Here is a 451,267-nt window from a genome sequence, read left to right as displayed (position 1 = left end):
TCGACGTGAACCACCTGGGCGCCTTGCTGGTCGAGCATGAGTCCTTCTGTGCCGAGGAGCGGATCTCTGCCGGCGTTCGCTGGGGGCTGTGGTGGGTGGCGTTCACCGGAAACCGGCGGTTCTCGACCGTCGCACTCGAGCGTGAGCGCCTGCTGCAGGTCGACGAATTCGGCCGGCCTGGCTGGGGTCGGGCCGCATGGCCGCCGGAGACCATGAAAGGCAAGTCCGAGTTCTGGCTGCCGCTGCCGCCGGCCGTGCTGGCGGTCGCCAACGGATCGATCGCGGACTGGACGGAAGAGGTCCGGCGCAAACACGGCGAGATCGACAGCAAGTGGGTGTTCGCTTCGACCAGGCGGCACGGCCGGGATCCGGAGAACGACGACGTCGCTGTCTTCCCCAACAGCTTGAACGCGCACCTGCGCGCGATGCGGGGCGTCAAGAAGAGCGGCCGCAACAAGCAGAACCTCCTCGCGGACCTGCCGTGGTTCAGTCTGCACCTCGTGCGCAGCGTCGCCGGCAACTACCTCGACGCCGCGCCCGGCGTGCCGAAGAGCGGCATCAGCGCGATGCTGGCGCACGCCGACGAGGAGACTGACGACCGGCTGGCGCCGACGACGAAGGCGTTCTACGTCAGCAACCAGCGCATGCCGGAGAAAGCGATAGCGATGGGGGCGTGGAGCGACGCCCTGATCGAGGCGTACCTCAAAGCCGGCGGTACGATGCCGATGCCGAAAGAAAAAGCCCCGGCCGTGTGGGCCAGGGCTGCTGAGTGAAACCCGGGCGGACCCGGAATAAGTTGCCACAGGAGACCCTCTTGGGCTGCCGTCGGCCTACCCGCGCGAACGCGGCACGCTATTCCTTCTCTCCCGGCACCACGCGCTCGAACGTCATCGCCGTGCCGTCGTTGTAGCTGCGGCCGTCGAGTCCGAGCTCCGTCAGCGTGTCGCCCAGGAGGAGGGCGAGGCTGTCTTCGGCCGCATTGATGGCGGAGTCGCGCTGCTTCACCCAACCGCCGTCGATCTCGACCGTCTTGCGGGCGCCACCGTCGCGGTACCCGGAGCCGAGCGCCATGACCGTGAAGCTCCATTCGTCCGCGTCTGCGTCGTGGCCGACCAGGAGCTTGAACGCTCCGACCGTCCGCGAGATGTCGTGGCCTTCGGCCTTCCACTTCGTCATGTCGATATCGCTCATGCTCACTCCTCCAGTTCGGCGAGCATGCGGCCCGCTATGTGGTCGATCTTGTTGGCCGCAGCGCGCTGGCGGTCGGCCTCGAGCAGCAGCGCCTCCGCGATCTTGCGGTAGACGTCGTCCGTCACTTCGCGGTCGCCGGCGACGATGAACGACAGCAGCTGCTTCGAGATGCCGGCGTCCGCCGCCATCTTCGAAAGGCCGCGGGTGCCGTAGGCCACGTCGAGGGCCGCCTTGATGCGGGCGGCGCGGGATGCCTTCGCCATCATCCGACCTCCGATGAGGACCTGAGCTCGGCGATCTTCGCCCGGCACTTATCGTCCAGGTACATGCGCTTGTCCCCCTGCTTGACGAAGCTGGTTGCTTCATCGCCGGCATAGACCCGGCGCCAGTGACCGTCGCTGATCTGGAGCATCACACCCATGCCACGCCCCGGCCAGTTGGGGCGCTTCCGGCGGAATCCGACGATGCTGTTCGCGTCAAGGAATTCCATCAGATCACCGAGTAGCCGCGGCTGTCGAAGGTGGCGTCGCGCTCGACGATGCGCGCGGCGTGAGCCCAGGCAGCCAGTTTGGCGCGCTCGCCGGTGATCGCTACGAATTCCTTGCGGACCGGCGGCGATACGGAGAAACGGCGCTCGCGGCCGACGCGGGCGTGGACGTGGACGTGGACGTGGACGGGGTTCGGCTTGGTCGACATCAGTCCCTCCTCTCGATGCCGCGGATGCGGCGTCCCTACGCCCCCGAGCCCGGTAGCCGTTGCCGGCGCCGGGCGTGAGGTCGATGTTGCGTGGTCTAGGCGGCGCGGTCCGCAGCGCGGGTATCCTCGCGGAGGTGCAGCTTCGACAGCAGCGCCAGCGCCTTCGTGGTCATTCTGTTCTCCTGCTGGACGTCGCGACCATCGCGCCGTCTTGTATGTAGACAGAATGTCTACAATCTGAGGGAAACGCAAGCACAATCGATTCACGAGCGCGTGAGTCAACACGCGCTCTGACGAGTTAGCTGCCCTTAGGTGGTTAATTTGTCCGCTATACTGGACAGATCGGCGCGTTCAGTCGGAAATGCACGGTAAACTGGACAATCCGCATGGCCTCTCTCCTCAGAATCCACAGCCTGTGGAAAGCTAGTAAACCAGGCGATCACGCCGTGATCGGCGAAAACGCCTAGTATACTAGGCTTTCCTCACTTCACGCTGAAATTCCAGGTCCGCGTCGTGCGCGTCTGGCCGTCGACGATGCGCTCGGTTGTCGTCTGCTCGCAGCGCATCTGCTGCGCGTTGGGATCGATGCGGTTGGTCGTCATGGTGTCGATCGCGGGCCGGTTGGTGCCCCAGCGGCAGGGCTCGGCGGCGGCGGGCGGGGCGATGAGGATGGCGATGAGTGCTGCAATGGTCTTAATGGTGCCTCCGTTCCCCCGTCCGCAGTCACCCTCTCACAAAAGGATTCAGATCCCGTTACGACGATCGCAGGATCTGCGTTGCATCACGGCCGCAGAGCTTAATCGATCTTCCGGCGCTTTTTCGCGATTTTGGGTCTACGGCGCTCGTTGCCGGCATGGATGACCTCCGCGAGGTCGGCGCGCAACTTCACGATGGCATCGGACTGCTCATCGAGATCTCCTTCGTTCTCGAAGTAGTTCGTCGGCTTCATGCTGCTCCGGGAGACGTGCTGGGCACGGTCGCCGGCGTAGGTCGACATCCATCGCCCGTGCACGACGGCAACCCTCTTCTCATTGATCTTCAGCGCCTGTTTCAGAAGCTTCTCTAGGGCGGGATCTGGCTTGCCGTCCTCCTCGATCTCGGACACCGCGATCAGCGCGTTGCAGAGTCTGGCGAAGTCGAAGGCCGACATGATCGGCGTGTTGAAGTCGAACGGGACTTGAGCCTTGCGCCGGAGGTGGGTGCGCAGTTCGTCTTCGAGCCTTGAATACTCGAACACGAAGCGGCCGATCTCGCGGAACAGATCGCTCTTATCGCCTTCAAACGCGATGATGTCCGCGAGGGAGTTCTCCTTCATCCTCGCGCGGCGCTCCTTCACTTCTTCGCTTTCTTCTTCGCCTTGCGCGCCTTCGCCTCTGTCGGAGCGAACTTGCCGACGTCGAGCCAGTCGCGGCCGTCGGTGTCCATGTCGCAATGGAGCATCTGCAGGCGGCCGACGAGGGCGTTGCGGCTTCCGGGCGAGCCGTTGAAGTGGAGCATGTGGCGTCCGCCGATATCCGAGAAATCCTTCACTTCGCCGACCTGCACGAACACGGTTTTTTCCTGATGTCGTCCCATGGCAAGGCCGGCCTCGAAGATCACATTCGGCCTGGCCTGTCCGCGCTGTTTGCCTTCCTTGCTCTTCTCATGGCCTTCGACGAAGTGGTCCTTGAGCTGCACCAGATCGTCGGGCGAGAACAGGACCAGCACCGCCTGGGCCTGGTCCATGACACGATCGATGACGTCGCCGACGAAGGGGTTGGCTCCCCGGCGGGCGCGCCGGATCGCCTGGTCCCATTCGAGCGGCTGCAGGTCGAGGGCGCGCAGGAACGCGAACATGGATTGTCGAGGACCTCTTTGTATCTGTCCGGGTCGCGCTTCCTTGCGACGTCGAGACAGAGATACGCGAGCGACCGCCCGATGACGGGCAGCCAAGTCGCGTAGTCCGGGGCATCGTCGGCCATGGGCTTACCTGCGGTTGAACGAATCGCGGCTGCATGGTGACGATCGCGGTTCCCGGAAACAAGGCGTTCACGCCCCGTTCCCCACATTATCCCTCGAAAAGGATTCGAAATCAGTGGGTTGGCCGGGGCCGGATCGCCTTGATCCGCTTGGCGACGGCGCGCAGATCGTCGTCCTTGATCTGGCATTCCCAGACCTCGAACACCTTCCAGCCGAGTCTTTTGAGCTCGGCCTTCACGCGCTCGTCGCGCGCGCGGTTGCCCTCGAGCTTCGGCAGCCAGAAGTCGAGCCGCGACTTCGGCAGGCGCGCCAGCTTGCAGTCGGGATCCGGATGTCGGTGCCAGAAGCAGCCGTGCACAAAGACGACGGCGCGGCGGCTCGGGAAGATCAGGTCGGGCCGGCCAGGAAGACCCTTCGCATGCAGACGATACCGGAGGCCGGCGGCGTGCAGTGCGCGGCGGACGCGCATTTCCGGTTTGGTGTCGCGCCCGCGCACGCGTGCCATCTGCGCGCTGCGCTCCGGCGATGTCTCATTCGTCGTCTTCGCCACCGACCTCTTCCGGATCCGGTCCGCTCGCCTCTTCGCCAACCGGCGAGACCTCCGCGTCCTTCGGGGCGCCGTCCTGGCGGAAACCCGCCAGCATCTCCTCGAGCAGCGCTGCGTGGTCCTTTCGCGGCGGATAGTCCGTGAGCACCTTGTCGATGCGGGCGGCGATCTCCTGCGGCGACAACGAATCCTGGAGACGCGCGTCGAGCGCCCATGGGCGCCCGGGATGCACGACGTCCCAAGGCGATCTCTTGTTCTTTCTCGTGCCGGCGGAGTCGCCGTGTTTGCTCATCCCCCAGCACGCCTTCGTCTCGGAATTCCAGACAGGCCAGAACGTGCTGATCAAATGCTTCTCGGCGACCAGCTGCGCGTTGGTGGCGCAGACCAGGCGCCGGCAGGTGAAGTCGGCCAGGCCGATCGGGGCCAAGCCTTGCGGCAGCTGGTTCGAGTAACCCTCGGCGGTGGCGATGGTGCCGGCGTGCTCGATGAGGCGGTCCGTCAGCTTCGGGCCCTGCTCGCGCGCATCGCTGGCGTCGTCCTTCGCGGGGTCGGCCTTGCCGACATAGATCGGCGTCTCGGTCTTGGAGATCGCGGCGTAGAGCGGATGGTCGCCGCGGTAGTAGATCGCGTAGACGCCGGAGCCGTAGGCGCGCTTCACCTCGCGCAGCGACACCATCTCCTGGGCGAGGAGCGCGATCGACACCATACGGCCGATCGCCTTCGGGTCGGCGGGATCGAAGGTCGCCCGCGGCATGCCGATCGGGTCGGTCGCCGCCCGCATCTCTTCGAGCGCCGCGGCATGATCCGCCAAGCCCGCCCGCACTCGACGGATGATGGCCGGCGACGGATTGTGGCCGAGGGATTCCCGGATGGCAGCAAGCGCCTTCTGCAGATCGTCCATCGCGATGCGATCAGGCCCGCGCGCCATCCTCGACTCCCCCTTCCGAGGTCAAGGATTCGACCCGCGGCTGTTCGGAGGCGAACCTACGCCGAGGCGCGCGCCAATTCCAGCGGCACGGACCGTCCCGACGCCAGCTCAAGCAGCCACGATCCGGCCGCGAAGCCCAGCTGAGCCGGCACGGCGTTGCCGAGCTGGCGCATGCTCTCGCTCCAAGAGCGCGGGAACTCGTAGTCGTCCGGCAGCCCGACCAGGCGGGCCGCCTCGCGGGTCGTGAAGTATCGTACGGTGCCGTCGTCCTTGACCATCATGTTCTCGCCGCCGGGCACACCGTGGTCGCCGGCCTTGAGCGCCTTTGCCGGAAGGTCGAGGGGGCTGCCGGTGTGGCCGGGATAGACCCGGGCGCCGGGTTGGAAGACGTGGTTGCGCTTGCCGTTCGGTTCGCCGAGTCCCGCGAGCGCGTCACGCACGGTGACCCAGGCAAATCCTTCGGGCGCGTCGCCGCGCTTCAGCGCCGCGACCTTGGGGGCGTCCTGCTCGGACGGCTTGCGCTTCTTCAGGCCATGCCGCTTCCAGTATTCGCCGGTGACGTACTGATCCCACAGCAGCCGGTCGCGCGAATGAGTTCGGCTCATCGCGAAGGGGGCGTAGCCGACGTCGTTGCGGAGCCCGAAGATGAGTACGCGATGCCGGATCTGCGCCGCGCCGTAGTCGGCGGCGTTCACGACCTGCCAGCAGACGCGATATTCGGCCTTGCCTCGCGAGGACCGCAGACGCAAGGCGTGCTGCAGCGGCGTCTCGCCGGGCTTGCGCAGGTTCGACGGCCGTTCCAGGCAGGACACGATCCATTCCAGGTACGGCAGGAATCGCGGTCCGGCGATGTTGCGGACGTTCTCGAAGAGAAAGAGACGCGGCTTGGCCTCGCGGATGGCGCGGATCGCCTCGGGCCACATGTCGCGGTCATCCTTGTCGCCGCGCTTCTTCCCACCGATGCCGAAGGGCTGGCAGGGCGGGCCACCGGACAGCAGTTCGAGCTTCGTGTGCGCGCTCCAGTCGACGTCGCGCACATCCTGTCGCTCGATCGGCCAGTCGCGCACGTGCTCGACGCCGTTCGCCTTGTTGTGGAGAACGGTCGCGACCGCATCGTGGTCGAACTCGGCGAGGAACTGATGACGGAATCCTACCCGGGACATGCCCATTGCGAGGCCGCCGCAACCGGCGAACAGCTCAGCGCTTTGCATGGTCGTTCTCCTCGAACGGCAGTCTGGGCCCGCCGGATTCTTCTTCTAAAAATCTCTCAACCGCGTGACGAATCAGCCAGGACAGCGCGACGCCCCGCTTTTTCGCGATGGCGGTCAGCTGAGCGTATCTGTCCTTCCTGAGCGTCGTCGTGACGCGCTGCGCGTGCTTGCCGTCTTGCCCCACCACGGCCTCCGCTGCATTCCGCGGTAATCCGCGGCGCCTCCGGCACCTTGATTCAATTCGGCCCCACAGGCAACCGAAATGATAGCAAGAATTTGTGAACAAACATAGAACGTGAAGTTATGGTTGCCAAGGAAGGATTCGGAATCCCTGCCATGCACCACTATCTTCGGTGTGGATGGTCCAGCGTAGGCGTACCCCGGTTCGGTCCCTTGCAGACGTCGAAGGGGCGGTTCCCTCCGGCGTTATGCTCGGATTCCTGAGCCCGCAGCTGGCCACCCTGAAGACCAAGCCGCCGACCGGCGAGGCCTGGGTTCACGAGATCAAGTTCGACGGGTACCGCGCCCAGGTCCACCTGGCCGGCGGGCGGCCGCGCGTGTTCACCCGCAGCGGGCTGGACTGGACGAAGAAATTCTCTGAGATCGCCGGCGCGTTCGCGGCCTCGCCGATCAGCCAAGCCATCGTCGATGGCGAGATCGTGGTCGTCCACGACGGCCGTACCGACTTCGCCGAACTGCAGGCCGAGCTCGCGGCGGGCCGACAGGGTCGCCTGCTCTTTTACGCCTTCGACCTTCTCTACCGTGACGGTTACGACCTTCGTCGGGTGCCGCAGATCGAGCGGAAACGATTGCTAAAGGAGATGATGGACGAAGCCGGACTGGAAGCGCCGGTGCTCTACAGCGAGCACATGGCGACGAGCGGCGCCGAAATGTTCGCCGCGGCGGCGAAGCTCAACTGGGAAGGCATCGTGTCGAAGCGCGCCGATGCGCCTTACCGATCCGACCGCAACGAGGGCTGGCTGAAGATCAAGTGCTCGCAGCGCGGGCAGTTTCCCGTGGTCGGCTTCATCAAAGATCCGGGCGGCATCGCGGCGCTTTATCTGGGCAAGCGAGTCGGCAAGGAATTGCAGTACGTCGGCAAGGTCGGGACCGGCTTCACGCGCAAGATGTCGGCGGATCTGCGGCGCAAGCTCGACGCGCTGGCGTCCCCGAAGTCGAAACTGACGAAGCCCATCCGGAAGCCGAAGGCGACCTGGGTGGATCCCAAGCTCGTCGCGGACGTCGAGTACCGCGACATCACCTCAGAGGGATATCTGCGCCACAGTTCTTTCAAGGGGTTGGCGAAGGACTGAGTTACCTCGCCCGGGGCTTCAATCGCAGGTATAGTCCCCGGATTGAGACGGCGGGGCATTGCGATGGGCTTTTTTAGGGACTGGTTCGACCGCACCGTCAAGGGCGGCCCGACCGAGATGGAAGAATTGATGAACCCGGTGTTGGGCTGGCGGCTGCAGCATTTCGTCTGCATCCCCGAGGACCGGGAGCACTGGCTGCGGCACTACTTCATGTTCTTGGACAAGGAGAAGGCTCGCCGAGAGTTCATAGTCTTCTACGCGCAGACGGCGGTCGGTTGGAGCTATGAGAGGACCGCCTACCGGAAGCAGGGTGAGGACGGCTACTCGCTCCTGTCGGAGCGGGGCCCGTGGTCTATGACGATCTCGTCACTGCTCGAACTGGGACGGCAACTGCCGGCCAACACGCAGTCGCCGAATGGGCACCATGCCGCCGGCGTCAGCATCGAGCGTAGACCGGCGCCGCAGCCCGAGCCCCCGCCCCGGCCGGCACCGCAGCCCGAACCTCCGAAGGCCGCTCTGCCCGAACCCAAGCCGGCGCCGAAGTTCGCGGTCGGCGAGCACGTAGTCTATCCGCAGCATGGGGTCGGCAAGATCACGGCGATCAAGCCAGACATGATCGACGGCGAGATGTTCCGGGTGCTGGTCATCCATTTCAAGACCGCCAACATGACGCTGCACGTGCCGGTGGAGAACGCAGGCAAGGTAGGTCTGAGGAAGCTGGCGGACGAGCTCTAGGAGAGGTCGACCTCGATGCGGCATTTCGCATGCTACGGCGACGAACGGAACAAGGGCTCCTGCGTCCATTGCGGCGGTCCGGACGAGACCAAGGACCATCTCCCGTCGAAGGTCCTACTCGACGAACCGCTGCCGGCCAACGTGTTCGTCAGCCCGGCCTGCTTCTCCTGCAACAACGGCCTCGCGCCGGACGAGGAATACGTCGCCGCGCTGGTCGAGTGCGCGCTCGCCGGCGACGTCGACCCGGCTCGGATCGGGCGCCAGAAGATAGCGAAGACGATCGCCAGCAGCGTACGCCTTGCGGAGCGTCTCCGCCGTGCGCGACGCATCGAGAACGGCTCGCCGGTCTGGGACGTCGAGCAGGACCGCCTGCGCAACGTTGTCCTCAAGCTCGCGCGCGGTCACGCTGCATACGAACTCAACGATCCCAAGCTCGACGAACCGGAGGTCTTTTGGGTGCGGCCGCTCGGGACCATGACCGCGGAACAGATCGAAGAGTTCGAGGACAGACCGAAGCCAGACGTGGTGCAACTCGGCGTGTGGCCTGAAGTCGGAAGCCGCATGATGAGCCGGTTGCTGATCGTCGAGAACGAGGTGTTCGATGAAGGGTGGCTGACCGTCCAGGAAGGTCGTTACAGATACAAGATGAACTGGCACGCCGGTCTCGACGTGCGCATCGTCATACGCGAGTATCTCGCCTGCCAGATCGTCTGGGGGTGAGGCCCCTGGCGGGGGACTAGCCGCCCGGCGGCAGCGCCCCGGGCGCCATCATCATCGCCGCCACCAGCATCGCGATGAAGAGCGGCACCAGGAAATCCATGCAGCTCGCGACGAACGCGCGAGCGGCGCGTTGATCGAGAGCATTGCCGAAGCCCTTGAGCGCCGCAACGCGCGAGATCAGCGTTTCGCCGGCGGGGCCGTCCACAGCCACGTTGCCGGATACCCCATCAGCCAGGCCGCGAATTCCGGGTGGACGGCGCCGGACTTTCCCGCGGTCATCTGCGATCCATTCCAGACGGTGTTCATCACCTGGTTCTCCAGGCGCGACTTGTCCGGCACTCCCGACGTCGCCCGACCGCCGTTCGTCGACACGCGAGGTGTTCCCCATAGCGAAGCCTTCAACGCGCCAACGAGATTCGTCCCATGCCCTCTCAGGCGCACGGCCTTGCTGTTGTTGTTCGAGCCGCCGCGACTCGTCGTCGGCGTCGGCCACAAAGTAATATCGCGGCCTGCCGTGCTCCGCACCCGAGCATGAGGCCGTGAAAGGCATTGCCCCCACGGAGTACTCCACGGCTTCCAGATCACTTCGCACAAGTCCGAGCCACGCAGGATAGTCCGTAGACTGCTCTCCAAAGAGGACTGGAGGCCGGCACTCCGCGACGAGCGGCGCGAAGACGGGCCAGAGATGTCGCGGGTCGTCGAAGCCGCGCTTGAGGCCGGCGCGGGAGAATCCTTGGCAGGGCACGGATGCGGTCCAAACAGGTCGATCGTCTCGCCATCCGACGCTGCGCAGCGCGAGCGGCCAACCGCCGATGCCGGCGAAGAAATGGCACTGGACGTAGCCTTTGAGGTCGCTCGGAGGGACGTCGCGAACGTCGCGCCGATCGACGTCGCCGGCAGGCAAAGCTCCAGCTGCGATGAGCCGCGCAAGCCACGCCGCCGCGTCCGGATCATGCTCATTATAGTAAACCCCCTTCACCCACTCACTCCTCGCCGCGTCGCGGTCAGGTATTCACTCGCTCGCCCTCGTCGAGTCGTTGTCCACCGTTTCCACAGTCCTCGCGCTCTTGAACCTGCCGTCTTGCCCCTCATCGGCCCCGCCTTGGCCTTGTGCTTCGTGAGCATGCTCAGCGTGCCGGCGTCGATCGTCAGGCTCGGCTCGCGCAGCAGGACGGCCAGCGCGTCGGAGAGGTGGCGTTGGAGCTCGTCTTTCGGATCGTCGCTCGGAAGGTTGTCGAGCATGTGGGAGAACCCCGCTGCGATGGACGCGGAGACCTTTGAAACCGCCTCGCTAAGCACCCGCTCAGGCCCTGGCGCGACCGCACTCCCCACCGTCGGAAGCAGAGGGCGGGGCCGCAGCGCTCCGAAATCGATATAGCCATGGTCGTCGATCGGGGCGTTGAGGAAGTCCTCCTCCGACCGCTCGGAGCCAGTCAGGTCGACGACCGATCCAGGCCTCTGCGACCACTCAACCGTCGGCTGCTTAGGGATGATCGGCTCCCACTTCCACGGAACAGGCGGCCACTTCTTACCGTCGATCACATGCAGATTTGCGATGGCCTCATCCACCTTCAGCCATTCGGACTCCCGCATCTCACGCCGCCCCCGCGCGACCAGCCAGACGCCGAACACGAGCAGGATCGACGACCGGTAGAGGCCGACCGTGCCGACGTTCTCGTTCTGCGGGAACAGATGCCGGTTCGGCGCGACGTGGATCGCGCCGAACGCGGCGACGGCGACGAACACGAGGCCGGCGATGAGGAGCGCGAGGCGCTCGGGAACGGTGTAGGTGGCGGTCATCAGTCGTCCTTTCCCATGACGAACCGAGCGAGCTCGTTCGTCGCCTTCTCCGTGGATTCGACGTCGCCCGGCCGGTAGACGTGAGAGATCGTCCTGTTGCCGATAGTGATCGTTTCTCTGACGGTCACCTCACTGGCGTGGCCCAGGTGCTGCCACTTGTCCTCGCCGGCTGGCTTGAAGAACATCTCCCGCCGCATCTGCTTGAACTCACCCAATTCAGCCTCCTCTTACCAAACTTTGCGGATGCGCACGGTGAACGCCTTCCAGAACACGCCGCCGCACGCGACGACCTCGACATCCTTGCCGTTCGGCGCCTTGGCAGTGAACAGGTCGGACACGGTGTCGTCCTTCGCGCAGCCCCACCAGGCCCGGCCATGCTGCACCACCTCGGTGAAGCCGTTGGCCTCGACCGCAGCCTTCGCTTCGTCGCCCATCTGCTTCGAAACGGAGAAAGTGATTGCGCCGGCGCAGACCAGCACCAGAGCGTAGACCCAAAACAATCCCTTCAATTCAGCCTCCGTTTGCGCTGCGCCCGGCACCACGCGTCGAAATCGGCGGCGTCGTCCGGATGCAGGTAGATGTCGGAATGCACAGCGTCGTCCTCGTCCACGGTGATGAGATCGTCGAGCATGCCGTCGGCGACCACCATGCCGTCCTGGACGACGATAACGCGGCCGCGGGGCAGCTGCGGGGTGCTGAAGATCGAGATAGTGATGACGCCCCCTTCCAGCGCTTCGCGATGCGCAGGCACACTTTGCAGGTGACGGGGTAGACCTTCTTCCGGTCGGAATCGTCCACCCATTCCGGGCTGGCCTCGCACAGCAGATCGCCTGCCTTGCGCTTGACGCGTCCGATCGACAGATCCTCGCGCAGCAGGACATGATCAACCGCGTTGCTCCGCGCTCCGGAGCCATAGCCGCGGCCGCAGGCGTTCACCGACACCTTGAACGCCGGATCCCAGCGCGCCGGGATCTCCAGCGCGGCGTTGAAGTCCTTCGCGATCTGTACACGAACCGCTTCCTTGAGCACCTCTCGCTCGCGTTCCGCCGCGCGCGCCGCTTCCTGAGCGGCTCGCTCGCGGCGCTCGTTCTCTTCGAAGTCTTCGAGCGGGACCGCGCAGGCCGTCGAGTTGGCCTCACCCGGCGACTTGCGCCAGACCTTGACCATCTTGGTCCCGGGCGGCGGCACATTCTGCCCCGGCATGAAGTCGTTGTTGAGGAGGCGGCCTCGCGCGTCGATCTCAGGAACCCGGTCGCCGCCGAACCAGCTGGGGCTCAGCATGCGCTCATCAATGACGTAGTAGCGCATGCTCACGGCGTCACTCCATCGTTGGAATCCGGCTCCGGATCAGCGATCTCCCCGTCGACAGGAGCCGGCAGCATCGCGAGGCGCATGCGGATCTCGGCCAGTGTGACCGGCCTGAAATCCCAACAGTCGACTCCGACGTCGTGCGACAGTGAGTTTCCCGGCAGCCTGCCGTGCGAGTGGCCGTAGACGTGAAGCGCGCCGCGACGGGCGCCGGGCCATACGCGCAGACCGTAGTGACAGGCGACGACCCTGACGTCGTCGCGGACGTTCAGCAGGTGCTGCGGCGGAGCCGCCCAACCCAGTTCCAGAGTATCCTTACCGTCATGGTTGCCGATGACGAGGAATTTAGATCCGTTCAGGCGCGAAAAGATCGCGCGCAACCGCTTCGGATCGCAGCGATGCGCGAAGTCGCCGACGTGGATTACGCGGTCGCCGCGCGCGACCGTCGCGTTCCACATGTCGATCATGTGGGCGTCGTGCTTGTTGATGTCGCTGAAGCGCTCACCGGTCGACGGATCGATGCGGTTAGCGAGGTCAATGATCGAACGGTGCCCGAAATGAGAATCCCCAGTATAGAAAGTCCTCATCGCACGATCTCCAACCGCGACAGCTCAGCGAGCGCGCGGTGCTTGCGGGCTTCGAAATCGACGTCGACCGGCTCCGGGCGCCGCGGGCGCTGAACGAGACGCCAGATCGCTTCGTGGACCGTCGTCAGCGGACAGCGCAGCCGCTTGGCCGCCCACGCGGCGTGCCCGCTCCACTCGGCGAGCACCTGGTACACGCGCTCGTCCGACGGCGTTCTCATCAGCGGCGATACTCGGCGGCGGCGCGGTACTGCACCTCATCGCACATGTCGCGGGCGATCACGCCGGCGCTGTGCGCGGTGACGTTGCAGTAGGCTTCGCGCACCAGATCGATCGCGCGGTTGATGTACGACGTCTCGCCGTCGCTCAACTTCAACGCTTCCATCACCAACACGGTCGCTGCGATGCGCTCGCGAACCTGCTCGACGGTCATGATTGGCAATTCAGCCGGATCCGACGGCATGCCCTCGCAACCAACATTGGGGCTGTCGTAGCCACGCGGCCCGAACTCGGACGGCGGCAGCGCGGTCAGGTCGTCCGCCGGCGTCTTGAACTTCTCGTTCATCGGTAGCCTCTCCGAGAAAACGACGGTTCCTTCGAGTTCGAAGGATTCGATTAACGATGCATCTATACTCCGCATGCCATAAGTGTGTCAACAATACATGTACATCTCCTGTACAAGCAACAGAGGAGACCACGATGGCGACTGCTGGAGGCTCTCACACTAACTTCGACACCACCGCGTTCGGCGCCGGGGCGGTCGGCGGATCGCTGGCCCTCGGCGCCGCTCTGGTAGCCGGTCTCGCGAACTACCGCATGGCGCAGCAGGCGAACTACGATGCCTGGACCGAGCAGCAGCTGCGCGCCGCGCTGAAGCTCAGCGAACTCCTCCGCGCCCGCGATCAGATCACCATGGGTCGCGAGATCCAGGCGCTCGCTCTGGAGAACGAGCGCCTGAAGCGCGACGCCAAGATCGCGCTGGTCAGAGCGCTGCCGCGGTAGCAGCAAGACCGGGGACGGCGCTGCAGGGGTCCGACATGGGCTCCTGCTTCGCCCATTTCGCGGTCCTCAACGACTGCAGCGCGCGCACGCGCGGCATCGCGAAAAGACTCGAAATATGGCCGACAACCGCGCTTTCCGGTGCGTCGATGATCGCGAACGCCTCTTCGCGATCGAGGCCTTGCGCCCAGACCTGCACGCTGCGAGGCCAGGAGGTCGGCACGGGCTGCGGCTCGTCGGCGAGGATCGATTCCGCCGCCCAGCCCTGCAGCGCGATCGCGATCTTGCGGTACGTTTCGGTGTGATCCACCGGCGCCTCGGGCGTCGTCTCGACCGGCGGCGCGACCTCCGGAATCGGCTCGCGCGTTACGGGCCCGACGGCGCCGGACAGCATCCGGAACGGCGCGGAAACCAGCGCCAGACCGACGCGCGCGAGCGCCTTGAACGCCGACATGATGGTAGAAATTACTGAACGCATCGTCTTCCTCCGTTGATTGCGAGCCCGCAGACTGCGCGACCGATCAGCAAGGCGCAACCCGCCCTCTCAACGGCAAGGATTCGAGGTAGACAACAGTCACCACACTGTACATTATGTGTTCCATGCTTTCGTTAACGAAGGATGCGATTTTGCGTAAGACCGCGTTTCCCAAGGATCTCCCCGGCCGACTGGAACTCGTCGGCACGACGCTCTACGGCTCCCAGTGGCGGCGCCGCCTGGCCGCCGGCCTCCGCATCGGTCGCGCGACCCTGCACGGCTGGATGACCGGCGCGTGGGAGCCGGTCCGCGACGTCGACGGCGAATTGATCGCCCTGCTCGACAGCGAGCGCGACGCCGCCGCAGCCCGTGGCCTGCAGATCGCGAGCCTCCGCCGCATGATGATCGGAGCTCGCGCCAATGCTTGATACCGTCACCGCCGCCCCCACTAAGGAAGCAGCGCGCTGGACGCTCGACGAGGAGCGCCAGCTGATCGAGATGGCGATGGCGACGCCGCGCATGTCGGTCGAGGGGATCGCTATCGCGCTCGACCGCTCCGAGAGCGCCGTCGTCGCCCACATGAGCCGCTTGCGCATCAAGGCGTCGTCTTGGACGCAGCACGACGACGATGTCCTGACGTCGTTGCTCGAAGAGTACCCGGAACCGACCCACCAGCAGCTGCTCGTGATGGCCGGCGAGCTCGACCGCCACGTCAACGCCGTCCGTATGCGGGTCCGCGCGATCCAGTCGACGCCGAAGCGCGGTGCGAAGCTGCGCCAGTGCATCAACAAGTGGGACTGCGGCCGCATCTTCTTCTCGAGCGGTCCGGGCGAGCGCATCTGCCCGACCTGCAAGCGCAACCCCGACTACTACGTGTGCGCCTGATGACCGAACGCAGCAAAATCGTCCCCATCCGCCGCTGGCCGACGCCGGTCCCGACGCGCACGGGTTTGGTCGTCACGGAGCACGACATCGAGATCGGCGAGGAGCGCGACGTCTACACGATCCACCGCGCCGTAGCTCCCGAGACAGGCCGCGGCTTCATGACGATCAAGGATTCCGAAGGCGCGGTCCTGCTCGTCAGCCGCGACGTGCCGGACGAATACGTGCCGTCACTGATCATCGCCTATCGCGCGGGCGTCCGGAAGGGCATCGCTCGCGGCTTCTCCGCCCGCGCCGGCGGCGGCGAGGTCGTCCGATGAGCAACCGCCGCCCGCCCCCCGAGACGGTCCCCGGTATCCCCGAGGCCCAGTCGCTGCGGCTGCGGATGGTCGGCACCGCCGCCTTTGGCGAGCGCGGCTGGCGCGTGCCGCTCGCCAGCGGCATCGCAATGAGCCGCCGTCATCTGCACCGACTGATTGACGGCAAGCGCTCGGCGGACCCGTCGGTATCGACGTCCGCCTGCTGCATCTGATCGCGCACGAGCGCCTGCAGAGCGAACGCCGCGTGCGCGCGCTGCGCCGGTTGCAGAAGAGGCTGCTGGCTCACATCGAATACATCGAAGCGGCGAAGGTCGCGTACGGAAAGCAGGACTGAACATGACGCCGCACTGGCAGCTGATCGAGAAGACGTTCCGCGCCATCGCGCCCCGCAACTGGCGCCGCGCCGCCGCGAAGGCGCTTGGCGTCGACAAGCAGGATCTGCGCGACACGTATGACCGCGAGGATCTATCGAGCGATGAAATCAACGCGCTGCTGGTGGTCCTGGAGAACGCGACCACCGCCGCGCAGAAAGCGCTCGATGCGCGCGCCAAGCACATCTCCGCCGCTGGCACGGCCGTCAGCGTCGCGCAGAACGAGCGCTACATCGAACAGTGCCGCATCGAGCAAGAGTTCAGCGACGACGGCGAGCGCTACCGCGTCTACCACGCGAAACTCATCGCCGAACTGGAGGAGGCTGCCTGATGACGCCGTACACGAAGCCCGGTCGCTTCCCGCCTGCGCACACGCGCTACGGTGCCGCCAAGCCGGTCGAGGTCAAGTTCGTCGAGCCCGAGGCCGCCGGCCAGCACGACGAGGACGGCCGGCTGCTGATGACGGCCCCGCTCGCTGCGCCGCCCCGCGCGCCGACGACGTTCATGCCGCGACCGTCGGAGCGCGCCAAGGTCTTCATGCGGCCGGCTGGCGGCCCCCGCCCGCGCCCGACATTTATTCCGTCGCCGCCGTGCGATCGACACCCCAGCGGCAGCGGCTACCCGACGCCGACTCCGCCCCCGAGGCCGAAGTCGACCACCCCGTTGCCGCCGCCGTCCCGCGCTCCGGAGAGCCGCCTTGCCGGCCCGACGAAGACGCCGAACGCGCCGGCACTGCCGCCGCAGCCGCGTCCGCGCACGAACGTGGTGATCATGCCGGACGATATTCCCTACTGAGGGCCGATGAAGATGCAGATGACGATGTTCGATCCGCGCGAGTACCCGGTCGCAACGGCCGAGATACTGGCCGATAAGGACTTGCGTGGCGCCATCACGGCGATGCGTAATCGTTGCGGACTGAGCGACTCCAGCTGGCCGCCGTATATTGAGGCGGCCGGAGAGCTCGCGGCGGTGCGTGCGTGGGCCGTCGAGGACGGCGGCGTTCGCTACGTCGTCGGCCGCATCGTGTTCGATGCCGACGATCTCGAGATCCTCAACCGAACGATCCAGCAGGCGGCCCGTGACGTGTTCTCCCGCCTCGACGCGGGAGCCGCCCCATGAGCCGCAAGGACGACGGCCGCATCCTGGTCGCGCTGCGCGACGGACTGGCATTCCGATACCTATACGGTAACTCTGCAGGTTGGGGCAACTCGTTCGGGCACTGGTACATCGAGCATCCGGACGGCCGGCGCCGATACATGGATTGGCCGTGCACCCGCCGCCTGCGGGACGGCGGCATGATCGAGCACACCTCCGACGAGTTGAACTACCCGAGCGACTGCGAGACGCGCGGAATCCAGAACTGGACGCTGACGGAGGCCGGCCAGGCCGCCGCGGCGGCGCTCCCGGCGATCACGGTCGATGACATGTTCGCCAGGCCGAAGGTGACGCCGCCGGAAAAGCTCGAGGCCGCCCGCCACAAGCTGAAGGCGCGCAAGATCGCCGGGGTTCTGACGTTCAACAGCGCACGCATCCGCGATCGCCGCGTCATGTTCGAGGGCGGCGGCAAGACGCTGACGGGGGCCTTCGCGTCGACCTACAGCGGCGAGATCCCGGATCCCGTCATGGAGATGCTGGCGCCGCACCTCGAATCCTTCGTCGACGTCGACGGTAAGGAGTCGCTGCGCATCACCGAAGCCGGCATCGCGGCCACCGCGCGCAAGCGCCGGGCCTGATCGGAGGTTGCGCTACTCTTGGGGGTGGGTAACGGGGGGTGTCGAGGTTTTTGCCGTTCGCGTGACGGGCGTCACGACTAACGCTGGCGACATCACAGCGTCGCTGAGGTGTAAGATAGCGTGCGATAGTGGGAAGCTAAGGCCAGTTAGCTGCCCTCCCGACCCGTAATCGCAGCCGGGCAGATGTCGTCTAAATCCGACAATGGCGCGCTGGCGATCCGAATTGTCGTCTATATACGACATGCGACAACGACCCGCGCGCCCCTTCGGCGGCGGTCAGACCAGATCCAATGATGGCAATAATTACGGAGAGGGGTGGCGTCAGCGCTGGCGTCCGCTCCCGTTGCCAAGGCGCTCAATTTCCGAAGTCGACCGGCCAGTCGCTCGGCGGACCAAACCCCGGATAGCACGTATGAAGGCATCAGCAGTAAATAGCAGTGCCGGCGACCAGAAGTAGTTCAACGATCCTGTTATTTCAACAGCCTCCCATTCCCTTTTCCTTGCATTTTTCGCTCACATGTGAGTCTTATTTTGTGGAGGAGTGCACAATGGTCACTGAAAGCCACCCCTGCGACTGCCTTTTCAACGATGTGCTCCAGGCATTTGAGCGCGTCGCTCGCGGGGCATCTCCGAACTGTTCGAATGCAGTTGTGGATGTTCTTCTCACTTATGGTTTAATCAGGCGAACGGTTCGCGTAATAGGGCGCGACTCTCTCGGTCCTGTCATTCGACATGGATACTCCATCCCGCCGGAAGTTTTGAGCGCGTAGATCACCGAGGTCACCTTAGTGCCCGCGAAGGATGCGAGTGCGCTCTGCAGAGGAACGCGTTGTGGATGATCACGCGGCTTCGTGATCGGTGAATGTGCCTATCTCGCAACAAGGAGCATCAATTCACTTGGTCTACACTCCGGGGCTACACTGGCGAACCCGGGCGTGCAGAAAGGCGTTATTTTACGGGGCTTTCTCGAAGCCGTTTTATTATGGCGGAGAGGGAGGGATTCCCGACCGCCGACTGCGGAAGCTCCAAAAACACCGTAAAATAAGGCATTCCTTAAAAAGCCGGCGAAGGCTTGCGACACCTGCTGTGTACCACCTTTTCAGCCCGAAAAACCGCATTTTTCGGCCAATTTCGAGGTGACTGGAAACGGCCCGGTTCTGGCTCCGCGCGCACCGTCGAGGTGGCCGTCTCACTGACCGTTCGGAAGCTCGCCGTCCTTGTGTTTGCCCATCCAGACGTTCTGATCGTTCGACGGCTTCGCCAGTTTCTTCGCGGCGAAGGCTGCCTCGGGGATCAGGTGAAGCCCGCTCAGCACCGCCATCCGGTGAGTCCCGTCGATCGGGCTCAGGCCTTCCGGCCGAAGCATGACGACCGGCGAGACTGGGAACGAGCCGTCGTTGAGGATGTAGCGGAACAGGTTGTCCCAGCGTCGTTTCGTGGTCGGGCTTGGCTTGCCGCCCTCCATCTCCTTGCGGATATCCATGACGTCCGCCTTCGCCTTCGGCGTGAGGCCATCGAAGCCGCAGTCCGTCTTCTCCAGCGTCCACGTGACGTTCTTCCACCACGAGATGGGACGTTGTCCGAGCAGCCTTCCCCAACGGTGGTCGCCGTACGGCTCGGGCGGAGGCCACCCCATGTCCGGATCGTTGGCAAACTCGATCAACCAGGGTTCGATCACGCCGGCGGGCCAGTCCGGGAAGTCCTTCTGGATGTCTGCGACGGTGATCATCGAAATCTTCTCCGATCGTCCCATGTTCAAGGCGTCGCGCTGGGCGGCGTTCGACGGGCGAGAACCGCCTGCTCGATGCCTTGCACGAGATCCCTCATCGTGTCAGCCGTCCGCTGCACAAACGTCTTGGTGAAGACCTTCAGTTCCTGTCCGTCCTTGTCGGATCCGTTCCGATGGACGCAATCGTGCCGGAGGAGGACCGCGGCGAACAGCGAATCCTTGTCTGCCGCCAGATTCAGTATCCCGAATTCGAGCGCGATCCCGTAGAGGACGTCGACCTTCCGGAGATTGTGGTACATGATCCCCTGTAGGTGTTCGCGCACGATCCGCTCGATCAGCTGCGGGTCCGCCGCCATCTCCGCGAGCGTGAACTTTCGGCTCTTCAGGTCGGAATCCCGATCGATCAGCCGCTGCATCGCCTGCCGGTCGCGGAATACCTCGTTCTTGAGAGTGTCGCCCAGGTAGGCCTCCAGCGCCGTGACCTGGTGCGAGAACACCAGTCGGTTGACGAGATGGCCGCCGTCGTCGGAGCCGCTTTGCGCGAGAAGGTCGCTGCTGCCGTGATACGAATCCATGAAGACCATGAACGGATCGTCGGGCGGCGGGGGCTCGAACCAGTCGTCGCTGTCGTCGCGGGTATGAATGAGTCCGTAGTCGAGATCCTCGACGACTTCGTGGGGCCCCGCATCCGTCTTCCGATAGTTTTCGACGCCTACGGGGTATTCCCAAAGACCCCAAACGATCTTGCCCAACTCGGGGTGCTCGAAGACGGCCTCGTGGTGGAATTCCGGACCCATCTGTCGTTCGTCGCCGTCGACGATTTCCCAATCGAGCTCATCGCCCTCGATCTCGTAGATCCGGCCGGTCTCGTGATGTCTGATGCTGGCGACGCCGTCGCTGTAGGCTTCCATCGATGCTCCGGTTCGGCAGGCGAGCGCTTCCGATCTCACACGTAGAATTTATATCGCGGATCTGGCGTGATACCATCCGGAACGTATTTGAGGATGTCGCCGACCTGCCGCGCCGCCTTCAGGGTGATCCGCCGTCGAGCGACGTAGCGATCGGATCGCTCATCGATTGCCGCCGTCGACATCCAGCACGGTACCGATCGTAAAACCGCACCTCACTACCGGATTTCCGGCTGGGCGGCCGCGCCGCGGCAATGCCATTGGAGGTTGATTCTTCGGGCTTATCTGTTGCATCGTTCACCATTGGCATACGGATTCGATTGAAAGAAAAGGCATTTGGGGGAGATGGCTTGGAGTGACGAAGTCTTCAGGACGTTGAGTGCGGCCGGTCAGATCGGCGAGGGCATAGCGGGTACGCGAAATGCGTTGTACGGCGTGTGGCGCTTGATCGATGGCGCACCGTCGGCCGTACGCGACTTGTACAGGGCCTTCGAGGAAGACCGCCTGGAACGCGAAGCGGAGGCATTGCCGCCGGAAGACATTTTTACGCTGGCTCCGGTATCCGCGAAAACCCGCCGGGAAAAAGAGAACTTGCTCTTTTCCGTCGCCGTAAGGCTGCGGGCTCTTGAGAAGCAGTTGTTTCTGCTCTCGAGCGGGGCGCCGGCCCGTCGATCCGCCAGCGTTACTGCGGTATTCGAGAATGAGCAGGCTTACGTGCTCATGTGGGGCGGCATCCATCGGACCGCGAAGACCGGGGACTCGTTCCGGCGGCGTGGCCTTAGCAGGGCCCGCCTGATTCCTAAGACGATCAACGGGCTCGACGTGAAGCTGGAGATGCCCGACGATCCGCGGGGACGCGAACGCAAGGCCGGCGGCATCGGCCTTTCGATGGGCGCCGGCTTGTTCGAGGGCATGCGCTTCGACTTCAGGAAGGTGGACGGCGACGGCTTCATCGTCGTCGATGCGACCGCTACCGGGCAAGTCGAGACTATTTTTGCACAGATAAGCGACGCCTCGAGGCGCCACTGCGCGGCCATCGTATATCCCGAACTCACCATCAGCTCCGCCACGCTGCAGCGGATCGAGACCGGGCTTTCGGAAAGCTCTTCCGGCGACTGCACGCTCAGCATGATCGTCGCCGGCTCTCGTCATGCGGTCGAAGGAGACGGTCGCGTGTTCAATGTCTGCACGGTGCTGAACGGGTATGGCGGCGTCATCGCGGAGCACCGCAAACTGTTCAGCTTCAACGAGGGGACGTCCCGGGAGGCGATCGAACTGGGTAGCGAACTCCAGGTACTGGTGCTGGAGGAGGCGGTCTTCGCCTTCGGCATCTGCCTCGACTTCTGCAATCTGTGCGAGGACCCGCCATACCTGGACTTGGACACGGACTACGTCGTGGTGCCGTCCTGCGGGGAGGAGAGCACTATGCAAAGCCACATACAGCGCTCGACCGAGATACTAACCAAGCTGAAGTGCCGCTCGTTGGTCGTCCAGCAGCTTCATCGCGAAAAGCCGAGGGCCGATGATCCGCTAGGCTTCGTCCTCGCCCGTACGGACAAGGCAGTACCCGAACTCTCCGCCCTTGCGACAAAGGACCCTTGGAGGGTTTATGATATTTAACAATAGTTTACACTTGACATGTGCAACCTATTCCCGATGTAAATGGTTCTGAAACGTGGAGTAGCTATCCTGCGGCTCATATTTTCAGGAAATGGCTGTATTTTCAATGTCTAGCGATGTTTCACCCGCCTCTTGGGCCATGAAACTGGAGGCGGTTTCCACGGCCTCCGTACAGCCCAGCGAGGCATTTTCGTACCTCCGCCAGCTTCTCGCAGACAGCTACAGCGACGACACCGCGGAAGGCGCCTATGAGGCGCTCCGCGAAGTCGTCTGGAATTTTGTCGCCAGTCGCGAGAAGGGTATCCAGCTTGACCAGTGGAGCGACGTCATCCTCCGCGTACGGCAACTGCTGCGCATGAAGAAGTCGCCGATCTTCGAGCGCTTCACCGTGCTTGCAGACCTGCTCGAACAGTCGGGACGTTTTGCGGAACTGCACGCTCCGGGCGTCGTGAAGGCCCGCAAGCACGATGCCCAAATTCTGCAGATACTGGCGAGAAGCAATGTACCCGTGGAGCGTTCGCGGATACTTCGAGAGACCAAGCTCCGTGACGCGAACCTCTCACGGATACTGGCGAATCTGGCTGCCTCTGGACTAGTCAACAGGCAGACCGAAGGGCGGGAGGTCCTGGTCAGCATCACTGACGCGGGCAGGATGCAAGTCTCGCATCTGCCTGCCGCAGGCGGCGGGAGCATTCCGGCCGCTCCGTCTCCCACGCCCGTGTTCGACGACGACACATCTCTAGAGGTCGTCCGCCGTATCTGGCTCGATACGAACTGCGCGATTGCGATCAGCGACAACGATCGCGGGGTCGTGAGCTGCGATGCGAATTTCGCGAGTCTTTTCGGGTCCAATGTGGACCGTATGAAAGCGAAGCCTGTCGATTTTGTCAGGAAGACCTTGGCGGAGCGAATTTCGGGCCCCGACGAAATTGCACCTGACGAAGTGGACCTCAAAAACGGAAGGACCTTTCAGATCAAGGAGTATGAGAAGGACGGAAAGTCTCTCTGGCTCGGCTTCGAGGTCACGGTCTACAAGAAGCGCCTCGAGGACTACATGCGCCGCGAGCGCGTTCTTTTGGGCGAATTGAGCAGGCTCCAGAAGGCTCATGTCAGGAATACGTTGCCGGTTATCCCGCATCACGGTTCTGGTTCGGTTGAATACGGACTGGGCATTTTGTCGATGCTCCGCCAGGACGTCTTCACGCCGATAAATTCGATCATCAGCCTTGCGCAGAACCTCTTTCCAGTGGCGGCAATGTCAAAAGGGATGATCGCTTACGACAAGAGGCCTAACGAAGAATATCTTGCAGGAATAGTCGACCAAGCTGAGCGGCTCCGCGCCCTGATGAGGGATATAGTAAGTGTTCCAGACGTTCTGAATGTAGCGCCGATTCCGGCGATGGACGAGTTCGTGCCGGCGACCATCGTGGAAGATACACTCACCAATATGGCGTACTCCAACAGGCATTCCGGGCATTATTTCGAAATGGGCAATCTCGAGCGTCACCTGGTCAAGACTGACGAACGAGCGTTCAGGGCCGTTCTCATACGGACAGTTGCTGGCGTTCGCGAGATGACGTCCGCAGGAGGAAGCGTCACGGTGGATGCGACGGTCCAGGATGACGCGCTGAAGATAATGGTCTGTACGAATTCGGCCGACGATCATTTCAATGCGTATTCGATGGAGCCGCATGGATTCGCAATGTGTCATCACGCCGTCGAACAGCTAGGCGGAAAGTTTGGTTTCACGCACAGTGGACGCGGCGTGGAAGCTGAATATTTCTGGCCGATCAAGCGTACGCCGGCAAAAGGCCGCTTCATCAAGTAGGCAGGCTTCTCCCGCCGGGCGGGGATTCGCGTTCGCGTCAATAAATTTTGCCGAAGTCGTCAGATCGGCAGTCCAAGTTGCGGCTCTTCTTGTTTTTCGCCCTGCAGCGAAGAGAGCGGGACTCCCAGGAGCCGCACCGGTTTCGGAAAGGGCATCTCGTTCTGCAGCAGCGCGATCTGTGAAAAGGCCTTCAAGATCGCCCCTCCACCGCTTGGTAGGTCAATAGCTTAGCTCGCCGATCGGCGTCGGGACCCCGCGCCGATTGACGTGATGCGTATCGAGTCGCGACGGCAAGCTAAACCATCGTACTATAAACACACGGACACTATTGAATGGTCGATTCACCCATGGCAGGTTACAGGGAGGCTACAACTTGGGCTTGTGATGGCATCACCGAAGAATACCGGCAGTCCGAGCCGACCGCGTGCGCCTGTCGGCAAGAGGCAGGTGCTGGTCATCATGGACGAGGCCGTCGTCAAGTCCGTCAAGGTCGCTGCCGTGGAAGACGATATCAAGATATCGCATGCGGTGGAGGCCGCGGTACGGGACTGGCTGAAAAAGCGAGAGCGTGAAAGAGCGGCGAGACCTGCCGTTTAGCTGCATCGGAACGCTTGGAATCGGAATCCGGGCACTATGGGGGATCGGTCGGGGATGGACGCTTTGGGTGAGCACGGGCGGTTGACGGAGGTCTACGGACGCCTCCGGCTCAAACTGCTTGATCTCTCCAAGAAGAACCGGATGCTGAACTACAGCCTCAGCACCAGATCCAAGCGTCATCTGCAGATCGTCGACGAGGTGATCGACGAGATCTATAAGAAGCTGATCGTGGAGGAAGCAACGCTTCGGATAGAGCCTCTCGAAGAACCTGAAGACGTCCCCCCAGAGGAAAAAACGGAGGAGTTCGCGGCCGCGCTCGAGCACGCGAAAGTTTCACATCTCGAGTATCTGACGAAGCTTGAGGCCCTCGAAAGCGCGGGCCGGGACGACGAGTTCGAGCTTGCCAAGCTGGAGCGCGAATTGCGCGACCACGTCCGCGAAGAGTTCGGCCTGCCGCCGAGGCCCAAAAAGGCCGAACTGAATAGGGCGGAGCACGCGCGCAGGATCGGCATCGATCCGAATTTCGAGCTCGGACCGGCAAAAACCAAACCTTCGCACAGCGACACGGCGCTCCAGACTCTCAAGTTTCCGGACGAGCTTGAGCGGATCATGGGGAAGATCGTCGCCGATGCGAAGCTCTCGGAGCAGGAAATGGGTATCTCGACCCTGTTCCTGTCGTTCGGATTTCTGGAATGGTACGAGTCGGACGTGTCCGACAAGAAGGCTTTCGCACCGCTGTTGCTTCTTCCGGTCAAGGTCGAGATGAAGAAGCAGTACGGAAAAAATGTCTATTCTCTCTCGGCGAGCGAGGGCGCGGCAGAGACGAATCTGAGCCTACAGAAACTCCTCGAGACGAACGCTGCGTTTCATCGCAAACTTCCGTCTTTCGAAGCCGGCGAAGAGGAAAGTATTGCCTCCATCGAGGGATACTTCGAAGGGGTCAAGGAAGCGATCCAGGGACTCAACCGATGGCAAATTCACCGGTGGATGGTTCTCGGTCATTTCGCTTTCGGACGCTTCGCCGTCTACGCGGACCTCAACCCGGAGAACTGGGCGCAGGACCCGGTGAATCATTCGCTGGTCGGAGCGATTTTGAAAGGGACCGACCGGAGCGGCGACGGCGCTCTCGTTCTTGGCGATCCGGCCGACTATTCTATCGACGATCCGCAGTTCGAGACCATTGCGCCGTTCCTGATTCAGGATGCCGACGCCTCGCAGCACAGTGCGCTCATAGATGCGATGAAGGGCCAGAATCTGGTCATTCATGGCCCGCCTGGAACGGGAAAATCGCAGACGATCGCCAACATCATCGCCAACGCTTTGGCGGTGGGCAAAACGGTCCTCTTCGTTGCCGAAAAGCAGGCTGCCCTGGATGTCGTGAAACGTCGGCTTGAACGAGCAAATCTGGGCGAATTCTGTCTCGAGCTGCATTCGGAGAAGGCTTCTCCGAAGGCGGTGTTGGCAAGTCTGGACAAGCGTTTGAAGGTGGCTGCCGCCGGGCCCCCTCCGTCTCCCGGTCGTTCCCTTCACGAAAATCGAGCCGAGATAACCCGATATCTGGAAGCGCTGCACTCGGTCCAGCCGAGCGGACGGACGACATTCGACCTGATCTGGCGGGCCCTTCGCAGTTCGGCATCAATTTCGGAGGCTTCCAGCAGCCTCTCCGGCGTGCCCCTACCCGACGATCTACTCAATGACGCCGACCGTCTTTCCGACGCAAAGGAGCGGCTCGATCGCTTCGCCGAGACAAGCGATACCTTTCAACGATCGTTCGGGCACCCTGCGGATTCGCCATGGATGGGCGCGGGAGCCCAAAACGTCCCGACTGGGCGGATCGATGAATTGTTCGACTGCCTCCGTCAGGCGGAAGAGGCAGCCATATCTCTCGCTTCATGCATCCGGGAAAACTCCGATTTCGACGTGGACTCCCTGAGCGCATTGAGTGCCGCTGTTCATGCCGGCGAGGAACTCAAAACACCTCCTCCCGCGCGGGTCGGAGCCATCGCGAACCTTGATCAGGATCAGCTCAGCAAGGATTTGGATCGGCGGCGGCTCCTCAATCATGTGGAGACGTCGCTCAGGACATATCCATCGATTGGAACGCCCAAGATCGAGGCCCTCGAGACGGCGGTTGCCCTCGGCGAACTGCCGCTGCAGGAGGCGTTCCTGGAGAACACGCCCGCCGCCTTGACGGCGATCGCGACGGAAACTGCCAGCAATGATCGTCGGCTCAAAGCCGCCATCGACCAGTTTTGCCCCGTGCTGGAGATGTTCGGCCTCGATACAAAATGTTCGGTAGCGGCGCTCGGTTCGGTCGCGAAAGCCATCATCGCTTCGACCAAGATCGCCCAAGAGCATAGATCCGCGGTCTATCTGAACCAGAACATCGACGAGTCCGCGTTCAACGCACTATTCAAGCAGTGGAGCGATCTGCTCACGAACGAAACCGGATGGCGCCGCGACCTGGGCGCCTACGGTGGTGCCGCCTGGCCCACGTCAAGCGTGCTGCGCAGTGCATCGGAACTGCTCAGCAAAGGAAGTCTTGGCCGCGCGCTGGCGACCATCAGAGGCGCGGCGAAGCCGGCTCGCGATCTCGTCGCTCGTTTGGGCCTCGCGAATTCCGCGGACCCCGCCTCGCAGTTGCTCGCCTTGGCCCGTCATGTGGATGCGATCGAAAAGTTCGAGTCGGACGACGAGGCCGAGAGGCTGCTGGGCAAGAGTTGGCTCGGCCTGGACACCAAGTTTCGTCTCATCGATTACGGCATCAAAGTCCGGAAATACCTCGTCGATCAGGCGGGGCAGGATGCGGCCGTCCGTCTGTTTCACGTACCGGAAAAGGACACTTCGCGCCTTCACTCCTTCGCACCGGCGGCGACCACGTTACTGCAAGAAATCGCGGCACGACCGGGCAGCATAGCCGACCGAATAGTCGATCTCATGATTGCCACCCTGACCGATGAGATTGCAAAAATGGAGCGGGTCGCCTCTATCGACCCTCTAGGCTTACTGAAGGATTTCAAGGTTTCCGCGAAAGAATTGTCGGCCGCAGCTACGCTGGAGATCGAGCGAAGGAGGCTGGCCCAAGCCCTCGAGCAATCCTCTCTGGGGAACGAGGTTCATCGCATCTGCAGTTCCTCTAACGGCATCGAAGAGGCGTTCACCGCGCTCGAATGGCTGAAGGCGACGAGGCAAACCGCGCTTCCGCCTTCACTGGCCCGCCGGCTGACCTCTCCGGAAGCGGCGGTCGAATTCGTCCGGCTGACTTCCCTCGTCAAGAGCGCAGCGGGCCCGCTGCGGACGTACGGCAGCCGGCTGGAAGTCCTCCGCTCCGAGTTCGGCTTTGCCGATCTAGGTAGGTCGGAGCCAGATCTGGTCGCGGAAAAGGCGCGGACACTTCTCGATCGCAGAGAAGAGCTTCCCGAATTTCTCGGTCTGTGTCAGGAGCGGCGGGAGCTCACGTCGCTCGGGCTCGGCGAATTTCTCGCGTGCGCGGACAACGAACGCATCGCTCCTCTTCATCTGCCTCACCTGCTCGAAGCGGTCGTCTCCCGCCGTGGAGCCACGCTTGCGACGCGATCGGCCGAGGCGCTTCAAAAGAATACGGGCTCATCTCTCGAAACGCGCAGAAAGCAGTTCGCAGAAAAGGATCGCTCCAAGATCAGGGACGACCGATTGCGCATCAAGGCGAAACTTCTGACGAAGATGCCGCTTGCGGGATCGAATTTCGGGAGGCGAAAGTCTTGGACCGAAATGGCTCTGATCTCCAATGAAATCGGCAAACAGAAGGGGTTTGTTCCCGTACGGACCCTGCTGGCTCAGGCCGGAAACTCCATACAGGCCATCAAGCCGTGTTTCATGATGTCTCCGCTCTCGCTTGCAAAGTTCATGAAGGCGGACAAACTCGATTTCGACATCCTCGTCATCGACGAGGCATCGCAGATGCGCCCCGAGGACGCCCTTGGCGCGCTGCTGAGGTCGAAGCAGATCGTGGTGGTGGGCGACCAGAAGCAATTGCCGCCGACCGACTTCTTCTCGCGTTCAGGAGAGGGAGCCGATGACGACGAGGATATCGAGGACCTCGATGACGAATCCATCCTCGAGAGTTGTCAAAAGACGTTCGGTCAGCGGCGCGCGCTACGGTGGCACTACAGGAGCCGCTGCGAGAGCCTCATCAGATTCTCCAACGAGCAGTTTTACGGACGTGAGCTCATCACTTTCCCGGCCTCGAAGCCCGCATCGTTTTCGATCGATCTCGTCCGGATCCCCGGCACGTTTCAGGCCAGGTGCAATCCCGTGGAGGCGAGCCGCGTGGCGGAGGAGGCGATCACCTTCATGCGGCACCACGCCGCCCGCGACGAGGGCGAGATCCCGTCGCTAGGCATCGTGGCGCTGAATATTCAGCAGCGCGATCTGATCCAGGAGGAATTGAATCGGCTGGTCGCGGACGACGTGCTGGTCGAGCAGTACCGTGAGAAGGTGGCGAGCAAAGGCGAGGATCTGTTCGTCAAGAATCTGGAAAACGTACAGGGCGACGAACGCGACTTCATCTTCATATCCATGACCTACGGCCCCGAACCCGGGACGACCGCCCTCAAGCAGCGCTTCGGGCCGATCAACCGCAAGCAGGGACACCGGCGATTGAACGTCCTGTTCTCTCGCGCCCGCACGCGCATCGGACTGTTCTGTTCATTCGGATCACCCGATATCAAACCCAAGCCGGACAGCGCCGAAGGCGTCCACGTCCTCCAGAAATATCTGGAGTATGCTGAAACCAAAGGCAGGGTTGCCGCCAAGACGAGTGGCGACCCGGAGCCCGACAGCGACTTCGAGACCGAAGTCGCCGATCGGCTCCGCGCGCGCGGCTACGTCGTCGACTATCAGGTCGGCGTATCGGGTTACAAGATCGACCTCGGCATTCGCCATCCTGATTCGCCCGAGCGCTACCTGGCCGGAATCGAATGCGACGGTGCGGCGTATCACAGCAGCAAGAGCGCTCGCGACAGAGATCGCCTCAGAGAGGAGGTCCTGAACGACAAGGGTTGGGAAATCCTCCGGGTGTGGTCCACGGACTGGTTTGGAAATCCTGGGCTTCAGACCGATCGATTGATCGAAAAGCTGGAGGCGCTTCGCCGCAGGCCCGCGCCGGACGAGGCGGAATACACCATCTCAACGGAAGGGTCCGATCAACCCGCCGAAACGGCCGAACCGGAATTGCCGGTCACGGACACCGCGACCGAAGCAGAAGGGTCACATGAGGCACCGTTGGCGGTCGCGCCCGAAGATCGAGCATTCGAGCCAGACTGCCTGACTGAAGAACCGGAATGCATCGAGGCACTGCGCCGGCTTCGAGACCAGGTAATTGCGATCGAGATGGCCGATTGGGAGCCTCATCGATCCATTCTGCGCGAGGCGATGATAGAGACCTTCGTAAGACAGAGGTTCACGGATCCCAGCCAGTGGTTCGACAAGGTCCCAGGATATCTTCGACAAGGCACGAATCCTGCCGAGAAGGGTCGATACCTGGATCGTGTCTGCGACATCGTCGCCCAACTGAACGATGGAATCGCAAGCGAGGGACCCGGCGACATCGCAGCGCGCAAGCAGACGCAAGTGGTGCCTGATCCAGAACGAGATGCACAGCGCTCGGACCCGGACGATGTTGCCTCCGCCTCTCCCCGGCGGAACGGCAATCATTATGCGCCCACGAATTTTCCACTTCTCGGGATCCGCCCCGACCCGTCGCGGTTCTACGACCGCGAATACGAGCCCATTCTCAGGAGCATGGTGGAATCCGCTCTGAAACAGGAAGCTCCGATTTACGAGGACGTGCTGGTCGTTCGTATCGCGCGCGCGCATGGATTCCAGCGATCCGGCGATCGCATACAGAACGCCGTCTCGAAGGTTCTGGGTAAAAAGTACCGCAAGACCCACGAGGACGGTCGCGCCGTGATTTGGGCTGACAATTCGCCTGAGGGCCGTTTGGTCAGCTACCGGGAGAGCCAACCGGAAGTTCGGTCTCATGCGGACACACCCATCGCTGAGCTTGCGAGCCTGGCATTGCCGTTCATCCGCGTTCGTCTCTCAGACGAGGCCATCCTGTACAGGATGGCAAGCCACTTCCAACTAGGTCGTTTGAGAGAGCCAACTCGCGTCCGCTTCCAAGCTGCCGTGGATGTCGCGAGACAATCCTTATCGGACGGGCGAGCTATCTGACGGCATGTCCGATGCACGGCAGCGGCTCGGCCGAGCGCGGCGTCGTGCACTATGTCATCAGGTGACAATCGGCTGGCACCGAGGAATTGTAGATGAACGAAGTGGCGTGCTCTTGCTCGGACTCTTATATGCAACGCACCGCTACTCATCCAACTTTGCGGTCGAGCAGTGTTGTGCCGCAGGTGTGATTGTGCCGGGGCGCTCCGTCACCCTGATCTGATTCCAGCAGAACATTGCGGTTTTGGCTTGCGGATCGAACGACGTATAGCTGTCCCAAATGAAATTGCCGAAATAGCCATTGCTTTGGGGCGGGTCAGTCCTACCGGCCAGGAAAAACGAGCCAGTCGGATGAGCTTCCGGCGTCTTGACGCAGGGGTCCTGTGAATAAGCACCGGGGTGGGACCCGAGCTATGTGAGGGCCAACTTGCTGATCTAGTTCATGAACTGGGCAAACAGCGGGGGTCCCGATCGGCGCCGATCCGGACCCCACCCCGAATGAATTTCCTCAAGCTACATCAAAGCATTGCGGTCAGCTGAGTTGGGGTCCCACTTCGGTGCTTATTCACACCCGGCAAGCACGAGCGCGCGGCACGCGTGGCATCAATCGCCTGCGCGAACTCGCCTTCATCGAGCGCGACGGCGTGCTGCCGGGAGGGCAGCTGACGCGCTTCCACGACTTCGACTGGCGCATTAGCGACGCCGGCGCCGCCTGGCTGGCGGCGAACGCCTGAGCGGAGGTTGCGCGTTACACTTCGGGGTGTGTAACGGGGGGTGTCGAGGATTTTGGCGTTCGCGTGACGGCCGTCACGACTAACGCTTGGGACATCACAGCGTCGCTGAGGTGTAAGAGAGCGTGCGATAGTGGGAAGCTAAGGCGAGTTAGCTGCCCTCCCGACCCGATGATCGCAGCCGGGCAGATGTCTTCTAAATCCGACAATGGAGCGCTGGCGCTCCGAATTGTCGTCTAGATTCGACATGCGACACCGATCCGCGCCCCTCGGCGTCGGTCTGACCAGATCCAATGATGGCAATAATTACGGAGACGCCGGCGTCAGCGCTTTGCGCTGCGGCGGCCGCCGCCGTCGTCCGGCAGAGTCGTCACGACGCCCGGCTCAACGACGTACGTATCGCCGCCCTAGCGCCGCACGCGGCGGTCGGCGATCGCGAGGAACTCGGCACGGATGATGTGTCCAGGTCGAGTCCAGTATCGGGTCGGAGTCGCGGACCTCTGACACGATCAGGCCTCGAGCCACTGATCATCTTGCTGGCGTACACTCGGGTAAATAGCGGATCTTTGCCGGACGGCGCCTTCCACGGTGCCTATGCGGCCGACCGCGTGTGTCCTCAATGCTCGGATGAGGCACTTGCACGATTTTAGGCTTAGAAATGTTGTAAACGAGTAGAACCTGCGTCGGCACCTTGCACTGGAATGTTTAGTGGCGCGACCCAGCTTGCCGACCCTCGCACGTGTGTTCGCTAACATTTAGAAAACACTAACGCCAAAAGCCGCGGGCCATACGCTGGACTTCAGGCTCCGTTGTCGCACGTGCAATTCTTCGCGCAAGTATCGCCCGTGAAAAAAACCTTCGGCGGAAGGTTTGCAGCTCGGTTGCAACTGAATATCGCGTCCCGCGTAAACTCACCGTAGCGTCGTGGCGGAAGTGACGGTGCGAAGACGGACGCGCTTGTTCGCCACTATCACCGCCTCTCGAACCGATACCGTACCGAGCCGCTCCGCACCACCCGAAATCTATTCCTCGTATCGGCGCTGACCGGGTTACTCAGGGGCAGGACGCGCCAGCGCGAGGGGTCGAACACGAACGGCACATATAAGATCCTGAATCGCCGCTTGCCTTCAAGGCTGGCACTGCCTGCAATCTCGAGTTCCCGTGCGGTCAATTCGAATTCGCCACCTTCATCGAGCGCCGATTTCACCTCATAGAGATATTCGTGTCTGGCAGTTTCGATGCGGAAGTCATAGCCAAGGCTGTCGTCTCCCTCACTTCCGGTACAAAAGAATGCCCGGTTCGAGGATATCCAACAATCGTCGGCCATTTCCTTAGGGTGGCGCCGGCGGAGATATTCCCGGGCAAGCCATTCACTGGCGACCCCCATCGCCTGGCGAACGGAATCTGGAGGTTGGTTACGCCAAGCTTGGCCTTTCCCGCCGCCTGGACCCGGGCGCCGGCGCTCTCCAGCGGATTGCTCCTGGATAGCAAGACGCGGTGGTCGGCTTCGATCAAACCAATCGGAACCTTGAGCGAGCGCAGCTTCGGCGAGCTGCTCGAACAGCGCGACGAAGCCGTCTCCACCGGTATCAAGCGGCTGATCGCCAAACCTGACCGTGCGCTTCTCGGCGTCCGCCTTGCGGCGCGCCTCGTGTGTCTCGCGCTCTTCGTGCTGGAGGTCGGCCTCGGTCAGCTCGAGATCCTCGATCGCATCGGTTTGCGGCATGTCGAGTGGCCATGCCTCTATCCTTGCCAGCAAAGCTGGAAGAGATTCCCGTCTGGCCGCCTCGAAGTCGATAAGTCCCTTCTCATGGAGGGCGCGTACGACCGGCTGAGGGTCCGCCGTGTCCATCAGTTGGGGGCGGCCAACGCCCCTCTTTCGACACCAGGCGCGTATGAGGCTCGCGAGCCTCGCATGGTTCGACGCGATGAGCTTTCGATTAGCTGCGACGACGGCTTCGAAATCGGGTAACGTGAGCGATGGGTCGTCGGGACCGAGGTGGGCCTCAGCTGCGGTAGCGGCGATTCCAGCGACAAAATCGCGGTCAATCGCTTCGTGATCGATCGGCCATGCTGGGTCGAACGCGACAAACTCAAGCTTCCGAAGGGCAACATAATCCCCAAGGTCCAGACCCGCGCGCCAGTTTCCGGCAAACCGCCGGCGTACGCGATCAACCAGCGTGGGCGCAAGCTCGGCCATGAACACGCCGAACAGGCGGCGAAAGTCCACTTCGCTGTTGAGGGGTGGATAGCCTAACTCGGCAAGCGTCCGGCCGTAGGCTTGAAAGTCGAAACCCATTCGCCGGCGTATCAAGGCTTGGTCGTCTGTGGCGTCGACCGCTGCGAGGGCTTCGCCTGCCGTGTCCGCTCCCAGTTCGGTGACCAGCCAGTCGCCCAGCTTCAGCGCTGGGCCAAGCCTGTCGTGCCGCTGCATTAGGCTATCGGCCGCAATCCTCCCTCGAATGAAGCAGACGATCGGCAGTACTGCGCGCACCAGTCGCTCCACGCCACCGCGCGTTGCGGCGAAGTGGTCTCGGACAACACCGACGTCACGACGTATGGCGAGCGCGAGCATGTCCTCGCTCGGCGCCACGGAAGCATCCGAATAACCATCGCGCACCAAGCGTCCTAACATGGGCTCCAACGTGTTTCTGCGCAAGCCCACGAGCTTGGTGATCGCTGGTGCAGCCTCAAGTAAGAGATCGACGCTGATCGGCTCGTCGCCAGTAACCAGCAGCGTGGGGAACCGGACGTGCGGGACCGCCTGGACGCGCTCGTCGCCATGAGCCGTGATTTCCTGGTCGTCGATCAGAAGCGCGAAGCGGGCGCATCGCCTCAGCCGTATTTGTCGTAGGCGGTGGTCGAGCTCGTCAGTCGGCAAGGTGCGGAGCTCTAGCGCGTCGCCGAGATATTCGTGGGCAAGGATTGCAACATCGCTCAGCCACGCGAGGCTCCCAGCAGCGAAGTGGGGGTCGGTTGGGTTAGGTTGGAACGTCTGTCCGTCGACTTGCAGCTGGACGTCTCCCGAATCGGCGAGCCTTGGCGCAAAGCAGCCGGTGGCGACCAACAGGTCTCGGACGACCGCGCCATCTGTCTCGCCCACGTCGAGGACGGCCTCACCGCGGTCGGCAAGTGCGCGCGCTGCGAAGCCCTGCCGCTCAGTGGTCACGTGAACAACAGGCGGCGCTTCGGGATCGGGCGCAAGCAATTCGAGCCCACCTAGGCGCTCGACGACGAGCACCGGTAACGTTCCGAGCGTCAGACGCCGCTCAGCGACATCATTCCATGCGCGACGGAGTTGTTCGCGCAGCTCACGCCGCTCCGCTGCCGACAAATCGGAGAGTGCAGTCGCCAGAGACGCGAGGCGGCCAGGGGCGGACTCAGCCGCAGCCCAGTCGCGAAGCCCGATTCGCTCGTCGAAGAGGATTGAGGGAAGCGCGGCGCGGCTGCCAGGTTCCGCGGAAAATCGCGGGACGAACCGGGGCGGCAGCTGGCGGATGACCGTCGTCGACCAACTCTGACTAGCTGCCTCGAAGCTGGCCTCATCGCGCCGCAGGCTCGCCGGCCAGCGGCTCTCCCGAAGGAAAACCTGGAGCGGCGTTGGCAACTCGACGCTCTGAAATCCACGATAATGGCTGATTCTGAAAGTGAAATGCGCTTCGCCATTCTCGCGAAGATACGCGACGATTAAGTCCGAAAGCGCCTCCCGAGCGGCGAGGGACAGCGACGAATGCTCAAGCTCGCCAGGCAAGCGCCATACCTCACCCTGGAGCTGATATTCGGTGTACGGATAAGAGAAGCTCACTTTCCGCGCATGCGTGGTCCAATGCGTATCGAGGCCCAGCTTCGGCAGGCCCGAGAATAAGATGCCGTTCCAAAGGTTCGCGGGCGTTCCTGCTCGACGAATCGCGCCGGCGATCGGCTGCAACCCATCACGGACACCTAACACACCAAGGAAGCGCAACCAGTCCTCACGCCGGTCGTCGGATCCGGTGCGCGGCCAAGTGACAAAACTGATGACCAGCTTGGCCTTCTGGTCGTTGGCGTCCGCGGACTGCGGCGCCGCTTCGTGCAGATACAGCTCGAGCGTCCGGCCGAGCGTGCTCCAAGATGCCGATAGGGATGTGTCGGGCGCGGCGAACCAGCCCCCGAGACAAGGAACGAATAAGCCTGCTGTGCGGAGACCATCCTCGACCGCCTTCCCTCCCACATTTCGCCAGACCCGATACGCCCAAATCAACACCTCGCGCCGTTGGTTTTCTGTCGCCGAGCGACTAAGGATCCCCTCAAGACCCTTGAGTACTTCCAGCGGATCGTAACGCCTCAGCAGACCCGCCTTCTCAAAGGCGCGCAAACTAACCTCGGAAATCTCGATCGACTGCTTCAAGAAGCGAAATTTGCGGAAAAGTGAGGAAGGCGGGCTGGGCGGTCCCTCGCTGCGCCTCCCACGCTCTTTGCCAATGCGATGGAACACCGGTGGGACTCCATCGAGACCCCTGGCGGTGGCGCCGAGCAGCTTGTCGTTATTGTCCGGAAACAGCTTCTTGCCCTCAAGAGTCGAGAGCTGAACAGAGGTGGCCGCGTAGACCGCGACGACGTCATCATAAAAATCGCGCCATCTACGCGGGGATTGCCGAGCTTTTGCGGCGAGATGCGCGGCGATCGCTTCACTCCACTGCGAGAGTATGTCCTCATTCGGTGCAAGCGGCAGCGAGACGGCGGCAGCGAGAGCGCGGACGCGCGCGAGGCGCCCCTCGCCGATCGTGGGCGACAAAATCGTTGCATCGGCGACACTGGCAAGTTTGGCCGGCGTCAGCTGATGCGTGCGTATGTCGGGCCATGCGTACAGTACATTGAAGCTGACCCAGCGCGCTGAGCCACCCGGTACCACGGGCCAGATTTCGGCCTCTGCCAAGGGGCGCTCGAGAGCAGCAAAGGCCTCTATGACCTTCGACATATGGGGGGGTGACCACGTGGCAAGGTCGACTACGGCGTTCTGTGGCAATCTGAAGTCGCCATCGACGATCGATAGTGCAGCTTGCGCGGCCGTCCTCGCCGCCGCCTCCAACAGATAATTGTTGAGAGGTAGGTCCGCCTTAATCGAACGGCGGTCGATATCTGCGAAGAAGGGCGCATCGATATGCCCCGCCATCGGCGACACGGCGCGATCGTCCATTGGCAGGAAATTGAACAGCCGTGGCGCCGCGAGTATCGGGGCGCCGAGGGGGACCGCGACCGAAACCACGGCGTCCCCTTTCCAGGAAAGCCAACGCTTCAACGGGGGCGCACCAGGGATGCTGGCGCGAACCGCGTCAAGGACCGCCGGCTTCGGTAGAACTTGCCGGACGACGAGGAAAGAGTTCGTCCGGTCGAGTGTCACGCGCTCCATCTGGAAGCCTTGGGGAAGCTTGGCCTCGATTGGTGCGACCTTGCGCGTCATTTGTGTACGCCTGGGCGGCTGTCCGGGTTCTATGACGGCGGCTTCCAGCGACGACAACCGGTCGAGGAAAAGTAGGACGGGCGCCGGGGCGTCGAGGACCGCCGCCACCTGCTTGCGGGCCAGTTCGATCGCCTGGGCCGTGGCGAGAGGAAGGACAACCACCGTGGCATACCCCTCCTTAGCAAGCCGACGCACTTCGGTAGACTGCTCTCGAGCTGTAACGGGGACGAGATACCGCGACACATTTGACGCAACCTTAGCCGCTATTTCTGTGGATGCCCCAAGGTGAACCAGCCGGTCCTCTATTTCATTGGTAGTGGCAAAGCGAAAGCAGTAGCCGTCGAACTCGTGGGTAGTTGTGCGCCGACCGACCGAGAAAATATGGACATCATCTGTCAGCGCCTCAACGCTGCGGAAGCCTAGCCCCTTGTTGCCAATACCTTCGCCAATCTCTTTGTCGCTTGTTCCGATATTTCGAATCGCCTCCAGATTCGAAGCCGTGAATGGACGGCCCTTGTTCGCGACGAGAAGCTCGCCGCGATCGGGGCGATCGATGACAAGACTGATTGCAATCTCGCCCTCTTCGTCAGGGCGATGCGCGTCGTGTGCATTCTGTAGAAGCTCGAAGAGAACACGGTCACCGTACTGGGTGCCGATCACCTCGTTAAGGTTCTTCAAACTCTCGTATGTCTTAAGCTTGCGATGGTGCGCATCAAGCGCATGTTCTAATAGTGAGCGCGTCAAGACGTCTATCGTGTCGGCAGCGGTCGATGGCGCGGGAAAGACCATTAGCTGGCCCGCCAACTCTTCCGGTAATTCTTCCAAATCATCCATATCGTTACATCACGTCCAAACTCTCGAACCGTCGCTGATCGATGGCGTCCGCTTCCGGGCCATCAGTCGCCATATTCCTGCCAGATGCAGCTCGGCGCTGGATACTGTCAGTCGCACCAAGTGATCTTGCCTGATCGCACCCAAAAATGCGACTTACATCCATCGCGTAGCCAGACGGAGGGATGCAACGATACGTGGCCACGAGAATCGACGGAAATATCCCACCGCGGTTTCACCTCCCTCAGCAACATCATTTCCAAACGCTTGCCGCAGCCGCAGGGGCACCGCATGCCGACCGACCAATCGTCCCCGTCGTCGCGAGCCATGACAAGAGCCAAAAAAGGCAGCTTTTCCGGCAGCATGTCCCCATCAACGATCTTGAGCTTCCGGCGTGGCGTAAGGGCGGCGACGAGCCGACGCCACCAAAGCGGCTTCGTTGTCATGCGACCCTCCGCTGCACCGCCAGCGCTGGCAGTCCGAGGAGTGGCTCGGCCGCGCCTTCGGACACCGGGAAGCTGTGCCGATTTTGGAACTGACTTTCGGCAAAAATGTCCTCGTCGCCCTCGGCGAGCATGAAGATGGCACGAGCCCGCGTCTCATTCGCGAACTCGCGGAAGGGAAACAGCCGCGCGATGAACTCGATGACACAGGCCGACGCGGCACGCATATTCAATGTGATGACCCCGGGCGCTTCCTCCGCCATTCCCCGCAGATAGCCGTCCGCTATTTTCCGGGCGAGCGCATGAGGCGCGGCGCGCGCGAGGTATTCCGCTTCCAGAAGCGCCGCATCGTAGACGCCGCGATCCATCAGGCTTGAGCCGCCTGGATAGACGTAATCCACCCTCCCGTAGACTTCGGCGATGCGGCGTCCGCCGCCCGGCAGCGGCTCGGTCGGAATCGCAACGCCGACGTCGAAGAGAGGCATCGCGAAACAGGCGCTCAGCCGGTCGGCGATATGGCGGCCTTCCGCGGAGTCGACGCACGAGACGAGAATGTCGGCCTCGCACGCCGCCAGCACGGCATCGCGCGTTGCGACGGAATGCGACACGCTAATCACACCGCCGTCGCGGCGGTAGCGCCGGATGGCGTCGGCAAACATCTCGACCTTCAGCGCGCCGATGTCGGCGAGCGTCGCATTCAGGATGCGGTTGAGATTGCGCTCCTCGATCTTGTCAAAATCGATAAGAATGATCTCGCCGACGCCGAGGCGGGCGAGCTGCTCGGCGACAATCGATCCCGTGCCCGACACGCCGATTACGCAGACGCTGAGACGACTGAGCGACGCGCGCATATCGCCGGTGAACGCCATCGCCGGCTTCATCGGGCCTGAGCCGGTAGCCCCGTCGTCCCACCATGTTTCGATGTCCGCACCGGCTTTCAGCACGAGATCGATGGGCGTGGCGCGATCGCCTTCATAAACGCGCGCGCGCATCGCTCCACTCGGAATCATGATCGCCGAGCCCGGAGCGCGGTCGGTGCCGTGCCGGATAGCGCTCATCAAAACGCGGTCGCTTTCATCGTCGGCGTCCGAGAAGGCAAAGAGCCCACCCGGATGCGAGTGGACGGCGATCACAGCATCACCGCGCGCCGACGCGCGGTCGATGGCCGCCTCCACATAGTCGCCCGGCCAGGTGATGAAATCGGATTGGCGCGTACACTCTGCATGAGGAACGCGAACAACTTCGCGTCCCAGCCATTTCCGACGGCGCTGGCTCGTCACCGTGCAGAGCAACAGCGCGGCGGCTTCGAGTCCGTCACCCGGAAAGAGATGCGCCCGAAGTTCGTCCGCCAGCTTCGCCGGCAGCACCAAAGTATGACACCGCTTCATTGGCCGACCTCGCGGTGCAGCGACTCGTCCACGAGAGCGAGGTGCGTCACGAGCGTGTCGCGAGCCGGGTCCCACTGGCGGTGACGCGACCACCGTTGAAAGGGCAAGCCGATGACCGTCTCGATCTGCTGCGTCTGCGGGATCGCCGCGCCCGAGGGAAGCGCGAGCGGCGGATGGCAGTAGAACATGTCGAGCTGAGCGCCGGGGTAGCTGACCGGCACCTCGATGCCGATCAGCGCCGTCGCGATCCGATACCCTTGTGGCAGCGGATAGTTGCGGATGATCAGCCAGCGGCGGCCGGCATCAACCAGAGTCTCCCAGTCGAAGCCGAGGCGGTCCAGGAGCGCCTCATCCTGCGGCAGCATCGCGAACGCGGCACGGCGCTGCCCGAGCATCTCGCCATTGTTGATCTGCCGTGGCGTAAGCCGGAGTTTCTCGATGCCCTTGTGGCGAAGATCGATGACAAAGGAGAGATCGACCTCTCGCTTCGGTTCGCCCGCCACCTTGAGCACGATGATCCACGGCGTATCAGGATTGAAGCCGGCCTCCTTGATCGCCTGCCGCACGACAATTTCGGGCTTCCGCGACTCGATGATGACGCCCTGAACATTTAGCTCCCACACTTCATGGTGCGGATGGTGATGTTCGTGTTCGCCGTGATGATGGTGGCGGTGAGGGTCATCGCCGTGACCTCCCTCATGGTGGGGGTGACCCGGCTCTTCGCCTTCGCCGTGCGGGTGGGAATGGTTCTCGTGATTCATCTTATTCTCCGTATCTATCTGTTTTGACGTACATTTCTCGGTCCGTGACCGTCAGTCTTCACTATGCTACCTTGCTACGTCAGATTTGGACGTACACGCGATGCGCTATGATAAGACACGCAACATCCTGGAATTGGCGCGCGCTCTAGCGAGCAGCGCCGAGGGCCTTACGCTGGACGAGATGTGCCAGATGACGGGTTGCGAGCGCCGCACCGTCGAGCGCATGCGCGACACCATTCGTGCGGTGTTTCCGCAGATGGAAGAAATCGCCGATCCCCCGAAGAAGCGCTTCCATATTCCCAAAGGGCTCGACGGGTTTTTTCAGGACCCGACGACCGAGGAACTCAGCGATCTCGGCGTCGTCGTCGCCGATCTGGGCGAGTCAGGAGCAGCCGCGCGTGCGGAGTCGCTCGCCAGTCTCGACAAGAAAATCCGTGCCGCCATGCGGCATGGGCGCCGGAGGGCTACCGAGACTGACGTTGAGGCTTTGCTGCGCGCCGAGCGCATCGCGGTGCAGGCGGGACCGCGGCCGACGGAAGACCCAGCCGTCCTCATGCTGTTGCGCCGCGGACTCCTTGAGATGAAGCTCTTGCGTTTCATCTATCATGGCGGTTCAAAACCGGGAGCTTCGCGCGATGTTGTTCCTTTCGGTATCATCTTCGGCCGCATGAATTACCTGATCGGTGCGGATGCCGGCGCGACCAAGCCAAAGCACTGGCGACTCGACCGGATCGAACAGCTTGAATGCCTGGATCAGGCGGCGGCGCCTCCCGCGGACTTCGACCTCGCGGCCTTCGCCAACACGTCCTTCGCTTTTTTCGAGGGTGAGCAGGAAGACGTGGTTTTGCACGTGCTGCCAAGCGGCATGGAGGATTTCAAGAACCACCGCTTTCATTCAAGCCAGACGGTCGAGGATCATCCCGAAGGCGGCGTCATCGTGCGATTTCGCGCGAGCGGCATGCGGGAGCTGGCATGGCACCTTTTCACCTGGGGCAACAAGATCGAGATCGTCGAGCCGGTTTCATTGCGCCAGGAAATCACCACCGAATTGCGCGCTGCGCTGGCGCACCACGAAGAACCTTTGCGTTTCACTTACGTCCTTGACTCGAAGAAAGCATCCTAGCCCAAAGCCTACGTCCATTTTTGTCGCATCCCCTCTCTAATCTCCGGCATCATGCATCCGCTTTCCGCCTCACGCCTCAATGATTATCTCGGCTGCCCGCACCAGGCCACGCTGTGGCTTGCAGGCATCAAGCCGGCCGAAGAGGCGGATGCAACCCTGCAACTCATCCGCGACAAGGGCTTCGAACATGAGGCCGTGATCCTCGCGCGGCTCGAAGAGCGCTTCGGTCCCGCCGAGCGCATCCCTTCGGGCGGCAGTCTCGCTGATAAGACCCGGCTGACGCGGGAAGCCATCGCGCGCGGTGCGAAGCTCATCTATCAGGGCGCGCTGACGAAGGAGGCGTGGCTCGGCTATCCCGACTTTTTGGTGCAGAGCGGCAACCAGGGCGCGCCTACCTTCGAGCCCGAAGACGCGAAGCTTTCACGGTCGGCCAAAGGCGAATATGTGTTGCAACTCGGGATCTATGCCGAGTTACTGGACGATATGCTCGGGATTCCCGTGCGGGGCGGCGTCATTCACGTCGCGGCCGGCGAGCCAGTGCCCTTCGATCTGCGGCGCACGCGATTTATTCTCCGGCGTCTCATGCGCAGCTTCGAGCGCTTCGTCGCCGAAGAGACGCGCGTCACCAAGCCGCAACCCTGTGCCGCTTGCGCACAATGCGACTACAACGCGCGTTGTGAGTCCGAGTGGCGCGAGGCCGACAGCCCGTTCTTCGTGGCCGGTGTTAGCGGTGCGCAAGTCGCCAAGCTCGCGGCGTCCGGCGTCACCACGCTCGCACAGTTGGCGGCGCTGCCGGCGAGCACCAAGATCGATGGCATGCGCGCTGAGACGGTGACGAAACTGTCCGCGCAGGCGCGCCTTCAAGGGGCTGCCCGAGCGAGCGGCCAACATGGCTTCGAACTATTGCCCTACGCGCGCGGGCGCGGCTTCGCGATGCTTCCCGCACCCGACGACGGCGACCTCTATTTTGACATGGAAGGCGATCCTCTCGCCGGCGAAGGGCTCGAATATCTCTTCGGCGTATATGGCCATTTGAATGGCGGAAGCACCCCTGAGTTCCGCCCGATCTGGGCGCACGATCCCGCCGCGGAGAAGGTCGCATTCGAAACTCTGATGCGCCTCCTCATCGATCAGGTTCGGCGCCACCCCAACGCGCACATCTATCATTACGCCGCCTACGAGACGACCGCCCTCAAGCGCCTCGCCATGCGGTACGCGACGATGGAGGCGGAACTCGACCAGCTCCTGCGCGAGCGCCGCTTCGTCGATCTTTATCGGGTCGTGGTGCAGGCGCTCCGTGCCTCGACCGAGAGCTATTCGATCAAGGACCTTGAAGCCCTCTATTGGCGTGAGCGTAGCGGCGAGGTGACGACGGCATCCGACAGCATCGTCGAATACGAGCGCTGGTGCCTCACCAAGGACAACGCCATTCTCGACTCGATTGCTGCTTATAATAAAGATGACTGCGTTTCGACCGCGCACCTGCACGCGTGGCTTGAGAAGCTGCGCCCAGCCGGCGTCAATCTTGAGATTGTTGACGATACCGCCGCCGACAAGCGCGAGCAGTCGGCCGAGCGCGCCCAGCGCGAAGCCCGCAAGCAGAACCTTGCGGCGGCGGTGCGGGCTTCTCCGCACGGCGATGCGCGCGTGCGCGATCTTGTCGCCGAACTGTTGTGGTTTCATCAGCGGTCGCAGAAACCCGGATGGTGGGCGCTGTTCGAGCGGCAGGCGTGGTCCGAAGACGAACTGGTCGACGATGCCGAAAGCCTCGGCGGTCTTCAGCTTGACGCCTCCTCAGCGCCGGTGCCGGTAAAGCGCTCATTGGACACGACGTACGTTTTTCTGCCGCAGGACACCAAACTCAAGGTTGGAGACAGACCGAAGATCGCCGAAACGATTGGCAACGCTGGGACTATTGTTGAGATTTCTGCGGACGAAGGACGCGTCGTGCTTCGGCGAGGCGCAAAAGCTCCGGCCCTACCGGACCGCTTCAGCCTGGTTCCCGCGCCGATTGATTTGCAAAGCGTCCCGGATGCAGTGTTGGCGTTTGCCGATCGCTTCGCCCATGGTGTGATCCAGGACGATCAGGCGCTGCTCGATATTTTGATGCGCCGTCCGCCGCGCCTGAAAGGTCGCGCGGCCGGATCACCGATCCGCGCCGTGGACGAGCCTCTCACCGAGGCTGTGATCCGCGCCGTCACCGACCTCGACCATAGCTATCTCTTTATTCAAGGACCGCCCGGAACGGGCAAGACCTATACGGCAGCGCAAGCGATCGTGGCGCTGCTCCACGCCGGCAAGCGCATCGGCGTGTCGTCGAACTCGCACAAGGCGATCAACAAGCTCCTCGCCGAGGTGGACGAGCGCGCCGCCGAGACTGGATTCCGTTTCCGCGGCGCCAAGAAAGGCAACGACGACAAGCCCGAGACGGAACACACCAGCACCAACATCGTCACGGTCTTTAAATCAGAGGATGTCACGTCGCAGCACCGTCTCGTCGGCGGGACAGTGTTTCACTTCTGCCGCAACGATCAGCGTGGAACCTACGACTATTTGTTCATCGATGAGGCAGGACAGGTATCCCTCGGCAATCTCGCTGCCATGGGAGCCGCGGCCGCCAACATCGTGCTGGTCGGCGATCAGATGCAGCTTCCGCAGCCGGTTCAGGGCGTGCACCCCGGCGAGACCGGCCTCTCAAGCCTAGAGTACCTTCTGGAAGATCGGGCAACCGTAGCGGACGACCGCGGTATCCTTCTGAATGAGAGTCGCCGCCTACATCCAGCACTATGTGGGTTTATTTCCGACGCGATCTACGACGGACGGCTCGGGGCACACCCCTCGACCAAGAACCGCTATCTTCGGCTGCGGTCCGGTGCGCATGGCGCACTTCGAGCGGCGGGCCTCTCCTTCGTTCCCGTCGCGCATGACGGCTGCACGCAATCCAGCCGGCCCGAGGCGGAAGCGATCGGCGCGCTCGTTCGGGAATTGCAGACGAACGAAATCGTCCGGGACGGCAAGACATCACCCGTCACGCTTGCCGACATCCTGATCGTGGCACCCTATAACCTCCAAGTGAACCTTCTCAAGCAGCTTCTGCCGCCGGGTGCGCAGGTCGGCACCGTCGACAAGTTTCAAGGGCAGGAGGCCGCGGTCGTCATCGTCTCGATGACAACATCGAAAGGCGTCGAAGCGCCGCGTGGCACGGAATTTCTCTTCAACCAGAACCGCTTCAATGTGGCGGTTAGCCGCGCGCAATGTTTGGCGCTCGTCGTTCACGGCGCCGAGCTTCTCGAAGGCGCTTGGACAAAAATCGACGACCTTCACCGCCTGAATCTGTTTGCCCATGCCGAGTCCATCGCGCTGAATTCATCCATTGAGCAGTAAGCCATGTTGAAAGCACCTTTCGGTTCCGAATTCGATCCCTCCGAGGAAGCCGAAGGCAGTATTGATCCGCTTGGATTGCAGCCGGGCTATGAGCGACTGGCCGACCGGCTCTTGCCCGCCGTCACCGTGCGAATGGGTAACCCGCGCTTTGTGACCGCGATCGCGATCGGCGCGCGCGTTTGCGACGAATGGGACACCGACGCCGTTGCTGCCGACGGGATCACGCCTCCCTGGCTTGTCTGGGAATGGTTTGTTGTCGAAGCCTTTGTCCGGACCGGGAATTCGCCCTCCGAAACCTCCGGCGTGCCCGGCATTCAGAAAGTCCGGCGAGCCCTGCGGCATCAGCGACCCGTATGCGCCAGCGCCTATCTCAGGACGCCCTCCGCGTTCGGCTTCACCGGCGTGTTTCGGCGGCTCGCCCAAGGAATCGGCATCATCACCCACGATGGAACGCTCGATGACAACGGCTACGAATTGGTTTCCGCGTGGGCGAAGGATCAGGGACTCGATGGCTTCCTTGATGCGGCGGCCGGCGCTGGGCCTGCGTTTCGCGAGCGGCTCCGTCGCGCGGTCGCTCAAGGCATGGACAAAGGCCACACCACGTACCAGCCGGGAGATTTTTGGCGCGACCTCGCGACCCGACTCGACCCGCGAACGCCGGGTCGTCGCGAAAAGAAGGTCCTGATCGAACGCATTTTGTCCCGCGCCGGAGAAGTCGAGATGGTAGCTCAATTGAAAGATGCGCTGATCGGGCAAGGCGGCGTCAGCGAGCGCGACCAGGAGGCGCCCTTTCTTCGCAAGCTAAGCCGCAAGGCGCCCGCGGCGTTTGAACAATTGCTCACCGCGATTGATGCTTATGAAACGTTCGGACGAGCGATCACCGATGCGTTCGACGCTCTGCGCTATTGCGCGTCAAGCCAGGGCGGCGCGCCGGTGGACGCCCGGAGCTTCTCCGCGTCGAAGACCGTCGGCCCGTCGCTGGCGCTCCTCAAAACAAGCCTCGCCCGCGTCTGCGCGCATCCGACGCTCCTTGAATGGGAACGCGAAGAAAAGGGCATCGCACAAGCCGTCGACCGGTTCGAGGGCGTGCAAACAGCGAACGATCTCTTCGAGGCGCTTCTCCATCATCACGAGCAGGTACAGCGCGAGAAACTGCCGCACGGGAAGCGCACCTGGTTCGAACGCGGCCCGCGCGGCCGGATCGTCCTCCGCGCCGGTTACACACTACGCGAACCGCCCGCCGGCAAAGGCGGCTATGTGCATGAATATCGCGTTCCCACTTTCTCGCGATTCCTCGCCGATCTCGGTGCGCTGCGATGAACACGCGGCGTCTATCGGCTTCCGAGCAAACACGTGCACGCCTGCTCGATTGGTGGGCCGGCGAAGAGGCTTTCGGCCGTCCCATTGGCTGCGTGACAACCAGCTTTACGTTCGACGCCGAGCTCTTCGAGGAACAATGCCTCGCGCGCTTCCTGTCAATTCAAAGCAATCCGAACGAAACCGCGAAAGCTTACCTCATCGAGCGCGAGGAAAAGCTCGCGCAGTCTTTCGCCTGCGTGCTGGTCGATGGCGCACACGCTGCTCCCGACCGCAGCCTGCGCTGGCACATGTTGCCCGTCACCCTGCGGGGCGACGGTGTGTTGCATGCAAAGGTGACGTTACTGGTTTGGGAGCACTTCATCCGGATTTTGGTCGGCTCCGCCAACCTCACCGAGCCCGCCTACCGGCGCAATCAGGAGATCATGGCTCCCCTCGATTTCGGCCCCGAGGGCAATCCAGGACCGGAGCTGCTGACCGGATGCGTCGCGTTTCTCAATCGGGTGCGCAGCTTTGCTCCCGGCTTTGGCCGGTCCGACGTCGGCCCACAGGCCGCGTTGGCCGGATTTTTGACTGAGGTCGAACGACGCGCGCGTGCCCTTCCACCGGCCGATCGCGACGAAGCCGAATGCGCCCTCATTGGTCTCCTTCCGGGAGGCGATACGGTCGTTCAACAACTCGCCGCCCTTTGGGTTGGACCACGGCCAGATCGGGCGTGGGTCCTTAGTCCGTTCTTTGACGAGGACGCCCGCGCCGGATCGACAGCCGCGGAATTCGCGACGCTTCTCACGACGCGCGGCGAGCGCTGGCTGCATTTTGCCGCGCCGGGAAGAACTCTGCCGGACGGGACCGTGCAGATCGACGCCCCGGCCGCGCTGACGACGCCATCGCATTCATCGCTCAGCCATGCGTTCTCGTTTGTCGAGCAGCGCCCCAAGATCGATGGTAAAGAGCAAGATCGGCCGCTTCACGCGAAATCCGTCTGGCTAGAACGCGACGAGCGTGCGCTGTACATGCTCGGATCGAGCAACTTCACAGCGGCGGGGCTCGGGCTGCATCCGCGCCACAACATCGAACTGAACCTTACCTACATCATCCGTGATCGCGGATCGCGTTTCGGCAAGCTCTGCGCGCAGTCCTGGCCGGAAGAGAATGAACTCGACGACATCGACGACGTACAGTTTCTCGGCGGATTGCCCGACTCGGCGGACAGCTCGGACACGCCGCCGTTGCCGGCCGCGTTCGGTCTCGCCCTCTTTTGCCTCGACGAGCACGGCGGACGGCTCGAACTGGAGATTAGCGGCGATGCACCTCCGGTCTTCGAAGTCGAGTCCAAGGAGCAAGGGGCGCTTCTGGACAGCCAGGGCTGGACCCGTAGCGGAAGTCCGAACATGGTCGTTATCCCATGGGGCTCGAAACGGTTGCCCAGTTCGCTGGATGTCCGCTGGCAGGATGACGAAAAGCGCGAATACAGCGCGCCATGGGTCGTCAATGTTGCCGACATGTCGGCTTTGCCGCCCCCTGACGAGCTTGGCAGCCTCTCGCTCGCGGAGCTGATCGAGATCCTGACCTCCGCTCGACCGTTGCATGAAATCGTCGTTCGCCTTCTTCAACGTCGGGAGAGTCAGAAAGCGTCCGGAGCGACGATCGAAATCGATCCGCATAAGAAAGTCGATACGAGCCAATTTCTCCTACGCCGTATGCGGCGCGTTGCCCAGGCGCTTGAGGGTATGCGTGAACGCTTGCAGCAGTCGGTCAGTTCGCTGGAAGCGCTCCGCTGGCGATTGCGCGGACCGATTGGACCCATCGCCTTGGCGAAACGCCTCTCAGCCGAAGACCCCGAAGGTGCAGCATTCATGATCGCCGAAGTTGCCGCGACCTTGCGCAGCGTCGCGTGGCGGCCGCTGGGGACGCTACGGCCTGCCGCAATCCGCTCCGAGGTCGCTACGATCATGCAGTCGCTGCACGAACTCGCTTGCCAAGCGCCGGCAGCACCTGGGCTTCGGAACTACGTCACGTCCTCTTTTGAGGAACTCCTCTCGTGACCTGGCCCGTCGATACCGCCGATCTAGCAGAGCGCCTCGATCTTAGGAACGATCGCGTCAGCGATTCAGATGCGCTTCGCCAGCATCGAACCATCGCGGAGATACTGCGGCGGCTCGGTCATCAGCCGGGCATCGTGCTCGCCGACGAAGTGGGAATGGGTAAGACCTTCGTTGCGCTCGGCGTCGCCATGATTGCGGCTCTTGCCGACCGCGGGAAACGGCCCGTCGTCATCATGGTGCCGTCATCCCTTCATGAAAAGTGGCCGCGCGATTTTGCCGTGTTCAAGGAGCGCGTGATCAAGCGTCCCGGCGATATGTCGCTTCGCGCCGAACCTGTTGCGTCGGCCCTGGACTTTTTCCGGCTCATCGATAGTGAGGCGAAAAGCCGCCCTCACATCATCTTTCTCAAGCACGGGGCTTTCCATGTCCAGAACATCGATCAGTGGGTTCGCCTCGCACTGATCAAGCGCGCAATCAGCGGCATGCATCTCGGCGAAAAGCGCAACGCCTTGCCTCGATTTGCGGCGGGGTTGTTGCGGACCAAATCTTCCTACAATGACCCCGAACTCTTCGCCAAGCTCCTGCGCATACCGAACCGGGAATGGCGGAACGTCATCAATGACTACTATAGGGACCGCCAGCTCACCGAAGCTCCCATTCCCGAAGCTATTCAAAAAGTGCTCGATTCGAGCGACATCGACGTCGCCTGCTTGCGCGATTGCCTGCGAGATCTTCCGGCGCGGGAGTCAGTCTCCATCGACGAACGCCTCGAACGCGCGCGCCATGCGATCAACGATGCGCTCCGGACGATGTGGCCGTCGACGCTGGCGAAGGCGCGGTTTCGCTCGCCCCTCCTCATTCTCGATGAAGCCCATCATCTGAAAAATCCGGCGACCCGTCTGGCGTCCCTCTTCGTGACCGATGACGCGCGGGAGGACGCCGGCACCATCACAGGCGCTCTGGACGGTTCATTCGAGCGGATGATGTTCTTAACCGCCACGCCGTTTCAACTCGGGCATCATGAATTGTTGAACGTCATTGGCCGCTTTCGGGGCGTTGCATGGAAAACGCTGTCCCAGGGCACAAAGGAGGAGTTTGAAACGGAGCTGGCGTCGCTTGGCACAACCCTTGACCGGGCACAGCACCGCGCCGCCGAACTGGACAAGCGATGGTCCACGCTCCGTCCAGAGGATATCACCGATCCGAACGGCGGCGAGCCATCGGTCGAGGATTGGTGGCAGGACACGGCGTCCAATCCCGCGACGCGGCCAGAGCGCATTCAGATCGTCATGAGGGCCTTCCAGCAGGCGCAAAATGCCATGCAGGAGGCCGAGGCGCCCTTGCGCAAGTGGGTGATCAGGCATCTCCGCGACTCGGTGCTGCCAGGCACCAGCGTGCCACGACGTTCGCGGCATGTCGGCCGCGCGATCTCTCTGTCGGCCGATGGTTCCGGCGGATTGCCCGTCGGGGACGATGCGCTGCTCCCGTTCCTTCTCGCCGCGCGTGCACAGGCCGTCGTCGTTCGCGAAGGCATGCGTGCCGGGCGAGCCACATTCGCCGAAGGCCTCGCGTCAAGCTACGAAGCTTTCTTGGAGACGCGCCGCGGCGAACCGCTTGGCGAGGACGAGGCGGAGGCAGCAAAGGCTGCCGCTTCCGACAAGCTGGTGAACCGCTATGTCGAGAAGCTGGCCGCCGCGCTTCCCGATGAAGCGGCTTACGCGCAGCATCCGAAGATTGCTCCGCTGGTTGCGCGCGTTCTTGATCTCTGGCGGCACCGCGAGAAGGTCGTGGTCTTTTGCCATTACCGCGAGACCGGTCGCGCCATCGTCAGGCACCTCTCGGCTGCATTGGAAAAGCAGCTTTGGAACGACGCCGCGCAGAGGTTTGAGGTCGGGTATGCGGATGTTCGCAAGGCCGTCATCGATTTTGGCGCGCGCTTCGATACGGACGGCGGCATGCGCCAGCCTCTCGACGATGAATTAACCCGACGCCTTGCACCTTATTCTGAATTGAATGACGGCGAACGGGAACAGATTCACGATGTCGTGCGCCGCTTCGTTCGAACACCTTTGTTCGTCGCCCGCTACTTCGACATCAGCGCCCGCTCCGGCAAAGAAAACTTGCAGGCGGCGCTCGGCACCCGCGACCTGTCGGGCGTCGCGCTCGGCGAGAAGATCGACGGGTTTTTGAAATTTATTGCGCAGCGATGCTCGCCTCGGGAGCGGCATGACTACCTGGACGCCTTAACCCGAATGCAGCCGGGAATCCGCGGAGAGACCCAACGCGATACGGACGATGATTTGAGCCAAATGAAAGGCGTCAACGTGATGCCGAACATTCGGCTCGCTAACGGGCTTGTAAAGCAGGAAACGCGTCAACGGTTGATGCTTGCCTTTAATACCCCGTTCTTTCCGGAGGTCCTCGTCGCCTCAAGTGTTCTCGCCGAAGGCGTCGATCTTCATTTGAGCTGCCGCCACGTGATCCATCACGATCTGAGCTGGAACCCGAGCACTTTGGAGCAACGAACCGGGCGTGTGGATCGGATCGGTGCCATCGCCGAAACTGTTGGCAAGCCGATTGAGGTTTTTCTTCCTTACGTTGGCGGCACGCAGGACGAAAAGCAATTCCGCGTCGTCATGGACCGGGAGCGTTGGTTTCAGGTGTTGATGGGCGCCGACTATCGAACCGACGAGTCTTTTACGGAGAAGGCCGCGGAGCGAATACCTTTGCCCGCCGCTGCCGCGAAGGCCCTTGCGTTCGACCTATCCGTCAAATCCGCCTCCGACGTTCAAGAATAAGGCAGCCCTCGCAGCGCCCGGTCACGCCTTGGTCATAAGGGGGCGGAGCCGCCGTTGCGGCGTCTCCGCCCATGCGGGTACCCACAGACGATCTCGACACGGATAGACGCGTTCATGGCTGCTTGGATCGCCAGCCTTCCAATAGAAGAGCGGCGTGCTTTTGGCGATGTTCGAAACGTCAATGACGCAATTTGGGTACCCTCATAGCCTCATTCGCCGGACGGCTCTTCCTCCTCCATGGTCATTTCTAGGCTGAAGCCGGTCAGCCTCGTGCTGCGGCGATACAGTTGAGTGCCGCTCATGGCAAGAAACTTGAATCGGTCGCCGATCAGCATCGCGAGAATCGGAGTCAAGGCATCCATCGGGATCGGGATCAGTCCGACCATCTTGTTGTCGTAAAGCTCGAGGCTGCCGACGAAGACCGGCTCGTGGTTTCGACGGCACTCCGCGTCGAGATTTCGATCCGGCAGCAGCGTCACCTCAACTTGATCGGTTATCAACCCCGTCGGCTTCAATAGCCTCCCCTTGATCACCAGTTGCCGAAACTCATGATACGGCTCGCTCCGATGTCGCGAGGTGTCTAGGGAGAGCGAATAGCTCCAGTCCCATGTCTTGACGGCGATGACGTATTCCTGGAATTCAAGATGCAGCGCCCGTCGCCGGCGCTTAGCTTTCTTGAGGCGCGGTTTCGGGTTCTCGGCCATGGGGCGGAGGCTATCGCTGTGAGCAGGAAAGCCAACGGGGGTCGGCTTGACGGATGTCGGAATGCCTTCGTGTGAGTCGGCTCCGAAACTTAACTCCTCTGATAGGAAATAGGTCAGGATGTTACGGCGGAGATCGGCGTCTGGACACAACACCGATTGCCGGCAACGCCAATTAGCGGACTACTTCTTGCTCGAAGATAGCGAAAAGAACGGGTCGCCAAAACCGTCCTTGCCACCGTGGTGCGGGCATGAATTCCCTCGGAGCATATGTTCTGGCTGACGACTTGGTACGACCGTTTGCCTGCGACAAGCTGACCATCTGGACGTTGAACCAGATGATCGCCTGGGGCGTCGGCGAGGTCGCCAAGACCCTGAACATGCCTAAGGAGAACGTACGGCTGATCTCGCCGTTCGTCGGCGGGGGTTTTGGCGCCGGCACAGCCCTCCAGGACTTGTCCAACCGACGTTGCCATCGGAAGCATCATGATGAGTCCCGCGCGAGCAACGGTCAACGGCTCATTTGTTGACGGTGACCGCGCGTCAGAACGGGAGGCTCTCTTCCTCGCCCGGCAGACGGGGCGCGGGCCCGCAGGACTCGTTGGGCTCGCCCTCGCGGTCACCGGGATCGACGTATCGATTCCGCAGCCGGCGCAACGTATTCCGCGCCTCAGTGATCGAGAACCCGCGCGCCTGCAGGTCGAGCAGCGCCCTGCCGACGATATCCTCGTCGGTAAACGTCAATGCGCTCAGCCGGCTGGTGATCAAGCTGTACACGAGCGCCATGCCGATCTCCCGCGACGACGGCGCTGCGCGGCTGTCCATCCGGACACGCCATGCGGCCGACCGGAGGCGGGTTTGCGCGCGGACGATCTCCTTGGGCACGCGCCGGCCCGGCCTCGGCTTGAAGGTCCGCGCGTCCGGCCGGTCATCGTGATTCCGGAAATGCTCCGTCCGCCGGGTCTCGTCGATCGATGCAACGATTTTGTTGATTTCGTCGGACCTCATTCCAATCCATCCCTGCTGACACACCGTGTCGACACTGTCCCTTGTGGAATTACGGTGACCGGCTGAAAAGAGCAAATTGAGTGGTCCGGATGACCGGGCTCCGCAGGACGTGACCGGCGGCTGGGCGCTGGCGCCTGGGACGGCCTGAGCGCAGCGACCGGATGGCCGGGCTAGGCCGGCTCTGGCTCCGGCACGCGGGTGACCGCTTGTGGACGCACGTCGACCGGCAGCAGGGCGCAGGTCTGCCATGGCGGGGGGCCGGAGGCCGGGTTGGCAGGGGCAGGATCGAGGGGCTGGGCCGGGTTACCGGGTGAACGGGAGGGCGCCGGGGTCGAATCCGAGGTCGACGGGGCGTTCGGGCCGGGGACGGTGGCCTGCTTCCGGGCTTCATGGGACTGGCTTTTTATCTTAGGGGCACCGTCTGAGACAGAAGGGGAAACGGCGGTGGGCTTGCGGAAAACGCCCTCCTCGACCTCGACGAGACCGAGCATCGCCATGACCTTGTCGAAGCAGCGGTAGGCGGTCGGCCGGGTGACGGTGTCCAGGTTCTTGATGAAGGCGGCGCGGTGGATCTCGCCGGTGGCGGAGAGCGCCACGGCGGCCTCTTTGCCGAGCGCCCAGACGGACACAGCACGGCGGTGCTTGGCGGACTTCTTGCCCGCTTCGATGCGATGGTCGGTCGGGGTCGGGTTCGGGTTGTCCTTGAAGATGATGTCTCGATCGCGACCGCGGGAGCTCTTGCGCTTGCGGGGGGAGAGCTTGCCGAGGCACCAGCGGGCGTGGAACGTGCAGCGGCGCTCCATGATCCGGTCGAGACCCTCGCTAGGGCCGATCTCGGCCTCGACGGCGGGGCGGACCTTGGCGTCGAACCAGCGCGCCAAGGACTCGACACCGGCCTTGCCGGCCTCGATGAAATCCTGGTCGCGGGCCTTCAGCTGCAGGCGCGCCAGCGGCTCGATCTCGTTACCGACCAGGCGCCAGGCCAGATTGCTGCCGGAAGCGGTTGCGCCGGCGGCCTGGGCGCGCATCGTGGCGGCGGTCTCGGCCATGCCGGCCTCGTCGACGTTGCGCGGCCAGTTCGGGATCTGCTCGAAGTCATCGAGGGCGTGGAAACGGTCGTCGTTCGTGATGATCGTCGACCAGAATGCGCTCAGGGGGCACTTTGGCTTCCACATGTTCGTCATGGCCGGGTCGGCGCCGAGCGGCAGCAGCAGCTGCGTCAGGCAGCGCTGGACGACGTAGGCCTTCTTGATCGGCTTCATCCGGCAGCGCTTGTCGCCGATCGTGGTGACCTCGCCGGTGTTCGCGTCGGTGATCTCCCGCAGCGGGTCGTTCCAGATCGGCTTTTTCAAAATCCAGATCAGGTGCGGCCGGACCAGGAAGCCGGAGGACGAGATGCGGCCCACGATCAGATTCGGCATCCGCTGCGGCCCGAGGATCGCCAGCAGCGCCTCGCGGAATTCCTCGGGCCGCAGCACGCTGTCGAGCTCGACGACGATGCAGCCGATGATTTTTTTATTGAGTTCGACGTACGGAGCATCGAGGGCGAACAATTTGGTCGCGGACTCGAACAGCGCGCCCTTGTCGTAGCCGGCCCGGATCAGGCCTTTGCGAGGATAGAGCGCCACCATGCGCGCCACCGACGGGCTTCCGAGGCCACTACGCAGGTTCTTGCAGTCCTTGCCGAGGTACTCGTTGAACGCCGCGACGACCTCGCCGGCGACCTTGCAGGTCTTCGTGTAGAATCCGTATTCGTAGCGGTCGGCGATCTCTTGCTTGGCCTCGCGATGCATGTTCGCGTATTTCTCGGCCTGGGCAGCGGCCTTTTTGGCCTCCGACGGGTCGACCTGGACTAGATCGGTGGCGACCTTGAGGCCGGCGGCTTTGGCGCGGCGCGCGAGCTTGTCGGCCTGGGCCTTGCGCTTCTTCTTGTACTCGGCGTCGGCGCGTTCCTGGGCCTCGGTCTGGAAGCCGACGAGGGCCTGATGCTCGCCGCCCTCGACCGCGTCGAAGTGGCGGTAGGCCAGCCGGTTGATCACCTTGACGCGGCTAACCTCGCCGGTCGGCTCGTGCAGCTGCTCGGGCGTGTAGAGGTGATGGTCGTCCGGGTGGATGTCCGACCAGGCCGTGACCGGCCGGAAGGTCTGGATCGACTGCAAGGATCCGATATTGCGCTCGGGGAGGTCCGGGATGGCCTTCGTCGGGATGCCGGCCTTGCAGCGGCGCTCGTTCTCGCACGTGAGGGCCGTGCGGACGCCCTCGTGATCCTCGACCTGCCGGCGCCACGAGACGTTGATCGGACGCAACTTCGGCAGACGACGCACCTTGACGGCGGCCACCGCCGCGCAGGGCGCAGCGGCGACGTTCGGGGTGATGGCTGACGGGGGAGTGGGCATGCGGTCCGCGCGTTATGGACGCGACTCCTTGCGCGGGCGAAGGCCGAAGTCAAGCAAGGATTCGAAATACCAGAACTAGCTCAAGGACTTAGTGATGGCAACTTTTGACGGTGCTTGACGGTATAACGGTGCCGCACAGGATTGGGACCACACGTGGACGCATTCGAGATGACATTACGAGAGTCGAATTATCAAAAACTCGAATTGAGGGCAGACGTTGCCACCATTGGATTCGGGGAGCGCCTCTGCCGCAGGCATCGCCAGAATTTCGGCGTGCACGCGACGATTCGACTCTCGGAACGTCAGCCACAGTTTGGCCTCACCTATGGCCGTCGCGCCTCATTTGCGCGCGCGTCTCATCAACAAATTCCGGCGGCTCATCGAGCCCGCCGTCGGGTACCCGTATCCCCAAAAGATTTTCGTTGAGGGCGACCCATCGGCTCCAGGCGGCCCCGAAACGCACCGGGTCGCCGGCCTTGGAGATCGGCGGGCCGTCCGTCAGGATTCGACCATGGGGATCGAGCCGGGGATTCCGCGGGTCCGCCGACAGGTAGGCGACTAGCAGTCTCTCAATGTACCGCGAGCGGCTCTCGCCCCGCTCGCGAGCCCGGATGTCGACGAGGTCGAGCAAGGGCTGGTGCATCCGCGTGACCAGACGCCCCTCGCGCGCCGTGTCGTCGGCGCCGGACGGCTTGGAGGGCCGCGGCAGCTTCGAGCGCGTTTTCGAATCCTTCACCATGCCTCCGAGAAACCCTGGATGTGTTGCAACACTGTATGTACAGTGCGGCGTCACGTGGACCACGAACGCCGGAGCGATAGAACATGGATTCGAAGGATTCGTCTAGCGACGCCGACCGTGCCGAACTGCTCCGCCTGGTCGCCGAGGACCGCGCCGAGAGCGCGCCGCCGACCGCCGTACGGCAGGGAACCCCCCAGGGTGCGCTATCGCACGCTATCTTACACCTCGCAGCCACTTCGGAGCGCCGCCGATGAGGCCGCGCTACGACCATCCGGCCCTGCAGTTGCTGACGTTCTCACGGTGGGACAACGCGTTCGCTCATCTGCGGTCGATCTCGGAAGTGCTGCTGGGGCCGGAACGTTCGCTTGCGCTGCTTGACGCGTCCGACGACCGCAAGGCCGTGCGCAAGGAAATCCAAGCCGCAGTCGACGCGCTCTATGCGGACGGCACGCCCGCCGTGGGGGCGCTGGCACTGGCGTGGTCGATGCTGACGGTGAACCCGGGCCAGCCGGCCAGTTTCTGGACCGTGCTACCTCAATTGCAGTTCGCCCTCGATGCCGCCGACCTGCCAGAGGACGACGACGCCGAGGTGCGCGAGCGGCTGAGGGTCTGGTGGCGCGCCGGCGAAGGTGGGTGGCACGAAAGCAAGGTCTCGATTCTCCAGATCACGGATGTCGAGACGCAGAAACGCGACGACGATATAGAGCCTCTCGTCTTCCGGGCCGGCCCCATCTCGACCGCACAATCGCTGTTCGCAGATCCGCCGACCCTCGTTGTCATGCCGAAGGCCAAGGCCGCGAAGCTCAAGGCTGATCACTCCGCGTGGAAGGAAATCCTCGATGTTGCGCTACCGCTGGTGTGCGCGCGCGATCTCGCGGCCCTGCGCGCGACGCTGCACGCGGAGTATCCGCACGCCGTCACTGCGGTGGACCTGCTGCTGCGTGACCTGCGAGAGGGCGAGCCCGTCCGGATGAAAGCCGCGATCCTGGTCGGCTCACCGGGCTGCGGCAAGAGTCGGATGATCCGGCGGTTAGGCGACCTCCTGGGTATCGGCGTCTACCGCTTCGACGGCGGCAGCAGCTCGGACGGCGTCGGCTACGGCGGTACACCTCGCGGCTGGTCGGAGAGCACGCCCTGTGTCCCTGCGCGCGCCGTGCAGCAGTTCAAAATCGCCAACCCGATCGCGTTCGTAGACGAGCTCGACAAGGCCTGCGCCAACCCGCGGAACGGCGCCTTGTTTTCAGTTCTGCTCGGCCACTTAGATCGGGAGACATCCTCGCGAGTGCGCGACGGCGCATTGGACGCCGAGCTTGACCTCAGTTTTGTAGGTCACTGCGCGACCGCCAACAGCCTCGACCCGCTGCCGGCGCCACTGAAGGACCGGTACCGGATCATCCGCGTGCCAACGCCGACGCTGCAGCACCTGCCGGCGCTCGCAGCGAACGTGATGCGCGACCTGGCCGCCGAGGACGAGGCCCGCGCCGGTGACGCGCCGCTGGCGACGGACGAGCTCGCAGTCATCGGCAAGGCCTGGTCGGCGCAGAAGTGCAGCATGCGGGCGCTGCAGAAGATCGTCGCGGCCACCCTTGAGGCCCGCGACCAACACGCGATGAGGCACTGAGTGATGGACAAAGTTGAGACGGCCAGGCGCGAACTGCTGCGCGACATCGAGTCCTACAGCTGCGGCGAGCAGCCGTCGCCGATCGCGATGCTGCGCGCGCGGCGGCTGGAGGAGTGGGCGGTCGAGATCCGGCGCGTCGGCAAGGAGTTCAAGCTCGTCGTCAACGGCGCCTTGTACGGTCATCCAGATCACGAGGACGGCGGGCGGGTCACTACCAGCGCCGTCGTCTGGTTCGACCGCAAGATGCGGTGGGTCAGGACTCACAGCGTGCTCTACAGGCTCGGCCAGCCCGCCGGCGAACCGATTCCGCTCGAAGGGATCGAAGACGAATGAGGCCCGGAGGGCAGCTAAACCGCCTTCACTTCACAAGAGGTGAGTTACTCGAATTGCCATGGAGAGACGTTGCATTACGTCTTTGCCCCGAAGATACGTCTTTTACCCCAGACGCGGATTTCCCGCTCGGTAACTTTGCGCGCGTGAAGCGGCGATCGACGTCGAAAACTTCCCGCTCGGTAACTCCTGCGTGTTGCCGAGCGGCGACATTTCCGCTCGCAAAGGACGTCGAAGGACAAAAAGTCGCCGAGCGACGACATCGTAGAATTTTCGGAGTCGCTTTCAGCAATCGGGGGGAGGTTGCTTGCGGCTGCCGCGAAGCGTTTGGACCGCTATCTCGCCCGCCGGCATCGTGGGCGGTCCCGAACAGCTTCCGCCGACCAGCGTCGATCAGCGCGGGGGGCGACGACGAGGACGACGGCTCGATCGTCCGGAGCCAGCAGAGCATTCTCGACGAGTGCCTCGCCTCGAGCATACCAAGCATGCGTCTGTCGTGGCATTACCGGAGGCGCCATGAGCCTGATCGCATTCTCGAACGTCAAGTACTACCGGGGCGAACTGACGACCTTCCCCTCGCCCGTCACGCGCGATACCGCCGTCAGGTACGTTCACGTGAAAGGGGCGTCTACGAAAGAGGGCGCCAAGGCCAATCGGAAGGAGGCCGAGGCCGTCGTGACCGAGGTCGTCCGAAGGATGAAGACCTCGACGCATTGACGGAGACCTCAAAAACGGCGTCGCGTCGCATCAAGCCGGGCTCGGCCCGCCGCGACACGGCCCTCGCCTCACCGCCGGAGGCTTTGGATGAGGATTTTGCTGTTGAGCTGCTGCAACACCTGGTCGAGTTTGAATCTCGTTGCGATTCCGATGCGCGCTTCCACCCCGGCAGGTCGCCGCTCGACACGATCAGGCGTCACCTGAACTTCGACGAATTCCTTTATGTTCTTCGCTCGTGCCTCCTCCGCGGTGAATTTTCCAAACTCCGGGTTCGGACGCTTTTCCGTTTTGCCCTTGATGACCACGGTCGTGAAGCGCTTCCGGAAGTCGGCGGGGTCCATCTGCACCATGGCGATGTCCACGGAATTCGTCGACTTGGACTCCACACCGAACCCGACCTTGGTGTTCGTGGCATTCGTCAATACGAAATTCGGAGTTACGCCGGCATTGAGAGTGACCAAAAACTCCATCGTGTAGCCGATCGATTTTTCGCTGTTGAACCCGGATTGAAGAGTCGAGTTCTGATCGACGAGGTATTGAGCCTCGAAAACGCGCATGATCCAATCGCCAAGTCCAAGTTGACCTTCTAACAGGATGGCGCTTGGAGGCGGACATATGTGGGTGGCCGCTTCGACGAACGCTACATAGACGTTCAGGAGAGCCGTACGTTTGGCGTTGAGGGATGCGCCGAGACTCACGTCGAGCGGACTTACGCTTCCGAACGGTCCTGTCAGCGAGGTGGACGGCGTCACTCCACCCGTGGAATCCACCGCAAGCGTCAAAGTGAGACCGGCTGCCCATGTACTCAAGTCCGGAAACCGCTTGTCATCCTTCAGCCTTAGAAAGGCGGTGCCGATCTCGCACTTCACGCGTTCTTCGACTGCCGCTAGAGATACGTGATCGATTGCCTCCGTCGGCATGGTCGCGCAAGAAGACAACAAGGCGCATAACGGCGCCAGCAAAAATCGTTTGAACATCGAAATAGCCCCCAAAAGTCAGATAACGTGTCACAACCAATGCGGGATCACAAGGGGAGTGACACGTTGAATCTTTCGGCGATTACCAACGTGACGATATCGCGGCGCGGCAGGCACTACCGGTGCGAAATTTTGTGATACGACCTTGACGTGTCTCCTCACGCGATCTAGCCTAGGGTCTTAATCGCTAATTTTTGCACGCAACGATTTTTGAGCGGCTGAGAACATCGGCCGCAGAGGGTATTCTTATGCTCAAAATAATTGTCGGAATTCTCTCCGTTCTGTCGGCGCTTCTCGGTTGGTCGGCAGCTTTCGCCGATGTCGAGAGCTCTACGGAATTGGTCCGTCGTATCCTGCAGGAAGCTGTCGCCGAGCCGTCAAATCCGGCGAAAGTGGAAAGCCTTCTGAAGATCTTGATCGAATCGCCCGCGGGATCCGGACGCTACGTCGTCGAGGGGGATATTCCGATCGCGCGCGAAGAGATCGTTGATTATCTGAAGTCGCTTAAGAATCCAGATATCGCCAATTCGAGGTCCGACGAACTCATCGTCAATCTCGTCGGCGGCAAATTCGACTATTGGAAAAATCCGGAACAACGAAAGCTGACATACGGTTTCGATGATAAGTCGTTCCCCACCGCCGAGAACGTCCAGTTCACGCGGGCAAAGTTCCGGGCTGCGGCGGACGATTGGGTGGCTGCCTGCTCCGACTGCGGAATTACGTTCACCGAAGTCGCCGAAAACCCGTTCTTCAGGATCAAATACGAACCGACGTCGGACGGAACGATTGCGATGTCTTTCTTTCCGAGTTCGCCGCCAACCGACCGATTTCTATACGTCTACAAGCCCTTCCTCACGCCCGACTTGCAGTTCGATCACGTGGGGGTGCTGAGGCACGAAATCGGTCATATCCTGGGTTACAGGCACGAGCACATCGCCAATATTCCCGGGTGCGCCACCGAAGGAACGAATTGGAAGCCGATCACGCCTTACACCGCGAACTCGGTCATGCACTATTTCTGCGGCGGAAAAGGAAGTCTCGACCTCGCGCTGCGGGATGCGGATAAGCGCGGACACCGATGCCTTTATCTAACAGGCAAGGCCTGTCCGGTCAGCAATTAGCAGAAGCGGCAAGGGAGGGGCGGATGCGTGCTGCGATCGTACTGGCCCTGTTTGTCGCCGTGACTGTCAAACCCGCTGTTTGTCAGACGAACGGAGAGAAGACGTCAGGGGCTTCTGAAACGAGCGCGGAAAAAAGCGAGGGGGCATCGTTCCAAATCGAGTTTCTGGGCAAAGACCCTTCGGCCGACTGGGCCAAGACGGTCCTCACGCTGATGAAGACCGGCGAGGTTCCGACGAGTACGCTCACGCTCGAAAAGGGCCAAGATCCTTGCAATGCCGTGTTGCAACGGCTTCAGTTCGACAAATATCACCTTGGATGTTCGGACGGGATGAAGGAGGTCATCCGGCAACTCAATCCAACCCTCCCCTCACCCTCGCCGATCGGCCAGACGGTTCTCTATCCGGACCTCCCGATAACGAAGTCGGTACCGTGGCGTGCCGCGTTCGACAGTGCGATACCGGAAGATGCGGACCGGTTGGTTAAAGTCAGGGAGCTATGGAAGAACCGGAAGACCGGCGAGAAGGCTGCCGGGACTCAACGCACGCTCGGATTCGAAGGCGTCGCCGTCGAATTGAAAGTGCCTACAAGCCCCGAAAACTACAAATGGGTCGAAGGCGTCGAAAAATTTAACAAGGATATCGATCGGTTCGAGACGCGGGCGGTTGCGAAAGAAAGTAATCCGCCCGCCGGTCCGAAGTACAGCAACACGCCGATAGACTGGGCGGAAAGCTGCAATGCGCCGCCGATCCCAGCTACTGCGGCTCCTCCTTACATCTCTCTTCTCAACGCGACCGACAACCCGAGCTGCTCGGCTGCCTGCTCGAAACCGGGAACGTCGAACTGCCCCGAGATCGTCCTCGTGGATCAACCCGTCGATCTTCACCAAGATCTCATCGGCTCGTTGCGGAAACCGAACGCCGTACCCGCCGAAAAATGGTGTCCTTTCAAGAAATACGATGCGACGAAACATCATGGGACGCATCTCGCCGGGATCATGGTCAGCGCCGGGGTTGTAACGGGCTTCAAGGGCCTCGCCCCGAATGTATCGCTGGACAGCCAAGCGATAGCCGACCCTGCGATAAAGAAGCTGCTGGACGCGAAAGCGAACTTGTCGGGTTTGAAGATTTACGTATACGCGGGAAAATTCAAGAACGACTACTCGATCGCGACGACCGAAACCCGAAGACACAAGCCTCCACAAGTCGAAGACATCTTGTCGAGTCAGGGGGTGTGGGTAGTGGCGGCCGGCCAGCAGGACACGGTCGTCGACATCGGCCGAAAGACCACCGACTCCCCAATGAACCTGGGGGACCAGAAGAACGTAGTCGTCGTCACCTCGTGCGACGACTGTCACGGAACCGAGGCGTCGATATCCGACTGGGCGAATTACTCGACCGAGGGATTGGTGACCGTCGCGGCGCCCGGCGGCTCGGGCAAGCGTCAAATTCCGTCGACGATCGATGCGAGCAGGCTCGGTCTCGCGTACGGCACGTCTCAATCGACGGCTCTGGTCGCTGGCCTGCTCGCCGAGATGGCGAGCTGCTTTCCTCAACGCTACGTGAACGGCGCTCTTCTTAAGCAACGGCTCGAGGCTATAGCTAAGCCGGCACCCACCGAGGACATGTCCTCGAAGGTTTCCGCCGGCATCGTGGACGCGACGTTCGCTTTCCGCGATCCGGACGTGCAGATCGTGAAACTTGCGGGAGACTCCGTCAAGATCGCGAAAAATCTGTGGTTCTGCACGGAGAGTATCCGGTTGAAAAACGTCGTCGACGATGACGCCCTGGAAATTGGCCCTATTTCCGTGAAACGTGTCCGCGGCGTCTACAAACAAATTATCGAAGGACAGACCGGCTGGCGGGTCAGGTATCAATTGAAACAGGGCGAGCCGACTTTGACTTCACCGTTGGTCCGCCTCATCCCGGACGGCTCTTGGAGCCCCGAGAAACCGTTGTTTTACGTAGACGGCTCGAGTGATCTGCCTTCGCGGCCGATCCAGATCGACGAAGTCGAAACGCTGATCCCCGGCTTGGCCGGCGGCAGCGTCCCTCCTGCCTTTCAGGGCTGCCGATGAAGCTGTCTGGTCGCCTCAGCTTGATATTTGTTGCTGCGCTGGCCGCTATCCAACCCTCGCTTGCCGCATCACCTTGCGAGGAAGCGCCCGAGCTGGCGACGGAATTCGGCGCCAATACGATGTGGGGCAAGAACGTTCAGCCGTCTGGGGCCCCCACCGCCTTGACGCTCCCAAAGGACATTCGATGGATCCGTGTCGCGGTGAAACCGGAATATCCCGGCCCGGAATGGGTCTTGACGATCAGGGATGTCAAAGGTCGTCCGTTGCAAACCATCTCGTCTTCTGTCGTCGTTCAAGGTCACCCGTTCTGGACCGATCGCTTGCCGGTCAACGAGCTTTATTTCTTCCTCGAAAGCAGCGATCCGGCCGCCAAAGTCCGATTGACCGAATATGTCGCGATGTCAGCGACGGCAAAGCGTCCGTATTATTCGATACAAGGCCCCAAGGAAGCTTGGATCGACCTGTTCGAATCTCCGCTGGAAAACGTCGATAGCCTCCACCGAAGGAAAGGCGACGCGGTCGGAATGTTCGTAGCGCATTCCGGCTCGAATCTGAATGGTTTCAAGGTCTGGAGCTGTAGCGGCTTCTTAATCGCCGATGCGCCTAAAATGCTTTTCGTAACGAACGACCATTGCGGCGGGCCCTGGAGCGCGGAAGATCGCTGGTCCGGAGGGGTATGCGAGACGGCCATCATCGATTTTTCCTGGGACGGCGACCTGGTCAAACGGGAGTTCGGATGTCGGAGCGTAATGCGTGATCAGGCGAACGATCTCGCCGTCCTCGAGCTTTCCGGTCCCCAGACCGACGTCCCGCCGAAGGCACTCGTGCTCCGCAACAAGTCCCTGAACGATGAATCTGTATCGATCATTCACCACCCGGCCTCTCTCCCGAAGCAGATTTCGCAAAATTGCAAAGGTGTCACCGATGCCGCAGCCGGGATCGACACTGTCAACCTACAATCCGATTTCGCGCACCTGTGCGATACCGAGGGCGGCAGCTCCGGAGCGCCGGTGCTGGACGACGATGGGCTCGTCGTCGGTATCCATCACCTGGGCTTTCAGAGGGATACGCACGGCAAATGCGACATGTTCAACAAGGCCGTCGACGTCGCGAAGCTCGTCGCGTTTCTAGCGTCGAAGCCGGAATTGAAGGGATACCAGATAAAATAAGGCGGACCGATTTCAATATCCAAGCTTGAATAAAGGTGATCATTTCGGCCCTAGGGCACCACCAAGCAGCATTCTGTATTGACTGAACGTTCCAGTGCAGGTTTCGGCGAAGTTGTCACTATAGCATCTCAAAACTGCTGAAGACTTAGACCTCAAGCCTTCTTCCTTCCCGGAGGAATGTAATTCATGACGAACCGCTCGCTTGATCTGTTTCCGCGACTCGCTTCAATCGTCGTGTTTTGCGCAGTCGCTGGCCATTCGGCGCTCGCCGATTGCCCGGCAGATCCGAATTGGCTGCCGCAGACGCCGCAGCCGACTTTCGACAGGCCGCCGCCGCACCCGGAGCCCGATTGCGTCTTCTACAAGCCGGCGTGGCAAAACTTCCTGTTTGCCGCTCAGCCAAAAAACAGAATTCCCGCATTCTTGTCATATCCTACCATAAGCGATGTATTCGGCCCTGAGAGCGCGCCGAAGTTTGCCGCTAAGAAATTAAGTTTACTCGCGTTAGCGCCTCGATCGCTCAAGGGATCAAACAATTTCGATGCGGCTTCTGCGGCGAGATTTCCGGGACCGAACACCGCTGGGTCGATAAATGCGGGCGTCCGCCAGGCAGGATTTGCCGGCCTCCTTACGATCAGAGCGGTCAACCGGTCTTTTACGCCATCTCGCGACCAACAAGCTGACGACCAAGGCGGCGGTTGAGAATGCCGACCCCAATCTCGAGATGCCTAAGGGTGCCGTGGAGCTCAAATCAGCTTGGAAGGTCGTTCCGAAAAATAGCGTACCTTCGAACTAGATCACCGTCGCCGAAGCAAGCGTGCCGGCGCTGAAACGTGATGGATCGAAGTTGGTGATCGACGAGGCGGCTCCGCCGCGAACCGAAACCGTCGCGCTGCTCGCAATCCACGTCGTGTTTATACCGGAGGGACATCCAGAATTCGTCTGGGCTACGTTCGAGCACGTAGATGCAAACGGAATTCGCGATCTGGCTCCGGCCGCGGCGGCTCAGCCGTCCGTGGAAAACGGCCTCCCAGGCGGTGTCGACGGCGCGATCAGTTCACAGGATTTCGTGCTCTACAAAAGCGGAACTCTAGCCTACTGCGGACGTAGTGATGCCGGATCGATTGTTGGCCATCCCCGCGCAGCCAGATCATATTGGGGAAAACGACCTCCGTCTCCGCAGCGCAAGGCCGGATGTTCGGATGGCCGCGGAAGCCATACACCACCGCCCGCAGCCGTGTCGGCCAGGCAGGCGGCATGACATCATCGTCGTTCATTTGCATAGGCAATCGTTTGCAATGCTTTGTTCGCGTCGCTTCGCCCTTGATAGAGCCCCAGCAAGTCGCCTTCGTCCTCGATCGTTTCGATGCGAAAAAGCGTCCAGCGCTTATCCTTGCCCTGCACAATACGGAAAGTCCGACCATTGCGACGGCAATAAAGGGCGGCGGAGCCATCGATCGGGGTCCAACCACAATCGGCTCCAGAGAGGAAGCGCTGTTCGAGCTTTGCCCGCTCCTCTTCTTTCAGCTTGCGATATCGTTCCTCCTGCTCTCGCCGGAGCTTCTCGTCCTCGCGCTCCAGGTGCTCCTGAAGCATTCCGATGATTGCGCGCATCTCGGTACCTTGCGCCTTTACCGAGCGATACAACGCCAGGCAACCATTCTTAAGGTCTTCGTTGGGATAGCTCGTGTAGGGCTGCTCCCAGATCGCGCGCAGACGCTGTTCTACGTCTGTCCTGGTCAGCGGCGGGCCTGGCAGATTATTGAGGGAGGCGAGCAGGTCTTCCGTCGGAATCCAGCACGGAGCAGCAGCCTTTGCCACCTCCTCCCGTTCAGCTTCCCACTTGCTCCAGATCGAGCCCGCTCGATCGACCGCGTTCAGGATGTCCCGCGCAAGCTTGTGCACGCTGTGGGGATCGCGCAAATGCCGCAGCGATGGACTTTTCACGTAGTCGAAAAGCAGCAAGGCCACCGCGTGTCGGCGGTCGGCGCTCATGCGCGCACCTCCACTTCCTTGTCAAATCTGCGCTTCCCTAGGATGAAGTTCAAAAATATCCGAGCTGATCATCGGCAGATTACCCTTGGGTCGCGCTCCAAAACCAACATCTGACGCCACGCTATGCTTGCCGACTTGCGATGAGCTCGGCGACGACATCGCGCGCAGCAGCGCGGGCGGGACTCATTGGAACTTCTTGGATCCCCCACTGTTCGGCCAACAATGAAAGATGCCGCTTCTGCCGTTGTTCGTAGGCGTCCATGTCCCATCGAGACAAAACAATCAGTTCCTGCGCACTCGCGTAGGTGGCCCTTTTTTTCCCTGCCGCTGTACTTCCTTGACCAGAGTAGATCTTCTTCTTTTCGGCAAAGGGAGCGTTCGAGGCGCTGGAGTTCTTGCGGGAGGTCAAAAGAACGAGATTGCCGATCGTGTCCGTCACCGCGCTCCGGCTCGCCTGATCGAATTCGATCCATTCCTCCGGCTCCGGATTTTGAGGAAGAATGTGCTCGACTGTCTTTTGACCTTCCCAGACGACGGGCTGCTCCGCGAGGAGCCGGTCCAGCCGCTCGAGTATGGCGCGCACGACTCTGACGGGGAATCGGCTATAGATTGGACCGCTCAACGCGAGCCGCGCGTCCTCATTTTCCTCTGCGGTTGGCATCAGGCAGGCGTCCAAGGTCGCGTCCAGCCCGCGCAAAGCCCGAATTATCTCGGCATATCGGTTCAGCCGTTGTGTGTCGTATCGCCGAGCAAGCTGCATTATCCACGCGAGCCCCTCTAGCTTTTTCAAAATGAAGATCAGTCTTTCCGACGATCCAAATTTCGTCGCTGCTGCAAGCGCTACCGGCATCCAGTCCCTGTTGGGCAGAAGACGAAGTCCGGAGAGCGCTTCCATGCCGTCCCGCCTCAAATTTTCAGGGAAGTCCTCCCCCTCGCCATCCAGGATCTCGGCGATCCAACGCTTCGCCGGCGCGAGCTCCTCGTCCAAGAATTTTTTTACGTCCGAGGAAGATGCCCCTTTGAGCCGCTCTTCATACGCCTCGCTCAGGGAACGCCTGTTTTTGGTTTCCTCACGGATGAAACGGAGGTTCTCCAGAAGTCCCTCGAACTCCTCGCGTCCCAGATCGGCCTCGAACTCCCTCCACCGCGCGGCTTGATGCGCGATCTCCGCCGGCGCGAGCTTGGCGAGCAGGTCTGCCTTGATTACGTCGGCATTCGACAGATCCAGGCCGCGATCGTTCAACACTCTGAATATCCTCAGAGCAGCGGCCCGCGATTCCGTCGAAACGACAACAAGGACGCACCGTCTCAGCAGGAACTTGACGAGCGACTGACGATCGGCGTCGCTCAACGACAAGACGCTCGCACGCAACTTGACCGCGTTCTCCCACATCAAGCGCTGAGCCTCGTTCCTCGGCTTGTGAGGTGGCTCGGTCTTGGCTGCGGCGCCAGGGACTTGGATGGCTTCTCGAAAGAAGACTCGATCCTCCACATGTGCGATGACGCGTACAGCCTCGACCTGATCCATGAACGGATTCGGCTCGATGTAGACGGCGGCCCCGAGTGCGTCACGTTCCTGCTGTTCCGTGGCCGCGTCTCGGAGGACAGCGGCGAGAATCGTCAGCGTGGTGAGGCGCTGCTGGCCATCCACGACTTGGCCGATGACTTGACCAGGCGGCTTGATAAGGACGATGCTGCCCAGGAAGTACGGTTCGCCCTCACCCGACTGCATTGCCTCACGGAGGTCCTCGAACAGCTGCAAGGCATGCTCTGGAAGCCAGGCGTAGGGACGTTGGTAGGGTGGCACTTCGTGAACGAAGGTGTCGCCCAGGACCTCGGCCACGGCGTGTTGGTTGGCGGAAATCATCGATGCCCTCCCCATAACTCCTCCGATTTAGATACAACTTCAAGTTCGCTGTCCACCCTTCGAAATTCTTCCGTTGTGCTAATGGAAAGCGCGCGGGAATTGTCTATGCTGCGATAGTCGAATCCGGGAGGGGCACCGATGGACGCTGCATTGAAGGCGAAGATACGCGCCGAACTATTCCGTTGTGCGGTCGCCGGGGCCTTTCCGACCTATACGGACTTTTTCAATCGGATCCATCCCGGCAAACAGATGGGCAATTTTCCCTACCAGACCCATTTCAACGAGATCGCGAAAGACGAGCGCGACCTCGGATATCCGGACATTACTTTCCTCGTTAGAGGGGTAAATGGGTATCCGAACCAGATCGATTTTCGCGATGCTCGGAAAGGTCCGGACGACGATCAACTCTCTAGTCTGCGTGCCGGTACAAACCGACTTATCGAACTCTACTGCCCGCCAGATACTCCGAATCCATACTGACCTGCGGAAGATAATCTCTTTTGCGTTCGCACCTGTGCGCGCTTCATTCGCGAAATCGCCCCAACGGTTAATTGTTCGGCTTGGCTCGGATCGTCGCACTAGGTACAGCGACTTGCTAAAGCCGCCGCAACACCCGGTAGTCGGCCGAGCGGCTCAGGGCTTCCGCCATTGCGGCCAGGCTCATCGCATTACCTGCGGCGTGGTCGCTAGATATCGCCCTTTGGGTGCTATTCACCAGCATTCCGCGCTAGTAGCGGTCTCGACTGTACCGCGGGTCTCCCAGCACTCATTCGGGACCTCAAACACCCGTTCAAATGTGGCGCTTGGGCCAATGGTCCGCGAACGTGGCGTGCAAGCCTTCCAATTTTAACGGAAGGGCGGGACCTTCGGTGGTGAGGCCGAGGTAGTATGCGGCACGTGTGGCGCCGACGTAAAGATATTTGTCGAAGAGGTCGGGCGCACGCTCGGCGAGCCTGTCCAACCCGATAAAGAATACGCCTTCAAACTCAAGGCCCTTGATGTGTTGAACGTCAAAGACCCGTATGTCGTTCTCCTGTCCTACGGACTGACCGCGAACACAAGCCACGGCGTGGAGATTCTTGTCGGCAAGTGCCGCGTCGAGGGTTTGCGCAAGCAGTTCCACCTCAGCCTCTTCATTCACCAGCACCGCAATGGATGGCAGAGATCCCGTAAGGTTTTCGATTTCGCCGATACGATCGGCCAACCAGGCGCAAACGGCGTGACGATCGCGCAATCCGTTCGCGAGGACCGGGCGCACACCATCGTTGATTACATGTGCAGGGAGTTGAGTGTCGGGCGAAGTCCCCGAAAGCTGGGCGATACGATTTGCGAATTCGTTGAGTTCTTTGCTGTGACGGTAGCTGATATTGATGGTCCGGACGTCGATGTCCGCGAACACCCACTTCAGTTCGTCGACCGAACGACTGCCCCAGTTGGTGACACGTTGATTGAAGTCGCCGCACGCCAGAAACGATCGCGTCGCCGGATCGCACAGATTTGCCATGCAAGCCAACTGCAGCGGGGAGAAGTCCGTCGCCTCGTCGATCACGATCTGGTTGCGCAAGGCGTCTCGGAAGGATTGTAAGGTCGGATGCTGGCCTGCGGCGACCTCGGCGGCGATCGTTCTGTTCGCGAGAAGTCCATTGGCTGCGCGCAGGGTCGCAAGCAAAAGGACGTCGGCTTCCAAGGGAAACAGGTCGGTCGCAGCGATTGGCTCTGCGCGATACCATCGATTTTCAGCCTGCCTTTCGCGACGGAATCGACGGTAGCGTGCCGGAACGCCGGAGATCAGACGCCGCATGGGGTTCGCGAACCGGCGAGCCGACGACTGCACCTGGAGACTTGCGCCGATCGAGCGCAACTCCTCTGCGGAGGGTACCTTGCTACCGAGCCAGTCGATGATCTTCCTGTAGCGGCTCTGTGTTGGGAGCGACCGGCTCGCGGCAATGGCACGCGAGTGAGCTCGAATTGCCCGCATGTACGCCTCGAAAGCGGCATTGCGGGCATCGGCCGGCTGCGGGCCGTCTTCATCCTCGTCCACATCCGTATCGTCGGGCTCTTCCGTCGTCTCGGTCGTCATCGCGATGAACGCGATGAGCTGCGTGAGCAAGGTCTGATCGCGCCTCAATTCGGCGGAAAACGCGTTCCTGATTGTGAGGTCGGTCTCGGCCTTGATCTTGGCGATCAAGGCGCGGACGTCGTCCGCGGCTTCGCCGATCGCAATGAACTGTGCGGACGAGGTATCTCCCGTCCCGTCCAGTGTCCGCGTCAAGCGCTTCCCGACGCGCGATGTCTCAGGATCGCGGTTGTCCGCGAGGATCTTGGCGTGTTGAGTGAGCTCGGCCCAGAACGTCTGTACGTGCCAGTTCTCGAAATCCTCGAACCATGCGATTTGGCGCCCGATCGTCTCTGTCAGTAGAGGGTCGAAAGCGGATTTGAGAACGAAGGTGCCCGACCCGAGACCGGCGCGCAGAATGCCGAACCTGTTGCGGGCAAGTTCGCGCCGGTAATCGTCCCACGTCTGCAATCGCGCGTCGGGCGCCGCGATACCTTCTCGCGCAAATGCCTCCTTGAGATAGAGTTTCAGCAATTCCGTGGGAGTGAACATCAGCCAGCTTCCGGTATGACCGGCGGCTCCAGCGAACGAGCGCGCAATAAGCGCGTCTTCCTCCGCTTGCAGAAATTCGCGATCCAGCTTCAGTCCGAGCCTCTTGATCAGCGTGGTGGTCTTGCCGGTGCCGGGCGGCCCCAATATAACCAGCCGGCTGTCCAGCGGCAGGCGAAAGATCTCGTCCTGGTACTGATCCAGCAGGGGTTGATCCCGCAATCCCATCTTGAGGATGGCATTGCGGCGCAGGCCTTCCAGTACGTTGTCGGCTTCCCTGCCTTCGGCCAGAAGCGCGTCGAGGATGTCGGCGCTTTCCGCAGCGCCCGTGGACTTCAGAAGCTCGCGGAGAGAAGTGACCGTGACGGGACCGTAGTTGACCCCTTGAAATACTGTATCGCGTGAATCCCACTTCTTGTCTTTGATGTCCGGTTGCAAGACCGCGCGTTCGGCCACCTCGAAATTGCGCATGCCCTTCGATGTGCGCACATCTTGGTCGCCTCCGACCGGCAGCGACGCCATTCGTCCGATCGGTGAGCGATAGCTCGCCATGGTATGGCGGTCGTGGGGGAGCGTGCCTGCGCGCGCTATGAAGTAGACCTTCTCCTCCCCTTCGTCGTCGCGGAGGACGAGACGCGCGATCGCAGGCTCGCGCGCGAGGCCGACGAGCTGCTGCCGCTGTTCCGAAGTGATGTCGCTCATGTTTTGAACGGCATTGGCCCCGGTCAGCGTGTTGACGACGGCGAATGATTCGGCGCCGGAAGCGCGGACTTCGCCGAGCTTTGCGTTGGCGGCATCGGTGATGTCCGAAAAGAAGCCTAGCGTGTCGTCGGCGATGGTCGAGAGTTGCTCTTTTTGGCTAGTTTCCCCGGCCCCTGACCTCCCTGTCTTCGTTTTAACCGATGATCGCGCCATTCTCCCCCCCGATTGTCGACGAAGGGCCGGCTCCGCCGACCCGAGTTTATTGCCCGTCGAAGATATCGGCTTTCGGAGTGGAAACCGAACGAAAATTGCCTTCCCGGCCGTCTGCTCGCCTTGATTGTGGAAAGTCGCTTCGGAGCGGCCCACAGCCGCCTGCCAGGGTACAGGCTCAGATCGGCGGGCCTGGTTGCGGACCCTTCAGGGCATCGCCCTTGAGACGCACTTCGGGCGCTGCGCCGCGAGGATGGTAGTCATGCTACGTGCCTGGCCGAGCTCCTGCTGCAGAGCCTGGCAGTCGCCTCCAGAGGGCGCGGGAGACGCGCAGCAGATGCCTAGTAATCTGCCTTTAGCCCTAACCGGCGCGCTGAGACGCGAGAGCCATTCTGCCTGCTGTCGGCGCCGGCTTCGTCCAGTGCCAATATTCCATCGGTAGGCCGTCGTCCGGGGCCAGCGCACACGCTGCCGACGCGGCTTGTGTTCTCCATGCGCCGGGGGCGGCATGGCCAGCTCGTTTGCGGTCGACCATCCCCCAGGTAGAACGTTCAGGAACATGAGAGGCGAGCTCTCCCTCATTTTTAGATTTATCTTGCATCGAAGTTCTTCCTGTCCCAGTATTTGTAACAGAAACTCGGGGGCGCTCGCGAAATATGCGATCCAGTAAGAGCCGGAAGGGGATGGGCGGGCGCCCTCGGAAAGAGCCGACGACAGTTATTCGGCTTCCATTGCCCGTCGCTGAAATTGCTCGTCAGTTGGCGGATGGTTTGCTGCACACGGGCGGCGTGAAAAGGCTGTTTGAACAGCAGCATGGTAGGGAACAAATGGGATTCTACGCGCGACTCCGCGACAAAAGGAAGGACGACAGCGAACTGCAGGCTTGCATCGAGGATGTACTTAGTAGGCTCGAATCCGCAGCCGATCCCGACAAGCCAGGTATGCTGTTGGGAAAAATCCAGTCCGGAAAAACTAGAGCGTTTCTCGGCGTGATGGCCCGCGCTTTCGATTTCGACTACGAGATCGCGATTGTGCTGACAAAAGGCACCAAGACGCTTGCAACGCAAACCGTCAGGAGAATAGCGCGCGACTTTCGGGAGTTTATCGACAATGACGAGATCATTCTCTTCGACATTATGCAGACTCCGGAGTCTCTCACGAAAGCCGAGCTTCGTCGAAAGATTGTCATCGTTGCCAAGAAGCAGGTGAACAACCTGTCTCGGGTAAGAGCCTTATTCGACAATGAAAAATATGCCTCGCTGAGGACGCGCCGAATTCTTCTCATCGATGACGAAGCCGACATGGCGAGTATCCGCTTCACGAAGAAATCAAACGATCCTGACTTTGATCAAGGAACAATCGCGAACCAAATGGACGATCTGCGCCGATCGTTTCGGGTATCATTCCTTCAGGTCACGGCGACACCTTATGCCCTGTACCTGCAGCCCGGCGACTATGAGAACGCCACCAAAACCAAGGCCGTTTTTCACCCAAAGCGACCAGCGTTCACTGAGATACTCCCAATCCATAGCGCCTACGTCGGGGGAGACGACTATTTCGGCGGCCACGGCGCTGACGATCCTCGCTACTACCTGTACGTGGAAGTGGCTGATCGCGAACACGATGCGTTACGTGTAGAAGACAACCGAGTAATTCGGGATGACCGCCTCTGGACAAGCGATAGTATAAAGGCGCTACGCCGCGCAATTATCACGTTTCTCCTCGCTATCGTGGTTCGGCGCCTACAACAAAGGAAGCTGGATCAGCCGCCTCAAAAGTATGCGATGATCGTTCATAACGACACGCAGCGCGCAGCTCACGATTGGCAGTGGTCAACCGTCGGAAAGCTGGCGAAGCTGTTCGAAAAGGCCGCAGATGATAACGACACCAAACTGAAGTCAGCGTTTGACGAAGCCTACGCGGATCTTAAGAAATCCGTAGAGGCAGATTCAGGCTTCATGCCCACAGCGAAAGAGGCCTACATAGAGCTCAGGCATCTTCTTTCTGACGGCGAGCTGAACATTCAACGGGTGAATTCCGATGTTCAACTTGAGCCCCTCCTCGATGCTGAGACGGCCGAATTGCGGTTAAGAACAAAGGCCAACATTTTTATAGGGGGAAGCATTCTAGATCGAGGAATTACGGTCCCAAATCTTATTTCATTTTACTACGGTCGCAATCCAAAACGCATGCAAGCGGACACGGTTCTCCAACATTCTCGCATGTATGGCGCGCGCCCAAAAGCTGATCTTGCGGTCACGCGCTTCTACACGTCCCGAGGCGTGTACAATCGGCTTGTTCAAATTCATTCTTTGGAGACCGCCTTGCGACAAGCCTTCTTAAATGGCGCCCACGAAGACGGTGTTGTTTTCATTCAAAGCGATCCACGGAACGGTTTTGTACCATGCGCACCGAGTAAGATTTCGGTCAGTGACGTCATCGCGATCAAGCCGAGCGGGATTCTTCTTCCTACTAAATTCGACACAGTTGCTCAAACGCATCTCAACAAGGCGATGAAGAGCTTGGACAATCTGGTTCCGAGTCGCGCCATCGGATCCAAGGCATTCACTGAGATTACGCTCGAGAACGCCGTAGCGATTCTTGACGCAATAGAACCAACACTGGTGCTCGACGACGAGGGAAGCTTCGAATGGGAGGCGATGAAAGGATTGCTGCGGTATTACGCAAGCAACGCCAACGGAAAGGTTCAACTAATGGCAGAGTCGGGAAGGCGCCTCGATCGGCAGGCTTCGGGCGATAGATCTGGTTTGTCCATCTTAGGTACGGCCGAGCTGCGTAATCTTGTGTTGGCTCCCCGCGCAGCACCGGCATTAATCCTCTTGAAGCAAGACGGCGGCCCCACTCTCGGTTGGAAAGCCGGTCCTTTTTGGTGGCCGATGATCGCTAGTCCACCTGGTGCGAAACCATGTGTGTTCGCGACCAAAGTCGCTGCATAAAGATGCTGACCTAGCTGTGGAGCCTCAAGAGGATGTCCTTGGTCACGAAGCGCAAGGACTCGCCGGCTACCGCGGTCTCAGGCGCGGAGCCCATTCCGGGATCTCGACGACGAGATCCGGAATGAAACCGGCGGAGTTTTCGAACCCGTTGCCGCCACTGTACCCGCGAGGATTGCATACGATGCGCGTCGTCTCGCCAACGATGTAGTCGTGCGTGTCGTGCACGTGACCGTGGATCCACAGCGCCGGCTGACGCTCCTCGATCAGGGCGGAGAGGTCGCTGATGAACGAACTGTTGATCGCGCCGTCGTCGGCATAGCGCTCGTGCAGCGATCCGGGATGCGGCGCATGGTGGGTGACGACCACGGTCGGCCCATCATGCTCCTCGGCCAGGCGATCCGTCAGCCAGCGGCGCTCGGCGACGTGGCGACGGTAGGCCTCGGCCGGCGTGAACGACCGCGGGAATTCGGCGCCGTCCGACGTCCGGATGAGACGGTGGTCGTTCAACTGCATGCCGGCGTACAGTCCAGCTACCTGGTTTCGCGCCTCGAAGCGATAATCGGTCCACAGCGTGCAGCCGAGGAAGCGGACTCCATCGATGACCGGCACCGCGTCGGCGTCCAGGAACGTCACGTTGGTGCCGCGCGCCTTGTCGCGGATCCGGGCGGCGGCGTCCTCAAGGATGCTCCCATAGTACTCATGGTTGCCGGCGACGAAGAGCACCTCTTTGCCCCGCAGCGCGCGCTGGTTGGTCAGCGAGCTCACCGTCCGGTCGGCGTGGTGGATGTCGCCGGCGAACACCGCCACGTCGAAGTCCAGTCCCTCCGGAACGTCGTAGTCGTGCGGCCAGACCTCGCCGTGGAGATCGGATGCGATGAAGATTTTCATGGGCCGTACGATCGTGCAGCCGGCGGCAAGAGACAATGCCGGTGAGCGTATCCAAGGATTCGGGCGAAACGCTTGCTACGGATCTGCTACGGTGATTTTAGCGAGGAGCCCGCTGCCCATAAGTGGTTGAAGTAGCATAGTTTTTGGTAGCGGGAGAGGGACTCGAACCCCCGACCCCAGGATTATGATTCCCGTGCTCTAACCAGCTGAGCTACCCCGCCACAGGGTCGCGAACGGCGGAACAGCCGATTTCGCGAACGCGCGGCATATAAGGAAGGGGGCGGCGGGCTGTCAATCCGCGTTTGCCAAGGCATCAGCAAATATGTCGGCGGGTGAATTTGGCCTCTTTGGGCGCTGAATCCGTCATGGCCGAGCCTGTCCCGGCCATCCACGCCTTCATTCGCTGCCCCAGAGAACGTGGATGCCCGGGACAAGCCCGGGCATGATGAGATTGGGGATTTGGATCAAGCCTATTTCGGCCGGACGGTCGGGTCGCCGCCGGGGCTCCCGGGGGGCGGAATCACGGGGGTGTTGCCGCCGGTGTCGGGGGCCGGGGCATGCATGTCGGGGTCGACGCCGGAGGGCGGGCAGAGCACGCCGTCGGTCTTGGCAAGCTTGTCGCCGAGCGGTTCCCGGGACTGGCCGGTTGTGGTGGTGCCGTCGGGAGCGGTGGTCAGCCGATCAGAAGGCGCACAGCCGGGGCTGCGTTGCGGGGATGGCGGCGCGGTCGCTTGCGGCGGTGTTGCCGGGGCTGGCGGAGCCTGCGCGATCGCGGCGCCGGAGGCAGCGATCAGGAGGCTGGCCAGCATGATGTTCGATGTGGTGCGCATGGGAGGGAAACGCGCGGGGCGGGGGCGATGTTCCAGCCTGAAGCGCGATGTGATCGGAGGTCCCGCCACGAACTCGGTGCACCTCTCCGCAAGCGGGAGAGGGAGCGTACCACCGGGTGCCGCTCGCGCTTACGCCTTGTGGTAGCGGATCAGCGAGAAATGGCCCATCGGCGGCATGGGCCGGCGCTCGGTCAGCGTGACGCCGCCGTGCTTTGCGGCCCAGTTGACGAGGCGGTCCCAGGGGAATTCCGGGCGCCAGCCGAGGCGGCGGGCGATGGGGGCGAAGGCGAGTTCGAACAGCTTTCGGGGGCCGCTTTCGGCGCCGATGTGGTTGACGAGGATCAGCTCACCTCCGGGCTTGAGCACGCGCACGAACTCGTCGAGCGTCCCTTCGGGATCGGGCACGGCGGTGATGACGTATTGCGCGACCACCGCGTCGAAGAAGTTCTCAGGGAAGGCGAGGTTCTTGGCGTCCATCACCGAGAGCACTTCGACATTGCTGAGCCGCATCGCGCGCACGCGCGCCTGCGCCTTGCGCAGCATCGGCTCGGAGATGTCGACGCCGCAGATCTTCGTGGTGCGCGAATAGTCGGATAGCGAAAGCCCGGTGCCGACGCCGACGTCGAGGATGCGGCCGCCGATGCGGTCGGCCTCGGCGATGGTCGACTGCCTTCCGGCGTCGAACACCTTGCCGAACACGAGATCGTACACCGGCGCCCAGCGGCCATAGGCCTTCTCGACCCCGGCCCGCGAGATGTCTGCTGCCATGCCCCCTACCCTTACTTCACCGCTCCCGTAGGGAGAGGTCGGATCGCATCGAAAGATGCGATCCGGGTGAGGGGTTGCGGTCTCAACGATAGTTGCGGCCCCTCACCCGGATTGCTTCGCAATCCGACCTCTCCCCGCTGGGGAGAGGTAAACCCAGCCCAACCAGTTGCGCTAAATCTCATCATCCTCAGCCGCGCACGGCTTCTGCGAGCGGCCGCGCTGCGTTGCTCGCGATCTTCGCCGCCGCGCTCTGGATGAAGCCGCCGCCGAGCACGCGTGCCTGGCCCGAAGGCGCGTCGTAGAACACGCAGGCCTGGCCGGGCGAGACGCCCTCTTCGCCAGCGACGAGCTCGACCTCGTAATGACCGTTGCCGCCTCGCAACCACGCCGGCTGGGGCGCGCGGGTCGAGCGCACGCGCACGAACAGTTCGAGGCCGCCACCGATGGCGCGGTCGATGTCGCCGTCGCCGATCCAGTTGACGTCGCGCAAGCTGATGCGGTGCATCTTCAAGGCGTCGCGCGGGCCGACGACGACGCGGCGGTTGGCGGCATCGAGCCGGACCACGAACAGCGGCGCGTGGGCGGCGATGCCGAGGCCGCGGCGCTGGCCGATTGTGAAATTGGCAATGCCATTGTGCCGGCCGAGCACGCGGCCGTCGAGATCGACGATGTCGCCGGGGTCCATCGCGTTCGGACGCAGGCGGGTGATGATGTCGGTGTAGCGGCCCGTGGGCACGAAGCAGATGTCCTGGCTGTCGTGCTTGTCGGCGACGCTGAGCTCAAAGCGACGCGCGAGCTCGCGCGTCTCAGGCTTGGTCATGTCGCCGAGCGGGAAGCGCAGGAAATCGAGCTGTGACTGCGTGGTCGCGAACAGGAAATAGCTCTGGTCGCGGTCGCTATCTGCGGCGCAGACCAGCGCGCGCGAACCGTCGTCGCGGCGGCGCGAGGCGACGTAATGGCCGGTGGCGAGCGCCTGGGCGCCGAGCTCGCGCGCGGTCTTGAGGAGGTCGCGGAATTTGACGCTGCGGTTGCACTCGATGCACGGCACCGGCGTCTCGCCGAGCGCGTAGCTGTCGGCGAAATTGTCGATGACGGACTCGCGAAAGCGATCCTCGTAGTCGAGCACGTAATGGGGAATGCCGAGCTTGGCCGCGACGTCGCGGGCGTCGTGGATGTCCTGGCCGGCGCAGCAGGCGCCCTTGCGATGGGTCGCCGCGCCATGGTCGTAGAGCTGCAGCGTGATGCCCACGACGTCATAGCCTTGCGCCTTCAGCAACGCAGCCGTGGTCGAGGAATCGACGCCGCCCGACATGGCAACGACGACCCTGGTATCCTCAGGACGGCCTTCGAGATCCAGACTGTTGAGCATGGCTTTTAAGGTGTGACGGCGGCGTTCGGCGATCCGCGATGTGCTTCTGGCCCGGACATCGGCAATCCCAAGGGAACCCAAGTTCCCGAAAGGCACGGTCTGCCCGGTCGAAAGCGGCTGAGAGCGCCCCTTTAATATAGGCGGCCTTCCGGTGAAGCAATCACGCGTGCGGAAAGCTTAGGGCAATTCTTGCCGGGGGCGGCAGAAATGCCGGGTCCGGGAGGGTGTCGCGGCGGCGCGTTCGATTTATCAAGAGATTGATTTTACTTGATAAATTGCCTCATCGCGGGGCTGGCCCACTCCTTGCTAACTTGGGGACGAAGATGTTTTCAAGGGGTCGCCTGTGGTCGGTCGGACGTCAGATGTAGCTGCCAGCGTGCCAGTTCCCAGCGCGCAGCAAAAGACTGCCCGGTCGCAGAGCACGAAGGACACCAACGACTCCTTCGGCTCGCTGGTCGACAGCAACACCCAGGCGGTCAACACCAACGCGGCGACCGCGCAGGATACGTCGCCGCGCCGGACCGAGTCCTCGTCGTCCGCGTCCGACCGGAATTCGCGCGATACCTCCGCGAGCGACTCGTCCTCGCAGAGCAGAGCGAGCGACGCCAACGACAATTCGGCTCCCGCCAGGAATGACTCGGCGGCCGATCCAGCCAAGGATTCTGGCAAAGACACCAGCAAGGCCGCCAAGAAGGACAAGTCCGAGGCGTCCGACGCCAAATCGGCCGACAAGTCCGGCGACAGCAAGGGCGACAAGACCAGCGGCACCGACGGGCTGACCGCCGCGGCCGATGCCGCAGCCGCCGCGCAAGTGGACGCGACGCAGGCCGCCCTGCCCGATCCGAACGCAATTGTGGTGGCCGTGCCTGTGGTGCCGGTCGAGCCGAACGCGGCCGCGAGCCAGACCAGTGATGCCGCCGCCTCGCCGCTGACGATCGCGGCTGCCGGCATCGCCGCCAGCGCTTCCACCACGGCGCAGATCGCCGGCAAGACCGAGAACGCCACGCCCGGCGACAAGAGCGCCAAAACCGCCGGCGCCAAGGTCGATGCCAACACCACGGCGACGCTCGGGGATACCGCCACCGCCACCACCGACGGCATCGCGACCGATGCCAAGACCAATGGCGGCCTGATCGCCGCGGTCGACCAGGGCACGCCGAAGACCTCATTCAAGGCCGCCGCCATCGCGCAAGGACAGGCCGACGCTTCCAATATCGGCCAGGGCGCGGGTAACGCGAACGCTGCGCAGGCGCCGGCAAATGCGACGGCCGCCAACGCCGCTCATGCGCAAACCGCAAAACCGCAGGCCGAGGCCGGCGCGACCGACGCCAAGGCCGATGCGAAGGCCGGCACCACCGATGCGACCAGTGCGGCGAACGGCACGCATGCGCATGCGGCCGCGCAGGCCAATGTCGCCGCGACCGACACCAGCGCGCAGGCCGCCTCCGCCTTCCAGGCGCCTGTGACCAACACGACCTCGGCCGCGACCGCCTCGACCGCGACGCTGACCGCGACCGCGGCCAACGCGACGGCCGTGCCGATCAACGGCGTGCCGATCGAGATCGCGGCCGCCGCGCGCGCCGGCAAGACGCGCTTCGACATCAGCCTCGATCCGATCGACCTCGGCCGCATCGACGTGCGCATCAATGTCGACCGCAACGGCCAGGTCACCTCGCACCTCACCGTCGAGAAGCCGGAGACGCTGCAGATGCTGCGGCAGGATGCGCCGCAATTGCAGCGCGCGCTCGACGACGCCGGCTTCAAGACCGGCAGCAACGGGCTGTCCTTCAGCCTGCGCGACCAGAATTCGTCGGGCCAGAATTCCGGCCAGAACAACGACAATGGCGGCAATGCCCGCCGGCTGATCATCAGCGAGGACGACACCGTTGCAGCGGCGCCCGTCGGTCGCTCCTACGGCCGCATGCTCGGATCGAGCAGCGGCGTCGACATCAGAGTGTGAGGAGTATTCGCATATGACCACCACGAATGCCGCCACCGCCCCCACCGTCGTCTCCGGCACGACCGACGTCTCGAAAAATTCGTCGAACTCGAACTCGCTGAGCTCGAACACCGGCGCGACGCTCGCCGGCAATTTCCAGACCTTCCTGACGCTGCTGACGACGCAGTTGCAGAACCAGAACCCGCTCGATCCGCTCGACACCAACCAGTTCACCCAGCAGTTGGTGCAGTTCGCCGGGGTCGAGCAACAGCTGAAGACCAACGATGCGCTGTCCCAGCTCGTCACGCTGCAGCAGACCACGCAGGCGACACAGGCGCTGGGCTTCGTCGGCAAGACCGCCCTGGTCGACGGCACCACCGCGACCATGACGAAGTCGACGGCGACCTGGCATCTCAACGTTCCCACCGACTCGACGGTCGACATCACCGTCGCCAATGCCAGCGGCCAGACCGTGTTCACCGGCAAATACACCGCCGGTGCCGGCACCGACGTTCCCTTCACCTGGAACGGAATGGGCAATGACGGCACGCAATGGCCCGACGGCAAGTACACGATCTCGGCCACCGGCAAGGACGTCGCCAACAACAATGTCGGCATCGCAGCCCAAGTGCAGGGCGTGGTGTCGTCGGTCGACCTGACCCAGTCGCCGCCGCTGCTCAGCATCGACGGCCAGAGCTACATGCTGAGCCAGGTGAAGAGCATCATCGCCACCAGCAGCAACTAGCGGCTCGCGCTACCGCCGCATATCGCATATGAGGTGTCATCCCCCGCCGAGTGCGCAATTGCGCACGGGGGCGGGGATCCATAACCACCGCGAGACATTTGGCGAGGGCTCGTGGCCAGGACGTTACTCTTGGTACTGCTACCCGTGTCTGATCGACAGATCACGCGGTATGGATCCCGGGCTCGCGCTACGCGCGCCCCAGGACGACAGTTGAGGGCTCTGCAGCCTCGCGCTCAGCCCTCTGTTCGTTAGTAAAGCATTTAAGAAGCCCCCCCGACCGGCCTGGACACAACCGTTCCGCCGGCCGGGATGGCTGTGTTCCAGCCATTTTCAAGGAGAATTGTATTGATGCCTTAGGCTTAGCGGATTTTTAAGCCCGCACGCGTAGGGTTACGGCGTGAGTTCAGTGGTTGAGAGTTTGTGAGTACGCCATGACAGAACCCCATCGCCCGAGGGTAAAATACGTCATCGGGCCGGACGGCAGTCCGCTGACGATTGCAGACTTGCCCGCACCCGGCACCAAACGTTGGGTGATCCGCCGCAAGGCCGAAGTCGTCGCCGCTGTGCGTGGCGGGCTTCTCTCCCTCGAGGAGGCCTGCAGCCGTTATACCCTGACGGTCGACGAATTCCTTTCCTGGCAGTTTTCCATCGACCAGCACGGTCTGGCGGGTCTTCGCACCACCCGCATCCAGCAATATCGCCAGTAAGCGATCCGGAAATCTGCGGCTTTTGACGAAAATCGGCCTCGCCCCGCGAGGCCGATTTTTTTCATGTCTGCTTTTCGGGCGACTTTTGTCCGACCTCTTAACCTTCGTTAACCATATCGAAACCATCACCTAGGCAATAATTGCCCAGTCGGCCCCTTCCAGTGAAAGCGGCCGAATCTGTTGGGGCGGTTGCTTGCAAGGTCTTGCGGACTTTCTGAAGGGTATCGGCGCCGCCCGGTTCGGGGCGATGATCGCGGTCACCGCCGCGCTCATCGGCTTTTTCGCGTTCGTTATCATGCGGGTGACCACGCCGCAGATGACGACGCTGTTCACCGACCTCAGCGTCGAGGATTCCTCGGGTATCATCAAGGACCTGGAACGCCAGGGCATCCAGTTCGAGCTGCGCAATGAAGGCAGCATCATCATGGTGCCCAAGGACAAGGTCACGCGCCTGCGGATGAAGCTCGCCGAAGGCGGCCTGCCCAAGGGCGGCGGCGTCGGCTATGAAGTCTTCGACAAGTCGGACGCTCTCGGCACCACCTCTTTCGTCCAGAATATCAATCACTTGCGAGCGCTGGAAGGCGAGCTCGCCCGCACCATCCGCGCCATCGACCGGATCCAGGCCGCCCGCGTCCATCTGGTGCTGCCCGAGCGCCCGCTGTTCTCGCGCGAGGCGCCGGAGCCGTCGGCCTCGATCGTGGTCCGGGTCCGCGGCGCGCTGGAAGCCCAGCAGATCCGCGCCATCCGGCATCTGGTCGCCTCCGCCGTCAACGGGCTGAAGCCGCAGCGGGTCTCGATCGTCGACGAGGCCGGCCAGCTGCTCGCCGACGGCGCCCAGACCGATCCGGAGCAGGCGGTCGGCGAAGAGCGCCGCGTCGCCTTCGAGAAGCGGATCCGCAAGCAGGTCGAGGACATCGTCTCCTCCGTGGTCGGGACAGGCCGCGCCCGCGTGCAGCTCTCGGCCGATTTCGACTTCAACAAGGTCACCCAGACCTCGGACAAGTTCGACCCCGAGGGCCGCGTGCTGCGCTCGAGCCAGACGCGCGAAGAACAGAGCTCGACCGCCGACAACAACGGTCAGGTCACCGTCAACAACGAGCTGCCCGGCAACCAGCAGAACAGCGGTCCGACGGCGAAGGACCAGAGCAAGAAGACCGAAGAGACCAACAATTACGAGATCTCCCGCACCACCAAGACCGAGGTGACCGAGGCCGGCCGGGTCAACCGCATCTCGGTCGCGGTGCTGGTCGACGGCATCTATTCCAAGAACGACAAGGGCGAGCTGGCCTATCAGGACCGCACCAAGGAGCAGCTCGACCGCATCTCCGCTCTGGTGCGCTCGGCGATCGGCTTCGACCAGAAGCGCGGCGACCAGGTCGAGGTCGTGAACCTGCGCTTTGCCGACGCCCCCTCCACCGCCCCGATCAGCGAGCCCTCGGGTTTCCTCGGCATGCTGCAGTTCACCAAGGACGACGTCATGTACTTCGTCGAGCTCGGCGTGATGATGCTGCTCGGCCTGGTCGTGCTGTTCCTGGTGATCCGGCCACTGGTCAAGCGCATCCTGGCGTCCGACGAGGTTGCCGCCGCCATCTCCGGCGTTCTGACCGGCCCGTCCGCGAGCGACGAGGCCGCGCCGGCCGGCGGCGGCCAGCCGCTGCTGCCGAGCGGCGCAGCAACCGCGATCGACGTCGCCACCGTCCAGGGCCAGGTCCACGCCCAGTCCGTTCATCGCGTCGGCGAGCTCGCCGAGCGCAACCCCAACGAGACCGTCTCCATCATCCGCCAGTGGCTGGCCGAACCAGCCAAATGACCCGCCAAGCAATCTGCCAAGTAAATCAAGAAGTGATCTGACATGGCCGCCAACGCGCAAAACGCCAACTCCAACGACATCACCAGCGTGATCTCCACGCTGGGTCAGCGCGTCGGCGACCGCGCCAAGAACGGCAAGGGAGCCGAGCAATTGTCCGGACCGCGGCGCGCCGCGATCCTGATGCTGGCGCTGGGCGAGCAATATGGCGGCAAGATCTGGGGCCTGCTCGACGACGACGAGGTCCGCCAGCTCTCGCTGGAAATGTCGACGCTCGGCACCGTCGAGGTCGATACGGTCGAGGACATGCTGCTCGAATTCGTCTCGCGCATGTCGGCCTCGGGCGCGCTGATGGGCAATTTCGACGCCACCGAGCGGCTGCTGCAGCAGTACCTGCCGCCGGAGCGCGTCAACGGCATCATGGACGAGATCCGCGGTCCCGCAGGCCGCAACATGTGGGAGAAGCTCTCCAACGTGCAGGAAGAGGTTCTCGCCAACTATCTCAAGAACGAATACCCGCAGACCATCGCCGTGGTGCTGTCGAAGCTGAAGTCGGAGCACGCCGCCCGCGTGCTCGGCATCCTGCCCGAGGAACTCGCGCTCGACGTCATCAACCGCATGCTGAAGATGGAAGCGGTGCAGAAAGAGGTGATCGAAAGCGTGGAGAAGACGCTGCGCACCGAATTCATGTCCAATTTGTCGCAGACCCGCCGCCGCGACGCCCACGAGGTGATGGCGGAAATCTTCAACAATTTCGATCGCCAGACCGAAACCCGCTTCATCACCTCGCTGGAAGAGGACAATCGCGAATCGGCCGAGCGCATCAAGGCGCTTATGTTCACCTTCGACGATTTGGTGAAGCTCGACTCCGGCTCGGCGCAGACCCTGATGCGCAACGTCGACAAGGACAAGCTCGGCGTCGCGCTCAAGAGCGCCAACGAGGACGTCCGCAACTTCTTCTTCGGCAACATGTCCTCGCGCGCGGCCAAGATGCTGCAGGACGACATGGCGGCGCTGGGCCCTGTCCGCCTGCGCGACGTCGACGAAGCTCAGGCGCTGCTGGTCAACCTCGCCAAGGATCTCGCCGCCAAGGGCGAGATCATGCTGACCAAGAACCGCGCCGACGACGAACTGGTGTATTGATGGCCGCTCCGGCAAAATTCCTGTTCGACACCGACTTCGCGGCGCCCGAGCGCTCGCCGCGCGAGAAGGCGGCGACCGCGGCCGAGATCGCCCAGAAGGTCGCGGAAGCCGAGGCGCGCGCCTACCAGGACGGCTTTGCCGCCGGCCAGCGCGAGGCCAAGGCCGAGAGCGATCGCCGCGTTGCGCTCGCCATGGAAGAAATCAACATCGGCATCAGAGGCATCGCCTCGGGCATAGGCAACATCGAGTCCAAGATGGAGACCGAGGCGGTCGACGTCGCGGTCGCAGTGGCGCGCAAGTTGTGCGCCGATCTGGTCGCCGCCGAGCCGCTCGGCGAGGTCATGGCGCTGGTCAAGGACTGCTTCTCGCATCTGGTCGCGACGCCGCATCTGGTCGTCCGCATCAACGACGCGCTCTACGACAGCGCGCGCGAGAAGATCGAGCGGCTCGCCAAGCAGAGCGGCTTCGAGGGCCGGCTGGTGATCCTGGCAGAGCCTGAAATTGCCACCGGCGACTGCCGGATCGAATGGGCCGATGGCGGCGTCGTGCTGGAGCGCGGCGCCATCGCGGCCAAGATCGACGAAATGGTCGGACGCTATGTCGCGTCCCGCAGGGGGAATTAAGCCATGAGCGACACCGACGGACAGGTCCCGCTGCCCGATCTCAACGGCCCGCTGCCGCCCACCGGCACCGACGTCGGCTATAGCGAGGACGAATATGCGGCGCGCGCCGCCGCCGACCTCGAGGCCGTGTTCGACGTTCCCGTGCAGGTCTCGGCCGTGCTCGGCCGCTCCAAGATGGACGTCGGCGAGCTCCTGAAGCTCGGGCCCGGCACCGTGCTCGAGCTCGACCGGCGCGTCGGCGAGGCCATCGACATCTACGTCAACAACAAGCTGGTCGCCCGCGGCGAAGTCGTCCTGGTGGAAGACAAGCTCGGCGTGACCATGACCGAAATCATCAAGACCGAACGCAGCTAGCACTTGCGACTGCAAGGAATGACGCGCGGCAGCGCGACCAGACGGACAGGAGACTGACATGCGGCTTCTCATCGTTGGCACATTGAAGGGCCAGCTCACCACCGCCACCAAGATCGCGATGGAGAACGGCGCTACCGTGACCCACGCCGAGGATATCGACCAGGCGATGCGGGTGCTGCGTGGGGGCAAGGGCGCCGACCTGCTGCTGGTCGACGTTGCCCTCGACATCCGCGACCTCGTGATGCGGCTCGAGGCCGAGCACATCCACGCCCCGATCGTCGCCTGCGGCATCACCAACGACGCCCGCGCCGCGGTCGCCGCGATTCATGCCGGCGCCAAGGAATACATCCCGCTGCCGCCGGATCCCGAGCTAATCGCCGCGGTGCTGGCCGCCGTCGCCAACGATTCCCGCGAGCTTGTCTATCGCGACGAGGCGATGGCCAAGGTCATCAAGCTCGCCCAGCAGATCGCAGGCTCCGACGCCTCGGTGATGATCACCGGCGAGTCCGGCACCGGCAAGGAAGTGCTGGCCCGCTACGTCCACACCCGCTCGGCGCGCGCCAAGCGCCCGTTCATCTCGATCAACTGCGCCGCGATCCCCGAGCATCTGCTCGAATCCGAGCTGTTCGGCCACGAGAAGGGCGCCTTCACCGGCGCGATCGCCCGCCGCATCGGCAAGTTCGAGGAGGCGACCGGCGGCACGCTGCTGCTCGACGAAATCTCGGAGATGGACGTCCGCCTGCAATCAAAACTGCTACGCGCCATCCAGGAGCGCGTGATCGATCGCGTCGGTGGCACCAAGCCGGTCCCGGTCGACATCCGTATCATCGCGACCTCGAACCGCAATTTGGTGGACGCTGTGCGCGAAGGCACGTTCCGCGAGGACCTGCTGTTCCGCCTCAACGTCGTGAATCTGAAGATCCCGCCGCTGCGCGAGCGTCCCCTCGACATCCTCGAGCTCGCCCAGCACTTCGTGAAGAAATATGCCGAGGCCAACGGCGTGCCGGTGCGCCCGGTCTCGGCGGAAGCGCGCCGCGTGCTCTCCAGCAACCGCTGGCAGGGCAACGTCCGCGAGCTCGAAAACACCATGCACCGCGCGGTGCTGATGGCGCAGGGCGACGAGATCGGACCCGACGCCATCCTGACGCCGGACGGCGACCGCCTCGACCTCGCCAAGACCGTGCCGGCCGTGGCGCATGCCACGATGGCCGCCGAGCAGGTGACGCGGGCACTTGTGGGGCGCACCGTCGCCGACGTCGAACGCGACCTGATCCTGGAGACGCTGAAGCACTGCCTCGGCAACCGCACCCACGCCGCCAACATTCTGGGCATCTCGATCCGCACCCTGCGCAACAAGCTCAACGAATATTCCGACGGCGGCATCCCGATCACCCCTGCTGGAACGCCGGGTGAGTATCCGAGGATGCCGATGGTGGGGGCGTAGGCAGTATCAACAGACATCGAGAGCGCGAATGCCCGGGTTGAATCTCGGGCATTTTTTGCGGTGAGACAGCGTCTGGCGGCCTCGTAGCCCGCATGAGCGTAGCGACTTGCGGGATTGTCTCGGCGCGGCCGCTCCCGGATATCGCTTCGCTCATCCGGGCTTCTGTAACGGGCCCTGGTTAGTCAATCCCTTTTTGCGCGATCCTGTTGCCGGGCACTTGCTTCTGTACGGGATCGGCGCGAAGGCCGTCGCCTGATGGGGTGCATTTGAGGAGCCGGCCGGCCAATCTACGGAAGCGTGGTTATGACCCACTTCCCGGATGGCGGCCTGACCGGATCCATCGTCCCGGCTAGGGACCTCGCTCAGGGAGAGCCTGATGTCGTGACTCCCCCAGAACCGATTGATGCTTCCTTGTTTAAGTTGCGGCCATGGCGATGACCTTGGCCTTGTTTTTGACCTCGGGGTTGAAGGGTTTGGCATCGGCGAGCATGCGATGCAGGATGACGGCAAGCTTGCGTGCCAGGGCGACCTTGGCCTTGCGCATGCCGGCCCGATTGGCGATCCGCATGGCCCAGCTCTTGAGCGCCGAACAATTCTTCAGCGGCTTGGTCAGCATGACGTGAGCCGCCTGGTAGAGCGCCTCGCGTACGGAGGCGTCGCCGATCTTGCTGATGCGGCCGGTATAGTCGGTTTCTCCTGATTGGTATTTCCTTGGGGTCAGACCAAAGTGTGCGCCAGTGGCCTTCGAGGAACGGAAGCGCTTCGGATCGTCGATCGCCGCAGCATAGGTGAGCGCCACGATCGGACCGACGGAAGGCGTCGTCATCAGGAGCTTGGCGGAGGGCTGCGCTCTGGCGAGCTTCTGGGTGTGCCTGTCCAGGCTCTTGAACTCCTGGAGTAGCACGGCATGGGCCTGGAGGAGCGCCTTGGCGACCAGCTCAAGTCCGGGGTGACCGGCGACGAGTTCCCGGATACGTTCGGCGAAGGTGCGCTCGGTGGTCTTACCGACCTTCAGGCCGAAGCCCCGCAGCACGCCGCGCAGACTGTTCTCGACATCCTGCAGCTTCGACTGCAGCAGCTTGCGGGCCGTCAGAATGGCCCGCGTCTCCTGCGATGCAACGGATTTGCAGTGCACCGGCCGGAACCAGCCCAGCCGCATCAGCTGGGCGATCCCGCGCGCATCGTTGCGGTCTGACTTCACCGGCATTGCCTTGAAGGCATCGCGCACGTGCCGCGTCTCCAAGAGCTCGACCGCAAGTCCTGCATCCCGCATCGCCGCGTACAGCCATTGCGACAACGGACCTGCCTCCAGACCGATCCGCTCGCACGTCAGCCCCAGCGACCCGAACCACCCGATCAGAGCCTCCGGCTCGCTCAAAACCTTCGTCTCGCGCAAAATCTTGCCCGCTCCATCCACCAGGCAAACGCTCGAGCATTCCAAAGACACGTCAATTCCTGCATAGTGGTACACGGTCGTCCCTCATGATGCTTGGAGCGGGCTTGCCCGACTCCGTTAAACACCATCAATTTGAGGGACGACCGCCTTCCATCCAACAGGCCGCTCGCGAGCGCGCTTCCAAATCGCGCCGTAGCGAGCGGGCGGCCGGCCCGTTACCCCATCTACGGAGCCACGCGCAGAGCGGCACTGCTTTGTTCGACTAGGTCGCGACTGCCCGACGCCCTATAACCCCGCGTGAGAACCACGCGAGGATACACATGTCTCAAGCTCAAATCACGGACTGGCTGGCGTCGCAGAAGCAGGCGATGATCGACCTGCTGCGCGACGTCGTGAACATCGATTCCGGGTCGTATGACAAGGAAGGCGTCGATGCGGTCGGTGCGCGGTTCGAGCGGCATTTTGCCGAGCACGAGATTCCGTTCCGGCGCGAGAGCAATGCCACGTTCGGCGACGCGATCCATGCCGACGTTGCAAAGCCCGGCAGCAACGAGAAGCCGGTGCTGTTGATGGGGCATCGCGACACCGTGTTCGGCAAGGGCGAGGCCGGGCGGCGCCCGTTCACGATCAAAGACGGTCGCGCCTACGGACCTGGCGTTGCCGACATGAAGTCCGGCCTCGTCATGAACGTGTTCGTGGCGACGGCGTTTCACAAGTTCGGCGGAAGCCCGCATCCGATCAAGCTGCTGATCACCTCCGACGAGGAGATCGGCTCGCCCTCCTCCCGCCCGGTGATCGAGCGCGAAGGACGCGCCGCCCGTGCCGTGTTCAATTCCGAGCCGGGCCGCCCCACAGGCAACATCGTCACCGGCCGCAAGGGCGGCATCTTCATGCATTTTGCCATCACCGGCAAAGCCGCGCATTCCGGCGCCAATTTCGCCGCGGGCGTCAGCGCGATCGGCGAGCTCGCGCACAAGATCGTCCAGATCCACGCGCTGACCGATCTCGACAAGGGCATCACGCTCAATGTCGGCCTCGTCTCGGGCGGCCAGTCCGTCAACACGACGGCGCCTTATGCGGAAGGGCAGATCGACCTGCGCTATGTCGATCCGGCCGATCGCGCCCGGATCATGGCCGCGATCGAAAAGATCATCGCGACCTCTTACGTGCCGGGCACCAGCGCGACGCTGACGATCAAGGGCGAGTTCGTGCCGGTGGTGCAGAGCGCGGACTCCAAGGCGCTGTTCGAGAGCTATCAGGCCGCCGCCAGGCAGGTCGGCCTCACCACGCTGCAGGGCGAATTCTCCGGCGGCTGCGCCGATTCCGGCTTCACCGCGGCGGTGGGCACACCGACGATCTGCGGCCTCGGCCCGGTCGGCGGGCTCGCGCACACGCCGGAGGAATATCTGGAGATCGACAGCATCGTGCCGCGCGCCCAGGCGCTGGCGCTGGCGATTCTAAAAGGCTGATCTCGTAGGGTGGGCAAAGCGAAGCGTGCCCACCAGTTCTTCTGCGTCAATGGAAAGATGGTGGGCACGGCGCTAACGCGCCTTTGCCCACCCTACGAAACTAATCCACTTTACGAAATCTCACGAATAACTCGGCGCGTCGGGCTTGCGGAAGATGTGGATGGGATCGCCCGGGATGATCGGCTGGCCGCGGAACATCGCATAGGCGAAGAGCGCGAGATAGGCGATCGCCAGCGCGCCGACGGCGTAGAAGGCCCATGTCGCGACGCGCTTCATCGTTCCGCTCCGTTGCCGTCCCGGCGGGAAGGCTCAGGGGGCTTCTAGAGCGATGAGACCGAAAAGGCCAGCCTGCGCAGCGGCGATCAAACGCCGCGTCGAACGCTCGCGGGAACGCTGACGTCCGCAAGCCTGGCTGCGTCCTCGTCCTGGTCGATCGCCACATACCGACCGTGCCAATAGGCCAGCGCGGCGTTGCGGGTCGAATTCCTGACATCCCTGACGCGGCCGATGACGATGCCATGCGAATGACGCTCGACGATCTCCTCGACCTCGCAATCGACGGCGGACAATGCGCCGACCAGCAACGGAACGCCCGAGACCGATGTCACCCACTGGCTGCCTGCAAAGCGATCGGCGCCCTTCAGGCCGCCCTTGCCTGCGAAGCGTTCGGCGACGTCGAGCTGGTCGGCCGCGAGAATGTTGACACCGAAGGCGCCGTAACGCCGGATCAGCGGAAAGGACGAGGCATCGCGGTTGACGCTGACCAGCAGTGTCGGCGGATCGACCGCCAGCGAGGTCACCGAGGTCACCGTCATGCCGGTGATGTCCTTGCCCCGTCCCGCGGTGATGACGCTGACCCCGCCGGTGAGATGGCGCATGGCGCCCCGGAAATCGGCGGGCGAGACGGGAATTTCGGTCATGAGATCGCGAGGCACTACGTTCATGGCATGGTCCCCGAAACGGGGTTCCTTCTATTTAGGTACGATCGTCCGCCGACAAAAGGTGGCTCAGGATCGAGCCTTCGAGACCCGCGAGCTCGGCCGAGCCGCGCTCCCGCGGCCGGGCCAGATTAACCGTGACATCGTGGGCGATACGGCCCTCGTCGATCACCAGCACCCGATCCGCCAGCGCCACCGCCTCGGCGACGTCGTGGGTCACCAGGATCGCGGTAAAGCCCTGGTCGCGCCAGACCCGCTCCAGCAGCCGCTGCATCGAGATCCGGGTCAACGCATCCAGCGCGCCGAGCGGCTCGTCGAAGGCAAGCACGCGCGGACGGGACACCAGCGCGCGGGCGAGCGCGACGCGCTGCTTCTGGCCGCCTGACAGCACCGAGGGCCATTGGTCGCGCTTGTCGGTCAGCCCGACCTCGGCAAGCGCCTTTTCGGCGCGCGCGTGCGCATCGCTGGATGAGCGATCGCGGCCGAGACCGACCTCGACGTTGGAGAGCACCCGCGCCCAGGGCAGCAGCCGCGGCTCCTGGAACATCACTCTGACGTCCTCGGGCTGGACCTTCGCATCGCCGAAGCTGATGCTGCCGGCGTCGCGCTTTTCCAGGCCCGCGATCAGGCGGAGCAGCGTGCTCTTGCCGCAGCCGCTCTTGCCGACGATCGCGACGAACTGGCCGGCGGGAATGTGCAGGTCGATGCCGCGCAGCACCTCGTTGTCGCCGAAGGATTTTCGCAGGCCGCGGATGCTGAGCGGCAGGCCGCTGGTCTGCGCCGGACGCTCTTCCCGCACGACGCGGGCCTGAGGTGCGAAATTGGCGCGGCCGGCGAGCTCGGTTTCAGGGAGGGAGGTACGAAGAGCTGTCTGCATGTGATTCCCGGTATTTCTGCTCAGCGTTTCTGGAAGGCGGGGTGCCAGGAGAGCGTCGCCCGCTCCAGCACGCGGGAGGCGCTGTCGGCGAGCTTGCCGAGCAGGGCGTAGATCAGGATCGAGAGCACGACGACGTCGATCAGCATGAACTCGCGCGCCTGCATCGCCATGTAGCCGAGGCCCGACGACGCCGCGATGGTCTCGGCGACGATCAGGGTCAGCCACATGATGCCGAGCGCGAAGCGAATGCCGACGAAGATCGAGGGCAGCGCACCGGGGAAGATCACCCGGCGGAACAGCTCGCTGTCGGTCATGCCGTAGATGCGGCCCATCTCGATCAGCTGCGGGTCGACGGTGCGGATACCGTGCAGCGTGTTGAGGTAGATCGGGAAGAACACGCCGAGCGCCACCAGGAACAGCTTTGCGCTCTCGTCGATGCCGAACCAGAGGATGACGAGCGGGATCAACGCCAGATGCGGCACATTGCGCACCATCTGCAGCGTCGTGTCGGTGAGCTTTGCCGATAGCTGCGAGAGGCCATTCGCCAGACCGAAGGCGAAGCCGATGCCGCCGCCGATCAGAAAGCCGATCGAGGCGCGCCAGAACGACACCCAGATGTTGCGCACGAGCTCGCCGGAGAGCAGCAGCTTCCAGCCCGCGAGCACGACGTCGCTCGGCGCCGGCAGGACTCGAACCGGCACGAAACCGGTGACGCTCGCGACCTGCCAGATCGCGATGATGGCGAGCGGCACGATCCACTGGATCAGGCCGTCGACGCGCGGCAAACGGAAGCTGCGCGGAAGCGAGACGCTGTCGATCAGGCTCATGACTCGGACACCCTCTGCTGCGGACGGAAATCGCTGCCGACCGTTTCTCCAAAGGGACCGCCGTTGAAGTGAAGCTTGGTCACGTTGCTCGGCTGCTCCAGCGAGAGCAGCGGGAAGACCAGCTCGGCGAAGCGATAGGCTTCCTCCAGATGCGGGTAGCCCGACATGATGAAGGTATCGATGCCGAGATCCTGATACTCCTCGATGCGGGCCGCGACGGTCTCGGCGTCGCCGACCAGCGCCGTGCCGGCGCCGCCGCGCACAAGGCCGACACCGGCCCACAGGTTCGGAGCGATCTCGAGCTTGTCGCGCTTGCCGCCGTGCAGCTGCGCCATGCGCTGCTGGCCGACCGAGTCCATGCGGGCAAAGTTCTTCTGCGCCAGCGCGATGGTGTCGTCGCTGACATGCTTGATCAGCTCGTTCGCGGCACGCCAGGCCGCCTCATTGGTCTCGCGGACGATCACATGCAGCCGGATGCCGAAGGAAAGCTTGCGACCGCGCGCGCTGGCGACCGCCCTCACCTTGGCGATCTTCTCGGCCACCAAAGCCGGCGGCTCGCCCCAGGTGAGATATTTGTCGACGGTATCGACCGCGACGTCGATGCCGGCATCCGACGAGCCGCCGAAATAGAGCGGTGGACGCGGCGACTGCACCGGGGGAAACAGCAGCTTGCCGCCCTCGACGTGGATATGCTTGCCCTCGACATTGACGGCCTTGCCGGCGAGCAGGTCGCTATAGACGTTGAGGAACTCGCGGGTGACCTCGTAACGCTCGTCATGGCCGAGGAAGATGCCGTCGCCCTTGTTCTCGACCGGATCGCCGCCGGTGACCACGTTGACGAGCAGCCGGCCGTCCGTGATGCGATCGAGCGTCGCGGTCATGCGCGCCGCCACGCTCGGCGATTGCAGGCCGGGACGAACGGCGACGAGATAGCGCAGCCGTTCGGTGAACGGCGCGACCGAGGAGGCGACGATCCAGGAATCCTCGCACGACCGTCCGGTCGGCAGCAGCACGCCGAAATAGCCGAGCTGGTCGGCCGCCTGCGCGACCTGACGCAGGTAGTTGAAATTGACCTCGCGGCCGCCGATGCCGGTGCCGAGATAGCGGCCGTCGCCATGCGTCGGCAGGAACCAGAGGAAATTGCTCTTGCTCATGGATGTGCTCCGACTAGCCGTAGGTCGTGCCGACCGCGGCGGCGACGATGCCGATCGACAGCACGATGGCTGCGATCACGCGTTGAACGATGCGCTTCATGGTGAGGCCCTTGTGAATGGGAAGGCTGGTGGGCACGATCAGGCCGCCGGGTTGCGCCAGACGATGTCGCGAACGACGACCGGCTTGGGGATCAGGCCGAGCTTGTGGAAGCGGTCGGCGACGCCCTGCTGGGTCGTGACGATGTCGTCGGTAACAGGGCCTACGACGAAGTTGGCGCGGTCAGCCGCGACGGTCTGGATATCCAGCGGGACGCCGGTAATCGCGGCCAGTGACCTGGCGACCTCACCACGGTGCTGTTCGGCCCACTTGCCGGCCACGGCCGTCACGTCGACGATCTGCTGCAGGATCGCACCGTGGTTCTTCGCGAAATCGCGGTTGGCGATGTAGAAGGAATTGGTCTTGGTGACCTCGCGCGAATTGATCAGGATGCGCCCGCCCTGCTTGGTCTCTCCGATCGCGAAATATGGATCCCAGATCGCCCAGGCCTCGATGCTGCCATTGGCGAAGGCGGGACCCGCATCCGGCGGCGTCAGATAGACCGGGGTGATGTCGGCATAGGTGAGGCCCGCCTTCTCCAGCGTCTGCACCACGATGTTGTGGGCGCTGGACCCCTTGGTGAAACCGATTCGCTTGCCCTTCAAATCGGCGATCGCGCGGATCGGGGAATCCTTCGGCACCAGGATGCCCTGGCCGTTGGTGATGGGCTGGCCGGCGGCATAGACGATCGCGGCGCCCGCAGCCTGGGCGAACACCGGCGGGGAATCACCGACCGAACCGTAATCGACGCTGCCCACGTTCATCGCCTCCATCATCGGAGGCCCCGAGGAGAACTCGACCCATTTCACCTCGATGCCTAAGGGAGCGAAATGTTTTTCCAGGGACGCCTGCTGGCGCGCGATAACCAGCACGCCGGTCTTCTGGTATCCGATACGAATTTCCTTCACGCCCGCCTGCGCGGTCGCGCGCGAGGCGAATGCTGCCGCGATTGCGGATCCAGCGGACAATTTCAGAAAGTTCCGGCGCAGCATTTCAAACTCCAGGCCGCGTGCGGCCGTCATCATTCGTGTTCGGGAATGATGGTGCGGGCCGGCGGAGGTGTCGAGACGCGCGGAAAAATAGCGATGCGGGCACTGCGTCCATGGCGGAGCGCATGATTAATCTTTCAAGCCGCCGCGCGAATGAAGATGGAATTTTTCTGCACGCCGATGTGAAGGCCAGGTGGATTCGGCCGCGGACCCGGGACCGGACCCAAAAGCGCTAAAACAACCCCATGCACAGTAGCCGGAGCGTGCGAAACCAATGGCTTACGAATTATCCGAAATCTGGTTGACGCGTCGGGCAAAACAGGGGCAAGATGGCATCGTGGCTGCGTCCCGGAAGGGCGGGCGCCCAGCCCGACTAATGCAGCCACCTCACCGGCAAATTCTGCAGGCCGCGGAACGCCCAGCCGCCGATCCGCACCGGCTCGTCGTCAGCGAGCTCCAGCTTGTTGGCGCGGGCGAACAATGTCGGCAGCGCGACGTCGGCGATCATGGCGCGCGAGGCGAAGGCGCCGGCGCAGAAATGCGGCCCGGCGCCGAAGGCGACGCTCTTGGAGGTGTCCCGCCGCACATCAAATTCATCGGCGCGCTCGAAATGCTTCTCGTCGCGGTTGGCCGAGCCGAACATCAGGAACACGCGCTCGTCGGTTTCGAACGACACGTCGCGGATGGACCATGGCTTTGCGATCCGCCGCGGCGACATCCCGATCGGCGAAATCCAGCGGGCGTATTCCTCGAACGCCTGCAGCCAGGTGACCTCGCCGCTGCGGACAAGAGCGAGTTGGTCGGGATGGCTCAGCAGCGCCCACACCGTGCCGGCGATCGCCTTGCGCGGCTCGTTCTGGCCGCCGGAGATCGCAAGCTTGACGTTGGCGCGCACGCTTTCCATCGGCATGCCCGACGCGAGCAGAACGCCCAGGATGCTCTGGTCGGGATGCTTGCGCATCACCGGCAGGATGTCGTCGATCGCGGCGTCGATGCCCGATGTCGCGGCATGACAGCGCGCCTCGACCGCGGGATCGCCGGTATAGTTGGCGATGCCCTCGATCATGCCCTGCGACCACGCATCCATGTCCTGGTATCGGATGTTGGTGAGACCGGTGATCGACTTCAGGCACTCGCCCGAGAACGACAGCGCGAAGTCGCGCATGAAGTCGATCCGGCTGCCGGGCTCGATCGCGTCGATGATCCGGTCGGCATGGGCCTGGAACAGCGTGGTCCAGTGCGCCCTCACCGTCTTCGGCGACACCGTCGGGAACATCGCGCGGCGCTCGGCCTGATGCGCCTCGCCGTCCTTGCGCATCATGTTGTGGCCCATCAGCCGGTTCATCAGGCCCGCCGGCTGGTGCGAGGAGAACACGTCGATCTGCTTCTCGGAGATCGAGATGTCGTCGCGGCGCGTCAGCAACGTCGAACCAAGCTGCGGCACGAAGGCGATCGGCGCCTCCTTGCGCAGCTTCGCAAGCATCGGATAGGGATCGGCCCAAAATGTGGCCGGGTCGATGTCGATGCGCGGCGCCGTGCTCAAGGCGGCCTCCCCTGGATTCTTGTGTCCTTCAGGGCAGATTAGCGGAATCCGGTGGCGGCGTCTGTCCCTCGCGATTGGGACAGACGGGGTCAGGGCGCGCCTTAACAAGTCGGATGCTCGCCGCAAAGGAAAGGCTAACCACGTTGCAACGAGCGCGTGCGCGAGAGCATGGGAAGCGAAATCAACCAGTGATAGTATCCGCTTTGCTAGACTAACCGCCAAAGGGAATGACCGTGAATGGAAAGACCAAGCCTCGTTTTCGGCTTCTGCCTGTTGCCGTCTGGATCGCTCTCGTTGGTGCTCTCTTCGTTTGGTTTATGTTCATGAACGCACCAACCGGTAGTTCGCCGTCGTGGGTTTTTAGCTTGATTGTATCCTGGTTGCCGTTCGTGGCGCTGGTGGGCGTCTGGCTTTGGTACTCGCGTTCAAGTCGACGTTCATCGTCCGGGACGAGTTGGGTCGATCTCTACGAGCAGCAGGTCGCCGAAAGCAGGCGCACCAATGCATTGCTGGAGAGGATCGCAGCGGCGCTCGAAAAGCCGTCTCCGGGTTAGGTTTCACAGCGACTATCGCGGAGACAAGGGGTATGCGCTCAGGGATTTCCGCGCAGGTCTGGCTGGTGGCCGTGGCATTCGCAGCAACCGCTGCCGTCAGCGAGGCGGCGACCGTCGACGATCGACAGGCGTGCTTGAAAGGATCGAAGGAAGCCGCTGCCGCGACCATCGCCGCATGTACGCGCGCGATCGAAAGCGGGGACTACAGGGATCAAGACCTGTCCAGCTTGTATCATACGCGCGGCTATTCCTGGTCGCGGACAAGCGTCGCCGATCGCGTCGACCGAGGATTCAAAGACTACACCGAGGCGATCCGGATCGACCCGAAGGCTGTCAGCTCACTCCTCAACCGGGCGCACATCTACAACCAACGGCACGACTACGACCGGGCCATAGCCGACACCAACCAGGCATTCGAAGGCGGCCTCTCGGATTACGGCAAGCAGGTCGGATACGGCGAGCGCGGCTATGCATATCAAGCCAAGGGTGACAACGACCGCGCCATCACCGATTATACGAACAGTATCGAGCTCGATGCGAACAACATTGTCGCCCTCACCGCCCGAGGCAACGTCTACTTCGCCAAAGGCGATCCTGACCGCGCCATCGCCGACTACGATCAGGTGATCGCACTCGATCCGAAATATGCGGTCACCTATTACAACCGCGCCCTCGCCTACAAGGCAAAGGGGGATATCGATCGCCTCATCGCCGACTGCAGTCAGGCGATCGCGCTCTATCCGCAATACAGAGACGCCTACTTCAACCGCGGCTACGCCTATCAAGCCAAAGGTGACTTCGACCGCGCCATCGCCGACTACGATCGGATGATCGCACTCGATCCGAACGATGGGGACGCCTACAGCAATCGCGCCACTGCGTACTTGTCCAAGGGCGATTTCCGCCGCTACATCGCGGACTTCGGTCAGCGGCAGGCGTTATCTTGGCTCGCTGCCATTACCATTCTTGCGGCGGTGATCTGGTTCTGTTGCCGGACAGGCGCGCATGCGCGCGGGCGGTTGTCCGGGCGGAGAATGATTGAGATTTTCGAGCAAGAGCTGGTCGAAATACGGCACAGGAACGCCGCCTTGGAGCGGATCGCCGCGGCCGTAGAGAAACATCCGTCGGGTTAGCTTGGACTCGCGGACGTTTGGCCGCGCCGAACTGTACGAGCTACTGGAAGACCGCCAGAGCCACGATCATCGCACCAAAACACCGGTTATGCGTCGTGTGAACCGACGGATTCCGGCGCGAAGATCCCTCGCCCTGAACGCCAGAGCTATAGCCCATTCCGGCGTTCCCAGATGACGAAGTGCCTCCACACTGCCCTGATCCCTACTCTGCCGCATATTCTGGTCTGTATAGTTTGGGCTTCCGTCACGGCACCAATCAAGCCTCCAGGAGATCTCTTCTTTCAAGGCGTCAACGCCCGACAGACGCTGAGCAAAATCGAACTCTCTTCTAGCGCAGATCCGTTCGATCCGGGGGCGGACGGATTCATAATAGCGGATACCCCGGCTCTCAAGCCTTGCATGGGTCGCCTCGTGCACGATGGCGGATGCGATCCATTCGACCGTCGTGGTTTCAGAATCGACGACACGCACGTCCAGCAGGCAGGCGTTCAATGAATGCTCATAGCAACCTGCTCCGTGCGGAACCAACTGCACCCAGATTCGAGAAAGGCTGTTCTTGACACGCTGGTAGTGAATTGGAGCGAACCGTTCGATCAGCCGCAGCGCGGCTTCGACGCGTTCCAGTGCTCGCTCGGGATCATCCGATAGAAAACATCCGATCCAAAGGCCGTCGACGACGCGGCTTTTCGACAGCCATAGCTCAATTCTATCAATGAGCGGAGGTCTTCTCACTGAGGAGTCGCGAGACTTGGTGTCCGGCATCTCTTCCGACCAAGTTGGCATGTCTCCAAACGTATACGGGAACTCTACTTAGGCAGGTTTAAGTATTTAATTCGAACGTTATCGATCGTTTTGACATGTCCGCTTCGGATGGACTTAGTCCGACGTCCGTTTGGCTCCCCGCGTCGACCGAGGCTGCTATCGATTCAGGCAGCTCAGCGAGCCTCCGACGCCGGGGGGCATTCTTGATTGCTCGATGTCGTCAGCAAGTCCCTCGCCTTTCCGGGCGCTATACGCTCAGCCTCAATAGAAGGCCCAGCTCGCGGTCACATACGGGCCGTGGTTGGTGAAATTGCTCTGCAGGTGCTGCTGCGTCGCGAGGTAAATGCCGATGGGCGGAAGCGTCAGGCTGGTCGGGACCTGGGTCAGTCCATATGAATTGACCGCATCGAAATAGACCGCGGCCTTATAGCCGGCCTCGACCTTGAACAATCCGTAAGCTGTCGGTGCGAAGGTATAGGCGCTGGCCAATTTGCCGTCGATGCTGGGAACAACCCGCGTCGCATTGGGAGAGCTTATGGACTGGCTGGAAAGTCCGAACGCCGGAGACAGCGTGGTGAAATCCATCCCACTCTGCGCAGAGCCGATCAGGACAGCGCCGGCCATCTCGCCGATGAACTGGAAGTCGCCGATGCCGAACTGACCCTTGATACCGACACGGGGCCCGGCGCCGGTGAACAGGGAATTGACGGTGTAGCCCGAAGAGGCCGCGCCACCCGGGCTTGCGAACAGGCCCGACAGGTTCTGGCTGATCCGCGCGGCCGATACGCCGCCGAAGGCCCGCATCTGGAACGAGCACTCGGCGCAGAAGGTGTATCCGGCGTCCAGGTTGACGACGTCAAAGGCGGTTTTCACCGAGCCACTGCCATTCTTGTAGAGGGCCGATTCCGGCCCGATCAGATAGGGTGGTCCCACCATTTCCGTCGGCGAAGCAAAGAACGAATCCGTCGCGGTGTTGCGCAGGTGCGTCCAGTTCAGCTGGATATCTTTCGACTCGTCGCCGATGTAGCGGGCGCCAAAGCTGAATGATGGCGTGAAGTTCGGCTTGAGCGACTGATTTCGCCAGTGCGGTGTCACCACCGGCAGAGGATTGGTCAGCGTGCCATATTCGAGATTGCCGGCACCGGGCTGCAGGAACGAAGCCGTTCCGCTGACTTCGAAGCGGGGCGCACTCGCTCGTCGCGGGCCGACATAGCCGAGATCGGCGGCCATGCTGTCTTGGCCTGCCGATCGCGGCAGCGGGACGAGCGCGGTACCGGTGCGCGACTCCACCGGCCGAGGTTGAAGCCTTGCCGTCTTGGCCGTTTCGCCGAACGTTTCCTTGGACGTTTCCTTGGACGTTTCCTTGGACGTTTCCTTGGACGTTTCGAGGCGGTTGAGCCGCGCGCGCAAGGTGGCATTCTCCCTCTCCAACGCATCGAGACGTTCGGAGATCTTGTCGGCGAGCGCAGGACGCGGCACTGCCGCGACACTCAGTCCAACACACGCAAGCAACGCGAGCTTTGTGACACTCTTCATGGTCTGCGCTCCCCCGACAAAACATCGAGGCACGGACTCACAGCTCATCGTCGCGGCAGCCTCGCGCGGAGGCTCCGACAAAACGACCGAATCGGTGACGGTCCTGCCTGATGCGAATGCTAGTCGCATTCATCAAAACAAGGTGACCTATGTTGAACGTCTGCAGCGAATGTCGGGAGGTGTGCTTTTGCGGATGCGTCGCGGCTCGCGTGAGGCAAATTCATCAGGGCCAAGCCCGTCATTTTACGGGCATCTCAGTCGGCAGACGCTTCGACTCGAATTTGCGCCGGTTCTCATTCCTCCGCCCCGACGGCGCCGCGAGCGGATATCGCACTGCGGAGAAAAGGCCTGCCGGTGAGCGACGTCTGCAAATTCTAAAACGGCCGGCCTGTTTGCCTGCTGCTTCTGTCCGCTCTTCCGAGCGGGTAGCCTGCATTCGGTGCGGCACTGTAGCGATTGGGTGACAAGATTTGGAGCGGCGAAGCGTAAGCTGTTCGCGAAAATTGATTCTGTCGCAAGAACTCGACTCAGGGATTCATCATGAAGACATTGCTGCTCGGTACCGTCGGCGCGCTCGCAATGGTCACGTCGGCTTCTGCCGCAGACATGGCACCCCGTCCCTACACCAAGGCGCCCACGATCAGCACGATGTACGACTGGAGCGGCTTCTATATCGGCGCCAACGGCGGATGGGGATCGAGCCACAAGTGCTGGGATTTCAGCAATGCGGCCGGCGCCTTCAATGTTTCCGAGGGATGCCACGATGCAACCGGCGGCACGGCCGGCGGCCAGGTCGGGTATCGCTTTCAGAGCTCCAGCATCGTGTTCGGTCTCGAAGCCCAGGGCAACTGGGCCAACTTCCGCGGCAGCAACCAGAGCATTCCGTTCCCGGCCGTCGTCAACGCCACGCAAGTCGACGCGTTCGGAATGTTCACCGGTCAGATCGGCTATGCCTGGAACAACACGCTGCTCTATCTGAAGGGCGGCGCCGCTCTGACCTCCGATCGCTATCGCGGCTATCTGACTGCCAACGGCGCCCAGATCAGCGACACCGTCAACGACACCCGCTGGGGTGGCGTGATCGGACTCGGCCTCGAATACGGCTTCGCGCCGAACTGGTCCGCCGCGATCGAATACGATCACATGTTCATGCAGGACAGGTTCATCACCTTCACCAACAACGGCACGCTCGCACCGGCAGGGACAGCCTACGCCAGCGACCGCATTCATCAGGACGTCGACCTCGTCACCGTCCGGGTCAATTATCGCTGGGGCGGCGCGGTCGTCGCCAAGTATTGATAGGACGGCGCGGCGGTTGTTTCTGACCGAGGGGGACGCCGAACTCGCCTGCGAGTATGTCGTACGACAGGGTGGCAATGTCGTGCCTGGTGACTTGGCCTGGCAACTTCTTGGCGGGCCGATGCGTCTTGCGTTGGGCCAAAGTCGCCGTTGCAGACAAACGTCCATCCTTTCTTCACGAGGTGTTGAGTTGTTGTCGCTAAGTGTTTGGGACGGCGGCGGCTGCGGTGATCGACTGAACACTGCAAGTCCTGCGCTCCAACAGAGGTACAACATGTCAAATAAGACGGGACGGCGGCTCGCTGGTGTGACGTTGACGGCTTTGTCGACGCTGATGCTGATTTCGCTCGGGTCCGGCTCTGCCGAGGCCGCCGTTTACTGCACGACGGCGGGCGTGCCGGACGGTTGCGTGGCACGGCCGGCAGCAGCGGCAGGAGCACCGGGTCGCGTCGGCGTCGCCGGCGTTGGTGCAGGCGCACCAGGTGCCGGCGTCCGCGCAGGCACGCCCATGAACCGCGGTGGTCCGGTCAACCGTGCAGGCCGACACTAGCGCGGGATGTCGTTGACCTCTCCCGCTTGCGGGGGAGGTCGCGGTGCGCTCGAAGATCAAGAGGCAGTAGCCGGTCCAATAATTTCGCCCAAAGGTCCGGGTATCTTTGCGGCTGCTGGATCGATGCAGGCTCAAAGGGCGACGATCCCAGCGGGCGGCCGCGTGTCCGCTTTGCGCCCGGAAGCCGCGATCGCGGACCTGAGATTCCCCCTTAGTTCGGGCGGCCAGGCGTCGTGAGCAGGCCCAGCACGATCGAAAACAATTCATTCTGCGACGAGATGCAGAGCCGCTCATAGGCGCGCTTGCGGTAGGTGAGCGTCGAATGCAGGCTGATGCCGAGCGCCTGCGAGATCGCCTCGGAGCTGAGGCCGAGCAGGATGCGGCGGCAGACATCCTGCTCGCGCGGCGTCAGCGCGCAGAGTGGTGCGCGCGTCGCAAACAATGCCGCCAGAGACTGCTCAGGCGTCTCTGTCGCGCCTTGCTGAAAATGCCTCGCGACGCTGGCAGCGATCGCCGGTGCAATGGCCCGAAGCCGCGCACGCTGAGCGTCGCCAAAGCGGCCCTGGGCTGCGATGCGATAGAAGTTGACGTAGTAGCAGGTATCGTCAGCCCAGATCGCGGCCGCGCATTTGTCGACGATGCCGGAATCCTTGAAGAATATCTTTCGATAGCCTGCCCCGTACATGCGTGGCGCGAAGGCCGGCAGCATGATTGGCACGCTGGCATGCTCCTCAAACATCGCATCGCGATTGGGGTCGGCTTCGTGGAAATGGCCGGCATAGGCGGCGCCGAGATCCGCGCCGGTCGAGATGTTGCCGGCATCGAGCAGGCAATGCGCGGCGCCGGCACGGCTCAATGCGAACACCATGCAATGGCCAACCCCGGCCTGACGGCGCAGCGTGTCGATCAGCACTTTGGGAAAATCGGAGCGTCCGATAGCGAGCACCGCGGGCGTGACGTCGCCATCCGCCGGATTTGCGGGCACAGATCGAGACCGCATCGCTTTCTCCCTATCGCCTTTTGCTGAAAGTTATCAGCAATGGCGGCTGCGCGGAAGACGGAGGTCGTCAGCATGGCCAGCAACGCCGCATAGCGAGTGGAGTGGGCTTCGGCTCAAGAGTCGGCTTTTCGCAAAATCTTGTCCATTGCCTTTCCCTTGGCCAGCTCGTCGATCAGCTTGTCCAGGTAGCGGATCTCCCGCATCGTCGGTTCTTCGATATCCTCGACACGGACGCCGCAAACGACGCCTTTGATCAGGGTTCGCAAGGGATTGATACGCGGGGCCGTCGCAAAGAAGGTTTCGAAGTCCGTCTGCTTCTTCAGTTGAGCTTCCAGCTCCTTCTGACCATAGCCTGTCAGCCACGAGATGATCTGATCGACCTCTGCTTTCGTCCGCCCCTTCTTCTCCGCCTTCGCAATGTAAAGCGGGTACACGCTTGCGAAGCTCATCGTATAGATCCGGTGTTTTGCCATTGCCAACTCCAGGTGGCCGACAGAGACCTGCCATCGCTGCAATCTGCCTGCAGACGTTCGGAGTGGAAAGACCCGGTGGAAGGACTATGCGGCAGCAAATGCACGCCAAACGTCAATCACGGCGCCCGTGACGTACGTCACTGAAGATTCGAAGCAGTTGCCGCACTCTGCATCCATGGCAGCAACCCGCCGGCCAAAACAGGAACTCTTCACATGAAAACCGCTCGCTTTGCACTCTTCGCTGCCCTCGTTGGGCTTGGCTCCCTGCTCGGATCCGCGCACTATTCGCCCGCTGCAGCCGGCTTCGGCTCGCAATACGGGTGGATGGGAAACAGGCCGTACATGGACTGCCTGAAATACGTGGGGGCCTTCGGGGCCGACTACCCGAACCGCAACAAGAACATCGAGACTTGCAAGCGCAACTACCTTCCTGGCGGCCGCTGAGGTGAGTGTTTCACCGGTTTGTTGCCCGCGTCCACTGCTGGGTGCGTAAAACCGCACCCAGCACCCGCACTGGATTGAACTCGAGCGTCCTCGAAAACAAAGGAGCAGTTATGCTCAAGGCAGAGCCCACGCTTGAAACTCTGGCAACGCAGATCCAGCGGCAGGACCGATTGCTGAAGGCCACGAGATGGAGCGTTCTAGGGGCTACCATCATGGCGGCCACGGCGATCCTTGCATCACAATGGCACCCGACCGTTAATGCCAGCGTCCTCAAAGCCAAAACCCTGTCGGTGGAAACCATAGCCCTGCGCAACGACACCGGCAAAATTATCGCCCTGATCTCGTCCACGTCCGACGGAACGCCGCATATCTCGTTGTTCGACAGTCGCGAGAAGGTGCGTCTCAGTATCGGGCTTCGCCAGGATGGCGCACCTTCTATATCGCTGCTGGATACGGAGCAAGGCTCCCGCGCAGTGCTATCTCTGAACGATCATCAGGATGCGTCCTTGACGATGTTCAATGCTACAAAGCTTCCCCGTGCCACGCTCGCTGTCGACGCCGCCAGTTCAGGTCACATGGTTCTCTACGGGAGCGGTGGTGGTCTCAACCTTTCCGCTTTCGATGGGCGGGTGCAGTGGAATCCGGTGGGCGGAGCCGTTCAGAATGTCCAGACCACTAAGGAGGCCAATTAGTTCCAGCCATAGCTCGGCTCCGGGTCATTTCCCATCTTGCCGGAGGACGACTTGCTACCCCGCCGCCGCCCTCGCCGGCGCGACATTGATGGCGAGCTTGCCGTAGCGGTCCGAAAAAGCCTGCGTGTCGATCTCCTCCAACTTGATCTCGCCGCTCATCACGCCCTGCTTCCAGGCCGCCTGCGCCGGGTCGTTCTGGAATTCCGGCATCACCTCGCGGCCGAACAGCTCGAGCGATTCGCAGATGTGCTCATGGCTGTTCTTGCCCGCTTGATTCAGCAGGATGACCTGGTCGATGTGCGAAGACTGAAAGCGCTTGAGCTTCTTGCGGATCGTCTCGGGCGAGCCGATCAGGCCGCCGCGCAAGGCTGCCTCCTGCGCCTCGGGATTGTCGTGCTTCCACTTGTTGTACTCGTCCCACATGTTGACGGTGTAGGGCGCCGGACGCTGGCGGTTCTGCGAGGCGCCGTAGAAGCGCAGCGCGAACTGGAAGAAGGTGGCGCCGTCGGCGCGCGCGCGCGCCTCCTCGTCGGTCTTCGCGCACATGAAGAACGAGACCAGCGCCATGTTCGGGTTGATCTCGTAGTCGGCGAGCTTGGTGAGCCGCTTGGTCATGGCGTTGTAATAGGCGTGCACCCAGGCATGCGCGGCATCGGCGCTGACGAACTGGAAACCGAGTGCGCCAAACCCATGACGCCCTGCGCGTTCGATGGTCGGCAGTTGTGAGCACGCCATCCACAGCGGCGGATGCGGCTTCTGCACCGGCTTGGGCACCACATTACGCAGGGGGATGTCGAAATACTTGCCGTGATGCTCGCTTCCCGCGTCCTTGAACATTGGGAAGATCGCGGCGACGGCCTCCTCGAACACTTCCTTCTTGGTCTCCATGTCGCGGCCGAACGGCGTGAGCTCGGTGATGGACGCGCTCTCGCCCATGCCGAATTCGCAGCGGCCGTTGGAGAGCAGGTCGAGCACCGCGACGCGCTCGGCGACGCGCGCCGGATGGTTGGTGGTAAGCTGGAGGATGCCGTGGCCGAGCCTGATGTTCTTGGTGCGCTGGCTCGCGGCCGCCAGGAAGGATTCCGGCGATGGGGAGTGCGAATATTCCTCGAGGAAATGATGCTCGACGACCCAAGCGTGGTCGTAGCCAAGCTTGTCGGCGATTTCCATCTGCGAGAGGGCGTTCTGGTAGAGCGCGAGCTCGTCGCCGGCCACCCAGGGCCTTGGCAATTGCAGCTCGTAGAAGATGCCGAACTTCATGACGCTTCTCCCAGTTTTCTTGCCCGCTTATTGTTGTTAATCGCATCTTAATGCGTGAGGCGGTGCTGTCTACGAAATCACAATTCCGCCGCGCGGGAGATCGATTCCTCGCGCATACGTGGCAGTCCGGCACGGCCCGATAGCCGCGCTGCGACATTCCGGCGACCCGGCTTATTGATCCAAATCAACGCCTTGTTAGCTCGAACGAATCTAGAGTTCGGCAAGGCAACGGCCCGGATGCCGTCCCGATTCCCATACCATTCAAAGAGACCGAATATGTCGGCCCCTGACGACGCGTCTACGCGCGTGCGCCGTAAGCGCATGGAGATTTTCGCTTTTCTGTTCCTGACCGCGGTCGTGATGCCCGTCCTCGCGGTCGGAACGGTCGGCTCATACGGTCTCGGCGTCTGGATCTACCAGATGTTTGCCGGCCCTCCCGGCCCGCCGCCCTCCCCGCATTGATCATTCGAACAGCGAAAGACAGGCATCATGGCTCAAGCCAAACTCAACCGCCGCGCATTGATCACCGGCCGGGTGCTCAGCGCCGAGCGCGTCATCTCACCGCCCGGCTGCGAGATCGCGAGCATCATCGTGCAGGCCCGCCCCGAGCGCCTCGCCGAGCTGGAAGCCGCGATCACCGCGCTTGCCGGCTGCGAGATTCACGGCCGCGATCCGCGCGGAAAACTCATCGTCGTGACCGAGGCGCCTGATTCCGGCAGCCTCGGCACCCTGCTCAACACCATCCAGTCGCTGCCCGACGTCTATTCCGCGGCGCTGGTTTTCCACGCCATCGAAACCGCCTGAGCAAGGAAGAGCCATCATGACAACGCCAAAGCTCGACCGCCGCCAGATGCTGAAACTGGAGGCCGCCGCGATCGCGGCCGCCGCCGCGGGCATGCCGGTGCCGGCGCTCGCCGCCAACCTCGTCGCCGAGCGCGACGTCGCCGAACTGAAATGGGACAAGGCCGCCTGCCGCTTCTGCGGCACCGGCTGCTCGGTGATGGTCGCGACCAAGGACAATCGCGTTGTCGCCACCCACGGCGACACCAAGGCGGAGGTCAACCGCGGCCTCAACTGCGTCAAGGGCTACTTCCTCTCCAAGATCATGTACGGCCACGACCGCCTGACGCAGCCGATGCTGCGCAAGACGAACGGCAAGTACGACAAGAACGGCGAGTTCACGCCGATCAGCTGGACCGAAGCCTTCGACATCATGGAGGTGAAGTGGAAGGAGGCGATCAAGAAGCGCGGGCCGAACGGCGTCGCCATGTTCGGCTCCGGCCAGTGGACGGTCTGGGAAGGCTATGCCGCTTCGAAACTGTTCAAGGCCGGCTTCCGCACCAACAACATCGACCCCAATGCGCGCCACTGCATGGCCTCCGCCGTCGCCGGCATGATGCGCACCTTCGGCATCGACGAACCGCCCGGCTGCTATGACGACATCGAGGCGACCGACGCCTTCGTGCTGTGGGGCTCCAACATGGCGGAGATGCACCCCATTTTGTGGACGCGCGTCGCCGACCGCCGGCTGTCCGCTCCGCATGTCCGCGTCGCCGTGCTCTCGACCTTCGAGCACCGCTCGTTCGACCTCGCCGACATCGGCATGGTGTTCAAGCCGCAGACCGACCTCTATCTGCTCAACGCCATCGCCAACCACATCATCAAGACCGGCCGGGTCAACAAGGACTTCGTCGCCGCGCACACCATTTTCAGGCGCGGGCAAACCGATATCGGCTACGGCCTGCGGCCCGAGCATCCGCTGCAGAAGAAGGCGACGGGAGCGGCGAAGGCCAACGATTCCACCGACATGAGCTACGACGAGTACGTCAAGTTCGTGTCCGATTACACGCTTGAGAAGGCCGCCGAGATGTCCGGCGTGCCGCTGAACCGGCTGGAGGCACTCGCCGAGATCTACGCCGATCCCAAGACCAAGGTGGTCTCGTTCTGGACCATGGGCTTCAATCAGCATACCCGCGGCGTCTGGTGCAACAACCTCGTCTACAACATCCATCTTCTGACCGGAAAGATCTCCGAGCCTGGCAACAGCCCGTTCTCGCTGACCGGCCAGCCCTCGGCCTGCGGCACCGCGCGCGAGGTCGGCACCTTCTCGCACCGCCTGCCGGCGGACATGGTCGTGACCAACAAGGAGCACCGCACCAAGGCCGAGCACATCTGGCAGCTGCCCGAAGGCACCATTCCCGACAAGCCCGGCGCACACGCCGTGCTGCAAAGCCGGATGCTGAAGGACGGCCTGATCAACGCCTATTGGGTGCAGGTCAACAACAACCTCCAGGCTGGTCCCAATGCCAACGAGGAGACCTATCCGGGTTTCCGCAATCCCGACAATTTCATCGTGGTCTCCGACGCCTATCCCTCGGTGACGGCACTGGCCGCCGATCTGATCCTGCCGACCGCGATGTGGGTGGAGAAGGAAGGCGCCTATGGCAACGCCGAGCGGCGCACGCAGTTCTGGCATCAGCTGGTCGCGGCGCCCGGCGAGGCCAAGTCCGATCTCTGGCAGCTGATGGAATTCTCCAAGCGCTTCAAGATCGAGGAAGTCTGGACCGAGGAGCTGATCGCCAAGAAGCCGGAGGTTCGCGGCAAGACGCTGTTCGACGTGCTCTACAAGAACGGCCAGGTCGACAAGTTCCCCGTCTCCGACATCGAGCAGGGCTACCTCAACGACGAGTCCAAGGCGTTCGGCTTCTACGTCCACAAGGGCCTGTTCGAGGAATACGCCAGCTTCGGCCGCGGCCATGGCCACGACCTCGCGCCGTTCGACACCTATCACAAGGAGCGCGGCCTGCGCTGGCCCGTCGTCAACGGCCAGGAAACCAGATGGCGTTTCCGCGAAGGCAGCGATCCCTACGTCAAGCAGGGTGCGGGCGTGCAGTTCTACGGCTATCCGGACGGCAAGGCGCGCATCTTCGCGCTGCCCTACGAGCCGCCGGCGGAATCGCCCGACGGTGAATATCCGTTCTGGCTCTCGACCGGCCGCGTGCTGGAGCACTGGCATTCCGGCACCATGACGCGCCGCGTGCCCGAGCTCTACAAGGCGTTCCCGGAGGCCGTGGTCTTCATGCATCCGGACGACGCGCAGGAAGCCAAGATCCGGCGCGGCGACGAGGTGAAAGTGGTGTCCCGCCGCGGCTTCATTCGCGCCCGCGTCGAGACGCGCGGCCGCGACCGGCCGCCGCGTGGCCTCGTCTTCGTGCCGTGGTTCGACGAATCCAAGCTGATCAACAAGGTGACGCTGGACGCCACCGATCCGATCTCGCTGCAAACCGACTATAAGAAATGCGCCGTGCGCATTGAGCGGGTGAACCTGTCATGATGAAACGATTTGGAATCGCCCTGCTCGCGGTCGCGATCGCCGCGGGCGCGAGTTCGCTGACCGCGCAGACGGTGACGTCGGGCCTGCGCGGGCCGACCCCGCTCAATGACGAGGGTCCGGCGCCGCCGATGCTGCCGAACCGCAACACCTCCGAGCGGGAGGTGCGCAACTATCCGGAGCAGCCGCCGGTGATCCCGCACACGATCGACGGCTACCAGATCGACCTCAACGGCAACAAATGCCTGTCGTGCCATGCGCGCGCCCGCATCGCGGAATCGCGGGCGCCGATGGTGTCGATCACGCATTTCATGGACCGGGACGGCCAGTTCCTGGCCTCGATCTCGCCGCGCCGCTTCTTCTGCACGGAATGCCACGTGCCGCAGAACACCGCCAACCCGCCCATCAGCAACGACTTCACCGACATCGACACGCTGCTGTCGCGCACAAGTCCGGGTGGCCAGCGATGACGACGGCGGACGAACCCAACAGCAAACGCGGCTTCATCCGGCGCTGCTGGGATTTCGCGCTCGATCTCTGGCGGGTGCTGATCCGGCCGAGTTCGGTGTTCAGTCTCGGCGTGCTGGTGCTGGCGGGCTTTGCGGCCGGCGTGATCTTCTGGGGCGGCTTCAACACGGCGCTGGAACTGACCAACACCGAGAAGTTCTGCACCGGCTGCCACGAGATGAAGGACAACGTTTACGCCGAGCTGAAGTCGACCATCCACTTCACCAACCGCTCCGGCGTGCGCGCGACCTGCCCGGACTGCCACGTGCCGCACAACTGGACCGACAAGATCGCGCGCAAGATGCAGGCCTCCAAGGAGGTCTGGGGCAAGCTGTTCGGCACGATCGACACCCGCGAGAAATTCCAGGATCACCGGCTCGAGCTCGCCGCGCATGAATGGGCGCGCTTCAAGGCCAATGATTCGCTGGAGTGCCGCAACTGCCACAGCGCCGATTCCATGGACATCACCAAGCAGTCGCCGCGGGCCTCGGTGGCGCACCAGCGCTTCCTGTTCACCAAGGAAAAGACCTGTATCGACTGCCACAAGGGCATCGCCCACCACCTGCCCGACATGCGCGGCGTTCCCGGCTGGCAATAGGCGGGACCTGAGCAAACGCCTCGTCCTTCGAGACGGCTGCTTCGCAGCCTCCTCAGGATGAGGCTGAGGGGCGTCCCGGCCTGTTGAAACTGGCGCCACGCATTCCGTCCTCATCCTGAGGGCCCGCCAAAGGCGGGCGTCTCGAAGGATGGGCCGCGGAGAACAGTGGTCCCGCGCTTGAACCGGCGGGGCGAATGGTTAGTTTGAGGGGTGGCGAATCGCGTCGTTTCGCTCCCCCTCAAAGCAGACATGGCCACATTCACTCCGCATCAGGATGCCGCGCTCAAAGCCGTCGGCGACTGGCTCAAGGCAAAACCCGGCCGCAACGGCACGCCGCCGGTGTTCCGGCTGTTCGGCTTTGCCGGCACCGGCAAGACCACGCTGGCGCGGCACATCGCCGACGGCGTCGACGGCGAGGTGAAGTTTGCCGCTTTCACCGGCAAGGCGGCCCTGGTGATGCGCAACAAGGGCTGCGACGAGGCCTCCACCATCCACTCGCTGATCTACCGCGCCCGTGAATCCGGCGAGGAGCAGCCGAGCTTCGAACTGTGGGACGACGCGCCGGCCTCCAAGGCCAAGCTGATCGTGATCGACGAATGCTCGATGGTCGACGCGGAATTGGGCCGCGATCTGATGTCGTTCGACTGCCCGCTGCTGGTGCTCGGCGATCCCGCGCAGCTGCCGCCGATCCAGGGCGGCGGCTTCTTCACCAACACCGAGCCCGACGCGATGCTGACCGAGGTGCACCGCCAGGCGCAGGACGACCCCATCGTGCGGATGTCGATGGACGTCCGCGAAGGCCGCGAGCTCGACATCGGCCGTTACGGCGAGAGCGAGGTGGTGTCGCGCAAGGAGCTCGACCCTGATCGCGTCATGGGCGCCGACCAGGTGCTGGTCGGCCGCAACAACACGAGGCGCGCCTACAACATGCGGGTACGCCAGCGCCAGAACATCGAGGACGTTTTTCCGGTCGCCGGCGACAAGCTGGTGTGCCTGCGCAACAACCGCAAGAAGGGCCTGTTCAACGGCGGCCTGTGGCGCGTGAAATCGCGCAACACCTCGCGCTCGAAATCGCGCATTCTCAGCATGCGACTGTCGCCGGACGAGGATCTTGGGCACAAGGTGACGAAGGTCTCGGTGCGCGCCGATTGCTTCGAGGGCGGCGTCGAGCAGATCGCCTGGGAGCAGCGCAAGCCCTATGACGAGTTCGATTACGGCTACGTGCTGACCGTGCACAAGTCGCAAGGCTCGCAATGGGACGACGTCGTGCTGTTCGACGAGAGCTTTGCGTTCCAGGAGAGCCGGGCACGGTGGCTGTACACGGGCATCACGCGCGCGGCGAAGCGGTTGAGCATTGTCGTCTAAAACACCGCTGCCGTAGCGTGGGCAAAGGCGCGTAGCGCCGTGCCCACCATCTCTCCACACATTCAATAATGGTGGGCACGCTTCGCTTTGCCCACCCTACGGCATCGGGAATGAGGCGCGGACGTCGCGCCCCACACGCAAGCTTCACTTCCCCGCGACAAAATAAAAATCCTCCCGCCCCGGCGGCGAGCCGTACGTAAACGGCTGCTGCTCGTGCTTGGTGACGGACCAGACGTCGTCGCGGATGATGTCGAACAGTTTCCGGATCTCGACCTTCGGCACCCTGATCTCGCGGGCGAGCGCGGTGGAGAACGGGCTGTCGGCGCCGCCGTCGCCGTCCATCGCGGTCTCGCCGTGCTTGGCGGCATAGACCACCATGAAGCCGGCGCCGGGCTCGATGTTGGAAAAACCCTTGTCGACCAGCTTCAGCGACAGCGTGCGCTGCATGGTCGGCGCGAACGGGTTGTCGCGGCAGGCGTCCAGAATCACCAGACGCACCTTTCGCGCGGCACCTACCGCGGCGATGACCTGCTCCAGCGCCACCGCTTGAGTTTCGGCGTCCCTGTCGGCGGCAAGCTTGGCGTCGACAGGGACGAGGTAGTTGACCCCGCCGATCTCGAATCCGTGGCCGGCGTAATAGACCACGGCCCAGTCGGCCTTTTCCGCTTCGGCGGCGAACGCCTGCAGCGCCTCGAAGAACTTGTCGCGGGTCAGGTCGCTCGCCGATATCACCGTCTGGAAACCGACATCGCGCAGCGCCCCTGCGATCAATTTCGAATCGCGCGGCGGATTGGGCAAGGCGTGGACGTTCTTGTAGGCGCCGTTGCCGATCACCAGCGCGACGCGGCGCCCGGTGGGCGCGCCCCCCGGAGTTTGCGGCGTCAGCGCGGCGAGCCGCTCCTGCGCGATGGCGCGGGCGCGCGCGACGTCGGGCTCGTCGAATTTCGTCAGCGAATAGGCCGCCGCGCGATAGTCGGCGCGCGCCTGGGCGAGATCCTTCCTGCGCTCGTAGATCTGGCCGCGGGCGGAATGGGCCCGGATATTGTTCGGGTTGATCGCAAGCGCCGCGTTGTAGCCCTTCAGCGCGGCATCGAGGTCGCCCTTCATGACATAGACGTCGGCGCGATTGTTGATCGCGTAGACGTTCTTCGGCTGCTTCTCGATCAGGCCGTTGCAGTCGGCAAGAGCCTGATCGAACTTGCCCATCAGGCCATAGGTGATGCAGCGGTTGCCGGCGACCTGCGGCGCGGCCGGATCGAGCTTCTCAGCCTCCGCGAAATCGGCGAGCGCGCCATCATAATCCTTCATCAGCGTGCGCACGCGGGCACGGTTGGTCCAGCCGAGGATGAATTTGGGGGTGTATTTGATCGACAGGTTGAAATCGTCTAGCGCACTTTGCAGCGCCCCTCTGCGCAGCTGAATGACGCCGCGGTTGTTGTAGGGGACGCCGTATGTCGGCCGCTTCTGGAGCGCGAGATTGTAGTCGGCCATCGCGAGGTCGTCCTTGCCGGAGCGTTCATAGGCGAGGCCGCGCAGGTTGAGCGTCACGACATTGTCGGGATCGAGGTCGACGGCCATGGACAGGGTTTCGATCGCGTGGACGTAGTCGCGCTTGTTGATCAGCGTGTTGCCCCGTACGGAGAGCGCGATCCCCTTGTCCTTGCCGGTGACACGGTCGGCGTTGAGCAGGTTGTCGCAGGCCTGCGCGCGCGCCTGGAGCTCCGCCTGGCGGTCGCGGCAGGTGGCGAGATCGTCGCCGGGTTGCGGCCCGGCCGAGGCGATCGCGGCGACTGACATCAGGACGGCGAGGGTGAGGGGAATGACGCGCAGCATGTTGTCAGGTCAGCTCCAGCCACCACATCTCTCAGTTGATCGTCGATCGCACGGGTTCATCTAGCGTGGAGTTCCCGGCTTCGCCAAGCCGTGCCGCCTGAGACTTCTTTTTTCACGGGTTCGTGTCCGTCCCGCCGTAACAATCGCCGCCCGCACCCGTATCTCGGATGATGCGAAAACGCGGCCCGGCAGGCTGTTCGCCCGGCCCCGGCCGCCCTAGACTGTCAGCCATCGAACGAGGATCCGCCATGCGCCGACCTGCCCTTTTGTCCCTGCTCGCCGCCACCGCTGCCATGACACTGGCCTTCGCCATGCCGTCCCGGGCCGCGGAGGACGCGGTCGTGATCCCCGCGCCCGCCATGGACGCGGCGCCCGCGACCGGAATCCAGACCGCCGTGATCGCCGGCGGCTGCTTCTGGGGCGTGCAGGGCGTGTTCCAGCACACCGCCGGCGTCGTCAACGCCGTCTCCGGCTATGCCGGCGGCACCAAGGCGACCGCCGACTACCAAACCGTCTCGAGCGGCCGGACTGGCCATGCCGAGTCGGTCGAGATCAAGTACGACCCGAAGAAGATCTCCTACGGCAAGATCCTCCAGATCTACTTCTCGGTCGCGCACGACCCGACCCAGCTCAACCGCCAGGGCCCCGACAGCGGCACGCAATATCGCTCGGCGATCTTCACCACCTCCGACGAGCAGAAGAAGGTGGCCGAGGCCTATATCGCCCAGCTCAACGGCGCCAAGGTGTTCAGCAAGCCGATCGTGACCAAGGTCGGCGCGCTGGAGGCGTTCTACCCGGCCGAGACCTATCATCAGGACTATCTGACGCTGCACCCGAACCAGCCCTACATCGCCTATAACGACATCCCGAAGGTCGAGAACCTCAAAAAGCTGTTCGCGGATAACTACATCGAGAAGCCGACGCTGGTCAGTGCTAGCAAGGCCACCAACTGACATCACCAAACGAACGGGAGACCCATGCCCGACACCAAGACTGAGATCACCGAGGACAAGGTCATCAAGAGCGAAGAGCAGTGGCGGCGCGAATTGTCGCCGATGCAGTACGCGGTGCTGCGCGAGAAGGCGACCGAGCGTCCCTTCTCGGGCGAATACGAGCACGACCACCGCCCCGGCACCTATGTCTGCGCCGGCTGCGGCAACGTGCTGTTCGAGTCCGACGCCAAGTTCGATTCCGGCTGCGGCTGGCCGAGCTTCACCCAGCCCGCCGTCGAGAGCCATGTCGACGAGGAGCACGATGCGAGCCACGGCATGGTCCGCACCGAGGTGCTCTGCTCCAAGTGCAGCGGCCATCTCGGCCATGTCTTCCCCGACGGTCCGGGGCCGACCGGCCTGCGCTACTGCATCAACTCGGCGGCGCTGAAGCTCGAGCCGAAATAATATTGCGGGCCGCTGGGTTCCGGCATGGAACCCAGCGGCCCGATGTGCTTTTCTCTTCCAGCGGTGCGGCCGATGAGCGCAGTCCGGCGACCGTCAGGGAGGATGCCATGACGCTTGGGACCATCCTGATCATCCTGGTGATCATCTATCTCGTGGGCGGCATGTCCGGCCGGTTCGGCGGCTACGGCTACGGCATGGGCCATTCCGGCATGGGGATCGGCGGCGTCGTGCTGGTGGTGCTGGTCGTACTGCTGCTCCTCGGCAAGCTGTAAACCAACCAACCCATTGAATTAATTAGGTTTACAGCGCCTGCGGACCTGCCATGCGTGGATTCATCATCTCCCATCGCAGGGGTCGCATTTTTGTCAAAACGGCCTATATTAGAGGACGAAAATGACATGTGCGGCGAGCCCATCCTGCCGCCCCAAACCCCACGCGCTTAAAGCCCCAGAGAAGATCACGAGGTCTTTGACCATGCGTCCACTGCGTCCGTTCAACTTCAACACTTCCGCCGAACTCTTCCCCGCTGCGATCCGCAAGAAGAAGCGCGCAGGGTTCACCTATCGCCGCTTCGGCACTGCGGCCGAAGCCGTGCAGTTCGCGATGGAGCAGTTGCCGACGGATTCGCTGAACGGCGCCTATCTCCAGGTCGAGGAAGCGCGCTTCGACCAGAACGGCATCCGTTCGCTGTATGAGAGCGAAGCGTTCCCGCTGGAGCGTCACCGCAAGCCCGAGCCGGTGGCCGCGGAGACCGACGCCGACGCGGCGTAAGCTTTTTCGCAAACATTCGATGTGTGCTGAAAGCGCGATGGCCGAACGGCCGTCGCGCTTTTCGCGTTGTGAGGGGTCTTCTCCCTCGCCCCGCTCGCGGGGCCGCGACGAGCTTCGCTCGCGCTGAGAGGGGCGGGGTGAGGGGGAGTCTCCGCAGGGACGGTCGCAGTCGGATTCGCGGAGACCCCCCTCACCCGGAATCCGCGCTTTGCGCGAATTCCGGCCTCTCCCCGCAGGCGGGGAGAGGCGAAGGAAGAGGCCCCGGCTCCTACTGGCGCGGCTGCTTGTCGAGCCAGCGGCGCAGCAGGCGAACGTTGCGCATGTTGGCGCGGAACATGACGTCGAAGGCGTCGCCGGCGAACGGCACGATGCCGACCACGCCGTCGACCGCGACATTGCCAAGCATGCGCGCGGTGATGTACCAGGGCGCGCCCAGCGCGCGGGCCTCGCGCACCAGCCACAGCGAGATCGCGGTGGTGATGATGTCGCCGACCACGGGGATCAATCCGATCAGCCCGTCGATGCCGTAGCGGATGTTGGTGCCGGGCACGACGAAGGCGACGTCGAGCAGTTTTGCGATCGCCTCGATCCGCGCGATCCGCTGCTCCCGCGTCAGATTGCCGAACGGATTGCCTTGCCCGAACTCAAAGCGAAATTCCCGAAACCCCTGCTCCAGCGTTTCGGGGCGGATCGCTTCGGGACGAACTGCATGGCCGTCCTGGTCGATGATCGGCCCGCGCGCCCTGCCGCCTGAAAAGGTCGCGCCCGAACGCTCCCCGGAACGGGATTTGCGCGGAGCGAGGATGTCGTCGTCGGACATGGTCATGGTCTCCGGAGAACGCGCCAGCGCGGCGGAAGTTGCTGCCCGCGCCCGAACGTCGCGTGCTCAGGTCGGAGCCGCCGCGGTTTGCGGCTCCTCGACATATCTATGCACGAGCCAGGACGAAATCACCGACGGCACGAACCCGACCAGGCCGTACAGGATGAACTGAACCGCGCCGGAATCCGGCCCGCGCGAGCTGTAGGTCAGCGAGGCCAGCACGAAGGCGAACAGGCCGACCAGGAGCATCCGCAGCACCGGGCCGATCCGCCTGACGTGGATCAGGATGTCGTCCACCGCCCCAATCATCAGCGACGGCAGGAAGCCGAACAGATAGCTGTATTGCAGGGTCTTGAAGAACACCGCGAACAGCTTGCCGACCTCGCCGACACTGGTCTGGGCCCAATAGCCGGACTGGTAGGTCGTCGTCAGCAGCAGCAGGAACCCGCCCACGAACGGGCCGACCAGCGCAAACACCAGATAGCGTTTCATCAAGCACCCTCACACTTCGCGATATTTATAGCAGCGCGGCGGGAAGCTTGGATAGCGGGTTCCGTGGGGTCGCTGGGCCCTGCCGTTTCGGGAACGTCTGGCAAATCGACGCGTTCGTTACGGACTGCGAAATCTCACTTGTATCAGCACGATTGGACCCCATGATGCGTTGTACAGCCTTGCTTCTCGCGACGATCACTTTGACGGCCGCCACCGGCCTTTCGACCGTATCCACTTTCGCGCAAGGCCATATGGGTACAAAACAGGAGCAAACGGCCTGCTCGCGCGACGCGTCGCGGCTGTGCCGCAAGGACCTTGGCAATGACGGCGCCGTGCAGTCGTGCCTGATGGGAAACCGCGCCAAGCTGTCGAAGTCGTGCAGCAAGGTGTTCGCAAGCCATGGCATGTAAGTCAGTTTGGCATGTGAGCCGTCACGGCGTTGCGTGACGAACACGCAACAATTGCAAATTCCTTTGCGCCGCCCATTGCAGCTCTTTGACAATGACGCATACTTCGTCCGGGCGGCGCAGCACTTTTCGATTCGAACATCACGAGAGATCGAGCGACCACATGCGGGATCGGGTCCCGGCGTGAAGGCTGTGACATGCGGCAGATCAAGCCGCGTGCGGCGCCCCAAAACCAAGTGGTTCAATCCACGGAACTCCGGGGACGCATTTCTCATGACACGCTACCAGACCATCGCTTCGCTGTTCGCCCTCGCCACCACCGCGATCGTACTCCAGACATCGCCCAGCCTCGCCTTCTCGTCCGAAGCGCAGCAGATGTGCACGGGCGATGCGATGCGGCTGTGCGCGAGTGAAATTCCCGACATCCCGCGAATCAAGGCTTGCATGGTGCAGAAGAAGGCGGAGGTCAGCCCCGGCTGCCGCGCCGTAATGGATCGCGAGCACGCAGCCGCCACGGCATCGCGCAAGCGGGAAGCGGCGGCGCGGTAGGACGCATTTGCGACGTCAGAGAGCGCCTCAATCGCCCCACTGCGCGAAGGCGTCGTTGAAGGCGCGCTCGCCGGGGGCGCCTTTCTCGATGGCGATAATGGCGCGGCGCTGGTTGGCATAAACCAGCGGCACGTCGAACCAGGAGCGCTCCTTCAGGAGCTGCACGTTGCGGGTACGGTCGGCATCGACGTTGGAGAGGCCGACCAGGAAGAAGCCGTCGGTGACCTTGACCGCGAGGCCCGCGAGCGGCGTGCCGCGCGCCTGCTCGTTCGACTTCATCAGGATGCCCGGCACGTTGGAGACGCTGCCGCCCGGAAAATCCGGCGGCAGGATGAAGGTCAATTCCGCGGTATGGCTCGCCGGCAATGACGAGTCGGTATTGCGGCGGAACGACATCGTCATCTTGAACTTGCGGTCGGGGATCTCGATGTCGGCGCGCACGGCGACGTCGGCTTTCTGGTTGCCCGACGCCTTGATCGGCTCGAGCCGCCACACCACCGAGCCGACATATTGCTTGCCCTTGGGATCGGACGGATCCTCGTCATAGAGCACGACCTTCTGCGCCACCGGCGCGACCGGCTGGTCGCTGGCCGAAGGTTGGCCGACGCGATCGGGAATCTTGGGCTTGCTTTGCGGCTGGGCCGGATCCTTCGGCGCCTCCACCACCTGGGTGGGCGAGGACTTGAACAGGCCGCTCACGGTCTGCACCAGCGGCTTGCCCCAGAGAATGCCGACGCCGACGAGGATCAGCACGATGCCGACGGCGATCGCGCTCTTGAACGGGAAGACCGAGCCGGTGCGCGCGCGCTTCTTTTTGGTGTCGCGCTCGGGCGCGATGCGCGGACGCGGCGAGGGCTGCTGCGGCGCGTAACGCTCGGCCTCCTCGATCGACTCGTCGTAGGAATAGGGCGCGTCCTGCTCGCCCGCCCGGTTTTCCAAGCTCGGCTCCAGCCGGTCGAACTCCGGCGAGGGCGAGGGCACGTTAGCGTAGGTGCGGCGCGCGGCCCGGTTGGCCTGCGCGGCGGCGCCGCCGAGATCGTTGACGTCGGCGGTGATGTCACGGAAACCGCGCACGCCTGGGGCCGGTGGCAGCGATGGCGGTGCGCCGACGTCAGGCGGACGGCGGCCGCCTTGACGATCACCTTGGCGATCACGTCCGGACGGCGGCGCAGGTGGCGGCTCCGGCATCGGCGGAGCGGACGGGCCCGGCTGGCGCGGGGCGTCAAAACGGGGAGCCCGCGGCGAACGCGGGGCGTCGCCCTGGTCGTCGACGTTGAAGGACGGTCGGTCGGCACGGGGCGGCGGCGGCGCCGGACGCGCGCGCGGCGGAGCAGCCGGCTGGGATGCGGGCGGGCCGCCCTCGGTGGCGCGGGTGCTGGCGCGGCGGAAGGCATCGCCGCTGCCGCTGCCGCCGCTGCGGGGGGCGCCGGGGCGCGAAGCCTCGCGGGCGCGCTGGGCAGCCTCTGACTCGACCTTGCGGACAGCCTCTTCCAGCGACAGCCGTTCCCGGGTGATCTCGGATTCGGAAAGCGGTGGCTGAACGCCGCGGAGCTGCGCGATCAGGGCCGTGCGCGCCCGCTCATAGAGCGCGCGACGGCTTTCGCCGGGAGCATTGGGGTCCAGGGCGGCAATAGCGCGGGCGATCAGCGGATAGTAATCAGCCATTTCAACTCAACTATATCCGCGGCCTGGTAAGAGATCGTTAAGCCTCAAACGGATTTTGCACCAGGATAGTATCCTCGCGTTCGGGGCTGGTGGAAAGCAGGGCGACCGGGCACCCCACCAATTCCTCGATGCGGCGGACATATTTGATGGCCTGGGCGGGCAGGTCGGCCCAGGACCGCGCGCCGGCGGTCGGCTCCTTCCAGCCCTCGATGGTCTCCCAGATCGGCTCGACCCGGGCCTGCGCGCCCTCGCCGGCCGGGAAATAATCGATCTCCTTGCCGTCGAGCTTGTAGCCGACGCAGACCTCGATCGACTCGAAGCCGTCGAGAATGTCGAGCTTGGTCAGCGCCAGCCCGTTGATGCCGCAGGTCCGCACGGTCTGGCGGACCAGCACGGCATCAAACCAGCCGCAGCGGCGCTTGCGTCCGGTGTTGACCCCGAACTCGCGGCCGCGACGGCCGATCTCCTCGCCGATCTCGTTCAGCAGTTCGGTCGGGAACGGCCCCTGACCGACGCGGGTCGTATAGGCCTTGCAGATGCCGAGCACGTAACCGACCCCGCCCGGACCGATGCCCGTTCCGGTCGCGGCCTGCGCCGCCACCGTGTTGGACGAGGTGACGTAGGGATAGGTGCCGTGGTCGACGTCGAGCAGCGCGCCCTGCGCGCCTTCGAACAGTATCCGCTTGCCCGCGCGCCGCTCGCTGTCCAGCAGGCGCCACACCGTCTCGGCGTAAGGCAGCAGCTGCGGCGCGAACGCGGTCAGTTCGGCCAGGATCTCCTTGCCGTCGAACTCCGGCAGGTTCAGGCCGCGGCGCAGCGCATTGTGGTGCGCAAGAAGCCGGTCGATCTTGTGCGGAAGCGTGTCGAGGTCGGCGAGGTCCATCAGGCGGATCGCGCGGCGGCCCACCTTGTCCTCGTAAGCCGGCCCGATGCCGCGGCGGGTGGTGCCGATCGCAGTCGCGGAATTGGAGGACTCGCGCAAGGCGTCGAGTTCACGATGCAGCGGCAGGATCAGGGTGACGTTCTCCGCGACGCGCAGATTCTCCGGGCCGACCGCAACGCCCTGCCCGCGCAGCTTGGCCACCTCGTCGAGGAAGGCCTGCGGGTCGAACACCACGCCGTTGCCGATCACCGCCAGTTTCGACGGACGCAGCACGCCCGAGGGCAACAGCGCGAGCTTGTAGGTCTCGCCGTTGATGACCAGCGTGTGGCCGGCGTTATGGCCGCCCTGGAAGCGGGCGACGATGTCCGCCTGCTCCGACAACCAGTCGACGATCTTGCCCTTTCCTTCGTCGCCCCACTGGGCGCCGACGACGACAACATTGGCCATTCGCGGGTAATCCTTCGAAGAATTCTCTGTAAGTGGCATGATCCAAACGGAAAACCGGGACCCACTTTCCCGGGATCATACCTGTGCCCAGCCCAATTCCCGGCCAAAGGCCGTTCGCACGCGAGGCGGTCCCACCGGATAAAGGAAGCAGCCTCTCTAGGCAAGCAAGAACGGGGCTTTTTTCGGGCCCAAAGCGCGATCCAAGCCTTTGATATCCCCTAAAAATCTGCCCCGTGGGCCGGCTCCACGGCCTCAAGCCCGGATGCGGCCGTCGACCACCTCGATGATACGGTCGCAGCGCCGCGCGAGGTCCATGTTGTGGGTCACCAGCAGAAAGCTCGTGCCGCTGTCGCGGTTGACCTGCCGCATCAGCTCGAACACGGCGTCGGCCGACTTGGTGTCGAGATTGCCGGTCGGCTCGTCAGCCAGCACGAGATCGGGATTCATCGCCAGCGCGCGCGCCACTGCCACCCGCTGCTGCTGACCGCCCGACATGTTGTTGGCGAGGTTGCCGGCGAATTTCTCCAGCCCGACCTGCCCCAGCAGATGGTTCGCCCGCGCCTCGATCTCCGCACTGGGAAAGCCGCGATCAGCCAGCATCGGCATCATGACGTTCTCCCGCGCGGTGAAGGCGGAGATCAGGAGGTGATACTGGAAGACGAAGCCGATGGTATGGCCGCGCAGGCGGGTGATTTCGGCGTCGCCGAGCGCGGCCGTGTCCTGCCCCTTGATCAGGAGACGGCCGGAGGTCGGCCGGTCGAGCAGGCCGACGATGTTGAGCAGCGTGCTCTTGCCGGAGCCGGATGGTCCCATCAGCGCCAGAAACTCGCCGTGGTCGAGCTTGAGGTCGATGTCGTGCAGGACTTCGGTCTCGGTCGGCAGGCCGACATTGTAGGCTTTGCACACGTTCTCGAGTCGGAGAATTTCGCTAGCCACGGATTGCCACCACCGGGTCCAGTTTCGCGGCGCGGACCGCAGGCGCCATCGCGGCCAGGAGGCCGGTGACGGTGGCAAGCATGGCGGTGTAGACGAACAGGCTTCGCTCCAGGATCAACGGAAACAACTCGGTGCCGTCGGCCTGGCGTGCCAGCGAATGCCAATAGACCAGCGCGAAGGCGCCCATCCCCGCCCCGACCAGCGAGCCGACGAAGGCAAGCAGGCCGCCTTGCACCAGGAACACGCGCAGGATCTGGCCGCGCGAGGTGCCCATCGCGCGCAGGATGCCGATGTCCTTGGAGCGCTGGATCACCGAGACGACCAGAACGGCCGCTATTCCGAACGCGACGGACAGGCCGACGAACAGGCGGATCAGGGTGTTGGTGTTCTGCTGGGCCTGCACCGCGGAGAAGAACTGCGCATTGGTCTTGATCCAGCTGTCGGCCTCGACCACGTTGGCGGCCTGGATGCGCTGGGCGATCGCCTCGGCCGCGTAGATGTCAGTGACCGTCATATCGATGGTGGTGACACCGCCGATCATGCCGAGCAGCGATTGGGCCGTGCGCAGCGCGGCATAGCAAATGCGCTGGTTGACCCCCTTGTTGCCGAGGTCGACGAGGCCGGAGATGGTGAGAACGCGGGTTGCGCCGGAGGCAGCGCGGACGTTGAGCTTGTCGCCGACGGTGGCGCCGAGATCCTTGGCCAGCTCGATACCGATGATGATGTCCTCGCTGGTCAGGCGCGGCTCTCCGGCGACAATATAGTCCGGCACCTTGACGATCTTGAAATAGGAGTCCGGTTCGACGCCGGACAGCGTGACGGAACGGCTGGCGTCGCCGCGCACCACGAGCACCGAGCCGAGGATCGTCGGTGACACCGCGACCACCTCGGGCATCGCCTGCATCTGGGCCCTGATCTTCGGCCATTGATCAATCGAGATCACCCGCTGGCTCGGACGCTGCACCACCGCGTCCTCGATCTCGCCCGCGCCGTGGCGCAGCGGACGCGCGATCTGATCGGGCGCGAGCAACTGGATCTGCGGCTGCGAGGTCAGCACGCGCTTGATGAAGTTCGCCTGGAGCCCCGCGAGCATCGCCGACATGAAGACGATGACGGCGACACCGATCGAAATGCCGCCGATGATGAAGATGGTCTGCAGCCGGCCCTCGCGCAGGAAACGTACCGCCATGGTCCATTCGAACGGCAGCCAGCGGTTCATGGCAGCACGGGCCGCACACGCTGGCCGGTCAGAACGCCCGAACTCTGCGGGATCGCGACGTCGCCGGCGGCGAGGCCGTCGGTGATTTCGACATGGCTGTTGCCGCGCAGGCCGATCTTCACCGGTCGCTGGCTGGCGCGGCCATCCTTGATGCCGAGCACCCAGGGGGCGCCCGACAAGGCGTCGTGCACCGAGCGCAACGGCAGGACCAGCGCATCCTCCTTTGCGGCGACCTCGATATCGACCGACACGGTCATATCCTGGCGCAGATAGTCCGGGGGATCGGCGACCGTCAGCTTCACCTCGACCGAGGCGCGGGAGATGTCGACGCCCGGATTGATGTAGGTGATGGTGGCGGGAAAGCGCCGATCCGGATAGGCGTCCGCCGACGCGAGCGCCTTCTGCCCGAGCGCGATCTTGCCGAGATTGCGCTCGTCGATCTGCAGTACGAGTTGCGAGTCGCCGGCCGGCGCGAGCACCAGCAGCGCCTTGCCCGGCTGCACCACGGTGCCACGTTCGACGCTGCGTGTGATCAGGACGCCGTCGCGGGGCGCGGCGATCGTCGCGTAATTGAGGCGGGATTCGGCGGTGTCGAGATTGGCGCGGGCCTGGTTGAGCAGGGTCTGGGCCATAACATAGTCGCTGCCGCCCGGGCTTGCCGTGTAGACCTGAAACTGCGCCGAGCGCATCTGGGCACGGGCGACATCGAGCGTCTTCTGCGCATCGTCGAGCGCCGCGCGCGTCGCATAGCCATTGTGTTCGAGCTGCGCCGTGCGGTCGTAGGTCTGCTGGGCGTTGAGCAGCGTCGCCTTGGCCTGCGTCAACGCCTCGTCAGCCGAGGGCCGCGTCAATTCCTCGATCTGCCTGATGCGCGCTTCGGCCTGGGCCACCGCGCCTTGCGCCTGCACCACGCTCGCTTTCAGCTCGCGCGATTCCAGCGAGATCAGCGGTTGCCCCTTGGTGACCTTCTCGCCTTGCTGCACCAGCACCTCCTGAACCGTGCCGGTGAGCTGGCTGCCGATCTCCACCCGGAACGGCGTCTCGACATGGCCGCTCGCCACCACAGTCTCGATCAGGTGACCGCGCTTGACCTGATCGACCACGACGGCGGCCCCGAGGATCGTCCGCGCGCTTTGCCAGCCCCCGAGACCGAGCAAGACGACGACCGCGAGAACGAACCATTTGTGACTGAGAAATCCCGACCACAAAGCCGCCAGGGAAAACCGGCTCTTGTTCGGCAGGACCATTGCTTGCTCGATCATGACAACGCCCACGCGGATCGCGCCGCCGGCTTGCTGCGCTCACCAATTGTCGCGCCAGCGCCAGAAACCGTGGCCCTGACCTGGACCCTGGGTCGAATCCAGCTTGGTCTTCTGCTCATCGGTCAAGGTCGCGTAGAACGCCTCCAATGCGGGCCGCATGGTCTTGATCGCCTGCAGCATCGTGTCCATGCGCTTTTCCATCGCCTCGGCGCGCCCGACGATGGTCTTGGGCACGTCGGCCACGCAGGCGCTGCGCATGGTCTCGCTCGACTTCACGGCAGCCGCCTTGAACTCGTCGAACTTGGCGCGCTGCGCATCGGTCAGCTTGATCTTGTCCACCAGCCGGTCGGCGCGCCATTCGGCGAAACCCGCCATTCCGGGATTGCACATCGCGCCGAAGCCATGGCGGCCCATCATGCCTCCCATCATCCCGGAGCCCATCATGCCGGGTCCCATGAAGGCACCGCCGCCAGAGGGCTGCGCCGTCGCGGCGGTGAACTGCACTGTGGCGATCAATGCGATGGATGCGGCCAGCGCGACCCGGATGCTTGCAACCATGAGTCTGCTCCTTGTTTATGCAGGTCTGGACAGGCTAGCGCGCTGGCGGGTGGAGCGATTGATATGGCTCAATCCCCGATCGCCGAATTGATGGATTGAGAGAAGGCCATCACAGCGTTGACTGCCCGTCATATTCGATCGTCCCTCACCATGTCCCCTCGCATGACAATTTCAGGAGCAGGCTGTGGCCGATGATCCGACGCACGCCGCCCGAGACAACTTTTGGCGTCTTTCCCCCGCCGATCTCGGCACCCAGATCGGGTCCGGACTGCAAGGTCTGACCGCGAGCGAGGCCGCCGGGCGGCTCGATCGTTACGGGCCGAACAGCGATGCGGCGCCGCGCATCGAAGGTGCGATGCGCGCGATCCTGCGCCGGCTGCTGGAGCCGCTATCGCTGATCCTTCTCGTTGCCGGCATCGTCTCGATGCTCACCGGCGACGAGATCGGCGGACTCATCATCGTCCTGATCCTGACGCTCTCGATCGGGCTGGACACCATCCAGGAAGGCCACGCGATCCGCGCCGCGGAAGTCCTCCGCCGCTCGGTGGCGCTGAAGGCCGAGGTCAAGCGCGACGGCACTTTCCGCGAGATCGACGTCGATCACGTCGTGCCCGGCGATATTCTGCGCGTTCGCGCCGGCGACATCATTCCGGCGGATGCGCTGATCCTTCAGAGCACGGCATTCACCGCCGGCGAGGCGGCGCTGACCGGCGAGCCCTATCCGGTGCAAAAGCGCGCCGGCGCGGTCACCGACCCCGACGATAGATCGAATGCACTGTTCCGCGGCGCCGTGGCGCAGACCGGTGAGGCCATCGCGCTCGTGGTCAGGACCGGCCGCGACACAGTGTTCGGAACGGCCGCATCCGCGCTTGGCGAAGCGCAGGTGCCCTCGCCGTTCGAACGCGACCTGCGCGAATTCGGCCTCGTGATCGCGCGCGCCACGCTGGCGCTGGTGCTGGTCGTGCTCACCGTCCGCGTCGTGTTCGGCCGTCCGGTGATGGACTCGCTGCTGTTCTCGGTCGCGCTCGCGGTCGGGCTGACCCCGGAACTGCTGCCGATGATCACCACGGTGACGCTGTCGCGCGGCGCGCTGCGCATGGCCGGCCGCAAGGTGATCGTCAAGCGCCTCGCCGCGATCCACGACCTCGGCGCCATGACCGTCCTGTGCACGGACAAGACGGGCACGCTGACCTCGGCCGAGATCACGCTGGCAAAAAGCCTCGATGCCGATGGCAAGAACGATGCCCGCGCCGCGCGGCTCGGCGCCATCGCCGCAGAGCTCGGCGGCGACCGCGGCTCGCTCGATGCGGCGCTGGTTGCCGGCCAGTCCAATGCCGCGCAGGGCTGGACGCTGGCTGGCCGGCAGGCGTTCGACTTTTCGCGGCGACTGGGATCAGTGCTCGCGACCGGTCCCGAAGGCGCGCTGCTCATCGTCAAGGGCGCGCCGGAAGCCGTGCTCGCATTGTGCACAATGGACGAGAGCGCGCGCGCCGCCGCAATGACGCGCGTGCATCAGCTCGCGGCAGAGGGCCTGCGCTGCGTCGCCGTCGCTTCGCGCCTCTGGACTGGCGCAACGCGCGAGGTCGAAACCGAGGACGAGACCGATCTCGTCTTCGAGGGCCTTTGCGCCTTCGCCGACCCGCCGAAGCCGACGGCCGCGGCCGCCATCGCCCGGCTCGCGGCGAGCGGCGTCACGCTGAAGATCCTGTCGGGCGACGATCCCGTGGTGGTGAAGCGGCTCGCCGGCCTGGTCGGACTGAACGCCGACCGCGTGCTGTCGGGCGCCGACATCGCCGAACTCAGCGATGAAGCGCTGGCCGTACAGGTGCAATCGACCGACGCTTACGGCCGGCTGGCACCCGACCAGAAATCCCGCATCGTGAAGGCGCTGCAGGCAAGCGGCGCGGTGGTCGGCTTTCTCGGTGACGGCATCAACGACGCGCCGGCGCTGAAGGTCGCCGATATCGGCCTGTCGGTCGACGGCGCGACCGGCGTGGCGCAGGCCGCCGCTGACATCATCCTGCTCGCCTCCGACCTCGAAGTCGTCGCCGACGGCGTCGAAGAAGGCCGGCGCACCTTCGCGAACATCCTCAAATATGTCCGCATGGGCGCAAGCTCGAATTTCGGCAACATGCTGTCGATGGCGATCGCCTCCATCGCGCTGCCGTTCCTGCCGATGCTGCCGACGCAGATCCTGCTCAACAATCTGCTCTACGACCTTTCCGAGCTCGGCATTCCCTTCGACCAGGTCTCACCCGCCGCAACCGCGCAGCCGCAGGTGTGGAGCATGAGGCGGCTTGCGCGCTTCGCCGCGATCATGGGGCCGCTGTCGTCGGTGTTCGACTTCCTGACCTTTGGCGCGCTGCTCTATCTGTTCAAGGCCTCGCCGGAAGAATTCCGCACCGCCTGGTTCATCGAATCCATGGCGACCCAAATCCTGGTCATCTTCATCATCCGAACCAATGGGCGACCGTGGCGCAACTGGCCGGATCCGCTGCTGTCCGCCTCCTCGCTGGTCGCCCTGCTGGTCGCGATGGTGGTGCCGTTCACGCCGGTCGGTGCCTGGTTCGGCTTCGTCACGCCGCCTCCGCTCATGATGGCCGGCATCGCGCTTCTCGTCGTCGTCTATCTCGCCTGCGCAGAGCTGCTGAAGCCGTTTGCGATCCGCACCGGAGGAAAGGATTGAACCAGGTTCCGGCCGTATCACTGCGCATGGTCGCGATGCGCCTCGCACCATTGATATCGGGCGCATTTCCGTGTCTTTGGGCGGGCCGGGCTTTCAGCCGGCCCGGATTGCACCGGGCCGGGGTCTCGGCGCTATCGACGCGGGGCCATAACAATCAAAATGTCCGCCACCGGCCAGAGCACAAGCGCCGATTCATCCGGCCACCACTGGATCGCCAACCAGCCTTATCTGCTGCTCAGCATCACCGCGCTGTGCTGGGCCGGCAATGCCATTGTCGGGCGGCTCGCCGCCGGCCACATCCCGCCGGTGACGCTGTCGTTCCTGCGCTGGACCTTCGCCTTCCTGCTGGTGCTGCCGTTCGCCTGGAAGCACCTCGCCCGGGACTGGCCCGCGATCCGCAGCAGGCTCGGCCTGATGATCGTGCTGTCGATCACCGGTATCGGCGCCTTCAACACGCTGCAATACTGGGCGCTGGAGCATACGCAGGCGCTCAACACGCTGCTGCTGCAGTCGGCCGCGCCGCTGGTCGTGGCGCTGTGGTCGCTGGCCATCCTCGGCATCAGGCTCACCGCGGCGCAGGCCTTCGGCGTGGCGCTGTCGATGTGCGGCGTGCTGACCATCCTGCTGCACGGCGATTTCACCACGCTGTCGAACATCGCGTTCAACAAGGGCGACCTCATCTTCATCGTCGCGCTGATCATCTTCGCGCTGTATTCGGTGCTGACCCTGAAGCGGCCGCCGATGCACGGCCTGTCGTTCCTCGCCTTCACCTTCGGCGCCGGCGCCGCCTGCCTCATCCCGCTGGAGATCTGGGAATTGTCCGCGCGCCCGCTGATGAAGCTCGACGGGCCGAACCTGCTGACGCTGTTCTACGTCGCCGTCTTCCCCTCGACGCTCGCCTATCTCTGCTTCAACCGCGGCGTGCGCCTGATCGGCGCCAACCGCGCCGCGCCGTTCTTCCACGTCGTGCCGGTGTTCGGCTCGATCATGGCGATGGCGTTTCTGGGCGAACACCCGCAGGCGTTCCATTTGATCGGTTTCGCGCTGGTGCTGTCGGGCGTGTTCGTGGCGTCAAAGAAGCAGGCGAGCTAGGCACGCTTCGATCCAAGCACGCAGATGAGCGTTCACCCTCCCCCGGAGGGGAGGGTCGATCGCACGAAGTGCGAGCGGGGTGGGGTGACGGTCTCTCCTCGACGAACAGTGCCCGTGTGGAGAGATCACCCCACCCCGTCACGCACTCTCGCTTCGCTCGATCACGTGCCGACCCTCCCCCTCCAGGGTAGGGTAATCAAGTTCGCGCTACTTCGCCCTGAACTTGCTGTAAGCTTCGCTGGTCGCGATGATCACATGCTCGGCGCAGCCGTTGACGCGATGCGGGTCGGCCTCACGCTCGTAGGCCTCCGATGTCATCATGTCGAGAAAGGCCGCCAGCGACGGATAATGGACGAGTGCGACAAAGTCCCAGTCGTTGCCGTCGTGCGGGCCGAGCGCGATCGCTTTCGCCTCGCCGGTCCAGAGCAGCGTGCCGCCGCGTGCCTTGATCATGGGCACCGTGATCGCACTGTAACGAAGATATGCGTCCCAGCCCGAACCGTCGCCGTCGCGCGAGCGATCGTGGAAACGCATCAGGTTCAGCATCACCACCGGCGCATGCTGGTCGAGCCCTTCCAGGCCCGCTATGTTCAACATATTGACCGCCATTGGCGCCTCCCCGGGTCATACCTGCATTGTAGCATTGCGGCGGCGTGACTTGTGTCACGACCGGAATCCGGCGCAAGGTTGTACCCAACGCCAATGACGACCGCTTCGCCCGCGCCACCGGCCTCGAATCCCGCCAGCTGGCTCAACAATCAGCCATATTTGCTGCTCAGCCTGAGCTCGCTGTTCTGGGCCGGCAACATCGTGCTCGCGCGCCATGTCGGCGCGCATGTGCCGCCGCTGACGGTGACCACGATCCGCTGGTTTGGCGTGTTCCTGATCCTGCTGCCGTTCTCCTGGCCGCATCTGAAGCGTGACTGGCGCGCCTTGCGCAAGAGCCTGCCGCTGATGCTGTTCCTGTCGCTGGTGGGCTTTGCCTTCAACAATGCGATCTCGTACTGGGCGCTGCAATACACCGAGGCGCTGAACGCGCTGCTGATCCAGTCGGCCGGGCCGCTGTTCGTGGCGCTGTGGTCGCTGGTGCTGTTCGGCGTGCGGCTGACCGGCGCGCAGCTTGCCGGCATCGCGATCTCGCTTCTCGGCGTGCTCGTCATCATCCTGCACGGCGATTTCGCGGCGCTCGCGAGCATCAGCTTCAACCGGGGCGACATCATGTTCGCCTCCTCGCTGGTGGCGTTCGGGATCTACTCCGCCTTCATCCCGCGCCGGCCGAAGGTTCATCAGCTCTCCTTCCTGTCCTTCACCACCTGCTGTGGCGCAATGATGCTGCTGCCGACGGCGATCTGGGAAGCGTGGAGCGGCAGCGTCCTGCAGTTCGACACGGTGACGCTGGCGACGCTCGGCTACATCCTGATCTTCCCTTCGACACTCGCCTATCTCTTCTTCAACCGCGGCGTGGCGCTGATCGGCCCGAACCGGGCCGCGCCGTTTTTCCATCTAGTGCCGGTGTTCGGCTCGGCGATGGCGATCCTGCTGCTCGGCGAGAAGCTGCAGCCGTTCCACCTGATCGGCTACGCGCTGGTGCTCGCCGGCGTCGTGATCGCGTCACGACAGGGCTCCGCGGTGAAATAATTCCGCGACGCGGACGACAAACTCCCGTCTTCCGATTTCAGCGTGGAGAAGCTAGGTTCCCCGCCAACGAAAAAGAGGGAACGTCTGGACATGCTGTCATCACTCATCCGAACCCTGCGCGCCGCCGGCGCGGCCGCGCTGTGTCTTGCCGCCGCAACTAGTGCGCAGGCCGACAATTATCCCAGTAAGAATATTACGCTGGTGCTGCCGTTCGCGGCGGGCAGCGGCACCGACACCACCACGCGGCTGATCTCGCAACATCTGTCGCAGGCACTCGGGGTCGGCATCGTGATCGAGAACAAGGCGGGCGCCAACGGCATGATCGCCGCGACCTATGTCGCGCGCGCTGCGCCTGACGGCTACACGCTGCTGGTGACGACAAACACGACGCATTCGGCCAATCCTTATCTGCTCAAGAGCCTAACCTACGATCCGGTGAAGGATTTCACCCCGATCGCCCGCACCGGCGATCTGCCCTTCATGCTGGTCATCAACCCGGAAGTGCCGGCCAAGACCGTCGCAGAGTTGGTCGCCTACGGCAAAGCCAATCCGGGCAAGCTGAGCTACGCCTCGGGCTCGTCCTCGGCGATCGTGTCGGGTGCGACCTTTGCGCACAATGCCGGACTCGACCTGTTGCACGTGCCCTACAAGAGTTCGCCCCCGGCCCTCAACGACGTCATGGGCGGCCGCGTCTCGATGATGTTCGTGGACATCCTGACCGGGCTTCCCCACGTCAACGGCAACGCGCTTCGCGCGCTCGCGGTCACGACCAGGGATCGCTCGCCGCTGGTGCCGAACCTGCCCTCGATGCAGGAGGCCGGCGTGCCCGATTTCGACATCTCGTCCTGGCAGGGCTATTTCGGCCCGGCGGGCATGCCGAAGGAAATCGTGACGCGGCTCAACGCCGAGATCCGCAAGATCGTCGAGAAGCCGGAAATCAAGGCCAAGCTCGCCACACTCGGCATGGACGCGTTCTCCGGCACGCCGGAAGAGCTCGGCACCTTCGTGAACGATCAGCTGGTGCTGTGGGAGAAGCTGATCACCAACGCGAAGATCGAGAAGCAGTGAGATCTCGTAGGGTGGGCAAAGCGTAGCGTGCCCACCAACATCTCATCGAAAAAAGAGAAAAGGTGGGCACGACGCTTTCGCGTCTTTGCCCACCCTACGAATTCAACACAAGAATTTACGCCGCGCGCACCTTGGCGAGGAAGCCGTCCACCGCGCTGCGCAGCGCGCCGGACTGGCTGTCCAGCTCGCGCGCGTTGGTGAGCACGTCGGTTGCCGCCGTGCCGGTCGCTTCCGCGGCCGAGGTAACGCTGCCGATATTGGCGTTGATCTCGTTCGAACCGGCCGCAACCGACTGGATGTTGCGGGCGATCTCGCGGGTCGCCTCGCCCTGCTGCTCGATGGACGAGGAAATGCCGGCGGTGATCTCGCTCATCTCGGCGATGGTCTGGGTGATGCCGGCGATGGCCGCGACGGCGTCGCTCGTGGAGGTCTGCATCGCCGCGACCTGCGCGGAGATCTCCTCGGTCGCCTTCGCGGTCTGGTTCGCGAGCGCCTTGACCTCGGAGGCGACGACGGCGAAGCCCCGGCCGGATTCACCGGCACGCGCGGCCTCGATGGTGGCGTTGAGCGCGAGCAGATTGGTCTGCGCCGCGATCGAATGAATCAGCTTGACGACCTCGCCGATCTTCTCGGCACCGGTGGAGAGCTCCTGCACCGTGGCGTTGGTGCGCTCGGCGTCGTTGACGGCCCGGCTCGCCACTTCGGTCGAGCGCGTAACCTGGCGGGAGATTTCCGTCACCGAGCTCGACAGCTCCTCGGCGGCGGCGGCAACCGTGCCGACGTTGCCGGAGGCTTTTTGGGAGGCCGCGCCGACCGTGGCGGCGCGAGAGGACGCGTCGCTGGCGGTCGCGGTCATCGACTGCGCCGTGCTCTGCATGCCGGCGGCGGCCGAGGAGACCGAGCGAACGATGCCGTTGACGCTGCGTTCGAAGTCGTTGGCGATACCTTCCATCGCGCTGCGACGTTCGGCCGCGGCGCGGTCCTTGGCTGCCGCCTCGGTCTGTTCGAGGTCCCGGATGCGGACCGCGTTGTCCTTGAAGATCTGGACGGTCGAAGCCATCGCACCGACCTCGTCGCCGCGGCCGACACCGGGGATCTCGCCTTCGAGCTTGCCGTCGGCGAGCTCCTTCATGCGGGTACCGAGCATTGCCAGCGGACGGCTGATGCTGCGTCCGATCATCCAGGCGACGCCGCCGGCCGCGATGACGATAGCGAGCATGGCAAGGCCGAGCGACCAGAACACCGGACGCATCTTGGCGTCGATGTCGTCGAGATAGGCGCCGGTGCCGAGATACATGTCGAGGCCGGGCACTGCGACAGCGTAGCCGATCTTGCGGATCAGCCCCTCCTGGCCCGGCCTGGCATATTCATAATACAGCAGGATCGAGCCGTTGGCCTTGACGCCGTCCATCAGCTCGACGGACAGCTTGCGGCCGTTGGTCAGGACGTCCATGCGGTTGGCGCCGATCTGCTTCGGATCAGGCGCGAGCTGGGTGATGCCGTCATAAGACGTGCCGAACAGATAGCCCGAGCCGTTGTCATAGGTCATCGCATTGCCGTAGCGGCGAAGGTCGGCCAGCGCGGCGTCCTTCGTCATCTCGCCGGCATCGACTCGCTTCTTCAGCGCAAGGGCATAGTTGCGGCCCATATCGACGATCGACTTGGCCTGGTCGATGCGCGCATTCACCATTTCTCGCTTCATCAGATATCCGGCGAGAATCCCGGAGACGCACAGGCCGAACAAGGTGACACCGACGAGGATGCCAAGCTTGGGAGCGATCTTCATATTGCTCAATTTCACTGGTTGGGCTCCGGCGATAAAAGGGATACGGGCACGCGACTGAAGCGATCGAAATTAATTCAACTTTTAGTGTGTGACCCCTTATCAACCTGTTACGGACGGCTCCGTAGAAGCCCGGACAAAACGCCCGAACGGGTGAACAATTCGCCGCAGCGGCAACCGGCGATTGTACGCAACGGCTTCGATTTCGCGTAAAAGACGCAAAGGCCCGTTCGAGAAGGCCGGGTCACAACAAGAACCGACAAACCAAATCGGGAGCAGGACATGCCGAAATACAGGGTGGTGACGCCGAAGGGCGCGAGCTTCACAGTCGCGGGCAGCGACTATTCCTACGAGCGCGAGGCGCTCGATCCGATCGATGCCGAGATCATCGAGGCCCCCGCGAGCGAGGCCGAATTCATCGCCGCCGCAAAGACCGCCGACGCCATCTACGCCAAGGGCATCCCCATCACCAAGTCGATCATCGACGCGCTGGACAATTGCAAGGTCATCACGCTCGGCTCTGTCGGCGTCGACAGCGTCGACGTGAAGGCCGCGACCGCCCGCGGCATTCCCGTCACCAACATCCCCGACACCTTCATCGAGGAGGTCGCCGACCATGCCATGATGCTGCTGCTGGCCGGCTTCCGCCGCCTGGTCGAGCAGGACCGCATGGCGCGCGACGGGCGCTGGGCCGAGGGCCGGCCGGCGCTGCTGAAGATCCCGCGGCTGATGGGCCAGACGCTCGGCTTCATCTCGTTCGGCCGCGTGGCGCGTGCAGTTGCGAAGCGCGCCGCACCCTTCGGCCTGCGCATGATGGCCTACGATCCCTTCATCCAGGAAACGCTGATGTGGGACCACGGCGTGATCCCGGCGACGTTGAACGAGGTGCTGTCGCAATCGGACTTCGTCTCGATGCACGCCCCTGCCCGGCCCGAAGTGCATCACATGCTGACCGAGAAGCATTTTCGGCAGATGAAGAAGGGCTCGGTGTTCATCAACACCGGCCGCGGCGCTACCGTGGACGAGGAAAGCCTGGTCAAGGCGCTGCAGGAGGGCTGGATCGCGCACGCCGCCCTCGATGTGCTGGAGAAGGAGCCGCCTTCCCACAACAATCCCATCCTCGGCATGGAGAACGTGACCCTGACCGCCCATGTCGCCTCGGCCTCGGCACGGTTCGACGAGGCGCGCAAGCGCCGGGTGGGCTACGAATTGTCACTGGTGCTGCAGGGCATGTGGCCGGTAAGCTGCGTCAATCCGTCGGTGCTGCAGAGCACCGCGCTCCGCCGCTGGCAGCCCGTCAGCATGGACCGCGGGCCGAACAGCTGAGGCGGGCGGCGCACAACGCGCCGGCAACCGGCAAGAGACTGAAACGGCCCTTCACCGGCGACCAACGCCGGGAAGGGAGACATCATAGGGAGGAACTGATGAGGAACGACATCACACGTCGTGATGCCTTGGCGCTGGGCCTGTCCGCTGCCGCGATCGCGGCAACCGGTGCTCCGGCCAACGCCCAATCCGCGATCAAGGCGGCGGACGTCCCCGCCCCCAAACTGCCGATCGAGAAGGGCGCAACCCTGCGCATGCTTCGGCCGGTCCGCTTCGTCCAGGCCGACGAAGACGTGTTCCGCGCCAATGCGGCCAAATTCACCAAGGAGACCGGGGTCGAGGTCAAGGTCGATTTCGTCGGCTGGGAGGACATCAACCAGCAGACCGCGGTGACCGCCAATTCCGGCGCCGGCCCCGACATCATCATCGGCTTCTCCGATGCGCCGCACATCTACATCGACAAGCTGATCGAGCTGACCGACGTCGCCGACTATGTCGGCAAGCGCTACGGCGGCTGGCTGCCGCTGGCGCAGCGCTACGGCAAGAAGAACAAGAGCGACGCCTGGATCGGACTGCCGTTCGGCGCCACCGCGGGTCCCCTGATCTACCGCAAGTCGATCCTGAAATCGGTCGGCTTCGACAAGGTGCCGGAAGACCATGCCGGCATCCTCGACCTGTGCCAGAAGCTCCAGAAGGCCGGCAAGCCGGCCGGCTTCGCGCTCGGCAACGCCAAGGGCGACGGCAACGGCTTCGCGAGCTGGGCGCTGTGGTCGCACAATGGGTCCTTGCTCAACGAAGAGGGCGACGTCGTCATCAACAGCAAGGAGACGATCGCGGCGCTGAACTGGGTCAAGCAGCTCTACCCGACCTTCATCGCCGGCACGACGTCCTGGAACGACGTCAGCAACAATCGCGCCTATGCGGCGCAGGAGATCGCGCTGACCGCCAACGGCGTCTCGCTGTACTTCTCGCTGAAGAACGATCCCGCGACCAAGGCGATCGCCGAGGACAGCGAACATCAGCTGCTGCCGAAGGGCGTAGCGAAGGTCTCGCCGATGGCGGGCCTGACGCTGAACGCCATGGTGTTCAAGCACAGCCAGTACCCCAACGCCGCCAAGGCCTTCCTGCAATACATGCTGGAGAAGGACCAGTACGAGCCGTGGCTCAACGCCAACTCCGGCTACTGGGCCCAGCCGCTGGCCGCCTATGCCGAGGCCGCCGTGTGGTCGCAGGATCCCAAGGTGGCGCTGTTCAAGGACACGATGAAGAGCACCTATTATGACGGCTATGCAGGTCCGATCTCGACGGCGACCGGCGCCGTCAGCGCCGACTACGTGCTGATTCAGATGTTCGCGTCCGTCGCGACCGGCGCCGCCACGCCGGAAGCCGCAGCCGCGGAAGCCGAGCAGCGCTGCAAGCGGTACTTCCGCAGGCAGAGGTAACGGCGAACGAAAAGCGACCGTCATTGCGAGCGAAGCGAAGCAATCCAGTCCGTCCCCGCGGCTACAGCCTGGATTGCCTCGTCGCCAGCGCAAAATTGCTACGCAATTTTGTCGCGGGCTCTTTCGCAGTGACGGCTTGTTGACCTTCAACGACAGGACAACGATCCGATGTCCGTAACCACGCTTCCCCCTCTCGCACTGGCTCACCGGCAGCCGTCCTGGCTGGTCCGCCTGTTCGACTACAAGCCGTTCCTGATCGTGATGTGCCTCGCACCCGCGATCGGGCTGCTTGCCGTATTCCTGACCTATCCGCTCGGTCTCGGCATCTGGCTCGCCTTCACCGACACCACGATCGGCAGAAAGGGCGTGTTCGTCGGCTTCGAGAACTTCCAGTACCTGCTGACCGATTCCCTGTGGTGGAATGCGGTGTTCTACAGCGTGCTCTATACGGGGATTGCGACCTTCGGGAAGTTCGCGCTCGGCTTCTGGCTGGCGCTGCTGCTCAACAACCATTTCCCGTTCAAGAGCCTGCTGCGGGCGATCATCCTGCTACCCTGGATCGTCCCGACGGTGCTGTCGGCGTTGGCATTCTGGTGGATCTACGATCCGCAATTCTCGATCATCTCCTATCTGCTGGTCGACGTGCTGCACTGGCGGACCACCAATGTCGACTTCCTCGGCTCGCCCTGGCCGGCGCGTTTCTCGCTGATCGCCGCCAATATCTGGCGCGGCATTCCCTTCGTCGCGATCTCGCTGCTGGCGGGCCTGCAGACCATCTCGCCCTCGCTCTACGAGGCAGCGATGCTCGACGGCGCCAGCGCCTGGCAGCGCTTCCGCTACATCACCTTCCCGATGATGATGCCGATCCTCGCCATCGTCATGACCTTCTCGATCATCTTCACCTTCACCGACTTCCAGCTGGTCTACGCCATCACCCGCGGCGGCCCCGGCAACTCGACCCATTTGCTGGCGACGCTGGCGTTCCAGCGCGGCATTGCCGGCGGCGAGCTCGGCGAAGGCGCCGCGATCGCGGTGTCGATGATCCCGTTCCTGGTGTTCGCGACGCTGTTTTCCTACTTCGGCCTGGCGCGCCGCAAATGGCAGCAGGGAGAAAGCAATGACTGATACCGTCGCGCAACCATCCGTCGCCGACACCAAGGCCGCCCCCGACACCATGGCCTGGGATTCCGGGCTGCGGCGGCTGATGATGATCTACCTGCCGCTCGGCTGCTTCGTGCTGATCCTGCTGTTTCCGTTCTACTGGATGGCGATCACCTCGTTCAAGCCGAACGCCGAGCTGATGAACTACAAGGAGCACAATCCGTTCTGGATCACCTCGCCGACGCTGGCGCACATCAAGCACCTGTTGTTCAACACCGCCTATCCGCGCTGGCTGTGGACGACCATGCTGGTCGCGATCGGCTCGACTACGCTGTCGCTGATCGCGAGCACGCTTGCGGCCTATGCGATCGAACGCCTGCGCTTCCGCGGCAGTCCCTATGTCGGCCTCGGCATCTATCTCGCCTATCTGGTGCCGCCGTCGATCCTGTTCATTCCGCTCGCCACCGTCGTGGTGCAGTTCGGCCTGTTCGACTCGCCGATGGCGCTGATCCTGGTCTATCCGACCTTCCTGGTGCCGTTCTGCACCTGGCTGCTGATCGGCTATTTCAAGTCGATCCCCTACGAGCTCGAGGAATGCGCGCTGGTGGACGGGGCGACTCGGCTGCAGATCCTGCGGCGGATCACGCTGCCGCTCGCGGTGCCCGGGCTGATCTCGGCCGGCATCTTCTCCTTCACGCTGTCCTGGAACGAGTTCATCTACGCGCTCGCCTTCATCCAGAGCGGCGCCAACAAGACCGTGCCGGTCGCGATCCTGACCGAGCTCGTCACCGGCGACGTCTATCAGTGGGGCGCGCTGATGGCCGGTTCGCTGCTCGGCTCGCTGCCGGTCGCGGTGTTCTACTCGCTGTTCGTGGACTACTACGTGTCTTCGCTGACCGGTGCGGTGAAGGAGTAACCGGCGGCTGCGTGCAAGCGCAGTCGATCGTGCAATCGTGATAGACCTCATGCTGCATTGGCCCCACGCTGGATCCTGACAGCGGGGTCAATCATTGGCGCCGTCGATTGTCGCTCGAGAAAGCGAAAATTGCATGCGTTCGCCAAAGCTCCCCTCGTTATCCCGACGCGGTTTCTGCCTGTGTTGCGTCGGCGCAGCGGCGTCAGCCGCCACTTCGGGATGGCTTACCCCAAGGCAAGCCTATGCCGAAGCGCGAGGCATCGTCAGCCTGATCAAGGACAGTGCGGCGACGTCGCCCATCACGACCTACAAGCTGCGCGGCAATATCAGCGTGCTCGAAGGCTCCGGAGGCAATATCGCCGTTCTCACCGGACCCGACGGCAAGGTGCTGATCGATGCGGGCATCGGTGTCTCGCGTCCCCAGCTCACCAAGGCGCTGGCCGATCTGGGCGCCGATCCCGTCACGCACCTCGTCAACACCCACTGGCACTTCGACCACGCCGACGGCAACGAATGGCTGCATTCAGCCGGCGCCAGGATCATTGCACACGAAAACACCCGAAAGCATCTCCTCCACGTCGAGCGCGTCGAGGACTGGGACTACAATTTCCTTCCGCTCGGCGCGGGCGGAATCCCGAGTGAAGTCTTTGCCGGCAGCCACACGCTCAAGCTCAACGGAACCTCGATCGGCCTGAAATACTACGGGCCCGCGCACACCGACAGCGACATCTCCGTCACCTTCGCAGACGCCAACATCGTTCACGTCGCCGATATGTTCTGGAACGGTATCTATCCGTTCATCGACTATTCGACCGGCGGCAGCATCGACGGGATGATCGCTGCATGCGACGCCAATCTCGCGGCGATGGACAAGGACACGATCGTCATCGCCGGGCACGGCAAGCCGGTCGGCAACAAAGCGGAATTCCAGGCCTTTCGCGACATGCTCGTCGGAATTCGCGACAACGTCGCCCGGCTCAAGAAGCAGGGACGAACGCGGGACGAAACCGTTGCGGCGAAACCGACCGCAGCCTTCGACGCGATATGGGGGCAGTTCGTGATCGATCCCGGCTTCTTCACCCGGCTGGTCTACCAGGGCGTTTGAACAAGCGCTCGCTGCCGCCGGCGAACTGATCGTTTTGAAAGGACATTGACATGAAAACCGCAGAGACCACACGCGAGCCAGCGCTGCTCGATCGACGCCGTCTCGTTATGGGGCTGTCTGGCGCAGCGGTCGCAGTTGCTTCGACGGCAGCATCCGCGAAGCCGGAGCGTGACGAGCACGCCGCCGCCAGCGCCTATCCGGTCACCTACCATCGAACCGCGACCGTCGATGGCATCAAGATATTCTACCGCGAAGCCGGGCCGAAGGATGCGCCGGTGCTGCTGCTGCTGCACGGCTTCCCGACCTCCTCGCACATGTTCCGCAACCTGATCCCGGCACTGGCCGACAAGTACCACGTGATCGCTCCCGACTATCCCGGCTACGGCCAGAGCGAGATGCCGTCGCGCGCGACCTTCAAATACACGTTCGACCGCTTCGGTGAACTGGTCGGCGGCCTGATCGACCAGCTCGGCGTCAAGCGCTATGCGATGTACGTAATGGATTACGGCGCGCCCGTCGGCTGGCGCCTGGCGCTCAAGAATCCCGAGCGCATCACCGGGCTGATCGTGCAGAACGGCAACGCCTATGACGAGGGGCTGAAGGAGTTCTGGGATCCGATCAAGCGATACTGGGCCGACGGCTCCGATGCCAGCCGGCAGGCGTTGATGAAGCTGGTCACGCTGGAGACGACCAAATTCCAGTACACCGACGGCATGTCCGAAGTGAGCCGCATCTCGCCCGACAACTGGGTGCAGGATCAGGCGCTGCTCGACCGTCCGGGCAACAGTGAGATCCAGATGGACATGTTCTACGATTACCGGACCAATCTGCCGCTGTATCCCGCGGTGCAGGCCTATTTCCGCAAACACCAGCCGCCGACGCTGATCGTCTGGGGCAAGAACGATTTCATCTTCCCTGCCGACGGTGCCCATCCCTACAAGCGCGATCTGCCGCAGGTGGAGTTTCACCTGGTCAACTCAGGCCATTTCCTGCTCGAGGACAGGTTCGACGAGGTCACTCCCCTGATCCGCGACTTCCTCGCCCGCAAGATTGCCTGATGGCTCCGAGAGAGCGATCATGAGTGTCGCCCTCGGCGTCATGGCCGTTGCGACGGCCTCCACACTGTTTGCATCGGCGGCGATCGCCCAGAGCGCCCGCGACGTGCGCGGGCCCTCTGCGCTGGTTGCGATTGAAAATCAGGCGCCAGCCCGCCTGATCGTGGATCCGCCGCTGGCCGAACAACTCGCGCACGGACTCGTCTTCATCCAGTACGCCACGGAGAATCTCCGCGTCGTGCCGGTGTTCGGCAAGGGGGCGCTCGACGTGTCGCCGCGTATCGGCCATCTCCATATCACGGTCGACGATGCGCCCTGGCATTTTGTCGATGCCAGTGGCGAGACCGTGATCGTGGTCGGACTGCCCCCGGGCCCGCACAAGGTCCTGCTGGAGTTGGCCGATCCGACGCACCGCGTGATCGACAGCAAGACCGTCAGCTTCGAGATTCCGGTGCCTTCGCCGACTCCGCCGAGAAAGTAGCCGGCGACTGCGGCGTTTGGCCCGGTTTCACAAAACTGCAACATGCAATCCGCATAAGACGTCCTCCGCTCACAGGAGACGCATATGCGCGCGACCTTTCTTGCCTCCGTTGCAACAATCATTCTCACCGCGAGCACGGCGCTTGCGCAGACCGAGGGCGAATTCCCGGCCAAGCTGGCTGGCCACGTGGTGATGCCGGCCGCGACCTTCATCGACGCACCGGCCGACGCCCCCGCCGATCTCAAGACCTCCGGCAAATACACCACCGGCAAGCGCGTCGACGCGCCCGGCACCGTGATGGGCAAGTCGTATGAGCGCCCGACCGGCGTGTCGCTGCCGTTCAAGGGACAGCCGCTGCAGGGCCATTCCGGCATCAAGCACATGCCCGACGGCAGCTACTGGGTGATCACCGACAACGGCATGGGCGCGCGCGCCAACTCGCCGGATTCGATGCTGTATCTGAACCGCTACAAGATGGATTGGGCCAACGGCAAGATCGAGCGCCAGGAGACCATTTTCCTGCACGATCCCGACAAGAAGGTGCCGTTCCGCATCGTCCACGAGGACACCCCGAAGCGCTACCTCACCGGCTCCGACTTCGACACCGAAGGTTTCCAGATCATCGGCGACGTCTTCTGGATCGGCGACGAGTTCGGCCCCTATATCCTGAAGGCCGACAAGACCGGCAAGATCCTCGGCGTGTTCGAGACGGTCGCGGACGGCAAGCCGGTGCGCTCGCCCGATCATTGGGCGGTCGGGACCCCGGGCGCACCTGGCGCGACCTACACCAACGTAAACCTCCGCCGCTCCAAGGGCTATGAGGGCTTCGCGTCGTCGAAGGACGGCAAGTTCCTCTACGGCCTGCTCGAGGGCCCGCTGTGGGACGCCGACAAGAAGGATTGGGAGAAGGTCGACGGCAAGGAAGCCTCCCGCATCCTCGAATTCGACGTCGCCGCCGAGAAGTTCACCGGCCGCTACTGGCAGTATGTGTTCGAGCAGAACGGCAACGCCATCGGCGACTTCAACATGATCGGCCCGACGAGCGGCCTGATCATCGAGCGCGACAACGGCGAAGGCACCGCCGACAAGGCCTGCCCGCAGGGCCAGCGCGGCGAGAACTGCTTCCCTGATCTTGCCAAGTTCAAGCGCGTCTACAAGATCGAGCTCACCGACGCCAATGTCGGCAAGCCCGTGCGCAAGATCGGCTATATCGACCTGATGAAGATCAAGGATCCCGACAAGAAGGCGCGTAAGCCCCTCAATGACGGCGTCTACACCTTCCCATTCTTCACCATCGAGAACGTCGACCGCGTCGACGAGACCCACATCATCGTCGGCAACGACAACAACCTGCCGTTCTCGTCCAGCCGCGACCCCAACAAGGCCGACGACGACGAGTTCATGCTGCTGGAGGTCGCGGACTTCCTGAAGGCGAAGTAGGGCCGGCTCTCTCCTCTCCCTCTCTCCGCTTGCGGGAAGAGGGTTGGGGTGAGGGGGAGTCTCCGCAGGGACGGTGACAGACGGACTCGCGGAGAGTCCCCCTCACCCGAATTGCATCTTCGATGCAATCCGACCTCTCCCCGCAAGCGGGGCGAGGTGAAGAAAGACCTACCGCACCGTAAACTCAACCGGGATCGAAAAGCTCATCGCGCCGTTCTTGATCTCTTCCGGGATCGGCGGAAACGGCGATGCCTGGCGGATCATCGACATGGCTTGCGCGTCGAAGGCAGCAACGCCGGAGGGGCCACTGATGCGGCTGGATGTGACCTGACCGCTGCGGCCGAGAGTGAAGCTCAGCCTCGCAACGCCGCGCGCGCCGCCGCCACCGGACGGGTACTGGTGAAAACGCATCAGATGGGCGCGGACGCGTTGATTGTAGGACGCGATCACGGACGCCACCGCGCCGGCGCTCATGGCCGACGCCATCGGCGCCTCGCGCTCGGCGCGCGGCGGCGCGCTGGTGCGCGGCGCGGGCGTCGCCTCCGACGGTCTTTTGACCTCGCGGCGAACCACCTTCGGCTTGACCGGTGTCGGCTTTTCGACCGGCGCGATCTTCGCGGGCTCAGGCCTGGAAGGTGTCGGCTCGAGCTTCTGCTCCGGCGGCGCCACCACGTCCGGCTTCTCCTGCGGCGGCGTCGGCGCGATGGTTTCCTCGACGGCCTGCTGCTGCACAGGCTCCGGCGGCGAGGCGTCGGCCTCCTGCATCACCGGTCCCGGTGCGACGTCGTCCAGCGTAGACTGCGGCGCCGAGGTCACCGGCGACATGTCGACCATGATCGCCGGGAGGCTGACGCCCTGCTCGGGCTGCGACCTGAGCCAGTTCATCGCCAGCAGCGCGGCGGCAATGTGCAGCGCCACGATCACTACGGTCGAAGCGCCCCAACGTGCTCCCTCACGCTCGCCGAGTGGTTCGTGCAGGGCAAAGGCGTTCGCGGCCATCAGCTGCGTCCGTCGAGACCGACCAGCGCGACCTTGAGGTAGCCGGCATTGCGCAAGGTGTTCATGACCTCCATCAGGTCGCCGTAGCTCACGGCCTTGTCGGCGCGCAGATAGATGCGTTCGTCCTTGCGGCCCCTGGTGGCGGCGTTGAGTGAGGTGCCGAGCGCGTCGCGGCCAACGACGTCCTCGCCGACAGCGACCGAAAGATCCGGTTTCACGGTGACGAAGACCGGCTTGTCCGGCCGCGGCGCCTGCTCGGCCGCGGTCGCGGGCAGCTCGACGCCGATGTCGACGGTGGCGAGCGGGGCGGCCACCATGAAGATGATCAGCAGCACCAGCATCACGTCGATGAACGGCGTGACATTGATCTCATGGGTGACGTCGAGATCATCAGGGTCGCCGCGCTTGAGCGGCGATCCCGAACGTGCGCCGAGCTTTGCGGCCATGGCCTACTCCGCCGCCCGCGCCAGGCGGAACTCTCTGTGGTCACGCTGGCGGCTGACCAGCAGCATGAGCTGCGCCGAGGCATCGCCGAGCAGTGCACGGTAATTGGCGATGCCGCGGACCAGATGATTGTAGATCACCACCGCCGGAATCGCGGCAACGAGTCCGAGCGCGGTGGCGAGCAGCGCTTCGGCGATGCCGGGCGCGACCACGGCGAGGCTCGTGGTGTGGCTCTCGGAGATGCCGATGAAGGCGTTCATGATGCCCCAGACCGTTCCGAACAGGCCAACGAACGGGGCGGTGGCACCGATGGTCGCGAGCACGCCGGTGCCGCGCGCGATCTGCCGCGACATTGCCGCCTCGACCCGCTCCAGCCGGAGCGCAACCCGCTCCTGGAGACCGTCATCGATGACACCGCCGGACAGCCCGGCCTCCTTTGCGCAGGACTGAATCAGCTGAGCGACCGCGTCGTGTGCGTCGCCGACCCGCCCGGCCGCCTCCGTCAGCCTGATCTTGCCTTCGAGCGCGCGCGTCCGCTGCAGGGCACGCGCGCCCTTGCGGCGCAACTCGATGGTCTTGGCAAGCCACACGGTCCACGTCGCCAGCGAGGCGCAAGCCAATCCGATCATCACCGCCTTCACGACGATATCGGCGCCCATGAACATGCCCCACGGCGACAGATTGCGCGGCAACAGCGCTTCGTCGATCGCGAAGGCCGGCGCCGGCGCGAAGGCCAGCGCGATTGTCACGATCATTTGCCGAAGCCCGAAATTGCTTTGCATCCTGATCTCCCGACAGACAGAAAGACGCTACGCCGCGATCCGGTCCGCAAGCTGCCGGAACCGCGCGAGCTGGTCACCACGCAGCGCCCGGGTCTCGTCGCGGCCGACAAAGACCTTGAACATGATGCCGCCGTCGGCATTGACGAACGCGACAAAGGCCGAACTCTTGCCCATGAACGGGCGCTCGACGAAGGCGACGCCTGCACAGCGCTCGTGGCGGAGATGGCCGTGCAGGCCCTTCGGTTGCATCAGGTTGAAATAGCCGCGGCCGATCTCGCCCGCCGGAATCGAGCCGGTGAACTCGAAGATCGCGTCGTCCGTGTGGACGATCAGGGTGACTTCGCCCCATTCCGCGACGTCCTGCATGGCGGCGGCGAAATGCTCGCCGCTGCCGATGCGCATCATCGACGGCGGCAGCGCCTCGATCACGACGCGCGGGGTGACCTTGCGCTCGCGCGCAACGTCCTCGATTACCGCGCCGGGATTGTCGGTCATGTACGCCTTGAGGTCGGCGAGATCGGTGCTCAGCATGTCGGGCTCCCTGTCTTTGCTCAGGCAGCCGCGGCCTTGCGCTCGCTCTGGATCACCTCGAAGCCTTCGAATTTGGGGTGACCGAGATAAAGGCTCTCGCCGGTCTGATTGTCGGCGCGGGCATGGGCTCGGCGAAACTGGTCCGAGCGCGTCCAGGCCTCAAACGCCGCCTTGTCGGCCCAACTGGTGTGCGAAGAATAGAGCGTGTGGTCCTCCGCCTCCGGGCCCTTCAACAGATGAAACTCGACGAAGCCCGGCATGCTGCCGAGATAGGATTCGCGGGTGGCCCAGACGGTTTCGAACGCGATCTCCGCCCCCTTCTTCACCTGGAAGCGGTTCATGGCGATAAACATAGTAGTCTCTCCTTCTGATCAAGTCGAAAACGCGCCGAAACCGCGCTGGAGCATCAGCGCGGTCCGGCGGAGATTGCTGGCGTTGCGATGCCTCTCGGCTCACGCACCTCCAAAATGAATCTTCATGCCGGCCTTGTAGACCCTTCCTGGTCCCGGGCTCGACCACAGCACGTCGTTCTGCGTGGTGCCGTCGGTCGAAGCACCGGGAATGGCGTAGGGCCGGTAGTACTGGTTCAGGAGGTTGTCGATCGAGGCCGAGAACACGATGTCCCTGGTCGCGTTGTAGGTCAGGTACAGATTGACCAGCTCGTACCCGGTAGCAGGCAGATAGCCGGCCGGCACATCGTTGTTGGCACCGAACGAAGCCCATTGCGCCGTCAGGATCAGCGTGCGGTCGAGCAGGCGGACACCACCGGTGGTGACGACCTTACGGGGCGTGATGGTCGCGAGCCCGATGTTGGTCGCGGCGTTCTTGCCCTGGATGTAGTGGCCGGCGACACCGATGAACCAGTTGCCGGCATCGTACATCGTCTCCGCCTCGAAGCCCTGAATGCGCGCCTGGGCGATGTTCTGGTACTGGTAGTACTGGCTGAAGGAGCCGAACCCGGTCGGAACCGGCGTCGAGGCGACGAGGTCGATGTAGTCGGAGACGTCGTTTCGGAACAGATTGATCTTGCCGCGGAAGGAGTCGTTGGCGCTGAAGATGTTGTCGTACTTCAGGTTGAGGCCGACTTCCTTGTTCTTGCCGACTTCGGGACGAAGGTTCGGGTTGGGCAGGAAACAGAACAGACCGACAGTTCCGTCGGGACACGGGAAGAAGGCCGGTCCGCCGCCGGTTGCGTGCGCGCCGGAGATCACGGTCTCGGTGATCGACGGAGCGCGATAGCCTTCGGCGTAGCTGACATAGGGCTGGAAGCCCGCAACCGGCGTTACGCCGAGGGTGATCTTCGGCGAGAAGCGGTCGCCGCTGCCGTTGGTCTTGCCCGATTCCAGATCGTAGCGGTCGTAGCGGATCGCGCTCACCGCCTCGAACCAGGTGCTGTAGTTCTGTTTCAACTGCAGGAAGCCACCCGACACGGTTCGGATGCCGCTCGGCGTGGTAATGTTCGAGTTGCCGCGGCTGTCGGTCGTGATCACGTCGTCCTGGAACGCGTCGAAGCCCACGGTCAATGCATTGCGCCAATCACCGACGTTGAACCGCGTGGTGTTGTTGGCGTCGATCCCGTAGGTATTGAGGACATAGCCGCGCTTGTCGCCGACGCAGCCCGAGATGTTGTTGCCGAAATTGCCGGTACCGCACAAAGCCGCGCCCGACGTCGAATAATGATAGGTCTTGGTCTGGTCGTTGTCGACGCGATTGCCGTAGACCGACATGTGCCAGTCGAACAAATTGTCGCTGGGCAGCGAATAATTCCAGGTGATCGTGCCGGTATAGTTCTTGGCGTCGGACGCATAGACCGACGAGCCCTGATAGAGCGCGCGCTGGGCTGCTGTCGCGACCGGCCCTCTGTTGAACTGGCCGATATCGTATTGATAGTCCTGGAAGATGGCGCCGAACTTGACCTCGTGACCGAGCGCGGGACGCACCGTGAGCTTCATCAGGCCGCTCTCGACCTGGTTGCCGGTGTTGCCGATCTCGGTGCCGTTGCCGTCCTTGTAGTTTCCCTGCGTGCGGTAGACCGCGCCGCCGAAGAGATCGACGTCGGGCGTGGCGCGCACGCCTGCGAATACCGAGCCGAGTCCGCGGTTGTTGTTGGAGCCGTAGGAGCCGGAGAGATCGACGCCCCAGCGCTCGCCGGGCCGCAGCACGTCTTCGATGTCCTTGGTCCGGAACGAGACGAGACCGCCGATCGCACCGGAGCCGTAGATATTGGCGGTCGGGCCGCGCACGACATCCACACCGCCGACCAGTTCGGGGTCGAGGAAGAAGGAGCCGCTCGCATTGTGGCCGGTGCGCTGATAGTTCTGACGCGCACCATCGACCACCACCGCAACGCGCCCGAATTCCTGCAAGCCGCGGATGTTGATGACGGTCGCGGGATCGTCGCCGCGCTCCTGGAACGACACGCCGGGAATGGCGTAGAAAATGTCCGACAGCCGGTTCGGCTGGAGCCCCTGGATCTGGTCGAGCGTCACGGCGCTGACGGGCGCGAGCGCGTCGATTGCACGTTCCTTGGTCTTGGTTGCTGCGACCGTGATAGTGTCGAGCGTTTGCACGGGTGCAGTGGCGCTGGCCTGGGCACGGGCATTCAAGACGCCGGGCGTCGCCTGCTGCGCGACCTCCGGCTTGGCCGGCTTGCGCCTGGCCTGCTTCGGCCGTTCCGACGACACATTTTCCGTCTGCGGCGACGCGGTCTGCGCGAGACCGCTCTCCGCCGCCATTGCCGCGATTGAAACCACCGACGCGCCCAAAATCAGCGCGCGCGAATACCTAGCCCCGTCAGCCATATCAGCCCCAGCCTGCACTTCACTCTAGTTTTTGGAGTCTGTTGGCTGGCGTGCGTTCGCAAGGCGAACGACTGGCTGGCTGATTTTCTCGACACGCGGACAAGCCGTCCACGGCCATAATTGGTTACGTGGCAACACTCAGGCGGTCAATGTCGCGAGGTTGCAGTTTATATCGATTGTAAATCGTCGCCGTTGGAATGCGCCTGCCGCCGCTTATACAAACAAGCAGCATCTGAAATTTCGAAAGCGCATCGCACCCATCATGTCAGCAACATCAGGAGACAGCAGCGACGATGCAGCAGGGCCGACACAAAGCCCTTCTGCAACAACGCGAACTCTCACCATGCAGGGCAGCCGGATCGACAGCCGCGAGCTGTTTGCGGCGGAGCGCGAGATCATCATCGCGCATGGCGAAGACAATTATCGCCTTCGCCTGACCTCGCAGAACAAGCTGATCCTGACGAAGTAACCTGCAATGACATTTTGTCGCACCCTCGCAAACCTTCTGTTATCGGGCACGGTCGCGCTCGCCTCCACCGCGCACGCTGCCGGCATCACCGTGCATGACGCGCGCAATCGCGATGTCACTGTTGCCGACGCCGCGCGGACGGTCTCGATCGGCGGCGCCATCACCGAGATCCTTTATGCGCTCGGGCTCGAAAGCAGGCTGGTCGGCGTCGACACCACCAGCCTCTATCCGGCGGCGGCGCTGCACGACAAGCCCAATGTCGGCTACATGCGCCAGATCTCGGCCGAGGGCGTGCTCGGCCTCAACCCGACGCTGATCCTGGCGATCCAGGGAGCGGGCCCGCGCGAGACCATGGACATTCTGGAGACGGCGAAGGTGCCGCTGGTGCTGGTGCCGGAGACCTTCTCCGAGCAAGGCCTGATCGAAAAGATCAAGCTGGTCGGCCACGCCATGGGCGTCGATGCCCGTGCCGAGTGCCTTGCGACCGCGGTCGACGCCGATCTGGCGCAGCTCCGCGCGCTGCGCGCCAAGGTCACGAAACCAGCTCGGGTGATGTTCGTGATGTCGCTTCTGAACGGGCGGGCGATGGTCGCCGGTCACCGGACTGCGGCCGACGAAATCATCCAGCTCGCCGGCGCCATCAACGCGGTCGACGATTACGACGGCTACAAGAATATCGGAGACGAGGCGATCGTGACGGCCAGGCCCGATGTCGTGCTGTCGATCGAACGCGGCAAGGACTCGCTGCAGGCCGATGCGGTCTACACCCATCCCGGCTTTGCACTGACACCGGTCGCCGCCAGCAAGAGTTTCATCACGATGGACGGACTCTATCTGCTCGGCTTCGGGCCGCGGACGGCCGCGGCGGCACGCGACCTCTCCGTCAAGCTCTATCCGGCATTGGCCGGTCAGGGCGGCACGTTCGCGTCGGCCCTGTCGGCGGCGAATTGCCGGCAATGAGCGGAGCAGAACGACGGTCCGCGGCGATCGCAATTCCGGTGCTGCTTGCGGCGCTCGCAGCCACAGGGATCGTTGCCCTGACCGTCGGCGCCGCCGGCATTCCCCTCTCCCGATTGCCCGCCGCGCTGGACCTCGTCCCGGACGGCGCCGCGAATGCCATGACGGCCCGCGACCAGCTCGTGCTGTGGTCGATCCGCATTCCCCGGATCGCGGCGACCGCAATGGTCGGCGGCCTGCTCGCCGCGGCCGGTGCGATCATGCAGGGACTGTTCCGCAATCCGCTCGCCGACCCCGCCCTGGTCGGCGTCTCCAGCGGTGGCGCGCTTGCGGCTGCAAGCGCCATCGTCTTTACGGATTCGCGCTTCGGCGAGGCCTTCCGCTTTCTCCAGACCGAGCTGTTACCGCTGGCGGCCTTCGCGGGATCATTGGTCACCACCGCGATCCTGTACGGCATATCGAGCCGCGCGGGACGAACCTCGATCGCGATCTTCCTGCTGGCCGGCGTCGCCATCACCGCCATCGCCAATGCCGGCATCGGTTTGCTGGTGTTCATCGCCGACGACCGCCAGCTTCGCGACATCACGTTCTGGATGCTGGGCTCGATGAGCGGTGCGACATGGACCAAGGCGGCCGTGCTTGCACCGGTTCTCGTCATCGGGCTTGGCGCCTGCGCGTACATTGCGCGAGGCCTTGACTTGCTGGTGCTCGGCGAAGCCGACGCCTTTCACGGCGGCGTCGACGTCGAACGTCTCAAGCGCATCTCGATCGTCATGGTCTCCGCCATGACCGGCGTCGCGGTGTCGATCAGCGGCGTGATCGGCTTCGTCGGCATCGTCGTGCCGCATCTGTTGCGCCTCGTCATCGGCCCCACCCATCGGCTGCTGCTGCCGGCCTCGGTGCTATCAGGCGCCACCCTCATGGTCGGCGCCGACACGCTGGCGCGCACCATCGTCGCGCCGGCCGAGATCCCGATCGGCATCTTGACCGCCGCGGTCGGCGCCCCGGTCTTCCTCGGCATCCTGCTGCGGCAGCGCGGGCTCGCCTCGCTATGAGCGCTGTGATCGAGGCACGAAACTTGAGCAAGCGCGCCGGACGCGCGACGCTGCTCGACGGCGTCGGCCTGAATGTGGGGGTCGGCGAGATGGTCGCCATCATCGGCCCGAACGGCGCCGGCAAGTCGACGCTGCTGCGGCTGCTCTCCGGCGATCTCCGCCCGAACGCGGGCGAGGTACGGCTGAAGCAACGCGATATCGGCAGCTTCAAGCCGCGCGAGCTCGCGGCGCGTCGCGCGATGCTGTCCCAGCACATCAATATCAGCTTCCCGTTCACCGTCGAGGAGATCGTGCTGATGGGCGCGGGCGATCGCAGCCTGCGTGAGGCGGGCGGGCTCGTTGACGCCGCGCTGCATGAGGTGGGCCTGGAGCATTTTCGCGAACGGCAATTGCCGACGCTGTCCGGCGGCGAGCAGCAGCGCACTCATTTCGCCCGCGTGCTGGTGCAGCTCGCCTGCGGCGAGGCCGAGCACGGGCCGGGACTGCTGCTGCTGGACGAGCCGACCTCGAGCCTCGATCTGCGCCACCAGATCGACCTCGTCGAGGCCGCTCGCCGCCGCGCGGCCGGCGGCACCGCCGTGATCGCGATCCTGCACGACCTCAATCTCGCGATTCGCTTCGCCGGCCGGCTTGTCGTGCTGAACGGAGGCAGGCTCGCCGCCGACGGTCCGCGTGCGGACGTCGTCACCAGCAAGACCATCCGTGACATTTTCGAGATCGACGCCGTCGTCCATCAGGCCGACGACGGCGTGCCGTATGTACTGCCGCAGTCGATGCGGGCGGCACCGCCTACGGCGAGGACTTAACTCGCATCTGAGGTCTCATTGCTTCCGCAGAGAAGCTGCACTCCCTCCCCGCTTGCGGGGGAGGGAGTGTACCTGCGTTCGTGGCTGGCAATCCTAGCCCGCCGGCACGATCACCATGCTCTTGTCCTTCGGCCAGCGGATGCGCCAGGCGAAGTTGATGTCCCTGATCTCGCCGGGCTTGGCGTCGAACGACCATTCCAGTACGCCGCGCTTGTCGCGGATGTTGCTTGCGGTGGGCGTCGTGGTCGCGGGCAGCATCTCGACGACGATGTCCTCGTTCTCGCTGACTGGTAGCTGATCCTCGATCGCGACCTTGATCGCGAAGTCGTGACCGTTGCGGATTGTGGTCTTGAACGAGCGCTCGTCGGTCTTCGACGTCGTGACGAGAAGGCCGGCCGAGCCTTCGTTGCGCTTGAGCACGGCGCGTTCGATCTTGATCTTGTCGTCGGCGCCGAAGCCGAGGCGGACGATGTCGTCCTTGGCCGAGCCCGAGAGTTTGCCGCGGCCGACGAAGACGCCGTCGCGGTAGATCGCGACCTTGCCCGGCAGCAGCGCGGCCTCATCCGTCTGCTTGAAGCTGGCTTCGAGGAAGGCGGTGGGGTCCATCACCGGCGCGGCGCGCACCGCAAGATCGGCGGGCACGTTCATCGAATTGATACGCAGGCTCTTGGCGCCGTCGGCGGCGCCAAGGCTGACACGACCGGGGATTTTATAGGTGGCCTGGAAGTCGCCGATCTCCGCAACTGCCTGCTGCTCGTCGACGCGCTCGAGCGCGTCCGCGACTTTGGCCATCGCAGGCGATTGTGCCTGACGCGTCCTCGGCGCAGGCTGCGCCAACTCCGAAGCCGCACCGAGCGCCATTGGCCTTGGCGGTTGTGGATATTGCGCCACCAGCGAGTTCAGCTCCGGCGCGCTGCCGCCGCGACGAATACGGACGGTGGAGACGCCGAGTGCGACGTTCGACCAGTCCTCCCCGGTCGACTGCGTGACCTCAGCGCGGCGGATGAGCTCGAGCTGCGGCTTGCGGTCCTTGGCGCCAGTGTCGAGCCGGGCGTCATAGAGCGGCAGCCAGCGGGCGTTGCGCACCGCATAGGTCACCCGCAGGGTCGCCTTCGTGGCAGCCGCCGCCGCGACGTCGATCCGCACCTCGAGCTTGCCCGACGGCTTGGCCGAGCGCTCGGCTTCAAGCTGCGCGAGCTGCCGATCGATCTCTCGCTGCTTTCGCGCGGCGTCGCGGATCGCGGTGTCGGCGGTCGCGATTTCCTCGGCCACCGCGGCAAAGGCCGCGCGCCATTCGGTGATCGGTCGCGCCTCGCCCTTGTCGCCGAGACCGGCGGGGGAGGCTTCGGCAAAGTGCTGGGCGAATTTGCGCCGCGCATTGGCCGAGTCGATCGTGCCTTGCAGGTCGGCGCGCTGGTCTCTCAGCGCTTCGATGCGCTTGTCGAGTTCGGGCAGGTTGACGGGCGGCGCCGCGCGCGGCGGCCGCGCGTCGATCGTGCCGATGGTGAGCCTGGCGCCCGCCTCGCCCTCGACCCGGAGGGAGGACGGATCGAGCGACAACGGAAAATCCCTGGCGACCAGCGTATTGTCGCCGGAGGCGAGGTCCAGCGCGATGACGCGGGTGACGGTGGCGCCATCCGGATAGACCGTGACGGCGTCGATGGCCGAACTAGTGTCCACGTCGGCGGCCCATGAGGGCGACCCCGTCGCCATGCTCACCAGAACCAGGCTCGTCGTCGCAAGACATCTTGCGGTGATGCGCATAAAATTCCTCCTGCAGGTCATCCCGCGCCGTCAGCCGGACGCGCGCGATCAAATGCCTCGCCAACATGGTTGGACGCGGCAAGGAAGGAACTGGTTCGAATAGGGTTTCCGTGGGGCGCCGCCGCGGCGACAGCAAGGCCGCGGAACGTGTTATCGTCCCGCGGCGGAATTCTTAAGCCTGGGTGGGCGCGCCTTGGCCGAAGATACGGCGGAGCAGATCTGTCACATTCCTGGCGCCGGCCTTCTTCAGGATGCTGGCGCGGTAACCTTCGACCGTCCGTGCGCTCAGATGCATGCGCCGGGCAATCTCCTTGTTGGTGAGGCCTGCGGCGAGGTGCTCGAGCACACCGCCTTCGCGCGCGGTCAGCGGCTCGCAACCGGGCAACCAGCGCTGCCGGCTGGAGCCGGGCTGCGCGGATTCGTCGATTGCGGCATCGATCCGATCCACGACGTCGTGGGTGCGGAACGGCTTCTCGATGAAGTCTGCGGCGCCGCTCTTGATCGCGTCGACGGCCATGGCGATGCTGCCATTCGCCGAGGTCACCAGCACCGGCGCCATGCAGTTTTCTTCACGCAGCCGCTTGAGCACGTCGAGCGCGGAGCGATCGGGCGGCATTTCCAGCAGCACGCACGCCGGCATCCGTGTCCTGGCTTCCGACAACAGCGAAGCACCGTCGGCGAAGCAGATCACGTCATAGGCGCCCTGCTGGAGCGCCGTGGACAGTTGTTCGCGGGAGGCGGCGTCGGTGTCGATGACGAATACCTCGCCCTTGGAAAGCATGTTCCCCGGCATAATCCCGATCCAATAATGTCTTGGTCAAATGGTAAGAGACGACCGCGGGGCCCACCGCCCTGCTGCGCCGTCATGGAGCACGGCATTCGCGCCAAGTGCTTCGCTTTCTCTTATGTATGTTTTGTCCTGTTCCGGGATTTGACGGATCGGGACAGAAACTTTACATTTCGGGACATCTGCGGAAACGGCTGGCAGGAACGGGTCGCATGACCGACCTCATTCGCAGCGCAGGCTTGAGCTACTACCCGGATGTCGCCCGGTCGGTCGGGCTCGACCCCAAACAGATGATGCGCAAGGTCAGGTTGCCGCTGGCCTGTCTCGACAAGCCTGATACGCCCATTGCCGTGACTAGCCTGCGTCGCCTGCTGGAGCTGTCGGCAGAGGCGTCCGGTGCCGAAGATTTCGGCTTGCGGCTCGCCGAGCGCGGCGGGTTGACCAATTTCGGCGCGGTCGGACTGATCGTGCGCGAGCAGGCCACGGTTGGCGAAGCGATCGAGGCGTTCTCGCGCTTCATCCATGTCCATCACGACGGCATGAAGCTCGACATCACCCGCAACAAGCAGACCGTGACCGTCACGCTGCATCTGCGCGGCCGGCAGCCGAGCGCGCCGCGCCAGTCGATCGACATGGCGCTGGGCAGCATCCACCGCATCATCCAGTCGCTGTTCGGCAGCGATTGGCGGCCGCTGGAGGTCCATCTGCATTATCCGCCGCCACACGACCGCAAACGCTACCGCGACTTTTTCGGCTGCCACGTCGCCTTCAATGCCGATGACGATGCGATCCTGCTGTCGGCGCATGACATGGAGCGCCGGATTCCGAGCGCGCATCCGCTGATCGCGAGCTATCTGCGCAAGCGCATCGAGGCGATCGAGAACCGGCCCGCAAGCTGGGAAGAGAAGGTCGACGAGGTCGTGCGCCGACTGCTCGCAAGCGGCGACTGCACGGTCGAGCGCGTCGCCGAGCACCTGGCCTGCACCCGCCGCACCATCCACCGTCATCTCGCCGAAGCCGGCACCAGCTTCTCGGACATCCTCGACGCGCAGCGCGCCGACCTCGTGGTCGAGTTGATCGACGATCCCGGCCGGCCGCTGGCTGACATTGCCGTGCAGCTCGGCTTCTCCGCGCAGAGCGCGATGGCCCGCTGGTTCCGCAGCCGGTTCGGCTGCACCATCACCGCATGGCGCAAGGGCGTGCGACCGCTGGCAAAGCCGGCCGGCATCCCCTCCGCGACCGCGGCTTAACCTCAGCGCGCCGGGGCGGGCACGCCCATGATGGCAAGTGCGCGCCGGCGGCTGCCGGCGAGGAGCGGGCCGAATGCGATCGCAAAGCCGAGGAACGCGACGACCCAGCCGCAGGCGGCGACGTGCAGCAGCACATCGCTGTGCGCCGGCAACACCACGGCAGCGACCCGCGCCAGCGCCGCGATGATGATCGCGGCGTAGATTCCTTGCGTCGCGGGCGAGGCCGTCAAGGCCTGTCCGGTGTGGCCGAGGCTCGCGCGCGTCATCACCGCGAGCGTCATGGTTCCGGCCGCGCCCGCCATCCAGGCATGGATGCCGGCACTCGGCGGCAGCACACCGAAGGCAGCCAGGGCATGCAGGATGAAACCGAGCGGCATGAAGACATAGCCGACATGCAGGATCAGCAGCAGGCGTTCCCGCGTGGTGCGATCACCGGCCCAGCGCGCGAGCCGCACCAGATGCAGCACCCCGACCAGGGCCATCACCACGCCGGTGACCACATTCAATGGCGCCACGATCCACGCAACGAGCGCGAGCGCGCTGCATCCAATCACCACACCGTCGAAACGCCCGAACGGCACCGGCAGGCGGCCGGGATTGAACTTGACCAGCCAGTTGCGGGTGAAGCTCGGGATGATGCGGCCGCCGATCAGCGAGATCATCAGCACCACCACGCCGATGCCGACACGGATGCTGACATCGGCCGCGCCTTCGAAATGCGCCTCGAGATGAAAGGCAACATTGCCGGCGAGCAGCAGCAGCACGAGCACCACCACGGGCAAATTGCGCCAATTGCCGCCCGCGATGATCTCGCGCGCGGCGGCGGCGACGACCAGCGCCAGGAACGCGGCGTCGACGGCAAGCGCGAACGCCCAGCCAATATCCGCGGACAACGTCACCGCGAGGCGACCGGCGAGCCACACCATCAGCAACGCACCCAGCGACGTCCCCTGGATCGGCAACCGTCCGGTCCAGTTCGGGATCGCCGTGAACAGGAATCCCGTGATCACCGCCGGCAGGAAGCCAAAGAGCATTTCGTGGACGTGCCAGTCGCGCGGCGCGAAAGCGGATGCCACCGACAATTCACCATAGAACATTGGCAACCAGGCCAGGATGGACAGCCCTGCCTGGATCGCTGCGAGCAGGAAAAAGGGCCTAAAGCTGTTCGCAAACAGCGGCCAGCCCTCAAATTTGCGGGGTCGAGCGCCAGCCATAGAAGCAACTCCTGTGAATTCAGACCGTTAACTGGAAAAATACTGCCTCCCCGCCGTTCCGTTTTGCGCTATCGCAAATACCGGGACGATTGCAGGTGTCATCACACTCCCGAGCGCCAAGGAGGCAGAATGGCCAAGGTCGACACATCGCTGGTTGCGCATTTGCCGCTGTTTGGAGGCGTCAAACCGGACGATCTCGACGAGATCCTGCGCGAGGCCCGCTCGGCGCGCTACCCCAAGAACACCGCCATTTTCGAACAGGGCGCGGACGCGCAATCCTTCTTCCTGCTGCTGCACGGCCATGTCCGCGCGGCCAAGACCACGCCGACCGGCGAGCAGATCGTGGTGCGCTATGTCGCGCCCGGCGAGACGTTCGGACTGGCGATGGCGATCGGCGCCGCACACTACCCGGCGACGGCGATGGCGGTGGACGACAGCGTGGTGCTGGTCTGGCCGACCTCGGCGTGGCCACGACTGATCGAGCGATTTCCGGCGCTTGCCGCCAACACACTCCAGACCGTCGGCACACGGCTGCAGGAGAGCCACACCCGCATCCTGGAAATGTCGACCCAGCAGGTCGAGCAGCGCGTCGCGCATGCGCTGCTGCGCCTCGCCAAGCAGTCCGGCAAGAAGCTCGACCACGGCATCGAAATCGACTTCCCGATCAGCCGCCAGGACATCGCGCAGATGACCGGCACCACGCTGCACACCGTCAGCCGCATCCTGAGCGGCTGGGAACAGCAGGGTCTCGTCGAGAGCGGCCGCCAGCGCATCATCCTGCGCGATCCGCACAAGATCGTCGTGCTGGCCGAACGCAACCAGGACAGCGGCGCAGCCTGAAGATAGGGGTGAGGGAGCTTCCGCTTACGGCGAAAGCTCGCCCTCACCCGGGAATCCGCGCGCGTCCCGTGCGAACTCCAGCCTGCCTCACGCCGGCACGCATTCGCACAGCGCGGCGAGAAATTTTTCGCGATCGATGCCATGTTCGCGGCAGGCGTCTTCCACGGTGTGGAAGGTCGCGATGGGACAACCGACACAGGCCATCCTGAAGGCGAGAAACACGCGGATCGTGTGCGGCGCCGTACGCATGATGTCATCGACCAGATCGTCGGATCCGAAGGACATGGGCAACTCCGTTCCGATCTGACGATAGCGAAGCGGGCGGCCATTTCTTTGTTGGAGCGCAAGCTACATCGTCATTCCGGGGCGCCCACCCGCACTCGGGTTTACCCGAGTTCGGAAACTTCAAGATCCAAATCGGCAATAGCCGACTTGGAGGGCGCGAGCCCGGAATGACGGAGAGAGCAAGTTCAAACCGCTCTGCTGTGCAACTGCTTGCCCGGATCGAGATGCGCATCGAACGCGGCGGCGACGCTGCGGACCAAGAAGCGCGAGTCGCTCGCGACCGCGAGCCGGTCGCCGTCGAGCCTGACGACGCCGTCCGAGATCAGCGGCTTCAGGCGCGAGGCCGATCGCAGCATCGCCCCGGCCTCCGCGCCATGACGCGCGCAGATGTCGCCGAGATCGGCGCTGAACTCGCACATGATGCGCTCGATGATGTCGGCGCGCAGACGGTCGTCGTCGGTGAGCCCATAGCCTTTCGCGGTGGCCAGATGGCCATTGGCGATGCTTTGCGCATAGGCGCCGATCTGCACCTGGTTCTGGACATAGCCCTGCGGCAGATGCCCGATCGCGCTGGCGCCGAAGCCGAGCAGGACCTCGCCCTGATCCGTGGTGTAACCTTGGAAATTGCGCCGCAGCGTGCCCTCCTTGAACGCCACGGCCATGGCGTCGTGGGGACGGGCGAAATGGTCGAGTCCGATCTGCACGTAACCGGCCTCCTTCAGCGCGTTGGCGATCGCGCAAGCCTGATCGTGCCGCGCCAGACCGTCAGGCAGAAAATTGTCATTGATCATGCGTTGGTGCTTCTTGAAATCAGGAACATGCGCATAGCCGAACACCGAGAAGCGGTCGGGCGCGAGTTCGAGCGAACGCCGCACGGTATCCAGGCACGAAGCGACGGTCTGGTGCGGCAGCCCGTAGATCAGGTCGAAGTTGATCCCGTTGATGCCGGCGCATCGGAGCATGTCGACGACGGAAGCGGTCTGCTCGAAACTCTGCACGCGGTTGATCGCGCGCTGCACGACGGGATCGAAACTCTGCACCCCGAGGCTCGCGCGGTTGACGCCGGAGAACCGCATGGCCTCGACCATCTCGGCGGTCAGGGTGCGCGGATCGATCTCGACCGCGATCTCGGCGGACGGCAGCACGAAGAACGCGTGGCGCATCGCCGCCATCAATTCGGCAAACGCGTCCGGCGCCATGATCGTCGGCGTACCGCCGCCGAAATGAATGTGCTCGACCTTGATGCGGCGGCCGATGGCTTCCGCGACCTGCGCGATCTCGCTGCGAAGCGTCCGCTGATAGGCGGCGATGAGCTCGTCGCGCCGAACGATCTGGGTGTGGCAGCCGCAGTACCAGCACATCTCGCGGCAGAACGGCACATGCAGATAGAGCGAGGCGCTGGCGCCCGAGGGAAGCTCGGACAGCCACCCGGCGTAGGCGTCGGCGCCAATCGCCGGTGAAAAGTGCGGCGCGGTCGGATAGCTCGTGTAGCGCGGCAATCTCTCTTCACCGTAGCTCGCTGCGAGATCAGTCCTCATGTCTTACCCATTCGTAAATGAACGTCGCGCAATAACGCGGCAGGTCCCGGATGACACTAAATTACCCATTCCCGGACGGACGACCTTGCGCTTGCTCAAAGTCTGAGCGCCGGATTGGAGCCATAGTGGCGTTTAATCAGTGCTCCTCTGGAGATAGGCCATGGCGTCGCTTGCGCTCGATCTCGTTCTCTGGCTCACCGGCGTGCGCGGCCATATCCCCCGCTTCGACGAATTTCGTCCCGTCCCCGCCGCGCCCGCGATCGGCGTCAGCTCCATCGTCCGCGTTCTGGCGATCACGGCTGCCGTCTTTGCCGCACTGTCACTCGCGGTCTGGGGGATGGTCTGGATTGCAATCCAGCTGCTCTAATCGACGCATCCATCCACTTCCAACTGAACTTGCGAACGATTTGCCGATGGCGTGGGCGACGTCGCGCGATGGGGCCGTCGTGTATTCGCATCGTCGATGCGACCTTCGGCAAACGTCTTAAGTATCTTACCGGAAGCGAATCCGGCAAAAGCTTGTCGCAGCGCAAACACTCCTGCCGGGATCGGCGCACACTGCATCTGTGATCAAAACCCTTTCAGATGAAGGACGCTTCCGATGTTCACCCGCAGAGCCGCATTAATCAGCGCCGCCGCGACCGCCCTGATGCTGGCGACACCCGCTTTCGCCGCCGACGATCTCAAGCTGCCGCGTCAGAAGGTCGAACTGGTCGCTCCGCCGTTCGTGCATGCGCACGAGCAGGCGACCAAGCAGGGCCCCAAGATCATGGAGTTCAAGCTCACGATCGAGGAGAAAAAGGTCGTCATCGACGAGAAGGGCACCACCTTCCAGGCCATGACCTTCAACGGCTCGATGCCGGGCCCGCTGATGGTCGTGCATGAGGGCGACTACGTCGAAACGACGCTGGTCAATCCCGCGACCAACACCATGCCGCACAACATCGACTTCCACGCCGCGACCGGCGCGCTTGGCGGCGGTGCGCTCACCCTGATCAATCCCGGCGAGCAGGTCGTACTGCGCTGGAAGGCAACGCGGACCGGTGTGTTCGTCTATCACTGTGCGCCGGGCGGCCCGATGATCCCCTGGCACGTCGTCTCCGGCATGAACGGCGCCGTGATGGTGCTGCCGCGCGACGGACTCAACGACGGCAAGGGCCACGCGCTGAAATACGACAAGGTCTACTATATCGGCGAGCAGGACATGTACGTGCCGCGCGACGAGAAGGGTAATTTCAAGTCCTACGACTCGCCGGGCGAGGCCTTCACCGAGACCGAAGAGGTGATGAAGAAGCTGATCCCCTCCCACGTCGTGTTCAACGGCAAGGTCGGCGCGCTCACCGGCAAGAACGCACTGACCGCCAATGTCGGCGAGAACGTGCTGATCGTGCACTCGCAGGCCAATCGCGACAGCCGTCCGCATCTGATCGGCGGCCATGGCGACTATGTCTGGGAGACCGGAAAATTCTCCAACGCGCCTGAGACCGGGCTCGAGACCTGGTTCATCCGCGGCGGCTCGGCCGGAGCTGCGCTGTACAAGTTCCTGCAGCCGGGCATCTACGCCTATGTCACGCACAACCTGATCGAGGCTGCCGACCTCGGCGCCACCGCGCACTTCAAGGTCGAAGGCAAGTGGAACGACGATCTGATGATGCAAGTGAAGGCGCCTGCGGAGATACCGGCCTCGACCAACTAGACTCGACAAGGGGCCGGTCATCTCGCCGGCCCCTTCTTTCTTCGGGGGACGATCATGCTGATCGCATTCAAGCTGAAACTGGCGTTGGCTTGCGCCGCCGGACTCGCGGGGCCGATCGCCGTCGCACCGCTGGTCACGGACATCGCCGTGCACGGCACGGCGACCGAGCCTGCCATCGTCAGAGTGGCGCCGGGCAACCTGTCCTATCGCGAGGCCGGCGATTTCACGCGCGCCGGGCAGCAGGCGGAAGTGCCGCTGCGCGCGATGCGGTTCACGAAACCCCTTCACATCATGCGCGAGCAAGTCTCCTCCGCCGATTACCAGCTTTGTGTGCAGGACGGCGCCTGCCGCGCGCTCGATCGCGGCGTCGCGATCGCGCTCGATCGGCCCGTTGTGCAGGTCAGCTGGCACGATGCCGAAGCCTATGCGGGCTGGCTGTCGCGCAAGACCGGCCATCACTACCGCCTGCCCAGCGACGCGGAATGGGCCTTTGCTGCGGGCTCGAGGTTCAAGGACGACGGCGCGCCGGTGGACGCGGACGATCCCTCGAAGCGTTGGCTCAGCCGCTATGAGCGTGAATCCGAGCTCGACCTCTCCGACACCACGGCCTATCCGTTCGGCAAGTTCGGCCCCAACGAGCACGGCATCGAAGATCTCGCCGGCAATGTCTGGGAATGGACCTCGACCTGCTTCGTGCGCTCGCGGATCGACGAAGCCGGCAATGCCGGCCGCCCGACCGTGAATTGCGGCGTGCGTGTCGCCGAGGGCGCACACCGCGCTTATGTCACCGACTTCATCCGCGACGCCCGCGCCGGCGGCTGCGCGCAGGGCGTACCGCCCGCCAATCTCGGCTTCCGCCTGGTGCGGGAAGAACCATCATGGGTCGCGAGCGTATCGGCGCGGTTGAGCAAGGTGTGGGCGGCGAGGTCGTGACGAGGTTCAGTCGGCTGACGGCGGTCCGTTCCGCTTCGCATCGAGCATGGCTTCCAGCAGAGCCACGGCCCTGACCCGGCGACTCCCGGCAAGACGTTCCTCGCCGACCTTGCGTTCGTGCTCCCCGGCGATGAAGGCGTGGATGTCCGCTGTCCGGCGAATGCCGTCCCGGCTCCCCCATGTGCCGTCTTCGACCTCGGTTGGAAACACCCAGACGCGCGGCGCCACTTCGTCGAAGCTGCCGCCTTCCGCACGAACAACGGCGTCTGTGACATCTTTCACCAGCGCCTTGCGCGACGCATCTGTGTACTGGCCTTCGGGAACAGAGGGCACGATCCGGTAGCGCGGCTTCCACGACCGCGCGCCCGCCACAAAGACGGCCGCGGGCCGGTGCAAGAAAACCACCGTGACGCCTTGCGCCACTTGGCTCGCCGGATCGAACCCCTCGTGTCCGATCAGGATGTCGCCGAGTTCCTTCACCAGCCGGGCTTCCGCCTCGGGCTTCAAGGCCCCTTCGGGAATGGTCAGATCGATCATGGGCATGGTTGAGCCTCCTTCCGTTCGCCGCGCGACATCCATGAGCGGCGACGCGCATGAACGGTTCTAGATCTCGATGCCCAACGGGCGGCAGTGGCAGTTTCGCCATTTTCAAGGGCATTTCGGACACCGTTCAGGCTGCGATGGCCCTACGTTGCCGATGGTGGCGTGAAAACCGGCGCTGGTACTCACGCGGCGATAGACCGGTTTCGCGCTTGAACAGGCGGCGGAACGTCGAAAGATCGCCGTAGCCGACGCGCCGGCTGACGGCGTCCATCGTCAGATCTTTCGTTTCCAGAAGCCGCTTGGCAACATCGATCCGCAGGCTCTGCAGATAGTGCAGCGGCGCCTTGCCCGTGGTCTGTTTGAAACGCCGGTTGAGCGTGCGCTCGCTGACGGCCAACTGGCGCGCGAGTTCGCCAAGATTGAAGCCGCGCTGGAGCGACTTTTCCATCCAGCGCTGGGCGCGCAAGACCAGCGGATCGGAGTGCGGCTCGTTTTGAATGCTCGCATAGGAGGATTGCGCCACCCGGTTGCCGTCGATCAGCATCAGCTTGCCGGTTTCCGCGGCGACCTCCGCGCCAACGAGCTTCTGGACGATCCGCAGAGCCAGATTGAGGGCGCTCGTCACAGCGCCGCTACAGATGATGTTCTCCTGCTCGGTGATGATGTCGTTGATCCGGAGGTCGACACCGGGATAGCGCCGCTCGAACGTCTTGCCTCTCGCCCAATGCGTCGTGGCCACGGAGCCGTCGAGCAGACCCGCCTCGGCCAGCAGGAAACTTCCGGTGCAATACGACGCTAGCAGCACGCCGCGCTGATGCTGCCGACGCAAGGCGGCAATCAGCGGCGTCACCAGGTCCTTTCGTTCCAGGAAGCGCTCGACGTCGGGGACAAACGGGCCCGGCACGATGACGGCATCGGACGACGCACGCGCGCTGATCGGCCCATCCACATTGATGAGCTGGCCGGAGGCCGTATGAATGCCCCCGCCGTCGAGCGATTCAATGCGCCATTGCAACGGCGGCGACTTTCGCGGCTTCTGTCGGCCGGCGGCGATCCAGTTTGCCGCCGTGAAGACGTCGGCCATGCCGGCGACGCTGGAGGCGAGAATCCCATCATAGACCCAGATTCTGATCAGCGGCATGGCGATGTCCGATTTTGCGCTCGACGAGGCAATACTGCCACCGGGGTCCTTGCGTCGGCAAGCCGCCTGCGCCCCGCCGCCCGGGCGCGACACGTCGCGCGAATGCGAAGGCGCGTCCGATCGGACTAAATCGGCCGCGCGAACATGCGAAAGCCGGGCGCGCCAATGATCGTCTCGAAGGCGGGATCGCGCTTCTCTTCCGCAGAGACAAAACCGGCCTTGGCATAGGCGCGCTCGGCGGGCCCGTTGCCGATCAGGAACGATATCGTCGCCCGCTTGAATCCGGCCGCCCGCCCCTGATCAAGCGCGTGCGCGAGCAGTGCCTGCACGAGAGGCGGGATCGGTCGCGACATGCTCGATCGTCCAGTCGCCCTCGCCGCCCTGAGCCCAGCAGGCGCGCGTGTAGGTGCCGCGTCGGCGGATGGCGTCGAGCTCCGGCGCAGCGAGTCCGATCGCGGCTGCGACCTCCTCGATTGCGCACCAGGCCGCGGGACCGGTGCCGGCCGCAGGCACGGCGCAGAGCGCCGCGCCTGACTCACCTTCGATCTCTGCGATCCAGAACTGCGAGACGTGCCACATCGACACCGCGCGTGCGACAGCGATGCGCGCAATGAAATCGAGGCATTCCGCTTCAGGCCAGCCGAGCGGGACGTCGAACCAGCCGCGCGGCCCGTAACCGCGCATCGATCGCAGTATGGTTTTGGCAATGAAACCGGCGTCTTCGGGACGCGCAGACCGTATCGTCATGCGCGCCCCCGTTGCGAAGACCTTACGTGTTCTTCAGCGCGACGCGGAATTCGGCTTCGGTCTTGGCCTTGACCTCGTCGAGCGAGACGCCGTCGGCGAGTTCGATCAGAGCCATGCCGCCGTCGCCGTGCTTGTCGATGGTGAAGACGGCGAGATCCGTGACGACCATGTCGACCACCCGCTCGCCGGTCAGCGGCAGGTTGCACTGCTTGAGCAGCTTGGAGCCGTCCTTGGCCGAATGCTCCATCACCACGACGACGCGCTTGACGCCGGCGACGAGGTCCATCGCGCCGCCCATGCCCTTGACCATCTTGCCGGGGATCATCCAGTTGGCGAGATCGCCGTTCTGGGCGACCTGCATGGCGCCGAGGATCGACAGGTCCATGTGACCGCCGCGGATCATGCCGAAGGAATCCGCGCTCGAGAAATACGAGGTCGAGGGCAGCTCGCTCACGGTCTGCTTGCCGGCATTGATGAGGTCGGCGTCTTCTTCCCCTTCATAGGGGAACGGGCCCATGCCGAGCATGCCGTTCTCGCTCTGCAGGCTGACATCCACCCCGTCGGGGATGTAGTTCGAGACCAGCGTCGGGATGCCGATGCCGAGATTGACGTAGTAGCCGTCACGCAGTTCCTTCGCGGCGCGCGCAGCCATCTGTTCACGGGTCCAGGCCATCAGATTTCAACTCCTGTTCCGGCTGCGGGCGCGCGATCCTGACGCGGGCGGGTGTTGCGGAATTCGATGCGCTTCTTGGCCGTACCGACCTCGATGATGCGCTTCACGAAGATGCCGGGCGTGTGGATGTGGTCGGGATTGAGTTCACCGGCCGGAACCAGATGCTCGACCTCGGCCACCGTGACCTTGGCGGCGGTCGCCATCATCGGGTTAAAGTTGCGCGCGGTCTTGCGGTAGATGAGGTTGCCGGCGGTGTCGCCCTTCCAGGCGTGTACGATGGCGAGGTCGGCGAACAGGCCGCGCTCCATCAGATATTTCTCGCCGTCGAACTCTTTCACTTCCTTACCTTCGGCGATCAGCGTGCCGACGCCGGTCTTGGTGTAGAAGGCGGGAATGCCGGCGCCGCCGGCGCGGATGCGCTCGGCCAGCGTGCCCTGCGGATTGAATTCGAGCTCCAGCTCGCCGGCGAGGAATTGCTGCGCGAACAGCTTGTTCTCGCCGACATAGGACGAGATCATCTTCTTGATCTGGCGGGTTTCCAGCAGGCGGCTGAGCCCGATGCCGTCGACACCGGCATTGTTGGAGACCACGGTCAGCCCCTTGACGCCCGACTCGCGGATCGCGTCCGACAGTTCCTCGGCGATGCCGCAGAGGCCGAAGCCTCCCGACATGATCATCATGTTGTCCTTGAGAACGCCCTCAAGAGCCGACTTGGCGTCGGGATAGACCTTGTTCATGCAAAAAACCTCGACTGAACCTTCGGGCGTCGCGCCTTATTGGCGGCGATTATTAGGCGAAATCCTCCAAAGCCGTCAATGATACGGGTTCTCCGGTCCGCGAGCCGGTGCTAGAAGCTGCCCATGCCGTGGGCAGAACCGTCCGTGGCCTTGAAAGCGACAAGAAAACCCATCAAGTTGCGGGGGTTGGGCGTGGGCACACAGTTTTCCCGGCCCGCCCTTCTGGCTCCAACAACCAACCCGATCAGGACATGCCATTGACCATGGCCCAAGGAATGAAGCGCCTCGGGACGCCGATCGCGGCGCTGCTCGGCGTCGCGCTGATCGCCCTGATCGCGACCTCCTGGCTCATCAACCGCGACGCATTGCGCAAGGCGGTGGAAGCACAGATCCGCGAGGTCACCGGGCTCGAGCTCAATGTTGCCGGCGCGATCGACATCTCGGTGCTGCCGGCGAGCTACATTTCTTTTCATGACGTCGGCCTGAAAGGCGGCGGCACCGGCGACCCCGCGCTCCATGTCGACGTGCTCACCGCAAACCTGCGGCTGCTGCCGCTGCTGCTGCAACGGTTCGAGATCGCCGACCTCACGCTGCTGCGGCCGCGCATCCATGTCAGCCTGAAGCCGGACGGCGAGAGCAACTGGACGCCGTTCATCCAGACCATCGCGCGCACCATGAAGCCCGGCGCCGACAACCAGGTGTCGTTCTCCGAGATCAGGATCCAGGACGGCGTGCTCAACTACGAGGACGCCGCCACCCACGCCACCGAGAAGTTCGATGACATCGACCTGTCGCTGGCCTGGCCCTCGATCTCGCGCTCCTTCGCCGCGACCGGACAGTTCGACTGGCGCGGCGAGCGCGTCGACGGCTCGATCAGCTTCTCCGATTTCGTCGCCGCCCTCTCCGGCGACCGCTCCGGCCTGAAGGCGCGGATCGCCAGCGCCCCGCTCAAGCTCGCCTTCGACGGCAGCGTCGCCAACCGCACCAGCCCGATGATGGAAGGCACGGTCACGATCGACAGCCCGTCCTTGCGCAACGCGCTGCGCTGGACCGGCCAGCCGCAGCCCGGCAGCGGCGGCTTCGGCCGCTTCGCGCTGAAGGCACGCGCCAATGTCGTAGGCCCCTCGATCGCGCTCACCAACGTCAATGTCGAGCTCGACGGCAACACGGCAGAAGGCGTGATGACCTACGCCAATAATGGCCGGCAGACGCTGCAGGCGACGCTTGCCGCCGACGCGCTCGATTTCACGCCCTACATCTCCACCTTCCGCCTGCTCGCCAGCGGCGCGCGAGACTGGAACAGGCAGCTGTTCGATCTCAACGGATTGTCGACCACCGACCTCGACATGCGCCTGTCGGCAGCCAAGCTGACGGTCGGGCCCACGAAACTCGGCCGCACCGCGATCGGCGCCAATTTGCGCAACGGCACGCTGGCGCTCTCGGTCGGCGAAGCCCAGGTCTATGGCGGCATCGCCAAGGGCTCGTTCGGCATCGCGCGCTCCGACACCGTCGCCGACGTCAAGGCGCAATTCCAGTTCATCGACGTCGATCTGCAGGCCTGCGCTTCCGAACTGTTCGGCCTCAGCAAGCTGTCCGGTCGCGGCAACATCAACGTCTCGCTTCTCGCCTCCGGCTCGAGCCCGTTCGGCCTCGTGCAGTCGCTCGATGGCACCGCCACCGTGACCGGACATGACGGCGCGATATCGGGCTTCAATGCCGAGCAACTCCTGAAGCGGCTGGAGCGGCGGCCGCTGTCGGGCGGCGGCAACTTCCGCAACGGCTCCACCCCTTACGACAGCCTCACCATCGCGGTGAAATTCTCCGACGGGGTCGCGACCGCCGAGGACATCCGCATCGAAGGGCCGGCTGCGAAGATCACGCTGACCGGCACCGCCTCCGTGCCGACGCGCGAATACGACATGAAGGGCGTGGCAAGCCTCAATACCACATCCGGCTTCCAATTGCCCTTCATGGTGCAGGGTCCTTGGGACGATCCCCTGATCTTCCCCGACCCCGAAGCCCTGATCCGCCAGTCGCCCGCGGCCACGCCCTTCCTCGACCTTCTGAAGCAGCGCATCACCGGCGGCGGAAAGCGCCCCGCGCAGGATGGATCGCCGACGGCGGACAACGCCAAAGAGAACGCGAAGTCCAACTGAGGACGGCGATCGTCCGGCGCTGCCCGATCAGCTGCGAATTGATTCGGGCGAATTGATGCGGCGATTGGATCGATGCGCACATTAAGCATCTCCCGGGACCCGGCACCCCACGACCCAGGTCCGACAAGATGCGTTGATTGCGCTACCATCCTGCGCTAGTGTTTTTCCCGACCGGTCAAAACACCGGCGGCTTGAGGGAGAAAATCGTGAAATCCAAGGTTATTGGCGCAGTATCACTGGCGGTCGCTGCGGCCGGGCTGTTCGCAGCCGCTGCACCCGCATTTGCGCAGCAGAAGACGATTACGGTCTGGTGGGGCAAGGGCTTCTACCGCTCCGAAGACGACGCACTGCTCGAGACGATCAAGAAGTTCGAAGCCAAGACCGGCATCAAGGTCGAATTGTCGCAGTACGCGATCCAGGACATGATTCCGAAGACGGTCGCCGCGCTCGATGCCGGCACCGTGCCCGATGTGGCCTATTCCGATTCCTATGACGTGCAGGCGCAGGGCAAGTGGGCCTATGAGGGCAAGCTTGAGGACCTCTCGGATGTCATGGAGCCGATCAAGGGCCGGTTCGTGCAGAACACGCTCGACGCCTCGATCCTCTATAATGACGTCACAAAGAAGAAGGCCTATTACGGCTTCCCGCTGAAGCAGCAGAGCATGCACGTCCAGATCTGGAACGACATGCTGGAGAAGGCCGGCTTCAAGCTCGCCGACATCCCAACCGACTGGGCGGGCTACTGGACGTTCTGGTGCGACAAGGTCCAGCCGGGGATCCGTAAGGCCACCGGCCAGCGCATCTATGCTGTCGGGCAGCCGATGGGCGTGGAATCCACCGACGCGTTCCAGTCGTTCTATACCTTCATGGACGCCTACCACGTCAAGCTCGTCGACGACGACGGCAAGCTGCTGGTCGACGATCCCAAGGTGCGCGACGGCCTGATTCACGCGCTGAAGGATTACACCGACACCTACATCAAGGGCTGCACGCCGCCCTCCTCCACGACCTGGAAGGATCCGGACAACAACGTCGCCTTCCACAACAAGACGATCGTGATGACCCACAACTTCACGATCTCGATCGCGGCGAAGTGGTACGAGGACTCGCAGAACCAGGCACTCACGCCCGAGCAGCGCGAGGCCGGCAAGAAGGCCTATGAGCAGGACATCGTCACGGCGTCCTTCCCGAAGGCGCCGGATGGCTCGACCATCCGTTATCGCTCCGACGTCAAGACCGGGCTGGTCTTCACCGCGGCCAAGAACAAGGCCGAGGCCAAGCAGTTCATCAGCTTCCTGCTTCAGGAAGAAAACGTTCGTCCCTACATCGAGGGCGCGCTCGGCCGCTGGTTCCCGGTGACGAAGGAAAGCCAGGCCAGCCCGTTCTGGCAGGCCGACAAGCACCGCAAGGCGGTCTACGCCCAGTTCACCGGCGGCACCGCGGCGTTCGACTTCACCAAGAACTGGAAGTTCACGATCCTCAACAACGAGAACGTCTGGGCCAAGGCGATGAACCGGGTCGTCAGCGAGAAGGTCCCGGTCGACAAGGCCGTCGACGAGCTGATCGCCCGCATCAAGCAGGTTGCAGGTTAAGTTCTGTCTCTCCCTCTCCTCGCTAGCGCGAGGAGAGGCGAAACGCTAACACCGGCCGCCTCGTGCGGCCGGCAATTCTTTCAAAGAGTCCTGAAGAATGGCGATCACACTCTCTGGCGATCAGGCAATTCCCGCTCCGCCCCTGGCGCCGCGGCTGACCCCGACGCAGGTCTGGGGCATTATTCTGCTCGCGCCCTATCTGCTCGTCTTCCTCGCCTTCGTGGTCTATCCCGTCTGCTACGGGCTGTGGTTGGCGCGGGCTCCGTCGAACTATGTCGCGCTGTATCACGACCCGATCTTCGCGCGCGCCGCGGTCAACACGCTGATCTTCCTGGTCATCGGCATCAATATCAAGATGCTGATCGCGCTGTTCCTGTCCGGCTTCTTCGCGCAGCAGCGTCCCTGGATCAAATGGCTTTCGGTGATCTTCATCCTGCCCTGGGCCGTGCCGTCGATCCCGACCATCCTGTCGGTGCGCTTCATGTTCAATCCCGAATGGGGCGTGGTGAACCACCTCATCTTCAACTTGACCGGTGAAGATGGCCCGAACTGGCTCAACGACCCGACCGTGGCACTCACCATGGCGATCGGCGTGCACATCTGGAAGTCGCTGCCGTTCTGGACGCTGATCCTGATGACCGGCCGGCTTGCGATTGCGCAAGATCTATTCGAGGCGGCCGAGGTCGATGGCGCGAGCTGGTGGCAGAAATTCCGCTTCATTACCTGGCCGTCGATGCAGACGCTTTACATTACTTGCACGCTGCTCTCGATGATCTGGACGCTCGGCGATTTCAACAGCGTCTATCTGCTCACCGGCGGCGGACCGGCCGATCTGACGCATGTGCTGTCGACGCTCGGCATCCGCTATCTCCGGCTCGACCAGCTCTCGCTTGCGATGGCCTCCATCGTCTGCGCGATACCGTTCGTCCTGCCGCTGATGTACTTCATGATGAAACGGTTGTCGCGATGAAGCTTCCCTCTCTCCGTGACGTCGCGACCGAAGCGCGGCTGCTCCTGATCGGCATTCCCGTCTTCCTTTGGACGATGATACCGATCTATCACATGTTCCTGTTCGCGATCTCGCCGAAGGAAGACGCGTTCTCGGGCAAGCTGTGGCCGGATCATCCGACGCTGCACAACTTCGAGATCGTGTTCAAGCAGCAGCATTACTTCCTGCGCGACTTCTATGCGCAGTTCTGGAATTCGCTGGTGATCGCCGTGGCCGTCGGCGTGCTGACATTGGTCATCGCCACGGCCGCGGCATTCTCGATCTCGCGGCTGAAGGTGCCGGGCGGACGCGTGGTGATGAACCTTGCGCTCTTCACCTATTTCATTCCCGCGGCGTTCCTCGCCGTGCCGATGTACCGCACCATGGGCAATTACGGCCTGCTCAACAATCACTGGTCGCTGATCCTGGCCATGGTGACGATCGCCAGCCCCTACGCGATCTGGGTGCTCAAGCAGGCCTCCGACAAACTGCCGGTCGAGCTGGACGAAGCCGCGGTGATGGACGGCGCCACGACGTTGCAGATCTTCCGCCTGGTCTATCTGCCGCTGATGATGCCCTCGCTGGTCGCGATCGGCACCTATGCGGTGCTGCTGGCCTGGAACGAATATCTCTACGCGTTCCTGCTGCTGTCGAACGACCGCGAGATTACCCTCCCCGTCGCGCTCGGCAACTTCCTCGCCGCCGACGATTCGCCGTGGGAGCTGTTGATGACCACCGGCTTCATCTACGCGCTACCGCCGGCCGCGATCTACTACGCCTTCCGCCGCTACATGGTGGGCGGGCTCACGGCGGGTGCGGTGAAGTCGTAATCTCGATCTCTCGCGTTCCGCCCGATTCATCGCTACTCTCCGAGGCTACAGCGGCGCCGCGCTCTCGCCCTGCTCGCTCGACAGTTTCGAAGCGAGCGAGGCGATGACGATCACCACCGCGATCAGGGCAATCACCAGCGTGCAGATCGCGTTGATCTCGGGCTTCACGCCCAGCCGCACCTCCGAATAGATCCGGATCGGCAGCGTCGCCGAGCCGGGGCCAGTAGTGAAGCTCGCGATCACGAGATCGTCCAGCGACAGCGTGAAGGCCAGCATCCAGCCGGCGACGATGCTAGGTGCGATCAGTGGCAGCGTCACCGACACGAACGCGCGGACCGGATTGCAGCCGAGGTCCATCGCGGCTTCTTCCAGCGAACGGTCGAGCGAGCCGAGGCGCGACTGCACGACCACGGCGACGAAGCACATCGTCAGCGTGGTGTGGGCGATCGTCACCGTCCAGAAGCCGCGCTCGGCGTTGAGCGCCACGAACAGCAGCAGCAGCGACAGACCGGTAATCACCTCCGGCATCACCAGCGGCGCGTAGAGCATGCCGGAGAACAGCGTGCGGCCGCGAAACCGCTCGCCGCGCGACAGCGCCACTGCGGCGAGCGTGCCGAGCAGCGTAGCGATGGTCGCGGAGGACGTCGCGACCTTCAGGCTCATCCAGGCCGCCTCGATCATGGCGCGATCGTTGAAGAATTCGTGATACCAGCGCAACGACCAGCCGCCCCACACCGTCACCAGCCGCGAGGCGTTGAACGAATAGATGACGAGGATCAGGATCGGCAGATAGAGGAATGCCAGCCCGAGCGTGAGCGAGGCGATGTTGAAGCGGGACAGGCGAGAGGACTTTCGCATCGGGCTCACCGTCCCTGTTCCAGTTGCCGCTTCTGCAGCCGCTCGTACAGCAGCAGCGGCACCAGCAGCACCGCCAGCAGCACGATCGCCGCGGCGGAGGCGACCGGCCAGTCCTTGTTGGTGAAGAATTCGAGCCACAGGGTCTGGCCGATCATCAACGAATTGGAGCCGGCCAGGAGATCCGGGATCACGAACTCGCCGACGATGGGTATGAAGCACAGCAGCACGCCGGCACCGACGCCGGGCAGCGACAGCGGAAAGATAACGAGCCAGAACACCTGCCAGGGCGGCGCACCGAGATCGCTCGCCGCCTCCTCCAGCGCCGGCTCCATCTTCGCGAGCGTGGCGTAGAGCGGCAGGATCATGAAAGGCAGATAGGAATAGACGATGCCGATATACATCGCGCTGTCGGTGGAGAGCCACACCACCGGCTGGCTGACCAGATGCAGAGCCAGAAGGATCTGGTTGAGCAGGCCGTCATGCTGGAGGATGTTGATCCATGCGTAGATGCGGATCAGGAACGAGGTCCAGAACGGCACGATCACCAGCACCATCGCCACCGCCTGCCAGCGCGTCGGCAGCCGCGCCATGCCGTAGGCGATGGGATAGCCGATCAGCAGCAGCAGCGCGGTCGCCGTGACGGCGACGGTGAGGCTGCGCACATAGGCGAACACGTAGATGTCGTCGGAGGCGAGCAGCCTGAAATTGTCGAGCGACAGCGCGGAAAACGCCGCGCTCAGCGCTGCCCATCCCGCCGTCAGGTCGAACACAGGCTCGTAAGGCGGCTGCGCGATCGCCGTCTGCGACAGGCTGATCTTCAGCACGAAGCCGAACGGCACCAGGAAGAACAGCACCATCCAGACATAGGGCGCGATCGCGGCAAAGCGCGCCGGCCGCGCGAAGATGCGGCGGGAGCTCATGACGTCAGCACCATGCAGTCGTCGGGCGCGAACCAGGCGACCACATGCTGGTTCAGGCTGTAGGCATCGACATCGAGGCGCGCGCTGTTGGCGACGGACGCCTGCACCATCCCGCCGGTATCGAGTTTCACCTTGTAGGTGGTGGTGCCGCCGAGATAGCAGATGTCGGCGATCACGCCGTCGAGCCGGTTGATCGCCGTCTCGTGACCGGCCTCGCTCACCGGGCCCCGGCGGGACAGCTTGACCTTTTCGGGGCGGATCGCGACCGACAATTTCCCACTGCCGACCGGTTCGCGCGGCTCGGCCACCACCAGCGAACCCGCATCACGCGTGCCGATAACCAGACGATGGCCGTCGCGCAATTTGGATTCGCCGTCGAACAGATTGATGTCGCCGACGAACTCCGCGATCCAGCGCGAGCGCGGCGCTTCGTAGAGCTCGCGGGGGCTGGCGACCTGGGCCAGCTTGCCTGATTTCATCACGCCGATCCGGCTCGCCATCGTCATGGCCTCCTCCTGGTCGTGGGTGACGATGATGAAGGTCATGCCGAGCCGGCGCTGCAGCTCCATCAGCTCGCCTTGCGTGCTCTCGCGCAGCTTCTTGTCGAGCGCGGCGAGCGGCTCGTCGAGCAACAGCAGTTGCGGCCGGCGTGCCAGTGCCCGCGCCAGCGCCACGCGCTGACGCTGGCCGCCGGAAAGCTGGTCGGGCTTGCGCTTCTCCAATCCCTCGAGCTTCACCAGCGTGACCATCTCGGCCACGCGCGTGGCGATGTCGGCACGCGCCATGCCGGCGCGTTTCAGGCCGAAGGCGATGTTGTCGCGCACCGACAGATGTGGGAACAGCGCATAGTTCTGGAACATCATGTTGATCGGGCGCTCGTGCGGCAGCGCCTGCGCGATGTCCTTGCCACCGAGCAGAATGCGCCCTTGGTCCGGCGCCTCGAAGCCGGCGAGCATGCGCAGCAGCGTGGTCTTGCCGCAGCCGCTGGGCCCGAGCAGCGCAAAGAACTCGCCGGCCTTGACGTCGAGCGAGACGCCGTCCACTGCGCGGAAGGTGCCAAAGGTCTTGGCGACGCCCTCGATGCGCAGCAGCGGCTGGCCGGCAGCCGGATGCGCGTCTCTGCCGGCTGCACCAACCGCGCTGCCTGTTGTGAGCAACTCTTCAGCCATATTCCTGCCAACCCCGATTCCGCCGCACGCTAGCGGCCGATCGACCTTTGCTCAACCGGTTCAGGACTTTTCGTTTCACATCACACTCGCCATGAACGCCGCCAGCGCATCCCGGTCCGCCGCGGCATGGTCAGGCCGAGCTTGGAGCGGCGCCACAGGATGTCCTCGGGGAAGCGCGCCCATTCGCACGCCATCAGATAGCGCACTTCGGCGCCGGTCAGCTCGGGCCCGAAGGCGGGGCCCAGCTCTTCGCGCGTCTTCGCCTCGCCGAGCACCGCCGATAGCCGCGAGCCGTAGGCCGCGACCAGACGTCCGGCCTGCGTCTCCTCAAGAAAGCGCCAGCGGTCGCAGGCGAGGTCGACTTCAGGGTCGAAACGGTCCCAGGCGAAATCGCCGCCGGGCAGCGCGGCACCGGCGGTCCAGCGCGGCGACATCGGATAGAACGGAGTCAGCCGCGTCACTGCCCGTTCCGCGCGCAGGCGCGACGTCGCGACGTCGCCGCCGAACATCGTGATTAGCGGCGCCTTGCGCCGGCGCGCGTGGAACAGCGTGGTGCCGTCGCGCCGCCGTGCGGACGCCAGCGTCAGATTGACGCCGGAGACCGCGCGGATCACGTCGGTCGGCGCGACACGCTCGCGGAAATAGCAGCTGGCGGGGTCGCAGAGATAACTGACATCGGTCCCCGGCATCGCCACCATCGCGGGATCGCCGGTGAGGTCCGCCACCGATGATCGCGAGGTCGTAATCCGCCATGAAGCCGTCGAATGGGAGCGAAGCGCTCCATCATTAGCCGGTCTTGAGCGCAAGCTCCATCGTCTCGGCGCGACCGACGAGGCCGGCATATTTCCCGATCGGCAGCGGCTTGCCGAGCAGATAGCCCTGCACGCCGTCGCAGCCCTCCCGGGCGAGGAAGGCAAGCTGGTCGACCGTCTCGACACCCTCCGCGACGATCGACATGTCGAGGCCGTGGCCGAGATCGATCACGGCGCGCACGATCGCGGCCGATTGCGGGTTGCGGCCGAGATTGATGATGAAGGCGCGGTCGATCTTGATCTTGTCGAACGGGAACGCCTGGAGGTAGCTCAGCGAGGAATAGCCGCTGCCGAAATCGTCCATGGAGATACGCACGCCGAGCGCCTTCAGCCGGCGCAGCAGTGCGAGGCCCCGATCGAAATCCTCGATCAGCACGCCCTCGGTGATCTCGAGCTCGAGCCGGCCGGGCGAAAGCTCGGTCTCGAGCAGGATCGAATGCACCAGCCCGACCACGTCTCCGTGCATGAACTGAGCCGGCGACAGATTGACCGCGACCTGAAGCGGCTTCGGCCAGGACGCCGCCTCGCGGCAGGCTTGGCGCAGGATCCACTCGCCCATCTCGACGATCAGGCCGCTCTCCTCGGCGATCGGGATGAAGTCGGCCGGTGAGACCTGGCCACGCACCGGATGCTGCCAGCGCGCCAGCGCCTCGAAGCCGATGATGTCGCTCTCGGCGACACTGTGGCGCGCGATGCCCTGCGGCTGGAAGGCCAGCGAGAGCTCGCCGTTCTTGATCGCGTTCGACAGGTCCTGATGCAGCACGCGGCGGTCGCGGATCTGCTGGTCCATCTCCGGCTGGTAGAGGCTGATCGTGCCGCGCGACTTCTGCTTGGCGCGGAACAGTGCCGCACCGGCATTGGCGAGCAGCGAGGCGCCGTCGGCGCCATTGTGCGGGAAGATCGACATGCCGGTGGTAACGCCGGCGCGAACCGCCCGGCCGTCGATCTGGAATTCCTGGGTGACGGCCTCGCCGACATGCCGCGCCAGCGCGAGGCCCGCTTCGGGCTGCTTGCCGTCGATGATGAGCCCGAACTCGTCGCCGGACAGGCGCGCCACCAGGCCGCCGCGCGCGACGTCCTGGAGACGCTGGGCGACCTCGATCAGCAGCTTGTCGCCGAGCGCATGGCCGAACACGTCGTTGACCTCCTTGAGGCCGTCGAGGTCGATCGAGAGGACCGCGAATTCCTCGCCGGTGCCCTCGCAAGCCTCGATCATCTGGTTCAACGCCTGCAGGAAGGCCGCGCGGTTCGGCAGGTCGGTGAGGCCGTCGTGATAGGCCATGTGCGCCATGCGCGACTCGGTCTGCCGGCGGTCGGTGACGTCCTCATGGGTCTTGATCAGATATTGCGGCTCGCCGGCATCGTCGAGCACGGTGGCGCGGCGAGTGAGGAACAGGCGCAGCCCGGCCTTGGTCGAGATCGGGTGCTCCTCGGAGATCATCCCGCGCTTCTTGATCGCGGCTTCGTCGCGCGCGATGATCAGCTTGGCTTCCTTGGCATTGAAGATATCGGAGGCGGTCAGGCCGGTCGCCTCCTCGCGCCTGCGGTTGAGGATCGTCTCCGCGCTGCGGTTGGCGAGCAGATAGCGGCCGTCCTTGACCTGCTCCACGATCAGCGCCACCGGGATGTTGTCGACCACGAGTTCCAGGAACTTCTTCGTGCTCTCCAGCTCCTGCGACAGCGAGCGGCGGTCGGTGATGTCCTCGAACACCAGCAGCAGGAATTCGGGCTTGTTGCTCTCGTTACGGACCACGATCCGGATCGAGGCCACCATACGCCGGGTCGCGCCGCGCTCCACCTCGAATTCGTTGCGATATTGCCCGTCGGACGCCAGGAGCGCGGCCTGGTCGGTCGCCTCGATGCTCGCCGCCGATTTGGGCCCGAACAGCTCGCGCGCGTTCTTGCCGACGACCTGGTCTCGCGAAAAGCCCCAGAACCGCTCGTAGGCGCTGTTGGCGAAGATGTAACGGCCGTCCTCGATGCTCTTGGCGGCCACGCAGGCCGGCACGTTGTCGAGCACCGTTTCCAGGAACTGCTTGGTGGAGGCGAGCTGCCGCGACAGAATGCGCTGCTCGCTGACGTCAAGATGCGTGGCCACCGAGCCGCCGTTCGGCAGCACGAAATATTTCACCAGGATGGACCGCCCGTCCGGCAGTTCGGTGATCAGGCCGTTGGGACTCGCCGCCTTCTCGTAGAAATCGTCATTGGAGACGCCGAGAACGCCGCGCTTGCGCCGCAACTCGAGGATGTCGTAGCCGTTCATGCCGGTCCAGAGGTCCGAGCGCGACAGGCCGTAGATCTCGAGATAACGGTCGTTGCAGAAGATGATGCGCCGCTGCGCATCCGTCATCACCACGCCCTGGTTGAGACTGTTCATGGCCGAGGAGATGAACGCGTTGCGGCGCAGTTGCGACCGCTTGGTCCGGCGCAGCGAGGAATGGATCCACAGCGCGATTGCAACGAGGAACGCGCAGACGACGATGCCGCCGATCAGGGCTTCCCAGATCACGTTCGGATCGAGCTTGTCGAAATAGCTGGGCGCGGCCAAACTGTCCGACAGCGCAAAGGCACGCGCAGGCGCGACCGCGCCGACCAGGCACACGACGGCCTGCACAGCAATCAGTAGCGTGCCGCCCACGTGCCAGTTCTTCTCAGCCATCAGCCACCCGCGATTTCAACGTCGGATTGTCTGGCCTCGCCGGTTTGGATCGGGTAAACGCCTGTACGTGCAACAGAAAAATGTGACGCGAAATACGGCAATTGCCCTGACATGATAAATGCTTCCTTAATGGAAAATGGCCGCGCGGCCCGTTTGCCCGGCACCCAGATACGACCGGCCCCTCCAGCGAGCCTTCTGCACAACCATGGATAGGGTCGACTGCGTCGTCATCGGAGCCGGCGTGGTCGGGCTCGCGGTGGCTCGAAAGCTCGCCCAGGCCGGGCGCGAGGTGATCGTGCTCGAGCAAGCCGAGGCCATCGGCACCATCACCTCCTCGCGCAACAGCGAGGTGATTCATGCCGGCATCTACTACCGCGCCGGAAGCTGGATGGCGCGCATGTGCGTCAACGGCAAGCACGCGCTGTACCGCTACTGCGGCGAGCGCGGCATCCCGCACAGGAATTGCGGCAAGCTGATCGTCGCGACCAACCCGAGAGAGACCGAGAAGCTGCAATCGATCAAGGCGCATGCCGAGGCCAATGGGGTGCTCGACATGCAACTGCTCGCGGGCGAAGCTGCACGCGCGCTGGAGCCGGCACTCGCCTGCGACGCAGCGCTGCTCTCGCCGTCGACCGGCATCATCGACAGCCATGCCTACATGCTCTCGCTGCGCGGCGAAGCCGAGGCCGCCGGCGCCGCCTTCGCGTTTCACACCCCGCTGATCCGCGCCAAAGCGGCTGGCGGCGTCATCGAGGTCGAGGCGGGCGGCGAAGCACCGATGACGCTGCAATGCGACCTGCTCGTCAATGCCGCCGGGCTCTCGGCAACGAACGTGGCGCGCCACATCGATGGCATGCCGATCGACCGGATTCCGCCGGCCTATCTCGCCAAGGGAAACTACTTCAGCTGCAACGCCAAGGCGCCGTTCTCGCGCCTGATCTATCCGGTGCCCGAGCCCGGCGGACTCGGCGTGCATCTGACGCTGGACATGGCGGGACAGGCGCGTTTCGGCCCCGACGTCGAGTGGATCGAGACGATTGATTACGAGGTCGATCCATCACGCGCCGAGCGGTTCTATCCGGCGATCCGAAAATACTGGCCAACGCTGCCCGATGGCGCACTGATGCCGAGCTATTCAGGCATTCGCCCGAAGATCGTGCCGCCGGCGGTGGCCACGCAGGATTTCCTGATGCAGGGCCCGCGCGATCATGGCGTCGAAGGCCTGGTCAACCTGTTCGGAATCGAATCGCCGGGACTGACGTCGTCGCTCGCGATCGCGGATCACGTCGCCGAGCTCGCGCAAATCTAGGCGCCGCGCAAACATCGTCGCGGTCGCGCCGCATACGCGCCCTGCAGCAGGGATGAGCGCAATGGCTCTCACCCCTGCCTGAAAGGGCACGATCAAACTCTACGCTGTTACGGGGGGGTCACTAGTGGAGCGTGTCGCCGGTGTGCCTCAGACGCTCGATCTGGTCCTTGACCATCAACTTCCGGCGCTTCAACTCAACAATTTGCAGGTCGTCTGTTGAAAGGTGCACGAGAGCTTCGTGCAATTCGTGTTCGAGAGTTTTGTGCTTCCGTTCCAATTCAACCAGATGTGCCTGAATTGTCATTCGAAACCTCCTCGGTAGGGGTGAACCTTGGATTCGATCCGGACGAGGAAGTGTACATCACCGATTCGTTCTGTCGATGGGTATCCGTCGTCGCAGTGTCATTTTTGAAAATTCATATGTAACGAAGCGTGAGTAAGGAACCGTGCAGGAAAAATTCATGATATCAATGTGCTTGCGTAGCGCCGCAGCGAATCGTTGAACTATCTTGCGAGAGATCGGTGAGCGACGGCCCGAGATCGCTTGCGATCACGGCGCGCAAGGACGATAATTTTCACAGGGCATCCACAGCCTTAATCTCACGCCATCGGGTTTTCGGCCACCGCAGACATGACCAATGAAGACGAGCGTGAGCTCGAAGCCGAGCTCACCCGGTTGCAGCAGGAACACCGAGATCTCGATGCGGCGATCGATGCACTGCATCAATCGCCTGCCCCCGACCTATTGCGGTTACAGCGGTTGAAGAAGCGCAAGCTGTTGTTGCGCGACCGTATCCAGTTCATCGAAGACCAGATCACGCCGGACATCATCGCCTGATCCACAGGCGATTTGCGCGGCAGCTCGCCGCACCCGGAATCCGCTTGACTCCAAAAGAACAAAATAGGAACATTTAGACAGATCAGCGCCCCAGGAAGCGTCCGAGGAAAACTCGCGAGGACAACGCAGATGCCGGCCACCGCCCTTCTCGACAACAGCCATTATGAACAGGCCTGCGATCAGGCGATCGCGATGTGCGACGGCAATCTGCGCAGCACCATCAAGGCGCTGATCATGGCCAACGAATATCTGGAAGCCGAGCTTGAGGAATTGCGGGCGGCGATTTCAGCCGGCTGCATTCCGGAGACCTCGCGCAGCAAGATGCGGAGCAGCGCCGCCTAGCTTTGATGCCCGGAGCAACGCCATGTCAGATGTGACCTACTACGTTGCATTGCCTTTCCTGATCGATGCCGACGGATCGCCTGTTGCGGGCGCAGCCGAGGAATGCCAGAGCTCGACGGCCGCGTTGCGGCGCGCCGAGATTTTGTCGCGCGGTGCGGGCCATATCGGCGCGGTCGCTTTCTGCCGCAGCGGCGATCCCATGACCGGCGAATTCGGCGACGCCACGCTGCTGCGCAAATTCGGCAACGTGCCGGAAGACCTCGCGACACTGTAAAGTCAGCTACTGACCAGCCTGATCCGCGGCTCGTGCCGCCGGTGCGCCTTGCGCACATACATGGCGGCATCCGCCTCCTCCAGAGCGCGGCCCGCATCGGAGTGCGCGCCCAGCAGCGCAACACCGGCGGACGCGCCCGCGGTTACGTGCTGGCCGCGAAAGGTGAACGACAAATCGTCGATCGCCTGTTCGAAGATCGCGGCCTTCGCCTTGGCATCGGTCTCGCTGAGATTCCACAGCAGCAGCGCGAACTCGTCGCCGCCAAGCCGGCCGACCACATCCGAGGCCCTGACCTGCTGCGTCAGCGTCGCCGCGATCGCCTTGAGCACCTCGTCGCCGGCGGCATGACCGAAGGAATCGTTGATCGGCTTCAGCCGATCGACATCGAGCACGATCAGAGCGCCGCTGGCGCGATAGCGCTTCATGTAGGCGATGGCGCGCCTCAGCTCGCGCTCGAAACCGCGCCGGTTCGGAATCTCCAGCAGGAAATCGGTGTCGGCCGCGGCTTCCAGTTCCGTGACCCGCCGCTGCGCCTCCTTGAGTTTGCTCCGCAGGCCGCGGATGGTCGCCTTGGTGTCGGCGGCCGCCGACGCACCGCGCCGGGCCTGCTTGGCCGGACGCTTCGCCGGAGGTTTGGCCAACCGCCCGGGAACGGCTTTGGATCGGCTGGCGCGGGTCTTCCGGCCCTTTTTGGCCTTCGCAGCGCTCGCCCTTGTGGGTTTCTTCATGGGCATCCTGCTCAATGAAGGCTTGCGGGGATTCACCAAGACAGGATAGTGCATTCCCTTCTCCTTGCCACCGCCTTGCGAGCCACCGGCCGGAACCTTTAATCTGGCCTATCTTTCTGTTTTCCGGGCACAATTGACGTCATGACCGCGCCGATCGCCATCATTATGGGAAGCCAGTCGGACTGGGAGACGATGCGGCACGCCGCCGACACGCTTGCAGCACTGGGCATTGCCGCCGAGACCCGCATCGTTTCGGCACACCGCACCCCCGACCGGCTGTTCGCCTTCGCCAAGGGCGCCAAGGCGGCAGGTTTCAAGGTCATCATCGCCGGCGCCGGCGGCGCTGCCCATTTGCCCGGCATGGCGGCGGCACTGACGGAACTGCCGGTGCTTGGCGTGCCCGTCGAATCCAGGACGCTCAAGGGCATCGATTCGCTCTATTCGATCGTGCAGATGCCCGCGGGCATCCCGGTCGGCACCCTCGCCATCGGCAAGGCCGGCGCGATCAACGCGGCGCTGCTTGCCGCGGCCGTGCTGGCGCTGTGCGACCCGGCCCTGTCCGACCGTCTTGCCGCCTGGCGAAAGGCGCAGACCGAGGCGGTTGCCGAGCGCCCGGAGGACAAGGCGTGACGGACAGCAAGCAGGTGAAGCTGAAGCCCGGCGACACCATCGGAATCCTCGGCGGCGGACAATTGGGGCGGATGCTGGCGATGGCCGCGGCGCGGCTCGGCCTGCGCTGCCAGGTGTTCTCGCCCGATCCGGACTCCCCTGCCTTCGACGTCGTCCTGAACGCGACCTGCGCCGAATATGCCGACGTCGAGGCACTGGAATTGTTCGCCAACGACGTCGACGTCATCACCTACGAATTCGAGAACGTGCCGTCCGCCGCCGCGATGGTGCTGGATGCGCGCCGCCCGGTGCTGCCCAACCGCAAGATCCTCGAGACCACCCAGGACCGGCTCGCCGAAAAGGATTTCGTGACGCGGCTCGGCATCGGCACCGCCGCCTATGCCGACGTCACGTCGGTCTCCTCGTTGCGCGAGGCGATCGTCAAGATTGGCCTCCCGGCCGTGCTGAAAACCCGCCGCTTCGGCTATGACGGCAAAGGTCAGGCCATCATCCGCGAGGGCGACGACATCGCCAAGGTCTGGACCAGCCTCGCCACCAAATCGGCAATCCTCGAAGCCTTCGTCCCGTACGAGCGCGAGATCTCGGTGATCGCCGCACGCTCGGCCTCGGGCCAGGTCGAGTGTTTCGACGTCACCGAGAACGAGCACCGCGACCACATTCTGAAAATCTCGCGCGCGCCCGCGCAGATTCCGGCCCCCCTCGCAGACGAAGCGCGCAGCATCGCCGGCAAGATCGCGAACGCGCTCGACTATGTCGGCGTGCTCGCCGTCGAGATGTTCGTGCTGGCGAATGGCACCGGACCGAAGGTCCTGGTCAACGAGATCGCTCCGCGCGTGCACAATTCCGGACACTGGACGCTCGACGGCGCCTCGGTCTCGCAATTCGAGCAGCATATCCGCGCCATCGCCGGCTGGCCGCTCGGCAAGGCGGTGCGTCACGGCGACATCGTCACCATGACCAACCTGATCGGCGACGAGATCAACGATTACGAGAAGTGGCTGACGGTCCCGGGCGCGACCGTGCACATCTACGGCAAGGGCGCTCCGCGCCCCGGTCGCAAGATGGGCCACGTCACCGAAGTCAGGCCGACGAAGGGCAAGTAGCGGAGCCGCGGCGCATGCCGCGACTCCGCCTGCGACTAAGCCGTCTTCGCGCCTGCGACGACGCCCGCGGGCTCTTCGCTGAGCCACCGATAGATCACCCCGCCCAGCGCCCCGCCGATCAGCGGTGCGACCCAGAACAGCCAGAGCTGCGATAGCGCCCAGCCGCCGACGAACAGAGCGGGACCCGTGCTCCGCGCCGGGTTCACCGACGTGTTGGTGACGGGAATGCTGACGAGATGGATCATCACCAGCGCGAGCCCGATCGCCAATGGGGCAAAGCCCACGGGCGCGCGGCCGTGGGTGGAGCCCATGATGATGAACAGGAACATCATGGTCATCACCACCTCGGTGACGAAGCAGGCGACCATGCTGTACTGGCCGGGCGAATGCATGTCGTAGCCGTTCGACGCAAAACCCTTGGTGACGTCGAAACCGGGCGCTCCGCTTGCGATCACATAGAGCAGCTCGGCGGCGACGATGGCGCCACAGACCTGCGCGATGACGTAAGGCAGGATCTGCCCTGGCGGGAAGCGGCCGCCGGCCGCGAGCCCGACGGTGACAGCCGGATTGAGATGGCAACCCGAGATATGGCCGATCGCATAGGCCATGGTGACGACGCTCAAGCCGAACGCCAGGGACACGCCGACCAAGCCGATCCCGACCTGCGGAAAGCCGGCCGCGATCACCGCGCTGCCGCAGCCTGCGAATGTGAGCCAGAATGTCCCGATGGCCTCGGCAGCATATTTCTTCATATCCATGTGGCGTCTCCCCTGATTTTCCGACTTCCGGCGCACGGCGTCCGGCAACAGCCCGTTCTCGGCGCCAAACCACCCAAATCGGCGCTGCACAGGCGTACTTTCACCTCATTTAGTGGCTGAACTTGGCCCGAAATCTCGCCGGGCAGGTGGACATCGGGGGTTTTGTCTGATACATCCGCGCCCTCAAGGTTAAGGGCTTGCGCTTTTTGCCATCCCCTTTGTCTTACCAGAATTCAAATCCTATCCACTGAAGAGGATGCCGCGTGCAGGTTCTCGTTCGCGATAACAATGTCGACCAAGCCCTCAAGGCGCTGAAGAAGAAGATGCAGCGCGAGGGTATTTTCCGCGAGATGAAGCTCCGCGGTCACTACGAGAAGCCGTCCGAGAAGAAGGCCCGCGAAAAGGCCGAAGCCGTGCGCCGCGCGCGCAAGCTGGCCCGCAAGAAGCTGCAGCGTGAAGGCCTGCTGCCGATGAAGCCGAAGCCGGTGTTCGGCGCCGGCCCCGGCGGTGATCGTGGCGGTCGCGGTGGCCTCGGTGCAGGTGCAAGCGCTGGTCCGCGCGGACCACGCTGATCCCGCCGGAATTGCAAGGCTGAGTTTTCCAGGATTTTAGTTTCCAATGACGCGGGCCCCGGGCCCGCGTTATTATTTTGTAGCGGTGCCTTTCTGGGACGGGGCACTACAGATGCGGCACCAACGCGCGAGCGAACCGTAGATGGTCTCCCCTTTCCCCAAGCGCGGCCTGGCGCGGCTACGCCGGATCTGGCGCCAACCGCTCACGCTGACCCTGATGGGGATCGCGCTGTGCGGCTGCTCCTTCGACCTGGGATCACTGATGCCGGAGAAGGAAAAGCCGCAGGAAGCGCCCAAGGCTGCCGCCGCCCCGGAGAGTGCCGTCAGTGCCGGCAATGTCACCGAGGCCCAGGCTCACACCGCAAAAGGCCAGACCCTGGCGAAGGCGGGGGAGACGGCCGGCGCGCTGGACGAGTTCAACCGTGCCGTCGCGCTCGATCCCTATAGCGCACAGGCGCTCTATGGCCGCGCCCTGATCCATCAGGGCAACAACGAGCACAACTTCGCCATCGCCGATTTCAGCGCCGCAAACGGCCTCAATCCGCAGAAGGTCGAGCCGCTGCTCGGCCGCGCCACCAGCTATCTCGCGATCGGCAAGGTCAAGGAAGCGGCGGCCGATCTCGATGAGGCCTCCGAGGCCGATCCGCACAATGCCCAGGTCTGGACCACACGGGGACAGGCCTATGAGCGGCTGGGCGACAAGGCCAAGGCGTCGGCGTCCTACAACAAGGCGGTCGCTCTGCGCCCGCGTGACGATGCCGCCCGCAGCGGCCTCGCCCGCGTCGGCGGCTGACAGCGCGACAGGTAGCGCCTTTAATCGGGGGTGGAACTCTTCGGCAGCACCGAGTGGAACATCGACTTCATGCCCGACAGCATCTCGTCCGCGACATTGGTCTTCTTCGGCCGCGGCATGGTGGCGCCGGCATCGGCACGCAGATCGAGCGGCGGCGCGATCACCGGGACCGGGATATCGGCCGGCGGCGTCATCCGGTTCGGATCGTCGTTGCCGACCGAGGCGGTGTAGGACGGACCACCATTGCCATAGGCCTCAGACGAGGGCGTCGACACCGTGATCGGCGGCGGCAGGGGGCGCACCGCGAACGGCTCCACCGTGACGACCCTCGGGGCCTCGGGCGTGCGCGCGGCTTCCCGCACGGCAGGCTCCTGGGTCCTCTCGGCCGGCTTGGTCTCGAAAGACTTGTTCTCGAAAGACTTGTTCTCGAAAGACTTGGTCTCGGTGGATTTGGCCTCAGCGGCCTTGGCGTCTGCGGCCTTGGCTTCAGGCGATTTGCGCAGCCGCTCGATGGCGGCGCGGGCGAGATCGTTGGCGTCGGGGGTCGCAGCCGGGGATGCGGCGGCCGGCGCCGAATTGGCTTCGACCACCGGAGCGGTTGCCGGGGTCGATTTGGCGGCCGCCTTCTCACGCGCCGCCGGGCGGCCGTGCGGGGCGTTTTCGGGGGGAGCAACGTCCGCAGCCTTGGTGTCCGCAGGCTTCTCGGCCGCAGCCTTGTCCGTCACGCTCTTCTCGGAAACGCCCTTGGCCTTGACGCCGTGCGCGGGAAGGTTGGCGGTGTCCGTGGGCTTGCCGTCGGTACCGCTCTGGGCAGGGGCCACCACGGCCGCAGGGGCATCCGCCGCCGGCTTGGCGTTGATGTAGTGATTGACGATGTACGCCCCGATGATCGTTGCGAGCACCGAGGGTAAAATATCCATCGAGATTTTAGCGAGGTATTTCAGCATTTCTCGGCCACTCCCCGCGCGATCAGATGCGGGAACTTTGGGGCATTGTAAGGGATCAACTGCGACGGATCGATGGCAAAGGTAACGCTTGCCCTACGGCTTAAGCTCGATCTCAAGGAACACGATCTCGGTTGAGGTTTCGTTAAGTACGTCGTGTTGGACGCCTGCCTTGCGGAAATAGGATTTTCCGGCCGAAAGCTGCGCCTTGGACCGCTCGCCCCCCGGCGCCACGATGGTCATTTCACCGGCGACGACGGGTACGATCACATAGTCCATCCCGTGGGTGTGATGCCCGGTCGCGCTGCCCGGGGCGAGCCGCCATTCGGTCACCCGGACCTCTTCGTTATCGACCTGGACCTCGGACTTGGCAGCTAACATCGAACCCTCTCCTACGGCACGAAAACCATGAACACGTAGACGGCAAATACCACCATATGGACCAGTCCGAACAGGACATTGGTCCTGCCTGTGCCGAATGTCATCATGCTCAGCAAGAAGGTCAGGAGCAAAAGGATGCTGCTTTGGGGGCTGAGACCGAGTTTGAGCTCCTTGTCGAGCACCCAGGTCGCGACGCCGACGGCGGGGATGGTCAGGCCAATGGTCGCCAGCGAGGAACCAAGGGCGAGATTGATACTCTTCTGGAGATTGTTCTTGCGGGCCGCGGAAATCGCCGCGACGCCTTCCGGCAGCAGGATCAGGAGTGCGACCAACAGGCCGGCAAAGGCGGGCGGCGCGCCGATCTTGGCGCCGACCGCGTCGACCACCAGCGAGAATTTCTTGGCCAGAAGCACCACCGCCAGAAGCGACACCAGCAACAGCACGATGCTGAGCGTTAGCATCCTGCCCGAAAGATAGGCCTCCGCATCCTCGCCCTCCCCTCGCTCATGGACGAAGTAGTCCTTGTGCGCAACCGTCTGGGTATAGAGGAACACCCCGTAGAGCGCGAGCGTGACGACATCGACGAAGCCGAGCTGCATTGCAGAATACACCGGGCCCGGCGTCGTAGTCGTGTAATTCGGCATGATCAGGGCAATCGTCGCCAGCGCGAAGAGAACGCTGAGATAGACGTTGGCGCCGGAGACCTGAAAGCCCTGCTCCCCGTAGCGCAGGCCGCCGATGAAGATGCAGAGCCCGACCAGCCCGTTGCAGACGATCATGATGACGGCAAACACCGTATCGCGTGCCAGTTCCGGCGCCGGCTTTTCGCCCAGCATGATCGTGGTGATCAGGGCCACCTCGATGATGGTCACCGCCAGCGTCAGCACCAATGTGCCATAGGGCTCGCCGATGCGCTCCGCGATCACCTCGGAATGGTGAACGGCCGCGAACACGGTCCCGAACAGGATGACCAGCAGGACGATCGCAAACAGGGCTCCGCCGGCTGTCAGGGTAAAGCCATAGCCGGTCGCGGTCACGACCAGGAACAGCAGCACCGCCAAAGCGGGGAAGATCCAGGACGACCGCGGCATCGGTCCGTGTGCGCTCATGCGGGCGATTCCTTCAAATGGGGGATCGAGTATGCGCGAGAAGATCGCGCCCGTCAGCCCTCAGGACCCGTTGATGAAGTTTCTCGCGAGGTCGGCGACGCCAAAATTGCCGAGATCGTCATGCCCACCGCCGAGAATGCGAACGAACTGCTTCGGCTCATGGGCCAGCTCAAACAGCTTCTCGCCGAATGCGATGGGGATGGTCTGGTCCTGCGCACCATGGACGATCAGAAGCGGCGCCGTGACACGTCCGATGCGCTCGTCCGAGTGAAACGGGTCGCGTATCAGAAGGCGCACCGGGACAAGACGGAAATGCGAGGCGGCGACGTCGGCGATCGACGTATAGGGCGCCTCGAGAATCAGCCTTCCGACCGGATGCCCGGATGCGATCGCGATCGCAACGCCGGTCCCGAGCGAGAAACCCCAGGCGACGATGCGCGGGGCATCGTAGCGTGCCGTCGCGAATGAATAGGCGGCCTCGCCATCGCGCAACAGGCCGTCTTCGCTCGGCGCGCCGCTGGACCCCGCATAGCCGCGATAGGACAGCGCGACGAGACCTGTGCCGTCAGCCGTGATCGCCTTGAAGCGGCCGGCAAGGCCCGCGAGAAAATCACCATTGCCATGGAAGAACAGCACCACGGGACGGCCGGGCCTTGGCGGCACGTGCCAGACGATGACCTTCTCGCCGTCCGACGTGGTCAGGACGTGCTCCTCGGCCTGCGGAAATCCCGCGGCGGAAGGCGCGGTGCGCTCGGCGGTCGGGATCGGAAACAGCATGGCGCGCTGCTTCACGAACAGCAGGACGAGACCGGCGAGATAACCAGCGGCAACGACGATGGCGGTCCATTTCAGGAATGTCATCGTTGCGCCGGCTCTCCGGCGTTACATCGCCTTGACGATATTCTCGGTGACCTTCTTGGCGTCGCCGAGCAGCATCATGGTGTTGTCGCGGTAGAACAGCGGATTGTCGATGCCGGCATAGCCGGAAGCCAGCGAACGCTTGATGAACATCACCGTGCCGGCCTTCCAGACCTGAAGCACCGGCATGCCGTAGATCGGTGAGGTCTTGTCCTCTTCGGCCGCCGGATTGGTGACGTCGTTGGCGCCGATCACGAAGGCGATGTCGGCCTGCGCGAACTCCGAGTTGATGTCCTCGAGCTCGAACACCTCGTCGTAGGGCACGTTGGCTTCGGCGAGCAGCACGTTCATGTGGCCGGGCATGCGGCCCGCAACCGGGTGAATGGCGTACTTCACCTCGACGCCTTCCTTCTTCAGGATGTCGCCCATTTCGCGCAGCGCGTGCTGGGCCTGCGCCACTGCCATGCCGTAGCCGGGCACGATGATGACCTTCTGCGCGTTCTTCATGATGAAGGCGGCGTCGTCGGCCGAGCCGAGCTTGGCCGGCTTCTGCTCACCGCCGCCACCGCCGGCCGCGGCGGTCTCGCCGCCGAAGCCGCCGAGGATGACCGAGATGAAGGACCGGTTCATCGCGTGGCACATGATGTAGGACAGGATCGCGCCCGACGAGCCCACCAGCGCGCCGGTGATGATCAGCGCGGAGTTGCCGAGCGTGAAGCCGATGCCGGCCGCGGCCCAGCCGGAGTAGGAGTTCAGCATCGAGATCACGACCGGCATGTCGGCGCCGCCGATCGGGATGATCATGAGCACGCCGAGCGCCAGTGCGATGATGACGATCAGCCAGAAGTCGAGCGCGCTGCCCGACATCACCAGCCCGACGATGAAGACGACGAGCAGAACGGCGAGCACGATATTGATGATGTGGCGGAACGGCAGGATGATCGGCGAGCCGCTCATGCGCGCGGACAATTTCAGGAACGCGATCACCGAGCCGGTGAAGGTCAGCGCGCCGATGGCGACGCCGAGCGACATCTCGACCAGGCTCTGCGGGTGGATGTTGCCGGGGGTGCCGATGTCGAAGGCTTCGGGCGCGTAGAACGCGCCGGCGGCGACCAGCACCGCGGCCATGCCGACCAGCGAGTGGAAGGCGGCGACCAGTTCGGGCATCGAGGTCATCGGCACGCGGCGGGCGATCACCGCGCCGACGCCGCCACCGATGGCGATACCAAGGATGACGAGAATCCAGGCCAGGCCGTCCGCCGGCGGATGGCTGGCGAGCGTGGTGGCGACCGCGATCCCCATGCCGACCATGCCGAACAAATTGCCCTGGCGTGACGACGCCGGGCTCGACAGCCCGCGCAGCGACAGGATGAACAGCACCCCCGCCACGAGATACAAGAATGCAGAGAGATTGGCGTTCATCTCAGGTCCCCATTGATCCCTTCAGCCCGAGGTGGCCGCTCACTTCGACTTCTTCCTGTACATCGCCAGCATGCGCTGGGTGACAAGGAAGCCGCCGAAGATGTTCACGCAGGCGAAGATGAGCGCGATGAAGCCGAAGCCGCGTGCCCAGCCCGAGCCGCTCGAAACCATGCCGACGCCGACCGCGAGCAGCGCACCGACCACGATCACCGAGGAGATCGCATTGGTCACGCTCATCAGCGGCGTATGCAGCGCAGGGGTCACCGACCACACCACGAAATAGCCGACGAAGACGGCGAGGACGAAGATCGACAGCCTGAAAACGAAGGGGTCGACGAGCTGTGCAGCATGCTCCATGGCGGCTCTCCTTAAACCCGATTAAGTTGATTTGGGCTGGAAGTTCGGGTGGATGACGGCGCCGTCCCTGGTCAGCGCAGTCGCCTTCACGAGTTCGTCGTCCCAGTTCACGGCGAGAGCCTTGCTGCCCTTGTCGACCATGGTCTCGATGAAATTGAACAGGTTGCGTGCGTAGAGGCTGGATGCGGAGGCCGCCACTCGGCCGGCGACGTTGGTGTAGCCGACGATCTTGATCCCATCGATCTCGGCGACCTCGCCCGGCCTTGCACCCTCGACATTGCCGCCGCGCTCGACGGCGAGATCGACCAGCACCGACCCCGGCTTCATCGACTTGACCATCTCGGCCGAGACGAGCCTCGGCGCCGGCCGGCCAGGAATGAGCGCAGTGGTGATGACGATGTCCTGCTTCTTGATGTGCTCGGCGGTGAGCGCGGCCTGCTTGGCCTGGTATTCCTTGGACATTTCCTTGGCGTAACCGCCGGCGGTCTGCGCGTTCTTGAATTCCTCGTCCTCGACGGCGAGGAACTTTGCACCGAGCGATTCCACCTGCTCCTTGGTCGCGGGCCGGACGTCGGTCGCGGTGACGACGGCGCCGAGACGGCGCGCGGTCGCGATCGCCTGGAGGCCGGCGACGCCGACGCCCATCACGAATACCTTGGCGGCGGGCACGGTGCCTGCCGCCGTCATCATCATCGGGAAGGCGCGGCCGAAGGCCTCGGCGCCCTCGATCACGGCGCGGTAGCCGGCAAGGTTCGCCTGCGAGGACAACACGTCCATCACCTGCGCACGCGTGATGCGCGGCATCAATTCCATCGCGAAGGCGGAGACGCCGGCATCGGCGATCGTCTTCAGCGCGGCTTCGTTGCCGTAAGGATCCATGATGGCGATGACGAGCGCGCCGCGCTTGTACTGCGCGAGCTCGGAGGCCTCGGGGCGCTTCACCTTGATGACGATGTCGGCGTCCTTCAACGCATTGGCGCTGACGGTGGCTCCCGCTGCGGTGAATTCGGAATCCGGCAGGCCCGATTTGAGACCGGCACCCGGCTCGACGGCGATTTCGGCGCCCAGCGCCTTGAATTTCTTCACCGTATCAGGCGAAGCGGCGACGCGCGGCTCCGACGGATCGATTTCCTTGGCAACGGCGATCTTCATAGGCCCTCCGGCGACGCGGGCAAAAACGCGCACGCGAACTTAGCGTTACTCCCGCAACGTTGGATACCGGTTTTGGAACCGGCTTGTATGCAAATTTTATGAGCACCGACGACACTGGCGGTGCAGCAGGCGATGGATCAGGTCAGGAAGATCGCCATCAGGATCACGATGAGCGCGACCGAGGCGGTGCCGTACTTCACCAGCTTGATGAAGCCCTCGTAGGTCTGCTCGTGGGCAACGTAGTCGTTGCCGTCGGCGGTGGTGTAAGCCACTTCGCTATGGTCAGCCATGGAATGTCCCCAGTAGAAAGTCGAATTCTCCGGCTGGGATACCTTAAACCTTCGGGCAGGGCAACGGCAGGCAGACGCGGTTTTCCCGCAAATCGGCTCATTCGGAATCCAGATTGTCGCGGGTCCAGCGCGTGAGGGTCTGCTCGCCGACTTCGCCGGCGGGGCCCCCTAAGGCCGTTCAACAAATGTTTTACGGCCGCCCTACCCCAGATCCAGCGCGGCGATCGTGCCCACCATGACTGCAGGCCGCTCGACGACCGGCCATCCCAGCGAGCGGCGGACCTCGTCGATCACGGTTTCGCCCGGCTCGGTAAACCGGGCCGTCCGCGGACTGACGCCGCGCCCGACCACCACCGGAGTCTCCCCGGACAGGAAACCGTGCGCCATGTGGAAGCCCAGCGCACGGTAGACCTCGAACTGCTCTTCGGAAAAGAACTGGTCACCCGTGGTCTCGTGCGGGAAGCGGTCGTTTCGCCGTGCATAGTCCCGGATGTAGTCGTTCTCGTCGCCGTTGAGCGACGATTTGACGTAGACGAGATAGCCTTGGTCATCCCCGCCATAGTCGATGGTGCCGATGGCGACGTGAACGCGATCTTGGGCGGCCCCGTCATGCTCATCGGCCGCGCCGGGATCACCCGCCTTGTCGGCATTGCGCGCCATCAGCGCGCGCGTGCACTCGCGAATCGGCGTCCATGGCAAGTCGATCCGGACGCCGAGATCGATGCGCGCGTATCGCTGCAGCCTCATCAGGGAGCCGAAGTTCATCGGCGCATCGGCTTCCGCATCGACCGCGATGATCACCTTGCAGCGGCGGCGGAGCAGCTCGTAGACGCCGAGATTTTCGATATGACCGCCATCCGTCAGGTAGACGCTGTCGCTATTCTCATACAGGCGCCCCGAGATCTCGGACCAGAAGTAAAGCGGCGTGGAGCGGCGCGGCGGCCGCACGCGATCATCGACGTAACGTGGGTTCTTCAGCCAATAGCCGAGCCGCACGTTGAGGAGCGCAAGCGTCGGCGTCAGCGCCTTGATCGAGTTCGAGCCCATGTTCGCAGAGGCCGCGGCTCCCGAAATCGCCATTGCGGTCGCAAGGTCGAGGCTTTGCTCATCGTCCTGCACCAATCCGGTGGGCGCATAGCCCGTCGCCTCGCTGCCGACATTCAGGGCGGAAAACACGAAGAAATCCGCGTTGCGGCCGCGCCGGTTGGCAAAGTCCGAGCCTTGAATATTGAGCGCCGTATTGATGAGTTGATAGGGCGCGTGCAGCCTGGGCGCAATTGATTGCCCCGGAATGCGGTCCGCCTCGACCGGAGCCGGGTAGAGATCGGTCAGCTTCATGCGATCGAGCGTTCTGAAATCACGCCCTTGATCGAGGCTGGCTTCGGCGCGCGCAATACCGCCGTCCGCCGAACGCGTCGGATCGAACAGGAAAGCCTTGCTCAGCCGATCGCGATAGAGCCGATGCAAGGAGTTCGCGTTTGGCGTCAGGCAAAACGAGACGGCGAACAGAACGACCCCGGCAAACGTGTACAGGATCACCATCGGAAGACTGAACGAATAGGAGAGTTCTGAAGCTGTCCCCCGGAACAGGCCGGGAAGCTGCACCTGAACCACATGCCCTGCTTTCTGCGCGAGGAACAGGAGCCAGGCGGGAGCATGCCATGTGGGCGTCAACCGCTCGCTATCCGCCACGACCGGCGGCACAGCCTTCGGCGTGATCTCGGCCGACAAGATACCCTTGCTGGCATCGAACTGGATCTTGCCTGCGAGGCTGCCGGACGGGGCGTTCGATTTGGCGTTGGCCAGGCACTCCCTTTGGGAGGCGGCCCCCAGGGCCGACGGGCACCGCTCGAACAGGTCGTTGGAGATGCCCCAATACGACAGGTAGAGGTATGCGACCCAGATGATCAGTGGAAGCGCGAGCCCCGCGATCCACAGGGCGACCCTGGCGACGACCGCAAGCAGCAGGGAACCCCATTGCGAGGATGCGCTGTTGCCCTTCAACAATTCCACAAATTGCTGCCTGAATGCGGTGACCAAGACACCGATCGGCGCGGCCACCGCCGCGAGCGACTTGATCCAGGTGATCGCGACTGCGGCGGCCGGTCCGCCGACCGCGCTGCTCTCGGCGACGTCGAACATTTGCCCCAGCATGAAGGGCTGAAACTCGAAGAAGGCAATGACGGCCAGCAGCACGAGGAAGGTCGCGCCCATGCTCGGCCAGTGCGAACGGAACTCCTGTCGCTTGCCGGGACTTGCGAACGACTGCTTGAGAGCCCATCCGAAAAACAGGACGACACCGATGATTGCGATCGAAAGAGTCAGCGCGAAATGCTGAACCTTGAGAAAGCGCGCGAAGTCACACGCAACGCCCAGCAACAGTGTGATCCCGGCAATGTAGGCGAAGACGACGCTGGGGCCGTTGCCGCGAATGGAGCGCGAGGTGAAATAGGCGAGCCCGCCGCAAAGCAGCATCACCAAGGCGATCGCCAGGCCGAATGTGCTGAAACCATAACGGTCGATGACGCTGAAATCATGCAGCTCGCATAATTTGTGATTGTCGAGGCTGACACCGAAGATGTTCGCAACCGTCAGGCAACTCCGCAGCGGCGTGGACCAGATCGTGACGGCGGCAAGCAGCAGCACGATGGGCAACGTCAGTCCGATATTGGCGACCAGTCCGCGCACGACGATCGCAACTCCGGTCAGGAGATCGCGGGCGCCGGCCGGAATCAGATAGTTGGAATAGTTGCGGAGATGTCCGACCGAAGGCGTGTCGCTGATCTCGGCGGCCGTGACGGTCCCGCCGACCGGCCTTTCACCGAATACGAATCGCTGCGCCTTTGTCATGGTGGCGCAGAGAGAGGTGCCGATATAGCCGCCGCCCGACACCGTGGAGAGATAATCGATCCGCCCGATCAGATTGTGATGGTTCAACGCCTGCAGCACGCCCAGGCAAACGGCCGACGAGCGAATGCCGCCCCCGGACAATGCAAGCCCGGTGACGTCGAGCAACTGGCAGGCTTCGAGGCTGTCGGCATCGATGCGTCGGTCCGGCTCCCGCCGCGTGTTGATCGCCGCGATTTCATCGCGAACGATCTGATGATGCTTTTCGCACCAGGGCGTTTCCTCGTCGACCGCGGCAGCGTTCTTTGACGCCGGAACCGGCGCTGCGGATCCCTGATCGAGCATGGGGGCCTCCCAGGCGGAAATCGATCAATCGACAATCAAAAGTTGAAAATTAATTTCTCAATATCTCTTGGGTTAGTCTTGGGCGCGGCGCGAACGTTCAATGCAAAATCTCGGGCCACTCACCGAGGATACCTCGGCGCGCGCGGATGGAACTCGCATCGGCACCGCAAAAACCTTACGGCTTGCCGGCTCGCGAAACCGAATCGCAACTGTGGCCGGAAGGAACTCGCGCCCGGCTCAGCCCATCGCTTCCAGCTCGTCGATCATCCCGGCGATGACGCTCAGGCCGCCGTCCCAGAATTTGGGATCCTTGGCATCGAGGCCGAACGGCCGCAGCAGTTCGGAATAGTGCTTGGTGCCGCCGGCCGCGAGCATGTCGAGATAGCGCTCGGCAAAGCCTTCCGCCGCGTTCTCGTAGACGGCGTAGAGCGAGTTCACGAGACAATCGCCGAAGGCATAGGCGTAGACGTAGAACGGCGAATGGATGAAGTGCGGGATGTACATCCAGTAGTTCTCGTAGCCCGCCTTGATCTCGATCGCCGGCCCGAGGCTCTCGCCCTGCACCGAGAGCCAGATCTCGCCGAGCCGCGTCGCGGTCAGTTCGCCGTTCTTGCGCTCGGTGTGGACCGCGCGCTCGAAGGAATAGAACGCGATCTGCCGCACCACGGTGTTGATCATGTCCTCGACCTTGCCGGCGAGCAGCGCCTGGCGCTGTCTGGCACTCTTGGTCTGCGCCAGCAGCCGCCTGAAGGTCAGCATCTCGCCGAACACGCTCGCGGTCTCGGCCAGCGTCAGCGGCGTCGGTGCCATCAGCGCGCCGTTCTTCGCCGCCAGCACCTGGTGCACGCCGTGACCGAGTTCGTGCGCGAGCGTCATCACGTCGCGCGGCTTGCCCTGGTAGTTCATCAGCACATAGGGGTGCGCCGACGGCGTGGTCGGGTGCGAGAACGCGCCCGGCGCCTTGCCCGGGCGCACCGGCGCATCGATCCAGCGGTCGGTGAAGAAGCGCTCGGCGATGTCGGCCATTTCTGGCGAGAAGCCGCGATAGGCAGTCAGCACCATGTTCCGCGCGTCAGGCCAGCCGATGGTGTCGGTCGCCGCAAAGGGCAGCGGCGCGTTGCGGTCCCAATAGGCCAGCCGCTTCTTGCCGAACCACTTCGCCTTCAGCGCGTAATAGCGGTGCGACAGCTTCGGATAGGCCGCGCGTACGGAGGCGACCAGCGCATCCACCACCTCGCGCTCGACGCGGTTGTTCAGATGACGGGAATCCGCGACGTCCTTGAAGCCGCGCCAGCGATCGGAGATGTCCTTGTCCTTGGCCAGCGTATTGGTGATCAGCGCGAAGGTGCGCTCGTTGGCCTTGAAGGTCTTTGCCAGCGCCTCGGCCGCAGCCTTGCGCTTGGCGCCGTCACGGTCCGCCAGGAAATTCAGCGTCGGCTCGATCGCCAGTTCCTTGGACCCGACCTTGAAGCGCAGGCCGGAGATGGTCTGGTCGAACAGCCGGTTGAAGGCGGAATAGCCGGTTTGCGACTTCTCGAGGAAGAGTTGCTCGAGCTTGTCGTCGAGCTGGTAAGGCTTCTCCTTGCGCAGATCCTCGATCCACGGACGGTAATGCGCCAGCTCGGCGGCTTGCATCGCGCGGTTCAAGATATCGTCATCGACGCGATTGAGCTCGAGCGCGAAGAACAGAAGATGGGTCGACGCCGCCGTCAGCCGCTCCGACACATCGCCGTAAAACTTTGAAATCGCAGGGTCCACGCTGTCGCCGGCATGAACGAGGCCGGCATAGGAACCGAGACGGCCGGCGAGATCGTCGATCGCCTCATAGCGCCGCACGGCTCCCGCGAGCCATTTTCCGCCATCTTCGTTTGCTGTCCCTGTCGCGAGCTTGCCCTTGTAGTCGGTCTCGAAGGCGACGCAATCGGCATCCATCTTTTCGAGATCGCGCACCACTTCCGGCGCGTCGATCCCGGAATAGAGATCGGCGAGATTCCACTCCGGAAGCTTGCCGGTCTTGCTCACAGGCTTTGCGGACTTGGAGGACTTTGCCTTGGCGGCAGATTTCTTGACGGCAGACGTCTTGGCGGCTGGCTTGCGGAGAGCGGGCTTTTTGAGAGCGGGCTTCTTAAGGGCAGACTTGTTAAGGGCAGACTTGGAGCGCGAATTCATTGTGTGGGAAACCTGTGTTCAACAATCGCGACGGCGGGCGGGGGCATCAAGGTTTAAGAGTGCGTTAATCGGCTTCGGCCAGAGTGCCCCGATTCGAGACAGATAGTAGTAGCGTGCGGGGAACACCATGGCTGCCAGTATTTTGATCGCCGACGACGACGCTGTGGCCCGCCGGCTGGTCGAGAACATGGTGCAGAAATGCGGCTATGAGACGATCGTCGTGGACTCCGGCGACGCCGCGATCGCCGCCCTCACCGCCCCCGATGCACCGGCCATCGACGGCGTCATCCTCGATCTCGTGATGCCCGGCCTCGACGGCATGGGCGTGCTGGCGAAAATCCGCGAAGCCGGCCTCAGCGTCCCCGTCATCGTGCAGACCGCCCATGGCGGCATCGACAATGTAATCTCCGCCATGCGCGCGGGCGCGGCCGATTTCGTCGTCAAGCCGGTCGGCATGGAGCGGCTCCAGGTCTCTCTTCGCAACGCCCTCAACGCCTCCGCGCTCAAGGGCGAATTGCAGCGCATCCGTCACAGCCGCGAGGGCCGGCTGACCTTCTCCGACATCATCACCCGCGCCGAAGCGATGGCACCGGTGATGCGCACCGCGCAGAAGGCGGCGGGCTCCTCGATCCCCGTGCTGATCGAGGGCGACTCCGGCGTCGGCAAGGAAATGTTCGCGCGTGCCATCCACGGCAGCGGCGAGCGCAAGGCAAAGCCCTTCGTTGCGGTCAATTGCGGCGCGATCCCCGACAACCTCGTGGAGTCCATCCTGTTCGGCCACGAGAAGGGCGCCTTCACCGGCGCCACCGAACGCCACACCGGCAAGTTCGTCGAGGCCCATGGCGGCACGCTGTTCCTGGACGAGGTCAGCGAGTTGCCGCTGACCGCGCAGGTCAAGCTGCTCCGCGCGCTCCAGGAGGGCGCGGTCGAAGCGGTCGGCGGACGCAAGCCGGTCAAGGTCGACGTTCGCATCATCTCGGCAACCAACCGCAGGCTGCTGGAGCGGGTGAAGCAGGGACACTTCCGCGAAGATCTGTTCTATCGCCTCCACGTGCTGCCGCTGACGATCCCATCGCTGCGCGCCCGTCGCGAGGACATCCCGCATCTGCTGCGGCATTTCCTGGCGCGCTTTGCGGCCGAGGAGAACCGTCCCATCGCCGGCATCAGCGGCGAGGCGGTCGCGCACCTCGCCCAGCTCGACTGGCCCGGCAACATCCGTCAGCTCGAAAACGCGGTCTACCGCGCGGTGGTCATGAGCGACGGCGACCAGCTTGGCCTCGGCGACTTCCCCCTGCTCTCCTCGCAGCCGCATCCCGAAACGGACATTCCGACCGCACCGCTGATGCTGGAGCCGATCGCGTCGCCCTCAATGGTATCGGGTAGCGAAATACCGATTGCTCCGTTGCCCCAGACAGGATCGCTTTCTATGCTGACCCCGACCGGCGACATCCGCCCGCTGGAGGACATGGAGAACGAGATCATCCGCTTTGCGATTTCGCACTATCGCGGGCAGATGTCCGAGGTCGCCCGCCGCCTCAAAATCGGCCGGTCCACCCTCTATCGCAAACTCGACGAAGCCGGGGTTCCCGGCCATGGCGGGAAAAGCGGCGAGGAGACGCACTGAACCTCATGCGAACGGAGGTTCGCGGAACGCCGCGACGAGGCCGCAAGCCCTTCGTACGACGAGAAAATTTGGCCGCCACGTGAACCGTGACCGGGAAGTGACAGACATAGGAAAAGCGCGCCGCAACGGCGCACAATCCGTTGCAAACGCGCTTCCTTGAAGTCAGTTTGTCGTGAGTTGTCCCGGGTAGCGCTGGCTGCATAAACGGGGCCTGTATATCGTCTGCGTAGGAATCGTTGCGTGCAGGCGTGCAACTTTCAAGAGGCCGGCGCGGTTTAGCCGAAGCTCAATAGGCGATAACGAAGCTGTTCCACGAGGGACAGTTCACCCGAGGGGTGCGACACAATGCGTGACTGTTTGAACCACCGTGCAGGCTTTGACCGCGTCTTGATGGCGGTCGCAGCGACCTTCTTCACGGTATCGGCCGGCTCGGCGCTGGCGCAGGATCAGCGCAGCAGCGCTGCAGAGCTCGCGATCGAAGCCGCGATCCCGCGCCCCGAGCCCGCAAACGTTCCGCCCCCGACCGCAGCCGACATCAAGCTCGACACCACTGCAACGGTTCAGGACTCCGCGAAGGAACCGGTGAAGGAGCCCGTGAAGGCCGAAGCGGCACCGGCTCCCGACAAGGTCGAGACCAAGCCCGCCGACGTTGCCACCACGCCGGCCGCCGAGGCGCCGAAAAGCGAGACGGCCAAGGCTGAGCCTGTAAAGACTGAGCCCGCAAAGGCCGACACTGCGACAGCAACGCCGGCCGCACCTGCTGCGGCTCCGGCCGCCGAGCCGGTCAAGGCCGCGAGCAATGTGCCCGCCGCCGACCAGCCGGTCGCCGACAAGCTCAAGGACATCATCGGCGCCAAGACCTCGCGCCATTTCGACCGCAAGAACGAGCGCGCGGCGATCGAGAAATTTTACGGCGCGCGTGACTTCGCACCGGTCTGGACGCAAGCCGGCAGCCTGACCGCTGCGGCCAAGGGTGTGATTGCGCGGCTGAAGGATGCCGCGTCCGACGGCCTCAATCCGGCCGACTATCCGGTGCCGGATTTCGCCGCCGCCACCAACCCCGATGCGCTCGCCGATGCCGAGTTGAAGCTCACCGCCAGCATGTTCGACTATGCGCGCCAGGCCCAGAGCGGCCGCATGCACTGGTCCCAGGTCAGCGGCGACATCCTCTATCCCGAGCATCCGGTCGATCCGGGCGAGGTGCTCGCCAAGATCACGACCGCGACCGACGCCTCCGCCGCGCTCGACAGCTACAACCCGCCGCAGAAGCTCTACAAGGAGCTGAAGGCCAAGCTCGCGGAGCTCCGCGGCCAGGGCAACGGCCCGGTGATCGAGATCGCCGACGGTCCGGCGCTGAAATACACCCCGGCCGGCAAGAAGCAGGCGGAAATCGTCGTCGAAGATCCGCGCGTGCCGCAGCTCCGCGCCAAGCTCGGCCTCGTCGAGAACGCCAGCGACACCCGCTATGACGCGGCGGTTGCCGAAGCTGTGCGCAAATTCCAGAACAGCGCCGAGTTGAAGGCGACCGGCATCCTCGACGACAAGACCGTCAAGGCGATCAACACCCCGAAGCGCGACAAGCAGATCGACGTGGTGCTGGTGAACATGGAGCGCTGGCGCTGGCTGCCGCGCGACCTCGGCGCCCCCTCGCTGGGCGATGCCTATGTCATCCTCAACATTCCCGACTACACGCTGAAGGTGATGCAGCGCGGCCAGCAGGTCTGGACCACCCGCGTCGTCACCGGCAAGCCGGGTACGCATGCGACCCCGCTGCTCACCGAGACGATGAAGTACATCACGGTCAACCCGACCTGGAACGTGCCGCCGTCGATCGTCTACAACGAATATCTGCCGGCGCTTCAGCAGGACCCGACCGTGCTCCAGCGCATGGGCCTCAAGCTCGAACAGAACCGCGACGGCTCGGTGCACATCTCCCAGCCGCCCGGTGAAGCCAACGCGCTCGGCCGCATCCGCTTCAACTTCCCGAACAAGTTCCTGGTCTATCAGCACGACACGCCGGACAAGAACCTGTTCGCCCGAGAAGATCGCGCCTTCAGCCATGGCTGCATGCGGGTGCAGAACCCGGATCAGTACGCGTCCGTTCTGCTCAACATCGCCTTGCCGAACGAGAAGTACACGCCCGAGCGCGTGCGCAGCATGTACGGCAAGAGCGAGATCGACCTGAAATTCCCGACCCCGATCCCGGTCAACATCACCTATCAGACCGCGTTCGTGGATGATGGCGGCAAGCTGCAATTCCGCAAGGACGTCTACGGCCGCGACGCGACCATGATCAACATCCTGAAGAACAGCCGCGGCAAGGACCTCGAGAACATCGTGGCTCACTCGCAGCCGAGCTATTCGCGCCCGGCGACGACGCTGCCGAACGGCGTGGCGGTGGCCAACAATGGTGGCTCGTCCGGCCTGAACTTCTTCGAGCGGCTGTTCGGGGCCCCGACCCCGCCGCCGGCTCCGGTCGGCCGCCGTCCGCAGCAACAGCGGGTATTCACCCGCTGAGCCCGGCTCGGACCAGGCGCCTCATTTCCTGAAGTTCTGCAATAAAATCAGCGACCCCGTCCCTTGGATGGGGTCGCTTAACGTTAACCATTCTCCACCTGACCTCAGGTGGCGGGCGTTTTTTTGCCACACTCAACCGGTTAGGTTCATATTCTGACTTGGTTTGGGGGCGGGAAGGCAACCTCAAATTAACCTTCTCGCTTTAAGAAAGCGTTCACCCTCTTTCGCGCGCTAACGAGGTTGGCGGGAGAGTCCATTTTGAACGCTCGGTCGACTGGGTGGGCTCTAACGTGCTGACTGGTCTCGCACGCCAATTCGCTGTGCTGTCGTTGTCCCATGCGGGAGTGAGGGCCGGATCCCGGATCGGCCTCGCTTCCGTATTGCTGCTTGCTGCCGCAGGCTCGGTTCACAACGCCGCTGCGCTGAACGAGACCAAGACGCTCTCCTTCCACCACACCCATTCCGGCGAAGACCTCACCGTCACCTTCAAGCGCGATGGCCGCTACGACGAAGCGGCGCTGAAGCAGCTCAATCATTTCCTGCGTGACTGGCGTACCCAGGACGAGACGGTCATGGACCGTCACCTGTTCGACATCCTCTGGGAAGTGTACCGCGACGTCGACGGCAAGCAGCCGATCCAGATCATCTCCTCCTATCGCTCCCCCGCCACCAACGCCATGCTTCGCCGCCGCTCCTCGGGCGTGGCGCGCTTCAGCCAGCACATGCTGGGGCATGCGATGGACTTCCACATTCCGGGCGTACCGCTGGAGCAGATCCGCTTCGCCGGCCTGCGCCTGCAGCGCGGCGGCGTCGGCTTCTACCCAACCTCCGGCTCGCCCTTCGTGCATCTGGACACTGGCAGCATCCGGCACTGGCCACGCATGACGCATGACCAGCTCGCCCGCGTCTTCCCGGACGGCCGCACGGTCCACGTCCCGACCGACGGCACGCCGCTGAAGGGCTATGAGCTCGCCAAGGCCGACATCGAGCGGCGCGGCAACGGCGACGATGCCGGCAGCGGCAAGTCGAACTTCTTCGCCGCCTTGTTCAAGGGCAAGCCGGCTCCGGCCTCCAGCAGCAGCGACGAGGATGACGAGGGCGCGCCCGCGCCGGCCGCCAAGCCCGCTGCGCCGACCGTGGTCGCCGCCGCAGCCAAACCTGCTGAAGCAAAGCCGGCCGAACCGGTGCCGACGCCGCGCGCCAAGCCGTCAATTGCCGCGACGATCCAGCTTGCTTCGGCCGATGCGCAGATCGTTGTGCCGCCCAAGCCGAAGCCCGCGCCCGTGGCTGACAAGTCCCCCGCCGGCAAGCCCGAGACTCCCGCCGATATCATCAATGCGCGCGGCTTCTGGGATACCCCGGCCACGCCACAGCAGGCGACGCCCGCCCAAGTGGCTGCGCTCAGGGCGCGCCAGGCCCTTGCTCAGGCCACTGATCCACAGCAGACCGCCAGCGTCTCCAGCGCGGCCTATCAGGCATTGGCCTATGCGCCGGCCTCCGCCTCTCCGGTCGACCGCGCCAACGTCGTCGCCGCCTCCGCGCCGATCCCGCGCGCAGCCCGTCCCGCCGCGACGCGCAGCCTCGCGCCCGCAACCGAGATCAACACCGTTGTCGGCAAGAGTGTCGATGGCGCAGTCGCGACCGCAACCCGCCTCTCGGCGGCCAAGGGCGAGAGCATCTGGCTCAAGATCTTGATGCTGTCGCCGAGCGCCAGCCGCGCGATGTCGGTGACGCTGATGGGCGAGCTCGATACCGCCGCGTTGCGCAGCTATTTCGTCAAGCCGCAGGCCGTGGTCGCGATGGGCTTTGCCGACGATCCGATGCAAGGCCTGTCCTGCGACAGCTTCACGGGCACCGCCACCGCGAAGCTCCAGACGACGTCGTTCGTCGTACGGACGGCGGCGCTGCGCTGAGGTCTTCGAGCGCGTTAGCACTTGCTCCGCCGATCCAGATGATATGTCAGCGCCAGCGACAGGCAGACCGTAAGTTCCTGTTTCGGCAGCGCGCCTGACACCGGCAACAGCAACGCCCTCGTCTGTCGGTACTCGAATTGATCGGGAAAGCGCTCGCGAAAGGTGTCGACCAGCGTCGTCCTGCAGTTGAACAGGATGGCAGCGTGGTCTGAGCCCTTCAGGCGGCCAAGCCGGATTGTAGAGCCGCTGCCAGTCTCATCGGTCAGATAAGCCGGCTCGCCCCATTTCAGGGTTTCGGTGAGACGGCCGACATCGTCGTGCGCGGCGGCTGTCGCAAAGATCAGCGTGCGCACCTGCAGCAGCCGCTTGCCGATCGGCGCCCGAAGAACATCGAAAGCGCGGCCTACCTCGCGCGGCAGTGGCAGCGCGGTCACGGCGTCTCTCCTGACTCAAAACTCTGGCTCGTCCTGGGTTTCGCCAGGACGAGAGTCATGGCCTCAGAGCATCCCCAGCGCTTGCATGTAGGTCTCGAGGATCGTCTCGGCCTCGGCGCGCTCGTTGGGGTCCTGCTTGCGCATCCGCACGATGGTGCGCAGCGCCTTGACGTCGTAGCCGTTGCCCTTGCTCTCGGCATAGACGTCGCGAATGTCGTCGGAGATCGCCTTCTTCTCTTCCTCCAGCCGCTCGATGCGCTCGATGATGGATTTGAGCTGGTCCTTGGCAAATTTCGTCGCGGGCTCGTCGTCGCGGACGGCGGCGGAGGTGGCCATCTTGGTACTCCCAATGAAACTGGCAAAACGAGGTGACGCCGGCATCCTCACCGCGCGTGCTGGATAGACCCTTAGGGTTGGCGCTCCCCGCGTTCAAGCAAGCATCGCGCTCGTCCACAGCGCGCCCACACCTTCCTGCGGCGAGACAAAGAAAGCTGTTGTGTGGTGCGACTCAGGGCACGCGTCCGACGAAGCCGGTTCAGTGCCCGTGGGGATGGACTTTCTTCATCGCCTCGATCTGCTCGGGCGTGGCCGCGCCCTGGTATTTCGACTTCCAGGTCTCGTAGGGCATGCCGTAGACGGCCTCGCGGCTCTCGTCCTTGCTCAAGGCGACGCCTTGAGCGTCAGCGGCGTCCTTGAGCCAGTTGGACAGGCAGTTGCGGCAGAAGCCCGCCAGATTCATCAGATCGATGTTCTGGACGTCCGTGCGCGTCTTCAAATGATCGACCAGACGCCGGAAGGCGGCCGCCTCGAGCTCTGTTCTGGTTTTGTCGTCGATTGCCATAACTGAATCCCCTGGCTGTGGCTTGGCTCAGACCCTGATGGCAGTCACCCTTACGAGATGAGGTGGGGTCCTGTCACAGATTTTGCCATATCCCGGCGCAAACGGGCGCAAAGCCGCCCGGGCGGCAGTTCCTCGCCCCTACGCCAAATCGTCAATGATCTGATATAGCTTTCGCGACAATGATCGCCGAATCTCCCCGCTCCCCCCTTTGCCTGCTCGCCCGGTTGGTCCCGGTGCTGGTGGTTGGCCTGCTGTGCCTCTGGGCCAGCCCGGCCTCCGCCGATTTCCGGCTCTGCAACAACACCTCGAGCCGGGTCGGCATCGCGCTGGGTTACAAGGACGCCGAGGGCTGGACCACCGAGGGCTGGTGGAACATCTCATCCCGCTCCTGCGAGACCCTGCTGCGGGGAACGCTGGTCGCCCGCTACTATTACATCTACGCGATCGACTATGACCGCGGCGGCGAATGGTCGGGCCAGGCCTTCATGTGCTCGCGCGACAAGGAATTCACCATCCGCGGCACCGAAGATTGCCTCGCGCGCGGATACGACCGGACCGGCTATTTCGAGGTCGACACCGGCGAGCAGCGGGCCTGGACGGTGCAGCTCACCGACGCCAACGAGCAGCCATCACGGCAGCAGCGCGTGCCCGGCTTGCCCGGCCCGGTGGGCCCGGGTGGCGGCGTTCCGGGTTTGCCCAACGGCCCGCCCGGTGCTACGCCCCCGGGCTCGCCCGGCCTGCCACCCCCGCCTGGAAATAAGCCATGAGGCGTCTTCGCCGTATCAAGATTCTCGCGACGCTCGGACCTGCCTCTTCGGACCTTGCGATGATCCGCCGCCTGTTCGAGGCCGGCGCCGACCTGTTCCGCATCAACATGAGCCACACGCCGCACGACAAGATGCGGGAGCTGGTGGCGACGATCCGCAATGTCGAGAGCAGCTATGGCCGGCCGATCGGCATCCTGGTCGACCTGCAGGGCCCCAAGCTGAGGCTCGGCGCCTTCGCCGAGGGCGCGGTGCAGCTCCAGAACGGACAGACCTTTACCCTCGATTCCGACAAGACGCCGGGCGATGCCACGCGCGTCAATCTCCCGCATCCGGAGATCCTGGCCGCGCTGCGGCCGGGCCATTCGCTGCTGCTCGACGACGGCAAGGTGCGCCTGATCGCGGAGGAGACCTCGAAGGAGCATGCCTTGACGCGCGTCGTGGTCGGCGGCCGGATGTCCGACCGCAAGGGCGTCAGCCTGCCCGACACCGACCTGCCGGTCTCGGCGATGACGCCGAAGGACCGCGCCGACCTCGAGGCGGCGCTGGTCACCGGCGTCGACTGGATCGCGCTGTCCTTCGTGCAGCGCGCCGACGACGTGCTCGAGGCCAAGAAGATGATCCGCGGCCGCGCCGCCGTCATGGCCAAGATCGAGAAGCCGCAGGCGATCGACCGTCTCGCCGACATCCTTGAGGCCTCCGACGCGCTGATGGTGGCGCGCGGCGACCTCGGCGTCGAACTTCCGCTCGAGCGTGTGCCGAGCCTGCAGAAGCAGATGACGCGCATGGCGCGCCGCGCCGGCAAGCCGGTGGTGATCGCAACCCAGATGCTGGAATCGATGATCCAGTCGCCAGTGCCGACCCGGGCCGAAGTCTCCGACGTCGCCACCGCCGTCTATGAAGGCGCCGACGCCATCATGCTGTCGGCGGAATCGGCGGCCGGCAAATTCCCGGTCGAGGCGGTCTCGACCATGAATCGCATCGGCGAGGAGGTCGAGCGCGACCCGATTTATCGCTCTGTGCTCACCGCCCAGCGCCCTCCGCCGGAAACGACCGCCGGCGATGCCATCGCCGACGCCGCGCGGCAGATCGCCGAGACGCTCGACCTGCCCGCGCTGATCTGCTGGACCAGCTCGGGCTCGACCGCGGTGCGCGTCGCTCGCGAGCGGCCGAAGCCGCCGATCGTGGCGATCACGCCCAACATCAGCGCCGGCCGCCGGCTCGCCGTCGTCTGGGGCGTGCATTGCGTGGTGGCAGACGATGCGCGCGACCAGGACGACATGGTGAGCCGCGCCGGCCAGATCGCGTTCCGGGACGGCTTCGTCCGCGCCGGCCAGCGCGTGATCATCGTCGCCGGCGTGCCGCTCGGCATCCCCGGCACCACCAATATGGTGCGCATCGCGTCGGTCGGGCCCGAGGGCGACGCGAATATCTAGGGCCGCCGGTGCGGCCCAAACAAAAACCTCGAAAACAACCCCATGCACAGTAGCCGGCGCGTCCGGCTGGTTTGCTTAGGTCTTGCGAAAAGGCGTGCTCAGGCAATGACCTGAGCACGATCAGGTCTCAGCCCCGCTTCCCGTCCAGCTTTCAAGCCCCGACCAGCGCTTTGGCGGTTGGCAGCAGCGTCTGCTGGACCACCAGGCCACGGGCCCGGGCGTCCATGACGCCGACGGCGCGCAGTGCCAGCAGCGTCACGGTCTGCACGGCGTCGCGCATCCTGGCGGGATCTTCGAGATTGTCGGGCGCAAGCGGCCCGACCAGCGCCTCATGCAGCGCGCCGAGCAGCGCGGTCGCGGCAAGCGCGGTGTCCTGCGCCGGCAAATGACCGGCACGCACGGCGGCGTCGATCCGCCCTGCGATCTCGCCCGCGATCTCGCGGCGGCTGGCAAGGCGAGAGGCGCTGACGTCGACATCGACGGGTTCGGCGAGGATGCCCCAGGCCAGCCGGCGCTGCGACAGGGTATGGACCGCCACCGTGGTCACGGCGGCCGCCAGTGCCGAGGACGGTCCGGGCGCGGCTTCAGCCGCCCGGCGAATTGCCGCGAGTTCGTCGCGCGAGACTTCGGCAATCAGTTCGGAAATCAGCTCGGCCTTGGAGGGGAAGTAGCGGTAAACGGTGCCGGCCGCGACATTGGCCCGGACCGCGACCGGCGCGATCTGCACCGCCGCCATCCCGCCTTCCGACGCAGCCTCGCGCGCCGCCGCCAATATCGCACTGCGCCGCGCCGCAAGGCGCTTCACCACTTGATGCGTTCGCCGATAAACCATGGCGCGCTTCCTGTCCCACACGCCTGCCGCACGCCCGCGGCCGAACGCTTCGTCACTGCAAAAGATGCAAATCGCCCCGCAAGGACTGAACAACTATTCAGAGTGGATGACAAGATGCAAATGCGTGGAGCGTCACGGCGAACGGACGGGAGCGCCATGCCTGACGGTGCCGTGATGAAATTCGCGTCGCGGCTTGCCACACGAGAGGTGCGCTCCCTCTCCCGCTTGCGGGGGAGGGCCGGGGGGAGTGTCTCCACAACGGGACAATCCCCAGAGGAGAGAACCCCACCCGGCGCTTCGCGTCGACCTCCCCCGCAAGCGGGAGCGGTTGCACCGAGTTTGTGGCAGCTGCACCGGTTTAATCGAGAAACTTGTCGCGTTAGCAGCGGAGCTATCCGCACCTTAGGTACATTCGTGCATCGCCCAAAAGAAAAGAGCCCCGTCCAGGACGGGGCTCTCGAAACTCTCAGGTCGACCAGACTTACTTGAGGCTGGACGAGATCGAGCCGAACTTGGTGTTCAGCGAGGTGCCGAGGCTGTTGACGACGGTGATGATGGCCAGCGCGATGCCGGCGGCGATCAGGCCGTATTCGATGGCGGTGGCGCCGGATTCGTCCTTCACGAAACGCGAAACGAGGTTCTTCATAACTCAAAGAGTACACGAGGCTACAACTGGTCTGGTCTTTCCGGCTTCCCAGCGCCGCCCGACCATGGAACCGAACGTAGAGGCAAAGAATTGCGCCGCAGTTAATTCGACTGCGGAAACACGAAGCGCATTGCAGGTATTCGACGATGGTAAACCGGAATTGAAAACAATCCGTTAAATCGTAGCTATCCGCAACAATGCTGCGGAGCGCGATTTACCCGAAATTATGACCGCGCGTGGTCCAATGCCGCCCGCTCGGCCTGAAGTGCGATGAGAGCAAATCGTTCATCGCGCCTCAGATTGTTGTTCGAGCATGATCTGCCCGGAAAGCCGCGACACACTTTTCCGGACCATGCTCGGGTCGACGAAAACAAGCAGGACAACGAGGCGGCATGTCCCTTTCCTTTGCCAACAGCATCGCGGTGCAGAGCCGCGCGCGCGCCCTGGTGCCGCTGTGTGTCGGTGCCTGCACCTATCTGTTCTTCTTCTTTACCGGCGACACGCTGCTTCAGGACTCCGACTCGTTCTGGCAGATCAAGATCGGACAGTGGATTCTCGATCACGGCGCCATGCCGTATACGGACTTCTATTCCTTCACACGGCAGGGCGAAGCCTGGATCTCGACGTCGTGGCTGTCGCAGGTGCTGTTCGCCTTCTCCTATGCGCAATGGGGCTGGGCAGGTCCCGTGATCATCACCGCGATCGGGGTCGCGCTCACCGCCGCAATCCTGGTCCATCTGCTCGAAACGCAGATCGAGGCCCCGCGCGCGGTGCTGTTTGCGATGCTGGCGCTGGTGCTGTCGTTGCATCACGTGCTGGCGCGCCCGCATATTCTCGCATTGCCCGTGATGGTCGCGTGGGTCGGCCTGCTGATGGCGGCCGCCGACCGCAGAAGCGCGCCGTCCTGGACCTGGCTGCCGCTGATGGCGCTGTGGGCGAATTTGCATGGCGGCTTCGTGCTCGGCCTCGCGCTGATCGGTCCGATCTCGCTCGAGGCGGTCGAGCATGCGGAGAAAGGACAACGGCTTCGGCTGTTCATGCGCTGGGTGCTGTTCGGCGTCGGTGCGCTGATCGCGAGTTGCTGCACGCCTTACGGCTGGCGAACGCTGATGGGGGCGACCAACATCCTCAGCCTCGGCGAGCTACTGTCGCTGATCTTCGAGTGGATGCCGGCGAACTTCGCCACCTTCACCTCGTTCGAAGGCGCGCTGCTCGGCCTGATCGCGCTCGGCTATTATCGCGGCCTCGTGCTCTCGGCGCCCCGGATCTTCCTGATCCTGTTCCTGACCTGGAGCGCGCTGACCCATGTCAGGAGCATCGACGCCTTTGCCTTCCTGGTGCCGCTGGTGCTGGCAAAGCCGCTCGGCGAGATGCTCCCGCGCTCACTGGCTGAAGCTGCCGGCGCCGACCGCTGGCCGGCGCGCACCGTCACCGCATGCGGCGCGCTGATGATCGTGGCCGCAGGTTGGACCTCGACCGCGCTCTTCATGGCGCACCACCCCTTCACCTTCACGATGACGCAGACGCCGGTCGCGGCGGTCGACCTGCTCGAACAGCGCAAGGTGCAGCGCATCTTCAACGCCTACCAGTTCGGCGGCTATCTGATCTCACGCGACATCCCCGTCTACGTCGATGGCCGCGCCGAGCTCTACGGCGAGAAATTCGTCATGGACTTCTTCAAGGCAACCGAAGGCAAGAAGCCCGAGCTGCTGCCGCGCCTGCTCGACGATTACAAGATCGACGCGACGCTCTTGGTCGCCGACGCACCGGGCCCGCAAATCCTCGATCAGCTCAAGGGCTGGAAGCGGATCTACGCGGACGACATCGCCGTGATCCATGTGCGGGATGGCGCGTCCGCCGCGGCCGCGCCGGCCAAACCGTGACGATCGCGGCCAGTCTTCCAATCGCGCATCGCCAGCGAAACCTGGCGCCGCTGTGCGCTGCGGCCGCGACCTATCTGCTGCTGCTGGTGAGCGGCGACGGCCTGCTGCACGACCCGGACACGCTCTGGCAGATCAAGGTCGGCCAATGGATTCTGGATCATCGGGCCGTGCCCTGGACCGACGTCTATTCCCTGACGCGCCAGGGCGACGTCTGGCTCTCGACATCCTGGTTGTCCCAGGTGCTGTTCGCGGCGACCTATTCTCACTGGGGTTGGGCCGGGCCCGTCATCCTCGCCGCCACGGCGATCGCGGCGGCGATGGGCCTGTTGCTGGCCCTGCTGCAGCGGCATCTCACCCTGCCCTATGCGCTGGTCTTCTGCCTGCTGGCGATGACGCTGGCGACGCCACATCTGCTGGCGCGTCCCCATGTGCTCGCGCTGCCCGTCATGGTCGGCTGGGCCGGTGCATTGATGGCCGCGGCCGACCGCGGCCGCGCGCCCTCCTTCCTGCTGCTACCGCTGATGGTGCTGTGGGCCAACCTTCACGGCGGCTTCGTGCTCGGACTCGCCCTGATCGGGGCGATCGGCCTTGAATCGCTCTGGCGCGCGGCGCCGGCACGGCGGCTGGCGCTTACATTGCAGTGGGTCGCATTCGGGCTCGCCGCGCTGGTGGCGAGCTGCTGTACACCCTACGGCCTCGACACCTTGCTGGGCGCTCTGCGCATCCTCAGTCTCGGCACGTCCTTCGCGGTCATCGCCGAATGGCGCCCGGCCGATTTCAGTTCGTTCAGTCCGTTCGCGGGCGCACTCCTCGCTCTCCTCGGTCTCGCGCTCTCGCGCGGCCTCTCGCTGTCGCCGCCGCGCGTGCTGCTGATCCTGATCGCGACCTGGATGGCGCTGGCACATATCCGCAGCATCGAGACCTTCGGCGTGCTCGTCCCACTGGTGCTGGCGCAGCCGCTGGGCACGGGGATCAGGCCCACTGCGTCAGACGCGCCACGTGCCCTGTGGATCGTCCCGACCGCGCCGGCGGCGCTGGTGATCGTCATGGCTGTCGCGAGCGCGACCGCAGCCTTTGTTGCACATCACGCCTTCGCATTCTCAGCGACGCAGACGCCCGTTGCAGCGATCGACGTTCTCACCGAACGCAGGGTCGCGCGCATCTTCAATTCCTATGGCTTTGGCGGCTACCTCATCGTTCGCGACATCAAGCCTTTCGTCGACGGAAGGTCGGAGCTCTACGGCGAAAAATTCCTGATGGGCTATTTCGCCGCCGAGGACGGGCGCGACGTGGCCGGCCTGCTGCGCATGCTCGACGACAACAGGATCGACACAACGCTGCTCACTGCCGATTCTCCCGCCGCCCAGATCCTGGACCACATCGGGGGCTGGAAGCGGCTCTACGCCGACACCATCGCCGTGATCCATGTCCGCGACGACCAGCAGGCCGCGACGCCACCGAAGTGAGCGCGTGGCGCGCTCTCAATTCCCGGACTGCAACCAACTCTTGCGATCGGGAGGAGCTCGATGGCTCAACCGGCAGATCGCTCCGCCGCCGGCGATACGTCCTTCCGGGCCGCAGGCGCGTCCGCGCCGGTCGAGAACACGCAGAGCCGCTTCGTTCGATGGATCTCGCCGTTGCCCCCGTCCGGGCTCTGACAGACATCGATGACATATCCGATGCCGTTGCGTGAGGCATAGGCCATTCGCTCCGCAAGCGAGTTCAGGCCCTCGACATCCGTCAACCGGCTTCGCCAAATTGGATAATAGGACGGCGTCAAGACCGATGATCCGCCGCGCTTGAAATCGACCCAGACTCGGCGATGCGAGACGAATTCAAACACGCTGCCGCGATCGAGCGCCATGTCGGCGATACTCACCTCGGCCCGACCGTCAAGCTCCGGCCGTCTCGGCGTCAGGAACATTGCAGTCACAGGCGTGTTGCCGCGCGCCCACTTGCCGACGTCGGTCCACTCCGAGACCGCCTCGTTGCAGATCCGGCTGAAGCTGATGCCGGACCAGATCGCAAGCGGATATGCGACGAGAACAGTCGTGGCAAGCACCAGATAGCCCATGGTGCGTTGATAGGACTGAGCCGGCCCCGGCACGCTTGTTCGAAGCGCAAAGATCAAGATGGCTGCTACGAGAGCCAGGCCGGCCCAGCCATCAAAGGTCACGAACAGCACGATGAGGCAAGCGGGAAGGAAAGCCGCCTCCCCGTCACGCCGCAGCCAGTTCGTCGCCAATGCCGCGATCGCCAGGGCGGCCAGCAGATGAATGACCGTGCTCGATCGCAGCAGATGCAGGTTGAGAATGATCGGTGATCCCGTAACGAACGGAAGGGCGATTCCGATCAGGTAGACCAGAATGATGCCGAGATAGGCTGCCCGCAATTCGGGCGCGGCCTGCCGCGACCAGAACAGCGCAAGCGCTCCGATCAGGGTGACACCCAAGAGCCCAACAATGTCGCCCAGCGATGTCGTGTCGAACAGCACGTGTCCGGGAAAATACTGGCGAAGGAAATTCGCGAGGTCGAACGGATGCCCGAACTCCGGATTCGAGAGGAACCCGCGGAGCACGACATACGCAAGCGGCAGGCACAGGATGCAGCCGATCAGCACGCGCGACGAGATTTCGCCGATCGTGGCTTTCCGCTGCGACAAGTGCCAGATCCCGATCAGCGCCAGCGGCGGCACGAGCCAGGCCGCAAAGAAGGCGTTGATGAAGGACGTGATGCCGACGGCAACGATCGCTGCCGTGTAGAGGCCTCGCGCTGCAAAGTAGATCGCCAGAAGAGCCACGCCATTCGCCATCTCCGAATGGGTGAAGTAGTTGATGAACAGGCCGCCGGAGCCGGCGTAGCTGTAGCCGTCGAGAAACGCGACGAAGCAGAGGATCAGGCTGAAGACGATCTTGTCGCGCCGTTCCGTCACCCCGAGCAGGGAGGCGCAGCAGAGAAACCCGACGAAGCTGACCAGCCGGGAGAGGAAGAACAGAACGAAGAACAACAACGGAACGTTGTCGAAATACTTCTCGACGCCACTCAACGTCAGCCAGACGCCGGACGCAAAGTAGCGCAGCGACTGGATATACCCGTCGTCATGATATTGCGGCTCGTCGTAGAGAGCGGCAACGATTGGTAGATGATAGAGATTGCTGGTCAGCCCGAAGACGAAACCCGTCCGCAGCACGGACAACGCCGATGCGAACAATGCGATCAGAAATGTCTCGGCCCAGGCGTTTGGAATGCTGGCCGCGCGACCGCGACCGACCATGTCAGAGGTGACGTTGACGTCCACCATCGGGGTGCCGGAGCAAGTGACGGCTGCGGATCAGCCTCGGTTAAGCGCCGTGTCTACCGCCCGCTTTCAAGCGTCTGGCTGGCCCTGGCCCGCGGAGCGATGGAGACGCACGTCAGCAGACCTAACCCGCAAACGCTAATGGCGGATTAATCCGCGCCCGGGAATTGGACGCGCCGGCACCCACGAACCACCGGCCAACAAAAAACGCGGCGTTTCCGCCGCGTTTTTCAATTCGATTGGCCGCTTCTCGTTACGCCTGCGGCTGCGGCTCCAGGCCGGGATCCGGATCTGGCCGCGGACGCGACTTGCCGGCCGGCGGCACGGCGGAGGCGCGCGGCGTGGTCGGCTCGAGCACGGACTCGCGGTTCGGCTTCTTGCCCTTGAGCAGATCGATGATCTCGTCGCCGGACAGCGTCTCGAACTCGAGCAGGCCCTTGGCAAGCGCTTCCAGATCGGCGCGCTTCTCCGTGAGAATGCGCGTCGCTTCGTTGTAGCCTTCTTCGACGAAACGCCGGATCTCGGTGTCGATCTTCTGGACCGTCGCTTCCGATGCGTTCTGGGTGCGCGACACCGACATGCCCAGGAAAACCTCGTCCTGGTTTTCGCCGTAGGACACGGTGCCGAGCGCCTCGGACAGGCCCCAGCGCGTCACCATCATCCGGGCGAGGCGCGTGGCCTGCTCGATGTCGGAGGACGCACCCGAGGTCACCTTCTCGCGGCCGAAGATCAGTTCTTCGGCGACGCGGCCGCCCATCATGATGGCGAGGCGCGAGGTCATCTGCTCCAGCGACATCGACAGCTTGTCGCGCTCGGGCAGCTGCATGACCATGCCGAGCGCACGGCCGCGCGGAATGATGGTCGCCTTGTGGATCGGATCGGTCGCGACGACGTTGAGGCCGACGATGGCATGACCGCCCTCGTGATAGGCCGTCAGCAGCTTCTCTTCCTCGGTCATGACAAGCGACTTGCGCTCGGCGCCCATCATCACCTTGTCCTTGGCCTCTTCGAACTCTGCCTGCGTCACCATCCGCTTGTTGCGGCGGGCGGCGGTCAGGGCGGCTTCGTTGACGAGGTTCATCAGGTCGGCGCCGGAGAAGCCCGGGGTGCCGCGCGCGATGGTCTTGAGGTTGATATCCGGCGCCAGCGGCACCTTGCGGACGTGAACCTTGAGGATCTGCTCGCGGCCGACAACGTCGGGATTGGGCACCACGACCTGACGGTCGAAGCGGCCGGGACGCAGCAGCGCGGGATCGAGCACGTCCGGACGGTTGGTCGCAGCGATCAGGATCACGCCCTCGTTGGCCTCGAAGCCATCCATCTCGACCAGCAACTGGTTCAGCGTCTGCTCGCGCTCGTCATTGCCGCCGCCGAGACCGGCGCCACGGTGACGACCGACCGCGTCGATTTCGTCGATGAAGATGATGCAGGGCGCGTTCTTCTTGGCCTGCTCGAACATGTCGCGGACGCGGGACGCGCCGACGCCGACGAACATCTCGACGAAGTCGGAACCCGAAATGGTGAAGAACGGCACGTTGGCTTCGCCCGCGACCGCACGCGCGATCAGGGTCTTGCCGGTGCCGGGAGGGCCGACCAGCAGCACGCCGCGCGGAATGCGGCCGCCGAGGCGCTGGAATTTGCCGGGGTCGCGCAGGAATTCGACGATCTCCTGCAGGTCCTGCTTGGCTTCGTCCACGCCGGCGACGTCCTCGAAGGTGACTCGGCCATGCGCTTCCGTCAGCATCTTCGCGCGCGACTTGCCGAAGCCCATCGCCTTGCCGGCGCCGCCCTGCATCTGCCGCGACAGGAAGATCCAGACGCCGATCAGCGCGATGAAGGGCAGCCAGGAGACCAGCAGCGAGACGAACCACGGCACGTTGTCGCCGGGCGGCTTCGCGCTGATCTGCACCTTGCTGTCATAGAGGCGCTTCACCAGCGTCGGGTCGTTCGGCGCATAGGTCTGGAAGCTCGAGCCGTTGGTGAAGGTGCCGTGGATGTCCGGCCCCTGGATCACGACGTCGCGCACATTGCCGCGGTCAACTTCGCTGAGGAGCTGGGAGAAGGCGATGTCCTGCGAGGAGGCGCGCTGACCCGGATTCTGGAAGAGCGTGAACAACGCCAACAGCAGCAGGACAATGATGACCCAGAGGGCGAAATTGCGCAGATTGGCGTTCATCGATCTTCCTTCGTGGTCGCGCGGATCGCGGCCCTGATCCTTCGTCGTTTACTTGGTCAGCTACTTGGGCAGCGCGAGGAAATCCCAAAGGAATCTTCTCGGTTGGACGCATACAATCTAGGTGCCGCCCCGGTCGCTGCCAAGGGAACGAGATGGGACTATTTAGCCCATCTTAGAGCGATTCCCGCTGAAATAATGGCGATTAATCCGGGGTTTTTCCCGCCTGGTTAAGGTGTCCTGACGGCGCCTGGCGGAAACGGCCGGTGTCATGGTCCGCCCTCATCCGCCATTCAGGTCCCCTTGGACCGTCGGGCCGGCGCCGGCGTGATGTGGATACGCCCCCCGGTAAGGCTGATCAAGGCTCCCGCAAGGGTCTGCTTCAGGATCGCACGGCCAGTTGCGACCGCAGGCGGCCTTGCGGCCACCTCGTGATCGAGCATGGCCTGATCAAGCGCGGCCATGAGGGTTTCGACCTTGCCGAGTTCCGCCGGCCCCTCATGGCCGAGGGCATTGACGGCCCGCAGCAGAAGCCGGAGCCGAACCTCCTCCGGCAGGGCGGCAAACGCGGATGCTTCATAGCTCCGACTGCCCGCCTGCGGCGCATCGCCGCGCGCCCGGAGCTGAAGGAAGCGCTCGGCGCCATCGACCAGCACCTCGACCGCAGCATTGGCTCGCGACAGCCGCACCGCGAGCCGCGCCAGCGTGCGGGCATCGCCGCCCTCCATTGCGAGCCGCGGCAGCAGCGCGCGCAGCCGCGGCCGGGTGAAGGCGGTGTCGCGATTGGTGGGATCGTCGGCAAAGCCGATCTTCGCGCGCTTCAGGGTCGCGACGAGCTGCGACTTCGGCACATCGAGCAGCGGGCGCGCCAGGACGATGCCGTCGCGCTCCGTGCGGCGCGCCATCGCCGACAGCCCGGCAAGCCCGCTGCCGCGAACGAGGCGCATCAACAGGGTCTCGGCCTGGTCGTCGCGGGTGTGGGCGGTCAGCACATGGCTCGCGCCGGCCTTGCGCGCGGCCTGCGCGAGCAGGCGGTAGCGCGCCTCGCGCGCGGCCGCCGGCAGTCCCCTCTTCGGCTTCGCACCACGCCAGCGCAGGGTCCGGTGGGTCAGGCCGAGCTCTGTTGCCAGCTGCTTGACCTCGCGCGCCTCGCGGGCCGCTTCCGGTCGCAGGCCGTGATCGACGGTGACGACGGTGAGTTGCGGGCCGCGCGAAAGGCTGCGCCGCCAGCGCGCGGCGAGCCACATCAGCGCGACCGAGTCCGGCCCGCCGGAGACCGCGAGCACCAGTGCCGGTGAGCTCTTGAGCTCGGCGAAGAGTTGCTTCGCCGCGCGCGCCGAGATCGGCGAATTGTCGTCGACTGACATGACGCTGCAATCGTCCGCGGATGGACCGACTGTTTAGCGCAAACTGATCCGCCTTGTCAGCGGATCAGCACTTCACGCGCTTCTGCTCGCGATCGACCGCGGCCTTGACGCCGGCGGAGGCGCGCGGAAATTTGCGGCCGACCTCGCCGAAGGCGGCGCAGGCGGCCTCCTTCTCCTTCAGCGCGGCCAGCGACTGGCCGAGCCGCAGCAGGGCATCCGGCGCCTTGGCCGATTTGTCGTATTTGGTGGTGACGGCGAGGAAGGCTTCCGCGGAGTCGCGATATTGCTGGCGCTGGAAGTAGCTCTCGCCGAGCCAGTATTGCGCGTCCCCGAGCAGCGGGTCGCCAGGATATTTCTGCGCAAAATTCTTCATGGTCTGCTCGGCGAGCGCATAGTCCTTGCGCTGCATGTAGCCGATGCCGAGGTCGAACTCGTCGCGCGGCGTTGCCGAGGGCGGCAGCGTGGTCAGGCCAGGGCCAGCGCCTCCGGCCGGCGCGGGATAGCCTGGCTGGGCCGGCGGATAGACCGGCTGGGCGGGCGCTGCGGCCTGCGGATAGCGACCGCCGGTGCTGCCAAGATCGAGCGGCTCGCCGGCGTTGCGTCCGCCGGGCGCGCCGACCTGGGGACCTGCCGGCATCGGCTGCTGTCCGCCGCCGAGCGCACGCGGCGCGCCCGGTGCGCTCGGATTCTGGCCCGGGTCAAAGGCATCGCCGCGGCGACGGCTGCCGGGGGCGCCCGGCGCCGGCTGCTCCTGAACGATCGGCGCGGGAGCCGCGATCTGGGGCTGCTCGTAGTTCGGCTGGGCGGGCTGCTGCTGCTGACGATAGGCCGGCGCGACCTGAGCAGGCGGCATCGCGGCGACGTTGGGCTGCGCCGGCGCCTGTCCGGGCGTCGCGCCTTGCGCGCCGCCCTCGACCGCCCGCAGCCGCTCTTCGAGCTGACGGTTGCGATATTGCAGCTCTTCGTTCTGGCCGGTGAGCTGGCGCAGCTGGTTCTCCAGCCGCTCGATCCGGATCTCGGGGTCATCGTCCGACTGTGCGAAGGAGGGCGAGCCCAACGAGAGCAGCGCGGCGATCGCCACGGTGCCGGAAAAGATCTTGGATCTGGATGACATCTTGCCCTGACGACCAAAACGAAATGATCTGCGACGGAACATGCGACGCGCCACACATTGAAAGGCACTACGCCAAAAATGTGACTGGCACCACGGGGTTTCGGTCACAGATCGCTGAAACGAAACCGGCGCCCGAGAGGGCGCCGGCATGATCGGATTCTGAAGATGAACGGTGCCTGACTTGAAGCGTCAGGAGCTCGCGTTCAACACGGTCACGGCACGACGGTTCTGCGACCAGCAGGAGATGTCGTTACAGACGGCGACCGGCCGTTCCTTGCCGTAGGAGATCGTGCGCATGCGGTTGGCGTCGATGCCGCGCGAGGCGAGGAACGAACGCACGGACTGGGCACGGCGGGCGCCGAGCGCGATGTTGTATTCGCGGGTGCCTCGCTCGTCGGCATGACCTTCGATGGTGAAGGAGTAGCGCGGGTAGCTCTGCAGCCACTGCGCCTGCTTCTCCAGGGTCACGATCGCCTGCGGGGTCAGATCGGTTTGGTCGCTCTCGAAGAACACACGGTCGCCGACGTTGACGACGAAGTCCTGCTGGCTACCCGGCGTCGCCGCGTTGGCCATCGCATCCGTCGCAGCATTCTTGTTGGCGCAGGCGCCCATCGACAGCGCGATTGCGACCACCGCAGCCAGCTTCAATCCCTGGAGGATGCGCATAGGGTATTTCATTCCGGAGCCTCCACGCTCACGTTCGTCCACTGCCATCGGGTCTACAGGGGGTTGGTTAAGCGAACGTTCCGTCAACCTTGACGGAACCTTGCTCAAGCCGGTCAAATGCCCCCAACCAGCGAAAAGCACCCGCTATGGTTAATGGGTTGTAAATGTGGCGCGAGGGTGAAGGCAAGCCGCGTTCGCCGGCAACCATGCCGGTTTTGCCGGAATTTTAGCCCAAGGTGTGATGCGCGGAGACGTGAGCTGCGACCGAGAGGCATCGGGCGCGGCCCGTGACCACGCCGGCGCGGACTTTAGACGTGAGCGGCGTCCGCCACGAGCACAGGCCGCTGCGGGACCTGGCGCTGACCACCCCGCCCGAACAGCATCCGCCGCTCGAAGGCAGTGGATCGCATGATCGGATAGCGCTCGAACACCTTCTTGCGGAAGGTCGGGAAGTCCGCCGCCATCAAGCCAAACGACTTGGTGAGCCCCGGAACGAGCCGGGGCTCGGCAATGGTCTCATGCAGGAACACCCGGCGGTAAAACGCCTGGTGCTCGGAACGTACGATGGCAAGGCCGAGATCGGCATTGAAATGCTCGCACGCCATGTAGGCGAGCCGGGTGGTCAGATAGGGCAATTCCGGAACCCGCTTCACCTGGTCCGGATCGGCAACGAACCGTGTCGGATCGATCATGACCTCGCCGCGATCCAGCCGCGGCATCAGGATCTCCGGGAAGACATCGGCCGAAGTGGATTCGCGCCACTCCGAGGTCAGCACGCTGATACGCACCGAGCTGCAGAGCTGGCCACGGAGGTAGACGCCGAAGGTCCAGGCGTTCGGCAGTTCGTCGTAGCGGTCGGTGACCCGGGCTTCCGGGGATTCCTTGACGGCGCCCTCACGCAGATAGGCGCGGTAGCGGAGGTTGTAGATCTCTTCCTTCTCCGCGGCCGTTTCCGCGAGATGGTAATCGACGTCGGTCAGGAGCTCCGCTCCACGTCCAACAGCCGAAATGACAGATCTGGCTGAGGACTGCATTCCAACTCCTTACCCATCACTCACGACGCGCCGATCTCAAGCCAATTCGCACAAGACAACTTGCGCGGGCGTGATCATTTATTAACACCTTCTTAACAAATATGCAAAGCAATCGAACGGTTAGGGTTAACCTCCGTAGCACTACGTAGCGCCAGCAACAGTCTGAGATGACGGGAATTTTTCGGATGTCGCGTCAGGCGAAGGAGCGCGAGACGACGACCTGGAGCAGGCCGTCCCCGCGCCGTCCATGCGAGGCGTTGAGGAGCTGGCGCATCCGCACCGCGGGCACCGGACGGCTGAACAAATAGCCCTGCGCCTCCGAGACGGTGCCGTCGGCGCTGATCAGCTCGAGCTGCTCGTTGGTCTCGATGCCCTCGACCACGACGGACATGCCGAGGTCGGCGGACAGGCGCGCGACGCCGCGCAGCAGCGTCAGTGGCCGGTCGGTGTCGATGCCCTCGAGGAAAGAGCGGTCGATCTTGACCTTCTGCATCGGGAAATTATGGAGATAGCTGAGGCTCGAATAGCCGGTGCCGAAATCGTCCAGCGAGATACGCACGCCCAACGCATGCAGTTGCGACAGGATGTCATGGGTGAGCTGGGTGTTGCGCAGCAGCGAGGATTCGGTGATCTCGATCTCGAGGCGATGGGCCGGAAGGCCGGAGACCTCGAGGGCGTAGCGGATTTCGCTGAGCACGTCGCGCTGGTGGAATTGCTGCGGTGAGAAGTTGACGGCGACGCTGACGCCGTCCGGCCAGTTCATGCATTCCATGCAGGCGCGGCGCAGGATCCAGCGGCCGAGATCGACGATCAGGCCCATGTCCTCGGCGACCGGAATGATGTCGACCGGCGAGACCGTGCCGCGCACCGGATGATTCCAGCGCAGCAGTGCCTCGCAGGTGGTGATCTTGCCGGTCTTGAGGTTGACGAGCGGCTGGTAGAACAGCTCGAACTCCTCGTTGGCGAGCGCCTTGCGCAGGTCGAGCTCGAGGATGCGGCGGGCCTCGACGGTCGCCGCCATCTCGTCCCGGAAGAAGCAGAAGGTGCCACGGCCGTCGGCCTTGGCGCGGTAGAGCGCCATATCGGCGTTCTTGAGCAGGGTGTCGGCGCTGACGGCGCCGTCCGGCGAGGTCAGCGCGATGCCGACGCTGGCGCCGATCTCGACCAGATGATTGTCTATGCGGTAGCGCTCGCTGAGCCGTTCGACGATGCGGCGGGCGAGGCTCGCGGCGTCCTCGGCCGCGCTGATGTTCTGCTGGAACACGACGAACTCGTCGCCACCGAAGCGGGCGACGAAATCCTCGGGCCGCAGCATCTCGCGCAGGCGGTTGGCGACCGCACACAGAAGCTGGTCGCCGCAGGGATGACCGAGCGTGTCGTTGACCTGCTTGAACTGGTCGAGGTCGACGAACAGCAGTGCGGAAAGGCGCTCGGCATGGTGTGCGTTCGCCAGCAGCCGCCCGATCTCGTCGCGGAAGGAGACGCGGTTGGGCAGCGCGGTCAACTCGTCATAGCGGGCGAGATGGCTGATCCGGGCTTCGGCGTTGGTACGTTCGGTGATGTCTTCCAGCAGCAGCACGGTGCCGCCACGGGCCATCGGCTGGAACGTCCAGGCCAGCGTGCGGCCGCGAGAGGAATCCGGATCGGCGGTGACGATCTCGCGGATCCGCCCGTGCTCGATCTCGGCCATGATCTGTTTTCCGCTGTCCGCCGAGATGGAGCCCGCGGCGACGCAGGCCGACACGATATCGGCGGCGGTGGCACCTCGCTTGACGAGGTCCTCCGGCAAAGCCATCAACTCGCCGAAGCGGTGGTTCATCACCGCAAGGCGTCCGTCGGCGCGAAACATGCACAGGCCGTGCGGCATGTTGTTCAGCGCGGTATCGAACTGGCTCGCCAGCGCGGATTCCCGGAAGCTCGACGTCAGTGCCTTGACGAAGATCGCATGCAGGCTGAGGTTGATGTTCTTCATGCCGATGAAGAAGAACATGAGCAGGACGGCAAGGCCGACGTGATAGAATCCGCCATGCAGCAGCAGGGCGAGCGACATCGGCCCGCAGGCGAGCGCAACGTGCCACTGGATCAGCCGCGGCCGGCCGTAATTGCGGGCGGCGCCGCCGGCGGTGTAACCGATGCCGATCGCGACACAGAGCATGTCGGCAACCGCATCCTCGTTGAGATAGATGACGACAAAGGCCCACAGGCCGAGCACGGCGGCGTAGATCAGTGCGCCGATCCAGTAGCGCGGCTCCAGGTGCCTCGCCTCTTCGAACGACAACCCATGCGCGCGGTTCTCATAGCGCCGCATCTGGAACGCGCGTCCGGTGCCGACGGCGATGAGTGCGAACGCAATCGGCCACAGCCGGACGTCGCCGGTCTTCAACGCAGTCATGACCGCGGCCACGGCCGCTGAGGCCGAGCCCAGGAAGATCGCCCAGAAATTCTGCACCATAGAGTTGACGAGAGCGGCGTAGAGTATCGGCTCCAGCTCGTCTCGATCGCTCTGCTTCTGGTCGGCCAGTTGCATTGGCTTGTTACGCGTCCTGTTTGCCGCGTACTTTTACCCAGACCAGATGAAGCCTTTCTGAGGGAACATCGTTAAAGTCGAGTTGTTTTTCGGCAATAGCGAACCTGTTTCTGCTGAAATATCAAGCAACTAGGCAAGCGTTGCCGGGCACAAGGTGAAGGAAAGCTTGCCTCCCGCACCAAACCCGAAAAATTCTGCATGTTTTTCGAAAACATCGCGCGTCCAAGCGCGCGACGTTTCAGCCGGATGTCTCTATCCCGGCGTGGAGGACAACAGCGGCGACCAGGCCGGGTCGGAGGCGAAGCCCGGCGTCGGTACCTTGAGCTCGTTACGACCGGAGATGTCGACGGAGAACAGCGACGGACCGCCGGCACCGCCGGGATCGCGGAAGAACATCAGCACGCGGCCGTTCGGCGAGAAGGTCGGGCCTTCATTGTGATAGCCGGAGGTGAGAAGCCGCTCGCCGCTGCCGTCCGGCTTCATGACCCCGATCGAGAACTGCCCGCCCCCCTGCCTGGTGAAGGCGATGTAATCGCCACGCGGCGACCACACCGGCGTCGAATAGGTGGCGTTGGTGTCGTCCTTGGAGAATGAGATGCGCTGCGCAGCCCCTCCTCCTGCCGACATCACGTAGATCTGCGACCTGCCGCCGCGGTCGGATTCGAAGCAGATCCGGGTGCCGTCCGGCGAGTAGGACGGAGAGGTGTCGATCGCCGGCGTGTCGGTGAGGCGCGTGGTCGATCGCGAGCGCAGATCCATCACGAACAGGTTGGAATTGCCGCCCTGCTGCAGGCTCATGATGACGCGCTGGCCGTCGGGCGAGAAGCGCGGCGCGAAGGTCATGCCGGGGAAGTTGCCGACGATCTCGCGCTGGCCGGTCTCGATGTTGAAGAGATAGACCTTCGGATCGCCCTGCCCGAACTCCATGTAGGTGATCTCTTGCGAGTTCGGGGAGAAGCGCGGCGTCAGCACGAGGTCCGAGCCGCGGGTCAGGTAACGCACATTGGCGCCGTCCTGGTCCATCATCGCGAGCCGCTTGACGCGGCGCTCCTTCGGCCCGGTCTCGTCGACGAACACGACGCGGCTGTCGAAATAGCCCTTCTCGCCGGTCATCTGCTCATAGATCTGGTCGGAGATGATGTGGGCGATGCGGCGCCAATATTCCGGCGAGGTGAAGTATTGCTGTCCGGTGAGCTGCTGGCCGGTGATGACGTCCCAGAGGCGAAATTCGGCCTTGAGCCGGCCGTCCTGCTGCCGCGTCATGCGGCCGGTGACCAGCGCCTGGGCGTTGAGAGTCTTCCAGTTCTGGAATTGCGGCGCGACGTCGATGTTGCTGATGCGCTCGATGAAGGCGGCCTGGTCGATCGGCGCGAACAGGCCCGACCGCTTCAGATTGTTGGTGATGACCTGGGTGACGCCGTTGCTGACGTCGCCGTCGGCGGGCGAACCCGGCACGAAGTTGGAGATCGCGATCGGGATCGGCCGAAACTCCGTGGGATCGATGCGGATGCGCTGGGCGAAGGCAGGTCCGCCCCCGAGCATTGCAAGCGTCGAACCCGTCAGGGTCATGAAGCGGCGGCGGTTCATCGATCGGGCGTCATTCATCGCAAAATTCTTTTGTCCGGATGTCACAACATGTCTTTCAGGCCGAAGGTCATTTCAATCTTCTTCCAGCCTTCGTATTGCTGCCTGGGCATGAACGAATAGACCTGACATTGCACGATGGCGCGCTTGGCGCTCTCGGCCACGGCTTGGGCAATCGACCGGGACGGGCCTCGCACCGCGACGATGATCGGCTCGGATGCAAGCGAGCCATCGATCTGCATCGGAATGTCGATGTCAGCCTCGTACTGATCGGCATCCTGCCCGTTGTAAGTGGGCGTGAAACAGCGCCGGACCGCACTCGTGAACGCGCCCCGCCACGTCGCGACGTTATTGGCGGCCGTCCCGGACGTTGTTCCCAGCGCAGCCGACGCATTCAACGCCGAGCCGGATAGCTCGTGCCGGGTCGCAGCGCGCTTGTCGAGGTCGCGCTGGATCTGCGCGGGATCGAAGCTGCGCTCCTTGGGCTTGGGCTGCTGCTGCGGCTGCACCGCCGCGACCTTCTGCTCCACGGGCTTGGGCGGCGGCTTCTTGGTGTCGAGCTTCTTCTGCAACTCGGCGATCGGATCTTCCTTGGCCGGATCAGGTTTCTTTTCCGGCGGCTTCGGCTCTTCCTTTGCCTTCGCTTCCGCAACGGGCTTCGGCGGCTCGGGCTTCTTCTCGACCGGCTTCTCGACGGGTTTCGGCGGCGGCTCGGGCGTCGAGTTGGTCTTGATCAGCTCTTTCTTCTCGGTGACCTTGCCGACCGCGTCCTCTTCGGGCTTGGCCTCGGCGATCTTCTCGACCTTGGGCTTCGGCTCTTCCTTCTTGCCGGTCTTCTGCCCCGACATCATCTTGGCGAGTTGATCGGTGGAGATGATGTCGACAGGGAGCGACTCTTCCGCCGGCACGTAGGCCTTGCTGCTAAAGGTGATGAGGCCCCATCCAAGCACGAGGACGTGGAGGGCAATCGACGCAACGAGTGTCTTGTCGACGTTCACCTTCACCGGCTTACCCCTGATCCGCCTCGGTGACGAGCGCCAGCTTCTTGAAGCCCGCGCCGGACAACAGGCCCATGACCTTGGCGACCGTTCCGTAATCCGCCTTCTTGTCGGCGCGCAGATAGATTCGTTCCTCGAGCCCGCCGCGCGCATCCGTGATCGCCTTGAGCTTGGGGATCAATTCGTTGATCGCGATCTCGGTGTCGTTGATGAACACCTTGCCCTTGATGTCGACGGACATCTGGATCGGCTTCTGGTCGTTGTTCTCCAGGCTCTTGGCCTGGGTCTGCGGCAGGTCGAGCGGCACACCGACCGTCAACATAGGCGCCGACACCATGAAGATGATGAGCAGCACCAGCATCACGTCGACCATCGGCGTGACGTTGATCTCGGCCACGACGGGCTTGCGCCGGCCACGGCGCCCACCGCCTCCGGACGAACTCGCAACGTTCATCGCCATGATCGCGTGCCCAAATTGCCCTTCACACTATACATGCCGTCCGTCAGCCCCGCTCGTCGATCTGACGCGACAGGATGGCTGAAAATTCGTCGGCGAACCCTTCGAGCCGCTGGGCCTGCCGGTTCACCTCGGATGTGAACTTATTGTAGAAGATAGTGGCAGGAATGGCGGCGATAAGGCCGACAGCGGTCGCAAACAGCGCCTCCGCGATGCCGGGAGCCACCACCGCCAAAGAGGTATTTTTCGACGCCGCGATCGACTGGAAGCTCGACATGATGCCCCAGACCGTGCCGAACAGGCCGACGAAGGGGCCGGCGGAGCCGACGGTTGCCAGCACCAGCAGGCGGCGTTCCAGCCGCTCCACTTCACGGGCGATCGAGACGTTCATCACCTTGTCGATGCGCATCTGAAGGCCGGCGACCGAGCGCGCCTGGTTCTCGAACGAGCGCTTCCACTCGCGCATCGCCGCGACGAAGCAGGCCGCCATCGAATGCGTCGGCTTGGCCGAGAGGGTGCGATAGAGCTCCTCGATCGACTCGCCGGACCAGAAGGCCTGCTCGAAACGGTCCATCGAGCGGCGGGTGCGGGCAAACAGGAAGATCTTGTCGATGGCGATTGCCCAGACCCAGACCGAGCAGCCGAGAAGGCCCAGCATGACCCCTTTCACGATCCAGTGAGCCTGCCAGAACAGCGCGATCAGCGACACGTCCGCGGAGGCGGCAACCGGAAGGGCGGACTGAGCCATTTCGGCCGGGTTCATAAGCAGTATCCTCTCAAGGCGATCGTTACCGATGTTCCGTAGCAGCGAAGGGCCGCCGGTTCCCCAACAGCCGCGCTAGTACCGGCGTGGCCGGAAAGCCCGCTCAAAGCCTTGTTTTTCTGGAGTGCAGGGGCTCGTCCAAAGCCGGCCGTCTGCATTCCCTGCCAAGATGTCAAAACTATGGGCCTTGACCGCAGCTTTGGGCGCGATTGTCCGCAATTACCAGAGCCCGGCGATGGTTAATGCGGGGTTACCGCGGGCGAATTTGGCTGCGGGAAAGGTAGGCAGCGCAGGCGGTTGGGGTCAGGCCGCCGGAACGGGCTCCGGGCAATTGGTCAACCGCGCGGGATTGCCGACCGCCGTGCAGCCGGCCGGCACGTCTGAGGTCACAACAGTGCCGGCACCGACCTTGGCGAAATCGCCGATGCTGATATCGCCGAGAACGGTCGCGCCGGCGCCGATATAGACACTGCTGCCGATGCGGGGCGAGCGCGCCGGCAGTTCGCTGTTGCGACCGATGCTGACATTCTGGAGGATGGTGGTCCCATCGCCGATGACCACATTCGCGCCGATCACGATACCCGTGGCGTGGTCGAGATAGACCGACGAGCCGATGGCGGCGGCTGGATGGATGCTGACCTGCAGCAGGTTGGACGACTCGTTCTGAAACAACAGCGCGGCATCGACATGGCCGCGATGCCAGAGCCAGTTCGAGACGCGCCAGGCTTGCAACGCGACATACCCCTTGAAATGCAGCAGCGGCGGCAACAGCTCGGCGATGGCGGGATCGTGGATCGCGATTGCCTGCAAGTCGCGGCCGGCTGTCTCGATCACGTCCGGTGAGTCGCGAAAGGCGTCGCGGGCAAACGCCGTAAAGCGCGCTCGCTCCGCCGCTGAACCGCCAAGTCTGCGCCCGATCAGATCGGCCAGGACGGCAGCAAAATCGTCATGGACGAGGACTGCATCGGCAAGGGATTTGCCAAAGACAGGGTCGGCGTCCATCGCACGTTGCGCCTCATCGCGGATCTGCTGCCAGAGACTATCGTTCGCCGAGGTCGCAGCCGCCATCATCGCCGCCTCTTTCTTCTCGCGTCTCGAATATAGGCGGCGTGCCGCCCTTGCGCCACGCCGCGCCGGCGGCGCGCGTGGGTCCCCCCGAGCAACTTGCCGCAGCTCCCCGTGAGGCTACGAGCTTGCATGCCAGGCTTCCGCAACCATATAATCCGATGAAGTTCAGGCCGACTCTGCCTCGACCGGGGATGTTCAGGCAAGCATCCCGTTCGAGCCCCCGCGGTGGTCCGCCATCCGCGGGTTTTTCGTACCCGGCGGCCTTCGGCGCTGCTGCGACGAATCCCGGATCCCCCTCACCCAAGGTCACGCCAAGACATGTCGCCCAACGCGCCCGCCGACAACCAGCACGACGACGTCATGTACCCCTCCGCAATACCGTTCGTGCTGGTCCATCTCGGCTGCTTTGCAGCGATCTGGTCAGGCGTCACCTGGCAGGCCCTCGCGATCTGCGGTTCGCTGTATGTCGTGCGCATGTTCGCAATCGGAGCAGGTTACCACCGCTATTTCTCGCACAAGGCTTTTGCGACCGGACGGGTATTTCAGTTCATCCTGGCCTGCCTCGCGCAGAGCACCGCGCAGAAGAGCGTGTTGTGGTGGGCGGCCAAGCATCGGCACCATCATCTGCATTCCGATACCGAATTGGACGTGCATTCGCCGCGTCAGCGCGGCTTCTTGTACAGCCATCTCGGCTGGATTTTTTACCGGGAGCACGACGCGACCGACCTCGTGAAAGTCGGCGATCTCGCTGTCTATCCGGAGCTGATGTGGCTGCATCGGCTGGAGCTGCTGCCCGCCTTTGTACTTGCGGCGCTCTGCTTCCTGGTCGCGGGGTGGTCGGGCCTGGTCGTCGGCTTCCTGTGGAGCACGGTGCTGGTCTATCACGCGACCTTCTGCATCAACTCGCTCGCCCATGTGCACGGACGCAAGCGTTACGTAACGGGCGACGATTCCCGCAACAACTGGCTGCTGGCGTTGTTCACCATGGGTGAGGGCTGGCACAACAATCACCACGCCTACCAGAGCAGCGTACGGCAAGGCTTCCGCTGGTGGGAAATCGACGTGACCTATTACATCCTGAAGGTCCTGTCCTGGTTCGGCATCGTCTGGAACATGAAGGCGCCGCCCGAACAGGTGCTGCGCAACGAGCAGCCGCTCGGCGCGCGGGTTATCAATCGGGCGGCGCGTGATCTTGCCGCACGGTTCGATGCTCAGACGCTCGCGCACGCGATTTCGTCGGCGCGGCGCCGGGCCGACCTCGCCCAGATGCAGTTGCCGACGCTGCAGGACATCCTCAACCGGGCCCATGAAGGCGTCGATGCGCTGACACATCTGCATCTTCCGAAGATCCCGACCCGCGAGGAGTTTCTCGCCGAGGCCAGGGCGATGTTCGCGCGGACGCGGTCACTCAACGAGATCGTGGACCACGCCTACGAATACTTCCTGGCATCGGTTCGCGCGCAGCTCGCCACGGCGAGCTGACCCGGACGACCTTGGCCAAGACGAACTGACGAAGACGAACTGACGAAGACGAACTGCCCGGGGCGATCTGAACGTCGCGACGTGCAGGACGCGTAGGTCCAAAAACCAAACCGCCCGCCTGCGGGTTGCGCAGGCGGGCGGCTCGGGGCCATCAGGACTTTGGGGGCATGCGCCTGAAGGCTTTGAGAGACGTCGGCGTCCGGATCTAGCCGTTCCAGATCAACCCTGCGGCTGGTCGGTCGGCGGCGGGGTCGGACGCGTCTTGTGCTGGGCCATGAACTGGTCGAACTCTTCCTTGTCCTTGGCGTGACGCAGACGGTCGAGGAAGTTCTTGAACTCGACCTGCTCCTCCTCGAGCCGCTGCAGCGTTTCAGTGCGGTATTCGTCGAAGGCGCGGTTGCCGCTCGAGGGCGGCCCGAAGCCGAAACCGAAACCACGGCGCTCCATGCTTCCGCGCATGCGGTCCATCTTGTACTGCATCCGCTCCATCTTGTTCTGCCAGCGGTCCTGATTGCTCCAGCACGACATTCTTCTGCTCCCGAGTGTGAAAAAGAGAAGGGCAAGTCCGATCGGCCACCACAAGATGAAGCCGAGGATGGTCACGGCGATCCAGCCGGGATGCCAGGGCGTCTCGAGCATGCGGGGACGCTCGTAGTGTTGTTCCGAAGGACCGCGCCATCGATTGACATCAGCGGTGTAGGCCATCTCCATCTCCATCACGGCACCAGCGCCGTTGTGAATGTAAATAACATTTACATAGCTAGACCATCCCGTCATTTTGTCAAGCTGGCCGCCTGACAGTGCGGCCGAATTATTTTCGCAATTTTATTTCGGCTTGCCCCAGGGGCCGCCGGGCGGCACGCCAGAACCGGAGGATGCCTCCGGTGGCACCGGCGGCGGCTCGGCGCTCTTCGGCGTCGGCGGTGGGCGGCGGTCGGTCGGGAAGCCGAGGCCGCGCAGATAGATCAGCACCTCGGCCTCGAGCAGTTCGTCCGGCGACATCGGCAGTTTTCGCCGCGCGGCGTCGCCGCGCGAGAACAGCGAGGCCACGCCATGCGCCATCGACCAGATGTGCAGCGCCATCATCATGGCCGGCGGCCGCGGCATGCCGGGCGGCGCCAGCGCCGCGAGGCGCTCGGCGGCGGCGCGTATGATGTTGAAAGCGCGCTCGCTGGCGGCCTGAAGCGCCGGATTGGCGTCGACCGGCAGGCCCGACTCGAACATCGCATTGTAGAAGGCCGGCTCCTCGCGGGCGAAGGCGAGATAGGCCCGGCCGACGCGCTCGAACGCGGTGACCGTGTCGGGCCGGCCGTCGTCCCAGGCCGCGGTCAACCGCGCCTCGAACTGCTCGAAACCGCGCTGCGCGATCGAGGACAGCAACTCCTCACGGTCGCGGAAATGCCGGTAGGGCGCCGCCGCGCTGACGCCAGCCATGCGCGCGGCATCGGCGAACGTGAAGCCGGCCGCGCCCTTCTCGGCGATCAGCCCGAGGGCGGCCTGCAACAGGGCTTCCTTCAGATTGCCGTGGTGATAGCCGCGCTCGGCGCGGCCCTGCTCCTTGCGCCAGCTCATGTGAACGACCTTTACATGAGCCGGGGGTGAAGGTCACTAGCCCTCACTCGTCATTCCGGGGCGACGCGCAGCGTCGAACCCGGAATATCGAGATTCCGGGATCGGTCGTGCGGACCGCCCCGGAATGACCGTAGAAGCCTACCGACCCGGGATCGGCAGGACCGGCATGACTTCAACGGACTCGCCCGGGAAGATCGCAAAGTGCGGATGGTTCTTGAACAGCTCCGCCGCGGCTTCCTGCGAGGCTGCGCGCACCACCGTAAACCCGGTCAGCGCATTGCTGATTTCGGTCACGCCGCCGGCGTCGATTTTCCGGGTCTTGCCGAGCGGGCCGCCCAGCTCGACGATGGCGGCCTTGTGCTTTTCGACCCAGCCGTGCCAGGCGGCCAGGCCCTCCTGCTCCTTCGCCTTGCGTTCGGCCTCGGGGAGCGCCTGCCAGGCGGCCATTTTCGGGCCGGTCATGCTGCCGAGATAAACGGCGAGGAATTTGTGTTCGGTGCTCATCGGTTTTCTCCTTTGATTGATGATTGACGACAGCCGCGCATGTCTATCGCGGCCGCTTTGGCTAGTTCTTCAGGTCGGCGAAACCGGCAGCGGCGGCCTGCACCTCCGGCGAAAAGTCGGCCATCTCCTGCACCTGCCGGATCTCGATCAGCTCGTTGGCAGAGGCCGGGCATTGCCTGGCCCAGGCGATCGCCTCCGCGCGCGAGGTCACCTCGATCATCCAATAGCCGCCCAGGACTTCCTTGGCCTCGGTGAAGGGGCCATCGGTCACAACCGGCCCGCCGGTCGCAAACGAGACGCGCGCGCCCATCGAGGGCGGATGCAGGCCGTCGAGTGTGATCAGGACGCCGGCGTCCTTCAGCGCTTCATTGTAGCGCATCATCGCGGCGAAGCGGTCGGGATCGAGCTGGACGTCCGGCGGCGCGGTCTCGTAGCCGAGCGGGATCATCAGCATCATGAAACGCATGGAAAGTTCCTCTTGCTTCGTCATTCCGGGGAGCGAGGCGGAGGACCGGAATGGCAACGGTGCCGCTGTAAGACGAGCGACCCGTTTCGGAACCGACATTGGCGCGAAAGTTATTTTTGAGGCCGTTGCACGCGACCATCCGACGAACCGGCCGCCTTGTGTTGTGCCGCCAATCGACGCCGCGACATCGCCCAATGAACGCGGAAATATTTCTTAGATTGCGCCCGTAAAATTACGGCCGCGCCGCCGCCGTTATATGAATTCCGCCGTGCATATGAATCGAGAATGCTTGCAACCTGAAAGAGATGTATGCCGCGGGGGACGCCGCGGAATCCGCGCAGGTTTTTGCAAGGGTTTACAGTTGCTCAACGAGCCTATGCAACTTTTTCGCTAGGCGAGACGGTACGTTCGAACCGTCTTCGAATCTCACGGAGCATCACGTGTTCAATTTCCAGAACAAGAAAGTCAGGCACGCGGTCGCAGAGGTCGAGGCGCTCGATCGGTCCCAAGCCGTCATCGAATTCGATCTCGACGGCACCATCCTCGACGCCAACGAAAACCTTCTCAAGATGAGCGGCTATTCGCTCGCCGAGATCAAGGGCAAGCATCACAGCATCTTCGTCAGCCCGGCCGAGCGCGAGAGCGCCCGCTATCGCGACTTCTGGGCCAGCCTGAACCGCGGCGAGTTCCAGACCACGCAATACCGCCGCTTCGGCAAGAACGGCAAGGAGGTCTGGGTCCACGCCTCCTACGCGCCGCTGCTCGACGAGACCGGGAAGGTGGTCAGCTTCATCAAGTTCGCCACCGACATCACGGCCTACAAGATGCGGACCCTGGAAGACGCGGGCAAGATCGCCGCGATCAGTCGCGCCCAGGCCGTGATCGAGTTCAACATGGACGGCACCATCGTCACCGCCAACGAGAACTTCCTCAATGCGATGGGCTACGCGCTGGACGAGATCCAGGGCAAGCATCACAGCATGTTCGTGACGCCGGAGGATCGTGCCAGCGCAGCCTATGCCGATTTCTGGGCGCGGCTGAACCGTGGCCGGTTCGAGGCCGCCGAATACAAGCGGATCGGCAAGGGCGGCAAGGAGATCTGGATTCTCGCAACCTACAACCCGATCCTCGACGAGATGGGCAGGCCCTTCAAGGTAGTGAAGTTCGCAACCGACGTCACCGCGCGGAAGATGAAGGCGGCCGACAATGACGGCCAGCTTGCCGCGATCCAGAAGTCGCAGGCCGTGATCGAGTTCAACATGGACGGCACGATCCGCACCGCCAACCAGAACTTCCTGAACGCGATGGGCTATTCGCTGGCCGAGATCAAGGGCCAGCACCACAGCATGTTCGTCGAGCCGAACGAGAAGAACTCTGCGGCCTACCGCCAGTTCTGGGAGACGCTCAATCGCGGCGAATACCAGGCCGCCGAATACAAGCGGATCGCCAGGGGCGGCCGCGAGATCTGGATCCAGGCGTCCTACAACCCGATCCTCGACCTCAACGGCAAGCCCTACAAGGTGGTGAAATACGCCACCGACATCACCGCGCAGGCGATCGGCCGCAAGAAGGCCGACAATGCCCGCGGACTGATCGAGGCGGTCGCAGCCGGCAGCGAAGAGATGAGCGCTTCGATCCGCGAAATCTCCGAGACCATGGCGAAGTCGCGCGAGAACTCCAAAGTCGCGACCAGCCGGGTGGACGCCGCCGACGGCCAGGCGCAGAAGCTGAACGCGGCCGCGCAGGCCATGAGCGGCATCGTCGAGATGATCTCCGGCATCACCAGCCAGATCAACCTGCTCGCGCTCAACGCCACCATCGAATCGGCGCGCGCCGGCGAAGCCGGCCGCGGCTTTGCGGTGGTCGCCTCCGAGGTGAAGAACCTCGCGAGCCAGGCCAAGCAGGCGACCGACACGATCACGTTCGAAATCGACGCGCTGAACACCATCTCCGGCGACGTCGCCAGCTCGCTGACCGCGATCAAGGTCGCGATCGCGGGCGTCAACGAGTTCATCGCCACCACCGCCGCGGCAGTCGAGGAGCAGAGCGCGGTGACGGCCGATATGTCGGCCAACATGCAGCGCGCATCGGCGGAGCTGTCCTAGGCAAACCACCTTTATCCATCTCCGTCCTTCTTGCCGGAACGAAAGCGCAGTAAAAGGCGCTGGCCGCCCGTGCGGCTTCCGCTTCCGACAGAAGGACAGATCAGCCCATGCCCGCCTCTCCGCAAAAAATCGCTCTCGTCACCGGAGCCGCGCGCGGCATCGGACTTTCGACGGCGAAGAAATTTCTCGCCGAAGGCTGGCGCGTGGCGCTGCTCGACATCGAGGGCGAGTTGCTCGGCCGTGCCGTCGCCGAAATCGGCCAAAGCGAGGCGACGCTGGCGCTGACCTGCGACGTCTCGGACGCGGCCGCCGTCGATGCAGCGATGACGACGGTCGAGCAGAAATTCGGCCGGTTGGATGCGCTCGTCAACAACGCCGGCATTGCCGTGTTCGCGCCGCTGATGGAGACATCGGAGGCCGACTGGCGCCGCGTGCTCGAGGTCAACCTCACCGGCCCCTTCCTCTGCACCAAGGCGGCGGTGCCGCTGATGCGGGATGGCCACGGCGGCGCCATTGTCAACATCACCTCGATCTCGGCGGTACGGGCTTCGACGCTGCGCTCGGCCTACGGCACCAGCAAGGCAGGCCTTGCGCACCTGACGAAACAGCTCGCGGTCGAACTCGCTTCCCTCAACATCCGCGTCAACGCGGTGGCGCCGGGGCCGGTCGACACCGCGATGGCAAAGCAGGTGCACACCAGGGAGATCCGCGCCGACTATCACGACGCCATTCCGCTCAACCGCTACGGCCTGGAGGAGGAACTCGCGGAAGCGATCTATTTCCTGTGCTCGGGAAGCGCGAGCTACATCACCGGCCAAATTTTGGCCGTCGATGGCGGCTTCGATGCGGCCGGCATTGGCCTGCCGACGCTGCGCGGCCAACGGCGGAACGGGTGAATCTCGGTAGCAAAGCGCTCTTGCGCCGTGCCCACCACCTTCTCCGGATTTGGGGTGCCAATGGTGGGCACGCTACGCTTTGCCTACCCTTGTATCGAATGTTCGGAGAGTGCCATGCGACGCGTCACCTTCCTCAAACCCCTGATGCTCGCAACCGCCCTCCTCGCCTCCGCACCGGTTTCCGCCGAGATCCGCATCATCCAGTCGCCGGGCGGCCAGGTCGGGCCGTTCCTCGATCTGTTCGAGAAAGTGCGCGAGAGCGGCGAGCGCGTGGTGATCGACGGCCCCTGCCTGTCTGCCTGCACGCTGGTGCTGAGCGTCGTGCCGGGTGAGCGCATCTGTGTGACGAAACGCGCCGTGCTCGGCTTTCATGCGGCGCGTTCGGTCGACCGGCGCGGCCGCTTCTATGCCGAACCGGAAGCATCCGACGCGGTGCTTCAAGCCTATCCGGGCCCGGTACGCGACTGGATCAGCCGCCGCGGCGGACTCTCGTCGCGGTTGCTTCTGTTGAAGGGACGTGACCTCACCGCGATCTACTCACGGTGCCGGTGAGGATCAGCCGGCCCGCCCGGGACGTGATCGGCTTGCATCCGCTACTATCCGACGAATAGACCAGCGGGTCGGAGATCCGCCGCGACGACGGAGGCCGCAGACAGCGCGGCCGCGCAACTACATTATTTCAGTGATTGTGCTCGCGAGCGTCAGCTTCACGCTCATCGCATTGCTCATGAGCTAACAGGTCATCCGAGCCAGCAGGCCAGGCGCGTCGGCGAGATTTCCGCCGGTCACTCGCTCGTCGGGCCTAATAGAGCCTCTGGATCATCTGTGCCAATTCCATGCTCGCGCAGATGAGCATACCCCACAGTGCAAAATTGATCTGCAGCGCCGCCACCATCGGTCGCTCCCCTTCCAAATCACGCCCGCCCCAGTTTGTAGAATTTATGAAGGAATGATTAGCGATTCTGACACGGAGTTCACAGCCTAATATTGCGCCAGTTGTTGTGCGATGCGGTCCGTATCATTTCACGAAGCGGCCTCACTGCGCTCGCAAAGTGATGTGAAAGCAGCACTTCATATTCGGCCATGCCGGACACGCCGTTTCCCTTAAGTTCCATTTAACCGGCGCGATGCAAACCTTCCCACGCGGAGTTTGCGAGTCGCGTACCGCACCAAGGGTTCGGCATGATGCGACGCGGCTTCGTCTTGCTCACTTTTTGCGCAGCGCTCATGGGATGCGCGGAGGCTCCGGCGCAGGAGCATCGTCCGATCGCATGGGACGGCCTCGGCCAGAACCCGAACCAGGCCCCGAACCGCACCGCCGTCACAAAGCGGCGCGCAGCGAACCCCGCGCCTCCGCAGGGAGATCCCAATCAGGAGCGCCAGAGAGTGCTCGGCACCTTACGCCCGTACTCCGAAGCATGGTGGGCGGTCCATGACGAGATCGAAGCGGAGAACGACAGGCAGCTCGGCACCAAGCTGGTGATCTGCCCGCGCTGCGTGCAGTCGCCGCCGTCCGGCGAGGACGTGACCGGATCGATCCGCTGAAAGGCACATGACCGGCTGCCCATGAGGTGACGGCGCAGGCCGGCGCGCCTGTCACATTCCCTCGGCCGGGCAGTTCACCATCCAGGGAATGCCGAACTTGTCGACGCACATGCCAAAGCCCTTGGACCAGAACGTCTTGCTGAAGGGCATGGTGAGAGTACCACCATCGGCGAGCGCGTTGAACTTGCGTTCGGCTTCCGAGACGTCGGCGACCGTCAGCGAGATCGAAAAGCCCTGCACCTTCTCGACGTGCTCGGGCGGTGCGTCTGACGCCATCAGCACGCTGCCGCCAGGCAGCGACATCCGCGCATGCATGATCGTGTTCTCACGGCCGGGAGTTGCCGGCACGTCCTGCGGCGCGTCCGAGGCACGCAGCAGCATCTCGATCTTGCCGCCGAGAACCTTGGCGTAATAGTTGAATGCCGCCTCGCAGGTGTCTTGATAAAACAGATAGGGATTGAGCACGTCTCTCTCCTTCTTGTTGCCTTGGACAGGGGGCGTTACTTCTCGGTGAGCTTCTTCAGGCTGGCGAGGCCGGCCTCGAAGTCCTTGCCGATCATGTTGTCCATGTTGATGAACACCTGCATCACCTTGGACATGAACGGGGCCGGACCGTCCATCGCCCATGTGACCTGTGTGGCATCGCCCTGCGGCACAAAGGTGAACTCGGCGGTGTTGTGGCCCTCGAACGGACGCTCGAAATCGAGCTTGATGCGCAGCCTCGACGGCGTGCTCGCCTCCAGAATCTCCATATGGCCGGCGCCGACATTGTTGTTGCCGTCCCAGGCGTAGGTCGCTCCCTTTCCTGCCGCGGCTCCACCGTAAATGCGCTTCATGCCGGGATCGCGGTTCTCATAGGGCGACCAGCCCGTCCAGCGATGGAAATCGGCGACCTGCGGATAGATGGCATCGGCCGGTGCCTTCACTTTGAGGCTTCGTTCGACACGGAAGGTGTCGGGCTTGGTGAAGGCAAAGGCGAGGACGGTCGCGATCCCGACCGCGAGCACAAGGGCGATGATGGCAATGGCTTTCAGCATGAAGGACTCCCTGGATACGGGCTAAGGACGAAGGGGAGAGGGCGGGGCCGACAATTAGGAACGGGATTTTTCGGCGTACTTCACCGCATGACGATGTGGACACAGCCTGCCCTATTTCGCCTTCGCCCCCTGCTTTGCGTTCCCGTTGGCCCCCTCGGGCTGATTGTCCCGGATCAGCCGGTCAATATGCATGCGAATGTGGGCGGCCTCCGCCGAGGTGTTGGCGAGCGCTATGGCACGGTCGAAGGCGATGCGGGCTTCGTCGTTGCGGCCGAGCTGCATCAGGAAGGCGCCACGCACGCCGTAGAAATGGAAGTAGTTGGCCAGCTTCGGCGCCAGCGGCTCGATCAGGTCGAGGGCTGCTTGCGGCCCGCGCACCTTGGAGACCGCGACCGCGCGGTTGAGCGTCACCACCGGCGAAGGCTGCACCACTTCGAGCGCGCCATAAAGCAGGTCGATCTGCGCCCAGTCGGTTTCCTCCGGCGTCGACGCACGCGCATGCAGGGCGGCGATCGCGGCCTGGATCTGATAGGGTCCGCTGCGGCGATGTCGCATCGCCTTGTCGATCAGCGCCAGCCCTTCCGCGATCATGGTGCCGTTCCACAGCGAACGGTTCTGGTCCTCCAGCAGGATCAGCGAGCCGTCCGCGGCGAAGCGCGCGGCGCTGCGCGCATGCTGCAACAGGATCAGCGCCGTGAGCCCCATGATCTCCGGCTCGCTCTGGAACAGCCGCAACAGCAGCCGCGCCAGCCGGATCGCCTCCTCGCATAATGGCTTCCTGATCTCGGCGGTGTCGCCGCTCGCCGAATAGCCTTCGTTGAAGATCAGGTAGATCATCGCGGCGACGCCGGCGAGCCGCTCGGAGCGCTCGACCGCGCCCGGCGTCTCGAACGGCGTCCCGGCCTCCGCGACTTTCGCCTTGGCGCGGGTGATGCGCTGCTCCATCGCGGCGTCCGAGACCAGGAAGGCGCGCGCGATCTGCTTGACCGTCAGGCCCGAGACGATGCGCAGCGCCAGCGCGATCTGCTGCGTCGCCGGCAGCTGCGGATGGCAGCAGATGAACATCAACCGCAGAATGTCGTCGCGGTAGTGCGAGCCGTCGAGCCGCTCGGCGAGGGCGCCCTCGGCATCGTCGAGATCGGAGATCGCCTGGTCGTCCTCCGGCAGCGGTGCCTGCTTGCGGGCGCGGCGCACCTCGTCGATCGCGACGTTGCGGCCGACCATGATCAGCCACGCGGCGGGATCGCGCGGCGGGCCGTTCTGTGGCCAGGTCTTGAGCGCGCGCAGGCAGGCGTTCTGGAAGGCTTCTTCGGCGGTATCGAGATCGCGGAAATAGCGGAGCAGCGCGCCCACCGCCTGGGGTCGCGCCGAAGTCAGCGCGGTCTCGATCCAGGCGGTATCGGTCTCGCTCACGCCGAAATCCCTCCGGGCCGGAACACGCCGACCGGACGCACCTCGTAGGCCCCGCCGGGATTGGCCGCACCGAGGTCGCGCGCAACGTCGAGGGCGTCGTCGAGGTTCTTGCAATCGACGATGTAGAAGCCGAGCAACTGCTCCTTGGTTTCAGCATACGGGCCGTCGAGCACCAGCGGCGGATCTTCCTTGCGCAGCGTCGCTGCCGCCGTGGTCGGCAGCAGCCGCGCCACCGGCCCGAGCCGGCCTTGGCTCGTGAGCTTCTCCTGCACCATTGCGAGCTTCTTCATCACGGCCTCGTCCTGGTCCTTGCTCCAGGAGCCGACGAAGTCCTCGTCATGATAGCAAAGGATCGCATAAAGCATGGGCAGCACCTTCCCTGAACGCTTGTTTTGAAGACGATCCAATATGCCCCGGCCCTACAAGGCTGCGGAAAAAATTTGCGAGAAAAATCCGTCAGATCGTGCCAAGGAGAGCCACCGAAAGCGGAACCTTATGAGGCACTTCGAATGACCGTGGGCACACTGGCCGTCCTGATCAACAGCACGCAGCAGAACTGGCTGCCGGAGCGCTGGAAGGCCCGGTTCGACGCGGTCTGCGGCGGCCGCCGCGTGGTGCTGCTGCCGGATGCCGGGCTCGATCCGGCAGAGGTGCACTATGCCGCGGTGTGGAAGCCGGTGCCGGGCGACCTCGGCGCCTTCCCCAATCTGCGGGCGATCTTCAACCTCGGCGCGGGCGTCGACGCGCTGATGGCGGACAAGAGCCTGCCCGATGTGCCACTGGTGCGCGTCGCGGTGCCTGACCTGACCAACCGCATGACCGAATATGTCGTGCTGCATGTGCTGATGCACCATCGCCAGGAGCTCTATTTGCGCGACTCGCAGCGCGCCAGGCGCTGGGCGCCACAATATCAATGGCCGGCCAGCGCCATCACGGTCGGCGTCATGGGGCTCGGCACGCTCGGTGCCGACGCGGCCGACGTGCTGCGCCGGCTCGGCTTCCGTGTCACCGGCTGGAGCCGCAGCCCGCGCACCATCGAGGGCGTCGAATGCTTCCATGGCACGGCCGGAATGGATGCGTTCCTGCGCAAGACTGACATCCTGGTCTCGCTGCTGCCGCTGACGCCTGACACGCACGGCATCCTCAACCGCGACGTCTTCGCAAAACTCAATCGCAACAGCCCGCTCGGCGCGCCCGTGCTGATCAATGCCGGCCGCGGCGGCCTGCAGAACGAAGCAGATATCCTGGCCTGCCTCGACGACGGCACGCTGGGCGCGGTCTCGCTCGACGTATTCGTGCAGGAGCCGCAGCCGGCCGACAGCCGGTTCTGGACCCATCCGAAGGTGGTGCTGACGCCGCACAACGCCGCCGACACCGACGCGGATGCGATCTCGGCCTATGTAGCCGCGCAGATCGCAAGGTTCGAGGCAGGCGGTGCGCTGGAGAACGTCGTGGATCGCGCGCGGGGGTATTGAGGCCGCACGCGGTCATCATATCCTCGGTGTCGTCCTGGCAAAGGTTAGGCCGTAGCTCCCACCATCACATCGATCGCGCCCTTCACGATCGCCTCGAGATCCTTGCGCGAGACGCGGGCGCGTGAGCGAATGGCGATCGAGTGCACTGTTGCAGACGCGACCTGCGCCAGCACGGCGGGATCGGCGCTCGCGGGCAACTCGCCTTTTTCCCTGGCGCGGCGGAAGCAGTTCGTGAAGGCCTTGTCGAGCTCCGAGAGGCCGTCGAGCACCATCGCGCGGATTTCGGGATCACTCACCGCTTCGGACGCCGCCGTCACCACCGTGAAGCAGCCGCGCGGGCCGGCTTCGCCGGAGAGATAGATGTTCAGCGCGGAGGCGAAGATGCGCTCCAGCCGCTGGCGCACCGGCATCTCCTGGCGAAAGATCTCCACCATCGCTGCGCGCGCTTCCTCGCGGTAGCGCTGATAGCTCTTGATGTAGAGCTCGCGCTTGTCGCCAAAGGCACCATAGAGGCTCGGCCGGTTCATGCCGGTGGCTTCGCTCAGATCGTCGAGCGAGGTCGCGGCAAAACCCTGCGTGCGGAAGAGGTCGAGCGCCTTGCCGAGTGCGACCTCGGGCTCATAGGCCCGCGGACGGCCGCGGCGCTTCGGCGGATTGGCAGCAGCTGGCGGTTTCGATTTTTGTACCATTTCGCAGTTAATCCTTGACCGTCACCATATTATGCAAGATGGTACAAAAATCAATCTGGCCAGGTTGAGCGACACTCCAAAAGTCACACCGAGAAATTGCCCAAGGAGGCCCAAGATGGATCTTTATTTCTCGCCGCTCGCCTGTTCGATGGCGACCCGCGTCGCGCTGTATGAAGCCGGCGCCGAAGCGAATTATATCGAAGTCGATCCGCCGACAAAGAAAGTGCTGAACGACGGCTCCGACTTCCGAGCCGTGAACCCGATCGGCCTCGTGCCGACACTGCGCACCGACGAAGGTGTGGTGCTGACCGAGAACGCGGCGATCCTGCAATATGTCGCGGATCGTTTTCCGCAATCCGGCCTTGGCGCCCCGGCGGGCATCGATCGTACACGGCTGCATCAATGGCTCTGCTTCATCGGCACCGAGCTGCACAAGGGCCTGTTCGTCCCTGTGCTTGACCGCAAGGCGCCGCAGGAGGTGAAGGCCTACGTGCTGGAGAAGAACCTGTCGCGGCTCGATTATCTCGACAACTATTTGAAAGGCCGCGACTTCCTGCTCGACCATTTCAGCGTTGCCGACGCCTATCTCGTCACGGTCATCAACTGGACCATGGCGACGCCGCCGATCGAGCTCGCGAAATGGCCGAACGTGAAGGCCTATTACGAACGCCTGCGCCAGCGGCCCTCGGTGGCGAAGGCCATCGCAGAGGAGTTCGAGCTGTACAAGGCCGAGCAGGCCCGGAAGAAGGCGGCGGCGTAGGCCTGAAAGATCGCAACGCCGTCCTGGCCTACGCCGGGGCGGCGCCCTACCCGTACAGCACCCGCGGCAGGATCGTGACGATGCCGGGCCACAGCGTCAGCAGCAGCACGAAGCCGACCATGATGATCAGATAGGGCATCGTGACGCGGGCGATGTAGCCGAGGCCGTCGTCGGTCAGGCCCTGGATCACGAACAGGTTGAAGCCGACCGGCGGAGTGATCTGCGCCATCTCGACCGCAAGCACGAGGAAGATGCCGAACCAGATCTCGTCGAAGCCCGCGCCCTTCACGATCGGCAGCACGATCGGCAACGTCATCACGATCATCGAGAAGCCGTCGAGGAAGCAGCCGAGGATCAGGTAGAAGACGATCAGCACGACGATCAGCATGAAGGGCGACAGGCCGAGGCCCTTGACGAAGGCGGCCACCGCCTGCGGGATGCCGAGGAACGCTGCGGCATTGCCGAGGATCGAGGCGCCGAGCACGATCAGCGCGATCATCGAGCAGGTCACGACCGAGCCGATCAGTACGTCGCGCATGACCTGCTGCGACATCGAGCCTTGCGCCCAGGCCACCAGCGCCGCGCCGAGCACGCCGACGGCCGCAGCTTCCGACGGCGTGGCGAGCCCGCCATACATCGAGCCGAGCACGCAGGCGATCAGGAACAGCGCCGGCGCGAGGTCCTTCAACGCGGCAAAGCGTTCGCCCCACGGCACCTGCGACAGCTTCGCCTCCGACTCCGGCACCAGGGACGGCTTGAGCGTCGTGTGCAGCATCACCCAGCCCATGAAGGTGCCGGCCAGCAGCAGGCCCGGCAGGACGCCAGCCGTGAACAGCTTCAGGATCGAAACGTCGCCGAGCACGCCGTAGATGATCATGATATTGGACGGCGGGATCAGGAATCCGAGGGTGCCGGCACCCGCGAGCGAGCCGATCGCGATATCGCGGGAATAGCCGCGGCGCGTGAGCTCGTTGAGCGACATGCGCCCGATGACCTGAGTGGTCGCGGCCGACGAGCCGGAGATTGCCGCGAAGATGGTGCAGCCGATCACGTTCACATGGAGCAGGCGGCCGGGCAGCAGGCCCGCCCAGGGCGCGAGTCCCTGGAACAGCGAACGCGACAGCTTGGTGCGAAACAGCAGCTCGCCCATCAGGATGAACAGCGGCAGCGCCAGCAGCTCCTGCGTGGTCAAAATGTTCCAGGCATATTGCGGCAGCAGCTTGTCGAGCGGGATCGAGCGGAACATCGCGAGCAGCAGCGTCGCGGTAAGCGCAAGAGTGAGGCCGATCCATACGCCGCAAGCCAGCAGCGCAAACAGGATCGCGAACAAGGCGACAACTTCGATGGTCATGCGATCTTGAATCCGGGAGCGAGCAAGGCGGTCATTCGACGGGCGAGGCCTTCATGCGGTGATCCTCCAGCGGCAGGCCGAGCACGGCCTGGATCGCACGCGCCAGGAACTGGAGCGTGAGAAGGAGCATGCCGAAGGTCACCACCGCCTGCGGAAACCACAGCGGCGTATCGCTGGAGGTCGAGACCTGGCCGCGCACGAAGGCGCTCCAGGCGAACTTCGCCATCGACGAGGTCAGGAAGGCCATGAAGGCGAAGCCGGCGGTGGCCGAGAGGATCTCAATTGCGCGCTGAAACGGCGGGGGAACGTTCTTCAGGAGCAGGACAACGCGGATGTGACCGCCGACGCGCAGCGTCATGGCGGCGCCAAAAGTGAAGGATGCCGCCATCAGATAGGAGGAATACTCCCAGGCGATCGAGATCGTTGGCGGGAAGAATGGCAGGAAGTTCGAGAGGAAGCGGGTTGCGACCTCGCACAGCATCAGGAGCGTCAGCGTCAAGAGGCAGCCGCCGCCGATCCAGCCGTCGAGCCGACCGAGACGGTCGATGCCGTCGAGCAGGATGCGCAGCGGCGCTGGCGCCGCTGCGTTGAGACTTTGCGGAGCCGCGGGCGATACGCTGACCATGATTGATCTCAGCGCTTCATTTCGGCGAGATAGGCCCGCACCGGCTTGTCGGCCGCAGGCACCCGCTTGAGGAAGGCTTCGAGCTGCGGCGCGGTCTTGGCCCGGATGTCCGTGATCATCGCCTGCGAGACCGGCACCACCTCCATGCCGCCCTCCTTCAGGCGGTTGAGGCTGTCGACGTCGGCCTTGAGCGAGTTCGCCCAGAAAGCCGGCTCCATCTTCGCCGCCGTATCTGCGACGAGCTTCTGCTGGTCGGCGCTCAGCGCCTTCCAGGAGTCGAGATTGACGGTGAGCATCTGCGACGACCAGACGTGGTTGGTCGGGTAGACGTATTTCAGGAATTCCCAGAACTTGCCGTCGACGCCCGACACCGCGGAGGTCGAGACGCCGGAGACCGCGCCGGACGCCAAGGCCGGAATCGTCTCGCCCCAGGGAATCATCACCGGCGCCATGCCAATGGCGGACAGCATGTCCACGGCGCCCTTGTCAGGCACGCGGATCTTGATGTTCTTCAAGCCGTCGACATCGGCGGTCTTGAGCTTGAGGTGCAGATACTGCGTCGGCCACGGCACGATGTAGAGGATTTTCTGGTTGTTGCGCGCGGCAACCTTCTCGTATTCGGGCCGCACATATTTGTGCAGCACCTTGAGTTCGTCCATCGAGCCGCACAGGAAGGGAATGCTCTCGACGCCCATGAAGGGCTCGTCGCCAACCTGCTGGATGTTGAGGACGTCGGCGAGCGGCACCAGGCCGTCGCGCACGGCGCGCAGATGCTCGGGGCCCTTGAAGCCGAGCTGACCGCCGGCCTTCACGGTGATGGCAACCGAGCCGCCGCTCTGCTTCTTCACCTCTTCGGCGAAAGCCATCGCGTTCTGGGTGTGGAAATTGCCGTCAGGCCAGACCGTGGACATGTCCCAGCTCACCGTCGCGGCCCGCGCGCGGGTCGAGATGTGGCCGGCGGCAAGCAGCGTCGCTGCGCCCGCAGTGAAGTTACGTCGTGTGATCATAGAGCCCCTCCATTTACCAAACGCACCGACGCGTCAGCGCGTGTACCCATAGACTGCAACTGCGTTGTCCGCAGACACAAAGCCGCTTTCGATGTCGTCATTGACCGCCGCGCGATCGCGCTCGGCGGGCGCGCCGATGCCGGCGCCGCCGGGCGTCAGCACGACGAGACGATCATCCGGCGGCACTTGCTGAAAGCCCTTGCCGCGCAGCTTCTTTCCCGACTTCAGGCCGACATAGCCGGCCTCGCCGTTCTTGCCGCCGTCGCGGCCGCGCGGTGGATGATCGATGCGATCGAACGCCGCCAGAATATCGAACGGCGCATCGACGCCGCTGCCGACCTCGATGATTTGGCCAAGACCGCCGCGGGTGCGCCCTGCCCCGCCGGAATCCGGACGCAGCTCCTTGCGCCAGAAGATCAGCGGCGTCTGCGTCTCGGCGATCTCGACCGGCGTGCCGCGGACGCCGCTCGGATAGGCCGTCGCCGACAGTCCGTCCTTCGCAAAGCGCGCGCCGGTGCCGCCGTTGGACGTCACCGCCATCGAGAATCCGTAATTGCCGCCGGCACCGGAGCGCGTCTGGCCGCGCACATTGAGATTCCACAGGCACGAGGTGCCTTCGGCCGGCACGCGCTCGGGAATGATCTGGCGCAGGCAGCCGAACACGACGTCGGGCAGCATCTGGCCGATGATGTGACGCGAGGCAACCGGCGCCGGCTTCGGCGCGTTGAGGATCGCACCCGGGGGAGCCGACACCGTCAGTGGCGAGAGCGAGCCGGCATTGTTCGGGATCTGCGATGCGACGACGCAGCCGAGGCCGAACACGGTGTAGGCCGTGGTGTAGGACAGCGGCACGTTGATGCCGAACTTCGAGGCGGCGGAGGTGCCGTCGAAATCGACGTGAATGCCGGTGTCCGAAATCGTCAGCGTCGCCGCCAGCGTCACCGGCGAATCGTAGCCGTCGACGACCATGCTGTTGCGCCAGGTCCCCTTCGGCAGCTTGGCGATCTCGGCCAGCACCGCTTCGCGCGAGCGGTCGCAGATGTAGTCGCCGAGTTCGTCGAGCGTGTCGATCTCGAACTCGGTCATCATCTCGACCAGGCGCTCGCAGCCGACGTCGTTGCAGCCGGCGAGCGAATAGGTGTCGCCCTCGGTGTCGATCGGCAGCCGCGTGTTGGTGCGGATCATCGCCATCAGTGTCTCGTTGACGACGCCCTGGTCGATCAGCTTCAGCATGGGGATGTAGAGCCCCTCCATGAACACGTCGGTGGCATCAGGACCGAAGCCGATGCCGCCGATATCCATGAGATGGCTGGTGCAGGAGAACAGCGCGACCGGCTTGCCGTCCTTGAAGCAGGGCGTGGTGACGACGAAGTCGTTGAGATGGCCGGTGCCCATCCAGGGATCGTTGGTGATGTAGGCATCGCCCTCCTTCATCGTCTCGATCGGGAATTGAGCGATGAAGTGCTTGACCGATTCCGCCATCGAGTTGACGTGCCCGGGCGTGCCCGTCACTGCTTGTGCCAGCATCCGTCCCTCGAGGTCGAACACCCCGGCGGAGAGGTCACCGCATTCGCGCACGATCGGGCTGAAGGCGGTGCGGAGCAGTACCTGCGCCTGCTCCTCGACCACGGCGATCAGCCGGTGCCACATGATCTGGAGATCGATCAGGCTCGCGCCATTTGCCTTGCTCATGATCAGGCTGCCTTCCGTTCCATGACGATGCTGCCGGCGCCGTCGATATGGGCGTCGAAACTGTTGGAGACGAACGTGGAGGTTTCGTCCTCGGCGATCACGGCGGGGCCCGCAATCGTGGCGCCCGGCGCCATGTCCTCGCGGCGATAGAGCGGAATCTCGATCACCTCTCCCGCGCGGCCGTCGAAGAATTTGCGGCTGCCGGAGGCCTTGCCCGCGGGCGTGCGCGCGACGGAAGCAACCACGGCGGGATTGCGCGCATCAGTCGTCGCGAGCACCGACCAGCTCAAGACCTCGATCGCGGCGCCCGGAATCGACCGCTCGAACATCGCCGAGTAGTCCGCCTCGAACTTCTGGCGCAGGCCGGCAAGATCAGCCGAATTCAGCGGGCGGTTCGGCAGCTCGATCGTGATCTCGTGGCCCTGGCCGACATAGCGCATGAAGGCGGCGCGCCGCTCGCGCACGGGCGCACCGGCCGCACCGGGCTCGACCAGCGCGCGGGCTTCGGTCACCATCTCCTGAAGCAGGTCCGACACCGCCTTGGTGTCGAAATCGTCGAGACGGACGTGGCGGCTGCGCACCAGCTCATAGGCGATCGGAGCGGCCAGGAATCCAACGGCCGAACCGACGCCGGCATTCGAGGGCACGATCACGCGGGAGACGCCGATCTTCTCGGCAACGCGCGCCGCGTGCAGCGGCGCGGCGCCGCCGAAGGCGATCAGCGTGTGCTGGCCGACGATCTCACCGCGCTCGACCGCGTGCACGCGCGCAGCGCTCGCCATGTTCTCGCAGACGACCTCGTGCACCGCATAGGCCGCGGTTTCCGCCGACAGGCCCAGCGGCTCGCCGACGGCGCGCAGCAGCGCCTGTTTGGAAAGCTCCGGGTCTAGCTTGATCGTACCGCCGGCAAACGCATCGGGATCGATCATGCCGAGCGCAACGTCCGCATCGGTGACGGCCGGGCGCTGGCCGCCGCGGCCATAGCAGGCGGGACCAGGCTCGGACGAGGCGCTTTCCGGGCCCACGGTGACGCGCTTCATTGCGTCGACATGCGCGATCGAGCCGCCGCCAGCGCCGATCTCGACCATTTCGATCACGGGAATGCGCACCGGCAGACCCGAACCTTTCAGAAAGCGCGCGGCGCGATCGACCTCGAACACGCGCGAGGTTTCGGGCTGGTATTTTTCGATCAGGCAGATCTTTGCGGTGGTGCCGCCCATGTCGAACGAGAGCACCTTGCTCTCGCCGAGCCTTGCTGCGATCTGCGCCGCGAAAATGGCGCCGCCGGCGGGACCGGATTCGACGAGGCGCACTGGAAAGCGCCGCGCCGTCTCGATCGAAGTGACGCCGCCGCCGGAGGTAACGAGATAGATGGCGCCGCGGTATTGCTCCACCTGCAAGGCATCCGCCATGCGGGCGAGATAGCCGTCGATCAGCGGCTGCACATAGGCGTTCGCGACCGCAGTCGATGTGCGCTCATATTCGCGAATCTCGGGACACACGGCAGATGACACAGTTACGGAGATGCCAGGCATCTCCTCGCTGATGATCGCGGCCGTGCGTCGCTCATGCTCTGGATTGGCATAGGAGTGCAGGAAAGCGATCGCAACGCTCTCGACTTTCAGTTCGCGCAATTTTGGCGCGAGTGCACGCACGGATGCTTCGGCCAGCGGGAGACGAACGGCGCCGTGGGCATCGATACGCTCGGGCACGGTGAAGCGAAGGCTGCGCGGCGCCAGCGGCTTCGGCTTGTCGATGGTGAGATCATACTGATCGTAGCGGCTCTCGGTGCCGATATCGAGCACGTCGCGAAAGCCCTCGGTCGCGATCAGCGCCGTTTTCGCGCCGCGCCGCTCGATGATGGCGTTGGTCGCGAGCGTCGTGCCGTGAATGAAGACGTCGATGTCGCTGATATGTGCATGCGCATCAGCGAGAATGAGACGCATCCCGTCCAGCACCGCCTGCTCCGGCCGCTGCGGCGTGGTCAGCACCTTGCGTGTCTTGCGATCCTGACCCACGTCCAGCACGATGTCGGTGAACGTGCCACCGATATCGACGGCAAGCCGCACCTCGGCTCCTTCAAGCATACCAAATTCTCCGGCTGATCGTCCAATTGCGCGAAAACCGCAGCAATTTTCATACCAGCGACGGCGCAGATGGTGAAGCGCGTGGCACCTATGCGATAGCAGGAGTGCGGTGCGCGACGCTCAGAGCAGGAATGTACGTGGCTGAGCAACGATCATATCGATTGTCACGAGCGGCTCGGCAGTCCACGGATGAAATCGACAAGCGCGGCACTGACCTCGCTCGACCGCTCCTGCTGCGTCCAGTGGCCGCAGCCGGGGAGCATCTGGATCTTGCGCAAGCCAGGAACGAGGGTTTTCTGGTTTGCGAGCAACTGATCCGTTCCGGGAAAAGAGAGCAGGAAGTCGCGATCGCCTGCCATGTAGAGCGCTGGTATCGACACCTGCACACCCGCGAGCGCGCCCGTGATTTCCCAGTTGCGATCGATGTTGCGGTAATAGTTGAGCGCGCCGCGAAAGCCGGTTCGCTTGAACTCCTCACCGTAATGGTCGATGTCGCTCTCGCTGATCCAGGACGGCAGGGTCGCCGGCGCGCCGGGCCCCTGCAAAGATCCACCGCCCTTCGGCACCATCCCGAGATTCGGCGCGGGCCCGCCGGCAGCGACGGCGGCGCGCGCGGCGGCCACGCCATCGCCGGACGCGCCGAACAGCATGTTGCGAATGGTCGCACGGGGATCGCGCCCCAACTCAGCCTCCGCAGGACCCGGCTCCTGGAAATAGAGCTGATAGAATTGCGCAGTCTCGGTACGGGGCATGAGACTGGTGGGTAGCGCCTTGGCGCGCGGCCGGAACGGGACGCTGAGCGCTGCAATTGCCTTGAAGCGGTCGGGCCGCGTGAGAGCCGCCTGCCAGGCGACGCTGGCGCCCCAATCATGACCGACGATGACGGCGGTCGGCGCGCCCAAGGCATCGAGAATGCCGATCATGTCCCCGACCAGATGCAGGATCGTATACTGGTCGATCGCCTGCGGCGTGTCGCTCTTGCCGTAGCCGCGCATGTCGGGCGCTACGACACGGAAGCCTGCGGCGGCAAGGTCGTCGATCTGATGGCGCCAGGAGAACCACGACTCGGGGAAGCCGTGCACCAGCAGCACCAGTGGTCCTTCGCCCTGCTCGGCGATGTTGATGTGGATCCCGTTACATTCGATGATCCGTTGCGTCGTCTTGCCCATCTTGTCTCGCTCCGAGGTTGCCGCGAATGCGTTTGACGGGACCGCTTGCGATGCACCCCGCAAGGCGAGCGGCGCCGACGCCGCAGCCAGTAACTGGCGTCTGTTCATGTCCGTCCCTCCGGCGACGTCGACGCGTTCGCGGCCACCTTGGGCGCGACCAGTTCCGATTGTCGCTCGCGAACGAATTGTTCGAACGTCTTCGGTGAGGCGCCGCCGATTTTTTCGATGGCATCCGTGACGGCGAACCGCGCGGTCTCGGCCGAGAGGCGGGCGGCCCGGAGCGACTTCCAAAGTGAGGAAAGATGCTCGACCGCATGCGAATTCCAGCCTCGCGCGAGAACCTCGCTCCGCCACTGCTCGTCACTGACTTCCTCGTAATGGACATCCCTGTCGAAGACGCGCGCGAACGCAGCAACGATGTCCCCGACAGAGTTGACGCTTCCAATGACGGGATATGCGGTTCCTGCGCCCCGCTCGGGGCCGGTAAGCAGGCCCACGGCGATCCGCGAGACGTCTTCGGCCGAGATCAACGGCAGAATGGTGCTTTCGTTGCCGAGCGGCAGTCGGATCGCGCCGCGCGCCGGCAGGCTTGCGCCAACAAGGCGCGCCACGTTCTCGTAGAAGACGGTGGCCCGGAGATGCAGCGGACCGACCCCGGCCCACTCGAACACCTGCTCGGACAGATAGTTTTGCCGCATGCGCGGCGTCGGCGCGTCGATCGAGGATTGATACATCACGAGATTGACGAGCCGGGAGACGCCATGCTTGCGCGCCGCGAACGCCATGGCGGCTGTGGCGTCCGCCAATCCGTCCTGGACCGGATAGGCAAAGTAGATCGATGCGACACCCCGCGCCGCCTGTTCGACGGATCTGACGTCGAGGAAATCGCCGACTAATATTTCGGCGCCGAGCGATTTCAGGTGATCCGAGCGCTCGTCGATCTGCCGGACGAGCGCGCGGACCCGTACACCGCGTTCAAGCAGCATCTCTGAAACATGCCGGCCGGTCCGGCCCTGGGTGCCGCCTGCCGCCGAGGTCACGAGGATTGTCTTGGTCATCACAACGCTCCTTTACCGTCCCAGTGTGGTTTGGTACGATCCGGTACCTTGCAGATAGAGATATGGTACCCATCGGTACCACGTCAAGCGGAAACTTGCGTCGATGAGTCCGAAGATCAAGCCGCCCGAGGAAGACACCGAGGCAACCGCCGTTCGGAAAAAGATCCTCGGCGCGGCCCTTTCCGCCTTCATGGAGGGCGGCTATGCGCAGACCAGCACGCTGGAAATTGCGACGCGCGCGCGCGTTTCGAAACGCGAGCTCTATGCTCTGTTCGGCAACAAGGAGGCGATGCTGGTCGCCTGCATCACCGAGCGCGGCCAGCGGCTAAAGGCACCGGCGGACCTGCCCGCGCTACGGGACAGGGATATCCTGGCCAAAGTGCTCATCGCGTTTGGAACGACGCTCCTGACCGAAACCACCGATCCGGTCGTCGTCGCCGTGTTCCGGCTGGCGATATCCGAAACGGTGCAAGCCCCGAAGGTTGCGCAAGCGCTGGAAGAGACGGCTCGCAAGCCCACGCGCGATTCATTGCGGACAATCATGGCAAACGCAAAGTCAGCAGGGCTTGTTACGGGCGATCCCGAGACGATGACCCACAAGTTCCTGGGGCTGCTGTGGGGCGACCTGATGACGGGCCTGCTGCTCCAGGCGATCAACCGGCCGAGCGCCAACGAGATCGCGCGACGGGCGAGCGATGCATCGACCGCATTCCTGAAGCTTTATCCCGCGCCAGGCTAACTCCGCGTTCAGAGCAGAAAGGCGAGCGCAGCTTCGCAGCGGTCCTCGACCTTGAGCGTCAGGAGTTCGTCGGCACGGGTGCGTCCGAGGTTGACCGCGGCGATCGGAATTTGCCGGCGCGCAGCCGCCTGCACGAAGCGGAAGCCGGAATAGACCATCAGCGACGAGCCGACGATCAGCATGGCGTCGGCCTGCGACAGATGGTCCTGCGCGGTGGCGACCACATCGCGCGGAACGTTCTCGCCGAAGAACACGACGTCGGGCTTGAGGATGCCGCCGCAGGCCTCGCAGGCCGGCACTGTGAACGACGAGAAATCCGCGTGCTCGAGATCAGCGTCGCCATCCGGTGCATCCGCAGCATCGAGCGTCAGCCACTCCGGGTTCGCGCGGCCCAGCGTCTGCTGGAATTCCTTGCGCGGCGTCTTGGCGCCGCAACCCATGCAACGGACCAGATCGAGCCGGCCGTGCAGGTCGATCACCTGCCGGTGGCCGGCGGACTGATGCAGCCGGTCGACGTTCTGGGTCAGCAGCATCTCGCACCGACCGCTGGCCTCGAGGCGGGCCAGCGCATGATGCGCATCGTTCGGGCGGGCCTGGCCGAACCGCCGCCATCCGATCAGGCTGCGCGCCCAGTAGCGCTGGCGCGTTTGCTCTTCCGCCATGAAGGCCTGGAAGTTGACCGGCTGGGTTCGCTTCCAATTGCCGGCACTGTCGCGATAGTCGGGAATGCCCGAATTGGTGCTGCACCCGGCACCGGTCAGCACGAACAGACGCTCGTGCCGGCCGACGAAATCCTGGAGCGAAGGGCTTGCCACCGGAGGGTTTGTCATGGCGCATGATGTAGTCTGCGCCGGCGGGTTTTTCCAGATCACTCCCGCGGCGGCGGGGGCGCAAAGCCGGCAATCAGTTTCACAAGATCGCTCTGGCGCGCGGTGCCGGTCTTGCGGACGACGTTGTGGAGATGAGTCTCGCTCACGGCATCGGCACGGGCTATTTCGATGGCACGCTCGGCTTCGGTGGAGCGGCCTGTTTCTGCGACACGACCGCCTTGCCCGGCGGAACCTCGGGCGCTGGAGGTGCGACCGGCGAAGACTGACCGACCGACAACGACACGCCGATCACGCGCCATTGTCCTTCGACCGGCGCGAACAACAGTTCGAAATTCACCTGCGATGGCACCGACGGAAAAAATCCCGCCATGTGCAAGAGACCGTTCGGCTCGATCTGCGGCAACAACGACAATTGCGGATCGATGACGACAACACCGGAGATATCGAGCTTGTCGCCGCGCTGCTTGGCGAAGATCTCCGCGAGTTTGGCGGCGGTGTTGACTTGGAACCCGGGCGCGCCGAGGTCGCGCAGCACGGTGTAATTGCCGGTCTTGTTGGCGTGGTCGAGCGCGAGCAGCGTCGATCGTATCAGCATGAGCACGCCGTTGCGGTCGATGTTGGCCGGCTTCGCTGCGGCCTGCGGCTGCGGCGGCGTCTGTTGCGCAGACGTCGTCACCACACCCAGGATCAGCAGCCCGAAAACCAAGAGCCCGAGGCCTGCACTTACCCAGCGAAGCGTCATGGCGACCGCGTTCTTCCTACCACTGGAGCGACACGGCGCCGCGTCCACCTGCAACGTTACGCTCGAGCCCGATGCCGCCGCCGGCATTGGCAATGACCGCATGGCTCTTGCCCTCGTGGAGCAGCGCGGTGGCGCCGACGGCGAACGCGTTGGCTCCGCTTGCGGTCGCGGTATTGCCCAGGGCGACGGCATTGTCGGCGCCGACGCTCGCACCGCTCCCGATCGCGATGGCAGCGAACCCGGCGCAATGAACGAGCGCGGCGCCCGCTACGGATTTGGTCAAAGGGAAAATCGCTCTAGCGATCGCAGGAGGCATTTGCGCTCTCAGGTCCAGAGGTCGGGTCTGTCCCGACCGTTGGCCGGATACGACCGCCGCGAATATGGGGCAGGAGACGTGAGCGAGCATCAACCGTACGGTTGAGTTCGTCCTAGCTTACCGAACCGGCGACTTGGTTTTTCGCGACCGTTGCCGGATTGCATCGCCAGGCTTCCCGACGGCCCGTCAGGCCTTGTGGGAACCGACGTCATGCCTGTGCTTGTGAAGGAACCGAGCGAGCTGCCCACGGAGCGCTGCTGTCTCCAGCAATGTTCCGACCGATCCGGCGGTATCGAATATCTCCCGCTGAAGCGTCGTCGGCAGGGAATTCCACTGCATGATGACGGCCGCGCCGAGACACCGCAAAACACGCTCCTCCTCCGCCGCGAGGGCTGCGCCGCGCAATCGTTCCGTCTCCCCGGCGTTGACCGCATGCACGTATTGGTCCGCGAGGACCTGTTCGTTGTCCGCACGCGATGCAAGGCTGTCCTGCAGTCTCTCGAATTTGCGAGTGTCATCCTTGCCGGGCGAGCTCTTGGCCAGTTCGCCATACGCGGCTGCTTTGGCGCGATACTGCAGAAATTTGAACATGCCGTCCTTTCGTTGAAGTCTCCGCGTATCCAGCCTGCCACTTTGCAGGCTATGCCGGCATCGCACCACTCAGAGAATCAGTGCGACCTTCCATCACGAATGGGGGGAGGCCGCTGCATCATCATTCTACTGGGGCGCCTTCTTTACGGAGAAATACGCGAGGATCTCAGCGGCATTTCCGAGGATCGCGGCCCTGCGCATCGCAGCAGTACGCTCGTCTCCCAACGGCATCTTGCGAGCCTGATCGAGGGCCTCGATCACCCTGGTGTTCAGCTCGCCAGCCAACGGCGACTGGATCAATTCCGACGAGCTACCCGCGTCAGCCGACGGCGACGACAACGGCACGCTGAAACCGGTTACCATTGTATGAACATCGCAGCGGCAACCAGCAGCAGGAAGAAGACCGGCAGCAGCACCGGAGGTACGAGCCACTCGCGAAGACTGTATCCAGGAGAATCCAACATATCGACCGCCTCTTGATCACGGCGGGAGCGCAATGCTCTCAGTCACCGATAACAGCCGAGGGGCGCGCGGTGATAAGTTGGATATAGTGATCTTTCGCCGAATAACGAGGTCCGGCAGAAACTATTCGTCACGATATGCATTGAACAAGGCTATAGCATCGTGTCCGCCAGTAGCGCCGACTCGCAGCAGCCGTCCCCCTCACCGCGCGGCTTTCCCAAGAATGGCCTACAAGGATGGCCTATCCGGGTCTCGACGAAGTGTCCGTGTTCTTGACGTACCTGCCGAGTCTCGCCTCCTCAAAAGTGCCTCGTTCAAGCCGACGCTGGCACCTGCAACCTGATTGGGCCCGAACCATGATCGATTTTCCAAATCACAGCCGCTCATATGACCGGACACGCCGAGCCGTGCGGTTCTGGGGACACGACAGCGCCATCGAGGCCTCGTTCTACATCGATGAGGGCGCATTGAAGCATATCCAGCCCGGCGCCAATCCCAACGAGTCGGGCTTTCTGAACGCGTTCGATTCCCACCGCGACCTGATATGTGCCGCTGCGGCCCGGAAATATGTTCGCGGCAGCAGGGGCTCTTACGATCTGGTCGCGGGAGATTTTTGAAACCGTCCGCTCGAATTTGCCCTGGTCTAGCTCGCCCAGTTCTCGCGGAACTCCGGGAATAGCGTCAGGCCTCCGCAGGCGTAGATCGTCTGCCCGGTGATATAGCTCGCATCGTCCGACGCCAGGAAGGCGAACACGGCGGCGATCTCTTCCGGCGTTCCGACGCGGCCGAGCGGAATGTGACTGGTGACGTCGCCGCGCTTTTTCGGGTCGTCGGTCCAGGCTGCATTGATCGGCGTATCGATCGCACCCGGTCCCACCGCGTTGACGCGAATGCCCCGGCCAGCGAACTCCAGCGCCAGCGTGCGCGTCAGATTGGCCATCCCGCCCTTGCTGATCGAATAAGCGAGATAGCCGGGCTTTGGAATGATCTGATGGACGCTGGAGCAATTGATGATGCTGCCGCCCCCGCCGCGCGCCACGAAATGCGCGAGCGCCTTCTGCGCGCAGAGCACGGCGCCATTGAGATTGACATCGATGATGCGGCGATAGGTTTCGACGTCGAGCGCCTCGCTCGGTGATTCCACCTGGAAGCCGGCATTGTTGACGAGGCAGTCGAGTCGCTTCCAGCGCGCCAGGATCGTCTCGAACATGGCAGCGATCTCTTTTTCAGTCGCGACGTCCGCCTGGACGACGAAATGATCGAGCCTGCCGTGGCCTCGATCGCTCGATGCCGTCCGTGCAAGCGCAAGTGTTTCCTCCGCTCTCTCGGTATGATCGAAATAATTGATGGCAACCGTCGCGCCCTCCTGGGCCAGGCGAATCGCGACCGCGCGGCCGATGCCCTGCGATGCGCCTGTCACCAGCGCATATTGGCCGATGAGGCGTGAGGGAAACTGGGGTGAACGATCGGTTTGCGGCATGGTCGGCTCCAGATCATCTTGAGGTCGCGGCATATCATCAACGGGCCGGGATTTTTGTTCCATCACCAGACCGGCATGATCGGCGGCCGAGGACAATTGCAGTGGATGCAGGACCAATTGCGGTGCAGCGGCCGATCTTCGTGCGATCCGACAAAAATGTGATTGTCGCTTCTGCAGCGGTCATCACATGATGCAAATCACGCAACATCAAATCCTTGAAAATCAATGCGTTCCGGGGCCTACGATATGACACAAGTCGCGATACAGCCAGCCATCCATCGCCGGCATCAGCCCTGGTACACGATCCTCTACGTCCAGGTGCTCATCGCGATCGCACTCGGGGTGCTCATCGGCTATCTCTACCCTGATCTCGGCAAGGCGCTGAAGCCGCTCGGCGACGGCTTCATCGCGCTGATCAAGATGATGATCGCACCCGTCATCTTCTGCACCGTGGTGCATGGCATTTCCTCGATGGGTGACCTCAAGCGCGTCGGCCGGGTCGGACTGAAGTCGCTGATCTATTTCGAGACGGTCTCGACCGTCGCGCTTGCGATCGGCCTGTTGGTCGGCGAAATTCTCCAGCCTGGCAACGGCTTCAATATCGATCCCGCGACCATCGACCCGAAGTCGGTGGCGACCTATGTCAACAAGGCGCACGAAGACGGCATCGTCGCCCATCTGATGGCGATCATCCCCGACAGTTACGTGGGCGCGATCGCGCGCGGCGACCTGTTGCAGGTGCTGCTGGTCTCGATCCTCTCGGGCTTCGCCATCGCCTTCCTCGGCAAGGCCGGCGAGCCGATCGCGGAGGCGATCGACAAGGCCGCAAAGATGTTCTTCGGCATCATCCGCATCATCGTGCGCGTGGCGCCGATCGGCGCGTTCGGCGCGATGGCGTTCACTGTCGGCGCCTACGGCCTCGGCTCGCTGCTCAACCTCGCCGCCCTGATCGGCACGTTCTACCTCACCAGCATCCTGTTCGTACTGATCGTGCTGGGCTCGATCGCCCGGCTTGCCGGCTTCTCGATCCTGCGCTTCATCGCCTACATCAAGGACGAGCTTTTGATCGTGCTCGGCACATCGTCGTCGGAGACGGTGCTGCCGCAGATGATCCAGAAGATGGAGCATCTCGGCGCCTCGCGCTCGGTGGTCGGCCTCGTCATCCCGACCGGCTACAGCTTCAACCTCGACGGCACGAACATCTATATGACGCTGGCAACGCTGTTTCTGGCGCAGGCGACCAACACCCATCTGACGATTTGGCAGGAGCTCGGCATTCTCGGCATCGCCATGATCACCTCCAAGGGCGCCTCGGGCGTGACCGGCGCCGGCTTCATCACGCTCGCGGCGACGCTCTCGATCGTGCCTGATATTCCGATCCAGTCGATCGCGATCCTGGTCGGCATCGACAAGTTCATGAGCGAGTGTCGCGCGCTGACCAATCTGATCGGCAACGGCGTCGCCTGCGTCGTCATCAGCATCTCCGAAGACGAGCTCGACCGCGACGCGCTGCACGAGACGATGGCGCATCCGCTGGAGATCGGCGAGGCGCTCGAACCGGGCGGCAGCGCGTAAGGCCGCCCAGATCGGCGCCACCAGAAGCCCAATTCCGACGCGGTAGTTTCCCGGAGTGGTCAATTGGTGCGGCGCGCGTCACAACACCGGCGTTGCGATCACCGATCGATACTTATTCTTTCCACCCGACGCGCTGGGGGCAGGGCGTCGGGTTTTTGAGAATTGCCGCGACGACGGCGCACCGGGATCGGCGCGCCGCTTTTGACGGGCTCTGCCCGTCGCTGAGCCGCATCAGCCCTTGAGCGCGGTGACCACGACCTCGATCAACGCGCCGCCGCCGAGATCGGCGACGCCGACGGTCGCGCGGGTCGGCAGATCGTCGCCGAAGAACTCGGTCCAGGCCGCGTCCATCTCCTTCTTCTTCGAGAGGTCGGTGACGAAGATCGAGGTGCTGACGACGCGACTCTTGTCGGTGCCGGCTTCCTTCAGATAGCCGGCAATCTTGCCGAGGATGTTGCGGGTCTGGTCGCCCATCGAGACAGAGGTGTCGTCGGCGATGGTGCCGCCGACGAAGACGAAGCCGTTGGCTTCGACGGCGCGGTGCATGATGGGCGTGCGGATGCTGCGGGTGATGCTCATGATGTCCTCGTATTGCTAGAGCGTCGTGGGATGGAAGCGGTCGATGCCGAGATCGCCGATGCGGGTCTGGGTGCCGCCGTTGACGATCAGCTCCGCCATGACAGCGCCGGCGCCGGGGCCGAGTTGAAAGCCGTGCAATGAGAAGCCGAACTGGTGATAGAGGCCCCTGTGACGGCTGCTCGGACCGAACACGGGGATGTCGTCCTTCATCTTCGCCTCGATGCCGGCCCAGGCGCGCATGATCGTCGCATCGCGCATCACCGGGAACAGCTCGAACACGGTGCGCGCGCTGATGGCGAGGCTCTTCCAGTCCAGCACCGTCTCGTTGCGGTCCTGATAAGGCGTTGCCAGATGGCCGCCGCCGATCAGCACGGTGCCGTTCTTGAACTGCTTGAAGGAGAGCTTTCGGCCGCGCAGGATCACGACGGGGTCGATGAAGTGCGGCACGCGCGAGGTGATCATCAGCATCGGCGCCACGGTCTCGACCGGGACCGGCTCGCCGAGCGCGGCCGCGATCTTGCCGGCCCAGGCGCCGGCGGCGTTGACCAGCACCGGCGCGGCGAAGCTCTCGGCGCCGACATCGACAGACCAGAGCCCGTCGCTGTAGCGGATGTTGCTGGCGGCGACACCCTCGCGCACGGTCGTGCCGAGCTGCTCGGCCTTGCGCCGGAACGCAGTCGTCGCCTGCGCCGGATTGGCCGCGCCATCGCGCCGCGAAACCACGCCGCCGGGGCAGGTCTCGGCCACCGCCGGCACGAGCCGCCGCAACTCGGCCGCGTCGATCAGCTCTTCATGGGTAAAGCCGAGGGCGTTCAGCGCGGCGACGCGCGCGCGGCAGACCGCAAGCTCGTCCTCGTTCTCGGCGACCAGCACCTGACCGTAGCTCTCAAAGCTGCAATCGTCGTCGAGCAGATCGGCGATCTTCTCCCAGATCCCCATCGAGCGGATCGAGAGCGGGATCTCGGGGATGTGCCGCGCAAGCTGGCGCACGCCGCCGGCATTGACGCCGGAGGCATGGCGCCCTGCATAGTCCTTCTCGATCAGCACCGGCTTCAGGCCGGCGAGGCAGAGATGCAGCGCGGTCGAGCATCCGTGGATGCCGCCACCGACGACGATCGCATCCACGTTTGTCGTCATCCGCGCACCACGGCCTTCACGTCGGCCTCGGACTTCGGAACGGCAGCAAGCTCGGCCAGCGTGATCGGCTTCACCGGCGCGCGCAGCCGGTAATAGCCGATCTCCTGCGGCGTCTTTCCGCGCGCCTGCGCCATCAGCTCGGTGACGGTGAGGCCACAGAGCCGCCCCTGGCACGGGCCCATGCCGGTGCGGCGATAGGCCTTGAGCTGGTTCGGCCCGGTCGCGCCGATCGCGACGGAATCGAGAACGTCCTTGGCGGTGACCTCCTCGCAGCGGCACACGATGGTGTCGCCCGAGGGAATACGAAACTGCGGCGCCGGGCGGAACAGCGTGTCGAGAAAGACGCGGCCGCGCTCGGCCTTCGCGAGATCGGCGCGCAGCGTCGCCATGGCGGGAAGCTTCGCGGCGGCCGCCGGCGCCAGCGCTTCCACCGCTGCACGCGCCGCGATGCGGCCACGGACCACCGCAGCGTTGGCGCCGCCGATGCCGGCACCATCGCCCGCGATCGCAATGCCGGCAACCGAAGAATTGCCGCTCGCATCGAGCACCGGCGACCAGCACAGTTGCAAATCATCCCAGCGATGCTCGACGCCGGCCGACATCGCGAGATTGACGTTGGGCACGACGCCCTGATGCAGCAACAGGAGATTCACCGGAATGGTCTCACGCTTGCTGCCCGCGATATAGCTGACGCTCGCAAGCTGACCGTCACCGGACGCGGCAAGCTCGGTAACGCCGGAGACGACCTGCACCTTTGCCTTCACTTCGCGCATCATCGACAAGCCCTTGGTGAAATAGGGCGAGGTCAGAAACGCAAACGCGTGCGGCAGCGCGGCGAAATAATTGCCGCGCTCGGTGGTGTCGAGGATGCGGTCGATCCGGCCGCCAAGCCGCAAAATCTGCGCGGCGAGCAGCCAGAGCAAAGGTCCCTGCCCCGCGATCACCGTATGGCCATCGGGCACCAAAGCCGACGACTTCAGCATCGTCTGCGCGGCGCCTGCGGTCATGACGCCCGGCAGCGTCCAGCCGGGAATCGGGAACGGCCGCTCCAGCGCGCCGGCCGCGAGGATCACGCGCTTGGCCTTGACGAAAGCCGAGGCGCCGCCAACGGAGACCGCGATGTCGAGATTGCGATCGAGGCTCCAGACGGTGGCACGATGAATGACCTCGGCCTTGCTCGCGCGCAGCGACTGCACGAGCTCGGCGCCGACCCAATAGTCGGCGCCGAGCTGGTTGCGGTCGGTCACAGGCGTCGAGGCGATGGCGCGAAACACCTGGCCGCCAGGGCCAATATTCTCGTCGAGCAGCAGCGTCGAAAGGCCAGCCTCGGCGGATGTCGCCGCGGCAGCAAGGCCCGCGGGCCCGGCCCCGATCACCACCACGTCGTAGTCTTCGCGCTTGGGAGCCATGGTCATCTTCCGATCTCCCGCTTGCCCTTCTGGATCCCGATCTGCATGCCCTCGGCGACGGGAATGAGACAGCCCTGCCGGTTGCCGACGCCGTCGATGGTGACGAGGCAGTCGAAGCACACGCCCATCATGCAATAGGGCAGTCGCGGCGCACCGCTGACGGCAGTCGACCGGCGCACGTCGCAGCTGGAGGCCAGCAACGCGGCGGAGACGGTGTCGCCCTGACGCGCCGCGACGGCAACGCCGTCGACGAAGATCTGCACCTGTGGCCGCTTGTCCTGTTCGGATCGTTTGAACATCTTGGCTCCTTCAATATCTCTAGTAGCCGCTGTTGTTCGCCGCGCCCGCGCCGCCAAAGCGGCTGGCGGAGAACGCACCGACCAGTTCCGGCTCGAGCGCGCCCTGCGCAACCATGCGCGCGATCTCGAAGGCGTGGTTGGAGGCGAGCGTCACGCCGGAATGGCAGCAGGCGACGAAGGCGCCGGGATGCGTCTCCGACTGGTCGTAGATCGGAAAGCCGTCCTGCGGCATGACGCGGATGCCGGCCCAGCTCCTGACCACGTTGAGCCGCGAAAGATGCGGGAACATGCGCTGGGCGCGATCGGTCATCACGGCGCTGATCGAATGCTTCAGCGTGCGGTCGTCGAGCTCGTCCTCCTTGCTGTCGCCGATCATCACCGTGCCCTCGTCGGTCTGGCGGATCGTCGTCAGCGGATGCGGCAGGAACGGCATGGTGCGTTCGGTCACCACGATCTGGCCGCGGGTCGGCCCCATCGGCGCGTAGAGACCGACCATCGACGCCAGCGTCTGGTTGGCATTGCCGGCAGCCAGCACGACCTTGGGGGCGCGGAGCTCGCCCTTCGGCGTGGTCAGGCGGAATTCGCCGCCGCTCTTGCTGATCGCCGAGACCGGGCGCTCCGGAAAATAGTCGATGCCGAACGCCCTGAAGCCGGTGTGGAAGGCACGGAACGTACGCAGCGAATTGACGTGGCCGTCGAGCGGGCAATAGCTGCCGCCGGAGACCTCCGGCCCGATCAGCGGCAGCGATTTCTTCACCTCGGAGGCGGTGAGCATCTCCATCTTGTAGTCGGCCGCACCGGTCTGGTTGTGCATGCGCTTGACCAGTTCGGTGCGCTGGTCGAATTCATCGTCGCCGAGCGTCAGATGGAAGCCGCCATTCTGCTGGAGGGCAACGTCGAGCCCGGTCTGCTGCTTCAGCTCCGAGGCGAGCCGGCCCCACGCTTGTGATGCCTGCACGGTCCAGACCGTGTAGGCGGGCATGCCGAGCCCTTTGCTCTGGACCCAGACCAGCGCGAAATTCGCACGCGAGGCACGCTTGGTAATGTCGCCTTCGTCGAGCACGGCGACGCGCTTGCCGAGCCGTCCGAGGCCCCAGGCAATGGCGGAGCCGAGCAGTCCGCCGCCGACGACGGCGACGTCGTAATCCGTTCGCATAGATTCTCCTATCGTCCCGTATCGCCCTTGCCGGCGAGCACACGGTCGAGCCCGTAGAAGCGGTCGAGCAGAATGAGGGCGGTCATGGTGATCGCGATCACGCAGGCCGAGACCGACGTCACCAGCGGATCGATGTTGTCCTGGATATAAAGGAACATGCGCACCGGCAACGTTTCGGTCCCCGGTGCCGCAAGGAAGACGGTCATGGTGAGATCGTCGAAGGATTGGATGAAGGCGAGCGCCCAGCCGCTGATGACGCCGGGCAGGATCAGCGGCAGCGTCACGCGGCGGAACAGCGTCCAGCCGCCGGCGCCAAGCGAGACAGCCGCCATCTCGACCGTGCGATCCATGCCCGTTGCGGCCGCCAGCGTCAGCCGCAGCGCGAACGGGAACACGATGATGACATGCGCGATGATCAGCGCGGCAAAACTGCCGCCAAGGCCAGCCGAAGTGAAGAAACGCAGGAAGGCGATGCCGAGCACGACATGCGGGATCATCAGCGGCGACAGGAACAGCGCGGCGAGCGCGTCGCGGCCGCGGAAACGATAGCGCGCAATCGCGAGCGCGGCGGGCACCGCGAACAGCAGCGCCACGAAGGACGACAGCGCGCCGAGACCAAGGCTGACCCAGAAGGCGTGGATGAATTCAGGATAGTTGCCGATCGCCCTGAACCAGCGCAGCGAGAAGCCGTTGGTCGGCAGCGAGAGGAAGCCCTCGGGCGTGAAGGCGACGAGGCAGACCACGAGGATCGGCGCCACCATCACGATGACGAAGATGGTGTGGAAGATCAGCGCCAGCGGGCCGTTCCGTCTCATCGGAACACCTCGGCATAGCGGCGTTCGATCAGCGCGTTGCTGCCGACGACGATCAGCACCAGCGCGACAAGCAGGAGCGTCGCGACCGCGGCGCCGAGCGGCCAGTTCAACGTATTGAGGAATTCGTCATAGGCGAGCGTCGCCGCGACCTTGAGCCGGCGACCGCCGATGATCGCGGGCGTCGCAAACGCACTGGCCGAGAGCGAGAACACGATGATCGCGCCCGACAGCACGCCCGGCATGATCTGCGGCATGATGATGCGGCGGATCGTGGTGATCGGGCCGGCGCCGAGCGACATCGCGGCATTCTCGATCTGCGGATCGAGTCGCTGCAGCGCCGCCCACACCGACAGCACCATGAACGGCATCATGACATGCGCGAGTGCGATGACCATGCCGGTCTCGGTGAACATGAAGGGAATGGGAGAGCGGATCACGCCTGCCGACATCAGCAGCTTGTTGACGAGGCCGTTGTTGCCGCCGAACAGCAGCGCCCAGCCGAGCGTGCGCGCCACCACGGAGATCAGCAGCGGCCCGAGAATGACCAGCAGGAAAATACTCTTCCAGCGGCCGTCCATACGGTTGAGAATGTAGGCCTCGGGTGCGCCGAGCAATGCGGTGAGCAGCGTGGTCAGGATCGCGATCCGAAACGTCCGCCAGAACATCTCCGCGTAATAGGGGTCGGTCGCGATCTCATGCCAGTTCTTGAGGATGAAGACCGGCTCGATGCCCTTGTACTGGCCCCAGTCGTGGAACGACAACATCACCGTCATCGCCAGCGGAATCATCAGCACGCCGACGAACAGCATCAAAGCCGGCGCCGTCAGCGCCCAGGGCGCACGTGCGTTGCGCTCGTCGGCGGCCGTGCTCATGCGGAAGCTCCGCCACGCACGCTCATGTCCTCCGGACGCCAGGCAAGGCGAACGGCCTCGCCTTCGGCCGGCTGCCGCTCGCCGTCATTCTGACGGATCACGATCGCCGGGCCGCATTCGCTGTCGCACTGGAACAGCCAGTGATTGCCCTGGAAGATGCGTGTGACGATTTTGGCGCTGAGACCGGTATCGCCAAAGCCGATCCGCTCCGGACGGATGCTGACGGTCACGGGGCCGTTGAGACCAGCCGGCGCCGGCGCGCTCCAGGAGCCCGCCGTTACTCGCGCTTGCACGGCAGTCCGATCGATCGTCGCGGCAAAATCGTTGGTCTTGCCCAGGAACTGCGAGACGAAGGCCGAGGCCGGCCGCTCATAGGTCTCCTGCGGCGAGCCGATCTGCTCGATCTTGCCCTGGCTCATCACCACGATGCGGTCGGACAGCGACATCGCCTCGTTCTGGTCGTGGGTGACGAGGATGGTGGTCGTGCCGATGGTGCGCTGGATCTGGCGCAGCTCGATCTGCATCTCCTCGCGCAGCTTGGCGTCGAGGTTGGACAGCGGCTCGTCGAGCAGCAACACGCTCGGCTTGATCACCAGCGCCCGCGCCAGCGCCACGCGCTGCTGCTGGCCGCCAGACATGCGGCGGGGATGGCGGTCCTCGTAGCCGGCGAGCCCGACCATCGCCAGCGCGGCGCGGACGCGCTCGGCCCGCTCACTGCGCGGCACCTTGCGCATCTCCAGACCAAAGGCGACGTTCTCCGCCGCAGTCATGTGCGGAAACAGCGCGTAGCTCTGGAACACGATGCCGAGCCCGCGCTTGGCCGGATGGATCGCGGCGAGATCCTTGCCCTCCAGGCGGATCGCGCCGCGCGTGGGATCGAGGAAGCCCGCGATCATCTGCAGGGTCGTGGTCTTGCCGCAGCCGGACGGGCCGAGAAAGGAGATGAACTCCCCCTTCCCCACCGACAGACTGAAGTCGTCGACCACGGTCTGCGCGCCGAACTCCTTGGCGACCCGATCGAGCTCGAGATAGGCCATCACGCTGTCTCCGCTACGAACGATCAGATCAACGCTCGACCTCGCGGTTCCAGCGCTTGGTCCATTCCTCGCGCTTGTCGTTGATGACGGTCCAGTCCGGATTATAGAGCTTTGACGCGCGCTCGCCGATCGGCGCCATCTTGCCGAGCTCGGGCGGCACTACCAGCGATTTCAGCACCGGGCCATAACCGTAGTCCTTGAGCAGCACGAGCTGGATCTTCGGCTCGAGCAGCATCTTGATGAAGCTCGCGGCAAGCGGCGAGGCGTTCGGCTTGGTGATCGGACACGCCGTCGTCAGCAGCGTCGCCGCGCCCTCCTTCGGATAGACGAAGTCGACGGGGAAGCCGGTGTTGGCGAAGCTCTGCACGCGGCCGGTGCCCCACACCGCGATCACCGCCTGGCCGGACTGGAACAACTCGGTCATCTTGCCCGGCGACGGCTCATAGGCGAGCACGTTCGGATTGATCTGCTCCTTGAAGATCTTGAAGCCGGAATCGACGTTGGTCTCGCCGCCGCCGTTCATCTTCGACAGCATCACCAGCGCTTCCAGGCCATAGGTGTTGTTGATCGGCGGAATGACGAGTTGCTTGGCGTATTTCGTGTCCTTCAGGTCGTTCCAGGAGGTCGGCGGCGCCCAGCCCTTCTCGGCAAACACCTTGGTGTTGTACATCAGTCCGGTGGCGACGATGCCGATCGCGACCGCACGATAGTCCTTGAAGCGCGCGGTGTCGTAGAGATCGGCCGGCAGGCCGTCGAGCTTGCCGCAGAAGCCGAGCTGGATCGCCTGGTACATCGGGCCGTCGTCGACGATCGCGACGTCGATCTGCTGGTTGCCTTTCTGCGCCTGGAGCTTTGCCAGCGTGTCGGTGGAGTTACCGGCGACGTACTCGACCTTGACCCCATTCTCCTTCTCGAAGGTCGGGATCACCTCGTCCCGGATGGTCTTCTCGAACGAGCCGCCGTAGCCGGCGACATAAAGCGTTTTCTGCTGGGCCGAGGCGGCCGAAATGCCGGCGGCGAGCGCCGCGATGCTGACCGCTGTCAGAAGGCGAAGAGTCTTCATGTGATCCGATCTCCATACCGGAATGAGGTGACGTGCCGACAAATCTCCGACTGAGGCGCCTTCCGCATTCCCTTCCGCGCAAAACCTCCGGACAGGGCTACGGTCCCCGTTCGGCGGGTTTTGGCGCGATCTGGAGGTTTGAACCCCTCAAACCTGCCGAAAAAGCGGGCTGTCTCCAGTCCTGATGAAAAAGATTGCAAACCTATACTTCCATCGTCCAATGAATAATGGCACCCTCTGCATGCCAAAATGTTATGAATGGAAATCAGGATGGCCCGGATCAATTCGCGGCAGGTGGAAGCCTTCCGGGCGACAATGCTGACCGGCAGCGTCACCGAGGCGGCCGCGCTGATGACCGTAACGCAGCCGGCGGTCAGCCGGCTGCTGCGCGACCTCCAGGCGCTGTTGAAGATGGAGCTGTTCGAGCGGCGCGGCACCGGCCTCGTGCCGACCGCAGCAGCAATGGCGCTCTATACTGAAGTGGAGCGCTCCTTCGTCGGCCTCGAACGCATCACCGCGGCGGCCGAAGAAATCCGCGGCCGGCGCACCGGCTCGCTGCGAATTGCCGCCCTTCCGGCACTGTCGAACGGCTATCTGCCGCGGCTCACCGGGCATTTTTTGAAAGAGCGACCCAACCTGAATCTCGCCTTCTTTGGCGTGATCTCGCCCATCGTGGTCGACTGGGTCCTGAACAATCAGTGCGACGTCGGCTTTGCCGAGGTCCCGATTGCGCATTCCGGCCTGCCGAGCCAGAAGCTGCCGGCGCCCGCGCGCGTCGCAGTGCTGCCCACAGGCCATCGTCTCACGGAAAAAGAAGTTCTGGAACCGCGCGATTTCGAGGGCGAGACCTTTATCTCGCTGTCGGCGGGATCCTCGAGCCGGCACCTCGTCGACCAGATCTTCCATCGTCACGATGTCCGCCGCGTGCTGCGTGTCGAGACCGCGCTGTCGGAGATCATGTGCGGCATGGTGTCATCAGGGCTTGGCGTCGCAATCTGCGATCCCTTCACGGCGCAGGAATTTTCCACCCGCGGCGTCGTCGTGCGCCGCTTCCTGCCGCGCATCGACTTCGAATTCTCCGCGGTATTCCCTGCGCAGCGCAGCCCCTCGCCTGTGGCGCTGGATCTGGTCGAGACCATGCGCAAGGCGCTCGTCGAATTCGACGAGCCCGCTCTCAGCCGTTGAACGCGGCCTGCGCCTCCGGCAGGTCCCAGATCTTGCCGATCGCCGCGGTGCCGGCTGCGGTGATCGCCGCTTCGTCGGCGCCGAGATAGCGGCCGGCATCGACCAGCATGCGGCCATCGACCATGACCTGATCGATATTGGCGCGGTTGGCGAGCGCGATCAGCGCGCGGCGCGGATCGAACAGCGGCTGCAGATGTGGATGAGTGAGATCGACGACGGTAAGGTCAGCCGTCGCACCCGGCTCGATCCGGCCGAGGTCCGGCCGCTTGATGACGTCGGCGGCAACCGCCGTGTTCGCCTCGATCAGCTCGGGCGAGTTGGCGACATCGGCGCGCTGCGACGTGATCTTGGAGATCAGCGAGGCGGCATTGAGCTCGCCGAGCAGATCCATGTTGTAGCCGTCGGTGCCGACCACGGTGCGGACGCCGTGCTCGGCGAAGCGGCTGAAGGCGGCAGTGACGCCGGCGCGCGCGAACACGCGGGGGCAATTCAGCACAGTCATGCCGCGCAAGGCCATCAGCTTGAGATCGTCGTCGCTGCTGAACATGCAATGCGCCGCCATCAGATCGGGGGCGAGCAGGCCGAGCCAGTCCAGATATTGCGCCGGCGTGCGACCGCCATAGCGCTTGCCGATGGTCTCGACCTCGGCGCGGCTCTGCGCCATGTGCGTGGTGATGGGAACCCCGAGTTCGCGCGCCCGCGTCGCGCAAGCCTTCAGCAGGTCGGGGCCGCAGGTGTCGGTCGCGTGCGGGCTCATCGCAAGGCCGATGCGGCCGTCGCCGCGATTGTTCCAGCGCCGATAGAGCGCGTCCCACGTCGCCATGTCGGCGGTACCGTCATCGCCGGAATACTGAACGACACCATCGGGGCCGGCCTTGGCGTCGGACGTCGAGAACAAATAGGGCGCGCCGTAGAAGCGGATGCCCATCTCCTCGGCAGCATCGAACATCTCCGGGATCGAATTGCGGAACGGCTCCATCACGGTGGTGGCGCCGCCCTTGAGAAGCTGGAGGATACCGAGGCGCGCCACCGCAAGACGCTCCTCCACCGACAGAAGCTCGGCGCCGCGCTTGGTCAGCGGCAGCAGCACCGTATAGACGATGCTCTGGTTATTTTTTCGGCCGTTGCCGTCCTCGCTGTGGCTGCGCGCCACCGCTTCAGAGAAGCCGTGATTGTGCAGGTTCAACAGGCCCGGCAGCACGAAGCGGCCGGGTCGATCATAGACCTGATCCGCGCGCGGTCTGTCGCGCGTGATGGCGGCGATCTTTTTGCCTTCGATCAGGACCCAATGGTCGCGCAGCACATCCTGCGCGCCGTCCTTCCGTGACAGCACATAGCTGCCGAAGATTGCGATGGTGCTCATGCGGGGCGTACGTTCCAGAAGACGGCGGTGCCGTCGAGAATGCCGGTGATGGCTTTGCGATGGGCGGTCGGCTGCTTGTACAGGCCGATCGGAATATAGGGGATTTCCTCGAACGCCACCGCCTGGATCTCGCGGCAGATACGCTGCTGCTCGGCGAGATCGGAGGCCGCCAGCCACTGGCTGCGCAAGGGTCCCATCCTCTCGCTCGCATACCAGCCGGCGACCTTGCCTTCGCCGCGGATGTTGGTGTTGCCGGCCGGGTTGAGCCAGTCAATGCCCTGCCAGTTGCCGACCGCGGCGCTCCAGCCGCCTTGCCCGATCGGATCCTTCTTGAGCTGGCGCTGCAGCACGACGGCGAAATCGAGACCGGCATATTCGACGTTCATGCCGGCCTTGCGCAGGCTGTCGACGGCGATCTCGCCGAGCGGCTTTTGCGCCAGCGAGTTGGTGGGGACGAGCAGCACGATCTTCTCGCCATTGTAGCCGGCGGCCTTGAGGTCAGCCTTGACCTTGTCGTAGTTGCGCGGTCCACGGAACACGTCGAGACCGACGTCGCTCGCCATCGGCGTCCCCGGGGCGAAGTAGCCGATCGGCGAGACCTGGAAAGCCGGATCGGTGCCCGCCACCGCGGTCATGAAAGCGGACTGGTCGATCGCGCCCAGCAGCGCGCGGCGGATGGCGGGATTGTCAAACGGCGGCTGCAAATGATTGAGGCGAAGCATGCAGGCGTAGCCGCGGGGATCGAGGATACGCGTCTCGATGTCGCCGGCGGCCTTGACGATCGGCAACAGATCGTGCGGCGTCGTTTCCTGCCAGTCCTGCTCGCCGGTCTGGAGCGCGGCGACGCCGGTGCCGGCGTCAGGCGTCGTGGTCCAGACCACGCGATCGTAGTGCACGATCTTCGGCCCCGCGGTCCAATCCGGCTTGCCGTCGGTACGCGGCTGATAGCGCTCGAATTTGGCATAAGCGTTGCGGGCGCCCTGCACGCGCTCGTCGGCGAGATAGCGGAACGGGCCGCTGCCGATCACTTCGGTCAGCGGCTTGAACGGGTCCTGGCTCGCCAGCCGCTCCGGCATCATGAAACAGGGATTGATCGCGGCCTTGCCGAGCGCCTGCGGCAGCAGCGGGAACGGACGCTTGAGACGGAAACGGATGGTGCGGTCGTCCGCAGCCAAGAGCTCGGCAGTCGCATCCATCAGCTCGCCGCCAAAACCGTCGCGCGCCGCCCAGCGGCGGATGCTGGCGACGCAATCGCGCGCGAGCACACGTTCGCCATCGTGCCAGAACAGGCCATCGCGCAAGCTGAGGTCCCATTGCAGCATGTCACCGGAGATGGCGTGGCCCGACAGCATCTGCGGCGAAACCTGGAGCGAGGAGCTCATGCCGTAGAGCGTGTCGTGGACCATGAAGCCATGGTTTCGCGACACCTGCGCGGTCGAATAGATGGGATCGACGAAGGCGAGATCGATGACGGGGATGAAGCGCAGTGTGGATTGCGATTCAGCACGCACGATGCCCGGCAGCGACAACGCCGGCACTGCGGCGGCAGCCTTGAGGAGCGAGCGGCGGGAGATAGGCATGACAAGAGGCTCCTGAAGGATCTTAGATGTTCAACAAGACGGCGCCGATCGCGGCCGCGACCGCCTGCTGCGCAGGCTCGATCACGGGCACGCCGACGGCTTCCGCAATCGCCGCGCGGTGCGAGGCCATGCCGGCACAGCCCATCACCACGACATCGGCGCGGCATTGGGAGACCAGCGCGCGGCCGGCCTCGATCAATCGTCCGCGGATATCGGCGCCAGCCGTCTCCGCCGCCCTTGCGCCGACCGACCAGCTCCCGGCGTAGCGGCTGTCGACACCCATCACCCGCGCCATGCGCTGCTGGCGACGGATGCTTGAGGGCGACAGCGCGATGACGCCAAAGCGCTCGCCCAGCATCAGCGCGCGGAAGATGCCGCACTCGGCGATGCCCAGCACCGGGCGTCCGCCGGCGGCTTCACGCACCGCATGCAGGCCGGGATCGCTGAAGCAGGCGAGCACGAAGGCATCCGCATCGTCGCGCGTGACGCGATTGACCAGCGGCATCACCACGCTGTCGGCATCGCGCTGCGAGCTGATGCTTGGCGGCCCCTCGGCAAGCCCGACCACCTCGATGTCAGGCCCGCCGGCGATGCGCAGCGGTGCGACTGCCTCGTCGATCGCTGCCGTCACCGACGCCGACGAATTGGGGTTGATGACGAGGATACGGCAACGGCTCATTGCGTGTTTCAACGGTTGGCCGCCTCATGGCGCAGGAAGTTTTCCGCGATTTTCTCGCCGGTGGTGATCCAGACGTCCGGGCACGACTTTGCGTAGGTCAAGAACTCGCGCAACAGACGCAGCCGCATCGGACGGCCGCTGCATTGCGGGTGCAGCACGGTCGTCACCATCGCGCCCCAGTCTCTGGTCTCGTCGAGCTCGTCCTTCCAGATCGACAGCACGTGCTCCTTCGGGAAGATCGAGCGCGGGCTGAAGCGCGCGGAGAGGCCGTGCATCCAGTCGTCGTAGCTCGCGGTGACCGGCAGCTCGATCGTGCCCGGCTTGCCGTCGGCGAGGCGATGGCGATAGGGCCGCACGTCGTCGCGGAACGAGGATGTGTAGACGATACCGTGCCGTACCAGCGCGACCCGCAGCTCTTCCGTGAACTCACCGTAAGGCGCGCGATAGCCGGTCGGCCTAACGCCGAGCCGGCGCTTCAGCGCCTCGAAGCCACGCTCCAGCTCTTCCTCGATCCAGGGATCGCCGGGATCGGGCAAGAGATGATGATAGCCGTGATGGCCGATCTCGTGGCCAGCCTTGAGGATCGACTCGGCCATTGCCGGATGCGCGTCGACCGACCATCCCGTGACGAAGAACGTCGCCTTGAGATCGAGCTGATCGAGCAGCTCCAGAAGTTTCGGCGTGCCGACGCGGGCCTCGTAACCGCCATAGCTCATGGTGATCAGCCGCTGGGCGTGACCTGCGTCCTTGCTGGTCCAGGCGCTCTCCGCGTCGACGTCGAACGACAGGAACATCGCCGATCCGTACGGCTTCGGCCACGGATATTCCGGCGCGGGATCTGCGGTGTTGGCCGGGATGAGCGGAATGCTCTGGAGTGCTTTACTGTCCAGCATTGATGGTCGCCTTCTCGAGTGCGTTGTCAGTCAATTTCCACTTGGCAAGCAGGGTCTTGTAGGTGCCGTCGGCGATCAGCGCATCGACCGCCTCCAGCATCGCCTGCTGCAGCGCCTTCTCCTTGACCGGAATGGCGATGCCGATGAACTGCTGCGCGATGGGAGTGCCGACCGGCGTGTAGGCGCCCGGCTCGAGGTCCATGATGTAGGGCAGCGTCTCGCTACCCTGCACGGCGGCATCGATGCGACCCTGCTTGAGCTGGGTGCGCGCGTCGGCCGAACCATCGGTGCCGACGAAGACGACCGGCGTGCTGCCGCAGCTCTTCTCGCTCCAGGCATTGATCATGGCCGGAAACATGGTGCGGCGGCTGGCGCCGACCTTCTTGCCGCAAAATGCGGCCATGTCCTTGAACTCCGCCGCGCGCGACTGCTGCACGAAGAAGTGCGGGCCGGTTCGCAGATAGTCGATGAAGGTCGCAGTCTCGTGCCGGCTGGCATAGTCGGTAAAGCCGGAGAGGATCGCATCGACACGGCCGGTCGAGATCGACGGCATGAACTGGTCGAAGCTGGTCTCCTGCCATTCGATCTTCAAGCCAAGCTTCTTGCCGATGGCTTCGCCGAGATCGATGTCGAATCCGGACAGCGTGTTGCTGGCGGGATCGCGGAACTCCATCGGCGGATAGTTCGGCACCAGCGCGACCTTGATGCTGCCGCGCTTGGCAATTTCAGCCGGCAGCTCGATCGCAACAGCCGAAACGGTCATGACGCCAACCAGCGCCGCCGCAACCAACAATCTCTTCATCAACACGCCCCCATTGCTAGATCACTGCCGAAAGAAATGCCTTGGTGCGCTCCTCGCGCGGCGTGCCCAACACGTCGGACGCGCGCCCCTGCTCGACGATCGCGCCCTGGTCCATGTAGACGACGCGATCAGCGACCTCGCGGGCGAAGCCGAGCTCGTGCGTCACCACCATCATGGTCATGCCGCTCTTCGCCAGTTCCTTCATGACCCCGAGCACCTCGCCGACGAGCTCAGGATCGAGCGCGCTGGTCGGCTCGTCGAACAACATCAGCATCGGCTTCATCGCGAGCGCCCGCGCAATGGCGACGCGCTGCTGCTGGCCGCCGGAGAGCTGCGCGGGATACGAGTCGGCCTTGGCCGACAATCCGACGCGCCGAAGCAACTCGAGCGCCTCGGCCCGCACCTCGTCAGACTTGCGGCCCTGCACCTGAAGCGGTCCCTCGGTGATGTTTTCGAGCGCCGTCTTGTGAGGAAACAGATTGAAGCGCTGGAACACCATGCCGGTCTTCAGCCGCTGCCGGCCGATCTGCCGTTCGGTGAGCCGATGGAGCCGGCCCCCCTGCTCTCGGACACCAAGCAACTCGCCGTCGAGCCAGATGCCGCCGGCATCGATCGCGGCAAGCTGGTTGATGCAGCGGAGCAGCGTGGTCTTGCCGGACCCGGAGGCACCGATCAGGCACATCACCTCGCCGGGCCAGACGTCGAGCGACACATTTCCGAGAGCCTGGAACTCTCCAAAGTTCTTGGTGACGGAGCGGATCGCGACAAGGGGCTTTGTCATCGGCCGAACTGCAATGTACCGCGCGCGAAGCGGCGTTCGAGCAGCATCTGGAGCGGCGTCAGGATCGAGACCACGAGCAGGTACCAGAGCCCGGCGACGATCAGCAGCTCGATCACGCGGGAATTGGCGTAGTAGATGTTTTCGGCGTTGTGCAGCAGTTCCGGATACTGGATGACGCTTGCGAGCGACGTCGCCTTGACCATGCCGATGAACTCGTTGCCGAGCGGCGGGATCACCACGCGCATCGCCTGCGGCAGGACGATCCGACGCAGCGCGCGCAGCCGCCCCATGCCGATCGCCTGCGCCGCCTCATACTGCCCGATGTCGACCGACAGCATGCCGGCGCGCATGACTTCCGACGTATAGGCGCCCTGGTTGATGCCAAGCCCGAGCAGCGCGGCGAGGAACGGCGTCATGACGTCGACGGCCCGCGCGCTCCACAGGCCGGGAATCCCGATGGTCGGAAACACCAGCGCGAGATTGAACCAGAGCAAAAGCTGGAGGATCAGCGGCGTGCCGCGGAACAGCCAGGTGTAGCCGGCCGCGACGGTCTTCAGCACCGGATTGGGCGACAGCCGCATGACCGCCACGACGATGCCGAGGAAGATGCCGAGCGCCATCGCCAGCACCGCCATCACCATGGTGTTGACGATGCCCTCGAGAATGACTTTTGCGGTCAGGAAGCGGCTGACATAGGACCATTCGATCTGGCCGCCGGCGAAGGCGCGCACGATCGCGGCCAGCACGAGGACGATCAGGGCCGCGCTGAGCCAGCGAAACCAGTGCGGCTCGCGCGCGATCCGCATCCCCGACAAATCAGGGAAACCCTCCGCGAGTGCCGGCGCCGGCTTCATTGCGGCGCCGCGTTCAGCATGGGCTGGGCGACCGCGTTGGCCCCCAAGCTCCATTTGTCGAGGACGGCCTTGTACGAGCCGTCGGCGATCATCGCGGTGAGCTTCTCGGTCACGACCTCACGCAGGGCGGCATCGTCCTTGCGGAACATGATGCCTTGATATCCCTTGGCAAAGGGCTCGCCGACGACGCGGTATTTGCCGGGCTCCTGCGCTTGCGCATAAGGCAGTGTCTCGCTGCCCTGCACGGCCGCGTCGATGCGGCCCTGCTTGAGCTGGTTGCGGACGTCGATCGAATTCTCACCCGGGACGTACTGGATGGCGGGCTTGCCGGCCGGCTCGCAATTCTGCTTGCTCCACTTCTCGATCTCGACCGGGAAGCTGGTGCTGCGGGTGGTGCCGACCTTCCTGCCGCAGAGATCGGTCGCCGCCTTCGCCTCGGTGTCGGCCATCACGAAGAACTGCGGCCCGGTCGCGAGGTAGTCGACGAAATCGGCAGTCTCGCGCCGCGAGGCGCGATCGGAGATGCCGGAGATGATGAAATCGGCACGCTTGGTCTGAAGCGAGGGGATCAGCTCGGCGAACGGCGTCTCGCTCCAGACGATTTTGAGGCGGCCGAGCCGCTTGGCGAGTTCGTTGGCGAGGTCGATGTCGAGCCCGACGAGTTCATTGGTCGCGGGATCGCGGTATTCCATCGGCGCGTAGGTGGAATTGACCGTGAGCTTCAACGTACCCGCCTGCTTGATCTCCGCCGGAAGCTCGCCCGCCTGCGCGGACGTCACGGCAGCCAATGCTGCTAGCCCAAGAAAATGCGAGAGGCGTGTCATGTCAGCTCCTTTGCCAGCGCCGTGCAAGAGTCAGTCCGCGTCGAGAACGGCCGGCTCGATGACGCCGGCGCGCTCGGTGATCACCCGGTACTGCTCGGGCCGCCGGTGGGCGGCGAAGTTGAACATTTTGTCCTTGCCCTGGCGGCAGAGGTCGAGATCGATGTCGGCGACGATGACCTCGTCCGTGAGCGTCTGCGCCTGCGCGACGATGCGACCATTGGGATCGACGATGCAGGAGCCGCCGATCAGACCGGAGCCGTCCTCCTCGCCCGCCTTCGCCACCGAGATCGCCCAGGTCGCGTTCATGTAGGCATTGGCCTGCGTGACCAGCGTCGAGTGGAAAGTGCGCAAGGAAGCGTCCTCGGTGACGCCGCCATTGGGATCGTAGGCTGCCGAATTGTAACCAATGCAGACGAGCTCGACGCCCTGCAGGCCGAGCACGCGCCAGGATTCCGGCCAGCGGCGATCGTTGCAGATCATCATGCCCATGATGGCATGGGCCCAGGCCGATCCCGCGCGGAAGGCGGGAAAGCCGAGATCGCCATAGTCGAAATAGCGCTTCTCGAGCTGCTGATAGCGCGCACCCGGCCGCGGCTCGACCGAGCCCGGCAGGTGCACCTTGCGATAGCGGCCGAGGATTTCGCCGTCGCGGTCGACCAGGATGGCGCAATTGTAGCGGCGGCCATCGGGCGTCAGCTCGGCAAAGCCGACATAGAACCCGACGCGCAACGCACGCGCGCGATCGAACAGCTTCATCACGGCCGGGTTCGGCATCCCGCGCTCGAAATACTGGTCGAGCTCCTCGCCCTCCAGCAGCCAGCGCGGAAAGAACGTCGTGAAGGCAAGCTCGGGAAACACCACGAGGCCGGCGCCGCGGCCGGCCGCCTCTTCCAGCATGTCGAGCATCCGCTTCAGCGTATGCTCGCGCGTATCGGCCTTTTGCGTCGGCCCCATCTGAGCGGCGGCGGCGCGAAGAACACGAACCAAGATTGCCTCCAATCTGAGCGCAGTGCTGCCTCAATGGGCGAATGAACCCTCTGATGCGACGCGCAAATCCGCTCGCATTACGCGGAAGCGGGGCTGCAAAATCAATTCGTTCTGCTATGATCTTTCGGCCCTGAGTATAATCGGCAGTGATATGAACCTGCGCCAGCTCGAGATCCTGCGTGCCGTCATCCGCCATCGCACCACGGTGGCGGCGGCGGACGAACTGGCGCTGTCGCAGCCCGCGGTCAGCAATGCACTGAAGACGATGGAGGCGCAGGCCGGCTTTGCGCTGTTCGAGCGCGTCAACAACCGGCTGTTTCCGACCGCCGAAGCGATGGCGCTGTACAAGGAGAGCGAGGCGATCTTCGCGCTGCATGCCAAGCTGGAGAGCCGTGTGCGCGATCTGCGCGAGAATCGCTCCGGGCATCTCGCCATCGTCGCGACGCCGCCGCTGGCCTACAGCATCATCCCTTCGGCCCTGTCCAGCTTCCTGCGCCGCCGCCCGGAGACGCGCGTCTTCTTCGACGTTCGCCGTTATGAAGGCATCATCGAAGGCGTGCTCAGCCGCGTCGCCGAGCTCGGCTTTGCGCTCGGTCTGACCCATCATCCCGGCATCGCGCACGAGGTGGTGCACACCGGCGAGATGGTCTGCGTGCTGCCGCCGCAGCATCCGCTCGCCGACAAGCCCGTGATCTCGGCCGCGGATCTGTCGTGCCTGCCTTTCATCGGGCTCGAGCGCGGCACGCGGCTCGGCGAAGCCGTGCGCGACAGTTTTGCCCGTGCCGGCGCGCCGTTCCGGCCGACGGTCGAGGTACGCTACTGCAACACGGCCTGCGTGCTTGCGGCCGCCGGCGTCGGCGCCGCGGTGGTCGATCCCTTCTCGCCGTTGCAGAACGGCGGCGGCGGTCTCGTGGTCCGGCCGTTCACGCCGACCACGCACGCGGTGGCCTATATGCTATGGTCGGAAGCCGAGCCGCTGTCCCGCCTGGCCAAGGCCTTTCTCAGCGCAGTTCGCAAAGAAAGCTCGCTGCTGGAACGCACAGCGCCACACCAGCAACATGGGGCAGGAATCGACTGAGCTTGCGCCCGCGCGCGCAGCCTTTGACCGGGGAGGGCACATGGCACGCATCACCATCATCGAGACCGGGCAGGTCCCGCCAAAATACCGCGAGCAGCACGGCTCGTTTCCCGACATGTTCGAACGCATGGTCCGCGCCGAGGACCCGACGGCCACGGTCGAAATCGTCAGCATCCCGAATGGCGATGCGCTGCCCGATCCGGGCAAGCTCGAGGCCGTGCTGATCACGGGCGCCGCCGCCGGCGTCTATGACGGGCTCGACTGGATCGCGCCACTGGAAGATTTCGTGCGCGCCGCCTATGCGAACAAGACACCGATGGTCGGCGTCTGCTTCGGCCATCAATTGATCGCGCAGGCGCTCGGCGGCACGGTGCGCAAGTCGGAGAAGGGCTGGGGCATCGGCCGGCACGTCTATCAGGTGCTGCCCGAGAACGGCATCGTCGAGGGTGACGTTGTCGCGGTCGCCGCGTCGCATCAGGACCAGGTGATCGAGCCGCCGAGCGATGCGCTGACGATCCTCTCGTCCGGCTTCACGCCGCACGCCGGCCTGCTTTACGCCAACGGTACGACGCTGTCGGTGCAGCCCCATCCCGAATTCGACGTGGATTTCGCGCAAGTGTGCTGCGAGCTGCGCGACGGCAAGCTGCCGGATGATGTGGTAGCCTCGGCAAGGGCGTCGCTGGCGGAGCCGTTGGACAGCGCCAAGCTTGGCGGGGCGATCACGCGGTTCTTGGCGCGCAAATCCATCGCCTCATCCTGAGGAGCCCGCCAAAGGCGGGCGTCTCGAAGGATCGAGGCCCCCGCTGCCGCAGCGAGGCCCGCATGGTTCGAGACGCGGCTTTGCGGCTCCTCACCATGAAGATTAAGAGTTACTCAGAACGGATCCGTTCCCAGCCCCGCCACATCCGCGGGCCGCGGCCCGGGCGCGGCCCAGTGAAAGCGGCGATCCTTCTCCGCAATCGCGATGTCGTTGATCGACGCCTCGCGCCGCCGCATCAGGCCGTGCTCGTCGAACTCCCACTGCTCGTTGCCGTAGGAGCGATACCATTGGCCGCTGGCGTCGTGCCATTCGTATTGGAAGCGCACCGCGATGCGGTTGCCATCGAACCCCCAGAGGTCCTTGATCAGCCGATAGTCGTGCTCCTTCTCCCATTTGCGGGTGAGGAACGTCACGATGGCCTCGCGGCCCTGGAAAACCTCGGAGCGATTGCGCCAGCGGCTGTCCTCGGTATAGGCGAGCGACACGCGCACCGGGTCGCGCGAATTCCAGGCGTCCTCGGCCATGCGGGCCTTCTGCGCGGCGGTCTCTCGGGTGAAGGGCGGAAGCGGCGGACGCGACATGATGGCCTCATCGATCTGGTCGGGACCGCAAATCTATCGCCGCATCCGCCGGAGTCGAGTGGCCATCACCTGTCGGCCGATCACTTATCGGGCGATCAGGAAATCAAATCGGCCTTCATCAGCGTACGGATCGATTTCGGGATCGGCTGGGCGCGGCCGCCGCTGATGAAGGCGACGCGCACCTCGGCTTTCACCAGAACGTCCTCAGCCCGCCGCACCTCCTGCGCCAGCATGATCGAGGCGCCCTTCACCGCGACCGGCCAGGTCACGACATCGAGCACGTCGTCCATCCGCGCGGGCTTGAGGAAATCCAGGTGCATCGAGCGGACGACGAAGGCGAAGCCGGCATCCTCGGTCGCGGGCTGCTCGAACAGCGCCTGCTGTTCGGCGCCCATCAGCCGCAGATGATTGGTACGGCCGCGCTCCATGAAGCGCAGATAATTGGCGTGATAGACGATGCCGGAAAAATCCGTGTCCTCGTAGTAGACGCGGACCTGCATGTGATGGCGGCCGTCGCGGATCTCGCCGTCGAGATGGGCTGTCACGTCGCGAGCCTCTTTGCTTTTTGCAACCGGCCCGTTTTGCGCAAAAACGGCTGATCGCGCAAGCACGGTTACGCCACAACCGGTCCTCGCCCCAGCGTCACCTCGACGATCTCGGGCGGCACGCCGACGCGGACCGGCATGATGCTACAACCGAGGCCGCCGGAGACGATGACGTCGCATTTCAGCCGGAAATGACCATAAGCGAGCCGGAGGCCATGCTGCGGCGGAACCGCGGGCGACCAGCCAAGCAAGCGGATCTGGCCGCCATGGGTGTGGCCGGACAGCTGCAGCGCGACGCGCGCGGGCACGCGCGGCGCGATGTTGGGCTCGTGCGCGAGCAGGATGATCGGCGCGTCGTCGGTGACCTTGGCGAGCGTCGCGGCGAGGTCGTCGGCTCCGAAGCGCGCCATATTCCGGAACCGACGCGCCGGCAGAAAGGCGAGCTGATCGCCAAGACCGGCGAGCCAGAACGGGCGGCCGTCCTTGGTGAGACGCACGGCGTCGTTCTCGTAGACGGGAATGCCGGCCACCTCCAGCGCACGATGCGCGATGGTCGGGCCGTAGCCGGCCTGCTGCACGGTCCTGTCGTCCCAGTAATCGTGATTGCCCATGACGGCATGGACGCCGAGCGGCGCCTTGAGGCCGGCTAGCACCCTCGCCCATTCGCTCGACGGAATGATGCGCGTGACCTGGTGAAGAGCGGTGACATAGTCGCCGAGCAGCACGATGAGGTCGGCCTTCAGCGCGTTGGTGCGGTCAACAATGGCCTCGATGCGCTCCAGCGACATCCAGGGATCGCAGGCAGGATGTCGGCGATGACAGCGATCCTCAGCGGAAAATCCGCCGGCCATTGCCGCGGCGTCGGATGATAGCGGGTGACGCGAAGCCGCAGCACCGGCTCGACACCGACGGCATAAGCCGTGGTCGAGACGCCGAGGGCGGGCAGGACGCCGATGGAACGGATGAGATGCCGACGCGTGATCATGAAGGCCCGCTGATGATGCGCCTCCGTGATGCGGCTCGATTGGAGCGGAATTGGGGTGCGCTCGTGCAGATCGTCTGCACGAGATGACGGGACGTTCATGACGACCTGCCTCAGTCGCCGTCGCTCTCGTCCGTGCCGAACAGGCCAAACTGCGCCGCCGCATCGCGCGAGGGCTCGGCGATGCCGAGATGGCGGAAAGCATGCGTGGTGAGCAGGCGGCCGCGCGGCGTGCGCTGGAGATAACCGCACTGGATCAGATAAGGCTCGATGATGTCCTCGATCGCATCGCGCGGCTCGGACAAGGCGGCCGCCATCGTCTCGACACCGACCGGGCCGCCGCCATAGTTCATCGCGATGGTCGTGAGGTAGCGGCGGTCCATGGCATCCAGGCCCGCGGCGTCGACCTCGAGTGCGCTGAGCGCGTGGTCGGCGATCTTGCGGTCGATCTTGTCGGCATCGGCGGCGGATGCAAAATCGCGCACGCGGCGGAGCAGACGGCCCGCGATGCGCGGCGTGCCGCGGGCACGGCGCGCGATCTCGTTGGCGCCATCGCTGCTCATGCCGACATTGAGCACGCGCGCGCCCCGGGTGACGATGCTTTCGAGTTCCTCGATGGTGTAGAAATTGAGCCGGACCGGAATGCCGAAACGATCGCGCAAGGGATTGGTGAGAAGGCCGGCGCGCGTGGTGGCGCCGACGAGGGTGAATTTCGACAGCTCGATCTTCACCGAGCGCGCCGCCGGGCCCTCGCCGATGATCAGGTCGAGCTGAAAATCCTCCATCGCGGGATACAGCACCTCCTCCACCGCCGGGCTGAGGCGATGGATTTCGTCGATGAAGAGGACGTCGCGTTCTTCGAGATTGGTGAGCAATGCCGCGAGATCACCGGCCTTGGCAATCACCGGGCCCGACGTCGCGCGAAAGCCGACGCCGAGCTCCTTCGCCACGATCTGCGCCAGCGTGGTCTTGCCGAGACCCGGAGGGCCGACGAACAGCACGTGATCCAGCGCCTCGCCGCGCTTGCGCGCCGCCTCGATGAAGATCGAGAGGTTCTTGCGCGCCTGCTGCTGGCCGACGAAGTCGGACAGCGACTGCGGGCGCAGCGCGGTGTCGCCGACGTCATCGGATCGGCGCTCGGGCGAGACCATGCGGGGTGGCGTGTTCACTCGTTGCCCCTGCGGTACTTGTTCGGCAGCAGTTCGCCGATCGTGACCACCTTCGGAGCCCGGCCATCGTCAGGCACGATCACCTTCGCCTTGGCATCGTAATCATGGATCAGCTCGCGGCAGGTGCCGCAGGGCGAGACGACCGCGATGTTTCCGGGCTCGCCGGGCTTCGGATGGCGCACGGCGACGATACTCTCGATGCCGTGGTCACCGGTCTCGGTAATCGCCCGCCCGATCGCAATCGCTTCGGCGCAGATCGCATTGCGGCCGATATAGGCATCGATATTGACGCCGGTCACGATCCGGCCGTCACGGGTGCGCATGGCCGCCCCCACCTCCTGCCAGTCGTTGCGATAGCGCTGGCTGATCGCATTGGTCGCGGCCGCAATCAGTTCCTCATCCTTCTTGGTCAGCATGGGCGAAATATGGTCCCTGATCGGTCTGCGACGAACATAGCCTATTTCGCCAGTTCCTTCAGACCAAGCCGAATGAGCTGCGCGGTCTCGGCATTCTCGCCGGCGCTGCGCGAGGCCGAGGCGATCGCGGCGGCCGCCTGCGGCTGGCCGTAGCCGAGATTGACCAGCGCCGAGATCGCGTCCGCAACCGGCCGTGGGGCGCGCTGGTCGTCGACGGCGCCGGCAAGATGCACAACGGCCGGATCGACGTTGGCGAAGGCCGGCGCCTTGTCCTTCAACTCGGTGACGATGCGCTCGGCGACCTTGGGCCCGACGCCCGGCGTGCGCGCCACCGCGGCCTTGTCGCGCAACGCGATCGCGTTGGCGAGATCGGAAGGCGCCAGCGTGCTGAGCACGGCCAGCGCGACCTTGGCACCGACGCCCTGCACGGTCTGGAGCAGGCGAAACCACTCGCGCTCCTGGTCGGTGCGGAAGCCGAACAGTTTGATCTGGTCCTCTCGAACATACGTCTCGATCGAGAGCACGGCGGCCTCGCCGGGCGACGGCAGATGCTGCAGCGTGCGGGCCGAGCAATGCACCTGATAGCCGACGCCGCCGACATCGAGGATGACATAGTCCTCGCCGTAGGAGTCGATCAGGCCCTTGAGCTTGCCGATCATAGCCCCGCCACCTTCAGCCGCAGCGCCGTGCTCTGGCGGTGATGGGCGTGGGTGATGGCGATGGCGAGCGCATCGGCGGCATCCGCGGACGGCGGCTCGGCCTTGGGCAGCAAGATCTTCAGCATCATCGCGATCTGGTGCTTGTCGGCGTGACCGGCGCCGACCACGGTCTTCTTGACCTGGTTCGGCGCGTATTCGGCGACGCTGATGCCGAACATCGCAGGCGCCAGCATGGCGACGCCGCGGGCCTGGCCGAGCTTCAGCGTCGCAACGCCGTCCTTGTTTACGAAGGTCTGCTCGACCGCAGCCTCCATCGGCTTGTGGCCGGACAGGACGGCTGCAAGCCCTTCGTGGATCGCGAGCAGGCGGCTCGCCAGCGGCAGATCGTCCGGCGGTTCCACCGACCCGCAGGCGACGTAGATCAGACGATTGCCGTCAGCCTCGATCACGCCCCAGCCGGTGCGGCGCAGGCCTGGGTCGATGCCGATGATGCGAACGGGGCCACGAATCGGGAGCGCAGTCATGCGCCAGTGATAGCGGCTGGCTGCCGTGGGGGGAAACAGAAACAGAACGAAAGTAACAGGGGAAAGCGGGCCCCTACCCGCCCATCTTCGCCATCAGCGCGTCCGACACCTCGAAATTGGCGTAGACCTGCTGGACGTCGTCGTGCTCGTTGAGCAAATCCATCAGCTTCAGCAGCTTCTCGCCGGTCTCGTCGTCCACCGCGACCGTGTTCTGCGGCTTCCAGATCAGCGCGGCCTTGCGCGGCTCGCCGAACTTGGCTTCCAGCGCCTTGGCGACGTCGCGATAGCCTTCGGTCGAGGCGTAGATCTCGTGGCCGCCTTCGCCCGAGACCACATCGTCGGCGCCGGCCTCGATCGCGGCATCCAGCACGGCGTCGTCGGAGGCGACGCTGCGGTCATATTCGATGATGCCGGTGCGGTCGAACATGAAGGAGACCGAGCCGGTTTCGCCGAGATTGCCGCCGGATTTCGTGAAGAAGGAGCGGATGTCGGAGGCGGCGCGATTGCGGTTGTCGGTCAGCGCCTCGACGATGACGGCGACACCGCCGGGGCCGTAACCCTCGTAGCGGATCTCGTCATAGTTCTCGCCCTCGTTACCGAGCGCCTTCTTGATCGCGCGCTCGATATTGTCCTTCGGCATGTTCTCCTGGCGCGCCGCGGTAATGGCCGCGCGCAGCCGCGGGTTCATGTTGGGGTCGGGCGTCCCCAGCTTGGCCGCGACGGTGATTTCCCGCGCCAGCTTGCCGAACAGCTTCGACTTCTGGGCATCCTGCCGCCCCTTGCGGTGCATGATGTTCTTGAATTGGGAATGTCCGGCCATGCGGGTCTCGTTAAGAAATTGTCAGCCAAGGTGAGTGTGGGAAGCGCGGCCTTATAGGCTGCCAACCCACCGGAATGAAAGAGGCTCTACGACTTTAAGGTAGTACCGTAGTGTCCCGTGCCCAATAGTCAGGCACCGTTAACCATGACTTCATTCCGGCCTGCGAAAATAGCGTCCGCCCACCCTCCCACAAGAGTGACCCGATGGCGTTCGCATTATTTCGGAAGCGTCTGCCGGACGTGCCTGCGCCCGCCGCAGTCCCGCAGGCTGCGCCGTCGCCGGTCGATCCCGCGCCCGCCGGAGCTGCCGGGGACGATTCTGCCCGGGAAATCCTGGAATTGCTGGAACTCGAGCTCGGCGCCATGATCCGCCAGCTCGAGCGCGCCGCCAATTCGGTCGCCGGCGGCGCCGAGGCGACCGCCAACACGCTTGCCGCCATCCGCGACCGCACCGACGCCCTCACCGGGCGCACCAATGCGGCGCAATCGACCGCCTCCACCTTCGCGCATGCCGCCGACAAGTTCACCCAGTCCGCCCAAGGCATCGGCGCGCAGGTGCGCGAGGCCGGCAAGCTCGCCGACGCGGCCAGCGCCGCGGCCCAGGAAGCGCGCGCCAATGTCGACCGCCTGCGCGAATCCTCCGCCGCGATCGGCAACGTCGTCAACCTGATCGCACAGATCGCGCGGCAAACGACGCTGCTCGCGCTCAACTCGACCATCGAGGCTGCGCGCGCCGGTGCCGCCGGCAAGGGCTTCGCGGTGGTCGCCACCGAGGTGAAGGCGCTCGCGGTGCAGACCCAGGGCGCGACGGAAGAGATCACCCGGAAAATCGACGCGCTGCAGCGCGACGCCACCGGCTCTGCGGATGCGGTGCACCGCATCTCGCAGGCGATCGAGGCGATCCGCCCGGTGTTCGAGACCGTCAACGGCGCGGTCGCCGAGCAGAACGCCACCACCAGCGAAGTCTCCGGCAACGCCGCCAGCGCATCGGAGTTCATCATCTCGGTCGGCGAGAGCGCAGCCGAGATCGATGCCGCGACCAAGGCGGCCGAAACGCATGGCGAGAATGTCGCCAGCGCCGGCAGGGCCGTCACCACTTTCGCGCAGAAACTGAAATCGCGCTGCGCGGTGCTGCTGCGCCAGAGCGAGCACGATGACCGCCGCAAGACCGAGCGGCTGCCCTGCCATCTCAAGTTCGAAACCGCGCGCGGCGTGATGCCGGTCTATGAAATCGCGATGGACGGCGTGCTGATCGGCGGACCGGACGCCGGCCGGCTCGCGCCGCAGGCCATCATCGAGGGCAGCCTCGAACACGTCGGCGCCTGCCGCCTGCGCGTGACCGAGCAATCCAAGGCCGGCGCGCGCGCGCAATTCGTCAGCCCCAATGCCGCGCTAGCTGAGAAGATCGAAGACAGGCTCTGGTCGATCCACGAGGAGAACAGCGAGTTCGTCACCCGCGCCATGGAAGCTGGCACCGCACTGACCCGGATTTTCGAACAGGCGGTTGCACGCGGCGAGGTCAAGATCGACGATCTCTTCGACACTGATTATGCGGAGATCGCCGGCACCAATCCGCAGCAATATCGCACCCGATATCTGGACTGGGCCGACCGCGCGCTGCCGCCGTTCCAGGAAGCGTTTCTCGCGAGGGACCCGCGCATGGCGTTCTGCGCCATGGTCGACCGCAACGGCTTCCTGCCGGTGCACAACAAGATCTATTCGCATCCGCAGCGGCCGGGTGACGCCGGCTGGAACACCGCCAACTGCCGCAACCGCCGTATCTTCAACGATCCGGCGGGGCTCGCCGCCGCGCACAACCTGCGCTCGTACCTGGTCCAGAGCTATGCGCGCGACATGGGGAACGGGAATACGGTGATGATGCGCGAGATCGACGTTCCGATCCGCGTGCAAGGGCGGCACTGGGGCGGTTTCAGGACGGCCTACAAACTGTAGTGCACGCTCAGGCAAGACGCCGACGCGCGAATCACTTCTTTGAATAAAGTTGGAATGGGAATGCCGCGGAGAGCCGGCGAACGGCTCCGACTTGAGGAAGCCCGTAAATGTCCCTCGCCCAGCTTGCCGTCATGGATACAGGATCGAACCGCACGCTCGCCGAGCGGCTGATCGACCAGCTCGCCGACCGCATCGGCGGGCTCGGCGTGGAGCTCGCCGACATCGCCGGTAACGTCCAGGAAGTAGCACACCGCGTCGCCAACCAGTCGGAGCGGTTCCATCACCTGCAGAAAACGGCCGAGACCATGGTCGCGGCCAACCACGACATCGCCAATGCGTCGCAGGCGGTGCAATCGACCACGTCGGCCGCGGTCGGCGAGATCGCGCAGTCGCGCGGCGCGGTCGATACCGCGGTCAGCCACATCTCCGAACTCGTCGCGGCCGTGGAGCGGATCGAGGCGCGCCTGAGCGCCGTCGGCTCGGCGCTGGCGCAGGTCGCAAAAGTCTCCGGCGCGATCGAGGCGATCGCGAAGCAGACCAATCTGCTCGCACTCAATGCCACCATCGAAGCCGCGCGCGCCGGCAATGCCGGCCGCGGCTTCGCGGTGGTCGCAAGCGAGGTGAAGAACCTCGCGGAGGCCACCCGCCAGGCCACGCTCCAGATCTCCGACACCGTGCGCGATCTCGACGGCCAGATCGAAGGCCTGATCGGCGAGAGCAGCGACGCTTCGCAGCGCGCCAAGACCGCCGGCGAAGGCGCCCAGCAGATCTCCGGCATCATCTCGCGGGTGCAGCAGGGCTTTGCCTCGGTCGAAGCGGAGATCGACAGCGTCACGCGCGCGGCAACCTCCAATCTCGGCCATTGCGACACCGTCATCAGCGAGCTCAACGAGCTCGCCAGGGGCGTCGACCTGTCCTCGCGCGACCTCAAGAGCGCCGACCAGCGGGTGACGCAACTGCTCGACACGTCCGAAGGCCTGATCGCGATGATCGCCAACAGCGGCGTGGAAACGTCGGACACGCCGCTAATCCGCGTCGTGGTCGACACCGCCAAGCGGATCTCCGCCGAGTTCGAAGCCGCGATCGATCGCGGCGAGATCACGCTCGACCAACTCATGGACGAAACGTATCGCGAAATCCCCGGCACCGATCCAAAACAGTACCTCACCAACTACGTCGACTTCACCGACCGCGCGCTCCCCGCGATCCAGGACCCGATCCAGAAATCTGATCCGCGCATCGTGTTCTGCGTCGCCTGGACCAAGGGCGGCTATCTGCCGACCCACAACCCGAACTACAGTCTGCCGCAGGGCAAGGACCCGGTCTGGAACAACGCCAATTGCCGCAACCGCCGTCTGTTCACCGACCGCACGGTCAAGAAGGTCGGGGCGAACACGAAGCCGTTCCTGCTGCAGACCTATCGCCGCGACATGGGCGGCGGACAGTTCGTGCTGATGAAGGACCTGTCCTCGCCGATCATGGTCCGCGGCAAGCACTGGGGCGCGTTCCGGATGGGTTTCCGGCAGAGCTGACGACGTCGCGACGGCCCCAAAACAAAATTCCTGAAAACAACCCCATGCACAGTAGCCGGTGCGTGAGGAATCAATAGCTTGCGCCTCATCGCGCGCCAAGCGCCTGACGAGCCCTTGACCCGTCGGGCAAAACAGGCGCACAATGTTATTATTCCGAAATTACATCGGCAACGAGACGCCTTTGATCCGCATGCGCCTGCGTCGCGGGACGCCGCCCTGCGCAGGCCTACCGCATGCGAGCGCGGCGAAGACCGAGCAAGCGCCTCGTCCTTCGAGACGACCGCTTTGCGGTCTCCTCAGGATGAGGCTGACTGGCATTGGTGCTCGTGAGGATTACGGCCGCACACGCGGTCCTCATCCTGAGGGCCCGCCGCAGGCGGGCGTCTCGAAGGATGCGCCGCAGCAAGGACGTGCCGCCGCCTGACTTTCCCAATCGCACGATTTTCGTCTTCGCATGAGTTTGCGAGTTCGCACGATCATCTGCGGCGATCGACGGTGCGCGCGACGAAACGCGTCAAAAAATGACGCTTATCATATCAATTGGCCCAAATTTCCCGCGGCGATCGCCGCACAAATTCGTGAACGTCATGGCCTCACGTCGTGGCCGCGCAAATATGCATTGCGAGAAAATTCGAAGCTTCATCGTTTCGCATCGATATGATTATGGTCGCGCGAATTCGCCGACCCGGTCGCCGCAAGCGATCGTCGAGCAAGGGGATGCATATGGCAACGACACTCACCGTCAACGGCGAACAGAAGACTTTCGACGCGCCACCCGAAATGCCGCTGCTGTGGGTGCTGCGCGACATCCTCGGGATGACCGGCACCAAATTCGGCTGCGGTATCGCGCAATGCGGCGCCTGCACGGTGCATGTCGACGGCAAGGCCGTGCGCTCCTGCGTGCTGCCGGTCAGCGCGGTCGAGAACCGCGCCATCACCACCATCGAAGCCGTCGGCAATACGCCTGTTGGCGCGAAGGTGCAGAAGGCCTGGCTCGATGCCGAAGTGGTCCAGTGCGGTTACTGCCAATCCGGGCAAATCATGTCGGCGGCGGCTCTGCTGGCGGCAACGTCGCATCCTGACGATTCCGACATCGACGCCGCGATGGCCGGCAACATCTGCCGCTGCGGCACCTATGTCCGCATCCGCGAGGCCATCAAGCAGGCCGCCAACGGCCGTCAGTCGTGAGGTCCACCATGAATGCACACGACAATTTCTCCCGCCGCGCGCTGCTGACCGGCGGTCTCGCCAGCGGATTCCTGCTCGCCTTCCATCTGCCGCTGCGCGCCGCAATCAACGAGCCGGTGCAGCCGGAAGACAAGACCGACGGCAAGTTCGCGCCCAACGCGTTCATCCGGATCGACGGAGAAGGCGTGACCACGCTGGTGATGCCTCAAGTCGAGATGGGACAGGGAATCTACACCGCGGTCTCGATGATCCTGGCGGAAGAGCTCGACGCCGACTGGTCGAAGGTCCAGCTGCTGCACGCACCGGCCAACGAGAAACTCTACGGCAATCCGATATTCATCATTCAGGCGACTGGAGGCTCCACATCGGTGCGGGCGTTCTGGAAGCCGCTGCGCGACGCCGGCGCCAGCGCACGCGCCATGCTGGTACAGGCCGCGGCTGCGCAATGGGGCGTCGATCCCGCCAGTTGCACGACGTCGAAGGGTGTGGTGACCCACAAGGAGAGCGGCCGGACGCTCGCCTATGGCGCGCTTGCGGCTGCCGCCAGCGGCCAGACGCCGCCCAAGACCCCCGCACTCAAGGACCCCAAGGATTTCGTTTACATCGGTCAGCCGTTCAAGCGCCTCGACACCCCCGACAAGGTCAACGGCAAGGCGGTCTACGGCATCGACGCTATCGTGCCCGGCATGAAGTTCGCGACCCTGGCGCAGTGCCCGGTGTTCGGCGGCAAGGTCGGCAAGGTCGATGACCGCGCCGCGAAGAAGATTCCGGGCCTGCGGCAGATCGTCGTGCTCGACGATCTCGTCGCCGTCGTCGGCGATCACATGTGGGCGGCGAAGAAGGGTCTCGACGCGCTCGAGATCACGTGGAACGAGGGACCGAACGCGAAGATCAATTCGAAAGCGGTCTGGGACGATCTGCGCGCCGCCAGCGCCAAGGATGGCGTGGTCGCCAGATCCACCGGCGACATCACCAAAGGACTCGCGAGCGGCGAAAAATTCGAAGCTTCGTTCGAACTGCCGTTTCTCGCCCACGCAACGATGGAGCCGTTGAACGCCACGGTTCATTGCAAGCCCGATTCCTGCGAGATCTGGACCGGAACGCAGATCATGGCGCGCGTGCAATCGGAGGCGGCGAAGGCCGCGGGACTCCCCGTCGAAAAGGTGACCGTCAACCAGCATCTGCTCGGCGGCGGCTTCGGCCGCAAGCTCGAGCCCGACATGGTGGTCGCGGCCGTTCGCATCGCCAAGGAGGTCGACGGCCCGGTCAAGGTGGTGTGGACCCGCGAGGAAGACATTCAGCACGACATCTATCGCCCGGTGTATCGCGACACGATCGCGGCGACCCTGTCGGGCGGCAAGATCGTCGGCTGGAAATACAAGATCGCCGGCGCTGCGATCATCGCGCGCTGGCTGCCGCCGGCATTCCAGAAGGGCATCGATATCGACGCGATCGACAGCGCCACCGACGTGCCCTACGAGATCCCGAACGTCCACGTCGAATATGTCAGGGCCGAACCGCCGGCGATACCCACGGGGTTCTGGCGCGGGGTCGGCCCCAACAACAACGTGTTTGCGGTCGAATGCTTCATCGACGAACTGGCGCGCAAGGCGGGCAAGGACCCGGTCGAGTTTCGCCGGGGCATGCTCGCCAATCAGCCGCGCTTCCTGTCCGTCCTCAATCTCGCGGCAGAGAAGGCCAATTGGGGTCAACCCTTGCCGGCGCGCGTCGGACGCGGCGTGTGCCTGCAGCCGTCGTTCGGAAGCTTCATCGCAACGGTGGTGGAAGCGGAGGTCGACGAGCAGGGCGAGATCAATCTGCGCCGTGCGACCTCGGTGGTGGATACCGGCATCGCCGTCAACCCTGACACGATCGTGGCCCAGGTCGAGGGCGGGCTGATCTTCGGCCTGACCGCCGCGCTCTACGGCGAGATCACCATCGAGAAGGGGCGCGTCCAGCAGTCCAACTTCAACGACTACCGGATGCTGCGGATCAACCAGACGCCGAAGATCGAGGTTCACGTCGTCAAGAGCGGCGAGGCCCCCGGTGGAATCGGCGAGACCGGCACCACGGCGGGACCGCCGGCGCTGCGCAACGCGATCTACGCGGCAACCGGCGTGGCGCTGCGGCGCCTGCCGATCGATCGGAAACTGCTGGCTGCGGGGAAAAAGGCATGAGCGGCAAGATGCGTATTCTCGGAAGCCTGGTCGTCATCGCGATCGTCGTTGCGGCGCTCGGCGTCTGGATCATCCGCGAGCCCGGTCCGCTCGACTTTGCCGGCGGCACGAAGGTGGCGCTGGCCGATTACCGCGCGGGCAAGCCGACCGGCGTGCCCGCCAAGCTGGAGAAAGCGAGCCTGGTCGAGCGCGGCGAATATCTCGCCAAGGCGGCGGACTGCATGGTCTGCCACACCAAGCCCGGCGAAAAGGACTATTCCGGCGGACTCGCCTTCAAGCTGCCGTTCGGCACGCTGTATTCCACCAACATCACGCCGGACAAGGACACCGGCATCGGCAATTACAGCGATCAGGACTTCCTCGGCGCGGTCCAGCACGGCAAGCGCCGTGACGGCGCGCGGCTCTACCCTGCGATGCCGTACACGTCCTACACCTTCATGACGGACGAGGACGTGCTGGCGGTGAAGGCCTATCTGTTCAGCCTGCCGGCGGTGCGCGCCAAGCCGCCCGAGAACACGCTGTCGTTCCCGTTCAACCAGCGCTGGGCGATGATTGTCTGGTCGGCCGTGTTCAATCCCGACACGCGCTTTGCGCCTGATACGTCCAAGAGCCCGGAATGGAATCGCGGTGCCTATCTTGCGGAAGCCTTGGCGCATTGCGGCGAGTGCCATACGCCACGCAATCTCGGCTTCGCGCTCGACAACCGCAAGAAGTTCGCGGGCGCCATCACCGCCGGCTGGCGCGCCTTCAACATCTCTTCCGACAAGGCCACAGGCCTCGGCAACTGGCGCGACGAGGATCTGATCTCGTATCTGTCGCTCGGTCACGCACCGGGACACGGCTCGGCCTCCGGTCCGATGGGTGAAGCCGTCGACCACAGCTTCAGCCAGTTCGCCCCCGAGGACATCAGCAGCATCGTTGCGTATTTGCGCAGCGTGCCGCCGGTGCCCTCGCCCGATTTGCCCGCCACCACGGCGCCCATCGCACCGGCCTCACACAAGGACGGCGTCACGGCGGACGCACGCGGCAAGATGCTGTTCGCCGGCGCCTGCGCCAGTTGCCACGGCTGGAGCGGCGAAAGCCCGGTGTCGCCGATGGCGACGCTGACCGGCACCTGGGCCGTCAACGACCCCGCCGCCACCAACGTCGCGCAGATCGTGCTGTCAGGCACCAAACGCCATACGCCGGATGGCGCGCTGTCGATGCCGGCGTTCGGCAACGCGTATTCCGACGACGAGATCGCGGCGGTGGCGAATTACGTCACGGCGCGGTTCGGGGCGAAGGGCTCGAAGCTGACGGCGAAGGATGTCGCGGAGTTGAGGGAGCAGACGGCGGAGTAGCGCGCGGTCTTCTTACCCTCCCCTGGAGGGGGAGGGTCGGCTCACATTGAGCGTAGCGAAATGTGAGACGGGGCGGGGTGACAGTCTCTCCGCATCGAACAGTGCCCGACGGGAGAGATCACCCCACCCCGCTCGCGCTGCGCGCGATCGACCCTCCCCCTCCAGGGGAGGGTGGCAGCGCGCATACCGCCCGAGCTAGCTTAACCAAAACTTCGGCGTCGTCGGCTCCAGCCTGCCGCCCACGCGCACCGGCGCAACCCGCAGCGCAAGCCCCGTCGCATCGTCCGTCTCCACCGCGACCCCGCTCAGCGTCGCCGCCCCCGCGGCCGGCTCGAACCGTCCCGATGGAATCCCCGACGTGAACCTGCGCAGCGGCTCTTCCTTCTGCATGCCGATGATGGAATCGTAATCGCCGGTCATGCCGGCGTCGGTCATGTAGGCGGTGCCGCCTGACAGGATCTGGTGGTCGGCGGTCGGCACATGGGTGTGGGTGCCGACGACGAGGCTGGCGCGGCCGTCGCAGAAAAAGCCGATGCCCTGTTTCTCGCTGCTCGCCTCGCAATGGAAGTCGACGACGATGGCATCTGCCGCAAGGCCGAGCGGACAGGCCCCTAACTCGCGCTCCAGCGCCGCGAAGGGATCGTCGAACGGGGTCATGAAGACGCGCCCCAAAGCGTTGACGACCAGCGCATGCTTGCCGTTCTTGGTTTCGACCAGGGCGGCGCCGCGGCCGGGCGTGCCGCGCGGATAGTTCGCCGGGCGCACCAGGCGCTCGGCGCGCTCGATGAACACCAGCGCCTCGCGCTGGTCCCAGGAGTGATTGCCGAGCGTCACCGCGTCGGCACCGGCATCTAGAAACTCCTGATAGATCGCTTCCGTGATGCCGAAGCCGCCGGCGGAATTCTCGCCGTTGACGACGACGAAATCGAGCGACCAGTCCCTGACCATGCCGGGCAGATATTCGGCGATGGCGTTGCGTCCGGCACGGCCGACGACATCACCCACGAAGAGAATGCGCAACTTCAGAACTCCGGAAATCGAATACGTCCGATTCCGTTAGCACATAATCCAGCGCGACGTCGTGGGCTAGTGCCGGAACGGCCTCGATCTCTTGCGCTGCAAAAGCGAGCCCGATGCCGACGATCTGCTTGGTCTTGCGCAGGTGGGCGAAGGTGAAATCGTAATGCCCGGCGCCATAGCCGATGCGATGGCCAAGACGATCGAACGCCGCGAGCGGCGTCAGCATGATGTCGGGGATGACTTCGCTTGCTGCCGGCGACGGCTCGGGAATGCCGAGCGGGCCGAGCATCAGGCGGTCGTTCGGATGGAAGATTCGGAACACCAGCGACTGGCCGCGCGCGGTGACGCAAGGCAGCGCGAGCCTGGCGCCTTCGTCGGCGAGCCTCTTCAGCAGCGGCATCGGATCGATCTCGCTCCGGATCGGCGAATAGCCGGAGACGATGCTGCCCGGCAGCAGCTTGAACGGCAGCCCGCGCCTGGCGAGCTTTGCCGCGGCGGCGGTGCGCTTCTTCTCGCTCAGCGCGTCGCGCGCCGCGAGGGCTTTGGCGCGGAGCTCGGCTTTGGAGTTGGGCATGCGCGTTTTCGCTCCGCCATCATCGCCCGGGAAAGCGGACGGGCATGACACTGAGAGTGAATTGGACCGCCGGTCTGTCGTGACGCAGTTCGAAGAACGCAATTCCAGAACGAACAAGTGCGAAGCCGCGGCCGCCGTTGAAGCGCTCGATCCCGGAGTTCCCTACGAAAGTAGGTGGGCACCATATGACCGGGCCCACGGGCCCGGCCAGGGACAGTTCCCTAAAGGATCGATAAGGCCCCGGGGATATATGGCTCCTGACGCGCGTCGCAGCCTCGCCTTCGCAATGTAACAACGATACTGACGAATCGCCAGCCCGGCGAGCGGGTCGCCGCTTTCTTACCCTCCCCTGGAGGGGTCCGGGACGAGCGTAGCTCGCCCGTGGGTCGGCTCACATGAGCGCAGCGAAATGTGAGACGGGGTGGGGTGATCTCTCCACCTCGCACACTGCCCGTGCGGAGAGATCACCCCACCCCGCTCGCGCTACGCGCGATCGACCCTCCCCCTCCAGGGGAGGGTGGACGCTACCCGATCGCGATGCCGTTGCCGACGGTGCGGTTCAGGACCTGGGTCGACTTCTCGATCCGCTCGGCCGCTGCGTTCAGCGCGTTGACCACGGCGGTCTGGGTCAACCGGGCGCGCTCGACGGCGGCGTTGCGGAAATCCCTGAGCTCGGTGAGCTCCTGCTCCATGGTGCGGATGCGGTTGCCCGAGTCGACCAGTTCGTCGCAGACGGTCAGCGCGGCCATCACGGTGAGGCGCGCATCGCCGATCTCGCCGAATTTTCCGCGCAGCGACTCAATCCGCGTCTCCAGGCTTTCGGCGAGCTTGAGCAGCCGCACCTCCTGGCCCTCCTCGCAGGCCATGCGGTATTGCCGGCCGTTGATGGTGACGTTGATGTGGCTCATCCATCCTCTCCGGTATCGAGCACCGAGCGTATCGTGACGATGGCCGAATCCAGCCGGTCGGAGATCTCGCGGTTGGTGCGCTCGAGCTTGCGCGCCTTCACCAGCGCGCCGTCGAGCTCATCGGCCAGCCGCGAGCGATCCGCGCCCAGCGCCTGGATTCGCGCGGCAAGCTCGTTCTCGTCGCGATCGGCGTCACGCCGCCGCTCCACCGCGCTTTCGAGCGCGTCGAGCGCCGCCATGAGCCTGCGGGTCGCGATCTCGATCTCGACGGCGGAGGACTCCGTCATGGCAGAGCTGTTGGACACGCGATCGTTCATGCAGTCAGCGGCGGAACCTGTGGCCTTGCCCTTGGACTTTGCCTTGGGCTTTACCCTGGAGCTTGCCGTCCGGCAAAAGACTCGGTTCGGCAAGCGGTTAGAAGCAGAAATTTACGTGGCAAGCTAGGGAAGCGCAACGCCGCCGCGAAACTATGCACTGCTAAGCAACTTTTACGGCCAAACCGGCGTTTGATTGCCTTGGCCTGCCGGAACCGAGGTGCTATTTCAGCCCGACCTCTCGTGGCCGCCAGGCTCCTCCCATGCGGCCCGCACCGCCGCCAAGCGCCTCATTTCAGACGGATTTCAGACATGACGCAAGTCGATCACAACCGCATGGCCAACGCGATCCGCGGCCTTTCGATGGACGCCGTCGAGAAGGCGAAATCGGGCCACCCCGGCCTACCGATGGGCGCCGCCGACATCGCCACGGTGCTGTTCACGCAATTCCTGAAATTCGACGCCGCCGCAACCGACTGGCCCGACCGCGACCGCTTCGTGCTCTCGGCCGGCCACGGCTCGATGCTGCTCTATTCGCTGCTGTATCTGACCGGCAATGCCGACATGACACTGGACCAGCTCAAGCAGTTCCGCCAGCTCGGCGGACTGACCCCGGGCCACCCCGAGAACTTCCACACCAAAGGCATCGAGACCACCACCGGTCCGCTCGGCCAGGGCATCTCGACCGCGGTCGGCATGGCACTCGCCGAGAAGATGCTCGCCGCCGAGTTCGGCAAGAAGATCGTCGACCACCACACCTACGTGCTCGCCTCCGACGGCGACCTGATGGAAGGCGTTTCGCAGGAAGCGATCGCGATGGCCGGGCACTGGAAGCTCAACAAGCTGATCGTGCTCTACGACGACAACGGCATCTCGATCGACGGTCCGACCTCGATCGCCGATTCCGTCGACCAGGTGAAGCGCTTCAAGTCCGCCGGCTGGGCGGCCGAGAAGATCGACGGCCACGACCAGGCCGCGATCGCCGCCGCGATCACCCGTGCGAAGAAATCCAACAAGCCGACGCTGATCGCCTGCCGCACCACCATCGGCTTCGGCGCGCCGCACAAGGCCGGCACCTCGAAGGCGCATGGCGAGGCGCTCGGCGCCGATGAGCTCAAGGCGGCCAAGGAAAATCTCGGCATTTCGCTCGAACCGTTCTCGGTGCCCGGTGACGTGCTGAAGGCCTGGCGCGCTGCCGGCAGCCGTGGTGCTGCGGCCCGCCTGGAATGGGAAGGACGGCTCGGCGAGCTCGGCAGCCGCAAGCGCGCCGAGTTCGAGCGCCGCCTGCGCCACGAGCGTCCGGCCGCGCTCGCCAAGGCGTTCCGCACCTACAAGAAGGAGCTGCTGGAAAAGCCGATGATCGCGGCGACCCGCAAATCCTCCGAAGCCGTGATCGAAGTGATTGCCGGCGCGATGCCGATGGAATTCCTCGCGGGCTCGGCCGACCTCACCGGCTCCAACAACAACAAGGCGAAGTCTGCGACCGCGTTCTCCGCCAAGACGCCCAAGGGCCGCTTCATCCATTACGGCATCCGCGAGCACGGCATGGCCGCCGCGATGAACGGCATCTTCCTGCACGGCGGCTTTGCACCGAACGGCGCGACCTTCCTGGTGTTCACCGACTATGCGCGTCCCGCGATGCGCCTTGCCGCTCTGATGGGCACCGGCGTCGTCTACGTGATGACGCACGACTCCATTGGTCTTGGCGAGGACGGCCCGACCCACCAGCCGGTCGAGCATCTCGCGGCGCTTCGCGCCATCCCGAACATGCGCGTGTTCCGCCCCTGCGATTCCATCGAGGTCGCCGAGTGCTGGGAGCTCGCGCTCAACCGTATCGACGGTCCGACCGTGCTGGCGCTGACGCGGCAGAACCTGCCGCAGCTGCGCACCAATGCGCCGAACGAACCCTCCTGCCAGCAGGGCGGCTACGAGCTGGTCGCAGCCCAGGGCGAAGCCAAGGCGACGCTGTTCGCCTCCGGCTCCGAAGTCGAGATCGCGGTCGCCGCCCAGAAGCAGCTGGCCGAGCGCGGCATCCCGTCGCGGGTGGTCTCGGTGCCCTCGCTCGAGCTGTTGTTAGCGCAACCAGAGGCCAAGCGCGCAGCCATCATCGGCAACGCGCCGGTGAAGGTCGCAATCGAGGCGGCCGTGCGCTGGGGCTGGGACGCCGTGATCGGCCAGGATGGCGAATTTATCGGCATGCATTCCTTCGGCGCCAGCGCGCCGGCGAAGGACCTCTACAAGCACTTCGGGATTACCGCCGAGGCTGCAGTTAACGCTGTGCTGAAACGCGTTTCCTGAGAGTTGAGCTTGCTCAAAAAAAGGACTACGTAATCTCTCATATGATCAAGCACCGCCCGGCCGAACCGGGCGTCCGCCCCTAAAAAACCTTCGCAGGCGCGTATGGCGCGTTGTGCGGGAAGACTAGGCGTTATTGAACCCGTCATTGAACGGTCATAAGGAGACGAAACATGGCAGTCCGCGTCGGAATTAATGGTTTTGGCCGCATCGGCCGTAACATCCTGCGGGCTATCGCCGAGTCCGGCCGCAAGGACATCGAGGTCGTCGGTATCAACGACCTCGGCCCGGTCGAGACCAACGCCCATCTGCTCCGCTTCGACAGCGTCCATGGCCGTTTCCCCGGCACCGTGACCGTCGATGGTGACACGATCAGCCTCGGCGCTAACAAGATCAAGGTGACTGCCGAGCGCGATCCCTCGAAGCTGCCCTGGAAGGATCTCGGCGTCGACATCGCGATGGAATGCACCGGCATCTTCACCTCGAAGGACAAGGCCTCCGCGCATCTGACCGCCGGCGCCAAGCGCGTGCTGGTCTCCGCGCCCGCCGACGGCGCCGACGCCACCATCGTCTACGGCGTCAACCACGACACGCTGACCAAGGACCATCTGATCGTCTCCAACGGCTCCTGCACCACCAACTGCCTGGCACCGGTCGCCAAGGTGCTGAACGACCTGGTCGGCATCGAGACCGGCTTCATGACCACGATCCACGCCTATACCGGCGACCAGCCGACGCTCGACACCATGCACAAGGATCTCTATCGCGGCCGTGCGGCGGCGATGTCGATGATCCCGACCTCGACCGGTGCGGCAAAGGCGATCGGCCTCGTGCTGCCCGAGCTGAAGGGCAAGCTCGACGGCGTCGCGATCCGCGTGCCGACCCCGAACGTCTCGGTGATCGATCTCAAGATCATCGCCAAGCGCGCCACCGATGCCAAGGAAATCAACGCAGCGATGAAGCGCGCCTCCGAGCAGCAGCTCAAGGGCATCCTCGGCTACACCACCGCGCCGAACGTCTCGATCGACTTCAACCACGACCCGCACTCCTCGACCTTCCACGAGGACCAGACCAAGGTACAGAACGGTACGCTGGTGCGCGTGATGTCCTGGTACGACAACGAGTGGGGCTTCTCGAACCGCATGGCGGACACCGCCGTCGCGATCGCGAAGGTGATCTAAGCGTTACTCTCCTGTCCCGGACGCGGTGCAGCGCGCTTGCGCTGCTCCGCAGAGCCGGGACCCATGTCCCCGCGTAGGTCCCGGTTCTGCAGCGCACCGATTCGCGCTGCGGTGCGCCCGGGACAAGGAAGTGGCCAATGACCAACAAATTCCGCACCCTCGACGACGTCGACGTGAAGGGCAAGCGCGTGCTGCTGCGCGTCGATCTCAACGTGCCCATGGAGAACGGCCGCGTCAGCGACGCGACCCGGCTCGAGCGCGTCGCGCCGACCATCACCGAGATCTCGGACAAGGGCGGCAAGGTTATCCTGCTCGCGCATTTCGGCCGGCCGAAGGGACGCGACGCCAAGGAGTCGCTGAAGCCCGTGGCCGAGGCGCTGGCGAAGGTCGTGAAGAAGCCGGTCGGCTTCGCCGACGATTGCATCGGCGAGCCCGCGGCCAAGGCGGTGGCGGCGCTGAAGGACGGCGACATCCTCTGCCTCGAGAACACCCGCTTCCACAAGGAAGAGGAAAAGAACGATCCCGCCTTCGTCGCGGAACTGGCCAAGCTCGGCGACATCTGGGTCAACGACGCGTTCTCGGCGGCGCACCGCGCCCACGCCTCGACCGAAGGCCTCGGCCACAAGCTGCCGGCCTATGCCGGCCGCACCATGCAGGCCGAGCTGGTCGCGCTGGAGAAGGCGCTGGGCTCGCCGACCAAGCCGGTCATCGCCATCATCGGCGGCGCCAAGGTCTCGACCAAGATCGACCTTTTGGAAAACCTCGTGACCAAGGTCGACGCGCTCGTGATCGGCGGCGGCATGGCCAACACCTTCCTGCACGCCCAGGGCGTCGGCATCGGCAAATCGCTGGCCGAAAAGGATCTCGCACCCACCGCGCTGCGCATCATGGAAAAGGCCGAAGCCGCCAATTGCGCGATCATCCTGCCGGTCGATGCCACCGTCGCCTACCACTTCGCCGCCAACGCGCCGTCGCATGCCTACGGCCTCGACTCGATCCCGGCCGACGGCATGATCCTCGACGTCGGTCCCCAGTCGATCGCGCGTGTCCATGCCGCCATCGACGATGCGGCGACGCTAGTCTGGAACGGACCGCTCGGCGCCTTCGAGATGCAGCCGTTCGACCGCGGCACGATGGCGGCCGCCAAGCATGCCGCCGAGCGCACCAAGGCCAAGAAGCTGATCTCGATCGCGGGCGGCGGCGACACCGTCGCGGCGCTCAACCAGGCCCATGTGGCCGGTCAATTCACCTATGTCTCGACCGCCGGTGGCGCATTTCTTGAATGGATGGAAGGCAAGCCCCTGCCCGGCGTCGAGGTGCTTCGCACCAGGTAATTTGGCACCAGGTAATTTGGCACCAAGTAATTCGTCGGCAAGAAGAGAAGTCAGCGGCCTCCTCGCAGGCCCAAACGGAGAGAAAGACACATGGCTCGGATCACGTTGCGTCAATTGCTCGACCATGCGGCTGAGAACGATTACGGCGTACCGGCCTTCAACATCAACAACATGGAACAGGCGCTGGCGATCATGGACGCGGCCAACAGTGTCGATGCGCCCGTCATCATCCAGGCCTCGCGCGGCGCGCGCTCCTACGCCAACGACATCATGCTCAAGCACATGATGGACGCGGTCACCGAGATCTATCCGCACATTCCGGTCTGCGTGCATCTCGACCACGGCAACGAGGCCGCGACCTGCATGACCGCGATCCAGGCCGGCTTCACCTCGGTGATGATGGACGGCTCGCTCAAGGCCGACGGCAAGAGCCCGGCCGACTGGACCTACAATGTCGGCGTCACCAAGACCGTGACCGACATGGCCCATCTCGGCGGCATCTCGGTCGAGGGTGAGCTCGGCGTGCTCGGCTCGCTCGAAACCGGCATGGGCGACAAGGAAGACGGCCACGGCGCCGAAGGCAAGCTCAGCCACGACCAGCTCCTGACCAATCCGGACGAAGCCGTGAAGTTCGTCCAGGAGACCAAGGTCGACGCGCTCGCGATCGCGATGGGCACCTCGCATGGCGCTTACAAATTTACCCGCAAGCCCGACGGCGACATCCTCGCCATGAAGGTGATCGAGGAGATCCACCGCAAGCTGCCGAACACGCATCTGGTGATGCACGGCTCCTCGTCGGTGCCGCAGGACCTCCAGGACATCATCAACGAGTTCGGCGGCAAGATGAAGCCGACCTGGGGCGTGCCGGTGTCCGAGATCCAGCGCGGCATCAAGCACGGCGTGCGCAAGATCAACATCGACACCGACAACCGCATGGCCATGACCGGCCAGATCCGCAAGGTGTTCAAGGAGCACCCGGAAGAGTTCGACCCGCGCAAGTACCTGAAGCCCGCGATGGAAGCGATGACCAAGCTGTGCAAGCAGCGGCTGCAGGAGTTCAATACCGCAGGCCAGGCCTCCAAGATCAAGAAGGTGCTGACGACAGCCGAAATGGCCAAGCGCTACGCCAAGGGCGAGCTCGATCCGAAGGTGGCTTAAAGCCTTCAGACCCCTCTCCCGTCATTCCGGGACACGCGAAGCGTGGGCCCGGAATCCATAACCACAGCCTGGGGTTATGGATTCCGGGCCTGCGCCTTTCGGCGCATCCCGGAATGACAGAAACGCCCTTTACCCTGCGACGAACGTTAACTCGGCAATTGCCCGAGAACCGTCTATTTTCACAGGCAAGGGCAGAATCGTTTTGGGAGGACCTCTCGATGAATCTGACTGAGCTCAACAAGATCGCGACCGCCATGGTCGCGCCGGGCAAGGGCATTCTTGCCGCCGACGAATCCTCCGGCACCATCAAGAAGCGTTTCGACGCGATCGGCGTCGAGTCGACGGAAAGCAATCGCCGCGACTATCGCGAGATGCTGTTCCGCTCGAAGGAGGCCATGAGCCAGTATATTTCCGGCGTGATCCTCTATGACGAGACGATCTGGCAGGACGCCAAGGACGGCACGCCGCTGGTGAAGCTGATCGAACAGAGCGGCGCCATCCCCGGCATCAAGGTCGACGAGGGCACGCAAGCCTTGCCGATGTGCCCGGGTGAACTGGTCACCGTCGGGCTCGACAAGCTCGCCGAGCGCCTGAAGAAATACTATGAGCGCGGTGCGCGTTTCGCCAAATGGCGCGCGGTGATCGACATCGGCGGCGGGATTCCCTCGATGACCGCGATCAGCGTCAACGCCCACGCGCTGGCGCGCTACGCCGCGCTGTGCCAGGCCGCGCAGATCGTGCCGATCGTCGAGCCCGAGGTGCTGATGGATGGCGATCACGACATCGACCGCTGCTATGAAGTAACCCAGCGCGTGCTCAACAAGACCTTCCAGGAGCTGCGCGTGCAGCGCGTCGCGCTCGAAGGCATGGTGCTGAAACCGAACATGGCGATCTCAGGCAAGACGTGCGCGAAGCAGGCCTCGGTTGAGGAGGTCGCGGAGAAGACGATACGGCTGCTGAAGGCCTGCGTGCCCGCGGCGGTGCCGGGCATCGCCTTCCTGTCCGGCGGCCAGTCGGACGAACAGGCAACCGCGCATCTCAACGCCATGCACAAGCTCGGCCCGCTGCCCTGTCCGTTACCCTGGGGCCTGACCTTCTCCTACGGCCGCGCGCTGCAGGCCGCGCCGCAGAAGGCCTGGTCGGGCAAGGCCGAGAACGTCGCGGCCGGGCAAAGCGCATTCAGTCATCGCGCCCGCATGAACGGGCTCGCCTCCAGGGGCGAGTGGCAAAGCAGCCTGGAAAAGAAAGCAGCCTAGATCTTGTCGAACAAATCGCCTCCACCGCGCCCCGCGCCGCGCCTCTATCTCGCGACGCCAGTCGTCGATGATCCCGCTGCGCTCGTGGCCGAGTTGCCGGCCCTGCTTGCTGCCGCCGACGTCGCGGCCGTGCTGCTGCGGCTGAAGGAGACCGACCAGCGCACCATGATCACGCGCATCAAGGCGCTCGCGCCGGTCGTGCAGAAGGCGGGCGCCGCCCTGCTCGTGGAGGGCCATCCCGATCTCGTTGCACGCGGCGGCGCCGACGGTGCCCACCTGCCCGGCATCGCCGCGCTGAAAGAGGCGCTGCCATCGCTCAAGCCCGATCGCATCGCCGGCGTCGGCGGGCTGACGACGCGGCACCATTCCATGGATGCGGGCGAGATCGGCGCGGATTACGTGCTGTTCGGCGAACCCGACGGCAAAGGCCAGCGCCCGTCGTCGCAGGCGATCGCCGAGCGGCTGGACTGGTGGGCCGAGCTGTTCGAGCCGCCCTGCGTCGGCTTTGCCACCTCGCTCGAAGAGGCCCATGACTTCGCGGCAAGCGGCGCCGATTTCGTGCTGGTCGGCGAGTTCATCTGGGCCGATCCGCGCGGGCCCAAGGCTGCGCTGGTCGAGGCCGACGCTGCGATCAAGAAGGCCTACGCGACTGCGCTTGCGGACCAAAATCCTGTGAGCGGCGAGCACGGCTAGCGCCCGCCATGAAGCTCCCGCCCATCACCATTTTGGCGACACTGCTGCTCACGGTGCCTGCGGCCGCGCAGCTCCAGATCACGCCGCCGGCGACGATCCCGAGCCCGCCGCCTGAGAAGCAGAAGCCTCCTCCGCCCGCCAAGAAGAAGGAGGCCGCGCCGGCACCCAAACCTGCGGCGTCGCCCAAGCCGGCCGTTTCCCCCAAGCCGGCGCTGCCCGCGACCGTGATCCCCGCGCCGGCGACCGACACGCCCGGTGTCGATCTGGTGTTCGGCGCCTATCAGCGCGGCCAGTACAAGACGGCGTTCGAGCTCGCCACCGAGCGCGCCAAGGCCGGCGATCCCAAGGCGATGACCATGCTGGGCGAGCTCTATTCCAATGCCATGGGCATCCGCCGCGACTACGCCAAGGCGCTCGAATGGTACAAGCGCGCCTCCGACGCCGGCGACCGCGAGGCGATGTTCGCGCAAGCCATGATGCGCATGTCCGGCCGCGGCGGCCCGGTCGACAAGGGCGAGGCGGTCAAGCTGATGGCCTCCTCCGCCAAGCTCGGCGAGCCCAAGGCGGCCTATAATCTGGCGCTGCTCTATCTCGACGGCCAGACCCTGCCGCAGGACGTCAAGCGGTCCGCCGAGCTGTTGCGCCAGGCGGCCGATGCCGGCCTGCCCGAGGCGCAATACGCGCTCGCGACCTTCTACAAGGAAGGCACGGGGGTCCCGAAGGACGCGGAACGCGCGGTGCGGCTGCTGCAGGCGGCGTCACTGGCCGACAATGTCGATGCCGAGGTCGAATACGCTATCGCCATGTTCAACGGCACCGGCACGCCGAAGAACCAGCCCGCGGCCGTGGCGCTGCTCCGCAAGGCGTCCCGCCAGGGCAGCGCGATCGCGCAGAACCGGCTGGCCTGGGTGCTGATCAACGGCATGGGCGCGACCGCGGACAAGATCGAGGGGTTCAAATGGCACCTAGTGGCCAAGACCGCCGGCAAGGGCGATCCGGACCTCGACAAGCAGTTTTCCGACCTGCCGGCCGAGGACCGGGCCAAGGCCGAGGCCGCCGCCCGGAAATGGCTCGGGACCAAATGACTTGACCCAATGACTTGACGTCAGGCGCCCCGCAGGGCACCCCATCCCCCAAAGACGCGCGATTTCGCGCCATTTCCCCCCGATCAAGACCAGAGCACATGCTGTATTCCGCCACTATCAACGTCATGGTCAAGGCCGCGCGCCGCGCCGGCCGCAGCCTCAAGCGCGATCTCGGCGAGATCGAGCATCTCCAGGTCTCGCTGAAGGGGCCGGCCAATTTCGTCTCGCTCGCCGACAAGCGCGCCGAGGAGATCCTGTACCAGGACCTCGCCAAGGCCCGGCCCGGCTACGGCTTCATCGGTGAGGAAGGCGGCACCCGCGAGGGCAGCGACAAGAGCCACACCTGGATCGTCGACCCGCTCGACGGCACCACCAACTTCCTGCACGGCATCCCGCAATTCGCGATCTCGATCGGCCTCGTGCGCGAGGGCACCATCATTGCGGGCGTGATCTACAACCCCGCCAATGACGAGCTTTATATCGCCGAGCGCGGCAAGGGCGCCTTCCTCAACGACCAGCGCCTGCGCGTGGCCGGCCGCCGCCAGCTCAACGAATGCGTGGTGGCCTGCGGCCTGCCCCATATCGGCCGCGGCGACCACGAGGAATTCCGCCGCGAGATGACCGCTATCCAGGACCGCGTCGCCGGCCTGCGCCGCTTCGGCGCCGCCTCCCTCGACCTCGCCTTCGTCGCCGCCGGCCGCCTCGACGGCTATTGGGAGCGCAATCTGCAATCCTGGGACGTCGCCGCCGGCATGATCATGGTGCGCGAGGCAGGCGGCACGGTGACGGACATCGACACGCCGGGCGATGCCCTGGTGACCGGGCATGTGGTGTGCGGGAATGAGTTCGTGCACGGGGAGTTGGTGAAGATTTTGCGGAAGTAGGGGAAAGCCCTTCCCTTGCTTTGTTCCTGAACTGCACACATTGCGTGAGACCGAAAGAATGGAGGCCGCAATATCGCGCCCTCCATTCTCACATCGCGCGGAGCGCGGCGATTGCTTTTCGGCCGCATGTAGGCCCAAGCGCACTTTTTTACGGCAAGCTCTGTGAACGAGTCGGGGTCATAGCAGCCCAGACCAGACTTGAGGCAAGACAGCGGGCTTCCTGTAAGTCGAGCGCCGCGCTCCTCCCTCGACGCTCACGGACAGGAGCAGACATCAACTGCTCACTATACCCGCCAGAACAGTCGAAAGTGACCCATTGCCGACTTGAGCGACGCCAGCCTGACTTGCAGGGATCGAGTTCCGTTCCCTAAGCTTTGGGCTATCGTCATAACCTTAGCTAAACCAAGCTTGGCAGCGAGAGCTTTACCAATAACCTCTACCTAAGGTCGCGGCTACGATTACGGAGGTTTGCGTGGGTTGGAAGCTTTTTGCATTATTCGCTATCGTGCTCGCGTGTTATGGCGTCGCCGATGCAGGGACCTTCAGCGCGGCGCAGATCGTCGACCTTACAATCGAAGTGCTTTCGGCCTGCGGTCTTGTGCTAATGGCGTTCAAGATTGATTTCCTCCCCGGGACTTTTTGGCGGGGGTTCGCTGGCGCCTATTTTGCGTATTATGCCATTGGGTTTGCCGAGAAGGCTTTTATCACCCACGGAGGCCCAGCTTCCGTCATCATCGAAAACGCGCTCACATACGCAGTATTTCATACAGCCATCGGCTACGGGCTTTGGCTGAATGGTTCGACGCATGAGCAACACAGTCCCGTGCGTCAGATCACTGGCTGAGACACAAGGCAAAAAACGCACTGGATTATGACGATCGACAAGCTGCTATGTCTTTGGCATCGCACTGTTGATGTCCGGATTTGGCCCATCGCGTCATTTGATGTGGCTGTACAAAGGTGTCCGTTGTCGGCGCAAGCGGACATCGCCAGAGGTTATGAGCCCCCCCTAACAGTCGTCATCCTCCGGCTCCTCCTCGCGATATTCGCCGCCGAGAGTCAGGCCCTCGATATTCGTGGCGCCTTTTGACTTGATCACACGGCGGAGCGGGACCGCGCTCTCGCTTCGCAAGGCTTCCATCAATTGTTCCGAATGGGTGACGATCCAGATGTCGGCGCGGCTCGATGCTTTGGCGATCAGCCGGGCCAAAGGCGACAGCAGCGACGGATGCAGGCTGGTCTCGGGTTCGTTCAGCGCGATGAACGGCGGCAGGCGGTAGCCCATGAACACCGCGAGCAGGCAGATGTATTTCAGCGTCCCGTCGGATAGTTCATGAGCGCGGAACGGCCGCGGCATGTCCTCCAGTTGCAGGGCGAATTCGCACAGACCGTTGTTTTCCCAAGCGCTGAGCTCGGCGCCAGGGAATGCATCCTGGATCGCATCCTGCAGGTCGGTTGCGTCTCCTCGAATGGTGTAGAGCGTCGCCAGGGCCGCAGCCAGATCGCTTCCATCTGCGCTGAGCGAGGGCGTCGTGATCGCCAGGCTGGGCTTTCGGATCAGCGAGGCCGGATCGGTGCGGAAATCGTGATAGAAGCGCCAGCCGAGCATCGCGTTTCTGACAAGATCGATCTCGGGGCATTCCTTGCCGTTGTAAAAGCCCGCCAGCGCCGGCTCGGACGGCAGCACCGCATCCTTGTGGTTGCCCCATGCGCCGCTGTCGTCTCGGATGCTGATGAGCGAATTCTTCCGCTCCATCAAGCGAACCGTTCGCTTGCCCTGAATCGCCTCGATGCTTTCTTCCTTGATCATCGGCTCGCCGGCGAACGCCGCCGCAACCGGGCTGGGATACCCGATCTCGATCGAATATTTCAGGCGCTCGAATCTGGCCGACAATTGCAGCCGGCCATCCTCGCCGCGTTTGCGGGTGCCGGACCAGCAGACCGAGTTCAGTCCGCCCTCATCGGCGATGGTGCGTGTGATCCGCCCGGTCGCCGCGTCGCGCAACAGTGACAGGGACTTGTAGAGGTTGGACTTGCCGACACCATTTTCGCCGACAAACACGGACGGGGGATGGATGGGGATGGAGAGACGCCGGATGGAACGATAGTTGGTGATCGCAATATCGGTCAGACGCATCACATGCACTCAATCGGCGGGCTGTCTGTGATTTGCCACGTCAGGCAGCGACACACCCTTTCAATCCAGAGATGCAGTCTGGATTGATGAACCCGAGAAAGCAAGCCGACCGCTACGGCGTTCAGTGGCCGGCTCTCCTCTCCAGCGCCGGCGAATGTGCTGAGCAGTCGGGGCGACGACGGCCGCTCCAAACCCGACTGTCATCATCCGCGAAGGCGGATGATCCAGTATTCCAGAGACGTCTGTTGGGTACGGAAAGGCCGCGGCGTACTGGATGCCCCGCCTTCTGTTTAGCCCGGACAGATCACTGACGGGTGTTCGGAGACATAGCTGACACATCAACATTGGCTGGATTGGTCCGATTCGGGAGGCCGTCCATGCCCTGGAGTGAGGTGTCAGTAATGGATCAGCGCCATGAGTTCGTGCGGCTGGCCTTGCAGGAAGGCGCCAATCGGCGCGAGCTGTGCCGGCGGTTCGATATTAGTCCTGACGTCGGCTACAAATGGCTGCGGCGCTGGCTGGCTGGCGATCGGGAGCTGGCCGACAGCTCGCGGCGGCCGCATGCGATGCCCAGGCGCAGCGAGCCTGCGGTCGAGACGCAGGTGCTCGCGGTGCGTGACAAGCATCCGGCCTGGGGCGCGCGCAAGATCGCCCACTGCCTGAAGCGGAACGGCCAGACGGTACCTGTGCCGTCAACGGTGCACCGGATCCTGTGCCGGAACGGCCGGGTCAAACCGAGCGAGAATGCGCCGCCCAATCCGGGACACCGCTTCGAGAAGGAAGCACCCAACCTGCTGTGGCAGATGGACTTCAAGGGCCACATGCCGCTCGCTGACGGCACGCGGTGCCATCCGCTGACCATCGTCGACGATCACTCGCGCTATGTCCTGTGCCTGAAGGCGTGCGCCGACGAACGGCGTCTTACCGTGCAGGATCACCTGACGGCGACGTTCCGTTGCTATGGCCTGCCGGAGGCCTTCTACACCGACAACGGCTCCCCCTGGGGCGATACGTCGGGCGTCCGCTGGACCGGATTGAAGGTGTGGCTGCTCAAGCTGGGCGTCAGGGTGGTGCATGCCCGGCCATGTCACCCACAGGCCCGCGGCAAGAACGAACGCTTCCATCGCACGCTGAAGGCTGAAGTCTTTGCGATGCGTCGCTTCCGCACTCTCCCGGAAGTCCAACGCGCCCTTGATGCCTGGCGGCCGGTCTACAATCTGGAGCGCCCCCACCAAGGCCTCGATATGCACGTTCCCGCCGATCGCTTCCGACCGAGTGCCCGTGCCATGCCGGCCCGTGTCCCGAACGTCGAGTACGACAGCGGCGAGATCGTGCGCAGGGTCTCATCGACAAGACCCTACATCTCCTTCAAGGGACGCTTCTGGAAGGTTCCTCAGGCCTTCGCACGCGAACGGCTTGCCATCAGGCCGCTGGATCGTGACGGCCATTACGGCATCTTCTTCGCCAGCTGGCAGGTCGCATCAATCGACTTGACTAACCGCCAACCTGTCAGTGATGTGTCCGAACAGGTGTCAGCCATGTCTCCGGACTAAACACTTTCGCGGGGCATGACACCTCACCTTACAGCTTCACCGGCGCCGGCGGCCCATAGGTCTCGCCGTCCTTCGCCGCCTTCGGCTCCCGGTCCCCCGCCAGCACGCGTTGCACGGAGACGAAGAACACCGGCACCATCAGCAGCGCCAGGATGACCACCGCGATCATGCCGCCCATCACGATTGAGCCGAGCGCCTGCTGGCTGGCGCCGCCGGCGCCGTGGGCGATGGCCATCGGCAGCACGCCGCAGATGAAGGCAAGGCCCGTCATCAGGATCGGGCGGAAACGCAAGCGGCAGGCTTCGATGGTGGCGTCCACAAGCGGCTTGCCTTCCTTGCGCAGATCCTTGGCGAACTCGATGATCAGGATCGCGTCCTTGGCCGCCAGACCAATGATGGTGATGAGGCCGACGGTGAAATAGACGTCGTTGGGCAGGCCCCGCAGCAGCGCCGCGACCACCGCGCCGACGATGCCGAGCGGCACGGTGAGCAGCACCGCGAGCGGAATGGTCCAGCTCTCGTAGAGTGCGGCGAGACACAGGAACACCACGAAAATCGAGAGGGCGAGCAGGAACGGCGCCTGCGAGCCCGACAGCTTTTCCTGCAGCGACTGTCCGGTCCAGTCATAGCCGAAGCCGCGCGGCAGCTTGCCGGCGAGCCGCTCCATCTCGGCGATGGCATCGCCCGAGGTGAAGCCGGGCCGGGCTTCGCCGGAGATGCGCACCGCAGGATAATAGTTGAAGCCAGCGATCTGCGTCGGGCCGCGCGCCCACTCGACGGTGGCGAAGGACGAGAACGGCACCAGCTGGCCGCGACTGTTCTTGACGTTGTAGTTGAGGATGTCCTCGGTCCGCATGCGGTCGCGGGCGTCGGCCTGCACCACGACGCGCTGCATGCGGCCGCGGTTCGGGAAGTCGTTGATGTAGTTCGAGCCGAGATTGGTCGAGATCGTGTTGTTGATGTCCTCGAAGGTGACGCCGAAGGCGCCGGCCTTCTCGCGGTCGATCACGAGATTGACCACGCCCGCCTCGGGCAGGCCTTCGATATAGACCTTCTGCAGCACCGGGCTGGCATTGGCCTCCGCAATCAACTGTTCGGCGGCGCGCATCAGGGCCGGATAGCCCTTCTGGCCGCGATCCTGGAGGCGGAACGAGAAGCCCGAGGAGTTGCCGAGATTGTCAATCGGCGGCGGCTGCAGCGCAGAAATCTTGGCGTCGCGGACCGATGACCCCAAATCACGGTTGATGTCGGCGACGATCGCAGCGGCGGATTCCTTCGGCCCGCGCTCCGACCAGTCCTTCAGCGTGATGAAGGCCTGCGCGGTGTTCATGCCCTGGCCGGAGAAGCTGAAGCCGGTGAGGAAGGTCACGTTGTCCACGCCCGGCCGCTGCGCCAGATATTTCTCCACCTTCTCGATCACGGCCTCGGTGCGGGCATAGGACGAGTCCGACGGCGTCTGCACGTCGGTGGTGACGAAGCCCTGGTCGTCGACGGGCAGGAAGCCGCCGGGCAGGTTGACGAAGGCCCAGGACAGGCCGACGAGCAGCGCGACATAGACCAGCATCAATCGGCCGGTGCGCTTCAGCGAGAAGCCGACGGTGCGCGCATAGCGAAACCGGCAGGCCTCGAGCAGGTGATTGAACCGGCTGAACACGACATTGGTCGAATGGCCGTGCCCCTTGGCAATTGGCTTGAGCAGCGTGGCGCACAGCGCCGGCGTCAGCGACAGCGCCAGGAAGGCGGAGAAGCCGATCGCGGCAACCATGGTCACGGAGAACTGGCGGTAGATGATGCCGACCGAGCCCGGGAAGAACGCCATCGGCACGAACACCGCCATTAGCACCAGCGTGATGCCGATGATGGCGCCGGTGATCTGCGACATCGCCTTGCGCGTCGCCTCCTTCGGCGGCAGGCCTTCCTCGGCCATGATGCGCTCGACGTTCTCGACCACGACGATGGCGTCGTCGACGAGGATGCCGACCGCCAGCACCATGCCGAACATCGAGAGCATGTTGATGGAGTAGCCAGCGAGCAGCAGCGTGGTGCAGGCGCCGAGAAGCGCGACCGGCACCACGATGGTCGGAATGATGGTGTAGCGGATGTTCTGCAGGAACAGGAACATCACCACGAACACCAGCACAACGGCCTCGAGCAGCGTCGTCAGCACCTTCTTGATCGAGGCCTCGACCACCGGCGTGATGTTGTAGGGGATCTCGTAGGCGATGTTGGCCGGGAAGAAGCGCGACAGCTCCTTCATCTTCTCCTCGACCGCACTCGCGGTTGCCAGCGCATTGCCGGTCGGCGACATCAGCACGGAGAGACCCGCGGTCGGCTTGCCGTCGAGACGGGTGTTGAACTGGTAGCTGAGGCCGCCGACCTCGATGCGCGCGACGTCGCGCAGGCGAACGGTCGAGCCGTCGGCATTGGCGCGCAGGATGATGGCGCCGAATTCATCCGGGGACGAGAGCTGGCCCTTGACCAGCACCAGCGCCGAGGTGCGCTGGGTCGAGGTCGACGGCTCGGCGCCGATGCTGCCGGAGGCGACCTGCGCGTTCTGCGCCGATATCGCCTTGTTGACGTCGTCGGCGGTCAGCCCGTAGCCGACGAGTTTGGCCGGATCGACCCAGACGCGCAGCGAACGCTCGGTGGAGTAGAGCGTGGCGCGGCCGACGCCGGGGATGCGGCGGATCTCGCCGAGCACGTTGCGGATCATGAAGTCGCCGAGGCCGACCTCGTCGAGGCTGCCGTCGGTCGAGTTCAGCGTGATGATCTGGAGCACCGCGCTGGAGGCTTCCTCGATCAGGATGCCCTGCTGGATCACCGCGCGCGGCAGCCGCGCCTCGACGCGCTTGATGCGGTTCTGCACCTCGACCGAGGCCGCGCTGGTGTCGGTGCCCGGCACGAAATTGGCGATGATCTCGACCTGCCCGAGCGAATCGCTGGTGGATTCGAAATTGAGGATGCCGGAGGCGCCGTTGAGCTCCTCCTCGATCAGCCGCGTCACGCTGTTGTAGAGGTTCTCGGGCGAGGCGCCGGGATAGCTGGTCGAGATCGAGATCGAGGGCGGCGCGATGATCGGATATTGCGCGACCGGCAGCAGCGGGATCGAGATCGCGCCGATCAGACAGATGAACAGCGCGACGACCCAGGCGAAGATCGGCCTGTCGATGAAGAAGCTGGCCATGGCGCGTTACCGCGTGACCTTGAGAGCGTGCCGGTTGTCGGCGGTGGCGTCCGCTTCCGACCAGGATTGCGGCTTGACCTTGTCGCCGGCCGCGAATTTCTGGAAGCCTTCGACACGACCTTGTCGCCGGCCTTCAGGCCGTCGGTGACGAACCAGACGCCGTCCTGCACCGAGCCGGTGCGCACCGGCTGCACCGCGATGCGGTTGTCGTCCTTGACGACGAACACCTCGCTGCCGCCGCCGCCATTGCGCTGGATCGCCTGCTGCGGCACCGCGATCGCGTCGGAGTCGAGACCCTGATCGATGCGGACACGGACATACATGCCCGGCAGCAGCTCGCGCTTGGGGTTGCGGAACTCGCCGCGCAAGGTCACCTGCCCGGTATGGGCGTCGACCTTGGCATCCGAGAACAGCAGCTTGCCGTCGAGCGAGTAGATGGTGTTGTCGTCGAGCACGAGCTTCACCTTGGCCGCATCGGCCGCGATGCGCTCGAGGTCGCCGCTCTCGAAGGCGCGGCGCAGCTGGTTGAGCTCGGTCACCGACTGGGTGAAGTCGGCATAGATCGGATCGAGCTGCTGGATGGTGGCAAGATTGGTCTCGTTCTGGACCGCGAGCGCGCCTTCGCTGACCAGCGCCGCACCGACGACGCCGTCGATCGGCGCCCGAACGGTGGCATAGTCGAGATTGAGTTTTGCGCGCGCAAGATCGGCCTTGCGGCCCTCGACTTCGGCATGGGCCTGGCGCTCGCCCGCAATCGCCTTCTCGTTCTCGGCCTCAGGCGCGGCGCGCTGGCTGGTGAGCGTCGCGATACGGTGCGCCTGCTGCCTGGCCTGCATCAATGCGGCCTCGGCCTTGGCGACCGCGGCCTCGTTGGCCATCACCTCGACCTCGAACGGACGCGGATCGATGCGATAGAGCGGATCGCCCGCCTTCACTTCACTGCCCTGTCGAAACAGACGTTCGACCACGATGCCTGAAATGCGCGGCCTCACGTCGGAGACGCGCGTCGGCGAAATGCGGCCCGGCAGTTCGCGCACCACGGCGCGCGGCTGCGGCTTGACGACGACGATGCTGACGTCAGGATCGACCGGCTGCGCGGCGGACACAGCGGAGGCCGAATCGTCACAAGCGCCGAGCAGCGGCGCACAGGCCGCGAGCATCATTGCAACGCATGCCGATCGCGCACGAAGTCCTGACATGAAGTTAAGTGCCCCGGTGTTGTTGAAACTGATCACGCTCCGCGCCCGGCCCGTTCTGGGCGATTCCGCACGGCTGGTGCGCTCAAAATAGAAGGGACTTGCTGCAACGCAACGCATGCCGCAGGCGGCTCAATGTCACACGGCCTATCGTGCTGAGTTCAGAGCGCTTTTTGCGTCTCACCGGATTGTGAGTCGGGTTCCATCGCGGCGTGCTGCGACAGAAGATCGCAATTATACGGTGGCCTTCATTCTGTAGCGGCTGACGCCCCATTCGGTTCCACCGGCATAGCCGAACATTCCTGCCGTCGCGAGGAAGAACCAGCGCCAGCGCCGCATCGACAGCGAGCTGGCCGCGGCGACCGCTGCGCTTAGGCGGCGCTTGTCCAAATGTAAGCTATGGTTTACAACATTCTCGTGATCAACGTCGTCCAGACGGAAATATTTCGAGATTGGCTTGCCGGACTACGCGACCGTCGTGCCGTCGCGCGCATTGCAAGCCGGATCGCGTTGATCGAACGCGGCACGGTCGGCGACGTGAAGTCATTGGGCGCGGGCCTGTCTGAATTCCGAATCGACTACGGCCCGGGATACCGTCTCTATGCGGCGCAACGCGGCGCCGTCATGGTCATCCTGCTCTGCGGTGGCGACAAACGAAAACAACAGGCGGACATCAAGCGGGCACGAGCGATGCTTGCCGAACTGGAGTAGTGCCATGGCGCTGAAAACAACACCATTTGATGCCGCGGAATATTTGGATGCGCCGGAAGCACAAGCCGAATTCATTACGGCCGCGCTGGAGACTGGCGATGCGGCCTTCATCCGGGACGCGGTGAATACGGTTGCGCGTGCCCGCGGCATGAGCGAGATAGCAAAGTCTGCGGGGCTGAGCCGCGAAGGACTGTACAAGGCGCTCGGCGAGGCCGGGAATCCGGAGTTTTCGACGATGCTGGGGGTATTGCGCGCGCTTGGCTTAGGTTTGACTGCGCGTCCCCTGCCCAGAAAGCCAGGCAAGCCGCGCAGGTCAGCGAAGACGCGAGCCCGCAAAGCTGCTTAGACTCAGCAATCCGCAGCCTTCATCCTGTACCGGCTGACGCCCCATTCGGTTCCATCGGCATAGCCGAACATTCCTGCCGTCGCGAGCAAGAACCAGCGCCAGCGCCGCATCCACAGAGCGGCCTCCTCGCCATTGACCTGGCGCAAGGAGGCTTCGATCGTGTCGCGATGCGCATCGAAATTGGAGAGCCAGTCGTTGGCGGTGCGTTGATAATGCGTTCCGCTCCAGCACCACTCCTTCTCGATCGCGAAGATGTCGCCGAATTGCCTGACGAGGTGATGGCTCGGCATCACCCCGTTGGTGAAGATGTGCTGCGCGATCCAGTCATCGCGATCGGTCCGGTCGAACAGATGGGAGCCTGAGCGATGGGTGACGATGTGCATGAAGAAGCGCCCCTCCGGCGCCAGCCATGACCGCACGCGCGTCAACAGCTTGCGCCAGTTCGTCATCTGCTCGAACATCTCGATCGAGACGATGCGGTCGAACCGGCCCTCGGGTGCGAACACGTTCATGTCGGCGGCGATCACGCGCAGGTTCGAAAGCCCGCGCAACCGCGCCTCGTCCTCGACATGGGCGCGCTGGGCCTGCGAGTTCGACACCGCCGTGATCTTGGCGTGCGGAAACTGCCGCGCCACCCACAGCGACAGCGAGCCCCAGCCGCAGCCGAGCTCGAGGATGGTCTGGCCGTCGGCGAGGCCGGCGTGCTCGACGGACTGGCGCAGCGCCTCCTCCTCCGCCTCCTGCAGGGTGGTGGCAGCGGTCTTGTAGAAGCAGGACGAGTATTTGAGGTTGGGTCCAAGCACCTGCGCGAAGAACGAAGCGGGCACCTCGCGAGGCCCGGCATCCGCGTCCTCGGCGATCGGCCGCAACATCATCCGCCCGGCGAAGGCGGCATCGTCCGCGCCCAGTCCGGACAGCCGCACGGCCGTGCGCGCGCAGAGGCGCTGGATTGCGGCACGAACCACGACATCCGGCAGCGGCACGCGTTCGGCAGTCCCGATGATCGCGGAAACGACGCTCATGCGACAAACTCCGTCTTTGGGCGACAGGAGGCAAAAACGCGGCCCGAGCCTGTGGAATGCCGAAGTTTTGCGAAATACGCGGGTATCAAAGCGCGGTTTCAGCATTGGGTTCCGGGTCCCGTTGGGAAATCCCCTCATCCGGCGCTTTTTTTGGCCGGGCGCTGTGCCATAGTGCGCATCGCAATCAAGTTCGTAACGGATGATACCGGCCATGCCGTCAGGCGCCTCGACCCGCTCCCCCATGGATATCGAGTACACGAAACTGTCCTCACCCAGCGTTTTCCTGGTGCGGATGCTGGTCTTTCTGGTGCTGTGCGCGCTGGTGGGCGTGGTGCTCTACAAGCAGATCATCCAGGCCTTTTTCGCCAATCCGGGCCTCAACGCCCTGATCGGGGCGGTGCTGTTCATCGGCATCGTGCTGGCGTTCCGACAGGTCATCCGGCTCTACCCCGAAGTCTCCTGGGTCAACAATTTCCGCATCGCCGATCCCGGCTTGGCGCCGGCCCGCCACCCCAAGCTGCTGGCGCCGATGGCGATGATCCTCGGCGGCGAGCGCACCGGGCGGATGTCGATCACCCAGACCACCATGCGGCATCTGCTCGATTCGATCGCGACCCGCCTCGACGAGGCCCGGGACATCTCCCGCTACATGACCGGGCTGCTGGTCTTCCTCGGCCTGCTCGGCACCTTCTGGGGCCTGATCGAGACGGTCGGCTCGGTCGGCAAGGTGATCGACGGACTCAAGGTCGGCGGCGATTCCGGCGCCCTGTTCGACACGCTGAAGGAAGGCCTCGCCGCCCCGCTCGGCGGCATGGGCATCTCGTTCTCGAGCTCCCTGTTCGGCCTCGCCGGATCGCTGATCCTCGGCTTCCTCGACCTGCAATCGAGCCAGGCCCAGAATCGCTTCTACACCGACCTCGAAGACTGGCTCGCAACCACCGTGCGCGAATACGGCCACGGCGACGTCGCGGTCGCCTCCGGCGGCGGTGTTGCCAGCGGTGAGCTTCAGGCCGCGGTCGAACGCTTACGCTCCGTGCTCGAGGAGGGCAGCGCCAGCCGCGGCACCACCGCGGCGATGGCGAGCCTCGCCGAAGCGATTCAGGCGCTGGTCTCGCACATGCGGACCGAGCAGCAGATGATCCGCGAATGGGCCGACGGCCAGGGCGAGCAGAACAAAGAGATCCGGCGCCTGCTGGAACGCATCGCGCGCCAGCCGGAGAAGGGTTAGCGACATGGCTCTGGCGCGCGGCCGCCGCGGCGATACCTCCTTCAACTACTGGCCCGGCTTCGTCGACGCGCTGTCGACGCTGGTGCTGTCGATCGTGTTCCTGCTGTCGGTGTTCCTGGTCGTGCAGTTCTTCCTGTCGCAGGAGGTCACCGGCAAGGACAAGGCGCTGGAGCAGCTCAACGCCAAGATCGCGCAGCTCAACGAGCTGCTCTCGCTGGAGAAGCTCGGCAAGCTCACGCTCGACGACCAGGTCTCGCAGTTGAAGGCCGGCCTCGCCTCGGCCGAGAGCGAGCGGGACCGCATCAAGGGCCTCTATGACGGCCTGGCTGCCGCCGGCAACGACGCGCAAGGCAAGACCTCCGAACTCGGCAAGGCGCTGGACTCGGAGAAGGCGGTTTCGGCGCGGGCGCTGGCGCAGATCGAGGTCTTGAACCAACAGATCAGCGCACTGCGGCGGCAATTGGCGGCGCTCGAAGAAGCGCTCGACGCCAGCGAGAAGCGCGACAAGGAATCGCAGAACCGCATCGCCGATCTGGGTTCTCGCCTGAATGTCGCGCTGGCGCAGCGCGTGCAGGAATTGTCGCGCTACCGCTCGGAATTCTTCGGCCGCCTGCGCGCCATTCTCGGCAACCGCCCCGACATCCGCATCGTCGGCGACCGCTTCGTGTTCCAGTCCGAAGTGTTCTTCGACACCGGACAGGCGACGCTCCTGCCCGAGGGCCGCACTGAGCTCGACACCCTGGCGACCGCGCTGATCGAGCTCGACAAAAAAATCCCGAGCGAGATCCCGTGGGTGCTGCGCGTCGACGGCCATACCGACGTGCGGCCGGTGAGCGGCGCGAATTTCAAATCCAACTGGGACCTGTCGGCGGCGCGCTCGATCTCGGTGGTGCAGTACCTGATCTCGCTCGGCGTCCCCGCCCAGCGGCTGGTCGCTGCCGGCTTCGGCGAATTCCAGCCGCTCGACACCGGCAATACGGAAGAGGCCTACAAGCGCAATCGCCGCATCGAGCTGAAGCTGACGGAGCGGTAGTGAGCGCGCTCAACCTTCGCCCCTACCGGCCCGAGGACGAAGCAGCCTCCATCGACCTCTGGCATCGCACCTGGCAGCAAGCCTATCCGCAGATCGACTTCGCCGCGCGGCTGGAATGGTGGCGCGAGCGCTGGCGCAAGGATCTGGTGCCGAAGGCGTCCATTGTCGTCGCGGAAGCGGATGGTGCCCTCACCGGCTTCGTCACCATCGACGGCGACGGATATCTCGACCAGCTTGTGGTCGACCCGGATCACTGGGGCTCTGACGCTGCCCGGCTGCTGGTCGAGGAAGCGAAACGCCTGTCACCATCAGGCATCACGCTGCTCGTCAACAGGGACAACACCCGCGCCATCCGCTTCTACGAGCGCAACGGCTTTTCGCACGCGGGCGACGACGTGAACCCGACCTCGGGCCGGCCGGTGCTGAAAATGGCGTGGCGGGCGTGACGCCTGTCACGCATGGATCTCGAGACGTTTGCTATTCGTGCCGGTGACGGCAAGCAGATGGAGAGGATCGATGAAGCTGAGCGACCTGGCCAAGGGTTCGACGGTCCTGCTGGGCGTCATCGTCGCCGGCTATGTGTCGACCACCTATGTCGACCAGCGCTTCACCGCGCCGCTCAAGACGGCGAATGCGCCTGCTCCGACAAGCAGCCCAGCTCCAACCAACGGCCCCGCTCCATCAGCTTGCGTCGATGCGGACGGGAGCTGGAAGAACTGGCCGTGGCCGAACGTGCCGACGCTCTCGCCGAAGTGCCGGTAAAGCCGAGAGCGCGTTCCGAGAAACCTTACGCCGTCTCAGCCTGACGCCGAAGCCAGAGATTGGGAACGGCTTCGTTCGAATAGCCGGAGATGAAGTCGCGAGCAGATCCCGTCCGGGCATCGAAGATGGAGCGGCGGATCGTTCCGATATTGCCGCCATAGACGTGAATGCTGATCGAGGACCGGTCCGGCAGCCCGTTGGAGATCGCGTGAATGTCGCCGATGTCGGGCGACACGGCCCCCACGCTGCCCTGCGGAAGGCGTTCCGCTGGACCAGCCTTGAGTGTGCCGTCGCCGGACCGCTCGTAGCTGACCGAGATCTCTTCGCCGCGCAGAACGCCGACCAGCCCCCAGACTCGGTGGTCGTGAATAGGCGTGCCCTGCCCGGGTCCCCAGACGAAGCTCACGACCGAGAAGCGATCAAGTGGATCGGCATAGAGCAGATGCTGCTGATACGCCTTGCCGTCGGCGACGGCGTAAGCGGCCGGCAGCCAGTCATCGACACTGACGAGTGCCTTCAGTTTCGGATTGAGTTCGGCAACGATGGCCGCCTCGCCCGATCCGGACTCGACGATGCGGGCGGCGTCAGCGACGAAGTTCGCGAGACGGGAGATATTGTTCATTGCAGTTTGCCTGAAACGCGGGGGAAGGATGTTCGGCTGGGTCTCGACATCCGCGATATCACGGCTCTGCCGGCTTCGAACACAGTCAAATGCGCGACGCGTTGAATTCGGCAGAATGGCTTCGGACGGGCGCGGAGCTGGAGAAACGCATTACTGGATAAAGCCTCATTCAGAGGAATTATCTCCGCAACGCGACCTCACGCCCCTTCGAACTGCAACCTCGCCAGCCGCGCATAAAGCCCGTTCGCAGCCACGAGCTCGGCATGCGTGCCCTGCTCGACGATCCGGCCCTGGTCCATGACCAGGATGCGGTCGCAGGACAGCACGGTGGCGAGGCGGTGTGCGATCACCAGCGTGGTGCGGTGGCGCATCAGCTCTTCGAGCGCGGTCTGCACCAGCGTCTCGCTTTCGGCATCGAGCGCGGAGGTGGCTTCATCGAGCAGCAAGAGCGGCGCATCGCGCAGGATCGCGCGGGCAATGGCGATGCGCTGGCGCTGGCCGCCGGACAGCGTCACGCCGCGCTCGCCGAGCGGCGTCTCGAAACCTTCCGGCAGGCGGCGAATGAATTCGGCAGCGTGCGCAAGCTCGGCGGCGCGCTCGACCTCGGCATCGGTCGCATCGGGGCGGCCGAAGCGGATGTTCTCGCGGGCGTTCGCCGCGAACACGTTGGATTCCTGCGGCACCAATGCGATGCGGGAGCGGACATCGCGCGGATCGGCGGATCTGACCGGCACGCCATCGAGCGAGATGGCGCCGCCACGCGGATCGTAGAAGCGCAGGAGCAGATGGAAGATCGTGCTCTTGCCGGCACCAGACGGACCGACGATGGCGACCTTCTCGCCCGGGCGCACCGCGAATGACACGGCATCGAGCACTTTGACGTCGGGCCGCGCGGGATAGGAGAAGCTGACGTGGTCGAAGCCGACCTCGCCGCGCGCCGGCACCGGCAGCGCGCGCGGCGAGGCGGGCGCCGCGATCTCGGGCTTCACGTGCAGGATCTCGAACAGGCGCTCGGCAGCGCCGGAGGCGGCCGAGACCTCGCCCCAGACCTCGCTGAGCTGGCCGAGGCCCGCAGCGGCAAAGGCGGCGTAGAGCACGAACTGGCCGAGCCGGCCCGGCGTGATCGCACCGCTCAGCACGTCGTGCGAACCGATCCAGAGGATCGCGACCACGCTTGAGAACACGATGAAGATGATGATGGCGGTGAGCACGGAACGGGCCTGCGTCGACGTGCGCGCGGCTTCATAGGCCTGCTCGACCTCGCCGCCAAAACGCTTCCCGGCAAACGGTTCGCTGGTATAGGCCTGCACGGTACGGATCGCGCCGACCAGCTCGCCTGCGTAGGCCGAAGCTTCCGCCAGCGTGTCCTGCGCATTGCGCGACAGACGCCGCACCCAGCGGCCGAAGGCAACCAGCGGCAGCACGATCAAGGGGATGGCGAGCAGCACGAAGCCCGAGAGCTTCGGGCTGGTGAACACCATCATCGCCGCCGCGCCGAAAAACATCATCAGATTGCGCAGCGCAATCGAGACGGAGGCGCCGACTGCGGATTTGAGCTGGGTGGTGTCGGCGGTGAGCCGCGAGATCAGCTCGCCGCTGCGCGCCGAATCGAAGAAGGCCGGGGAGAGTGACAGCAGATGGGCGAAGACCTCGCGCCTGAGGTCGGCAACGATACGCTCGCCGATCGTCATCACGAGGTAGTAACGCGCGGCGCTCGCCAGTGCGAGCACGGCGACCACCGCGATCATCACCGAGAAATAGCTGTTGATCAGTTCGATGCCTTCCGGCGTCAGGCCGAAATCGATCATCCGGCGTACCGCGACCGGAACCAGCAGCGTGGTCAGTGCAGCGATCGTCAAGGCGACGAAGGCGAGCGCCGCGCGGCCACGATAGCGGACGACGTAGGGCGCAAGCGCCATCAACGGCCGCAGCTTGGCGCGGCTCTTCGCCGGCTGCTCGATCAGTTCGGCTTCGATCGACGAGGCTTCTTCCGGCCCGGTTTCAAGCCGTTCTACTGCGCTCATGATATTGCGCTCATTGGGATCCGACCAAAAAAGAGACGTTGGCTCCACATAGGCCGGTGCAGCAGGAGTGGCAAATCCGGGATGTCCCTTAGGGGGCGGCCCGGTTCTCCTGTCCCGACAATGGCTTGTTTTAGGGGGCAAGCTTGTCTTCAAGGGGTCTGTGGGGTATAGAGCGCCCAAATCCGTCATCGACATCACTCAAGCGAGCGGCGCCGGTCGCCCTAGGAATTGCCATGAAAGCCGAAATTCATCCGGATTATCATACGATTAAGGTCGTGATGACCGACGGGACCGAGTACCTGACCCGCTCCACCTGGGGCAAGGAAGGCGACACGCTGAACCTCGACATCGACCCGAAGTCGCACCCGGCCTGGACCGGCGGCAACGCCCAGATGCTGGATCGCGGCGGCCGCGTCTCGCGGTTCCAGAAGAAGTTTTCGGGCTTTCTCAAAAAGGATTGATCCGGCCCTCGAGGCTGGAAACGAAAAACGCCCCCGGGAGACCGGGGGCGTTTTTGTTTTGAGAAGCGTCCTCCTGAGGCGCCGGAGCAAAGCGGAGGCGTCGAAGGATGTACGGCCGAGCTGTCAGCCGGGCCGTCGCCCTTCGAGACTCGCCGAAGAGGCGAGCACCTCAGGGTGACGGTTCGACATCAAATGCGTGGATCGAAATTGATTACCGCTCGAACGCCGCCTTCAGCGCGTTGAGGTGCGGCACCAGCGGATTGCCGATCGCGGGGAGTTCGGCCGGCGGGGTGTGGATGGTGTTGTCGAGACGACGCACGCGGGTCTGCAGGCTCATCGAGCGATGGATCAGGTCCTGCAACTGCGCGGGCAGCTTTTCGATGGTGTCGCCCGGACCGGGATCGGCGGCCGAGAGCTTGACCTTGGTCTTCTCGCGGTTGGCCTGGCCCAGCGTCATCTCGCCTTCCTTCACCGCGCGGTGCAGCAGCAGCCACGAGGCGAGCTGCATCAGGCGGGTGGTGAGGCGCATGCTTTCGGTCGCATAGGTGAGGCTGACGGCGCGATCGAGTGCCTTGGCCTCGATGCGGCCGGCGCCGTCGAGATAGGCCGCGGTCTCTTCGACGAGGTCCATGCCCTCGCGGAACAGCGTGCCGAACGCCGCAGAATTGGTGAACCGCTCGCTGAGTTGAACGAGAGCGCCGTCGGCTTGCAAACGTTCCATGGTTAACGCCCCTTACGCAACTGTTTACCCATCCGGCTTAGGCGCCGGCTTATGATGAACAAATCATTGCGCGCGCCGGACCCGGAGTCCAGCGACAAGCGCGGATATGGTTTCCGCGCGTCTTCCCCCGGAAATCAACCTGATTTCACCCGGGGTGAGAGGCAAAAAAGAGCCGCCGGAAAACCGGCGGCTTTGAAAGTTGATAACAGGGAGGCGTCAAACAGAGTGGACAGGAGCCACTCGGTGTCCAAACGAGGACAGTTCCAGTCATAAACCCGAAAGCTTAATCGGGAGTAAACGAGCGAATTTTTTGAGGGTTCGTTAGCCATGTCGGCCGTTGGCTGAGGGGGGATGACGCGTTTCCCTCTCCGCCGTCATTCCGGGGCGCGACAACGTCGCGAGCCCGGAATCCATAACCACAGGCGGAAGAAATTGCCCGTCACTCACGGAGTGCCCGTTTCAACGGCCTGTGGTTATGGATTCCGGGCTCGGCGCTGCGCGCCGCCCCGGAATGACGAGCGGGGGAGAGGTCTCGCGTCGAGCCCAAGACGAGGCGATGGCCCCTACGACTTGAACACGCTATTCGCCGCATCGCGCGAGGCGCGCTTTTTGGTGGCGGCTTCTTCCAGCCTTGCGATTTCGGCCTTGAGCAGGGTGACACGCTCGGTCAGCTCCTCTACCGACAACAGTGAGAGATCCTGTCCGATGTCATGGCTGATCTTCCTGCGCGGGCGGTCGTCGTCTTCCGTCGCCATCCTCGTTCCTCCTGCGTTCGCATGGGCGCCCGGCTGAGGCGGTTGCCAGCTTGGACTGCGCTGGCTAAGCAATGGCCTCAATGCATCCCGCACCTTTGCTCAAGGACACATCATGGACAAGCTGCCCGCGCAAATGACCGTGGTCGCCATTTCCAAGCCCGGCGGACCGGAGGTGCTGGTGCCGGAACAGCGGGCGCTGCCGCAGCCCGGTCCCGACGAGATCCTGGTCAAGGTGCAGGCCGCCGGCGTCAACCGGCCCGACGTGGCGCAGCGCTCCGGCGCCTATCCGCCGCCGCCCGGCGCCAGCGACCTGCCGGGCCTCGAGATCGCCGGTGAAGTGGTCGCCGTCGGCAGCAACGCCAGGCGCCACAAGATCGGCGACAAGGTGATGTCGCTCGTCGCCGGCGGCGGTTATGCGCAATACTGCATCGCTCAGGACGCCCATGCGATGAGCGTGCCGGCGGCGCTGTCGATCCAGGAAGCCGGCGCGCTGCCGGAAACCCTGATGACGGTCTGGCACAACGTATTCGAGCGCGGCGGCCTGAAGGCCGGCGAGACGCTGCTGATCCATGGCGGCTCTTCCGGCATCGGCACCATGGCGATCCAGCTCGCCAAGGCGTTCGGCGCCAAGGTGTTCGTCACCGTGGGATCGCAGGACAAGATCGATGCCTGCCTCAAGCTCGGGGCGGATCGCGCCATCAATTACAAGACCGAGGACTTCGTCGCCGTGGTCAAGGCGGAGACCGGCAATGCCGGCGTCAACCTGATCCTCGACATGGTCGCCGGCGAGTATGTCGACCGCAACTATGATGCCGCCGCGGTCGACGGCCGCATCGTGCAGATCGCAACCCTCAACGGCCCCAAGGTCACCGTCAACATCGCCAAGGTGATGGTGAAGCGCCTCACCCATACCGGCTCGACGCTGCGCCCCCGTACTAATGCGGACAAGGCGGCGATGGTGGCCGCGATCGAGGCCAAAGTGATGCCGCTGCTGCGCGAAGGCCGCGTCAAGCCGCTGATGGACAGCACTTTCCCGCTGGAAAAGGCATCCGAGGCGCACCGGCGCATGGAGACCTCCGCACATATTGGCAAAATTGTGTTGGAGGTGTAGGCCGCTGGCCCACCCGGCAAGGCGGAAACCCTTTGATTTTCCACGCTTTCGTGGCATCTATCGCGACGCGCCGAACCATCTCTATCCGGCCTGAAATCGCCTTTCCGTGCCAGCCTTGCACACCAAGTTTGCGTCGAACGCGGAGAACTGACCTTGCGTCTGATCAGATGCCTCGCGCCCATCGCGCTGGGCCTCATGATTCTCATCGCGGCGTCCCCGGCGCGCGCGCTTGACGCTGTCAGCGTCCGCAGTGACGCGCCCGCGATCGACCTCACCGGCGTGCTCGAGCACCAGCGCAGCGATGCCGACCGCATCCAGGTCTCGACCGCGCCCGGCACCGACGGCATCGTCCGCCGCATCGAGGTGCGCGCCCGCGAAGGCGGCCAGAACTGGGTGGTGTTCGCGCTCGCCAACAACACCGACGACCAGCTCGACCGCCTGATCGTCGCCCCGCATTACCGCATCGTCTCCTCGGGCCTGCTCTGGCCCGACCTCGGGCTGTCGCGCATCGCGACCATCACGCCCTCGACCGGCGACCGGCCGGAGCGGCAGGAAAGCCCGACCGCCGACGTCTTCCGCATCACACTCGACCCCGGCGCCGTCATCACTTTCGTGGCCGAGCTGCGCACCGACAAGCTGCCGCAGCTCTATCTATGGGAGCCCGAGGCCTACAAGGACAAGGTCAACTCCTTCACGCTCTACCAAGGCATCGTGATCGGCATCTCCGGTCTGCTGGCGCTCGTTCTCACCATCCTGTTCGTGGTCAAGGGCAGCATCATGTTCCCGGCCGCCGCGGCGCTGGCCTGGGCGGTGCTGGTCTATATCGGCGTCGATTTCGGCTTCTGGGGCAAGGTGCTCGACATGTCGAACAACGCCGAGCGCATCTGGCGCGCGGCGGGTGAGGCGATCCTGGCGGCGACGCTGCTGGTGTTCCTGTTCGCCTATCTCAACCTCAGCCGATGGCACGTGCGCTATTCGCACATCACGGTGGGCTGGCTCGCCTTCCTCGGTTCGCTGGTGGCGCTGGCCCTGTTCGATCCGGCGGTGGCCTCCGGCATCGCGCGCATCTCGCTGGTGCTGATCGCCTTCGCCGGCTTCGCGCTGATCGTCTATCTCTCGACCCACGGCTTCGACCGCGCGGTGCTGCTGATCCCGACCTGGTTCCTGCTGGTGGTCTGGGTGGTCGCGGCCGGCATGACGGTCGCAGGTTCCGTCACCAACGACATCGTCGGCCCTGCCCTGCTCGGCGGCCTCGTGCTGATCGTGATGCTGATCGGCTTCACGGTGATGCAGCATGCCTTCGCGGGCGGCGGCGCCACCACCGGTATCGTCTCCGACATCGAGCGCCGCGCGCTGGCGCTGGCCGGCTCCGGCGATCTGATCTGGGACTGGGACGTGTCAGCCGACAAGGTCTTCACCAGCCCCGAGACCGAGGCCCTGCTCGGCCTCAAGCGCGGCACGCTGGAAGGCCCGGCCGCATCGTGGCTGGAAGTGCTCCACCCACTCGACCAGGACCGCTTCCGCGCCGCGCTCGACAGCGTGCTCGACCAACGCCGCGGCCGCCTCGTGCAGGATTTCCGCCTGCGCACGCCGGACGGCCATTTCATGTGGTTCGCGCTGAAGGCGCGCCCGGTGGTCGGTTCCGACGGCGAAGTCTCGCGTGTGGTCGGCACGCTCACCGACGTCACCGAGCTGCGCAACGCCGAAGAGCGCATGCTGCACGATTCCGTGCATGACAACCTCACCGGCCTGCCCAACCGCAAACTGTTCATGGACCGGCTGGGTGCGGTCGCGCATTTCGCCAAAACCATGCCGACGCTGCGGCCGACGCTGATGGTGATCGACCTCGACCGCTTCAAGCAGGTCAACGATTCCGTCGGCATCGCGGTCGGCGATTCCATCCTGCTGACGCTCGCGCGACGCCTCACCCGCATCCTGAAGCCGCAGGATACGCTGGCGCGGCTCGCCGGCGACCAGTTCGGCCTGATCCTGCTCTCGGAGCAGGACCCTGCCCGCATCACCGCTTTCGCCGAGACCATCCGCAAGACCATCCGCGCGCCAATCGCCTTCAACGAGCGCGAGATCTTTCTCACCGCCTCGATCGGGCTCGCGCTGTCCGATCCGCAAGTTCAGCTCACGGACGAGATCATCAAGGATGCCGAGCTTGCGATGTATCACTCCAAGCGCATCGGCGGCGACCGCATCGACGTCTACAAGCCCGCGATGCGCGCGCGGAAGACCGACCGCCTGACGCTGGAGAGCGAGCTGCGCCGCGCCATCGAGCGCCAGGAGCTCACGATCCTCTACCAGCCGATCGTGCGGCTGGAGGATCGCTCCGTCGCGGGCTTCGAGGCGCTGGTCCGCTGGGATCATCCCAAGCTCGGACGCATGGCGCCGTCGGAATTCATCAGCATCGCGGAAGAGACCGGCCTGATCATCGACCTCGGCATGTTCGTGCTCGACCAGACCGCCAAGCAGCTCTCGATCTGGCAGCGCGCGATGCGCTCGCGCGAGCCGATCTTCGCGAGCGTCAACGTCTCCTCGCGGCAATTGCTGCGCCACGATCTGATCCACGATATCCGCACCGTGCTGTCGCGCTCCTCGGTGGCGCGCGGTACGCTCAAGCTGGAATTGACGGAATCGCTGGTGATGGAGAATCCGGAGCACGCAGCGCAGATGCTGACGCGCATCCGCGAGCTCGGCACTGGATTGTCGCTCGACGATTTCGGCACCGGCCATTCCTCGCTGGCCTATCTGCAGCGCTTCCCGTTCGACACCATCAAGATCGACCAGTCGTTCGTGCGCACCACCAACCGCGGCACCCGCCCGGTCATCCTGAAGTCGATCATCGCGCTCGCGCACGACCTCGGCATGGACGTGGTGGCCGAAGGCGCCGAGACCGATTCCGACGCGGTCGAGCTCTACCAGATGGGCTGCGAATATGCGCAGGGCTTCGCCTTCGGCGAGCCGATGGACGCGGATGCCGCGATGCGGCTGCTGACGGAAGTGCGGCTGGAAGCGGCGAGCTGATTACCCTCCCTGGAGGGTAAGACCGGCAGCGAACTCTTATCTGCGCCCTGACTTCAGCTTGGTGAACCGCACCGTCTGGCCATCCGGCATTCGCGTGGCCTTGAAGCCCGCGGCGAGGCAGGCCTCGCGCTGGGGCATCTGGATGTCGGGGCTGCGCGAGGTGTCCCACCATGAGGCACGATTCGCCGCGCGCGGCAGGGCCGCGCCGATGATCTCCTCGATCTGCTCGAAGCTCAGCACGAATTCCGCCTGCTTGTGCCGCATCAGATAGTCGCGTAGCGCGTCGTAGTCGTTCACAATCGTCCTCTCGTCCGGAGCGGGATCTCGCCGATCGGGCCTGCCGAAAATCGTTAGCCGGATAAACCGCTTCTTAACTCATTGCGACAGCGTCGTCGCGGCTTAAACACTACGCAAGATTTCGGGCGCATCCAGTAGGGCCGGGAGCAAACGATGCTGTCTGGATGGCGCGACGTCACGGCCCGCCGGCCGTGGCGCATATCGGCGAAGCTGCTGATCATCTCGTCCGTCGTGACGGTGATCGGCTTTTCCGCCATTTGCGTCAACGTCATGCTGGACATGCGCCGGGGCGAGGAGGCGCTCGCCCGCCAGACGCTGGAAAACCTCGCCACTTCCATCGACGCCGACATCAGCCGCAACATCGAGATCTACGACCTCTCCCTGAAGGCCGTCGCCAGCAACATGTTGCTGCCCGAAATCAACGCGGTCTCGAAGACGATCCGTCACCTGATCCTGTTCGACCATGCCACGACGGCGAAGCATTTCGGCGCCATCCAGGTGTTCGATGCCGAGGGTAAGCTGACCATCGACGCTTCCTCGCTCGATCCCTTGCCGGAGAACCGGGCCGAGGAGGATTACTTCAGGGTCCACCGCGACAATCCAGGCGCCGGACTCTTCATCAGCCGTCCGATGCTGTTCCGCGGCGCCTATGCGATCGTGCTGAGCCGGCGCATCAGCGATACCGATGGAGGCTTCCTCGGCGTCGTCGCCGGCTCGATCCGCTTCAGCTATTTCCACGAATTGTTCGAGCGCCTGAGTCTCGATCCCGAAGACACCATCACCGTGCTCAAGCGCGACCGCACCATCATGATGCGGCGGCCGTTCGACCTCGACGTCATCGGCAGGAATCTGGGCACGCGGCAGGACTGGAAGTCGGAAAACCTCCAGGTTGGTGGCGCCTATGCGGGCCAGGGCCCTGTCGACGCAACCCCGCGGCTCTATGTCCGCAGCAGCGGAGCCAATCCGCTGTTCGTCGTGGCCGGCAAACCGCTGAGCGCCGTTTTCGCCCTGTGGCAGAGGGAGGCACTTCGCATCGGCGCCGTGGTGTTGTTGCTCGCGCTGTTCCTGCTGGGATCGGCGATCGGGCTGGCGCGCGAGATCGGCCGGCGCGCCGAAGCCGAAAGCAAGCTCGAGGAGATGGCGACGACGGACGCGCTGACCGGCCTGAAGAACCGCCGCAAGTTCGACCAAGTGATCGACAGTGAGTGGCGACGTGCCATCCGCCAGAAGACGCCGGTCGCGCTGTTGATGATCGATGCCGATCACTTCAAGAGCTACAATGACACGTTCGGCCACCAGGCCGGCGACCAGGTGCTTGTCGGCATCGCCATATGCATTTCCGATTCGGTGAGCCGCGCCGGCGATTGCGCCGCGCGCTATGGCGGCGAGGAGTTCGCCGTGCTGCTGCCGAACACCTCAGTCACCGACGCTTTCAAGGTCGCCGAGGCGATCCGCGGCAAGGTGCAGGGCTGGTCCGACGACCATGCGAGCTCGACCGTGTCCTGCGGCATCGCCAGCCTCGTTCCCGCCGCCGGCATGGACTGGTCGATCCTGGTCGCCGCCGCAGACAAGGCGCTCTACGCGGCGAAAGCCGGCGGCCGCAACCAGTCCGTTGTCGCGAGCCTTCCGAAGCTGTCGCTGGCGGCGTGACGGGCTACTGCCCCAGATACTTCTTCATCTCCGCGATCAGCCCGTCACGCAGTTCCGGCCGCTGCAGGCCGTAGGCGATGTTGGCGCGGAGGAAGCCGGGCTTGGAGCCGCAATCATGGCGCTCGCCTTCGAACTCGACGCCGTAGAATTTCTGCGACCTGGCAAGCCCGATCATGGCGTCGGTGAGCTGGATCTCGCCGCCGGCGCCGCGCTCCTGGGTCTCGAGGATCTTGAAGATTTCCGGCTGGAGGATGTAGCGGCCGGTGATCGAGAGGTTGGAGGGCGCGGTGCCCTTGGCCGGCTTCTCGACCATGCCGTCGACCTCGAACATGTTGCCGGTGCGCTTGCCGACGCCGCAGATGCCGTATTGATGGGTAAGATGGTCGGGCACCGCCTCGACCGCGATGACATTGGATTTTTCGCCGAGCGTCGACGCCGTCTCGATCATCTGCTTCAGGCAGCCGGTGGTGTTGAGCACGAGCTCGTCGGGCAGCACGACCGCGAACGGCTCGTTGCCGACGATGTCGCGCGCGCACCAGACTGCGTGGCCGAGGCCGAGCGGGGCCTGCTGGCGGGTGAAGCTGACGGCGCCGGCCTCCGGCTGGTTCTGGGCCAGAATGTCCTGCTCGGCCTTCTTGCCGCGCTGGCTAAGCGTCGCGTCGAGCTCGAACATCTTGTCGAAATGATCTTCGATGACGTTTTTGTTGCGGCCGGTGACGAAGATGAAATGCTCGATGCCGGCTTCCCTCGCCTCGTCATAGACGTACTGGATCAGCGGCTTGTCGACGATGGTCAGCATTTCCTTAGGCATCGCCTTGGTGGCGGGCAGGACACGGGTGCCGAGGCCGGCGACGGGGAATACGGCTTTGCGGATTTTCATGGGGTTGATCGAATACCTGAGGAGATACGTGAACGGAGCAATGGCATCTTGCTAGCTTGTTTGCAGCCGCCAACAAAGGCGGATGTGGGGCCTCGCGCGCACAGAGTTAAGAAAAGAGCAGCCACTAAAATTTCACCTTTGTTAAGCTATTGGCAACCGGTACCGGGCCTCCTGATGGCGGTTTTTCGGCCGGACAGGTGAGACATGATGCAATCATTGGCAGGACTGGCAAGACGCGCTGGATCCGTGACCGGCGGAGCGATGGTTGCAGCCGCCTTGCTGCTGCCCGGCTATGCGCACGCACAAGCGCAGAACGGCCTGTCCAACCTGTTCGGCGGTATTTTCTCCGGCTCCAGTTCGGCGCCCCAGCAGCCAGCGCCCGGCCCCGGCGGCGCCCTGCCCTGGACTGGCGAGGACGGTGCCTCCGGCCATCCGCTGATGACGGCAGCCGCGATCCGCGGGGCCGCCGGCAATTTCGACAATTGCGTCGCCGGCATGTGGCCCGATGCCGCGCGGCGCGGCATCACCCAGGAGAATTTCCAGCGCTTCACGACCGGGCTGTCACCGGACCTGCGCATCATGGATCTCATGGATTCGCAGCCGGAATTCACCAAGTCGATCTGGGACTATCTCGACATCCTCGTGAACGACAACCGCCTCGCCAAGGGCCGCGAGGTGCTCGCCAAATACAAGGCGCAGTTCGACGCCACCGAAAAAGCCTATGGCGTCGATCGCTACATCATCGCCTCGATCTGGGGGATCGAGTCCAATTACTCGACGCAGATGGGCGACCGCAGCGTGCTGCAATCGACCGCGACGCTCGCCTGCATCGGGCGCCGCCAGGCCTATTTCAAGGACGAATTCCTCTCGGGCCTGGAGATCCTCAACCGCGGTGATCTCAGGCCTGAACAGATGCGCGGCTCCTGGGCCGGCGCCTTCGGCCCAACCCAGTTCATGCCGACCGCATTCAAGCGCTTTGCCGTGGACGGCGATGGCGACGGACGACGCGACGTCGTCGACAATCCCACCGACCTGATCGCCTCGACCGCCAACAATTTGAAGAAGGACGGCTGGCAGACCGGCCAGACCTGGGGCTACGAGGTCGTGGTGCCCCAGGGATTCAACTACATGCTGGCCGATCGCGCCAAGGCGATGACGATGGCCCAGTGGGAGAAGCTCGGGCTCAAGCGCCCGGCGGGCCAGCCCTTCCCGCATCCGGCGGAAAAGGCCTATCTGCTGGCGCCGGCGGGCGCGCAGGGGCCGGGCTTCCTGATGCTCCAGAACTACCGCGTCATCATGAAGTACAACCCGGCCGAGGCCTATGCGCTGGCGATCGGCCATTTCGCCGACCGCCTGCGCGGCGGGGCGCCCTTCGTGCAGCCCTGGCCGCGGCAGGAACGGGAGCTGTCCCGCACCGAGCGGCTGGAACTCCAACAGCTCCTGGCCCAGCGGGGCTTCTACAAGGGCACCCCGGACGGCCAGTTCGGCGGCCAGACCCGGGAAGCCCTGCGCAACTTCCAGGCCTCGATCGGGGTGCCCGCCGACGGATTCGCCTCCTCCGACGCGCTGGAACGGCTGCGCGGCCGGTAAAGTCTTGCCGAAAGTAACCCTGAAGAGGGATTTTGGCCGATCCCCGGTGTATTGCCTCAAGAATCAGCCAGAGAATTTGCCCGTTTGCGGCCCGATTCCGTTATTATATTGAGCGAATTCCAGACCCCGTTGCGCGCGCCCGAGATCGCATGTCGAAGCCAAAATCCTTTTTCAAGGCGCTGACCGAGACCGGCCCGTTGATCGCGCTGGGGACGGCGCTCGCGATATTGGTCTCCATTGCAGGACCCGCCTCGGCGCAGTTCTTCAACTTCCCCGGCTTCGGCGGCCCTCCGCAGCGCTCGGCCCCGCCGCAGCGGGGCGGCGGACGCGACGGCGGATGGTTCGGCGGCGACTTCTTCGCGCCGTTCCAGCAGCAACAGCCGCAGGCGCCGCGCCAGGATTTTTCGCGCGCGCCGGCACCAGCCAAGCGCGACACCATCCCCGACAAGAATGTGCTGGTGATCGGCGACGCCATGGCCGACTGGCTCGCCTACGGCCTGGAAGACGCCTACACCGAGCAGCCCGACATGGGCGTGATCCGCAAGCACAAGACCACGTCCGGCCTGATCAAGTATCAGCCGAAGGGCGAGCCCTCGGATTGGGCGGCCGCTGCGAAGGGCATCCTCGAGACCGAGAAGCCCGAAATCATCGTCGTCATGCTCGGCCTCAACGATCGCATATCGATCCGCGAGCCCGTAGCGGACAAGTCCGACAAGGCTTCGGAAAAGACCTCGGACAAGGACAAGAAGAACGACAAGGGCGCGCGCGCAAAACCGCAAGGAAAGCCAGGCGACGCCAAGCCCGACACCGCCGGCAAGCCCGACGGCAAGCCGGCCGATGCCGACCTGCCGCAGGACGATGCCGACAACGCCGACACGCCTGCGGCCGCGCCCGAAAAGACTGCGCGCAACCCGAACGGCCTCTACGAATTCCGTGACGACCGCTGGGTCGAACTCTACGGCAAGAAGATCGAGGAACTGGCCAACGTCCTCAAGAGCAAGGGCGTCCCGGTGCTTTGGGTCGGCCTGCCCGCCATTCGCGGTGCCAAGGGCACCGCGGACATGCTGTTCCTGGATTCGCTCTATCGCGAAGGCGCGGCCAAGGCCGGCATCACTTATGTCGACGTCTGGGACGGCTTTGTCGACGAAGCCGGCCGCTTCCTGCAGAAGGGTCCGGACTTCGAAGGCCAGATCCGTCAGCTCCGCAGCTATGACGGCGTCTATTTCACCAAGCCCGGCGCGCGCAAGCTCGCCCACTATGTCGAGCGCGAGATCACACGCCTGCTCGCAGGGCGCTCCGGCCCGATCGCGCTGCCGAGCGAACCAGCGACGCCCGACACCAGCGCCGAGCCCGGCAAGCCCGCGCCGCGACCGCTGGCGGGCCCGATCGTGCCGCTGGTTGCGGCGTCGATCTCGACCGATCAATTGCTGGGCGGACCGGGCACACGGCCCGCCGCCGTCGATGCGCTGGCCGCGAGGACCCTGGTGAAGGGCGAGCCGTTGGCTGCTCCGGCCGGCCGCGCCGACGATTATGCCTGGCCGCGCCGGGAAGTCGGCCGCGAGCAGGCCAAGGGCGATACGCCGATGGCGGCGACGACGCCTGACGGCAGTCCCGCCGCTCCCGGCACGCCGGGCGCCGCCGCGGCGATCGCGCCGCCGAAGCTCGCACCGAAGAAGCCGGCGGCGTCGCAACAGCCTGCGCAGTCCACGCCGTCCATTCGCGATTTCTTTGGCTTCAGCTCTCCACAGCCCGCTCCAGCGCCGCGTCAGCTAGCGCCCGCACCAGGACCGCGCAATCCTGCTCAGAACCCTGCGATCCCCCGACCGCCGGGTAACGTCGGGCGAGCGGCGGAAGTCATCCGGTAATCGATCTCGTGTCCCGGACGCGTCGCAGCACCTCCTGGTGATGCGACGCAGAGCCGGGACCCAGCACTTGCCACACTTTCCGCACCCACAAAAGAATGAGCCCCGGATCTGCGCAGCAGCGCTTTAGCGCTGCAGCGCGTCCGGGGCACGAGAGATGCGGCGTCGGCTACTAACCTTAGTAGCGCCAGCGCGGCGGCGGGCGGCGGGCGGGGCGCGACATCAGCAGCGCGAGCGCGAAGCCGATGCCGCCGGCGATCAGGAGCGAGCCAAGCGGATTGTCCTGCACCTTCTGGGCAATCGCCTGCGATCCGTCGCGCAGGGTTTCGGCCGGCTTGTCGTAGGCGTCCTTGGCGTAGCTGGCCGCCGTCTCGCCGGCGTCACGCACGGCATCCTTGGCCTGGCCGTAGAGATTCTGCACGGTGCCGGCGGCTTCGCGCGCCTTGCCCGATGCCTGTGTCTGCGCATCGCCCGCGAGATCACCGACAGCGCCTTCCGCGCGTCCGGCGAACTCCTTGGCTGATCCGACGATCCTATCCTTGTCCATACTGTTCCTCCTCGGGGGTCTGCCGAAGTAACCGATCAGGAGCGGCGCGGTTCCAATCGCGCCTACGGTTTGAGCGTGATCTTTTCGGAAAACCACGTCTCACTCTTCCGGATCACGCTCTAGAGAATGAGCCCTCCATCGACGACCAATGTCTGGCCGATGATGTAGGACGACAGCGGCGAGGCCAGGAACAGCGCCGCGCCGGCCATGTCAGCCGGCGTGCCCAATCGCCGCAGCGGAATGCGCGCCAGCGCGCCTTCGAGCCGCTTGGGATTGTCGGTCGTCACCTTCGTCATCTTGGTGTCGACGAGGCCGGGCGCGATACCGTTGACGCGGATGCCGTCCTCGGCCCAGGCCTCGCCTAGGGTCCGCGTCAATCCGACCGCGCCGGTCTTCGACGCATTGTAGGCGGGATTGCCCATGGTGGAGTGATAGGCCGCGGTCGACGACACCATGATCAGCGCGCCCTTGGAATCCCGCAACATCGAATGGAATCGCGTCGCGCAGGCCATCAGGCTCATCAGATTAACCTCGATGACCTTGCGAAAGCCGGCCATCTCGAACTCGCCGCGACGATAGAGCACCGCGCCCTGCGCGAGCACGAGCACATCGAGACGATCGAACGACGGCTTGAAAGCTTCGATCGCGCCGGCATCGCTGACATCGAGCTGCGCATAAGAAAGACCGGTGAGATCGGAGCCCTCCTCCGGCGAATATTCCGCTGCGTGAGCACGCGTGCCGCAGACCGCAACAGCCGCGCCCCGCGCGCGAAAGGCTTGTGCGATGCCGTTGCCGATGCCGCTGGACCCGCCGACGACCAGCACCTGCCTGCCCGAAAAATCCAGCTCGTTTGCCATCGCGGCCTCCCCTTTTGTCTTGCTTGTTTGACCTGTCTGCGGATCGATGCCAGCCTCGTCAATCCCAAAACAAAAAACAAGCACGCCGTGAGGAAACAGCATGTCCGACTTCAAGCAGCTCAGCCGGTCCGTGAAGGGCCTGACCGTTCTCGTCACCGGCGCGGCCAGCGGCATGGGGCGCGCGACTGCGCGCGTGTTCGCAAGCGAAGGCGCGAACGTCGCCGTGACCGATTATGACGAGCAAGGCGCGCTATCCGTCGCCAGGGAGATCGCGGCGAGCGGCGGCTCGGCGAAGGCCTGGAAACTCGACGTCGCCGACGGCGGCGAGATCAAGCGTGTCGTCGGCGATGTGGCGTCGCATTTCGGCGGGCTCGATATCGTCGTCAACAATGCCGGCATCTCCGTCCGCGTCGCGATCGACGACGAATCCTACGAGGACGCCTGGGCCAAGGGCATCGCGGTGATGCTGACGTCGCATCCGCGCATCATCCGCGCGGCGCTGCCGCATCTGCGCAAGTCGACGAGCCCGCGCATCGTCAACATCGCCTCGACGGAAGCGCTCGGCGCCACCGCATTGCACAGCCCCTATTCGGCGGCGAAGGGCGGCGTTGCCAGCCTCACCCGCTCGCTCGCCGTGGAGCTCGGCCGCGAGGGCATCACGGTCAACTGCATCTGCCCGGGGCCGATCCGCACCGCGATCACCGATCGCATCTCGGAGGAACACAAGACCATCTACGCCAAGCGTCGTACCGCACTCGGCCGCTACGGCGATCCCGAGGAAGTCGCGCATATGACGCTGAGCCTGTGCCTGCCGGCCGCATCCTTCCTCACCGGCGCGGTGATTCCGGTCGACGGCGGCCTGATGGCGCGCAACGCGTGAGACCTATGCGCGCCGAGCGTTGACAACGCCGGGTGCCGGAGTAGCTTTTTCATCGACAGAGCGGGAGCAACCGCTCGCGGTTCGCGGGAGAGACATCATGACGATCACCATCCGGCAGCTTCAAAAACATTTTGTCGGCGAGGTCTCCGGCCTCGATTTGCGAAAGCCGCTCACCGAGACCGAGGCGCGCGAGATCGAGGCCGCCATGGACAAATACGCGGTGCTCGTCTTCCACGACCAGGACATCACCGACGAGCAGCAGATGGCCTTTGCGCTGAATTTTGGTCAGCGCGAGGACGCGCGCGGCGGCACCGTGACCAAGGCGCAGGACTACCGGCTCGAGTCGGGCCTCAACGACGTGTCCAATCTCGGCAAGGACGGCAGGCCGCTGGCGAAAGACAGCCGCACGCATCTGTTCAATCTCGGCAACTGCCTGTGGCATTCCGACAGCTCGTTCCGTCCCATCCCGGCAAAATTCTCGCTGCTGTCGGCGCGCGTGGTGAACCCGAAGGGCGGCAACACCGAATTCGCCGACATGCGCGCCGCCTATGACGCGCTCGACGACGAGACCAAGGCGGAAATCGACGATCTCGTCTGCGAGCACTCGCTGATGTATTCGCGGGGATCGCTCGGCTTCACCGAATACACCGACGAGGAAAAGCAGATGTTCAAGCCGGTGCTGCAACGGCTGGTGCGGACGCACCCGGAGCATCGGCGCAGGTCGCTGTATCTGTCATCGCATGCCGGCAAGATCGTCGGCATGAGCGTGCCGGAGGGCCGGCTGCTGCTGCGCGACCTCAACGAGCACGCGACGCAACCGGAATTCGTCTACATCCACAAATGGAAGCTGCATGACCTCGTGATGTGGGACAACCGCCAGACCATGCACCGCGTCCGCCGCTACGACCAGTCCCAACCCCGCGACATGCGCCGCGCGACGGTGGCGGGGACGGAGCCGACGGTGCAGCAGCAGGCGGCGGAGTAGGCGCGGCACATTCTGCTGTCGTCCCGGACGAGCGAAGCGAAGATCCGGGACGACACCGGAGGGCGCCGCGAAAGCGACGCAGCAGCTACGCGTGCCCGGCCTCGTTCGAGAGCATGCCGGGGTCGATGCCGATCTTGCGAAGCGCACGGCCGTACTTCTCGTCGACGTCGTCGCCGAAGATCAGATCAGCATCCGCATCGCAATGCAGCCAGCCGTTGCTCTGAATCTCGGTCTCGAGCTGGCCCGGCGCCCAACCGGCATAGCCGAGCGCGAGGATGGCATGCTTGGGGCCGGAGCCGTTGGCGATCGCGCGCAGGATATCCACGGTCGCGGTGAGGCAGACGCCGTCGTCGATCCGGAGCGTCGCGTTCTCGATGTAGAAATCGCTGGAATGCAGCACGAAGCCGCGCCCGGTGTCGACCGGGCCACCGCGGAGTACCTTCATGCTTTCGGCATTCTCGGGCAGCCTGATGTGCTCGCCCTTCTTGATGATGCCGAGCTGCTGCAGGAGCTCGGGGAAGTCGATGCTGCCGGCGGGATGGTTGACGATGATGCCCATCGCGCCCTCGGCGGAATGGGCGCAGAGATAGATTACCGAGCGTTCGAAGCGCTCGTCGCCCATCACGGGCATCGCGATGAGGAGCCGGCCGTCGAGGTAATCGGCCGAACTGGGCGGCGCGAGACTCGCGCCACGGGTGCTTTCGCCCGTTCTCTTGCCTGTGGGAGCCATCGGTGAAGCACTCCGGTTTCAATTCCTATCCTGATGTCGGGCCGGCCCGCTGTCAAATCAAGGCTTGCAGAGACATGAATCAAGTGCATCCATCACAAGCATTTCAATGGCTTGCCCCGTGGCGACCCTGTAAAGACGTGCCATGCTGACAAGAGTTCCCAGGCGTGCGGCGATCGGCGTCGCGACAATCTTGCTCGCGTCGTCGCTGGCGCTTGCGGCCCGCGCCGACGACGCCTCGCCGTGGCAACGCGACGGACATTCCGCGGTGCGGTTGCTCGCGGGGTCGCGCAGCGGCGCGGTCCTGCTCGGCGGGATCGCCTTCCAGATCCAGCCCGGGTGGAAAACCTATTGGCGCACGCCCGGCGATTCCGGCGTTCCGCCGCGGTTCGACTTCTCGAAGTCGGACAATGTCGAGGCGGTGACGATCATGTGGCCGGCGCCGCAGAAATTCGACGACGGCGCGGGTGGCCATTCGATCGGCTATCACGACCAGGTCGTGCTGCCCTTGCGCATCGTCGCCAAGGCCGCCGACAAGCCGGTGACGTTGCGCGCCGAGATCAACTACGCGGTCTGCGAAAAGCTCTGCATTCCCGTCGAAGCCAATGCCGAACTCGGCTTCAACAGCGTCGCCTCGACCGAGGACGCCAATCTGCGTGCAGCGCTCGACACCGTGCCGAAGCCAGCCACGATCGGCGATCCCAACCCGCTCACCATCCGTGACGTCAAGCGCGACGGCGCCAAATACGTGGTGGTCGACGTGGTCGCGCCTGCGGACGCGCGCAACGTCAATCTGTTCGTGGAAGGGCCGACACTGGACTGGTCGCTGCCGATCCCGGTACTGGTCGAGCACGGTCCGCCAGGGGTGAAGCGATTCTCCTTCGAACTCGATGGGCTGCCCCCGGGCGCCAAGCCCGAGGGCGCAGCGTTGAAGTTCACACTGGTCGGGCCGGAGAAGTCGTACGAGTTCACTACGAATCTGGAGTGATCCGTTCGTCCCGCGGGTGCACGCCCACCCAACCGAATCTTAACGAATGGTTGCTAATTCCCAGTGCTGCCGCATCAAGCCTGCCGCAGCATGCGCGTGCGCCCTGGGGATCTCGAATTGGCCGTGATGGATGCAGAACCCGCTACGACCGGACCGGCCGGGCTGATCGCGCGGCTGCGCGCCAGCTTGACGGGTGGCTCGAGCGAGGCGTCGCTGACGCGGCGGCTGGCTGGCACCATCTTCATCATCCGCGTGATCAGCGCGGGCCTTGCCTATGTCTCGCAAGTGCTGCTGGCGCGCTGGATGGGGACGTCCGACTACGGCATCTATGTCTATGTCTGGACCTGGGTGCTCCTGCTCGGCAGCATGCTGGATTTCGGCATCTCGGCGTCCGCGCAAAAAATCATTCCGGAGTACCGCACCAGCGCCGAGCATGCGCTGCTGCGCGGCTTCCTCTCCGGCAGCCGCTGGCTCACCTTTGCCGCCTCCGCGCTGGTGTCGCTCGGGCTTGCCGGCATCGTCAAGCTGGCATCGTCCTGGCTCGATCCGGCCGAGGTGCTGCCGCTCTATATCGGCTGCATGACGCTGCCGGCCTTCGTCGTCGCCAACACCCAGGACGGCATCGCGCGCTCGCATGACTGGATGCAGCTCGGATTGATGCCGCAATTCATCATCCGCCAGGCGCTGATCATCGGCATCACAGCCTGCGCCTTCCTGCTCGGCTACCACATCGGCGCGATCGCCGCGATGGTTGCCAGCGCCGGCGCGGTCTGGATCGCGATGACCGGGCAGATGGTGGTGCTGAACCGCAAGCTGGCCGATCACATCGAGCCGGGCCTCAAGGCCTACGATGTCGGCGGTTGGCTCGCTGTCTCGCTGCCGATCCTGCTGGTGGAGAGCTTCTACCTGCTGCTGTCCTACACCGACGTGCTGGTGCTCCAGCAATTCCGTCCCTCCCACGAGGTCGGCGTCTACTTCGCAGTGGTGAAGACGCTGGCGCTGGTCTCGTTCATCCACTACGCGATGTCGGCGACCACGGCGCATCGCTTCGCCGAATACAACGCGAGCGGCGACAAGGCGCGCCTGTCGGCCTATGTCACATATGCCATCAACTGGACGTTCTGGCCCTCGCTGGCGGCGACCATCGTGCTGCTCGCGTTCGGCAAGCCGCTGCTCTGGCTGTTCGGGCCGCAATTCACGGTCGGCTACGACATCATGTTCGTCGCCGCGATCGGCCTCGTGGTGCGCTCCGCGATCGGGCCCGTTGAGCGCCTGCTCAACATGCTCGGCCAGCAGAAGATCTGCGCGCTGGCCTACGCGCTGGCCTTCGTGATGAACGTCGTGCTCTGCATTGCGCTGGTGCCACGCTACGGCGGCCACGGCGCCGCGGCCGCGACCTCGATCTCGCTCAGCTTCGAGACGGTCCTGCTGTTCTGGATCGTGCGGCGGCGGCTCGGCCTGCACGTGCTGGCGTTTGGGCGCAGCCGTTAGACAGTCGTAGGGTGGGCAAAGCGAAGCGTGCCCACCCCTTTTCCTCAGCAGAAAAAAAGGTGGGCACGGCGCTCGCGCGCCTTTGCCCACCCTACGGCGTCGCGTGATTACTCCGCGGTCCAGCCGCCATCGATCGAGAGGTTGCTGCCGGTGATCTGGGCGGCATCGTCGCCGCACAAAAACAGCGCCAGGGCCGCGACCTGCTCGGAGGTGACGAATTCCTTGGTCGGCTGGGCGTCGAGCAGCACGTCGTTGATGACCTGCTCGCGCGTCAGATTGCGCGCCTTCATCGTGTCGGGGATCTGCTTCTCGACAAGCGGCGTCCAGACGTAGCCGGGGCTGATGCAGTTGCAGGTGATCTTGCTGGTCGCGACTTCCAGCGCGACGGTCTTGGTCAGGCCGGCGATGCCGTGTTTGGCCGACACGTAGGCCGACTTGAAGGGCGAGGCGACCAGCGAGTGCGCCGACGCCGTGTTGATGATACGGCCCCAGCCCTTCTTCTTCATGCCAGGGACAGCCGCGCGAATGGCGTGGAAGGCCGAGGACAGGTTGATCGCGATGATCTGGTCCCACTTCTCGATCGGGAATTCCTCGATCGGCGAGACGAACTGGATGCCGGCATTGTTGACGAGAATGTCGACCGAACCGAAGCTCTTCTCGCCCAGTGCGATCATCTCGGCGATCTGGACCGGCTTGGTCATGTCGGCGGGCGAGTAGACCGCCTTGACGCCGAAATCGGACTCGATCTTCGCGCGCTCCTTCTCGATGTCCTCCGGCGAGCCGAAGCCGTTGATGACGACATTGGCGCCGGCGCCGGCGAAGGCGCGCGCATAAGCAAGCCCGATGCCGCTGGTCGATCCGGTCACGACGGCGTTCTTGCCTGACAGACTACCCATATCATTCGCTCCTTTTTGGCGGGGGCGCGGTGACGTCCCCCGTGAGATCGTAGGTCACCATGGTCTCGCCGGACTGCGGCCGCTCGAGCCAATCCTTGTGGCGCATCGACAGATGCACGTCGTGCACGCCGGCTTCCCAATGCTCGACCATGGCGACATGCGAGAAGTCGTAGTCTTTGGACGAGGATTCGTAGTTCTTGCTGCGGTAGATCAGATGCACCACGGTGACGGTGCTTTCACGCGATACCTTCGCGAGGAATTCCACGGAAGGGTCATTTTTCAGATAATCGGGCAATTTGGAAATCAGGTCGCGCACGGCCCTGCGGGCGTTGTGCAGCTGCCTGTTCTTGTCGGTGTTCATCCGCGTCCGGCTGGAGAAGCGGATGTCCTTCTCGCGCTCGGTGGCCTCGAGCAGGGAATTCGGCAGGTCGCCCCGCGCGCTGAACAGGTCGACCTGGAAGATCAGCATGTCGCGATCGACCTCGGCATCGAGCACATAGTCGAGCGGCGTGTTGGAGGCGATGCCGCCGTCCCAGTAGTGCTCGCCGTCGATCACGACGGACGGAAAGCCCGGCGGCAGCGCGCCGGAGGCCATGATGTGCTCGGGGCCGATGGTCTTGCCGAGCTTCTTGAACTCGTAATTGTCGAAATATTTGAAGTTGCCGGAGGTGACGCCGACAGCGCCGACCGACAGACGCGTCTTCAGGTCGTTGATGCGATCGAAATCGACCAGCCGCTCCAGCGTCTTCTTCAGCGGCGCGGTGTCGTAATAGCTCCCGGCCTGCGGACTGCCGGGCGGCCAGAGCGGCGCGGGCGGGACGCGCGGTGTAAAGAAGCCGGGCACGCCGAAGGTCGCGATCAGCGCAGCGCTGGTCGAATTGAACAGCTCGCGGCTATGGTCGCTCTTGCCGATCGGTTTCCACGGCACCGGCGCCGAGACCATCTCCCAGAATTCCTTGAGCCGCTTGACGCGGGTCGGGCCTTCGTTGCCGGCAATGATGGCGGCGTTGACCGCGCCGATCGAAATGCCGGCGACCCATTCCGGCTCGAAGCCGTAGCCGCACAGCGACTGATAGGCGCCGGCTTGATAGGAGCCGAGCGCGCCGCCACCCTGCAACACCAGGACGCGTTGCGCATTCGCGGGGACGCTGGCGGATTCAGGACTGGTGTGATCGGTCATTCGGGAACAATAGCAGATGACGAGCGACCGTGGCGACTGATCGCCGCGGCGTCAATGTATCCCGGGATCAAGTCTGGCTTATCGGGGGTCCGTCGAGGCCAGGATCATGGTCCAGAACACCTTGTACTTGGTGCCCGGAGCATAGCTCGCCGCGATGCCCAATTTTGTGACACCGCCCTTGAGCATGTTGGCACGGTGCGGGGGCGAGTCGCGCCAACCGGAAAACGCTTCCGCCAGCGTATGATAGCCGGCCGAGATGTTCTCGACCGCCACGGTCGCGGGATATCCGCCGGCGGCAAGGCGCTTGGCCAGCGGCGCACGGACGTCATGGTCCATCTTGTTGGCCGCCGCCATGGCATTGGACTGGGATTCGGCAAGCCGCATCAGGTCGGGGTCGATCACCACGGTGCCGAGGGCGTTGTTCTGGCGGTATTGCGAGATCATGATCGCGGCCGCCTGGGCATCGAGCTTGGAGCCCGGGACCGCCATGTCGGCATACATCGACGGCTGCTGCTGGATCGGTGCCTCATTGCCGGCACAGCTGGCGAGAAGCAAAGCAATGAGTATCGCGGCCGCAGCGCGCATGAATCGGGCCCCCAAAGGAAGGGCCGTTGTTGCATACGAACCGTGGCTGAAAGGTGAATTTTGAGGAAAAATTGACCTTCCGCGGGGCGTTAGACGCCCGCAAATATCCGGTAGCGGCGGGGCTCGAGGCCAATCGTGTCGCCGGCACGCAATTCCCTGTCGCGCGGGGCGTCGATCTCGATGGTCTCGCCGCCCGAGAGTGCCACCTCGGCCCGCTGCACCGGGCCAAAGTTCCGGACATGCCGCACGGCGCCCTCGAAGGCGCCGCTGCCGGGCGGGCCGATCAGCATGTCATGTCGCCGCACGAACAGCCTTGACGCGCCAGGCGCAAGACCGTCCGCCGCGAGCCGAAGCGGCCGGTCACCGAGCCGCACAATGCCGTCGGCAATTTGGACCGGCAGCTCGATGGATTCACCTATGAAGCCATGCACGAAGGCGGACGCCGGAGTCTCGTAGACGTCGTCGGGCGAGCCGATCTGCTCGATCCTGCCCTTGTCCATCACCACGACGCGGTTGGCGACTTCCAGCGCTTCCTCCTGGTCGTGGGTGACGAAGATCGAGGTCACGTTGATTTCATGATGCAGCGAGCGCAGCCATTTGCGCAGCTCCTTGCGCACCTTGGCGTCGAGCGCGCCGAACGGCTCGTCGAGCAAGAGGATGCGCGGCTCGATCGCGAGCGCGCGCGCAAGCGCAATGCGCTGGCGCTGGCCGCCGGAGAGCTGGCTCGGATAGCGGTCGGCGAGCCAGTCGAGCTGGACGAGATCGAGCAGTTCCTTGACGCGCGCACGGATGGTCGCTTCATCCTTGCGGATCGCGCGCGGCTGCACGCGCAGGCCGAAGGCGACGTTCTCGAACACCGTCATGTGGCGGAACAGCGCGTAGTGCTGGAACACGAAACCGACATTCCGTTCGCGCGCACCCTGCGCCAGCGCATCCTCGCCATTGATGAGCACCTCACCCAAATCGGGCCAATCGAGCCCGGCGATGATCCGCAACAGTGTGGTCTTGCCGGAGCCTGACGGGCCGAGCAGCGCTACAAGCTCGCCGCTCTCGACCTTGAGGTCCACGCCGTCCAGAGCAGCAAAACTGCCGAACTTCTTGACGAGATTCCTGACTTCAATGGTCATTGCCGTCTTGTCCTTCGTCGAGATGACGTTCGAGAACGGTTTTGGCGATCAGCGTGATCAGCGCCAGCATCGCCAGCAGGGAGGCGATCGCGAAGGCGGCGACGAACTGGTATTCGTTGTAGAGAATCTCGACCAGCAGCGGCATGGTGTTGGTCTCGCCGCGGATATGGCCCGAGACGACCGACACCGCACCGAACTCGCCCATCGCGCGCGCGTTACACAGCAGGACGCCATAAAGCACCCCCCATTTGATATTGGGCAGCGTCACCCGGAAGAAGGTTTGCAGGCCGGAAGCGCCGAGCGAAATCGCCGCTTCCTCCTCCTGCGTGCCTTGCTCCTGCATCAAGGGGATCAGCGCGCGGGCCACGAAGGGGAAGGTCACGAAGGTGGTCGCGAGCGCGATGCCGGGCACCGCGAAGAGGATCTGGATGTCGTGATCCCGAAGCCAGCCGCCGAAATAGCCCTGCGCGCCGAACAGCAGCACGAAGACGAGGCCCGAGATCACCGGGCTCACCGAGAAGGGCAGGTCGATCAGCGTGATCAGGAAGGTCTTGCCCGGGAAATCGAATTTTGCAATCGCCCAGGCAGCGACCAGGCCGAACACCAGATTGAGGCCGACCGAGATCGCCGCCACCATCAGAGTGAGCTTGATCGCGGACAATGCCTCGGGATCGGCCAGCGCGGAGAGATAAGCGAGGATTCCCTTCGAGAACGCCTGCGCGAACACCACGACGAGCGGCAGCACGACGAAGACGGAGAGGAAGATCATCGCCAGCGCGATGATGACGATTCGCACCGCCCTCGGCTCCGTGCGAAGGTTGTCCCGCGCGGCCGCTGCATGCGCACGCGCCTTCGCCTCCGATGGCGAGAGCGAAACCGAATCCGCGATCTGCATCGTCATGCCCCGCCCTCAACGCACCGGAATCCGGCTCTGCGCCCAGCGCTGGAGCCGGTTGACGGCGAAGATGATGACGAAGGACACGACGAGCATGACGACCGCGATGGCGGTCGCGTCGGCATAGCGGAACTCGGACAGACGGATTACGATCAGCAGCGGCGCGATCTCGGAGACATTCGGCAGATTGCCGGCGATGAAGATCACCGAGCCGTATTCGCCGACCGCTCGCGCGAAGGCGAGCGCGAGGCCCGTGAGCAGCGCCGGCGCGAGCGATGGCAGGATCACGCGAATGATGGTCTGCCAGCGGCTCGCCCCCAGACTGCCCGCAGCTTCCTCGATCTCGACATCGAGATCCTGCAGCACCGGCTGCACCGTGCGCACCACGAAAGGAATGCCGATGAAGATCATGGCGACGAAGATGCCGAGCGGCGTGAACGCCACCTTGATGCCGAGCGCTGCGAGCGGCGCGCCCAGCCAGCCCTTTTCGGCGAACAGCGATGTCAGCGCGACCCCGGCGACCGCCGTCGGCAATGCGAAGGGGACATCCACAATCGCATCGAACAGCCGCCTTCCGGGGAAGCGGTAGCGCACCAGCGCCCAGACGATGATGCTGCCCATCACCAGATTGACGCAGGCCGCCGCGAAGGCGAGGCCGAACGAAACCCTGAGCGCATTCAGGGTTCGCCGACTGGAGAGGATATTCCAGAACTGCTCGGGGCTCAGTTCGAGCGATTTCAGGAACAATCCGGCGAGCGGAATCAGGATGATCACGGACAGCCAGGAAAGCGTCAGTCCCATCGTAAGACCGAAGCCCGGCAATGTCCGGCGTCGTGCTGCAACTGCGCTCACCAGGCCCTCTGCTAAAGCCTTTAAGACAGCGCCCGATCAGTTCTTGTAGATCTGATCAAAGACGCCACCGTCGGCAAAATGTTCCTTCTGCGCCTTGGTCCAACCGCCGAACACATCGTCGATCGTGAACAGTTCGACCTTTGCGAAGGAGTTCTCATACTTTTTGGCAATCTCCGCATTGCGCGGACGATAGAAATTGCGCGCGGCAATTTCTTGGCCTTCCTTGGTATACCAATACTGGAGGTAGGCGTCAGCGGCGTTGCGGGTGCCTTTCTTGTCGGCAACCTTGTCGACGATCGCGACGGGCGGCTCGGCGAGGATCGAGAGTGGCGGCGCCACGATCTCGAACTTCTCGGGGCCGAACTCCTTCAGCGCGAGATACGCCTCGTTCTCCCAGGCGAGCAGCACATCGCCGACGCCGCGCTCGACAAAGGTCACGGTGGCGCCGCGCGCGCCGGTATCCAGTACCGGCACCTGCTGGAACAGCTTGCCGATGAAATCCTTCGCCTTGTCCACCGAACCGTACTTCTTCTGAGCAAAGCCCCAGGCCGCCAGATAATTCCAGCGCGCGCCGCCGGAGGTCTTCGGGTTCGGCGTGATCACGGCCACGCCCGGCTTGAGCAGATCGTCCCAGTCCTTGATGCCCTTCGGATTGCCCTTGCGCACCAGGAACACGATGGTCGAGGTATAGGGCGACGCGTTCTGCGGCAGACGCTTCTGCCAGTCGGTCGCGGTGAAGCCCTTGTTCGCGATCGCGTCGATGTCGTAAGCGAGCGCGAGCGTCACGACGTCCGCCTGCAATCCATCGATCACGGCGCGCGCCTGCGAACCGCTACCGCCATGCGATTGCTTGATCTCGACGCTCTTGCCGGTTTCCTTCTGATAGGCGGTCGCGAACGCCTTGTTGAACTCGACATAGAGCTCGCGCGTCGGATCGTACGACACGTTCAAAAGATTGATGTCAGCGGCGAGAGCCGCGCTTGCCCAAAGCAATCCTGCCGCGAGCGGAACGATACGGCGCATCATGTCCATCTCCATTCACCTCGACGACTTCAGCGCCGTCGATGGCATGCGGGCATAACTCAGGGCGAAACACGTTCGAGTCAACGGAACCGGATTTTCTTGTTTGAGGAGTCGCAGCCTGCCTGTGCTACGAAGTCTTCATCGTGTGGATGCCGCATTCTGTCTTCGCCCGGCCGCGCCAGCGACCGGCGCGTGCATCCTCGCCCTCGGTGGTTCTGCTGGTGCAAGGCATACACCCAACCGACAGGAAACCGGACTCCACCAGTGGATGACGCGGCAATTTGGCGCGGACGAACATCGCCTCGAGTTCCTCGCGCGAGACATTGGCGAAGGGGTTGAACTTCAAGCGCGCACCATCGTCCTCGACAACCGGAATGTCGGCGCGCGCACTGCCTTGAAAGCGCTTGCGACCGTTGATCCAGGCGTCGAACGGCTTCAGCGCGCGCGCCAGCGGCTCGACCTTGCGGATTCGGCAACAGGCGTCGGGGTCGGAGAACCAGAGATCGCGCTCGGGATCGTCTCGCGACAGCGTCTCCTCCGCCGGCTTGATCGAGCGGACGTCCTTGAGGCCCAGCGCGGCAACCAGCGTGTCGCGATAGGCGAGTGTCTCCTCGAACAGCCAGCCGGTGTCGAGGAAGATCACGGGGATCGCCGGATCGACGTCCGCCATGACCTTCAGCAGCGTCGCCGATTCCGTGCCGAAGGACGACACCAGTGCAAGCTTGTCGCGCCCGATCGTCTTCAGTGCCGTCGCGATGATTTCGGCAGGAGATGCATCGCGCAACGCGCGATCGAGCTCCACCGCCGAAGGCAGCGCAGAGACGGACGCCGACGAAACCTGGGGCGCGATTGCGTTCACGTGCCGACACCCTCGGAGTGACGGAGTTGCATGCGCCGGTGCAGCGCCGTGATCCGGCCATCGCCGGTCGGCTGGTAGAACACCGAATAGCGCTTGGCGGTCTGCATGAAGGCTTCCGCGTCGGCCTGCTTCTTGACCTCGAAGGAATCGAAGCCGGCGCGCAGCATGAACACGAACTGGTCGCGCAGCACCTGCCCCGTCGCCCGCAACTCGCCACGATAATTGTAGCGCTCACGCAGCAGCCGCGCCTGGCTGTAGGCGCGGCCATCGCGGAAGCTCGGAAACACCAGCGCGACCACGGCGATCTTGCCGAGATACGGGACGAGCTCGCCGATATCGCGATTGTTCGGCCAGATCACACCGACCTTGCCGCCGCGCTTGAGCAAAGCTTCTGCGTCGGCCAAGAAGCGCTCGGCCGGCACCAGGATGTCGCCGCCTTCGGGCAGCGGCATGTCGACGGCGAGCTTGACGAAGCTGTCGTCGGCGATCTTTCCGCCGTTAACGAGTGGCATAGACGCGCTCCTTGAAGGGCTCGACACCGAGGCGCTTCACGGTGTCCACGAAAAGCTCTTCCGGCCGCTCGCGTAGCGCGAGATAGGCTTCCACGATGTCCTCGACGACGTCGGCGACCTCGTCGAACTTGACGCCCGGCCCGATCAGATTGCCAAGCGCGGCGCTCTCGTCGGCACGGCCGCCGATGGTGATCTGATAGACCTCCTCGCCGTTCTTCTCGACACCGAGAATGCCGATATGGCCGACATGGTGATGGCCGCAGGCATTGATGCAGCCGGAGATGTTGATGTGCAGCCGGCCAATCAGATTGGCGAGCTCGTGGTTGGCGAAGCGCCGGGTCAGCTCCTGAGCGATCGGAATCGAGCGCGCATTCGCCAGCGAACAATAGTCGAGCCCCGGGCAGGCGATGATGTCGGTGATCAGATTGACGTTCGGCGTCGCCAGGCCAAGCTTGTCGAGCGCCTTCCACAATGCCGGCAGGTCGCGCTTGGCAACATGCGGCAGCGCGAGATTCTGCTCGTGGCCGACGCGGATCTCGCCGAAGGAATATCTGTCTGCTAGATCGGCCAGAGCGTCCATCTGCTCGGCCGTGGCATCGCCCGGAGGCGCACCGATCGGCTTCAGCGAGATCGTGACGATGGAGTAGCCAGGGTTTTTGTGCGCGGCCACCGAGTTCTTGCGCCACGCCTCGAAGCCGGGATCGGCCGCGGCCTGCCGCAGTTCGTCCGGCATATGCGGCAGCTTTTCGTAAGACGGATAGATGAAGCGCGAGCGAATGTCCTCGATCACCTCGTCATCGATCTGGAGCGAGGAATAGCGGATGTGCTGCCACTCCTCCTCGACCTCGCGCGAGAATTTCTCGATGCCGAGTTCGTGCACCAGGATCTTGATGCGCGCCTTGTAGATGTTGTCGCGGCGTCCGTACTGGTTGTAGACGCGCAGGATGGCCTCGATATAGCTCAGCAGATCACGGCCATGGACGAAGTGCTTGATGGTCTTGCCGATGAACGGCGTGCGGCCGAGGCCGCCGCCGACCAGCACCTCGAAGCCGGTCTCGCCCTTCTCGTTCTTGATCAGGCGCAGGCCGATGTCGTGGACCTTGATCGCGGCGCGGTCGTGGTCCGACGCCGTGATTGCGATCTTGAACTTGCGCGGCAGGAACGAGAATTCCGGATGCAGCGTGGTGTGCTGGCGGATCAGCTCCGACCAGATGCGCGGATCCTCGATCTCGCCGGGCGCGACGCCGGCCCACTGATCCGAAGTGACGTTGCGCATGTTGTTGCCGGAGGTCTGCATCGCGTGGATGCCGACCTCGGCGAGATCGGCAAGCGCATCCGGCAGGTCCGACAGCTTGATCCAGTTGAACTGGATGTTCTGACGCGTGGTGAAATGGCCGTAGCCGCGGTCGTATTTGCGCGCGACATGGGCGAGCTGCCGCAACTGGTTCGACGCCAGCGTTCCGTAGGGAATCGCGACGCGGAACATGTAGGCGTGCAGTTGCAGATAAACGCCGTTCTGCAGGCGCAGCATCTTGAATTCGTCCTCGGTGAGTTCGCCCGAGAGACGGCGCTGCACCTGGTCGCGGAATTCCAAGACGCGCTCGTTGACAAGCGTGCGGTCGATTTCGTCGTAAGCATACATGATTGAAGTGCCTTACAGCTCGACCTGCGATCAGACCGGCAAGTCGATTGTCACGCCGTCTCGGCGGATCTGCTCGCGCAGATTGCCCGGCAGGATCTTGCCGGCTTCGTCGACTTGCACCGGCGCGATATAGGGACCGATCGCGCCGACGTCATCGGCCACGGCCTCGGCGAGCAACGCTTTCGCCTCATCGGAGTTTCGCACGATCGCGGCGTCGGCGAGCTCAGCCGACCACCCCTTGGCAGCGGTCCGATAGACGACAATGCCGTCCCAGGTGCGGTTGGCTGTCACCACCGAGGAACCGTTGATTTTGAGTTTCTGTTGCAGAGGAGAGGTCATTCGGCAGCATCCAGCAGGTCAGAGATGATGTGTTGGGGTGTTTCGCGGCGAAGCGAACCGGCATGCCGGACCACCTCGCCGATGATGAGGATGGCGGGACCGCCATGGATCCGCCGCACGAGTTCGGACAGGTCGCACAACGTGCCGACCGCGCCTTGCGCGTCCGGACGCGTGACGCGGGCGAACACGCCGACCGGCGTCTCCGGCGAACGGCCGGCGGCGAGGAGGCCGGCGCGGATCGCGGGCGCAGCGGTCAGGCCCATGTAGACCACGACGGTCATCCTGGTGTCGGTCAGCGTCGACCAGTCCACCGCCTCGGTATCGCGCGCCTTGTGCGCGGTGAGGAAGGTGATGCGGGTCGCTTCATGACGATAGGTGAGCGGCACCTCGAAATCGGCGGCGCCGCCGAGTCCCGCGGTGATGCCGGGAATGATCGAATAGGCGATACCGGCGGCGCGCAGCGCTTCCACCTCTTCGCCGCCGCGGCCGAACACGAAGGGATCGCCGCCCTTCAGCCGCACCACGCGCTGACCGGATCGTGCGGCCTCGATCATGCGCTGGTTGATGGCGTCTTGGCCGATACCGGGCTTGCCGATGCGGCGGCCGACCGGAACGCGCGTGGTATCGCGGCGGATACGGTCGAGGATTTCAGGCGAGACCAGCTCGTCATGAAAGACGATGTCGGCGTCCTGCAACGCGCGCAGCGCCTTGATGGTGAGAAGATCGGGATCGCCGGGGCCGGCGCCGACCAGCGCGACCGAGCCTTCCGGCTTGTCGGCGCGCGCGAATGCGGAGGGATCGGAAATTGCCTTGAGCGCTGCGTCCGCTTCGCCCTTGCGGCCGGCGAGCACGGCGGCGCCGATCGGGCCGTCGATGACACGCTCCCAGAAGCGGCGGCGCAGCGGAAACTCGGCGATACGTCCGTTGATGGTTTTGCGGAAGCCGCCGATGAACTCGGCGAGCTCGCCGATGCGCGCCGGCAGCAGCGCCTCGATCCTCTCGCGCACGCGCCGTGCGACCACCGGCGAGGTCCCACCTGTGCCGACCGCGACTACGACATCGCCGCGATCGACGATCGCCGGGAAGATGAAGCTGGAATGTTCGAGGTCGTCCATCACGTTGACGGGCAGGCCGAGCGCCTTGGCCCGAACCGACATCGCGATGCCGACGTCGCCCGCGCCTGCACAGACGATTGCGATGACGCCCGAGAGATCGGCGGTCAGCGGATCGCCGGCCGCGATGTCGATACGCGCGGCATCCTCGGCGCTGAGGCCGAGATCCTGATTGCCGTCAATCGCGTGCACGCGGATGCGCGCACCGGCCGCGGCGAGCACGCGCAGCTTGGCGCGCAAAAGCTCACCCGCGCCGATGAGGAGCACCGGACCGGCCTTGAGATCGAGGAACACCGGCAAGAACCGCATGCGATACTCGCTTCCCCCACATCCGGGGTTGACTGGAATTATTTTCTATATATGTGTCGTTTCGAGCGCGCAAAGAGAAAATTTCTTCTTCTCTTCTGCACCACAACTATAGAATTTTCGCCTCCAAACACAAAGTGGCAGAGATGCATCTTCTCAGGACCGATTCCGGTGCAGATGGACAGGACTCCCGGACTCCCGTTTCCGAGCAAATTCCCGTCGCGCTGACCACGCCCGGCATGGACCATCTCGACCAGCTCGAGGCGCAGAGCATCTACATTTTCCGCGAGGCGTTTGCCCGCCTGAAGAAGATCGCCCTGTTGTGGTCGCTCGGCAAGGACTCCAACGTCATGATCTGGCTGGCGCGCAAGGCCTTCTTCGGCCGCCTGCCGTTCCCAGCCCTCCATGTCGACACCGGCAAGAAGTTTCCGGAGATGTATCGCTTCCGCGATCATTACGGGAAGGAGTGGGAGCTCGACCTGCGCGTCGAGCCCTGCCCGCCCATCGATGCTGTGGACCCAACGCTGCCGCCGGCTGCACGTTCCGCCGCGCGCAAGACCGAGGGCCTCAAGATGGCTCTCGCCAAATACGGCTTTGACGGACTGATCGCCGGCATTCGCCGCGACGAGGAAGCAACCCGGGCCAAGGAACGCGTGTTCTCGCCGCGCGGGCTCGAAGGCAATTGGGACGTACGCGACCAGCCGCCGGAGTTCTGGGACCATTTCAACGCCTCGCCGCCCCAGGGCGCGCATCTGCGCATCCATCCGATCCTGCATTGGACCGAGGCCGACATCTGGGCCTACACCAAGCGCGAGAACATTCCGATCATCCCGCTCTATCTCTCCCAGAACGGCAAGCGCTACCGCTCGCTGGGTGATCAGGACATCACCAACCCCGTGAATTCGACCGCATCGAACATCGACGAGATCCTGGCCGAGCTTGAGCAGACCAAGGTGCCGGAGCGCGCCGGCCGTGCGCTCGACCACGAGACCGAGGACGCCTTCGAGCGCCTGCGCGTCGCCGGCTATCTCTGACCTCGGGACGCAACGCGGCCATGAACATGATCGTCACCCCCGCTTCGCCCGCGACGCCAAATGGCACGACGCGACCGCAAGTCCGCATCGTCATCGTCGGCCATGTCGACCACGGCAAGTCGACGCTGGTCGGCCGCCTGCTGCACGAGACCGGCAGCCTGCCCGACGGCAAGTTCGAAATGCTCAAGGCCGTCAGCGCGCGGCGCGGCATGCCGTTCGAGTGGTCGTTCCTGCTCGACGCGCTCCAGACCGAGCGCGACCAGGGCATCACCATCGACACCACGCAGATCCGCTTCCGCACCAATTCGCGCGACATCGTGCTGATCGACGCACCGGGTCACGCCGAATTCCTGCGCAACATGATCACCGGCGCCTCCCAGGCCGACGGCGCGGTGCTGATCATCGACGCGCTGGAAGGCGTGCGCGACCAGACCAGACGGCACGGCTATCTCCTGCATCTGCTCGGCGTGAAGCAGGTCGCTGTCGTCGTCAACAAGATGGACCGCGTCGATTTCTCTGCGGATCGCTTCAAGGCGATCAGCAACGAGATATCCGCGCATCTGAATGGCCTCGGCGTGACGCCGACGGCGATCATCCCGATCTCCGCGCGCGATGGCGACGGCGTCGCCGAGCACACCATCCGCATCGGCTGGTACAAGGGACCGACCGTGGTAGAGGCACTCGACGCCCTCGAGCCGGCGCGGCCGCTCGAAGCGCTGCCGCTGCGCCTGCCCGTGCAGGCAATCTACAAGTTCGACGACCGCCGCATCGTGGCAGGGCGCATCGAGTCCGGGAGTCTGATTGCCGGCGACGAGATCGTGATCATGCCGGCCGGCAAGATCGCCAGGATCAAGACGGTCGAGAGCTGGCCGGTGACGCCGGTCGCAGGACGTCAGGGCGCGGGCCGCTCGGTCGGCATCACGCTCGACCGCGAGCTGTTCATCGAGCGCGGCGACATCGTCGCGCTCGCAGGATCCGCCCCGCGCGAGACGCGTCGGCTTCGCGCGCGCATCTTCTGGCTGCACGAGAAGCCGCTCGCCAAGGGTGACCAGCTGCTGGTCCGCTGTGGACCGAAGGAAAGCCGCGCCACCGTCGTCGCGATCGAGAAGGCGGTCGATCCCGGCGAGCTCTCAAGCGTCGAGAACAAGGCGATCGGCCGCAACCATGTCGGCGAGATCGATATCTCGCTGTCCAGTCCGATCGCGACCGACCCCTACACCGAGAACCCGCGCACCGGCCGTCTCGTGATCGAGGTGTCCGGGCGTATCGCCGGCGGCGGTCTCGTGCTGTCGGTCGAGGCAGGCCAGCGTGCGGTGCCTGTCGACATCGTGCCGGTGGAATCGGCGCTGCGGCCGGATGAACGCTCCGCGCGCTACCGGCATAACGGCGCCGTGGTCTGGCTCACGGGCCTGCCGGCGTCCGGCAAGTCGACGCTGGCAAAGGCGCTGGAGCGGCGGCTTTTCACCAACGGCGGCTCGCCGATCCTGCTCGACGGCGACACGCTGCGCGCCGGCCTCAACAGCGATCTCGGCTTCTCCGCCGCCGATCGCAGCGAGAATATCCGCCGCCTCGCCGAGGTCGCGACGCATCTCGCCCGCAACGGCCATATCGCGATCGTCGCGGCCGTCTCGCCGGCTCGCGAGGACCGCGCCACCGCACGCCGTATCGCCGATACCGCGTTCCGCGAGATCCACGTCGCGACGCCCGCCGGCATCTGCGAGGAGCGCGATCCCAAGGGCCACTACAAGAAGGCCCGCGCCGGCACCCTTCAATCCTTCACCGGCATCCTGAACGACTACGAGGCGCCGCAAGCCGCCGAACTCGTGATCGACACGTCGACGCGGACGGTTGCCGCGGCGGCAGACGAGATCGAACAGATGCTGAAGACGACCGGCGTGCTGTTCGACGAGGTCGTGGACCTCGCGGCGAATATTTGAGGCCGTCCTACTTCGCTGTCGTTGCCCGGCTTGACCGGGCGACCCAGTATTCCAGAGACAGTGTTGGGTTACAGAGAAGCCGCGGCGTACTGGATTCCCCGCTTTCGCGCGGAATGACAGCGGCCCGCGCCGGCCTCCCCCTCGTCTTGACATTTTGACAACTTTCGGAGGCCTTCTCACGGCCCCGATTTTGGGGCTAATAAGGCCCCGAAAGCCGCTCCCAGTGGGCGCATTTTGCTGCTGTCGGGTCAAAAGCAGCCAAAAACAGCCATTTCCAACAAGAAAGACCATCATGAAACGCGTCGACGCCCACGGATTGAAGATTGCACCCGTCCTGTTTGACTTCATCGCCAAGGAAGCGGCCCCGAAAACGGGGATCGCGCCGGATGCGTTCTGGGCCGGGGTTGCCGCCATCATCAAGGAGCTGGGGCCAAAGAACCGCGCGCTGCTGACGTTGCGGGACACGTTGCAGGCCAAGATCGACGACTGGCACCGCGCCAACAAGGGCAAGGCGTTCGACCTCGATGCCTATACCGCCTTCCTCAAGGAGATCGGCTATCTCGTCCCCGAGCCTGCGACGCAGAAGGTCGAGACCGCCAACGTGGACGAGGAGATCAGCAAGATCTGCGGCCCGCAGCTCGTCGTTCCGCTCACCAATGCGCGCTATGCGCTGAACGCGGCGAACGCGCGCTGGGGCTCGCTCTACGACGCCTTCTACGGCACCGACGCGATCCCGCACGATCCTTCCGAAGCCGGCAAGGGTTACAACAAGGCGCGCGGCGACAAGGTGATCGCCAAGGCCAAGACCTTCCTCGATGCCGCCGTGCCGCTTGCGACCGGCAGCCATACCGACGTCACCGCCTATAGCATCGTCGCTGGCCAGCTCGCGGTGAAGCTGAAGAGCGGCAACGCCACCGCGCTGAAGAACGCCGCGCAGTTCGCGGGCTTCCAGGGCGATGCAGCCGCGCCGAGCGCAGTGCTGCTCGCCAACAATGGCCTGCACGTCGAGGTCAAGATCGACCGCAGCAGCACGATCGGCAAGGACGATCCGGCCGGCGTCGCCGACATGATCATGGAGTCCGCCGTGTCGACCATCCTCGACATGGAGGACTCGGTCGCGGCGGTCGACGCCGAAGACAAGGTGCTGGTCTATCGCAACACGCTCGGCCTGATGAACGGTACGCTGTCGGCCGACTTCGAGAAGGGCGGCAAGACGCTGACGCGTTCGCTGAATGCCGACCGCAGCTACAAGACGCCGGACGGCAAGGGCGAGGTGAAACTGCACGGCCGCAGCCTGCTCCTGATGCGCAATTGCGGTCACCACATGTTCACGGACGCGGTGCTGGACGAGAAGGGCGAGGAAGTTCCGGAAGGCCTGCTCGATGCCGCCGTCTCCGGCCTGCTCGCGATTCACGACCTCAGGGGCAACTCGAAGATCAAGAACAGCCGCACGGGATCGGCCTATATCGTCAAGCCGAAGATGCACGGCCCGGACGAAGTCTCGCTCGCCTGCGAAGCCTTCGACCGCGTCGAGAAGATGCTCTCGCTGCCCGAGAACACGCTCAAGATCGGCATCATGGACGAGGAGCGGCGCACCACCGTCAACCTCAAGGCCTGCATCCAGCGCGCCTCCAAGCGCATCATGTTCATCAACACCGGGTTCCTCGACCGCACCGGCGACGAGATCCACACCTCGATGGAAGCGGGCCCGATGATCCGCAAAAACGAGATGAAGGCGCAAGCCTGGATCAAGGCCTATGAGGACTGGAACGTCGACATGGGCCTGATCGACGGCCTGCCCGGCCACGCCCAGATCGGCAAGGGCATGTGGGCCGCGCCCGACAAGATGGCGGACATGCTGCAACAGAAGCTCGCCCATCCGCAGGCCGGTGCCACCACCGCCTGGGTGCCCTCGCCGACCGCGGCGACGCTGCACGCCCTGCACTATCACCAGGTCAACGTCATCGCCCGCCAGCAGGAGCTGACCAAGGGCGGCCCCCGCGCAAAGCTCTCCGATATCCTCACCATTCCGGTGTCGAAGTCGAACTGGGCGCCCGACGACGTCAAGCAGGAGATCGACAACAATTGCCAGGGTATCCTCGGCTATGTCGTGCGCTGGATCGACCAGGGCGTCGGCTGCTCCAAGGTGCCTGATATCCACGACGTGGGCCTGATGGAAGACCGCGCCACCTTGCGCATCTCCAGCCAGCATCTCGCCAACTGGCTGCACCAGGGCGTGATCACCGAAGCGCAGGTGATGGAGTCGCTGAAGCGCATGGCCGTCGTCGTCGACAAGCAGAACGCGGGCGATGCGATCTACAAGCCGATGGCGCCCACCTTCGACGGCGTCGCCTTCAAGGCCGCCTGCGACCTGATCTTCAAGGGACGTGAGCAGCCGAACGGCTACACCGAATACATCCTCACCGCCCGCCGCCGCGAGGCGAAAGCGGCCGGCTGAGCCCGGACATTCGAACACCAAAAGCCCCGGCTCTCGCCGGGGCTTTTTTGTTTGGGCCGAGACAGCACGGCTAGAAAACCGCGAGATATTTCAGCAGCGAGACGATGCCGATGATGATGACGACCACGCGCGCGATCTGCTTGGCGCGGCCGTCCATCGGCAGCATGTTGATGAGATAGAGCACGAGAATAACGACGAGAAATGTGACGAGTACGCCGACCAGCATCGCGAGGCCCCCTTCGGGCAAATTGCTAACGGTATTCTAACGCCCATCTCCCGCGCCGGTTCCATTCAGGCAACCCCTTGCAACTTCTAGTAATTCCGTAGTTCTACAGGCAGACCGACTGCCTAAAACTTTACCCTTTTCCTTTCAGATGCAGAAACCGTTGGGCCGCGCGCCACAAACGGCATGCAATTGCCGATCTGCGGCGCCCCCCGTTTTCGATGTTGCCGGGCGTCTTCACTTACTTTGGAAATTGGACTTGGGGGGACTTCGATGCTCAATCGTCTGACCGTATCCGCGCTGCTGAAGGCGGTGATCGCGATCACGTCGGTCTGTGTGGTGATTTCGCTCTCGCTCACCGCCTACGCGTCCTGGGATCGCCTCAAGACCGCCAACCGCATCTCGCAGATCGCGGATGCCTCCGCCGATCTGTTCAAGGCGATGCACAATCTGCGCACCGACCGCTCGACCACCACGCGGCTCCTGAACGCGACCGAGCCGATGGATTCCGAGATCGAGAAATATCTGCGTGCGCTCCGCGATGCGCAGATGCCGGCGATGGCACGCGCGCTCGAACTGCTGCCGAGCATGGATTTCCCGCAATCGGCGACGCTGGTGCCGGAGCTGTCGCGTCTCTACAAGCTGCTGATCGAGGAGCAGAAACAGTTCTGGGAGGACGTCGCCAGGCCCAAGGATCAGCGCCGCGCGGGTCTGCCGAAGGAATACTTGGAGACGACACAAGGCCTGCTAGACGTGCTCGACAAGCTGTCGAACACGCTGGCCGCGACCGTCAACCACCAGGACGCCGAGATCGACCAGTTGCTGTCGATCAAGCAGAGCGCCTGGCTGCTGCGCAACACCGCAGGCGAAGCCTCGCTGATCGTCTCGACCGGGCTTGCGGCCGGCAAGATCACGCCGGAGGGCCGCTACAATTATACCCAGTATGTCGGCGGCACGGCTGCGATGTGGAAGGCGTTGGAATTGTCGACCTCGGGCATGCAGTTGCCGGCGGGGCTCGGCTCTGCCATGGCCGCGGCCAAGACCGCCTATTTCGAGCCGCAATACCTGGCCCTGCGCGACCGTCTCGCGGACGCGCTGGTCAAGGGCGAGAAGGCCGAGATGACCGCCAACCAGTGGAGCCCGATCACGGTCGGCCGCATGGCGAGCGCTGTCGCGGTGGCCGAATCCGCCCTCGACGCCGCCAAGGCCCATACCCAGGAGCAGCGCGGTGCCGCCCAGCGCGCGCTGATCGTGCAGCTCGCGCTGCTGACGCTCGCCATCGGACTCGCCGTTGGCGCCATCGCGCTGGTCAGCCGCCGCGTCATCACTCCACTGAACACCATCCGCGATGCCATGCTGAAGGTGGCCGGCGGCGACCTTGCGGTCGACAGCGGCTATCTCGACCGCCAGGACGAGATCGGCGCGCTGGCGGGCGCGCTGCAGACCTTCAAGCAGCAGGCCACCGAGAAGCTCAAGATCGAGGAGCACGAACGCGAACGCAATCTCGGCGCAGCCGCTCGCCAGCGCGCCGTCGAGGCCTATGTCGGCGAATTCGAGGGCGCGGTGCGCAAGACGCTGGGCGAACTGAGCGAAGCTTCCGGCGAGATGCGCAAGACCTCCGGCGATCTGTCGGCCGTGTCGCGCCAGACCAACGACCGCGTCCAGGTCGCCGGCAAGGCGTCGAATGACGCCTCCATGAGCGTCGACAGTGTTGCTGCCGCCGCCGAGGAGCTTTCTGCCTCGATCAACGACATCAGCCAGCAGGCTGCCCATGCGGCGGGCATCGCCAGCCGTGCCGTTACCCAGGCCCGCGAGACCGACGGCACCGTGCAGGGACTGGCACAGTCCGCGGGACGCATCGGCGAGGTCGTTGGATTGATCAACACCATCGCGGCGCAGACCAATTTGCTCGCACTCAACGCGACGATCGAAGCCGCGCGCGCCGGGGAAGCCGGCCGCGGCTTCGCGGTCGTCGCTTCCGAGGTGAAATCGCTGGCAAGCCAGACCGCAAAAGCCACCGAGGAAATCTCCGGCCAGATCGCCGACATCCAGAGGGTCGCCAGCGACGCCATCAACGCGATCCAGACCATCGGCGGCATCATTGGCGAAGTGAACGAGGTCGCGACCGCGATCGCCGCCGCGGTACAGGAGCAGGGTGCGGCGACCCAGGAGATCACGCGCAGCACGCAATTCGCGGCGCAGGGCACCAAGAACGTCACGGACAATATCAGCGGCGTGAAGACCGATGCCGACGCCGCCGCGGCCGCCGCGGACAACGTGAAGCACGCCTCCGAGATGCTGGAGACCCAGAGCCGCCAGCTCGGCCACGAGGTCAGCGACTTCCTCGGCAAAATCCGCGCGGCGTAAGAAAAGGATGCGCGAGGCCGGGAGGCCACGCCCCGTAATTTTACGGCAGGAGCACTGTCTAAGTTTTTACTCTTTACGGGCCAAATGCACTTCAAGCGCCTGCCATTACGCATGCGCGTCTGTTGGGGTGTCCGATGCTCAATCGCTTGTCCGTTTCCACGCTACTGAAGGCGGTGATCCTGTCCACCGCGCTGGTCATCGTCATCGGCTTTTCGATCAGCGCGTGGAGCTCATGGGGCCGGCTGCAGCAGGCCAACCGAATCGTCGCGGTCTCCGCAGCTTCCGCCGACGTCTTCAAGACGATGGCGAACATCCGGGCTGATCGCTCGACCACCAATCGACAATTGACCAGCGACATCAAGGTCGATGCGGATATCGAGAAATACATCCGTGGCATCCGCGACGAACTGATGCCTGCGCTGGCGCGTGCAATCGACATCCTGCCCTCGATCGATATCCCGCAACGCGATGCGATCGTCGCCAACCTCACCCGGCTCAACAAGGCACTCCTGGCGCAACAAGCCGAATTCTGGACCGAGGTCGCCAAGCCCAGGGCCTCGCGCCGCGTAGCGCTCGCCACTGAATATCTCGAGAGCGAGGACGGGCTGATGACCATCCTCGAGAAGCTCTCGCCCGTGCTCGCCGCCAGCGTCAACCACCAGGACGCCACCATCGACCAGTTCCTGATGATCAAGCAGATGGCCTGGTTGCTGCGCCAGAACGCCGGCGAATCTTCCGTCATCGTCGGAAATGCGCTGAGCAGCGGCAAGATCGCGCCCGACGCTCAGGTCGCCTTCACGAAATTCGTGGGCGCGACCGATGCCGCCTGGAGCGCGATCGAGCTTGCCGCCACCGGCATGCAACTGCCGCCGGCGCTCTCCGCGGCCATGAGCGAGACCAAGTCGGTCTATTTCGACCCGCAATATGCCGCCACGCGCGACGGCATCATCGCGACGGTTGCCAAGGGCGAGAAGCCGTCGATGACGGCCAATCAATGGAGTCCCTACTCGGTCGGCCGCATGGCGAGCGCCATCAGGCTCGCTGACGCTGCGCTCGCCGCAGCCGGAGATCACGCCGCCAACCAGCGCGCCGGAGCACTGCAATCCCTGCTGGTCCAAATGGCCCTGCTCGTCGCCGCAATCGTCCTGACGGGAGCAGCCACGCTGGCCGTCAGCCGCCGGGTGATCACGCCGCTGCACCGGATTCGCGATGCCATGCTCAAGGTCGCCGGCGGCGATCTCGGCGTCGACAGCGGCTATCTCGACCGCAAGGACGAGATCGGCTCGCTTGCCGGCGCGCTGGAGACCTTCAAGCAGCAGGCGATCGACAAACTCAAGATCGAGGAGCAGGAGCGCGAGCGCAACGCCGGCGCGGCCGCGCGCCAGCGCGCGATCGAGGGCTATGTCGGCGAGTTCGAAGGCGTGGTGCGCAAATCGCTGGGTGAGCTGAGCGAGGCTTCGGGCGAGATGCGCAAGACCTCGGGCGATCTGTCCGAGGTGTCGCGCCAGACCAATGAGCGTGTCGAGGTTGCAGGCAGAGCTTCAAACGAGGCCTCTTCCAGCGTCGAGAGCGTCGCGGCCGCCGCCGAAGAGCTCTCCGCCTCCATCAACGACATCAGCCAGCAGGCCGCCCATGCCGCAGGCATCGCCAGCCGCGCCGTCAACCAGGCGCGTGAGACCGACGGCACCGTTCAGGGGCTGGCGCAATCCGCGGGCCGCATCGGCGAGGTGGTCGGCCTGATCAACACCATCGCGGCGCAGACCAACCTGCTCGCGCTCAACGCCACGATCGAAGCCGCACGCGCCGGCGAAGCCGGGCGCGGCTTTGCCGTGGTCGCCTCGGAAGTGAAGTCGCTGGCGAGCCAGACCGCGAAGGCAACGGAGGAAATCTCGGAGCAGATAGCCGACATCCAGAAGGTCGCCGGTGACGCCATCAACGCGATCCAGGCGATCGGCGGCATTATCGGCGAGGTCAACGAAGTCGCCACCGCCATCGCGGCCGCCGTGCAGGAGCAGGGTGCGGCGACGCAGGAGATCACCCGCAGCACGCAATATGCCGCGCAAGGGACCAAGAACGTCTCTGACAACATCACCGGCGTGAAGACCGATGCCGACACCGCAGCCGGCGCCGCGGACAACGTCAAGCAGGCTTCGGAGACGCTGGAGACGCAGAGCCGCCAGCTCGGCGAGCAGGTCAGCGACTTCCTGGGCAAGATCCGCGCGGCTTAAGGCTGGGGCTTGGATGCCGGGCTGACAGTCATATCCTCGGCGTCGTCCCCGCGCACGCGGGGATCCACACCCACAGGGAGTGGTTATGGCGCTATCCGCCAACTCCGAGACTTCGCCAAACTACGCTTCGCTTGTCCCGGACGACGAGCTTTGTTGGGCTTCCAGCGCGGCAACTCAGCCAACGCTTATCTCCTACTCCTTCGCCACCACCGGCACCTGCCGGAATCTGGCACGCACCGATTCCGGCAAGGGCGAGAAGTTCATCGCGACACCGCGGCGATCGTTGGCGTTGCGTTTGGCGACCACCAGGCCGTCCGCGCTTGCGACAATGTCTCCCTTGCGCAAGGTGGGATCCTGCTCGGCCTTGAGCTGGGCGAGCCCGGCCGGATCCTTGCCGTTGCAGGTGCAGCCGGCAACGATCTCGTTGCGGTAGCGGAACGCGTTCGGCAGGTCGGAATAGGATTTCCCGCCGTCCGTCGTGGCGTTGTCGATATTGCTGCCATAGACCAGTGATGTTTCGGAGGTCGGACAGAAGCTCTTGCAGGATTGCGCCTTGCTCTCGGCATCATTTCCCTGCGCCGGGAAATAACGGCCGTCGCAGCCGCGCACGCAATAGGCCGTGCCACCGCCATAGGAGGAGCGCTGGCGCGCAGGGTCGTGGCGCGGCATGTCCTCACTGGCGAAGGGCATTTGAATCTGCGGCGGCGGCCGCCGTCCAAATCCGCCGAACAGCGCCGAGAAGAAATCCTCCGCATGCGCCGACGGCGCCAGCACGAGACCCAGGGAGGCGACGGCGAAGATCCCCGCCGCGCTGCCGGCCAGTTTACCGATCGAACGTCTCTTCATCTGCTCAACTCTCAGTTCACGGCCGACGTCGCGACGTTCAGCGCCTGCCGGCCCGAGGGCAGCGTTGTCACGGCCGGGCGCTTGCGAGCCGGATCGCCGCCCCTCGCCATCAGCGGCGCGCTCTTCGGCAGCACCACGACCTTGGTGCCGACAGTGACGCGGCTGAACAGGTCGCTCACGTCCTCGTTGGTCAGTCGGATGCAACCGGACGAGACGAACTTGCCGATCGTGGTGGGATCGTTGGTACCGTGGATGCGGTACTCGCTCGAGCCGAGATACATCGCACGGGCCCCCAGGGGATTGCCGGGGCCGCCGGCGACGAAGCGCGGCAGATAGGGCTGGCGCGCGATCATCTCGGCCGGCGGATGCCAGTCCGGCCACTCCGCCTTGCGGCTGACGGTCTGCACGCCGGCCCAGGTAAAGCCTTCGCGGCCGACGCCAACTCCATAGCGAATGGCACGGCCATTGCCGAGCACGTAATAAAGATAAGTATTGGCGGTATCGATCACGATCGTGCCGGCCGGCTCGCTGCGGTCGAAGCTGACGATTTGTTTACGCAGCCGGTCGGGCAGCGCAGCATCTTCGTCGGCCACTTGCGGCTCGTCGGTCGCATAGCCCTGGTTTGCGTAACCTTGCGAATAGGTCTGGTCTTGCGGATAGCCCTGCGTTTGCATCGGTGCGTAGCCGAGCGTCTGGGCCTGTGCCGCGAACGGTACGGCCAGCAATGCTGTCGCGAAGGCAAAGGCGGTGACGGTGCGTGGCGGGAGGCTGCGACGGACTGCAGAGAACTTTGTCATGTGCTTGCCCCGTGGGATGTGCATCTCTGTGATGCGGCTTCCCAAGCAACGCAGCAGAACCGACTCAAGTTCCGCCGCCGGCCGCGGCGTCGACGTCACAGTCAAGCGAGCACAACTTCACGAAGCCGCGATGGAACCGGATCGCTCCCCCGCCGTTCTATGATCACCAATGGGCGCCCGGACACCTCCGTGCGGGAGAGATATTGTGCGCGTCCTTCCCAGTGAACGCTTGATTTCCGGCAACAGCGAAGGTGCCCCGCTTCTGGGTAGCCATACCGAGCTGCCGCCGGTCATCCGCCGCACCGAGTTCGTCGCCTATGCGCTCGGCGGCCTGCTCCTGATCGCCGTGATCGCGGTGCTCTATTTTGCCAGGGCATTCTTCCTCCCGGTCGTAATGGCAGTCGTCGCCGGCACCATGCTCTCGCCGGCCGCAAGCTTTCTCGAGCGGCGGCATGTGCCGCGGGCTCTCGGCGCCGTGTTGATCGTGATCGCGGTGACGACGGTGGTCGCTTTCGTCGTCGCGCTGATTGCGGTGCCCGCCATGGAATGGAGCTCACGCCTGCCGGAGTTGGGCGCGCAGCTGAAGGAGAAGATGCATGTCTTCGACCGGCCGCTGGCCCTGTGGAAGGAGTTGCAGACCATGGTCGGCGGCTCCGAGGGGCTGCCGAGCCTTCCGCTGCCGAAAGCCGAATGGGTGCAACCGACACTGGAATTCCTCTCGCCGACCTTCGCCGAATTCCTGCTGTTCTTCGCCACCCTGATTCTGTTCATCGCGAGCTGGCGCGACCTGCGGCGCGCGATGATCATGAATTTCGGCGATCGCGACGCGCGACTGCGCACCCTGCGGATCATCAACGAGATCGAGGTTCATCTCGGCAATTACCTGCTGACCGTCACCGTCATCAATGTCGGCGTCGGAATCACCACAGGAATCGTCTGTGCGGTCACCGGCATGCCCAATCCGGCCGGTCTCGGCGCACTTGCGGCTGCGCTCAACTTCATCCCGATCATCGGGCCGGTCGCGATGTTCGTCGTGCTCGCAGTGGTCGGGCTGGTTGCGTTCCCGACCATCGGCGGCGGCCTGATGGCAGCGCTCGCCTTCGGCGGTATCACCTTCCTGGAAGGACATTTCGTCACGCCGACCATCATCGGCCGCAGGCTGTCCCTGAACGCGCTCGCCGTCTTCATCGCGCTGGCGTTCTGGACCTGGCTGTGGGGCCCGATGGGCGCGTTCCTGTCGTCGCCGCTCCTGATCGTCGGATTGATCATGAAGGAGCATCTGATGCCGGAAAATTCGCCGCAGCTTCCGCAGGGATGATGGATTTTCCCGAACGGAACTTACCCGACAACGAAACGTTTTCCGCCCATCTCACCGCCAATAGTTCGGAGCTTGTCATGTCACTGACCGACAGCGAAGCCAGGATGAGAGATTGGACCGACAAAGCCACCGCAGAACGCCTCGAGAAGGATGTAGCAGCCGTGAAAAACGATATCGCCGCCCTCACCGACCAGATCACCGACGCACTCAACACCTTTGCCAACGCGACGGGCAAACAGGCCCGGCGCGGTTACAAGCAGGCGCGCGAGAACATGGATTCAACTTTCGACGACATGTCCGAACGCGGCAGCGCCATGATGGGCGCGGCGCAGGACGCCTATGGCTCGATCGAAGAGTCGCTGGAAGACGCGATCACGCAACGGCCGCTCGCGACCGTCGGCATCGCGCTCGGCATCGGCTTCCTGATCGGCGCGGTCTGGCGCCGTTGAGCGCGCCGCTATCGTGAGGTGACGGCGGCGCTGTGGCGCCGCCGCTATTGGCTTGTGGGGATTTGAGGAGCAAGTCCATGTTTCAACGCATTATCGACGGGATCAGCGCATCGACCGGCACGACAGTCCGGCTGACGTCGCTTGCCGCGGGCGCGGCATTCGCGCTGTTCATCACGACATGCTTCCTCTGTGCGGCCGCGTTCATTTCGGTGCTGGAGACATACGGCCCGGTGCAGGCCTGCCTCGCAGGCGCCGGCATCTTCTTCCTGCTGACGCTCACCGCAGCGGGCTCCTATTGGGGCTACAAGCGCGAGATGCAGAAGCGCGCCCGGATCGCCGCGGAGCGTGCAGCGAAGTCGGCGGCGCAAAGCATGCTCGCCGACCCGATGTTGCTCGCAACGGGGCTTCAGATCGTTCGCGCGATCGGCATCAAGCGGCTGTTGCCGATCCTGGCGATCGGCGGCGTCGCGCTCGGCATCATGGCGAGCCGCGCCGGCGTATCCGACGAGGCATCCGCCGAACCCGCCGAGTAGCGATGAGCCGCCAAGAGGTGCTCTTGGCGGCTTGGACAGGCGCGCCTGCTGGAATTTGACGGTTGATCCTGTGCGCAATTTTGCGCCATTCGGGAAAAATCCGCTCCCCATCACGCAAACGCTACTCGGATAGGCAGGTGGTTGCCGCTAAAAGCAGCGCCCCTGATTCCAGAAGTCATTTTCCGCGATGAAACCGTCGGTCAAGGCGAACCTCGCCGCATTCCATCACGACGCCAGGCTTTATCTAACGCTCGGCATTGCCAACTGGTCGGTGTTCGTCGACCACATCCCGAATAACGTCGTCAATTTGCTGACGCTGCGAAACTTCGGCTTCAGCGGCGCGGCGGACCTGTTCGTGTTCGTGGTGGGTTATGGCGTCGCCATCATCCACGGCAGGATGGCGCTGGAGCGCGGCTATTTCGTCGCGGCGACGCGCATCTTCCGTCGCGTCTGGCGCCTCTACGCCGCCTATGTCGTGCTGTTCGTGATCTACATCGACACCATCGCCTATGTCGCCTCGCAATCGATGGCGCCGGAAATCATCCACGAATACAACATCTCCGGCATTCTCGAGCACCCGCTACGCATCCTGGTCCGCGGCCTCGTGCTGCAGGAAGAGCCGCTGAACCTCGACCTCCTGCAGCTGATGATCCCGCTGATGGCGTTCTTTCCGTTTGCGCTGTGGGGCCTGTTGCGGCGGCCGAACCTGACGCTTGCGGCGTCGGTCGCGCTGTATCTTGCGGCACGCTGGTTCGACTGGAATTTCCGTGTCTACCCAGATGAGGAATGGACCTTCAATCCGCTGTGCTGGCAGATGCTGATGGTTCTGGGCGGCTGGTTCGCCGTGACGGGAGCGTCCGGCCGCGCGTTGCACAACATGACCTGGCTGCGTCTCCTGGCAGGCGCCTATATCGTGTTCGCGATGGCCGTCACCCTGATGCGCCATTCGCCGGCGCTATCAGCCTATTTGCCGGACCTCCTCCTCAACAGCATCGCGCCGACCGACAAGGAAAACCTCGCACCCTATCGCGTGGTCCATTTCCTCGCGCTCGCCTTCATCGCGACCCATCTCATTCCGGCGGATCACCCCGGCCTCAATTGGCGGCCGCTCCAGGCTGTGATCACGTGCGGAGAGGAATGGCTCGCTGTCTTCTGCGTCGCCGTTTTCCTGTCCTTCGCCGGGCATCTGATCCTGATCACCGGCGCGAACCTCGTGGTGATGCAGATCGCGGTGAGCCTCGTCGGTTTTGCGGCGATGACCGCGGTCGCCTATTATATTTCCTGGTCGAAGCGGCAGGACCTTCCGGCGGCCTTCCGGCAGCAGGCCTAGAGCCCTTTCCGTTCCGACAGAATCGCAACGGGAATCTGGATATCTTGTTTTGACACGTCTTCTTTACGCAGACCGGTATCCACTTCGCTCGGAAACGCTCCAGCAAATATTCGTGCGATTCTGCTAGGCCGAGACCTGTGGCTGCGCTATGCCGAAAGGTGCTCTGCATGAGAGGTCCGGGCGTCGCAATGGTGAAAGGCGGGGGTGATGAGGTCGACAGCGCGCCCCGGCGCGGCCGGCCACGGTCGATCGAAACCACCAACGCCATTCTCGAAAGCGCCTATTCGTTGATGGCCGCCACGGGCCTTGCCGCCACCACCATCGACGCCGTCGCGCGCCATTCCAGCGTCTCCAAGATGACGATCTACAAATGGTGGCCATCGCGGGAAGCGCTGCTGATCGACGCCTTCCTCCACCATGCCGCACAAATGCTGCCGTTGCCGCCGGCAAGTTCCGGCACGCCCGCGGCGCGCGCACGCCGCCATGCCGCGGCTTATGCCGAGGCGCTCCAGGACGAATTTGGCAAGGTCCAGCTCGCCGTCATCTCCGAATGCATTTCGAAGACCGGATCGGCGGAGCTGTTCTACTCGCGCTATCTGCAATTCCGCCGCGACGCCCTGGTCGAGATGATCGCGGCCGGTCAGAAGGACGGCAGCATTCTGTCGGAGGGCAAGCCCGAGGATCTCTACGACGCGATCTATGGCGGCCTTTTCTACCGCTACGTCTTCGGCATCGCGCCGATCTCGCCGGCCTATGCGCGCACCCTGGTCGATCTGGTGCTGCGGCCGACAGACTAGAAGCGCACATCTATCGTACCGGTTTCACCGGCTGCGAGAGCTTTTCCGTGCGGTCGCGCTCGGTCATGTCGACCACCGTCTCCATCGGCGCGGTCAGTTCATAGACATAGGAGACGTCTGTGAAAAAGCGCTTGGCGGTGCCGCCGAGCGCTTCCGGCGCGACACGGTCGAGCAGGATCAGACCGAAATCGGAATCCGGGCGCCGCGTCGCCTCACTGGTGTTGAACTCCTCCCAGCGGAAAAGAAAGACCTCGTCGGCCCCCTCGCCCGTCACCGTCCAATTGGCCGTGATGTGCGGATGCTTGCCGACCAGCGACAGGCCTTCGTCGGAGTGCGAGGCAAGCTCGAAGAACAGCAGCGACAGGCTCTGCGCCGCGCGCGCGCTGACGGCAATGTCCGGGCCGGTGACGGCGATGCGGTCGGCATGCGGAATGGCGCGCGCCTCGAACAGGCCCTTCAGCTTGACACCCTGCCACTGGCTCTCGCTGAGCAGCGAGACCACGTTGGACATGGCGTGGATGCGGCCGATCAGCAGCTCGCGCGCGACGTCGATGTCCGAACCGTGGCGCAGCGTGCGCGTCACGATCGACTGGATTACCGCCAGGATGTTCTTGACCCGGTGGTTGAGCTCGTCGATCACCGCGGTCAGGCGGCGCTCGAAGCCGATCCGCACCTGGATTTCGCGGCTGAGCCGCAGATTGTTGTAGGCGACATAGCCGAACAGGCCGCACACCATGGCGGTGATGGCAAAACCGATCGCCGCTACGATGATCGCGGTCTGCTCGGCGCGACGCGCCGAATTGGACTTCGCGTAATAGCCGAGCTGCCAGTCGCGCCCGCCGAAGCTGACCGTGCGCGTCGCCGATGGAGCCGGCCCATCCCCCGCCGTCGTGCGCGCGGAGACCGCGCCCTGGTCGTTGGCAACGAGTTCGCCGCCGTCCTTGCGCGGGTCCTTGAGGGCGACCGCAAACAACGACATGTCGTCGTTGGTCAGCATCAGCGAGGCAAGCTCATAGGAAAACGTGACAAAGCCGACCGGCTCGATCGCGCCCTCGGGAATGACGGGGGCCGCGACGATGACGCCGACCGGACCGTTGCCGCGCAGGAGCGGCACCGGATCGGAGGCCACCGACCTCTTCTCGATCCTGGCGCGGGCCAGCATCGCGCTGCGCACCGGGTCCTGATCATAACTGCGGCCGGGCAGCGCCTTGGTCTCGTCGCTGCGCGGCTCGAGGTCCATCAGCACGTCGATCGGCCGGGTAAGGCTTGCGGGATCGATCGGTTTGTCGCCGAAGTCGCGGATTTGCGGATTGGGGAAGCCAGCGGCCGCGATCGCAGCCTGTGCCGCGGTCAGTTCGTTCGGCTGCAGCCTGGCTATCCAGCCAGCCACCACGAAGTCCGTCTTGAAGGCATAGATGGCCGAGCGCAGCGGCTCCAGCATGTTCGGCTTGAGCACGGACGGCGCGCGGAACAGGCCTGAGGCGACGCGCGCGAGCAGCTCGCGCTCGGTCAGCCGGTCCTGGACCAGGCTTGCATGCACGTCAATCGCGCGCGCCAGCGCGATCCGGTCCAGCGCCAGCTCCTGATCGTGGACGCGATAGGCCGCGAGCCCGGAGAGCAGAACCCCAAGCAGAGCGATGAAGCCGATGATGAATCCCAGCCGGACCAATTGACTACTCAGGCAAAAGCAGCAGGTCGGCAATAAACATGGAGCATGTGAACGCCGCTCGAACGGGCCTGTGCCGAAACAGATAGGACCCCAGTGCCGGAGATAATGAAGGAGGAGGCATCAGCACGCAACTTCGGTTGCCTGAAAAGCTTAATCCGTCCGGCCGATGGTCCGGCCATGACGGCTTTGCTTCGGGCAACGGAGGTAGTTAATCGCCGTGTCCGAAATTTGTTCCGCAAATGCGGCCTTCCCCCCGGCGTCGGCAGCGGAAAACACCTGCGCCATGTCGTCGCGCCATCAGCCAGCCCGTTTCAAGCCACCTTTCGCCTCGATGAAACCGACGATTTGGTCCAGCCCCTCGCTCTTCTTCAGGTTGGTCATGACAAAGGGGCGCGCCCCGCGCATCCGCCGGGCGTCCGTGTCCATCTTCTCCAGGGAGGCGCCGACATGGGGCGCGAGGTCGATCTTGTTGATGACCAGAAGATCTGACCGGGTGATGCCGGGGCCGCCCTTGGACGGGATCTTGTCGCCGGCGGCGACGTCGATGACGTAGATGGTGAGGTCGGCCAGTTCCGGGGAAAAAGTGGCAGCGAGATTGTCGCCGCCGGATTCGATCAGCACGAGATCAAGGCCGGGGAATTTCGCACGCATGTCCGCGACCGCGGCGAGATTCATCGAGGCGTCCTCGCGAATCGCCGTGTGCGGGCAGCCGCCGGTCTCGACGCCGGCGATGCGATCAGGTGTCAGCGAGCCCGACCGCACCAGGAACTCCGCGTCCCATTTGGTGTAGATGTCGTTGGTGATCGCGGCGATGTCGTAGCGTTCGCGCATGGTCTTGCAGAGCAGGTCCATCAGCGCGGTCTTGCCGGATCCGACGGGGCCACCGACGCCGACACGCAAGGGGCCGTGAGATTTCGACATGTCAATCGCTCTCTCTTGATGGGTTGAACGCCGCATCGCTCACGAGCGAAACAGCCGCGTATACTGCGTCTCGTGCCGGAGACTGGCGAGATCAGCGCGAAACGTCGCGCCGCCGAGATCGTCCAATGTCGCATTCAGCGCTCGGTTGGCGGTCGCGGCGACCGCGGCTTCCAGCTTCACCAGCACGCGCTGGCTGTCGGTCTGGCCGAGCGGAATGAGGCGGCTCGCCGCGGAGATCCAGTTCGAGACCAACGCATGCAGAAAGGCGTGCAGGGTCTGGGCCAGCGGCACGCCGTGCATCGCCGCAACCACGCCGACGGCGACGGGATAGACCAGCGGCGTGCCGCATGCCGCGACCATTGCATCGAGGCCTTCCGCATCCCATGCCGCGCGAGAGATGTCGATGAAGGCGCGGCCCTGCGAGGTCGTCTCGAGCTGCCGCTCGCGCGACGGCACGAAGGCGGCGGCGAGTTCGGCGACATCGTTTAAGGTGCTCTCCTCGCCGGCCTCGGCGGCCCGGTAAGCATGGACCAGGAAGGTCGCATCGCAGAAGCCGGAGCCGTCGCCGAGCATCGCGTCGAGCCAGTCAGCGAGCGTCGCAATGTCGGTGATATCGCCCGCCTCGACCGCCCATTCGATGCCGCTGGAATAGGAGAATCCGCCGACGGGAAACGCCGGCGACAGCCAGGTCATCAGCCGGTACAGCGCGGCCGCCTCGCGCTCGGCGAGGTCACCGGCACGAACCGGCTCATTTGTGGTCATGAGCATGCTTGTGGCCGTGGTGATGGTCGGGATGGTCGCAATGCTCGTCGTGATCGTGGCCATGGTCATGCGCGGCATGGTCATGGCCGTGATGATCATGCTGACCGTGCCCGTGATCATGATGATCGTGGTCGTGATGGACATGGTCGGCGTGCTTATGCGCGTGGCTGGCGTCGGCATAGGCGCCGCCTTCCGGATCGAACGGCGCCTCGATCTCGATCACGCGCGCGCCGAGGCCTTTCACCATGGCCTCGATGACGTGGTCACGGCGGATGCGCAGGCTCTTGGCCATGATCTGCGTCGGCAAATGGCGGTTGCCGAGATGCCAGCCGACGCGGATGAGGTGATGCGGGTCGTGGCCGCGAATCTCGAGCAGCGGCTCGGGCGCCGCGACCACCTCGACCAGCCGGCCGTCTTCCAGCACCAGCGCATCGCCTCCGCGCAGCGCGACGGCATTCTCCAGGTCGAGCAGGAATTCGAGCCCCCGCGTTCCCATCATCGCCATGCGGCGGCGGTGCCGATCGTCGAAATCGAGCACGACCGTGTCCGCCGGCGTCTCCGTGAAGCGGTGCTGTCCCCTAACCTGCGTCGCCCGGATCATGTGCTGTATCCTCAGAGCTTCTCGACCTTGCCGTCGCTGACGATCTCGATCACCGTCGGCGCCGTCTTCATCTGCGCGGAATATTCGCGCCACACCTTCATGTGCGGCGCCTTGGCATGCGCGGTGAGATCGTCGCGGGTCTCCCAGCGCTCGACCACCACGTAAAGGTTGGGGTTGTTGACGCTAACATTGCCGTCATAGGAGATGCAGCCCTTCTCCTTGAGGGTCTCGACGGTGCAGGCCTTGTGCCCCTTGATGAAGTCGTCCTTGTTTTCCGGCTTCATGGGCGTGGTGGCGATAACATAGATCATGGGGTTATTCCCTGTTGTTCTTGTTAGCGGACGTCGACCTTCTCGGGCGTGATCACTTCGATCTTCGGTGGCGCCGTAAAGCACTTCACCGCGACGCGGCCGAAGGTCTTCATGTGCTCCATGCCACGATGCGGCACCAGTGCCTCGGCATTCTCCCACTGCTCGACGAACACCATCTTGGCGGGATCGGTGACGCTCTCATGCAGGTCATAGGCGATATTGCCGGGCTCTTTCCGCGTCTCCTTGATGCAGGCGGTGGCGGCTGCGATGAATTCGGCGCGCGTCTCGGGCTTGATGGTCAGGGTGGCAACGACGTAGATCACGAGAAATCCTCCCGGCTCTTCTTCTGGGTTCACGATACCGGGCGGGACCTTAGACCAGGCGGGACCGAACGCAAAACCGCAAAGACCACCCGGATATGCGCCCGGAACATGCGTTGAGGCGCTATTTCAGTACATGAAATATCGCTGCGCCATCGGCAGCACCTCGGCCGGAGCGCAAGTGAGCAATTCGCCGTCGGCGCGGACCTCATAGGTCTCCGGATCGACCTCGATATTGGGCGTCGCGTCGTTGTGGATCATGCTCTTCTTGGAGATCTTGCCGCGGGTGTTCTGGACCGCGTAGAGCTTCTTCTCGATGCCGAGCTTGCGCGCCAGCCCGCCGGTGATCGCGGCCTTCGAGGTGAACACCACGGACGACGCCGTGCGTGCCTTGCCGAAGGCGCCGAACATCGGCTGGTAGTGCACCGGCTGCGGCGTCGGGATCGAGGCGTTGGGATCGCCCATGGGTGCTGCGACGATCATACCACCCTTGACGATGCAGTCCGGCTTGACGCCGAAGAAGGCCGGCGACCACAGCACGAGATCGGCGAGCTTGCCCTTCTCCACCGAGCCGATCAGCTTCGACACGCCATGCGCGATCGCCGGATTGATGGTGTATTTGGCGATGTAGCGCTTGACGCGGAAATTGTCGTTGTTCCTGCCCTTGTCCTGCGGCAGCGACCCGCGCTGCTTCTTCATCTTGTCCGCGGTCTGCCAGGTCCGGATGATGACTTCGCCGAGCCGGCCCATGGCCTGGGAATCCGACGACATCATCGAGAGCGCGCCGAGATCGTGCAGGATGTCCTCGGCCGCAATGGTCTCTTTCCGGATACGGCTCTCGGCGAACGCGAGGTCCTCCGCGATGGAGGGATCGAGATGGTGGCACACCATCAGCATGTCGAGATGCTCGTCGATGGTGTTGCGGGTGAAGGGGCGCGTCGGGTTGGTCGAGGACGGCAGCACGTTCTTGAGCCCTGCGACCTTGATGATATCAGGGGCATGGCCGCCGCCGGCGCCCTCGGTGTGGAAGGCGTGGATGGTGCGGCCCTTGAAGGCCTTGATCGTATCCTCGACGAAGCCGGATTCGTTCAGCGTGTCGGTGTGGATCATCACCTGGATGTCGTAATCATCGGCCACCGACAGGCAGTTGTCGATCGCAGCCGGAGTCGTGCCCCAGTCCTCGTGCAGCTTCAGGGCGCAGGCGCCGCCCTTGATCATCTCGACCAGCGCGGCGGGCCGCGAAGCATTACCCTTGCCGGAAATGCCGAGATTGACCGGGAAGGCATCGAATGACTGGATCATCCGTCCGATGTGCCACGGCCCCGGCGTGCAGGTGGTGGCGAAGGTGCCATGCGACGGGCCGGTGCCGCCCCCGAGCATCGAGGTGACGCCCGACATCAGGGCGTGCTCGATCTGCTGCGGACAGATGAAATGGATGTGGCTGTCGAAGCCGCCGGCGGTGAGGATCTTGCCTTCGCCCGCTATCACGTCGGTGCCGGGGCCAATGATGATGGTGACGCCCGGCTGGATGTCGGGATTGCCGGCCTTGCCGATGGCCGAAATCATGCCGTCCTTGATGGCGACATCGGCCTTCACGATGCCCCAGTGATCGACGATCAGCGCATTGGTGATGACGGTGTCGGCCGCGCCCTGCTTGTTGGTGACCTGCGACTGCCCCATGCCGTCGCGGATCACCTTGCCGCCGCCGAACTTCACCTCCTCGCCGTAGGTGGTGAAATCCTTCTCGATCTCGATGATGAGATCGGTGTCGGCCAGCCGCACCCTGTCGCCGGTGGTCGGACCGAACATGTCGGCATAGACGGAACGTTTGATCTTGACGGACATCACAAGCCCCGTTTGATTTTGAGTTCTTGAGCGGGCGGGCGCTGGAAGCTCACAGCTTCCCCATGACGTCGCCACGAAAACCGTAGATCGTCTTCTTCCCCGCCACGGCGACGAGCTGGACGTCGCGGGTCTGGCCCGGTTCGAAGCGGACGGCGGTGCCGGCGGCGATGTCGAGGCGCATGCCGCGGGCTTTCTTGCGGTCGAATTTCAGCGCCGGGTTGGTCTCGAAGAAATGGTAGTGCGAGCCGACCTGGATCGGGCGGTCGCCGGTGTTGGCCACCGTCAGCGCTACGGTCTTGCGGCCGGCATTGAGCTCGATCTCGCCGTCCTGGATGAAGAGTTCGCCGGGGATCATGCTTCCCTCCTACCTGATCGGTTCGTGCACGGTGACGAGCTTGGTGCCGTCCGGAAAGGTCGCCTCGACCTGGATGTCGTGGATCATCTCGGGAATGCCGGGCATCACCTGGTCGCGGGTCAGGACCTGCGCGCCGGATTGCATCAGTTCGGCGACGGTGCGGCCGTCGCGCGCGCCTTCGAGGATGAAATCGGAGATGATCGCGATCGCCTCGGGATGGTTGAGCTTCACGCCGCGATCCAACCGGCGGCGGGCCACGATCGCCGCCATCGAAATCAGAAGCTTGTCCTTTTCGCGGGGAGACAGGTTCATGCGAAATCTCTTCCGTTCAACACTTCAATTCAACCAGAGCCGCGGCAGCGCCGCACCGGTGCGCGCCAGCACGGTCATCATGTCGGCACGCAGGCGCGCCGCATCTTGGGCACAGAACCGCGCCATTGCAAATCCATTCCAGGCGGAGATCCCGACTTCGCCGGAGAAGGATTCCGACGCCTCGCGGATGCGCTCGACCAGCGCCTCGTCGCCGGGAACGATCAGCGCCGTACCGATCGCGGCACCGCCATCGGCCACCGCCGATCGTCCAAGTTTCGCGCCGATATTGCCATCGAGCCTGACAGTCTCGGCGAACACAAGCTTGCCGCCGCGGGAGAGCCGCCAGCGGTCGACGAACTCGCCCTGCTCCATCCGCTCGCCCATGGCGGTACGGCCGAACACGACGATCTCGCAAAGCAGGAGCGAAGCGGCGTCATCGAGCGCGATGTCGAAGCGGCGATGAACCCGGGCGCGATCGAACAGAATCGTCTCCTGCGGTAGCCAGCCGAGATGCGCGCCCGCGCCGACCTTGAGCGCGATATTGAGCTCTGCCGCCTGTCCCGGCGCGCGGTAGATCTTCTCGGCCGCCGCCGTCGTCAGCGTCAGCCGCGCGGCGTCAGCGGCGGTGATTTCGATGTCGAAGCGATCGCCGCCGGCAACGCCGCCGGCCGTGTTGACGAACACGCCGGAAAGCCCCTCTCCTTCCGGGGACGGAAAACGCACGCGCAGGGAGCCGGATTCATGCAGGACGCCGCGCCGCGTCACGCCATCGCGCGCGTGGACGTCGAAGCGCACAGCGCCACGGGCGCGGTTGGCTTCGAAAACTCCTGATGTGACTGATAGGTCGCTCCGCATCCGCCTCCCCAGCCGGCCGCGTCGGAATGACTTACAGCGCCATTTGGCGGCTGATTTCGGCCGGGTCGAGATTGGATCGGTCGCAGGTGAATTTTACCGCGCCGCGATCCATCACCGCGAAACTGTCGCCGAGTTCGCAGGCAAAGTCGAGATATTGTTCGACCAGCACGATGGCGATGCTGCCGAGGTTGCGCAGATACGAAATGGCGCGGCCGATGTCCTTGATGATCGAGGGCTGGATGCCTTCAGTGGGCTCGTCGAGCAGCAGAAGCTTTGGCCGCATCACCAGGGCGCGCCCGATCGCGAGCTGTTGCTGCTGGCCGCCGGAGAGGTCGCCGCCGCGACGGCCGAGCATGGATTGCAGCACCGGAAACAGCGAGAACACGTCGTCCGGAATGTGCCTGTCCTCGCGCTTGAGCGGACCGAAGCCGGTCTTGAGGTTCTCCTCGACCGTCAGGAGCGGGAAGATCTCGCGGCCCTGCGGCACGAAGCCGATGCCCTTGCGCGCCCGCTCATAGGGCTTGAGCCCGGTGATGTCGTTGCCGTCGAGAACGATCGCACCCGAAGAGATCGGATACTGCCCGACCATGGCGCGGAGCAGCGAGGTCTTGCCGACGCCGTTGCGCCCGAGCACGCAGGTGACCTTGCCGGGCTCGGCCGCGATCGAGACGCCACGCAGCGCCTGCGCCGCGCCGTAGAACAGGTTGATGTCCTTGACCTCAAGCATTGCTCAGCGTCCCAAATACACTTCGATGACCCGCTCGTTGGACGAGACCTGGTCGATGGTACCTTCCGCGAGCACGGTGCCTTCATGCAGGCAGGTCACCTTGACCCCGAGCTCGCGCACGAACGTCATGTCGTGCTCGACAACCATCACGGTGTGAGTCCTGTTGATCTCTTTCAGCAACTCGGCGGTGAGATGCGTCTCGACGTCGGTCATGCCGGCGACAGGCTCGTCGACCAGCAGGAGCTTCGGATCCTGCGCGAGCAGCATGCCGATCTCGAGCCACTGCTTCTGGCCGTGGCTGAGGCTGCCGGCGAGGCGGTTGCGCGCCTCGGTGAGGCGGATCGTCTCCAGCGCCTTGTCGATACTCTCGGACTCGGCCTTGCTGCCGCGCCAGAACAGCGTGCCCTTGACGCTGTGATCGACGTTGAGCGCGAGCAGGAGGTTGTCCTGCACGGTCTGGCTCTCGAACACAGTCGGCTTCTGGAATTTGCGGCCGATGCCGAGCTCGGCGATGCGGGTCTCGTCGAGCCGCGTCAGGTCGGTGACGCCGTCGAACAGCACCGTGCCCTCGTCCGGCTTGGTCTTTCCGGTGATGATGTCCATCATCGTGGTCTTGCCGGCACCGTTCGGGCCGATGATGGCCCGCATCTCGCCGGGCTCGAGCGTCAGCGACAGATTGTTGATGGCATGAAAGCCGTCGAACGAGACGTGCACGCCGTCGAGATAGAGCATCGCGGAAGTTGCGCGGGTGTCCATGACGTTCATTACCGCCTACTCCGCCATCTTCGGTTCGGTGACGCCGTCTTCGGCCGCGGCGCTCGCCGAGGTCGCGGCGCGCCTTTCCTTCGACTGGTCCCACCATGCATTGAAGGTGCCGACGATTCCCTTCGGCAGCAGCAGCGTCACCAGGATGAACAGCGCGCCCAGCATGAACAACCAGTAGGGCGCCAGCATACCCGAGGTGAAGAACGTCTTGGCGTAGTTGACGACGACGGCGCCGAGCGCCGCGCCGATCAGCGTACCGCGGCCGCCGACCGCCACCCAGATCACCGCCTCGATCGAATTGCCCGGCGCGAATTCGGATGGATTGATGATGCCGACCTGCGGCACATAGAGCGCGCCGGCGACACCGGCCATGCAGGCCGAGAGCGTGAACACGAACAGCTTGTAGGATTCGACGCGATAACCAAGAAACCGGCTGCGCGATTCCGCGTCGCGGATTGCGATCAGCACCTTGCCGAGCTTTGAGGACACGACGGAGCGGCAGATCAGGAACGCGACAATCAGCGCCAGACAGCTCAGCGCGAACAGCGCGGCGCGGGTGCCCTCGGCCTGCACGTTGAAGCCCAGAATGTCCTTGAAATCGGTCAGGCCGTTGTTGCCGCCGAAGCCGAAATCGTTGCGGAAGAAGGCGAGCAGCAGCGCATAGGTCATCGCCTGCGTGATGATCGACAGATAGACGCCGGTGACGCGGGAGCGGAACGCGAGCCAGCCGAAGCAGAAGGCAAGCAGGCCGGGCACGACCAGCACCATCAGCGCTGCAAACCAGAACATGTCGAAGCCGTACCAGTACCAGGGTAGCCTCGAATAGTTCAGGAACACCATGAAGTCGGGCAGGATCGGATTGCCGTAGACGCCGCGGGTTCCGATCTGCCGCATCAGGTACATGCCCATCGCGTAGCCGCCGAGCGCGAAGAAGGCGCCGTGGCCGAGCGAGAGGATGCCGCAATAGCCCCAGATCAGGTCGATCGCGAGCGCCAGGATCGCGTAGCAGACATATTTGCCCCAGAGCGCGACCAGATAGGTCGGCACCTGCAGGAACGAGCCCGCGGGCAGCAGCAGGTTGGACAGCGGGATGAGAATTCCGCAGGCCGCGACGACGGCGAGGAAGATCGTCGCGCCGCGGTCCAGCGATCGCGTCAGCATGTGAGGGGTCATGCTTCCACCGCACGGCCCTTGAGCGCGAACAGCCCGCGCGGGCGCTTTTGAATGAACAGGATGATGAGAACCAGGATCGCGATCTTGCCGAGCACGGCGCCGGCAACGGGTTCCAGGAACTTGTTGGCGATGCCGAGCGTGAAGGCGCCGACCAGCGTGCCCCAGAGATTGCCGACGCCGCCGAACACCACGACCATGAAGCTGTCGATGATGTAGCTCTGGCCGAGATTGGGGCTGACATTGTCGATCTGCGACAGCGCGACGCCGGCGATGCCGGCAATGCCCGAGCCGAGACCGAAGGTCAGCGCATCGACGCGGGAGGTGGCGATGCCCATCGAGGCGGCCATGCGGCGGTTCTGGGTCACCGCGCGCATCTCGAGGCCAAGCGCGGTGTAGCGCAGCATCGCGAGCAGGATCGCGAACACCGCGAGCGTGAAGACGAGGATCCAGAGCCTATTATAGGTGATGGTGATCTGGCCTAGCTCGAACGCGCCGCTCATCCAGGAGGGGTTGCCGACCTCGCGATTGGTCGGGCCGAACATGGTGCGCACCGCCTGCTGAAGCACCAGCGACAGGCCCCAGGTCGCGAGCAGCGTTTCCAGCGGACGACCGTAGAGGAAGCGGATGATGCTGCGCTCGATCACGACACCGAGCGCACCGGCGACGAGAAAGGCGAGCGGCACGGCGATCAGCAGCGAATAGTCGAACAGGCCGGGATAGCGGGTGCGAATCACCTCCTGCACCACGAAGGTGGTGTAGGCGCCGATCATCACCATCTCACCATGCGCCATGTTGATGACGCCCATGACGCCGAAAGTGATGGCGAGACCGATCGCGGCGAGCAGCAGCACCGAGCCGAGCGAGAGGCCGTACCAGGCGTTTTGAACCGTGGACCAGACCGCAAGCGAGCTCTGGATCGAGCCGATCGCGCTTGCGGCGGCCTTCGTCACCGAGGCCGGCTGGTCGCCCATGCCGGTGAGCAGGGCCATCGCCTCCTGGTCGCCGCGCGCCTTGAGCGTGGCGACCGCTTCGAGCTTCTCGACCTCGGTAGCGTCCGACTTGAACAGCAGGATCGCCGCACGGGCGTCACCGAGCGCGGCCTTGACGGATTTGTTGGTCTCCTTGGCGAGCGCGCCGTCGACCGCATCGAGAGCCGTCTCCTCGTGCGACTTGAAGACGGATTGCGCGGCCTGCAACCGCGTCCCGATGTCCGGAGACTGGAGCGTCAGGCCGCCGATCGCAGCGTCGACGCTGCGGCGCAGGCGGTTGTTGAGGCGGACCGCGCTCGCGCTGTCGGGAACGCTGGTGACGGGCTGGCCGGTCGCGGCGTCGATCGACTTGCCGTCGGCGCCGGTGATGTAAACCTTCTTGCTGTCGAGATCGGCCATGAGCCGGCCGTCCTGGAGCGCGCTGATGATGGGGAAGGCCAGCGGATTGCCGCTGCTCGCGACCACGCCGATCGCCTCTTCCGTGTCGGAATAATCATCGTTGGCAAATTTGGCGACCGCATCCTCGAATGGACCGGCGAAGGCCGGCAGCGCGAACGCAATCAAAAATAACGAGAGCAGGAGCGAACCGAGACGGGCGGGCAAATTGGCTGGCACTGTGAATGACCCCGGCAGAAAATGGTGGAGAAGGCGGCGGGATAGCCGCCTTCTCCGTCTTGCAGTCGAACGTCAGATCCGGATCAGGAACCCGAGCCGAGGCACTTGTTGGTCTTGGTGTTGAAGTTGCCGCACTTCTTGCCGACCCAGTCGCCGATCAGGTCCTTGGAGCCCTCGAGCTCCTTCGACCAGGCGTCGCCGGCCACGAGGCCCGGGGTCTTCCAGACCACGTCGAACTGACCGTTCGCCTTGATCTCGCCGATGAACACCGGCTTGGTGATGTGGTGGTTCGGAAGCATCTTGGAGGTGCCGCCGGTCAGGTTCTTGGCTTCGATGCCGGGGAGAGCGTCGATGACCTTGTCGGGATCGGTGGACTTCACCTTCTCGACCGCCTTGACCCACATGTCGAAGCCGATCACGTGCGCTTCCATCGGATCGTTGGTCACGCGCTTCGGATTCTTGGTGTAGGCCTGCCACGCCTTGATGAACTTCTCGTTCTCCGGCGACTTGATCGACTGGAAGTAGTTCCAGGCGGCCAGATGGCCGAGCAGCGGCTTGGTGTCGATGCCGGCGAGCTCTTCCTCACCCACCGAGAACGCCACGACCGGGATGTCCTTCGCCTTGATGCCCTGGTTGCCGAGCTCCTTGTAGAAGGGAACGTTGGCGTCGCCGTTGATGGTCGAAACCACCGCGGTCTTCTTGCCGGCCGAGCCGAACTTCTTGATGTCCGCCACGATCGTCTGCCAGTCGGAATGACCGAACGGCGTGTAGTTGATCATGATGTCTTCCTGGGCGACACCCTTCGACTTCAGATAGGCTTCCAGGATCTTGTTGGTGGTGCGCGGATAGACGTAGTCGGTGCCCGCGAGCACCCAGCGCTTCACCTTCTCGTCCTTCATCAGATAGTCGACGGCGGGGATCGCCTGCTGGTTCGGCGCAGCACCCGTGTAGAACACGTTACGCTCGGACTCTTCGCCCTCGTACTGCACGGGGTAGAACAGGATGTTGTTCAGCTCCTTGAATACCGGGAGCACCGACTTGCGCGACACCGAGGTCCAGCAGCCGAACACGACCGCGACCTTGTCCTTGGTGATCAGCTCGCGGGCCTTCTCGGCGAACAGCGGCCAGTTCGAAGCGGGGTCGACGACAACGGCTTCGAGCTTCTTGCCGAGCACGCCGCCCTTCTTGTTCTGCTCGTCGATCAGGAAGAGGATGGTGTCCTTCAGCGTGGTTTCGCTGATGGCCATGGTGCCGGAGAGAGAGTGAAGGACACCGACCTTGATGGTGTCGTCCGCGGCTTTTGCACCGGAAATGGTAGCCAGACCAAGCATCAGTCCGGCTGTCGCGGCGAGAAGACCGCGGCGGCTAAATGAAGCCGCTATATCGTGAGTGGATTTGGTAAGCATGATTGTATCATCTCCCTGACGCAGACGTGAAAAAAGACGCTGCGAAACGGCCCCAAGGCCGCCTGCGATTAACGGAATCGCAAGAACCATGCCATGGGCTGAGCACATGCCAACCTATTGGTCAGAATAAACAATTTTACCGCCATCCAAGTTTCGCCACGAGCCGATTGCCTAAAAATTAGACTAATAAAATGTATGCCAATGTGGCAGTCAGCTCGTTTTTTGAGCAAAATGTTGTCTATGTCTAATTTTCCAGCATAACTATTTTTGCACTGCAATCGCCCTTTGGCGCAGACGCGCCTTGAAAGCGCCTCCTCGATGTTCCATATGACTTTACGAGACCTCTTTCGAATCAGGGGGTCGTTGCGAGCCGCGTGTTCTTAGGCCCCTCCGGGCGTCTGGCTTGCCCCATATCTCCCAGCCATCCGACACCCCAAACACGCAGGTGTCTTCTCGACACCCTTCTGCGCGCGCCGCGCTGAATGCGCCGGCTGCCCGCTTTTGACATGGAAAGAACCCATCTTTTGAATTCGTTTCAGGACTTCGGCCTCGCCGAACCCCTCGCCCGTGCTCTCGCCGAAGAGAAATACGTCACCCCCACCCCCATCCAGGCCCAGACCATTCCCACGGCGCTGACCGGCCGGGACGTCGTCGGCATCGCCCAGACCGGAACCGGCAAGACCGCGTCCTTCGCGCTGCCGATCCTGCACCGCCTGCTCGAGAACCGCATCAAGCCGCAGCCCAAGACCTGCCGCGTCCTGGTGCTCTCGCCGACCCGCGAGCTGTCAGGCCAGATCCTCGACAGTTTCAACGCCTATGGCCGTCACATCCGCCTGTCCTCGACGCTCGCCATCGGCGGCGTGCCGATGGGCCGCCAGGTCCGCTCCCTGATGCAGGGCGTCGACGTGCTGGTCGCCACGCCCGGTCGCCTGCTCGACCTCGTGCAGAGCAACGGGCTGAAGCTTTCAAGCGTCGAATTCCTGGTGCTCGACGAAGCTGACCGCATGCTCGACATGGGCTTCATCAACGACATCCGCAAAATCGTTGCCAAGCTGCCGATCAAGCGGCAGACGCTGTTCTTCTCGGCCACCATGCCGAAGGACATCGCCGAGCTCGCCGACGCCATGCTGCGCGACCCCGCCCGCGTCGCGGTGACTCCGGTCTCATCGACCGTGGAGCGGATCCAGCAGCGCATTATCCAGGTCGACTTCTCCGCCAAGCCGGCGTTCCTCGCCCAGCTGTTGAAGCAGGAGCCGGTGAACCGCGCGCTGGTCTTTACCCGCACCAAGCACGGCGCCGACAAGGTCGTGAAGACGCTCGAGAAGGCCGGCATTCCCGCCAGCGCCATCCACGGCAACAAGTCGCAGAACCATCGCGAGCGCACGCTCGCCCAGTTCCGCTCCGGCGATATCCGCACCCTGGTCGCCACCGACATTGCCGCCCGCGGCATCGATGTCGACGGCATCACCCACGTCATCAATTTCGACCTGCCCAACGTGCCCGAGACCTATGTGCACCGCATCGGCCGCACCGCACGCGCCGGCGCCGAAGGAACCGCGATCTCTCTGGTCGCAGGTGGCGAGGAGCTTGCCTATCTCCGCGATATCGAGCGGCTGATCAAGGTCGCACTGCCGCGTGAGGATCTCCGCACCGACGCCGGCCGCCGCGACGCGGGTCCTCCCCCGGCGCAGCAACGACAGGGCCGGCCAAGCGGCCGCCCGGGCCAGCGTCCGCAAGGCGCAAGGCATGGTGAAGGACGCCATGGTGACGGACGTCGTACCGACGAACGGCATGCCGACGGACGCCGCCATGGCGCCGGCAAGCAGGGCGACGGACGGCCCGGTGAAGCTCGGCATGCCGATGCACGGCCCGGCAGTGCTCCGAAGGCCTCGAAGGGATCTCGCCGCCGCCCCGGTGGCAAGATGCACTCCTCGCAAACCGACCGTTCCGAACAGCGTTCCGCGCATAGCGCCGGGGCGCCTGATGGGATATAAGGCGTGGCCTTTTTGCGCCGTGAGAGTCGGCCGACTGCCCAACCGAACCGCAAACCCCAATCGCACTAGCCGTCCACGACCTGGAGATATTCATGGCTAAGGAAGAGCTGATCCAGTTCGAAGGACTGGTCACCGAAATCCTCCCCGACGCGCGCTACCGCGTGCAACTCGACGCCGGACACGAGATCGTTGCTTACACCGCCGGCAAGATGAAGAAGAACCGCATCAAGACGCTGGCGGGTGACCGCGTGACCGTGGAGATGTCGCCCTATGACCTCGAGAAGGGCCGACTGATTTTCCGTCACAAGGACGAGCGTCCCAGTGGAGTGGGCGGACCTCCCCGTCCCGGGCAGCGCGGTGGCCAGTTCCGTCGCCGCTAAACGGCCCATCCGCGCGCGAGCACGGAACTAAATTCCGGCCTGTATTCTGATCCGCCGTGCGCGCACGGCGGATCAAAAAATCGTGCACGTCAGGATTGTTTTGGGGCCCTAAATCCAATAAAATGAACTAATCGATTTTCGGCCGGACGACATTAGCATCCACCGGTACAGCCGGTTCAGACACGCTGACGACCCTTCCAAAAATTCGATCTAACCTGCCCGCGCGAGCGGGCTTTGACATTGTGTGATCTGAGAAGGGACTACCCCATGAGCATGGGAACCGTGAAGTGGTTTAACGCGACCAAGGGCTTCGGCTTCATCCAGCCCGACGACGGCGGCCAAGACGTTTTCGTACACATCAGCGCCGTCGAGCGCGCCGGCCTCGGCTCGCTGCGCGAAGGCCAGAAGATCTCCTACGAGATCGTGGCCGACCGCCGTTCCGGCAAGTCGGCAGCGGACAACCTCCGCGCCGCAGGTTGAGCCTGCGGGCCTTCGGCCCGTATCGGTTCTGGCGAACGAGCCAAAGGAAAAGGCCGTGCAAAATGCACGGCCTTTTTTTCATGTCCGAAGGAAGCCTGCGCGCTCTACAGGATCAGACGATCCTGTCCGGGCCAACCCGCCAACTGGCCCTGCTTAGTCTAGTTGGGTTTGGCGCCCGCGCCGGCACCGCCGCTGGCACTGCTGCTCAGCGAACCGGCTTGGCTCATCGTGTTGTTGAAATAGGTGTCGCTGTCACCCAGCGTCACGCGGCGCTGGCAGACCGGCATGCAGCTATAGGACTCGCGCTCGATCCCGCGGTAGACGGTGACGAGCCGGTCGCTCGGACCTTCGACCTGGATCTGGCGGTCGACCAGGATCTCGCCGCCCCGGTCGAGCGCGATGAAGTTGGTGGCACCGTAGCCCTTCCCGGTCACGACGATCATGCCGCCAGGCTGGAGCGTGACGTCGGCGATGAGGGGATTGCCGACCACGATGGTCGCCACCTTGCCGGGGAGCCGGACCAGCTTGGCCTGGTCGACATTGACGGCGATGGTGTCGGCAGTGGGCTCGGCAAGGCCGGCAGCCGGCAATGCCAGCACCGCGGCCGCAACCAGAAGACAAACGCGCGCATGGCGGCGCAGCAACTCTTTACGCATACTCTTACCCCCGGGACGTCACAAACCGGCAGAAGCGACCAGATACAGCGGAGCCGGTGCCCGACCCGGCTAACCTGCCCTTAATTCGTGAACGTTCCGCAAATTCGCCGACTATTGTTTGAACGGACTGGCGTTTTGCTGCCTCAGGAGGCCGGCTACTGGCGGAACGGATAGGCGAGCTGGCCGGCGATCTCCTTCGGCATGGTCGCTTCGTCCTTGCCGTAATCCTTCGGCAGTTCGCCCATCGGCATCCGGAAGGTGCCGAACAGCACATCCCAGATCGGGAACGTCCCGGCGAAATTGGTGTCGCCGCCCACTTCGAGCCCTGTGTGGTGCCAGCGGTGGAACACCGGCGTCGCCAGCACATATTTGAACGGCCCGAAGGTCCAGTTCAGGTTGGCGTGCACGAAGGCCGAATGGAAGGTGGTGAACGGGCCGACCCAGATCATGACGTTGGGGGAAACGCCGGCCATCAGCAACACGACGTCGACGCTGATCGTCCCGAGCATGAGATTGACGGGATGGAAACGGGCCGCGGAGATCCATCCGATCTCTTCCGACGAATGATGGATGGCGTGGTACTTCCAGAACCCGCCGCCGTGGAACAGCCGATGCAGCCAGTACAGCATGAAATCAGACAGCACCACGAACAGGATGGCCTGCAGCCACAGTGGCAATTGCGCCAGCGGGCCATGGCCATTGTCGTAGAAGGCGATGAGTTCGTCGGCATCGTGGATGTTGAAGACGGCGCCGGCACCGACGATCAGGAGGCCGATCCGCATGGTGCGGGCGAACACCGGAACGAAGAACCAGTAGCAGATATCGGTGATGATCTCGCGCTTGCGCCACCACGGCGCGCCGGGATTGCACGCCCAGAAATGCTCGAGCACGGTGAAGACCGCCGCAAGCACGAAGGTGACGGGGATCACCTTCTCGATGGTCTCGCCGAGCATCAGGGCGACCTGCATGGGTAAGCTCGACATCGTCGCCTCTCTTCCGGATCCTGATCCCGCCTAGGCCTACTCCGCGAAATTTAAGGGAGGGTGAAGTCGGCCGCGATTGCGCTGCATTTGGAGCCCGAACGAAATTCAACAACCGCCTTAAGGCGAAATTCACTCTGGGCAAAAGCATCGGGCAGGAAACGGGTTTGCGCGATCGAATTAACTCTACCGAAAGAGCTCGGCTCACATGGTCATCGCGTCAATCACAGCGCCGAACGAGGCGATCCAACCCCCGATGGAGTTTAGTTCATGAAGAACCTGATTGCACGTTTCGCGAAGGATGAATCCGGCGCCACCGCCATCGAATACGGCCTGATCGCCGCCGGCATCGCGCTGGCCATCATCACAGTCGTCAACAGTCTCGGCACCTCGCTGAACACCAAGTTCGGCTCGATCAGCTCTTCGCTGAAGTAAGCGACCGACCGACGATGGCAAAAGCCCCGGATCTCCGGGGCCTTTGTTTTTTTGAGTACGGCGAGTTCCAGTGGCGTTGCGCAAGTACAGAACCGATGCCGCGGTTGCGGCCAGCGAGACGGCGTCGACCGAGACGCCGGCCTATTGGGTTTGCCTCGCGCTGCTGGTTGCGATGGCCGCCATCGCGTTGCGCATTGCCAGCGTGTGGTGAGCGGGCCATCGGCGGCTTCCCGGACTCAAAGCCGCGGCCTCCGTTTTCGGTTTGTTTAGCACTGCCGGCTAGCATGCGGCGACGCTTCGATCCCGCGACGAACCCAGGCTCAAGACGCAGCCCATGATCCTCGACCTTGCGCGCCTTCTGCTCTTCCCGGCCTTGATGGCATTCGCCGCCGCCAGCGATCTCTTCACGATGACCATCTCGAACCGCGTGTCGCTGGCGCTGGTCGCCGGCTTCTTCGTGCTCGCTCTTGCCGGTGGCATGGCACCTTACGAGATGCTGACCCATGTCGGCGCCGGCGCGTTGCTCCTGGCCGTGGCCTTCACCTGCTTTGCGATGGGCTGGATGGGCGGCGGGGACGCCAAGATCGCAGCTTCCGTTGCGCTCTGGTTCGGCTTCGCACAATTGATGGATTTCCTGCTCTACGCTTCGCTGTTCGGCGGAGCGCTGACGCTGCTCCTGCTCCAGTTCCGGCAATGGCCGCTGCCTTACGGACTCGCGGGCCAGGCTTGGCTTGCACGGCTGCACGCCAAGGAGAGCGGGATTCCCTATGGCATCGCGCTCACGCTTGGCGCGCTGATGGTCTACCCGGAGACCGAATGGGTGAAGGCGATCGACCTCGCCCATCTCGCACTGCGCTGAACACACCGGGTAAACCCGGCGTTAAGGCGATTTAGATACGCCTCATTAACCATGCTTTGACGAATAGCTGGTCAACTGCCGATTACGGCGGCGTCAGCGTCGCGGCGTTTTGTTGGAAAGTGAAGCGTATGAATAGGGCACGCATTGTCGTCCTGGCGGTCGCCATCTGCGCCGGCGGTGCCGCCGCGTACCTGGCGAGCGGCTCGGACACTGCGCCGCCACCGGCGGCTCCGGTCGCGCAGCTTCCGACCGTCGACGTCCTGGTGGCCAAGAACGACATCGGCCTCGGCCAGACCGTGAAGCCGGAAGACGTGCAATGGCAGACTTGGCCGGCTGCGACCGCCAGCGCCACCTTCATCCGCCGCAACGAGCGTCCCGAGGGCGTGACCCAGGTCACCGGCTCGATTGCGCGCGCCCCCTTCATCCAGGGTGAACCGATCCGCGACCAGAAGCTGGTCAAGGCCGAGGGCTCCGGCTTCATGGCCGCGATCCTGCCGACTGGCATGCGCGCCATCTCGACCGAAATCTCGCCGGAGACCGGCGCCGGCGGCTTCATCCTGCCGAACGATCGCGTCGACGTGCTTCTGACACGCCGCCTCAAGAATCCCGACCAGAGCGCCGCCGCCCAGGACATCGTGACGTCCGAGATCATCCTGGCCAATGTCCGCGTGCTGGCGATCGACCAGGCGCCGAAGGAGAAGGACGGCCAGAACGCGGTGATCGGCAAGACCGTCACCCTCGAGCTCAATCCCGCCCAGACCGCGACGCTATCCGCGGCCCGGCAGAGCGGCACGCTGTCGCTGGCGCTGCGCAGCATCGTCGACGTCATGATGAGCGAGATCACGCTCGATGACTCCGCGCGGAAGCGCGATAGCGTTTCCATCATTCGCTACGGAATCTCAAGCTCGACGGCGAAGGCACAATGAGGACTGTCGATATGAAATGCGGGGCAGATTTGGCAACGATGCGGACCTCCGTGGTCCGCGCCCTGTCGTTTTCGGCCGTCTTCGCGCTGACGCTCACCCCGTTGGCCGCCGCCGACTACCGCCCCGTTGCGCAGGTCGCGGCCGCCGACGGCCAGATGAACGCGCGCTTCCTCTCGCTCGGCGTCGGCAAGTCGATCGTGATCGACCTGCCGCGCGACATCAAGGACGTGCTTGTCGCCGATCCCAAGATCGCCAATGCGGTGGTCCGGTCATCGCAGCGCGCCTACATCATCGGCGCCTCGGTCGGTCAGACCAACATCGTGTTCTTCGACTCCGCCGGCCAGCAGATCGCGGCCTATGACATCGCGGTCAAGCGCGACCTCAACGGCCTTCGGGCCGCGCTGAAGCAGGTCCTGCCCAACTCCGACATCCAGATCGACGGGCTCGGCGACGGCGTCGTCCTGACCGGCACGGCGGCGAATCCGCTGGAAGCACAGCAGGCCAACGATCTCGCCGTGCGCCTCACCGGCGGCATCGACAAGGTGGTGAATTCGATCGTGGTCCGCGGCCGCGACCAGGTCATGCTGAAGGTGACGGTCGCCGAGGTTGCGCGCACCGTGGTCAAGCAGCTCGGCATCGACCTCACCGCGAACCTGAACTACGGCACGTCGGTGGTGAGCTTCACCAACTCGAACCCCTTCACGGCTCTCGGCAAGAACCTGGTGGATGGTAACTCACTGACTACGAAGTTCGGCGCGACGCCGTCGGTGCAGGCGACCCTGCGCGCGATGGAAACCGCAGGCGTGATCCGGACGCTGGCCGAGCCGAACCTGACCGCGATCTCGGGCGAGTCGGCGACATTCCTCGCCGGCGGTGAATTCCCGGTCCCGGCAGGCTATTCGTGCGATCCCACGACGCATGTCTGTACCACCCAGATCAGCTTCAAGAAGTTCGGTATCTCGCTCAACTTCACCCCCGTGGTGCTGAGCGAGGGCAAGATCAGCCTGCGCGTGATGACCGAGGTCTCGGAGCTGTCGAACGAGAATGCGATCACGCTGTCTCAGGCCGTCACCTCGACGTCGGTGAACTCGCTGACGGTGCCCTCGATCAAGACCCGCCGTGCGGAGACCTCGCTGGAAATTCCCTCCGGCGGCGCGATGGCGATGGCCGGCCTGATCCAGCAGCAGACCAAGCAGGCGGTCAGCGGACTGCCGGGACTGATGCAGCTCCCGATCCTCGGCACGCTGTTCCGCAGCCGCGACTTCGTCAACAACACTACCGAGCTGGTCGTGATCGTGACGCCCTATGTCGTTCGCGCGGTGGCGCCGAAGGACCTGTCGCGGCCGGATGACGGCTTCGCCGCACCCGCAGATCCGCAGGCCGAGCTGATCGGCAACATCAACCGCATCTACGGCGTGCCCGGCAAAGCCGAGTCAGCCAAGAACTACCGCGGCACATACGGCTTCATCACCGACTGATGCGGAACGGGGACCAAGTTATGATCACAAGACCACCCCAGATTCGCAAACGCGCCATCGGCTTCGGTGGCGTGCTTGTCGGTATCGCGCTTGCACTCGGCGGCTGCCAGCACGACGAGGTGACCACCGCCTCGATTCCCGACGACTACAAGCAGCGTCACCCGATCGCGATCGAGGAGCAGAACCGCTCGATCGTCGTCTTCGTCGGCCACGCCCGCGGCGGGCTGACCGCGGCCCAGCGCGCTGACGTGATGGGCGTCGCATCGGCCTGGTTGCACGAGGGTACCGGCGCCATCCGTATCGACGCGCCATCGGGCACGCCCAACGCGCGTCCGGTCGCAGACACGATGCGCGAAATCCAGGCGATGCTGGCGGCGGCAGGTGTTCCACCGCGCGGCGTCAGCGTTCGCCCCTACCAGCCGGAAGACAAGCGTTTCCTGCCACCGATCCGGCTCACCTATTCCAAGATCGCCGCGGTCGCGGGTCCCTGTGGACTTTGGCCGGAGGACATCGGCCCCTCGATGAAGAACAAGAGCTGGTTCGAGAACAAGGACTACTACAATTACGGCTGCGCCTCGCAGCGCAACCTCGCTGCGATGGTCGACAATCCGTCGGACCTCGAGCAGCCGCGGCCTGAAACTCCGTCCTACACGGCGCGTCGCACCACGACCTTCGAGAAGTATCGCAGGGGAATGACGACGGCGACCACCTATCCTGAAGCCGACAAGGCCAAACTCAGCGATACCGGCAAATGATCAGCTACGCTCGCCAGACTCAAGAAGAGCAGCCGGATGCGCCTCCCCCGGTCGAGGAGCATATTGCGCCCGCGCCGCGCGTGTCGGTCCAGGCCTTCTGCGAGACAGTGGAAACAGCAGCCGCAGTGCAGTCGGCCGGCGAGGACCGCCGCCTCGGCAAGGCCCATCTGAAGATCCAGATGGGCGGCATGGCGGCCGCGATCGAAGCCTACCGCTCGGCTCCCACGCCGAATGTGATCGTACTCGAGAGCGATGGCCGCAACGACCTTTTGGGCGGGCTCGACCATCTCGCCACGGTCTGCGACGCCGGCACCCGCGTGGTCGTGATCGGCCGCATCAACGACGTCACGCTCTATCGCGAGCTGGTGCGCCGCGGCGTCAGCGACTATGTGCTCGCGCCAGTCGGCGCGATCGACGTCGTACGCTCGATCTGCAACCTGTTCTCGGCGCCGGAAGCCAAGGCAGTCGGCCGTATCATCGCAGTGGTCGGCGCCAAGGGCGGCGTCGGCGCGTCCACCATCTCCCACAACGTCGCCTGGGCGATCGCGCGCGATCTCGCGATGGACGCGGTCGTTGCGGATCTCGACCTTGCCTTCGGCACCGCTGGGCTCGACTACAACCAGGACCCGCCGCAAGGTATTGCGGACGCCGTGTTCTCGCCGGATCGGGTCGATACCGCCTTCATTGACCGCCTGCTGTCGAAATGCACCGATCATCTCAGCCTGTTGGCGGCGCCCGCGACGCTCGACCGGGTGTATGATTTCGGCACCGACGCCTTCGACGCCGTGTTCGACACGTTGCGTTCCACCATGCCCTGCATTGTGCTCGATGTTCCGCACCAATGGTCGGGCTGGACCAAGCGCGCCCTGATCGGGGCGGACGACATCCTGATCGTGGCCGCGCCCGACCTAGCCAATTTGCGCAACACCAAGAACCTGTTCGACCTCCTGAAGGCCTCGCGGCCCAACGACCGGCCGCCGCTCTACTGCCTGAACCAGGTCGGCGTCCCGAAACGGCCCGAAATCGCCGCCGCGGAGTTCGCCAAGGCGATCGAGAGCCAGCCGGTCGTCTCGATCCCGTTCGAGCCGCAGATATTCGGCTCCGCGGCCAACAACGGCCAGATGATCGCGGAGATCTCGGCCAACCACAAATCGATCGAGATGTTCCTTCAGATCGCCCAGCGCCTGACCGGCCGCAGCGAGACGAAGAAGCAAAAGTCGTCCCTGCTTTCACCCCTGATTGACAAGTTGCGGGGAAGATAAGCCGCCGCATGGAGTTGTTAAGTGTTCGGTAAGCGTAGCGGAACAGACACCGATACTCGGGCTCCCAAGCCCGGCGCCGTGTCGCCAGAGCCTGTCCAGGCTCCGGCGCCCGCGGTGTCGCGCGCGCCGCCCCCACCGGCCATCGCCTCGCCGCCGCTCGCCCCGGCAAAGCCTGCGCCGTCCATGGAATCCCGCCGCTCGGACAATTACTACGAGGTCAAGGCAACCATCTTCGGCGCGCTGATCGAGGCCATCGACCTCGCCCAGCTCGCCAAACTGGACTCCGAATCCGCGCGCGAGGAAATCCGCGACATCGTCAACGAGATCATCGCGATCAAGAACATCGTGATGTCGATCGCCGAGCAGGAAGAGCTGCTCGACGACATCTGCAACGACGTTCTCGGCTACGGTCCGCTCGAACCCCTGCTGTCGCGCGACGACATCGCCGACATCATGGTCAACGGCGCCAACACCGTCTACATCGAAGTCGCCGGCAAGATCCAGCGCACCGGCATCCGCTTCCGCGACAACCAGCAGCTCCTCAACATCTGCCAGCGCATCGTCAGCCAGGTCGGCCGGCGCGTCGACGAATCCTCGCCGATCTGCGACGCGCGCCTCGCCGACGGCTCCCGCGTCAACGCCATCGTGCCGCCGCTGTCGATTGACGGGCCCACGCTCACCATTCGAAAATTCAAGAAGGACAAGCTGACGCTCGATCAGCTGGTCAAGTTCGGCGCGATCTCGCCGGAGGGCGCCGAGATCCTCCAGATCATCGGCCGCGTCCGCTGCAACGTGTTGATCTCCGGCGGTACCGGCTCGGGCAAGACCACACTGCTCAACTGCCTGACCAACTATATCGAGCACGACGAACGCGTCATCACATGCGAGGACGCCGCCGAGCTCCAGCTCCAGCAGCCCCACGTGGTGCGGCTGGAAACCCGACCGCCCAACATCGAGGGTGAGGGACAGGTCACCATGCGCGAGCTGGTACGCAACTGCCTGCGTATGCGCCCCGAACGCATCATCGTCGGCGAGGTCCGCGGACCCGAGGCGTTCGACCTGCTCCAGGCCATGAACACGGGCCATGACGGCTCGATGGGCACGCTGCACGCCAACAACCCGCGCGAGGCCCTTTCGCGCTGCGAATCCATGATCACGATGGGTGGGTTTTCCCTTCCGTCGCGCACCATTCGCGAGATGATCTGCGCCTCGATCGACGTCATCGTCCAGGCCGCACGCCTGCGCGACGGCTCGCGCCGCATCACCCACATCACCGAGGTGATGGGCATGGAAGGCGACACCATCATCACCCAGGACATCTTCCTCTACGACATGGTCGGAGAGGACGCCAACGGCAAGATCATCGGCCGGCATCGCTCGACCGGCATCGGACGCCCGAAGTTCTGGGAGCGCGCCCGCTATTACGGCGACGAAAAACGCCTTGCCGCAGCGCTCGACGCGGCTGAAGTCGCGCCGACGACATGATGGGATCGGCGCAGCCATGAACATGCAGGTCCTCGCCCTCGCCTTCCTCGCCACCGCTGCCGTCGGCGGCATCGCCTGGGTATTCCTCTATCCGCTCCTGTCCGGTGAGCGGAAGGCGGAAGGCCGCCGTGCGTCGATCGCGCGCGCCGACGCGCCTGCGGCCAAGCAGGCTGAAAAGAGTCAGCGATCGCGCCGCGAGCAGGTCGAGACCTCGCTCAAGGATCTCGAGGCGCGGCGCCAGCAGGAAAAGAGCGTGCCACTCAGCGTCCGCCTGTCACAGGCAGGCCTCGACTGGACACCGCAGAAATTCTGGATCGTGTCCGCTGTCGTGGCGGGTGCGTTTTTCGCGGGCGTTCTACTGGGCGGAGGCGGCCTGCTCGGTGCCGCCGGCCTCGCCTTCGCTGGCGGCTTCGGCCTGCCGCGCTGGGCGCTGGGTTATCTGAAGAATCGACGCGAAGCGAAGTTCCTGAAGGCGCTGCCAGATGCGGTCGATGTCATCGTCCGCGGCATCAAGGCTGGCCTGCCGCTGTTCGAATCGATCAAAGTCGTCGCGGCCGATGCGCCGGAACCGCTGCGCAGCGAATTCCTCCAGATTATCGAGACGCAGGCGATCGGCATGCCGCTCGGCGAGGCCTGCACGCGGCTCTATGATCGCATGCCGCTGCCGGAAGCCAATTTCTTCGGTATCGTGGTGTCGATTCAGCAGAAGTCGGGCGGCAACCTCTCCGAAGCGCTCGGCAACCTCTCCAAGGTGCTGCGCGACCGCAAGAAGATGAAAGAGAAGATCCAGGCGATGTCGATGGAGGCCAAGGCCTCGGCCGGCATCATCGGCTCGCTGCCGCCGATCGTCATGTTCCTCGTCTATCTCTCGACGCCGCAATACATCTCGCTGCTGTGGACTCATCCCACCGGCCAGCTGATGCTGGTCGCCTGCGTCGTCTGGATGTCGATCGGCATCCTGGTGATGAAGAAGATGATCAACTTCGATTTCTGATGGTGCCGTATGGTCGACCTACTCGTCACGAAGCTGCACGACGTCCACTTCATGACCATGCTGCTTGCGGCCATCGCCGCCAGCGCGACCGTCTATACACTGGTGATGCCGCTGTTCGCCGGCGAAGGTCTTTCGAAGCGCATGAAGGCGGTGGCGAGCGAGCGTGAGCGAATCCGGCAGCGCGAGCGCGAACGCCTCAACAAGAACGAGAAGGTCACGCTGCGCCAGACGCCGAAACAGCTCGTCTCGAGGGTGGTCGAGGACTTCAACCTCACCAAATGGCTCGCGCAGGAGGCTGCGCGGGACAAGCTCATCATGGCGGGCTATCGAGGCCATGCGCCCTATGTCACCTTCCTGTTTGCCCGCATGGTGGCTCCGATCGTGCTGTTCGTCGGCGCGGTCGTCTACGTGTTCCTGATCGCACACATGGATAAGCCGATGCCGGTCAAGATCGGCATCTGCGTCGGCGCGGCCTATCTCGGCCTCCAGGCGCCGATGCTGTTCCTCAGGAATGCGATCTCCAAGCGCCAACTCTCGATCAAGCGCGCCTTTCCCGACGCGCTCGATCTGCTGCTGATCTGTATCGAATCCGGCATGTCGGTTGAAATGGCGTTCCGGAAAGTCGCCACCGAAATCGTCGGCCAGTCGATCGCGCTGTCGGAGGAGTTCACCCTGACCACGGCCGAGCTGTCCTATCTGCAGGATCGCAAGGTCGCCTATGAGAACTTGGCGCGGCGAACCGGGCTCGAGGGCGTCAAGTCGGTCTGCCTGGCGCTCCAGCAGGCGGAACGTTACGGCACCCCGCTCGGCCATTCCCTGCGCGTCATGGCGCAGGAAAACCGCGACATGCGCATGAACGAGGCCGAGAAGAAGGCCGCAGCGCTGCCGCCGAAGCTGACCGTGCCGATGATCCTGTTCTTCCTCCCAGTGCTGTTCGTCGTCATTCTCGGACCGACCGGTATCAAGATATCCGAACTGCACTGAAGCGGGCGCGGACCGCGCGCGGTCCGCAGGCGGTCTCCAGCGTGGAAGATCAGATGATCAGTCGGGCTGGCTGAGCGAGGCGACCGGAGTCCGCTTCGGCGCACCGCGCGGGGCGTCGTTGCGGCTCAGCATGTCCTTGAGGTAGGCGACATTGGCCGCGGCCTGGTCGGGCGGCAGGTCGGCCTTCACGATGGTCTCGGCTTCGGCGAAGCGGCCCTGGAGGCCGACGACGAGACCGAGATTCTGCCGCACCCGGCTACTGGCGCGGGGCGACGCGTAGGCCTGCCGCAGCGCCTCCTCCGCCTTTGGTAGATCCTTCGACAGCATGTAGGACAGGCCGACATTGGAGAGCACGCCGGGATCACCCGGTGCGATTCTCAGCGCGCTCGCATAATAGGAACGTGCCTCCTCGTGACGCCCCATCTGATCGAGCGCGGTGCCCTGCACCGAGAGCAGGCGCCAGTCCGGATTGTCGGGCGAGTGCGCCTTCGACAGCACGTCGAAAGCCTGCTGAAAATTACCGTTGTCGGCCAGCGCGCGGCCGTATTGGGCGAGCAGCGCCTTGTTGCCGGGATTGGCGATGGTCGCCTGCTCGAGCACAGCGGCTGCCTGGGCGCGCTGGCCGTTGGCGCGCAATGCCTGGCCGTAGCCGAGCGCCGCGTCGGCGTCCTTGGGATTGGCACGATAGCGCTCGCCATAGGTTTCGACGGCGCGCGCGGGATCGGTCGGAGCGGCCTCCGCCCGCGGGCCGACAGAGCCCGTGACATCGGAGAGTTTCGACATGGCCGTGCAGCCGCCGAGGCCCATGGCCACCACCGCGACCAGCGAGGTGGACGCGAGAAGCCGGGCAAGACTGAACCGTTGACGCATGACGCTTTGACTCTCGAGCCGATTGATCGAGCCGAACGCGCCAGCAATAGACTGTTAACCCTAACGGCCGGTTAACGCAGTATATTTTGTTCTTTCACGGCGGCGTCTGCGGCGGCGGGTCGCCTCCAAGGCCAAGGTCCGGGCCGATCGCTCTCACATACCCGTCCAGATCCCGCAGCAATTGCAGCCTTCGCCGCACCTGCTCTGCGACGTCGATTCCCGCGCGCGGTGCGCCCGACCATTCGCGCCGGAGGTCGTCGCGATTAAGCAGACGCTTCGTACTAAGCTCGTCGAGCTGAACACGATCGATACCGAGCACGTCAGCGGAGAGTTCGATCAATCGGCGCAGCAGCAGTTTCGCCGTGGCAAGCGCCGCGACGTCGTGCTTGCGTGCGGACCTCGCGGCCTTGCCCTCGAGATCACCCCAGGCCTGTGAGGTGACGAGATAGACGTGGAGCGCGCTCGCCCAGTCCACCTCGCCGTCGGCATAGAAGGCGCGGCGGCTCAAGAGCCGGCGGGCGAATGTTGCGACCTGATCCCGCTTCAGCGCTGTGCATGAGCCGATCTCGATCGCCGACTGGACGGCCGGATCACGGGAAAAATCCCGTCCTGCCGGCAGCCTGATGACGCCGTCCGGCAGGTTCGAGTCGAGCGGTCTGAAGGCGCCATCGTTGCGCGACCGCGAGTAGCGGGTGATCGCGAACCGATGCTCGGTGCGGCCGGCATGAGACGATGGACCAAAATGGATGATGTTGAAACCGGCATCGTCACCGGCCTGCCCGGTCGAGGACGGGCAGGACAGGACATAGATCGTGCGCCAGAACACTTCACTGCTCTTGCTCCATGTCGCGCGCGGATCGGGGATCGAATAGCGGGTCAATCCCTCGACATGCCGGTGTCCGTGCAGGACCAGATTGACGTTGAGCGAGGTTGCCGCTTCGAGGAAGGTCGCGGGCGCTGCCAGATACATCAGCGGCTCGTCGGGCACACCGAGAAACCGCTTTCCTTCTCCGGTCGCCTGCGGCAACGGATGATGGTGCATCGCGAGCACGCGCACCAGGTTTTCCGCCGGCTCGGCAAAATCGGCACGTCCGGCCGAACCCATGCTGCCTGCGAGCTCGACGCTCAGCCGCGCGGAATCCGCAACCATCGCCTGGTAGATGTTCTCGTCGACATTGCCGCTCGCGAGCGTCGTCAGGCTCGCCCGGTTGGAATCCAGCAGCACCATATCGAGGCCGGCCTGGCGGTAGTAGACACTCTTCGAGGTCCGCGGCAGATGCAGGTAGTCATAGGCATCGTGGAGGCCTGCGCGCTGGTTGGGCCGCTTGATGTCATGATTGCCGGCAATCGCCTGGATGTCAGTGAACAGGCCGGTCTGCCGGAAGGACGCGATGACGGCGAGCGCTTCGTCGAGCGCGCGGGGCGTCGGGTCGTCCACGAGATCGCCCGTGATCAGCAGAATGCGGTCGGGAGCATCGGCAAAGGCCGCCATCCTCTGGCCGATCTCGGCGCTGAGCGCCTCGATCGCCGCAAGCAGCCGGCCTGACCCGTCCAGATGCAGGTCGGAGATCTGCGCAATGACGAACGATCTATCCATTTTGCGCCGCTCATTGCGAATGCTGCGTCGCCCAAACGATTGAGAGAAATGCCTTAGATGAACGAGTTCAGGCTGCTATCGACTGAGGTGGATATCGACCGTTTGCCGCAGCGTCCTTGCGCTCGACGTGCAGAACGGCGCGGCACAATCTATAATATTTGCCGATAATGCCACAACCGTAGCGCTAGTAAAGCCCTGCGGCCGCGCTCTCGTGAACGGCAGTTCTCAAGCAAGGAATACGAGATCGCCCGGCAATGGTATCGTCTCGCTCGATCAATACTCGATGGCAAGCCGCTTGCGGATTTCGTCGACGCGCTTGTCGAGCGCGTCGAACCGCGCGTGGACGGAGCGGTCGTGGAGATAGAAGACGTAACCGCCGGCAAGGAATGCGAATATCCAATGGTGATGCTCGACATAGCCGAAAATCGCCTCGACGGCCTGGCCGATGAATGTGACCACGCTCCACACAAATTCCATTGCGTTGCCTCCCGGCAGGCTCCGTCTTCGGTCGTCGGCGGTCTCCTGCACAATTTTCCATAGATCCGGCAACCGTTGTCGGAACCTAGCATGGCCGCCTTGCCGCGAGTAGCGGCTCGCCGCATGGTGACAGCAATGCCGATTGCGGCCGCGGCAAAACTCTGCGAAGTCTCGTCCGTTCGTATGACCTGTGTTTGGACCCGCCAATGCCTTCCGTCTTCGAGACGTCGTCCGCCGCCATCCCGATCACCTTCGTCACCAGGTCGAGTTGGGATGCGTTGCGCGAGACACTGCCGCCGGCGCAGTGCCAGTTCGCCACCGCCAGCGCCTTCACCGCCAAGCCGGGCGGCTATCTTGCGCTGCCAGCGCCCGACGGCGCGATTGCGCAAATCCTGTTCGGCCTCGAGGACGACGACGCCAGGTCGCGTGACCTGTTCCGGCCGGGCGCGCTGTCCGGCCTGCTGCCGCCGGGCATTTACCGCTTTGCCAATGCACCGCACGATGCACGGCTGGCGGCGCTCGCTTTTGCACTGGGGTGCTACCGGTTCGCGCGCTACCGCAAGGCTGACAGGCCCGACGTCCGGCTGGTGCCGCCTGATGGCGTCGACGCGGCCGAGATCGATCGCGTCGCGGATGCCGCGATGCTGGCGCGTGATCTCATCAACACGCCGTCCAACGACATGGGGCCAGCGGAACTGGCTGCAGCCGCGCAGGACCTCGCGGCCGAATTCGGCGCAAGCTTCGCCTGCACCATCGGCGACGATTTGGAGAAGAACTTTCCGCTGATCCACGCCGTCGGCATGGCCTCCGACCGCGCGCCGCGGCTGATCGACATCGGTTGGGGCGATCCGGCTCACCCCAAGGTGACGCTGGTCGGCAAGGGCGTCTGCTTCGATACCGGCGGGCTCGACCTGAAGCCGTCGGGCGGCATGCTGATCATGAAGAAGGACATGGGCGGCGCCGCCAACGTGCTGGCGCTGGCGCGCATGGTGATGGACGCCAAGCTGAAGGTGCGGCTGCGCGTGCTGATTCCTGCGGTCGAGAACGCGGTCGCGGGCAACGCCTTCCGCCCGCTCGACATCTTCACCTCGCGCAAGGGCATCACGGTGGAGATCGGCAACACCGACGCGGAAGGCCGGCTCGTGCTCGCCGACGCGCTGGCGCTGGCCGACGAGGACAAGCCGGACCTCCTGATCGACCTCGGCACATTGACGGGCGCCGCACGCGTTGCGCTGGGGCCGGATTTACCGCCCTTTTACACCAATGATGAGACGCTTGCTGCCGACGTCGCGCGCTACGCGGTGAAGGAGAACGATCCGTTGTGGCGCATGCCGTTGTGGCCGGCTTACGATGCGTGGCTGGATTCCAAGACCGCCACCATCACCAACGCGCCGTCCGGCGGCTTTGCCGGCTCGATCGTTTGCGCGCTGTTCCTGCAACGCTTCGTCGAGCAGGCCAAAAGCTGGTTGCATGTCGACATCTACGGCTGGACGCCTTCGGCGAAGCCAGCGCGGCCCGAAGGCGGCGAATGCCAGGCCGCGCGTGCCATCTACGCATTGCTGGGTGAGCGCTATGCATGATCCAGGAATTGATCCAAGAATCGATGCAAGGCTGGCGCCGGCGCGCGGCGACCTCGCCGCGAAATACCTCGAAGGCAAGGTGAAAGCGGACCGCTTCGTCACCGGCGAGGAGTTCGAGGTGGTCGATCCGATCGCGCCGGTGCGCGAGCAGCCGTCCTCGAGCGCTATGCTGATGACGCAGGCGCTGCGCGGCGAGCGCGTCACGGTCTATGATCGCAACGGCGAGGGCTGGGCCTGGGGCCAGCTCAACGGCGATGGCTATGTCGGCTGGCTGCCGGATGCGGCGCTCATGAGGCCAACGGCCGCCCCGACCCACGTCGTCAGTGCGCTACGGACATTTGCCTTCCCCGGACCTTCGATCAAGCTGCCGCCGGCCGATGCGCTGGTGCTTGGCTCCAGGATCGCGGTGGCGCGCGAGGACGGCATTTTCGCCGTGACGCCCAACGGCGCCTTTCTGCCGAGAACGCATCTTGCGCCGCTCGATCATCGCGAGCCGGACTTCGTCGCCGTCGCCGAGCGCTTGGTCGGCACGCCCTATCTCTGGGGCGGCAAAAGCAGTCTGGGCATCGATTGCTCGGGCCTGGTGCAGGTATCGCTGACCGCCGCAGGCATCGGCTGTCCCCGCGACAGCGACATGCAGCAGGCAGGGCTCGGCCGCGCACTGGAGCCGCACGAGCGCAACAGCTTGCGGCGTGGCGATCTGATCTTCTGGAAGGGCCATGTCGCGATCGTCCGCGACGGCGGCACCATGGTCCACGCCAACGCGCATCATATGGCAACGGCGATCGAGCCGATCGAGCCGGCGCTTGCGCGGATCAGGGCGGCCGGCAGCGAGGTCGTCGCGATCAAGCGACTCTAGTGACACCTCGCAGGATGGGTAGAGCGCAGCGAAAACCCATCGCACGCCCTACCCGCCTTGCCGAGATCTGTTTGCCTCAGAATGCGTGCAAGTGCGGCAGGTTCGTCGGGCCGCCGCCACCCAATACGGGCGCATTCACGACGCGTGGCGGCGGCGGCACATCGTAAACATGGCCGTAGCCTCCCCGCGGAGCCGCGCCCCCGACGACGCCGTCGAGCTCGATCGCGGATAGCTCGCGCATCGCCTCTGCTTCGATTGCAATGAACGTCATTTCTGCGCTCCTGTCGCTGTCGCGAGACTGCCTCGCGCCCATTCGTACAGAATGTCGCCGCGAACGCTCAGCCGCCGTGATCGCGGTCACGCAAGATCAGGTCGCGACCGACCCGTTGCCAGCCGTCTCCAGCCGGAACGCCGCCGCAAACAGCGCGCGCGTGTAATCGGTCTTGGGGTTCTTGAACAGCTCGGCCGCCTGGCCTTCCTCGACCACCTTGCCGCCGCGCATCACGATGAGATGGCTCGCAAGCGAGGCCACGACGCGCAGATCGTGTGAGATGAACATGTAGGTGAGCTCGCGCTTGCGCTGGAGCTCGCGCAACAGGTCCACCATCTGCGCCTGGAACAACATGTCGAGCGCGCTGGTCGGCTCGTCCAGCACGACGAAATCCGGCTCCAGCACCACCGCCCGCGCGATGCTGATGCGCTGGCGCTGCCCGCCTGAGAACTCGTGCGGATAGCGGTAGCGGGTGTCCGGCTTCATCCCGACATCCTCGAGCGCCTTGACGACGCGCGCCTCGCGCTCCTCGCGCGACAGCTTTGGCTGGTGCACGGAGAGCCCCTCGGCGATGATGTCTGCGATCGACATGCGTGGGCTGAGCGAACCGAACGGATCCTGGAACACGATCTGCATGTCGCGCCGGAAAGGCCGCATCTCCTTGAAGCGCAGGCCCTGGATGTCCTTGCCCAGGAACACGATGCGTCCGTCCGAGGAGATCAGCCGCAGCAATGCGAGCCCCAGCGTCGTCTTGCCCGAACCGGATTCACCGACGACACCGAGTGTCTCGCCCTTGCGTACGGCGAGGCTGACGCCGTCGACCGCCTTGATGTGACCCACCGTCTTGCGCATCAGGCCGCGCTTGATCGGAAACCATACCTTCAGATCCTCGGCCGACATCACCACGGGCGCGTCCGGCTGCGGCGGCGCTGGATCCGGCTTCGGCTCCGCCGCCAGCAGGTCCTGCGTGTAGGGATGTTTCGGAGTCTTGAAGACCTGCTCGACCGGTCCCTGCTCGACGATCTCGCCCCCCTTCATGACACAGACCTGGTCGGCGATGCGGCGCACGATGCCGAGGTCGTGGGTGATGAACAGCAGGCTCATGCCGAGCCGCGCGCGGATGTCGGCAAGCAGCGCCAGGATCTGCGCCTGCACGGTGACGTCGAGCGCGGTGGTCGGCTCGTCCGCGATCAGCAGGTCCGGCTCGTTGGCGAGCGCCATCGCGATCATCACGCGCTGGCGCTGGCCGCCGGAAAGCTGGTGCGGATAGCTCTTGAGCCGCGTCTCGGGCTCGGGAATGCCAACCTGCGTCAGCAGCTCCAGCGTGCGCTGGCGCGCCTGCGCATTGCTGGTCGGATTGTGCAGCTGGATGATCTCGCCGATCTGCGCCTCGATCGTGTGCAGCGGATTGAGCGAGGTCATCGGCTCCTGGAAAATGATGGAGATGTCGCTACCGCGAATCTCCCGCATCTGTTGCTCCGACTGGTCGATCAGCTCGTGTCCCTTGAAGCGGATGCTGCCCGAGGGATGCGACGCGTTCGGATAGGGCAGCAGCTTCAGGATCGAAAGCGCGCTGACCGACTTGCCGGACCCGGATTCGCCGACCAGCGCCAGGCACTCGCCGCGCTTGATCTGGAACGAGACCTTGTCGACCGCAAGCGTCGTGGCGCCGCCCTGGTGGAAGGCCACCGAGAGGTCGCGCACGCTAAGCAACGGCTGGTTGATCGCGTCCATCGTCTACCTGAAGGTCTTGCGCGGATCGAAGGCGTCGCGCACGGCTTCGCCGATGAAGATCAAAAGCGACAGCATGATCGCGATCGAGAAGAAGCCGGAAAAACCGAGCCAGGGCGCCTGCACGTTGGACTTGCCCTGCGCCAGCAGCTCGCCGAGCGACGGCGAGCCGGGCGGCAGCCCGAAGCCAAGGAAGTCGAGCGCCGTCAGCGTCATGACCGACGAGGAGACGATGAACGGCAGGAACGTCATCGTCGCGACCATGGCGTTCGGCAGCAAATGCTTGAACATGATCACGGCATTTGACACGCCGAGTGCCCGCGCCGCCTGGATGTACTCGAAATTGCGCCCTCGCAGAAATTCCGCGCGCACGAGTCCGACCAGCGACACCCAGGAGAACAACAGCAGGATGCCGAGAAGCACGAAGAAGCCGGGCACGAGCACCGACGACAGGATCAGCAGCAGATAGAGCGAAGGGATCGCAGTCCATATCTCGATGAAGCGCTGGAACAGCAGGTCGATCCAGCCGCCGAAATAGCCTTGCACCGCGCCGGCGGCGATGCCGACGACGGAGGAGACGATGGTCAGGCAGAGGCCGAACAGCACCGAGATACGGAAACCATAGATCAGGCGCGCGATCACGTCGCGGCCCTGATCGTCGGTCCCGAGCCAGTTGTATTCGAGGTCGCGGCAGCTCCTGAGGCCCTTCTTCTCGACCACCGGCTTGCACTGCGCTTCGGTCAGCATCCAGGTCGGCGGCGACGGCGCTGGCGTCGGCAGATCGAGATTATGGGTGTCGTAGGAGTAGCGGATCAGCGGCCAGACGATGCTGCCGCCCTTCTCCTTGATCAGCTTCTGCAGATAGGGATCACGATAGTCGGCCGCGGTTTCGAAATCGCCGCCGAAGGTAGTCTCGGAGTAAGTCACGAAGGCCGGCCAGTAGAGGTGACCGTCAAACTTGACCAGGAATGGCCGGTCGTTGGCGATCAGTTCGGCGAACAGCGAGGCCACGAAAAGGAACATGAAGATCCAGAGCGACCAGTAGCCGCGCCGGTTCGCCTTAAAATTCTGCCAGCGGCGCCTGTTGAGCGGCGATGGCACGAACGGCTTGCGCGTGATCGGCACGGCGTCGCCGAGCGGCGACTTCGCGGTGGTCTCGATCGGGGTGGGGACGGTCAGCGTCATCAGACCTCCCGCGCCTCGAAATCGATCCGCGGATCGATCCACATGTAGGTCAGATCCGAGATCAAGTTGACCACGAGGCCGACGAGCGAAAAGATGAAGAGCGTGCCGAACACCACGGGGTAGTCGCGGTTGAGAACGCTTTCGAAGCTGAGCAATCCCAACCCGTCCAGTGAAAAGATGGTCTCGATCAGAAGCGAGCCCGAGAAGAAAGCGTGAATGAAGGTGCTGGGAAAGCCTGCGATCACGATCAGCATCGCGTTGCGGAAGACGTGGCCATAGAGCACCCGGTTCTCGCTGCAGCCCTTCGCGCGCGCGGTCATCACATATTGCTTGCGGATCTCGTCCAGAAACGAGTTCTTGGTCAGGAACGTCATGGTGGTGAACGCGCCGAGCCCCATGGCGATCAGCGGCAACGTCAAATGCCAGAAGTAGTCGATGATCTTCCAGTACCAGGGAAACTCCGACCAGCCGTCCGACGTCAGGCCGCGCAGCGGGAACCAGTTGAAGAACGAGCCCCCGGCAAACAGGATGATCAGGAGGATCGCGAACAGGAAGCCGGGAATGGCATAGCCGAGCACGAGCACGCTCGACGTCCAGGTGTCGAAGCGCGTCCCGTCCTTGACCGCCTTGCGGATGCCGAGTGGAATCGAGATCAAATAGGTCAGCAGCGTCAGCCAGATGCCGAGCGAGATCGAGACCGGAAGCTTTTCCTTGACGAGCTGGAGTACGCTGACGTCACGAAAATAGCTCTTGCCGAAGTCGAAGCGGGCAAAATTCCATACCATCAGTGCGAAGCGTTCCGGCGCAGGCTTGTCGAAGCCGAACTGCACCTCGAGCTTCTTGATGAAATCGGGGTCGAGGCCCTGCGCACCCCGATATTTCGAGTTGATCGCATCCGCGCCGGCGCCTACCTGTCCCGGCGCGCGCTGCGCAAAATCGCTACCGCCCGAAATGCGCGAGGTGCCACCGGTGTCGGCGCCTGAAAGCTGCGCGATCACGCGCTCGACCGGGCCGCCCGGCGCGAACTGCACGACGATGAAGGAGACAAAGAGAATCCCGAGCAGGGTCGGGATCATCAGGAGGATGCGGCGGGCGATATAGGCACTCATGATTATTTCGCCTGCTCGAGCTTGGCTGCCTTCGCGCCATCATGCCACCAGATATCGGGAGCACCGACGCCGTTGGCGTAGCGCGGCAGCGTCTGCGGGTGGCCGAACTGGTCCCAATAAGCCAGCCGGTGCGTCTTGTTATACCATTGCGGCACCCAATAGCGGCCGGCGCGGAACAGACGATCGAAGGCGCGGCAGGCGATGGTCAACTCCTCGCGGCTGTCGGCCGCCATGATCTTCTCGATCATGGCGTCGATAGCCGGGCTGGCGATGCCCGCGAGATTGTATGAGCCCTTGGTTGCCGCGACCTGGGAGGAAAAGAACGAGCGCATGGCATCGCCCGGCGTCGCCGACATGCTGAAGCGCTGGATCGTCATGTCGAAGTCGAAATCTTCCTGGCGCACCTTGTATTGCACGGCATCGACGAGACGCACGCTCGCTTCGATGCCGAGCGTACCGAGGTTCTTGATGTAGGGCGCGTGATGCGGCTGGAACGAAGGCTCGTCTAGCAGGAACTCGATCCTGAACACCTCGCCATTCGGCAGCACCCGCTTGCCATCCTTGATGGGCACGCCGGCCTCGGTCAGCAGTTGTTGCGCCTTGCGGAGCAGGCTTCGGTCTTGCCCGGAGCCGTCCGAGACCGGCGGCGTAAACGGCGCCGCGAACACTTCGTCCGGGACCTGACCGCGGAACGGCTCCAGCAGCTTCAGTTCCTCGGACGAAGGGGCCGCATCGCCTGCCATGAGGTCCGAATTCTGGAACGGCGATACGGTGCGGGCATAGGCCCCGTACATGATGGTCTTGTTGGTCCATTCGAAGTCGAAGGCATTGATCAAGGCCTCGCGCACGCGAGGGTCTTTGAACTTGTCACGCCGCGTGTTGATGAACCAGCCTTGCGCACCGGACGGCGTATCGTCGGGCACGACCTCCATCTTGACGCGACCGTCCTTCACGGCAGGAAAGTCGTAGCGCGTCGCCCAGATGCGCGAGGTGAACTCCTCGCGATAAAGATAGTTCTTGCCGGTGAAGCCTTCGAAGGCGACGTCGCGGTCGCGATAGAATTCGTAGCGCACGATATCGAAATTGTAGCTGCCGCGGCACACCGGAAGATCGGCAGCCCACCAGTCCTTCACCCGTTCGAACTCGACGTAGCGATTGACCTCGAACTTGCCGACCTTGTACGGACCCGAGCCGAGCGGAATCTCCAGGGACGATTCGTCGAACGGGCGAGACGCGTAATAGGCGTTGGAGAAGATCGGCAGGCTCGCGACATAGAGCGGCACGTCGCGCGCCCGTCCCTTGGCGAAGGTGACGACCAGCGTGGCATCGTCGAGAGCTTCTGCGCTGACGAAGTCGCGCATCTGCACGATGATCAGCGGATGGCCCTTGGTCTTCAGCGACGTCAACGAGAACGCCGCGTCGTGCGCGGTGAGCTTCGTGCCGTCGTGGAATTTCGCCTCGGGCCGCATCGTGAAGCGATAGACCAGCCTGTCCGGCGATATCTGCACGGATCTGGCGGCAAGCCCGTACATTGCGTCAGGCTCGTCGTTTGCGCGCACCATCAGCGGCACAAACGTCATGTCCATGCCCTGCGCGCCGTCGCCCTTCAGGATGTAGGCATTGAGCGAGTTGAAGGTCTGGTAGGACTGATTGTAGGCGCGCACCGACGGAATGAGGGAGAACATGCCTCCCTTCGGTGCATCGAGATTGACGTACTCGAAATGATGAAAGTCGGCGGGGTACTTGAGATCGCCGAACGCCGAGATGCCGTGCGCCTCGCCTCCCCCTTCCGAAGCCTGCGCACCGCGCGACAGCGGTGCGCCGAGTGACACCCCGAAGGCGCCGCCGGCACCCAAGGCCAGCACATGGCGGCGTGACATCTGCGTCATCCAGGCAACGTCCTTCACGACTTCTTTGCGATCCGCGCCGCCTTGTCTGCGTCGTACCACCACACGAACGGGAAGCCGGACTGACCGTATCTGGGCAATTCCGCCGGCCGACCGAAACGATCCCAGCGCGCGGTGCGCACCTTCGAATAGGTCCACTGCGGAATGACGTAGTGATTCCACAGCAGCACGCGGTCGAGCGCCTTGGTTGCGGCGACGAGATCGTCGCGATCCCTGGCGTAGATCACCCGCTCGATCAGCTTGTCGATCGCAGGGTTCTTGATGCCGCTGATGTTGCGCGATCCGGGAATATCGGCGGTCTTGGACGACCAGAACTCGCGTTGCTCGTTGCCTGGCGACTGCGACTCGCCCCAGGAGTTGGTGACGACGTCGAAATCCCATTCGCGCGTCCGGTTCTCGTATTGGGTCGGATCGACCGTCCGCACGCTCACGGCGATGCCGAGCCGCTCCAGCGACGGCTTGTAGAACAGTGTGACCCGCTCGAAGCTCGGATCCTGGTTCAGCAGCTCCATGGTGAACTGCGCACCGGTCTTGACGTCGACCAGCTTGCGGTCGCGCACCTCGTAGCCGGCCTCCTTGAACAGGCGCAGCGCCTCGCGCAGATTGTCGCGCACCGCTTCCGGACTGCCGCCGACCGGATTGGTGTAGGCCGTCGTGAAGACTTCGGGCGGGACTTCGGCGCGGACGGTCTCGAGGATATCGAGTTCCTTGCCCTGCGGCACCCCGGTTGCCATCAGTTCGTCGATGCCATCGAAATAGCTGCTGACGCGCTTGTACTGACCGTAGAAGATCTGCTTGTTCATCTCCTCGAAGTCGAACGCGTAGTTGAGCGCACGTCGTACGCGGGGATCGCTGAACTTGGCGCGGCGCAGGTTCGGCACGAAGGCTTGCATCACGCCCGAGCTGCGATTGGCGAACTCCTCGAGGATCACGCGCTTTTCCGTCACGGCCGGGAAGTCGTAGGCCGTCGCCCAGCTCTTCGCACTGTTCTCGGTGCGCCAATCGACCTGATCGGCCTTGAAGGCCTCGATCGCCACGGTGGCGTCGCGGAAATATTCGTAGCGCATCTCGTCGAAATTATTGCGGCCCACGTTGGCGGCGAAATCGCGCCCCCAATAGTCCTTGACGCGCTCCAGCGTCATCGACCGCCCGGCAACGAACTCCTTCACCTTGTAGGGGCCGGAACCAAGCGGCACTTCGAGCGTGGTGGCGGAGACATCGCGCTTGCGGCCTTGCGCGTCCGTCCCCTCCCACCAATGCTTCGGCAAGACCGTGAGCTGCCCAACGATCTGCGGCAATTCGCGGTTGCCGGGCGCGTCGAACACGAACTTCACCTCGCGCTCACCGACCTTCTCGGCTTTCACCACATGGCTGTAATAGGCCGAATACATCGGGTGATGCTTCTTGAAGGAATCCAGCGAGAAGATCACGTCGTCCGCGGTGACAGGCTTGCCGTCGTGCCATTTGGCCTGCGGCCGTAAGCGATATGAGACGTAGGAGAAATCGTCCGGGTGGCTGACGGCTTCGGCCAGCGCGCCGTACTCGGTCGAGACTTCGTCGAGCGCGGGCGTCAGGAGGGATTCGTAGATGAATGCGACGGCGCCGGCGACCTGCCCCTTCACCCCCGAGACCACGATGTTGAAATTGTCGAAGGTGCCGACCGCGATCTGGCGCGCGACACCGCCTTTGGCGCGTCCGGATTGACGTAGTCGAAGCGTTTGAAGTCGGCTGGGTACTTGACCTTTCCGAACAGCGACAACGCATGGCGCCAAGGCAGCGCATTTGAAGCCGCCTCGCCGGCAGATTCAGCATGAGCGGCGCCGATGACGGGGACGCCCGCGAGGGAACCAAAAGCGGGGAGCGCTACGGCAGCAGTGCCGGTGAGCAGGAGATCGCGTCGGGTTATGGCCAAATCAACATCCCTGGTCTTGAAGGAGGTTACCCCTTTAAGGGCTCAATATAGGCGAGGTTTCGACCGAATATGTTGCTTTTTCCTCATCTTGGAAGCCCGGACGGCCTGTCCGATGCGGCCAAACGCCCCGATAAACTCACCGCGAGGCCCAGATACGGAAACGGCCAGGCTTTTCAGCCTGGCCGCATATTCCAAGATCGATTTTTGAGGCCCTACTTCGACGCCGTCGGCAGCGGCTTCGGGCTGTCGGAGAGGCTGTTCAGGTAAGCGATGACGTCGGCGCGCTCGCTGTCCTTCGGAATGCCGGCAAAACCCATCGCTGTGCCGGGGACGGCGGCCTTGGGATTGGCAATGAACTTGTTGAGTGCGTCGAAGTCCCAAGTGCCGCCCTTGGCCTTCATCGCAGCCGAGAAGTTGAAGCCGCCGCGGCCCTCGCCGACATGGTCGCCGACGACGCCAAAGAGGTTCGGACCGACGCGATTCGGGCCGCCCTTCTCGAAGGTGTGGCACGCGCCGCACTTCTTGGCAGCGGCAGCGCCCTTCTCGACGGAGGCGGTCTGGAGCAGCTTTTCGATCGGTTCGGGGGCTGCTGCGGCAGCGCCGCCTTCCTTGCCGTGGCCGGCATCTTCCTTCACGGCGATCTCGAAGCCCGGCTTTTCCGGCAGCTTGGGCGAGAACAGCGCATTGGCGGTGAAGCTCGTCACCAGCAGGATGAGACAGGTGCCGAGCACGGCACCGAGAATCTTGTTGAGTTCGAAAGAGTCCATTTCCGGCCAGGCCCCACACCGCAAGAAGGAAGCAGCGGCCCAAACGGCCGCCAGGACGAGCCTCGGGAGAATCAAACGTTCCTTATTGTTTCCCCGAGTTTTGCCATTGAGATATCGGTTTGCCCGGGGTCTGGCAACCCGTATAAGCGACCCGGCTTTCAGGCCATCCCCATTCCATTTCTCGGAGCGGAAAACGTCCCATTTCCGGGCCCTTGAACTCAAGCCTTTGAATCAATGACCGACCCTCGCATCCTGGTGCTGATCCCGGCCCGCATGGCAGCCACCCGTCTGCCCGGCAAGCCGCTCGCCGACATCGCCGGCCTGCCCATGATCGTGCATGTGATGCGGCAAGCCGAGGCCGCCGGCATCGGCCGGGTGGCGGTGGCGACCGACACGGCCGAGATCGCGTCTGTCGTATCAGCCCATGGCGGCGAGGCCGTGATGACCCGCTCCGACCACCCCTCCGGCTCCGACCGCATCCACGAGGCGATGCAGAAGCTGGACCCCTCGGGCAAGGCCGAGATCGTGGTCAATCTCCAGGGAGATTTCCCGACCATCACGATCGACAATATCCGCGAGGTGCTGCCGCCGCTGGACGATCCGGCTGTGGACATCGCGACGCTGGCCTCGCAGATCCATACCGAGGAGGAGGACCTCGCGCCGAGCGTCGTGAAAGCGGTGGGGACCTCGGTGGGCGGCCGGCGGATGCGCGCACTTTATTTCACCCGCGCGACCGCCCCGACCGGCGACGGACCGCGTTACCACCATATCGGCCTCTACGCCTATCGCCGCGCCGCGCTGGAGCGCTACGTCCGGCTTCCGCCCTCGCCGCTGGAATTGCAGGAAAAGCTCGAGCAACTCCGGGCGCTGGAGGCCGGCATGCGGATCGACTTCACCATCGTCGACACCGTGCCCCGCGGGGTCGACACCCCGGCGGACCTCGAGACCGCCCGCAGCATCCTTTCCAAATCCTGAGCCGCTGTTACAAGGCCCGTCATGAGCAAGCTGAAAATCGCATTCCAGGGCGAGCCTGGCGCCAATTCCCACATCGCCATCGTCGAGGCCTATCCCGACGCCGAGCCGATGCCCTGCGCCACCTTCGAGGACGCGCTGTCGGCGATCTCGTCGGGTGAGGCCGATCTCGGCATGATCCCGATCGAGAATTCGGTCGCCGGCCGGGTCGCCGACATCCACCATCTGCTGCCGGCCTCCGGCCTCTTCATCGTCGGCGAATGGTTCTTGCCGGTCCGGCATCAACTGATGGCGGTGAAGGGGACCAGGATTTCCGACATCAAGAGCGTCGAGAGCCATGTCCATGCGCTCGGCCAGTGCCGGCGCGTCATCCGCAAGCTTGGCATCAAGCCGATCGTGCACGCCGACACCGCCGGCAGCGCCCGCGACATCTCCGAGCGCAACGACAAGACAGTCGCCGCGATCGCCTCTCGCCTCGCCGCAAAGATCTACGGCCTCGACATCCTGGCCGAGGACATCGAGGACGAGGCACACAACACCACGCGCTTCGTGGTGCTGGCGCGTGAGCCGAAATGGGCGGCGCAAGGTTCGGGCCCGCTGGTCACCACTTTTGTCTTCCGGGTGCGCAACCTTCCCGCCGCGCTCTACAAGGCGCTCGGCGGCTTTGCCACCAATGGCGTCAACATGACCAAGCTCGAGAGCTACATGGTCGACGGCAATTTCTTCGCCACGCAGTTTTACGCCGACGTTGATGGCCACCCCGACGACAAGGGGCTCGCCTTCGCGATCGAGGAACTGAAATTCTTCTCGCGCGAATTCCGCATCGTCGGCGTGTATCCCGCGCACCCGTTCCGCGCGACGTTCAGCGAGACGCAGCAGGACTAGTTTCGTATCCCGGATACCGTTTACGCCGTCGCTCTCAGCCCGAACGCCTTTGCCAGCAGCGAATACGACTTCTTCCGCGCGTCGTGGTCATACACCGCCGTGATCACCATCAGCTCATCCGGCTTGCTGGAATCGAGCAGCGGCTGAAGCTTCTTCTGTACCGTCGCAGGGCTGCCGACGAACAGGCGCGAGCGGTTGCGGAGGATCGAGGTGCGGTCGGAGTCGGAGTAAGGATAGGCCAGCGCCTCCTCGACGCTCGGCAGCGGCAGATATTGACCGCGGTCGCGGCGCAGCCGGTTAAGGTCGAAGGACGTGGCGAGCTTTTCGGCCTCCTCGTCGGTGTCAGCCGTGATGACCGCGACGGCGAGGATCGCGTGTGGCGCCGCGCGCCAGGCCGAGGGCTGGAAGCGATTGCGGTAATGCACCATCGCGTCGATCGCATCATGGGAAGCAAAGTGATGCGCGAAGGCGAAGCCCATGCCGACCTGGGCGGCCAATTCCGAGGAATAATCGCTGGAGCCGAGCAGCCAGATCGGCGGCAACGGCGTATCGTCGGGCATCGCGACGACGTTGTGATAGGGATGTCCTGCGGGGAATTCGCGGGTCTGCCACAAGATCAGCTCGTGCAGCCGCTCCAGGAAATCGTCGCCCTCGCGGCGGTCGAGCCGGCTGCGAAGCGCATACGCCGTCGCGCCGTCGGTGCCGGGCGCGCGGCCGAGGCCAAGGTCGATGCGGCCGGGAAACAGCGCCTCCAGCATCTTGAAGCGCTCGGCCACGACCAGCGGCGCGTGGTTGGGCAGCATCACCCCGCCCGAGCCGACCCGGAGGTGCTTCGTCACCGCCGCGATCTGCCCAATCATCACGTCGGGCGCGGGGCTCGCGACGGAGGCGAGGTTGTGATGCTCCGCGAGCCAGTAGCGGACATAGCCGAGCCCATCGACATGACGCGCCAGATCGATGCTGTTGCGCAGCGCCGCGGCGGGTCTTGTGCCTGTGGTGACGACGGAGAGGTCGAGGACTGAGAGCGGGATCATGGCGCGCTAACGTAGTGGAGGCTGGCGGAGCGGCAATGGGCAGACAACGCAGGTCTGACGTGTACCGGCCGCGAACCCGCCAGCCTGATCGAAACGCAATGTTGGGACAGAATGCCCCTCCATAACACAGCGTACATACTGCCCACCCAACAGAGGCCGGCCCACGAGCCTCAAATATTCGAGCATACATCTGATATTTCTAAGATATTATTCTTTTGGAGGGCTTCCCACCCGAATTGGATGCAGCGCAATATTTGGCATATATCGGCAACAGATGGGCTATTTCCCACCTCCGATGGGCTGTCGAGAGGCCCCTCTTTGCCCTATCTTACCCTCTCCCAATTAGCGCTGACCGCCGGCCGCCAAAATCTGGAGTGAGTGGTGCCATGACCGATCCGACGACGCCTGCCCACGCCGACGGGCGAGACGGGAACCTTGCCGTCCGGCGGCCTGCTATCTCCTTCGAGTTCTTTCCGCCCAAGACGGAAGATATGGAGCGCAATCTCTGGGACACCATCAACCGGCTGGCCCCGCTCGATCCGAAATTCGTCTCGGTGACCTATGGCGCCGGCGGCTCGACCCGTGAGCGCACTCATTCCACCATCGCACGCATCCTGAAGGAGACCGCGCTGCTGCCGGCCGCGCATCTGACCTGCGTCGGCGCCTCGCGCGGCGAGATCGACGACATCGTCGACCGCTATCACGAGGTCGGCGTCCGCCACATCGTGGCGTTGCGCGGCGATCCGGCCGGCGGTATCGGCACGCCCTATTCCAGCCATCCCGACGGCTACCAGAGCTCGGCCGATCTCGTCGCTGGGATCAAGAAGCGGCATGCGGATATCGAAGTCTCGGTCTCGGCCTACCCCGAGAAGCACCCCGAAGCGCGCGACTTCGACGCCGACATCGACACGCTGAAGGCCAAGGTCGATTCCGGCGCGACCCGCGCGATCACGCAGGTCTTCTTCGATAACGACCTCTACTTCCGCTATCTCGATCGCGTCCGCGCCCGGGGGATCAACATCCCGATCGTGCCGGGCATCATGCCCATGCACAATTTCAAGCAGGCCCGCAATTTCGTCACCCGCGCCGGCACCAGCGTGCCGGACTGGTTCGCCGCCAAATTCGAGGGCCTCGATGACGATGCCGAGACCCGCAAGCTGGTGGCCGCGACGGTCGCAGCCGGCCAGGTGCAGAAGCTCGCCAAGAACGGCGTCGACACCTTCCATTTCTACACCATGAACCGCGCCGATCTCGTGTTCGCGATCAGCCATTTGCTCGGCATCCGCGCCAAGAGCGCGCAGAAGGCGGCCTAAGACAACATGACCGTACCCATCTCTCCCAAGCGAACTGCCCTGCTCAATGCCGCCCGCGAGCGTATTCTCGTGCTCGACGGCGCCATGGGCACGATGATCCAGAACCTCCAGTTCGACGAGGCCGCCTTCCGCGGCGAGCGCTTCAAGAACTTCCATCGTGACCTGCGCGGCAACAACGATCTGTTGATCCTGACCCAGCCGCAGGCGATCGAGGACATCCACGCCGCATATTTGCGCGCCGGTGCCGACATCGTCGCCACCAACACCTTCTCCACGACCTCGATCGCGCAGGCCGATTACGACCTCACCGACATCGTCTACGAGATGGCGCGCGAAGGTGCCCGCCTCGCCGGCAATGCCGCACGGCGCGTCGAGGCCGAAGACGGCAAGCCGCGCTTCGTCGCCGGCGCCATCGGCCCGACCAACCGCACCGCCTCGATCTCGCCCGACGTCTCCAATCCCGGCTACCGCGCCGTCACGTTCGACGATCTGCGCAAATCCTATGGCGAGCAGATCAACGGCATGCTCGACGGCGGCGTCGATCTGCTACTGGTCGAGACCATCTTCGACACGCTGAACGCCAAGGCGGCACTGTACGCGATCGCCGAGATCACCGAGGCGCGCGGCATCGACGTGCCCGTGATGGTATCAGGCACCATCACCGACAAATCCGGCCGCCTGCTCTCGGGGCAGATGCCGGAGGCGTTCTGGCATTCGGTGCGGCACGCCAAGCCTGTTACCATCGGCTTCAACTGCGCGCTCGGCGCGGAGGATCTGCGCGCGCATATCGCCGATATCGGCCGCGTCGCCGATACGCTGGTGTGCGCCTATCCGAATGCCGGCCTGCCCAACGAATTCGGCCAGTATGACGAGACGCCGGAATACATGGCGCGCCTGGTCGGCGAATTCGCGCGTGACGGCCTCGTCAACATCGTCGGCGGCTGCTGCGGCACCACGCCGGAGCATATCGCCGCGATCGCCGCGGCCGTGGCCCCGCACAAGCCGCGCATCGTGCCGGAGATCGAACCGCGCCTGCGGCTGTCCGGCCTCGAGCCATTCGTGCTGACGGACGCGATCCCGTTCGTGAACGTCGGCGAGCGCACCAACGTCACGGGATCGGCGCGCTTCCGCAAGCTGATCACGGCCGGCGACTACACGGCCGCGCTGCAGGTCGCGCGCGACCAGGTCGAGAATGGCGCGCAGATCATCGACGTCAACATGGACGAGGGCCTGCTCGACTCCGAAGCAGCGATGGTGACCTTCCTCAACCTCGTCGCAGCCGAGCCCGACATCGCCCGCGTCCCCGTGATGGTCGATTCCTCGAAATTCTCGGTGATCGAAGCCGGCCTGAAATGCGTGCAGGGCAAGCCGGTCGTCAACTCGATCTCAATGAAGGAAGGCGAGGAGAAGTTCATTCACGAGGCCAACATCGCCCGCCGCCATGGCGCGGCCGTGGTGGTGATGGCGTTCGACGAGGCTGGCCAAGCCGACACGTTCGCGCGCAAAACCGATATCTGCAAGCGCGCCTACGACATCCTAGTCAACCGCGTCGGCTTCCCGCCGGAAGACATCATCTTCGATCCGAACATCTTTGCGATCGCGACCGGCATCGAGGAGCACAACAATTACGGCGTCGACTTCATCGAGGCGACGCGCTGGATCCGCCAGAACCTGCCGCACGCGCATATCTCCGGCGGCGTCTCCAACCTGTCGTTCTCGTTCCGCGGCAACGAGCCGGTGCGCGAGGCCATGCACTCGGTGTTCCTGTATCACGCCATCAAGGCCGGCATGGACATGGGCATCGTCAATGCCGGGCAGATGATCGTCTATGACGATATCGACGCCGAATTGCGCCAGGTGTGCGAGGACGTCGTCCTCAACCGCGACCCCGGCGCTTCCGAGCGCCTGCTGGCGCTCGCGGAAAAATTCCGCGGCAACAAGACCCAGACCAAGGAAGCCGATCTGGCCTGGCGCGAATGGCCGGTGGCGAAGCGGTTGTCGCATTCGCTGGTGCACGGCATCACCGAATTCATCGAAGTCGACACCGAGGAGGCTCGCAAGGAGTCCTCGCGCCCGCTCGACGTCATCGAAGGTCCGCTGATGGCCGGCATGAACGTGGTCGGCGATCTCTTCGGCGACGGCAAGATGTTCCTGCCGCAGGTGGTGAAATCGGCGCGCGTGATGAAGCAGGCGGTGGCCTGGCTGATGCCATTCATGGAAGAGGAGAAGGCGCGCAACCTTGCCAACGGCATCGGCACCGAAGGTTCGTCGTCGGCCGGCAAGATCGTGCTCGCGACCGTCAAGGGCGACGTCCACGACATCGGCAAGAACATCGTCGGCATCGTGCTCCAGTGCAATAATTTCGAGGTCATCGACCTCGGCGTGATGGTGCCTGCGGCCAAGATCGTCGAGACCGTCAAGGCGGAGAAGGCCGACATCGTCGGCCTGTCCGGCCTGATCACGCCCTCGCTCGACGAGATGGCGTTCTTCGCCGCCGAGTTGCAGCGCGAAGGGTTGAAGCTGCCGCTGCTGATTGGCGGCGCCACGACGAGCCGCGTACATACCGCGGTCAAGATCGACCCGAGCTATCGCGCCGGCCCCGTCGTGCATGTCAACGACGCCAGCCGCGCCGTCGGCGTCGCCTCTTCGCTGCTGTCGCCGGAGAGGCGCGAAGCCTATGCGGCCGACGTGCGTGCCGAATACGCAAAGATCTCGGATGCGCATTTCCGCGCTCAGGCCGACAAGAAGCGGCTGAAGCTGGATGTGGCCCGCGCCAACCGCGTGCCGGTCGACTTTGCCGCGCACAGGCCGGTGAAGCCGACCTTCCTCGGCATCCGCAGCTTCGACGAATACGACCTCGCCGAGCTCGTGCCCTATATCGACTGGACGCCGTTCTTCCAGACCTGGGAGCTCGCCGGTCGCTTCCCCGCCATCCTCGACGATGCCAAGGTCGGCGAGGTCGCCCGCTCGCTGTATGACGACGCGCGAAAGATGCTCGACCTGATCGTCAGGGAGAAATGGTTCCGGGCGCGCGCCACGGTCGGCTTCTGGCCGGCGAACGCGCAAGGCGACGACATCGTGCTCTATGCCGACGAAAGTCGCACGAAGACGATCGCGACGCTGCACACGCTGCGCCAGCAGCTCGAGAAGCGCGAGGGCCGCTTCAACGCGGCGCTGTCCGACTTCATCGCGCCTGCCGGCACTGGCATTCCCGACTATGTCGGCGGCTTCGTCGTCACCGCCGGGATCGGCGAGGATGCGGTCGCCGACCGCTTCAAGATGGCGAACGACGACTACTCCTCGATCCTGTGCAAGGCGCTGGCCGACCGTCTCGCCGAAGCGTTCGCCGAGCGCATGCATGCCCGCGTGCGCCGCGAGTTCTGGGCCTATGCGCCGGACGAAGCGCTGTCGACCGACGAGCTGATCCTGGAGAAGTACCAGGGCATCCGCCCCGCGCCCGGCTATCCCGCCCAGCCCGATCACACCGAGAAGGCGACGCTGTTCGAGCTGCTCGATGCCGAAGCCACCGCCGGCGTGAAGCTGACCGAGAGCTTTGCGATGTGGCCGGGCTCCTCCGTATCCGGGCTCTATTTGGCGAACCCCGAGAGCTATTATTTCGGCGTCGGCAAGATCGAGCGCGACCAAGTCGAGGACTACGCCGCGCGCAAGGGGATGACGGTGACCGAAACCGAGCGCTGGCTCGCACCGGTGCTGAACTACATCCCGTCGCGCGAGGGAGCCGACAAGACGTTCGCGGCAACGCCCGCGAACGACGAAACGTCGAAGGACCTTGCCTCGCATCCGCCGGGCTGTACCTGCGCGGTGCATCTGGTCTGGCAGAAGAAGCGCGCGGGGGCGGGGTAGGCCCGCCTTCGCTCAAAAACCGAAAGGTCGAAAACAACCCCATGCACAGTAGGGATGGGGTTGGAAATGCTTGGCAAATTTCTGTTTTAGCGAATTTGTTTGCTCCGTCGGGCAAAACACCTGTAATATTCCATCATCGCCAGCCGCGCGTGTCGGACTTCGTCGGATGCTGTGCGCTCCAATCTCGTGTCCCGGACGCGCCAAGCGCGAGCCGCGACCCGGAAGGCGGCACCCGAGAGAATGCGATGAGATGGGCCCCGGCTCTGCGGCGTACCGCTGCACTGGACGATGCTGCGCATCGCCAGGGAAGCGCTGCTCTGCGTCCGGGGCACGACAGCGGTTTTCAGCTACAACCGCTGCGAAAGCGGCGCTGTCCTGCAACTCGCTGCGATGGGTTTATTATCTCGCGGGAACCGCGCACCTGTGAACTCGATCACTTGTCCGCTCAACCTTGGTTCGTTAGTCTATCGGCCTACTATCAAACCGACGATTTGCTTGGGATCGAACATATGAAGCAGTTCATTGCACTGTTCGTCGCCGCGATCGCTCTCGTCGTGCTGCCCACGATTGCCGCGGCGGACTGTCCGAAAGGCTACGTGCCATGCGGCGAGAAAAATCAGTTGTGCTGCCCGGGAAAGTAGTTGGCCGCGGGTGGTTTTGGCTAAGTAGCGGCGTCTTTGTCGCGATCGCGCTGGTGATGGTCGCTGTCTGGGCCGGATACCCGCGAAAGAAGCAGACGATCACCGCCATCCTCTCCGAGACCGGATATTTCGAGGTGGTGCCGCCAAGCACGTTCGGCGGTCCCGGCACGATCAACACGATCGAATATCTGAGCAGCGGCAGGCTGGAACTGCATCCGACCTGCGACGTCGATCCGGATTTGCTGGTCAACAAGATCCAGAAATCCCGGACCGTGGACCGGGACCTGAAGCAGTCGCTCGAGAAGAAGCTCGACGTGTCGGCCCAGGTCAGGGAGAAGCTGTCGGCCGTCGCCGGGATGCAGCAGGTCGAGGCGGTCAACCTCAAGCTCGAGAACGCCAACATTCTGCTGATTTCCGACGAGTCGCTGATCTCGACCCGGAATGCATTGCTGAAGTCCGAATGCGAGGACGCGGTCACCCAGAACATTTCGAGCGGCGGCGTGGTGTGCCAGACGCGATCCGTCCTGGAAGCCGATGTCGTCTACGAGATCAAATATCGCAAAAGGATTTCGATGGAGGAGAAGGCCAAGCTCACGTCCGAGATCGCGGCGAAGCTCGACCTCGACGTCCACGAAGGAGCGGAGGACAAGGTGTCCGGCTCTCAATTGTTCTTCGGCATCAGGCTGTCGCCAAATCCGATCGTCATGAAAACGGCGGCGGGCGAGGTCAACCCCTGCACGCGGAAATAGGATCGACGCCGACGCTCATCCCTTCGGCGGCGCCAGCGGCTGCACGATCTCCCGGAACGGCGCCAGCGCCTCGCAATGCTCGGCATGCGCTGCGAGCGCCGGATAGACAGTGGCGTCAAACAGCTGCGGATGCGCCTCGCGGGTGAAGCGGACCACGCAGGCGACGACGATGTCCGCATGGCCGATGCGGTCGCCCAGCCAGTATGGCGTCGTCACCTTCGCCCGCTCGGCCTCCAGCGCCTTCAACACGTCGCCAATCTGCGCCTGGCAACGCTCGACCCACAATGCAAGCTGCTCCTTCCGCAGCACGCGCTCATAGAGCAGGCTCACCGCCTTGTCGCCGAGGCCGGAGGCCAGCGCGCAGATGCGCAGGTGCTTCCGCCGTTCGGCGCCGCCGCGCGGCAGCATCGCCTTTTCCGGCCCCACCAGTTCGTCGAGATAGTCCAGGATGAACATGCTCTCGATCAGCGCCTCGCCGTCGTCCAGCACCAGCGTCGGCACACGGCGCAGCGGATTGAAGGCTGCGATCTTGTCGGCATCGCCGAAGGTCGACCACGGCCTGTGCTCGAAGGCGAGCCCGTAAAGCCGCAGCGCAATCGCGACGCGGCGGACGAAGGGGGAGTCGTATTGGCCGATCAGGAACATGGGTTTCTCTCGTCATTGCCGGGCTTGACCCGGCAATCCATCACGCTTCAGACTAGAGTTTGATGGATGCCCGGATCAAGTCCGGGCATGACGATTCTGGGTCGAGGCACGATCTCATGCGATATTTCTGGCCTGTCATTCTGGGTGTCTTGCTCTCCGCTGCAAACCTCGCCCACGCCCAGGACCGCCCGATCGGCTTCCAGACGCCATCGAAAAACGTCGCCTGTCAGTCCTTCACCGACAACGGTCAGGGTGTTCTTCGTTGCGATATCATGAACCTGGAAAGCCGCCCGCGCCGGCCCGCCGATTGCGAACTCGAATGGGGCAACGCCTTCGAGATGAGTGCGAAGGGAGCCGCGGGGCGCATCTGTGCCGGCGACACCATCATGGACCCGTCACTGCCGGTGCTCGCCTATGGCGAGGTGTGGCAGCGCGCGGGGTTTACGTGCCGGTCGGAGCAGACGGGACTGACGTGCTTCAATGCGATGCAGCGCGGGTTTTCGCTGGCGAGGGCGGAGCAGGAGGTGTTTTGAGCTTGTAGCTGGCATGGAGCGGAGCGGAATGCGGGGAAGCAGATACACACTACTCGATGATCGGCACATGCCGCGCTGCATCGCGCGGCGCGGTGCCGTCGAGGCGCGGATCGTCGGCGATCTCGATCTGGCGGCGGAACGGGCGGAAGCCGGAGCGCTGGTAGAACGCAACGGCTGACGGATGATCAAAGGTGCAGGTGTGCACCCAGACGCGGCTGACATCGCGTGACCACGCCATCTCCAGCGCGCGATTCATCAGGAAGCGGGCGGCGCCGGTGCCGATCAGCCCGGCGGTGACGCCGAAATAGACCAGCTCGCACTGGCCGGGCTCGCGAAAGTCCAGTTCGAGCAGGCCTTCATCGCGGCCGTCCACGACCAGTGCATGGACTTCGATTCCCAGCGCGTGGATGATCGCGGCAAGTTCGGCGTCGTTCATGCGCGCCCGCGAAAACCACAGCCACTCCTCGCCGACGCGGCGGTGGAGATCGCGGTACCAGTAAAGCGCGGGCGCATCGACCTTGCGCAGGGTCCAGCTACCTGGCGGATCGTCGCGGGGCTCGGGACGCGCCTTCATCTCCAGATGGGTGACGACGGCGGCGATCTTCCCAGCCGGGACGTCGGAATATCCGTCGGGAAGGATCATCCTTGCTGACTCCACTTCATCGCGAGAGACGCCGAAACTGGCGCTACACACTCCGTTGTCATCCCGGACAAGCGAAGCGCAGATCCGGGATCCATATCCACAGGGAGCGGTTTGAAGAAGATTGGTCGTTCGGGATTGGCTCCGTTCTCCATCGACAGACCTCGCGGTATGGGTCCCTGCGTTCGCAGGGACGACGCCGTGGATAGCGTATCAGCCCTCCCCCTCGTCACTCGCCAGCACGCCCTTCACCGCCCTCGCCCATCCCGCCAGCTTCCGCTCGCGCGTCGCCTGGCTCATGGCCGGCTTGAAGCGGTGCTCGAGGCGCCAGTTGTCGGCGAACTTGGTCGGCTCGGGATAGACGCCGGCCTGGAGGCCGGCGAGATAGGCGGCACCTAACGCCGTGGTCTCCTGGATCACCGGACGATCGACCGGCGCGTTCAGCAAATCCGCCAGACGCTGCATGGTCCAGTCGGATGCGGTCATGCCGCCGTCGACGCGGAGCACGACGCTGGCGGTGTCCGAGCTCGGCCAGTCCGCGCGCATCGCGGCCCAGAGGTCGAAGGTCTGGTAGCAGACGCTCTCCAGCGCGGCGTGGGCGAGCTCGGCCGGGCCGGTGTTGCGGGTGAGGCCGAACAGCGCGCCGCGCACGCGCGGATTCCAGTAGGGTGCGCCCATGCCGACGAAGGCCGGGACGAGGTAGACGCTCTGCATCGAGTCCGACTGATCGGCAAGCGGTCCGGTCTCGGCGGCGTGCTTGATGATGCCGAGGCCGTCGCGCAGCCATTGCACCGCGCTGCCTGCGACGAAGATCGAGCCTTCGAGCGCGTAGGTGCGTTTGCCGTCGAGCTGATAGGCGATGGTGGTAAGCAGCTTGTTCTTCGAGGCCACCGGCGTGGTGCCGGTGTTGAGTAGCGCGAAGCAGCCGGTGCCGTAGGTCGACTTCATCATGCCCGGGCGGAAGCAGGCCTGGCCGATCGTCGCGGCCTGCTGGTCGCCGGCGATGCCTGAGATGAGAATCGCGCCGCCAAACAGGTCCGGCGTGCTTTCGCCGAAATGGGCCGAGGAATCCTTTACCTCGGGCAGCATCGAACGCGGCACGCCGATGATCTCAAGCAGCTGGTCGTCCCACTGTCCGGTGTGGATGTTGAACAGCAGCGTGCGCGAGGCGTTGGTGGCGTCAGTGGCGTGCACCTTGCCGCCGGTGAGGCGCCAGAGCAGGTAGCAATCGACGGTGCCGAACATCAGCTCCCCGCGCGCGGCGCGCCCCCGCGCGCCGGGGACGTGATCGAGGATCCATGCGACCTTGGTGCCGGAGAAATAAGGATCGATGATCAGGCCGGTTTTTTCCGAGATCACCGGCTCGTGGCCGTCGGCTTTCAGTTTTGCGCAAATGTCGGCGGTGCGGCGGTCCTGCCAGACGATGGCGCGGTGCACGGCCTGGCCGGTGGCGCGGTCCCACACCACGGTGGTCTCGCGCTGATTGGTGATGCCGATCGCGGCGATGTCCCTGGCGGTGATGCCGGCCTGCGCGATCGCATCGCGGCAGACCATCACGGTCGAGGTCCAGATGTCCTCCGGCTCGTGCTCGACCCAGCCCGAGGCCGGAAAATGCTGCGGAAACTCCGCTTGCGCCTTCGCCGCGATGGAGATGTCGCCGCGAAACACGATCGCGCGCGAGGAGGTGGTGCCCTGGTCGATGGCGAGGACGAAAGACATGGTAGCTACCCTGGCGTTTGGCTCGGCGTTTCCCGTGAGAGGATCATTGTGTCGGGCCAAAGGGAGCGGATTGGAGGCGGAAGGTCAAGGTAGGGCTCTCGCTTACCCTCCCCTGGAGGGGGAGGGTCGGGTCGCATGCAGCGAAGCGGAATGCGAACCGGGGTGGGGTGACAGACTGTCCGCGAATGTGTTGCTCCTTGTTGTCTGTAGCGTTTCTTCGATCCGGTGATACCGCCTTTGCGGCTTCACCCCACCCCGCTCGCGCTACGCGCGATCGACCCTCCCCCTCCAGGGGAGGGTAAACAAGCCGCGTCCCGTCTAGTCTAGGTGCGGCGGTGCTTCAACGGTGTAGCTTCCGCCTCGCGCGATCCATAGAGCTCGACATAGATTCGCTCGAGCACAGCCGTCAGATCGGCCGCGATCTCCGAGTTCCAGAAGCGGATGACGCGATAGCCTTCGTTCTCGAGCCAGCTCTGCCGCGCACCGTCTCGCTTGGCTGTCTCGTCTTCGTTGTGGTGGCCACCATCGAGTTCAACAATGAGACTCTTGGCCGGGCAGAAGAAGTCGACGACGTAACGGCCGATGGGGGCTTGTCGACGGAAGTGGGAGCCTTCGATCGGCAATTCCTTGAGGGCACGCCACAGAATCCGCTCATGCGGCGTCGTGTTCGCTCTCAGCCTCTTCGCGGCGGCGCGGCGGATTGATGTTGAGACCATTGCCGTGGCTTCACCCCACCCCGCTCACGCTACGCGCGAGCGACCCTCCCCCTCCAGGGGAGGGTAAGTGAAGCCGCGTCGCGGTGCAATTGCAAGTGGTAGCGGTTACACCGCCGCCGTCGTCACACCGCCGTCGATCACGATGGTCTGGCCCGTCATGAAGCTCGACGCATCCGAGGCAAGGTAGGCGACTGCGCCTGCGATTTCGTCGGGTTCGCCGATGCGGCGGAGCGGGGTGGTGGCGGTGCGGCGCTTGAGGTTGGCTTCGTCTTCCCAGAGGGCGCGGGCGAAATCGGTCTTGACGAGGCCGGGGGCGATGCAGTTAACGCGGACGCCCTTCGGGCCCCATTCGCCGGCGAGCGAACGGCACAGCGCGAAGTCGGCGGCCTTGGAGATGCCGTAGGCGCCGATCACCGTGGAGCCGCGCAGGCCGCCGATCGAGGAGATGATGACGACGGAGCCGTTGCCCCGCTCGGCCATTTGCGGGATCGCCAGCGCCGAGAGCCAGATATTGCTCTTGACGTTGCTGCCCATGATCTTGTCGAAGGCTTCATCCGTGATGTCGAGCAGCGGGCCGTAATAGGGATTGACGGCGGCATTGCAGACGAGGATGTCGATCTTGCCGTAGTGCTTGATCGTCCCCGAGACAAGCGCCTCGACCTCGGCCTTGCGCGCGATGTTGCAGGGGATGACGGTGGCGTCGCCGCCGGAAGCGTTGATGCCGTCGGCGACTTCCTTGCACGCTTCCGCCTTGCGCGATGACACCACGACCTTGGCGCCGAGCTTTGCGAGCAGTTCGGCGGAGGAACGGCCGATACCGCGGCTGGAGCCGGTGACGATTGCGACCTTGCCGGTGAGATCGAACGGGGTGTTTTTCATGGGTGTTGCTCTCTCCTTTGTCATTCCGGGCGCGCGAAGCGCGAGCCCGGAATCCATTTCACCGCGCGTGAAGACGCCCGATGGATCCCGGGCTCATCGCTTCGCGATGCCCCGGGATGACGGCGGTGGCCTAGATCAACCCACCCGCATCCGCGACGCGGCGCTGGTGATAGTCCGTATCGCCGAACGAGTTCTCGATCATGGTGAGGCGCTTGAAGTAGTGGCCGATCTTCGCCTCCATGGTCATGCCGATGCCGCCGTGGAGCTGGATCGCCTGCTGTCCGACGAACTTCAGCGATTTGCCGATCTGCACCTTGGCCGCGGCGATAGCGTTGGTACGCTCCTTGGCGTCCTCGAAATCACCGGCCATGGTCGCGAACATCGACATCGAGCGCGCCTGCTCGGCGGCGACGAACATGTCGGAGGCGCGATGCTGCAGGCTCTGGAACGAGCCGATCGCGACGCCGAACTGCTTGCGCGTCTTGATGTACTCGACCGTGGTCTTGAGCGACTCGTCCATCAGGCCGACCGCTTCGGCGCAGAGCGCGATGCGGGCCTCGTCCACCACGCGCTCGATCAGCGCGAGGCTGTCCTCGGGATTGCCGAGCGCGGCATCGCTACCAACCTCGACACCGGTGAAGGTGATGTCGGCGGCGTGCAGGCCGTCCTGGGTCGGGTATGACTTCCTGGTCACGCCCTTCGCGTTCGCCGGAACCAGGAACACGCCGATACCGCTGGTGTCGCGGCGGCCGCCCTTGGTGCGCGCGGTGACGATCAAATTGTCGGCGTTCTCGCCGTTGAGCACGACGAATTTTTCGCCGTCGATGACCCAGCCGTCGCCCTTCTTCTTCGCGGTCGTGGTGACGTCGAAGAGATCATAGCGCGAGTTCTTCTCGAGCTGGGCGAAAGCGAGCGTCTTGCTGCCGTCGATGATCCCGGGCACATGCGCGGCCTTCTGCGCGTCGGTGCCGGCGTGGCGCAGGAAGCCGCCGCCGATCACGACCGTTGCGAGATAAGGCTCGAGCACCAGTGCCTTGCCGAGCGCTTCCATCACGATCATGGTCTCGACACCGCCGCCGCCGAAGCCGCCGTCGGCTTCCGCGAAGGGAAGTCCGAGCAGGCCCTGCTCGGCGAGCTTGCCCCAGACGGCTTTGCTCCAGCCGCCCTTTTCCTTCATGTACTTCTTGCGGCTCTCGAAATCGTAGGAATCGGTCAAGAGTCCGTCGATGCTGTCCTTGAGAAGCCGCTGCTCCTCGGTCAAATCAAAATCCATGTTCTTTGGTTCCTCGTACCCGAAATTGTCTGGCTTCGTCATCCCGGGGCGCGCGCAGCGCGAGCCCGGGATCCATACTCCCGATCGTGGCTATGGATTCCGGGCTCGCGACTTCGTCGCGCCCCGGAATGACGCCTAGAGTCCCAGCACCGCCTTGGCGATGATGTTGCGCTGGATCTCGTTGGAGCCGCCGTAGATCGAGACCTTGCGGTTGTTGAAGTAGCTCGGCGCGATCTGGGCGGTCCAGTCCATGGCTTCGTTGGAGCCGTCGTCGCCGTGCACGTCGAAAGGCGCGGCGAACGGGCCGATCACTTCCATCAAGAGTTCGGTGGTGGTCTGCTGGATCTCGGAGCCCTTGATCTTCAGCACCGAGGAGGCCGGATTGGGCTTGCCTTTGCCGTGCTTGCCTTCGTCGGCGACGACGCGCAGCTGGGTGAGCTCGAGCGCCTTCAGCTCGATCTCGCAAGCCGCCAGCTTCTCGCGGAAGGCAGCGTCCTGGATGATCGGCCTGCCGCCGGATTCGACCTTGCCGGCGAGTTCGCGGATGCGGCGGAGCCGCTCCTTGGAGACACCGACGCGCGCGATGCCGGTGCGCTCATTGCCGAGCAGGAATTTTGCGTAATCCCAGCCCTTGTTCTCCTCGCCGATCAGGTTCTCGTAGGGCACCTCGACGTCGTCGAAGAACACTTCGTTGACCTCGACGCCGCCGTCGATGGTCTGGATCGGGCGCACCGTAACGCCCTTCGACTTCATCGAGAACACGATGAAGGAGATGCCCATCTGCTTCTTGGCATTGTTGTCGGTGCGGCAGAGGCAGAAGATCATGTCGGCGTGCTGGGCCAGCGTGGTCCAGGTCTTCTGGCCGTTGATGATCCACTTGTCGCCCTTGCGCTCGGCCTTGGTCTTCAGCGAGGCGAGGTCGGAGCCGGAGCCGGGCTCGGAGAAGCCCTGGCACCACCAGTCGTCGACATTGGCGATGCGCGGCAGGTACTTCTTCTTCTGCTCTTCGTTGCCGAAGGTGTAGATGACCGGGCCAACCATGCTGACGCCGAAGGCGAGCGGCTGCGGCGCGGGATAGGACTGCAGCTCCTCGTTGAAGATGTAGTGCTGCACGGAGGTCCACCCCGTGCCGCCATATTGCGTCGGCCAGTGGCTGGTGCCCCAGCCCTTCTTGTTGAGGATGCGCCACCACGTCACCATCTCGTCCTTCGAGAGGTGGCGGCCCTCGACCAGCTTGCGCCGCGTGTCCGGCGGCACGTTGTCGCGGAAGAACGAACGCACTTCCTCGCGAAACGCCTGCTCTTCTTTCGTGAATGCGAGATCCATCGGATCCTCCTGTGAGCTCTCTTGTTTATGGAGTGGATTGTGCCGGTTTCTGCTGCTGCCGCAATTCGTGGCGCGACAGCTTTCCGACCGGCGTGCGCGGCAGTTCGTCGACGAATTCGACCTCGGTCGGCAATTCGTGCTTGCCGACCTTGCCGGCGAGCTGCGCGCGCAGATCGTCGAGCAAGAACGGCTTTGCGTCCGGCTTGAGCTTGATGAAGGCCTTGGCGGCCTCGCCGCGATACTGGTCGGGGATGCCGAGCACGATCACCTCGTGCACGCCTGATATGGTGTAGATCGCCTGCTCGATCATCTGCGGATAGACGTTGAAGCCGCCGGAGATGATCATGTCCTTCTTGCGGTCGACCAGGAAGAAATAGCCGTCGGTGTCGACATAGCCGATGTCGCCGGTGAGGAAGCGGCCGTCGGCGAAGGACTCCGCGGATTCCTTCGGCTTGTTCCAGTAGCCCTTGGTGACGTTCGGGCCCTTGATGCGGATCTCGCCGACTTCGCCCGGCGGCAGCACCTTCGTGGGATCGTCCAGCGAGACGACGTCGAGCTCGATGCCGGGCAGCATCAGGCCGATCGAACCCGGCTTGTCGGGGCCATCAGGCGGATGGCCGGTGCCGGGCGAGCAGGTCTCGGTCATGCCCCAGCCGCTGCGCAGCTTCTTGCCGACCTTGCGCTCGAAGAAATTGGCGATCTCCACGGGCAGCGGCGCGCCGCCCGAACCGATCGTGGCGAGCGAGGAGAAGTCACGCTTGTCCAGATCGGGCAATGCGGCGATCGCGATCCACATCGTCGGCACGCCCGGGAAGTAGGTGGCGCGCTTGACCTCGATGTCGCGCATCACGGCTTCGACGTCGAAGCGCTGGTGCAGCGAGATCAGATTGCCGCGGCTGAGCGACGACAGCAGCACGACGGTGAGCGCGTAGATGTGGAACAGCGGCAGCACGCAGATCACGCGCTCGACGACGTCACCACGCGCCGCTCGCGACGGCTTGCCCCAGACGTCGTAGACCGACACCGCCGAGGTGAGGTTGCCGTGGGTGAGCATCGCGCCCTTGGGCAGGCCGGTGGTGCCGCCGGTATATTGCAGCAGCGCGACGTCATCGGCCGTGACAACAGGCCATTGCGCCGGCGCAGCCGCGCCCTCGACGAAGGCCTTGAAGGTGACGATGCGGGGATCGCTGGGAATCGCTGCCTGCGGCGTGCCGACCTTGCCCCAATGATCGTCCTCGCAGACGACCAGGCGGTCGATCAGGCCCTTCTCCAGGAATTTCAGCGCCGTCGGCAGCAGCGCGGCGAGGTTGGACGTGACCAGCAGGCGCGAACCGGAGTCCGAGACCTTGTGGGTCAGCGCGATCTCGCCGTCGAGCGGGGAGAGATGCGCGACGCGGGCGCCCGCCTTCAGCGCACCGAAGAAATTGACGGGGTGATCGGGCGTGTTGCCGAGGAACAGCGCGACGGAGCTGTTCTTGCCGCACCCGGCGCGGAGAAAGGCGGCAGCCGCGCGCTCGGCCATGGCAGCGAGCCCGGTATAGGTGATCGGACGATCGCGGAATTCCAGCGCGGTGCGCGGGCCGTAATTCGCGGCGGCGTTCGACAACAAGTCAGGAAGCGTGCCCTGGACGATGGTGTCGTCCCAATGCACGCCTTCGGGATAAAACTGTTCGCCGGGATGGGTCATTAACGATCTTGATTGCAGTGAGGCGGGCAAACTGCCCAGGCTCCCTTCCCCCTTGTGGGGAAGGGTTGGGGAAGGGGGTAGCCACGAACGCCGGCGACCGTAATCACGCCGCCTTCGAGCCCGCCGCCAGCGAGGCGAAGGTCTTGCCTTCGGCCGCGAGCTTCTTCAGCAGCGGCGCAGGCTCGAGGCTCGGATCGTTGGTCTCCTTGGCGTAGAAGGCCAGGCGATCGGCGATGTGCTTGAGGCCGACGGTGTCGGCCCAGAACATCGGGCCGCCGCGATAGATCGGCCAGCCGTAGCCGTAGAGCCAGACCACGTCGATGTCGGAGGGACGCGCCGCGATGCCTTCTTCGAGGATTTTCGCGCCCTCGTTGATCATCGGATACATCATGCGCTCGAGGATTTCGTCGTCGCTGACGATGCGCTTCTTGCGGCCGAGGCGGAGCAGCGTCTCGTCGATCAGCTTCTCGACCTCGGGATCCGGCAGCGCCGAGCGGGAGCCGGGTTCGTACTTGTAATAGCCCTTGCCGGTCTTCTGGCCGAAGCGGCCGGCCTCGCACAGCGCGTCCGCGATCTCGGACTTGATGCCGCGGTCCTTGCGCGAGCGCCAGCCGATGTCGAGGCCGGCGAGATCGCCCATCGCGAACGGTCCCATCGGCATGCCGAACTTCGTGACCACGGCGTCGACCTGTTGGGGCAGCGCACCTTCGAACAAAAGCTTCTCGGACTGCTTGCCACGCTGCGCCAGCATGCGGTTGCCGACGAAGCCGTCGCAGACGCCGACCACGGCCGGCACCTTCGCGATCTTGCGCGCAATGGTCACGGCAGTCACCAGCGCGTCCGGCGCGGTCTTGTCGGCGCGGACGATCTCGCACAGCTTCATGACGTTGGCCGGCGAGAAGAAATGCATGCCGAGCACGTCCTGCGGACGCCTGGTCGCCTTCGCGATCTCGTCGATGTTGAGGTACGAGGTGTTGGAGGCGAGCACGGCGCCCGGCTTGACGTACTGGTCGAGCTTGCCGAACACTTCCTTCTTGACCGCCATGGTCTCGAACACGGCTTCGATGACGAGGTCGGCATCGCCGACATTCTCGATGCCGACGACGCCGGTGATCAGCGCCATGCGCTTGGCCGGCGCGTCAGCCGGGATACCGCCGCGCGCGGCGGTCGCTTCCCAGTTCTTCTGCATGATGCCGAGGCCGCGCTTGAGCTGCTCCTCGCCGGTCTCGATCAGGGTGACGGGAATGCCGGCATTGGCAAAGGACATCGCAATGCCGCCGCCCATGGTGCCGGCGCCGAGAATGGCAACACGGTTAACGGGACGCGACTTGGTGCCTTCAGGGACGCCCGCAATCTTGGCGGCCTCGCGCTCGGCGAAAAAAGCGTAGCGCTGCGCCTTGGACTGGTCGCTGGCGACGAGCTTCAAGAAGCCCTCGCGCTCCTTCTTCAGACCTTCGTCGAACGGCAGGTCGATGGCATAGCCGACGGCGTCGGCCGCCGCGAACGGCGCTTCCAGGCCGCGCGACTTCTTGGTCATCGAAGCGACCGCATTGGTGAAGATCGAACGATCGGCCTTCGCCGCCGCAAGCTTGGAATCGTCGTCGCGCAGCCGGCGTAGCGGACGCTTCTCGGCGAGCAGCTTGCGGACGAAAGCCTCACCACCGGAAGCCGGGCCTTCGACGATCTCCTCGATCAGGCCGTTCTTCAGCGCTTCCGCAGCGCCAATGGGGTCACCGCCGACGATCATCTTGACGGCGAGCTCGGGGCCGACCGCGCGCGGCAGGCGCTGGGTGCCGCCGGCGCCCGGCAGCAGGCCGAGCTTCACCTCGGGCAGGCCGAGCTTTGCCTCTTTGACAGCCACGCGGAAATGACAGGCCAGCGCGACCTCGAGGCCGCCGCCAAGCGCGGTGCCGTGAATTGCGGCCACGATCGGCTTCGGCGAGCCCTCCATCTCGGCCAGCACTTCGTTGAGGCCGGGCGGCTTCGGCGGCTTGCCGAATTCGGTGATGTCGGCGCCGGCGATGAAGGTGCGGCCGGCGCAGGTGAGAACGATGCCCTTGATCGCGGGATCGGCGATTGCGGCCTTGATGCATTCCAGGATTCCACCGCGGACTGCGGCACTCAGCGCATTGACCGGAGGACTGTTGACCGTGACGATCCCGACTTCGTCATGACGCTCAAGCTTGACCACTTCGCTCACGGTGTCCCTCCTTGGTGGGGATGTACTTTTGTTCGGTTTCGCGGTGCGGAATTTAATTCCGCATCTTGACGGCAGGGTTATTTTGAAGCACGGACGTTGTCAACGACTCCGCGCAAGAAGCAGATCAGGGATGAAGCGTACAGGAAAGAAGACAGCGACCGACCGGAATTTCGTCGTCGCGCTTTCCCGCGGACTTGATGTATTGCGCGCATTCCACCCCAGCGACGGCCTTCTCGGCAACCAGGAAATCGCGGCCCGCACGAATCTGCCGAAACCGACAGTGTCGCGGCTGACCTACACATTGACGAAGCTTGGCTACCTGACGCCGGTTCCCCGTTTCGAGAAATATCAGCTCGCGCCAGCCGCGATGGCGCTCGGTTACGCCGCGCTGGCCAATCTCGGTGTTCGGCATTTGTCCGAGCCGTTCCGCGAGGAAATGATGCGCGCGACGGGAGGAGCCGTCGCGATCGGCGGTCGCGACCGTCACAGCATGATCTATTTCGGGCAAAGCCGCGGCAGCGAGACCGTCGGCGTTCAACTGGACGTCGGCTCTCGCGTGCCGATTGCAACCAGCGCGATGGGCCGCGCCTATTTCTGGGCGCTCGACGAAGACAATCGCGCCGAAGTATCCCGCATCCTGCGCGAACATTACGGCAGTCGCTGGCCCAAGATGCGCGACGGACTGGAGCGTTCCGGCGAAACCGTCGCGAAACACGGCTTCGCGATTTCCGTCGGCGACTGGCATGACGACATCGGCGCCGCCGGCGTCGCGCTCAGGCTCAACGATGGAACCGGCCCTTACGCATTCAATTGCGGCGCGCCCGCATTCCGCTTCACGGAAGAGCGTTTGATCAACGACATTGGACCGCGTCTGCTTGCGATGGTAAGGAACATCGAAGCGGCACTCGGTGGACTGATGCCGCAATCCAAAAAAGAAGTCAGCAAAAAGCTGAAATCAGGAGGGAAAGTTGCTCGAGTGGCCGAGGGGTTCAGATAGCCTTTGTCATAGCCGGGAGCGGTTCGCATCGCCCCTTCGCCCACGGAACATTGTGGGCGAGACGACATGACGCAGGCACAGCTCGCGCAGGGGACATCGCCCCTGCTCGCGGTTCGCGACGTCAGCGTCGTGTTCGGCGGCATCGTCGCGCTCAACGGCGTGTCCTTCGACATGCACAAGGGCCAGATCCTCGGATTGATCGGCCCCAACGGCGCCGGCAAGACCACACTCTTCAACTGCCTCTCGCGGCTCTACCAGCCGTCGTCCGGCGACATCCTGATGGATGGCGTGAGCATTCTGTCGCGGCCGCCGCACCGGATCGCCGAAATCGGCATCGGCCGCACCTTCCAGAACGTGGCGCTGTTTCCGAACCTCACGGTGATGGACAACGTCCGCGTCGGTGCTCATTCGAAGACCTCCAGCGACATCATCAGCGATTCGCTGAGACTGGCTTGGGTCCGGCGCAGCGAGGCCGACGTCAACAAGAAGGTCAACGAGATCCTCGCCTATCTCAAGCTCGAGGACGTCGCCCACACCGTCGTGTCCGGCCTGCCGTTCGGCACGCAGAAGCGCGTCGAGCTGGCGCGGGCGCTCGCGGCCGATCCGAAGATCCTGCTGCTCGACGAGCCCGCCGGCGGCCTCAACCACGAGGAAGTCTACGTGCTCGGCGACCTCATCCGGCGCATCCGCGACGAACGACACATGACGGTGCTGCTGGTCGAGCACCACATGGGCCTCGTGATGTCGATCGCCGATCACGTCGTGGCGCTGAACTTCGGCAAGAAGCTCGCGGAAGGCACGCCGGCCCAGGTGCAGGTGGACCCCGACGTCATCAAGGCCTATCTCGGGAGCAAGGACCAATGACGACGCTGCTCAACGTCAAGGACCTGCGCGCCTATTACGGCCAGGTCCAGGCGCTCCACGGCCTGTCCTTCTCGCTCAACGAGGGATCGCTGACGACACTGCTCGGCGCCAACGGCGCCGGCAAGACCACCACGCTGCGCGCGATCTGCAACATGGTGCGCTCCACCGGCGGGATCGAGTTCGACGGCAAGCCGCTGAACAACCGCTCCACCGAGAGCATCGTGCGGTTCGGCATCGCGCATGTGCCGCAGGGCCGCGGCACCTTCACCACCATGACGGTGGAAGAGAACCTGCAGCTCGGGGCCATCACCCGCAAGGACAGTGCCGGCATCGTCTCCGACATCGAGCGGATGTATGCGCACTTCCCGGTGCTCAAGCAGCGCCACACCCAGCAGGCCGGCACGCTCTCGGGCGGCGAGCAGCAGATGCTCGCGGTCGCACGCGCGCTGATGCTGAGGCCGCGGCTGATGCTGCTGGACGAGCCGTCCTTCGGCCTCGCGCCGCTGGTCGTGCGCGACCTGTTCGGTATCCTCGGCAAGATCAATCGCGAGGACAAGGTGTCGATCCTGGTGGTCGAGCAGAACGCCCAGCTCGCGCTCGAACTCGCCGACCAGGCCTATGTGATCGAGACCGGACGCATCGTGATGTCGGGCAATGCCAAGGACATCGCGAACAACGAAGAAATCCGCAAATCCTATCTGGGTTACTGAGGAGCCGGCACGATGGAGCTGTTTACCAACCAAGTGCTGGCCGGCATCGCCACGGGAGCGATCTACGCCTGCATGGCGCTCGCCGTGGTCATGATCTACCAGGCGATCGACCATCTCAACTTCGCGCAGGGCGAGATGGCGATGTTCTCGACCTTCATCTCCTGGCAACTGATGCAGTGGGGCATTCCCTATTGGGCCGCCTTCGTGATCACGCTGGCCTTCTCCTTTGTCGCCGGCATCGCGATCGAGCGCATCCTGTTCAAGCCGCTGACGAAGGCGCCGGTGCTGACCAACGTCGCCGGCTTCATCGCGCTGTTTGCGATCATCAACTCGTCGGCCGGCCTGATCTGGGACTTCACCATCAAGCAGTATCCGACCCCGTTCGGCTCCGCGCCGTTCCTGGGCAGCCAGCTGATCTCGACCCACCAGGCTGGCATGATCGGCGTCACGGTGCTGCTGCTGCTCGGCCTCTATTTCTTCTTCCAGTACACCCGAATTGGTCTTGCCATGCGCGCGGCGGCTTCCGTGCCTGAATCGGCCCGGCTGGTCGGCATCAACACCTCCTGGATGATCGCGCTCGGCTGGGGCATGGCGACCGCGATCGGCTCGATCGCCGGCATGCTGATCGCTCCGGTCGTGTTCCTCGAGCCCAACATGATGGGCGGTGTGCTGATCTACGGCTTTGCCGCGGCGGTGCTCGGCGGGCTGACCAGCCCGTTCGGCGCCGTGGTCGGCGGCTTCCTGGTCGGTGTCTTCGAGAACCTTGCGGGCACCTACATCCCCGGCGTCGGCAACGAGCTGAAACTCCCGATCGCGCTCGCGCTGATCATTTCCGTCCTGGTCGTCAAACCCGCTGGCCTGTTCGGCCGGCACATCGTCAAGCGAGTTTGATCATGAGCGCCGCAGAAGAAGTCGTTGCAGAAGGCCACCAGGCGGTCGAGGCCGTTCCGAAGCGGGCCATGACGCTGGGCACCGGCACCTCGCTGGTCGTGCTCGCCGCGCTGATCATCATGCCCATCTTCGTCAAGAACTTCATCATCTTCCAGATGACGATGCTCCTGATCTACGGGCTCGCAGTGCTGGCGCTGAACATCCTGACCGGCGGCTCGGGCCAGTTCTCGCTCGGCCAGAGCGCATTCTACGCCGTCGGCGCCTATACGACCGCGGTGCTGATGGAGCACTTCAACGTCAACTACGCGCTGACCTTGCCGATCGCAGGCATAGTCTGCTTCGGCTTCGGCTTCCTGTTCGGGCAGCCGGCGCTGCGGCTCTCCGGCGTCTATCTGGCGCTTGCGACCTTCGCGCTCGCCACCGCGATGCCGCAGCTCCTCAAGCTGAACTTCCTCGAGCACTGGACCGGCGGCGTGCAAGGCCTCGTCGTCACCAAGCCCGATGCGCCGTTCGGCCTGCCGATGTCGCAGGACATGTGGCTGTACTACTTCTCGCTCGCCGTCGTGCTCGCGATCTACATCTTCTCGGTGAACCTGCTGCGCTCCCGCTCGGGTCGCGCCTTCATGGCGATCCGCGACAACGAGATCGCAGCCTCCGCCATGGGCGTCGACGTCGCGTTGTACAAGACGCTGGCCTTCGGCGTGTCGGCTGCGATCACCGGCATCGCGGGCTCGCTCGGCGCCATCGCGGTGCAGTTCGTCGCGCCCGACAGCTACACCATCACGCTCGCGATCTCGCTGTTCCTCGGCATGGTCGTCGGCGGTGTGGGCTGGCTGCCCGGCTCGATCGTCGGCGCCGCCTTCATCATCTTCGTGCCGAACATCGCGGAGGGCATCTCCAAGGGCCTCTCCGGCGCCGTGTTCGGCGTGCTGCTGTTCCTCGTCATCTACCTCGTGCCGCATGGCGCAAGGCAAGTCGCGATCCTGGGCCAACAACTCGCCGGTAAGCTCAGAAAGAACTGATCCCACACAAGGAAGGAGACCTCATTTTGCTTCTCGAAAGAATACTGCGAACCACCGCGCTCGTAACGGCGGTCGCGACCCTCACCTCCGGCGCAGCACTTGCCCAGAAGAAATACGACACCGGCGCGTCCGATACCGAGATCAAGATCGGCAACATCATGCCGTACAGCGGTCCGGCGTCGGCCTATGGCATCATCGGCAAGACCGAAGAAGCCTATTTCAAGATGATCAACGACAAGGGCGGCATCAACGGCCGCAAGATCAACTTCGTCACCTATGACGACGCCTATTCGCCGCCGAAGGCCGTCGAGCAGGTCCGCAAGCTGGTCGAGAGCGACGAGGTGCTGGCCGTCTACAATCCGCTCGGCACCCCCTCGAACACGGCGATCCAGAAGTATCTGAACGCCAAGAAGATCCCGCAGCTGTTCGTCGCCACCGGCGCCACCAAGTGGAACGACCCGAAGAACTTCCCCTGGACCATCGGCTGGCAGCCCTCCTACCAGAGCGAAGCGCAGATCTACGCGAAATGGCTGATGAAGGAAAAGCCAACCGCCAAGGTCGCGATCCTCTATCAGAACGACGATTTCGGCAAAGACTACCTCAAGGGCACCAAGGACGGTCTCGGCGCCAAGGGCGCGTCCATGATCATCATGGAAGAGAGCTATGAGATCTCGGAGCCGTCGATCGACGGTCATATCGTCAAGATCAAGGCCGCCAATCCCGACGTTCTCCTGATCTACGCGACGCCGAAGTTCGCGGCCCAGACCATCAAGAAGACCGCCGAGCTCAGCTGGAAGCCGCTCCAGATCCTCACCAACGTGTCGATCTCGGTCGGCAGCGTGATGAAGCCCGCCGGCTTCGAGGCGTCGCAGGGCGTGCTGTCGGCGGCCTATGCCAAGGATTCCACCGACCCGCAGTGGAACAACGATCCCGGCATGAAGAAGTGGAACGAGTTCGTCGACAAGTACATGCCCGGCGCCGACAAGACCGACACCGGCATGGTCTACGGCTATGGCGCGGCTTCGACCCTGGTCAAGACGCTGGAGATGTGCGGTGACGACCTCACCCGCGCCAATCTGATGAAGCAGGCCGCTTCGTTGAAGGATTTTGCACCGGACACCTTGCTGCCCGGCGTCAAGATCAACACCAGCGCCACCGACTTCGCCCCGATTTCGCAGCTCCAGATGCAGCGCTTCAAGGGCGAGAAGTGGGAACTGTTCGGCGAGATCATCAGCGGCGACATCGCCTCCGAATGACACTGGTGTCATAGTCCAAATCTGGTCCGAAAGGACAAAGCCCCCGCGGGCAACCGCGGGGGCTTTTTGTTGACGTCAGGCCGCAATCTTGTTCAATGCGGCGCGCCGATCCATTCCGGGGTGGGAGAAATATGACTGCCGTTCGATTTCAGATTGCGTCCGTTTTGGGCGCGCTCGCGTTGTGCACTGCGATAAACAGTCCGGTGCTGGCGCAAGAGAAATACGACAGCGGCGCATCCGATACCGAGATCAAGATCGGCAACATCATGCCCTATAGCGGGCCGGCCTCCGCCTATGCTGTGATCGGCAAGGCCGAGGAGTCCTATTTCAACAAGGTCAACGCCGAGGGCGGCATCAACGGCCGCAAGATCAAGTTCATTTCCTATGACGACGGCTATTCGCCGCCGAAGACGGTGGAGCAGGCGCGCAAGCTGGTCGAGAGCGACGGCGTGCTGCTGATCTTCGGCTCGCTCGGCACCTCCACCAACGGAGCCATCCGCAAATACATGAACGAGAAGAAGGTGCCGCAATTGTTCGTGGCGAGCGGCGCCTCGAAGTGGGACGACCCCAGGCAATATCCGTGGACCATGGGCTGGCAGCCGAGCTACGCCAGCGAGGCGCGCATCTACGCCAAATACATCGTGACGGAGAAGCCCGACGCGAAGATCGGCGTGCTCTACCAGAACGACGATTTCGGCAAGGACTACCTGAAAGGCCTGAAGGAGGGCCTCGGCGCCAGGACGTCGATGATCGCAATGGAGGACAGCTACGACACCTCCGAGCCTGCGATCGACGAGCACGTCGTGAAATTGAAGGCCTCGGGCGCCGACGTCTTCATCAGCATCACCACGCCGAAATTCGCCGCGCAAGCGATCAAGAAGGCGGCCGAGATCAACTGGCACCCGGTGCACATCATCTCCAACGTCTCGGCGTCGGTCGGCGGCGTGCTCGAGCCGGCGGGGATCGAGATCTCGCAAGGCATCCTGTCCGCGAGCTACACCAAGGACGGCTCCGACCCGCAATGGAACGCCGACGACGGCATGAAGAAGTTCTACGACTTCCTCGCGCAATACGATCCCAAGGCCAATAAGCTCGATGCCGGCGTGGTGTTCGGCTATGCCGCAGCGCAGACCATGGTGAAGGTGTTGCAGATGTGCGGCGACGACCTCACCCGCGAGAACGTCATGAAGCAGGCCGCTTCCTTGAAGGATTTCGCGCCCGATACGCTGCTTCCCGGCATCAAGATCAACACCGCAGCCGACAATTTCGCCCCGATCGAGCAGCTGCAGATGATGCGCTTCAAGGGCAAGAAATGGGAACTGTTCGGCGACATCATCTCGAGCGAGATCGGGCATTGAACGCAGAACAATTCAAGATAGCTGTACTTCGCTCCGGCAACTTAAGCGCCACTTATTAGCGGCGCACCGGATCTCGCGGGCCGGAATATTCCGCACCGCCTCGAAGAGATCGCGCATCCCGCGACGGCTCTGCCGGGGCGTTTTCCTTGCTGCCGGCGATGGATGGGTATTGAATGTGAGGACGGAGCGACGCGCAACGATCGCTCCCAATCAAGAACAATCGACACATTCAAACCTCTTCTAGGGAGATCAAGATGCCTGCAATGCATGTGCGGTTGGGGGCCTTCTCGGCTGCCCTCCTGCTGGCTGCCGCCCTGTCCACGGCAGCATCGGCACAAAAGAAATACGACACCGGCGCATCCGACACCGAAATCAAGATCGGCAACATCATGCCCTACAGCGGACCCGCCTCCGCCTACGGGGTGATCGGCAAGACCGAGGAGGCCTATTTCCGCAAGATCAACGCGGAAGGCGGCATCAACGGCCGCAAGATCAACTATGTCAGCTATGACGACGCCTATTCGCCGCCGAAAACCGTGGAGCAGGCGCGCAAGCTGGTCGAGAGCGACGAGGTGCTGCTGGTCTTCAATTCACTTGGAACACCGCCGAACTCGGCAATCCAGAAATATCTGAACCAGAAGAAGGTGCCGCAACTGTTCGTCGCCACCGGCGCCACCAAGTGGAACGATCCGCAGAACTTTCCCTGGACCATGGGCTGGCAGCCCAACTACCAGAGCGAGACCATCATCTACGCGAAGTACATCCTGAAGAACAAGCCGGACGCCAGGATCGCGGTGCTCTATCAAAACGACGATTACGGCAAGGACTATCTGAAGGGCTTCAAGGACGGGCTCGGCGCCAAGGCAGCCTCGCTGATCATCATCGAGGACAGCTATGAGGTTTCCGAGCCGACCATCGACTCGCACATCGTGAAGCTGAAGGCCTCGGGCGCCGACGTCTTCGTGAACATCACCACGCCGAAATTCGCGGCGCAGGCGATCAAGAAGAACGCCGAGCTCGGCTGGAAGCCACTGCATTTCCTCAACAACGTCTCGGGCTCGATCGGCAGCGTGATCAAGCCGGCCGGCTTCGAGAACGCGCAGGAGATCATCTCGTCGCAATACTTCAAGGATCCGACCGACGCCCAATGGAAGAACGACCCGGCGATGATCGCCTGGAACCAGTTCCTGGACAAATACTATCCCGAGGCGAACCGCGCCGACGCGTCGGTGATGTATGGCTACATCGTGAGCCAGGGCCTCGTGCACGTGCTCAAGGCCTGCGGTGACGATCTCACCCGCGAGAACGTCATGAAGCAGGCGGCCAACATCAAGGACTACGAGCCGGCCGGCTTGTTGCCGGGCATCAAGGTCAACACCTCCGCGACCGATTTCGCGCCGCTCTCGCAGTTGCAATTGATCAGGTTCAAGGGCGAGACCTGGGAGCGGTTTGGTGAAATCCTGAGCGCCGACGTCGGCGGCTGATCTCGAACAGTCAACTAAAGACGCAGCCCCCGCGGCCTTGCCGCTGGGGCTTTTCCTTGAAGCTTTCGTGCAAATCGTATTGAATTGCGGCCGCGTCGCCAAAAACAAGCAACACAAGAAAAGGGACGCACACACCAAGAAAAATAGGGAGATAGGAATGCCTGCTGTCACCGGCAAACTCGCGGCCGCGTCGCTCGCGCTCGCGCTCATTGCGGCCTCGACCTCCACTGCATCGGCCCAGAAGAAATACGATTCCGGCGCGACCGACACCGAGATCAAGATCGGCAACATCATGCCTTACAGCGGACCAGCCTCCGCCTACGGCATCATCGGACGGACCGAAGCCGCCTATTTCAAGAAAATCAACGACGAGGGCGGCATCAACGGCCGCAAAATCAACTTCATCAGCTACGACGACGCCTATTCACCGCCGAAGGCCGTGGAGCAGGCCCGCAAGCTGGTCGAGAGCGACGAAGTGCTGTTCATCTTCAACTCGCTCGGCACGCCGTCGAACTCGGCGATCCAGAAATACATGAACTCGAAGAAGGTGCCGCAGCTGTTCGTCGCCACCGGCGCCACCAAGTGGAACGATCCGCAGAACTTCCCCTGGACCATGGGCTGGCAGCCCTCCTACCAGAGCGAGACGCAGATCTATGCGAAATGGCTGCTCAAGAACAAGCCGGACGCCAAGATCGCGGTGCTGTTCCAGAACGACGATTACGGCAAGGACTACCTCAAGGGCCTCAAGGATGGCCTCGGGTCCAAGGCCGCCTCGATGATCGTCATGGAGGAAAGCTACGAGACCTCGGAGCCGACGATCGACAACCACATCATCAAGCTGAAGGCCACCGGCGCCGACGTCTTCATGAACATCACGACGCCGAAATTTGCCGCTCAGGCCATCAAGAAGAATGCCGAGATCGGCTGGAAGCCGCTGCACTTCCTCAACAACGTCTCGGCGTCGGTCGGCAGCGTGATCAAGCCGGCGGGCTTCGATGCCGCGCAGGACGTGGTTTCGGCCGCATATCTGAAGGACACCACCGACAAGCAGTGGGACAACGACGCCGGCATGAAGGCCTACGTCGAGTTCATGACGAAGTACTTTCCGGAAGGCGACAAGACCGACAACGGCACGGTCGTCGGCTACGGCGTCGCACAGACACTGGTCCAGGTCCTGAAGCAGTGCGGCGACAATCTCACGCGCGAGAACGTCATGAAGCAGGCTGCCAGCCTGAAGGACTTCCGCACCGAGATGCTGCTGCCCGGCATCAAGATCAACACCGGGCCGGGCGACTTCGCGCCCATCAGCTCGCTCCAGCTCCAGCGCTTCAAGGGCGAGCGCTGGGAGCTGTTCGGCGACGTGATCAGCGCCGACGCAGGCGGCTAGCCGCCTCCATCGCGCCACGACAGTAGCCCCCTGCGAACCTTCGCAGGGGGCTTTTGCTTGCATCGCGATTATGATCACGCGATTGCATATTCGAATGACGGCAAAGCCTGCTTACGCTTTGGCGCCCGATGCGGTAGGCATGCCGATGGCGACCTCGTCGCCGCTGCTTCCGTCCGCCGAAGGCTTTTCGTCATGACCGACCGACGTCCCCTGCTCCGCGCTCTCTATGATGCCGCCGTTGCCGCCGCCCATCCGAACACGATTCTGGCGCCGCATCTGCGGCCCGCGCCGAGGGGACGGGTGATCTGCCTTGCCGCCGGCAAGGGCGCGGGCGCGATGGCCGCTGCCGCGGAGCGGCATTATCTCGACACGCTCAAGCTCGCGCCGGAGCGCCTCGTCGGCATCGCCACCACCCGCCATGGCTACGGCGTGCCGACGCGCCGCATCCGCGTGGTCGAGGCCGGCCATCCCGTGCCTGACGAGGCTGGCCTCAAGGGCGCGGCCGACACGCTGGCGCTGGCGGGCGAGGCCGGCCCCGACGATCTGCTGCTGGTGCTGCTCACCGGCGGCGGCTCGGCGAACTGGATCGCGCCGGTGGACGGCATCAGCTTCGCGCAGAAGCAGGCGGTCAACAAGGCGCTGCTCCGTTCCGGCGCACCGATCGGCGAGATGAACGTCGTGCGCAAGCACCTCTCCCGCATCAAGGGCGGCCATCTCGCGCGCGCCGGCCGAAACGCCGCTGAGATCGTCACGCTCGCGATCTCCGACGTGCCGCATGACGATCCCTCCGCGATCGCCTCCGGCCCCACGGTGCCCGATCCGACCACGCTCGCCGACGCGCGCGCCATCGTCGCTAAATACAGGCTCGACATCGACGACGCCGTCCGCCGCGCGCTGGATGATCCTGCCAACGAAAGTGCCAAGCCGGGCGATGCCGCCTTCGCGCGCGCGACGTTCGAGCTGATCGCGCGCCCAAAACAGTCGCTCGACGCCGCGGTGAAGCTCGCCAAGGACGCCGGCTACGAGATCATCGATCTCGGCGCCGATCTCGAAGGCGAAGCGCGCGAGGTCGCCGCCGATCACGCGAAGCTGGCGCTTGCGGCGCGCGCGCAAGGCAAGCGCCTCGCGATCCTCTCCGGCGGCGAGCTGACGGTGACCGTGCGCGGCAACGGCCGCGGCGGCCCGAACCAGGAATATGCGCTGGCGCTGGCCGCGCTGCTGAAGGACACGCCTGACATTTCGGCGCTCGCCGGCGACACCGACGGCGCCGACGGCGGCGCCGGCCATCCCACCGACCCCGCCGGCGCCCTGATCGATGCGGCGACGTTTGCGAAGATGAAGGCGCTGTCGCTTCAGCCGCAGGCGTATCTCGACAACAACGATGCGACGACGTTCTTCGAGGCGACCGGGGATCTGCTGCAGCCGGGACCGACGCTGACGAACGTGAACGACATCAGGGTGATTCTGGTGGATTGAGCTGTTCGTACCCTCCCCTGAAGGGAGGGTAAGAGTCAAAACTCGTTGGCGATCTTCGAGAGCATCTCGAGCAGGGCCTCGCGGTTGGCTTGCCCGAGCAGCTCGTTCAGCCGCGACTCGTGCTTGGTGGCGACGAGCTTCTTGGCGCGCGTCAGCACGGCCTTGCCCTTGTCGGTCAGGACCAGGATGTGCGAGCGGCGGTCGTTGGTGGAGCGTATCCGCGCGCAAAGGTCGCGGCTTTCGAGATTGTCGAGCAGGGCCACGAAATTCGGACGCAGGATGCCGAGGGTGGAGGCGATCTCGGTCTGGTTACGGCCGGGGTTTTTCTCGACCAGCAGCAGCACGGAGAACTGCGCGGGCGTGAGCTGGAGCGAGGCCATGCAGCGCAGGAAGTTCTCGAACACCTTGAGCTGGGCGCGCTTGAGCACATAACCAAGCTGCTCCGAGAGCTCGCCAAGCTGGAGGATTTCGGCGTGACCCTGGCCTTGGGCGTCGCCTGCGTCCTTGCGGCCCTTGGTCGCGTCACCGGATTTTTCAGCAGTTTTGGAAACGGTCATCGCCTCGTGCTCGTAATCCCGCTAAATTCGGGAAGGTCGTCCGCCACCCTTGAAGTTATATTTGATAATTGTTATGGACCATATCAAATATCGCCGTCGTATTTCAATGGCTGTGAGCGGACCATCCACCGCAATCGCGGAGACCGGTCCGCCATCTTGAGGGGGAGCGTCCGGTCTTGAACACCACCATCATGCTGTTCCTGGTGCAGGACGGCATCACCAATGGCGCGATCTACGCGCTGCTCGGCCTGGCGCTGGTGCTGGTGTTCGCCGTCACCCGGGTGATCCTGATTCCCCAGGGCGAATTCGTCACCTATGGCGCGCTGACCTACGCCTCGCTGGCGGCGGGCCAGATGCCGGGCACGGCAAAGCTCGCGCTGGCCCTCGGCATCGGCGCCTTCGCCTTCGACCTGTTCGTGGCCCGCAAGGCGCTGCACGGACGCTTGGTCGTACGCAGCTTCCTCACCAATATCGTGCTGCCGGCCGCCGTGCTGGCGCTGACTATCTATTTCGCCGGCCAGAAGCCGCCGGTCGCCATCTGCATCGCGCTCTCGCTGGTGATCGTCGCGATGATCGGCCTGTTCCTCTACCGGGTCGCGTTCCAGCCGCTGGCGCACACCTCCGTGCTGGTGCTGCTGATCGCATCCGTGGGCGTGCACCTGGCGCTGCAGGGACTGGGCCTGCTGTTCTTCGGTGCCGAAGGCCAGCGCGGGCCTGCCGTGCTGTCCGGCTCCTTCACCGCCGGCGCGCTGCGCTTCACCGGCCAGAGCCTCACCGTCTACGGCATCACCATCGCCTTCATCGTCGGGCTCTGGCTGTTCTTCGGCCTGACGCTTTACGGCAAGGCGCTGCGTGCGACCGCCGTCAACCGGCTCGGCGCGCGGCTCGCCGGCATCCGCACCACGCTGTCGGGGCAGATCGCCTTCCTGCTGGCGTCCGTCATCGGCGCGCTGTCGGGCATCATGATCGTGCCGATCACGACGCTCTACTATGACAGCGGCTTCCTGATCGGCCTGAAAGGCTTCGTCGCAGCCATCATTGGCGGCCTCGTCAGCTATCCCCTCACCGCAATTGCCGCGCTGGTCGTCGGCATCGTCGAGGCGTTCTCGTCCTTCTATGCTTCCAACTACAAGGAGGTGATTGTTTTCATGCTCTTGATCCCCGTGCTGCTGCTGCGCTCGCTCGCAGCCCCCGCGGTCGAGGAAGAGAAGGACTGAGGCCAAGATGCAGAGCCGGCTTCCCATCATCGTCTTCGCAGCTGTCATGGCGGCGATTCCGTTCGTCCCCGGCATGCCGCCGTTCTGGATCGTGCTGCTCGACAATATCGGCCTTGCCGCGCTGGTCGCGATGGGCCTCGTGCTGCTGACCGGCGTCGGCGGCCTCACCTCGTTCGGGCAAGCAGCTTTCGTCGGCTTCGGCGCCTACACCACCGCGGTGCTGTCGACGACCTATGGCCTGTCGCCCTGGCTGACCCTGCCGCTGTCGCTATTGGTCAGCGGATCGCTGGCGGTGCTGCTCGGCCTGGTCACGGTCCGTCTCTCCGGCCACTATCTGCCGCTCGGCACGCTGGCCTGGGGGCTCGGCCTGTTCTACCTGTTCAGCAAGCTGGAATTCCTCGGGCGCAACGACGGCATCTCGGCGATCCCGCCGCTGTCGATCGGCTCGTTGAAGATGCTCTCACCCGGTTCGATCTATTACGCGATCTGGATCGCCGTGATCGTCTCGGCGCTGCTCACGATGAACCTGCTGGACTCCCGCACCGGCCGCGCCATTCGCGCGCTGCGCCGCGGGCATGTCGCAGCCGAAGCATTCGGCGTGCATACCCCGCGCGCAAAGCTGCTGGTGTTCATTCACGCCGCCGTGCTCGCCGGCCTGTCCGGCTGGCTCTACGCGCATCTTCAGCGCGCGGTGAACCCGACGCCGTTCGGCGCGCAGGCCGGCATCGAATATCTCTTCATCGCGGTGGTCGGCGGCGCCGGCTATGTCTGGGGCGGCGTGCTGGGCGCGGCGATCGTCGTGGTCCTGAAGGAGGTGCTGCAAAGCTACCTGCCGCTGATCCTGCCCGGCTCCGGCCAAGTCGAGACCATCGTGTTCGGCATCATGCTGGTGGCACTGCTCCAGCTCGCGCCCGGCGGCGTCTGGCCCTGGCTGATGTCGTTCCTGCCCGAGCGCACCGGCGGCAAGAAGCCGGATACCTCGCTGAAACTGGAACAGCGCACCCGCTCGGCCAGCCAGTCCGGCGTGCTGCTCCAGGTCGAGAAGGCGCGCAAACAATTCGGCGGCGTGATCGCGGTCAACAACGTTTCCTTCGACGTCCAGTCCCGCGAGATCGTCGCGTTGATCGGACCGAACGGCGCCGGCAAGAGCACGACATTCAACCTGATCACCGGCGTGCTGTCGGCGAGCTCGGGCTCGATCTCGGTGCAGGGCAAGAAGGTCGACAACGCGCCGCCGCAGGAGATCGTCAAGCTCGGCATCTCCCGCACCTTCCAGCATGTGAAGCTCGTCCCCGACATGACCGTGCTGGAGAATGTCGCGATCGGCGCGCATCTGCGCGGCCATTCCGGGCCGATCTCCTCGATGCTGCGGCTCGACCGCGCCGACGAAGCAAAACTGCTCGCCGAAGCCGCCCGCCAGATCCAGCGCGTCGGCCTGACTGACCAGATGCATCAGCTCGCAGGCAGCCTGTCGCTCGGCCAGCAGCGCATCGTCGAGATCGCGCGCGCGCTCTGTGTCGATCCCATGTTGTTGCTGCTCGACGAGCCGGCCGCGGGCCTGCGCCACATGGAGAAGCAGCGCCTCGCAACGCTGCTGCGCGAATTGCGCGACGGCGGCATGAGCGTGCTGCTGGTCGAGCACGACATGGGCTTCGTCATGAACCTCGCCGACCGTATCGTGGTGCTCGATTTCGGCACCAAGATCGCGGAAGGCACCCCCGCCACGATCAAGACCAATCCGGAAGTGATCAAGGCCTATCTGGGAGTGGCGGCATGAGCGCGCTGTTGTCCGTCGCGGATGCGCATGTCGCCTATGGCAAGGTCGAGGCGGTGCGCTCGGTCTCGCTCGAGGTCGGCCAAAACCAGATCGTCACCATCGTCGGCGCCAATGGCGCCGGCAAGACCACGCTGCTCTCGGCCATCATGGGCATCCTGCCGCTGAAGGGCCGCGTGACGTTTGCCGGCCAGGACCTCGCCCGGCTCGAGATCGAGGACCGCGTCGCGATGGGACTCGGCCTCGTGCCGGAGCACCGCGAATTGTTCGTGACCATGAATGTCGAGGACAATCTGGAGCTAGGGGCCTTCCGCATCGAGAAGCGCAAGGCGAAAGCCTCGATGGAGCACGTCTACACGCTGTTTCCCCGGCTGAAGGAGCGCCGCAAGCAGCTCGCCGGCACGCTCTCCGGCGGCGAGCAACAGATGCTCGCGATGGGCCGTGCGCTGATGGGCGCGCCGAAGCTGCTGATGCTGGACGAGCCGAGCCTCGGGCTTGCGCCGATCATCGTCGCCGATATCTTTCGCATCATCACCGAACTGCGTGCCGCCGGCGTCTCCGTGCTGCTGGTCGAGCAGAACGCGCAGGCCGCGCTGAAGATCGCTGACCAGGCCTATGTGATGGAGCTCGGCGAATTTGTGCTCAGCGGCAAGGCCAGCGACGTCGCGGCAAACGAACGCGTCGCGGCGAGTTATCTCGGCTTCCAGCACGAAGGCGCGAGTGTTCTGTAACCTCGTCGCAGACGACGCTCTACGTAGACGATCCCCTGATGAGGGGTCTCCATCCGCAAATGACAACGTGGGACAGCTGTCACGCGGAGAAGACCCCTCACCCCTCTCGCCGCTTCGCGACGACTCGCCCTCTCCGGTGGGTGGGAGAGGGTAATGCCCTTGTCCGTAGCGCCAGGCTTCGCCCGGTTCAGCTCTCTGTTGTCGTTGTCGTCGTTGCCTTCGCCTTCAGCGCCGCCACCTCCGCCTCGAGGTCCGAGATCCGCTGATCCCTAGCCGCCAGCGCTGCCGCGACATCCGCGGCCTCGAACTTTTGCGGGATGTGCTGTGGGCAGTTCGTATCCCATGCTGCGATCTTGAACAGGATCACCTGCTCCGGCCGCGCGCGGTAACCCTTCGGCATCAGCGACGCCGTCAGCGCCTCGTCATCCTCGATCACGCGCGCCTCGCCCCAGATCTTCACCCGGCGGCGATGGGCGTAGTCCATGACGAAGATGTAGGCCTTGGGATTCTCCGTCAGATTGCCCTGCGTGATGAATTGCTGGTTGCCGGCGTAGTCGGCAAAGGCGAGCGTCTGCTTGTCCAGCACCTTCAGAAACCCCTTCGGGCCACCTCGATGCTGGATATAGGGCTGGCCGTCCGCTGCCGCGGTGGCGAAATAAAAGCTGTTGGCCTCAGTGAGGAAGCTGGCCAGCTTCTCGTCGACCTCGGTACGCCAGCCGTGTTGTTCGGCCCGGGCGTAGGCCTCGCGCGACCCCTTCCGCGCCTGGATCGCCTTCACCGCCGGCGTAAAGGCGACGTCGCTGGCATAGTTATGGGCTGCTGTCGTCATCGGAACATCTCCTGAAAATTCCGGCGCATCACTGCGTCTTTCACTGCCGAAGATGGACCTTTCGGCAGCCAAAACAATCGGATCTCTTGACACTTAATCGTTGCAATATATGCAATAATGCGATGGACCGCCTTGAAGCCATGCACGTCTTCGTCACCGTCGCCGACCTGCGCGGCTTTGCGCCGGCGGCGCGCAAGCTGCACCTGTCGCCCTCGGCGGTGACGCGGCTGATCGCGGCGCTGGAGGAGCATCTCGGCGCGCGACTGCTGCAGCGGACCACCCGGCAAGTGACCTTGACCGACGTCGGCACGCGTTATCTGGAACGCGCGCGGCGCATCCTCGCCGATGCCGAGGAGGCCGACGGCTCCGCGCGGGACGAACGCAACCGGCCGAGTGGACGGCTGGTCGTGTCGGCACCGGTGGGCTTCGGCCGACTCCATGTCGGGCCGGTCATGACCGACTATCTCAAGCGCTATCCCGAGGTTGCCTGCGAACTGCGGCTGTCAGACCACCTCGTCAACCTGGTCGAGGATGCCGTCGACGCCGCGGTCCGCATCGGCCATCTCGCCGATTCCTCGCTGGTCGCCCGCCAGGTTGGCGAGATGCGGCGGATCGTCGTGGCGACGCCGGGCTATCTGAAGCGTCACGGCGAGCCGAAGACGCCGCAAGCGCTGCTCGCGCATCAGACCATCCAGTTCGGTCCATCCGCCGGCTGGCGCTTCGTGCAGGACGGCGGCGAGGTCGAGGTGATGCCGACGCCTCGTTTTACCAGCAACAGCGCCGACGCCGCCCTGCAATACGCCGAAGCCGGCGGCGGCATCACGCGGGTGCTGGCCTATCAGGCTGCCGAGGGGCTGAAGCGCGGCCGGCTGAAGATCGTGCTGGCGAAGTACGAGCCGCCGGCGCTGCCAATCCACATCGTCTATCCGACCTCGCGCCTGCTCTCGGCCAAGGTGCGCGCCTTCATCGATCTCGTGGTGGAGACCGCGGAGTGGAGGTTTGGGTGAAGGCTCGTGTCTCGGACGCGCCGCGGAGCGGCGCGGGGCCGGGGCCCAGAAAAGCCAGAGCCCAAGCTGCGGATGGATGGCCCCCGGCTCTGCGGAGCGGCACTTCGCGCCGCACCGCGTCCGGGGCCCAGAGAGGGCGAGGCTACCCCTTCTTCGGCACCACCCGAAACGTCCCGCTGGCGCGCGCGATCACGGCATCGTCGGCCTTCGCCAGGCATTGCGCGAAGCAGATCGTGCTGCCGGTCTTGATCGCCTCGCCCTCGATCGCGAGCCACTGGCCGATCTCGGCGGAGCCGACGTAGTCGACCGAGGCGAGATCGTGACAAACGACGTCGTCCAGCCCGTCGCCTGTGCGCAGCTGTAGCCCATGGCGGCATCGGCCAGCGCCGCGATCAGACCGCCATGGATCAACCCCCGCGCATTGGTGTGCGGTGTCGCCAGGCGCAGGCCGATAGCCACAGCCTTGTCGGTCTTTCTGGAATAGAGCGGCTCCCAGGGATCGGTGAGTGGGGCCTTGCGGAAATGCGGCTCGAAGCCGGCGGGGATGTCGGTGCTGGTCATAACTGTCTCGCATTGCTGTGTCGGGCAGCATTGAACGCGAGGGACGTGACGGGTGCACCACCTACAAAGTTTTAAACGGCATTTGCGTGGGTGTTTGAAACGGGCTGTGCCGTCTGTCATTGCGAGGAGCAATAGGGAGGGCAAAGGCGTGCTGCGCCGTGCCCACCATTTCTCCGCGACCACGGTGGGCACGCTTCGCTTTGCCCACCCTACGGCACCAACTCAGAACGGCAGCCCCACGTAATTCTCCGACAGCGACGTCATCGCCGCCTGGGACTGCGTGACATAGTCGAGTTCGGCGAGCTGGATCCGCGCGCCGATGCTGCCGTCGTCCGGGAATTTGTGCAGCATCGAGGTCATCCACCAGGAGAAGCGCACGGCTTTCCAGACCCGCGCGAGCGCCTTCGCCGAATAGGCGTCGATGCCGGCGCTGGACTTCTCGTCGTAGTACTCGCGCAGCGCGCTCGACAGATAATGCGCGTCGCTCGCGGCAAGGTTCAGCCCCTTGGCACCGGTCGGCGGCACGATGTGGGCGGCGTCGCCGCACAGGAACATCCTGCCGAAGCGCATCGGCTCGGCGACGAAACTGCGCAAGGGTGCGATGCTCTTTTCGATCGACGGTCCCGTGATCAGGCTGTCGGCGGCCTCCTGGTCGAGCCGGCTTTTCAGCTCGTCCCAGAAACGGTCGTCCGGCCATTGATCGACATGGTCGTCGAGCGAGCACTGCACATAGTGCCGGCTGCGCTTCATCGAGCGCATGGTGCAGAGCGCAAAGCCACGGGCGTGGTTGGAGTAGATCAGCTCATGGCTGACCGGTGGCGTCTCGGACAGGATGCCGAGCCAGCCGAACGGATAGACCCGCTCGAACTCCTCGATCGCCGATGACGGGACGCTGGCACGACTGACGCCGTGAAAGCCGTCGCAGCCGGCGACGAAGTCGCAATCGAGCGTGTGGGTGACGCCGTCCTTCACCCAGGTCACGCGCGGGTGAGCACCGTCGAAATCATGCGGCTGTACGTCCCTGGCCTCGTAGACCGTGGTGAGGCCGGCGGCCTGCCGCGCATTCATCAGGTCGAGCGTGACCTCGGTCTGGCCGTAGATCATCACCGTCTTGCCGGTCGCCCCCTTCATGTCGATGCGGTGACGGCGGCCGGAAAAGGCGAGCTCGATGCCCTCATGCACCAGGCCTTCGGCATGCGCCCGCGCGCCGGCCCCGACCTGATCGAGCAGCCCAACCGTTCCTTCCTCCAGGAGGCCGGCGCGGATGCGCCCCAGCACGTAATCCGGGCTCTGCCGCTCCAGAATGACATTGTCGACGCCGTATTGATGCAGCAGTTGCCCAAGCAACAATCCTGCCGGCCCGGCCCCGATGATTGCGACTTTTGTCCGCAATACTTGCTCCTCCCGATCTTGTAGGCTTTCGTCGCGGCTCGCTTGTCGCGGTCGTCCGCGCACGATAATTATATCATATAACGGTTGGGCAAAAGGGGAGTGCGCGTCGCCGCTGGCTGCGACAAATCCATGCAACATGGCTGACGTAGACGAGAGGCCAGTTCCGGCTTGAACGCGTCGGCCAATTAGATAACATGTTAATTAAAGAGACCGGGCCATCGAAGCCCGCCGTCGAAAACAGGGAGAGACGACCGATGAAGAAAGCCTGTCTGGCTTTGCTGCTCGCAGCAAGCGTGACGCCTGCGTTCGCGCAGGACAAGACCTTCGATCTGAAGGTCTCGCACTGGGTGCCGGCCTCGCATCCGCTGCAAAAGTCGCTGGAAGACTGGGTAGCCGCGGTGAACAAGGATTCCGGCGGCACCATCACGGGCAAGGTGTTTCCCGCCCAGCAGCTCGGCAAGGCATTCGACCACTACGACATGGCGCGCGACGGCATCGCCGACGTCACCTACGTCAATCCCGGCTACCAGCCCGGCCGCTTCCCGATCATCGGCGCCGGCGAACTGCCGTTCCTGATCTCCGACGCCAAGGGTGGCTCGATGGGGCTGGACGCCTGGTATCGCAAATATGCCGAGAAGGAGATGAAGGACGTCAAATACTGCCTCGCCTTCGTCCACTCGCCCTCCTCCTTCCATTCCAAGACCAAGAAGATCGTGATGCCGGAGGACGTGAAGGGGCTGAAGATCCGCCCCGCGCACGCCACCATGGCGAATTTCGTCACCTCGCTCGGCGGCACCAACGTGCAGTCCTCCGCGCCTGAAGTGCGCGACATCATCGAGCGCGGCGTCGCCGACGGCGTCACCTTCCCCTGGGGCTCGCTGGTGCTGTTCGGCATCGACAAGGTGACCAAATACGACATGGAGGCGCCGCTCTACACCACGACCTTCGTGTTCGTGATCAACAAGGACAAATACAACGCGATGTCCGACAAGCAGAAGGCCGCGATCGACAAGAACTGCTCGGTCGAGATGGCCGGCGTGGTCGGCGAGCACTGGGGCAAGTTCGAGGACGCCGGCGTCGACAAGGTGAAGGCGGAGCCCAGTCACGAGGTCTACAAGCTGACGCCGGACCAGACCGCTGCCTGGAAGAAGGCCGCCGAGCCGCTGGTCAAGACCTGGAGCGAGGGCGCCAAGAAAGCCGGTGCCGATCCGGACGCCGCGCTGGCGGACCTCAAGGCCTCGCTGAAGAAGTACAACGCGCTGGCGGAGTGACGCCGCGACGCGATCGGCTCTTCCTCCCCCTCTCCCCGTCCTTACGGGGGAGAGGGTTGGGGTGAGGGGCTGCGTCCGCAAAACTAGTGACAGACGGACTCGCGGAGAGTCCCCCTCACCCGCATCGCATCACCGATGCGTTGCGGCCTCTCCCCGCACGCGGGGAGAGGCGAAGCCCGCGCCGACATCTGGACCAAATGCATGGCATCACTCGACAGGAAACACTCATGAAGCGCTCCTGGATGGATCGCGTCATCGACTCGATCGAATGGATTGCGGCGGCCTTCGTCGGCATCGTCGCACTCGACATCTTCCTGTCGGTGCTGCTGCGCAACACGCTGAACTATTCGATCCCCGACTCGTTCGACATCGGCCGCATGCTGCTCGGCATCCTGATCTTCTGGGGCATCGCCGCGACCTCCTATCGCGGCACCCACATCACGGTCGACCTCGTCTGGGGCAATGTCGGGCCGCGCTACCAGCGCTGGATCGACGTATTCGCGACCCTGGTGCTGCTGTTCGTCGTCACGGTGCAGACCTGGACGCTGTTCGACAAGGTGCGCGGCACCTACAACGACAACGTCCAGACCTTCGACATGCACATGCCGACCTGGCCGTTCTTCGCGGTCGCCTGGATCGGCGACGCCGCGGCCGTGCTGCTGATCGCGATCCGCACCTACCGGCTGATCTTCCATCCCGAAGAGATGCACGACCCCAAGCTGAAGGCGACGGAGTAATCATGAGCACCGATGCCGTCGCCGTAATCGGCTTCGTTTCCCTGTTCGCCTTGATGCTGCTGCGCGTGCCCGTCGGCATGGCCATGGGCCTCGTCGGCGTCTCCGGCTTCACCTATCTCGTCGGCGCGACGCCGGCGCTGAAGCTGGTCGGCCAGACCTCGATGCGGACGGTCACGGACTACACCTTCGGCGTCATTCCGATGTTCCTGCTGATGGGCTCCTTCGTCAGCAATTCCGGCATGAGCCGCGAGCTGTTCCGCGCCGCCAACGGCTTTGTCGGGCACTTACGCGGCGGGCTCGGCATCGCCACCGTCGGCGCCTGCGGCGGCTTTGCCGCGATCTGCGGCTCGTCGGTCGCGACCGCCGCGACCTTCTCCGCGGTCGCCTACCCCGAGATGCGCCGCTTCGGCTACCCGCAGTCGTTTGCCACCGGCGTGATCGCGGCCGGCGGCACGCTCGGCGCGATGCTGCCGCCCTCCACCGTGCTCGCGGTCTACGGCATCATCACCGAGCAGGACATCGGCAAGCTCTTCATCGCCGGCATCATCCCGGGCATCCTGGCGATGACCATGTACATGATCACGATCTTCCTGATCGGCTATTTCCGCCCCGACTTCCTGCCCAAGGGCAAGGTGCTGCCGTGGCGCGCGCGCTTCGCCGGATTGAAGGACATCTGGGCGCCGGTGCTGCTGTTCGTGTTCGTCATCGGCGGCCTCTACGGCCTGCCCTTCCTGCCGCGCTTCACGCCGACGGAGGCCGGCGGCGTTGGCGCCGCGGGCGCCTTCATCATCGGCGTGCTGACCGGCCGGCTCGACCGCGAGAAGATCCTGGCCTCCCTGCTCCAGGCAACGCGCACCGCGGCCGCGGTGTTTACCGTGCTGATCGGCGCGTTGATCTTCGGCTATTTCCTCACGGTCACGCAGACGCCGCAGAAGGTCACCGAGTTCCTCACCGGCCTCGGCCTCGGCCCCTACGGCGTGCTCGCGCTGATCATGGTGATGTATCTCGTGCTCGGCTGCCTGATGGACGCCATGGCGATGATCATCCTCACCGTGCCGATCATCTTCCCGGTGATCATGCATCTCGGCTTTGATCCGATCTGGTTCGGTGTCATCATCGTGATGACCGTCGAGCTCGGCCTGATCCATCCGCCGGTCGGGATGAACGTCTTTGTCATCAAAAGCGTGGTGAAGGACGTGTCGTTCTCCACCATCTTCAGGGGCGTGATCCCGTTCGTGGCGACGGACCTGGTGCGTCTGGTGATCCTGATCGCCTTCCCGCTGCTGGCGACGTGGCTGCCGACGCGGATGATGGCGCCTTAACGAGGAAGCGATGACCACACCGACGTTAGAGACCAAATACGTCTTCAGCATCACCGCAAGGATCGGCGACGTCGTCACCGCCGGCGAGACCGGCATCGGCGTCCGCCGCATCATCCCGATCATCGGCGGCGAGGTGAAGGGCGCGATATCAGGCAAGGTGCTGCCGTTCGGCGCCGACTTCCAGACCATCCGGTCCAACGAGCTGATCGACCTCGAGGCGAAATACGCCTTCGAGACCGACGACGGCGCCGTCGTCTATGTCGAGAACAAGGGCATGCGCTTCGGTCCGGTCGAGCTGTTGCAGAAGCTCAAGCGGGGCGAGGCTGTCGATCCCAAGCTGATCTATTTCCGCACGGTCCCGAGGTTCGAGACGGGACATGAGAAGTATCGCTGGCTGATGGAGCACATCTTCGTCGGCTCAGCCGCGCGTCATGCCGACCGGGTCGTGATCGACGTGCATCAAGTAGTGTGACGCACACACTCCGCCGTCGTCCCTGCGAACGCAGGGACCCATACCGCGTGATCGATGGATTTTGGGCGGCGGGAGTACCGAACGGCGAGTCGTCGCCAAACCACTCCTTGGGGTTATGGGTCCCTGCGTTCGCAGGGACGACAGCGATTTGGAGAAAAATTTCGCTTAACTGACCGGCAGCATCCGAAGCCACCACTCCGTCCCCTCCTTGACTCCCCCAGAATTCGTTATACAACATAACTATTCTGATAAGGACGCAAATGACACAGGGAAACGCCAACACCGCTGACGCGGGCGCCTCAGGGCTGCTCCGGATCGAGCGGGCGGATCGGGTTCTGACCGTCGGTCTGAACCGGCCCGCCAAGCGAAATGCGCTCAACGACGGCATCATCCTGGACATCGGCGAGTGCTTTGCGTCCCTGCCCGAGGACATCGGCGCGGTCGTCATCCACGGCATCGGCGACCATTTCTCCAGCGGCCTCGACCTGTCCGAGTTGCAAGACCACGACGCCACCGGCGGCCTGCTCCATTCCCAGATGTGGCACCGGGTGTTCGACCGCATCCAGTACAGCCGCGTGCC

422 protein-coding genes, 1 tRNA gene, 1 other RNA gene and 10 pseudogenes (2 of these 434 only partly in view) are annotated in these 451,267 nt (G+C 64.1%); 195 read left to right on the top strand and 239 right to left on the bottom strand.

Annotation, left to right across the window (positions count from 1 at the left end; genetic code table 11):
- Window positions 1-773, top strand: the 3' portion of a protein-coding gene (locus WHZ77_RS06125; protein WP_375312856.1) for a hypothetical protein. It extends 733 nt beyond the left edge of the window; the window shows 773 of its 1,506 coding nt (coding positions 734-1,506); the start codon falls outside the window, past its left edge; the stop codon is at window positions 771-773.
- A 79-nt stretch (window positions 774-852) separates the two neighbouring features.
- Here WHZ77_RS06125 and WHZ77_RS06120 read toward each other — a convergent pair whose 3' ends face one another.
- From WHZ77_RS06120 to WHZ77_RS06075, 10 genes are all read right to left on the bottom strand, one after another.
- Window positions 853-1,191 (bottom strand): hypothetical protein, encoded by a 339-nt coding sequence (locus WHZ77_RS06120; RefSeq protein ID WP_375312855.1) that lies wholly within the window; start codon window positions 1,189-1,191, stop codon window positions 853-855.
- 2 nt (window positions 1,192-1,193) lie between these two features.
- Window positions 1,194-1,454: a helix-turn-helix domain-containing protein gene (locus WHZ77_RS06115; protein ID WP_375312854.1), complete on the bottom strand. Its 261-nt coding sequence runs from the start codon at window positions 1,452-1,454 to the stop codon at window positions 1,194-1,196.
- Window positions 1,454-1,681, bottom strand: coding sequence for a hypothetical protein (locus WHZ77_RS06110; RefSeq protein ID WP_375312853.1), 228 nt, complete (start codon window positions 1,679-1,681; stop codon window positions 1,454-1,456). The genes WHZ77_RS06115 and WHZ77_RS06110 overlap by 1 nt, the downstream gene beginning before the upstream one ends.
- Window positions 1,681-1,887, bottom strand: coding sequence for a hypothetical protein (locus tag WHZ77_RS06105; RefSeq protein ID WP_375312852.1), 207 nt, complete (start codon window positions 1,885-1,887; stop codon window positions 1,681-1,683). The genes WHZ77_RS06110 and WHZ77_RS06105 overlap by 1 nt, the downstream gene beginning before the upstream one ends.
- 796 nt (window positions 1,888-2,683) lie before the next feature.
- On the bottom strand, window positions 2,684-3,202 hold the full coding sequence (locus WHZ77_RS06100) for a hypothetical protein (RefSeq protein WP_375312851.1): 519 nt from the start codon (window positions 3,200-3,202) through the stop codon (window positions 2,684-2,686).
- 17 nt (window positions 3,203-3,219) lie between these two features.
- Window positions 3,220-3,723 carry a TIR domain-containing protein gene (locus WHZ77_RS06095; RefSeq protein ID WP_375312850.1) on the bottom strand — a complete coding sequence of 168 codons (504 nt, stop codon included), beginning with the start codon at window positions 3,721-3,723 and terminating at the stop codon, window positions 3,220-3,222.
- 235 nt (window positions 3,724-3,958) lie between these two features.
- Window positions 3,959-4,396: a very short patch repair endonuclease gene (locus tag WHZ77_RS06090; RefSeq protein ID WP_375312849.1), complete on the bottom strand. Its 438-nt coding sequence runs from the start codon at window positions 4,394-4,396 to the stop codon at window positions 3,959-3,961.
- Window positions 4,377-5,321 (bottom strand): Eco29kI family restriction endonuclease, encoded by a 945-nt coding sequence (locus WHZ77_RS06085; protein WP_375312848.1) that lies wholly within the window; start codon window positions 5,319-5,321, stop codon window positions 4,377-4,379. Before WHZ77_RS06085 ends, WHZ77_RS06090 begins: the two co-directional genes overlap by 20 nt.
- A 56-nt stretch (window positions 5,322-5,377) precedes the next feature.
- Complete coding sequence (locus WHZ77_RS06080) at window positions 5,378-6,490, bottom strand: DNA cytosine methyltransferase (RefSeq protein WP_375312847.1); 1,113 nt, start codon at window positions 6,488-6,490, stop codon at window positions 5,378-5,380.
- A gap of 28 nt (window positions 6,491-6,518) precedes the next feature.
- Window positions 6,519-6,716 (bottom strand): CopG family transcriptional regulator, encoded by a 198-nt coding sequence (locus tag WHZ77_RS06075; RefSeq protein ID WP_375312846.1) that lies wholly within the window; start codon window positions 6,714-6,716, stop codon window positions 6,519-6,521.
- A 244-nt stretch (window positions 6,717-6,960) separates the two neighbouring features.
- Here WHZ77_RS06075 and ligD point away from each other — a divergent pair, with 244 nt between their 5' ends.
- From ligD to WHZ77_RS06060, 3 genes are all read left to right on the top strand, one after another.
- Entirely contained in the window at window positions 6,961-7,845 is an 885-nt protein-coding gene (ligD, locus tag WHZ77_RS06070; protein WP_375312845.1) for a non-homologous end-joining DNA ligase, read from the top strand.
- 63 nt (window positions 7,846-7,908) lie between these two features.
- Window positions 7,909-8,580, top strand: a complete 672-nt coding sequence (locus WHZ77_RS06065; RefSeq protein WP_375312844.1) for a CarD family transcriptional regulator — start codon at window positions 7,909-7,911, stop codon at window positions 8,578-8,580.
- Between the two features lie 15 nt (window positions 8,581-8,595).
- Window positions 8,596-9,300, top strand: coding sequence for a hypothetical protein (locus WHZ77_RS06060; protein ID WP_375312843.1), 705 nt, complete (start codon window positions 8,596-8,598; stop codon window positions 9,298-9,300).
- Window positions 9,301-9,316: 16 nt separating this feature from the next.
- On the opposite strand, the gene WHZ77_RS06055 is transcribed toward WHZ77_RS06060, so the two are convergent.
- From WHZ77_RS06055 to WHZ77_RS06020, 8 genes are all read right to left on the bottom strand, one after another.
- Window positions 9,317-10,279: a DNA cytosine methyltransferase gene (locus WHZ77_RS06055; RefSeq protein ID WP_375312842.1), complete on the bottom strand. Its 963-nt coding sequence runs from the start codon at window positions 10,277-10,279 to the stop codon at window positions 9,317-9,319.
- Entirely contained in the window at window positions 10,276-11,100 is an 825-nt protein-coding gene (locus WHZ77_RS06050; RefSeq protein WP_375312841.1) for a hypothetical protein, read from the bottom strand. The genes WHZ77_RS06055 and WHZ77_RS06050 overlap by 4 nt, the downstream gene beginning before the upstream one ends.
- The gene (locus WHZ77_RS06045; protein WP_375312840.1) at window positions 11,100-11,315 is read right to left on the bottom strand and encodes a hypothetical protein; all 216 of its coding nucleotides are present in this window, start codon (window positions 11,313-11,315) and stop codon (window positions 11,100-11,102) included. Before WHZ77_RS06045 ends, WHZ77_RS06050 begins: the two co-directional genes overlap by 1 nt.
- A gap of 12 nt (window positions 11,316-11,327) precedes the next feature.
- Window positions 11,328-11,609 (bottom strand): hypothetical protein, encoded by a 282-nt coding sequence (locus WHZ77_RS06040; RefSeq protein WP_375312839.1) that lies wholly within the window; start codon window positions 11,607-11,609, stop codon window positions 11,328-11,330.
- A 1-nt stretch (window position 11,610) separates the two neighbouring features.
- Complete coding sequence (locus tag WHZ77_RS06035) at window positions 11,611-12,408, bottom strand: hypothetical protein (protein ID WP_375312838.1); 798 nt, start codon at window positions 12,406-12,408, stop codon at window positions 11,611-11,613.
- Between the two features lie 2 nt (window positions 12,409-12,410).
- Window positions 12,411-12,875, bottom strand: coding sequence for a metallophosphoesterase (locus tag WHZ77_RS06030; protein WP_375312837.1), 465 nt, complete (start codon window positions 12,873-12,875; stop codon window positions 12,411-12,413).
- 116 nt (window positions 12,876-12,991) lie between these two features.
- Window positions 12,992-13,213 carry a hypothetical protein gene (locus WHZ77_RS06025; protein ID WP_375312836.1) on the bottom strand — a complete coding sequence of 74 codons (222 nt, stop codon included), beginning with the start codon at window positions 13,211-13,213 and terminating at the stop codon, window positions 12,992-12,994.
- Window positions 13,213-13,557 carry a hypothetical protein gene (locus WHZ77_RS06020; RefSeq protein ID WP_375312835.1) on the bottom strand — a complete coding sequence of 115 codons (345 nt, stop codon included), beginning with the start codon at window positions 13,555-13,557 and terminating at the stop codon, window positions 13,213-13,215. Before WHZ77_RS06020 ends, WHZ77_RS06025 begins: the two co-directional genes overlap by 1 nt.
- Before the next feature lie 134 nt (window positions 13,558-13,691).
- Here WHZ77_RS06020 and WHZ77_RS06015 point away from each other — a divergent pair, with 134 nt between their 5' ends.
- Complete coding sequence (locus WHZ77_RS06015) at window positions 13,692-13,994, top strand: hypothetical protein (RefSeq protein ID WP_375312834.1); 303 nt, start codon at window positions 13,692-13,694, stop codon at window positions 13,992-13,994.
- On the opposite strand, the gene WHZ77_RS06010 is transcribed toward WHZ77_RS06015, so the two are convergent.
- Window positions 13,975-14,469, bottom strand: coding sequence for a hypothetical protein (locus WHZ77_RS06010; protein ID WP_375312833.1), 495 nt, complete (start codon window positions 14,467-14,469; stop codon window positions 13,975-13,977). The two genes, WHZ77_RS06015 and WHZ77_RS06010, sit on opposite strands and share 20 nt — an antisense overlap.
- A 149-nt stretch (window positions 14,470-14,618) precedes the next feature.
- On the opposite strand from WHZ77_RS06010, the gene WHZ77_RS06005 reads away from it, so the two are divergent.
- The 8 genes from WHZ77_RS06005 (at window position 14,619) to WHZ77_RS05970 (ending at window position 17,772) form a co-directional block, all read left to right on the top strand.
- Entirely contained in the window at window positions 14,619-14,894 is a 276-nt protein-coding gene (locus WHZ77_RS06005; RefSeq protein WP_375312832.1) for a hypothetical protein, read from the top strand.
- Window positions 14,887-15,351, top strand: a complete 465-nt coding sequence (locus WHZ77_RS06000; RefSeq protein WP_375312831.1) for a hypothetical protein — start codon at window positions 14,887-14,889, stop codon at window positions 15,349-15,351. Before WHZ77_RS06005 ends, WHZ77_RS06000 begins: the two co-directional genes overlap by 8 nt.
- A complete protein-coding gene (locus tag WHZ77_RS05995) occupies window positions 15,351-15,668 on the top strand; it encodes a hypothetical protein (protein ID WP_375312830.1) in 318 nt (105 codons plus the stop codon). Before WHZ77_RS06000 ends, WHZ77_RS05995 begins: the two co-directional genes overlap by 1 nt.
- Entirely contained in the window at window positions 15,665-15,880 is a 216-nt protein-coding gene (locus tag WHZ77_RS05990) for a hypothetical protein (protein WP_375312829.1), read from the top strand. The genes WHZ77_RS05995 and WHZ77_RS05990 overlap by 4 nt, the downstream gene beginning before the upstream one ends.
- A 124-nt stretch (window positions 15,881-16,004) precedes the next feature.
- Window positions 16,005-16,370: a hypothetical protein gene (locus tag WHZ77_RS05985; protein ID WP_375312828.1), complete on the top strand. Its 366-nt coding sequence runs from the start codon at window positions 16,005-16,007 to the stop codon at window positions 16,368-16,370.
- Complete coding sequence (locus WHZ77_RS05980; RefSeq protein ID WP_375312827.1) at window positions 16,370-16,834, top strand: hypothetical protein; 465 nt, start codon at window positions 16,370-16,372, stop codon at window positions 16,832-16,834. Before WHZ77_RS05985 ends, WHZ77_RS05980 begins: the two co-directional genes overlap by 1 nt.
- Before the next feature lie 6 nt (window positions 16,835-16,840).
- A complete protein-coding gene (locus WHZ77_RS05975; RefSeq protein ID WP_375312826.1) occupies window positions 16,841-17,158 on the top strand; it encodes a hypothetical protein in 318 nt (105 codons plus the stop codon).
- Window positions 17,155-17,772 carry a hypothetical protein gene (locus tag WHZ77_RS05970; RefSeq protein ID WP_375312825.1) on the top strand — a complete coding sequence of 206 codons (618 nt, stop codon included), beginning with the start codon at window positions 17,155-17,157 and terminating at the stop codon, window positions 17,770-17,772. Before WHZ77_RS05975 ends, WHZ77_RS05970 begins: the two co-directional genes overlap by 4 nt.
- A gap of 1,189 nt (window positions 17,773-18,961) precedes the next feature.
- On the opposite strand, the gene WHZ77_RS05965 is transcribed toward WHZ77_RS05970, so the two are convergent.
- Both WHZ77_RS05965 and WHZ77_RS05960 read right to left on the bottom strand, forming a co-directional pair.
- A complete protein-coding gene (locus WHZ77_RS05965; protein ID WP_375312824.1) occupies window positions 18,962-19,501 on the bottom strand; it encodes a hypothetical protein in 540 nt (179 codons plus the stop codon).
- 26 nt (window positions 19,502-19,527) lie between these two features.
- The gene (locus WHZ77_RS05960) at window positions 19,528-20,412 is read right to left on the bottom strand and encodes a hypothetical protein (RefSeq protein WP_375312823.1); all 885 of its coding nucleotides are present in this window, start codon (window positions 20,410-20,412) and stop codon (window positions 19,528-19,530) included.
- Between the two features lie 342 nt (window positions 20,413-20,754).
- On the opposite strand from WHZ77_RS05960, the gene WHZ77_RS05955 reads away from it, so the two are divergent.
- Both WHZ77_RS05955 and WHZ77_RS05950 read left to right on the top strand, forming a co-directional pair.
- On the top strand, window positions 20,755-22,029 hold the full coding sequence (locus WHZ77_RS05955) for a hypothetical protein (protein WP_375312822.1): 1,275 nt from the start codon (window positions 20,755-20,757) through the stop codon (window positions 22,027-22,029).
- A gap of 106 nt (window positions 22,030-22,135) precedes the next feature.
- Entirely contained in the window at window positions 22,136-23,857 is a 1,722-nt protein-coding gene (locus WHZ77_RS05950; protein ID WP_375312821.1) for a winged helix DNA-binding protein, read from the top strand.
- A 59-nt stretch (window positions 23,858-23,916) separates the two neighbouring features.
- On the opposite strand, the pseudogene WHZ77_RS05945 reads toward WHZ77_RS05950, so the two are convergent.
- Window positions 23,917-24,027: pseudogene (locus WHZ77_RS05945) on the bottom strand (DNA polymerase IV); the annotation flags it as partial.
- A 214-nt stretch (window positions 24,028-24,241) separates the two neighbouring features.
- Between WHZ77_RS05945 and WHZ77_RS05940 the strand changes: the two are divergent.
- The 3 genes from WHZ77_RS05940 to WHZ77_RS05930 all read left to right on the top strand — a co-directional run bounded on the left by WHZ77_RS05940 (window position 24,242) and on the right by WHZ77_RS05930 (window position 31,398).
- Window positions 24,242-24,454 (top strand): hypothetical protein, encoded by a 213-nt coding sequence (locus tag WHZ77_RS05940; protein WP_375312820.1) that lies wholly within the window; start codon window positions 24,242-24,244, stop codon window positions 24,452-24,454.
- 54 nt (window positions 24,455-24,508) lie between these two features.
- Window positions 24,509-30,667 carry a DUF3320 domain-containing protein gene (locus WHZ77_RS05935; RefSeq protein WP_375312819.1) on the top strand — a complete coding sequence of 2,053 codons (6,159 nt, stop codon included), beginning with the start codon at window positions 24,509-24,511 and terminating at the stop codon, window positions 30,665-30,667.
- Between the two features lie 554 nt (window positions 30,668-31,221).
- The gene (locus WHZ77_RS05930) at window positions 31,222-31,398 is read left to right on the top strand and encodes a hypothetical protein (RefSeq protein WP_375312818.1); all 177 of its coding nucleotides are present in this window, start codon (window positions 31,222-31,224) and stop codon (window positions 31,396-31,398) included.
- A 967-nt stretch (window positions 31,399-32,365) separates the two neighbouring features.
- Here the strand turns inward: WHZ77_RS05930 and WHZ77_RS05925 are convergent.
- The 4 genes from WHZ77_RS05925 to WHZ77_RS05910 all read right to left on the bottom strand — a co-directional run bounded on the left by WHZ77_RS05925 (window position 32,366) and on the right by WHZ77_RS05910 (window position 40,258).
- Window positions 32,366-37,669 carry a sacsin N-terminal ATP-binding-like domain-containing protein gene (locus tag WHZ77_RS05925; protein ID WP_375312817.1) on the bottom strand — a complete coding sequence of 1,768 codons (5,304 nt, stop codon included), beginning with the start codon at window positions 37,667-37,669 and terminating at the stop codon, window positions 32,366-32,368.
- 107 nt (window positions 37,670-37,776) lie between these two features.
- On the bottom strand, window positions 37,777-38,112 hold the full coding sequence (locus tag WHZ77_RS05920) for a DUF6527 family protein (protein WP_375312816.1): 336 nt from the start codon (window positions 38,110-38,112) through the stop codon (window positions 37,777-37,779).
- Window positions 38,109-39,497 carry a ThiF family adenylyltransferase gene (locus tag WHZ77_RS05915; protein WP_375312815.1) on the bottom strand — a complete coding sequence of 463 codons (1,389 nt, stop codon included), beginning with the start codon at window positions 39,495-39,497 and terminating at the stop codon, window positions 38,109-38,111. Before WHZ77_RS05915 ends, WHZ77_RS05920 begins: the two co-directional genes overlap by 4 nt.
- Window positions 39,494-40,258 (bottom strand): E2/UBC family protein, encoded by a 765-nt coding sequence (locus WHZ77_RS05910; protein ID WP_375312814.1) that lies wholly within the window; start codon window positions 40,256-40,258, stop codon window positions 39,494-39,496. Before WHZ77_RS05910 ends, WHZ77_RS05915 begins: the two co-directional genes overlap by 4 nt.
- A 100-nt stretch (window positions 40,259-40,358) precedes the next feature.
- On the opposite strand from WHZ77_RS05910, the gene WHZ77_RS05905 reads away from it, so the two are divergent.
- The 5 genes from WHZ77_RS05905 to WHZ77_RS05885 are packed head-to-tail and all read left to right on the top strand — an operon-like array spanning window position 40,359 to window position 50,925.
- On the top strand, window positions 40,359-41,381 hold the full coding sequence (locus tag WHZ77_RS05905) for a helix-turn-helix transcriptional regulator (RefSeq protein WP_375312813.1): 1,023 nt from the start codon (window positions 40,359-40,361) through the stop codon (window positions 41,379-41,381).
- A gap of 51 nt (window positions 41,382-41,432) precedes the next feature.
- Complete coding sequence (locus WHZ77_RS05900; RefSeq protein WP_375312812.1) at window positions 41,433-44,765, top strand: TM0106 family RecB-like putative nuclease; 3,333 nt, start codon at window positions 41,433-41,435, stop codon at window positions 44,763-44,765.
- Window positions 44,766-44,768: 3 nt separating this feature from the next.
- Window positions 44,769-46,085 carry a hypothetical protein gene (locus tag WHZ77_RS05895; protein WP_375312811.1) on the top strand — a complete coding sequence of 439 codons (1,317 nt, stop codon included), beginning with the start codon at window positions 44,769-44,771 and terminating at the stop codon, window positions 46,083-46,085.
- Window positions 46,082-48,127 carry a hypothetical protein gene (locus WHZ77_RS05890; RefSeq protein WP_375312810.1) on the top strand — a complete coding sequence of 682 codons (2,046 nt, stop codon included), beginning with the start codon at window positions 46,082-46,084 and terminating at the stop codon, window positions 48,125-48,127. The genes WHZ77_RS05895 and WHZ77_RS05890 overlap by 4 nt, the downstream gene beginning before the upstream one ends.
- The gene (locus tag WHZ77_RS05885; protein ID WP_375312809.1) at window positions 48,124-50,925 is read left to right on the top strand and encodes a helicase-related protein; all 2,802 of its coding nucleotides are present in this window, start codon (window positions 48,124-48,126) and stop codon (window positions 50,923-50,925) included. The genes WHZ77_RS05890 and WHZ77_RS05885 overlap by 4 nt, the downstream gene beginning before the upstream one ends.
- A gap of 209 nt (window positions 50,926-51,134) precedes the next feature.
- Here the strand turns inward: WHZ77_RS05885 and WHZ77_RS05880 are convergent, their stop codons facing one another.
- Window positions 51,135-51,629 (bottom strand): hypothetical protein, encoded by a 495-nt coding sequence (locus WHZ77_RS05880; protein WP_375312808.1) that lies wholly within the window; start codon window positions 51,627-51,629, stop codon window positions 51,135-51,137.
- Window positions 51,630-51,934: 305 nt separating this feature from the next.
- Between WHZ77_RS05880 and WHZ77_RS05875 the strand changes: the two are divergent.
- Window positions 51,935-52,060 (top strand): annotated as a pseudogene (locus tag WHZ77_RS05875) (molybdopterin cofactor-binding domain-containing protein); the annotation flags it as partial.
- A 109-nt stretch (window positions 52,061-52,169) separates the two neighbouring features.
- On the opposite strand, the gene WHZ77_RS05870 reads toward WHZ77_RS05875, so the two are convergent.
- From WHZ77_RS05870 to WHZ77_RS05860, 3 genes are all read right to left on the bottom strand, one after another.
- Complete coding sequence (locus WHZ77_RS05870) at window positions 52,170-52,634, bottom strand: hypothetical protein (protein WP_375312807.1); 465 nt, start codon at window positions 52,632-52,634, stop codon at window positions 52,170-52,172.
- Between the two features lie 170 nt (window positions 52,635-52,804).
- The gene (locus WHZ77_RS05865; protein ID WP_375312806.1) at window positions 52,805-54,973 is read right to left on the bottom strand and encodes a hypothetical protein; all 2,169 of its coding nucleotides are present in this window, start codon (window positions 54,971-54,973) and stop codon (window positions 52,805-52,807) included.
- Between the two features lie 376 nt (window positions 54,974-55,349).
- A complete protein-coding gene (locus WHZ77_RS05860) occupies window positions 55,350-55,769 on the bottom strand; it encodes a hypothetical protein (RefSeq protein WP_375312805.1) in 420 nt (139 codons plus the stop codon).
- A 250-nt stretch (window positions 55,770-56,019) separates the two neighbouring features.
- Here WHZ77_RS05860 and WHZ77_RS05855 point away from each other — a divergent pair, with 250 nt between their 5' ends.
- The 3 genes from WHZ77_RS05855 (at window position 56,020) to WHZ77_RS05845 (ending at window position 58,437) form a co-directional block, all read left to right on the top strand.
- A complete protein-coding gene (locus WHZ77_RS05855) occupies window positions 56,020-57,390 on the top strand; it encodes an AAA family ATPase (protein WP_375312804.1) in 1,371 nt (456 codons plus the stop codon).
- Window positions 57,391-57,723, top strand: coding sequence for a hypothetical protein (locus tag WHZ77_RS05850; RefSeq protein WP_375312803.1), 333 nt, complete (start codon window positions 57,391-57,393; stop codon window positions 57,721-57,723).
- Between the two features lie 513 nt (window positions 57,724-58,236).
- Entirely contained in the window at window positions 58,237-58,437 is a 201-nt protein-coding gene (locus WHZ77_RS05845; protein ID WP_375312802.1) for a hypothetical protein, read from the top strand.
- 68 nt (window positions 58,438-58,505) lie between these two features.
- Here the strand turns inward: WHZ77_RS05845 and WHZ77_RS05840 are convergent, their stop codons facing one another.
- Entirely contained in the window at window positions 58,506-59,414 is a 909-nt protein-coding gene (locus tag WHZ77_RS05840; RefSeq protein WP_375312801.1) for a hypothetical protein, read from the bottom strand.
- 248 nt (window positions 59,415-59,662) lie between these two features.
- Between WHZ77_RS05840 and WHZ77_RS05835 the strand changes: the two genes are divergently transcribed.
- The 4 genes from WHZ77_RS05835 to WHZ77_RS05820 all read left to right on the top strand — a co-directional run bounded on the left by WHZ77_RS05835 (window position 59,663) and on the right by WHZ77_RS05820 (window position 64,481).
- Complete coding sequence (locus tag WHZ77_RS05835) at window positions 59,663-60,535, top strand: hypothetical protein (protein WP_375312800.1); 873 nt, start codon at window positions 59,663-59,665, stop codon at window positions 60,533-60,535.
- 23 nt (window positions 60,536-60,558) lie between these two features.
- Window positions 60,559-62,610, top strand: a complete 2,052-nt coding sequence (locus WHZ77_RS05830; protein ID WP_375312799.1) for a S8 family serine peptidase — start codon at window positions 60,559-60,561, stop codon at window positions 62,608-62,610.
- A complete protein-coding gene (locus tag WHZ77_RS05825; RefSeq protein ID WP_375312798.1) occupies window positions 62,607-63,779 on the top strand; it encodes a trypsin-like serine peptidase in 1,173 nt (390 codons plus the stop codon). The genes WHZ77_RS05830 and WHZ77_RS05825 overlap by 4 nt, the downstream gene beginning before the upstream one ends.
- A gap of 186 nt (window positions 63,780-63,965) precedes the next feature.
- Window positions 63,966-64,481 (top strand): hypothetical protein, encoded by a 516-nt coding sequence (locus WHZ77_RS05820; protein ID WP_375312797.1) that lies wholly within the window; start codon window positions 63,966-63,968, stop codon window positions 64,479-64,481.
- 561 nt (window positions 64,482-65,042) lie between these two features.
- Here WHZ77_RS05820 and WHZ77_RS05815 read toward each other — a convergent pair.
- Together WHZ77_RS05815 and WHZ77_RS05810 are read right to left on the bottom strand one after the other, a co-directional pair.
- Window positions 65,043-65,774, bottom strand: a complete 732-nt coding sequence (locus WHZ77_RS05815; RefSeq protein WP_375312796.1) for a hypothetical protein — start codon at window positions 65,772-65,774, stop codon at window positions 65,043-65,045.
- A 121-nt stretch (window positions 65,775-65,895) separates the two neighbouring features.
- Window positions 65,896-67,641, bottom strand: coding sequence for a DUF262 domain-containing protein (locus tag WHZ77_RS05810; protein WP_375312795.1), 1,746 nt, complete (start codon window positions 67,639-67,641; stop codon window positions 65,896-65,898).
- A 138-nt stretch (window positions 67,642-67,779) separates the two neighbouring features.
- Here WHZ77_RS05810 and WHZ77_RS05805 point away from each other — a divergent pair, with 138 nt between their 5' ends.
- Complete coding sequence (locus WHZ77_RS05805) at window positions 67,780-68,121, top strand: hypothetical protein (protein WP_375312794.1); 342 nt, start codon at window positions 67,780-67,782, stop codon at window positions 68,119-68,121.
- Window positions 68,122-68,431: 310 nt separating this feature from the next.
- Here WHZ77_RS05805 and WHZ77_RS05800 read toward each other — a convergent pair whose 3' ends face one another.
- Window positions 68,432-71,161 (bottom strand): ATP-binding domain-containing protein, encoded by a 2,730-nt coding sequence (locus tag WHZ77_RS05800; protein WP_375312793.1) that lies wholly within the window; start codon window positions 71,159-71,161, stop codon window positions 68,432-68,434.
- A gap of 680 nt (window positions 71,162-71,841) precedes the next feature.
- On the opposite strand from WHZ77_RS05800, the gene WHZ77_RS05795 reads away from it, so the two are divergent.
- Window positions 71,842-74,115: a Z1 domain-containing protein gene (locus WHZ77_RS05795; protein ID WP_375312792.1), complete on the top strand. Its 2,274-nt coding sequence runs from the start codon at window positions 71,842-71,844 to the stop codon at window positions 74,113-74,115.
- 66 nt (window positions 74,116-74,181) lie between these two features.
- On the opposite strand, the gene WHZ77_RS05790 is transcribed toward WHZ77_RS05795, so the two are convergent.
- The 5 genes from WHZ77_RS05790 to mnmA all read right to left on the bottom strand — a co-directional run bounded on the left by WHZ77_RS05790 (window position 74,182) and on the right by mnmA (window position 77,970).
- Window positions 74,182-75,003, bottom strand: coding sequence for a metallophosphoesterase (locus tag WHZ77_RS05790; RefSeq protein WP_375312791.1), 822 nt, complete (start codon window positions 75,001-75,003; stop codon window positions 74,182-74,184).
- A gap of 144 nt (window positions 75,004-75,147) precedes the next feature.
- Window positions 75,148-75,224 (bottom strand) — tRNA-Met (locus WHZ77_RS05785).
- A 249-nt stretch (window positions 75,225-75,473) separates the two neighbouring features.
- On the bottom strand, window positions 75,474-75,833 hold the full coding sequence (locus WHZ77_RS05780; RefSeq protein WP_375312790.1) for a hypothetical protein: 360 nt from the start codon (window positions 75,831-75,833) through the stop codon (window positions 75,474-75,476).
- Between the two features lie 129 nt (window positions 75,834-75,962).
- Window positions 75,963-76,601 carry a class I SAM-dependent methyltransferase gene (locus WHZ77_RS05775; protein ID WP_375312789.1) on the bottom strand — a complete coding sequence of 213 codons (639 nt, stop codon included), beginning with the start codon at window positions 76,599-76,601 and terminating at the stop codon, window positions 75,963-75,965.
- A 187-nt stretch (window positions 76,602-76,788) separates the two neighbouring features.
- The gene (gene mnmA, locus WHZ77_RS05770) at window positions 76,789-77,970 is read right to left on the bottom strand and encodes a tRNA 2-thiouridine(34) synthase MnmA (RefSeq protein WP_014439927.1); all 1,182 of its coding nucleotides are present in this window, start codon (window positions 77,968-77,970) and stop codon (window positions 76,789-76,791) included.
- Between the two features lie 343 nt (window positions 77,971-78,313).
- Here mnmA and WHZ77_RS05765 point away from each other — a divergent pair, with 343 nt between their 5' ends.
- The 8 genes from WHZ77_RS05765 (at window position 78,314) to WHZ77_RS05730 (ending at window position 86,732) form a co-directional block, all read left to right on the top strand.
- The gene (locus tag WHZ77_RS05765) at window positions 78,314-79,930 is read left to right on the top strand and encodes a flagellar hook-length control protein FliK (RefSeq protein WP_375312788.1); all 1,617 of its coding nucleotides are present in this window, start codon (window positions 78,314-78,316) and stop codon (window positions 79,928-79,930) included.
- A gap of 13 nt (window positions 79,931-79,943) precedes the next feature.
- On the top strand, window positions 79,944-80,654 hold the full coding sequence (locus tag WHZ77_RS05760; RefSeq protein WP_375312787.1) for a flagellar hook assembly protein FlgD: 711 nt from the start codon (window positions 79,944-79,946) through the stop codon (window positions 80,652-80,654).
- 431 nt (window positions 80,655-81,085) lie between these two features.
- The gene (locus WHZ77_RS05755) at window positions 81,086-81,361 is read left to right on the top strand and encodes a DUF1153 domain-containing protein (RefSeq protein WP_002714638.1); all 276 of its coding nucleotides are present in this window, start codon (window positions 81,086-81,088) and stop codon (window positions 81,359-81,361) included.
- Window positions 81,362-81,554: 193 nt separating this feature from the next.
- On the top strand, window positions 81,555-83,171 hold the full coding sequence (gene fliF, locus WHZ77_RS05750) for a flagellar basal-body MS-ring/collar protein FliF (protein WP_375312786.1): 1,617 nt from the start codon (window positions 81,555-81,557) through the stop codon (window positions 83,169-83,171).
- Between the two features lie 42 nt (window positions 83,172-83,213).
- A complete protein-coding gene (gene fliG, locus WHZ77_RS05745; protein WP_375312785.1) occupies window positions 83,214-84,311 on the top strand; it encodes a flagellar motor switch protein FliG in 1,098 nt (365 codons plus the stop codon).
- Window positions 84,311-84,934, top strand: coding sequence for a FliH/SctL family protein (locus tag WHZ77_RS05740; protein WP_375312784.1), 624 nt, complete (start codon window positions 84,311-84,313; stop codon window positions 84,932-84,934). Before fliG ends, WHZ77_RS05740 begins: the two co-directional genes overlap by 1 nt.
- A gap of 3 nt (window positions 84,935-84,937) precedes the next feature.
- Entirely contained in the window at window positions 84,938-85,288 is a 351-nt protein-coding gene (gene fliN / locus WHZ77_RS05735; RefSeq protein WP_375312783.1) for a flagellar motor switch protein FliN, read from the top strand.
- Window positions 85,289-85,346: 58 nt separating this feature from the next.
- A complete protein-coding gene (locus tag WHZ77_RS05730) occupies window positions 85,347-86,732 on the top strand; it encodes a sigma-54 interaction domain-containing protein (RefSeq protein ID WP_375312782.1) in 1,386 nt (461 codons plus the stop codon).
- 415 nt (window positions 86,733-87,147) lie between these two features.
- Here WHZ77_RS05730 and WHZ77_RS05725 read toward each other — a convergent pair whose 3' ends face one another.
- Window positions 87,148-88,203 (bottom strand): IS110 family transposase, encoded by a 1,056-nt coding sequence (locus tag WHZ77_RS05725; protein WP_375309069.1) that lies wholly within the window; start codon window positions 88,201-88,203, stop codon window positions 87,148-87,150.
- A 245-nt stretch (window positions 88,204-88,448) separates the two neighbouring features.
- Between WHZ77_RS05725 and WHZ77_RS05720 the strand changes: the two genes are divergently transcribed.
- Window positions 88,449-89,597 (top strand): M20 family metallopeptidase, encoded by a 1,149-nt coding sequence (locus WHZ77_RS05720; RefSeq protein WP_375312781.1) that lies wholly within the window; start codon window positions 88,449-88,451, stop codon window positions 89,595-89,597.
- 120 nt (window positions 89,598-89,717) lie between these two features.
- Here WHZ77_RS05720 and WHZ77_RS05715 read toward each other — a convergent pair whose 3' ends face one another.
- The 8 genes and pseudogenes from WHZ77_RS05715 to WHZ77_RS05680 form a co-directional block, all read right to left on the bottom strand.
- Entirely contained in the window at window positions 89,718-89,873 is a 156-nt protein-coding gene (locus WHZ77_RS05715) for a hypothetical protein (protein ID WP_375312780.1), read from the bottom strand.
- Window positions 89,874-89,959: 86 nt separating this feature from the next.
- Window positions 89,960-90,541 (bottom strand): flavin reductase family protein, encoded by a 582-nt coding sequence (locus WHZ77_RS05710; RefSeq protein WP_375312779.1) that lies wholly within the window; start codon window positions 90,539-90,541, stop codon window positions 89,960-89,962.
- 31 nt (window positions 90,542-90,572) lie between these two features.
- A pseudogene (locus WHZ77_RS05705) lies at window positions 90,573-91,211 on the bottom strand (ABC transporter ATP-binding protein); the annotation flags it as partial.
- 221 nt (window positions 91,212-91,432) lie between these two features.
- Window positions 91,433-92,239 carry an ABC transporter permease subunit gene (locus WHZ77_RS05700; RefSeq protein ID WP_014439913.1) on the bottom strand — a complete coding sequence of 269 codons (807 nt, stop codon included), beginning with the start codon at window positions 92,237-92,239 and terminating at the stop codon, window positions 91,433-91,435.
- The gene (gene ssuD, locus WHZ77_RS05695) at window positions 92,236-93,393 is read right to left on the bottom strand and encodes an FMNH2-dependent alkanesulfonate monooxygenase (protein ID WP_375312778.1); all 1,158 of its coding nucleotides are present in this window, start codon (window positions 93,391-93,393) and stop codon (window positions 92,236-92,238) included. Before ssuD ends, WHZ77_RS05700 begins: the two co-directional genes overlap by 4 nt.
- Before the next feature lie 13 nt (window positions 93,394-93,406).
- Window positions 93,407-93,529 (bottom strand): hypothetical protein, encoded by a 123-nt coding sequence (locus WHZ77_RS05690; RefSeq protein ID WP_375312777.1) that lies wholly within the window; start codon window positions 93,527-93,529, stop codon window positions 93,407-93,409.
- A gap of 2 nt (window positions 93,530-93,531) precedes the next feature.
- Window positions 93,532-94,482 (bottom strand): sulfonate ABC transporter substrate-binding protein, encoded by a 951-nt coding sequence (locus WHZ77_RS05685; protein WP_375312776.1) that lies wholly within the window; start codon window positions 94,480-94,482, stop codon window positions 93,532-93,534.
- A gap of 370 nt (window positions 94,483-94,852) precedes the next feature.
- Window positions 94,853-96,022: a cytochrome P450 gene (locus tag WHZ77_RS05680; protein WP_375312775.1), complete on the bottom strand. Its 1,170-nt coding sequence runs from the start codon at window positions 96,020-96,022 to the stop codon at window positions 94,853-94,855.
- Between the two features lie 233 nt (window positions 96,023-96,255).
- Here WHZ77_RS05680 and WHZ77_RS05675 point away from each other — a divergent pair, with 233 nt between their 5' ends.
- Together WHZ77_RS05675 and WHZ77_RS05670 are read left to right on the top strand one after the other, a co-directional pair.
- Window positions 96,256-96,576 carry a hypothetical protein gene (locus WHZ77_RS05675; RefSeq protein ID WP_375312774.1) on the top strand — a complete coding sequence of 107 codons (321 nt, stop codon included), beginning with the start codon at window positions 96,256-96,258 and terminating at the stop codon, window positions 96,574-96,576.
- 32 nt (window positions 96,577-96,608) lie between these two features.
- Window positions 96,609-97,709 (top strand): tetratricopeptide repeat protein, encoded by a 1,101-nt coding sequence (locus tag WHZ77_RS05670; protein ID WP_375312773.1) that lies wholly within the window; start codon window positions 96,609-96,611, stop codon window positions 97,707-97,709.
- Window positions 97,710-97,775: 66 nt separating this feature from the next.
- Here the strand turns inward: WHZ77_RS05670 and WHZ77_RS05665 are convergent, their stop codons facing one another.
- Complete coding sequence (locus tag WHZ77_RS05665) at window positions 97,776-98,471, bottom strand: hypothetical protein (RefSeq protein WP_375312772.1); 696 nt, start codon at window positions 98,469-98,471, stop codon at window positions 97,776-97,778.
- Window positions 98,472-98,732: 261 nt separating this feature from the next.
- Window positions 98,733-100,007 carry an Lpg1974 family pore-forming outer membrane protein gene (locus WHZ77_RS05660; RefSeq protein WP_375312771.1) on the bottom strand — a complete coding sequence of 425 codons (1,275 nt, stop codon included), beginning with the start codon at window positions 100,005-100,007 and terminating at the stop codon, window positions 98,733-98,735.
- A 540-nt stretch (window positions 100,008-100,547) separates the two neighbouring features.
- On the opposite strand from WHZ77_RS05660, the gene WHZ77_RS05655 reads away from it, so the two are divergent.
- Complete coding sequence (locus tag WHZ77_RS05655) at window positions 100,548-101,306, top strand: outer membrane protein (protein ID WP_375312770.1); 759 nt, start codon at window positions 100,548-100,550, stop codon at window positions 101,304-101,306.
- A 761-nt stretch (window positions 101,307-102,067) separates the two neighbouring features.
- Here WHZ77_RS05655 and WHZ77_RS05650 read toward each other — a convergent pair.
- Together WHZ77_RS05650 and WHZ77_RS05645 are read right to left on the bottom strand one after the other, a co-directional pair.
- On the bottom strand, window positions 102,068-102,856 hold the full coding sequence (locus WHZ77_RS05650; protein WP_375312769.1) for a helix-turn-helix transcriptional regulator: 789 nt from the start codon (window positions 102,854-102,856) through the stop codon (window positions 102,068-102,070).
- 113 nt (window positions 102,857-102,969) lie between these two features.
- Window positions 102,970-103,329: a DUF2200 domain-containing protein gene (locus tag WHZ77_RS05645; protein ID WP_375312768.1), complete on the bottom strand. Its 360-nt coding sequence runs from the start codon at window positions 103,327-103,329 to the stop codon at window positions 102,970-102,972.
- A gap of 213 nt (window positions 103,330-103,542) precedes the next feature.
- On the opposite strand from WHZ77_RS05645, the gene WHZ77_RS05640 reads away from it, so the two are divergent.
- Entirely contained in the window at window positions 103,543-103,773 is a 231-nt protein-coding gene (locus WHZ77_RS05640; protein WP_375312767.1) for a hypothetical protein, read from the top strand.
- Between the two features lie 110 nt (window positions 103,774-103,883).
- On the top strand, window positions 103,884-104,465 hold the full coding sequence (locus WHZ77_RS05635; RefSeq protein ID WP_375312766.1) for a hypothetical protein: 582 nt from the start codon (window positions 103,884-103,886) through the stop codon (window positions 104,463-104,465).
- A 54-nt stretch (window positions 104,466-104,519) separates the two neighbouring features.
- On the opposite strand, the gene WHZ77_RS05630 is transcribed toward WHZ77_RS05635, so the two are convergent.
- The gene (locus WHZ77_RS05630; RefSeq protein ID WP_375312765.1) at window positions 104,520-105,725 is read right to left on the bottom strand and encodes an LLM class flavin-dependent oxidoreductase; all 1,206 of its coding nucleotides are present in this window, start codon (window positions 105,723-105,725) and stop codon (window positions 104,520-104,522) included.
- 276 nt (window positions 105,726-106,001) lie between these two features.
- Here WHZ77_RS05630 and napE point away from each other — a divergent pair, with 276 nt between their 5' ends.
- The 6 genes from napE (at window position 106,002) to WHZ77_RS05600 (ending at window position 111,526) form a co-directional block, all read left to right on the top strand.
- Window positions 106,002-106,187, top strand: coding sequence for a periplasmic nitrate reductase, NapE protein (gene napE, locus WHZ77_RS05625; RefSeq protein WP_375312764.1), 186 nt, complete (start codon window positions 106,002-106,004; stop codon window positions 106,185-106,187).
- Window positions 106,188-106,214: 27 nt separating this feature from the next.
- Window positions 106,215-106,529 (top strand): chaperone NapD, encoded by a 315-nt coding sequence (locus WHZ77_RS05620; RefSeq protein WP_375312763.1) that lies wholly within the window; start codon window positions 106,215-106,217, stop codon window positions 106,527-106,529.
- Between the two features lie 16 nt (window positions 106,530-106,545).
- The gene (gene napA / locus WHZ77_RS05615) at window positions 106,546-109,059 is read left to right on the top strand and encodes a nitrate reductase catalytic subunit NapA (protein ID WP_375312762.1); all 2,514 of its coding nucleotides are present in this window, start codon (window positions 106,546-106,548) and stop codon (window positions 109,057-109,059) included.
- A complete protein-coding gene (locus WHZ77_RS05610) occupies window positions 109,056-109,526 on the top strand; it encodes a nitrate reductase cytochrome c-type subunit (protein WP_375312761.1) in 471 nt (156 codons plus the stop codon). The genes napA and WHZ77_RS05610 overlap by 4 nt, the downstream gene beginning before the upstream one ends.
- Window positions 109,523-110,161 carry a NapC/NirT family cytochrome c gene (locus tag WHZ77_RS05605; RefSeq protein WP_375312760.1) on the top strand — a complete coding sequence of 213 codons (639 nt, stop codon included), beginning with the start codon at window positions 109,523-109,525 and terminating at the stop codon, window positions 110,159-110,161. The genes WHZ77_RS05610 and WHZ77_RS05605 overlap by 4 nt, the downstream gene beginning before the upstream one ends.
- A gap of 249 nt (window positions 110,162-110,410) precedes the next feature.
- Window positions 110,411-111,526: an ATP-dependent RecD-like DNA helicase gene (locus tag WHZ77_RS05600; RefSeq protein WP_375312759.1), complete on the top strand. Its 1,116-nt coding sequence runs from the start codon at window positions 110,411-110,413 to the stop codon at window positions 111,524-111,526.
- Between the two features lie 144 nt (window positions 111,527-111,670).
- Here WHZ77_RS05600 and WHZ77_RS05595 read toward each other — a convergent pair whose 3' ends face one another.
- On the bottom strand, window positions 111,671-113,359 hold the full coding sequence (locus WHZ77_RS05595; protein ID WP_375312758.1) for a caspase family protein: 1,689 nt from the start codon (window positions 113,357-113,359) through the stop codon (window positions 111,671-111,673).
- A gap of 248 nt (window positions 113,360-113,607) precedes the next feature.
- On the opposite strand from WHZ77_RS05595, the gene msrA reads away from it, so the two are divergent.
- The 4 genes from msrA (at window position 113,608) to WHZ77_RS05575 (ending at window position 115,527) form a co-directional block, all read left to right on the top strand.
- Window positions 113,608-114,312, top strand: a complete 705-nt coding sequence (msrA, locus tag WHZ77_RS05590) for a peptide-methionine (S)-S-oxide reductase MsrA (protein WP_375312757.1) — start codon at window positions 113,608-113,610, stop codon at window positions 114,310-114,312.
- A 24-nt stretch (window positions 114,313-114,336) separates the two neighbouring features.
- On the top strand, window positions 114,337-114,756 hold the full coding sequence (gene msrB / locus WHZ77_RS05585; protein WP_375312756.1) for a peptide-methionine (R)-S-oxide reductase MsrB: 420 nt from the start codon (window positions 114,337-114,339) through the stop codon (window positions 114,754-114,756).
- A 107-nt stretch (window positions 114,757-114,863) separates the two neighbouring features.
- Entirely contained in the window at window positions 114,864-115,028 is a 165-nt protein-coding gene (locus tag WHZ77_RS05580) for a DUF3309 family protein (protein WP_375312755.1), read from the top strand.
- A gap of 202 nt (window positions 115,029-115,230) precedes the next feature.
- Window positions 115,231-115,527 carry a hypothetical protein gene (locus tag WHZ77_RS05575; RefSeq protein WP_014439893.1) on the top strand — a complete coding sequence of 99 codons (297 nt, stop codon included), beginning with the start codon at window positions 115,231-115,233 and terminating at the stop codon, window positions 115,525-115,527.
- A gap of 268 nt (window positions 115,528-115,795) precedes the next feature.
- Here WHZ77_RS05575 and WHZ77_RS05570 read toward each other — a convergent pair whose 3' ends face one another.
- Both WHZ77_RS05570 and WHZ77_RS05565 read right to left on the bottom strand, forming a co-directional pair.
- Window positions 115,796-116,353: a DUF4112 domain-containing protein gene (locus WHZ77_RS05570; RefSeq protein ID WP_375312754.1), complete on the bottom strand. Its 558-nt coding sequence runs from the start codon at window positions 116,351-116,353 to the stop codon at window positions 115,796-115,798.
- Window positions 116,354-116,413: 60 nt separating this feature from the next.
- On the bottom strand, window positions 116,414-116,839 hold the full coding sequence (locus WHZ77_RS05565) for a DUF5413 family protein (protein WP_375312753.1): 426 nt from the start codon (window positions 116,837-116,839) through the stop codon (window positions 116,414-116,416).
- A gap of 164 nt (window positions 116,840-117,003) precedes the next feature.
- Here WHZ77_RS05565 and WHZ77_RS05560 point away from each other — a divergent pair, with 164 nt between their 5' ends.
- Complete coding sequence (locus WHZ77_RS05560; protein WP_375314664.1) at window positions 117,004-117,249, top strand: hypothetical protein; 246 nt, start codon at window positions 117,004-117,006, stop codon at window positions 117,247-117,249.
- Between the two features lie 270 nt (window positions 117,250-117,519).
- The gene (locus tag WHZ77_RS05555) at window positions 117,520-117,795 is read left to right on the top strand and encodes a hypothetical protein (protein ID WP_375312752.1); all 276 of its coding nucleotides are present in this window, start codon (window positions 117,520-117,522) and stop codon (window positions 117,793-117,795) included.
- 27 nt (window positions 117,796-117,822) lie between these two features.
- Here the strand turns inward: WHZ77_RS05555 and WHZ77_RS05550 are convergent, their stop codons facing one another.
- The 6 genes from WHZ77_RS05550 to WHZ77_RS05525 form a co-directional block, all read right to left on the bottom strand.
- Window positions 117,823-119,460 carry a hypothetical protein gene (locus WHZ77_RS05550; RefSeq protein ID WP_375312751.1) on the bottom strand — a complete coding sequence of 546 codons (1,638 nt, stop codon included), beginning with the start codon at window positions 119,458-119,460 and terminating at the stop codon, window positions 117,823-117,825.
- Between the two features lie 37 nt (window positions 119,461-119,497).
- Entirely contained in the window at window positions 119,498-120,790 is a 1,293-nt protein-coding gene (locus WHZ77_RS05545) for an adenylosuccinate synthase (protein WP_375312750.1), read from the bottom strand.
- 252 nt (window positions 120,791-121,042) lie between these two features.
- Window positions 121,043-121,726: an ABC transporter ATP-binding protein gene (locus WHZ77_RS05540; RefSeq protein WP_375312749.1), complete on the bottom strand. Its 684-nt coding sequence runs from the start codon at window positions 121,724-121,726 to the stop codon at window positions 121,043-121,045.
- A complete protein-coding gene (locus WHZ77_RS05535) occupies window positions 121,719-122,945 on the bottom strand; it encodes an ABC transporter permease (protein ID WP_375312748.1) in 1,227 nt (408 codons plus the stop codon). The genes WHZ77_RS05540 and WHZ77_RS05535 overlap by 8 nt, the downstream gene beginning before the upstream one ends.
- The gene (locus WHZ77_RS05530; RefSeq protein WP_375312747.1) at window positions 122,942-124,207 is read right to left on the bottom strand and encodes an efflux RND transporter periplasmic adaptor subunit; all 1,266 of its coding nucleotides are present in this window, start codon (window positions 124,205-124,207) and stop codon (window positions 122,942-122,944) included. The genes WHZ77_RS05535 and WHZ77_RS05530 overlap by 4 nt, the downstream gene beginning before the upstream one ends.
- Before the next feature lie 39 nt (window positions 124,208-124,246).
- Window positions 124,247-124,765, bottom strand: a complete 519-nt coding sequence (locus WHZ77_RS05525) for a Spy/CpxP family protein refolding chaperone (protein WP_375312746.1) — start codon at window positions 124,763-124,765, stop codon at window positions 124,247-124,249.
- 184 nt (window positions 124,766-124,949) lie between these two features.
- Between WHZ77_RS05525 and mgtA the strand changes: the two genes are divergently transcribed.
- Window positions 124,950-127,451 (top strand): magnesium-translocating P-type ATPase, encoded by a 2,502-nt coding sequence (gene mgtA / locus WHZ77_RS05520; protein WP_375312745.1) that lies wholly within the window; start codon window positions 124,950-124,952, stop codon window positions 127,449-127,451.
- A gap of 159 nt (window positions 127,452-127,610) precedes the next feature.
- Window positions 127,611-128,543: a DMT family transporter gene (locus WHZ77_RS05515; RefSeq protein ID WP_375312744.1), complete on the top strand. Its 933-nt coding sequence runs from the start codon at window positions 127,611-127,613 to the stop codon at window positions 128,541-128,543.
- A gap of 207 nt (window positions 128,544-128,750) precedes the next feature.
- On the opposite strand, the gene WHZ77_RS05510 is transcribed toward WHZ77_RS05515, so the two are convergent.
- A complete protein-coding gene (locus WHZ77_RS05510; protein ID WP_375312743.1) occupies window positions 128,751-129,152 on the bottom strand; it encodes a DUF1330 domain-containing protein in 402 nt (133 codons plus the stop codon).
- Window positions 129,153-129,245: 93 nt separating this feature from the next.
- Between WHZ77_RS05510 and WHZ77_RS05505 the strand changes: the two genes are divergently transcribed.
- Window positions 129,246-130,181 carry a DMT family transporter gene (locus tag WHZ77_RS05505; RefSeq protein WP_375312742.1) on the top strand — a complete coding sequence of 312 codons (936 nt, stop codon included), beginning with the start codon at window positions 129,246-129,248 and terminating at the stop codon, window positions 130,179-130,181.
- 90 nt (window positions 130,182-130,271) lie between these two features.
- Entirely contained in the window at window positions 130,272-131,249 is a 978-nt protein-coding gene (locus WHZ77_RS05500) for a Bug family tripartite tricarboxylate transporter substrate binding protein (protein ID WP_375312741.1), read from the top strand.
- Window positions 131,250-131,364: 115 nt separating this feature from the next.
- On the opposite strand, the gene WHZ77_RS05495 is transcribed toward WHZ77_RS05500, so the two are convergent.
- A complete protein-coding gene (locus tag WHZ77_RS05495; protein ID WP_375312740.1) occupies window positions 131,365-133,050 on the bottom strand; it encodes a methyl-accepting chemotaxis protein in 1,686 nt (561 codons plus the stop codon).
- 264 nt (window positions 133,051-133,314) lie between these two features.
- Between WHZ77_RS05495 and WHZ77_RS05490 the strand changes: the two genes are divergently transcribed.
- From WHZ77_RS05490 to WHZ77_RS05455, 8 genes are all read left to right on the top strand, one after another.
- A complete protein-coding gene (locus WHZ77_RS05490) occupies window positions 133,315-134,358 on the top strand; it encodes a C-terminal binding protein (protein ID WP_375312739.1) in 1,044 nt (347 codons plus the stop codon).
- A 98-nt stretch (window positions 134,359-134,456) separates the two neighbouring features.
- Window positions 134,457-135,800, top strand: coding sequence for an ABC transporter substrate-binding protein (locus WHZ77_RS05485; RefSeq protein WP_375312738.1), 1,344 nt, complete (start codon window positions 134,457-134,459; stop codon window positions 135,798-135,800).
- Window positions 135,801-135,968: 168 nt separating this feature from the next.
- Window positions 135,969-136,925 (top strand): carbohydrate ABC transporter permease, encoded by a 957-nt coding sequence (locus tag WHZ77_RS05480; protein ID WP_375312737.1) that lies wholly within the window; start codon window positions 135,969-135,971, stop codon window positions 136,923-136,925.
- The gene (locus tag WHZ77_RS05475; RefSeq protein ID WP_375312736.1) at window positions 136,918-137,817 is read left to right on the top strand and encodes a carbohydrate ABC transporter permease; all 900 of its coding nucleotides are present in this window, start codon (window positions 136,918-136,920) and stop codon (window positions 137,815-137,817) included. The genes WHZ77_RS05480 and WHZ77_RS05475 overlap by 8 nt, the downstream gene beginning before the upstream one ends.
- Before the next feature lie 133 nt (window positions 137,818-137,950).
- Complete coding sequence (locus tag WHZ77_RS05470) at window positions 137,951-138,922, top strand: MBL fold metallo-hydrolase (RefSeq protein ID WP_375312735.1); 972 nt, start codon at window positions 137,951-137,953, stop codon at window positions 138,920-138,922.
- Window positions 138,923-138,972: 50 nt separating this feature from the next.
- Complete coding sequence (locus WHZ77_RS05465; RefSeq protein ID WP_375312734.1) at window positions 138,973-139,980, top strand: alpha/beta fold hydrolase; 1,008 nt, start codon at window positions 138,973-138,975, stop codon at window positions 139,978-139,980.
- 19 nt (window positions 139,981-139,999) lie between these two features.
- Window positions 140,000-140,458 (top strand): DUF6130 family protein, encoded by a 459-nt coding sequence (locus WHZ77_RS05460; protein ID WP_375312733.1) that lies wholly within the window; start codon window positions 140,000-140,002, stop codon window positions 140,456-140,458.
- Window positions 140,459-140,542: 84 nt separating this feature from the next.
- Window positions 140,543-141,898 carry an esterase-like activity of phytase family protein gene (locus WHZ77_RS05455; protein ID WP_375312732.1) on the top strand — a complete coding sequence of 452 codons (1,356 nt, stop codon included), beginning with the start codon at window positions 140,543-140,545 and terminating at the stop codon, window positions 141,896-141,898.
- A 168-nt stretch (window positions 141,899-142,066) separates the two neighbouring features.
- Here the strand turns inward: WHZ77_RS05455 and WHZ77_RS05450 are convergent, their stop codons facing one another.
- The 6 genes from WHZ77_RS05450 to WHZ77_RS05425 all read right to left on the bottom strand — a co-directional run bounded on the left by WHZ77_RS05450 (window position 142,067) and on the right by WHZ77_RS05425 (window position 147,455).
- Complete coding sequence (locus tag WHZ77_RS05450) at window positions 142,067-142,897, bottom strand: TonB family protein (RefSeq protein ID WP_375312731.1); 831 nt, start codon at window positions 142,895-142,897, stop codon at window positions 142,067-142,069.
- The gene (gene exbD / locus WHZ77_RS05445; RefSeq protein WP_375312730.1) at window positions 142,897-143,343 is read right to left on the bottom strand and encodes a TonB system transport protein ExbD; all 447 of its coding nucleotides are present in this window, start codon (window positions 143,341-143,343) and stop codon (window positions 142,897-142,899) included. Before exbD ends, WHZ77_RS05450 begins: the two co-directional genes overlap by 1 nt.
- Before the next feature lie 3 nt (window positions 143,344-143,346).
- Complete coding sequence (exbB, locus tag WHZ77_RS05440; protein WP_375312729.1) at window positions 143,347-144,123, bottom strand: tonB-system energizer ExbB; 777 nt, start codon at window positions 144,121-144,123, stop codon at window positions 143,347-143,349.
- Between the two features lie 27 nt (window positions 144,124-144,150).
- Window positions 144,151-144,654 (bottom strand): heme utilization cystosolic carrier protein HutX, encoded by a 504-nt coding sequence (gene hutX / locus WHZ77_RS05435; RefSeq protein ID WP_375312728.1) that lies wholly within the window; start codon window positions 144,652-144,654, stop codon window positions 144,151-144,153.
- Between the two features lie 20 nt (window positions 144,655-144,674).
- On the bottom strand, window positions 144,675-145,007 hold the full coding sequence (locus WHZ77_RS05430; protein ID WP_375312727.1) for an antibiotic biosynthesis monooxygenase family protein: 333 nt from the start codon (window positions 145,005-145,007) through the stop codon (window positions 144,675-144,677).
- 99 nt (window positions 145,008-145,106) lie between these two features.
- Window positions 145,107-147,455 (bottom strand): TonB-dependent hemoglobin/transferrin/lactoferrin family receptor, encoded by a 2,349-nt coding sequence (locus tag WHZ77_RS05425; protein ID WP_375312726.1) that lies wholly within the window; start codon window positions 147,453-147,455, stop codon window positions 145,107-145,109.
- Between the two features lie 262 nt (window positions 147,456-147,717).
- Here WHZ77_RS05425 and WHZ77_RS05420 point away from each other — a divergent pair, with 262 nt between their 5' ends.
- Genes WHZ77_RS05420 through WHZ77_RS05405 form a run of 4 tightly spaced genes read left to right on the top strand, consistent with a single transcriptional unit; the run spans window position 147,718 to window position 150,742 of the window.
- Entirely contained in the window at window positions 147,718-147,924 is a 207-nt protein-coding gene (locus WHZ77_RS05420; RefSeq protein ID WP_375314663.1) for a hemin uptake protein HemP, read from the top strand.
- A 6-nt stretch (window positions 147,925-147,930) separates the two neighbouring features.
- Window positions 147,931-148,884 carry a hemin ABC transporter substrate-binding protein gene (locus WHZ77_RS05415; protein WP_375312725.1) on the top strand — a complete coding sequence of 318 codons (954 nt, stop codon included), beginning with the start codon at window positions 147,931-147,933 and terminating at the stop codon, window positions 148,882-148,884.
- Window positions 148,881-149,936, top strand: a complete 1,056-nt coding sequence (locus WHZ77_RS05410) for a FecCD family ABC transporter permease (RefSeq protein WP_375312724.1) — start codon at window positions 148,881-148,883, stop codon at window positions 149,934-149,936. Before WHZ77_RS05415 ends, WHZ77_RS05410 begins: the two co-directional genes overlap by 4 nt.
- A complete protein-coding gene (locus WHZ77_RS05405; protein ID WP_375312723.1) occupies window positions 149,933-150,742 on the top strand; it encodes a heme ABC transporter ATP-binding protein in 810 nt (269 codons plus the stop codon). The genes WHZ77_RS05410 and WHZ77_RS05405 overlap by 4 nt, the downstream gene beginning before the upstream one ends.
- A gap of 93 nt (window positions 150,743-150,835) precedes the next feature.
- Here WHZ77_RS05405 and WHZ77_RS05400 read toward each other — a convergent pair whose 3' ends face one another.
- Window positions 150,836-152,506, bottom strand: a complete 1,671-nt coding sequence (locus tag WHZ77_RS05400) for a mucoidy inhibitor MuiA family protein (RefSeq protein ID WP_375312722.1) — start codon at window positions 152,504-152,506, stop codon at window positions 150,836-150,838.
- Between the two features lie 172 nt (window positions 152,507-152,678).
- The gene (locus tag WHZ77_RS05395; RefSeq protein ID WP_375312721.1) at window positions 152,679-153,299 is read right to left on the bottom strand and encodes a response regulator transcription factor; all 621 of its coding nucleotides are present in this window, start codon (window positions 153,297-153,299) and stop codon (window positions 152,679-152,681) included.
- A 206-nt stretch (window positions 153,300-153,505) separates the two neighbouring features.
- Here WHZ77_RS05395 and WHZ77_RS05390 point away from each other — a divergent pair, with 206 nt between their 5' ends.
- The gene (locus WHZ77_RS05390; protein WP_375312720.1) at window positions 153,506-154,543 is read left to right on the top strand and encodes an AraC family transcriptional regulator; all 1,038 of its coding nucleotides are present in this window, start codon (window positions 153,506-153,508) and stop codon (window positions 154,541-154,543) included.
- Between the two features lie 2 nt (window positions 154,544-154,545).
- Here WHZ77_RS05390 and WHZ77_RS05385 read toward each other — a convergent pair whose 3' ends face one another.
- The gene (locus tag WHZ77_RS05385; RefSeq protein ID WP_375312719.1) at window positions 154,546-155,757 is read right to left on the bottom strand and encodes an NnrS family protein; all 1,212 of its coding nucleotides are present in this window, start codon (window positions 155,755-155,757) and stop codon (window positions 154,546-154,548) included.
- Between the two features lie 129 nt (window positions 155,758-155,886).
- Here WHZ77_RS05385 and WHZ77_RS05380 point away from each other — a divergent pair, with 129 nt between their 5' ends.
- Window positions 155,887-156,597 carry a Crp/Fnr family transcriptional regulator gene (locus WHZ77_RS05380; protein ID WP_375312718.1) on the top strand — a complete coding sequence of 237 codons (711 nt, stop codon included), beginning with the start codon at window positions 155,887-155,889 and terminating at the stop codon, window positions 156,595-156,597.
- An 87-nt stretch (window positions 156,598-156,684) separates the two neighbouring features.
- On the opposite strand, the gene WHZ77_RS05375 is transcribed toward WHZ77_RS05380, so the two are convergent.
- Both WHZ77_RS05375 and hemN read right to left on the bottom strand, forming a co-directional pair.
- Window positions 156,685-156,882 (bottom strand): DUF1858 domain-containing protein, encoded by a 198-nt coding sequence (locus tag WHZ77_RS05375; protein ID WP_375312717.1) that lies wholly within the window; start codon window positions 156,880-156,882, stop codon window positions 156,685-156,687.
- 185 nt (window positions 156,883-157,067) lie between these two features.
- Window positions 157,068-158,420 (bottom strand): oxygen-independent coproporphyrinogen III oxidase, encoded by a 1,353-nt coding sequence (gene hemN / locus WHZ77_RS05370; RefSeq protein ID WP_375312716.1) that lies wholly within the window; start codon window positions 158,418-158,420, stop codon window positions 157,068-157,070.
- Window positions 158,421-158,580: 160 nt separating this feature from the next.
- On the opposite strand from hemN, the gene WHZ77_RS05365 reads away from it, so the two are divergent.
- From WHZ77_RS05365 to WHZ77_RS05355, 3 genes are all read left to right on the top strand, one after another.
- On the top strand, window positions 158,581-158,787 hold the full coding sequence (locus WHZ77_RS05365; RefSeq protein WP_375312715.1) for a hypothetical protein: 207 nt from the start codon (window positions 158,581-158,583) through the stop codon (window positions 158,785-158,787).
- Between the two features lie 234 nt (window positions 158,788-159,021).
- Entirely contained in the window at window positions 159,022-160,116 is a 1,095-nt protein-coding gene (gene nirK / locus WHZ77_RS05360; protein ID WP_375312714.1) for a copper-containing nitrite reductase, read from the top strand.
- A 54-nt stretch (window positions 160,117-160,170) separates the two neighbouring features.
- Window positions 160,171-161,049 carry an SUMF1/EgtB/PvdO family nonheme iron enzyme gene (locus WHZ77_RS05355; RefSeq protein ID WP_375312713.1) on the top strand — a complete coding sequence of 293 codons (879 nt, stop codon included), beginning with the start codon at window positions 160,171-160,173 and terminating at the stop codon, window positions 161,047-161,049.
- Window positions 161,050-161,055: 6 nt separating this feature from the next.
- Here WHZ77_RS05355 and WHZ77_RS05350 read toward each other — a convergent pair whose 3' ends face one another.
- From WHZ77_RS05350 to WHZ77_RS05325, 6 genes are all read right to left on the bottom strand, one after another.
- The gene (locus WHZ77_RS05350) at window positions 161,056-161,592 is read right to left on the bottom strand and encodes a 4-oxalocrotonate tautomerase family protein (protein WP_375312712.1); all 537 of its coding nucleotides are present in this window, start codon (window positions 161,590-161,592) and stop codon (window positions 161,056-161,058) included.
- 127 nt (window positions 161,593-161,719) lie between these two features.
- Window positions 161,720-162,676, bottom strand: a complete 957-nt coding sequence (locus WHZ77_RS05345; protein WP_375312711.1) for a GlxA family transcriptional regulator — start codon at window positions 162,674-162,676, stop codon at window positions 161,720-161,722.
- Between the two features lie 182 nt (window positions 162,677-162,858).
- Window positions 162,859-163,086: a hypothetical protein gene (locus WHZ77_RS05340; RefSeq protein WP_375312710.1), complete on the bottom strand. Its 228-nt coding sequence runs from the start codon at window positions 163,084-163,086 to the stop codon at window positions 162,859-162,861.
- Window positions 163,034-163,480: a hypothetical protein gene (locus WHZ77_RS05335; RefSeq protein WP_375312709.1), complete on the bottom strand. Its 447-nt coding sequence runs from the start codon at window positions 163,478-163,480 to the stop codon at window positions 163,034-163,036. Before WHZ77_RS05335 ends, WHZ77_RS05340 begins: the two co-directional genes overlap by 53 nt.
- Before the next feature lie 22 nt (window positions 163,481-163,502).
- Entirely contained in the window at window positions 163,503-164,153 is a 651-nt protein-coding gene (locus WHZ77_RS05330) for a CoA transferase subunit B (RefSeq protein WP_094976913.1), read from the bottom strand.
- Window positions 164,153-164,890, bottom strand: a complete 738-nt coding sequence (locus tag WHZ77_RS05325; protein WP_014439847.1) for a CoA transferase subunit A — start codon at window positions 164,888-164,890, stop codon at window positions 164,153-164,155. The genes WHZ77_RS05330 and WHZ77_RS05325 overlap by 1 nt, the downstream gene beginning before the upstream one ends.
- Window positions 164,891-165,153: 263 nt before the next feature.
- Between WHZ77_RS05325 and WHZ77_RS05320 the strand changes: the two genes are divergently transcribed.
- The 4 genes from WHZ77_RS05320 (at window position 165,154) to WHZ77_RS05305 (ending at window position 170,456) form a co-directional block, all read left to right on the top strand.
- Entirely contained in the window at window positions 165,154-167,046 is a 1,893-nt protein-coding gene (locus tag WHZ77_RS05320; protein WP_375314662.1) for an AsmA family protein, read from the top strand.
- Window positions 167,047-167,252: 206 nt separating this feature from the next.
- The gene (locus WHZ77_RS05315; protein WP_375312708.1) at window positions 167,253-168,638 is read left to right on the top strand and encodes an ABC transporter substrate-binding protein; all 1,386 of its coding nucleotides are present in this window, start codon (window positions 167,253-167,255) and stop codon (window positions 168,636-168,638) included.
- A gap of 97 nt (window positions 168,639-168,735) precedes the next feature.
- A complete protein-coding gene (locus WHZ77_RS05310) occupies window positions 168,736-169,608 on the top strand; it encodes a carbohydrate ABC transporter permease (RefSeq protein WP_014439844.1) in 873 nt (290 codons plus the stop codon).
- The gene (locus tag WHZ77_RS05305; protein WP_375312707.1) at window positions 169,605-170,456 is read left to right on the top strand and encodes a carbohydrate ABC transporter permease; all 852 of its coding nucleotides are present in this window, start codon (window positions 169,605-169,607) and stop codon (window positions 170,454-170,456) included. Before WHZ77_RS05310 ends, WHZ77_RS05305 begins: the two co-directional genes overlap by 4 nt.
- A gap of 45 nt (window positions 170,457-170,501) precedes the next feature.
- Here the strand turns inward: WHZ77_RS05305 and WHZ77_RS05300 are convergent, their stop codons facing one another.
- The 5 genes and pseudogenes from WHZ77_RS05300 to WHZ77_RS05280 all read right to left on the bottom strand — a co-directional run bounded on the left by WHZ77_RS05300 (window position 170,502) and on the right by WHZ77_RS05280 (window position 176,874).
- Complete coding sequence (locus WHZ77_RS05300; protein WP_375312706.1) at window positions 170,502-171,314, bottom strand: ABC transporter permease; 813 nt, start codon at window positions 171,312-171,314, stop codon at window positions 170,502-170,504.
- A 5-nt stretch (window positions 171,315-171,319) separates the two neighbouring features.
- The gene (locus WHZ77_RS05295; protein WP_375312705.1) at window positions 171,320-172,234 is read right to left on the bottom strand and encodes an ABC transporter permease; all 915 of its coding nucleotides are present in this window, start codon (window positions 172,232-172,234) and stop codon (window positions 171,320-171,322) included.
- On the bottom strand, window positions 172,231-173,403 hold the full coding sequence (locus tag WHZ77_RS05290) for an ABC transporter ATP-binding protein (RefSeq protein WP_375312704.1): 1,173 nt from the start codon (window positions 173,401-173,403) through the stop codon (window positions 172,231-172,233). Before WHZ77_RS05290 ends, WHZ77_RS05295 begins: the two co-directional genes overlap by 4 nt.
- Window positions 173,404-173,432: 29 nt before the next feature.
- Window positions 173,433-174,122, bottom strand: a pseudogene (locus WHZ77_RS05285) (glycerol-3-phosphate dehydrogenase C-terminal domain-containing protein); the annotation flags it as partial.
- 67 nt (window positions 174,123-174,189) lie between these two features.
- Window positions 174,190-176,874 carry an EAL domain-containing protein gene (locus WHZ77_RS05280; RefSeq protein WP_375312703.1) on the bottom strand — a complete coding sequence of 895 codons (2,685 nt, stop codon included), beginning with the start codon at window positions 176,872-176,874 and terminating at the stop codon, window positions 174,190-174,192.
- 205 nt (window positions 176,875-177,079) lie between these two features.
- Between WHZ77_RS05280 and WHZ77_RS05275 the strand changes: the two genes are divergently transcribed.
- Window positions 177,080-178,183: an NAD(P)/FAD-dependent oxidoreductase gene (locus WHZ77_RS05275; RefSeq protein ID WP_375312702.1), complete on the top strand. Its 1,104-nt coding sequence runs from the start codon at window positions 177,080-177,082 to the stop codon at window positions 178,181-178,183.
- 121 nt (window positions 178,184-178,304) lie between these two features.
- Here the strand turns inward: WHZ77_RS05275 and WHZ77_RS05270 are convergent, their stop codons facing one another.
- Window positions 178,305-178,487 carry a YdcH family protein gene (locus WHZ77_RS05270; protein WP_014439835.1) on the bottom strand — a complete coding sequence of 61 codons (183 nt, stop codon included), beginning with the start codon at window positions 178,485-178,487 and terminating at the stop codon, window positions 178,305-178,307.
- Between the two features lie 327 nt (window positions 178,488-178,814).
- Here WHZ77_RS05270 and WHZ77_RS05265 point away from each other — a divergent pair, with 327 nt between their 5' ends.
- From WHZ77_RS05265 to WHZ77_RS05255, 3 genes are all read left to right on the top strand, one after another.
- The gene (locus tag WHZ77_RS05265) at window positions 178,815-179,021 is read left to right on the top strand and encodes a YdcH family protein (protein ID WP_014439834.1); all 207 of its coding nucleotides are present in this window, start codon (window positions 178,815-178,817) and stop codon (window positions 179,019-179,021) included.
- A gap of 129 nt (window positions 179,022-179,150) precedes the next feature.
- Entirely contained in the window at window positions 179,151-179,363 is a 213-nt protein-coding gene (locus tag WHZ77_RS05260) for a hypothetical protein (protein ID WP_151647515.1), read from the top strand.
- A gap of 22 nt (window positions 179,364-179,385) precedes the next feature.
- Window positions 179,386-179,637, top strand: a complete 252-nt coding sequence (locus tag WHZ77_RS05255) for a hypothetical protein (protein WP_375312701.1) — start codon at window positions 179,386-179,388, stop codon at window positions 179,635-179,637.
- Window positions 179,638-179,639: 2 nt separating this feature from the next.
- Here the strand turns inward: WHZ77_RS05255 and WHZ77_RS05250 are convergent, their stop codons facing one another.
- Window positions 179,640-180,365, bottom strand: a complete 726-nt coding sequence (locus tag WHZ77_RS05250; RefSeq protein ID WP_375312700.1) for a GGDEF domain-containing protein — start codon at window positions 180,363-180,365, stop codon at window positions 179,640-179,642.
- Between the two features lie 141 nt (window positions 180,366-180,506).
- Here WHZ77_RS05250 and purE point away from each other — a divergent pair, with 141 nt between their 5' ends.
- The gene (gene purE, locus WHZ77_RS05245) at window positions 180,507-180,995 is read left to right on the top strand and encodes a 5-(carboxyamino)imidazole ribonucleotide mutase (protein ID WP_375312699.1); all 489 of its coding nucleotides are present in this window, start codon (window positions 180,507-180,509) and stop codon (window positions 180,993-180,995) included.
- Entirely contained in the window at window positions 180,992-182,098 is a 1,107-nt protein-coding gene (locus tag WHZ77_RS05240; RefSeq protein ID WP_375312698.1) for a 5-(carboxyamino)imidazole ribonucleotide synthase, read from the top strand. Before purE ends, WHZ77_RS05240 begins: the two co-directional genes overlap by 4 nt.
- A 35-nt stretch (window positions 182,099-182,133) precedes the next feature.
- Here the strand turns inward: WHZ77_RS05240 and aqpZ are convergent, their stop codons facing one another.
- Window positions 182,134-182,856 carry an aquaporin Z gene (aqpZ, locus tag WHZ77_RS05235; RefSeq protein ID WP_375312697.1) on the bottom strand — a complete coding sequence of 241 codons (723 nt, stop codon included), beginning with the start codon at window positions 182,854-182,856 and terminating at the stop codon, window positions 182,134-182,136.
- Between the two features lie 263 nt (window positions 182,857-183,119).
- Here aqpZ and rpsU point away from each other — a divergent pair, with 263 nt between their 5' ends.
- On the top strand, window positions 183,120-183,428 hold the full coding sequence (gene rpsU / locus WHZ77_RS05230) for a 30S ribosomal protein S21 (RefSeq protein ID WP_375312696.1): 309 nt from the start codon (window positions 183,120-183,122) through the stop codon (window positions 183,426-183,428).
- Between the two features lie 142 nt (window positions 183,429-183,570).
- Window positions 183,571-184,221 carry a tetratricopeptide repeat protein gene (locus tag WHZ77_RS05225; RefSeq protein ID WP_375312695.1) on the top strand — a complete coding sequence of 217 codons (651 nt, stop codon included), beginning with the start codon at window positions 183,571-183,573 and terminating at the stop codon, window positions 184,219-184,221.
- Window positions 184,222-184,241: 20 nt separating this feature from the next.
- Here the strand turns inward: WHZ77_RS05225 and WHZ77_RS05220 are convergent, their stop codons facing one another.
- The 10 genes from WHZ77_RS05220 to WHZ77_RS05175 all read right to left on the bottom strand — a co-directional run bounded on the left by WHZ77_RS05220 (window position 184,242) and on the right by WHZ77_RS05175 (window position 196,095).
- Window positions 184,242-185,168 (bottom strand): hypothetical protein, encoded by a 927-nt coding sequence (locus WHZ77_RS05220; protein WP_375312694.1) that lies wholly within the window; start codon window positions 185,166-185,168, stop codon window positions 184,242-184,244.
- Between the two features lie 93 nt (window positions 185,169-185,261).
- Complete coding sequence (locus WHZ77_RS05215; RefSeq protein WP_143841740.1) at window positions 185,262-185,546, bottom strand: cupin domain-containing protein; 285 nt, start codon at window positions 185,544-185,546, stop codon at window positions 185,262-185,264.
- Between the two features lie 11 nt (window positions 185,547-185,557).
- Complete coding sequence (locus WHZ77_RS05210) at window positions 185,558-186,655, bottom strand: calcium:proton antiporter (protein WP_375312693.1); 1,098 nt, start codon at window positions 186,653-186,655, stop codon at window positions 185,558-185,560.
- A 60-nt stretch (window positions 186,656-186,715) separates the two neighbouring features.
- Window positions 186,716-187,516, bottom strand: coding sequence for an alpha/beta hydrolase (locus WHZ77_RS05205; protein ID WP_375312692.1), 801 nt, complete (start codon window positions 187,514-187,516; stop codon window positions 186,716-186,718).
- A gap of 21 nt (window positions 187,517-187,537) precedes the next feature.
- The gene (locus tag WHZ77_RS05200; protein ID WP_375312691.1) at window positions 187,538-188,935 is read right to left on the bottom strand and encodes an NAD(P)(+) transhydrogenase (Re/Si-specific) subunit beta; all 1,398 of its coding nucleotides are present in this window, start codon (window positions 188,933-188,935) and stop codon (window positions 187,538-187,540) included.
- 39 nt (window positions 188,936-188,974) lie between these two features.
- Window positions 188,975-189,292, bottom strand: a complete 318-nt coding sequence (locus tag WHZ77_RS05195; RefSeq protein WP_375312690.1) for a proton-translocating transhydrogenase family protein — start codon at window positions 189,290-189,292, stop codon at window positions 188,975-188,977.
- A 21-nt stretch (window positions 189,293-189,313) separates the two neighbouring features.
- Complete coding sequence (locus WHZ77_RS05190) at window positions 189,314-190,444, bottom strand: Re/Si-specific NAD(P)(+) transhydrogenase subunit alpha (RefSeq protein WP_375312689.1); 1,131 nt, start codon at window positions 190,442-190,444, stop codon at window positions 189,314-189,316.
- 137 nt (window positions 190,445-190,581) lie between these two features.
- Window positions 190,582-190,734, bottom strand: a complete 153-nt coding sequence (locus WHZ77_RS05185; protein ID WP_008136857.1) for an aa3-type cytochrome c oxidase subunit IV — start codon at window positions 190,732-190,734, stop codon at window positions 190,582-190,584.
- A 201-nt stretch (window positions 190,735-190,935) separates the two neighbouring features.
- Window positions 190,936-193,926, bottom strand: coding sequence for a cell division protein (locus WHZ77_RS05180; protein WP_375312688.1), 2,991 nt, complete (start codon window positions 193,924-193,926; stop codon window positions 190,936-190,938).
- Window positions 193,927-194,163: 237 nt separating this feature from the next.
- Complete coding sequence (locus tag WHZ77_RS05175) at window positions 194,164-196,095, bottom strand: M3 family oligoendopeptidase (protein ID WP_375312687.1); 1,932 nt, start codon at window positions 196,093-196,095, stop codon at window positions 194,164-194,166.
- 127 nt (window positions 196,096-196,222) lie between these two features.
- Here WHZ77_RS05175 and WHZ77_RS05170 point away from each other — a divergent pair, with 127 nt between their 5' ends.
- From WHZ77_RS05170 to WHZ77_RS05160, 3 genes are all read left to right on the top strand, one after another.
- Entirely contained in the window at window positions 196,223-197,719 is a 1,497-nt protein-coding gene (locus WHZ77_RS05170) for a sigma-54-dependent transcriptional regulator (protein ID WP_375312686.1), read from the top strand.
- Between the two features lie 345 nt (window positions 197,720-198,064).
- Window positions 198,065-200,236: a murein L,D-transpeptidase gene (locus WHZ77_RS05165; RefSeq protein ID WP_375312685.1), complete on the top strand. Its 2,172-nt coding sequence runs from the start codon at window positions 198,065-198,067 to the stop codon at window positions 200,234-200,236.
- A 278-nt stretch (window positions 200,237-200,514) separates the two neighbouring features.
- Window positions 200,515-202,149 (top strand): DUF882 domain-containing protein, encoded by a 1,635-nt coding sequence (locus WHZ77_RS05160; protein ID WP_375312684.1) that lies wholly within the window; start codon window positions 200,515-200,517, stop codon window positions 202,147-202,149.
- A 14-nt stretch (window positions 202,150-202,163) separates the two neighbouring features.
- Here the strand turns inward: WHZ77_RS05160 and WHZ77_RS05155 are convergent, their stop codons facing one another.
- From WHZ77_RS05155 to WHZ77_RS05145, 3 genes are all read right to left on the bottom strand, one after another.
- A complete protein-coding gene (locus tag WHZ77_RS05155; protein WP_375312683.1) occupies window positions 202,164-202,583 on the bottom strand; it encodes a DUF1801 domain-containing protein in 420 nt (139 codons plus the stop codon).
- 63 nt (window positions 202,584-202,646) lie between these two features.
- Complete coding sequence (locus WHZ77_RS05150; protein WP_014492426.1) at window positions 202,647-202,919, bottom strand: DUF2312 domain-containing protein; 273 nt, start codon at window positions 202,917-202,919, stop codon at window positions 202,647-202,649.
- A 199-nt stretch (window positions 202,920-203,118) separates the two neighbouring features.
- A complete protein-coding gene (locus tag WHZ77_RS05145; RefSeq protein ID WP_143841750.1) occupies window positions 203,119-203,424 on the bottom strand; it encodes a DUF1244 domain-containing protein in 306 nt (101 codons plus the stop codon).
- Between the two features lie 179 nt (window positions 203,425-203,603).
- On the opposite strand from WHZ77_RS05145, the gene WHZ77_RS05140 reads away from it, so the two are divergent.
- Both WHZ77_RS05140 and pyk read left to right on the top strand, forming a co-directional pair.
- Window positions 203,604-204,191 (top strand): DUF1036 domain-containing protein, encoded by a 588-nt coding sequence (locus WHZ77_RS05140; RefSeq protein WP_375312682.1) that lies wholly within the window; start codon window positions 203,604-203,606, stop codon window positions 204,189-204,191.
- Entirely contained in the window at window positions 204,188-205,624 is a 1,437-nt protein-coding gene (pyk, locus tag WHZ77_RS05135; protein WP_375312681.1) for a pyruvate kinase, read from the top strand. The genes WHZ77_RS05140 and pyk overlap by 4 nt, the downstream gene beginning before the upstream one ends.
- Before the next feature lie 151 nt (window positions 205,625-205,775).
- Here the strand turns inward: pyk and WHZ77_RS05130 are convergent, their stop codons facing one another.
- Together WHZ77_RS05130 and WHZ77_RS05125 are read right to left on the bottom strand one after the other, a co-directional pair.
- Complete coding sequence (locus WHZ77_RS05130) at window positions 205,776-206,456, bottom strand: helix-turn-helix domain-containing protein (protein ID WP_375312680.1); 681 nt, start codon at window positions 206,454-206,456, stop codon at window positions 205,776-205,778.
- A 481-nt stretch (window positions 206,457-206,937) separates the two neighbouring features.
- Window positions 206,938-207,102 (bottom strand): Flp family type IVb pilin, encoded by a 165-nt coding sequence (locus WHZ77_RS05125; protein WP_375312679.1) that lies wholly within the window; start codon window positions 207,100-207,102, stop codon window positions 206,938-206,940.
- 392 nt (window positions 207,103-207,494) lie between these two features.
- Here WHZ77_RS05125 and WHZ77_RS05120 point away from each other — a divergent pair, with 392 nt between their 5' ends.
- Both WHZ77_RS05120 and WHZ77_RS05115 read left to right on the top strand, forming a co-directional pair.
- Window positions 207,495-208,985 (top strand): hypothetical protein, encoded by a 1,491-nt coding sequence (locus tag WHZ77_RS05120; RefSeq protein WP_375312678.1) that lies wholly within the window; start codon window positions 207,495-207,497, stop codon window positions 208,983-208,985.
- Window positions 208,982-210,451 carry a hypothetical protein gene (locus WHZ77_RS05115; protein ID WP_375312677.1) on the top strand — a complete coding sequence of 490 codons (1,470 nt, stop codon included), beginning with the start codon at window positions 208,982-208,984 and terminating at the stop codon, window positions 210,449-210,451. The genes WHZ77_RS05120 and WHZ77_RS05115 overlap by 4 nt, the downstream gene beginning before the upstream one ends.
- Window positions 210,452-210,516: 65 nt before the next feature.
- Here the strand turns inward: WHZ77_RS05115 and WHZ77_RS05110 are convergent, their stop codons facing one another.
- From WHZ77_RS05110 to WHZ77_RS05055, 12 genes are all read right to left on the bottom strand, one after another.
- Complete coding sequence (locus tag WHZ77_RS05110; RefSeq protein ID WP_375312676.1) at window positions 210,517-212,286, bottom strand: hypothetical protein; 1,770 nt, start codon at window positions 212,284-212,286, stop codon at window positions 210,517-210,519.
- Between the two features lie 250 nt (window positions 212,287-212,536).
- Window positions 212,537-214,459, bottom strand: coding sequence for an ATP-dependent zinc metalloprotease FtsH (gene ftsH, locus WHZ77_RS05105; protein WP_014439804.1), 1,923 nt, complete (start codon window positions 214,457-214,459; stop codon window positions 212,537-212,539).
- Window positions 214,460-214,749: 290 nt separating this feature from the next.
- Window positions 214,750-215,823: a tRNA lysidine(34) synthetase TilS gene (gene tilS / locus WHZ77_RS05100; RefSeq protein ID WP_375312675.1), complete on the bottom strand. Its 1,074-nt coding sequence runs from the start codon at window positions 215,821-215,823 to the stop codon at window positions 214,750-214,752.
- A 64-nt stretch (window positions 215,824-215,887) separates the two neighbouring features.
- Window positions 215,888-216,937, bottom strand: a complete 1,050-nt coding sequence (gene ybgF / locus WHZ77_RS05095; protein ID WP_375312674.1) for a tol-pal system protein YbgF — start codon at window positions 216,935-216,937, stop codon at window positions 215,888-215,890.
- A gap of 189 nt (window positions 216,938-217,126) precedes the next feature.
- Window positions 217,127-217,615 (bottom strand): peptidoglycan-associated lipoprotein Pal, encoded by a 489-nt coding sequence (gene pal / locus WHZ77_RS05090; RefSeq protein WP_041748053.1) that lies wholly within the window; start codon window positions 217,613-217,615, stop codon window positions 217,127-217,129.
- A 296-nt stretch (window positions 217,616-217,911) separates the two neighbouring features.
- The gene (locus WHZ77_RS05085; RefSeq protein WP_143841757.1) at window positions 217,912-218,637 is read right to left on the bottom strand and encodes a hypothetical protein; all 726 of its coding nucleotides are present in this window, start codon (window positions 218,635-218,637) and stop codon (window positions 217,912-217,914) included.
- A 193-nt stretch (window positions 218,638-218,830) separates the two neighbouring features.
- Window positions 218,831-221,164: a putative bifunctional diguanylate cyclase/phosphodiesterase gene (locus WHZ77_RS05080; RefSeq protein WP_375312673.1), complete on the bottom strand. Its 2,334-nt coding sequence runs from the start codon at window positions 221,162-221,164 to the stop codon at window positions 218,831-218,833.
- Between the two features lie 252 nt (window positions 221,165-221,416).
- Window positions 221,417-222,751 (bottom strand): Tol-Pal system beta propeller repeat protein TolB, encoded by a 1,335-nt coding sequence (gene tolB / locus WHZ77_RS05075; protein ID WP_375314661.1) that lies wholly within the window; start codon window positions 222,749-222,751, stop codon window positions 221,417-221,419.
- 41 nt (window positions 222,752-222,792) lie between these two features.
- A complete protein-coding gene (locus WHZ77_RS05070; RefSeq protein WP_375312672.1) occupies window positions 222,793-223,752 on the bottom strand; it encodes a protein TolA in 960 nt (319 codons plus the stop codon).
- Between the two features lie 4 nt (window positions 223,753-223,756).
- Window positions 223,757-224,206, bottom strand: coding sequence for a protein TolR (tolR, locus tag WHZ77_RS05065; protein WP_375312671.1), 450 nt, complete (start codon window positions 224,204-224,206; stop codon window positions 223,757-223,759).
- A gap of 43 nt (window positions 224,207-224,249) precedes the next feature.
- Window positions 224,250-224,966 (bottom strand): protein TolQ, encoded by a 717-nt coding sequence (gene tolQ / locus WHZ77_RS05060; RefSeq protein WP_014439795.1) that lies wholly within the window; start codon window positions 224,964-224,966, stop codon window positions 224,250-224,252.
- A gap of 303 nt (window positions 224,967-225,269) precedes the next feature.
- Window positions 225,270-226,037 carry a serine acetyltransferase gene (locus WHZ77_RS05055; RefSeq protein WP_375312670.1) on the bottom strand — a complete coding sequence of 256 codons (768 nt, stop codon included), beginning with the start codon at window positions 226,035-226,037 and terminating at the stop codon, window positions 225,270-225,272.
- 315 nt (window positions 226,038-226,352) lie between these two features.
- On the opposite strand from WHZ77_RS05055, the gene WHZ77_RS05050 reads away from it, so the two are divergent.
- Complete coding sequence (locus WHZ77_RS05050; protein WP_375312669.1) at window positions 226,353-227,516, top strand: acyl-CoA desaturase; 1,164 nt, start codon at window positions 226,353-226,355, stop codon at window positions 227,514-227,516.
- A gap of 219 nt (window positions 227,517-227,735) precedes the next feature.
- On the opposite strand, the gene WHZ77_RS05045 is transcribed toward WHZ77_RS05050, so the two are convergent.
- From WHZ77_RS05045 to WHZ77_RS05030, 4 genes are all read right to left on the bottom strand, one after another.
- Window positions 227,736-228,221, bottom strand: coding sequence for a DUF2852 domain-containing protein (locus WHZ77_RS05045; RefSeq protein WP_375312668.1), 486 nt, complete (start codon window positions 228,219-228,221; stop codon window positions 227,736-227,738).
- Window positions 228,222-228,341: 120 nt separating this feature from the next.
- Window positions 228,342-229,088 carry a TetR/AcrR family transcriptional regulator gene (locus WHZ77_RS05040; protein WP_375312667.1) on the bottom strand — a complete coding sequence of 249 codons (747 nt, stop codon included), beginning with the start codon at window positions 229,086-229,088 and terminating at the stop codon, window positions 228,342-228,344.
- Between the two features lie 138 nt (window positions 229,089-229,226).
- Window positions 229,227-229,592: a hypothetical protein gene (locus WHZ77_RS05035; RefSeq protein WP_375312666.1), complete on the bottom strand. Its 366-nt coding sequence runs from the start codon at window positions 229,590-229,592 to the stop codon at window positions 229,227-229,229.
- 61 nt (window positions 229,593-229,653) lie between these two features.
- A complete protein-coding gene (locus WHZ77_RS05030; protein ID WP_375312665.1) occupies window positions 229,654-230,058 on the bottom strand; it encodes a YciI family protein in 405 nt (134 codons plus the stop codon).
- Window positions 230,059-230,498: 440 nt separating this feature from the next.
- Between WHZ77_RS05030 and WHZ77_RS05025 the strand changes: the two genes are divergently transcribed.
- The 4 genes from WHZ77_RS05025 (at window position 230,499) to WHZ77_RS05010 (ending at window position 234,604) form a co-directional block, all read left to right on the top strand.
- Window positions 230,499-232,163 (top strand): PAS domain-containing protein, encoded by a 1,665-nt coding sequence (locus WHZ77_RS05025; RefSeq protein WP_375312664.1) that lies wholly within the window; start codon window positions 230,499-230,501, stop codon window positions 232,161-232,163.
- Window positions 232,164-232,270: 107 nt separating this feature from the next.
- Window positions 232,271-233,059 (top strand): SDR family NAD(P)-dependent oxidoreductase, encoded by a 789-nt coding sequence (locus WHZ77_RS05020; protein WP_375312663.1) that lies wholly within the window; start codon window positions 232,271-232,273, stop codon window positions 233,057-233,059.
- A gap of 114 nt (window positions 233,060-233,173) precedes the next feature.
- Complete coding sequence (locus tag WHZ77_RS05015) at window positions 233,174-233,611, top strand: hypothetical protein (protein ID WP_375312662.1); 438 nt, start codon at window positions 233,174-233,176, stop codon at window positions 233,609-233,611.
- A 630-nt stretch (window positions 233,612-234,241) separates the two neighbouring features.
- Window positions 234,242-234,604, top strand: a complete 363-nt coding sequence (locus tag WHZ77_RS05010; RefSeq protein ID WP_375312661.1) for a hypothetical protein — start codon at window positions 234,242-234,244, stop codon at window positions 234,602-234,604.
- A 51-nt stretch (window positions 234,605-234,655) separates the two neighbouring features.
- Here the strand turns inward: WHZ77_RS05010 and WHZ77_RS05005 are convergent, their stop codons facing one another.
- The 4 genes from WHZ77_RS05005 to WHZ77_RS04990 all read right to left on the bottom strand — a co-directional run bounded on the left by WHZ77_RS05005 (window position 234,656) and on the right by WHZ77_RS04990 (window position 237,419).
- Window positions 234,656-235,069, bottom strand: coding sequence for a VOC family protein (locus WHZ77_RS05005; RefSeq protein WP_375312660.1), 414 nt, complete (start codon window positions 235,067-235,069; stop codon window positions 234,656-234,658).
- Window positions 235,070-235,104: 35 nt separating this feature from the next.
- Complete coding sequence (locus tag WHZ77_RS05000; RefSeq protein ID WP_375312659.1) at window positions 235,105-235,641, bottom strand: SRPBCC family protein; 537 nt, start codon at window positions 235,639-235,641, stop codon at window positions 235,105-235,107.
- A gap of 111 nt (window positions 235,642-235,752) precedes the next feature.
- Window positions 235,753-237,054 (bottom strand): RNA polymerase sigma factor, encoded by a 1,302-nt coding sequence (locus WHZ77_RS04995; RefSeq protein ID WP_375312658.1) that lies wholly within the window; start codon window positions 237,052-237,054, stop codon window positions 235,753-235,755.
- Complete coding sequence (locus tag WHZ77_RS04990) at window positions 237,051-237,419, bottom strand: YciI family protein (RefSeq protein ID WP_375312657.1); 369 nt, start codon at window positions 237,417-237,419, stop codon at window positions 237,051-237,053. The genes WHZ77_RS04995 and WHZ77_RS04990 overlap by 4 nt, the downstream gene beginning before the upstream one ends.
- 144 nt (window positions 237,420-237,563) lie before the next feature.
- Between WHZ77_RS04990 and WHZ77_RS04985 the strand changes: the two genes are divergently transcribed.
- On the top strand, window positions 237,564-238,529 hold the full coding sequence (locus WHZ77_RS04985) for a 2-hydroxyacid dehydrogenase (protein WP_375312656.1): 966 nt from the start codon (window positions 237,564-237,566) through the stop codon (window positions 238,527-238,529).
- A gap of 44 nt (window positions 238,530-238,573) precedes the next feature.
- On the opposite strand, the gene WHZ77_RS04980 is transcribed toward WHZ77_RS04985, so the two are convergent.
- Entirely contained in the window at window positions 238,574-239,218 is a 645-nt protein-coding gene (locus WHZ77_RS04980) for a TetR/AcrR family transcriptional regulator (RefSeq protein WP_375312655.1), read from the bottom strand.
- A 115-nt stretch (window positions 239,219-239,333) separates the two neighbouring features.
- On the opposite strand from WHZ77_RS04980, the gene WHZ77_RS04975 reads away from it, so the two are divergent.
- Window positions 239,334-239,978, top strand: a complete 645-nt coding sequence (locus tag WHZ77_RS04975) for a glutathione binding-like protein (RefSeq protein ID WP_375312654.1) — start codon at window positions 239,334-239,336, stop codon at window positions 239,976-239,978.
- 46 nt (window positions 239,979-240,024) lie between these two features.
- Here the strand turns inward: WHZ77_RS04975 and WHZ77_RS04970 are convergent, their stop codons facing one another.
- The 7 genes from WHZ77_RS04970 to WHZ77_RS04940 form a co-directional block, all read right to left on the bottom strand.
- Window positions 240,025-241,329: a TRAP transporter large permease gene (locus WHZ77_RS04970; protein WP_375312653.1), complete on the bottom strand. Its 1,305-nt coding sequence runs from the start codon at window positions 241,327-241,329 to the stop codon at window positions 240,025-240,027.
- Window positions 241,330-241,360: 31 nt separating this feature from the next.
- Window positions 241,361-241,954 carry a TRAP transporter small permease subunit gene (locus tag WHZ77_RS04965; protein ID WP_375312652.1) on the bottom strand — a complete coding sequence of 198 codons (594 nt, stop codon included), beginning with the start codon at window positions 241,952-241,954 and terminating at the stop codon, window positions 241,361-241,363.
- Between the two features lie 8 nt (window positions 241,955-241,962).
- On the bottom strand, window positions 241,963-242,961 hold the full coding sequence (locus WHZ77_RS04960; RefSeq protein WP_375312651.1) for a TRAP transporter substrate-binding protein: 999 nt from the start codon (window positions 242,959-242,961) through the stop codon (window positions 241,963-241,965).
- 33 nt (window positions 242,962-242,994) lie between these two features.
- A complete protein-coding gene (locus WHZ77_RS04955) occupies window positions 242,995-244,653 on the bottom strand; it encodes a hydantoinase B/oxoprolinase family protein (RefSeq protein ID WP_375312650.1) in 1,659 nt (552 codons plus the stop codon).
- A gap of 2 nt (window positions 244,654-244,655) precedes the next feature.
- A complete protein-coding gene (locus WHZ77_RS04950; protein WP_375312649.1) occupies window positions 244,656-246,740 on the bottom strand; it encodes a hydantoinase/oxoprolinase family protein in 2,085 nt (694 codons plus the stop codon).
- 164 nt (window positions 246,741-246,904) lie between these two features.
- Window positions 246,905-247,909, bottom strand: coding sequence for an alpha/beta fold hydrolase (locus WHZ77_RS04945; protein WP_375312648.1), 1,005 nt, complete (start codon window positions 247,907-247,909; stop codon window positions 246,905-246,907).
- 104 nt (window positions 247,910-248,013) lie between these two features.
- Window positions 248,014-248,967, bottom strand: a complete 954-nt coding sequence (locus tag WHZ77_RS04940) for an NAD(P)H-binding protein (protein ID WP_375312647.1) — start codon at window positions 248,965-248,967, stop codon at window positions 248,014-248,016.
- Between the two features lie 103 nt (window positions 248,968-249,070).
- Here WHZ77_RS04940 and WHZ77_RS04935 point away from each other — a divergent pair, with 103 nt between their 5' ends.
- Window positions 249,071-249,706, top strand: coding sequence for a TetR/AcrR family transcriptional regulator (locus tag WHZ77_RS04935; RefSeq protein WP_375312646.1), 636 nt, complete (start codon window positions 249,071-249,073; stop codon window positions 249,704-249,706).
- Between the two features lie 8 nt (window positions 249,707-249,714).
- Here the strand turns inward: WHZ77_RS04935 and WHZ77_RS04930 are convergent, their stop codons facing one another.
- The 5 genes from WHZ77_RS04930 to WHZ77_RS04910 all read right to left on the bottom strand — a co-directional run bounded on the left by WHZ77_RS04930 (window position 249,715) and on the right by WHZ77_RS04910 (window position 252,548).
- Window positions 249,715-250,536: an NAD-dependent protein deacetylase gene (locus WHZ77_RS04930; protein ID WP_375312645.1), complete on the bottom strand. Its 822-nt coding sequence runs from the start codon at window positions 250,534-250,536 to the stop codon at window positions 249,715-249,717.
- Between the two features lie 160 nt (window positions 250,537-250,696).
- Entirely contained in the window at window positions 250,697-251,278 is a 582-nt protein-coding gene (locus WHZ77_RS04925; RefSeq protein WP_375312644.1) for a hypothetical protein, read from the bottom strand.
- A 16-nt stretch (window positions 251,279-251,294) separates the two neighbouring features.
- Entirely contained in the window at window positions 251,295-251,561 is a 267-nt protein-coding gene (locus tag WHZ77_RS04920; RefSeq protein ID WP_375312643.1) for a hypothetical protein, read from the bottom strand.
- A 219-nt stretch (window positions 251,562-251,780) separates the two neighbouring features.
- A complete protein-coding gene (locus WHZ77_RS04915) occupies window positions 251,781-252,185 on the bottom strand; it encodes a hypothetical protein (RefSeq protein ID WP_375312642.1) in 405 nt (134 codons plus the stop codon).
- A gap of 126 nt (window positions 252,186-252,311) precedes the next feature.
- Window positions 252,312-252,548: a hypothetical protein gene (locus tag WHZ77_RS04910; protein ID WP_375312641.1), complete on the bottom strand. Its 237-nt coding sequence runs from the start codon at window positions 252,546-252,548 to the stop codon at window positions 252,312-252,314.
- Between the two features lie 335 nt (window positions 252,549-252,883).
- Between WHZ77_RS04910 and WHZ77_RS04905 the strand changes: the two genes are divergently transcribed.
- Window positions 252,884-253,264: a DUF1488 domain-containing protein gene (locus tag WHZ77_RS04905; RefSeq protein ID WP_375312640.1), complete on the top strand. Its 381-nt coding sequence runs from the start codon at window positions 252,884-252,886 to the stop codon at window positions 253,262-253,264.
- A gap of 26 nt (window positions 253,265-253,290) precedes the next feature.
- Here WHZ77_RS04905 and WHZ77_RS04900 read toward each other — a convergent pair whose 3' ends face one another.
- Window positions 253,291-254,127, bottom strand: coding sequence for an SDR family oxidoreductase (locus tag WHZ77_RS04900; RefSeq protein WP_375312639.1), 837 nt, complete (start codon window positions 254,125-254,127; stop codon window positions 253,291-253,293).
- A 246-nt stretch (window positions 254,128-254,373) separates the two neighbouring features.
- Between WHZ77_RS04900 and WHZ77_RS04895 the strand changes: the two genes are divergently transcribed.
- On the top strand, window positions 254,374-255,702 hold the full coding sequence (locus tag WHZ77_RS04895) for a dicarboxylate/amino acid:cation symporter (protein ID WP_375312638.1): 1,329 nt from the start codon (window positions 254,374-254,376) through the stop codon (window positions 255,700-255,702).
- A 231-nt stretch (window positions 255,703-255,933) separates the two neighbouring features.
- On the opposite strand, the gene WHZ77_RS04890 is transcribed toward WHZ77_RS04895, so the two are convergent.
- The 9 genes from WHZ77_RS04890 to WHZ77_RS04850 are packed head-to-tail and all read right to left on the bottom strand — an operon-like array spanning window position 255,934 to window position 264,069.
- Complete coding sequence (locus tag WHZ77_RS04890) at window positions 255,934-256,281, bottom strand: RidA family protein (protein WP_375312637.1); 348 nt, start codon at window positions 256,279-256,281, stop codon at window positions 255,934-255,936.
- 15 nt (window positions 256,282-256,296) lie between these two features.
- Complete coding sequence (locus tag WHZ77_RS04885) at window positions 256,297-257,418, bottom strand: NAD(P)/FAD-dependent oxidoreductase (protein ID WP_375312636.1); 1,122 nt, start codon at window positions 257,416-257,418, stop codon at window positions 256,297-256,299.
- Window positions 257,415-258,833 (bottom strand): NAD(P)/FAD-dependent oxidoreductase, encoded by a 1,419-nt coding sequence (locus tag WHZ77_RS04880; RefSeq protein WP_375312635.1) that lies wholly within the window; start codon window positions 258,831-258,833, stop codon window positions 257,415-257,417. Before WHZ77_RS04880 ends, WHZ77_RS04885 begins: the two co-directional genes overlap by 4 nt.
- Entirely contained in the window at window positions 258,830-259,126 is a 297-nt protein-coding gene (locus WHZ77_RS04875) for a (2Fe-2S)-binding protein (RefSeq protein ID WP_375312634.1), read from the bottom strand. The genes WHZ77_RS04880 and WHZ77_RS04875 overlap by 4 nt, the downstream gene beginning before the upstream one ends.
- A 19-nt stretch (window positions 259,127-259,145) precedes the next feature.
- Entirely contained in the window at window positions 259,146-260,282 is a 1,137-nt protein-coding gene (locus WHZ77_RS04870) for an NAD(P)/FAD-dependent oxidoreductase (protein WP_375312633.1), read from the bottom strand.
- 8 nt (window positions 260,283-260,290) lie between these two features.
- A complete protein-coding gene (locus tag WHZ77_RS04865; RefSeq protein ID WP_014439756.1) occupies window positions 260,291-261,097 on the bottom strand; it encodes an ABC transporter permease in 807 nt (268 codons plus the stop codon).
- On the bottom strand, window positions 261,094-261,969 hold the full coding sequence (locus tag WHZ77_RS04860) for an ABC transporter permease (protein ID WP_375312632.1): 876 nt from the start codon (window positions 261,967-261,969) through the stop codon (window positions 261,094-261,096). Before WHZ77_RS04860 ends, WHZ77_RS04865 begins: the two co-directional genes overlap by 4 nt.
- On the bottom strand, window positions 261,966-263,006 hold the full coding sequence (locus tag WHZ77_RS04855) for an ABC transporter ATP-binding protein (RefSeq protein ID WP_375312631.1): 1,041 nt from the start codon (window positions 263,004-263,006) through the stop codon (window positions 261,966-261,968). The genes WHZ77_RS04860 and WHZ77_RS04855 overlap by 4 nt, the downstream gene beginning before the upstream one ends.
- A 28-nt stretch (window positions 263,007-263,034) precedes the next feature.
- Window positions 263,035-264,069 (bottom strand): ABC transporter substrate-binding protein, encoded by a 1,035-nt coding sequence (locus tag WHZ77_RS04850; protein WP_375312630.1) that lies wholly within the window; start codon window positions 264,067-264,069, stop codon window positions 263,035-263,037.
- A gap of 270 nt (window positions 264,070-264,339) precedes the next feature.
- Here WHZ77_RS04850 and WHZ77_RS04845 point away from each other — a divergent pair, with 270 nt between their 5' ends.
- The gene (locus WHZ77_RS04845) at window positions 264,340-265,254 is read left to right on the top strand and encodes a LysR substrate-binding domain-containing protein (RefSeq protein ID WP_375312629.1); all 915 of its coding nucleotides are present in this window, start codon (window positions 264,340-264,342) and stop codon (window positions 265,252-265,254) included.
- Here WHZ77_RS04845 and WHZ77_RS04840 read toward each other — a convergent pair.
- From WHZ77_RS04840 to WHZ77_RS04800, 9 genes are read right to left on the bottom strand one after another with little or no spacing between them, the layout of a single operon-like run.
- Entirely contained in the window at window positions 265,244-266,617 is a 1,374-nt protein-coding gene (locus WHZ77_RS04840) for an amidohydrolase family protein (RefSeq protein ID WP_375312628.1), read from the bottom strand. The genes WHZ77_RS04845 and WHZ77_RS04840 overlap by 11 nt on opposite strands.
- Window positions 266,614-268,197 (bottom strand): ABC transporter substrate-binding protein, encoded by a 1,584-nt coding sequence (locus WHZ77_RS04835; RefSeq protein WP_375312627.1) that lies wholly within the window; start codon window positions 268,195-268,197, stop codon window positions 266,614-266,616. Before WHZ77_RS04835 ends, WHZ77_RS04840 begins: the two co-directional genes overlap by 4 nt.
- Window positions 268,198-268,219: 22 nt before the next feature.
- Window positions 268,220-268,876: an aspartate/glutamate racemase family protein gene (locus WHZ77_RS04830; RefSeq protein ID WP_375312626.1), complete on the bottom strand. Its 657-nt coding sequence runs from the start codon at window positions 268,874-268,876 to the stop codon at window positions 268,220-268,222.
- Window positions 268,877-268,884: 8 nt separating this feature from the next.
- Window positions 268,885-269,769: a polysaccharide deacetylase gene (locus WHZ77_RS04825; protein ID WP_375312625.1), complete on the bottom strand. Its 885-nt coding sequence runs from the start codon at window positions 269,767-269,769 to the stop codon at window positions 268,885-268,887.
- A complete protein-coding gene (locus WHZ77_RS04820) occupies window positions 269,756-270,571 on the bottom strand; it encodes an ABC transporter substrate-binding protein (protein ID WP_375312624.1) in 816 nt (271 codons plus the stop codon). The genes WHZ77_RS04825 and WHZ77_RS04820 overlap by 14 nt, the downstream gene beginning before the upstream one ends.
- 16 nt (window positions 270,572-270,587) lie before the next feature.
- A complete protein-coding gene (locus tag WHZ77_RS04815; protein WP_375312623.1) occupies window positions 270,588-271,352 on the bottom strand; it encodes an amino acid ABC transporter ATP-binding protein in 765 nt (254 codons plus the stop codon).
- Window positions 271,349-272,206, bottom strand: coding sequence for an amino acid ABC transporter permease (locus WHZ77_RS04810; protein ID WP_375312622.1), 858 nt, complete (start codon window positions 272,204-272,206; stop codon window positions 271,349-271,351). Before WHZ77_RS04810 ends, WHZ77_RS04815 begins: the two co-directional genes overlap by 4 nt.
- Entirely contained in the window at window positions 272,203-273,030 is an 828-nt protein-coding gene (locus WHZ77_RS04805; RefSeq protein WP_375312621.1) for an ABC transporter substrate-binding protein, read from the bottom strand. Before WHZ77_RS04805 ends, WHZ77_RS04810 begins: the two co-directional genes overlap by 4 nt.
- Before the next feature lie 30 nt (window positions 273,031-273,060).
- Window positions 273,061-273,984, bottom strand: coding sequence for an N-carbamoyl-D-amino-acid hydrolase (locus WHZ77_RS04800; protein ID WP_375314660.1), 924 nt, complete (start codon window positions 273,982-273,984; stop codon window positions 273,061-273,063).
- A 184-nt stretch (window positions 273,985-274,168) separates the two neighbouring features.
- Here WHZ77_RS04800 and WHZ77_RS04795 point away from each other — a divergent pair, with 184 nt between their 5' ends.
- A complete protein-coding gene (locus WHZ77_RS04795; protein ID WP_375312620.1) occupies window positions 274,169-275,095 on the top strand; it encodes a LysR family transcriptional regulator in 927 nt (308 codons plus the stop codon).
- Between the two features lie 40 nt (window positions 275,096-275,135).
- A complete protein-coding gene (locus WHZ77_RS04790; protein ID WP_375312619.1) occupies window positions 275,136-275,855 on the top strand; it encodes a type 1 glutamine amidotransferase in 720 nt (239 codons plus the stop codon).
- A 113-nt stretch (window positions 275,856-275,968) separates the two neighbouring features.
- Here WHZ77_RS04790 and WHZ77_RS04785 read toward each other — a convergent pair whose 3' ends face one another.
- The 8 genes and pseudogenes from WHZ77_RS04785 to WHZ77_RS04750 form a co-directional block, all read right to left on the bottom strand.
- Window positions 275,969-276,436: a DUF1348 family protein gene (locus WHZ77_RS04785; RefSeq protein WP_375312618.1), complete on the bottom strand. Its 468-nt coding sequence runs from the start codon at window positions 276,434-276,436 to the stop codon at window positions 275,969-275,971.
- Window positions 276,437-276,531: 95 nt separating this feature from the next.
- Window positions 276,532-276,936, bottom strand: a complete 405-nt coding sequence (gene ybgC, locus WHZ77_RS04780; RefSeq protein ID WP_244623811.1) for a tol-pal system-associated acyl-CoA thioesterase — start codon at window positions 276,934-276,936, stop codon at window positions 276,532-276,534.
- A 113-nt stretch (window positions 276,937-277,049) separates the two neighbouring features.
- A pseudogene (locus WHZ77_RS04775) lies at window positions 277,050-277,966 on the bottom strand (metallophosphoesterase).
- A 110-nt stretch (window positions 277,967-278,076) separates the two neighbouring features.
- A complete protein-coding gene (gene ruvB, locus WHZ77_RS04770; protein ID WP_162006146.1) occupies window positions 278,077-279,132 on the bottom strand; it encodes a Holliday junction branch migration DNA helicase RuvB in 1,056 nt (351 codons plus the stop codon).
- Window positions 279,129-279,548, bottom strand: coding sequence for a cytidine deaminase (locus tag WHZ77_RS04765; protein ID WP_014439735.1), 420 nt, complete (start codon window positions 279,546-279,548; stop codon window positions 279,129-279,131). Before WHZ77_RS04765 ends, ruvB begins: the two co-directional genes overlap by 4 nt.
- A 41-nt stretch (window positions 279,549-279,589) precedes the next feature.
- Window positions 279,590-280,207 (bottom strand): Holliday junction branch migration protein RuvA, encoded by a 618-nt coding sequence (gene ruvA, locus WHZ77_RS04760; RefSeq protein ID WP_014439734.1) that lies wholly within the window; start codon window positions 280,205-280,207, stop codon window positions 279,590-279,592.
- Entirely contained in the window at window positions 280,204-280,731 is a 528-nt protein-coding gene (gene ruvC, locus WHZ77_RS04755) for a crossover junction endodeoxyribonuclease RuvC (protein WP_014439733.1), read from the bottom strand. The genes ruvA and ruvC overlap by 4 nt, the downstream gene beginning before the upstream one ends.
- A 73-nt stretch (window positions 280,732-280,804) precedes the next feature.
- Window positions 280,805-281,551, bottom strand: a complete 747-nt coding sequence (locus WHZ77_RS04750) for a YebC/PmpR family DNA-binding transcriptional regulator (protein WP_014439732.1) — start codon at window positions 281,549-281,551, stop codon at window positions 280,805-280,807.
- 203 nt (window positions 281,552-281,754) lie between these two features.
- On the opposite strand from WHZ77_RS04750, the gene WHZ77_RS04745 reads away from it, so the two are divergent.
- From WHZ77_RS04745 to WHZ77_RS04725, 5 genes are all read left to right on the top strand, one after another.
- Window positions 281,755-283,503: a methyl-accepting chemotaxis protein gene (locus WHZ77_RS04745; protein ID WP_375312617.1), complete on the top strand. Its 1,749-nt coding sequence runs from the start codon at window positions 281,755-281,757 to the stop codon at window positions 283,501-283,503.
- 107 nt (window positions 283,504-283,610) lie between these two features.
- Window positions 283,611-285,035, top strand: coding sequence for a methyl-accepting chemotaxis protein (locus WHZ77_RS04740; protein WP_375312616.1), 1,425 nt, complete (start codon window positions 283,611-283,613; stop codon window positions 285,033-285,035).
- 723 nt (window positions 285,036-285,758) lie between these two features.
- Window positions 285,759-286,223 (top strand): (2Fe-2S)-binding protein, encoded by a 465-nt coding sequence (locus WHZ77_RS04735; RefSeq protein ID WP_375312615.1) that lies wholly within the window; start codon window positions 285,759-285,761, stop codon window positions 286,221-286,223.
- An 8-nt stretch (window positions 286,224-286,231) separates the two neighbouring features.
- A complete protein-coding gene (locus WHZ77_RS04730) occupies window positions 286,232-288,400 on the top strand; it encodes a molybdopterin cofactor-binding domain-containing protein (protein ID WP_375312614.1) in 2,169 nt (722 codons plus the stop codon).
- Window positions 288,397-289,740, top strand: a complete 1,344-nt coding sequence (locus tag WHZ77_RS04725; protein WP_375312613.1) for a c-type cytochrome — start codon at window positions 288,397-288,399, stop codon at window positions 289,738-289,740. The genes WHZ77_RS04730 and WHZ77_RS04725 overlap by 4 nt, the downstream gene beginning before the upstream one ends.
- 195 nt (window positions 289,741-289,935) lie before the next feature.
- Here WHZ77_RS04725 and WHZ77_RS04720 read toward each other — a convergent pair whose 3' ends face one another.
- The 5 genes from WHZ77_RS04720 to WHZ77_RS04700 form a co-directional block, all read right to left on the bottom strand.
- Entirely contained in the window at window positions 289,936-290,760 is an 825-nt protein-coding gene (locus WHZ77_RS04720) for a TIGR00282 family metallophosphoesterase (RefSeq protein ID WP_375312612.1), read from the bottom strand.
- Window positions 290,738-291,334, bottom strand: a complete 597-nt coding sequence (locus WHZ77_RS04715) for a 5-formyltetrahydrofolate cyclo-ligase (RefSeq protein ID WP_375312611.1) — start codon at window positions 291,332-291,334, stop codon at window positions 290,738-290,740. Before WHZ77_RS04715 ends, WHZ77_RS04720 begins: the two co-directional genes overlap by 23 nt.
- Before the next feature lie 118 nt (window positions 291,335-291,452).
- Window positions 291,453-291,613, bottom strand: a non-coding RNA gene (gene ssrS / locus WHZ77_RS04710) — 6S RNA.
- Between the two features lie 245 nt (window positions 291,614-291,858).
- On the bottom strand, window positions 291,859-292,242 hold the full coding sequence (locus tag WHZ77_RS04705; RefSeq protein ID WP_375312610.1) for a cell division protein ZapA: 384 nt from the start codon (window positions 292,240-292,242) through the stop codon (window positions 291,859-291,861).
- Complete coding sequence (locus tag WHZ77_RS04700) at window positions 292,239-292,559, bottom strand: DUF4164 domain-containing protein (RefSeq protein ID WP_020608063.1); 321 nt, start codon at window positions 292,557-292,559, stop codon at window positions 292,239-292,241. Before WHZ77_RS04700 ends, WHZ77_RS04705 begins: the two co-directional genes overlap by 4 nt.
- Between WHZ77_RS04700 and WHZ77_RS04695 the strand changes: the two genes are divergently transcribed.
- The 10 genes from WHZ77_RS04695 to WHZ77_RS04650 all read left to right on the top strand — a co-directional run bounded on the left by WHZ77_RS04695 (window position 292,528) and on the right by WHZ77_RS04650 (window position 303,286).
- The gene (locus WHZ77_RS04695) at window positions 292,528-292,686 is read left to right on the top strand and encodes a hypothetical protein (RefSeq protein WP_158324543.1); all 159 of its coding nucleotides are present in this window, start codon (window positions 292,528-292,530) and stop codon (window positions 292,684-292,686) included. The two genes, WHZ77_RS04700 and WHZ77_RS04695, sit on opposite strands and share 32 nt — an antisense overlap.
- A gap of 182 nt (window positions 292,687-292,868) precedes the next feature.
- Window positions 292,869-294,854, top strand: a complete 1,986-nt coding sequence (gene tkt, locus WHZ77_RS04690; protein ID WP_375312609.1) for a transketolase — start codon at window positions 292,869-292,871, stop codon at window positions 294,852-294,854.
- A 170-nt stretch (window positions 294,855-295,024) separates the two neighbouring features.
- Window positions 295,025-296,032 (top strand): type I glyceraldehyde-3-phosphate dehydrogenase, encoded by a 1,008-nt coding sequence (gene gap, locus WHZ77_RS04685; RefSeq protein ID WP_375312608.1) that lies wholly within the window; start codon window positions 295,025-295,027, stop codon window positions 296,030-296,032.
- Window positions 296,033-296,169: 137 nt separating this feature from the next.
- Entirely contained in the window at window positions 296,170-297,366 is a 1,197-nt protein-coding gene (locus WHZ77_RS04680; RefSeq protein WP_375312607.1) for a phosphoglycerate kinase, read from the top strand.
- 90 nt (window positions 297,367-297,456) lie between these two features.
- Window positions 297,457-298,524, top strand: a complete 1,068-nt coding sequence (gene fba / locus WHZ77_RS04675) for a class II fructose-bisphosphate aldolase (protein ID WP_375312606.1) — start codon at window positions 297,457-297,459, stop codon at window positions 298,522-298,524.
- Between the two features lie 218 nt (window positions 298,525-298,742).
- Complete coding sequence (locus WHZ77_RS04670) at window positions 298,743-299,780, top strand: class I fructose-bisphosphate aldolase (protein ID WP_375312605.1); 1,038 nt, start codon at window positions 298,743-298,745, stop codon at window positions 299,778-299,780.
- A 3-nt stretch (window positions 299,781-299,783) separates the two neighbouring features.
- Complete coding sequence (locus tag WHZ77_RS04665; protein ID WP_375312604.1) at window positions 299,784-300,473, top strand: thiamine phosphate synthase; 690 nt, start codon at window positions 299,784-299,786, stop codon at window positions 300,471-300,473.
- Window positions 300,474-300,481: 8 nt separating this feature from the next.
- The gene (locus tag WHZ77_RS04660; RefSeq protein WP_375312603.1) at window positions 300,482-301,558 is read left to right on the top strand and encodes a tetratricopeptide repeat protein; all 1,077 of its coding nucleotides are present in this window, start codon (window positions 300,482-300,484) and stop codon (window positions 301,556-301,558) included.
- A gap of 98 nt (window positions 301,559-301,656) precedes the next feature.
- On the top strand, window positions 301,657-302,442 hold the full coding sequence (locus WHZ77_RS04655; protein WP_375312602.1) for an inositol monophosphatase family protein: 786 nt from the start codon (window positions 301,657-301,659) through the stop codon (window positions 302,440-302,442).
- Window positions 302,443-302,914: 472 nt separating this feature from the next.
- Window positions 302,915-303,286 carry a hypothetical protein gene (locus WHZ77_RS04650; RefSeq protein ID WP_375312601.1) on the top strand — a complete coding sequence of 124 codons (372 nt, stop codon included), beginning with the start codon at window positions 302,915-302,917 and terminating at the stop codon, window positions 303,284-303,286.
- A 165-nt stretch (window positions 303,287-303,451) separates the two neighbouring features.
- Here the strand turns inward: WHZ77_RS04650 and WHZ77_RS04645 are convergent, their stop codons facing one another.
- Window positions 303,452-304,579, bottom strand: a complete 1,128-nt coding sequence (locus tag WHZ77_RS04645; protein WP_375312600.1) for an AAA family ATPase — start codon at window positions 304,577-304,579, stop codon at window positions 303,452-303,454.
- A gap of 377 nt (window positions 304,580-304,956) precedes the next feature.
- Here WHZ77_RS04645 and WHZ77_RS04640 point away from each other — a divergent pair, with 377 nt between their 5' ends.
- Window positions 304,957-306,132 carry an IS481 family transposase gene (locus tag WHZ77_RS04640; RefSeq protein WP_375311030.1) on the top strand — a complete coding sequence of 392 codons (1,176 nt, stop codon included), beginning with the start codon at window positions 304,957-304,959 and terminating at the stop codon, window positions 306,130-306,132.
- A gap of 28 nt (window positions 306,133-306,160) precedes the next feature.
- Here the strand turns inward: WHZ77_RS04640 and WHZ77_RS04635 are convergent, their stop codons facing one another.
- The 3 genes and pseudogenes from WHZ77_RS04635 to WHZ77_RS04625 all read right to left on the bottom strand — a co-directional run.
- Complete coding sequence (locus WHZ77_RS04635) at window positions 306,161-309,316, bottom strand: multidrug efflux RND transporter permease subunit (protein WP_375312599.1); 3,156 nt, start codon at window positions 309,314-309,316, stop codon at window positions 306,161-306,163.
- A 6-nt stretch (window positions 309,317-309,322) separates the two neighbouring features.
- Window positions 309,323-310,515, bottom strand: a pseudogene (locus WHZ77_RS04630) (efflux RND transporter periplasmic adaptor subunit).
- Window positions 310,516-310,746: 231 nt separating this feature from the next.
- A pseudogene (locus WHZ77_RS04625) lies at window positions 310,747-310,857 on the bottom strand (class I SAM-dependent methyltransferase); the annotation flags it as partial.
- 54 nt (window positions 310,858-310,911) lie between these two features.
- On the opposite strand from WHZ77_RS04625, the gene WHZ77_RS04620 reads away from it, so the two are divergent.
- Entirely contained in the window at window positions 310,912-311,223 is a 312-nt protein-coding gene (locus WHZ77_RS04620; RefSeq protein WP_375312598.1) for a type II toxin-antitoxin system RelE/ParE family toxin, read from the top strand.
- 4 nt (window positions 311,224-311,227) lie between these two features.
- Window positions 311,228-311,569: an addiction module antidote protein gene (locus WHZ77_RS04615; RefSeq protein ID WP_375312597.1), complete on the top strand. Its 342-nt coding sequence runs from the start codon at window positions 311,228-311,230 to the stop codon at window positions 311,567-311,569.
- A gap of 2 nt (window positions 311,570-311,571) precedes the next feature.
- Here WHZ77_RS04615 and WHZ77_RS04610 read toward each other — a convergent pair whose 3' ends face one another.
- Window positions 311,572-312,591, bottom strand: a complete 1,020-nt coding sequence (locus WHZ77_RS04610) for an SAM-dependent methyltransferase (protein ID WP_375312596.1) — start codon at window positions 312,589-312,591, stop codon at window positions 311,572-311,574.
- A gap of 211 nt (window positions 312,592-312,802) precedes the next feature.
- On the opposite strand from WHZ77_RS04610, the gene WHZ77_RS04605 reads away from it, so the two are divergent.
- From WHZ77_RS04605 to WHZ77_RS04590, 4 genes are all read left to right on the top strand, one after another.
- Complete coding sequence (locus WHZ77_RS04605; RefSeq protein WP_162006143.1) at window positions 312,803-313,819, top strand: flagellar motor protein MotA; 1,017 nt, start codon at window positions 312,803-312,805, stop codon at window positions 313,817-313,819.
- 4 nt (window positions 313,820-313,823) lie between these two features.
- On the top strand, window positions 313,824-314,852 hold the full coding sequence (locus WHZ77_RS04600; RefSeq protein ID WP_375312595.1) for a peptidoglycan -binding protein: 1,029 nt from the start codon (window positions 313,824-313,826) through the stop codon (window positions 314,850-314,852).
- Window positions 314,852-315,298: a GNAT family N-acetyltransferase gene (locus WHZ77_RS04595; protein ID WP_375312594.1), complete on the top strand. Its 447-nt coding sequence runs from the start codon at window positions 314,852-314,854 to the stop codon at window positions 315,296-315,298. Before WHZ77_RS04600 ends, WHZ77_RS04595 begins: the two co-directional genes overlap by 1 nt.
- Window positions 315,299-315,368: 70 nt before the next feature.
- The gene (locus tag WHZ77_RS04590; protein ID WP_375312593.1) at window positions 315,369-315,614 is read left to right on the top strand and encodes a hypothetical protein; all 246 of its coding nucleotides are present in this window, start codon (window positions 315,369-315,371) and stop codon (window positions 315,612-315,614) included.
- A 25-nt stretch (window positions 315,615-315,639) separates the two neighbouring features.
- On the opposite strand, the gene WHZ77_RS04585 is transcribed toward WHZ77_RS04590, so the two are convergent.
- Window positions 315,640-316,236 (bottom strand): cysteine dioxygenase, encoded by a 597-nt coding sequence (locus WHZ77_RS04585; RefSeq protein WP_375312592.1) that lies wholly within the window; start codon window positions 316,234-316,236, stop codon window positions 315,640-315,642.
- Window positions 316,237-316,433: 197 nt separating this feature from the next.
- On the bottom strand, window positions 316,434-318,260 hold the full coding sequence (locus tag WHZ77_RS04580; RefSeq protein WP_375312591.1) for an ABC transporter ATP-binding protein/permease: 1,827 nt from the start codon (window positions 318,258-318,260) through the stop codon (window positions 316,434-316,436).
- 233 nt (window positions 318,261-318,493) lie between these two features.
- On the opposite strand from WHZ77_RS04580, the gene rpmE reads away from it, so the two are divergent.
- Entirely contained in the window at window positions 318,494-318,721 is a 228-nt protein-coding gene (gene rpmE / locus WHZ77_RS04575; RefSeq protein WP_014439698.1) for a 50S ribosomal protein L31, read from the top strand.
- A gap of 211 nt (window positions 318,722-318,932) precedes the next feature.
- Here the strand turns inward: rpmE and WHZ77_RS04570 are convergent, their stop codons facing one another.
- A complete protein-coding gene (locus tag WHZ77_RS04570) occupies window positions 318,933-319,442 on the bottom strand; it encodes a DUF1465 family protein (RefSeq protein ID WP_375312590.1) in 510 nt (169 codons plus the stop codon).
- Window positions 319,443-320,005: 563 nt separating this feature from the next.
- Window positions 320,006-320,197 carry a DUF1192 domain-containing protein gene (locus WHZ77_RS04565; RefSeq protein ID WP_375312589.1) on the bottom strand — a complete coding sequence of 64 codons (192 nt, stop codon included), beginning with the start codon at window positions 320,195-320,197 and terminating at the stop codon, window positions 320,006-320,008.
- Between the two features lie 112 nt (window positions 320,198-320,309).
- Between WHZ77_RS04565 and WHZ77_RS04560 the strand changes: the two genes are divergently transcribed.
- Window positions 320,310-321,308 (top strand): NAD(P)H-quinone oxidoreductase, encoded by a 999-nt coding sequence (locus tag WHZ77_RS04560; RefSeq protein WP_375312588.1) that lies wholly within the window; start codon window positions 320,310-320,312, stop codon window positions 321,306-321,308.
- 153 nt (window positions 321,309-321,461) lie between these two features.
- Window positions 321,462-324,338 (top strand): EAL domain-containing protein, encoded by a 2,877-nt coding sequence (locus WHZ77_RS04555; protein ID WP_375312587.1) that lies wholly within the window; start codon window positions 321,462-321,464, stop codon window positions 324,336-324,338.
- Between the two features lie 36 nt (window positions 324,339-324,374).
- Here the strand turns inward: WHZ77_RS04555 and WHZ77_RS04550 are convergent, their stop codons facing one another.
- The gene (locus WHZ77_RS04550; protein ID WP_375312586.1) at window positions 324,375-324,635 is read right to left on the bottom strand and encodes a hypothetical protein; all 261 of its coding nucleotides are present in this window, start codon (window positions 324,633-324,635) and stop codon (window positions 324,375-324,377) included.
- A 153-nt stretch (window positions 324,636-324,788) separates the two neighbouring features.
- Between WHZ77_RS04550 and WHZ77_RS04545 the strand changes: the two genes are divergently transcribed.
- Window positions 324,789-326,285, top strand: a complete 1,497-nt coding sequence (locus WHZ77_RS04545) for a diguanylate cyclase (RefSeq protein ID WP_375312585.1) — start codon at window positions 324,789-324,791, stop codon at window positions 326,283-326,285.
- 4 nt (window positions 326,286-326,289) lie between these two features.
- Here WHZ77_RS04545 and galU read toward each other — a convergent pair whose 3' ends face one another.
- Window positions 326,290-327,165, bottom strand: a complete 876-nt coding sequence (galU, locus tag WHZ77_RS04540; RefSeq protein ID WP_375312584.1) for a UTP--glucose-1-phosphate uridylyltransferase GalU — start codon at window positions 327,163-327,165, stop codon at window positions 326,290-326,292.
- Between the two features lie 207 nt (window positions 327,166-327,372).
- Between galU and WHZ77_RS04535 the strand changes: the two genes are divergently transcribed.
- Both WHZ77_RS04535 and WHZ77_RS04530 read left to right on the top strand, forming a co-directional pair.
- Window positions 327,373-328,755 carry a lytic murein transglycosylase gene (locus WHZ77_RS04535; protein WP_375314659.1) on the top strand — a complete coding sequence of 461 codons (1,383 nt, stop codon included), beginning with the start codon at window positions 327,373-327,375 and terminating at the stop codon, window positions 328,753-328,755.
- Window positions 328,756-328,904: 149 nt separating this feature from the next.
- Entirely contained in the window at window positions 328,905-330,620 is a 1,716-nt protein-coding gene (locus tag WHZ77_RS04530; protein WP_375312583.1) for a DUF459 domain-containing protein, read from the top strand.
- A gap of 175 nt (window positions 330,621-330,795) precedes the next feature.
- Here the strand turns inward: WHZ77_RS04530 and WHZ77_RS04525 are convergent, their stop codons facing one another.
- Window positions 330,796-331,164 (bottom strand): CsbD family protein, encoded by a 369-nt coding sequence (locus WHZ77_RS04525; protein ID WP_375312582.1) that lies wholly within the window; start codon window positions 331,162-331,164, stop codon window positions 330,796-330,798.
- A 119-nt stretch (window positions 331,165-331,283) separates the two neighbouring features.
- A complete protein-coding gene (locus tag WHZ77_RS04520) occupies window positions 331,284-332,021 on the bottom strand; it encodes an SDR family NAD(P)-dependent oxidoreductase (protein WP_375312581.1) in 738 nt (245 codons plus the stop codon).
- A 100-nt stretch (window positions 332,022-332,121) separates the two neighbouring features.
- Between WHZ77_RS04520 and WHZ77_RS04515 the strand changes: the two genes are divergently transcribed.
- Both WHZ77_RS04515 and WHZ77_RS04510 read left to right on the top strand, forming a co-directional pair.
- Window positions 332,122-332,901, top strand: coding sequence for an SDR family NAD(P)-dependent oxidoreductase (locus WHZ77_RS04515; protein ID WP_375312580.1), 780 nt, complete (start codon window positions 332,122-332,124; stop codon window positions 332,899-332,901).
- Between the two features lie 97 nt (window positions 332,902-332,998).
- On the top strand, window positions 332,999-333,886 hold the full coding sequence (locus WHZ77_RS04510; protein WP_375312579.1) for a TauD/TfdA dioxygenase family protein: 888 nt from the start codon (window positions 332,999-333,001) through the stop codon (window positions 333,884-333,886).
- 85 nt (window positions 333,887-333,971) lie between these two features.
- Here the strand turns inward: WHZ77_RS04510 and WHZ77_RS04505 are convergent, their stop codons facing one another.
- Complete coding sequence (locus tag WHZ77_RS04505) at window positions 333,972-334,616, bottom strand: YqgE/AlgH family protein (RefSeq protein WP_375312578.1); 645 nt, start codon at window positions 334,614-334,616, stop codon at window positions 333,972-333,974.
- Window positions 334,617-334,758: 142 nt separating this feature from the next.
- Here WHZ77_RS04505 and WHZ77_RS04500 point away from each other — a divergent pair, with 142 nt between their 5' ends.
- Both WHZ77_RS04500 and WHZ77_RS04495 read left to right on the top strand, forming a co-directional pair.
- A complete protein-coding gene (locus WHZ77_RS04500) occupies window positions 334,759-335,601 on the top strand; it encodes a protein-disulfide reductase DsbD domain-containing protein (protein WP_375312577.1) in 843 nt (280 codons plus the stop codon).
- A 117-nt stretch (window positions 335,602-335,718) separates the two neighbouring features.
- Window positions 335,719-337,092 (top strand): oligosaccharide flippase family protein, encoded by a 1,374-nt coding sequence (locus tag WHZ77_RS04495; RefSeq protein ID WP_375314658.1) that lies wholly within the window; start codon window positions 335,719-335,721, stop codon window positions 337,090-337,092.
- 107 nt (window positions 337,093-337,199) lie between these two features.
- Here WHZ77_RS04495 and WHZ77_RS04490 read toward each other — a convergent pair whose 3' ends face one another.
- The 12 genes from WHZ77_RS04490 to cysG form a co-directional block, all read right to left on the bottom strand.
- A complete protein-coding gene (locus WHZ77_RS04490) occupies window positions 337,200-337,988 on the bottom strand; it encodes a 3-hydroxybutyrate dehydrogenase (protein WP_375312576.1) in 789 nt (262 codons plus the stop codon).
- A gap of 1 nt (window position 337,989) precedes the next feature.
- The gene (locus tag WHZ77_RS04485) at window positions 337,990-339,168 is read right to left on the bottom strand and encodes a DUF3734 domain-containing protein (protein WP_375312575.1); all 1,179 of its coding nucleotides are present in this window, start codon (window positions 339,166-339,168) and stop codon (window positions 337,990-337,992) included.
- Between the two features lie 78 nt (window positions 339,169-339,246).
- Window positions 339,247-339,753, bottom strand: coding sequence for a CAP domain-containing protein (locus WHZ77_RS04480; RefSeq protein WP_375312574.1), 507 nt, complete (start codon window positions 339,751-339,753; stop codon window positions 339,247-339,249).
- Window positions 339,754-339,842: 89 nt separating this feature from the next.
- Window positions 339,843-340,880: a sulfate/molybdate ABC transporter ATP-binding protein gene (locus WHZ77_RS04475; RefSeq protein ID WP_375312573.1), complete on the bottom strand. Its 1,038-nt coding sequence runs from the start codon at window positions 340,878-340,880 to the stop codon at window positions 339,843-339,845.
- On the bottom strand, window positions 340,870-341,781 hold the full coding sequence (cysW, locus tag WHZ77_RS04470; RefSeq protein ID WP_375312572.1) for a sulfate ABC transporter permease subunit CysW: 912 nt from the start codon (window positions 341,779-341,781) through the stop codon (window positions 340,870-340,872). The genes WHZ77_RS04475 and cysW overlap by 11 nt, the downstream gene beginning before the upstream one ends.
- Before the next feature lie 9 nt (window positions 341,782-341,790).
- Window positions 341,791-342,576, bottom strand: a complete 786-nt coding sequence (gene cysT / locus WHZ77_RS04465) for a sulfate ABC transporter permease subunit CysT (protein WP_244623765.1) — start codon at window positions 342,574-342,576, stop codon at window positions 341,791-341,793.
- An 87-nt stretch (window positions 342,577-342,663) separates the two neighbouring features.
- Window positions 342,664-343,665, bottom strand: coding sequence for a sulfate ABC transporter substrate-binding protein (locus WHZ77_RS04460; protein ID WP_375312571.1), 1,002 nt, complete (start codon window positions 343,663-343,665; stop codon window positions 342,664-342,666).
- Between the two features lie 112 nt (window positions 343,666-343,777).
- The gene (locus tag WHZ77_RS04455; RefSeq protein ID WP_375312570.1) at window positions 343,778-344,509 is read right to left on the bottom strand and encodes a phosphoadenylyl-sulfate reductase; all 732 of its coding nucleotides are present in this window, start codon (window positions 344,507-344,509) and stop codon (window positions 343,778-343,780) included.
- A complete protein-coding gene (locus WHZ77_RS04450; protein WP_375312569.1) occupies window positions 344,506-345,021 on the bottom strand; it encodes a DUF934 domain-containing protein in 516 nt (171 codons plus the stop codon). The genes WHZ77_RS04455 and WHZ77_RS04450 overlap by 4 nt, the downstream gene beginning before the upstream one ends.
- A complete protein-coding gene (locus tag WHZ77_RS04445; RefSeq protein ID WP_375312568.1) occupies window positions 345,008-346,663 on the bottom strand; it encodes a nitrite/sulfite reductase in 1,656 nt (551 codons plus the stop codon). Before WHZ77_RS04445 ends, WHZ77_RS04450 begins: the two co-directional genes overlap by 14 nt.
- A 30-nt stretch (window positions 346,664-346,693) precedes the next feature.
- Entirely contained in the window at window positions 346,694-347,002 is a 309-nt protein-coding gene (locus tag WHZ77_RS04440) for a DUF2849 domain-containing protein (RefSeq protein WP_375312567.1), read from the bottom strand.
- A complete protein-coding gene (gene cysG, locus WHZ77_RS04435; protein ID WP_375312566.1) occupies window positions 346,999-348,423 on the bottom strand; it encodes a siroheme synthase CysG in 1,425 nt (474 codons plus the stop codon). The genes WHZ77_RS04440 and cysG overlap by 4 nt, the downstream gene beginning before the upstream one ends.
- 236 nt (window positions 348,424-348,659) lie before the next feature.
- Here cysG and cysD point away from each other — a divergent pair, with 236 nt between their 5' ends.
- The 3 genes from cysD (at window position 348,660) to WHZ77_RS04420 (ending at window position 353,849) form a co-directional block, all read left to right on the top strand.
- The gene (cysD, locus tag WHZ77_RS04430; protein WP_151650611.1) at window positions 348,660-349,454 is read left to right on the top strand and encodes a sulfate adenylyltransferase subunit CysD; all 795 of its coding nucleotides are present in this window, start codon (window positions 348,660-348,662) and stop codon (window positions 349,452-349,454) included.
- 20 nt (window positions 349,455-349,474) lie between these two features.
- Window positions 349,475-351,391, top strand: a complete 1,917-nt coding sequence (gene cysC / locus WHZ77_RS04425) for an adenylyl-sulfate kinase (RefSeq protein WP_375312565.1) — start codon at window positions 349,475-349,477, stop codon at window positions 351,389-351,391.
- A gap of 292 nt (window positions 351,392-351,683) precedes the next feature.
- A complete protein-coding gene (locus WHZ77_RS04420) occupies window positions 351,684-353,849 on the top strand; it encodes a malate synthase G (protein WP_375312564.1) in 2,166 nt (721 codons plus the stop codon).
- 70 nt (window positions 353,850-353,919) lie between these two features.
- On the opposite strand, the gene WHZ77_RS04415 is transcribed toward WHZ77_RS04420, so the two are convergent.
- Window positions 353,920-354,075, bottom strand: a complete 156-nt coding sequence (locus WHZ77_RS04415; RefSeq protein ID WP_007599832.1) for a Thivi_2564 family membrane protein — start codon at window positions 354,073-354,075, stop codon at window positions 353,920-353,922.
- Window positions 354,076-354,345: 270 nt separating this feature from the next.
- Here WHZ77_RS04415 and WHZ77_RS04410 point away from each other — a divergent pair, with 270 nt between their 5' ends.
- Both WHZ77_RS04410 and WHZ77_RS04405 read left to right on the top strand, forming a co-directional pair.
- Window positions 354,346-356,439: a methyl-accepting chemotaxis protein gene (locus tag WHZ77_RS04410; protein ID WP_375312563.1), complete on the top strand. Its 2,094-nt coding sequence runs from the start codon at window positions 354,346-354,348 to the stop codon at window positions 356,437-356,439.
- 134 nt (window positions 356,440-356,573) lie between these two features.
- Complete coding sequence (locus tag WHZ77_RS04405; RefSeq protein ID WP_375312562.1) at window positions 356,574-358,667, top strand: methyl-accepting chemotaxis protein; 2,094 nt, start codon at window positions 356,574-356,576, stop codon at window positions 358,665-358,667.
- Window positions 358,668-358,859: 192 nt separating this feature from the next.
- On the opposite strand, the gene WHZ77_RS04400 is transcribed toward WHZ77_RS04405, so the two are convergent.
- Both WHZ77_RS04400 and WHZ77_RS04395 read right to left on the bottom strand, forming a co-directional pair.
- Entirely contained in the window at window positions 358,860-359,513 is a 654-nt protein-coding gene (locus WHZ77_RS04400) for a DUF2865 domain-containing protein (protein ID WP_375312561.1), read from the bottom strand.
- An 11-nt stretch (window positions 359,514-359,524) separates the two neighbouring features.
- On the bottom strand, window positions 359,525-360,310 hold the full coding sequence (locus WHZ77_RS04395; protein WP_375312560.1) for a L,D-transpeptidase: 786 nt from the start codon (window positions 360,308-360,310) through the stop codon (window positions 359,525-359,527).
- A 205-nt stretch (window positions 360,311-360,515) separates the two neighbouring features.
- On the opposite strand from WHZ77_RS04395, the gene WHZ77_RS04390 reads away from it, so the two are divergent.
- From WHZ77_RS04390 to WHZ77_RS04370, 5 genes are all read left to right on the top strand, one after another.
- Window positions 360,516-361,628, top strand: a complete 1,113-nt coding sequence (locus WHZ77_RS04390) for an AI-2E family transporter (protein WP_375312559.1) — start codon at window positions 360,516-360,518, stop codon at window positions 361,626-361,628.
- A gap of 77 nt (window positions 361,629-361,705) precedes the next feature.
- Window positions 361,706-362,077, top strand: coding sequence for a YqjD family protein (locus WHZ77_RS04385; RefSeq protein ID WP_375314657.1), 372 nt, complete (start codon window positions 361,706-361,708; stop codon window positions 362,075-362,077).
- A gap of 77 nt (window positions 362,078-362,154) precedes the next feature.
- A complete protein-coding gene (locus WHZ77_RS04380; RefSeq protein ID WP_143841864.1) occupies window positions 362,155-362,610 on the top strand; it encodes a hypothetical protein in 456 nt (151 codons plus the stop codon).
- Between the two features lie 187 nt (window positions 362,611-362,797).
- Entirely contained in the window at window positions 362,798-363,940 is a 1,143-nt protein-coding gene (locus WHZ77_RS04375) for an OpgC domain-containing protein (protein WP_375312558.1), read from the top strand.
- 167 nt (window positions 363,941-364,107) lie between these two features.
- Window positions 364,108-364,737, top strand: coding sequence for a TetR/AcrR family transcriptional regulator (locus WHZ77_RS04370; RefSeq protein ID WP_375312557.1), 630 nt, complete (start codon window positions 364,108-364,110; stop codon window positions 364,735-364,737).
- Between the two features lie 10 nt (window positions 364,738-364,747).
- Here WHZ77_RS04370 and WHZ77_RS04365 read toward each other — a convergent pair whose 3' ends face one another.
- The 15 genes from WHZ77_RS04365 to urtA form a co-directional block, all read right to left on the bottom strand.
- Window positions 364,748-366,406, bottom strand: coding sequence for an HWE histidine kinase domain-containing protein (locus WHZ77_RS04365; RefSeq protein ID WP_375312556.1), 1,659 nt, complete (start codon window positions 366,404-366,406; stop codon window positions 364,748-364,750).
- 297 nt (window positions 366,407-366,703) lie between these two features.
- A complete protein-coding gene (ureG, locus tag WHZ77_RS04360) occupies window positions 366,704-367,327 on the bottom strand; it encodes an urease accessory protein UreG (RefSeq protein ID WP_375312555.1) in 624 nt (207 codons plus the stop codon).
- 39 nt (window positions 367,328-367,366) lie between these two features.
- On the bottom strand, window positions 367,367-368,095 hold the full coding sequence (locus WHZ77_RS04355; RefSeq protein WP_375314656.1) for an urease accessory protein UreF: 729 nt from the start codon (window positions 368,093-368,095) through the stop codon (window positions 367,367-367,369).
- Window positions 368,076-368,690, bottom strand: coding sequence for an urease accessory protein UreE (gene ureE, locus WHZ77_RS04350; RefSeq protein WP_375312554.1), 615 nt, complete (start codon window positions 368,688-368,690; stop codon window positions 368,076-368,078). Before ureE ends, WHZ77_RS04355 begins: the two co-directional genes overlap by 20 nt.
- Before the next feature lie 11 nt (window positions 368,691-368,701).
- The gene (locus tag WHZ77_RS04345) at window positions 368,702-369,001 is read right to left on the bottom strand and encodes a putative quinol monooxygenase (RefSeq protein WP_375312553.1); all 300 of its coding nucleotides are present in this window, start codon (window positions 368,999-369,001) and stop codon (window positions 368,702-368,704) included.
- A gap of 23 nt (window positions 369,002-369,024) precedes the next feature.
- Window positions 369,025-369,324, bottom strand: coding sequence for a putative quinol monooxygenase (locus WHZ77_RS04340; protein ID WP_014439644.1), 300 nt, complete (start codon window positions 369,322-369,324; stop codon window positions 369,025-369,027).
- A 126-nt stretch (window positions 369,325-369,450) separates the two neighbouring features.
- Window positions 369,451-371,166 carry an urease subunit alpha gene (gene ureC / locus WHZ77_RS04335; protein WP_375312552.1) on the bottom strand — a complete coding sequence of 572 codons (1,716 nt, stop codon included), beginning with the start codon at window positions 371,164-371,166 and terminating at the stop codon, window positions 369,451-369,453.
- Window positions 371,167-371,215: 49 nt separating this feature from the next.
- Window positions 371,216-371,521 (bottom strand): urease subunit beta, encoded by a 306-nt coding sequence (locus WHZ77_RS04330; RefSeq protein WP_375312551.1) that lies wholly within the window; start codon window positions 371,519-371,521, stop codon window positions 371,216-371,218.
- 9 nt (window positions 371,522-371,530) lie between these two features.
- Window positions 371,531-371,833: an urease subunit gamma gene (locus WHZ77_RS04325; protein ID WP_007605424.1), complete on the bottom strand. Its 303-nt coding sequence runs from the start codon at window positions 371,831-371,833 to the stop codon at window positions 371,531-371,533.
- Window positions 371,834-371,857: 24 nt separating this feature from the next.
- Complete coding sequence (locus WHZ77_RS04320) at window positions 371,858-372,688, bottom strand: urease accessory protein UreD (protein ID WP_375312550.1); 831 nt, start codon at window positions 372,686-372,688, stop codon at window positions 371,858-371,860.
- Window positions 372,689-372,719: 31 nt separating this feature from the next.
- The gene (gene urtE / locus WHZ77_RS04315; protein ID WP_375312549.1) at window positions 372,720-373,415 is read right to left on the bottom strand and encodes an urea ABC transporter ATP-binding subunit UrtE; all 696 of its coding nucleotides are present in this window, start codon (window positions 373,413-373,415) and stop codon (window positions 372,720-372,722) included.
- Between the two features lie 3 nt (window positions 373,416-373,418).
- Complete coding sequence (urtD, locus tag WHZ77_RS04310; RefSeq protein WP_375312548.1) at window positions 373,419-374,180, bottom strand: urea ABC transporter ATP-binding protein UrtD; 762 nt, start codon at window positions 374,178-374,180, stop codon at window positions 373,419-373,421.
- A gap of 6 nt (window positions 374,181-374,186) precedes the next feature.
- Window positions 374,187-375,353, bottom strand: a complete 1,167-nt coding sequence (gene urtC / locus WHZ77_RS04305) for an urea ABC transporter permease subunit UrtC (RefSeq protein ID WP_375312547.1) — start codon at window positions 375,351-375,353, stop codon at window positions 374,187-374,189.
- Window positions 375,350-376,957, bottom strand: coding sequence for an urea ABC transporter permease subunit UrtB (urtB, locus tag WHZ77_RS04300; protein WP_375312546.1), 1,608 nt, complete (start codon window positions 376,955-376,957; stop codon window positions 375,350-375,352). The genes urtC and urtB overlap by 4 nt, the downstream gene beginning before the upstream one ends.
- Before the next feature lie 83 nt (window positions 376,958-377,040).
- Window positions 377,041-378,363: an urea ABC transporter substrate-binding protein gene (gene urtA / locus WHZ77_RS04295; RefSeq protein WP_375312545.1), complete on the bottom strand. Its 1,323-nt coding sequence runs from the start codon at window positions 378,361-378,363 to the stop codon at window positions 377,041-377,043.
- A gap of 482 nt (window positions 378,364-378,845) precedes the next feature.
- Between urtA and WHZ77_RS04290 the strand changes: the two are divergent.
- The 3 genes and pseudogenes from WHZ77_RS04290 (at window position 378,846) to WHZ77_RS04280 (ending at window position 381,217) form a co-directional block, all read left to right on the top strand.
- Window positions 378,846-380,426: pseudogene (locus WHZ77_RS04290) on the top strand (DEAD/DEAH box helicase).
- Window positions 380,427-380,449: 23 nt separating this feature from the next.
- Window positions 380,450-380,737 carry a translation initiation factor IF-1 gene (gene infA / locus WHZ77_RS04285; RefSeq protein ID WP_008131890.1) on the top strand — a complete coding sequence of 96 codons (288 nt, stop codon included), beginning with the start codon at window positions 380,450-380,452 and terminating at the stop codon, window positions 380,735-380,737.
- A gap of 267 nt (window positions 380,738-381,004) precedes the next feature.
- Window positions 381,005-381,217 (top strand): cold-shock protein, encoded by a 213-nt coding sequence (locus WHZ77_RS04280; protein ID WP_014439634.1) that lies wholly within the window; start codon window positions 381,005-381,007, stop codon window positions 381,215-381,217.
- Window positions 381,218-381,375: 158 nt separating this feature from the next.
- On the opposite strand, the gene WHZ77_RS04275 is transcribed toward WHZ77_RS04280, so the two are convergent.
- Both WHZ77_RS04275 and WHZ77_RS04270 read right to left on the bottom strand, forming a co-directional pair.
- Window positions 381,376-381,873 carry a pilus assembly protein N-terminal domain-containing protein gene (locus tag WHZ77_RS04275; protein WP_375312544.1) on the bottom strand — a complete coding sequence of 166 codons (498 nt, stop codon included), beginning with the start codon at window positions 381,871-381,873 and terminating at the stop codon, window positions 381,376-381,378.
- A gap of 155 nt (window positions 381,874-382,028) precedes the next feature.
- Window positions 382,029-382,856: a sterol desaturase family protein gene (locus WHZ77_RS04270; protein ID WP_375312543.1), complete on the bottom strand. Its 828-nt coding sequence runs from the start codon at window positions 382,854-382,856 to the stop codon at window positions 382,029-382,031.
- 267 nt (window positions 382,857-383,123) lie between these two features.
- On the opposite strand from WHZ77_RS04270, the gene WHZ77_RS04265 reads away from it, so the two are divergent.
- The 10 genes from WHZ77_RS04265 (at window position 383,124) to WHZ77_RS04220 (ending at window position 392,031) form a co-directional block, all read left to right on the top strand.
- Complete coding sequence (locus WHZ77_RS04265; RefSeq protein ID WP_375312542.1) at window positions 383,124-383,288, top strand: Flp family type IVb pilin; 165 nt, start codon at window positions 383,124-383,126, stop codon at window positions 383,286-383,288.
- Window positions 383,289-383,364: 76 nt separating this feature from the next.
- Window positions 383,365-383,499 (top strand): hypothetical protein, encoded by a 135-nt coding sequence (locus tag WHZ77_RS04260; RefSeq protein WP_375314885.1) that lies wholly within the window; start codon window positions 383,365-383,367, stop codon window positions 383,497-383,499.
- A gap of 123 nt (window positions 383,500-383,622) precedes the next feature.
- Window positions 383,623-384,147, top strand: coding sequence for a prepilin peptidase (locus tag WHZ77_RS04255; protein WP_375312541.1), 525 nt, complete (start codon window positions 383,623-383,625; stop codon window positions 384,145-384,147).
- Between the two features lie 128 nt (window positions 384,148-384,275).
- On the top strand, window positions 384,276-385,073 hold the full coding sequence (gene cpaB / locus WHZ77_RS04250; RefSeq protein ID WP_375312540.1) for a Flp pilus assembly protein CpaB: 798 nt from the start codon (window positions 384,276-384,278) through the stop codon (window positions 385,071-385,073).
- An 11-nt stretch (window positions 385,074-385,084) separates the two neighbouring features.
- Window positions 385,085-386,551 carry a type II and III secretion system protein family protein gene (locus tag WHZ77_RS04245; RefSeq protein ID WP_375314655.1) on the top strand — a complete coding sequence of 489 codons (1,467 nt, stop codon included), beginning with the start codon at window positions 385,085-385,087 and terminating at the stop codon, window positions 386,549-386,551.
- A gap of 20 nt (window positions 386,552-386,571) precedes the next feature.
- Window positions 386,572-387,306 (top strand): CpaD family pilus assembly protein, encoded by a 735-nt coding sequence (locus WHZ77_RS04240; RefSeq protein WP_375312539.1) that lies wholly within the window; start codon window positions 386,572-386,574, stop codon window positions 387,304-387,306.
- Window positions 387,303-388,568, top strand: coding sequence for a CpaE family protein (locus WHZ77_RS04235; RefSeq protein WP_375312538.1), 1,266 nt, complete (start codon window positions 387,303-387,305; stop codon window positions 388,566-388,568). Before WHZ77_RS04240 ends, WHZ77_RS04235 begins: the two co-directional genes overlap by 4 nt.
- Window positions 388,569-388,589: 21 nt before the next feature.
- Window positions 388,590-390,053, top strand: a complete 1,464-nt coding sequence (locus WHZ77_RS04230) for a CpaF family protein (protein ID WP_375312537.1) — start codon at window positions 388,590-388,592, stop codon at window positions 390,051-390,053.
- A gap of 16 nt (window positions 390,054-390,069) precedes the next feature.
- On the top strand, window positions 390,070-391,047 hold the full coding sequence (locus tag WHZ77_RS04225) for a type II secretion system F family protein (protein WP_375312536.1): 978 nt from the start codon (window positions 390,070-390,072) through the stop codon (window positions 391,045-391,047).
- Window positions 391,048-391,056: 9 nt separating this feature from the next.
- The gene (locus WHZ77_RS04220; protein WP_375312535.1) at window positions 391,057-392,031 is read left to right on the top strand and encodes a type II secretion system F family protein; all 975 of its coding nucleotides are present in this window, start codon (window positions 391,057-391,059) and stop codon (window positions 392,029-392,031) included.
- A 57-nt stretch (window positions 392,032-392,088) separates the two neighbouring features.
- On the opposite strand, the gene WHZ77_RS04215 is transcribed toward WHZ77_RS04220, so the two are convergent.
- The 3 genes from WHZ77_RS04215 to WHZ77_RS04205 form a co-directional block, all read right to left on the bottom strand.
- A complete protein-coding gene (locus WHZ77_RS04215; RefSeq protein ID WP_375312534.1) occupies window positions 392,089-392,901 on the bottom strand; it encodes a tetratricopeptide repeat protein in 813 nt (270 codons plus the stop codon).
- 94 nt (window positions 392,902-392,995) lie between these two features.
- Window positions 392,996-394,498: a metallophosphoesterase family protein gene (locus tag WHZ77_RS04210; RefSeq protein ID WP_375312533.1), complete on the bottom strand. Its 1,503-nt coding sequence runs from the start codon at window positions 394,496-394,498 to the stop codon at window positions 392,996-392,998.
- A 273-nt stretch (window positions 394,499-394,771) separates the two neighbouring features.
- The gene (locus WHZ77_RS04205) at window positions 394,772-394,975 is read right to left on the bottom strand and encodes a hypothetical protein (protein ID WP_183247077.1); all 204 of its coding nucleotides are present in this window, start codon (window positions 394,973-394,975) and stop codon (window positions 394,772-394,774) included.
- Window positions 394,976-395,181: 206 nt separating this feature from the next.
- On the opposite strand from WHZ77_RS04205, the gene WHZ77_RS04200 reads away from it, so the two are divergent.
- Window positions 395,182-396,555 (top strand): M17 family metallopeptidase, encoded by a 1,374-nt coding sequence (locus WHZ77_RS04200; RefSeq protein ID WP_375312532.1) that lies wholly within the window; start codon window positions 395,182-395,184, stop codon window positions 396,553-396,555.
- Window positions 396,548-397,414, top strand: coding sequence for a C40 family peptidase (locus WHZ77_RS04195; protein ID WP_375312531.1), 867 nt, complete (start codon window positions 396,548-396,550; stop codon window positions 397,412-397,414). Before WHZ77_RS04200 ends, WHZ77_RS04195 begins: the two co-directional genes overlap by 8 nt.
- A 76-nt stretch (window positions 397,415-397,490) precedes the next feature.
- Here the strand turns inward: WHZ77_RS04195 and WHZ77_RS04190 are convergent, their stop codons facing one another.
- The 7 genes and pseudogenes from WHZ77_RS04190 to WHZ77_RS04160 all read right to left on the bottom strand — a co-directional run bounded on the left by WHZ77_RS04190 (window position 397,491) and on the right by WHZ77_RS04160 (window position 406,296).
- The gene (locus tag WHZ77_RS04190) at window positions 397,491-397,685 is read right to left on the bottom strand and encodes a hypothetical protein (protein WP_014439616.1); all 195 of its coding nucleotides are present in this window, start codon (window positions 397,683-397,685) and stop codon (window positions 397,491-397,493) included.
- Between the two features lie 96 nt (window positions 397,686-397,781).
- Window positions 397,782-399,419, bottom strand: coding sequence for an ABC transporter ATP-binding protein (locus WHZ77_RS04185; RefSeq protein WP_375312530.1), 1,638 nt, complete (start codon window positions 399,417-399,419; stop codon window positions 397,782-397,784).
- A gap of 3 nt (window positions 399,420-399,422) precedes the next feature.
- Window positions 399,423-400,601 carry an ABC transporter permease gene (locus tag WHZ77_RS04180; protein WP_375312529.1) on the bottom strand — a complete coding sequence of 393 codons (1,179 nt, stop codon included), beginning with the start codon at window positions 400,599-400,601 and terminating at the stop codon, window positions 399,423-399,425.
- Window positions 400,601-401,710: a microcin C ABC transporter permease YejB gene (locus WHZ77_RS04175; protein ID WP_375312528.1), complete on the bottom strand. Its 1,110-nt coding sequence runs from the start codon at window positions 401,708-401,710 to the stop codon at window positions 400,601-400,603. The genes WHZ77_RS04180 and WHZ77_RS04175 overlap by 1 nt, the downstream gene beginning before the upstream one ends.
- 2 nt (window positions 401,711-401,712) lie before the next feature.
- On the bottom strand, window positions 401,713-403,599 hold the full coding sequence (locus tag WHZ77_RS04170) for an extracellular solute-binding protein (RefSeq protein WP_375312527.1): 1,887 nt from the start codon (window positions 403,597-403,599) through the stop codon (window positions 401,713-401,715).
- Between the two features lie 14 nt (window positions 403,600-403,613).
- Window positions 403,614-405,529, bottom strand: a pseudogene (locus WHZ77_RS04165) (extracellular solute-binding protein).
- Window positions 405,530-405,741: 212 nt separating this feature from the next.
- The gene (locus tag WHZ77_RS04160) at window positions 405,742-406,296 is read right to left on the bottom strand and encodes a c-type cytochrome (protein ID WP_375312526.1); all 555 of its coding nucleotides are present in this window, start codon (window positions 406,294-406,296) and stop codon (window positions 405,742-405,744) included.
- Window positions 406,297-406,530: 234 nt separating this feature from the next.
- Here WHZ77_RS04160 and WHZ77_RS04155 point away from each other — a divergent pair, with 234 nt between their 5' ends.
- Complete coding sequence (locus WHZ77_RS04155) at window positions 406,531-407,271, top strand: 3-deoxy-manno-octulosonate cytidylyltransferase (protein WP_375312525.1); 741 nt, start codon at window positions 406,531-406,533, stop codon at window positions 407,269-407,271.
- A gap of 21 nt (window positions 407,272-407,292) precedes the next feature.
- Window positions 407,293-408,153 carry a prephenate dehydratase gene (locus WHZ77_RS04150; protein WP_375312524.1) on the top strand — a complete coding sequence of 287 codons (861 nt, stop codon included), beginning with the start codon at window positions 407,293-407,295 and terminating at the stop codon, window positions 408,151-408,153.
- 20 nt (window positions 408,154-408,173) lie between these two features.
- Here WHZ77_RS04150 and WHZ77_RS04145 read toward each other — a convergent pair whose 3' ends face one another.
- Window positions 408,174-409,187, bottom strand: a complete 1,014-nt coding sequence (locus WHZ77_RS04145) for an LLM class flavin-dependent oxidoreductase (protein WP_375312523.1) — start codon at window positions 409,185-409,187, stop codon at window positions 408,174-408,176.
- A 386-nt stretch (window positions 409,188-409,573) separates the two neighbouring features.
- Here WHZ77_RS04145 and metF point away from each other — a divergent pair, with 386 nt between their 5' ends.
- The 4 genes from metF to WHZ77_RS04125 all read left to right on the top strand — a co-directional run bounded on the left by metF (window position 409,574) and on the right by WHZ77_RS04125 (window position 415,754).
- The gene (gene metF / locus WHZ77_RS04140; protein WP_375312522.1) at window positions 409,574-410,500 is read left to right on the top strand and encodes a methylenetetrahydrofolate reductase [NAD(P)H]; all 927 of its coding nucleotides are present in this window, start codon (window positions 409,574-409,576) and stop codon (window positions 410,498-410,500) included.
- Window positions 410,501-410,506: 6 nt separating this feature from the next.
- The gene (metH, locus tag WHZ77_RS04135) at window positions 410,507-414,364 is read left to right on the top strand and encodes a methionine synthase (protein WP_375312521.1); all 3,858 of its coding nucleotides are present in this window, start codon (window positions 410,507-410,509) and stop codon (window positions 414,362-414,364) included.
- Window positions 414,365-414,609: 245 nt separating this feature from the next.
- Window positions 414,610-415,005 carry a hypothetical protein gene (locus WHZ77_RS04130; RefSeq protein ID WP_375312520.1) on the top strand — a complete coding sequence of 132 codons (396 nt, stop codon included), beginning with the start codon at window positions 414,610-414,612 and terminating at the stop codon, window positions 415,003-415,005.
- Window positions 414,966-415,754: a hypothetical protein gene (locus tag WHZ77_RS04125; protein ID WP_375312519.1), complete on the top strand. Its 789-nt coding sequence runs from the start codon at window positions 414,966-414,968 to the stop codon at window positions 415,752-415,754. The genes WHZ77_RS04130 and WHZ77_RS04125 overlap by 40 nt, the downstream gene beginning before the upstream one ends.
- A 15-nt stretch (window positions 415,755-415,769) precedes the next feature.
- Here the strand turns inward: WHZ77_RS04125 and WHZ77_RS04120 are convergent, their stop codons facing one another.
- Window positions 415,770-416,399, bottom strand: coding sequence for a glutathione S-transferase family protein (locus tag WHZ77_RS04120; protein ID WP_375312518.1), 630 nt, complete (start codon window positions 416,397-416,399; stop codon window positions 415,770-415,772).
- 116 nt (window positions 416,400-416,515) lie between these two features.
- Here WHZ77_RS04120 and WHZ77_RS04115 point away from each other — a divergent pair, with 116 nt between their 5' ends.
- On the top strand, window positions 416,516-416,932 hold the full coding sequence (locus WHZ77_RS04115; RefSeq protein ID WP_375312517.1) for a DUF6636 domain-containing protein: 417 nt from the start codon (window positions 416,516-416,518) through the stop codon (window positions 416,930-416,932).
- Between the two features lie 49 nt (window positions 416,933-416,981).
- Here the strand turns inward: WHZ77_RS04115 and WHZ77_RS04110 are convergent, their stop codons facing one another.
- From WHZ77_RS04110 to WHZ77_RS04075, 8 genes are all read right to left on the bottom strand, one after another.
- A complete protein-coding gene (locus WHZ77_RS04110; protein WP_375312516.1) occupies window positions 416,982-417,575 on the bottom strand; it encodes a GNAT family N-acetyltransferase in 594 nt (197 codons plus the stop codon).
- A gap of 210 nt (window positions 417,576-417,785) precedes the next feature.
- Complete coding sequence (glpK, locus tag WHZ77_RS04105) at window positions 417,786-419,291, bottom strand: glycerol kinase GlpK (RefSeq protein ID WP_375312515.1); 1,506 nt, start codon at window positions 419,289-419,291, stop codon at window positions 417,786-417,788.
- A 323-nt stretch (window positions 419,292-419,614) separates the two neighbouring features.
- Window positions 419,615-420,007 (bottom strand): endonuclease domain-containing protein, encoded by a 393-nt coding sequence (locus tag WHZ77_RS04100; RefSeq protein WP_375312514.1) that lies wholly within the window; start codon window positions 420,005-420,007, stop codon window positions 419,615-419,617.
- Between the two features lie 105 nt (window positions 420,008-420,112).
- Entirely contained in the window at window positions 420,113-420,886 is a 774-nt protein-coding gene (locus tag WHZ77_RS04095) for an SDR family NAD(P)-dependent oxidoreductase (protein WP_375312513.1), read from the bottom strand.
- 130 nt (window positions 420,887-421,016) lie between these two features.
- On the bottom strand, window positions 421,017-422,159 hold the full coding sequence (gene pimD, locus WHZ77_RS04090; RefSeq protein WP_375312512.1) for a pimeloyl-CoA dehydrogenase small subunit: 1,143 nt from the start codon (window positions 422,157-422,159) through the stop codon (window positions 421,017-421,019).
- A gap of 135 nt (window positions 422,160-422,294) precedes the next feature.
- Complete coding sequence (gene pimC, locus WHZ77_RS04085) at window positions 422,295-423,485, bottom strand: pimeloyl-CoA dehydrogenase large subunit (protein WP_375312511.1); 1,191 nt, start codon at window positions 423,483-423,485, stop codon at window positions 422,295-422,297.
- 25 nt (window positions 423,486-423,510) lie between these two features.
- Entirely contained in the window at window positions 423,511-425,172 is a 1,662-nt protein-coding gene (gene pimA / locus WHZ77_RS04080; protein WP_375312510.1) for a dicarboxylate--CoA ligase PimA, read from the bottom strand.
- 103 nt (window positions 425,173-425,275) lie between these two features.
- Window positions 425,276-427,372, bottom strand: a complete 2,097-nt coding sequence (locus tag WHZ77_RS04075; RefSeq protein ID WP_375312509.1) for a 3-hydroxyacyl-CoA dehydrogenase NAD-binding domain-containing protein — start codon at window positions 427,370-427,372, stop codon at window positions 425,276-425,278.
- A gap of 130 nt (window positions 427,373-427,502) precedes the next feature.
- Between WHZ77_RS04075 and WHZ77_RS04070 the strand changes: the two genes are divergently transcribed.
- The 10 genes from WHZ77_RS04070 (at window position 427,503) to WHZ77_RS04025 (ending at window position 438,817) form a co-directional block, all read left to right on the top strand.
- A complete protein-coding gene (locus WHZ77_RS04070; RefSeq protein WP_375314654.1) occupies window positions 427,503-428,369 on the top strand; it encodes an IclR family transcriptional regulator in 867 nt (288 codons plus the stop codon).
- Between the two features lie 66 nt (window positions 428,370-428,435).
- Window positions 428,436-429,233, top strand: a complete 798-nt coding sequence (locus tag WHZ77_RS04065; protein ID WP_375312508.1) for an ABC transporter ATP-binding protein — start codon at window positions 428,436-428,438, stop codon at window positions 429,231-429,233.
- Complete coding sequence (locus tag WHZ77_RS04060; RefSeq protein ID WP_008135694.1) at window positions 429,230-429,943, top strand: ABC transporter ATP-binding protein; 714 nt, start codon at window positions 429,230-429,232, stop codon at window positions 429,941-429,943. Before WHZ77_RS04065 ends, WHZ77_RS04060 begins: the two co-directional genes overlap by 4 nt.
- A 12-nt stretch (window positions 429,944-429,955) precedes the next feature.
- On the top strand, window positions 429,956-430,834 hold the full coding sequence (locus tag WHZ77_RS04055) for a branched-chain amino acid ABC transporter permease (protein WP_375312507.1): 879 nt from the start codon (window positions 429,956-429,958) through the stop codon (window positions 430,832-430,834).
- Between the two features lie 2 nt (window positions 430,835-430,836).
- On the top strand, window positions 430,837-431,856 hold the full coding sequence (locus WHZ77_RS04050; RefSeq protein WP_375312506.1) for a branched-chain amino acid ABC transporter permease: 1,020 nt from the start codon (window positions 430,837-430,839) through the stop codon (window positions 431,854-431,856).
- 26 nt (window positions 431,857-431,882) lie between these two features.
- A complete protein-coding gene (locus tag WHZ77_RS04045; protein ID WP_375312505.1) occupies window positions 431,883-433,112 on the top strand; it encodes an ABC transporter substrate-binding protein in 1,230 nt (409 codons plus the stop codon).
- 131 nt (window positions 433,113-433,243) lie between these two features.
- Window positions 433,244-434,470: an ABC transporter substrate-binding protein gene (locus WHZ77_RS04040; protein WP_375312504.1), complete on the top strand. Its 1,227-nt coding sequence runs from the start codon at window positions 433,244-433,246 to the stop codon at window positions 434,468-434,470.
- 254 nt (window positions 434,471-434,724) lie between these two features.
- A complete protein-coding gene (locus tag WHZ77_RS04035; RefSeq protein ID WP_375312503.1) occupies window positions 434,725-435,954 on the top strand; it encodes an ABC transporter substrate-binding protein in 1,230 nt (409 codons plus the stop codon).
- 157 nt (window positions 435,955-436,111) lie between these two features.
- Window positions 436,112-437,341, top strand: coding sequence for an ABC transporter substrate-binding protein (locus WHZ77_RS04030; RefSeq protein ID WP_375312502.1), 1,230 nt, complete (start codon window positions 436,112-436,114; stop codon window positions 437,339-437,341).
- Window positions 437,342-437,533: 192 nt separating this feature from the next.
- Window positions 437,534-438,817 carry a glycerate kinase gene (locus WHZ77_RS04025; protein WP_375312501.1) on the top strand — a complete coding sequence of 428 codons (1,284 nt, stop codon included), beginning with the start codon at window positions 437,534-437,536 and terminating at the stop codon, window positions 438,815-438,817.
- 35 nt (window positions 438,818-438,852) lie between these two features.
- On the opposite strand, the gene WHZ77_RS04020 is transcribed toward WHZ77_RS04025, so the two are convergent.
- The gene (locus WHZ77_RS04020) at window positions 438,853-439,374 is read right to left on the bottom strand and encodes a MarR family winged helix-turn-helix transcriptional regulator (RefSeq protein WP_375312500.1); all 522 of its coding nucleotides are present in this window, start codon (window positions 439,372-439,374) and stop codon (window positions 438,853-438,855) included.
- A 176-nt stretch (window positions 439,375-439,550) separates the two neighbouring features.
- On the opposite strand from WHZ77_RS04020, the gene WHZ77_RS04015 reads away from it, so the two are divergent.
- The 3 genes from WHZ77_RS04015 to WHZ77_RS04005 are packed head-to-tail and all read left to right on the top strand — an operon-like array spanning window position 439,551 to window position 443,096.
- Entirely contained in the window at window positions 439,551-440,591 is a 1,041-nt protein-coding gene (locus WHZ77_RS04015) for a branched-chain amino acid ABC transporter permease (RefSeq protein WP_375312499.1), read from the top strand.
- 7 nt (window positions 440,592-440,598) lie between these two features.
- On the top strand, window positions 440,599-442,368 hold the full coding sequence (locus WHZ77_RS04010) for an ATP-binding cassette domain-containing protein (RefSeq protein ID WP_375312498.1): 1,770 nt from the start codon (window positions 440,599-440,601) through the stop codon (window positions 442,366-442,368).
- A complete protein-coding gene (locus WHZ77_RS04005) occupies window positions 442,365-443,096 on the top strand; it encodes an ABC transporter ATP-binding protein (RefSeq protein WP_375312497.1) in 732 nt (243 codons plus the stop codon). The genes WHZ77_RS04010 and WHZ77_RS04005 overlap by 4 nt, the downstream gene beginning before the upstream one ends.
- Window positions 443,097-443,283: 187 nt before the next feature.
- On the opposite strand, the gene WHZ77_RS04000 is transcribed toward WHZ77_RS04005, so the two are convergent.
- Window positions 443,284-443,925 carry a pyridoxamine 5'-phosphate oxidase family protein gene (locus WHZ77_RS04000; RefSeq protein WP_375312496.1) on the bottom strand — a complete coding sequence of 214 codons (642 nt, stop codon included), beginning with the start codon at window positions 443,923-443,925 and terminating at the stop codon, window positions 443,284-443,286.
- Window positions 443,926-444,047: 122 nt separating this feature from the next.
- On the opposite strand from WHZ77_RS04000, the gene WHZ77_RS03995 reads away from it, so the two are divergent.
- Window positions 444,048-444,932: a LysR family transcriptional regulator gene (locus WHZ77_RS03995; RefSeq protein WP_375312495.1), complete on the top strand. Its 885-nt coding sequence runs from the start codon at window positions 444,048-444,050 to the stop codon at window positions 444,930-444,932.
- Between the two features lie 142 nt (window positions 444,933-445,074).
- Here the strand turns inward: WHZ77_RS03995 and WHZ77_RS03990 are convergent.
- Window positions 445,075-445,493: pseudogene (locus WHZ77_RS03990) on the bottom strand (PaaI family thioesterase).
- Window positions 445,494-445,715: 222 nt separating this feature from the next.
- A complete protein-coding gene (pobA, locus tag WHZ77_RS03985; RefSeq protein WP_375312494.1) occupies window positions 445,716-446,885 on the bottom strand; it encodes a 4-hydroxybenzoate 3-monooxygenase in 1,170 nt (389 codons plus the stop codon).
- Window positions 446,886-447,139: 254 nt separating this feature from the next.
- On the opposite strand from pobA, the gene WHZ77_RS03980 reads away from it, so the two are divergent.
- The 5 genes from WHZ77_RS03980 to WHZ77_RS03960 form a co-directional block, all read left to right on the top strand.
- Window positions 447,140-448,156 (top strand): TRAP transporter substrate-binding protein, encoded by a 1,017-nt coding sequence (locus tag WHZ77_RS03980; RefSeq protein WP_375312493.1) that lies wholly within the window; start codon window positions 447,140-447,142, stop codon window positions 448,154-448,156.
- A 227-nt stretch (window positions 448,157-448,383) separates the two neighbouring features.
- Window positions 448,384-448,893: a TRAP transporter small permease gene (locus WHZ77_RS03975; protein WP_375312492.1), complete on the top strand. Its 510-nt coding sequence runs from the start codon at window positions 448,384-448,386 to the stop codon at window positions 448,891-448,893.
- Window positions 448,894-448,895: 2 nt separating this feature from the next.
- Entirely contained in the window at window positions 448,896-450,215 is a 1,320-nt protein-coding gene (locus WHZ77_RS03970; protein ID WP_375312491.1) for a TRAP transporter large permease, read from the top strand.
- A gap of 10 nt (window positions 450,216-450,225) precedes the next feature.
- Window positions 450,226-450,687 (top strand): DUF3237 domain-containing protein, encoded by a 462-nt coding sequence (locus tag WHZ77_RS03965; protein ID WP_375312490.1) that lies wholly within the window; start codon window positions 450,226-450,228, stop codon window positions 450,685-450,687.
- Between the two features lie 260 nt (window positions 450,688-450,947).
- Window positions 450,948-451,267, top strand: partial view of a crotonase/enoyl-CoA hydratase family protein gene (locus WHZ77_RS03960; RefSeq protein WP_375312489.1) — the 5' portion only. The gene runs 490 nt beyond the window's last position; the window shows 320 of its 810 coding nt (coding positions 1-320); the start codon lies at window positions 450,948-450,950; its stop codon lies off the right edge, out of view.

The organism is Bradyrhizobium sp. A5, from assembly GCF_042076515.1.
GTDB classification, from domain to species: domain Bacteria; phylum Pseudomonadota; class Alphaproteobacteria; order Rhizobiales; family Xanthobacteraceae; genus Bradyrhizobium; species Bradyrhizobium cosmicum.
Note: the sequence above shows the minus strand (reverse complement) of the source record. Positions and strands in the feature narration are given on the sequence as shown.

Bases quoted from the DNA above. Each gene is read 5' to 3' on its own strand.
- WHZ77_RS04320 (WP_375312550.1), bottom strand. From the start codon at position 372,688: ATGCGGAGCGACCTATCAGTCACATCAGGAGTTTTCGAAGCCAACCGC.
- WHZ77_RS05560 (WP_375314664.1), top strand. From the start codon at position 117,004: ATGCGTTGTACAGCCTTGCTTCTCGCGACGATCACTTTGACGGCCGCC.
- WHZ77_RS04370 (WP_375312557.1), top strand. From the start codon at position 364,108: ATGAGAGGTCCGGGCGTCGCAATGGTGAAAGGCGGGGGTGATGAGGTC.
- WHZ77_RS04175 (WP_375312528.1), bottom strand. From the start codon at position 401,710: ATGAGTGCCTATATCGCCCGCCGCATCCTCCTGATGATCCCGACCCTG.
- WHZ77_RS05820 (WP_375312797.1), top strand. From the start codon at position 63,966: ATGACGAACCGCTCGCTTGATCTGTTTCCGCGACTCGCTTCAATCGTC.
- WHZ77_RS04505 (WP_375312578.1), bottom strand. From the start codon at position 334,616: ATGGCTCCCACAGGCAAGAGAACGGGCGAAAGCACCCGTGGCGCGAGT.
- WHZ77_RS05355 (WP_375312713.1), top strand. From the start codon at position 160,171: ATGCTGATCGCATTCAAGCTGAAACTGGCGTTGGCTTGCGCCGCCGGA.
- purE (WP_375312699.1), top strand. From the start codon at position 180,507: ATGACCGCGCCGATCGCCATCATTATGGGAAGCCAGTCGGACTGGGAG.
- WHZ77_RS05385 (WP_375312719.1), bottom strand. From the start codon at position 155,757: ATGGCTGGCGCTCGACCCCGCAAATTTGAGGGCTGGCCGCTGTTTGCG.
- WHZ77_RS05995 (WP_375312830.1), top strand. From the start codon at position 15,351: ATGACCGAACGCAGCAAAATCGTCCCCATCCGCCGCTGGCCGACGCCG.
- WHZ77_RS05465 (WP_375312734.1), top strand. From the start codon at position 138,973: ATGAAAACCGCAGAGACCACACGCGAGCCAGCGCTGCTCGATCGACGC.
- exbD (WP_375312730.1), bottom strand. From the start codon at position 143,343: ATGGCCGCAAAGCTCGGCGCACGTTCGGGATCGCCGCTCAAGCGCGGC.
- WHZ77_RS04330 (WP_375312551.1), bottom strand. From the start codon at position 371,521: ATGATCCCCGGCGAACTCTTCATCCAGGACGGCGAGATCGAGCTCAAT.
- exbB (WP_375312729.1), bottom strand. From the start codon at position 144,123: ATGCAAAGCAATTTCGGGCTTCGGCAAATGATCGTGACAATCGCGCTG.
- WHZ77_RS05055 (WP_375312670.1), bottom strand. From the start codon at position 226,037: ATGATGGCGGCTGCGACCTCGGCGAACGATAGTCTCTGGCAGCAGATC.
- WHZ77_RS04640 (WP_375311030.1), top strand. From the start codon at position 304,957: ATGCCCTGGAGTGAGGTGTCAGTAATGGATCAGCGCCATGAGTTCGTG.
- WHZ77_RS05305 (WP_375312707.1), top strand. From the start codon at position 169,605: ATGAAGCTTCCCTCTCTCCGTGACGTCGCGACCGAAGCGCGGCTGCTC.
- WHZ77_RS04375 (WP_375312558.1), top strand. From the start codon at position 362,798: ATGAAACCGTCGGTCAAGGCGAACCTCGCCGCATTCCATCACGACGCC.
- cysC (WP_375312565.1), top strand. From the start codon at position 349,475: ATGAACATGATCGTCACCCCCGCTTCGCCCGCGACGCCAAATGGCACG.
- WHZ77_RS05515 (WP_375312744.1), top strand. From the start codon at position 127,611: ATGTCCGCCACCGGCCAGAGCACAAGCGCCGATTCATCCGGCCACCAC.
- nirK (WP_375312714.1), top strand. From the start codon at position 159,022: ATGTTCACCCGCAGAGCCGCATTAATCAGCGCCGCCGCGACCGCCCTG.
- WHZ77_RS04150 (WP_375312524.1), top strand. From the start codon at position 407,293: ATGAGCAAGCTGAAAATCGCATTCCAGGGCGAGCCTGGCGCCAATTCC.
- WHZ77_RS04020 (WP_375312500.1), bottom strand. From the start codon at position 439,374: ATGACCGTTTCCAAAACTGCTGAAAAATCCGGTGACGCGACCAAGGGC.
- fba (WP_375312606.1), top strand. From the start codon at position 297,457: ATGGCTCGGATCACGTTGCGTCAATTGCTCGACCATGCGGCTGAGAAC.
- WHZ77_RS04635 (WP_375312599.1), bottom strand. From the start codon at position 309,316: ATGGCCAGCTTCTTCATCGACAGGCCGATCTTCGCCTGGGTCGTCGCG.
- WHZ77_RS06025 (WP_375312836.1), bottom strand. From the start codon at position 13,213: ATGAGAACGCCGTCGGACGAGCGCGTGTACCAGGTGCTCGCCGAGTGG.
- WHZ77_RS05500 (WP_375312741.1), top strand. From the start codon at position 130,272: ATGCTGTCATCACTCATCCGAACCCTGCGCGCCGCCGGCGCGGCCGCG.
- WHZ77_RS06035 (WP_375312838.1), bottom strand. From the start codon at position 12,408: ATGCGCTACTACGTCATTGATGAGCGCATGCTGAGCCCCAGCTGGTTC.
- WHZ77_RS05815 (WP_375312796.1), bottom strand. From the start codon at position 65,774: ATGAGCGCCGACCGCCGACACGCGGTGGCCTTGCTGCTTTTCGACTAC.
- WHZ77_RS05410 (WP_375312724.1), top strand. From the start codon at position 148,881: ATGAGCGGAGCAGAACGACGGTCCGCGGCGATCGCAATTCCGGTGCTG.
- WHZ77_RS05670 (WP_375312773.1), top strand. From the start codon at position 96,609: ATGCGCTCAGGGATTTCCGCGCAGGTCTGGCTGGTGGCCGTGGCATTC.
- WHZ77_RS04400 (WP_375312561.1), bottom strand. From the start codon at position 359,513: ATGAAGAGACGTTCGATCGGTAAACTGGCCGGCAGCGCGGCGGGGATC.
- WHZ77_RS04510 (WP_375312579.1), top strand. From the start codon at position 332,999: ATGACGATCACCATCCGGCAGCTTCAAAAACATTTTGTCGGCGAGGTC.
- WHZ77_RS04220 (WP_375312535.1), top strand. From the start codon at position 391,057: ATGGTCGACCTACTCGTCACGAAGCTGCACGACGTCCACTTCATGACC.
- WHZ77_RS04990 (WP_375312657.1), bottom strand. From the start codon at position 237,419: ATGCTTTATGCGATCCTTTGCTATCATGACGAGGACTTCGTCGGCTCC.
- WHZ77_RS05375 (WP_375312717.1), bottom strand. From the start codon at position 156,882: ATGTCCTTCGGATCCGACGATCTGGTCGATGACATCATGCGTACGGCG.
- WHZ77_RS04660 (WP_375312603.1), top strand. From the start codon at position 300,482: ATGAAGCTCCCGCCCATCACCATTTTGGCGACACTGCTGCTCACGGTG.
- WHZ77_RS05700 (WP_014439913.1), bottom strand. From the start codon at position 92,239: ATGAGCCTGATCGACAGCGTCTCGCTTCCGCGCAGCTTCCGTTTGCCG.
- mnmA (WP_014439927.1), bottom strand. From the start codon at position 77,970: ATGCTCAACAGTCTGGATCTCGAAGGCCGTCCTGAGGATACCAGGGTC.
- WHZ77_RS04695 (WP_158324543.1), top strand. From the start codon at position 292,528: ATGGCAGAGCTGTTGGACACGCGATCGTTCATGCAGTCAGCGGCGGAA.
- WHZ77_RS05345 (WP_375312711.1), bottom strand. From the start codon at position 162,676: ATGGCCGACGTCTTCACGGCGGCAAACTGGATCGCCGCCGGCCGACAG.
- WHZ77_RS05985 (WP_375312828.1), top strand. From the start codon at position 16,005: ATGACGCCGCACTGGCAGCTGATCGAGAAGACGTTCCGCGCCATCGCG.
- WHZ77_RS05450 (WP_375312731.1), bottom strand. From the start codon at position 142,897: ATGGCCGCGAACGCCTTTGCCCTGCACGAACCACTCGGCGAGCGTGAG.
- WHZ77_RS05720 (WP_375312781.1), top strand. From the start codon at position 88,449: ATGTCTCAAGCTCAAATCACGGACTGGCTGGCGTCGCAGAAGCAGGCG.
- WHZ77_RS04785 (WP_375312618.1), bottom strand. From the start codon at position 276,436: ATGTCGCGTCCGCCGCTTCCGCCCTTCACCCGAGAGACCGCCGCGCAG.
- WHZ77_RS04450 (WP_375312569.1), bottom strand. From the start codon at position 345,021: ATGCCACTCGTTAACGGCGGAAAGATCGCCGACGACAGCTTCGTCAAG.
- ligD (WP_375312845.1), top strand. From the start codon at position 6,961: ATGCTCGGATTCCTGAGCCCGCAGCTGGCCACCCTGAAGACCAAGCCG.
- WHZ77_RS04730 (WP_375312614.1), top strand. From the start codon at position 286,232: ATGAATGCACACGACAATTTCTCCCGCCGCGCGCTGCTGACCGGCGGT.
- WHZ77_RS05210 (WP_375312693.1), bottom strand. From the start codon at position 186,655: ATGAGCGCACACGGACCGATGCCGCGGTCGTCCTGGATCTTCCCCGCT.
- WHZ77_RS04940 (WP_375312647.1), bottom strand. From the start codon at position 248,967: ATGACCAAGACAATCCTCGTGACCTCGGCGGCAGGCGGCACCCAGGGC.
- WHZ77_RS04930 (WP_375312645.1), bottom strand. From the start codon at position 250,536: ATGACAAACCCTCCGGTGGCAAGCCCTTCGCTCCAGGATTTCGTCGGC.
- WHZ77_RS05295 (WP_375312705.1), bottom strand. From the start codon at position 172,234: ATGAGCTCCCGCCGCATCTTCGCGCGGCCGGCGCGCTTTGCCGCGATC.
- WHZ77_RS05825 (WP_375312798.1), top strand. From the start codon at position 62,607: ATGAAGCTGTCTGGTCGCCTCAGCTTGATATTTGTTGCTGCGCTGGCC.
- WHZ77_RS04805 (WP_375312621.1), bottom strand. From the start codon at position 273,030: ATGACACGCCTCTCGCATTTTCTTGGGCTAGCAGCATTGGCTGCCGTG.
- WHZ77_RS05650 (WP_375312769.1), bottom strand. From the start codon at position 102,856: ATGCGGTCTCGATCTGTGCCCGCAAATCCGGCGGATGGCGACGTCACG.
- WHZ77_RS05900 (WP_375312812.1), top strand. From the start codon at position 41,433: ATGCATCCGCTTTCCGCCTCACGCCTCAATGATTATCTCGGCTGCCCG.
- tolB (WP_375314661.1), bottom strand. From the start codon at position 222,751: ATGAACCGCCGCCGCTTCATGACCCTGACGGGTTCGACGCTTGCAATG.
- WHZ77_RS05455 (WP_375312732.1), top strand. From the start codon at position 140,543: ATGCGCGCGACCTTTCTTGCCTCCGTTGCAACAATCATTCTCACCGCG.
- WHZ77_RS06080 (WP_375312847.1), bottom strand. From the start codon at position 6,490: ATGGGCATGTCCCGGGTAGGATTCCGTCATCAGTTCCTCGCCGAGTTC.
- WHZ77_RS04125 (WP_375312519.1), top strand. From the start codon at position 414,966: ATGCGGCGAGAAAAATCAGTTGTGCTGCCCGGGAAAGTAGTTGGCCGC.
- WHZ77_RS04195 (WP_375312531.1), top strand. From the start codon at position 396,548: ATGCATGATCCAGGAATTGATCCAAGAATCGATGCAAGGCTGGCGCCG.
- ruvA (WP_014439734.1), bottom strand. From the start codon at position 280,207: ATGATCGGCAAGCTCAAGGGCCTGATCGACTCCTACGGCGAGGACTAT.
- WHZ77_RS05830 (WP_375312799.1), top strand. From the start codon at position 60,559: ATGCGTGCTGCGATCGTACTGGCCCTGTTTGTCGCCGTGACTGTCAAA.
- WHZ77_RS04155 (WP_375312525.1), top strand. From the start codon at position 406,531: ATGACCGACCCTCGCATCCTGGTGCTGATCCCGGCCCGCATGGCAGCC.
- WHZ77_RS05390 (WP_375312720.1), top strand. From the start codon at position 153,506: ATGACCGACCTCATTCGCAGCGCAGGCTTGAGCTACTACCCGGATGTC.
- urtE (WP_375312549.1), bottom strand. From the start codon at position 373,415: ATGCTTGAGGTCAAGGACATCAACCTGTTCTACGGCGCGGCGCAGGCG.
- WHZ77_RS04145 (WP_375312523.1), bottom strand. From the start codon at position 409,187: ATGATCCCGCTCTCAGTCCTCGACCTCTCCGTCGTCACCACAGGCACA.
- WHZ77_RS05915 (WP_375312815.1), bottom strand. From the start codon at position 39,497: ATGAAGCGGTGTCATACTTTGGTGCTGCCGGCGAAGCTGGCGGACGAA.
- WHZ77_RS05975 (WP_375312826.1), top strand. From the start codon at position 16,841: ATGAAGATGCAGATGACGATGTTCGATCCGCGCGAGTACCCGGTCGCA.
- WHZ77_RS05180 (WP_375312688.1), bottom strand. From the start codon at position 193,926: ATGCTCGATCAGGGATCCGCAGCGCCGGTTCCGGCGTCAAAGAACGCT.
- WHZ77_RS05845 (WP_375312802.1), top strand. From the start codon at position 58,237: ATGAGCCTGATCGCATTCTCGAACGTCAAGTACTACCGGGGCGAACTG.
- WHZ77_RS05265 (WP_014439834.1), top strand. From the start codon at position 178,815: ATGACCAATGAAGACGAGCGTGAGCTCGAAGCCGAGCTCACCCGGTTG.
- WHZ77_RS04815 (WP_375312623.1), bottom strand. From the start codon at position 271,352: ATGACAAAGCCCCTTGTCGCGATCCGCTCCGTCACCAAGAACTTTGGA.
- WHZ77_RS05715 (WP_375312780.1), bottom strand. From the start codon at position 89,873: ATGAAGCGCGTCGCGACATGGGCCTTCTACGCCGTCGGCGCGCTGGCG.
- WHZ77_RS04745 (WP_375312617.1), top strand. From the start codon at position 281,755: ATGGCGTTCGCATTATTTCGGAAGCGTCTGCCGGACGTGCCTGCGCCC.
- WHZ77_RS05120 (WP_375312678.1), top strand. From the start codon at position 207,495: ATGTCCCTTTCCTTTGCCAACAGCATCGCGGTGCAGAGCCGCGCGCGC.
- WHZ77_RS04225 (WP_375312536.1), top strand. From the start codon at position 390,070: ATGAACATGCAGGTCCTCGCCCTCGCCTTCCTCGCCACCGCTGCCGTC.
- WHZ77_RS05890 (WP_375312810.1), top strand. From the start codon at position 46,082: ATGAACACGCGGCGTCTATCGGCTTCCGAGCAAACACGTGCACGCCTG.
- WHZ77_RS04535 (WP_375314659.1), top strand. From the start codon at position 327,373: ATGCAATCATTGGCAGGACTGGCAAGACGCGCTGGATCCGTGACCGGC.
- WHZ77_RS04050 (WP_375312506.1), top strand. From the start codon at position 430,837: ATGAGCGCCGCAGAAGAAGTCGTTGCAGAAGGCCACCAGGCGGTCGAG.
- WHZ77_RS04895 (WP_375312638.1), top strand. From the start codon at position 254,374: ATGACACAAGTCGCGATACAGCCAGCCATCCATCGCCGGCATCAGCCC.
- WHZ77_RS04915 (WP_375312642.1), bottom strand. From the start codon at position 252,185: ATGTTCAAATTTCTGCAGTATCGCGCCAAAGCAGCCGCGTATGGCGAA.
- WHZ77_RS05280 (WP_375312703.1), bottom strand. From the start codon at position 176,874: ATGGCTGAGAAGAACTGGCACGTGGGCGGCACGCTACTGATTGCTGTG.
- WHZ77_RS04570 (WP_375312590.1), bottom strand. From the start codon at position 319,442: ATGGAACGTTTGCAAGCCGACGGCGCTCTCGTTCAACTCAGCGAGCGG.
- WHZ77_RS05255 (WP_375312701.1), top strand. From the start codon at position 179,386: ATGTCAGATGTGACCTACTACGTTGCATTGCCTTTCCTGATCGATGCC.
- WHZ77_RS05010 (WP_375312661.1), top strand. From the start codon at position 234,242: ATGATGCGACGCGGCTTCGTCTTGCTCACTTTTTGCGCAGCGCTCATG.
- pimD (WP_375312512.1), bottom strand. From the start codon at position 422,159: ATGGATTTTGATTTGACCGAGGAGCAGCGGCTTCTCAAGGACAGCATC.
- WHZ77_RS05600 (WP_375312759.1), top strand. From the start codon at position 110,411: ATGGCCACATTCACTCCGCATCAGGATGCCGCGCTCAAAGCCGTCGGC.
- WHZ77_RS05895 (WP_375312811.1), top strand. From the start codon at position 44,769: ATGTTGAAAGCACCTTTCGGTTCCGAATTCGATCCCTCCGAGGAAGCC.
- WHZ77_RS05460 (WP_375312733.1), top strand. From the start codon at position 140,000: ATGAGTGTCGCCCTCGGCGTCATGGCCGTTGCGACGGCCTCCACACTG.
- WHZ77_RS04925 (WP_375312644.1), bottom strand. From the start codon at position 251,278: ATGACGCTTCGCTGGGTAAGTGCAGGCCTCGGGCTCTTGGTTTTCGGG.
- WHZ77_RS05950 (WP_375312821.1), top strand. From the start codon at position 22,136: ATGTCTAGCGATGTTTCACCCGCCTCTTGGGCCATGAAACTGGAGGCG.
- WHZ77_RS05740 (WP_375312784.1), top strand. From the start codon at position 84,311: ATGGCCGCTCCGGCAAAATTCCTGTTCGACACCGACTTCGCGGCGCCC.
- WHZ77_RS04005 (WP_375312497.1), top strand. From the start codon at position 442,365: ATGAGCGCGCTGTTGTCCGTCGCGGATGCGCATGTCGCCTATGGCAAG.
- WHZ77_RS05425 (WP_375312726.1), bottom strand. From the start codon at position 147,455: ATGGCTGACGGGGCTAGGTATTCGCGCGCGCTGATTTTGGGCGCGTCG.
- tolR (WP_375312671.1), bottom strand. From the start codon at position 224,206: ATGGCGATGAACGTTGCGAGTTCGTCCGGAGGCGGTGGGCGCCGTGGC.
- WHZ77_RS04615 (WP_375312597.1), top strand. From the start codon at position 311,228: ATGGCGCTGAAAACAACACCATTTGATGCCGCGGAATATTTGGATGCG.
- WHZ77_RS05880 (WP_375312808.1), bottom strand. From the start codon at position 51,629: ATGGCCGAGAACCCGAAACCGCGCCTCAAGAAAGCTAAGCGCCGGCGA.
- WHZ77_RS04345 (WP_375312553.1), bottom strand. From the start codon at position 369,001: ATGATCTATGTTATCGCCACCACGCCCATGAAGCCGGAAAACAAGGAC.
- WHZ77_RS05165 (WP_375312685.1), top strand. From the start codon at position 198,065: ATGCGTGACTGTTTGAACCACCGTGCAGGCTTTGACCGCGTCTTGATG.
- WHZ77_RS05185 (WP_008136857.1), bottom strand. From the start codon at position 190,734: ATGGCTGACCATAGCGAAGTGGCTTACACCACCGCCGACGGCAACGAC.
- WHZ77_RS05665 (WP_375312772.1), bottom strand. From the start codon at position 98,471: ATGCCGGACACCAAGTCTCGCGACTCCTCAGTGAGAAGACCTCCGCTC.
- WHZ77_RS04500 (WP_375312577.1), top strand. From the start codon at position 334,759: ATGCTGACAAGAGTTCCCAGGCGTGCGGCGATCGGCGTCGCGACAATC.
- WHZ77_RS05015 (WP_375312662.1), top strand. From the start codon at position 233,174: ATGCGACGCGTCACCTTCCTCAAACCCCTGATGCTCGCAACCGCCCTC.
- WHZ77_RS03980 (WP_375312493.1), top strand. From the start codon at position 447,140: ATGAAGAAAGCCTGTCTGGCTTTGCTGCTCGCAGCAAGCGTGACGCCT.
- WHZ77_RS04750 (WP_014439732.1), bottom strand. From the start codon at position 281,551: ATGGCCGGACATTCCCAATTCAAGAACATCATGCACCGCAAGGGGCGG.
- WHZ77_RS05535 (WP_375312748.1), bottom strand. From the start codon at position 122,945: ATGAACCGCTGGCTGCCGTTCGAATGGACCATGGCGGTACGTTTCCTG.
- cysD (WP_151650611.1), top strand. From the start codon at position 348,660: ATGGACCATCTCGACCAGCTCGAGGCGCAGAGCATCTACATTTTCCGC.
- WHZ77_RS04190 (WP_014439616.1), bottom strand. From the start codon at position 397,685: ATGACGTTCATTGCAATCGAAGCAGAGGCGATGCGCGAGCTATCCGCG.
- ftsH (WP_014439804.1), bottom strand. From the start codon at position 214,459: ATGAACGCCAATCTGCGCAATTTCGCCCTCTGGGTCATCATTGTCCTG.
- pyk (WP_375312681.1), top strand. From the start codon at position 204,188: ATGAGGCGTCTTCGCCGTATCAAGATTCTCGCGACGCTCGGACCTGCC.
- WHZ77_RS04870 (WP_375312633.1), bottom strand. From the start codon at position 260,282: ATGCGAACGGATTACGACGTCGCCGTCGTCGGCGGCGGACTGCTCGGC.
- WHZ77_RS05130 (WP_375312680.1), bottom strand. From the start codon at position 206,456: ATGGTTTATCGGCGAACGCATCAAGTGGTGAAGCGCCTTGCGGCGCGG.
- aqpZ (WP_375312697.1), bottom strand. From the start codon at position 182,856: ATGGATATGAAGAAATATGCTGCCGAGGCCATCGGGACATTCTGGCTC.
- WHZ77_RS05320 (WP_375314662.1), top strand. From the start codon at position 165,154: ATGGCCCAAGGAATGAAGCGCCTCGGGACGCCGATCGCGGCGCTGCTC.
- WHZ77_RS05575 (WP_014439893.1), top strand. From the start codon at position 115,231: ATGCGTCCACTGCGTCCGTTCAACTTCAACACTTCCGCCGAACTCTTC.
- WHZ77_RS05365 (WP_375312715.1), top strand. From the start codon at position 158,581: ATGGCGTCGCTTGCGCTCGATCTCGTTCTCTGGCTCACCGGCGTGCGC.
- WHZ77_RS05605 (WP_375312760.1), top strand. From the start codon at position 109,523: ATGACGACGGCGGACGAACCCAACAGCAAACGCGGCTTCATCCGGCGC.
- WHZ77_RS04545 (WP_375312585.1), top strand. From the start codon at position 324,789: ATGCTGTCTGGATGGCGCGACGTCACGGCCCGCCGGCCGTGGCGCATA.
- WHZ77_RS04480 (WP_375312574.1), bottom strand. From the start codon at position 339,753: ATGCGCGCTGCGGCCGCGATACTCATTGCTTTGCTTCTCGCCAGCTGT.
- WHZ77_RS04580 (WP_375312591.1), bottom strand. From the start codon at position 318,260: ATGAGCGCAGTAGAACGGCTTGAAACCGGGCCGGAAGAAGCCTCGTCG.
- WHZ77_RS04180 (WP_375312529.1), bottom strand. From the start codon at position 400,601: ATGACGCTGACCGTCCCCACCCCGATCGAGACCACCGCGAAGTCGCCG.
- WHZ77_RS04910 (WP_375312641.1), bottom strand. From the start codon at position 252,548: ATGGTAACCGGTTTCAGCGTGCCGTTGTCGTCGCCGTCGGCTGACGCG.
- WHZ77_RS05730 (WP_375312782.1), top strand. From the start codon at position 85,347: ATGCGGCTTCTCATCGTTGGCACATTGAAGGGCCAGCTCACCACCGCC.
- WHZ77_RS04860 (WP_375312632.1), bottom strand. From the start codon at position 261,969: ATGAGCACGGCCGCCGACGAGCGCAACGCACGTGCGCCCTGGGCGCTG.
- WHZ77_RS05300 (WP_375312706.1), bottom strand. From the start codon at position 171,314: ATGCGAAAGTCCTCTCGCCTGTCCCGCTTCAACATCGCCTCGCTCACG.
- hutX (WP_375312728.1), bottom strand. From the start codon at position 144,654: ATGCTGAGCACCGATCTCGCCGACCTCAAGGCGTACATGACCGACAAT.
- WHZ77_RS04790 (WP_375312619.1), top strand. From the start codon at position 275,136: ATGGCACGCATCACCATCATCGAGACCGGGCAGGTCCCGCCAAAATAC.
- WHZ77_RS05420 (WP_375314663.1), top strand. From the start codon at position 147,718: ATGTCAGCAACATCAGGAGACAGCAGCGACGATGCAGCAGGGCCGACA.
- WHZ77_RS04245 (WP_375314655.1), top strand. From the start codon at position 385,085: ATGAAATGCGGGGCAGATTTGGCAACGATGCGGACCTCCGTGGTCCGC.
- WHZ77_RS06000 (WP_375312831.1), top strand. From the start codon at position 14,887: ATGCTTGATACCGTCACCGCCGCCCCCACTAAGGAAGCAGCGCGCTGG.
- WHZ77_RS04395 (WP_375312560.1), bottom strand. From the start codon at position 360,310: ATGACAAAGTTCTCTGCAGTCCGTCGCAGCCTCCCGCCACGCACCGTC.
- WHZ77_RS05330 (WP_094976913.1), bottom strand. From the start codon at position 164,153: ATGGCCTGGACCCGTGAACAGATGGCTGCGCGCGCCGCGAAGGAACTG.
- WHZ77_RS05530 (WP_375312747.1), bottom strand. From the start codon at position 124,207: ATGATCGAGCAAGCAATGGTCCTGCCGAACAAGAGCCGGTTTTCCCTG.
- WHZ77_RS05200 (WP_375312691.1), bottom strand. From the start codon at position 188,935: ATGAACGCCAATCTCTCTGCATTCTTGTATCTCGTGGCGGGGGTGCTG.
- WHZ77_RS04700 (WP_020608063.1), bottom strand. From the start codon at position 292,559: ATGAACGATCGCGTGTCCAACAGCTCTGCCATGACGGAGTCCTCCGCC.
- rpmE (WP_014439698.1), top strand. From the start codon at position 318,494: ATGAAAGCCGAAATTCATCCGGATTATCATACGATTAAGGTCGTGATG.
- WHZ77_RS05145 (WP_143841750.1), bottom strand. From the start codon at position 203,424: ATGGCAATCGACGACAAAACCAGAACAGAGCTCGAGGCGGCCGCCTTC.
- msrB (WP_375312756.1), top strand. From the start codon at position 114,337: ATGCCCGACACCAAGACTGAGATCACCGAGGACAAGGTCATCAAGAGC.
- ureG (WP_375312555.1), bottom strand. From the start codon at position 367,327: ATGTCGAAATCTCACGGCCCCTTGCGTGTCGGCGTCGGTGGCCCCGTC.
- WHZ77_RS05780 (WP_375312790.1), bottom strand. From the start codon at position 75,833: ATGCGCACCACATCGAACATCATGCTGGCCAGCCTCCTGATCGCTGCC.
- WHZ77_RS05290 (WP_375312704.1), bottom strand. From the start codon at position 173,403: ATGGCTGAAGAGTTGCTCACAACAGGCAGCGCGGTTGGTGCAGCCGGC.
- WHZ77_RS05990 (WP_375312829.1), top strand. From the start codon at position 15,665: ATGAGCAACCGCCGCCCGCCCCCCGAGACGGTCCCCGGTATCCCCGAG.
- WHZ77_RS04160 (WP_375312526.1), bottom strand. From the start codon at position 406,296: ATGGACTCTTTCGAACTCAACAAGATTCTCGGTGCCGTGCTCGGCACC.
- WHZ77_RS04820 (WP_375312624.1), bottom strand. From the start codon at position 270,571: ATGAAGAGATTGTTGGTTGCGGCGGCGCTGGTTGGCGTCATGACCGTT.
- WHZ77_RS05175 (WP_375312687.1), bottom strand. From the start codon at position 196,095: ATGAATTCGCGCTCCAAGTCTGCCCTTAACAAGTCTGCCCTTAAGAAG.
- galU (WP_375312584.1), bottom strand. From the start codon at position 327,165: ATGAAAATCCGCAAAGCCGTATTCCCCGTCGCCGGCCTCGGCACCCGT.
- tkt (WP_375312609.1), top strand. From the start codon at position 292,869: ATGACGCAAGTCGATCACAACCGCATGGCCAACGCGATCCGCGGCCTT.
- WHZ77_RS04840 (WP_375312628.1), bottom strand. From the start codon at position 266,617: ATGAGCACCATCGCAATCTTCGGCAGCTATGTGCTGTCACGGAAGGAC.
- tolQ (WP_014439795.1), bottom strand. From the start codon at position 224,966: ATGAACCCGGCCGAAATGGCTCAGTCCGCCCTTCCGGTTGCCGCCTCC.
- WHZ77_RS05350 (WP_375312712.1), bottom strand. From the start codon at position 161,592: ATGCCCATGATCGATCTGACCATTCCCGAAGGGGCCTTGAAGCCCGAG.
- metH (WP_375312521.1), top strand. From the start codon at position 410,507: ATGACCGTACCCATCTCTCCCAAGCGAACTGCCCTGCTCAATGCCGCC.
- WHZ77_RS05870 (WP_375312807.1), bottom strand. From the start codon at position 52,634: ATGAGGTCCGACGAAATCAACAAAATCGTTGCATCGATCGACGAGACC.
- WHZ77_RS04585 (WP_375312592.1), bottom strand. From the start codon at position 316,236: ATGAACAATATCTCCCGTCTCGCGAACTTCGTCGCTGACGCCGCCCGC.
- WHZ77_RS05085 (WP_143841757.1), bottom strand. From the start codon at position 218,637: ATGCAGTCCTCAGCCAGATCTGTCATTTCGGCTGTTGGACGTGGAGCG.
- WHZ77_RS04950 (WP_375312649.1), bottom strand. From the start codon at position 246,740: ATGCTTGAAGGAGCCGAGGTGCGGCTTGCCGTCGATATCGGTGGCACG.
- ureC (WP_375312552.1), bottom strand. From the start codon at position 371,166: ATGTCCGTCAAGATCAAACGTTCCGTCTATGCCGACATGTTCGGTCCG.
- WHZ77_RS05940 (WP_375312820.1), top strand. From the start codon at position 24,242: ATGGCATCACCGAAGAATACCGGCAGTCCGAGCCGACCGCGTGCGCCT.
- WHZ77_RS05400 (WP_375312722.1), bottom strand. From the start codon at position 152,506: ATGCGCATCACCGCAAGATGTCTTGCGACGACGAGCCTGGTTCTGGTG.
- WHZ77_RS06110 (WP_375312853.1), bottom strand. From the start codon at position 1,681: ATGGAATTCCTTGACGCGAACAGCATCGTCGGATTCCGCCGGAAGCGC.
- msrA (WP_375312757.1), top strand. From the start codon at position 113,608: ATGCGCCGACCTGCCCTTTTGTCCCTGCTCGCCGCCACCGCTGCCATG.
- WHZ77_RS04170 (WP_375312527.1), bottom strand. From the start codon at position 403,599: ATGACGCAGATGTCACGCCGCCATGTGCTGGCCTTGGGTGCCGGCGGC.
- urtC (WP_375312547.1), bottom strand. From the start codon at position 375,353: ATGACCCCTCACATGCTGACGCGATCGCTGGACCGCGGCGCGACGATC.
- WHZ77_RS04120 (WP_375312518.1), bottom strand. From the start codon at position 416,399: ATGTTCCTGATCGGCCAATACGACTCCCCCTTCGTCCGCCGCGTCGCG.
- WHZ77_RS04610 (WP_375312596.1), bottom strand. From the start codon at position 312,591: ATGAGCGTCGTTTCCGCGATCATCGGGACTGCCGAACGCGTGCCGCTG.
- napA (WP_375312762.1), top strand. From the start codon at position 106,546: ATGACAACGCCAAAGCTCGACCGCCGCCAGATGCTGAAACTGGAGGCC.
- WHZ77_RS06010 (WP_375312833.1), bottom strand. From the start codon at position 14,469: ATGCGTTCAGTAATTTCTACCATCATGTCGGCGTTCAAGGCGCTCGCG.
- WHZ77_RS04200 (WP_375312532.1), top strand. From the start codon at position 395,182: ATGCCTTCCGTCTTCGAGACGTCGTCCGCCGCCATCCCGATCACCTTC.
- WHZ77_RS05405 (WP_375312723.1), top strand. From the start codon at position 149,933: ATGAGCGCTGTGATCGAGGCACGAAACTTGAGCAAGCGCGCCGGACGC.
- WHZ77_RS05485 (WP_375312738.1), top strand. From the start codon at position 134,457: ATGAGGAACGACATCACACGTCGTGATGCCTTGGCGCTGGGCCTGTCC.
- WHZ77_RS04715 (WP_375312611.1), bottom strand. From the start codon at position 291,334: ATGCCCAACTCCAAAGCCGAGCTCCGCGCCAAAGCCCTCGCGGCGCGC.
- WHZ77_RS05925 (WP_375312817.1), bottom strand. From the start codon at position 37,669: ATGGATGATTTGGAAGAATTACCGGAAGAGTTGGCGGGCCAGCTAATG.
- WHZ77_RS05555 (WP_375312752.1), top strand. From the start codon at position 117,520: ATGACACGCTACCAGACCATCGCTTCGCTGTTCGCCCTCGCCACCACC.
- WHZ77_RS06095 (WP_375312850.1), bottom strand. From the start codon at position 3,723: ATGTTCGCGTTCCTGCGCGCCCTCGACCTGCAGCCGCTCGAATGGGAC.
- WHZ77_RS05310 (WP_014439844.1), top strand. From the start codon at position 168,736: ATGGCGATCACACTCTCTGGCGATCAGGCAATTCCCGCTCCGCCCCTG.
- urtD (WP_375312548.1), bottom strand. From the start codon at position 374,180: ATGAACGTCATGGACACCCGCGCAACTTCCGCGATGCTCTATCTCGAC.
- WHZ77_RS04475 (WP_375312573.1), bottom strand. From the start codon at position 340,880: ATGACCATTGAAGTCAGGAATCTCGTCAAGAAGTTCGGCAGTTTTGCT.
- WHZ77_RS04960 (WP_375312651.1), bottom strand. From the start codon at position 242,961: ATGATCACACGACGTAACTTCACTGCGGGCGCAGCGACGCTGCTTGCC.
- WHZ77_RS04025 (WP_375312501.1), top strand. From the start codon at position 437,534: ATGACCGACCGACGTCCCCTGCTCCGCGCTCTCTATGATGCCGCCGTT.
- WHZ77_RS05755 (WP_002714638.1), top strand. From the start codon at position 81,086: ATGACAGAACCCCATCGCCCGAGGGTAAAATACGTCATCGGGCCGGAC.
- WHZ77_RS05220 (WP_375312694.1), bottom strand. From the start codon at position 185,168: ATGCTGAAATACCTCGCTAAAATCTCGATGGATATTTTACCCTCGGTG.
- WHZ77_RS04055 (WP_375312507.1), top strand. From the start codon at position 429,956: ATGGAGCTGTTTACCAACCAAGTGCTGGCCGGCATCGCCACGGGAGCG.
- WHZ77_RS05325 (WP_014439847.1), bottom strand. From the start codon at position 164,890: ATGAACAAGGTCTATCCCGACGCCAAGTCGGCTCTTGAGGGCGTTCTC.
- WHZ77_RS04645 (WP_375312600.1), bottom strand. From the start codon at position 304,579: ATGCGTCTGACCGATATTGCGATCACCAACTATCGTTCCATCCGGCGT.
- WHZ77_RS06015 (WP_375312834.1), top strand. From the start codon at position 13,692: ATGGCGACTGCTGGAGGCTCTCACACTAACTTCGACACCACCGCGTTC.
- WHZ77_RS05640 (WP_375312767.1), top strand. From the start codon at position 103,543: ATGAAAACCGCTCGCTTTGCACTCTTCGCTGCCCTCGTTGGGCTTGGC.
- WHZ77_RS04065 (WP_375312508.1), top strand. From the start codon at position 428,436: ATGACGCAGGCACAGCTCGCGCAGGGGACATCGCCCCTGCTCGCGGTT.
- WHZ77_RS04385 (WP_375314657.1), top strand. From the start codon at position 361,706: ATGTCACTGACCGACAGCGAAGCCAGGATGAGAGATTGGACCGACAAA.
- WHZ77_RS05335 (WP_375312709.1), bottom strand. From the start codon at position 163,480: ATGACGATACGGTCTGCGCGTCCCGAAGACGCCGGTTTCATTGCCAAA.
- WHZ77_RS05655 (WP_375312770.1), top strand. From the start codon at position 100,548: ATGAAGACATTGCTGCTCGGTACCGTCGGCGCGCTCGCAATGGTCACG.
- WHZ77_RS05170 (WP_375312686.1), top strand. From the start codon at position 196,223: ATGGCTGCCAGTATTTTGATCGCCGACGACGACGCTGTGGCCCGCCGG.
- WHZ77_RS05545 (WP_375312750.1), bottom strand. From the start codon at position 120,790: ATGGCCAATGTTGTCGTCGTCGGCGCCCAGTGGGGCGACGAAGGAAAG.
- gap (WP_375312608.1), top strand. From the start codon at position 295,025: ATGGCAGTCCGCGTCGGAATTAATGGTTTTGGCCGCATCGGCCGTAAC.
- pimC (WP_375312511.1), bottom strand. From the start codon at position 423,485: ATGGATCTCGCATTCACGAAAGAAGAGCAGGCGTTTCGCGAGGAAGTG.
- WHZ77_RS04890 (WP_375312637.1), bottom strand. From the start codon at position 256,281: ATGAGCATCACCCGCAGCATCCGCACGCCCATCATGCACCGCGCCGTC.
- WHZ77_RS05955 (WP_375312822.1), top strand. From the start codon at position 20,755: ATGGCTTGGAGTGACGAAGTCTTCAGGACGTTGAGTGCGGCCGGTCAG.
- WHZ77_RS04705 (WP_375312610.1), bottom strand. From the start codon at position 292,242: ATGAGCCACATCAACGTCACCATCAACGGCCGGCAATACCGCATGGCC.
- WHZ77_RS04980 (WP_375312655.1), bottom strand. From the start codon at position 239,218: ATGGTACAAAAATCGAAACCGCCAGCTGCTGCCAATCCGCCGAAGCGC.
- WHZ77_RS05415 (WP_375312725.1), top strand. From the start codon at position 147,931: ATGACATTTTGTCGCACCCTCGCAAACCTTCTGTTATCGGGCACGGTC.
- WHZ77_RS04255 (WP_375312541.1), top strand. From the start codon at position 383,623: ATGATCCTCGACCTTGCGCGCCTTCTGCTCTTCCCGGCCTTGATGGCA.
- WHZ77_RS05810 (WP_375312795.1), bottom strand. From the start codon at position 67,641: ATGATTTCCGCCAACCAACACGCCGTGGCCGAGGTCCTGGGCGACACC.
- WHZ77_RS04215 (WP_375312534.1), bottom strand. From the start codon at position 392,901: ATGCGTCAACGGTTCAGTCTTGCCCGGCTTCTCGCGTCCACCTCGCTG.
- WHZ77_RS05570 (WP_375312754.1), bottom strand. From the start codon at position 116,353: ATGACCATGTCCGACGACGACATCCTCGCTCCGCGCAAATCCCGTTCC.
- WHZ77_RS04935 (WP_375312646.1), top strand. From the start codon at position 249,071: ATGAGTCCGAAGATCAAGCCGCCCGAGGAAGACACCGAGGCAACCGCC.
- WHZ77_RS06030 (WP_375312837.1), bottom strand. From the start codon at position 12,875: ATGATCGACATGTGGAACGCGACGGTCGCGCGCGGCGACCGCGTAATC.
- WHZ77_RS04565 (WP_375312589.1), bottom strand. From the start codon at position 320,197: ATGGCGACGGAAGACGACGACCGCCCGCGCAGGAAGATCAGCCATGAC.
- WHZ77_RS05260 (WP_151647515.1), top strand. From the start codon at position 179,151: ATGCCGGCCACCGCCCTTCTCGACAACAGCCATTATGAACAGGCCTGC.
- WHZ77_RS04060 (WP_008135694.1), top strand. From the start codon at position 429,230: ATGACGACGCTGCTCAACGTCAAGGACCTGCGCGCCTATTACGGCCAG.
- WHZ77_RS04735 (WP_375312615.1), top strand. From the start codon at position 285,759: ATGGCAACGACACTCACCGTCAACGGCGAACAGAAGACTTTCGACGCG.
- WHZ77_RS05110 (WP_375312676.1), bottom strand. From the start codon at position 212,286: ATGGTGGACGTCAACGTCACCTCTGACATGGTCGGTCGCGGTCGCGCG.
- WHZ77_RS05965 (WP_375312824.1), bottom strand. From the start codon at position 19,501: ATGATCACCGTCGCAGACATCCAGAAGGACTTCCCGGACTGGCCCGCC.
- WHZ77_RS04725 (WP_375312613.1), top strand. From the start codon at position 288,397: ATGAGCGGCAAGATGCGTATTCTCGGAAGCCTGGTCGTCATCGCGATC.
- WHZ77_RS04460 (WP_375312571.1), bottom strand. From the start codon at position 343,665: ATGGAGATGGACATGATGCGCCGTATCGTTCCGCTCGCGGCAGGATTG.
- WHZ77_RS04605 (WP_162006143.1), top strand. From the start codon at position 312,803: ATGCCGTCAGGCGCCTCGACCCGCTCCCCCATGGATATCGAGTACACG.
- WHZ77_RS05380 (WP_375312718.1), top strand. From the start codon at position 155,887: ATGGCCAAGGTCGACACATCGCTGGTTGCGCATTTGCCGCTGTTTGGA.
- WHZ77_RS04325 (WP_007605424.1), bottom strand. From the start codon at position 371,833: ATGAACCTGTCTCCCCGCGAAAAGGACAAGCTTCTGATTTCGATGGCG.
- WHZ77_RS04095 (WP_375312513.1), bottom strand. From the start codon at position 420,886: ATGAAAAACACCCCGTTCGATCTCACCGGCAAGGTCGCAATCGTCACC.
- WHZ77_RS04740 (WP_375312616.1), top strand. From the start codon at position 283,611: ATGTCCCTCGCCCAGCTTGCCGTCATGGATACAGGATCGAACCGCACG.
- WHZ77_RS05840 (WP_375312801.1), bottom strand. From the start codon at position 59,414: ATGTTCAAACGATTTTTGCTGGCGCCGTTATGCGCCTTGTTGTCTTCT.
- WHZ77_RS04620 (WP_375312598.1), top strand. From the start codon at position 310,912: ATGGTTTACAACATTCTCGTGATCAACGTCGTCCAGACGGAAATATTT.
- WHZ77_RS05760 (WP_375312787.1), top strand. From the start codon at position 79,944: ATGACCACCACGAATGCCGCCACCGCCCCCACCGTCGTCTCCGGCACG.
- WHZ77_RS05635 (WP_375312766.1), top strand. From the start codon at position 103,884: ATGCTCAAGGCAGAGCCCACGCTTGAAACTCTGGCAACGCAGATCCAG.
- WHZ77_RS04530 (WP_375312583.1), top strand. From the start codon at position 328,905: ATGTCGAAGCCAAAATCCTTTTTCAAGGCGCTGACCGAGACCGGCCCG.
- WHZ77_RS06065 (WP_375312844.1), top strand. From the start codon at position 7,909: ATGGGCTTTTTTAGGGACTGGTTCGACCGCACCGTCAAGGGCGGCCCG.
- WHZ77_RS04955 (WP_375312650.1), bottom strand. From the start codon at position 244,653: ATGAGCAAGGCAAATGGCGCGAGCCTGATCGATCTCCAGATCATGTGG.
- WHZ77_RS05470 (WP_375312735.1), top strand. From the start codon at position 137,951: ATGCGTTCGCCAAAGCTCCCCTCGTTATCCCGACGCGGTTTCTGCCTG.
- WHZ77_RS04205 (WP_183247077.1), bottom strand. From the start codon at position 394,975: ATGGAATTTGTGTGGAGCGTGGTCACATTCATCGGCCAGGCCGTCGAG.
- WHZ77_RS05620 (WP_375312763.1), top strand. From the start codon at position 106,215: ATGGCTCAAGCCAAACTCAACCGCCGCGCATTGATCACCGGCCGGGTG.
- WHZ77_RS05270 (WP_014439835.1), bottom strand. From the start codon at position 178,487: ATGACAATTCAGGCACATCTGGTTGAATTGGAACGGAAGCACAAAACT.
- WHZ77_RS04905 (WP_375312640.1), top strand. From the start codon at position 252,884: ATGGCCTATCCGGGTCTCGACGAAGTGTCCGTGTTCTTGACGTACCTG.
- WHZ77_RS04520 (WP_375312581.1), bottom strand. From the start codon at position 332,021: ATGGCAAACGAGCTGGATTTTTCGGGCAGGCAGGTGCTGGTCGTCGGC.
- WHZ77_RS04850 (WP_375312630.1), bottom strand. From the start codon at position 264,069: ATGAAGACTCTTCGCCTTCTGACAGCGGTCAGCATCGCGGCGCTCGCC.
- WHZ77_RS05195 (WP_375312690.1), bottom strand. From the start codon at position 189,292: ATGGAGCATGCTGCACAGCTCGTCGACCCCTTCGTTTTCAGGCTGTCG.
- WHZ77_RS04600 (WP_375312595.1), top strand. From the start codon at position 313,824: ATGGCTCTGGCGCGCGGCCGCCGCGGCGATACCTCCTTCAACTACTGG.
- WHZ77_RS05505 (WP_375312742.1), top strand. From the start codon at position 129,246: ATGACGACCGCTTCGCCCGCGCCACCGGCCTCGAATCCCGCCAGCTGG.
- WHZ77_RS04240 (WP_375312539.1), top strand. From the start codon at position 386,572: ATGATCACAAGACCACCCCAGATTCGCAAACGCGCCATCGGCTTCGGT.
- WHZ77_RS05480 (WP_375312737.1), top strand. From the start codon at position 135,969: ATGTCCGTAACCACGCTTCCCCCTCTCGCACTGGCTCACCGGCAGCCG.
- WHZ77_RS05860 (WP_375312805.1), bottom strand. From the start codon at position 55,769: ATGGTGAAGGATTCGAAAACGCGCTCGAAGCTGCCGCGGCCCTCCAAG.
- fliN (WP_375312783.1), top strand. From the start codon at position 84,938: ATGAGCGACACCGACGGACAGGTCCCGCTGCCCGATCTCAACGGCCCG.
- WHZ77_RS04445 (WP_375312568.1), bottom strand. From the start codon at position 346,663: ATGTATGCTTACGACGAAATCGACCGCACGCTTGTCAACGAGCGCGTC.
- WHZ77_RS04235 (WP_375312538.1), top strand. From the start codon at position 387,303: ATGATCAGCTACGCTCGCCAGACTCAAGAAGAGCAGCCGGATGCGCCT.
- WHZ77_RS05610 (WP_375312761.1), top strand. From the start codon at position 109,056: ATGATGAAACGATTTGGAATCGCCCTGCTCGCGGTCGCGATCGCCGCG.
- WHZ77_RS04670 (WP_375312605.1), top strand. From the start codon at position 298,743: ATGAATCTGACTGAGCTCAACAAGATCGCGACCGCCATGGTCGCGCCG.
- cysW (WP_375312572.1), bottom strand. From the start codon at position 341,781: ATGACGATGCAGATCGCGGATTCGGTTTCGCTCTCGCCATCGGAGGCG.
- WHZ77_RS03965 (WP_375312490.1), top strand. From the start codon at position 450,226: ATGACCACACCGACGTTAGAGACCAAATACGTCTTCAGCATCACCGCA.
- WHZ77_RS04410 (WP_375312563.1), top strand. From the start codon at position 354,346: ATGCTCAATCGTCTGACCGTATCCGCGCTGCTGAAGGCGGTGATCGCG.
- WHZ77_RS04560 (WP_375312588.1), top strand. From the start codon at position 320,310: ATGGACAAGCTGCCCGCGCAAATGACCGTGGTCGCCATTTCCAAGCCC.
- WHZ77_RS04515 (WP_375312580.1), top strand. From the start codon at position 332,122: ATGTCCGACTTCAAGCAGCTCAGCCGGTCCGTGAAGGGCCTGACCGTT.
- WHZ77_RS04420 (WP_375312564.1), top strand. From the start codon at position 351,684: ATGAAACGCGTCGACGCCCACGGATTGAAGATTGCACCCGTCCTGTTT.
- WHZ77_RS06115 (WP_375312854.1), bottom strand. From the start codon at position 1,454: ATGGCGAAGGCATCCCGCGCCGCCCGCATCAAGGCGGCCCTCGACGTG.
- WHZ77_RS04040 (WP_375312504.1), top strand. From the start codon at position 433,244: ATGACTGCCGTTCGATTTCAGATTGCGTCCGTTTTGGGCGCGCTCGCG.
- WHZ77_RS04270 (WP_375312543.1), bottom strand. From the start codon at position 382,856: ATGTCGAGCTTACCCATGCAGGTCGCCCTGATGCTCGGCGAGACCATC.
- WHZ77_RS05040 (WP_375312667.1), bottom strand. From the start codon at position 229,088: ATGAGCTGGCGCAAGGAGCAGGGCCGCGCCGAGCGCGGCTATCACCAC.
- WHZ77_RS04865 (WP_014439756.1), bottom strand. From the start codon at position 261,097: ATGAGACGGAACGGCCCGCTGGCGCTGATCTTCCACACCATCTTCGTC.
- WHZ77_RS05960 (WP_375312823.1), bottom strand. From the start codon at position 20,412: ATGGAAGCCTACAGCGACGGCGTCGCCAGCATCAGACATCACGAGACC.
- cpaB (WP_375312540.1), top strand. From the start codon at position 384,276: ATGAATAGGGCACGCATTGTCGTCCTGGCGGTCGCCATCTGCGCCGGC.
- WHZ77_RS05550 (WP_375312751.1), bottom strand. From the start codon at position 119,460: ATGGCTGATTACTATCCGCTGATCGCCCGCGCTATTGCCGCCCTGGAC.
- WHZ77_RS05660 (WP_375312771.1), bottom strand. From the start codon at position 100,007: ATGAAGAGTGTCACAAAGCTCGCGTTGCTTGCGTGTGTTGGACTGAGT.
- WHZ77_RS05250 (WP_375312700.1), bottom strand. From the start codon at position 180,365: ATGAAGAAACCCACAAGGGCGAGCGCTGCGAAGGCCAAAAAGGGCCGG.
- WHZ77_RS04975 (WP_375312654.1), top strand. From the start codon at position 239,334: ATGGATCTTTATTTCTCGCCGCTCGCCTGTTCGATGGCGACCCGCGTC.
- WHZ77_RS05000 (WP_375312659.1), bottom strand. From the start codon at position 235,641: ATGCTGAAAGCCATTGCCATCATCGCCCTTGTGCTCGCGGTCGGGATC.
- WHZ77_RS05630 (WP_375312765.1), bottom strand. From the start codon at position 105,725: ATGAAGTTCGGCATCTTCTACGAGCTGCAATTGCCAAGGCCCTGGGTG.
- WHZ77_RS04275 (WP_375312544.1), bottom strand. From the start codon at position 381,873: ATGCGTAAAGAGTTGCTGCGCCGCCATGCGCGCGTTTGTCTTCTGGTT.
- WHZ77_RS05475 (WP_375312736.1), top strand. From the start codon at position 136,918: ATGACTGATACCGTCGCGCAACCATCCGTCGCCGACACCAAGGCCGCC.
- WHZ77_RS04210 (WP_375312533.1), bottom strand. From the start codon at position 394,498: ATGGATAGATCGTTCGTCATTGCGCAGATCTCCGACCTGCATCTGGAC.
- WHZ77_RS06020 (WP_375312835.1), bottom strand. From the start codon at position 13,557: ATGAACGAGAAGTTCAAGACGCCGGCGGACGACCTGACCGCGCTGCCG.
- WHZ77_RS06085 (WP_375312848.1), bottom strand. From the start codon at position 5,321: ATGGCGCGCGGGCCTGATCGCATCGCGATGGACGATCTGCAGAAGGCG.
- WHZ77_RS04525 (WP_375312582.1), bottom strand. From the start codon at position 331,164: ATGGACAAGGATAGGATCGTCGGATCAGCCAAGGAGTTCGCCGGACGC.
- WHZ77_RS04985 (WP_375312656.1), top strand. From the start codon at position 237,564: ATGACCGTGGGCACACTGGCCGTCCTGATCAACAGCACGCAGCAGAAC.
- WHZ77_RS03970 (WP_375312491.1), top strand. From the start codon at position 448,896: ATGAGCACCGATGCCGTCGCCGTAATCGGCTTCGTTTCCCTGTTCGCC.
- WHZ77_RS05150 (WP_014492426.1), bottom strand. From the start codon at position 202,919: ATGGCCACCTCCGCCGCCGTCCGCGACGACGAGCCCGCGACGAAATTT.
- ybgF (WP_375312674.1), bottom strand. From the start codon at position 216,937: ATGTCATCCAGATCCAAGATCTTTTCCGGCACCGTGGCGATCGCCGCG.
- WHZ77_RS05910 (WP_375312814.1), bottom strand. From the start codon at position 40,258: ATGAATCACGAGAACCATTCCCACCCGCACGGCGAAGGCGAAGAGCCG.
- WHZ77_RS04100 (WP_375312514.1), bottom strand. From the start codon at position 420,007: ATGGTCTCAACATCAATCCGCCGCGCCGCCGCGAAGAGGCTGAGAGCG.
- WHZ77_RS05035 (WP_375312666.1), bottom strand. From the start codon at position 229,592: ATGAGCACCGAACACAAATTCCTCGCCGTTTATCTCGGCAGCATGACC.
- WHZ77_RS05050 (WP_375312669.1), top strand. From the start codon at position 226,353: ATGTCGCCCAACGCGCCCGCCGACAACCAGCACGACGACGTCATGTAC.
- cysG (WP_375312566.1), bottom strand. From the start codon at position 348,423: ATGCGGTTCTTGCCGGTGTTCCTCGATCTCAAGGCCGGTCCGGTGCTC.
- WHZ77_RS05855 (WP_375312804.1), top strand. From the start codon at position 56,020: ATGAGGCCGCGCTACGACCATCCGGCCCTGCAGTTGCTGACGTTCTCA.
- WHZ77_RS05140 (WP_375312682.1), top strand. From the start codon at position 203,604: ATGATCGCCGAATCTCCCCGCTCCCCCCTTTGCCTGCTCGCCCGGTTG.
- WHZ77_RS04485 (WP_375312575.1), bottom strand. From the start codon at position 339,168: ATGACCGATCACACCAGTCCTGAATCCGCCAGCGTCCCCGCGAATGCG.
- WHZ77_RS04070 (WP_375314654.1), top strand. From the start codon at position 427,503: ATGAAGCGTACAGGAAAGAAGACAGCGACCGACCGGAATTTCGTCGTC.
- WHZ77_RS04845 (WP_375312629.1), top strand. From the start codon at position 264,340: ATGGCCCGGATCAATTCGCGGCAGGTGGAAGCCTTCCGGGCGACAATG.
- WHZ77_RS05490 (WP_375312739.1), top strand. From the start codon at position 133,315: ATGCCGAAATACAGGGTGGTGACGCCGAAGGGCGCGAGCTTCACAGTC.
- metF (WP_375312522.1), top strand. From the start codon at position 409,574: ATGACCGATCCGACGACGCCTGCCCACGCCGACGGGCGAGACGGGAAC.
- WHZ77_RS04110 (WP_375312516.1), bottom strand. From the start codon at position 417,575: ATGATCCTTCCCGACGGATATTCCGACGTCCCGGCTGGGAAGATCGCC.
- WHZ77_RS05225 (WP_375312695.1), top strand. From the start codon at position 183,571: ATGGTCTCCCCTTTCCCCAAGCGCGGCCTGGCGCGGCTACGCCGGATC.
- WHZ77_RS04655 (WP_375312602.1), top strand. From the start codon at position 301,657: ATGCTGTATTCCGCCACTATCAACGTCATGGTCAAGGCCGCGCGCCGC.
- WHZ77_RS05970 (WP_375312825.1), top strand. From the start codon at position 17,155: ATGAGCCGCAAGGACGACGGCCGCATCCTGGTCGCGCTGCGCGACGGA.
- WHZ77_RS05790 (WP_375312791.1), bottom strand. From the start codon at position 75,003: ATGAAAATCTTCATCGCATCCGATCTCCACGGCGAGGTCTGGCCGCAC.
- WHZ77_RS04800 (WP_375314660.1), bottom strand. From the start codon at position 273,984: ATGGGGCCGACGCAAAAGGCCGATACGCGCGAGCATACGCTGAAGCGG.
- napE (WP_375312764.1), top strand. From the start codon at position 106,002: ATGTCGGCCCCTGACGACGCGTCTACGCGCGTGCGCCGTAAGCGCATG.
- WHZ77_RS04795 (WP_375312620.1), top strand. From the start codon at position 274,169: ATGAACCTGCGCCAGCTCGAGATCCTGCGTGCCGTCATCCGCCATCGC.
- WHZ77_RS05340 (WP_375312710.1), bottom strand. From the start codon at position 163,086: ATGTCGCGACCGATCCCGCCTCTCGTGCAGGCACTGCTCGCGCACGCG.
- WHZ77_RS05080 (WP_375312673.1), bottom strand. From the start codon at position 221,164: ATGCAACTGGCCGACCAGAAGCAGAGCGATCGAGACGAGCTGGAGCCG.
- WHZ77_RS04965 (WP_375312652.1), bottom strand. From the start codon at position 241,954: ATGGTCAGCGTATCGCCCGCGGCTCCGCAAAGTCTCAACGCAGCGGCG.
- WHZ77_RS04010 (WP_375312498.1), top strand. From the start codon at position 440,599: ATGCAGAGCCGGCTTCCCATCATCGTCTTCGCAGCTGTCATGGCGGCG.
- WHZ77_RS03995 (WP_375312495.1), top strand. From the start codon at position 444,048: ATGGACCGCCTTGAAGCCATGCACGTCTTCGTCACCGTCGCCGACCTG.
- WHZ77_RS04875 (WP_375312634.1), bottom strand. From the start codon at position 259,126: ATGTTCAAACGATCCGAACAGGACAAGCGGCCACAGGTGCAGATCTTC.
- WHZ77_RS05775 (WP_375312789.1), bottom strand. From the start codon at position 76,601: ATGGCAGCAGACATCTCGCGGGCCGGGGTCGAGAAGGCCTATGGCCGC.
- WHZ77_RS04280 (WP_014439634.1), top strand. From the start codon at position 381,005: ATGAGCATGGGAACCGTGAAGTGGTTTAACGCGACCAAGGGCTTCGGC.
- cysT (WP_244623765.1), bottom strand. From the start codon at position 342,576: ATGGGACTGACGCTTTCCTGGCTGTCCGTGATCATCCTGATTCCGCTC.
- WHZ77_RS04855 (WP_375312631.1), bottom strand. From the start codon at position 263,006: ATGGCCTATCTCGAGCTCGATCGGGTCGCCAAGGAGTTCGGCGCGCAG.
- WHZ77_RS04945 (WP_375312648.1), bottom strand. From the start codon at position 247,909: ATGGGCAAGACGACGCAACGGATCATCGAATGTAACGGGATCCACATC.
- WHZ77_RS05980 (WP_375312827.1), top strand. From the start codon at position 16,370: ATGACGCCGTACACGAAGCCCGGTCGCTTCCCGCCTGCGCACACGCGC.
- WHZ77_RS04590 (WP_375312593.1), top strand. From the start codon at position 315,369: ATGAAGCTGAGCGACCTGGCCAAGGGTTCGACGGTCCTGCTGGGCGTC.
- WHZ77_RS05710 (WP_375312779.1), bottom strand. From the start codon at position 90,541: ATGAACGTAGTGCCTCGCGATCTCATGACCGAAATTCCCGTCTCGCCC.
- WHZ77_RS05215 (WP_143841740.1), bottom strand. From the start codon at position 185,546: ATGTTAGCTGCCAAGTCCGAGGTCCAGGTCGATAACGAAGAGGTCCGG.
- WHZ77_RS05395 (WP_375312721.1), bottom strand. From the start codon at position 153,299: ATGCCGGGGAACATGCTTTCCAAGGGCGAGGTATTCGTCATCGACACC.
- WHZ77_RS05125 (WP_375312679.1), bottom strand. From the start codon at position 207,102: ATGAAGAACCTCGTTTCGCGTTTCGTGAAGGACGAATCCGGCGCCACC.
- WHZ77_RS04810 (WP_375312622.1), bottom strand. From the start codon at position 272,206: ATGAAGCCGGCGCCGGCACTCGCGGAGGGTTTCCCTGATTTGTCGGGG.
- WHZ77_RS04765 (WP_014439735.1), bottom strand. From the start codon at position 279,548: ATGCTGACCAAGAAGGATGAGGAACTGATTGCGGCCGCGACCAATGCG.
- WHZ77_RS05510 (WP_375312743.1), bottom strand. From the start codon at position 129,152: ATGGCGGTCAATATGTTGAACATAGCGGGCCTGGAAGGGCTCGACCAG.
- WHZ77_RS04830 (WP_375312626.1), bottom strand. From the start codon at position 268,876: ATGAGCCGTTGCCGTATCCTCGTCATCAACCCCAATTCGTCGGCGTCG.
- WHZ77_RS05205 (WP_375312692.1), bottom strand. From the start codon at position 187,516: ATGACATTCCTGAAATGGACCGCCATCGTCGTTGCCGCTGGTTATCTC.
- WHZ77_RS05565 (WP_375312753.1), bottom strand. From the start codon at position 116,839: ATGAAACGCTATCTGGTGTTTGCGCTGGTCGGCCCGTTCGTGGGCGGG.
- WHZ77_RS06105 (WP_375312852.1), bottom strand. From the start codon at position 1,887: ATGTCGACCAAGCCGAACCCCGTCCACGTCCACGTCCACGTCCACGCC.
- fliG (WP_375312785.1), top strand. From the start codon at position 83,214: ATGGCCGCCAACGCGCAAAACGCCAACTCCAACGACATCACCAGCGTG.
- WHZ77_RS06060 (WP_375312843.1), top strand. From the start codon at position 8,596: ATGCGGCATTTCGCATGCTACGGCGACGAACGGAACAAGGGCTCCTGC.
- WHZ77_RS04415 (WP_007599832.1), bottom strand. From the start codon at position 354,075: ATGCTGGTCGGCGTACTCGTCACATTTCTCGTCGTTATTCTCGTGCTC.
- WHZ77_RS05525 (WP_375312746.1), bottom strand. From the start codon at position 124,765: ATGGTTGCAAGCATCCGGGTCGCGCTGGCCGCATCCATCGCATTGATC.
- pimA (WP_375312510.1), bottom strand. From the start codon at position 425,172: ATGACCCATCCCGGCGAACAGTTTTATCCCGAAGGCGTGCATTGGGAC.
- WHZ77_RS05805 (WP_375312794.1), top strand. From the start codon at position 67,780: ATGGACGCTGCATTGAAGGCGAAGATACGCGCCGAACTATTCCGTTGT.
- WHZ77_RS04825 (WP_375312625.1), bottom strand. From the start codon at position 269,769: ATGCTGGACAGTAAAGCACTCCAGAGCATTCCGCTCATCCCGGCCAAC.
- WHZ77_RS04970 (WP_375312653.1), bottom strand. From the start codon at position 241,329: ATGACCATCGAAGTTGTCGCCTTGTTCGCGATCCTGTTTGCGCTGCTG.
- WHZ77_RS05045 (WP_375312668.1), bottom strand. From the start codon at position 228,221: ATGGCCTACACCGCTGATGTCAATCGATGGCGCGGTCCTTCGGAACAA.
- WHZ77_RS03975 (WP_375312492.1), top strand. From the start codon at position 448,384: ATGAAGCGCTCCTGGATGGATCGCGTCATCGACTCGATCGAATGGATT.
- WHZ77_RS04265 (WP_375312542.1), top strand. From the start codon at position 383,124: ATGAAGAACCTGATTGCACGTTTCGCGAAGGATGAATCCGGCGCCACC.
- WHZ77_RS06120 (WP_375312855.1), bottom strand. From the start codon at position 1,191: ATGAGCGATATCGACATGACGAAGTGGAAGGCCGAAGGCCACGACATC.
- urtA (WP_375312545.1), bottom strand. From the start codon at position 378,363: ATGCTTACCAAATCCACTCACGATATAGCGGCTTCATTTAGCCGCCGC.
- WHZ77_RS05935 (WP_375312819.1), top strand. From the start codon at position 24,509: ATGGACGCTTTGGGTGAGCACGGGCGGTTGACGGAGGTCTACGGACGC.
- ssuD (WP_375312778.1), bottom strand. From the start codon at position 93,393: ATGAGCAAGAGCAATTTCCTCTGGTTCCTGCCGACGCATGGCGACGGC.
- WHZ77_RS05020 (WP_375312663.1), top strand. From the start codon at position 232,271: ATGCCCGCCTCTCCGCAAAAAATCGCTCTCGTCACCGGAGCCGCGCGC.
- WHZ77_RS05905 (WP_375312813.1), top strand. From the start codon at position 40,359: ATGCGCTATGATAAGACACGCAACATCCTGGAATTGGCGCGCGCTCTA.
- WHZ77_RS05275 (WP_375312702.1), top strand. From the start codon at position 177,080: ATGGATAGGGTCGACTGCGTCGTCATCGGAGCCGGCGTGGTCGGGCTC.
- WHZ77_RS04885 (WP_375312636.1), bottom strand. From the start codon at position 257,418: ATGACGACAAACGTGGATGCGATCGTCGTCGGTGGCGGCATCCACGGA.
- WHZ77_RS04835 (WP_375312627.1), bottom strand. From the start codon at position 268,197: ATGCCTATCTCCCGCCGCTCGCTCCTCAAGGCTGCCGCCGCAGTGCCG.
- WHZ77_RS05685 (WP_375312776.1), bottom strand. From the start codon at position 94,482: ATGCTGCGCCGGAACTTTCTGAAATTGTCCGCTGGATCCGCAATCGCG.
- WHZ77_RS04115 (WP_375312517.1), top strand. From the start codon at position 416,516: ATGCGATATTTCTGGCCTGTCATTCTGGGTGTCTTGCTCTCCGCTGCA.
- WHZ77_RS04185 (WP_375312530.1), bottom strand. From the start codon at position 399,419: ATGGACGCGATCAACCAGCCGTTGCTTAGCGTGCGCGACCTCTCGGTG.
- WHZ77_RS05030 (WP_375312665.1), bottom strand. From the start codon at position 230,058: ATGCGTTTCATGATGCTGATGATCCCGCTCGGCTACGAGACCGCGCCG.
- WHZ77_RS05190 (WP_375312689.1), bottom strand. From the start codon at position 190,444: ATGAAGATCGCCGTTGCCAAGGAAATCGATCCGTCGGAGCCGCGCGTC.
- WHZ77_RS05645 (WP_375312768.1), bottom strand. From the start codon at position 103,329: ATGGCAAAACACCGGATCTATACGATGAGCTTCGCAAGCGTGTACCCG.
- glpK (WP_375312515.1), bottom strand. From the start codon at position 419,291: ATGTCTTTCGTCCTCGCCATCGACCAGGGCACCACCTCCTCGCGCGCG.
- ureE (WP_375312554.1), bottom strand. From the start codon at position 368,690: ATGATCCGGGCGACGCAGGTTAGGGGACAGCACCGCTTCACGGAGACG.
- WHZ77_RS04000 (WP_375312496.1), bottom strand. From the start codon at position 443,925: ATGACGACAGCAGCCCATAACTATGCCAGCGACGTCGCCTTTACGCCG.
- WHZ77_RS04680 (WP_375312607.1), top strand. From the start codon at position 296,170: ATGACCAACAAATTCCGCACCCTCGACGACGTCGACGTGAAGGGCAAG.
- WHZ77_RS04035 (WP_375312503.1), top strand. From the start codon at position 434,725: ATGCCTGCAATGCATGTGCGGTTGGGGGCCTTCTCGGCTGCCCTCCTG.
- infA (WP_008131890.1), top strand. From the start codon at position 380,450: ATGGCTAAGGAAGAGCTGATCCAGTTCGAAGGACTGGTCACCGAAATC.
- hemN (WP_375312716.1), bottom strand. From the start codon at position 158,420: ATGAGGACTGATCTCGCAGCGAGCTACGGTGAAGAGAGATTGCCGCGC.
- WHZ77_RS04355 (WP_375314656.1), bottom strand. From the start codon at position 368,095: ATGCTCATGACCACAAATGAGCCGGTTCGTGCCGGTGACCTCGCCGAG.
- WHZ77_RS04130 (WP_375312520.1), top strand. From the start codon at position 414,610: ATGAGATGGGCCCCGGCTCTGCGGCGTACCGCTGCACTGGACGATGCT.
- WHZ77_RS04380 (WP_143841864.1), top strand. From the start codon at position 362,155: ATGTTTCAACGCATTATCGACGGGATCAGCGCATCGACCGGCACGACA.
- WHZ77_RS04405 (WP_375312562.1), top strand. From the start codon at position 356,574: ATGCTCAATCGCTTGTCCGTTTCCACGCTACTGAAGGCGGTGATCCTG.
- WHZ77_RS05920 (WP_375312816.1), bottom strand. From the start codon at position 38,112: ATGACAACGAAGCCGCTTTGGTGGCGTCGGCTCGTCGCCGCCCTTACG.
- WHZ77_RS06050 (WP_375312841.1), bottom strand. From the start codon at position 11,100: ATGACCGCCACCTACACCGTTCCCGAGCGCCTCGCGCTCCTCATCGCC.
- WHZ77_RS06100 (WP_375312851.1), bottom strand. From the start codon at position 3,202: ATGAAGGAGAACTCCCTCGCGGACATCATCGCGTTTGAAGGCGATAAG.
- WHZ77_RS05835 (WP_375312800.1), top strand. From the start codon at position 59,663: ATGCTCAAAATAATTGTCGGAATTCTCTCCGTTCTGTCGGCGCTTCTC.
- WHZ77_RS04490 (WP_375312576.1), bottom strand. From the start codon at position 337,988: ATGGGTAGTCTGTCAGGCAAGAACGCCGTCGTGACCGGATCGACCAGC.
- WHZ77_RS04880 (WP_375312635.1), bottom strand. From the start codon at position 258,833: ATGACCATGGCTCCCAAGCGCGAAGACTACGACGTGGTGGTGATCGGG.
- WHZ77_RS05430 (WP_375312727.1), bottom strand. From the start codon at position 145,007: ATGTTTATCGCCATGAACCGCTTCCAGGTGAAGAAGGGGGCGGAGATC.
- tilS (WP_375312675.1), bottom strand. From the start codon at position 215,823: ATGTCAGTCGACGACAATTCGCCGATCTCGGCGCGCGCGGCGAAGCAA.
- WHZ77_RS04440 (WP_375312567.1), bottom strand. From the start codon at position 347,002: ATGACCTCTCCTCTGCAACAGAAACTCAAAATCAACGGTTCCTCGGTG.
- pal (WP_041748053.1), bottom strand. From the start codon at position 217,615: ATGAAATACCCTATGCGCATCCTCCAGGGATTGAAGCTGGCTGCGGTG.
- WHZ77_RS04900 (WP_375312639.1), bottom strand. From the start codon at position 254,127: ATGCCGCAAACCGATCGTTCACCCCAGTTTCCCTCACGCCTCATCGGC.
- WHZ77_RS05595 (WP_375312758.1), bottom strand. From the start codon at position 113,359: ATGCTGCGCGTCATTCCCCTCACCCTCGCCGTCCTGATGTCAGTCGCC.
- WHZ77_RS04030 (WP_375312502.1), top strand. From the start codon at position 436,112: ATGCCTGCTGTCACCGGCAAACTCGCGGCCGCGTCGCTCGCGCTCGCG.
- WHZ77_RS05580 (WP_375312755.1), top strand. From the start codon at position 114,864: ATGACGCTTGGGACCATCCTGATCATCCTGGTGATCATCTATCTCGTG.
- ybgC (WP_244623811.1), bottom strand. From the start codon at position 276,936: ATGCAGGTCCGCGTCTACTACGAGGACACGGATTTTTCCGGCATCGTC.
- ruvC (WP_014439733.1), bottom strand. From the start codon at position 280,731: ATGACTGCGCTCCCGATTCGTGGCCCCGTTCGCATCATCGGCATCGAC.
- WHZ77_RS05800 (WP_375312793.1), bottom strand. From the start codon at position 71,161: ATGGCGCGATCATCGGTTAAAACGAAGACAGGGAGGTCAGGGGCCGGG.
- WHZ77_RS05795 (WP_375312792.1), top strand. From the start codon at position 71,842: ATGGGCGGGCGCCCTCGGAAAGAGCCGACGACAGTTATTCGGCTTCCA.